Origin of the sequence: Streptosporangium lutulentum (assembly GCF_030811455.1) — a bacterium.
Taxonomy (GTDB): Bacteria; Actinomycetota; Actinomycetes; order Streptosporangiales; family Streptosporangiaceae; genus Streptosporangium; species Streptosporangium lutulentum.
Window position 1 is genome coordinate 402,754 of the sequence record NZ_JAUSQU010000001.1, and the last position, 461,373, is coordinate 864,126.

A 461,373-nucleotide genomic window follows, 5' to 3' on the forward strand; every position below is an offset into this window, starting at 1 on the left:
CACCCCCGCTTCGTGTGGTGCGGTCAGTCCTGGCGGCGAGCGCCGAACATGATCTCGTCCCAGGTCGGCACCGAGGCGCGCCGGCCCCGGGCCTTCTTGGCCGGCCGCGCCGGAGTCGGTGCCGGTTTCGGGGGTTCGGCGGGCTTCGGCGGCTCCACGGGTTTCGGCGACTCCGCGGGCTTCTCCGCCGCGGGCTTCTCGGCCTCGGTCTCCTGCATTGCCCCCGTGTCCCCCTGTGTCTCTTCCTTGACCGGCTCGGCCGCAGAGGCCTTGTCCACGCTGACGCGTGCCGCCGGTACGGCCACCGGACCCTCCTGGGCCGGCTGGGCCTCCACCGTTACGGGCTCGGGAGCGGGGGTCTCCTTCGCCTTGGGCGCGCTCTCCGCCACGAGGGCCGCCGGCTCGGCGACGACCTCGGGGGGTGAGGGCTGCTCCCGGACGGGCTCGGGCTCGGCCCTGACCTCGGCGGGGGCGGGAGGGGCGGCCGGAGGCTCCGGCGTCGCGGCGGCCTCCGGAACGTCCCGGGCGACCGGCTCGGGCTCCGGCGTGGCGGCCACGACGGGCGCGAGGACGGGTTCCGCCGGGCGGACGGGCTCCGGGGGCCGGACCGGCTCCCGCACGGCGGGCTCCGCCACGGCGTGGGCGGGTTCCGGCGTCACCGGTGCCGGCTCCGCGATCACGGGCGCGGGCTCGGGGAACGTGACCCGCGCGACCGGCTCGGAGACCTGCGCGACGGGCGCGACGGGCTCCGGCGGCCGGACCGGCTCGGAGGTCCTGTCCGGCTCGTAGCCGGACGGGTCCGGAGCGCGCAGCGGAGGCACCGACACCCTCGGCGCCTCGTAGCCGGGCGGGAGCGGGGGCATCGGCGGCTGCTGGTAGGCCGCGGGAGGCTCGGTCTGGGCGTAGACCGGCCGGGACTGGGCCGGTGGCTCGGTCTGGGCGTAGGCCGGCCGCGACGGAGCCGGTGGCTCGCTCCGGAGGACCGAGGGGAAGGACACCGGTGGCTGGTTCAGCGGCTCGGGTGCCAGCGGCGGCACCGGGGCGAGCTTGGCCACGCGCGGCACGAATGGGGTCACCGTGCTGTCCTCGGGCGGCTCGACGTACTCGCCCGCGGACAGGCGCATGGCCTCGTCGTCGTGCGGCGTGATGTGGCGCCGGCGCGGATCGAAGATCCATTCGGCGTTACGGGTATGACCGTTCCAAACGAAACCGAGCTTGATCCGCCACAGGTTGTCGTCCCGTTTGGCGGAGTCCCATTCGATCTCGTCGGCGGGCACGCCGCGACGGGTCAGCCGCTCGGCGACGAGGTCGCCGAGGGTAGGACCGGGAGCGGAGTCACCCGGCAGTCGCACGGCGCAGCGTTGCGCCTGCTGAGCCATGTACTCACGTTCCTGGAGCACGGGGCCCTCGAACCATCGCACGCGCTCGACCGGGATGCCCGCCGTGGCGGCGATCTCCTCAGCGGTCTCGCCGGCACGGATCCGGGCCTGGATCTCCTTGGGGCGCAACGGACTCTCCACTTCGATCTCGTACTGGCCGAGACGGGAGAAGTTGCCGCGGACGGCAGCACGGAGCCGGTCGTCGACGGGCAGCGTGAACCGGGTGCCCCGGCCGGCTGTCGCCAGCACGAGGTAGGTCCCGTCCTCGCTCACCGCGACGAGTCGGAGCTCCTGCATGCGAGTCCCTTCGTCGTCGTGCTCAATCTTCCCCCGGACCCTTGAGTCTCTCGCGTGTGCCGGTTGCCTGCCAGCACCGTACCCGGCATGTCCGAACATCGCCTTCCTGGATGGGGCTCGCAGCGATGTGACGCCGGTCACATTTGCTCCATTCATCTACTTACAGGACACCGGTATGGAGCAGCAAGTTCGCGGTCCTCATCGGATTCTCGCGAATAACTCCGGATACCGCTGTGGACTTCGACCAAGAGCTGGAAGATGGTGGTGAGCCCGGCCCGCCAACCCTCGGGTGAAATATCGCGATTGCGAAGGTGTGCGAAGGTAGGCCGTCGCCACCCGTGGCGACGGGCGGTGACGGCGGGCCTGGACGGCGGGAGAATGTCATCTCCAGCGGACTCCCTCGGGGTTGAGCGGCGCGGGGCGTTTGCCGAATCTGCCTGTCACCGGCGTCACAGGAACAACAGGACACGCGGACGCGTCACTCTTCGAGGGAGCCTTTGCGTTCCCCTTTACCGAAAGCTTGCGGGAAGCGGTCGGTTCGGGGAACGGGGGCTCGGCGGAGGCGGGGGTCAACCCAGAACGGTGCCCAGGTAGTCGTTGGTGAAAACGCGCTGCGGATCCAACCGGTCCCGGAGCGCCCCGAAGTCGGCGAACCGGGGATAGACCGTGGCCAGGTAGGCCGCGTCGCGGGTGTGCGCCTTGCCCCAGTGCGGACGGCCGCCCAGTCTCGCCATGATCTCCTCGACCTCCTCGAAGTAGGCCGCGTTCGGTGTCGGCCGGTAGATGTGGCAGGCGATGTAGGCCGACTCCCTGCCGTAGGCGGTGGACAGCCACGCGTCGCCGGCCGGGGTGACCCGCACCTCGATCGGGAAAGTGATCTTCCAGTTCCGCCGTTCCACCAGGTCGCGGGTCTCACGGAGGGCCTGGCCGAGGTGCTCGCGCGGGATGGCGTACTCCATCTCCAGAAACCGCACGTCCCGCACGCTCGTGAAGATCTTGTACGAGGTGTCGGTGTGGGCCGATGGGGAGAGCGCCGCCGCCGAGATCGCGTTGAGCCGGGGGATCGCGCCGGGGAAGCGCCTGCCGACGCCGCACAACGCGCCGAACAGCGTGTTCTCCAGGAACGTGTTGTCCAGCCAGTGCCTGAACGCGCTCGGGGGATCGGGCGGTCCCTCACTCCGGTTGTTGCGCTTGGTCAGGCAGGTGTCGGTGTGCGGCAGCCAGAAGAAGTCCAGGTGCTCGTTGCCCGAGATGATCGCGTCGAGCGAGCCGAGGATCTCCGTCAGCGCCATCGGCTGCCGGACGCTGCGCAACAGAAACGACGGCTCCACCCGGAAGGTCACCGCGGTCACCACGCCGAGCGCGCCCAGGCCGACCCTGGCGGCGTCGAACAGGTCCCGCTCGCTCACCTCGTCGCGAATCTTCCCGTCGCCGTCCCCGCGCACCGTGACGATCTCGCCGTCGGCGAGCACCAGCTCCAGGGCCAGGACCTCCTCGGCCAGTCCTCCGGTCTCCCTGCCGGTGCCGTGGGTGCCCGTCTGGATGGCTCCGGCGAGGGTCTGGGCGGTGATGTCGCCCATGTTCGCCAGGGCCAGGCCCATCCGGTCGAGTTCCTCGTTGAGCGCGTCGAGCGTCGTCCCGGCCGCGGCCGTCACCCAGCCGTCGCCCACCTCGCGGATCCCGGTCAGCGCGTTCGGCCGCAGCAGGAGGCCGTCGGTGAGCGCGACTCCGGTGAACGAGTGGCCGGTGCCCATCATGCGGACCCTGCGCCCCGACGCGGCGCCGTCCCGTACGGCCCGCGCCACCTCCTCCGCCGAGGAGGGCGTGCGGACCTCCGCCGGGGAGAAGACCTGGTTCCCGGCCCAGTTGGAGAAGACCTCGCTCATGCTTCCTCCCGCCCGGCCGGTGTCACCCGGCTTTCGCGGTGCGGCCGTGAGGCGTCACCATCCTGACCGCGGTCCATGCCGCGCACCGCCGCGTTCGCCGGGTCGCTCGCTCCGCCAGTGAACATGAACAGTACTCATGATTACTGCTGGGCAACAGGGGTTCGCAGCCAGGCGGAGCCGCCGACGCCGATGGCCACGGCCAGCAGGGCGCAGGCGAAGGAGAAGCCGTAGGCGTTGGAAGCGCCGAACGAGTCGGTGAGCCTGCCGCCCGCCCAGGCGCCGAGCGCCACGCCGAACCCGACCGAGGTGGAGATCCACGCCATGCCCTCGGTGAGCAGGTGGGTCGGGACCAGTCGCTCGATCAGCGTGTAGCCGGTGATGATGGTCGGGGAGATGGCCAGCCCGGCGAGGAACAGCGCGACGGCCATGACCCTGATGTCACCGATGAGGGCGATCGGGGCCAGTCCGAGCGCGAACACCGCCAGCGCGCGGACGAACCTCTGGCGCAGGGAGATCTTCCACTGCCGCGCGCCGTACCAGAGCCCGGAGACGAGGCTTCCCCCGGCGAACGCGGCGAGCAGCAGCCCGGCGGCCGACAGGGCGCCGTGTTCCTCGGAGAACGCCACCGTGATCAGATCCACCGAGCCGAACACCGCGCCCATCGCCAGGAAGGAGCAGGACAGCAGGGCCACCCCCGGGATGGTGATCGGACTGCCCGAGTTCCGGTCGCCGGGGCGGGCCGGCGGCTGGGTGCCGCGCTGCAGGGCGAAGGCGAGGGTGCCCCCGATCGTGCAGACCAGGGCCACGATCAGTCCCGCGTAGGGATTGATCATGGTCGCCAGAAGGGTGACCAGCGCGGGTCCGCCGACGAAGATGACCTCGTCGGCGACCGACTCGAAGGAGAACGCCGCGTGCAGCCCGGCGGACCCGGCCAGCAGGTGCGACCAGCGGGCGCGCACGAGCGAGCCGAGGGAGATCGCGGTCGCGCCGGCCGCGACGGCGGCGGCGAACAGGGTCCATGGGGGTGTCCCGAACACCGCGCAGAGCATCATTCCTGTCAGCGCGGCGCCGTGCGCCAGGACGAGCGGGACGATTACTCTGGCCTGGCCGTACCTGTCCACCAGGCGAGCGGACAGGGGCCCGGCGACGGCGAACGCGACGTTGAAGGTGGCCGCCACCGCGCCCGCCATCGCGTACGAATCGGTGAGGGTCTCGATGAGCAGGATCATGCCGATGCCGAGCATCGACATCGGCATCCGCCCGACGAACCCGGCGATGACAAAACCTTTGACGCCGGGTGCGTTGAACAGCCCCCGGTATGGCCCGACCACTGATTCTCCTCTTTCACGCACCTGCGGCGTGGAGCGTACCGACGATTCCGCACAAAGCCGCTGCCCGGCAAGTGATTTCCGGACAATGGCCCAGATGGTGGGCCGTTGGGGCTAACGTGAGCGCGGTGTCGCATCTTCCCGGGTTGAGGGCATTCGTCCCAGCGCTGGCCATCATGATCACTCTTGCGGCCGCCTGCGGCGTGGTGTTCGCCGTGCTCGCCGCCGCCCAACCGGCCGAGGTTCGCAGGGCCGTGGCCGCCGAGTCCGACGTACGGGATCTGACGGGACTCGTCCCGCTGACCGGTGCCCCGGCGGCCAGGCCGGCCTCCGTGACCCCCAGGCCCTCGCCCTCCGGAACCCGCGCCGCCGGCGGGCCCGGCCTCACCCCCACCCCGCCCAGCCTGCTCGTGATCTCCCAGTCGACGCTGCCCCAGGAGACCAAGGACGACATCTCCCGGCTCAAGCACGTCCAGAAGATCGACTCTTTTGACGGCGGGGCGGTCAAGGTCTCCGGGATCGGGCTGAACCTGCTCGCGGTCGATCCCGCCCGCTTCCGCGCCTGGGCGCCGAAGGCCGTGGCCGATCAGCCGGGGGTGTGGAACGCCCTGAACAACGGCGAGTTCGTCGCCGACAGTTCCGCGACGCGCCGTTTCGGCCTGGTCCTCGGCTCGGAGTACCAGGTGGACGGCGGGCCCCGGCTGCGGGCCGCGGCCTCCGCGCCGTTCGGCCTGCCCGGCGTGGACGGCCTCGTGAGCGAGGAGACCGGCCGGCGCCTCGGGCTGCTGCCGGGTGTGGCGCTGCTGGTGAACGGACCCGAGAAGGCCTCCGCCGCCCTGAAGAGCGGGGTGAGCAAGTTGCTGAGCCCGGGGACGCAGGTGGTCGTGGTGGGCGGGAACCGTACCGCCGGGACCGTCGTGGAGAAGGCCACCGCCAAGAAGGCCGTACCTGACAAGGCCGCCACCGGTGGCGGCGCCGCCGCGGACGAACCGGTGGCGGCCCGGCGGGCGACGGTCGGAAGGCCCGGCAGCTACCTGGAGCTGTACCGCCTGTCGGCCGGGGTCTGCCCGGGGCTGTCCTGGACGGTGCTGGCCGCGATCGGCCAGGTGGAGAGCTCGCACGGGCGCAACAACGGCCCGTCGTCGGCGGGCGCGCAGGGGCCGATGCAGTTCATGCCCGCCACCTGGAAGGCCTACGGGGTGGACGGCGACGCCGACGGCGTGGCCGACATCTGGAGCCCCTACGACGCGGTTCCCTCGGCGGCCAACTACCTGTGCGCCAACGGCGCGGGCCAGGGCGGCAAGAAGCTGGAGAAGGCCATCTGGTTCTACAACCACTCCTGGTCGTACGTCGCCAAGGTCATGTCCATCTCCCAGGCCTACGCCGCCACCTACCCGTGACGGCGGGGCGGGGCCGGGCAGCAGGTGGCCGCGCACATGGTCGGCTCCGGCTCGGCCAGCAGTTCGCCGACCATCGAGACGAACCGCGGATGGGTGCCCGCGGTGGCGGCCCTGGCGAGCGGAAGGCCGAGTTTTCCGGCCACCTCGGCGGCCTCCACGTCGAGGTCGTAGACGACCTCCATGTGGTCGGAGACGAAACCCACGGGCACCAGCACCACGGCGGGGGCGTCGATCGCCTCCAGGTGGTCGCAGACGTCGGGCTCCAGCCACGGGATGTGCGGAGGGCCGCTACGGCTCTGCCAGACCAGGTCCCACTCCCGCTCGCCGCCCAGCTCCGCGGTGATCAGCGAGGCCGCCCGGCGCAGCTGCGCCTCGTAGGCCCCGCCGCCCGGCCCGGCGGTGCGGGCCATCGAGATCGGGATGCTGTGCGCGGTGAAGACCAGCCGTGCGGCGTCCCTGTGCTCGGCGGGCAACCGGTCCAGGGCCTCGCGGGTGTGGTCCACCATGGCCGCGATGAACCCGGGGTGGTCGAAGTAGTGCCGGAGCTTGACGACCTCCGGGGCGCCCTCGACCGCGGCCCTGGCGAGGGCGATGTCCTCGAGGTACTGCCGGCAGGCCGAATACGAGCTGTAGGCGGAGGTGACGAAGGCCGCCGCCTTGCGCACGCCGTCGGCGGCCATCCGGCGGAGCGTGTCCTCGAGGTAGGGGTGCCAGTTGCGGTTGCCCCAGTAGACCGGCAGGTCGATGGTCGGCTCGACGGCCGAGATCAGGTCGCGGCACTGCTGGTTGATCGGGCTGAACCCGCCGAAGCGCTGGTAGTGCGCCTCGACCTCCAGCAGCCGCTCACGCGGGACCCCCCGGCCCCGCACCACGTTCTCCAGAAACGGCATCACGTCGTCAGGCTTCTCCGGGCCTCCGAACGAGACGACCAGCAGTGCGTCGTAAGTCCCCATGACATTCATCAAACCGCATGCCGAGGTGTCCTTTTGCATGATCACACTGGGTCATTCGACATCGACCGTGCGGATGGATGCATGACGGATACATCTCCGCACCTATTGCGGGGGTAAGTTCGAATCCGTGACCCCATTCAACGATATCCGTGATTATGTCGGCGTACCGCGGCTGGCATCCCTGCGGCTCTCCCCTGATGGAACCCGTCTGGTCGCCGTGGTGCAGGCGCTGAATCCCGATGGCAAGTCCTACGGGACGGCCCTGTGGGAGATCCCTCTCGACGAGCGCAAGCCGTACCGGCTGACCCGATCCCTCAAGGGGGAGGCCGGGGCCGAGTTCACCGCCGGCGGCGATCTGCTGTTCGGCTCGCGCCGCCCCGATCCGACGGTCAAGGATCCGGACGAGGACGTTCCGGCGCTCTGGCTGCTGCCCGCGGCCGGCGGCGAGGCCCGGCAGATCGCGTCGAGGCCCGGTGGCGTCGCCGGGTTCGCGACCGGAGGGCAGACCGTGGTCTTCGGCTCCGACGTGCTTCCCGGTGACGAGGCGGGGGAGGCGGAGCGGCGCAAGACCCGCAAGGAGGCCGGGATCAGCGCGATCCTGCACGAGAGCTACCCGGTGCGGTACTGGGACCACGACCTCGGCCCCGGCGAGCCCCGGCTGTTCGCCGGAACCATCGGAGCCGACGACCGGCTGGCCGAGGTCAGGGACCTCACTCCGCAGCCGGGCAAGGCGCTGATGAACGCCTCCTACGAGGTGACCCCGGACGGCTCCACGATCGTGACCACCTGGGCCGTGCCCCTTCCGAACGGCGAGGTCCGTTTCGACCTCGTGGCGATCGAGACGTCCGACGGCGGAGCCCGCCGGGTCCTGGCCACCCAGGAGGGCCACGACTTCGAGGGCCCGATCAAGGTCTCTCCCGACGGGCGCCTGGTGGCGTGCGTCCGGGGCAACCACGCCGACAGCGACCGGATCCCCGAGAACACCCTGTGGATCGTCGACCTGGCCACCGGTGAGGGGCACGCCGCCGGCGGCGAGCTGTGGCCGGCCGACGTCGCCTGGGCGCCCGACGGGCAGTCGCTGTACGTGGTCGCCGACGAGCGGGGCCGCCGCCCGATCTTCCGGGTGCCTGCCGACGGCTCCGAGCCGGTACGGCTCACGCCCGACGACGCGGCGTACATCTCCCTGAACGTCGCGCCCGACGGCGCCGTCTACGCGCTGCGCAGCAGCTGGAGTGCGCCGGCCGCGCCGGTCAGGGTCGCGGCCGACGGCACGGTGGAGGAGCTGGCCTCTCCGGCCCCCGCCCTGGAGCTGCCCGGCACGCTGACCGAGGTCACCACGACCGCCGACGACGGCGCGACGATCAGGGCCTGGCTGGTGCTGCCCGAGGGCGCCTCGGCGGAGAACCCCGCGCCCTTCCTGCTCTGGGTCCACGGTGGTCCGCTGTCCAGCTGGAACGACTGGTCCTGGCGCTGGAACCCGTGGATCATGGCCCAGAACGGCTACGCCGTGCTGCTGCCCGACCCGTGCCTGTCCACCGGGTACGGCCCCGAGATGATCCGGCGCGGCTGGGCGAACTGGGGTCCCCGTACCCACTCCGACCTGATGTCGATCACCGACGCCGCGCTGGAGCTGCCGGAGGTCGACGCCACCCGGACCGCCGCCATGGGCGGTTCGTTCGGCGGCTACATGGCCAACTGGCTCGCCGGGCACACCGACAGGTTCAAGGCGATCGTCACCCACGCCTCGCTCTGGAACCTGGACCAGTTCGCCGGGACGACCGACGCGTCCATGTACTGGCAGCGGGAGTTCGGCGCCCCGGGCAGCGAGCTGTACGAGAAGCTCTCCCCGCACCTGTCGCTGGAGGGGATCTCCACTCCGATGCTGGTCATCCACGGCGACAAGGACTACCGGGTGCCCATCGGCGAGGGGCTGCGGCTCTGGTGGGACCTCCAGCGTTCGGGCGTGGAGTCGAAGTTCCTGTACTTCCCGGACGAGAACCACTGGGTGCTCAAGCCGGGCAACGCCGTGGTCTGGTACGAGACCGTCCTCGCCTTCCTGGCCCAGCACGTCCTCGGCAGGGAGTGGAAGCGGCCGGAGTCGCTGTCGTGAACCCGACGCGGCGAGCGGAGTGGCCCGCGAAGGATGAGCGGTCCGCGCAGCGAGTGAGGAGCGGTGAGGGACGGTGGGCACTGTCGTGAACCCGACGCGGCGAGCGAGGGGCGGTGAGGGATCGTGGACGACGCGATGAGCTTCGGCCGGCTGGCCGAGGAGATCGCCAGGGAGGCCGGGGACATGCTCCTGGCCAAACGTCCGGCCCGGCCCGAGGTCGTGGTCACCAAGTCCAGCCCCACCGACATCGTGACCGCTCTCGACCAGGCGTCCGAGGACCTGATCCGTGCCAGGATCAGGGCGGTCAGGCCCGATGACGCGATCCTCGGCGAGGAGGGAGGCTCGACCGGCGGCGGCAGGGTCCGCTGGATCGTCGACCCGATCGACGGGACGGTCAACTTCCTGTACGGCGTGCCCGAGTGGGCGGTCAGCATCGCGGTCGAGGTCGACGGTGAGGTTGTCGCCGGTGTGGTCAACGTCGTGCCCCGCGGTGAGGTTTTCACCGCGGTCAAGGACGAGGGCGCGTGGCTGGCGGGGGAGCGGCTTCGCTGCAACGCCGGCGTGCCGCTGGATCGCGCCCTGATCGCCACCGGGTTCGGCTACGAGAGCAGGCGGCGCCAGGTGCAGGCGGAGGTGCTCGCCCACGTGCTGCCGCGCGTGCGCGACATCCGCCGGGGCGGTTCGGCGGCCTCGGACCTGTGTTCGGTGGCGGCCGGGCGGGTGGACGGCTACTACGAGCGCGGTCCGCAGTACTGGGACTACGCCGCCGGCGGTCTCATCGCCGCCGAGGCGGGCGCCAGGGTCGGCGGGCTGGGCGGCAAGCCGTCCAACCCGGGGCTCACGCTCTGCGCCGCACCGGGGCTGTTCGAGGAGTTGCACGACCTGCTGGCGCCCCTGGACCCCGAACGGGACGGCTGAGATGCGGGAACGCCCGAATGTGAAGGCACATGAGGGCCGCCGAGGTCCGGAGACGTCCGAACGCGGAGACGCGGGAGGACGGCCGAGGCGTGGGAATGCCTGAGCGCGGAGACGCGTGAGGACGCCCGAGGCATGAAAGAAGCCCCCCAACGATCGGCCGGGGGGCTTCTTTCACGCCTCAGCGCTGAATGAGGATGCCGTTGTCTGTGGCCAGACGGCGGAGATCCTCGATCTCGGCGGTGAAGGTGTCGGCGAGGTATTCGTCGCCGGTGGACCGAGCCTCCTGCAGGTTCTTGTAGGCCTGGTCGAGGCGGTGCTCGATCGTTGTTGTGAACTCGCCCATCTCACCTTCTTTCTCACGGGGGACGGAAGGTTCGCCGGTAGGGACTGGACCCGGCTGTACCCAACAAGTTACACGGACTAAACATGTGTGTTTTTCACGTCACACAGGGTGCTTACCGTCGAGGTGGGCTTACCGTCGGCTTACAGGGGATGTGACGACAATGGAGAGCCCGTTCCAACGACTGTTCACCGATTTCACGGGAGGTGCCAGGAGCCGTGCGAGTGCTTGTGGTTGAGGATGAGCGGGTGCTCGCGGACGCGATCGCGACCGGGCTCCGGCGTGAGGCCATGGCCGTGGACGTCGCCTATGACGGTGCCGGCGCGTTGGAGCGGACCGGTTACATCGACTACGACGTGATCGTCCTGGACAGAGACCTGCCCAAAGTCCACGGTGACGAGGTCTGCCGCCGCCTGGTGGCCGAGCGGACCGCGTCACGGATCCTGATGCTGACCGCGTCGGGAGACGTGGACGACAAGGTGGAGGGGCTGGGGCTGGGCGCCGACGACTACCTGGCCAAGCCCTTCGTGTTCATCGAGCTCGTCGCGCGGGTGCGGGCGCTCGGACGCCGTTCGGCCCCGGCTCTGCCGCCGGTGCTGGAACGGGCCGGGGTCCGCCTGGACCCGGGCAAGCGGCTGGTCGCCAGGAACGGCGAGGAGATCGCGCTCACCAAGAAGGAGTTCGCGGTCCTGGAGGAGCTGATGCGCGCCGAGGGCGCGGTCGTCAGCCAAGAGGACCTGCTGGACAAGGCGTGGGACGAGAACATCGACCCGTTCACCAACGTGGTGCGCGTCACCATGATGACCTTGAGGAAGAAACTGGGCGAGCCTCAGGTGATCGAGACAGTGCCCGGGGTCGGATACAAACTGTGAGCATGCCGCATGGCGGGGGAGAGCGGCCCTCGAACGAGCCGCGCGGGTCAGTGCCGACCCACCCGATGATCAGTCCGCATTCCGAACGGAGTGCCTGGAGAGGCGAGCACCTGAGCTCCGAGGGCCCGGTGGGGGGCGGCGACCGGCCTCCGCCGCCGAACGGCCCGCCGCGGTGGGACGGTCCGCCTCCGGTGGGCGCCGCCCCGATACGGCGCACGCCGCTGGAGCGGCTTCGGACGGCGATGGACCGCCTGAGCGTCCGGTGGCGGCTGACCATCACCTACGGCGTGCTGTTCTTCGTGGCCGGGGCCCTGCTCATGCTCGTGATCTACATGATGGTGGGCTGGGCGCTCAATACGGCATGGCCCGCGTTCCCGATCGACCTGAACGGGCTGATATCCCCCAGTGACGTGGACAAGATCGAAGGGCAGTGGTACTGGCAGCAGCAAAGCGCGGTCTCCGGGGCGCAGAAACTGCTGCTCACCCGCTCCCTGCTGGCCCTGGCGGGCATCGGCATCCTGGCGACCATCATCGGCTACATCGTCGCCGACCGGGCGCTCAAGCCGATCCAGCAGATGACCGCCACGGCCCGCAAGCTGTCGGGCTCCACGCTCGCCCACGAGCGGATCGACCTCAAGGGGCCCGACGACGAGCTCAAGGAACTGGCCGACACCTTCGACGCCATGCTGACCAGACTCAATGTGGCATTCGACACACAACGAAGGTTTGTGGCCAACGCCTCACACGAGCTCCGCACCCCGTTGACGATCAATCGGACGGTCCTGGAGATCGCCTTGGGCGACCCGGAGGCGTCGGGTGATCTGAAGGCGCTGGGCCGCACGCTTCTGGAGGTCAACGCCCGCAACGAGCGCCTCATCGAGGGCCTGCTGCTGCTGGCCCGCAGCGAGCGCGAGCTCAGCGTGCGCAAGCCGGTGGACCTGAAGGAGGTGGCCGAGACCGCCGTCGAGCAGCTCACCTCGCGGGCCGAGGAGGCGGGCGTCTCGGTGACCACCGAGCTCCAAAGTGCCGAGACCATAGGCGATCCGGTGCTTCTCGAACGTTGCGTGGCCAACCTCGTGGAGAACGGGATAAAGCACAATCTTCCTGAATCAGGACGTCTATGGGTCCGGGCGGGAATGGTGGAGGGGGCCTTGGTTGTTCAGGTGGCGAACACGGGGCCACACGTTCCCGCATACGAGGTGAACAGCCTGTTTGAGCCGTTCCGGCGGCTCAACGCGGACCGGGTCGACTCGTCCAAGGGGGCGGGTCTCGGGCTGTCCATCGTCCGTGCGGTCGTGCGGGCTCACGGGGGCAATGTGACCGCCATACCCAGGGATGGGGGAGGTCTAGTGGTCACCGTGAGACTTCAGGCACGTTGATCCGGCGGGGAGAGTCTCGTTCACGCCGTACATGTGGTTGGATGTGCCGTCGAACACGGTGGTGCATGCCGCCAATGCTGTGGTTTACGCCATATTTGGCTAACCGTGCCCATTGGCAGTGAGTCCCTCACGTGTAGGGAGGTTCAGTGACCATTCCGGCGGGGTACCGAAGCAGGAATCTCTTTGGCGGATTGGGCACAAGTTGTGCCTCTCGAACGTTACACACGCGCGAGTTAAGCGCAGACAGATAGACGAGGGGGATGGAGCAAACTGATGGCTACCGATTACGACAGCCCACGCAAGACTGACGACGATCTTAGCGAGGACAGTCTTCAGGAACTGCAGGCACGCCGGACCGACAAGGCTTCGGGCAGTATTGACATCGACGAGACGGATCTCGCCGAGTCGCTGGAACTGCCGGGCGCCGACCTGTCCAACGAAGAGCTTTCGCTCCGGGTGGTCCCTCTTCAGGCGGACGAGTTCACCTGCGCGCGTTGCTTCCTGGTGCATCACCGCAGTCAGCTCGCCGTTGAGAGGAACGGCCAGCGGATCTGCCGGGAGTGCGCGGCCTGACGATGTTCCGATGGCCTGTCCGATGTGTGTCCGCCTATGGACGGGTAGGGCCACAGGACAAGCCCTGAGGAGGTTCCGCGACATGACGTCAGAGAACAAACAGACCGGCGCTGAGCCGACCGACTCCGTGGCCGAGGAGTCGGCCGGCGCGTCGGAGCGTGAGGTGGCCGAGCTCGTCGGCAGGCTCGCAGAGTCCGACGACATGGATGGCGCCGAGCGGCGACGGCTGCTCGGCCGCCTGACGAAGTCACTCTCCGCGGGGGCGAAGAACGCCAAGGCCACCGGGGCGGGCCGGAGCCGCTGGCTGGCCGACGTGTTCATGGCCGTGGCGCCTCGCATCCCCATTCGCGACCTGCACACCCTTTCCGCGCACCATCAGGGCCTCACCTCCGAGGCTTTGGCCGACGACCTGGCGCGCACCGCGGCCAAGGCCACCATGACGGTCGGCGCCATCGGCGGAGCCGTCGCGGCGGCCGAGTTCGCCGCCCCGCCGCTCCTGCTCTCCGCTCCCGCGCAACTGGTGGCCGAAACCCTCGTGGTCGCCGCCATCGAGGTCAAGCTCATCGCCGAACTTCACGAGGTGTACGGCATTCAGGTGCCCGGCAGCGGTTCCCAGCGGGCCATGGCCTTCGCGACGGCCTGGTCGAAACAGCGCGGCGTGGACCCCATGACTCCCTCCTCGGTCACCCTCGCGCTGGGCGCGGCGACCAAGACCGCCCTTCGCAATCGGTTGATGCGCACCCTCGGAAGGCACCTGACCACATTCGGGCCCTTTCTCACCGGGGCCGTGGCCGGTGGGTTTCTCAATCGCGCCGCCACAAGGAAACTCGCGGAGGCCGTACGGGCGGATCTCAGAGTTCATCAAGCCTTGCCACCTGGAAAGTCATAAAAAGGCCTGAATCGGGTAGTTAGAGCGGGAAACACGACTACCTGGAGGAATTTGTGCAGGGCCGCAGTTCATTTCTGATCGTCGCCAACCGCCTTCCCGTCGACCGGGTCGGTGGGGATATGTGGCGGCGAAGCCCCGGCGGCCTTGTCACCGCGATCGCCCCCGTTCTGCAGGGAAGAGCGGGCGCCTGGATCGGCTGGCACGGCGCTCCCGACGAGAAACTCGAACCCTTCGAGCACGACGGCATGCAACTCATCCCCGTGCCGCTGTCGGGGCCGGAGGTGGAGCTCTACTACGAGGGCTTCTCCAACGCCACGCTCTGGCCGCTGTACCACGACGTGGTCGCCCCGCCCACGTATTCGCGGGTCACCTGGGAGGCCTACCGCACGGTCAACGAGCGCTTCGCCCGCGCCGCCGCCGAGGAGGCCGCGGAGAACGCGGTCGTGTGGATCCAGGACTACCAGCTCCAGCTGGTCCCGGCCATGCTGCGCAAGCTCCGTCCCGACCTGCGCATCGGTTTCTTCCTTCACATCCCCTTCCCGCCGGGCGAGCTGTTCTACCAGCTCCCCTGGCGGAGAGAGATCCTGGAGGGCCTGCTCGGCGCGGACCTGGTGGGGTTCCAGCGGCCCGGCGGCGCCTCCAACTTCATCCGGCTCTGCCGCCGCCTGCTCGGTCTCCAGCACCACAAGCACGAGATCCAGGTGGACGACCGCATCGTGCGGGCCCGGGCGTTCCCCATCTCGGTCGACTTCAGCGAGCTGGACTCCCTGGTCCGCGAGCCGCACATCATCGAACGGGCGAAAGAGATCCGCGCGGAGCTGGGCGACCCCGAGTGCATGCTGCTCGGCGTGGACCGGCTGGACTACACCAAGGGCATAGGCCAGCGGCTGAAGGCGTTCGGGGAGCTGCTCACGGAGGGTTCGATCAAGCCGGGGGAGGCGGCGTTCGTGCAGATCGCGACGCCCAGCCGGGAGCGGGTCGAAGAATACATGCGCCTGCGCGACTCGATCGAGCTGCAGGTCGGCCGGATCAACGGCGAGCAGGGCGAGTTCGGCCAGCAGCCGGTGCAGTACATGCACCAGTCGTACGGCCGTGACGAGCTGGCCGCGCTCTATCTCGCGGCGGACGTGATGGTGGTGACGCCGCTGCGCGACGGGATGAACCTGGTGGCCAAGGAGTACATCTCCTGCCGCAACGACCTGCGCGGCGCGCTGGTGCTCAGCGAGTTCGCCGGAGCGGCCGACGAGCTGCGCCAGGCGTTCATGGTGAACCCCTACGACGTGGACGGGCTCAAGCGGGCGATGCTCGCCGCGATGCGGGCCACACCGCATGATCTGTCCCGCCGGATGCGCTCGCTGCGCCGCCGGGTGGCCACCTACGACGTGGACCGCTGGGCGAGGGAGTTCCTCGACGCCCTCGAATCCTGATCCTCCCGGTACGGCCTGCCTCCCGGTACGGCTCGTTCCGGTGCGGCCCGCCGGGAGGGCCTGTCCCGGCGGGCCGGCCGGGAGGCGCCCCCGGAGCTTGTCGGGGCGCCCTCGGACGGCCCGGCACGGCGCCCCGGACGGAACGCCCGCCGTCAGGAGACGATGTCCTTCGCCGAGTCCTTCACGCCCTTCCACGCGTCGTAGCGCCTCCTGGCGGTGCGGGCGACCACGATCTGCGCGACCTGCATGCCCACCCCCATCACCACGGCGTAACCGATCGCCTCACCGAGACCGATCTCCAGCGATTCGTTGTCGACCGGAGGCTTCTTGCCCGTCGTCTTCTCCCAGGCGAATCCGATGACCTTCTTGGCGCCCCACGCCGTGGCGATTCCTATCAGACCACCAATGGCTCTCCACGCCATATCCTGCTTTTCGGTCTTGTCGGCCATGGGTTCCTCCTCTTTGCGGCCCGCACGAGAACACTAGTCTCCTCAAGCGTGACATCACGGGAAGCCATACCATAGGGAGGCATGACGAAACAGCGACCGCACCCCGCGCCCATGCCCGAGAAACCGACTCTCGACGGCCTGGAAACCGTATGGGTAGCCCGCTGGGAGGCCGAGGGAACATACCGCTTCGACAGGTCGCGCACGCGAGACGAGATCTACTCGATCGACACCCCGCCGCCTACCGTCTCCGGTTCCCTCCACGTCGGCCACGTCTTCTCCTACACCCACACCGACACCGTCGCCCGCTTCCAGCGCATGCGGGGCCGTGAGGTCTTCTATCCCATGGGCTGGGACGACAACGGCCTGCCCACCGAGCGCCGGGTGCAGAACCACTTCGGTGTGCGCTGCGACCCCTCCGTCGCCTACGACCCCTCGTTCGAACCGCCGGCCAGGCCCGACGCCAAACGGCAGGTGCCGATCTCACGGAGAAACTTCATCGAGCTGTGCGAGCGGCTCACGGTCGAGGACGAGAAGGCGTTCGAGGAGCTCTGGCGCCGCCTGGGCCTGTCGGTGGACTGGTCGCTGACCTACGCCACCATCGGGGACGACGCGCGGGCCGCCTCCCAGCGCGCGTTCCTGCGCAACCTGGCCCGCGGCGAGGCCTACGTCTCGGAGGCGCCCACGCTCTGGGACGTCACCTTCCGCACGGCCGTCGCCCAGGCGGAGCTGGAGGACCGCGAGTGGCCGGGCGCCTTCCACCGGGTCGGCTTCACCCTGTCGCAGGAGCAGCGGGCCAGGGGGTTCGGCGACCGGGTCTGGGTCGAGACGACCCGCCCCGAGCTGATGCCCGCCTGTGTGGCGCTGGTCGCCCACCCGGACGACGAGCGCTACCGGCCGCTGTTCGGCACCACGGTCAGAACGCCCGTGTTCGGCGTCGAGGTGCCGGTGCTGGCCCATCACCTGGCCGAGCCCGAAAAGGGCTCGGGCATCGCGATGATCTGCACCTTCGGCGACGTCACCGACGTCATCTGGTGGCGCGAGCTCGACCTGCCCACCCGGGCCGTCATCGGCTGGGACGGCAGGCTGCTCCCCGAGGCCCCCCACGGCGTCCCCGCGGAGCCGTACGCCGAGCTGGCGGGCAAGACCGTGCACGGTGCCCGCGAGCGGATCGTGGAGCTGCTGCGCGGGTCCGGCGACCTGGAGGGCGAGCCCCGGCCGGTGAGTCGCGCGGTGAAGTTCTACGAGAACGGGGACAGGCCGCTGGAGATCGTCTCAACCCGCCAGTGGCACATCCGCAACGGGGGACGCGACCGCGCCCTCAGAGAGGCCCTCCGGAGCAGGGGAGAGGAGATCTCCTGGCACCCTCCCCACATGAAGGTCCGCTACGACAACTGGGTCGAGGGACTGGCAGGCGACTGGCTGATCTCCCGGCAGCGCTTCTTCGGCGTGCCGATCCCGGTCTGGTACCCGCTGGACGACGCCGGTGAGCCCGAACACTCCTCGCCGATCCTGCCGGATGAGTCCACGCTGCCCATGGACCCCTCCAGCGACGTGCCACCCGGTTACGCCGAGGACCAGCGCGGCAAACCCGGAGGCTTCACCGCCGACCCGGACGTCATGGACACCTGGGCGACCTCGTCCCTGTCCCCGCAGATCGTGGGCGGCTGGGAGCGGGACGACGACCTGTTCGAGCGGGTCTACCCGATGGATCTCCGTCCCCAGGGGCAGGACATCATCCGCACCTGGCTGTTCGCGAGCGTCGTCCGCTCCCACCTGGAGCACGGCGTGCTGCCGTGGAAGCACGCCGCGATCTCCGGATGGATCCTCGACCCGGACCGCAAGAAGATGTCCAAGTCCAAGGGCAACGTCGTCACGCCGATGGGCCTGCTGCGGGAGTACGGCTCGGACGCGGTCCGCTACTGGGCCGTCAGCGGGCGGCTGGGCACCGACGCGACCTTCGACACCGGCCAGATCAAGATCGGCCGCCGTCTGGCCATCAAGCTCCTGAACGCCTCCAGGTTCGTCCTGAACCTGGGGGAGGACGGCGGCGAGGTCACCGAGCCGATCGACCTGTCGATGCTGGCCCGGCTGTCGGAGGTGGTCACCGAGGCCACCGAGGCGTTCGAGGCCTATGACCACACCCGGGCACTGGAGAGGACCGAGCGGTTCTTCTGGGAGTTCTGCGACGACTACCTGGAGCTGGTCAAGACCAGGGCCTACGACACGGACGGGCCCGCGCGCTCGGCTCACGCGGCGCTGCGGGAGGCGCTCGACGTCATGCTCCGGCTGTTCGCCCCGTTCATGCCGTTCGTCACCGAGGAGGTCTGGTCGTGGTGGCGCGAGGGCCCGGTGCATCGGGCGGCCTGGCCCACGCCGCCCGGGCGCGACGGCGATCCGGAGCTGCTCCCGGTGGTGGCCGCGGTCCTCGGCCGCGTCCGCAAGGCCAAGTCGGACGCCAAGCTCTCGATGCGGGCCGAGGTCTCCCGGCTGACCGTCGGCGGCGCGCGGATCGACCTCGTACGGCAGGCGCAGGACGACCTGTGCGGCGCGGGCGTCATCGAGGAGTTCGTGCTCCGGCCGGGCGAGGGCGAGCTACTGGTGGAGGTCACCCTCTCCTGACCGCGGGAAAACCGGATTCGACCCCGATCCGGCCGATAATCCGAACGTTACTCTGACCTCCGTGGTGAGGCTCCCGAATCGGTCGGCTGTCTTATCTTCAAGAGACCGACAGGTGAGGGAGGACGGAATTATGACTCCAGGATGCGGTAACTGCAGTTGTTATCTTGAGGATCGGGTGATTTCCCGGCCGCCGGAAGAGCGCTGACCCGAACCGCTGTGGATAGGCCCGGTCATATGACCGGGCCTATCCTTTGCCGTCGGCCACATCCGGGTGATAACCGTCCTTTACCATCGGCCGTGTCCAGGTGATAACCGCGCGCATTCCCCGCCGTGGCGTGACAGTCTGGAAAGCGTGATCTCCGATCGGGAACGTCTGACGCGGCTGGTACCGCGCACACTGCTTCGCCTGGCCATGTGGAGCCTGTGTCTGATCATCATCGGCTGGGCCGTCTTCTACTCGGCGCAGTTCATCGCGACGCTGCGCATCGTGGTCCTGCCGGTGGCCATCGCGCTGTTGCTCACGGCGCTGCTGTTCCCGATCACCCGGCGCCTCAAAAGCAGGGGCATGAAGCCGATCTACGCCACCTGGATCACCATGCTGATCGCGCTGGCGGTGCTGGGCGGCATCGGCTGGTTCATCGGCCTGCGCGCCAACGACGAGTTCCCCGGCCTGGTCGACCAGGTGAGAGACACCTCGAAGACCATCGAACAGTGGCTCTACACCGGGCCGCTGCACCTGCAGCGGAGCCAGATCACCTCGTGGATCGACGAGATCGCCAAGCAGATCACCGCGCAGCGCAACCAGATCACCCAGACGGTGCTCACCGGTGCCACGGTGGCGCTGGAGGTGCTGGCCTCGCTGGTGCTGCTGGTCTTCGTCACCTTCTTCTTCCTGAAGGACGGCGAGCAGATCTGGTCGTGGTTCCTGAAGGGGTTCGGCTCGGCGGCACCCCGCGTCGACAGGGCGGGGCGGGCCGCCTGGGTGACGCTCTCGCACTACGTGCAGGGCACGGTGGCGGTGGCGGCCGTGCACGGCGTCATCATGGGCATCGTGCTCGCCGGGATGGGCGTGCCGCTCTGGGCGCCGCTCGCCGTACTGATCTTCATGGCCAGCTTCATCCCCATCGTCGGCATCATCATCGCCGGCAGCGTCGCCACGCTGGTCACCCTGGGGGCCAAGGGCCCGATCTACGCCCTGATCTTCCTTGGCATCCTGCTGGTGGAGCAGCAACTGGAGAACCACGTGCTCCAGCCGCTGATCGTCGGCCGGGCGGTGCGCTTCCACCCGCTGGCGATCATCCTGGTGCTGGCCGTGGGCGGCATCCTGGCGGGCATCGCCGGGGCGGTGGTGGCGGTGCCGGTGGCGGCCGTGTTCTACCGGGCGCTCCCCGAACTCAGAAGTGATCCGCCGATCGCCCTGCCTCCGGCGTCGGTCCCGCCCCAGCCTCCACCGCCGACATCGCCGGCCGGTTCCGCCGAGCCCGCCGAAACCGACGACGGGCGGGGAAGGGCGGCCGGGTCCGGCGAGCCGGGTAGGACAGGCGAGCCCGGCAGGACGGACGAGCCCGGTGCGCCCGATGAGCCCGGTGAGCAGATGGATGCGGAATCCTCACAACCCAAGGGGTAACGTTCTGCCCCGTGACTCGTTCCGCCGTGACGACCTCTCCGCCGGGAGCGACCCGTCCGCCGACGCGTGCCGGTGCGCCCGCCTCCGTCCGGGCCGATACGACCCCGTATCCGCTGGCCCGGTGCGGCGGCATCTCCGGCCGGAGGGCGTACCTTGAGGCTGAGGGCCGGATCGGTTTCCCGGACGGCCCGGTCGCCGTGCCGTCCGCCGAGGTCTTCGTCGAGGTGGGCACGGAGCACTTCGCCGTGCGCGGCGACGCCACAACCATTGCCGACGAGCACCACGAGTACGAGGGGAACCCGTGACCGACAACGTCGAGGTGCTGATCCACCGGATCGACGCCGAGCTGCCGCTGCCGTCCTATGCTCACCCCGGTGACGCCGGCGCGGACCTCTACGCGGCCCAGGACGTCGAGCTGCTCCCCGGGGAGCGGGTCATGGTGGGCACCGGCGTGACGATCGCCCTGCCAGACGGGTACGCGGCGTTCGTCCACCCCCGTTCGGGTCTGGCCACCAAACACGGTGTGACCATCGTGAACGCCCCGGGCACGGTGGACGCGGGCTACCGGGGTGAGATCAAGGTGACGCTGCTCAACACCGACCTCAAGGACGCGGTACGGCTGCGCCGGGGGGATCGCATCGCGCAGCTCGTGATCCAGAAGGTGGAGCGGGCGGTGTTCCACGAGGTGGACCGGTTGCCCGGGTCGGCGCGAGGCGCCGGCGGGTTCGGATCCACCGGACGTTGACAGAGAGCCGAATCCGGCGTGGTGGGCGAGGTGGCAGATGAGGATCCGGAGCCGAAGCGGTCTCGGTCCGGAGATCGGCCGCGGGGCACGCACGACGAGTGGTGAGCGACCAGTGAAATTTCAAGGAGCGTGAGGAAAGTGTTCGGACGTCGCCGTCGCGAGGAGTCCCCGGCCGTGGCCGAGGAGGTCGAGCAGGCCGAGGAGGTCGAGGAGACCCCGACCCGCGAGTCGGGGCCGTGGGATTCGGAGGAGCAGTACTCCGAGCGGGAGCGGGTCGATCTCGGCGGCATGCGCCTGCCGGTCGACCCGGGGTTCGAGGTGCAGCTCAATCTGGCGGGCGACCAGATCGTCGGCGCGGTCGTCCTGTTCAACGAGAGCGCCCTGCAGGTGCACGCGTTCGCGGCGCCGAAGCGGAGCGGCATCTGGGACGAGGTCAGGGGCGAGCTCGCCGAGGGCGTGAAGAGCGCCGGAGGCACGACGGAGGAGAGGGAGGGGCCGTTCGGGATCGAGCTGGCCGCCCAGGTTCCCGCTGACGGGGGAGCCCCCCAGCCGGTCCGCTACCTCGGTGTCGACGGCCCGCGCTGGTTCCTGCGCGCGGTGATCAGCGGGCGGGCCGCGGTGGACGCGGAGATCGCCGCGACCCTGGAGGGGGTCGTCCGCGACATCGTCGTGGTCCGCGGCGACGAGCCGATGGCGCCCAAGGAGGCGATCGAGCTCAGGCTTCCGCCGGAGGCCAGGAGCGCGATGGAGCAGCAGGAAGCCGGTGGGGACGTGCCCGATCTCAATCCTTTCGAGCGCGGCCCGGAGATCGCTGAGATTCGCTGACGTAGGGGATCGCGTACGCTGATTCAACTCGTATGTGAAGGAGCGGTCGTGGGTTCTCAGGAACCGCATAAACAAGGCGGATTTCGAGGTTTCTTCCGGCGGCTGGCGACCAGCCAGGCCGAGCTGGAGGCCGACGAACTCCAGCAGGACCTTGATCGTCACGGTGCCACGCCCATCGTCTCGTGTGGTGGGCGTCGCCGGTTCTGTGTCACCGGCACACTCCGGACCGTGACCCTGCGGCCTCGCGGGGGTGCGCCGGCCCTGGAGGCGGAACTCTACGACGGCTCGGACGTGATCGATCTGATCTGGCTGGGCCGTAGGAAAATCGCCGGAATCGAACCAGGCCGGATGGTGCTGGCCGAAGGGCTCGTCAGCATGCAGGATGGGCGCAAGGTGATGTTCAACCCCAGATACGAGCTCCGTCCGGCTGGCGGTGCGTGAGCGATCGACGATCACGGAGCGGTGAGCGAGAAGATGACCACCTCCCATGAGGCCGCCGTGCACGACACGGTAGAGGCCGTGATTCGCGGTCAGCTCGTCAAGGCCTTCGGCGGAGTGCGAGGCACCATCGAGGCGGCCGTGCCCACCATCACCTTCACCGGGATGTGGATCGGCACCTCGGACCTGAAGATGTCCCTGATCGTCAGCATCGCGGCCGCGGTGGTGCTGCTGGCGGTACGGCTGGTGCAGCGTTCGACGCCGCAGTTTGTGATCAACAGCTTGATCGGCATCGGCATCGGAGCGTTCTTCGCCTCCCGCACCGGTGCCGCGGAAGACGTCTTCCTGCCGGGCATCATCTACAACGCGGCCTACTCCGTGGCCATGCTGCTCTCGATCGTCGTCCGGTGGCCGGTGGTGGGCTTCCTGATCGGATCCGTCACCGGTGACCCGACGGCCTGGCGCAGAGACCCGGCCGTCGTGAAACTGTGCGTCAAGCTCACCTGGCTGCTCATGATCCCGTGCGTGATCCGGGTGGCCGTGCAGCTCCCGGTCTACCTGATCGGCAGGGACGAGGCGGTCGCGGAGCTGGGCATCCTCAAGATCGCGATGGGCTGGCCGCTCCAGGTCGCGGCCCTCGCCGCCATGGTGTGGCTGCTGACCAGGAACAAGACCCCGGTCCAGGCCGCCACCTCCTGAAAGTGAGGGTCCGGTACGGCGTCGCCGTACCGGACCTCCCTCATCGTGGCCCCGTGCCGTTCGGCCCGGGTCTCGCTCAGTGCGGCGCCCGGTGGGGGGACAGAAGCTCCGCCAGCTCCTCCTCGACCTCCTGGCTGGCGACGAACATCAGCTCGTCCCCGGCCTCCAGCGGGTCGTCGGCGGTGGGCACCAGCACCCGGCCCTCGCGGAGGATCGCGACCAGGGCGGTGTCGTCCGGCCACGGCACCGAGCCCGCGCGCTGCCCGACGACCGGCGCGTCCTCGGGCAGGGTGAGCTCGACCAGGTTGGCCTGGCCCTGACGGAAGGTCATCAGGCGGACCAGATCGCCGACGCTCACCGCCTCCTCGACCAGCGCGCTCAGCAGGCGCGGGGTGGAGACGGCCACGTCGACGCCCCACGACTCGTTGAACAGCCACTCGTTCTTGGGGTGGTTGATCCGGGCGACCACCCGCGGCACACCGTACTCGGTCTTGGCCAGCAACGAGACGACGAGGTTGACCTTGTCGTCACCGCTGGCGGCGACGACCACGTGGCAGTCGGCCAGGCCGGCCTCGTCCAGCGAGGAGATCTCGCAGGCGTCGGCGAGCAGCCACTCCGCCCGCGGCACAGTGTCGATCTTGATGGCCTTGGGGTCGATGTCGATGAGCAGGACCTCGTGGCCGTTCTCCAGGAGCTCGGCCGCGATCGATCGGCCGACCGCCCCGGCACCCGCGATGGTGACGCGCATCAGTGCTCCTCCTCCGGTGCCGCGGACAGCACCTTGTTGATGCGGTCCATGTCACTTCCGACCGCCATGACGTGCAGGATGTCACCCTCCTGCACCACGGAGTCGTTCTTGGGAAGCAGGGTCTCGCCCATCCGGTTGATGAACGCCAGACGGGTGCCGGCGGCCTCCTCCAGGTCCTTGGCCGTCGTGCCGACCCAGCCGTGGTGGCAGGCCACCTCGGCCAGCACCACGGCCCCGGTGGGGTCGCGCCACAGCGGCTCGGCGCCCTCGGGAAGGACGCGACGCAGGATCTGGTCGGCGGTCCAGCGGACGGTGGCCACCGTGGGGATGCCCAGCCGCTGGTAGACCTCGGCGCGGCGGGAGTCGTAGATCCTGGCCACCACGTTGTCCACGCCGAACGTCTCGCGGGCGACCCGGGCGGAGATGATGTTCGAGTTGTCGCCGCTGCTCACCGCCACGTAGGCGCCCGCGGACTCGATGCCGGCCTCTTCCAGGACGTCCTTGTCGAAGCCGATCCCGGTCACCCGGCGGCCCCTGAAACCGGCCCTCAGACGGCGAAACGCCTGTGGGTCGCGGTCAATGATCGCAACCGAGTGGCCGCTGTCCTCGAGGATGTGCGCCAGGGTCGAACCCACTCGGCCACATCCCATGATCACGATATGCATGCTCCCCCGCCGGTCGGGTTGAGGCGGATCTTGGTCTGATGTATTTAGTCAGTATGGCCCGCTCCGGGAGTGCCGCGTCAGCGGGGTTAAGCGATGGGGACTAGCATCTGCATACGTGTCGAAGGTGACGGACCTTGTCAAACGCCTTTTCATAGGGCAGGCGCTGCGCAGCACGCAGTTGCACGAGCAATTACTCCCCAAACGGATCGCGCTGCCGGTTTTCGCGAGTGATGCCCTTTCCTCGGTGGCCTATGCCCCGCAGGAGATCCTTGTCATCCTTTCGCTCGCCGGGGTTTCGTTCTACAACTTCAGCCCCTGGGTCGCCGCCGCCGTCGTTGTGGTGATGCTCACGGTCGTGGCGTCCTACCGCCAGAACGTGCACGCCTATCCCAGCGGCGGAGGCGACTACGAGGTCGCCACCGTCAACCTCGGTCAGAACGCCGGTCTGACCGTCGCCAGCGCGCTCATGGTCGACTACATCCTCACCGTCGCGGTGTCGGTGGCCAACGGCGTCGACTACGTGGGCGCCACGATCCCCTACGTCGCCGAGCACAAACCGCTGGTCGCGATCGCGATCGTCGTCCTGCTGACGGTGGTGAACCTGCGGGGCATCCGGGAGTCCGGCGCGGCCTTCGCCATCCCCACCTACGCCTTCATGGCCGCGGTCATCGGCCTGATCCTCTGGGGGGCCTTCCGGCTGCTCGTCCTGGGCCAGGAACTGCACGCGCCCACCGCCGGCTACGAGATCGTCACCGAGCAGAGCGACCTCACCTCGTTCGCGGCGGCCTTCCTCATCCTGCGCGCCTTCTCCTCCGGCTGCGCCGCGCTCACCGGCGTCGAGGCGATCAGCAACGGTGTGCCGGCCTTCCGCAAGCCCAAGAGCAAGAACGCCGCGACCACGCTGCTGATGATGGGCCTGGTCGCGGTGACGATGTTCATCGGCATCATCGCGCTCGCCCTGGCCTCCGGCGTCAAGGTCGCCGACCCCACCGTCGCCTACCGCGACGTGCTCATCAACGGTGTGCCCGCCGGCCCCGACTACTACCAGCAGCCGATCATCGCCCAGATCGCCGACGCGGTCTTCGGCAGCGGCTCGGTCTTCTTCTTTGTCATCGCCGCGGTCACCGCGCTGATCCTCTTCCTCGCCGCGAACACCGCCTTCAACGGCTTCCCCGTCCTCGGCTCGATCCTCGCCCAGGACCGTTTCCTGCCCCGGCAGCTGCACACCCGGGGCGACCGGCTGGCCTTCTCCAACGGCATCGTCATCCTGGCCGCCGGAGCCTGCCTGCTGCTGTGGGGTTTCAACGCCGACGTCAGCCGCCTGCTCAACCTCTACATCGTCGGCGTCTTCGTGTCGTTCACGCTGAGTCAGACCGGCATGGTCCGGCACTGGACCCGGCTCCTGAGAACCGAGAACGACTCGAAGATCCGGCACCAGATGCACCGCTCGCGGACCATCAACTTCTTCGGCGGTGTCATGACCGCGGTGGTGCTGGTGGTCGTGCTGGTCACCAAGTTCACCCATGGGGCGTGGATCGTCTGCGTGGCCATGCCGGTGCTGTTCCTGATGATGAAGGGCATCCACCGCCACTACGAGAACGTGGCCGCCGAGCTCGCCGTCGCCGAGGACATCCAGGTGGACGAGACGATGCTGCCGGCGCGCAACCACGCCATCGTCCTGGTCTCCAAGATTCACAAGCCGACCCTGCGCGCCCTCGCCTACGCCCGCGCCACCCGGCCGTCCAAGCTGGAGGCGATCACCGTGGGCGTGGAGGGCGAGGATGCCAAGGCGCTTCGCGAGGAGTGGGAGCGGCGCGGGATCCCGGTGCCGCTCAAGATGCTCGACTCGCCCTACCGCGAGATCACCCGGCCGGTCCTGGAGTACGTCAAGTCGCTGCGCCGCCGATCGCCCCGGGACGTGGTCAGCGTCTACATCCCCGAGTACGTCGTCGGACACTGGTGGGAGCACCTTCTGCACAACCAGAGCGCGCTGCGGCTGAAGGGCCGCCTGCTCTTCCAGCCCGGTGTGATGGTCATCAGCGTGCCCTGGCAGCTCCACTCCTCCGACCGGCTGAAGGGCCGTCCCGAGCCCTTCGCCCCCGGCGCCGTCCGCCGCCCCTGGCAGGAAGTGGCCCGGGACGAGGACGCCAAGACATAGCCTTCGTATGCACTACCTTCATATGCACTCCTGACCGCAAGGAGGCTTGACAGACGAACCTCGGGGGCACGCCATGGCGATAGAACTGACAGTGGGACCGGTTGCGCACGGTGGCTGGTGCGTCGCTCGCCATGACGGCCGGGTGGTCTTCGTACGGCACGCGCTCCCCGGCGAGCGGGTCCTGGCCGAGATCACCGAGGAGACCGCCCGGTTCCTGCGGGCCGACGCCGTCGAGATCCTCGAACCCTCCGCCGACCGGGTGACCCCGCCGTGCCCGTTCGCCGGGGCCGGCCGCTGCGGCGGATGCGACTGGCAGCACGCCTCCCTGGACGCCCAGCGCCGCATGAAGGCCGACGTGGTCGCCGAGCAGCTCAAGCGCCTGGCGGGCATCGACTGGAAGGGAACCGTCGAGGAGGTCCCCGGCGCCCCCGACGGCCTCGGCTGGCGCACCCGGGTCCAGTTCGCCGTCGGCCGTGACGGGGTCCCCGGCCTGCGCCGGCACCGCTCCCACGACATCGAGCCGATCGACGCCTGCCTGATCGCCCACGCGGAGGTGGAGAACGTCGGCGCCGAGGTCATGAACTGGCGCCACGCCTCCTCGGTCGAGGTCATCGCCTCCTCGGGCGGGGACCAGGCCGTCGTGGTCGCCCCCAAGCCCCGCCGTACGGTGGCCGTGCCCGATCTCGACACGAGCGTGGCCGTCTTCGTCGACGAGGGCAAGGGCCGCACCCGCGTCGTCCACGGCCGCAACCACCTCACCGAGCACGTCGGCGGCCGTGACTTCCAGGTGACCGGCAGCGGTTTCTGGCAGGTCCACCCCGGCGCCGCCGCCACGCTGCTGGACACGGTCATGGAGTTCGCCGACCCGAAGCCCGGGGAGTGGGCCCTCGACCTCTACTGCGGCGTCGGCCTGTTCGCCGCCGGCCTGGCCGAGGCGGTCGGCCCCGAGGGCGCCGTGTTCGGCGTCGAGTCCGAGTCCGTCGCCGTCCGCGACGCCGAACGCAACCTCCGCGACCTCCCCCAGGCGCGCTTCGCCCGGGGCCGGGTCGAGAACGCCCTCGACCACTTCGACATCGAACGCGCCGACCTGGTCGTCGTCGACCCGCCCCGCGCCGGGCTCGGCCGCGAGGTCGTCGAGCGCCTCGCCACCCTTGAGGCCGGCCGGATCGTCTACGTCTCCTGCGACCCGGCCACCCTCGCCCGCGACCTCGCCTGGTTCGGCGAGAGGGGTTACCGGCTCGCCGAGCTGCGTGCCTTCGACGCCTTCCCGATGACCCACCACGTCGAATGCGTGTCGCACCTGGTCAAAGAGTCGATCTAGGCTCTGACCAGCAGGAACGCAACACATGGTGTTTCATCAAGCCCCAGCGTCACCCAGGGCAAACCAAGATCGCTGCGCATAATCTGCGCATGAGATGCGCACGATCATGGCGACGCCCCGCAGCCGGTCCGGTCGCGGGGCGTCGCCATGCCGAGCGTCATTTGGTCGGCTGGCGACAGCCTGGATCGTGAGGACCCAGCCCTCCTCCTGCAGGAGCCTCACAGCCTGTCTGACGGTCTCACGGGCACTCCATGGGCTTGAACCATATGGGCCTCGCTGGGGACCGTCTGCATCGAACCAGGCCAGGCCGCGTGACCGACTGCTACTGGGAGCGCACGACGGGCTCGGGAGACGCCATCGCGAACGACTTCGTGAGCGACGCACCCCGTGGGGTGACTGCGACCCTAGTGAAGGGTGAGAACTTCAGGAGTGCGGGATGCGCGACTGACCGAGACATGTGAAAAGCCCCTGTTTTTCCCAATCTGAGGTATCCCGCCTCGTCTCTCGAAAAGGGGGCGTCATCACATGTGTCATGCAATGACACCGCTGCGCGCGGCGAGACCACGCAGCTCCGGCGCTGTACGCCCGGACACCAGCAGACCGGAGATGAGGGACTTCACCGCCGGACGTGCATGCGTCTCCTCAGGGGCATGGTGCTCGGCAGTCAGAAGCGCACGCACGCATTCGTCGCGGCGCCCCAACTGAGCGAACGCCGCGGCGATGTCGGTGTAATACCGGGATCGGCGTTCCACGCTGGGAAGTTTCTGGGGTGCGATCGCGCGGGCGGCGCTCAGGGCGGCTGCCGGATCGCCGGCCGAGTTCTCGGCCGAGATGAGATGCAGTTGCACAGTGACCGGGCTGAAACCCCCGCCGTGGTCGCGCAGCATGGTCCCGCCGAGCTCGACGGCGATCGCCGCGGCCTCGTCGGTGAGCTGTCGCATTCCTTTACGGTCGCCGCCTCGGGCCGCGGTGTAGGCCGCGGACTGGATCAGTAGGCCGCGCTCGGCGGCGCCGGCCCGCCCGGCATCGCGCAAGCTCGGTTCATCAGCGGCGGCCAACGCGATCGACATCGCCTGATCGTTCCATCCCGCTTTCCTGGCCAGTACAGCGAGGTTCCGCGCGGCCTCGGCCACCGTGAGCACATCGCCGCCGGCCGCGGCTAGTGGCCCGTCACTGAACCTTGGACGGGTAATTGATCTCCTGGGGTGAACCCGTCAGGCTGGCTGCTTCCGCAAGATAGGGAGGTGGTCATGGCGCGCCGACCAGAGGTGTTCGTCCGGCCGTTGTCGATGGAGGAAGGCCGCAGACTGCAGCGGATCACGAGGACCGCGAAGGATCCGATCAAGTTGCGGCGGGCGATCGTGGTGATGATGTCCGGCCAGGGCCAGTCGGTGCCGGACATCACCTCGTTGATGCAGGTCGGTGACGACTACGTCCGTGATGTCATCCACGCCTTCAACGAGCGGGGGTTTGACGCGCTGGACCCAAAATGGAGCGGGGGCCGTCCCCCGGCGATCAGTGAGCGGGTGCGTGAGCGCATCTGCCTGATCGCCAAGACGGTCCCCGCTGAGTGGGGCATCGCCGGCATGTCGACCTGGAGCCTGCGCACGCTGGCCGAGCACCTCATCGCCCGAGGGGTGGTGGCGGCGATCAGCCGCGAGCATCTGCGGCGGATCCTGCGCAAGGGCGGGGTGAGCTGGCAGACCACCACGACGTGGAAGGCATCCACCGACCCGCACTTCATCGCCAAGATGCGACGCGTGCTGAAGCTGTATGACAGCCCGCCCGCTGATGGGCGGGTGATCTGCGTCGATGAGCTCGGGCCGCTGAATCTGCTGCCGCGTAAGGGCAAACGGTGGCGACCTCAGGGTTCACCGGCCCGGCTGCGGGCCACCTACCATCGCTACGACGGCGTCATGCAGATGATCGCGGCCCTGGATCTGGCCACCGGCAAGCTGTTTTACCGCATCCGCAAACGCAAACGCTGGCGGGAGTTCTTGTCCTTCCTCAAGACGCTCCGGGCGCGCTGGCCTGGCGAAAAACTGCATGTGATCATGGATAACTACTCGCCGCACAAGCACCGCGAGGTCCGCGCCTGGGCGGCTGCCAACGATGTCGAGCTGGTGTTCCTGCCGACCTATGGCTCGTGGTTGAACTGGATCGAGTCCGAATTCGCCGCCTTGCGCTACTACGCCCTCAATGGCACTGATCACCGCAGCCATGCCGAGCAGAACGCGGCGATCGGCGCCTATGTGCGCTGGCGCAACGCCCAAGCCCGGCCCAAGACGAACTTCGCCGCCAGCTCACCCATCAGAAGCTGGACCAGTTACCCGGCCAAGGTTGCGTGACGGGCCACTAGTAGGGCTTGGTTAGGTGGGGACGGGCTGGGCGTGTCTGGGTAACGCTCGGCGGCAGGTGGGGCAGATTCCGGCCCAGCACGCCAGGAGTAGTTGCAACTCGGCGATGATCCGGTAGGTGCTCAAACCGCAGCCGGCACTTTTGGGTCGAGCCGCTCCAGGGTGCAGAAGGCGTGTGCGACCGAGGCCAGGGTCACGTGATGGTGCCAGCCACTCCAGGTGCGGCCCTCGAAGTGGTCCAGACCCAGGCCGGTCTTCAACTCCCGGTAGTCGTGTTCGATGCGCCAGCGGATTTTGGCCAGGCGCACCAGGCGCCGTAGCGGGATGTCTGCCGGGAGGGTGGACAGCCAGTATTTGGTCGGCTCGCTCTCACCAGGTGGCCATTCGGCCAGCAGCCAGCACACCGGCAGATCCTCGCCCATGTGCGCGCGGCGGATCCGTAGCCCCGCCGGCCGTACCCGCAGCGCGACAAACCGTGAGCGCAACGGCCCCTTGGACCCGGCCCGCCAGGTCACCGCGTGCAGCGCGCGCCGTCCGGCGGCGGTCACGATCTGCTGGGCTGAGCGCGGCTTGTCTCGATAACGCGGCACCGGCCGCCGCCCAGTCCCCGCATACGGCGCGACCGTCCGGCCGGCATCGATGCCCAGCAGCGCGGTATCGGAGCGCACCCCCACCACGTAGCCGATGCCACGCTCGGTCAAGCCCAGACGAAAGGCCCCGTCTTGGCCATAGCCCTCATCGGCGACCACCAGCGGCGCCTCCAGCCCCCAGCAACACAGCTCATCGATCATGTCCAAAGCCAGCTGCCACTTGGGCACATGAGTGATGTCCGCGGGGATCCGGGCCCGTTGCCTGCGCGCCGCCACCGCGGCCGAATCCTCCGTGCGCGGTGAGGCCGCATCCCACCCCTCGGGCACGAACAGCCGCCAGTTCACCGGACAGGACGCGACGTCGGTGACCAGGTGCACACTCGGGGCGACCTGGCAGTTAGCGGTCTTGCCCAGCGCCCCGCAGTACTGCGGGGCCACTCCCGGCGACTCCTCACCATCCTTGACAAAGGACACATCATCGACCACCCAGGCGGCCGGGTTGATCGCCGTGTCCATCCGCCAGGCCAGCTCGGCCAGCACCAGTTGATGTGACCAGGGGGCGTCGGTGAGAAACTGCTGCAGCCCCTGGCGGTCCACGCCCAGCCGGGCCGCCATCGGCTCCATCGATTTACGGGCCCCGTCGGTCAGCAGGCCGCGCACATATCGTTCGCCCCATCGCCGCTGATCAGCACGGGCGAAACAGGAGAACACCTCGGCGGCGAACGTCTCCAGTCGCGCCCGCACGGCCTCGAGTTCTTGAGGGGTCATCTTCCCTCACCCCCAACGCAGGTGACATACCGTCTCCTACCCGAGGTAACCAAGTCCTACTAGTTGGCGTGCACGGTCGGCAGCCATCCAACCGAGTTGCTGCTCGTCGAGCTTGACGAGCATGCGGGTTGCCAGAACGTAGCTCTGTGAGAGGAGTGCGTGATCCGTTTCGCTGTTGCCGAGCGCGTGCCCGGCGCGGATCAACCGGGGTAGGCGTACGGCGAGGCTGCCGTAACGGCAGGCGTGGAAGTCGGCGAGGGCCCGCGAGAGTTCCGCGGGCACCTGCTTAGGCGACGGGTCGCCGAGAGGGTTGCCGAGGCCGAGCATCGCGTCACGTAGGCCGGCGACGAGTACCTCGCCGAGCAGGGCCTCGTTTGCCTGTGCGGTGCCACTTCCAAGGATTCGAGAGCTCGCGGCGGCGGCAGCCGTGACCGCTAGGTTCGCCAGCAAATTTCGTCGACGCACCGGATCTTCCCCGTCCTCCCGTTGACCCCTCTCCACACTATGAGCAGGCAGGCACGGATATGCGGTGGTTGGTACGGTCGCCTGTCCGTGTCGGGTCTTCGGCCGGGGCGGTGCCAGGCCAAGGGCTTGATGCGGGATGCCGAGCGCCTCAGCGAAACACTTCAACACGGCGACGTCGGTCATCGGGGAGATGCCCCGCTCGTAGCGGGACACCTGGGCCGCAGAATATCCGGCGAGCTGGCCGAGCTGGGCAAGCGTCAGTTGTCGCGCTTGCCGTATCTGACGTACGAGTTCCCCAGGAGTCACGGGGGATGATGCTTCCGTTTTGTCGATCGCACTCATACCTGTCCCCGCTGGTAGCTGAGACCACGCCCCTTTCAACCTACGCGCGCCTGAGCGCCTCTGACAGGGCCTTTGCACCACACGCAAACGCCTTTGCAGCACAGGGCAACGCCCCTCCCGTAGCCGGGCCGGATGCGGTCACCTCATGTGCAGGCGGCTCGCGCTCAGCGGGCCGCTACCGATTCGGTCTGCTCCCTGGGAGGACTTGATGCAGTCTCCGACCTTGGTTGCGTCTGCGGCACGTACCGCAGATGCCCGCCTCGCTCCCGATTACTACTTCCGCTCCGACGGTCTCGGCGCCTACATCACGGGTCTGCTGAGCAACTGCCGGACAGTCTTCGACATCAAACCCGCCATGACGGCCGACCTCGACAACCCCGTCGCCGTGGGCCTCGAAGGTCTGCCTCGTGGCGTCGTCGAGGCCGGCGCTCTACTCAGGGGCGAGGTCATCGTCGAGGCCGGCGCCCGCGTCGAGGCCGGCGCTCAGATCGTCGGACCGGTGCTGATCTGTGCTGGCGCCGTCGTGGCCGCCGGCGCCCTGGTCCGCGATCACAGCGTGATCGGCCCCGGCTGCCGGATCGGGTTCGGCGCGGAGATCACCCGTAGCCTGCTGGCCGGGCACGTCTTCGTCAAACATCCGTGCTTCATCGGCGACTCGGTGATCGGGCGACGCGCCAACATCGGCTCTTTCTGCTCCACCACCGGCCTACGATGCGACCGCGGGCCGGTTACCGAACCGGCGATCGACGAGATCACCGTCAACCTCGACGGGCAGCGCATCACCACCGGGCAAACGAAATTCGGTGCCGTCGTCGGCGACGAGGTCGCTCTGCCGGCCGGAACCGTCCTGTCGCCGGGAACGCTGATCGGCCCCGGCACGGTGGTCTACCCCCGCGACCACATCGGCGGCTTTCTGCCCGCCGGCTCTCGGGTGCGGTGACGGCCATGACCATCACTCCCACCCGCGAAACTCTCGACGCCACCATCGTTCAGATCATCGGCGGGCACCCTCTGAGCGGCCGTATCCCGGTGCAGGGCAGCAAGAACATCGCTCTGCATCTGTACGCCGCCGCACTTCTGACCGATGCCCCGGTCGTCCTGGCCGCGGTCCCGGACATCATCGACACCGCAGTGTGCGCGCAGATCTTGACCCACACCGGAGCCACCGTCACCACCACCGGCGGCCGGTTCGCTGTGGCGCCGGCCTTGGCGACGGCCATCAACCCTGTCATCCATCCCGAGCTCGGCCACCGGGTACGGACGACCGTCGTCCTGGCCGCCGCGATGCTGGCCCGAACCGGACAGGTCATGTTGCCCTACCCCGGCGGGGACGCGTTCTGCCCCCGCCTGATCGACCGGCACCTCGCGGCGATGCAGGCCGCCGGCGCCGAGGTCACCGCCGACGCCACCGGCATCCGCGCACGGTGCGGACCCCGCGGCCTACAGGCGTTCACGGTGGACGTGAACACCCCCTACGGGCCGAGTCTGGGAGCGACAGTGACCGCCATGCTGCTCGCCGCGCGCGCCCGGGGTAGCAGCCTGATCACGCACCCGTCGATCGAGCCCGAGGTCACCGAGACCGCTCGCTTCCTGGCCGAGCGCGGCGTCGCGATCCACTTCGACGAGCAAGGGCTACACGTCGTCGGCAGCGAATGGATCACCGGCGGCGGGTTCACGGTGGCAGGGGACCGAATCGAGGCGGCAACCATGATCATGGCTGCTGCCTCGACCGGCGGTAACGTGCACCTCGACGGGATCACCCTCGCATCCATCCCCGAGGGCCTCACCGCGGCTCTGGCAACGGCGGGCATCAGTCTCACCGACGACGCGAGCGGCGGCATCCGTTCGATCCTCGACGGCCCCTTGCGGGCCATCACCACGGCGACCGGCCCACATCCGGCGCTGCCCACCGACACCGCACCGCAGCTCGCGGCGATGCTCACTCAGGCCGACGGGTCCTCGCTGATCGCCGAGCGCGTGTATCCCCGCCGAGACACCCACATCAAGGGCCTGCGAGCCTTCGGCGCCGAGATCTCCGCGACTGGCTCGATCATCGGCGTACGCGGGCCCGTACGGCTACGCGCCGCCTCGGCCGCGGCTGAGGACATCCGCGCGGTGACAGCTCTGTTAATCGCCGCTCTCGCTGCTGAGGGCGCCTCTACGATCCGGGGGATGTACCACCTTCGGCGTGGCTACGGTCGTTTGCTGGCCAATCTCGCCACGCTCGGAGCTGACATCACCATCACCTCGGAGGCCCCCTGATGCCCGTACCGTTCAGCGCCGATGACACCGCCCGTCTTCACGAGACTCTCGCCGAGGTAGTCGCCGACGGCGCGACCCCCGGCGGGGTCATCGTCTGCGGCACCGTCGACGGGCAAAAGCAGGTCCTGACCGCAGGCACCGTCGCGCCCGAGCTCGGCGAGCTCGCCCCGACCGAGCACACGACGTACGACGTCGCCTCGCTGACCAAGGTCGTCGCCACATGGCCACTCATCGGCCAGACCCTTCAGGCCGGCCTCGGTGATCTGGACGCACCCGTACGCGACGTGCTGCCCCCGATGACGGGTGAGGCCCCCAGCGCAGAGGCGACCCTCCGTCACCTCCTGGCGCACACCTCCGGGCTGCGTGCCTCCACCCGCCTGGATCACTACCGCGGCGCGTCCGCACCGCTGCACGAACTTCTGTGCCGCGAGCCGTTGGAGGAGGAGACCGGCCGGCACCGCTACATCAACCGCGGGTACATCCTGCTCGGCCTGGCCCTCGCCCATGTCAACGGTGTCCCGCTCGACGAGCTCGCCGGCCGGTTCTGGCAGCGCCTCGGGATGGGGTCCACCGTCTATGGGCCCGTTGCCCGCGGCTCTCACGTCGCACCGACCGAGCAGCGTATTCCCGGTGCCCCGAGGACCTGGGGCTGTGTGCACGACGACAACGCCGCGCTGCTGGGCGGGGTCGCCGGGCATGCAGGGGTCTTTTCCACACCCCACGACGTGGCCGTTTACGCTGCAGGGCTGCTCGACGCCTACGCCCGCGGCGACGTCCTGGGCGAGTGGCTACGGGCGAGCCTGGTCCCACAGGCCCCGATCGAGCCGGGCCTCGACCGCGGTGTGTCGTGGATCCTCGCCGCCGGCGGGCACGTCGCCTATCACCACGGGTTCACCGGTACCAGTCTCTATCTCGCCCCGGACGCCGGCCGGTACCTCGTGATCTGCACCAACGCCGTTTACTACGGGGCCGCCCGCACTCGCATCGCACCGTTGCGGGCCCTCGCGCTCAAGACGATTTCCGCTTCCGCGACATGGCGCTCGGGGGTGTTGGATGAGTGAACTGCTCGCCGATCACACCACGCTGCGTCTCGGCGGCCCCGCTGAGCGGCTGCTCATTCACACCGATCCGGCTGCCTGGCCCGATCTCACGCACGCCGTCTTGCACGAGGCTATAGCGCCGTTTGTTCTCGGCGGCGGCAGTAACACCATCGCCGACGACACCGGGTATCCCGGGCCGGTGATCCGCATGGCGACCCGCGGCATCACCGCCCGTCAGCTCGACGGGGGCGTCGTAGAAGTCACCAGTCAGGCCGGCGAGCCGCTCTCGGCCCTCGTCGCGTTCGCCATCACCGAGGGCCTATCCGGCATCGAGTACCTCGCCGGTATCCCAGGCACGGTCGGCGCCGCTCCGATCCAGAACACCGGCGCCTACGGTCAGCAGATATCCGACACCCTCGCCCGCCTCACCGTCTATGACTGGAGCCGTAGGCAGCTCGCCGTCTTCTACCCGGAAGCATGCGGGTTCGGCTACCGCACCAGCCTTTTCAAGGCCTACCCGGGCCGGTGGACGATCCTTGAGGTCGTCTTACGTCTCACCCGTAGTGCGTACGCCGCCCCGGTCACATACCAGCATCTCGCCCATCACCTCGGCGTGCCCCTGCACGCCCGGGTTCCGCTCGTCGAGGCGGCCCGAGGTGTCATGATCGACCGCTGTCAGCGTGGCCTCTCCCTATCGGAGAGCGGGCCCGATGCCCGCCAAGTGGGGTCGGTGTTCCTTAACCCGCCGATCACCGCGACTCAAGCTGATGAGGTGTGCAAGGCGGGCGGCATGGTCTACCGCGATGACTATCGCGTTCTGCGAACGAGCGCCGGATGGCTGCTCCAACTGGCCGGGCACGATGCCGGCAGTCAGCTTGCACCAGGAGTGTCCTGCTCGACCCGTCGAGCTCTTACCCTCACCGCTCATGACGGGGCGACCTCGGCCGCCTTCAACGCGGTCCTGCAAACGCTGGCTCGTGACGTTTTCACCATGACGGGCATTCGGCTGCACCCTGAGCCCGCGCGGCCCGTCGCGGTGTTGATCGCCGAGAGGGACATGCCGTGAGGGGACGTGTACAGGCTGCTGCGCGGTGAGCATCGTGAAGAACGCCTCGCCGTCCATACGGGCGGCGGGGCATCGCAGTCTCCGCCAAGGCGCGACAAGACGTAAGCAACGAAAAGAGGGAGACTCCCGGCGTCGTGGCGTCGATTTAGGAGTTTCCCATGCTGAATGCCGAAGATGTAAAGGTGCCGGTGGCACCGAAGTGCACGAACTGCGGGCGCATTGACAGACTCCGTCTAGCTGGGCATTCGCCCATCGAGACCAAGCGGGTACCGGTCAAGGCGTACAACGGGACGGCCTACGCCAAGGTGACCATGCCGATGGAAGAGTGGTTCTATCGCTGCGAATGCGGCGGGGTTGTCACCGTGCAGCGTGAAGTCACGATGACATAGGAGACGGACGACGAAGCGCCCCTGCTCCTCCCATGGAGGAGCAGGGGCGCTTCGTCTTCGCTCAGTCCAGGACCATGTCGGTCGAGGCCACGATCGGCTGCCCGCCGTGGGCCTCGGCCGAGTGCTGGTCATCCCACGCGGCGATCGCGGGAGCCTGGATCGTATTCCAATCCCCGAAGGGAATTACGGTTGAAGCGCCACATTCAGCGCATTTGTGGGTCATATATATATTGACTCACAGATCGCTCTAAGAGTTATAAAGTAGCGTTTCTAGTCCGATTTGGCCGGGACGCCTTCGTGTTCGTCACCTGGCGTCGGTCGCCCGGCGCTGATGAGCGTGCCCTGCTCTCGGGTGCGAACTGGAGAGCCGTCTGGTATGAGGCGATCGACGCCGCAAACGCGAAGATCCAGGAAGCCAACCGGAAGTTGCCGAAGGATCAGCGGACCGATTCGGTGCCGAGGTGCGACCCTCACGACTGCTGCCATACGGCGGCGAGCTGGCTCGTGCAGCAAGGTGTGGATCTGTACCGAGTGAAGAATCTGCTTGGTCACGCGTCGTACCAGACGACTCTTCGGTATGCACGCCTGGCGCGCACGGTGAGATCGAGGAGGCGTGGTCGAAGATGAATGCGCACCAGATGCGCACGGGGAATGATCGTGGATCAGTAACCCTGCTTCAACCTGGGACGATTTAAATTCGACGTAATCCCGATGACCCACCACGTCGAATGCGTGGCACACCTGGTCAAAGAGTCGATCTAGGCGCTGACCGGGGGCGGGTGGCGGCTCGTCCTGCCTTGACGCCGGCCGGCGCGCCGGGGTCGCGGCGTGTGAGCCGCTCTCGACCACACCCCGTGCCCGCGATCAGGCCCGCGACCACGCCGATGACCGTGCCCGATCCCCAGCCCACGATCACGCCCACGGTGATGCCCACGGTCAGGCGTATGAGCACGTGTGCGACCACGCGCACGGGTTACGTCTCGTCCGCGGGGTTCAGGTGCTCCTCCAACCGCTCAAGCCGTCGCAGGATGGGCCGCAGTTCCTCGCGGACGGCCGCCGAAAGGGCGCTCGCCGCGTCCGGGGGAGGCGGTGGCGTCGCGGAGGCCTGGGTCTGGGCCCGCAGGTGCACGTAGCCCGCGAGGGCGGCTGAGACCGCGCGGCGGGTCAGCCGCTGCTCGGCGCCCAGCCCCCGGAGGATCTGGCCCGCCGCCCCGTCGGGTTCGGCGATCAGACCGAGGAGCAGGTGCTCGCAACCGATGTAGTTGTGGCCCAGGGCGGTCGCGTCGGTGACGGTCATCTCCAGGGCCGCGGCGGCGGACGCGCTGAAGGTGAGCTCGTCGTCGCCGTCGGCGGGGACCTCGGGGGTTTCGACGCTCAGACGGTCCAGTCGGTGCCGCACCTCCGCGCGCTCGATCTCCAGAACGCCGAGGACCTGGAGGGCCAGGTTGCCCCCCTCGGCCAGCAGGCCGCCCAGCAGGTGCTCGGTGCCGACCTCGGCCGCCCCCAGGGCCCGCGCCTGCTCCACCGACAGCTTGATCACGGTACGGGCCCGCGGGGTGAAGTGCGGGAACCGTGCGGTCAGGTCGTCGAGGTCGAGGTCGGGGGCGCTCAGCGCCGTCTCGCGGATGGCGGTGACCCGCCGTACGGCCTGCTCCAGAGCGCGCTGACAGATGGCCGAGACCGGCACCCCCGCCGTCTTCACCGCCTCTGCCAGCTCGTCGGGCAGGTAGACGTTGATCTTCGGCACTGTGTCTCCCCTTGGGGGTTAGTGAAGGGTTATAACCCATTCATAACCCCTAAGGGGGGCGGGTGTCCAGTGTTCTGCGCGGGCAACCCGCCGGGGTTCCGGAGCCGTCGTGGGCCGTCGCCGCCGGATTCGCGGACGAACCGTGCGAAGCGCGGCGTTCCGCGCCGGGCGTCCCGGTCCGGAGGCCGTCCGGGTGGGCGCGCCCAGGCCGGAAGCCCCTCGGTGACCTCATCCGGGCACGCGGAGAGCTCCGTGGCCGTCCGTGTCTGCTTGCCCGCACCGGGGAGTGAGATCCGCCGGCAGGGGCGGGGACGAGGTCAGTACGTCGAGACCGTGAGGAACCGGGCGACCTTCGGGGTGGGGGCGGCGCCCCTGATGGAGAGCCAGGCCAGCTTGTTGCGGCTGGTGAAGGCGATGAGCCTGCGGGCGTTGACCGGAGTGAGGTCGTGGGAACTGCTCAGGACGGGCGTGAGGGCGATCCTGCTCCAGGCGACGGGTTCGCCGAGGGACTCCGCGATCTGAGGGTGCGCGGCGCGGACGGCCGAGGCGACGGGGCGCAGGCTCCCTCGGGTGAGCCCGGGTCCCGGGGCGGGGCCGACGGTGGCCAGGAGGTTCACGGCGGTGATCTCGGCGCCGGCCTCGCGGGTGGATCGGAGCATGGTCTGGTCGCTCGGGGCCAGGCCCGCTCCCGTGACCGGGAGGGTGAAGCTCACGATGAGGGAACGGCCCCCGGCCTCGGCCTCGCGCTGCAGGGCCGCGATCGCCCTGGCGCGGCGCAGGACGGTCTCGGCGTCGGCGGGGTCCTGGACCTCGAAGTCGATGTAGGTGGCGTCGAAGGTGTCGATCGCCTGCCGGTAGGCGGCGACGAGGCGGTCGAGGTCGGTGCAGGCGGCGGCCAGCTCGCGCCCGACGGGACCGCCGAAGGCGAGACCGGCGTCGCCGCCGGCCGCGCGCAGGCGGCTCAGGCGGTCGGCGACGAGGCCGCCGTCCCGCTCCTTCCCGCCGCCCCACGTGGGGACGCATTCCCTGCGCCCGGTGGTGAGGTGACCGAGGGTGAACCAGTGCACGCGGTCCTTGCCGGTGGCCTCGGGCAGATTGAAGAGCGGGTCGCGGACCGTGTCGACGAACGTCACGAAGCCCGACGGCCGGCCGGTGGAGGAGACGACGCTCCGTGCGGGCGACGGTCCGGCGGTGGATCGGGTGGCCAGCCCGGAAGCCGTCACCCCGGCCCGTGCGTCCAGGCCGGGCACGGCCCGGTCGTCGCCGGCCTCGGCGGGCAGGAGCCAGATCGCGACGCCGGTCGTCAGGGCGAGCGCCGCCGAGGCGAGCGCGACAAGGGAGCGGGGCGGAGTGCCCGGCTCCCGGGCCTGGCGGGCGGCGGGGCGATCTGTCGCCACCGGCATGTGATCCACCTTCTTGACGGCATGCTGATCGCTGTCGGTGCTCGATCGACTACTGGTTGCGGTGAAAGCACGAACGCTAGCAAGCCTTCTCGCCACGGCGTGGGCTTTCTGCGGATGCCGTCCGGAGTGCCCGGATAATGGTGACTATGAAGTTGAGGATCTTCACTGAACCACAGCAGGGCGCCACCTACGACGAGCTGCTGACGGTCGCACAGACCACGGAGCGGCTGGGGTTCGACGCCTTTTTCCGTTCTGACCACTACATGCGATTCGGCTCCGGCGACCCCGGTACCGGCCCCACCGACGCCTGGATGACCCTGGCGGGCCTGGCCAGGGAGACCTCCAGGATCAGGCTTGGCACCCTGGTCAGCGCGGCCACCTTCCGGTTGCCCGGCCCGCTGGCGATCAGTGTGGCCCAGGTGGACCAGATGAGCGGGGGCCGGGTCGAGCTCGGCCTCGGCACCGGCTGGTTCGACACCGAGCACAACGCCTACGGGATCCCGTTCCCGCCGCTCGGAGAGCGGTTCGGCCGGTTCGAGGAGCAACTCGAGATCATCACCGGCCTCTGGACCACTCCCGTGGGCGAGAGGTTCTCGTTCGAGGGCGCCCACTACCGGCTGGCCGACTCGCCCGCGCTGCCCAAGCCCGCGCAGAGCCCCAAGCCGCCGATCATCATCGGTGGGTCCGGTCCCAGCCGGACCCCGCGTCTGGCCGCGCGGTTCGCCGATGAGTACAACCTGCCGTTCCACGGCCTGGAGGACACCGCGGTCGGCTTCGACCGGGTCCGGCGGGCGTGCGAGGAGGAGGGGCGTGAGCCGATCCTGTTCTCCACCGCCCAGACCGTCTGCGTCGGCCGCGACGACGCGGAACTCGCGCGTCGCGCGGAGGCCATCGGGCAGGGGCTCGACGGGTTGCGCGCGCGCGGGCTGGCGGGGACCCCCGCCGAGGTGGTCGAGAAGATCGGCGAGTTCGCGAAGCTGGGCGCCGAGCGAATCTACCTGCAGGTGATGGACATGTCTGATCTGGACCACCTGGAGCTCATCGCCGCCGAGGTCCTGCCCCACGTGTAGACCGTGCGGAGGTGGATCCGCCTCTCGGCCTCGGGGGAAGAAGAGCCGGGGAGCGGATCCGCCGTCGGCGGGACGTGGCGGTCCGGACGGGGATCCCGCCGTTCACGCATGAGCCGGGCTCGTTTAAACGATGGCCTGACTTGTCGGACTTAAGGCACACTGAGCCGGGTGTTGCTAACGATCTCCACGACCGTACGGCCCGCGACCGACCTCGGATTCCTGCTGCACAAGCATCCTGACCGGGTCCAGGAGTTCGGGCAGTCGTACGGCACGGCCCGCGTCTTCTACCCGGAGGCGGACGAGGAACGCTGCACGGCGGCGTTGATGCTCGACGTCGACCCGGTCCGGCTGGTGCGCTCCCGCGGCCGGTCCACGCCCGACTACTCCATGGGCCAGTACGTCAACGACCGGCCCTACGCCGCGTCGTCACTGCTGGCCGTGGCGCTGGGGGACGTGTTCCGCACGGCACGCACCGGACGCTGCGACAGCCGTCCGGAGCTGGCAGCCGGGCCGATCCCGCTGGAGGTCGCGCTGCCTGTGCTGCCCTGCCGGGGCGGTCCCAGGCTGGCTCGCCGGTTGTTCGAACCGCTGGGCTGGGAGGTCGAGGCGCGGGCCGTACCGCTGGACGAGGGGTTCCCCGAGTGGGGCGACTCCCGCTACGTGGGGCTGGCGCTGCGGGGTGAGGTGCGCCTGGCCGACGCGCTCAACCAGCTCTATGTGCTGCTCCCGGTGCTCGACGACTCCAAGCACTACTGGATCGCCTCCGACGAGGTGGACAAGCTGATCCGGGCAGGTGAGTCCTGGCTGGCCGCCCACCCGGAGAGGGGCCTGATCACCCGTCGCTACCTCGGCCGCCGCGGGACGCTGACCCGTACGGCCTTCGCCCGGCTGGCCGAGCTCGGCGACGACGTGGAGGAGGACCTCGAACCTCCCGTCGAGGAGGAGCCCGCCGCCGAGACCTTCCCCGTCCCGCGGGGCGAGGAGCCCCCGGCCGCGGACGGCGAGACGGTGCCGGACGGTGAGACGGTGCCGGACGGCGAGACGGTGCCGGGCGGTGATGCCGGGCCGGACGGCGAGGTGACGCGGGGTGGTGAGGCGGAAGCCGGAGGAGCGGTGCGGAAGCGGCCCCTGAACACCCTGCGGCGTGAGGCCGTGGTCGGCGTGCTGGAGGAGCTGGGCGCGCACACGGTGATCGACCTGGGCTGTGGGTCGGGCCAGTTGGTGGGGGCGCTGCTGGGCAGGCCGCGCTTCACCAAGGTGGCCGGGACGGACGTGTCGGCGCAGGCGCTGGCGATCGCGGCCAGGCGACTGAAGCTCGACCGGATGCCGGACAGGCAGGTGGAGCGGCTGAAGCTGTTCCAGGGCGCGCTGACCTACACCGACGACCGGTTCGCCGGATACGACGCCGCCGTGCTCATGGAGGTCGTCGAGCACGTCGACCCGTCCAGGCTGAGCGCGCTGGAGCGGGTGGTCTTCGGCGCGGCCCGGCCGAAGCATGTGATCGTCACGACGCCCAACGTCGAGCACAACGTGCGCTACGAGTTCCTGGAGGGCATGCGCCACTCCGATCACCGCTTCGAGTGGACCCGGGCCGAGTTCCGGGCATGGGCCGCGACGGTCTGCGGCGAGTACGGCTACCGCGTCGCCTTCCTGCCGGTCGGCGACGACGACCCCGAGGTGGGCCCGCCCACCCAGATGGCCGTGTTCGGCATCGCGGGCGCCGGGGGTGCCGGGGAGTCCGAGAAGGCCGGGGGCGCCGGGGAGGCCGTACGCGCTGAGAACGAGGTGGGCGCCGGAAGCGCCGTGAGCACGGGAAACATCGCAAACGCTGGAAACGCCGCGGTCGTGGGAGGTGGAGATGACTGAGATCAATGTGCCGGAGATGTCGCTGGTCGTGCTCGTGGGGGTGTCCGGGAGCGGGAAGTCGACCTTCGCCCGCAAGCACTTCACCCCCACGCAGGTGGTCTCCTCTGACTTCTGCCGCGGGCTGGTGTCCGACGACGAGAACGACCAGACCGCCACCTCCGACGCCTTCGACGTGCTCCACTACATCGTCGGCACCAGGCTCAAGCGGGGGCTGCTCACGGTCGTCGACGCCACCAACGTCCAGTGGGAGGCGCGCAAGAGCCTGATCGACCTGGCCAAACAGCACAACGTGCTGGTCGACGCGATCGTCGTGGACGTGCCCGAGGAGGTGGCGATCGCGCGCAACGAGGTCAGGCCCGACCGGAACTTCGGCCCCCAGGTGATCCGGCGGCAGCGCAAGGACCTGCGGCGGTCCATGGCCAAGATCTCCCGGGACGGGTTCCGCCGGGTCCACGTGCTGCGCGGGACCGAGGAGATCGAGGCCGCCGTCGTCGTCACGGAGAAGTCGTGGACCGACAGGCGTGAGCTGACCGGGCCGTTCGACATCATCGGCGACGTGCACGGCTGCCGCTCCGAGCTGGAGACGCTGCTGCGCACCCTGGGATGGCGGATCGCCCCCGGCGGTACGGGCGCCACCCACCCGGAGGGCAGGACGGCGGTGTTCGTCGGCGACCTCGTGGACCGGGGACCGGACTCTCCGGGCGTGCTCCGGCTGGTCATGGGCATGGTCGCGGCCGGAACCGCACTGTGCGTGTCGGGCAACCACGAGCAGAAGCTGGCCCGCGCCCTCAACGGCCGCAAGGTCAAGGTCGCCCACGGCCTGCAGGAGTCGCTGGACCAGCTCGCCGCCGAGCCGGAGGAGTTCCGGCGGGCCGCGCTGGCCTTCATGGACGGTCTGATCAGCCACTACCGTCTCGACGGCGGCAGGCTCGTCGTCGCGCACGCGGGCCTGAAGGAGGCCTACCACGGCCGTGCCTCGGGCCGGGTGCGCTCCTTCGCGCTGTACGGCGACACCACCGGCGAGACCGACGAGTACGGCCTGCCGGTGCGCTACCCCTGGGCGAGGGAGTACCGGGGACGGGCCATGGTCGTCTACGGCCACACCCCTGTCCCCGAGACCGAGTGGATCAACAACACGATCTGCCTGGACACCGGGGTGGTCTTCGGAGGGAAGCTGACCGCGCTGCGTTACCCGGACAAGGAGATCGTCTCGGTGCCCGCGGAAAAGGTCTGGTACGAGTCGGCCAAGCCGTTCGCGGCCCCCGGCCACCGTGACCCGGGCATGCTCTCCATCGAGGACGTGCGGGGGACCAGGCACATCGAGGTACGCCACGGCGGCGGGCACATCAAGATCCGGGAGGAGAACTCGGCCGCCGCGCTTGAGATCATGAGCCGGTTCGCCGTCGATCCGCGCTGGCTGGTCTACCTGCCGCCGACGATGGCGCCGCCGGAGACCTCCAGGCTCGACGGCTACCTGGAGCACCCGGCCGAGGCGTTCGCCGAGTTCGCGGCGGCCGGAGTGGCCCGGGTCGTGTGCGAGGAGAAGCACATGGGCTCGCGGGCGGTGGCCGTACTGGCCAGGAGCCCGGAGGCGGCGGCCGCGCGGTTCGGGATCACGGACGGGAGCGCGGGGACGGTCTACACCAGGACCGGCAGGTCGTTCTTCGCCGACACCGCCGAACTCGTGGAGCGGCTCAGGCGGGCGTGCACGCCGCTCATGGACGAGCTGGGATCGGACTGGATCGCCCTCGACTGCGAGCTGCTGCCCTGGTCGGCCAAGGCCGAGGGGCTGATCCGCGACCAGTACGCGTCGGTGGGCGCCGCCGCCCGTACGGCGCTGCCGGAGGCGATCACCGTGCTGGAAGCGGCGGCTGGGCGCGGGTTGGATGTGAGCTCTTTGCTGGACCGCACCCGCCGCCGCTCCACCAACGCTGCCCTCTTTAGAGACGCATATGCCCGTTACTGCTGGCCTGTCTCAGGTTTGGACGGTCTGCGTCTGGCACCGTTCCAGATCCTCGCCTGCGAGGGCCGGGCGACCGCGGTGCTGGAGCCGCACTCCTGGCACCTGGAGATGCTGTCCCGGCTCGACGATCCGCTGATCGCGCCCACCCGGCACCGGTTCGTGGATCTGAGCTCGGAGGAGTCCAGGGACGCGGCGACCGCCTGGTGGTCGGAACTGACCGCCGAGGGCGGGGAGGGCATGGTGGTCAAGCCGCTGGGGCCGCCGGACGGCCCGGTGGCGGACCCGGCGGCGGGCGGAGCCGGCGCGGCCACGGAGGTGACCGGGGGCGCGGGCACGCCAGGAGGACGGAGCCGGGTGCAACCGGGGATCAAGGTGCGCGGGCGGGAGTATCTGCGGATCATCTACGGCCCCGACTACACCGAGAGCCTGGAGGTCCTGCGCCACCGGTTCCTGGGCCGCAAACGCTCGCTCGCCCTGCGCGAGCACGCGCTCGGGCTGGAGGCGCTGTCCCGGCTGGCCGAGGGGGAACCGCTGTGGAGGGTCCATGAGGCGGTCTTCGCGGTTCTGGCCCTGGAATCCGAACCGGTGGATCCTCGTCTTTGATTTTTGGACAAAGGCAGGTGAAGCAGGAAGACATATTCCTGATCGCGACGACGGCATTCCTCTCCCCGGTCTTTAGGCTTTTAAGAGCCGACCACCGGGGAGGAACGCCGTGAAATTCGATCGCGCTGCCCTGCGGGAAGTCGTTTCCATCAGCGACCGGACCGGGGTGCTGTCGTTCTATCTGAATGCGGACCCACGTGAGGAGACGTCCTCACGGCCCGCCTGGCGAATTCGTTTCCGCAACGCGCTGTCGGAGCTGCGGGGGCGGGTCATGGCCGGCGAGGACCGGACACGGAGGACGGCTGTCCTCAAACGCCTGGAGGGGTTGGAGCGGTCTTTCCGGCGGCTCCTCGACCCCACCGAATCCGGGCTGGGGCGGGTGATGTTCGCCCCGGTCGGCGACGGCGAGGTGCGGGTCTTCTCCTTCCAGTTGCCGGTCGTCGACCAGGTCGTGCTGGAGCCGACGGCCTACGTGCGCCCACTGGTCAACACGGTGGAGGCCGCACCGCCCGCCGGGATCGTGGTCGTGTGCAGGGACGGGCTGCGCGTGATCGACTACCGGTACGGCATGGTCGAGGACATCGGAAGGTCGTCCTACGGGGTCGGCGTCGAGGACTGGCGGGACATGCGCGGTCCCGCGCCCTCGGAGTTCTCCCAGCAGGGAGTGTCGCACAGGGAGAGGTTCGCCAGCAGGGTCGAGGACAACCTCGCCAGGCTGCTGCGCGCGGACGCGCCGCAGCTCGGCGCCCATGCCGCGGGGAGGGGTTGGACCACTCTCGTGCTGGTCGGCGACGTCCAGCTGACCGGCGTCCTGGCGGGAGAGCTGAGCGGCGACGTCATCCAGATCGACGCGGTGGTCGACCCGCTGTCCTCGGTGAAGATCGTCGAGTACGTGGGCCCGCAGCTGAAGGCCGCCAGGACCCGGTACGGCGCCGGCCTCGCGAACCGGGCCAAGGACGCCGCGCTGGCGGGCGGGCGCGGGGTCCTGGGACTGAGGGACACGCTCCACGCGCTGAACGAGAGCCGGGTGGCGAACCTGCTGCTGGACGAGTCCCGCGAGTGGAGCGGCAGCCGTACGGACTACGGGATGCTCCACCTGCCCGGCGAGATCCCGCCGGGAGAGTCGGAGAAGACACTCGTCCCCGAGTCCGCGATGGGTGAGCGCATGATCGAGCGCGCTCTGGACATCGACGCGGAGGTCACCGTCCTGGATCGCGAGGCCTCGAGAATTCTCGCCGATTACGACGGGGTCGCCGCGATTATGCGCTGGTAGACGACGGCCGTTGGGTGATCACCCGCATTGATCGGGGTATTGACGTCTCATACTTCCTTTCGGGGGAAAGGACTGTCATGGCCAGCACTGCCCCATCGGGTACTTCCAACGAGAACCTCGGTCACGTCGTCTTCATCACCGCCGCGGCGGCGATCGGCGGATTCCTTTTCGGCTATGACAGTGCCGTCATCAACGGAGCCGTCACCGGGATTCAGAAGAACTTCGGCGTCGGCCCGGTCCAGATCGGGTTCGTGGTCGCGATCGCGCTGCTGGGTTCGGCGGTCGGCGCGTGGATCGCCGGGGGAGTGGCCGACCGCTGGGGGCGCACGAGAACCATGCAGGTGGCCGCGATCCTGTTCGCGGTCAGTTCCGTCGGCCAGGCGCTGCCGTTCGCGCTCTGGGATCTGGCCCTCTGGCGAGTGCTCGCCGGCGTGGGAATCGGCATGGCCTCGGTGATCGGGCCCGCCTACATCGCCGAGGTCTCGCCACCCGCCTACCGGGGGCGGCTGGGATCCTTCCAGCAGCTCGCCATCGTGCTGGGCATCGCGGTCTCCCAGCTGGTCAACTACGCGATCGCGGAGACGGCCGGGGGTGACGTCAACAACGAGCTGGCCGGCCTGCAGGCCTGGCAGTGGATGCTCGGCGCCTGCCTGGTTCCGGCCCTGCTCTACCTGCTCTTCTCGACGGTCATTCCCGAGTCGCCGCGGTTCCTCGTCGCGGCGGGGAAACCGCTCCAGGCGCGCAGGGTGCTCGCCGAGGTGGAGGGCGAGGGCGTCGACCTGGACGAACGGCTGGCGGAGATCCAGGAATCGCTGCGCAGCGAGCGACGGCCCCGGCTCCGCGACCTGCGGGGCCCGAGGCTCGGGCTGCTGCCGATCGTCTGGATCGGCATCCTGCTCTCGGTCTTCCAGCAGCTCGTCGGCATCAACGTCATCTTCTACTACTCGGCGTCGCTGTGGCAGTCGATCGGCATCGACCAGAGCAGCTCGCTGCTGATCAGCTTCTCCACCTCGATCATCAACATCGTCGGCACGTTCATCGCCATCGCACTGGTCGACAGGATCGGCCGCAGGCCCCTGCTGCTGATCGGCTCCGCGGGCATGGCGATCTCGCTGGCCACGGCCGCGTGGGCGTTCAGCTCGGGCGTCCCGTCCGGCGACACCGTCAGGCTGCCGGAGGCGCAGGGCTACGTCGCCCTGTTCGCCGCGCACGCCTTCGTGCTGTTCTTCGCGTTGTCGTGGGGGGTCGTCGTCTGGGTGCTGCTCGGTGAGATGTTCCCCAACCGGATCAGGGCCGCCGCGCTCTCGGTGGCCGCCTCCGCCCAGTGGCTGGCCAACTGGCTCATCACGGTCTCGTTCCCGTCGCTGGCGGCGTGGAGCCTGGCCGGCGCCTATGTGGGCTACGCCTTCTTCGCCGTGCTGTCCTTCGTCTTCGTGCTGTTCAAGGTGAGGGAGACCAAGGGCCGGAAGCTGGAGGAGATGGGGTAGCTTCACCCCGTGTCATCGGGAGGTGTGGATGTCCGGGTCTGAGCGGGTGCCTTCGGGCGAGCGGGTGCCTTCGGGCGAGGGTGGGCCTTCGTCGGCCACACCTGCGGCGCGGCCGACGAAGGCCGACCTCGCCGCGGCCGGAGACCGGATGATCGAGGATGTGCTCGGGCCGGCGCTGGAGGTGTTGTTCTGCGGCATCAACCCCGGCCTCTACTCGGCGGCGACCGGCCACCACTTCGCCCGGCCCGGCAACCGCTTCTGGCCCGCGCTGTACCGCTCCGGCTTCACTCCCCGGCTGCTGGCCCCCGGGGAGCAGGGAGGGCTTCCCTCCATGGGGCTGGGCATCACCAATGTCGTGACGCGTCCCAGTGCCGTGGCGTCGGACCTGACCCGGGCCGAGCTGGTCGAGGGCGGCGAGCGGCTGACCGCGCTGGTGGCCGAGATCCGGCCGAAGGTGCTCGCCGTCCTGGGGGTCTCCGCCTACCGTACGGCCTTCGCCCGGCCGAAAGCCGTGATCGGCCCTCAGGAGGAGACGGTCGCCGGGGTCAGGGTGTGGGTGCTGCCCAATCCCAGCGGTCTCAACGCGCACTGGCCGCTGGACCGGATCGCGGGGGAGATGCGGCGGCTCCGGGAGTCCTTGGACTGAGGTTCCCCCTGGAGGCGAAGGGGGAGGGTCCCGCGCCGCTCACACGGCCCCTCGGGGCCCGCGTGAGGTGGCGCGGGTGTCAGCGTCTCATGACCCGCCCGAGGTCCGGAGCCGCTCAGAAGGGGCCCGGACGGCCGATCCTGCGGGACCCGGCCCCGGAGTGCCGCCGCCTGCGGTGAATCCCGCCCAGCACGGCCATCACCAGCCAGGCGAGGAGGACGAACTTCAGCACCCCGAACCCGATGGTCGCCACCCCCACGACCAGCAGGAGGATCAGGACGGGAACGAACGGCGGCCCACCCCGGCGGGCCGGGTGGCGATGACGCCAGGCCGCGGAATGAGGGGCGCCCCACCGCGGGTAGTGCCCGTGATGATCGTGCCGGTGAGGTCCGTGCCGGTGAGGTCCGGGGCCCCATCCCGCACCGTGCCGCCAGGCCCGGCCGGGTCCCCCGCGCCCGCGGAAGTCCTCGGCGTCCTCGGGGTCCTCGGGGTGAGAGCCGTACAGGTCGGGAAGATCGGCACCCACGAGGGCCAGCTCGCGGCCGGTGCGCGAGGACAGGGCCAGTTCGAGGCGTTCGTCGAGCTCCTCGTGGGTCAGGCGGCCCTGCGCGTAGTGCTCGCGCAGGGCCGTCATCACCGCTTCGCGTTCGGCGTCTCCGATGCGGAGATCGTCTCGGGCGGTCATCGTCTGCTCACTCCTCGCCGGGGTCGCCGTCGGCCAGAATCTGGTAGAGCTTGCGGCGCGTCTCGATCATGGTCTGCCGGGCCTGCTGGATCTGCGCGTCGCTGCCGGTCTGCAGGATCTGGAACATGGCGAACCCTGACTGGCGGGCGAGGTCCATCAGCTCCCAGGTGCTGCCGTCGACGTCGGGCGTCATCTCCTCCCAGGGAGCGCGCACCTCGTCGGAGTGCTCGGCCACATATGCCCGGCCGGCGTCGGTGAGGCGGAAGGTCTTGCGGCCGTCGTTCTCCTCCGACAGGACCAGGCCCTCGTCGGTGAGCTGCTGCAGCGCCGGGTAGACCGCCCCCGGGCTGGGCTTCCAGCCGCCCTGGCTGCGCTGCTCGATCTCCTGGATGATCTGGTACCCGTTGTGTGAGTCCTCGGTGAGCAGCGCGAGGATCGCGGCGCGGACGTCGCCCCGCTTCGCCTTGCGCCCCCGGCCGAACGGGGGTCCTCCGCCGAACGGGCCGCCGCCGAACGGGCCTCCGCGCCCTCGGCCGCCCCGGCCGAAGTCCCAGGGGAAGCCGCCGGGGAAGGGGCCGCGGTGACCGCGGTGCCGATGCTCGTGCGGGCCTCCCTCATGGGGTCCCCCCTGGTGAGGTCCGCGCTGTTCCCCGTGGTGGGGCCCTCCGTGATGTGGCTCTCCGTGGTGCCAGCCGGCGGCCATGTTCCGCCAGGCCTCCCTGGCCGCGCGCTTCATCTCGCGCCGGACCTCGTGCGGGACGCCGATCCACTGGCCGCCCATCGCGTCTGCTGAATTCATGTCGTCTCCTTGTATCGCGATCGTCTTTGGATCGCTCTCGATGCTTCAAAGATATATCGAGAACATTCTATCTAGCAAGACTGTATGGGGACATAAGGAGTTTTGGCTGGTCAGATGCCTTGCCTGAGAGCGGGAGGGCATGCTTCTTTTGTCCGGTCCGTGCCGCCGGACCGGGGTCAGGCCCGCTCGCCGTACGCCGCGGGCGAGTGATCGCAGGAGCGGCAGCCGGTGGCCGGGCGCTCCGGAACGCCGGCCATGGACCGCCCGGCCACGGACCGCCCGGCCACGCCGCTCGACGGGGTCCCGGCGTCGCCGTCGTGGAGGCGACGTCACGGTTGACCACGGGGGCGGCGGGCATATCGCCCTCATCGACGGGGGGAGAACGCGCATGTCACAGAGAGTGGCACGACCACGTGACGGTCACCCGGAAGCGGCGCCCGCGCCCGTGGATCGGCCGCTCCCCAGGCGGCGAGACCCCCAAGGGCCGGGGCACGGCCACGGGGTCGTCGCCCCGCCCGGGCCCGGCGGTCTCCTTCCGGTGAGGAGGCGCCGTCCATGAGCTTGATGGCGGGAATCTTCGCGGGCGCAGGGGAGCCCCATCCAGACGAAGGAGGCCCCATCCAGACGGAGGGGAGCCTCATCCAGACGGAGGGAGGCCTCGTCCGGGCGGGGGGCCGAGGAAGTCGACCTCGGTGCCGAGGCCGCGACGCTCCGCCTCGCGATAGGCGAGCCAGGCCAGGGCGAGGTCCTGCCACGGAAGCCCCACGGGGGCGTAGACGGTGCGCCGGCCGGGGTCGGTGCGGCCGGGATGCTCACCGCGCAGGATCTCGCCCAGGGTGGCGTGAGCGGCCTCCGGCGGCAGCCCGGCCGAGGCGAGCACGCCCATGGCGGCGGCGAGCGGCCGGTCGTCGACGGCGAGCAGGGCGGCCTCCAGCACGTCGGCGGCGAGTTCCCGCTTGCCGGGCTCGTCGACGCCCAGGCTGGTGAGGTGCTGCCCGGGCCGGGTGTCGGCGAGTCGGAGCAGCGGGGCGCGTGACCACGTGGCGAGCAGGACGATGTCGGCGCGGGCGGCGACCTCGGCGGCCGAGCCGACGCTGTGGCCGCCGTGGCGGGCGGCGAAGGAGGCCGCGCGGGCCGGGTCGAGGTCGTACGCGACCAGCCCGTCCACCCGGCGGAGCCGTCCCAGACCGAGGACCGTCAGTTCGGCCTGGGCTCCCGCGCCGATGACGCCGAGGACGGTCTCCCTCCCGGGATCGGCGGTGGCCAGGACGTGGGTGCCGAGCGCCGCCGCCAGGCCGGTACGCCAGGCCGTGATCGTCGCCGAGTCGAGCAGCGCGAGCAACTCGCCGTCCTGTCCGCTGTGCAGGCAGATGACCCCGCGCAGGGCGGGCCGGGCCCCGGGGAACTTGGCGTTGACCTTCACCGTGTAGGCGTCGATCCCGGGCAGCAATCCCGGGATCAGCGCGGTGGCGGTGCCCGGGAACGGCAGGTCGGTGCGGATGCGCTGCCCGGGGACGGCCGTGGCGTCGCTCCGGGTGAAGCCGTCGCGCAGAGTCTCGACGCAGGCGTCCGGGTCGAGCAGGGAGATCAGGTCTCGGTGGGTGAGGATCCGGGTCACGCCGACGATGGTGCCAGCCCGGTGCGGATCGGCCGGATCCGGGTATCGCCGTCGGCGGCCCGGCTGTACGCCCGGCCGTGGGCGTCGAAGCCGGCGGCGCACGCCTCGTAGTCCGTCGGCTCACCGAACGCTCCGGTTGGACCGTTCCGCATTCGCGGTCCCACCTTCGGGGACGTGCGGCTCGGAGACCCGGCGGGGGATTTCCGGGGCTTCGGCGCACCGGCGGATCCTGTCCGTCGAGCCGTCCCCGAAGTCCGTTACCAGGCGTGATTTTGATGTTACCCAGAGAAGAAGTGAGGCAGATCACCTAAAACTTGGCGGATTTTGGAACAAGCATTGAGACCTGCACGTTACAAATGACATAGACGGGATTCGTTCCGTGCCGGAAGGGCTGGGGGGTGCTTTCGGTGCGGAACGGTCCCGTCTGTTGTTTCAGGACCTTGACGCCGATCCGCCGGAGATCCTCCGGCGGATCGCGTGTCTTCTCAGGCGAAGGCCGCGTCGGCCGCGATCTCGGCCGGCGGCGGGGATCGCACTCCCTCTGAACGGCGCCATCCGTCTTCGACGAGCGGCGGCCGTCGCCGGATCCGCCTGTCCTCCGGCCATCCCGGCCGTCACCGGATCCGCCTGTCCTCCAGACATCCCGGCTGTCGCCGGGCCCGCCTGTCCTCCAGCCATCCCGGCCGTCACCGGACCTGTCTGTCCTCCGGTCACCTCGGCCACCTCGGTCACCCCGTTCTCCCCGTGCTCTCCGGCGACCCTGGCCCTTCCGGTCTCTCCGTTCACGGAGGTGTTCGTGACCGCCCGGCGACCGCCACCGCCGTCAGGGGCCCGACCAGGCGAGACTCGCACGGGCGGGCGCGTCGGCCGGGGCGGGCCTCTCCGCCTCGGATGACCTTGGAATCAAGGAAGGGCAAAGAGCGCCACCGTGGCGGGTTGATCTCGCTTGCGCGACACATCGATACTGCAAAATGGCACGGTCCTCCGCCCGGAGGAGGCTTTGCCGTAGAGTCGCCCGGGGTGATCTTGATGGTGGTGTTTGAGCGATGATGGGGCATACGCACGCGCTGACGGGAGCGATCGCCTGGTTGGGCTTGGCACCCGCACTGGCGGCCCTGCCGCTGCTCACCGAGTCCTCCAGGTTCATGGAGACCGGCGTCATGGTGAACGCGCTCACCCCGGCCGAGTTCGTCGCGGGGACGATCATCTGCGCCGGGGCCGCGATGCTGCCCGACCTCGACCATCCCAGCGCGACGATCGCGCAGACCTTCGGGCCGATCACCTGGGGGTTGAGCAAGGCCGTGTCGTGGCTGAGCGGCGGTCACCGTAACGCCACACACTCGCTGGCGTTCGCGATCGCCATGGGATTCGGCACCCACTACCTCGCCAACAGTTTCACGATCGGCCGCGACATCATGGTCGTGCTGCTGATCGGCCTGTCGCTGCGGTCGATCGGGATCGGCATCCCGGGCAAGAAGTTCGCCTCGGCCGTCCTCAACATCGGCATGACCGCAGGGCTGTTCGTGGTGTTCCGCAGTGAGAACGTGGGTTATGCCTGGCTGGGGCTGGCGGTCGCGGTCGGGTGTCTCATCCACGTCTTGGGAGACTGCTGCACGGAGAAGGGCTGTCCGGTGCTGTGGCCGCTGCAGCAGAACTGGCTGCTGCCATGGAAGATCGGCATCAAGACGGGCAAGAAGTTCGAGCAGAAATTCCTCGCCCCGGTGCTCTCGGTCGCCGTTCTCGGACTGCTGTACTTCCGCCTCGCCCCCCTGTGAGCATACTGGCGGGTAACTTGATGTCGAGATATCTGTAGGGATATCTTGATATCGAGACATCCGCTGCAACCCGTGGGCGACCGACAAGTTAGGCGTACCTAACAGACTCGGGCACTCCGATGGTGCGGCAGGATTCAACTGCGCCTTCAGTACGGCGCACCAGACACCAGGGTGATGAGGGAGGCGAACCGTGTCCGCGAACAGTTTTGGCAGCCGTGACACGCTCCGCGTCGGTGACGCGGGATACGAGATCTACCGGCTGGACGCCGTTGAGGGGTCGGGACGCCTTCCGTACAGTCTGAAGATCCTTCTTGAGAATCTGCTCCGGACCGAGGACGGCGCGAACATCACCGCCGACCACATCCGGGCCCTCGGTCAGTGGGACCCGGCGGCCACCCCGAGCGTGGAGATCCAGTTCACGCCGGCCCGCGTGATCATGCAGGACTTCACCGGCGTTCCCTGCGTCGTGGACCTGGCGACCATGCGCGAGGCCGTCCGCGACCTCGGCGGCGACCCCGCCAAGATCAACCCGCTCGCGCCGGCCGAGATGGTCATCGACCACTCGGTCATCGTCGACTTCTTCGGCGGGGCCGACTCCTTCCAGCGCAACGTCGACCGGGAGTACGAGCGCAACCGCGAGCGCTACCAGTTCCTGCGCTGGGGTCAGACGGCCTTCGACGAGTTCAAGGTCGTCCCGCCGGGCACCGGCATCGTGCACCAGGTGAACATCGAGCACCTGGCTCGCGTCGTCATGACGCGGAGCGTCGGCAAGAACGGCGAGGAGGTGCTGACCGCCTACCCCGACACCTGCGTCGGCACCGACTCCCACACCACCATGGAGAACGGCATCGGCGTTCTCGGCTGGGGCGTCGGCGGCATCGAGGCCGAGGCCGCGATGCTCGGTCAGCCGATCTCCATGCTGATCCCGCGCGTGGTCGGCTTCAAGCTGACCGGCAGGCTCCCCGCGGGGGCCACCGCCACCGACCTGGTGCTCACGATCACCGAGATGATGCGCGAGCACGGCGTCGTCGGCAAGTTCGTGGAGTTCTACGGCGACGGCGTGTCCAGCGTCCCGCTGGCCAACCGGGCCACGATCGGCAACATGAGCCCCGAGTTCGGCTCGACCTGCGCGATCTTCCCGATCGACGGCCAGACGATCGACTACCTCACGCTGACCGGCCGGTCCGCGGAGCAGGTCGCCCTGGTCGAGGCCTACGCCAAGGCCCAGGGGCTGTGGCTGGACCCGGCGGGCGAGGAGCCGGTCTTCTCCGAGTACATCGAGCTCGACCTGAGCACGGTCGTCCCCTCGATCGCCGGCCCCAAGCGCCCGCAGGACCGCATCGCGCTGTCGGACGCCAAGAGCGCCTGGCGCGCGGCCGTCAAGGACTACGCCCCGGTCGTCCCGGGCCCGGTGGACGAGGCCTCCGAGGAGTCCTTCCCGGCCTCCGACTCCCCGTCGATCTCGCACGGCGGCAACGGCGACGAGCCGCACGCCCCCGGCCTCAACGGCGACCGCCCGCGCAAGCCGGTCCAGGTCACCCTGGCCGACGGCACCAGCTTCGAGATCGACCACGGCGTGGTGACCATCGCGGCCATCACCAGCTGCACGAACACCTCCAACCCGTTCGTCATGATGGGCGCCGCGCTCCTCGCCAGGAACGCGGTGGACAAGGGCCTGACCCGCAAGCCGTGGGTCAAGACCTCCCTCGCCCCCGGCTCGCAGGTCGTCACCGGCTACTTCGAGCGCTCGGGCCTCCAGCCGTACCTCGACAAGCTCGGCTTCAACCTGGTCGGCTACGGCTGCACCACCTGCATCGGCAACTCGGGCCCGCTGCAGGAGGAGATCATCTCCGCCATCCAGGCGAACGACCTCGCGGTCACCGCCGTGCTGTCCGGCAACCGCAACTTCGAGGGCCGGATCAACCCCGAGGTCAAGATGAACTACCTGGCCTCGCCGCCGCTGGTCGTCGCCTACGCCCTCGCGGGCACCATGGACCTCGACCTGAACACCGAGCCGCTGGGCGTGGGCTCGGACGGCGAACCGGTGTTCCTCGCCGACATCTGGCCGTCGCAGGAGGAGATCGCGGAGGTCGTCGCCTCCTCGATCGACCGGGAGATGTTCCTGCACGACTACGCCGACGTGTTCGAGGGTGACGAGACCTGGCGCTCGCTGCCGATCCCGACCGGCAACCTCTTCGAGTGGGACCCGACCTCGACCTACGTTCGCAAGCCCCCCTACTTCGAGGGCATGCCCGCCTCCCCGGAGCCGGTGACCGACATCTCCGGCGCCCGGGTGCTGGCCAAGCTGGGCGACTCGGTCACCACCGACCACATCTCCCCGGCGGGTTCCATCAAGTCGGGCACCCCGGCCGCGGAGTACCTGCGCGAGAACGGCGTCGCGGTCAAGGACTTCAACTCCTACGGCTCCCGCCGCGGCAACCACGAAGTGATGATCCGCGGCACCTTCGCCAACATCCGGCTGAAGAACCTGCTGCTCGACGGCGTCGAGGGCGGGTACACCCGTGACTTCACCCTCGACGGCGGCCCGCAGTCGTTCATCTACGACGCCTCCGCCCACTACCAGGCCGCGGGCATCCCGCTCGTCGTCCTGGCGGGCAAGGAGTACGGTTCCGGCTCCTCGCGTGACTGGGCGGCCAAGGGCACCGCGCTGCTCGGCGTCCGTGCCGTCATCGCCGAGTCCTACGAGCGCATCCACCGCTCCAACCTGATCGGCATGGGCGTGCTGCCGCTGCAGTTCCCCGAGGGGGAGACGGCACAGTCGCTGGGCCTGACCGGCGAGGAGACCTTCGACGTCATCGGGGTCGAGGAGCTCAACCGGGGCGGCGTCCCGCAGACCGTGACGGTCAGGGCGGGCGACAAGGAATTCCAGGCCGTCGTGCGCATCGACACCCCCGGAGAGGCGGACTACTACCGCCACGGGGGCATCATGCAGTATGTCCTGCGCTCCCTGCTCGCCAAGAGCTGAGGCAGGGGGGCGGGGCCGCACGTAAGCCCCGCCCGCAACCGGGGAGACACCCCATACGAAACCGCCCGAAGGGACACCCTCCCTCCGGGCGGTTTCGCGTTTCCGCCGGTGTCCCCGCCACGTGGGCGGCCCTGCGGGCAGAGGAGATTGTCCACTCGCCCGATAGAGATGATCGGGTTCTATGGTCCTCGTCATGAACGACGAGGTTTTTACCCTGCTTTTGGTTGGTTTATCAGTTTTTGTCGGAGCCATCGTGCAAGGGGCGGTCGGCTTCGGCATGGGACTGGTGGCCGCGCCGATCATCACGATGGTGAACCCCTCGGTCATGCCCGGGGCGATCCAGGTCGTGAACGTCACGCTGCCCCTGTTCACGCTGGCGGCCGAGTGGCGCAGGGTGGACTGGCGCGGGCTGGGTTTCGCGGTCCTCGGCAGGCTGCCGGGCAGCGTCCTCGGCGGCCTGGTCGTCGTCTACGTCTCCACCCAGGCCCTGGGCGTCTTCGTCGGCACGATGGTGCTTGTCGCGGTCGGCCTCACCGCCTGGGCGGTGACCGTGCCGCGCAACGGATGGACCATCACGGGAGCGGGTTTCGTCTCGGGGATCACCGGCACGGCGACCGGGGTCGGCGGCCCGCCGATAGCGCTGGTCTACCAGAACGCCAAAGGGCCGCAGATCAGGGCCACGCTCGCGATGTTCTTCCTCCTCAGCGCGGCCCAGTCGCTGGGCATCCTCGCGCTCCTCGGCAAGCTCCCCGCGCAGGCGCTGACCTCCGGGGCACTGCTGATCCCGTTTCTCGTCGTGGGCTTCCTGGCGTCCAGGCCGTTGCGGCGCTTTCTGGACGGCGGGCGGGTCAGGGGCGCGATCCTCGCGCTGGCCGGAGTGTCCGCCCTGCTGCTGATCGCTACGACTCTCCTTGAGGGGTGACCCCTGGCAGATCCGCTCACCGGCGGTGACGGCGCGGGCGAGCCGGAACGGTTGTCACTGGACGATCAGCCAGGCTCCGAGGCCGATCATGGCGGCTCCGGATAGGCGGCTGACGAGGCGCGCCGCGGCGGGCCGGCGGTGCAGGACGGTGCGGGTGAGGGCGCCCAGGCAGAGGTAGAAGAGGGCGCAGGTGGCCATGAAGGTCAGGCCGAGGACGCCGATCTGCCCGGCGACGGGCCAGGCGCCGTGCGGGTCGGTGAACTGCGGGAGCAGGGCGAGGAAGAGCAGCAGACCTTTGGGATTGAGGCCGCTGACGCCGATGCCCCGCAGGAAGGTGTTCCAGTCGGTGCCGGCCGGCCCGCCGGCCGGAGCGTCGGGTGTGGCGGGGTGGGCGAAGGTCATCGCGCCGTGCCACACCAGGTAGAGGCCGCCGACGAGGGTGAGGCCGGTCAGGGCGGCCGGGGATCCGGCGACCAGGGCCCCGACCCCGGCCGCGACGACGAGGGTGATCGCGGCGTAGCCGACGATCAGCCCGCTCACCGCCGGGTACACCGACCGGCCCCGCAGTCCGGCACCGATGGTGAAGGCCCAGTCCGCGCCCGGGACGACGATGAGCAGGAACGCGACCGCCCAGAAAGCGAGCACGGAGCTGGCGGCCATGAGCGGATTCCTCCCGGTCGAGCAGCGAATATGGGAAGAATACGTTCAATGCGCCCAAAGGTGTTTCCAACTTTTCCCCGATGGGGCCGTACATGTGGAAGTATTTTCTACGTGGATGCGATCGACCGGAAGATTCTTGCTGTGCTTCAGGAAGACGGCCGTCTGACGATCACGGAGCTCGCCGCACGGGTGGGGCTGAGTGTCTCGCCGTGCCACCGCCGGCTGCGGGAGCTGGAGCGCGGCGGGACGATCCGCGGCTACCGGGCGATCGTCGACGCGAGCGCCCTCGGCCTGACGTTCCAGGCGCTCGTCTTCGTCACCATGCGCCAGGAGGACCGCGACACCCTGCTGGGCTTCGAGGAGGCCGTCGCGCGGGTGCCCGAGGTGGTGCAGGCGCAACGGCTGTTCGGCGACCCCGACTACCTGCTGCGCATCGTCACCGCCGACCTGACCGCCTACCAGGAGCTGGAAGACGACGTCCTGTCCGCGCTCCCCGGCGTGCAACGCCTGAACTCCACCCTCGTCATGAAACACGTCGTGAACGACCGGCCCCTGCCCACCTGACCTCGGACCAGGACGCCTGGTCCCGCCCGGACCCCGGGCACCGATCCTCACCCAAGCGCTGCCCGGTCCCATCCTTCCGGCATGTGAAACGGTGGCGAGAGGTGACGGCGCCCGAGCCTTTCCCGCGGCCGGGTGGCTTCCGGCGGGTCCGGCCTGTACGGCGCCGCTGACGTCGGGCCGGACTAGCCGGAGAGGTGTTCGAGGAGGGCGAACCGCTGGGCGAACGCGGACATCTCCTCGCGTTGCCGGTCCGGTTCGGTGGCGGTGGCGCCCACGACGATGCGGGTCACGCCTTGCGCGGCGAATGCCTCGACCTGGTCGACGGTCATGTCGATCGACCCCGATCGCGTGTACTCCAGCGTTTCCGGGCTGCGGCCGGCTTCGACGGCGGCCGATCGGGCGAGGTCCAGCTGGACGGCGCGCTCGTCGGGATCGAGCGCGCCACCGGGGAAGTAGCCGTCGCCGCGTCGCCCGGCACGGCGTGCGGCCGCCCGGCTCGATCCGCCGATGTGGATCGGCAGGTGGGTGACCCCGTAGGGCTTCGGGAACTGGCACAGGTTGTCGAAGGCGAAGAACTCCCCGGCGAAGCCGACACCGTCTTCGCCGCCGCCCCAGAGCAGCCGCATCACGTCGATCGCCTCGTCGGCGCGACGGCCGCGGGTGCCGAAGTCGACCCCCATCGCCTGAGCCTCGCCGGGCAGGGCGCCGAGCCCCACGGTCAGCAGCCTCATCCGCCCCTTGGACAGCACGTCGACGGTCGCCAGGCGCTTGGCGAGGACCACCGGATGGTGGTACGGCAGCAGCAGCACACCCGTTCCGAGCAGGATCCGTCGCGTGGCCGCGGCGACGAAGCTCAGGCAATCGAGCGGATCGAAGTACGGCAGCGACGGGGGGAGTTCAAAGCGCCCGGCCGTCGCACCGGGATACAGCACGATGTGCTCGGGCAGGTACAGCGACTCGAAGCCGCAGTCCTCGGCGTGCTGGGCGTAGGCCATGAGTTTGTCAGGGTCGATGCCGTAGTAGGGCGTGCTGTAGCTGACTGCGAACTTCATCGTCGTTTCTCCGGTCGGTCAGCCGATGCGATGGGTGGGCGGTCGCCGGTCGGCGTGACCGGTATCGCGGAGGCGTCGTGGCCTCGTCATGCGTCGACGGCTTTCCCCACCTGCTTGTCGCAGCCACGTTAAAACCCTGTCGTCGGCGTCAAGGCAACGTGCGCCCGGTCACGACTGTGTCTCGCGGTCGTCATGCGCGAACCCCCGGGGTGGCCCCCGTCGCGGGCCACGGCTCACCTCGGCCCAGATCGGTGACGACGACCGTGACCAGGTGACAGCCGTCTCGGCGAATCACGATCGCGCGGAGCACCCGGGGTTAAGCGTGCGTTTCTGGATTGTTACCGGCCACAACAAACTTTACCTACAGGGGGTCTGGCGTTCCAGGCCAACGGCAGAATACGTTGCCGCAAACAACATTCAAAGGAACGGTGAGCCGAGACCCGGAGCGCCGTACCCGTGAATTCGGCATGCCGCACTCCCAGACCCCCCACCTTTTCGAAGAAAGGACCCGTGCATCATGCGCAAGGGGATCCTCAGCCTGACCGCCGCCGCCGCGGTAATGACCCTCGGCCTCACCGCCTGCGGGGGCGATGGTGACACCACCGCTGCCCCGAGTGGCGCAGCATCCTCCGGAAGCGCGTCCGCTCCCGCCGCCGCCGGCAAGGTCGGCGTCATCCTGCCGGACAGCAAGTCCTCCGCCCGCTGGGAGACCGCGGACCGCAAGTACCTGGAGGAGGCCTTCAAGGCCGCGGGCGTCGCCTACGACATCCAGAACGCGCAGGGTGACAAGACCCAGTTCCAGACCATCGCCGACCAGATGATCACCAATGGCGCCACGGTCCTGATGATCGTCAACCTGGACAGCGGCACCGGCAAGGCCGTACTCGACAAGGCCAAGGCCCAGGGTGTGGCCACCATCGACTACGACCGCCTGACCCTGAACGGCGGCGCCTCCTACTACGTCAGCTTCGACAACACCAAGGTCGGCACCCTTCAGGGTGAGGGCCTGGTCAAGTGCCTGACCGACAAGAAGATCGAAAAGCCGATCGTGGCCGAGCTCAACGGCTCGCCCACCGACAACAACGCCACGCTGTTCAAGAACGGCTACGACGGCGTGCTCACGCCCAAGTACGACGCCAAGGAGTACGTCAAGGGCCCGGACCAGTCGGTTCCGGACTGGGACAACGCGCAGGCGGGCACGATCTTCGAGCAGATGCTCACCGAGCAGCCGAAGATCGCCGGCGTTCTCGCCGCCAACGACGGCCTGGGCAACGCCGCCATCGCGGTGCTGAAGAAGAACAGCCTCAACGGCAAGGTCCCGGTCACCGGCCAGGACGCCACCGTGCAGGGTCTGCAGAACATCCTCGCCGGCGACCAGTGCATGACGGTCTACAAGGCGATCAAGAAGGAGGCCGACGCGGCGTCCGCGCTCGCCATCGGCCTGGCCAAGGGTGAGAAGCCCACGGCGCCCGCGACGGTCAAGGACACCGAGAGCGGCGCCGACGTGCCCGCCGTCCTCCTCGACCCGCAGGCCATCTTCTTCGACAACGTGAAGGACGTCGTCGCGGACGGCTACGTGACCAAGGACGAGCTGTGCACCGGCGAGTTCGCCGCCAAGTGCACCGAGGCCGGAATCCAGTAACGCGCTGAGGGGGGTACGGCCGGTGACCTTCACGCCGGCCGTACCCCCTCGGCCCGGGTGCGGCGGCGGTGCCCCCAGGGACGAGGAAATGCGCGTGACGAGCACTTCCGAGCGACGAGGGAAGGCACACGCCTCAGACGCCCGGGCCTCGCTACGGGAAATGAACACAGGGAGCACCTAATGACCCCCGTACTGGAACTTCGTGGGATCGACAAGAGTTTCGGTCCCGTACAGGTCCTGCACGACGTCGACTTCTCCGTCCATCTCGGAGAGGTGACCGCGCTGGTCGGAGACAACGGCGCAGGCAAGTCCACCCTCGTCAAGTGCGTCGGCGGGATCTACCCGATCGACTCCGGCGAATACCTGTTCGACGGCAAGCCCGTCCAGGTTCACAGCCCACGCGACGCCGGCGCCCTGGGCATCGAGATCGTCTACCAGGACCTCGCGCTCTGCGACAACCTCGACATCGTCCAGAACATGTTCCTCGGCCGCGAGCAGAAGCGCGGCCTCGTCCTCGACGAGGACACCATGGAGGAGATGGCGGCCAGAACGCTGGAGAGCCTGTCGGTCAGGACGGTCAAGTCCATCCGCCAGCTCGTCGCCAGCCTCTCCGGCGGACAGCGGCAGACCGTGGCCATCGCCAAGGCCGTGCTCTGGAACGGCAAGGTCGTCATCCTCGACGAGCCGACCGCCGCGCTCGGCGTCGCGCAGACGGCCCAGGTGCTGGAGCTGGTCCGCCGCCTCGCCGACCAGGGACTGGCCGTCGTCCTGATCTCGCACAACATGAACGACGTGTTCGCCGTGTCCGACCGGATCGCCACCCTCTACCTCGGCCGGATGGCGGCCCAGGTGAAGACCTCGGACGTCACCCACGCGCAGGTCGTCGAACTGATCACCTCTGGCCGCAGCGGGGACCTCGGCCTCACCAACGGAGTCACCGTATGACCGCCACGATTTCCCCGAAGCGTGCGCACGAGGCGCCCTCGATCAGGACCAACGTCCGCGGTTACGCGGAGCGGGTCCGCGGCGGCGACATGGGCGCGCTACCCGCCGTGTTCGGCATCGTCGTGCTCTGCACGATCTTCGCCGTCCTGCGGCCCTCCTTCCTGACCACCGGCAACTTCGCGAACCTGTTCACCCAGGGCGCCGCGGTCACCGTGATCGCCATGGGCCTGGTCTTCGTGCTGCTCCTCGGCGAGATCGACCTGTCGGCGGGCTTCGCCAGCGGCGTCTGCGCCGCGGTGCTCGCGATCATGCTCAGCAGCCAGGGACTGCCCTGGTACGTGGCGGTGGGCGCGGCCATTCTCACCGGCGTGGTGATCGGCACCACCCTCGGCGCCATCGTCGCGAAACTCGGCATCCCGTCCTTCGTGGTGACGCTCGCCGCCTTCCTGGCCTTCCAGGGACTCGTCCTGCTGCTGGTCCAGGGCGGCACCATCATCGCCATCCGCGACGAGACGATCCTCGCCATCGCCAACAAGAACCTCCCGCCCGTGCTGGGCTGGATCCTGCTGGCCGCCTGCGTCGCCGCCTACGCGGGACTCCAGCTGCTGCGCGCCCGCAAGCGCGCCGCCCGGGGCCTGACCTCCGACCCGATCTCGCTGATCGCGGTCCGGGTGGGCTCCCTCACGCTGCTCGGCGGGCTCGCGGTCTACTTCCTCAACCTGGAGCGCAGCCGCAACCCCGCGGTCGTCTCGCTCGCGGGCGTGCCGATCGTGGTGCCCATCATCGTGGTGCTGCTGCTGGTCCTGACGTTCGTGCTGCGCCGTACCGCGTTCGGACGCCACCTCTACGCGGTCGGCGGCAACGCCGAGGCCGCGCGCCGGGCGGGCATCAACGTCGACCGGATGAAGATCAGCGCCTTCGTGATCTGCTCCTCGATGGCCGCCGTCGGCGGCATCATGGCAGCCTCCCGGGCCAGCTCCGTCGACCCCAACACCGGCGGCAGCAACGTGCTGCTCTACGCGGTCGGCGCCGCCGTCATCGGCGGCACGAGCCTGTTCGGCGGCAAGGGCCGGGTGCTGGACGCCGTCCTCGGCGGCGCCGTGGTCGCGATCATCGAGAACGGCATGGGCCTGATGGGCTACAGCGCCGGCATCAAGTTCATGGTCACCGGCTCGGTCCTGCTGCTGGCCGCCATGGTGGACGCGCTGTCCCGCAAGCGGGCGGCCGCCACTGGTCTAAGGTGATCAGCGACCTCGATCCACCGAAGGAATCCCACGCGATGCGGGCAGGCCCCTCTCAAGAGGAGATCCGGCGCCACAATCTTGGTGCTCTGCTCCGTCACGTCCATCTTGGCGGGCCGACCTCGCGCGCGGAACTCACCAGCCGGATGGGGCTCAACCGCAGTACGATCATGGCCCTCACGGCGGACCTGACCGCCGCGGGCCTGGTCAGGGAGGAACTCCCCAGGGAGACGGGCAGGGCCGGACGTCCGTCCCTGGTGGTGCGCCCGGAGTCGGCGAGGGTCTACGTGTTCGCCCTGGACGTGGGTGTCGACCGCCTGGTCGCCGCCCGCGTCGGCCTGGGCGGCACGATCCTGGACCGGCGGGAGACGGTACGGCGGCGCGGCGCCTTCTCCCTGGAGGAGATCGTCGGGCCGCTGGCCTCCTTCGCGCGGCAGATGCACCGCAAGACCCGGCCCGACACGGTGTGTGTCGGGGTGGCGGCCGCCTTCTCCGGAGGGGTGGCCCGCGGCGACGGCGTCGTCAGGTTCGGGCCGAACATGGGGGCGGTGGACGTGCCGTTCGCCGACGAGATGGCCCGGAGGCTGGCGTTCGGCCTGCCGGTCATGGTCGGCAACGACGCCAACCTCGCCGCTCTCGCCGAGCACACCCGCGGGGTCGGCGTCGGCTGCCGCGATCTCGTCTACCTCCACGGCGACGTCGGCATCGGCGGCGGAGTGATCGTCAACGGCCAGCTCCTCGGCGGCTACGGGGGATTCGGCGGCGAGGTCGGGCACATGGTCGTCAACCCCAAGGGCCGCTCCTGCGGGTGCGGCTCGCTCGGCTGCCTGGAGGCCGAGGTGGGGGAGCGGGCCCTGCTCGAATCCGCCGGCCTCTTCGGCTCCGGCGTCGGCAGGGACGCCGTCCGCGCCGTGGTCGACGCCGCCGACCGCGGCGACATCGGCGCCCAGGCCGCTCTGAGCCGCGTCGGCGACTGGCTCGGCCTGGGCGTCGCCAACCTGGTCAACATCTTCAACCCCGAGATGGTCGTGTTCGGGGGCATGCTCCGGGAGATCTATCTCGGCTCCGCGGCGCAGGTCCGCAGCCGCCTCGCCGTCGACGCCCTCCCCACCTGCCGCGACACCCTCCGCCTGCGCACCTCGGCCCTCGGCGACGACGCCACCCTCGTAGGCGCCGCCGAACTGGCCTTCGCCCAGGTTCTCGCCGACCCCATCGAGGTCCTCGCCCGCGCCGGCTCCTGAGCCTCCCCCGTACGGCTCCCGCCGGCCGCCCCCGTCCTTTCGCGCGGTCGTTCCCCCGCGCGGGCCCGCCGCCGACCGGCGGCACCCCGCGTCTCCGGGGCGCCGCCGGTCGGCACGCGTTACCTGACCAGGCCGGAGACCAGGTTGCGCAGCTCGATGTGCCCGGCCTTGAGCTCGGCCACATCACCCTCGACCCGCTTCATCGAAACCTCAAGATTCCCGACGGAGCGCTTGACCGTGCCGAGCTCCTCTCGGAGTTCGGCGTGGCCCGCCCGCATCTCGGCCCGGAGCTCGTTCGTGGTCGTACGGAGCTCGTTCGTGGTGGCCCGGAGCTCGTGCGTGGTCGTGCGGAGGTCGTTGAGGATGATCATGATCGCCGCCGTCGTGGCCCGATGCTCCCTGGACTCCTCGCGGAGCAGAACGATCTCGCCCTCCACGATCTTTACCCGCGTTTCCATGTTCGCGTCCAACGCCATCTCTCCTCGCAGTCGAACAGTAGGGGGAACCAGACCTGGCGGTCGATGACACGTGGAGGGCGCTCAGGTGGTGGCACCAGACTACGCACGGTCAATGGGACTTCGCCATTCGTGATCGAGCCCGGGGGTGTCGGCCGCGGCCCGGTCCGGGGTGGCGGGAATTCCATCGGGTGGAAAGGAACCGTTCCCCGGGCGGAAGCGATTGTACGGGTGACGGCCGGGCGATCCCGGATGAGAGCGCGGAGAGGGGCGTGGGAGTCAGCTGACGCTGCGCGCGGAGGCGAGCCCGGTGTTGCAGGAGGCGGGGGAGCCTGAGCTGAAGCCGCGTTCCATCCAGTAGGCCTGGCTGCGGCCCTTGCCGTGGTCGTTGCGCGGCCAGGTCTTGTCGCCGTTGGCGGCGATCCACTGGATCATGGAGTTCCAGTGCTGCCGCGTGACCGGCAGGTCGGCGGCGACCCCGCGGAGGAAGGCGGCGGCCAGGCAGTCGGCCTGGAGTTCGAGGCGCCGGGAGAGGGCGAGTTTGGCGGACGGCTTGGCCTTCCAGGCGCTCTGGCCGTAGTAGGGCAGGATGCCGGCGAGCTGCTGCACGTGGTGAGCGTACTCATGCGCCATGAACTGGGCGTGGTTGGGGCCGTACGCGTCCTTCAGCGTCTTACGGGTCACGCCGATGTACATGGTGCGGTTGGCGGAGCAGTAATAGCCGCCCGCCCCGGTGGGCCAGCGGCCGCAGGGGCTGCTCACCCGGGAGGTCACGAAGCGGAGTCTCGGCTGGGAGAAGGGAAGTTTGGCCTTCCTGAACTGGGTCTTCCAGGTCTGGTTCAGGCACCGGTTCACGCGGGTCATGAAGGCCCGGTAGGAGGCCGCGTCCCCCGCGCGGATCTGTCCTGCCCGGCAGCCGGTCCTGGGCAGCGCGCCGACGCGGTAGAGAGGGCTCGCGGTCGCGGCGGCGCGACCGCGCGGCGCCGCCCGTTCCCCGGCGAGAGGAGCCTTGGCGGGGGGAGGGGCTTTGGCGACGGAGGTCGTTCTGGCGATGGGGGAGCCCGCCTCGGAGGCGGGCGGGACACCGGAGGAGACGAGGGAGGGACCGGCGATGACGATGACTCCCGCGCCCGCCACCAGGAAGATTAGGGAGGCGACGAGCAGTGACGATGGTCGCCTGGGGGGGAAGGTGTCCATTGTGAGGAAAAGGCTAGGGCAAGTGTGGACAAAGTGCGCAGGATCTCGCCTCTTGGAGGCAGTGCCCTCCGCGCGAACTACACTCGTTTCGACGGTGACCTGGACAGAGGAGATGATTCCGTGAGCGAGCGGACCGGGCAGCCTGGAAGTCTTCTGGAGTCGGTCAAGGGACCACGAGATCTGAAACTCCTGTCCACCGACGAGTTGCCACAGCTCGCTGTGGAGATCCGGGACCTGCTGATCAGCTCCACAGCCCGAATCGGCGGCCATCTGGGGCCCAATCTCGGAGTGGTCGAGCTGACGATCGCGCTCCACAGGGTCTTCGACTCGCCGAACGACCGCATCCTGTGGGACACCGGCCATCAGGCCTACGTCCACAAGATGCTCACGGGCCGCGCCGGGCAGTTCGACACGCTCCGCCAGGAGGGCGGGCTGTCGGGCTACCCGAGCCAGTCCGAGTCCGAGCACGACATCATCGAGAACTCCCACGCCTCCACCGCGCTGTCGTACGCCGACGGCCTGGCCAAGGCGTACAAGCTGCGCCGCGAGGCCGATCGCACGGTGGTCGCGGTGATCGGCGACGGGGCTCTCACCGGTGGCATGGCCTGGGAGGCGCTCAACAACATCGCGGCGCACAAGGATCTGCCGCTGATCATCGTGGTCAACGACAACGGCCGCTCCTACTCGCCGACCATCGGCGGGCTGGCGTCGCACCTCGCCTCGCTGCGCGCCACCGAGCGCTACGAGAACATGCTCGACTTCGTCAAGGGCAACCTGACCAGGGTCCCGGTGGTCGGCCCTCCGGTCTACGACGCCCTGCACGGGGTGAAGAAGGGCATCAAGGACGTCCTGGCCCCGCAGGTCATGTTCGAGGACCTCGGCCTGAAATACATCGGGCTGGTCGACGGCCACGATGAGCAGGCCGTGGAGACCGCGCTGCGCAAGGCCCGCGGGTTCCGCCGCCCGGTCATCGTGCACGTGCTCACCAAGAAGGGCTTCGGCTACTCGCCCGCCGAGAACCACGACGAGGACTGCTTCCACTCGCCGGGGGTCTTCGACCCGCTGACCGGCGAGGAGAAGCCCAAGCCGCACGGCTGGACCAACGTCTTCAGCCAGGAGATCGTACGGCTGGGCGCCGAGCGGCAGGACATCGTGGCGATCACCGCGGCGATGCTCGGGCCGACCGGCCTGATCCCGTTCTCCCAGGCCTACCCCGACCGCCTCTACGACGTCGGCATCGCCGAGCAGCACGCGCTGACCAGCGCCGCCGGTCTGGCGCTCGGCGGCCTCCACCCGGTGGTCGCCCTCTACGCCACCTTCCTCAACCGGGCCTTCGACCAGCTCCTGATGGACGTCGCCCTGCACAGGCTGCCGGTCACGGTCGTGCTCGACCGCGCGGGCGTCACCGGCGACGACGGCGCCAGCCACAACGGCATGTGGGACCTGTCGATCCTGCAGGTCGTCCCCGGCCTGTCCGTCGCGGTCCCGCGCGACGAGCCGCGCCTGCGCGAGCTGCTGGCCGAGGCCGTGAGGGTCGACGACGGCCCCACCGTCGTCCGCTATCCCAAGGGGCCGGTGGGCGCCGAGATCGAGGCGGTCGGCCGGCTCGGTGAGATGGACGTGCTGCGCGAGGGCGATCCCGACGTGCTGATCGTGTCCGTCGGTCCGATGGCCGAACTGTGCCTGGAGGCCGCAGCCCTGCTCGACGCCCAGGGGATCTCGGCCACCGTGGTCGACCCGCGCTGGGTCAAGCCGCTGGACGAGGCGCTGGTGCCGGCCGCCCGCGCGTACAAGCTGGTCGTGGTGGTCGAGGACAACGGCAGGGTGGGCGGTGTCGGCGACGCGGTCGCCCGGTCGCTGCGCGACGCCGACGTGGACGTGCCGGTCCGCACCTACGGCATCCCGCAGCGTTTCCTGGAGCATGCCAAGCGGGCGAAGATCCTCAGCGAGATCGGCCTGACCTCGCAGGACATCGCCCGGGAGATCACCGAAGCGGTCGCGAAGAGGTCTCCGGAATTCGAGAACCAACCGGCTCGCTGATCTCCGCCCTCCTGTTCGCACGGGCCCGCAGGCCGATCACGACGAGCCCCGCGATCACCACGGCGACGCATCCGGCGACCGGCACCATCAGGTGCTCGTTGTGCCGGACGAACTCGCCGGCGGCGGAGCCGAGCGCCAGGTAGGCGCTCACCCAGACCGCGCTGCCGGCCAGGGCCCAGCGGATGAAGCGGTGGTAGGGCATGCCGAGGGTCCCGGCGAGGACCGGGGTCAGCGAGTTGACCACGGGCAGGAAACAGGCGGCGGCCAGCGCGGGGCCGCTGCCTGTGCCCGTGGCCAGTCGTTCGGCGCGGGCCCACCGGTGTTCGCCGATCCACCGTCCGGCCCTGTTGTGGCGGACGCGCGAGCCGTACCGCCGGCCGATCAGCCAGCCGCCGGTGGCGCCGAGGTAGCACCCGATCACCCCGCCGGCCGCCGCGATCGCGACCTCGAGGGGGCCGGTCAGCGCGGTTCCCGCCACGGCGGTCGCCGCCTCTCCGGGGAGCACGGCTCCGATCAGCGGCGAACCGTCCAGCGCCAGCACCGCCAGCAGCACGGCGCCGACCAGATATGGGTCCAACTGTCCGAGAGTTTCCATGAGCATGGATCAAGGGTGTCGTCCGGGGCTCAGGGAGGACATCCGGATTTTCCCTCGAAGAACCCCGAGTTTGCCGTTCGTCGATTGATCTGGCGGGCATGACCTGATTCATGGAAGTTGTCGACTCCGGACGGTCAAGGTGAGCGGCATGGATGCTTTACGCGTCAAGTCGGTGGAGCAGTCGGTCCAGGACACCGAGGCTCCCGAACACCGGCTGCGCAAGGATCTCAGCGCGCTCGACCTGACCGTCTTCGGCATCGGCGTCATCGTGGGAACCGGCATCTTCGTGCTCACCGGCCGGGCCGCCAGGGAGACGGCCGGACCGGCGGTCGCCCTGTCGTTCGTGGCCGCGGGAATCGTCTGCGCGCTGGCCGCGCTCTGCTACGCCGAGTTCGCCTCCACGGTGCCGGTGGCGGGGTCGGCCTACACCTTCGCCTTCGCCACGCTCGGCGAGTTCCCCGCCTGGATCATCGGCTGGGACCTGATGCTGGAGATGATGCTCGGCGCCGCGGTCGTCGCGGTCGGCTGGTCGGGATACCTGAACTCGCTGCTGGAGTCCCTGGGGATTCCCCTGCCCGATGCGATAGCCGGGGAGAGCCCGGTGTTCAACCTGCCCGCCGCGCTGATCGTGCTCATCCTCACCGCGGTCCTGGTCATCGGGATCAAGCTGTCGTCCCGGGTCAACCTGATCATCGTCTCGATCAAGCTGGCGGTGATCGCCCTGGTCGTCCTGGTGGGGTTGTTCTACGTCAACCGGGACAACTACACCCCGTTCATCCCGCCTTCCAAGGCGACCCCCGCGGTGGAGGGCCTGTCGGCGCCGCTGATCCAGGTGCTGTTCGGGGTCACTCCCGTCGCCTTCGGCGTCCTGGGCATCTTCAGCGCCGCGGCGGTCGTGTTCTTCGCCTACATCGGGTTCGACGTGGTGGCCACCGCGGCGGAGGAGACCCGCAACCCCCGGCGCGACCTGCCGATCGGCATCATCGCCTCGCTGGTCATCTGCACGATCCTCTACGTCGCGGTCTCCATGGTGGTCGTCGGCATGCAGCCCTACCAGCAGCTCAGCGAGGCCGCGCCGCTGGCGGACGCGTTCAAGGCGGTCGGCCTGACCTGGGCGGCGTCCCTGATCAGCATCGGCGCCCTGGCCGGGCTGACCACGGTCGTGATGATCCTCATGCTGGGCATGTCGCGGGTGATGTTCGCGATGAGCCGGGACAACCTGCTGCCGGGCCGGCTGGCCAGGGTTCATCCGACGTACCGCACGCCGTACCTGATCACCATCATCATGGGCGTCGTGGTCGCGCTGCTGGCGGGGATGCTGCCGCTGGCCACGATCGCCGAGCTCGTCAACATCGGCACGCTCTTCGCGTTCGTGATCGTCTCGATCGCCGTGCTCATCCTTCGCCGCACCCGCCCCGACCTGCCGCGCTCCTTCCGCACCCCGCTGGTGCCCCTGGTGCCCATCCTGTCGGTGCTGGCCTGTCTCTACCTGATGCTCAACCTGCCGGTGGAGACCTGGGTCAGGTTCGTCGTGTGGATGCTCATCGGGGTCGTGGTCTACATCGGGTACGGCTACCGCCACAGCAGGCTGTCGGAGCACTCCCCGAAGGGCTAGGGGGCCAGGGGGGCGCCGGTGGGGCTCCGGCGGTCGTGGCGGCGCCGCCCGGCCGCGGCGCCCCGCGATCAAGAGATGACGCTGTTGGCGAAGACGACGACCGCGCCGAACGTGGCGCCGCCGTACATGAGTGAGGACGGCCACGACTTCCCCTCGGTGCGCTTCAGCGCCACCGCGGTGGCCGAGACACTGATTCCGAGACCGAAGATGACAGCGGCCCGTGTGGTGAGCAGCATCTGGAGACTCCTTGCGTTCGGTGACCTCTCATTTCCAGCGGCAGCCGGGCGACCGGTTCCCGTCATCAGCTATGTAACCGCTCATATGTTCGAATATTCGAGAGCCGCGCGCTGTGTGGTGATCTTTTGCTCTGGCCTGGACAACGATGGGAATCACGGCCGAGCCGGGGGATTCGACGGAACGTGTCCGGGTGGGTACCCGGTCGTGCGCCGATCGGGGGATTCGCCCGCCCCTGACGGGTGACTCATAACGCCTTATATCGTGAGTTGCAATATCGGCACGGGCAGGGGGACGGCATGACGCGGGGGCCGGGGCAGAGCGACGCCCAGGGCATCCCGACACGGCCGGGAGCGCGTCCGACGAGCGAGGCCCCGGGCCGGGAAGCGCGTGTCTCCCGACCCGGCGGGAGCCTCCCCGCCGCGGCGTGTTCGACGGAGCGCCAAGACCCGTGACGACAGTCCGCCGTACGACAGGAGCAAGCCATGCGGGAGTTCACCTACGTCAGCCAGGCCGCGCGGGTCCTGTTCGGGGCCGGGACGCTGGCGCGGCTGCGTGAGGAGCTCGAGCGGCTGAGCTGCTCGCGAGCGGTGGTCCTGACCACCGCGGGCCAGGCGGACCTGGCCGCCCGCGCACGGGAGCTGCTCGGGCCGCTGGCCGCCGGAGCGTTCACCGGCGCCGCGATGCACACCCCGACCGCCGTCACTGAGCAGGCCCTCGCCCTCGTGCGCGAGCTGGGCGCGGACTGCGTCGTGGCGATCGGCGGCGGCTCGACGACCGGCCTGTCCAAGGCCCTGGCGGTACGCACCGGCCTGCCGCAGATCGTCGTCCCCACCACCTACGCCGGCTCCGAGGTCACCCCCGTGCTCGGCGAGACCGACAACGGGGTCAAGACCACGCGGTCCTCCCCGGCGATCCTGCCCGAGACCGTCGTCTACGACGTGGACCTCACCCTGGGTCTGCCGGTGCCGCTCTCGGTGACCAGCGGTGTCAACGCCATGGCCCACGCCGTCGAGGCGCTGTACGCGCCGCAGGCCGATCCGGTGACCGACGAGCTGGCGCTGCGCTCGATCGCGCTGATGTCCGCCGCCCTCCCCCGGATCGCCGAGGATCCCGCCGACCTCGAATCACGGGCCGACGCCCTGCAGGCCGCCTGGCTGGCGGGCACCTGCCTGGGCACCGTCGGCATGGGCCTGCACCACAAGCTGTGCCACACCCTCGGCGGTTCGTTCGGCCTGCCGCACGCCGAAACCCACACGGTCGTCCTGCCGCACGCCATGGCCTACAACGCGAGGGCGGTGCCGGACGTCATGCGGCGGATCGCCGAGGTCCTCGGCGCGGCCGACGCGCCGGCCGCCGTGTACGACCTGGTATCGGCCCTGCACGGGCCCGTCTCGCTGGGCGGGCTCGGCCTGCGCGAGGAGGATCTGGCCAAGGCGGCCGAGCTCGCGGGCGGCGCCTCGTACCCCAACCCCCGGGAGGTCACCGCCGACGGCGTCGCCGCCCTGCTCCGCGACGCCTGGGAGGGGCGCAGGCCCGCCTCCGAGAGCCGTGCGCTCCCGACCACCGCGCTGCGCACGCTCACCGACCAGGTGGTGGCGAGCTTCGACGGCGCCCCCGATCCGCGAGTGCGGCGGTTGCTCGCCGACCTGGTCCGCCGGCTGCACGGTTTCGTGGCGGACAACGACCTCACCGAGGACGAGTGGCGGTACGCCATCGGATTCCTCACCCGAACCGGTCAGCTGTCCAGCGACACCCGGCAGGAGTTCATCCTGCTCTCCGACACGCTCGGCGTCTCCAGCGCCGTCGACCTGCTCACCAACTCCCGCACGGCCGAGAGCACGCCCTCCGCCGTGCTCGGCCCGTTCTACGTCGAGGGCCCGCCGCCGTTGCCAGGCGGGGCGGACATCTCCCAGGGCCTGGCGGGCACGCCGCTGTGGACCTCGGTACGGATCACCGGCACGGACGGCACCGCGCTGCCGGACGCGGTGGTGGACGTCTGGCAGTCCAACGACGACGGCTTCTACGACGTCCAGCTCCCCGACCTCGACGGCCCCGCCCTGCGGGCACGGTTCCGCTCGGACGCCGAGGGGCGGGTGGAGTTCTGGTCGATCCTGCCGTCGGCGTATCCCATCCCGGGCGACGGCCCCGTGGGGCAGATGCTGGACGCCGCCGGCAGGCACCACTACCGGGCGCCGCACCTGCACTTCATGATCAGCGCTCCGGGCCGGCAGCGCCTGATCACCCAGTTGTTCGTCGCCGGCGGCGCCTACCAGGACTCCGACACGGTCTTCGGGGTCAAGGACGCGTTGATCGTCGACTTCCCCGAGCGTGGGGGCCCCACGCCCGACGGCCGTGCGCTGGACGGCCCGTGGCACTCCCTCGACTACACCTTCCGTCTCGCCCCCGAGACCCCGCGCTGACGGGCGCGCTCCCCGCCCTTCCGCGTCTCCTGGCGGGCGGGGATTCGCCGGCCCCGGTCAGATGGAGAAGACCGGACCGGTGAGAGCGGTCATCTCGCAGGCGTTGTCGTAGGTCTTGGTGAACGAGACGAACCTGCCGTCCCAGTTGCCGATGGCTCTCACCGTGTGCGGGGAGTACTCGGCAGTACAGATCATGTCGATGTCGTACGTCATCTTCGACAGGTCGCCGCCGACCTTGTGGATCATGTCGCAGGACGTGATGAGAGCCGGGCGATCGCTGAGATCCTGGTCGCAGTCGAGAAAGGACTTCCTGGCCGGGGCGCCGCCGACGGAGACGCTGAGGGCCAGGGAGCGCTGGTTCTCCGGGGCGGGATCGGTGACCGTCGCCGGCGACGACCGGTCGCCCGCCGCGGGCGCGATGTTCGCGGGCGGCGACGACCGGTTGTCCGAGGCGGGCGCGGAGGTCGGGGGAAGCGTGGTCGCGAGCGCGAACATCGCGCCCGCGGACACGATCTTGACGGTTCTCATGCGAGGGGTGATTCCCTCTGCCGGACTAAGATCCGAGCTTTTTCAGGTCAAGGATTCCCCCGTTTTCCAACCCGACGGTCCGGCGCGGTGAGGCGTCAGGCGGGGAGAGAGGCCACGCCCGGAGAAAGGAAGCGCGGCTCGGCGATGCCGGTCCGGTCCAGATAGGGAGTGATGCCGCCCAGGTGGAACGGCCAGCCCGCTCCGAGGATCATGCACAGGTCGATGTCCTGGGCTGCCGCGACCACGCCCTCGTCGAGCATGAGGCGGATCTCCTCCGCGAGGGCGCGCAGCGCGCGCAGCCGCACCTCCTCGGCCGTCGACGGAGAGGTCCCGCCGGAGAAGAGGGCCACCGCCTCGGCGTCCAGCGAGAAGTCGGGCGCGTAGACGCCGGGCTTGCCCGCCGCGACCAGCTTGGCGAGGTTCTCCGAGACGGAGTAGCGGGCGGGGAAGGCCTCGCGCATGGTCTCGGCCACGTGCAGCGCGACGGCCGGGCCGACGAGCTGCAGCAGCGTGAACGGGGTCATCGGCAGGCCGAGCCCGTCCAGCGCGTGGTCGGCGACCTCCAGCGGGGTGCCCTCGTCGACGGCGCCGATGACCTCACCCATGAACCGGGTCAGGAGCCGGTTGACCACGAACGCGGGCGCGTCCTTGACCAGCACGGACGACTTCTTCAGCGACCGGCCGACGGAGAAGGCCGTGGCCAGCGTCGCGTCGTCGGTCCCGGCGCCCCGGATGATCTCCAGTAGGGGCATCACGGCGACCGGGTTGAAGAAGTGGAAGCCCACGACGCGCTCGGGGTGCCGCAGCCCGGAGGCCATCTCGGTGAGGGAGAGCGAGGAGGTGTTGGTGGCCAGCACGCACTCGGCGGAGACGACCTCCTCCACCTCGGCGAACACCTTCTGCTTGACCGCCAGGTCCTCGAACACGGCCTCGATGACGAAGTCGGCGTCCGCGAACGCGTCCTTGGCCAGCGAGCCGGTCACCAGGGACGTGAGCCGGTTGGCCTGGTCGGCGGAGACGCGGCCCTTGCCGAGCAGCTTGGCGATCTCGGCGTGGACGTAGCCGACGCCCTTGTCCAGCCGGGCCTGGTCCAGGTCGGTCAGCACGACCGGGACCTCCAGGCGGCGGGCGAACAGCAACGCCATCTGGGAGGCCATCAGGCCCGCGCCGACCACTCCGACCTTGGTGACCTTGCGGGCCAGGGCTTTGTCGGGTGCGCCCGCCGGCCTCTTGGCCCGGCTCTGCACCAGATCGAAGGAGTACAGGCCCGCGCGGAGCTCGTCGCCCATGAGCAGGTCGGCCAGCGCCTGGTCCTCGGCGTCGAAGCCCTCGTCGCGGGAGGCGGTGCGGGCCAGCTCGATCAGCTCCAGCGCCCGGTAGGGGGCCGGGGAGGCTCCGTGCAGCTTCATGTCGAGCAGGAAGCGGGCGTCGGCGACGGTCTTGGACCAGTCGTCGGCGGTGTGGTCGGTGCGGGAGACGGTCACGTCGCCGCGCAGCACCCGGGCGGCCCAGCGCAGCGACTCCTCCAGGAAGTCGGCCGGCTCGAACATCGCGTCGGCGATCCCCGACGCGAAGGCGTCCCTGCCCTTGATCATGCGGTTCTGCGAGAGCGGGTTCTCGATGATCAGCTTGATGGCCGCGGCCGGGCCGATCAGGCGGGGCAGCAGCTGCGTGCCGCCCCAGCCGGGGACCAGGCCGAGGAAGCACTCGGGTGTCGCGACCGCGGGCACGCCGGAGGAGATGGTCCGGTAGGTGCAGTGCAGCGCGACCTCCAGGCCGCCGCCCATGGCCGCGCCGTTCACGAAGGCGAACGACGGCACGTCCAGCTCGCCGAGGCGGCGGAACACGTCGTGGCCCAGCCGGCCGATCCGCAGCGCCTGGTCCCGCTCGGAGACCACGGCGGCGCCCTTGAGGTCGGCGCCGACCGCGAAGATGAACGGCTTGCCGATGACGCCCACGGCCACGAGGTCGTCTCGGGCGGAGATCGCGTCGAGGGCCTCACCGAGCGAGGTCAGGCCGCCGGGGCCGAACGTGGACGGCTTGGTGTGGTCCAGGCCGTTGTCCAGGGTGATCAGCGCCATGGTGCCCGCGCCGTACGGCAGCTCCACATCGCGGGAGATCGCCCTGGTGACGATCTCGTCGGCGAAGAGTTCCTTGATGTCCGTCACTTCGTACCTTCCCAGCCGAGGTTCTCCCAGATGACCGTTCCGCCCATGCCCATGCCGACGCACATCGTGGTCACGCCGTACCGGATGTCGGGGCGCTCGCCGAACTCGCGGGCGAGCTGCGTCATCAGGCGCACGCCGGAGGAGGCCAGCGGGTGGCCGAAGGCGATCGCGCCGCCGTAGGGGTTCACCCGGGCGTCGTCGTCGGCGATGCCGAAGTGCTCCAGGAACGCCAGCACCTGTACGGCGAAGGCCTCGTTGATCTCGAACAGGCCGATGTCGGAGATGGACAGCCCGGCCAGGCGGAGCGCCCGCTCGGTGGAGGGGATCGGCCCGACGCCCATGAGCTCGGGGTCCACCCCCGCGAAGGCATAGGAGACCAGGCGCATCTTCGGCGCGAGACCCAGCTCCTCGGCGACCTCGGAGGCGGCCACGATGCAGCCGGTCGCGCCGTCGTTGATCCCGGAGGCGTTGCCGGCGGTGATCCGGCCGTGCGGGCGGAACGGGGTCTTCAGGGCGGCGAGCCCCTCGAGCGTGGTGCCGGGGCGAGGGGCCTCGTCCGTCGTCGCCAAGCCCCAGCCTTTCTCGGCCGTCCGGATCGCCGTCGGCACCAGGTCGGGCTGGATCTTGCCGTCGGCGTAGGCCTTGGCGACCTTCTCCTGCGAGGCGAGGGCGAAGGCGTCCGCGCGGTCCTTGGTGATGGACGGGTAGCGGTCGTGGAGGTTCTCCGCGGTCATCCCCATGACGAGGGCGGAGCCGTCCACGAGCTGCTCGGCCAGGAAACGGGGGTTGGGGTCCACGCCCTCGCCCATCGGGTGGCGGCCCATGTGCTCGACGCCACCGGCGATGGCGACGTCGTAGGCGCCGAAGGCGATGCCTCCGGCGAGCGAGGTCACCGCGGTCATGGCGCCGGCGCACATGCGGTCGATCGCGTAACCGGGCACGCTCTTGGGCAGCCCGGCCAGGATCGCGGCGGAGCGGCCGATGGTCAGGCCCTGGTCGCCGATCTGCGTGGTGGCCGCGATGGCCACCTCGTCGACGCGGTCGGGCGGCAGGTTCGGATTACGCCGAATCAGCTCGCGGATGACGCGGACCACCAGGTCGTCGGCGCGCGTCTCGGCATACAGGCCCTTGGGACCCGACTTGCCGAAAGGTGTGCGCACACCGTCGACGAATACGACGTCACGAGACGAAGGCACGGAGTTCGCTCCTCGTTGCTGGATTGCTTCGTCCCTATGCTACTCGCCAGTAACAACCTGGGCGCGACCAGGTGCCCGATGAACGCGGGACGGGACGAACGGGAAAGTAGATTGTTTCCTGCAGGCGTGCGCGGATCGGGGGTCGCGTCCCGCCGACGCGTCCAGAATGCGAGAAGAAAGCATCTCTGGCAGATTTGGAGAACGCTTTCCTGGAGGTTTTCTGTGGCCACGCTTGAGGATGTCGCCCGGCACGCGGGTGTCTCACTCGCCACGGCGTCGCGAGTGCTCAACGGAAGCACCCGGCAGGTGGGAGCCTCCCTGCGCGTCAAGGTGGAGCTGGCCGCCGCCCAGCTCGGCTACCGGACCAACCTGGCCGCGCAGACCCTGGCCAAGGGGGCCAGCAACGTGATCGGGCTGGTCGTCCACGACCTCACCGACCCCTACTTCGCCGCTCTCGCGGACGGGGCCATGCGGGTGGCCGAGAGTCAGGAGCTCATGGTCATGGTCGGTACCACGCATCGCGACGCCGAACGGGAGATCGCCTACGTCTCGACCCTGAACGCGCAGCGGGTCTGCGCCGTGCTGCTCGCCGGATCCAGGATCGCCGACCCCCATGTGACCCGCAGGCTCCGAGAGGAGCTCGATCGTTACCGGGACACCGGCGGGCGGGTGGCCTGCGTGGGCCAGGACCTGCTGGGCGTGAACACGGTGGCGCCGAGCAACCACGAAGGCGCCGCCGCGCTGGCCCGGGCCCTCGCCGGACTGGGACACCGGCGCTTCGCCGTGCTCGCCGGTCCTGTCGGGCTGATCACGGCCCGGGACAGGCTGGCGGGGTTCACCGGGGCGCTCGACGAGCTCGGCCTGCCCGCACCGCAGATCGTTCAGGGTTCCTTCGACCGGGACGGCGGTTACGCGGCGGCGTCCCAGGTGTCCGACGCCACCTGCGTGTTCGCGGTCAACGACGTGATGGCGGTGGGCGCGCTGGCGGCCTTCAGGGATCGGGGGATCAGGGTGCCCGACGACGTCTCGGTGGCGGGGTTCGACGACATCGCCACGCTGCGGGACCTGGTTCCGGCGCTGTCCACCGTACGGCTGCCGCTGGCGTACATGGGGGCCCGCGCGCTGGAGCTGGCCCTGGGGGAGCCCGGGGGAGCGCAGGTGGAGTCCGTGGCCGGAGAGGTCGTCCTGCGGGAGAGCACGCGGGGGCCGGCCTTCTGACCGGCCCGCCGCGTCAGCCCGCGATGAGCTCGCCGAACCTGGTCCTGACCCTGGTCAGGACCTCGTCGGGGTCGGCGGCCCACACGTCGGCGTTGAAGATCTCCACCTCGATGTCCCCGGTGTAGCCCGCCTCGGCCACGGCCCCGGTCAGCGGGGCGAAGTCGATCACACCGTCGCCCATCACGCCCCGGCCGAGCAACACGTCGGGCGGGAGGGGGGACAGGAAGTCGCAGACCTGGTAGCTCGCGATCCGCTCACCCGCCCTGGCGATCTGCTGGAACACCTGCGGGTCCCACCAGACATGGAAGGTGTCGACGACGACGCCGACCTGCGCGGACGGGTACGGCTCCGCGAGGTCGAGGGCCTGGCCGAGCGTGGAGAGCACGGCCCGGTCGGCGCAGTACATCGGGTGGAGCGGTTCCAGGGCCAGCCTGACCCCGCGCTCGCCCGCGTACGGCGCCAGCACGGCCAGCGCCTCGGCGACCCGATCCCGTGCCCCGGGCAGGTCGCGGGAGATCGCGCCCAGAGGCTCGCCGGGCACCACCCCCGGCAGGCCGCCGACGACCATGACCAGGCACGCGGCGCCGAGCTCGGCCGCCTCGTCGATCGCCCTGCGGTTGTCGTCCAGGGACTCCCGGCCGCCGGAGGTGAGGAAGCCGCCCCGGCACAGGGACGACACCCGGAGCCCGGCGTCCGAGACCAGCTTCACGGTCTCGTCCAGCCCCTGCTCGGCGACGTCCTGCCGCCACAGGCCGATGGCCTCGACGCCGTGCCGCACGCACCCGTCGACGGCCTCGGCCACCGACCACCGCTTGGTGGTCCACTGGTTGAGCGAGAGACGGCCCCCGGCCGGTCTCCTCCCGGCTTGTTCGCTCACAGCCCGTTCACCGCCAGCAGGGATCTCATCCGGTGGACCGCCAGCTCGGGGTCGGCCAGCAGCCCGGCCCGGTCGGCCAGGCGGAACACCTCGGCCAGGTGCGGAACAGAGCGGGCCGCCTGGGCGCCGTTGACCATGTTGAAGGCGTCCTGGTGGCCGTTGAGCCAGGCCAGGAAGACGATGCCGGTCTTGTAGTTGTAGGTCGGCGCCTCGAAGATCTTCCGGGAGAGCGGGACCGTCGGGCCCATGATCTCGTCGTACCGCTCGAGGTCGCCCTCGTCGAGCGCCTGGAGGCCCGCCGCGGCGGCGGGGGCGATCGCGTCGAAGATGCCCAGCAGCGCGTGGCTGCCGGACCTGATCAGCGAGGGGTAGTTGAAGTCGTCGCCGGTGTAGAGCCTGACGCCCTCCGGCAGGGCCGCCCGCAGCCCGATCTCGTGCTCGGCGTCCAGCAGCGAGACCTTGACCCCGTCCACCATCGGCGCGTGCTCGCGGATCAGCGCCAAAAACGACGCGGTGGCCTCGGCCACGTCATCCGAACCCCAGTAGCCCGCGAGCCGCGGGTCGAACATCTCGCCCAGCCAATGCAGGATCACCGGGCGGTCCGTCTGGGTCAGCAACCGGCCGTAGACCCGGTGATAGTCCTCGGGGCCCCGGGCGATCGCGGCGAGCTGCCGGCTGGCCATGACGACGACCCCGGCGCCGGCGGCGCGCACGGTCTCGATCTGCTCGGTGTAGGCGGCCACGATCTCGTCCGGCGTCCGGGCCTGCGGCGCGTGGTCGGTGCCCGCGCCACACGCCACCAGCGTCGCGGGGTCGCCGAACTCCTTGGCCTCGCGGGCGCTGCGCTGGATCAGCTCGCGGGTGGCCGCCCAGTCCAGGCCCATGTTGCGCTGCGCGGTGTCCATGGCGTCGGCGATCCGCAGGCCGTGCGACCACAGGTGGCGGCGGAACCGCAGGGTGGCCTCCCAGTCCACGACGGCGGGGGAGCCCGGGGTGTTGTCGCCGAGCGGGTCGGCGGTCACGTGGGCGGCGGCGTAGGCGATACGGCTCCTGGCGGGACCGGAGGGCCTGTCCCAGGTGACCGGTTCGCGAAGGGTGTGGTCCCCGCCGGGGAGCGCGATCCTCATCACGGCGCCACGGGCAGCCGGCGGCCCTCGGCGGAGGAGCGCAGGCCCAGCTCGGCGATGCGGACGCCGCGGGCGCCGGAGACGAAATCGTGGGGGAAGGGCGCGTCCTCGATCACGTGGCGGACGAACATCTCCCACTGGGTCTTGAAGCCGTTGTCGAACTCGGTGTTGTCGGGCACCTCCTGCCAGGCGTCGCGGAAGCGGGCGGTGGCGGGCAGGTCGGGGTTCCAGACGGGTTTGGGGGTGGTGGCGCGGTGCTGGACCCGGCAGTTGCGCAGGCCCGCGACCGCGCTGCCGTGCGTGCCGTCCACCTGGAACTCCACCAGTTCGTCCCGGTTCACTCGAACGTTCCAGGAAGAGTTGATCTGCGCGATGACCCCGCCCTCCAGCTCGAACACGCCGTACGCGGCGTCGTCGGCGGTGGCCGGGTAGGGCACGCCCCGCTCGTCCACGCGCTCCGGCACGTGGGTGACGGCCTGGGCGTAGACCGACTGGATGCGGCCGAAGAGGTTCTCCAGCACGTAGGCCCAGTGCGGGAACATGTCCAGGACGATGCCGCCGCCGTCTTCGGCGCGGTAGTTCCACGACGGGCGCTGCGCGGCCTGCCAGTCACCCTCGAAGACCCAGTAGCCGAACTCGCCGCGCACCGACAGGATCCGGCCGAAGAAGCCCCCGTCGATCAGGCGCCTGAGCTTGAGCAGGCCCGGAAGGAAGAGCTTGTCCTGCACGACGCCGTTCTTCACGCCCCTGGCGGTCGCGGCCTCGGCCAGCGCCAGCGCGTCGCTGAACGTCTCGGCGGTCGGCTTCTCCGCGTAGATGTGCTTGCCCGCCTCCACCGCCTTGAGGACGGCCTTCACCCTGGCCTGCGTGACCTGGGAGTCGAAGTAGATGAGGTTGTCGTCGTCGGCCAGGGCCTCGTCGAGGTCGGTGGTCCAGCCGGTGATGCCGTGATCGGCGGCGATTTTCGCCAGTTTCTCGGGGTTCCGGCCCACCAGCACCGGCCTGAGCACGATCCGGCTACCGTCGGTCAGTGCCACGCCGCCCTGCTCGTTGATCGCCAGGACTGAGCGGACCAGGTGCTGGCGGTAACCCATGCGGCCGGTGACACCGTTCATCACGACACCGATGCTTCGCGGGGACATCTTTTCGGGCCTCCTATGGAAAGCGCTTTCCCTCATACCGTACGGCAGCCGCCATACCTTCGGCAAGCACCCGGCCGGTCCCGCCCGCTCCGGAAAACCGGTCGGCGCCGGCCTTCCGGGGGGCGGATCCGGACGGCCCGGCGGACGGCGGCGCCCCGCGCCGGCCGTTCCCGGCCTCGGCCCTCGGCCTTGTCCGGCTCCGAGCGGAGGGAGCAGGGGCCGGACGGTGCTCGGTCTGTCATCTCGTGACCACCTGGCCCGGTGCGTTCGGCGGTCGCCACGGGTCCGTTAACGAGAGTTTCACGCCGCGTTCGGCGTCGTGAGATGTGGGCCGTCGTTCAGGGCCGGGGCGTCGTGGCAGATCAGACGCCTGCGGCGCGAATCGGAGACATGATCCGACCAAACGTGCCCTGACTCATCGTCAAACCCTGACATTTCTGTATTTGTCAGGAATTGAGAAGTTCCGTCTGTCCCGCCTCGCAGTGCCCAGACCCCCCGACTGGCCGAGGTGGAGGACAGAAGGGGCCACTCGTGAAACGAGTCGTCACCGCGGTTCTCGCTGCCCTCACAACGATTCTTCTCGCGCTTTCCCTGACCACGGGAACGGCGTGGGCCACCCCGCCCAACATTCCCTCGGCGGCCACCGCCGCCACCCGGCTCGCGACGCTCACCGTCGCTCCCGAAACCAACCAGTCCTCCTACGACCGGGCGTTGTTCAACCACTGGATAACCGTCAGCGGCGCGTGCAACACCAGGGAGACCGTGCTCAAGAGAGACGGCGTCGGCGTGGTCGCCGGTTCCAACTGCGCGCCCACCTCCGGCCGCTGGTACTCCCCGTACGACGGCGCCACCTGGACGGCCGCGAGCGACGTCGACATCGACCACATGGTGCCGCTCGCCGAGGCCTGGCGATCCGGCGCCCACGCCTGGACCAGCGCGCAGCGGCAGGCCTACGCCAACGACCTGGGCGGCCCCGAGCTGTGGGCCGTGACGGACAACGTCAACCAGTCGAAGGGCGACCAGGACCCGACGACGTGGCAGCCCTCGCTCAGCTCGTTCCGCTGCACCTACGCCAGGGCCTGGATCCAGGTGAAGTACTACTGGAAACTGACGCTGCAGAGCGCCGAGAGGACCGCCCTGCAGAACATGCTCGCCACCTGCTGAACAACCAGTGGTGACGTCGGCTCGGGTCCGAGGCGCCTCGGACCCGAGCCGGCGCCCGGTCCGGCGGGCGCCGGTCCGGGCGCACCCATTGATCTACTTTGTAAAGGATCCGCGCGGGCCGAGAAGGCGGATCACCGCGGCCGGACCGATCAGGCCTCGCCCTTGGTCGCCAGGCGGATGAGGGCCTTGGCCATCGGATGCGCGGTCAGCTCGATCTGCCACTCCCGGGCCCCGAGTTCGCGGAGCCGGTCGGCGACGGTCTCGTCGTCGATGGTCGAGGGGGGCTCCCAGGTCAGGCGGCGCACGGAGTCGGGCTGGATGAGGTTCTCGGTCGGCATGTGGTGCTCGTCGGCGAGCGCGGCCACCACGGCCCTGGCGGCGGCCAGCCTCCGGGCGGCCACGGGATCGCGATCCATCCACCGGTTGGCGGGCGGCGGTCCGTCACCCGCCGCGCTGGGCTGGGGGAGCTCCGAGTCCGGCAGCGCCCGCGCCGCGGCGACGGCGGCCAGCCACTCGCGCAGGTGCCGGCGGGCACTGCGGCCGGTGAACGGGGCGATGTCGGTGAGCGCCTTGGTGGTGCGGGGCATCTCCAGGGCGGCGGAGACGATCGCCGCGTCGGGCAGGACCCGTCCGGGGGCGACGTCCGACTCGCGGGCGAACTCGTCGCGGAGCGTCCACAGCTCCCGGACCACGGCCAGCCCGCGTAATGAGCGGACCTTGTGTATTCCGGAGGTGCGCCGCCACGGGTCGGAGCGCGGGCCGGGGGACTTGTAGGCCAGTACGGCGGCGAACTCCTCCTGCGCCCAGGCCAGCTTCCCGCTGTCCTTCAGCTCCTCGTAGAGGATGTCGCGGAGCTCGATCAGGACCTCGACGTCGAGTGCCGCGTAGCGCAGCCAGTCTTCCGGCAGCGGACGGGTGGACCAGTCGGCGGCCGAGTGGCCCTTCTCCAGTTTGAGCCCGAGGACGTTCTCCACCATCAGGCCGAGCCCGACCCGCTCGTAGCCGAGCAGCCGGCCGGCCAGCTCGGTGTCGAACAGCTCACGCGGACGGAAGTTCAGCTCGGCCAGGCACGGCAGGTCCTGGGAGGCCGCGTGCAGAACGATCTCGGCGTCGGCCAGTGCGGTGTCGAGCTCCGACAGATCCGGGCAGTGGATCGGATCGATCAGAGCGCTGCCCGCGCCGACGCGGCGCAGCTGCACCAGGTAGGCACGGCCGCTGTAGCGGTAGCCGGAGGCGCGCTCGGCGTCCACCGCGACGGGGCCGGTGCCCTCGGCGAAGGCGCGCACGACGCGCGCGAGGTCGGCTGGGCTCTCGATGACCGGTGGGATTCCGTCTCGGGGCTCCAGCAGCGGGACTACGGTCGTCTCGTCGGTCACGTTCGGAAGGGCTCCGGATCCTCGCGGCGACGAGACGGCAGTGCCGTCACGTCGGGGGGCAGGGGTGGTATGCCGGCCGCCAGGCACATCAGGTCGCACCAGGCCGCGACGTGCCCGGAGAGGTCTTCCTGCAGCGGAGACCAGGAGGCGCGCAGTTCGAGCTCCGTGGTCACCGGATCTTCGGCTTTGTTGCCGAATCCCTCGGAGACCGCTCTGGTGACGGTGCCTCCGGCGGCGGTGTAGCCGGCGTCGTGTGCTTCCAGCGCCTCGGTGAGCCAGCTCCACGCGACGGGGCCGAGCAGCGGGTCTTCGGTGATCTCGGGCTCCATGTCGGCCCGGACGTAGGCGACGAGGCGGAACTGGCCGTCCCAGCCGCGCTGGCCGTCCGGGTCGAAGAGCAGGATGAGGCGGCCGACCGCGAGCTCGTCGTCGTCACGATAGACGGAGGCGCCGATGGCGGCCGAGTAGGGGGCCAGGCGCTGCGGCGCCGGGATGTCCTCCAGCTCGATCTCCGGTCTGACCTCCACAGGGCGCATGCTGGCCGCCGCACGCCGGAAGGCGGCGGGAGCGGGCGGCGCATCACCGAGGGTCATATCGGAAGAGTAGGTCGAAACTGAGTGCATGGGGACCACTGGGGTGCGTGTAGGAGCCATGAGAGCCGATCAAGCCGATGCCATCGACCTGCGGGAGGCGAATGCGCCCCCGCCTGGGGAGGCTCCCGAAAGGAGCGCGTGACCGCACTCGACGCAGGTCCGTTCGGGGCGTTCGCCCGGTCGGTGGTCGTCGAGACAGGGTGGTTGCTCGAAAACCCGCTCGCCGGCACAGGAAGCACAGCGCTCACCGCGACGTTCAGGTGAACTCCACATTGTGGACATCGCACGGGCCTTTCGTCGGGTCGTGGTCCGACGTTGGCACGTCGCGCCGACATTTCCGCGCAGCGTGCTCGGCGTGTCCCGAAAGTGGTGCGGGAATCGATGCCGCGCGGTGACTTGGTGAACATTTGGACCAGCTGGGGGCTGGCACAGATTCCCCAATGGGAGGAACTGTACCCGGAAACATGATCGTGTCGTGCCGTCTGGCACCGCCTAAGGCGTGTTGACATCGGGTTTTGGAGGACGAAGTACTCCAAACCGGTAAGACGCGATCATTATCGGTACTTGAAACTGTCTGGGTGTTGTTAGGTGCAATCTCATCGAATAACTGGTGATTTCGTACTCGATGCGCCGGTCAACGGCCTTGGTGAGCGGACCGAGCCCCTGACATGGCACTCTGGGGGGGTGACTCCCGAGCTTGCCGATTCTCCGTTCCTGCGCGCCTGCCGCCGCGAGCCCGTCTCCCACACGCCCGTGTGGTTCATGCGTCAGGCGGGCCGTTCGCTGCCCGAGTACCGGGCGTTGCGCGAAGGCGTGCCGATGCTCACCGCCTGCGCCACCCCGGACCTGGTCGTGGAGGTCACGATGCAGCCGGTCCGTCGTTACGGCGTGGACGCGGCCATCCTCTTCAGCGACATCGTGGTCCCGCTCAAGGCGATCGGCGTCGATCTCGACATCAAGCCCGGGATCGGCCCGGTGGTGGCCGCCCCGATCAGGGACGCCGCCGCGCTCGAGGTCCTGCGCCCGATCGAGCCCGACGACGTCTCCTACGTCAGCGAGGCCGTCCAGGCGCTGACGAAGGAGCTGGGAGCGACCCCGCTCATCGGCTTCGCGGGCGCGCCGTTCACCCTGGCGTCCTACCTGATCGAGGGCGGCCCCTCCAAGAACCACGACCACACCAAGGCCATGATGTACGGCGAGCCGCGACTGTGGCACGCCATGATGGACCGGCTGACCGAGATCACCCTCGGGTTCCTGCGCGTCCAGCTCGCCGCCGGGGCCTCCGCCGTCCAGCTCTTCGACTCCTGGGTCGGCGCCGTGTCGCCCGACGACTACCGGGAGTTCGTCCTCCCCTACACCAGCCGCATCTTCGCGGGCCTGGCCGAGCTGGACGCCCCGCGCATCCACTTCGGCGTCGGCACCGGCGAGCTGCTCGGCCTGCTCGGCGAGGCCGGGGCCGACGTGGTCGGCGTCGACTGGCGGGTCCCGCTCGACGAGGCCGCCCGGCGGGTCGGCCCGGACAAGGCGCTGCAGGGCAACATGGACCCGACGATCCTGTTCGCCCCCTGGGAGGTCGTCGAACGCCGCGCGAGCGACATCCTCACCCGCGCGGCCAAGGCCGAGGGTCACGTCTTCAACCTCGGCCACGGCGTGCTGCCCAGCACCGACCCCGACCAGCTCGCCCGCCTCACGGACTTCGTGCACGAGGCCTCCGCCCGCTGACCCGCCCGCCGGCTCCGCGCCTCCGGCGGCCCGTTCCCGGCTCGGGGGCGCCGGAGGCGGGGGCGGGCTAGGGCCGTTCGTACGGAACCGCCTCGTCCTCGTCCTCGTCCTCGGACTCGTGGGGGCGGACGGGCCGCGCCGGCGGCGCGTTCCTCCGGTTACGGCGGAGCACGAAGGCCACCAGCAACCAGACGGGCACGATCACGATCAGCCAGGGGAGCAACGCGCCCAGGACGGTCAGGACGACCTTGACGGTCGTGACGAAGCCGTTCCAGCCCGCCTCGAGCCCGGCGAGGAAGCCCGACGACTCCTCCTCGACCTCGGGGATCACGGCCGCCGGGCCGACCAGGTTCAGGGTCAGCGTCGCCATGCTCGTCTGCGAGGCCAGGGACTTCTGCCTGGCCTGGAGGGACTCCAGCTCGCTCTCGCGGTTGGAGACCTCCCGCTCGACCTCCAGCACCTGGCCGATCGTCTCGGCCCTCTTCATCAGGGTGCGCAGCGAGTCCAGGGCGGCCTTCGCCGACTTCAGGCGGCTCTCCACGTCGGCCACCTGCTCGGTGACGTCCTCGGTGTTCTGCTGCAGCGACTCGCGCGTGCCGAGATCCTTGCCCAGCCGGTCGACGGCGCCGGGATAGGCCCCGGGCGGGATCTTGAAGACCAGCGTCGCGGAGCCTTCGCCGCCGGAGAAGGAGCCCGACTTCTCCATGGCCAGGTAGCCGCCCGCGGTGGTGACGAGCCGCCGGGCCTTGTCGGCCGCCACGGTGACGTCCTTGGCCCTGACCGTCATCTCCGCCGTGTAGACGATCGCCCGGTCCTGCGGGACCACCTGCACCCGGCCGGTCTTCGACGGGTCGGTCCCGCCTTCGGAGGCCTGTGCCCGCGCGGTCTGGGACTCCGCGACGGCGCCGCCGGCCGTGTTCGCCCCGGCGTCCTGTGCCGCCGCCGGGGCGGGGGCCGAATCCCCGCTCGTGGGATTCTCCGAGCTCCCGCAGGCGGACACCGACAACACCAGGGCGGCGAGGGGGATCGCCAGGCGCGGGCCGTACCGGAATCTGTTCATGCCCTTGTGACGGGTCCGGCGGCGGCGAGGTTTGAGACAGGCAGTCACGATGACGTCACGTTCTCCGTGCCGCCGGGTCACGGGGGCGGGGGGACACACGACCACGCGTGGGTGACGGTACGGTCGGAGTCATGGAAGGCAACCGGTGGCATGTGGTGGTCGTCGGCGGCGGGATCGCCGGGCTGGCCGCCGCGTGGTACCTGCGGCAGGGCGGCGAGCGCGTCCGGGTGACCGTCCTCGACGGAGCCGGGCGGATCGGCGGCAAGCTCCACGCCACAGAGGTCGCGGGAGTCTCGATGGACGCGGGGGCCGAGGCGATGCTCGCCCGGCGACCCGAGGGCAAGGACCTGGCCCGGATGGTCGGCCTGGGCGAGGAGTTACGGCTCCCCGGCACCACCCAGGCGGGCATCCTGAGCCGGGGCACGCTGCGGTCGATGCCCAAGGGGCACGTCATGGGCGTCCCGTCGGACGTGGCGACGCTGGCCAAGTCGGGCATCCTCAGCCTCGGCGGCCTGGCCCGGGTGCCGCTCGACCAGGTCCTCCCGGAGACGCGCGTCACCACCGACGTGTCGGTGGCCGCCTACATCGGCGCCAGGATGGGCTCCGAGGTGGTCGAGCGCCTGATCGAGCCGCTGCTCGGCGGTGTCTACGCCGGTAGGGCCGAGAGGCTGTCGCTGGACGCGACGATGCCGCGGATCGCCATCGCGGCCAGGTCCGAGAGGTCGCTGCTCAACGCGGCGCGGGAGATCGCCGCCGAGGCGCCCAAGGACGCCGGGCCCGTCTTCACCACCCTGCGGCAGGGGATGGGAAGCCTGCCGGAGGCCGTGGCCGCCGCCTCGGGCGCGGAGATCAGGACCGGGGTCATGGTCAGGGAGATGCGGCGGACCGAGGGCGGCTGGCGGCTGGTGGCCGGATCGGTGCCCGAACCGGAGGTCATCGAGGCCGACGCGGTGATCGTCGCCACCCCGGGTCCCGCGGCGAGCCGCCTGCTCGCCGCGGAGGTGCCGCAGGCCTCCGCCGAGCTGGCCAGGATCGAGTACGCCAGCATGGCCATCGTCACCCTCGCCTACCCGCGTGAGGCGTTCCCCGAGCCGCCGACCGGCAGCGGTTACCTGGTCCCGCCCGTCGACGGGCGGGCGATCAAGGCCGTCACCTTCAGCTCGGTCAAGTGGCCGCACCTGACCGAGACCGATTCCGGCCTGATCCTGCTGCGCTGCTCGATCGGCCGGATCGGCGAGGAGGCCGTGCTCCAGCGCGACGACGCCGAGCTGGTCGCGCTGGCGATGGCCGAGATGGTCGAGGTCATGGGTGTGCGGGGGCTGCCCCGAGACTCCCGGGTGACCCGCTGGGGCGGCTCCCTGCCGCAGTACGACGTGGGTCACCTCGACCGGGTCGCCCGCATCCGCGCGGCCGTCGCCGCCGCGCCCGGCCTGGCCCTGTGCGGGGCCGCATACGATGGCCTCGGCATTCCCGCCTGTATCTCCACCGCCCGCACCGCGGCGGCCCGGATTCTGGAGCACTTGGATCCGGCGGGAGAATGGCAGCAAGAATCCGATTCGCTGACGAAGGGGTGAGGACGACGGACGGGAACGCACGGCCCAAGGCACGTGACCTGAACCAGGTGATCCGCTACACGATGTGGTCGGTCTTCAAGCTGAGCGAGCCGTGCCCGGGACACCGTGAGGGCATCGCCGACGAGGTTGAGGACCTGATGGCCCAGATGGCGGAGAAGGACGTGGTCACCCGCGGCCTGTACGACGTGGCCGGGTTCCGCGCCGACGCCGACTTCATGTTCTGGTGGCACGCGCCGACGGCCGAGGACCTGCAGGAGACCTACTCCCGTTTCCGCCGCACCGGCCTGGGACGGCTGACCGAGCCGGTCTGGTCGGCGATGGCGCTGCACCGCCCCGCCGAGTTCAACAAGTCGCACATCCCGGCCTTCCTGGCCGAGGAGGAGGCGCGCGCCTACGTGAGCGTCTACCCGTTCGTGCGCTCCCTTGAGTGGTATCTCCTGGACGACGCCGACCGCCGCAGGATGCTCGCCGAGCACGGCAAGATGGCTCGTGACTACCCCGACGTCCGGGCCAACACCGTCGCCTGTTTCTCCCTGAACGACTATGAGTGGATGCTGGCGTTCGAGGCCGACGAGCTGCACCGCATCGTCGACCTGATGCGCACCCTGCGCGCCGCCGAGGCCCGGCGGCACACCCGGGAGGAGACCCCCTTCTACACGGGGGTCAGGAAACCGGTCAGCGAGCTGGTCGCCGCCCTGCCGTAGCAGGCGGGCCACCGGCCGGGGCACGCCGTGCCGGGTCCCGTCCGGGCGGACGGCGGTCACCCGACCGCCGTCGGCTGCGGCCCGTCCGGGCGGCCACACCGGCCTCGTCGCCCCCGGTGCCGACCGGCGTCCACCGCGCCGGCGCCGGGTGTTCGACCCGGCCGGCCGTCCGCTCGCAGGACCCCGCCGGACCCGCGGACCCGGTGCCCTGTGAGGGGCGGGGGCGATGTTTCCCGAGGTACGGGTGGTGTCCTCGTGGGGGATGTCACTCGAAGATAATCCGATGAAACGCCCATACCATCCCTAGGTTTTGTCATACTCAGGGAAATCACCTGCTTTATGAAGAAGCCAAGGGTGAAAAGGGGCGAAGGCTTGGCACGGTCCACAGGGCGCGCGCGCGGACGCCGTAGGAAGAAGTCACGGTCATGGGTTCTTGAGGTCTCGGTGGGGGCGGCCGCGATGGCGGTCGCCGGTCTGGTCCTGGGGGGACCCTGGTTGCGGGGAGACACGCCGGAGCGGGAGGCGGGGGTGGCCAACGCGGACGCGGCGCCTCCGGTGGCGTCGTCCGCCCCGCCGAAGGCGGTCGGGGGAGGTCCGGTGGCGGCCGGCGAGCTGGACAAGGAGGACCAGGGGAAGGCGAAGCCGTCCGCGAGTGCCGACAGGAAGCGGCGGGTGAACGAGGACGAGGCCGCGGGGCCGTCCAAGCACACCGACAAGGACGCGGTCGCCTACTTCGAGAAGCGCAAGGAGACCAAGCGGGTCAAGGACATCCGGATCGTCGGCGGTTACCTCAGGATCTATACGGATCTACCTGATTCGGCGGACAACTCGAAGCAGGCGATCAAGCTCTGCGAGGCGGGGCGCGACTATCTCGTCGGAGAGCTCGGCAGGCTCAACCCCGTGGTCTTCGTCCAGGCGGAGTTCGGGGAGAACGGCAATCCCGTGCTGGCCAACATCCTCGGCCCGGACGACTCCGACTGCCGGGTCACCTATCCCGAACCGGGGAAATGACGAGCGTTCCGAAGCGGAGAAACGGCGAGAGCCGAGACTCGTGGTCTGAGGTAGTGATCATCGTGGCCGGTCAGGTCACCCGGACTCGGGTCTTGCCGCAGATCGCGCAACGCTGAGTGATCACCCGGCCGATGGTCTCGATGATCTCCCATCTGTGGCGGAAATGCACGGGGGCTCCTTGAGGGGCTCCTGAGGCAAAATACGCTGCGGAGACGACCGCATACCATGCGTGATTTTGCTGTGCCCTTCCCGGCCCCTCGTTAACCTCGCCCGGCGGTGCGACGCCCCATCGGCTTTTCGCCGACGGGGGTCGCGGGAGATCGTGGGATCCGGTGCCTACTTGACGGGTTCCAGCCTCAGCGAGACGGAGTTGATGCAGTAGCGGTCGTCGGTGGGTGTGGCGTAGCCCTCGCCGTGGAAGACGTGGCCGAGATGGGAGTCGCAGGCCGCGCACCGGACCTCGACGCGGGTCATGCCGAACGAGCGATCCTCGATCAGCGTCACCGTCTGGGATTCCGACGGCTCGTAGAAGCTCGGCCAGCCACAGTGGCTCTCGAACTTGGTGTCCGATCGGAACAGTTCGGCGCCGCAGGCCCGGCAGCTGTAGACGCCTTCGGTCTTGGTGTCGACGTACTCCCCGGTGAAGGCGGGCTCGGTGCCCGCCTGGCGGAGAACGCGAAACTCTTCGGGAGAGAGCTCGACACGCCATTCGGCGTCGCTCTTGACCACCTTGTCCATTTCTTAAGCCTATGCGGTCGCGGGAGCGTTCCGATGGGCGGGATCCGGGCCGGATGACCGAAAAAGATCTTGAAGGGTGAAGCATCCATTTATAGCCGATTTTGCGTCTTTATAGGTGTGGAGGGTGATTTTGCCTTCCATCTGAGGGGTGAGGCCATCTGTCCGACCGTCCCACAGGCTGTGGAACGGCCGAGAATGCCACCGGCCAGGTGGCGCGCCAGCGCCTGGAACCGGAGTGCGACAGGTGGTCGTACGGTCCGTCCCGTTGAGTGCCCGGTCCCGCCGCCGCGGCGGCTCCGGGACGGACCTGCCCCGGCAAGAGTACGGTTCGGGTATGGCGTCGCCTTACATCGAGTTCACGGTAGGGGACAGGGTCGTCAAGGTCACGAACCCTGACAAGATCTACTTTCCGGAAATCGGGGGGACCAAGCGAGAACTGGTCGAGTACTACCTCGGCGTGGGTGAAGGCGCCCTGCGTGCCCTGTACGACCGGCCCACCCACCTCAAGCGTCATCCGGACGGCGTGGAGGGCGAGGCGATCTACCAGAAGCGCGCTCCCGTCAAGCGTCCCGACTGGCTGGAGACGGTCGAGATCCGCTTTCCCAGCGGGCGCACCGCCGAGGCGATCCAGGTGACCGAGGTCGCCACCATCGCCTACTGCGCGAACCTGGCGACCATCGACTTCCACCCCTGGCAGGTCCGGGCCTCCGACGTGGACCATCCCGACGAGCTGCGCATCGACCTCGACCCGCAGCCCGGCACCGGTTTCGACGAGGCGCGCCGGGTGGCCTTCGCGGCCCACGAGGTCCTCGGCGAGCTCGGGATCACCGGTTTCGTCAAGACCTCGGGTGGCCGGGGAATCCACATCAACGTGCGGATCGAGCCGCGCTGGGACTTCACCGAGGTGCGCTACGCCGGGATCGCCCTCGCCCGGGAGGTGGAGCGCCGCGTGCCCGGCCTGGCCACCACCGCGTGGTGGAAGGAGGAGCGGGGAGAGCGGGTCTTCATCGACTACAACCAGAACGCCCGCGACCGGACCGTGGCCAGCGCCTACTCGGTGAGGGCCAAGCCGCACGCCCCGGTCTCCACGCCGCTCACCTGGAACGAGCTCGCGGACGCCGACCCGCGCGACTTCGACATCCGTACGGTCCCCGCCAGGTTCGCGAAGCTGGGAGACGTGCACGCCGCGATCGACGATCGGGCCTTCTCGATCGAGCTCCTGCTGGAGTGGTTCGAGCGCGACGGCCGGCAGGACATGCCCTATCCGCCGAACTACCCAAAAATGCCCGGTGAGCCCAAGCGGGTCCAGCCCAGCAAGGCCCGGCACGATCCGCAGTGAACGGCGCCGGCGCCCCGTCTCGGCCGGCCCGGGAGCGGTGACGCCGGCCTTACCGGTGGCGCCGCCCGAGGGTGAAGGACGCGTTCACCCCGAGGATGCCGACCCACAGGAGCACGAGCACGAACCCGAGGAACGGGCCGCTCAGATCGCTGAAGGATATGGCTATCGTCCCGGGCACGCCGAGACCGAGAGAGATGATCGCCAGCGCCAGCCGCTGGCCGGCGTCCACGGAGGGCCGGACCGCGGGGCTCTCCTTGCGGACGCGGGCGGCGACCCGGTCGTCCACCCGCCTGTCGATCTCCTGGTCCATCTTCTCCAGGAAACCCTCGACGAGGGAGTCTTCGTAGTCGGGTCCGAGGTCTCGGCGGGCCGCGAGCGAGGCGCGTAACTCGTCGCCGGAGGAGGGTGATCGTGCCATAGTCGAGATATATCGCTTCTTTGCGGCTCTGTCCATCGTCCGTGCGAATGAGGTCTCAGCGGGCCAGGATGTCGTCCAGGTCGTAGGACACCGGATGTTCGAGCTGTTCGAAGGTGCACGACTCGGGGGTGCGGTCCGGGCGCGGGCGGCGGAACTGGGCGGTGTGGCGGAAGCGGTGTCCCTCCATGTGGTCGTAGGCGACCTCGATCACCAGCTCCGGCCGCATGGGCACGAACGACAGATCCTTGGAGGCGCTCCACTTGGAGAGCGCGCCGGGCAGGGACTCGGCACTCCAGGGGTGAGGGTCGTGGCTCACGTAGGGAGCGAGCTCCTCGACCATCTCGGCCCGGCGCCTCATCGAGAACGAGGCCGCCACACCGACATGGCGGAGCACGCCCTGCGCGTCGTAGAGCCCCAGAAGCAGGGACCCGACCACCGGGCCCGACTTGTGCTCCCGGTATCCCGCCACCACGACGTCGGCGGTGCGTTCGTGTTTGACCTTGAGCATCACCCTCTTGTCCGGCTGGTACGGCAGGCCGCCGGACTTGACCACGAGGCCGTCCAGCCCCGCGCCCTCGAACGTCTCGAACCACCCGGCCGCCTGTTCCTCGGACGTCGTGACCGGCGTCAGCCGCACCGCGTCACCGGCTCCGCCGAAGATCGACTCCAGTCGCTCGCGGCGCGCGGAGAACGGGACGTCCATCAGGGACTCCTGTCCCAGAGCCAGCAGGTCGAAGGCGACGAACGACGCCGGGGTCTGCTCGGCCAGCAGCCTCACCCGGGAGGCGGCGGGGTGGATGCGTTGCTGCAGCGCCTCGAAGTCGAGCACCTGGCCGCCGCGGATGACGATCTCCCCGTCCACCACCACCCGGTCGGGCAGCTCCGCTCTCACCGCCTCGACCAGTTCGGGGAAATAGCGGGTGAAAGGTCGTTCGTTGCGGCTGCCGAGATAGACCTCGTCCCCGTCGCGGAACGCGACGCACCGGAAACCGTCCCACTTGGGTTCGTAGAGGAGCGTGCCGTCCTGCGCGGGCAGGACCTTGACGGGTTTGGCCAGCATCGGGGCCACCGGCGGTGCTATCGGCAGGTTCACCCCCTCATCCTGTCCGAAGGACGTTCGCCATGGGTGTTCTCTCGCCGTGCGGTCTGATGATCCGGTACGGCCTCACCCGGCCGGCGGGAGGGTCTCCGGGCGTGGCCGGTGACGGTTCTAGGACTCCCGGGCGTACTTGACGAAGAGGAACCCCTCCTCCTCCAGGACGTGGACCAGGCTGAGGTGGGTGAGCGAGGCCGGGCCGTTGAGGATGCGGGAGGCGTCTCCGCCGATCAGGATCGGGCTCACCGTGAGGCAGAGCTCGTCGATCAGGCCGGCCGTGGAGAGCTGGCCGTTGATCTTGGAGCCGCCCTCGCACAGCACCCGCTTCAGGCCGCGGTCACCGAGTTCCTTCATCGCCAGCGGCAGATCCACCCGATCGCCCCCGGCCACGATCACCTCGGCGCGCTCGGCCGCCTCCTGACGTCGTTCGCGGGGCGCCGCCTCACAGGTGATGACGATCGTCCGGGCGTACGGCTCCGCCTCGGCGAACAGCGGGCCGGTCAGGTCCAGGTCGAGCCGCCGGGTGATCACGGCCACCGGGGGAACGGCCGTGCGGCCCTCTCTAAGGGGGCGCCACGACTCTCTCGGCCGGACCGGGCCGTACCCCTCGGTCCGCACGGTCGCCGCTCCTGCCACGACGACGTCGGCCAGCCCGCGCAGCACCCCGAAGATCTGCCGGTCGCCCCCGCCGGACAGACCGCCGGACAGGCCCTTCAGCCAGGTCCCGCCGTCGGCGCTGGCCACCATGTTGACCCGGACGCACGGACCGTCGGGGTAGGCGTAGACGCGCGGCAGGTCGACGTCGCCTGAACTCGCAGGATGGATGAGGCGCATCCACACACTTTGACACAGTGGCGATCCGTGTGCGTTTTCCAGCACGGTCGATAACGGATTCGACGCTTCTAGTGACTTCTGATGACTCTCGTTACATGATTCGTGACTGGAGACCTGGAGGGCTGTGTGGGGCTGGTCGCGATCGTGACGTGGTTGATCACTGCGATGGCGGGGTTATACCTGCTCTACCTGTGGATCTCCGGGGGAGGTCTGCGCCAGCAGGCGACGAAGGTCACCCGGTTCCCCACCCTGCTGATCCTCGCGCATCCGGTCCTGGCGGTCTCCGCGCTGGCCTGCTGGGTCGCCTACGTGCTCACCTTCGAGCGCTTTCTCGCGTGGCTGTCGTTCGGGGTGCTCGTGACGTCGGTGCTCCTGGGCTTCACCATGTTCACCCGCTGGCTGGGCGGCGGCCGTCACGCCCGCGGCGCCGAACAGCGGTTCCCCATGATCGCGGTCCTGCTGCACGGCGCGGCCGGGCTGACGACGTTCGTCCTGGTGCTGCTCACCGCCGCGGTCGCGTCCGGAGCCTAGACCCGAAGTCCGGTGACGCCCCGTGGATCCTGGAGCAGTGAAGGATCTGTATGGAGCGCGAGGTCACCTCGACCGCGGTTTCCGGCTGCCAGAACACGTCGGCGAGCGGGTGGTCCCTGGGCGTCTCGTTCGCGGTGTCCAGCACGATCTGCCACTTCTTCCCGTATCTCGCCTCGGGAAGGGTGAAGGTCATGTCCTCGTGATGGGCGTTGATCAGAAGCAGGAACGAGTCGTCCACGATCTGCTCGCCGCGCGGGCCCGGTTCGGTGATGGCGTCGCCGTTCAGGAAGACGACCAGTGACTTGGCGTAGCCGGTGTGCCAGTCGGAGGCGGACATCTCCTCCCCGGCGGGGGTGAGCCAGACGATGTCGCGCGTGCCGTCCTCGGCCTTGCGGCCGTGGAAGAACCGGCGCCGCTGGAAGACCGGGTGCCTGCGCCGCAGCTTGGACAGGATCCTGACGAAGTCGAGGAGGTCTTCCTCGGTCTTGGCCAGCGACCAGTCGATCCAGGAGATCTCGTTGTCCTGGCAGTAGGCGTTGTTGTTGCCCTTCTGGGTCCGGCCGAACTCGTCGCCCGCCAGCAGCATCGGCACGCCCTGGGAGAGGAACAGGGTGGCCAGGAAGTTGCGGCGCTGGCGCCGGCGCAGGCGCACGATCTCCGGGTCCTCCACCGGTCCCTCGGCCCCGCAGTTCCACGACCGGTTGTCGTCGGTGCCGTCGCGGTTGTTCTCCCCGTTGGCCTCGTTGTGCTTGCGGTCGTAGGAGACCAGGTCGTTCAGCGTGAATCCGTCGTGACAGGTGACGAAGTTGATGGAGGCCACGGGACGGCGGCCGGAGAGGGCGTAGAGGTCGGCGGATCCGGTCAGCCGGGAGGCGAACTCGGGCAGCGCGGACCCGTTCCCACGCCAGAAATCTCGTACGCTGTCGCGATATTTCCCGTTCCACTCCGTCCAGAGGGGCGGGAAGTTGCCGACCTGGTAGCCGCCGGGCCCCACGTCCCACGGCTCGGCGATCAGCTTCACCTGGGAGATCACCGGGTCCTGCTGGATCAGGTCGAAGAACGCGCTCAGCCGGTCGACGTCGTGCAGCTCGCGGGCGAGGGCGGCGGCCAGGTCGAATCGGAACCCGTCGACGTGCATCTCCAGGACCCAGTAGCGCAGGGAGTCCATGATGAGCTGCAGTGCGTGCGGCGAGCGGACGTTGAGGGAGTTCCCGCACCCGGTGTAGTCGAGGTAGTAGCGCCGGTCGCCGTCGTGCAGCCGGTAGTAGGCCGCGTTGTCGATGCCGCGGAAGGCCAGGGTGGGCCCCATGTGGTCGCCCTCGGCCGTGTGGTTGTAGACCACGTCGAGGATGACCTCGATCCCGGCCTCGTGCAGCGCCCGCACCATCGCCTTGAACTCCAGCACCTGCTCGCCGCGCTGCCCCGAACTGGAGTAGGCGGCATGCGGGGCCAGGTAGGCGATCGTGTTGTAGCCCCAGTAGTTCGTCAGGCCCCGGGCGACCATCGCGTGCTCGGGCACGAACTGGTGCACCGGCATCAGCTCGACCGCGGTGACGCCCAGGCTCAGCAGGTGGTCGATGACCGCCGGATGGCTCAGCCCCGCGTAGGTGCCGCGCTGCTCCTCGGGCACGGCGGGGTGGCGCATGGTGAGCCCGCGCACGTGCGCCTCATAGATCACGGTCTGGTGGTACGGCGTGCGGGGCAGCCGGTCGTTGCCCCACTCGAAGAACGGGTTGACCACCACGTTCTTCGGCATGTAGGGGGCCGTGTCGTCGTTGTTGCGGCTGCTCGGATCGGTGAACTGGTAGGAGAACAGCGCCTCGTTCCACTCCAGGTCGCCCTCGATGGCCTTGGCGTAGGGATCGAGGAGCAGCTTGGAGGGGTTGGACCTGTGCCCCTGGGAAGGGTCGTAGGGGCCGTGGAAGCGGTAGCCGTACCGCTGTCCCGGAATGACCCCGGGGAAGAAGCCATGCCAGACGAAGCCATCCACCTCGGGCATGTCAATGCGTTCTTCGCTGCCGTCATCCCCGAAAAGGCACAGCTCGACCCGCTCGGCCACCTCGGAGAACACCGAGAAGTTGGTGCCCACGCCATCCCAGGTGCCACCGAGTGGATACGGCTCTCCCGGCCAGACTTCGCGCATGTGGCCCTATTCTCCTCCAGTTAGGCCCTCGTGTGCAGCATGTTGTCGCTCTTGTCACCTTTTAGCGGGAAAATTCGAAGGCCGAGACTGATCTGCCTCGCCTTACCGCTGCGTCGGGGGAGCTCACGAGGTACCGCGGGTCTTCGTTTACTGCCTGCTCTTGTCGTCGGATGCGTGGCCGGGTCGGACGGCCTTCGGACAGGTGGGCCCAGCCGCGCGCACGGAGCCGGTCGCCCCGGGCTTTCCCGACGGTCGTGCCCGCGAGGCGTGGGTTGCCTGAGTGTATGTGTTCGAAGTGACTGAGCGCGACGCCCGGTGACCAGGACCCGAGCCGGGATCCCGGGTTCAGAGCCGGGGAGGACGCCGAACGGCCACGCCCGCCCGGATGGGGCAGGCGTGGCCGCGGAAAAGGGTGATCAGCTCAGCAGTTCGGCGTTGAGGGTGATCGTCGTGCCGGTGAGGGCCTTGCTCACCGGGCAGTTGGCCTTGGCCGTCTCGGCCGCCTGCTGGAAGTCCTCGGCCGACAGGCCGTCGACCTGGGCGCGGACCGACAGGACGATCCCGGTGATGCCCTCACCCGGCTGGAAGGTCACATCGGCCTTGGTCTCCACCGACTGCGGCGGGGTGCCCGCCTGAGCCAGCCCGTGCGACAGGGCCATCGAGAAGCACGAGGAGTGCGCCGCCGCGATGAGCTCCTCCGGGGAGGTCTTGCCGTTGGCCTGCTCGGCCCGCGAGGCCCAGGACACGTCGAACGTGCCCACTCCGGAGGTGTCCAGAGAGACGGTGCCCGACCCGTCGAGCAGCGCGCCCTTCCACTGAGTTGTCGCGGTGCGTGTCGTCGCCATGGCGATTGTCCTTTCGATCACGAAGCGTTAGCCATGCACGACCTTACTCGCCGAGATCGCGGAGCCGCTCCCCGGAGCCCCTTTGCCGTCCCGGGGCGGCGGTGGCCGTCACAGGAGCCCGCAGGAGTCACCGAAGCCCCGTCGGCGGCGTCGAAAGCGCCCCCTGCGGCGCCGGGGAGGGGTGGGTCGCGGCCCGTTCGATGAGGGCGTCCAGGTCCAGGCCGGCGGGCAGGGTCCCGAAGGCGCGGCCCGACTCGCCGCTCAGGCGGGAGACGCAGAAGGCGTCGGCGACGGCCGGGGGCGCGAAGCGCACGAGCAGGGAACCCTGCAGGACCAGGGCCATGTCCTCGGCGACGCGCCGGGCCCTGACCTCGATGTCGGTGACGTCGCCAAGGGACTTGCGCAGGCGGTCGGCGGCGTCGTCCAGCCGCCGGTCGGCGCCGGCCGCGAGCGAGACCTCCGCGAGGAACGCCTCCTGCGCCTCGGGCTCGCGGCCCAGGGCGCGCAGCACGTCCAGCGCCGCGACGTTCCCCGAGCCCTCCCAGATGCTGTTCAGCGGCGACTCGCGGAACAGCCGGGGCATCTGCGACTCCTCCACGTAACCGTTGCCGCCCAGGCACTCCAGCGATTCGGCGGCGTGGACGGGGGCGCGCTTGCACACCCAGTACTTGCCGACGGCCAGCGCGGTACGGCGCAGCGCGCTCTCGGCCTGGTCTCCGGCGATGGCCCGATCGGTGGCCCCGGCCAGCCTCGTCATCAGGACGGTCGCGGCCTCCGACTCCAGGACCAGATCGGCCAGGACGTTGCGCATCAGGGGCTGGTCGATCAGTTTCCTGCCGAACGCGCCCCGGTGCGCGGCGTGGTGGACGGCCTGCGTCACGCCGTACCGCATGCCGGCCGCGGAACCGATCACGCAGTCGAGCCGCGTCAGGTTGACCATCTCCAGGATGGTCCGCACCCCCCGGCCCTCCTCGCCCACCAGCCAGGCGGTCGCGCCGTGGTACTCCACCTCGGCGCTGGCGTTGGACCTGTTGCCCAGCTTGTCCTTCAACCGCATCAGGTGCATGGCGTTGCGGCTGCCGTCGGGCAGGACCCGGGGGAGCAGGAAGCACGACAGCCCGCCAGGCGCTTGGGCGAGGACCAGGAACACGTCGCACATCGGGGCGGAGTTGAACCACTTGTGCCCGGTCAGGGCATAGCTGCCGTCGCTCAGCGGTTCGGCGCGGGTGGTGCCGGCGCGGACGTCGGAGCCGCCCTGCTTCTCGGTCATCGCCATCCCGGCGAGCACGCCGCGCTTGCCGAGCGGCGGGCGCAGCCCGAAATCGTAGCTCCGGGAGGCCAGCAGGGGCTCCCAGTCCGCGGCGAGCGCGGGAGTGTGGCGCAGCGCCGCGATCGAGGCGTAGGTCATCGAGATCGGGCAGCTGTGTCCCGACTCGACCTGGCTCCAGACGTAGAACTTGGCCGCGCGGGCCACGTGCGAGCCCGGCCGCTGGCTCGACCAGGGAGTGGCGTGCATGCCGTTCTCGACCGCGACGGTCATCAGCTCGTGCCAGGCGGGGTGGAACTCGACCTCGTCGATCCGCCTGCCGTACCGGTCGTGGGTGCGCAGGACGGGCGGATGCTCGTTCGCCAGTCGTCCCCACTCGATGGCCTGCTCCGACCCGGCGAGGATGCCGAGCCGGTGCAACTCGCCGGTGGCCCAGCCGGCGCCCTCGCGCGTCATACCGGCCACCAGCGTGGCGTCAGCGGACACGTCGTGACCGCTGAGAGGGGGAGCCTGGTTGAAGACGTCATGGGTCACGTACGGCCTCCGATGAACTCACCTGCACCATTTATTGGGTTCTGTCACCCATCTCAGCATTCTTCTCGCTTCCACACACCGGCGTGGAGCCCGGACGTCTGATTCACGAAAATGACGCCGGTGATCGCCGGAGGCCGCCCGGCGCCGGTGGGTCAGGAGTTCTTGACCAGGTCGCGGATGTAGTCGTCGTCCTCGTCGCTCTCGGCGAGCACGCGGTCCGCGCCCCTCTGGGCGCGAGCGTCGCCCCGGACGGCCAGACCGCGAGTGGCCTCGGCCACCGTGTTCAGGTCCTCGTCGTCGAGCCGGGCGGCCAGCGCGTCACGGATCTGCTCGGTGTCCTCCGCCAGCCCCGCCAGCCCCATGGTCGCCCAGTCGCGCACCTCCTCGTCGGAGTCCTCGGTCATCGAGATGAGCAGCGCGAGCCCCTCGGCGTGACCCTGGGGCAGGACGGCGGCCAGCGCGGCGGGGTCGGCCTGGGTGCGCACCCAGCCGTCGGCGGTGATGATCTCCAGCACCTCGGGCAGGGCCCGCGGGTCGGCGTGATGGCCGAGCGCGCCGAGCACCGAGCGCAGCACCCGCTCGTCGCCCTCGGTGGCCGCCATCCGCCGGAGGACCGGCAGCGTGTCCTCCAGGTAGGGCTTCTCGCCCTCGGTGAAGCCGAACTCGGCGAGCACGTCGACGGCGAACTCCCGCTTGCGCGGGTCCTCGCTGACGCTCAGCCGGGTCAGCGCGTCGAAGGTCTCCTGGTCACCGCGCTTGCTCAGCGAGCTCGCCACCGTCCACCAGGTCTCGGCCTCCTCGTCGACGTCCCGGTACGGCAGCGCCCGCTCGACCAGGGCGTCGAACGGCTGCGGCTCGTTCGTCGCGTCCTCCAGCAGGGTCGCGATGGCCGCGTGGCCGCGCTGGCACTGGAGCTCGGCCGTGCGGGTCCCGTCGGGACCCACGGCCGCGACGGTCACCAGGTCGGTGCCGTCCTTGGCGCGGGTGCGGCCGATGACGAACTGGGAATCCTCGGGGGCCTGCTCGGTGAGCTGCTCCAGCAGCGCGCTCTCCAGCTGGGTGCCGAGCCAGTCGCCTGCGATGATCAGCGGAGTGTCGCCCTCGCCGTCCGGGCGGGCCGGGTCGGCTCCCGCCTCCAGCAGCACGCGCACGGCGCCCAGGGCCCCGCGCCGGGCCGCCAGGGTGAGCGCGGTCTCACCGTTCTCGTTGGCGTCCTCGGCGTCGGCTCCGGCCTCCAGGAGCACCCGCAGCGTGTCGGCCTGGCCGTTGGAGGCGGCCCAGAGCAGGGCGCTCCACCCGTCGCTCTCCCGGCCGGCCGGATCCGCGCCGGCGGCCAGCAGCGCCTCCACGATCTCGGTGTGATCCAGCGCCGCGGCTCCGGACAGGGGCAGCCCCTCGTCCTCGCCCCCGCTGATCCGGTTGGGGTCGGCGCCGTGGGCCAGGAGGGCGCGCACGACCGGCAGGCGGCCCCGCGTCGAGGCCAGATAGAGCGCCGTCGTCTCGTTCGCGCCGTCGGGGTCGGCGCTCGTGCCGCTCTGGAGCAGGTGCTCGACCCGCTCGGCGTCGTTCCCCGTCACCGCGTCCAGAAGTTCTTGGTACATGTCTCCGGATCATAGGGCTTGTCCGCCGGGCTCAGCCGCCCAGCGCCCAGGCTTTGCGTAATCGCCCGGGGCCGCTCACCCGGGTCGCACGGCCCGGCCGTACGGCGAGCGCGGCCGATCGGCCCGGCGGGGTCGCGGATTCCGCGGAACGCACGTCGTCCAAGGTATGGAGGAGCGACTCCTCCCTTCGAGGGATCCCCTGCGAAGACAAGTCGAGATATGTTGTGTGCCATGAACGACCCTGGTGCAATGCGGGCCTCGGACGCCGAGCGGGAGGCCGCCGTCGAGCTGTTGCGCGTCGCGTCCGTCGAGGGTCGTCTCACCCTCGGTGAGCTGACCGAGCGCACGGAGGCCGCCTACAGCGCCGTCACGCGGGCGGAGCTGGTCGTGGTCACCTCGGACCTGCCCCAGGCCGGCCAGGCGCCGATGCCCGCGCCCGCCCAGGCCCCGGCGGAACAGCAGGGCCGGACGCGACGCTGGTTCGTGGCCGTGATGGGCGACTCCAAGCGGCGCGGAAAGTGGCGCATCGACAAGCCGCTCGGCGCGGTGGCCGTGATGGGCGACGTCGTGCTCGATCTACGCCAAGCCGAGGTCCGGAGCGGGGTGGTGGACATCGTGGCCACCGCGGTCATGGGCGACGTGAAGATCATCGTCCCGGACGGCGTGGACGTCGATCTCGACGGCATCGCGATCATGGGCGACAAGAAGGTCCAGGTCGTCGAGGCGCCCCCGGGCATGACCGTCCCGCTCATCCGGGTCAAGGCCTACGCCGTCATGGGAGACGTCAAGGTGATCGGCGACTCGCGCGCCGAACCCGTCAAGAAGGCCTGGGCCGCCTGGCGGGAGCAGTGGCGGGAGATGCGGGGCGAGCTCCTGGGCGAGCCGCGGCACCTGCCGCCGCCACCGCTCCTCAACCGGGGACCCCACCCGGAGCAACCTTCCGCTCAGGCGCCGTATCCACACGAGCACTACCCTCGGCAGCCGTTCGATCCGGATCAGCCGCTCCGTCCGCGGGATGACGGTCGATGGCAAGAGCGCCAATGGCAGGACCGCCGGGAGCGGGGGCACTGACGGCTGGACGCCCGCTCCCTGGCTTCCGGTGATCGCCCGTTGAGGCGCGCGCTCCTCCTGGCGTCCCGCCGCCGATCGTCGAGTCCTCCGGATTCACGGAGACCGGCGTCACGGTGAGGCTTTTTGTGCTTCCGGTGGAAATGCTTGGAAACGCGTGCAACGTCTTCGGGGGGCCGGGGCGTAGTGATCGGTGACGGACACCGAACAGTGAGGATCCCCGAATGCGAGACCGGGCCGACTTCGAACGCTACGTGGAGCAGCGTTCGGCCCGTCTGCTGCAGACCGCCTACCTGCTGTGCCGGAACTGGGGCACCGCGGAGGACCTGCTGCAGACGGCTCTGGCCAAGGCGTGGCTGGCCTGGCGGCGGGTTGGCGACAATCCCGACCCGTACGTCTACCGCATCCTCGCCAACACCCACGCCTCCTGGTGGCGGCGCAGATGGCGAGGGGAGGTGCCCAGCGAGGTCCTGCCCGACGTGGCGGGGCAGGACGAGACGGGCGCGGTCGGGGCGCGTGAGGCGGTCCGGCAGGTTCTGGCCGGACTGCCGGACAAGCAGCGGGCCGTGGTCGTCCTGCGCTACTTCGCCGACCTGCCCGACCCGCAGATCGCCGAGATCCTCGGCTGCTCGGCGGCGACCGTCCGCAGCCAGGCCAGCCGGGCCCTGGCCAGACTACGCGTCGATCCCGCGGCGATCGCCGCGATCACCACGGGGAGCTGAGATGACGATCACCGAATCCGAGCTGCGCGAGATCCTGACCGGGGAGGGACGCGAGGACCACCACAGGGGCGTGACCGTCGCCGACGTCGACCGGCGCGTCCGCGTGATCAGGCGCCGCCGCCTGCGGGTCATGAGTGCGATGGCAGGCCTGGGGATCGTCGCGGGCCTGGCGTTCGCCGTGCCGCGGGTGGAGAACACGATGGCGTCCGAGGACATTTGGACCGGCGTGATGACCCAGCCCACGAAGACGCCCAGGATCGTTTCCACCCCTGTGGGGGGACCGGTGATCAAGGACGCGCTGGGCGGCAGGCGCTACAAGGAGGGCGGGGTTCGCAAGGGGTTCGTCGTCGCGAACAGATCCTCGCAGATCATGGTGAGGTTGTCGTGCTCCGGATCGCTGACCAAGGCCGCGCTCTGGATCGACGGAAAGCTCGTCAAGGCCGGCCCCTGTGGGGGAAAGAACCCTGTCGGCACCTACGCGCTCTGGTGGGAGGGACCACAGGACGACCGCGCTTCCAAGCACACCGTGACCGGCGCCGTACTGCAGGCCGGGGCACGTACCCCGGAACAGCTCTACGGCACGGCGGACGTCGAGCACCTGCTGGCGGCGAGTGAGCCGTTCGACGTCACGTGGGATATCTCGGTCGATCGGATGGGTCCTCCGGAGTGCGTCAACAACGCCATCCAGGTCGACCCGGACACCGGAGAGATCGTCCGGCTCCGGTGTGAGGAGAAACCGACGACGCCTCCGAGCGTTCCCTGACGACGTGCCGCTCAGGCCGTCGCGAAGCTCTTCTCCCGCTGTACGGCCTGCTCGTACCGTTCGAGGAGCACGGTCGCGAGTTCCGGGGCGGCGCCGAGCACGTCGGCGACGACCTCGGCGCCCGCGGCCAGGGTCGTGGCGCGGATCCTGTCGGCGAAGTAGCCGGGGGCCAGCAGGTAGGGGGCCACGACCACCCGCGGAGCCCCGGCCTCGACGAGCCGCCGGACCTCCTGCTCGGGGGTGGGCTCGGCCGCCGAGGCGTAGGCGGTGGTCACCGACCACCAGCCGCGCCGTCCGGCCCACTCCCGGGCGACCTGGGCGACCGTCGCGTTGGCCCGCCGGTCGCTGGAGCCGGCCGAGACCAGCACCACGGCGGTGCCGGGATCACCGGCCTCCACCCCCGCCTCGGCCAGGCGCCGCTCCAGGGCGGTGACCAGCAGCGGGTGCGGGCCCAGGGTGGCGCCCCGGTGCACGCGCAGCAGAGGCCTGCGGGCCGTCACCTCGGCGAGCGCGCCGGGGATGTCCACGCGGCTGTGGTAGGCCTCGGTGAGCAGCAGCGGCAGCACCGCGGCCTCGGCCAGCCCGGACAGCGCCATGGGGAGCGTCGGGGGAGCGTGGTCGAGGTAGGCGGTGCGCACGGGGAGCTCCGGACGCGCCCGCCGCACGAGGTCGAGCAGCCTCTCCACCGTCGCGGCGGCGCGCGGGTCACGGGACCCGTGCGCCACCGCGACCAACGGGACCGTGGACGCGGTGCCGGGGGCACGCCACGTCATAGATGAAGACCGCATTCCGTCTTGCCCAGTCCGGCCCAGCGACCGCTGCGCGGGTCCTCTCCCGGAGCGACCTGGCGGGTGCAGGGGGCGCAGCCGATCGAGGGGTAGTTGTCGTAGTGCAGCGGGTTGATGAGCACGCCGTTGTCGGCCATGTAGTTGTCGACGTCTTCCTGCGTCCACGTGGCGATCGGGTTGATCTTGACCATCTGGCGCTTGGCGTCCCACTCCACGACCTTGACGCCGGCGCGGGTGCTGGCCTCGTCGCGGCGGATGCCGGAGACCCAGGCGAGGTACGGCTCCAGCGCCCGGTTGAGCGGCTCGACCTTGCGCAGGTAGCAGCAGAGGTCGGGGTTGCGCCCGAACAGGCGGGGGCCGAGGTCGCGCTCCTGCTCGGCGACCGTCCGGGACGGTTTCACGTCGATCACGTTCACGTCGTAGACCTGCTGGACGGCGTCACGGGTGCCGATCGTCTCGGCGAAGTGGTATCCGGTGTCGATGAACAGCACGTCCACGCCCGGCTTGACCCGGCTGACCAGGTCGATCAGCAGGGCGTCGCTCATGGAGGCGGTGAGGCAGAGCCGGTCGCCGAAGGTGGCCGCCGCCCAGCGGATGATCTCGCGGGCGGAGGCGTCCTCCAGGAACCGCCCGGCCGACTCGACGATGTCCTGCAGGTCGAACGCGCCGCGCTGTTGCCGTAATCCGACTTCGACGTCCACCAGGCTGGTCATGATCGCACTCCGATTCCCAGAAACTTCAGCTTGAAAGCGCGGACGCAGGAGCGGCAGTACCAGCCGCCGTCACCTTCATAGGGTTCGAGGTCCTCGTCACCGCAGTAGGGGCAGTGGAAGGGAACCGCTCGCTCGGTCATTTGAGGTCCGCCTCGTCGGCGCGCTGAACCCAGTCGGCGAAGGTCTCGCCCTCGTCCTTCTGCTTCTCGAAGTTCGTGACGACGCGCTCCACGTAGTCGGGCAGCTCCTCGGCGGTGGCCTTCAGCCCGCGCACCTTGCGGCCGAAGCCCGGGTTGACGCCCAGCGAGCCGCCCAGGTGGACCTGGAAGCCCTCGACCTGCTCACCCTTGTCGTTGACGACGAGCTGGCCCTTGAGGCCGATGTCGGCGACCTGGATCCGGGCGCAGGAGTTGGGGCAGCCGTTGACGTTGATGGTCAGCGGGTCCTTGAAGTCCGGGAGGCGCTCCTCCAGCTCGTCGATCAGGTTGGCCGCGAGGGCCTTGGTCTCGACGATCGCCAGCTTGCAGAACTCGATGCCGGTACAGGCCATCGTCTGGCGGCGGAAGGTGGAGGGCTTGACCCGCAGGTCGTTGGCCTCCAGCTCGGCGACGATGCTGTCGACCTGGCCGGGAGCCACGTCGAGGATGACCATCTTCTGCTCGACCGTGGTGTGCACCCGGTCCGAGCCGTGCCGCTCGGCGATGTCGGCGATCAGGTTCAGCTTGTCGCCGTCGAGGCGGCCGACCTTGGGGGCGAAGCCGACGTAGAAGTTGCCGTCCTTCTGCTCGAAGACGCCCACGTGGTCCCTGCGCCCGCCGCGCGGCTGCTCGGGCGCGGGGCCGTCGGGCAGGGCGTGGCCGAGGTACTCCGTCTCGAGGATCTCCCTGAACTTCTCCGGGCCCCAGTCGTTGATGAGGAACTTGATCCGGGCCCGGTGCCGCAGGCGGCGGTAGCCGTAGTCACGGAAGATGCCGATCACGCCGCCGTAGGCGGGGGCGACCTGCTCGGGGGTCAGGAAGACGCCCAGTCGCTTGGCCAGCATGGGATTGGTGGACAGACCGCCGCCCACCCACAGGTCGTAGCCCTTCTCGCCCTGCTCGTTGACGACGCCCACGAACGCCACGTCGTTGATCTCGTGCACGGTGCAGTGCGCCGGGCAGCCGCTCAGCGCGGACTTGAACTTGCGCGGCAGGTTGGAGAACGCGGGGTTGCCGATGTAGGTGTCGTAGATCTCGCGGATCAGCTCGGTCGGGTCGATGAGCTCCTCGGTGTCGATCCCGGCCAGCGGGCAGCCCAGGATGACGCGCGGGGTGTCGCCGCAGGCCTCGGTGGTCGACAGGCCCACCGACTCCAGCCGCTCCCAGATGTCCGGGACGGCCTCGATCTCGATCCAGTGGAGCTGGATGTTCTGCCGGTCGGTGACGTCCGCGGTGCCCCGGCCGTAGAGGTTGGAGATGTCGGCGATGACGCGCAGCTGCGCCAGGTTGAGCCGGCCGCCGTCGATCCTGACCCGGAGCATGAAGTAGCGGTCGTCGAGCTCCTCCGGCTCCAGGATCGCGGTCTTGCCGCCGTCGATCCCGGGCTTGCGCTGGGTGTAGAGCCCGTACCAGCGCATCCGGCCCCGCAGGTCGGCCGGGTCGATGGAGTCGAAGCCGCGCTTGGAGTAGATGTCGATGATCCGCTGACGGACGTTGAGCCCGTCGTCGTTCTTCTTGTTCTCTTCGTTCTTGTTCAGAGGCTCGCTGTAGCCGAGAGCCCACTGACCTTCGCCGCGCGGGCGCTTGTGATGGCGGTTGGCAGGCCGGGCCGGGGTCGTCATGTGCGCGTCCTTTTGTTGCTCGATGGAATGATTTCCGGACACGCACAGGCGGCACCTCCCGCCTCATCGTTGAGTGCGGGGGTCGATTACTCAAACGAGGACGCCTGTCACGCGGCCGAGCTGGATGAAATCAGCAGAGGGCGACGATCAACGGACGTCACAACAGATGGCACTGCGGACACGCAGAAGGTCGACGTGGCGTCGCACGACGAGCAATGGGTCCACTGGCATGTCTCAGACGATACCCTGGTGGCCCGAGATGTCCAATGTCCGGTCCAAATTCTGGACGGAAACGTGGTCTTGGCCTTGTCGAGGCCGGTCCGCCGCAGCCCTACCCTTGCCGGGGCCAGCCCAGCGGTGACTCCCTGGGCCCCTCGGCCTGCTCGGCGGCCTGGTGCTGGCAGTCGCACCACGAGCCTCCCCGGCACTCCTCGTGCCTTCGCTCCTTGCACTCATTGCAGATCACCCTTCCATTGTGCGACTCCACGCGGCCGTTCCCTCCAGAACATCCCTCGGTTACCCTTGCCGGAGCCGGAACGAGGAGGCGCCGTGGGCCTGATGGACGAGCTGATGGCGGATCTGCGCGCCGAGACCGCCGAGCTCGACGCCATGATCCAGGGGCTCGACGCGACCGCCTGGGAGCTTCCGACGCCGGCCGAGGGCTGGGCCGTACGAGACCAGATCAGTCACCTCGCCTGGTTCGACGACGCCGCCACCGTCTCGGTGACCGATCCCGAGAGGTTCCGCGCCGCCCTGCCCGCCTTCCTCGCCCGCGGGCACGCCGGGGTGGACGAGCTGGCCGCCGCCTCGCGCGACCTCCCCGCCGCCTCGGTCCACGACTGGTTCCGTGCGGCCAGGGCCCGCAGCCTGGAGGCCTTCGCCCGGCTGGAGCCGGGGACCAGACCGCCCTGGTACGGGCCCGACATGTCGGCGGCGTCCTTCGTCACCGCGCGGCTGATGGAGACCTGGGCCCACGGGCAGGACGTGGCGGACGCCCTCGGCGTCGCGCGGACGCCGACCGCCAGGCTCAGGCACGTGGCGACGCTCGGGGTGCGCGCCATGCCGTACGGCTTCGCGATACGCGGCCTGCCGGCGCCGGCGCGTCCGGTGCGGGTGGAGCTGACGGCGCCCGACGGCTCACCGTGGTCGGCGGGTCCCGAGGGCGCGGAGGACACGGTCGAGGGGACGATGCTCGATTTCTGCCTCCTGGTGGTCCAGCGGCGCCACCTCGCCGACACCTCCCTGAAGGTGCGCGGCACGACCGCGGAGACCTGGACGGCCGTCGCCCAGGCGTTCGCGGGACCGCCGGGCGGCGGGCGGGCGCCCCTCAGATCGGCGATCACCCCATCGGGGATTTCCCAGGGGAATACCTGATAGAGCCAGGTGAATCCGGTCTGAGATGATTTGATCATGCGGACCTTGCTGAACGTCATCTGGCTGGTGTTCGCCGGCATCTGGCTGGCGATCGCCTACGTCCTCGCGGGCATTATCTGTTGTGTCCTAATTATTACTATTCCGTTTGGTATTGCATCCTTTCGGATCGCCGCCTACGCGCTGTGGCCTTTCGGCCGGACCGTGGTCCGCGATCCCGACGCGGGCGTGTTCTCTCTCATCGGCAACGTGATCTGGTTCGTCGTGGCCGGGGTCTGGCTGGCGATCGGGCACGTGCTGACCTCGATCCCGCTCTTCCTGTCGATCATCGGCATCCCGCTGGCCGTCGCGAACATCAAACTGATTCCGGTCTCACTGCTGCCACTGGGCGCCCGGATCGTCGACGTGAACGAGGCTGAGACGTTTTATCGCAGGTAGTCCGGTAAGTTAACCCGAAAATCGATTGTTTGGCCTGGTTGGCCGACACGAGATTCGATCGTTGCGAGCCGGGCTCGTGATCAAGCGTGGCTAGGAATACCGTTGTGTGGCATGACGTCCACTGATGCCTCGGCGCAGAGGCCTGGGCCCAAGAGGCGCTCCACTCGTGGGCGCAGGGCCAGGCTGCGCGCCGGACTCTCCTGGGTCCGGGGGACGGGCACCTGGGCGTTGGCCAGCGCCACCACGAACGCGGGCGTCGCCTACCGGGTCACCGGCCTGGCCGGTGAGGCGGCCTTCTTCGCGCTGCTGTCGCTGCCGCCCTTCGTGCTCGGCCTGATCGGCGTGCTCGGCCAGCTCACCAAGATCTTCGGTCCCGAGACGGTGAAGGACGTCAGCGTCTGGATCGAGACCCAGGCCCACCTGCTGTTCACCGACAACGCCGTCGACACCGTCGTCACCCCTCTCGTCCAGGACGTTCTGAAGCCCGAGAACAAGGTGTCGCTGATCTCCCTGGGCTTCGTGCTGGCACTCTGGTCGGGTTCGCGGGCGTTGTTCGTCTACGTCGACCTGATCTCGGTCGCCTACGGGCTCGGCGAGGAGCGCGGCATCATCCGCACCCGCCTGATGTCCTTCGGGTTCTACCTCGCGGGCCTGCTGATCGGGCTGGTCGTCATGCCCGTCCTCGTCCTCGGCCCCGCGGCGCTGCGGGGCGCGCTGCCCCACGACTACGCCGTTCTGGTCGACATCCTCTACTGGCCGGTGGTCGTCATCGGCTCGGTCTTCTTCCTCACCCTGCTCTACCACGTGAGCGTTCCGGTGCGTACGCGATGGTGGCGGGAGCTGCCGGGGGCGGTGCTCGCCCTGATCATCTGGATCGCCTGCGCCGCCGTGCTGCGCGCGGTGCTCGCCGCCTGGTTCTCCCCGGTCTCCATCTACGGCTCGCTCGCCGCGCCGATCGCGATGCTGCTCTGGCTCTACATCACCGCGCTGGCGGTGCTCATCGGGGCCATACTCAACGCCGAGGTGGATCGGCTCTGGCCCGCCGGAGGCACAAGCCGCCTCAGCCGTATCGGGTAGTCCGCTATCGTCTAGACCGTGACTGGCGCGTTGGGTGGATGGACCACCGGGGAGCGAATGGCGGAGGCCGGGCGCCTGGGTCTTCGCCCATTGTCAAGATGACAGGGGAGTGAACGCGGCATGAGTTCTCTTAACAGCGTCGATCCGCAGATTGCCGAGCTCGTCAAGGCGGAGGAGCGGCGTCAGGCCGACACCGTCAAGCTGATCGCCTCGGAGAACTACGCCTCCAAGGCGGTTCTCGAGGCCACCGGCACCGTCCTCACGAACAAGTATTCCGAGGGCTATCCGGGCAAGCGGTACTACGAGGGCCAGCAGGTCATCGACCAGATCGAACTGCTCGCCATCGACAGGGCCAAGTCCCTGTTCGGGGTGAACCACGCGAACGTCCAGCCCTACTCGGGCTCGCCCGCGAACCTCGCCATCTACCTGGCCTTCCTGAAGCCGGGCGAGACCGTCATGGGCATGGGCCTGCCGTTCGGCGGCCACCTGACCCACGGCTGGTCGGTCTCGGCCACCGGCAAGTGGTTCAACCCGGTCCGCTACGGCGTGCGCCAGGACACCGGCCGCGTCGACATGGACGAGGTCCGCGAGATCGCCCTGCGCGAGCGCCCCAAGCTGATCTTCTGCGGCGGCACCGCGATCCCGCGCACGATCGACTTCCCGGCCTTCGCCGAGATCGCCCGTGAGGTCGGAGCCGTGCTCGCCGCCGACATCGCGCACATCGCCGGCCTGGTGGCCGGTGGCGCCCACCCGTCGCCGGTCGGCCACGCGGACGTGATCTCCACCACCACCCACAAGACCCTGCGCGGTCCCCGGGGCGCCATGCTCATGGCCACCTCCGACGAGCACGCCACCGCGCTGAACAAGGCCGTCTTCCCCGGCCTGCAGGGCGGCCCGCACAACCACACCACCGCGGCCATCGCGGTGGCGCTGAAGGAAGCGGCGACCGACGAGTTCAAGGACTACGCCCGCCAGGTCGTCATGAACGCCCAGGCGCTGGCCGAGGAGCTCAAGGGCCGCGGCTTCGACCTGGTCTCCGGTGGCACCGACAACCACCTCATCCTGCTCGACCTGACCCCCAAGGGCATCGGCGGCAAGCCCGCCGCCCAGGCCCTGGACAAGGCCGGTCTGGAGACCAACTACAACAGCGTGCCGTTCGACACGCGCAAGCCGTTCGACCCCTCGGGCATCCGCGTCGGCACCGCCGGTGTGACCAGCCGGGGCATGGGCGTCGCCGAGATGCGCCAGATCGGCGCCTGGATCGACCAGGTCGTCAGCGCCCTGGCCAAGGGCGAGGACGAGGCCGATCACGTCATCACCCGCGTTCGCGGCGAGGTCACGGAGCTGACCTCGCACTTCCCGGCCCCCGGCCTGTGATCTGATCCGTGAGGCCCCGGGACCGACGGGTTCCGGGGCTTCTCGCTGCCCGCCCGTGAGCGGGGGAGATCCCCGGCGAAGCGGGCGGTGCCGCGCGCTTCGGCGCGTTCCGCCGGGCGTTCTGACACGGACGGGGCGAATATCGGTTTGCGTGTGGTGGGAGGGACTGCGCTACAGTTCTGGCGAAGACGCCGTTCGGCGGATGAGTGGTCACGAGTCGTGGAGGTGAGGACTATGCGGGTTTTTCTGGTGAGCCTGCCGTCCGTCAATCTCCGGGTGCCCGCCTAGCCGACATGCGACAGGGCGCCCGGCCTTTCAAAGGGTGTACCCACGTTGTCTTTGCCGACTGGCTTTGATTCTTCCGCTCTTCTCTCGCTCGGCTGGAACGACTCGCTCGCCGCCGAGTTCCCCACCGGGCTGATTCCCGCCCGGGTGACCCGCGTCGACCGCGGCTCCGCCGAGGTCCTGTCCGCCGACGGTCACTTCCCGGCCCACTACGGCGCCCACGTGCGGCGGGCGGCCGCCGCCGATCCCGTCGACCTGCCCTGCGTCGGGGACTGGGTCGCGCTCCGCAGGCTGCCCGAGGGCCGCTTCGAGGTGGAGGCGCTGCTGCCCCGCCGTACCGTGTTCGTGCGCGGAGGTGTCGGCAGGCTCTCCAGGGGCGGTCTGTCCGGCGACTCCCAGGGGCAGGTGCTCGCCGCCAACGTCGACGTCGTGTTCGTCGCCGAACCCGCCCTGCATTCCACCGACACCGCCGATCTGGGCCGGATCGAGCGGCTGCTCGCACTGGCCTGGGAGAGCGGTGGCCTGCCCGTGGTGCTGATCACCAAGTCCGATCTCATCGGCGAGGGGCTGGACTTCCTGATGCGGGAGGTCGCCACGGTGGCGCCGGGAGTGGACACGCACGCGATCTGCTCCCTCAGCGGCGAGGGGGTCGAGATCGTCCGCGGTTACCTGGAGGGCACGCGCACCGCGGTGGTGCTCGGGGCTTCGGGCGCGGGCAAGTCCACCCTCGTCAACGCCCTGGCGGGGGAGACGATGATGGAGGTCCAGCAGGTGAGGTCCGGCGACGGCCGGGGGCGTCACACCACCGTGCACCGCGAGCTCATCCCGCTCAAGGGCGGGGGCCTCATCGTCGACACGCCGGGTATCCGCCGCATCGGCCTGTACGACATGGGCGAGGGCGTGGACCTGGTCTTCTCCGACATCGAGGAGTTCGCCGCCCGATGCCGGTTCGCCGACTGCCGGCACGACAGCGAGCCGGGCTGCGCCGTCATCGCCGCGATCGAGGACGGGACGATCCCGGAACGGCGGCTGGAGAGCTGGAACAAACTCCAGAGAGAGGCCGCCTGGATGGCGTCAAGAAGTGACGCGCGGCTCCGAAAGGAGCTGCAGAACAAGTGGAAAATCATTCATAAGGAGATGCGGAAGCCGGGTCGCAACCGTCCCTGATCTCTGAGACCGAATACGACGGGCCCCACACAACAACGTGTGATCTCGCAAGGGGAATACGCGAGATCACACGTGGGGGAAAGCCGGGTGGAGGTACTGCTCAGGCGACGGCACTGATGCCGGCGCTGGCGGCGCGGCGCATGCGACGGCGACGCTCGGAGGCGCGCTCGTCCTCGTTCAGACCGCCCCAGGTGCCGTACTTCTCCGGGCGGGAAAGCGCGTAGTCGAGACACTCGGCGCGCACGGGGCACTGGGCGCAGATGGCCTTGGCCTTACGCTCGCGAATGTCACGCTCGGGCTGACGCTCGCCGTCGGGACCGAAGAAGAGCACGAGGTCCTCGCCCCGGCACGCGGCGTCATCCTGCCAGCCCCAGCTGGGCCGAGGCCGGGCGGTCTGCCGACGTACCTGAGACATGAGAAAACCACCTTACAGTGAGAGGTATTTCGGGTTGATGCCGCATTGGACGTTTGTGGCGTCCCTGAGTCCAACGCCTGGATAGTCCGTGATGTTCCCTCAGGTCAAGTCAGTGCGGACGTGGCGTACTGCACAGGATTCACCCTGTCCAGCGTTACCAGCCGATAGGTAGTGATCGTGTCAGCACAGGCCCTACCACATGGCGTTGTTAGCGTCATGGGTTCGACCACTACCCGAAAACGAGCGTCACTACCGCGCACCAAAGCCTCGGTAATGTCGCCGTCCAACCTGGAGGACTCCACGGCCACTCCGCCGACCGAGAGTTCGCCCGTATGAACACGGACAAAATGCTCGGCGGCTTGCAATGGCTCAGGGGTGCCTGAGCGTCCCCGGAGACGGTCGAGGATAACCTCGCCGGACCGGTACGCATCGGCTGCCGCGATCGCGGCAGCCTGAGACATGCTGCCGTAGTAAAGCCCGTGTGGCAAGCACACGAGGTTGGCGGCGTATCGATCGCCGCCAACATGTGATGTTTCCCATACTGTGTCCGGCAATATTTCTACCAAGGACCGAGCGAGGGGTAGTCCAATGCGGGCGCAGCACGCGTTGCGCTTGGCATGCGTGCAGACCAGAAAAACCGGCTCACTCACAAGTATGCAGGACTCCGGGACCACTCCGGCCACCACGCTGTCAAGGTCAAGATCGTCCGGACCTGCGATGACGCCCTCGGCGATCCAGGGTTCGGCGCCCGTGGAGTTGGCGACCATGACGTGAATGCCGGTGTTTGCGGTGTTTCGTCGCCCGGGTCGGCGGATCAGCTGGGGCCGGATGCCGAGGCTTGTGGCCCGTTCGACAAGGGTGCGTACGCCTTCGGGAAGGTGGCAGTCCTCAAGATAGGCCGCCCAGGGCCCGGAATGCTCGATGAGCAGCCAGAACCGGGCGCCGACGGTCGCACTGGCGAGAACCGGCAGATCACCGGTGTGGCTTCCCGGAAGGTGCGTGCAGCCCTTGACCGTCATACCCGAAACGCCCCCCGCGGCCACGCTCTTTCTCCTTGCCTCGACTTAGGTAAGACTAACCTAATAGGCAGAAGGGCATGTCGAGGGGGCGACAAAGCGCCGGGCGGATAAATCCCTACGCCTCAGACGGCGTCGCGTCAATGGGTTCGCTCCCATGGATCCGCATCGAATTCGGGTTCGCTCCGCGATGGGGCCGTGCCGCGTTCGCCGGCCGGTCGCACCGCCTGTGGATTCGCTGTCAATAGGTCCGTGCCGCTTGCGGATTCGCCCTCACGCGGGTTCGCGCGTCTTACGGATTCGCGGCCACGCGGGTTCGCGGAAGCTGTGAGTTCGCTGTCAATGAGATCGTGGGTCCCGTCAGTAGGCCAGGGCCGCCCGCGCCGCGGGGAGGGCCGCCTCACGGTCCTCGGGAACCAGGCCGATCCGGGTGCGCCGGTCGAGAAGGTCGGCGGCGTCCAGCGCCCCCTCGTGCCTGACGCCCCAGACGAGCTCGGCCCCGGTGACCCCCGTCGGCCCCGGCTCGGCCAGCCCGGGGTCTCGCTCCATCAGCGCCAGCACGGCCCCGGCCTCGCTCCCGTAGCGCTCCAGCAGCCGCTCCGGCACGCCTGGCGCGCCGCCTGCGGCGAAGCTCTCGCGGAGGCCCTCGCGGGGATCCCCGTGAGACCCCTGGGGAGACCCCTGGGGAACGGCCCCGACCAGGGGCAGCCGCGCCGTACGGCACGGGCCCGCGTCGAGGCGTCCGAGCGACACCACCCGGTCCACCGCGTCCTCGGCCATCCGCCGGTAGGTGGTCAGCTTGCCGCCCACGATCGTCACGACCCCGTCGGGGGAGGTCAGCAGGGCGTGCTTCCTCGACAGGTCGGCGGTGCGTCCCTCGGCGTCCGGCAGCGGCCGGAGCCCGGCGTAGGCCCCGGCCACCTGTGCCCGCCCGATCGGCACCTCCAGCACGGAGTTGATCACATCGAGCAGGAACGTCACGTCCTCCTCGGGCACCTGCGGAACGTCCGGCACGGGACCGTCCACCGGCTCGTCGGTGAGGCCGGCGTAGACGCGGCCGTCGGGCTGGGGGAGCACCAGCGCGAACCTGTTGCTCTCGCCGGGGAGCGGCACGTGCAGCCCGGCCGTGAGGCCCGGCAGGGTCTCGGGGCGGAACACCAGGTGGGTGCCGCGTGAGGGCCGCATCCGGATCTCCGGCCTCAGCTGGGCGGCCCAGACCCCGGTGGCGTTGACCACCGTCCTGGCCCGGACCGCGAAGGCGTCCCCGGTGAGCTCGTCGCGGACCTGTGCCCCGTCCCCCGTCAGCTCCAGCGCCCGGCAGCGGGTCAGGATCCTGGCCCCTCGCGAGGCGGCCGTCCTGGCCAGGGCGACCACCAGCCGGGCGTCGTCGACCAGGCGCCCGTCCCAGGACAGCAGGCCGCCGCGCAGCCCGCGCGGACTCAGCGGCGCGGCGAGGGCCAGCGCCCGTCCGGCGGAGATCCGCGACGGGCCGGGCAGGAGGTGGCGGGGGGTGCGCGCCGCCATCCGCAGCCCGTCGCCGAGCCGGTATCCGGTCATCACGACCGCCGCCTGGCCGCGGGAGACCGCGGGAACCAGCGGCAACAGGTACGGCTGGGCGGCGACCAGGTGCGGCGCGGTGTGGCGGAGCAGGACGCCGCGCTCCACCGTGCTCTCGTAGGCCACCCCTACCTGGCCCCCGGCCAGGTAGCGGAGCCCGCCGTGGATCATCTTGGAGCTCCACCTGGAGGTGCCGAACGCCAGGTCGTGGGCGTCGATCGCCGCGACGGACAGACCCCGGGAGGCGGCGTCGAGCGCCGCGCCGGCACCGGTGGCGCCCAGCCCGACCACCAGCACGTCCACCACGAGGTCGCGGAGCCCGGCGAGCTCGCGCGAGCGGCGCGCGGCGTTGAGGGAGGAGCTCATGGCCTCAGATACCTCTCCAGGATCGTGGCGAGTTCGGCGTCCAGATCGTCCGGGGTGAGGGGGTCCGGGGGTCGCCGCGCGGGATCGTCCCGGGTGAGGGGGGCCAGCATGGTCGGGCCGGAGATCAGGAACGACTGGGCGGTCAGCAGCACGGACCTGGCCAGGGCCGCGGGGTCGCCCGGCCGTACGGTGCCGGACCGCTGCCCGCGCGCGATCGCCGCCTCGATCATGGAGAGCATGGCCTCCTGGCTGGATCCCCGGCGCTCCGTCAGGTACGGCAGGAGCAACTCGGGGTCCACTTCGACGATCTTGCGCCAGAGCGGATGGTCGCGCAGCGTCCGCACCACCGAGACCGCCGCACCGACCGGTTCCTCGGTGGCGAACCCGCCCGCGACGCGCACCCACTCGCGGGTCATCAGGTCGGCGACGAGGCTGCGCACGTCGGGCCAGGAACGGTAGATCGTCATCCGGGACAGCCCGGCCCGGCGCGCCACGTCGGTGAGAGTGGTGCGCCTCACCCCGACCGCCAGGATCATCTCGCGAGCGGCGTCGAGGATGGAGTCCTCGCTACGTGCAGTCGTATTGTGACGAATAGACGCCATATGTCACAGTGTAGAGGTGGAAACTCCGACGAGCACCGCCGAACCCATGCTCTGGTCCGGCTGGGGTGACCCCGCCAAGGCCGCAGATCTGCCCGAAACGCTCCGCACGCTGCTCCGGGACATGCTCGACGTGCGGGCTCCGGAGACGCCGGCCGTGAGCTTCGGCGAGGTCCGGCTTGCCCCCGTGACCCTCTCGCCGCTCGTCCTCGCCGAGCTGGGCGCCGTCGTCGGCGCCGGCCACGTGCGCCTCGACGACGACGCCCGCGTCCGGCACACCCGGGGCAAATCCACCCTCGACCTGATGCGCGTGCGCGCCGGGGACGGCTCCGACGCGCCCGACGCCGTGGTGCTGCCCGGCTCCCACGACGAGGTGCTGGAGCTGCTCCGGCTCTGCGCCGCGCACCGGGTCGCGGTGGTTCCGTTCGGCGGCGGCACCTCGGTCGTCGGCGGCCTGGTGGCCGCCAGGGACGGCTTCGCGGGCGTCGTCGCGCTGGATCTGGCCCGGCTGAACCGGCTGATCTCGGTGGACACCGAGTCGATGACGGCCGAGATGGAACCCGGCCTGCGCACGCCGCAGGCCGAGCTGCTCCTGGCCGGGCACGGGTTCACCCTGGGCCACTTCCCCCAGTCGTACGAGTACGCCACCCTGGGCGGCTTCGCCGCCGCCCGCTCCAGCGGCCAGGCCTCGGCGGGGTACGGCCGGTTCGACGACATGGTCGTCGGCATGACCGTGGCCACCCCGCGCGGCACCCTCGACCTCGGCCGCGCCCCCAAGTCCGCCGCGGGCCCCGACCTGCGCCAGGTGATCCTCGGCTCGGAGGGCGCCTTCGGCGTGATCACCTCTCTGCGCCTGCGGGTACGGCGCGCCCCCGCCCGGCGAATCTACGAGGGGTGGCGGTTCGGGTCGTTCGCGGAGGGCTCGGCCGCGCTGCGGTGCCTGGCCCAGGAAGGCCCCGTGCCCACCGTGCTCCGCCTGTCCGACGAGACCGAGACGATGATCGGCCTGGCCAGGCCGGACGAGCTCGGCGGCCTGGCGTCCGACGCGGGGTGCCTGGCCATCGTGGGATACGAGGGTTTCGAGGAGGTGAAGGCGCTGCGGGAGCGGGCCGCCGCCGTACTGTCCGAGTCCGGCGGCCTCCCCCTCGGCACGGAGCCGGGGGAGTCCTGGGCGCACGGCCGCTACTCCGCCCCCTACCTGCGCGACTCCCTGCTCGCCGCCGGGGCCACCGTGGAGACGTTGGAGACGGCGGGGTTCTGGTCCGGCCTCCCCCGGCTCCACGACGCCGTGCGGCTCTCGCTCCGGTCCTCCCTCGGCTCGCCGCTGGTGATGTGTCACATCTCCCACGTGTACGCCACGGGCGCCTCGCTCTACTTCACGGTCGTCACCGCCCAGAGCGGCGATCCCCTCGGGCAGTGGGAGGCGGCCAAGCGGTCGGCGAGCGAGGCGATCGTCGCGGCCGGGGGCACGGTCTCGCACCACCACGGCGTCGGCCGCGACCACCGGGAGGCCTACGCCGCCGAGATCGGCGAGCTGGGCGTGGAGATCCTGCGCGGCGTCAAGGACCGGCTCGACCCGCGGGGAATCCTCAACCCCGGCGTGCTGATCGCCCCGTGAGCCGCCCTCCGGCCCCGGCCGGGTCGCTTCGGGGGCGGGCGCAGCTCGCGGGACGGGGAACCCGGACGGCGGGAGACGACCGCCCCCGGGCCGGGCACGGCGTCACCCGGCCGTCGGCACGAGCTTCTCCATGGCCTCGCGCAGCGGCCCCGGGATCTCGGCGGGCCGCCGGGTCTCCCGGTCGACGAACACGTGGACGAAGTGGCCCTCGGCCACGACCGTCTCGCCGTCCTCGCGGAACAGCCCGAGCTCGTAGCGGACGCTGGAACGGCCCAGGCGGCCGATCCGCAGCCCGACCCTGATGGCCTCGGGGAAGGCGACCGACGCCTTGTAGACGCAGTGCGACTCCACGCACAGTCCGATGGCGTCCCCGCCGTGGATGTCCAGGCCCGCGACCCTGATGAGCCAGGTGTTGATCACGGTGTCCATCAGCGAGTAGTGGACGGCGTTGTTGACGTGGCCGTAGACGTCGTTGTCCTTCCACCGCGTCGGAACGGTCTCCCAGTAGGCGTACACGGTAGAACCATATTCCAGAGCCGGGCGGAAGGCGGGGGTGAAAGCGATTGGTCGCGGCCGGTGCGGTGGCCGCCGTGCTCGGGATCCGCATGCTCTCCCAGGGGCCGTCCCACAGCACCGACGTGCTTGTCCGGGACGGCTTCGCCGCCGACGACTCGGGCTGGTACAGGGACGCCGGGACTCGGGTGGACACGTCCCGCGGCTATACCGGGGACGGCCGCCACCAGGACGAGGAGGCGGGCGGTGCCACGGGCAAGCCCCGGTTCGGACTGTCCGTGGCGAAGCGTTCGGGGGCGTCCGAGGAGACCCGGGCGTACTTCGACGATTTTGAGATCGACCGCCTCTCCTGAAGGCGCGCAAGATCCTCAAAAGACGGTAAAAATATGGTCATGGTTGATGTTGGGCAGGCCGCGGAACGCGGGCGTGAGGTCTCCTCCCGGGTCTCGGAGGAGGGAGCGGGCTGGTCCTGCGTCCAGATCGGCACCTTCAAAGACCTGAGGCCCAACCAGGAGACCTTCAGCTGGCTGAGCCCGCGCACGATCTGGAGGTCGAGGAACGAGGTCCTCGCGGGCCTGTTCGGCGACCCCTCGGGGCAGGTCAGGGCGCGCTGGGTGGCCTCCCAGCGCGACCGGGGCGTCGACCCCTCCTTCCGCATCCCGGCGGACGTCGGCCCCGAGTTCTCCTTCCTGGTCCTCGGCGACACGGGTGAGGGCGACGCCTCGCAGTACGCGGTGGTGCCGGGCATGCTCAAAATCGGCCAGGACACGGCCTTCGCCGTCGTCGCCAGCGACGTGGTCTATCCCACCGGGTCGGGGAACGAGTACGAGGACAAGTTCTTCCGCCCCTACCAGGACTACCGGGCGCCGATCTACGCGATCCCCGGCAACCACGACTGGTACGACGGGCTCGGCGGCTTCATGCGCGTCTTCTGCGACGCCCCCGCGCTGAAGGCCGAGCGCGAGGGGTTCAAGCTGTCGCCCTCGGGACTGCGCGGGCTGCTCTGGCGCAAACCGGAGAAGATCGACGAGGCCCGGCTGGCCAAGGCGCGCGAGCGCAGGGCGCTGTCCGAGCAGCAGGTCGTGCAGCCCGCGCCGTACTGGGCGATGGAGACCCCGAGCCTGCTCATCGTGGGCGTGGACACCGGGATCCGCGGCGATCTGGACCACGAGCAGGCCAACTGGCTGCGCGAGGTCTCCCGGGACCCCCGCCCCAAGGTGCTGATCACCGGCAAGCCCATCTACACCCGTAACGACTACAAGCCGTCACGGCTTGAGGGCGGCGGCACGATCGACGACATCGTCGTCGATCCCGCGAACAACTACGTCGCGGCGATAGGCGGCGACGTGCACAACTACCAGCGTTTCCCGATCAAGGTGGGCGATCGGACGATCCAGTATCTCGTGGCGGGCGGCTCCGGGGCCTTCATGCACGCCACCCACACCATCCCCAGGGTCACGGTCGGCGACCTCCACGAGGACGACTACAAGTGCTACCCGCTGCGCGGCGACTCGCTGTCGTTCTACAGCAGGCTCTACAGCGAACGGCTGCGCATGCGCTGGCTCTACCTCACGCCCGAGGAGGGAGTGGCGCTGATGTCGGAGCAGATCGGCAACACCCCTCCCAGGGATATCCCGCCCGTGCGCATCACCCGGCGGATGAGGTGGGCGGCGCGGATCCTCGGCGGCCGGTCGATGCCGTTCCGGCTGCCCGTGGGCAAGGTCTTCCACCGCTACCTGTCGGAGCTGTCCGACTGGGACACCCCGCCGTTCTTCAAGAGCTTCCTGCACATCTCCGTGACGCCGCAGGCTCTGAAGATCCGTTGCTTCGCCGCCACCGGCTGCCTGCCGCAGGAGATCGAACCCCCGCTCGAAGACGAGGTCGTCATCCCGCTCGCCTGATCGGAATGTCGGTGCCACGTGGCAGTCTTTGACCCATGTATGTGGCAGTCGCGGCCGGTCCCGGCGGTGGAGGGGTCCTGCGTCCCGAGGGCCGGGACGCCGAGACCGTCACCGACCTGGCGGCGGCCGTGCGGGAGCTGGAGGAGAGCGGGCACCCCCGCTGGATCTGGGCGGACACGCGGGAGATCTACCCCGCGCTGCTCGACGCCGGCGTGCGGCTGGCGCGCTGCCACGACCTGGCGCTGACCGAGAGCCTCCTCCTCGGATACGAGGGGCGCTACGGCGAGCCCAGGTCGGCCCAGGCCGCCCACGCCCGGCTGCACGGGCTTCCGGCGCCGCAGGACCACCAGGGGCCGCAGGCGCGGCAGGCCACGCTCTTCGAGGAGGAGGCGCCCCCGCCCGACGTCGAGCTGGTCGCCGAGGTCCACGCCGACCAGCTCCGGCGGATCGAGGCCGTCGCCGACCCCCGGCGGTTCCGGTTGCTGGTCGCCGCCGAGTCGGCCGGGGCGCTGATCGCCGGGGAGATGGAGCACGAGGGCATGCCCTGGCGGCAGGACGTGCACGACGCGTTGCTGACCGGCCTGCTCGGCCCGCGCCCGGTGCACGGCATGCGGCCGGCCAAGCTCCAGGCTCTGGCCGACCAGGTGTCGGTGGCCTTCGGCGCGTCGTTCAACCCCGACTCCCCGCAGCAGATCGTCAAGGCCTTCAAGGCGGCGGGCGTGCCCGTGTCCTCCACCCGGGCCCACGAGATCAAACAGGTGGACCACCCGGGCGTCGCGCCGCTGCTCGCCTACAAGGAGCTGGCCAGGATCTACAGTTTCCACGGCTGGGCCTGGGCCGACCAGTGGGTCCGCGACCACCGCTTCCGGCCCGAATACGTGGTGGGCGGCGTCGTGTCGGGCCGGTGGGCCACCAGCGGCGGCGGCGCGCTGCAGATTCCCAAGGTGATGCGGAAGGTCGTGGTGGCCGACGAGGGCTGGACGCTCGTGGTCGCCGACGCGGCCCAGCTGGAGCCACGGGTGCTGGCCGCGATGGCCGGTGACGGCGGCCTGGCCAGGGCGGCCGGGCAGATCGACCTCTACCAGGCGCTGGCCCAGCCGTTCGGCGGCGAGCGTGACAACGCCAAGATCGCCATGCTGTCGGCGATGTACGGCGGGACCAGCGGAGACGCGCCCAAGCTGCTGGCCGTCATGCGGCAGCGCTTCCCCCGGGCCTACCAGTTCGTGGAGGACGCCGCCCGGTCGGGGGAGGACGGCAGGCTGGTCCGTTCCTGGCTGGGCCGCACCTGCCCGCCGCCCTCGGCCCGCTGGCGGGAGACGGTCTCGGGCCCTGAGGGAACCCGGGCGGCCCGTGACCGGGGCCGCTTCACCCGGAACTTCGTCGTCCAGGCGACGGCGGCCGAGTGGGCGCTCACCCTGATGGCCGTGCTGCGCGGGCTGTTGCCCGGCCCGGCCAGGCTGGTGTTCTTCCAGCACGACGAGGTGATGGTGCACTGCCCCGCGGAGGTGGCCGAGGAGGTCGTCGCGGCGGTCGGCAGGGCCGCCGAGGAAGCGACCAGGCTGCTGTTCGGACCGACCCAGGTGCGTTTCCCGATGGAGACCGCCGTGGTGCGGTGTTACGCCGACGCCAAATGAGCGAGGGCGCCCCGGCGCCGGGCGGGCGGGCGGCCGGCGGCGTGCCGGCGGCGTGCCGGCGGCGGGTGAGTCCCCGGGCGGGGCCTGCGGGTGAGTCCCCTGGACGGGCGCCGCCGGATGGGCCGGTGCGGGAAAGGCGTCAGGCGCGTCGTGCCGCCGGTCGCATGCCGGTCGCCGCCAGCCACACGCCGGTGATCGTCACCATGACCGCCACGGCCGCGCCGAGCACGCCGTAGGACAGGTTGCCGACGATCACTCCGGCGAGCACCGTGCCGGTCGCGCCGCAGACGTTCATCACCAGGTCGGACAGGCCCTGCACGGCGGGGCGGTGCCGCAGCGGAACGGCCTCACTGATCATCGCCGATCCGGAGATCAGCCCGCAGGACCAGCCGACGCCGAGCAGTGCCAGACCGGCGGTCACCTGCGCGACGTCGTGCGGTCCCGCCCCGCCCGCCAGAACGGCGGCGGCCAGCAGGAGGCCCATGCCGAGGGTCATCACCTGGATCCGGCCGATCCGGTCGGCCAGCCAGCCGACCACCGGGGAGAAGATGTACATCCCGGCGATGTGCAGGCTGATCACGACGCCGATGATCGTGTAGGTCGCGCCGCCGTGGTCGAGGTGGACCGGCGTCATGGACATGACCGACACCATGGCGGTGTGGCTGACCGCGATCGCCACGAGCGCCCGCCGCGCGACCGGCGTATCGCGCAGGGCCCGCCACGCGGTGCGCAGCGTGCCCTCGCGCTTCGCGATGGAAGCCGGCACGGCCGGGACCGGCGCGTCGGGGGACGGAGTGGCGGGGGACGGCACGGCCGGGGACGGAGTGGCGAGGGACGGCGCGCCGGAGACCGGGGCCGCGGTGGCGTGCGCGGTGAGAGGCGGCGTGGCGGCCGGGGTGCCGGCAGGGGTGGCGAGAGGCGACGCGGAGTCCTGCACGGCGGGAGACACGGCAGGAGACGCGGTAGGAGGCACAGCGGGAGACGCGTCAGGAGGCGGGGTGGGGGAGGGCGGTGCCGTGAGCGCGGCCGAGCGGGCCAGCAGCAGCGGATCGGGGCGCAGGGCGATTCCGACGATGAGCAGCGCGACCGCGAAGGTGAGCAGGGCGAGCACGAAGGGCCCGGTGTCCGGGGCCAGGCCGAGTTCACGGCCCAGGTGCTCGGCCGGTTCCGCGAGGTTCGGACCGGCGACCGAGCCGATCGTTCCCGCCCACACGACCCACGACAGATGCCGGGCCGCGTGCCCGGGAGGGGACAGGTCGGTCGCGGAGTAGCGGGAGGCCAGGTTGCCGGCGCTGGCACCGCCGAACAGCACCAGGCCGCCCAGCAGCAGCGGCCACGAGGCCAGGGAGATGGCGAGCACCGCGATCAGGGTGCCGATCAGGGCGCACCCGTAGGCCAGGGTCAGCCCGGCACGCCGTCCGCTCCCGCCCGAGGTCCTGGCGGTGGGCAGTGCGAGCAGGGCGGTGCCCAGCACGGTCGCGGTTCCGGCCAGCCCGCTGATCGCCGTCGAGCCCGAGAGCCTGGCGACGACCAGCGAGCTGAGGGAGAGCCCCACGGCGACCCCGATCCCGCTGGAGATCTGCGTGGCGGACAGGACGGCGAGGGTCCGCCGCTGCGCGGTGACGGTCGACGTCACCGGACATCCAGGGCGGATGCCCCGTCCTTTAGAAGCACTTCTTGTGTTTCCTCGTGGTGTGTGGGTTCGGCTCAGTAGGGTTGGAGTGTTCTGCGATAGCCAAGCGGGGCGTGTGTTTGTTCGAGCGCGGCAGGGCGTGCCGTGTCTGCGCGGGGAGGCTTCGGGGTTGCCCGGGCCGGTGAACCGCGAACCGACAGACCCGGCTGGAAGGCCGGGTGCTGGAATCCCCGGTTTTCAAAGCCGGGGAGGACGTCAATCGTGACACGTCCGGGAGGGCTGTCCGGCCGACGGTCAGCCGGTCGAGGTGAAGGTGCCGAAGAAGGTCTCCAGGACCTTCGAGCTCTTCTCCCACTCGAGGTCCTGTGCTTTGAAGGCGATCTCGTAGGCGGTCTGACCGTTGACGGCGACGTAGCGGGTCAGCCCGTGCATGGGGACGCCGTTGGACTGGGAGTAGGTGTACTCCCAGTCGGCCGCCTTCCAGGTGCGGTACCGCACCGCCGTCACGCCGACCTCGATGTAATCCTCCAGCCCTTCCTTGTCGGCCCGGCCGAGCGCGGTCACCGGGTCGGCGACGGGGACCTTGGTGACGACAATGGTCTGCCCGCCGCTCTTCGGCTCGGAGAAGACGACGGCTCCGCCGGTCCCCTCCTTCACCGTCCAGCCCTGGGGCACCGCACCGGAGATCCCGCCCGAGTCCAGTGCCTCGAACCCGTCGGGGACCTCGCCGGGCCCCTCGGACAACGGCTCCGGATCGGCCGCACCCGAGCTCGCCGGGGAGGGGGCCGCGGTGGTCGGGGCGCCGGTGGTGTCGCTGGGCAGGAAGACGAGCAGCGCGGCGACCAGGACGACCAGCACCCCGATGCCGCCGAGCAGCAGCATGCGAGGTCGCATCCAGCCGCCGCCGCCGCTCGCCGAGCGGCGGCGGCTGCGGCTCCCGGACCGGCCGGAGGAGGTCACGGCCTGGGAGTCCTGCGCGCCGTCGCGCCGGGCCGGAGCGATCGGGGCGGGCTCCGCGACGGGCCACAGCCCGGCCCCGGAGCCGGAGGCGGCGTCGAGGAAGCCGCCCGAAGAGCCGGCCGGGGCGTCGGACGGGTTGCGTTCGAGGCCGGCCGAGGGGAGGCGCAGCGCGTCGTAGCCGCGCGGGTGCCCGCCGGAGGGGCTGGAGACGTCGTGCGTCGGAGCGGGGTACGCGGGCGGACGCGCCGCGGGCTGTTCCGTGCGGTGCGTACCCGAGGGGCTGGACAGCGCGTCGTAGGGCATCGGGTAACCACCCGACGAACTGGCCGCCGGGTCGTACGGCACGCGCACCGGGCCCGAGGGGGTTTCGATGATCCGCGAGGGCATCGGGCCGGACGGCGATTCCAGCGGGGGCATCAGGTGCATCGGTATGGAGTCGCCGGGGACCGGCATCGACGGGGGGTGCGGAGGGCGCGCCCGGTTCGGGGTGCTGGAGCCGTGGCTGAGCAGCACCCGGTCCAGCAGGTCCGACACCTGGGCGGCGGACATCCGGTCGGCCGGGTTCTTGCGGAGCAGTCCCTCCAGGACCGCGACCAGGGCCCCCGCCCGCTGCGGGCGGGTGGGCTCCTGGGTGAGGATCGCTCCAAGCACGGCCATCGAGTCGGAGCCCTCGTACGGCGGGCGTCCCTCGACCGCCGCGTACAGCGTGGCTCCGAAGGACCACAGGTCGGAGGCCTGGGTGACCCGCTGGCCCGACAGTCGCTCCGGCGGGATGTAGGCGGGGGAGCCCATCAGCATGCCGGCCTGGGTGATGGTGGAGTCACCCTCTATGGCGGCGATGCCGAAGTCGGTGAGGATCACCCGGTCGGAGGTGAGCAGCACGTTGCCGGGTTTGACGTCGCGGTGCATGATCCCGGCGGCGTGCGCGTGGCGGAGCGCGTCGAGCACCCGGACGCCGATCTCGGCGGTCTGGACCACGGGCAGCGGGCCGCTCTGCCGTACGGCCTGCTCCAGGGACCAGGCGCGGACCAGCTCCATCACGATCCAGGGCCGGCCGTCCTCCTCGACGACGTCGTGGACGGTGACGATCCCCGGATGGCTGAGCCGCGCCGCCGAGCGGGCCTCGCGCAGCATCCGCTGGTGCGCCACCTGCTTGCCCGCGTGGTCCATCCCGTAGGGGAGGATCAGCTCCTTGACGGCCACATCCCGGTCGAGCAGGACGTCGTGCGCATGCCACACCATGCCCATTCCGCCGCGGCCCACCGGCGACATCAGGCGGTAGCGTCTGCCCACCAGCCTGCCCTGGCCCTCCGGCGCGGTCCCGGGGGCGCCCCCGCCATCCGGCCCGTGGGGGGCTTTGCCGAGCAAGCGATCGGTCATCGTACCCCGTTCCCCTCAACCATTCCTGCTTGTGAGGTGGGCCACGATATCGGGATAACATTCGCTAGCGGAAGTTGACCGGTAAAGAAAGCACGTAATGGTATCTATCGGAAGCCGATCTTTCTGCAGATTTGATCTTCCGCGTGTAGTGGCTGACGTCGGTGAATGTGTCCCGGGGTGCCATGGGTGCTGTCAGCTTTATCCTGGTTTATGGGTAAAAAATCACACTGCTGATATGCGGTCGTGATCGGCGGCCTCGGCCAGCGCCGCCAGGGCCGAGGTGAAGGCCGAGGCGGGCGGGCTCACCAGGCCCGCTCCCACCTGTCCCGTGCCCGCCACCCGGCCCGCGATGCCGGTGTTCACCGTGGGCAGCAGGCCCGTCCTGGCGACCAGCGTGACGTCGACGCCGACCGGCGTGCCCCGGAAGCCGAGCCCGGGAATCTGGTAGGCGGGGTGCTCGGCCACGGTGATCTCATACATGGACCGGGTGGCCGCCATCGCGTCCGACACGTCGCCTCCGACGAACCTGACGATCGCCGGGGCCGCCGCCATCGCGAAGCCGCCCAGCCCCGCCGTCTCGGTGATCGTGGAGTCGCCGATGTCGGGGTTGGCGTCGGCGGGGCCGTACGCGCCCAGGTAGAGACCGTCGGGCACGCCCGCCGGGCCGGTGAACCAGCGGTCGCCCAGCCCGGAGACCTGGATGCCGAAGTCCGTGCCGTTGCGGGCCATCGCGACGACCAGTGAGGAGCCGGGAACGTCCCTGGCGGCGTCGGTGCTGACCTTGCACGCCGCCATGCCCGCGTTGAGGAAGAAATGGTCGTTGCCGTTGATGAAGCGCAGGACCTCGGCCGCGTGGCCGGGAGCGGCGTCCACGATCCCGGGGGCCAGCTCGCGCACCAGCAGCGAGGTGGCCGCGCGGTTGCGGTTGTGCAGCTCGTCGCCCATCTGCAGGGCCTGTGCGATCAGCGACGTGAGGTCCAGCGGTCCGGTCTCGTCCAGGGCGGCTCGCAGCACGGGACCGAGCACCTCGCCCATCCAGCGCAGTCGCTCCAGCACCTCGGGGCCGTAGGCGCCGTAGCGCAGCACCTTGCCCAGACCCTCGTTGAGCGAGCAGTAGGCGGTGCCGCCGTGCTCGGCGTCGCGGACCTCGAACATCCACATCGACGGGGTGACGACACCCGCCATGGGGCCGACGGTCCCGTGATGGTGGCAGGAGTCCAGCCGCGCCCGCCCGGCGGCCAGCCGCTCCTCGGCCTCCTCCGCGTCGGCGGCCAGACCCTCCAGCAGCATCGCCCCGATGAGCGCGCCACGCATCGGGCCCGACGCCCGCTCCCAGCCGATCGGCGGCCCGGCGTGCAGGAACGTGCCCTCCGGCAGGTCGAGCGCCTCGCGCGCCGGCCGTACCCCCACGAGCTGGGGACGCGCGGACAGCAGGCGGCCCACGGCCCTGTCGTTGGCGGCGGCCCTGCGCGGGTCGGCCAGCACACGGGCCAGGTCATCTTCGGTGCCGGGCATCGGCGGACGCCAGTCCACCCTCACCCTGGGCACGGCCTGCGCGTCCAGCGCCTCGCCGAGCACGTCGGCGCCGACGGTGATCACTTCCGGCTCTCCGGAGAGCATGGGCAATGTCATCGACGACTCCTGAGCGGGGAACGGTGGTTTCCGGTCCTGAGCGGAAAAGGGTCACTTCCGGCCGGGTGGTCGCCGGTCCCGGCCGTCCGGAGGCGGGCCGTCCGGCGGTGGCTCATCGAGCGGCGGTGGGTCATACGGCGTTCGCGGCGACATCGGCCGCGTACGCGGCGGCTCGGGCGTTGGACGCGAACACGGTGGCCCCGGCGGCCTGTAACGCCTCGGCCTGGGCGGTCAGCCCCTGGGGGTCGCCCGAGGAGCCGACCAGCACGACGACCACCGGAACCCCCCTGGCGACGGCCGCGGCGACTCCGGGCGCGAGCCGTACCGAGGGGTCGGGATCGGCGCCGTGCCCGAGCACCACGTCAAGGAGCACGACCGTGCCGGGCGGCGCCTCGGCCAGGGCCTCCAGGCGGAGCGACGGGTCGATCATCGGATGGGGCCGGCCACGGGTGTAGGCGTCGTCGCCGAAGTCGGTGAACTCCCCGGTCCCGGCGATCAGCCTGGCCTCCACGCACAGGGTTCCCCCCGAGTAGACGCCCCGCAGCGTCCTCCCGGAAGGACCGGAAGGACTGGAAGGACCGGAAGGACCGGAAGGACCGGAAGGACCGGAAGGACCGGAAGGACCGGAAGGACCGGAAGGACCGCGAGAGCCGGAGGCGGTGGGGGAACCGGAAGGACCGGGAGAACCGGAGGCGGCGGGGGAGCCGGAGGCGTCCGGGGCGCCGGGAGAACCGGAGGCGGTGGGGGCGCCGGGAGGATCCGAGGCGGCGCCCGGGGGGGTCGGCGCGGGGGGCCATGAGGGCCATGCCGGGACCGGCACGCCAAGGGTGCGCAGGGCCGTCTCGGTGGCGGCCGTCAGGTCGTCCTGGCCGGGGCCGAGCAGCGCGGTCACCACCGGGGTTCCGAGCTTCGCGACGGCCTCCCGCACGGTGTGGGCGACCTCCGGGGCCGGGGGCTTGGAGATCAGAACGATCAGTTCGGTCGCCGGGTCGGCGTCGAGCGCCTCCAGCGCGCGGAGGGTGGACAGGGCGCCCACGTCCGCGGACAGGTCCCGGCCGCCCACGCCCAGCACATGGCTGACCCCCACGCCCGCCAGGTCCAGCAGGCAGGTCACCTGTTGCGCCCCCGTCCCGGAGGCGGCCACCACGCCGACGGGGCCGGGGCGGAGCACGTTCGCGAAGCCGAGGCCGACCCCGCCGATCACGGCGGTGCCGCAGTCGGGGCCCATGACCAGCACGCCCCGCTCCTCCGCGCGCTTCTTGAGCAGCACCTCCTGCTCGACCGGCACGTTGTCACTGAAGATCATCACGGGCAGGCCGGCCTCGATCGCGTCCATCGCCTCGGCGAACGCGTACGGTCCCGGCACCGAGACCAGGGCCAGCGTGGCGGCGTTCCCGCGGACGGCGGTGCGCACGGTGCGCGGCGAGCGCTCGGTCGCTCCGGTCTCGCCGGTCGTCCGGGCGGCGAGCCCGGCCAGCAGCCGCTCCAGTTCGGCGTCGGCGGTCTCCAGCACGTCGGGACCGCTGCTCCGCAGCGCGATCAGCAGGTCGGCGGGACCGGTCCGGGGCAGGTCGAAGCCCAGTTCGACGGCGATGTCGCGGTTGAGCTCCGTGGCCATCGCCACCACCGCGACCTCCATCCCCGGCAGCGCGGTGAGCGCCTGGCTGACCCGCATCAGGCTCACCGAGTCGTGGTAGACGCCTGTGCGTATCCGGACCGCATCGGTGCTCAACGGTTTCCGCCCTCCAGATCGATGATCGCGGCCAGGCCGATGCGCAGTCCGCAGGCCAGGTCCGCCCCCGAGGTGTGGCCGAGCTGGAGCAGGCGGTGCAGCGCGGGCTCCAGGGACTGCCGTCCGGCCAGGCCCCGCAGTACGGCCAGCACCTCGCCGCTGGCCTCGCCCCTGGCAGCGCAGTGCAGCAGCGTCGCCGAGATGGGGGTGGTCCTGCCGCGGGCGTCGAAGGTGACCGCGGCGGCCAGCCAGTCGGCCAGCCAGACGGCCCTGCCCGCCCCGGCCGCCGTACCCAGGTGGCGCAGCGCGACCAGCAGCCCGGCGAGCACGTCGTCACCGCTCGGCGTGAGCCCGGGGCCCAGGCCGACCAGCTGCTCGGCGGCCGTGACGCTCTTCAGCAGCGAGGCCTCGGCGCACCCCTGGGCCAGCAGGGCGACGGCGCCGTTGCCCTCCAGGCCCGGACGTCTCGGTGAGCGGTCGCACAGCTCGGCCAGCACGGGTAGCGAGCGGGCCAGCCGGACCGGATCCACCCGGCCGAGCGCCGGGGCCGGGTTCCACCAGCGGTGGGCCCGCAGACTGAGCCGTCCGACCTCGATCGAGCCGTCGCCGACGGACCCCTCGTCGCCGACGGCGACCTGGGGCATCGAGCCGGTGATCACCATCGCGTTGGGCAGGCGGGTGGCGTCCCCGGTCACCACCGCGATCACGTGCGGTTCGAGTTCCGTGCGGACCTCCAGATAGATCCCGGCGGGAAAGGCCGCCAGCACCCGCGCGGGGCGGCGGGGCGACTCCAGTATCCGGCGCAGGGCCGTGCTGACCGCGCCTGTCGCGTGTGTCCGCGCGTGCGCGCGCGGAGCCCTCGGGCGCGTTCCAACGGTCATGTGGTCACCTTGGCCGGTCCCCTGACAGTGCGTTTTCCAGGTGCTTTTCCAGTGGTTCGCTCGTTGCGCTCGCTCACGGACACCCCTATCCATTGAGCCGACGGTAGAACGGTCGCGGATCCAGGCCGTACGGAGAAAGATGCCAACACTCTGGCCAAAGGTTGGTTCTTCCTGACAGATGGGTGCATCAGTCACAATCACCTCATGGAACCTCCCGTGCGTCTGGCCAGCACCGGCACGATCATTCATGGAGTCGCCGTCGGAGAGGTCCTCGGCGTCTCGACGCTGGCAGGGGCCCGGGTGATAGCGGGGGAGCGGGGCCTGGGCCGGATCGTGCAGCGGCTCAACGTGATGGAGGTCCCGGACATCCTCGCCTGGGTGAAGCCTCACGAGCTGCTGCTCACCACGGGATACCCGCTGCGCAACACCCCCCAGTCGCTCGACCGGCTGGTGATCGACCTGGACGAGCGCGGCCTGGCCGCGCTGGCGATCAAGCTCGGCCGCTATCTGGACCGGCTGCCACCGGAGATGGTGGAGCAGGCGGACCGGTTGGGCTTCCCGCTGATCCAGCTTCCGGACGACGTCGGCTTCGACGACATCCTGAACCAGGTGCTGACCGACATCCTCAACCGCCAGGCCGCCGTGCTGGCCAGGGCCGAGGAGGCGCACCGGGCGCTGGTCCAGGTCGTGCTCGCCGGGGGAGGGCTGCGCGAGGTGGCGGCCGAGGTCGCCGGGCTGCTCGACGTGGCCGTGGCCGTGCTGGACGGAGCGGGCCAGATGCTGGTCTCCGCCGGGCCCGCCGAGTACGTGGCCGCGCTGCGCGGCGCTCCCGAGGGGCGCCACACCTCGGTCCCCGTCGTCGCGGGCGGGCACCACCACGGCCGGATCGTCGCCTGCGGTCCGGTCGGGTCGATCGGCGACAGCGACATCGGCATTCTGGAACGTGCCGCCACGGTCGCCGCCCTGGTGGTGACCCGGCAGGAGGCGGTCAACGCGGTCGAGAGCAAATACCGCGCCGACTTCCTGCGCGACGTGCTCACCGGCCGGGCCGGCGGCACCGAGCGGGTCGCCTCGCGAGCCAAGACCTTCGGCTGGGACCTGGAGCGCCCGGTCACCGTGCTGGTGGCCGAACTCGACCCGGAGGGCGACGAGCGCGTCGCCCAGGACCGCCTGGTCAGCTGCTGGACCGCCGCGATGCGCCGCCACGACGCGCGCGGCGCGGTGGCCGGGTTCTCCCACGAGGTCGTGACGATCGTGGACGCCGCCGTCGACGCCGGTCGCCTGGCCAAGGACGCCGCCGGTGCCTTCGCCGAATGCCTGCCCGCCACCTTCTCCACCGGCGCCAGCCGTGTCGCCGTCGGAGCCGAGGCACTGCCCGAGGCGTACGGCCAGGCGCTGAAGGCGGCCAGGGTGGGCCGTCAGCTCCACGGCAACGGCGCGGTCGCCCACTTCGACCAGCTCGGCGTCTACCGCCTGCTGTCGCTGGTGAACGACACCGCCGAGTTGCACTCCTTCGTCAGCGAGACGCTCGGCTCGCTCGCCTCCGACGCCGACGCGGAGAACGCGGACCTGCGCCGGACCCTGCAGGTGCTGCTGGAGACCAACCTCAACGTCGCCGAGACGGCCAGGAGGCTGCACTTCCACTACAACACGCTGCGCTACCGCATCGGCAAGCTCGAACGGATGCTGGGCAGTTTCACCGAGGACGCACATCTGCGGCTGAACCTCACCCTCGCCCTGCACGTTCTGCGGATGCGTGGCATCTGACACCCTCACCCTCGCCCCGCACGTTCCGCGGATGCGTGGATCCGACCCTCACCTCGCCTCGCGTGTCCCGCGGACGCGGGGCAGGTGAACCTCCTCCATGCCTCGCGTGTCCTGCGGATGCGCGGAACCTTGACCGGCGGGATCTAAACTCTGGGTCGTGAACGAGACCTTTGAGCTGGAAACCGAGTACATCCCACTGTGTGACCTGCTCAAATATTGCGGCGTCGCCGACACGGGCGGCCAGGCCAAGCATTTCATCGCCGATGGCAACGTCATGGTGGACGGTGAGATCGAGCTCCGCAAGACCTGCAAGATCCGCGCAGGGCAGGTCGTGACCGGCGACGGCTTCGAGATCAGCGTGGTCGCCCCCGGGAGCTGATCTCCACGGGACGACCTTCCGGTCAGATGCGTGCGACGCGGCAGGCGAGGTGGAGAGCCAGGCGAGTGTCGGGGTCGGCGAGGTCGACGCCGAGGAGCTGTCCGATCTTGACGATCCGCCGGGCGACGGTGTTGCGGTGGACGCCGAGGACGGCGGCGGCCTCGATCAGGGACGACTCGGCGTCGAGGTAGACGGTGAGGGTCCGGATCAGGTCGCCCGGCTCGGAGTCCAGGGTGGCGAGCAGCGATTTGGCGGCGGGGACGAACGTGTCGGTTCTGGTCCAGGCGAGCAGGAGCTGGGCCAGGCCGAGGCGATCGACGTGCAGGAAACGGCCGGTCTCGACCCGGGACCCGGCCAGGCGGGCGGCGTCGCGAGCCTCGGACAGGGTGCGGGCGATGCCGCCGGGACCGGGGTGAGGCCGGGCCATGCCCACGTGCAGGTCGAGGTCGGCCAGGCGGCGCTGGGCCTGCCGTACGTGCGCGGCCAGCCGGTTCACCGGCCCGGGTCCGGGCTCGGTGTCGTTGGTCACCCAGGCCATCCAGCCGTCGTCCTCCGCCACGACGACCGCCGCGACTCCCTCGGCGGCCAGCGCGGAGACCACATCGGTGCTCAGCGCCACCACGTCCACGGCGCGGCTCACCCCGATGCGAACGCCCGTGTGCCAGCCGTCCAGTCGCCAGCCCGCCTCCGCCGCGCGGCGGCGCAGCGAGGGGCCGGGATCGTCGCCCGCCTGGAGCAGTTCGCCGAGCAGGCCGGATCTGCGCCGGGCGTCGCGCTCCACGTCCACCCGGCGCAGCGCCAGCGATCGCTGAACCGCGGCCGCCGCCACCGCGAGAACCTCCTCGTCGCCCGCCGTGCCGCCGGTGACGAGCCACAACTCCGGGGTCCGGCCGTCAGGGGCGAGGACCGGTACCGCGACGCCGCCGCCCGCCAGCCGCTGGCGCACCGGGACGTTCGTCCTGAACCGAGCCGGTACGAAGGGACCGAGCAGTACGGCCCCGTCCCTCGCCAGCACGGTGACCTCGGTTCCCAGCACCGCGCTCGTACGGTCGCGCATCTCCGCCAGGGCGGTCGCGCCGGCGTCGAGAACCCGATGCGCCGCGAGAACCCGCCGTGCCACGTCCACCTCGGGGGAGGCGACCAGCACGGCCAGTCTCATCGCCGTCTCCAGCGGATCCTCACGGCAGCCGAGCACGGGCATCCCCAGCCGTTCGGCGAGCAGGACCGTACTGCGCAGCAGCGATTCGGTTCCCGGCACCAGCAGCCCGGCGGCCCCCGCCTCGGCCGCCCGGCTCAGCTCGGCGTCCAGTCGCCAGGCGGTGCGGTCGGGGTCCAGCAGAACGAGCAACTCTCCGGCGGCGAGGGAGACGCTCGCCGTCCTCGCCGCCACGCGCACGCCGGTGACCTGGAGTCCCGTCGCGGTCTCGCCCGCGAGCGAGACCAGCGGGGCTCGGACGAACAGGTCGGTGACGATCACCAGCCGCCTCCGTCCGGCTGATCGGCTCCACGTGGTGGACCGTCCTTCCACGGCGGGCCGGTCTCGTGCGGCGGGCCGCCACCGGCGTCGCCGTCCCCCATCAGGCGCGGGGGGACGTCGATGCCGAACGCCGCGGGGGAGACCTGGGACAGGCGGTCGGGCCGGCGCCAGAGAGCGGGGGCGGGCAGCTGGACGACCTCGACCCGGTGTCCGGGCCGTACCTCGTAACAGGCGATCGGCGCCCCGGTCCGGGACTCCAGCAGGCAGAGCACGTCAGGGGTGGTCGCCACCGGCACGCCGTCCCGGAACACGACCTGGTACTCGTTCTCCATCTCCACGCGCAGCACGGCGCCGTCGTGGTCCAGGATCGTCACGGTGCCCCGTCCGCTCGGCCGCCTGTTCACCTCGACGACCCGGCCGGTCCCGGCGAGCCTGCCGCCGAGGGCCGCCGCACGCGGTGCGTTCCCCGGCAGCGACAGCATGGTGCGCCCGAGGCCGAGCGCACGCGAGAGGCTGCCGACGATCGCCTGCCCGGGGAGGTCCGCGGCGCGAATCGGCCAGTGCGCGAACGCGGCCCAGCCGCCGCTCGCCGCCAGCGCGCCGCGGATCATCCGGTCTCCGGCGTCGGGGTCGCACCGGTCCATGACCGTGGTCCGGCCCGCGGCGTCCACCATCGCGTACGGCCCGGCGGCCACGTTCGCCCGAGAGGTGGACATGTGGCCGATCCGGGGGAAGGCCCGTCCCATGAGGTCGGCGTCCACCACCGGCCGCCCGCAGCAGAACACGGCGATCCCGTTGCTGCCGCCCGCCTCCAGGGACATGACCGCGTCCACCCGGACGCCGCTCCAGCGGGCCACCACCTCGATCGCCTCGCCGAGTTCGCCGCCGGACGGGAGCTTCTCGTCCAGCAGTCCGGTCGCCCCGACGAACCCGATCGGCACGACCACGGCATCGGGAGAGAGGTCGGCGACCGCGAGGAACGGCACCGGGGCCACGCGGAGCAGCCGTCGCAGCAGCGTCCCCATCGTGGCGCTGGGCCCGCCGCCGCCCGAGCCGAGCAGGACGCAGCCACGGTCGAGGGCGGCGACATCCTGCTCGGTGATCACCCTTCTAGATTGCCACGGGGTCCAGGTCGTAGCCGAAGTACCTCGGTCCGACGAGTGCCAGGCCCTCCGGTGTGTGCCAGCGAGGGTCGCACGGGGCGACCAGCACCGTGACCCGCTGGCCGTACCGGGTGGCCTCGGTCGTCACCGGAAATCCCGTCTGCTGGTCGAGCACGCAGATCAGGTCGGGCGTGGTCGCCACGGGGACTCCGTCGAGTTCGGCCAGCAGGTGCTCGTTCTGGAACGACAGGCGCAGCTCGGCCGAGCCGTCGGTGAGCTTCGCCGTACCCCGGGCGAATCCCCCGACGGTGCGGCGCTCGACGTCCAGGATCTTGCCGGTGAACAGCACCCGCCCTCCCAGCCGCCCGGCGACCGCCTCGGCCGTGTCACCGGTGGCCCGGTGGCGCTCGACCAGCGCGCCGAGCTCGGCGCAGAGCGACAGCGTGCCGGGCACCATGAACTCGCGGGCCTGCTTGCCGGTCATGGCGTAGAGGGCGGTCGTGGAGGAGCCGCCCATCTCCACGGTGGCCGCTCGGGCGAGCCGTTCGGTCCAGTGGTTGTCGACGGTGTGGATGACCGCCCGGTTGCCCTTGTCGTCGGACATCGCCATCGGGGAGGCCTTGACCCCGTAGAGGCCGGGGACGAACATCTGCAACTCGGGGAACGCCCGGCCCATGCCGTCGGCGTCGATGAGGGGCAGGCCGGTCCTGGCCGCCGCGGCGACGGGGATCAGCGAGTTCACGCCGCCCGCCTCCGCGCAGGCCAGGTGGGTCGGGCGACGGCCGAGGTAGCCGCACAGGGCCTCCACCGCGTTGGAGAGCTCGTCGGCGGCGGGCAGTTTCTCCACCATCACCGTGGGCGCGCCCATGGACGCGACCGGCAGGACCACCGCGTCGTCGGGCAGCTCCGCCAGCGGTGTCAGCTTCACCGGGCCGGTCTCCCGCAGGGCGGCGCGGGCCATGAGGCGGCCGATGTAGGGGTCGCCGCCCCCGCCCGTGCCGAGGATGGCCGCTCCCGTGGCGATGTCGACGAGGTCGTCGAGGCCGATCTCACGCATGTCCCGCTCCCTTCGTCGAAAGTTCCTTGATCGCGAGGTCGCCCACGGCCTTCACCCGGATGCGCGTGGCGTCCCCGGGGAGGTAGGGCACGGGGATCTCGTCGAACTCCACGATCCGGACGCTGCCCGGCTGCGCGCCTCCCGCGATCGCCCGATCCACGGCCTCCTGGCGGGCCTCGTCGAGTACGGTCTCCCGGCGGTCGGGGGCGACCGTGTAGATCCGGTCCACCTCGCCGCCGATCTGCGCGATGGCCGCGCCGATGGCGTTGGCCACCGAGTGGTTGCCCGGCCGGTGCAGGGTGCCGCAGCCGGGCAGTTCGTCGGGCAGGAGGATCGATCCGCCGCCCACCGCCACCACGGGAAGCGGCTCCGGGCTGGTCCGCATCCGTTCCACGGCCTCGGCGACCTCGTCGGCGATCCGATCGAGGACCGCCTGGACCATGCCCCGGTCCAGGTGGGCGACCAGCGAGGGGTCGCCGATCTCCGCCCGGCCCGCGGCCACCGCTATGTCGGTGGCGGTGAGGGTCGAGCCGCCGAACACCAGCGCCTGCTCGGGCAGGCGGTAGCCGACCGAGTCGGGACCCACTCTGTGGTCCGGGTGGATCCGGCTGCCGCCGCCGATGCCGATCGACAGCACGTCGGGCATGCGGAAGTTGGTGCGGATCCCCGCGACCGTGACCTCGGTCGTCGCCTCGCGGGGAAAGCCGCCGCTGAGGATTCCGATGTCGCTGGTCGTGCCGCCGATGTCGACGACCGCACAGGTGCCGATGCCGGACAGCGCCGCGGCGCCGCGCATGGAGTTGGTCGGTCCCGAGGCGAAGGTGGCGACCGGGTAGCGCCTGGCGAACTCCAGGCCCATCAGCGTGCCGTCGTTCTGGCTGAGGTAGAGGGGCGCGGTGATGCCGAGCCCCGCCATCGCCCCGGACAGGCCGTCCACGATGCCGGTCGCGAGCTCCCTGAGCGCCGCGTTCACGATCGTGGCGTTCTCCCGCTCCAGCAGGCCTATCCGGCCGATCTCGTGGGAGAGCGAGATCGGCACGCCCGGCAGTTCGGCGGCGAGGATCTCCGCGGCCCGCTCCTCGAACTCGATGTTCACCGGGGAGAAGACCGAGGAGACCGCCACCGAACGGATGCCCCGGGCGCGGATGTCGTCGGCGGTACGGCGCAGCTCGTCGGGGTCCGGCTCGGAGATGAGCCGCCCGTCGAACTCGTGCCCCCCGTGGCACAGGTAGCCGCGGCCGGAGACGGCCTCGACCAGCGCGTCCGGCCAGTCCACGAACGGAGGCAGGGCCGAGGTGGCGGGCAGGCCCAGCCGTACGGCCGCGGTGGGAGCGAGCCGGTCGGCCTCCACCAGCGCGTTGATGAAGTGCGTGGTGCCGATCATCACGGCGTTCACGTCGCCCAGCGTCGCGCCTTCGCCGTCCGCGCCGTTCGCCGCCCGGGCGGAACCGGTCGCGGGCGGCCTCTGGAGGAGTTGGTCCCGCAGTCCTTCGAGGGCCGCGACGATGCCGCCGGTGACATCCCGGGTGGTGCCCCGCTTCACCGCGGCGACCACCCGGTCGCCGTCCATCAGGACCGCGTCGGTGTTGGTGCCGCCCACGTCGATGCCGATTCTCATACCCGGACTCCCTCGGAGATCTCGATGTCGGCCGGTCCGGCTCCCATTTCCCTCACCAGGCCGAGCTTCCCGCAGACGACGTAGAGCACAAAGGCCGCGACCAGTGAGTTGACGCTGCCCAGCCCGGCGGTGACGTACTGGCCGACGAGCGAGGCGGCCAGCCAGATCACCAGCGTCGCGGGGACCCACATCGGAGAGCTCGACGGAGCGGCGCCCTCCGCGCGGCCCTCGGCCAGCCGGCCGCGCCAGCGGCGCACCACGAAGTACTCCGCGATCATGATTCCGGCGATCGGCGGGAACACCACCCCGAGGATCAGCAGGAAGTTCGAGAACTGGTCGAGGATCCCGGCCGCGCCCAGCAGCGTGCCCGCCACGCCGACGATCGCGGTGACCACGGCCCGGTTGGGGCGGCGGTCGGTGACGACGACGACGAAGTTCACGATGCCCAGACCGGAGGAGTACAGGTTCCAGTCATTGATCTTCAGTGTTCCCGCGACGATCACCAGCGTGCCGACCAGACCGACCGAGGAGGTGACGATCGCGATCACGTCGGAGCTGCCGACCGCGTGGGCGAGGAGCACCCCCGAGAGTCCGATGACGTACTCGCCCAGGGTGATGCCGACCAGTGTCTGCTTGACGACGTCCGCGGCGTTCCGGTTGAACCGCGTCATGTCGGGGGTGATCACCGCGCCGACCATGAGGCTTCCCGCGACCAGGGCCACCCCTTCGAGCAGGGTCATGGACGGACCCGGTGGTGGAGAGGAGACGAGCGTGCCGAGCGAGTGACCGCTCAGCTCGGAGATGATCGACCAGGCGACCAGCGCGAGAAAGAGCGGGACGGTCAGGTAGGCCGTCCAGGCCATCGAGTGGAAGCCCAGCATGACGATGGCCGTGACGGCGAGGCCGAAGGCGATCGCCCACACCCACTCCGGCGGCCCGCCGATCAGCTCCGACAGGCCGCGGGCCGAGACGCCCGACTGGACGCCGAACCAGCCGATCAGGCTGATCCCGATGGCCAGGCCGATCACCGCGGAGCCGCCGCGGCCGAATCCGGTCCAGCGGGCGAGCATCGAGGTGGACAGGCCCTCGCGCATGCCGATGACGCCCACGAAGATCATCCCAAACTCCAGGATCACCGCGCCGATGGTCAACGCCCAGAACGCGCCCCAGAAATCCATCCCGAAGCCGAGTGTCGCGCCGAGCAGGAACTGGGTGAGAGCCGAGACCTGGCCGAACCGCTGCACGGCGATCGACCACCAGGGGTAGCGCGCCGTTGTGGGCACTCGTGCCAGCGAGTAGTCGTCCATGCCGACGGTGTCAGCCATGAGGACCTCCAGTAGTGAGTTGAAAGTACGGTAAGCAGCTGTTCCGCTCCGGCATAGGTGCGTTGAGCACTGCCCGCATGGCTGAACAGGGCGATCCGCACCATCGCCTCACGAAGGGTGGAACGAGCCGGGACCGGCAGGTTTTCGTGATTTCCGTGCGTTTCGCCGGGCGTTTTCACCGGCGGTGCGCGACGCTTTCACTGGTCGGCGCCTCAGATTTGGCAGATCATGACGATGTAAGGGTGTGATCGCGGGCCTACCGTGCCCGCAACGACAGCATGGGGATTCGCCGGAGGGATGCCTGCGGGGCGGCCACCGACCGACGGCCCGGTGAAAGGTGGGCTTGATGGTTGCAGGTTGGACAAAACACGGCGACGGCAAAACCCTGGCACCGGGAGAGGTCGTCAAACCGGACGAGCGGCTGTCCTGGCCGCGCATGGTCGGGTTCGGCGCGCAGCACGTCATCGCGATGTTCGGCGCGACGTTCGTCTTCCCCCTGGTCATGGGGCTGAACGCGAACGTCGCCATCATGTTCTCCGGCGTCGCGACGATCATGTTCCTGCTCATCGTGAACGGGAAGATCCCCAGCTACCTCGGGACCAGCGCCTCGTTCGTGGGCGGTGTGTTCGCCATCCGGGCGGCCTTCGGCGGTGACACCTCCGGGGCCGACGCGATCGTCACCGGGTCGATCCTCGTCGTGGGCCTGGTGCTCGCGCTCGTCGGCGTGGCGATCCACTACCTCGGCGTGCAGATCATCCACCGGATCTTCCCGCCGGTCGTCACCGGCGCGGTCGTCATGCTGATCGGGTTCGGCCTGGCGTACGTGGTCGCGGACATCTACTGGCCGCAGGACCAGTGGATCGCCCTGATCACGATGTGCGTCACCTTCCTGATCATCGTGCTCTTCAAGGGGTTCGTCGGGCGGATCGGCATCCTGCTCGGGTTGGTCATCGGTTTCCTCCTCTCCTGGGGAGCCGACAGGATCTTCGGCGACATCACCGCCTACAACGCCGGCACCGGCGCGATCGACACGCACCCGCGGGTGAGCTTCGACGCGGTGGCCCAGGCCGACTGGATCGGCCTGCCGAGCATGCACTTCCCCGACTTCAGGTTCTCCGCCGTGGTCCTCGTGCTCCCGGCCGTGATCGCGCTGGTCGCCGAGAACGTGGGGCACGTCAAGGCGGTCGGCGAGATGACCGGCACCGACGTGGACCCCTACCTCGGCCGGGCGATCATCGGCGACGGGGCCGCCACCGCGGTCGCCAGCGCCTTCGGAGGCTCTCCGACCACCACCTACGCCGAGAACATCGGGGTCATGGCCGCGACGAGGGTCTACTCGACGGCCGCGTACTACATCGCGGCGGTCATCGCGATCCTGTTCGGCCTCTGCCCCAAGTTCGGCGCGCTGGTCGCGGCGACGCCGGGCGGCGTGCTCGGCGGCATCACCGTCATCCTCTATGGCATGATCGGCTTGCTCGGCGCGAAGATCTGGATCGAGAACCGGGTGGACTTCTCCGACCCCGTCAACATGGTTCCGATCGGAGCGGGCATCATTCTCGCCATCGGCCCGGTCAAGCAGATGATCGGCTCGGACTTCACGCTGGAGGGCATCGCCCTCGGCACCATCGTGGTGCTCGTGGGCTATCACGTGCTCCGGGCGATCTCCGGCCGCACCGGTGCCGGCCGCGGCGGCGACCCGGCCCCCGAGCCCGAGGCGACCGGGCTGAGACGAGAGGCCGCCGGGTGAAGCCACCTCCGTTCGACTATCACGCCCCCCGATCCCTCGGCGAGGCGCTCGACACGCTCGCCGAGGCCGGGGAGCACGGCAAGGTGCTCGCGGGCGGCCAGAGCCTGATCCCGATGCTGAACATGAGGCTGGCCGCTCCGGCGCACCTCGTCGACATCAACCGGCTGGCCGAGCTGGCCACCCTCGACGTGGAACCGGGGGGTGTCCGGGTCGGCGCGCTGGCCAGGCACGCCCAGGTGGAGCGGTCCGAGCAGGTCGCCGCCGCCCAGCCGCTGCTCCGCGAGGCGCTCCGGCTGGTCGCCCACCCGGTGATCCGCAACCGGGGCACCGTGGTCGGCAGCCTGGCGCACGCGGACCCGGCCGCCGAGCTGCCCGCCGTCCTGGCCCTTCTCGGGGGTTCGGTACGGCTGGCACGGTCCGGCGCCGTCCGGGACGTCCCGGCCGCCGACTTCTTCGTGGGCCTCCTGGAGTCGGCGGTCGAACCGGGCGAGCTGGCCGTCTCCGCGTTCTTCCCCGCGCTGCCCCCGCGATCGGGCACCGCGTTCCGCGAGGTCGCCAGGAGGCACGGCGACTACGCCCTGGCCGGGATCGCGGCGCTGGTCCGCCTGGACGACGACCTGCGGATCACCTCGGCCACGGTGGCGTGCGTGAGCGTCGGCCCCGTCCCGGTCGTCGTCGACGTCACCGGGGCGTGCGGACACCGGCCTCCGGCGACGGCCGACTGGGCCTCGGCGGCGCGGGCCGTACAGGATCGCATCGAGCCGGAGGCCGACATCCACGCGACCGCCGCCTACCGGCGGCACCTCGCCGGGGTGCTGACCGAGCAGGCACTTCGCGACGCGGCCAGGGAGGCCACCGGTGCATGAGATCACGCTGACCGTCAACGGGATGATCCGGCAGGTCGAGGTGCCGGGGCGGAGGCTGCTGTCGGACTGCCTGCGGCACGATCTCGGCCTGACGGGCACCCACGTCGGCTGCGAGCACGGGGTCTGCGGATGCTGCACGGTGCTGCTGGACGGCGAACCCGTCCGGTCCTGCCTGACGTTCGCGGTCAGCGTGGACGGACACGAGATCACCACCGTGGAGGGGCTCGCCGGGCAGGACGGTGAGCTGTCGCCGGTGCAGCGGGCCTTCGCCGAGTGCCACGGCCTGCAGTGCGGCTTCTGCACCCCCGGGTTCCTGTGTACGGTGACCGCCCTGCTGCGGGAGAACCCGGCGCCGACGGAGCAGGAGGTGCTGGAGGGCATCTCCGGCAACCTCTGCCGGTGCACGGGCTATCAGAACATCGTCAAGTCCGTCCATCGCGCGGCCGAGATCATGGCGGAGGAGTCGTGAGGGAGCGAAGCGGGCGAGCCGGTGGGCACGGCGGCGTTCGCGGACGCGAACTCCGAGCGGCGGGCCAGGAGGTCGTATGAGCGAGCGAGCCGGCGAACGCGAACGCGGACTCCGAGCGCCGGGTGAGGAGGCCGTATGAGCACGAAGCTGTTCGGGGAGCCGGTCCAGCGACGGGAGGACCCCCGGCTGCTCACCGGGCAGGGGCGGTACCTGGACGACCTGGGCGCGGGCGCGTTCGAGGTGGCGTTCGTCCGGTCCCCGCACGCCCACGCCAGGATCCGCGACATCGACGTGTCGGACGCCCTGGAGGTGGAGGGGCTGGTGGCGATCTACACCTGGGAGGACCTGCCCACCCTCCTCGCCCAGCCGTTGCCGCTGCTCATCCCGCACCCGGCGCTGACCCACGGCCGCACCGCCCACGCTCTCGCCCGCGACGTCGTCAGGCACGTCGGCGAGCCCGTCGTGATGGTCGTCGCCCGCGACCGCTACCTCGCCGAGGACGCCTGCGCGCTCATCCGGGTGGACTACGAACTCCTCAAACCGGTGGTCGGCGTGGAGGAGGCGGCGCAGTCCGCGCAGCTCGTCCACGAGGACGTGCCGGGCAACGTCGGCGCGCACCTGGTCCAGGAGGTGCCCTCGGCGGGCGGGTTCGGCGCGCGGGAGGCGATCGAGGCCGCGCCGCACACGCTGGCCTTCCGGCTCGACATCGAGCGCAGCGCCTCCATGCCCCTGGAGGGGCGCGGGGTGTACGCCCGCTGGGACGCCGACGACCGGTCCCTGCGCGTCTACTCCAGCACCCAGACCTCCACCAGCGTCCGCATGGCCATCGCGGCCAAGCTCGGCCTGCCGCTGCCCAAGGTCGAGGTGATCGCGCCCGACGTGGGCGGCGGCTTCGGGGTCAAGATCGTGCATCCGTGGCCGGAGGAGGTCCTGGTCCCGTGGGCGGCGATCGTGCTCGGCCACGAGGTCAAGTGGACCGAGGACCGGCGCGAGCACTTCATCTCCTCCGCGCACGAGCGGGCCCAGGTGCAGTTCGTCAGGGTCGGATTCGACGACGACGGCCGGGTGCTCGGCCTCGACGTGAACATCCTGCACGACCACGGCGCCTACACGCCGTACGGGATCATCGTCCCGATCATCACCTCCACCCAGCTCCTCGGCCCCTACAAGATCGGCGCCTACCGGGTCGAGTTCTCCTCGATCTACACCAACACCGTGCAGGTCACGCCGTACCGTGGGGCGGGCCGCCCGCAAGGGGTCTTCTGCATGGAGCGGACGATGGACCACATCGCCGAATACCTGGAGGCGGACCGTACGGCGGTGCGCGAGGCCAACTTCATCCAGCCCGGCGAGTTCCCCTACGACCAGGGCCTGATCTTTCAGGACGGACGGCCGCTGATCTACGACAGCGGCGACTACCCCGAGTCGCTGCGACTGCTCAAGGAGCTCATCGGCTGGGACGGCTTCCCCGACCTGAAGGCCCGGGCCGCGGCACAGGGGCGGAGGATCGGCATCGGCATCGGCTGCTACGTCGAGGGCACCGGAGTCGGCCCCTACGAGGGCGGTCACGTCCAGATCACCTCCGACGGCCGGGTGCACGTCTCCACCGGGCTCACCTCGCAGGGCCAGGGCCACGAGACGGTGTTCGCCCAGATCGCCGCGACCGAGCTCGGCGTGCCGCTGGAGCGGGTCTCGGTGGTCACCGGCGACACCCGCAGGTTCGGCTACGCGGTCGGCACGTTCGCCTCGCGGGCCGCGGTGATGAGCGGCAACGCGATCGCCCTGGCGTGCAGGAAGGTCAGGGACAAGGCCCTGCGGATCGCCGCCGAGGCGCTGGAGGCCGACCCCCGCGACCTGGAGATCGTCGACGGCGAGGTGAAGGTGGTGGGCGCGCCCGGCGCCTCGATCTCGCTGGCGACGGTGGCGGTGCTGTCCAACCCCCTGCGCTACGCCTTCGACTCCGAGACGGCCAGGGCGACCCAGTTCGCCGGGACGTCGTCCTTCGACCGGCCGCCGGTGGAGGCGGGAGACGAACCGGGGCTGGAAGGACGCGACTACTACTCGCCGATCCGCTCGACGTTCGCCTCCGGCATGCACGCGGCGATCGTCGAGACCGACCCGCTGACCGCCGAGATCCACATCCTGCGCTACGCCGTCGTCCACGACTGCGGAAACCTGATCAATCCGATGATCGTGGAGGGGCAGATCCACGGCGGGGTCGCCCAGGGCGTCGGCGGAGCGCTGTACGAGCGCATGGTCTACGACGGTCACGGTCAGCTGCTGAACGCCTCGTTCATGGACTTCCTGATGCCCTACGCCACGGAGATCCCCCACATCGAGACCGCGCACCTGGAGACCCCGTCCCCGCTCAACCCCCTGGGCATCAAGGGCGCGGGCGAGGCCGGGGTCATCCCGGGCTCCGCGGTGATCGCCTCGGCCGTCGAGGACGCCGAGGGGATCAGGATCGACAAGATGCCGATCTCCCCGTCGGAGCTGTTCGACCTGCGCCGCGCCTCTTCCTGAGGACCCCGGTGCTCGCCGTACGACTGCGGGCGGCGCCGCCGTGGTTCCCCGGCGCCGGACCGGCCGAAGGTCAGGCGCCGACCGGGTCCGTGGCGGGTAGGTCGCGCATCGTGCGCAGGGGGGAGAGCAGGAGCGGCACCAGGGCCAGCAGCGCCAGCACGGCACTGATCCACAGCGTGGTGCGGGCGCCGAAGAACTCGCCCAGCGCTCCTCCGGCCAGGCCGCCGAGGGGAATGGTGCCCCACACGACGAAGCGCATGGTGGCGTTCATCCGGCCGAGCATGTGCTCGGGAGTGACGCTCTGGCGGAAGCTGACCTGGCCGACGTTGTAGAGCACCGCGCCGACCCCGCTCATGAACATGGCGACCGCGAACAGCAGGATTCTCCATCCGGGCTCGGTGAGCGGGATCAGGAGCATGAACGGCGAGGTCACGAGGACGGACAGCCAGATGATCCGAGCCGTGCCGACCCGGCGGCCGACCACGCCCACGACCGCCGCGCTGCTGAGCCCGCCGAGGGCGCCCGCCGAGAACAGCAGGCCGATGACGCCGGGGGAGAGCTCCAGCACCCGGGCCAGAAAGATCATTTCGACGGCCGCCGTCATCCCGCCGCTGAAGTTGGCGGTGGCGGTGGAGGCGGCGATCATCCGCAGGATCCGGTGTGTGGCCACGAACCGCAGCCCCTCGCCGATCTCCTTGGTCAGGCTTCGCCGGGCCGCCCGGTCCGGCACCTGCTCGACGGCGTCGATCCGCCACAGGAACAGCGCCGAGCCCAGGAAGCTGATGGCGTCCGCGAGCACCGCGACCGGCGCGGTGAGCACCTGGACCAGCAGGCCGCCCAGACCGGGTCCGGCCACGCCCGCCGTCGTCCGCACGATCTCCAGCTTGGCGTTGCCGTCGACCAGTCGCTCCCGCCCGACCAGACTCGGCAGGTAACTCTGGTAGGAGATGTCGAAGAAGACCGTGGCCAGTCCCATGCAGAGCGCCACGCCGTACAGGTGGGGGAGGGTCAGCCCGCCGAACCACCACGCGATCGGCACCGACGCCAGCAGCGCGCCGCGGACCAGGTCGGAGATGATCAGGATCCGCCGCCTGCGCATCCGGTCCACCCACACCCCGGCGGGCAGCCCCACCAGCAGGAACGCGGCGGTCTCGGCCGCGACCAGCAGGCCGGTCTCGAACTCGCTCGCCTGGAGTGCGAGCACCGCGACCAGCGGAAGTGCGAGCAGGCTGACCTGCGTGCCGAACTGGCTGATCGTGTCGGCACCGAACAGGCGCATGAAGTTCCGGTGCCGGAACAGGCTGGGGGAGGTCACCGGGGCATGCTGACGGGCTTCCCGATCAAAAGCAACACCTTTACTCCGCTGCTGGAGCCGAGCCGACAGCCGAGGTCCCGAAGGAGGCCGTTATCTCGGCGGCATCCTCATAGGCGAAGGCGTCCTCGTCATTACCGATCTCAGCCCTGATCGCGCCTCTTGCGAAGCGTGGCCATCGGTCGTGTTCCTCTCGACGGAGCGTCCGTGGGGTAAGGCGACGAACAGCCGGCCGACGTGCCGCGCTGCCTCCTCCGGGGGTATGCCCCACCGCTTGAGCGGTCCGCAAAGGACACGGACACCTCCCTGTCAGGCGATCCGGTAATGGTTGTCGTCAACGGTGGCGACGACCTCGAGCCGTCCTCCGAGCGCCTGGACATAGGCCGTTAATGTGCTTAGCGTCGCTGCGCCCAGTTCCCCGCGCTCGATCGCGGAAATCCTCTCCTGTCGCACGTGCATCCGCTCCGCGACGTCGGCCTGGCGCAGTCCCAACTGCTTGCGTACGGTGGCCAGTCTGATGGCGGTGACGGTCTTGGCCGCGTCCTCGTCGATCGCGGCGATGTCCTCCTCGTCGAAGATCTCGTGCTTGACGTCGTCCCACGAGTGGAATGTGGTCATCGCTGCTGCTCCTTCGGTGATGCTTCCAGCCATTCGATCCATTCGGCGAAGCGATCCTCCGCGAGCGGTATCGCCTTCTCGTACCAGGCTTCCCACTGGCCGGCCTTGTCACCGGCGACGAGAAGTACGGCGTTGCGACGGGGATCGAAGGCGAACAGGATTCTCACCTCGCTCCGTCCTGATGATCCGGGACGGAGCTCCTTCATATTTTGCAGGACCGACCCTGTGATCCTGTCAACCAGTGGCCTTCCGAGGCCAGGCCCGATTTCGACGAGAGTCTGGATGGCCTGGCCGATCAGTCTGGACGTCGCACGATCGGTTGCCCTCATCGCGTGCAACCACTCTCGAACCTCCCCCGTCATTTCTAAGTTCCATGCCATGACCAGCCTCCTTCATAGTATGCACGCATACTATGAAGGGCAAGATTGTCGCAATGGGTGTTCGCAAAAACTCGCTTCGTGTTCCTTGGTGGATCCAAGTAAGGGTTCGTACTGTTAGCCCGAAACGCTATGGGAACCTATACGGACCTGGGCTCGGGTATTCCTCGGTGTTTCTCCCCGGGGTGGTGATCTGGGAGAAGGGCCGGAAAGTGTCGGGGGTGGCCGGTAGCGTTGGTGACCGGTGAGGTCATCTGGGCTGGCGGTGGCCAGGGTCGGGGGTGGGCGAAGTGGCGGTGCTGATGGCGACGGCATCGTGTACCGCCCACCGGGCAGCGCTGGAGACCGGCGGCGAGGCGGTGGGTGAGCGGACGCTGGTGCGGCGGGTGGGCTGGCTGGCCGCGCTGGCTCAGACCATGACCACACAGATCCTCGCCGAACGCTGGACCGATGCGGCCCTGACCGCACTCGCCTCGGGTAAAAGCGGTGACGGGCGGGGGTGCATCGGCGGGCGGTGCTGGCGGCGGTGCTCGCGACCTGGCCGGTCGACCCATCCAAGCGATCGGAGGCGGAATGGCAAGCGGTGCGCGCGGCACTACCCGCCGGGACGAGCGCGGCGCAGATCCGTAACCGCACCCGGCAGGTCCGCGCGTATCTGGCCGAGCACCAGCGGTTGCCCGCTGATGTGACCGAGGTGGAGGGTGCGCCGATGGTGGCGGCGCAGGTGCTACTGGCGGCGGCCGACAAACAGCTGGTCACCCTGACCCGCGCCACCCCCGCAGACGCCACCCCCGCAGACGCCACCGCCTCGGACGGGCCACCGGCAGGTGCGGGTGACGGGCCCGGTGGGCCGCAGGCGGCGGTGTTGCGGGTGCGGCTGCCTTTGTGCCCAGCCCCGCTTTCATGGGCCGATTGGGCGTGGCGTGTGATCGTGTTCACGCTGCCGCCACACGTACCCACTCACGCCACCTGGTGCACGCCCACGCTACGGGTGGCCACACACCGGCTGCGGGTCGATCTGCCGTTCACCGTCTCGATCCCAACTGCTGCGGCAGCGGGGCATCGGGTGGGGCTGGGGTTGGATTGGGGGGTGAACACGTTGCTGACCGGCACCGTCGCCCGCCTGACCGACCCACCCGGCGCCTCGGCCGGCGGGCCGGGCAGCGGGTCGGGTGCCGGCCCTGCGGGTGGGCGGGTGTTCTCCGATGGGCGGATGCTGCGCTACGACGCCACCGCGATCTCCGCGAAACTGCACCGACTGCGCGCCCACCGCGAACACCTGGCCGTCGAACGTGATCACTACGCCGCCCTGCTGTCGGGGTTATGCGCCCCGGACCTGCAGTGGGCCGACCTGCACACCCGGCACGCCCGCACCGAAGCCGACCACGAACGTATCTGCGCAAGGATCCGCAACCTCAATCACGCCCTGGCCCGGTCGGCGGCCCGCTGGGCAGTGGACCAAGTGATGGCGACCGGCTGCGGCGTCATCTACCTCGAAGATTTGGCCACGTTGGAGGCGCGCGGGCGTCGCCGGGGTAATGCCCGGCTGTCGGGGCAGGTCCGCGGAATGGTGGTGGCCGCGATCCGGCACCTGGCCGCCAAAGCCGGCATCGCCGTGGTCACCGTCCCCGCGCGGGGCACCTCGAAGTACTGCCCGCGCTGCGGCACCGGCACCAGCCCTCTGAAGCACGTGGCGGCGCCGGACCAGCCCAGCCGGGCGGGCTGGAAATGGGCGCGCTGCTCGTGTGGGCTCTCGGCGGATCGGGATTGGGCCGCCGCCGAGCGGATCGTGGCCCGCGGTCTGCTGGGTCAGGCCCATACCCGCACCGACCGGGCCACCGGCCACCGCACCATCACCATCGTGGTGGAGGGCAACGTCGCCCGCGCCCGGCGCCCCCGCGCTGAGACCCGGCGGGTACGCCGGGCCAACCGTAGCGGCCGCGACACTTTCATCCGTCCCGGCCGTCCCGGCCGTCCCGGCCCCACCCCGGGCAAGGGCCGGCCCACGCCTAAACGCCCCGGACGGCCCACTCCGGCAGTCCGGGATGAGGCCGGGCTCGCATCGACTTTTCGCCGTGTGCCGGAGTGGCGTACGGTTCCCGCCCCCACCGCGGTGGGACAGCGTCCGGCGGGACACGAACCCCAGAGCGGCCACCTTGCGGTGACCCGCTCAGGTCGTGCACGCGATTTCCAGCACCGGACCGGTTTCCACCGCGCCCGCGCCACCCCCGTCCTCCGCCTCAGCGCGGACTACGGACCCCGCGCGGGAACGGCCACACCGGCCCGGAATGTCTGAAATCCTCAGACAACCACAGGAAATCGAAGACGCTTCCTGGGCGGGGTGAACCTTGCTTGAAGGAATCCGGCTGGGTATCGGGAGATTCCGTCGACCGTGGCCATGGACCATGTCGGACAGGTTGTGGGAACGGATTAAGTCGTTGCTGTCAAAGACGGAGCGCTGGCATTTCGGATATAAACGGCCTGATGACCGTAAAACGCCGTGTGAGGCCAGGTTTGTGCTCTACTGTCGGGCCGTATGGGAAAGGTCATCTTGCACGTCACCATGTCGCTGGACGGTTTCATGGCCGGCCCGGACATCAGCGTCGAACTGCCTATGGGCCGGGGCGGGCAGCGGCTGCACGACTGGATATTCAACGCGTCACCCAACGACGCGGACGCCGAGGTGATCCGGGAGCTGTTCACCACGACGGGAGCGGTCGTGCTGGGCAGGCGGACGTTCGACGTGAGCCTGGGGGAGTGGGAGGACACGCCTTTCCCCGCACCTTCCTTCGTGCTCACGCATGAGGTTCGAGACGAGCTGGCCATGAAGAGCGGGACGTTCACCTTCGTGACCGACGGCGTCGAGAGCGCACTTCGGCTGGCCAGGGCGGCCGCGGGTGAGAAGAACGTCATCGTGATGGGCGCGGACGTCTCCCAGCAGGTCCTCAGAGCCGGCCTCCTCGATGAGATACACCTTCAGATCGCGCCGGTGCTGATCGGCGAGGGCCGCCGGTTGTTCGACCACCTCGGCGCCGAGCACATCGAGCTGGAACGGATTCGAGTGATCGAGTCACCCCACGCCACGCATCTGGAATTTCGCGTGGTGAAGTAGGCGCCGCCGCCACGGTCCCGTTCCGCCCGAGCCTGCCGGCGGGAGGCCACGATCCCGTTCCGTCCGGGACGACCGGCGGTCTGCCTGAGCCTCCCGGTGGGAGGATCCGGTCCCGTTCCGTCCGGGACGATCGGTGAGAGGACTCGTCCCCGTCCTGGCCTGCCTGACGGTGGGAGAACTCGCAGGCACGGGGAGAGGGTGGCGTTTCAGGACACCTCGGCGACCAGGCGTTTGCGGAACACCCAGTACGACCAGGCCTGGTAGCCCAGCACGAACGGCAGCGCGATCAGTCCGATCCAGGTCAGCACGCTCAGCGTGTAGGGGCCGGAGGCGGCTTCGGCGATGGTCAGGCCGGGCAGGGGGGCCGGGGAGAGGGCGCCGAACAGGGCGGCGCCGGTCAGGACGATGGACGAGGCGGTGGCGGCGAACGCCCAGCCGTCCCGGCCGCGCCAGGTCAGTGCGATCCCGGCGGCCAGGGCCGCCATCGCGGTCAGGGCGCAGGCCCACAGCCACGGAGCCGCGGCCCAGTCGGCGACGGCCGCCGGCACGCCGGGGATGGTGGACAGCGCCACCACCGCGGCGGGCAGGACCACCGTCGAGGCGATCATCGCGGCACGGCGGGCACGCGAGCGCATCGGGCCGGAGGTCTTGAGCGCGACGAAGACCGCCCCGTGAAGCACGCACAGCGAGAGCGAGAACACCCCGCCGACCAGTGCCGCCGTCGCGCTGCCGTGCAGCAGGGCGGCGAAGACGGCGCCCCACAGGAACGCCGGCAGCGCGCTGCCGACCAGGATGCCCAGGTCGCACCGGGCGCGGCCCGCGGAGCTGTGGACCTTGCCCCGCCACTCCAGGCCGATGCCGCGCACGATCAGCCCGACGAGGATCAGCACGATCGGCAGGTAGAACGTGCTGAACAGCCCGGCGTACCAGACGGGGAAGGCGGCGAACATCGCCCCGACGGCGGTGATCAGCCAGACCTCGTTGCCGTCCCAGACCGGGCCGATGGTGCCCAGGATCTGCTTGCGCTCGGCCTCGTTCCTGGACAGCGCGGGCATCAGCATGCCCACACCGAAGTCGAAGCCCTCCAGGACGAAGTAACCGGTCCACAGGAACGCGATGACCGCGAACCAGAAGGTGGTGGTTTCCATGATTCCGCCTTCAGTACATCAGGGTCGGCTGGAGCCGGGCGGCCCTGTCCTCGTCGTCCTCGGAGGGCCGCGTGAGGGGGTCGGGGGAGACGGGTTCGGGGCCCGTCTTGACGTGGCGTACGAGCAGTACGGCCTCGGCCAGCGCGAGCACGCCGTACAGGGCGGTGAAGATCGCCAGCGAGACGGCCACCTCGGTCAGGCTGACGCCGGGTGACACGCTCGCGGCCGTGAGCAGCTCGCCCTGGACGGTCCACGGCTGGCGGCCGACCTCGCTGAGCAGCCAGCCCGCGATGATCGCGATGGTCGGCAGCGGCAGCGCCAGCAGGCAGCTCCGGGCGAACCACGCGGGGATCTCACGCGGGCGGCCGGCGGCGCGGCGGCGCTTGCGGGTGAGCCACAGGCCGAGGACCGACAGTCCCACGGTGGTCAGACCGAAGACGATCATCACGCGGAAGGACCAGAAGACCACGGGCAGGTTGGGCCGGTAGTCGCCGGGGCCGAACTGCTTCACGAACGTGGCCTGCAGGTCCTCGGTGCCCTGGACCACCGCGTTCGGGTCGTGGGTGGAGAGGAAGCTGAGCAGCTTGGGCACCTCCACGCCGGGAACGGGGGAGAACGGCGCGCCCGCCGTGTCGTGCCTGAGGCCCTCGGCGGCGGCCAGCTTCATCGGCTGCTGCTCGTACAGCAGCCTGGCGGACGTGTCCCCGCTGGCCACGACCACGACCCCGGCGATCGCGACCATGACGAGCGCGGCCCGCATCGGGGTCCGCCACATGCTCGCCCCGCCCGGCCGTGCCGGCGTGGTCCGGCCGGGATCCGCCGGGCCGGACCGCCGTTCCCGCAGGAGGTGGTAGCCGCAGACCGCCAGCACGAATCCGCCCGCGACCACGAAGGCGCCTCCGACCACGTGGGGCACCTGGGCGAGCGCGGTGGAGTTGGTGAGCACCGCCCACAGGTCCGTCATCCGGGCCCTGCCGTCGACGACCTCGTAGCCGACCGGGTGCTTCATCCAGGCATTGGCGGCGAGGATGAAGTAGGCGGACAGGTTGGACCCGATGACAGCCGCCCAGATGGTGGCGAGGTGGATGCGCTTGGGCAGCTTGTCCCAGCCGAAGATCCAGAGACCCAGGAAGGTCGACTCCAGGAAGAACGCGAGCAGCGCCTCCAGGGCCAGAGGGGCGCCGAAGACGTCGCCGACGAAGATCGAGTACTCGCTCCAGTTCATGCCGAACTGGAACTCCTGCACGATGCCCGTCACCACGCCCATCCCGAAGTTGATCAGGAAGAGCTTCCCGAAGAACTTCGTGAGCCGCAGGTAGTGCTCCTTGCCGGTGCGGTGCCATGCGGTCTGCAGGCCGGCCACGAAGACCCCGAGGCCGATCGTCAGGGGTACGAACAGAAAGTGGTACACGGTGGTGACCCCGAACTGCCACCGTGCCAGGTCCAGTGCGTCCATCTTCCCCTCGCCGCTCCTTCGCTCTACGAGTTGTAGTGCTACCTCCAGTAGTACTACAAGCTGTAGAGCATTGGGCGGGGAGGGTGCCACGAGCTCATGCGATCTTCGTCACACGGTCGGGGACGTGCCGCGGGTTGCACGATTCCTGTCCGGCTTGCAGGCCTTTCTTAAAGGCAATTGCAAGGAATGATATGGGGATGTGCAAGTGCGCCCCTATATCAATGAATCAGCCCGAAGGGGGAGTCGGCAAAGGGCCGGCACGGAGGGCTGAGGAGAAATCATGATGAAGAAACTGGCCACCGGTCTTCTGGCTCTCGCCGCCACCGGTGCCGTCGCTCTCGCCGCTCCGGCCACCGCGTCCGCCGCGACGACCGCGACCGCGTCCGCCGCGACGACCGCGACCGTGACGGCCGGTCCGTCCGGCTACGACTACAGCGACTACTGGGGCAGCTACTACTCGTCCAACCACAAGGCCAAGGCCCGCGGCTGGATCGGCGTCGAGTGGGACAAGCACCAGAAGCGCAACACCGTGCGGGTGAAGGGCTCCCTCTACGACCTCGACCACCGCACGTACAAGCAGGGCGGGAAGTGCGCCTACGTGAAGTTCGGGGTGCACCACTTCGGTGACAACGGCGGCCAGTGGTACGACGGCAAGTCCTACACCTACTGCGGAGCCGGCGGGGCCAAGCAGTTCCAGTTCTCCAAGAACCGGGTGGACAGCGTCCGCGTCAAGGTCTGCCAGGTCCCCCTGCACAGCTCCTACCCGACCAAGTGCGGCGACTGGGAGTACCTCTACACCGCCGAGAGCGAGTGATCACATATAGTCCCTGCCCTCTAGCCCTGAACGGCTCGCCCCTTTCTCCGGGGCGGGCCGTTCGGCGTGTGGGGCGGTTTGTGTGAACGGGCCTCTCTGGTGATGCGCATCTTTTTGGACGAGGGCTTTAGTGTTATTCATTGCTTCTCGGATGAATCACGAATTTAGCCGGATCTTTCGCCTCCGCGGTGGGTTTGTGCGGTATGGCGTGATCGCCCTCTTCGGCGTGCCGGCCGCGCGCCGCTGCCGGAGGTGGGTCGCCTAACCCTCGCGCTCGTCGAAGGCCTTGATCAGCCGCTTGGGCGCGGCCATCCGCCAGGACTCGGTGACCAGCTCACCCAGCTCGCCGAGCTCCAGCGCGGCGGTCTTGACCAGCATGTACTGGTAGTTCTGGTAGTGAGGCGTGACGATGAAGATCTCGGGGCGCTCCTCGGTGAGCGCCGTGCGCTCGTCGACGGTGACCTTGAAGACCATGAGCTCGGGATCCTCGTGCTGGCGGATGAACAACGTGCCGTTCACCTTCAGCGAGGGGGTGCCCCAGGACTCGGACTCCTCGACCCCCGGCAACTCGATCGCAACATCACGGACGCGGCTGAAATCAAGCACATTCCACGATGACACATCGTGGTTCTGTTATCCAACGACTGGCGAAGGGGCGGCCGGCGGTGGGCGACCTCAGATCACACGCAGCACCCCGACCCGCGAACCGTCACCTCCCGAGAGACTTCCGGCGGCGACCACTGAGCGTGGTTCGCAGGTCTACGAATCGCCGGCCGGGGTTCCGATCGCGGCTTTCAGGTAGGCGTCGAGGTTGCCGAGCTCGAAACCCCGGCGCTTGATCTTGTTGACCAGGATGCGGAAGTCCCGCGAGAGGTTCGGGCGGAAATGCAGCAGCAGGACGTCGCCCGGACGCAGCTTCTTGTCGGGCACCTGGTAGGCGATCTTCCCTCCGGGTTGCACGGTCGCGGTCCAGAGAAGGAGCGCGTCGAGGCCACACGCTTTGGCCGCCTTGAGCGTCAGACTGTTGTAACTGCCGAACGGCGGGCGGAACAGGGCGGGCTGGGTTCCGGTGTGCTTGCGGATCAGTTTGGAGGAGCCGCAGATCTCGGCCTTCTGCTGGTCGTAGCCGAGCGACGGCAGGCTCGGATGGGTCAGCGTGTGGTTCTCGATCGTCGCGCCCGCGTCGCGCAGGTCACGCACGTACCCCCATTTGCCCGCCCCCAGGAACTTGCCGCCCTGAGCGGTCGGATCGACCGCGCCCCTGGCTTCCACGGCGTCGCGCATCACGAAGGCCGCGATGGGGATCCGCTGGCTCCTGACCTGTGACACGAAACCGGGATCCTGTTCCCAGCCGTCGTCGATGGTGAGGAAGACGACCTTCCTCTTGGTCGGAATGGAACTGATCACCGGCGGCAGGCCGTCGTCGGATCGGGGGATCCTCTTCACCTCGCCCGGTCGGGGCAGTGCCCCGGGCGGTCCCTTCGGAGTCGCCGCCTCCGCGGATCCGGCGGAGGAGACGCCGGTGCCCGGGCCCGGCGTGGAGGTCGCGCCGCCGGCACCGGATCCCCCGTCCGTGCCGGTGCCGCATCCGGCGCTCATCGCCAAGGCCACGAAGGCGGCCGCCGATCTGATCGCCCATGACTTCGCCGCTGACATGGACGATCATCCTGCCAGCAATCGAAGCGCTAAATGCCCGGTTTGGGAACTTTATGGCCGTGGTCCCCGTGGTCTCCATCCGCCTCGCGCCCGCCGCCTGGGCTGGTTGTCCGCGTTCGCCTGGAGTCGTGGTCTTCGCGGCCCGTCCCGTTCGCGTGCCGGAGGCAGCCTGGCGGAATGCTACCTTCAAAAGCGAGGTCCGGACGTATCCCTGCAGTTCAGACCCTGTTCCCTATTCCCTGCCCGGGTTGTTGTAAGGATTTCCCGGACGCCGTCATCACGCTCTCCGGCACGTGTTGGGTAGGGCCAGCACTACCACGAGCCGGGGTGGGGGCGGGGGTTCGGGATCTCGGCAATCACGGAACTCTAGAACGGTCACCCTGTTCGGCCGCTATATGCCAATCTGTGGCGCTAACGGCTGAGAGATCTTGTCTAGTGATCCGGCCCACCTGAGGAGAACCGTGACCGATTCGATCGTGACCGATGCCGCGGACCAAACCGCCGACCCGGAAGGTGGAGCACGAGGCAGCGATTTCGCCCGCCTGTCGCGCCGGATCACACAAGCGGGGCTGATGGAGCGCCGTCCTGGCTACTACACCGTGAGGATCGGTCTCGTCACCGCCTCCTTCGTCGGCGGCTGGGCCGTCTTCTTCGCGCTGGGAGACTCCTGGTACCAGCTTCTGGTCGCGCTCTTCCTCGCGGTGGTGTTCGCCCAGATCGGGTTGGTCGCCCACGACCTGGCGCACCGGCAGGTCTTCCGTTCCCGCCGCTCCAGCGAGATCGCCGGTCTGGTGGCCGGAAACGTGGCCATCGGGATGAGCTACGGCTGGTGGATGGACAAGCACACCCGCCACCACACGAACCCCAACCACGAGGACCACGATCCCGACGTCTCCCCGGACGTCCTGCTCTGGTCACCCGAACAGGCCGCCGTCAGCAAGGGGCTGCCCAGGGTGCTGGGCCGCTGGCAGGCGTTCCTGTTCTTCCCGCTGCTCACGCTGGAGGGGTTCAACCTCCACGTGGCCAGCGTCCGGGCGCTGCTGCGCCCGTCGACCAAGCACCGTGCCGTGGAGGCGTCGCTGCTGGTCGTGCACGCCGCCCTGTACCTGGGCGCACTGTTCGTGGTGCTGTCGCCCGGCAAGGCCGTGGTGTTCTTCCTCCTGCACCAGGCGATCTTCGGCGTCTACCTGGGCTGCACGTTCGCGCCCAACCACAAGGGAATGCCGATGTTCAGGGGTGACGAAAAGATCGACTTTCTCCGGCGTCAGGTGCTGACCTCGCGCAACGTACGCGGTGGCTACGTGGTGGACACGGTGCTGGGCGGGCTCAACTACCAAATCGAGCACCACCTCTTTCCCAGCATGCCGATGCCGAACCTGCGCCGTGCACAGCCGATCGTCCAGCAGTACTGCCAGGAACTCGGCGTCGACTACCTGGAGTCCGGGATCATCAGCTCCTACGCGCAGGCACTGCGCCACCTGCACGCCGTGGGGGCGCCGCTGCGGGCCCAAACCGCCACGGCCGGCTGAGTCGCGTCGCCGGCACGACCTCGCCGTCCGGGTCCGATCGACGAACGTTCCCGCCGCACGCGAACAGAACCAGACGAGAAACCGCCGTCGGACTTCGCCCTGAGTTCTCCTCCATAAACGAAGCGCGTGCCGCACCCGGGCCATTCCGGGTACGGCACGCGTCTTCTTTTCTTTTCACGGTTCGGCAGGGTCTGGGCGTACGGGGTGCTCCACATCGCCACCCGGACTCGGCCGGCCACATCGGCGATTTACCTACTGCCTCGGGAAAGAAGGCGGTATTACAGTGCTTGATGTGAAGCTCGCAGGCAGTGCCGTACTCGGCATCGACAGAGATCGTGTGTGGTCCGCGCTCCAGAACCCGGCCGTGCTCGTGTGCACGATCCCGGGTTGCGAGCGTCTGGAGGAGACGGGGCCCGACACCTACCGGATGATGGTCACCGCCGGAGTGGCCTCGATCAAGGGTGTCTATCAGGGCGAGGTCGTTCTGTCCGAGCCCGACGCGCCGCAGCGGTTCGTGCTCAAGGCCCGGGGGCAGGGCGCGCCCGGGACCGTCGACGCCACCGTGGAGGTTCGCCTCAGCGAGGTCGAGGGCGGCACCCGGGTCGACTACGACGCCGAGGCCGTGGTGGGCGGCATGATCGGCGGGGTCGGCCAGCGCATGCTCACCTCGGTCGCGAAGAAGACCGCGAAGGATTTCTTCTCCGCCGTCGAGAACCACCTCGCCCTCGTGGAGGCGACTGTTCCGGCGCAGGCCGTTCCCGTTCCAGCCGGGGCCGGGGCTGGAACCGGGGCGGGGGCCGGAGTCCCTGTTCTCGACCGTGCCGCGCCGGGCGGGTCGTCGGCCCCCGGGCTCGCGGTGCCGGCCGTTCCAGGTGCCTCGAAGGCGGAACCGCACGCCGGGGCCGGGCAGGTCTTCGAGCGTCCCGCCAAGGGACCCAGGCCCGGCGTGCCCGCGTGGTCGCTCCTCGCCGCGTTCGGGATGGGCGCGGGTGTCGCGCTCGGCAGCGCGGTGATCGGCTGGTTGCTCGGCCGTACCGGGGGGAAGCGCTGATCATGCCCCGGTGAAGAACCAGCGGTTTTCGGGTCAAGCGGTTCGCGTGCTTGACCGGTGAAACGCGTACCTCCTGGCAGTTTGGGATACGTCGACCACGACGGTTGCCGGGGGAACATGGAGCCGCTGCTGATCCTGCACGCCGTGGCCGCGGTACTCGCCCCGGCTCTGGTGCGCCGTCTCGGCCGCGACGCCTTCTTCGTGCTCGCCGTACCGCCCGGGTGCGGGTTCGCCTACTGGCGGTGGCCGGCCGTGGTCCTCGGCCTGCTCACCATGGTGCTGGGCGGCTGGCGGGCCCTGCGCGAACACGACCTCAAGAAACTGCTCGCCTACGGCACGGTGAGCCAGCTCGGGTTCCTGGCCGTACTGTTCGGCGCGGGCACCGGGGACACCGCGCTCGCGGGCGTCGGCATGCTGCCGGCGCACGCGCTGTTCAAGGCGTCCCTTTTCCTGATCGTCGGCATCGTCGACCACGCCACGGGCACCCGGGACCTGCGCGAGCTGAGCGGTCTGCGGCGTTCGGCGCCCTGGCTCTGCGCGGCGGCCGCGGCCGCGACGGCCTCGATGGCCGGGATCCCACCGTTCCTGGGGTTCGTCGGCAAGGAGGCCGCCTTCGAGTCGTTGCTGACCGGGCGGCTCGCCGACACGGTGACGCTGGCCGGCGTGGTCGCCGGCTCGATCCTCACCGTCGGATACAGCGCGCGGTTCCTGTGGGGAGCCTTCGGCGACAGACCCGGCCTGGAACCGGTCCCCGTTCACCGCCCGGACGCCGCGATGTTCCTGCCGCCCGCGCTGCTCGCCGGGCTCGGGCTTCTCCTCGCGCCCTTCTCCGGCCGGTACGGCCAGGCGATGGAGAGCTACACCGGCGCCTTTCCCGGACCGGGCCACGGCACCCACCTCGCGCTGTGGGCCGGGGCGCCCGTGCCGCCGCTGCTGTCGGCCGCCGCGCTGGCGGCGGGAGCGCTCCTGTTCGTGGCCAGGGGGTCGCTGTCACGTGCCGGGACCGCCCTGCACGTGATCGACTCCGGCCGGGTCTACTGGGCCCTCGTCCGGGGACTGGAGCGTTTCTCCCTCCAGCTGACCGGCGTCACCCAGCGCGGCTCGCTCCCCGACTATCTCATGATCGCTTTTGTGTCCGCGGCGGGGGTCGCGGGTTTCTCCCTGCTGTACGGGCCCATCGCCCGGATCCGGCTGGACGTGGTCCCCTGGGAGCGCGTCGAGCAGCCCGTCATCGTGCTGCTCCTCGTCGCGACGGCGATCGTCGCGCTCCTGGTGCGGACGCACATCGTGCTCGTGCTGGTGGCCGGGCTGACCGGGTACGGCACCGCGCTGCTGTTCCTGGTCCACGGCTCTCCGGACCTGGCGCTGACCCAGTTTCTCGTCGAGACGCTGAGCCTGGTCGTGTTCGTCCTGGTGCTCCGCAGGCTCCCCGCGGGGTCGAAACAGGGCCGGTTCCGGATTCCCTTCGGCGTGCGCCTGGCCCTCGGGCTGGTGAGCGGTCTCGTGGCCGCAGGAGCCGGGATGCTGGCCGTGAACGCGCGCCAGGCGGTGCCGGTCGGCACGCTGATGGCCGCCGCCGCGCAGGAGGCCGGGGCCTCGAACGTCGTCAGCGCGCTGCTGGTCGACATCAGGGCGTGGGACACGATGGGGGAGAGCTCGGTGCTCGCCGTCCTCACCCTGGGGGTGACCGGCCTGGTCTTCCTGCGCCGCCGTACGTATTCGATGGAACGCCCGCCGGAGGGGGCGAACACGGACGTCCGGACGACCTGGCTCGCGGCGACCCTGCCCGCGGGGCAGCGCGCCGTCATCGTCGAGGTCGTGGCCCGGCTGACCTTCCACACGGTGGTGCTGGTCTCGGTCTTCCTGCTGTTCACCGGGCACGGTTCGGTCGGCGGGGGGTTCGCGGGGGGCATCGTGGCCGGGCTCGCCCTGGTCGTCCGCTATCTCGCCGGCGGCCGGTACGAGCTGGCCGCGGCCGCCCCGGTCACGGCGGGGGTGCTGATCGGCGTCGGGCTCCTGCTGTCCACGATCACCGCGTTCTGGGGACTGCTGTTCGGCGGCGCGCCGCTGGACATGCTCTCCGCCGACCTGACGGTCCCGCTGGTCGGCGTGCTCCACCTGTCCACCGTGCTGCTGTTCGATCTCGGGGTCTACATCACGGTGGCGGGCATGGTGCAGGACATCCTGCGCAGTCTTGGCACGGAGCTGGACCGGCAGATCGAGGAGGCCGCCGGGTGAGCGCCTCGCTGGCGCCGTTCGTGGCGTCGGGGACCCTGGTGGCGACGGGAGTGACGCTGCTGCTGGAACGGAGCCTGGTCCGGCTGCTGGCCGGCGTCATCCTGCTCGGCAACGGAGTGAACCTGCTGATCCTCACCGCGGGCGGACCCGCGGGGGAGCCGCCGATCCTCGGCAGGTCCGACCCGGGCCGGATGGCCGACCCCCTGCCGCAGGCGATGGTGCTCACCTCCATCGTGATCACCCTTGGCGTCACCGCGTTCCTGCTCGCGATGGTCCACCGGTCCTGGCAGCTCACCGGCGGCGACGAGGTGCAGGACGACACCGAGGACCGCCGGGTACGGCTGCGCGCCAGGCGCGGAGAGCTCGACCGGGCCGTGCGCGACCGGCAGGAGGAATACCGGCGGATGGTCCGGGAGCAGCGCGCGGAGCTCGCCCGGATGGAGGCGGCGCGGCACGAGCGGGAGCGCAGGGAGGCGGAGGAGCTGGAGCGGCGGATCCTGGACGTCAACGCGGACCTGGGCCGCTGGCTCCAGGAGCACAAGGACGAGAGCCCGTCCACCGAGCGGCTCGCGGAGCGCTTCGCCGAAGCCCGGCGGGCCGAGGACGTCTCGAAGGAGGACCGGCAGCGCCGGGTCCGCGAGATGCGCGCGGAGTTCGCCCGCAAGGAGCGGGAACACGCCGAGCGGGAGCGGCGGGTCCGCAGGCGGCTCCGCATCCGCCAGCGCGAGGCGCGCAAGCAACTGCGCGCCGAGATCCGGGCCGACCGGGAGCGGCAGGCCAGGGCGCAGGACCCCGATCTGGAGGGGCCCGGCCCGGAGGAGGAGAGCTGATGGCGGTGCCGCCCGCCGTACGGGACGTACGTGGGGAGCGCCGGTGGAGGCGCTGATCGCGGTCCCCGTCGTGCTGCCGCTGCTGGCCGCCGGACTCAAGCTGGCCATCGGCAGGCGGCTGCGCGGGCTTCAGGCGCTGATCAGCGTGTTCACCCTCGCGACGGTGCTGGCGGTGTCGCTGATCCTGCTGCCGGTGGTCGACCGGGAGGGGCCGAAGGCGGTCGGCGCGGGAGGCTGGGGGGCGCCGATCGGCATCTCGCTCGTCGCCGACCGGCTCTCCACGCTGATGCTGGTGGTCTCCTCGGCGGTGACGTTGTGCGTGATGATCTACTCGCTGGCCCAGGCCTACGCCGACCAGGAGGACAGGGCCCCGCTGTCGATTTTCCATCCGGCCTACCTGATCATGGTCGCCGGAGTGTCGGACGCCTTTCTCTCCGGCGACCTGTTCAACCTCTTCGTCGCGTTCGAGATGCTGCTCAGCGGGTCCTACGTGCTTCTCACCTTCGGCGGGACCGAATCCCGCATCCGGGCCGGCGCCACCTACGTGGTGATGGGGCTGACCTCGTCGCTGCTGTTCCTCGTCGCGATCGCGGTGGCCTACGGCGCGACCGGCACCGTGTCGATGGCCCAGCTCGCCGAGCGGTTCCCGGTCCTTCCCCAGCACATCAGGCTGCTCGTCGAGCTGATGCTCCTGCTGGTCTTTGTGGTCAAAGCGGCGATCTTCCCGATGTCGGCGTGGCTGCCCGACTCCTACCCGACCGCGCCCGCCCCGGCGACGGCGCTCTTCGCCGGGCTGCTCACCAAGGTCGGCATCTACTCGATCATCCGCCTGGAGGCGCTGCTGTTCCCCGGCGGGCCGGTGAGCGGCCTGCTGATGTGGGCGGCGCTGCTGACCATGCTGCTCGGGGTGTTCGGGGCGCTGGCGCAGACCGACATCAAGCGGATGCTCTCCTTCACCCTGGTCAGCCACATCGGCTACATGGTGTTCGGGGTCGCGCTCTCGACCGTCGCGGGCATGGCGGGCGCGGTGTTCTACGTCGTCCATCACATCACCGTGCAGACGAGCCTGTTCCTGGTGACCGGGATGATCGAGCGTCGTGCCGGGACCACCTCGCTGGACGGGCTGGGAGGACTGACGAAACTGGCGCCCCTGATCGCGGTGCTCTTCTTCGTTCCCGCGATGAACCTGGCGGGGATCCCGCCGATGTCCGGTTTCCTGGGCAAGCTGGCACTGATCCAGGCGGGGGTGGCGGACGGCCGCCCCATGGCGCTGACCCTGGTCGCGGGGGGACTGGTGACCAGCCTGCTCACCCTGTACGTGGTGGCGGCGACGTGGAGCAAAGCCTTCTGGCGGGCACCGCCCCCCGGAATCAGACGGGCGGGAACCGTACTGGAGAGCGAGGAGCGGGAGAGCGGGACGGACCCCGTTCCCCGGGCGCACGGCACCGAGGGCATCTCCGGCCGCGCGATCGTCACCGGCGTGAACATGCCGCCCGCGATGCTCGGCTCCACGCTGGCGCTGGTGGCGCTGGCCCTGTCGTACACCGTCATGGCCGGGCCGCTGTCCGCCCTGTCGGAGCGGATCGCCACCGAGTTGCTGGCCCGCGAGCCGTACATCTCGACGGTGCTCGGGGACGCGCGGTGAACGGCGGAGGAGACGGTGCCCGGTGGCGTGCGATGAGGGGTGGTGCTCGGTGAACGGGGGAGGCGGTCCGAGCCGCGCGCCCCGGCTGCCGGGCAGGCGCGTGCCGCCGGCGCAGGTGGCCTGGCTCACGATCGTCTGGCTGCTGCTCTGGGGCGACGTGACCGTGGGCAACGTGCTCGGCGGCCTGCTGGCCGGGCTGGCCGTCGTGTGGCTGCTGCCGCTGCCGGTGCTGGACTCCGGGCTCCGGATCCACCCCGTCGGGCTGGTCGTCTTCCTGACCCGCTTCGCGGTGGACATGGTGGTCTCCAGCTTCCGGGTCGCCTTCTGGGCGCTGCGACCGGGCACTCCGCCGGTCCGGATCGTCGAGGTACGGCTGCGCTCGTCGTCGGAGGTCATGGCCGTGCTGATCACGGTGGCGCTGTCGGCGCTGCCGGGCAGCCTGGTGCTGGAGGCGCACGTCGGGGAGAGGCTGCTGGTGCTGCACGTGCTCGGCGTCACGGGTGACGCGCGGGCCGTCACCGAGGCGGATGTGGCGCGGCTGGAAAGCCGCGTCGTCGCGGCCTTCGGCACCCGCGCGGACCGGGAGGAACTGCGATGACGACGGTGTATACGATCGTGCTCGCGCTGCTCGGCGGCGCGGCGGCGATGACGCTCTACCGGCTCGTGCGCGGCCCCACCATGCTGGACCGGGCGGTCGCGCTGGACGTGCTCACCGCCGTGGTGATGTGCGGGATCGGGGCGAGGGCGGCGGCGTTCGGCGAATACTCGGCGCTGCCCGTGCTGCTGGTGCTGTCCCTGCTGGGGTTCGTCGGATCGGTCTCGCTGGCCAGGTTCTTCTCGGGACGAGCCCGATGATCACGTCGGCCGGGGGTTCACGAGCCGGATCCGTCGGCCGCGCCGGGCAGGTCCCCGGTGAGGTGGGCGCGTTGACCGCGCCGACCGGGTTCGCCGCGAGGTGGGTCCCTTGACCACGTCGGACATGGCGTCGGACGTGGCCGCCGCGGTGTGCATGCTGCTGGGCGCGGGACTGGCGTTCGCGGCGGGGGTCGGGATGGTCAGGTTCCCCGGCACCCTGGCGCGCATGCACGCGGCGACGAAGCCCCAGGTGTTCGGACTGCAACTCATCCTGCTGGCCATGTGGTTGCGCGATCCCGTCTGGGCGCTCATGGGGATGCTGCTGATCATCGGGGTCTTCCAGGTGGTCATGGTGGCGGTGGCCGCCTACGTGGTGGGACGGGCCGCCTATCTGGCGGAGCCGCCGGGGGACGACGGTACGGCGAGCCCGTTCGCCGAACCTCGCGCGTAAGGATCTCCAGGCGTAACGTGTCGGTATGCGGGAGGCACGCGCGGAGGACGCAAGGACCGAGGCCAGACGACTTATACGTGATCTGCTGGGAGAGGAGCGGCCTGACGCCGCCCTCCTGGTGCACGAGGCGGAAACGGCGCTGGGCGCGGACCGCGTCGAGCGCTGCGTCGAGCTGGTACGCGGCGCCCCCCTCACCCGGAGGTCCACCGAGCTCGCCGCGCTGGCCGGGCTGCTGGTCGGCACCCGCGAGCTCGGCGAGGAGTGGTGGGGGCGCGAGCGCGGCGGCAAGCTGCCCGTGCCGGACGAGGTGCTCCGGGCCTCGACCGCGATCGACCCGTGGATCGACCTGACCGTGCTGGAGATGCTCGCCGCCTGGATCGCCGACGACGTGGCGGACGGAGCATGGGGCCGTCCCTTCGCCGTGACCGATCTCAACTCCTGGCAGGCGGAGGACCGGGTCGAGCTGCCCGGGGACGCCGCCCCGGGACAGCGGATCGTGGTCTCCTTCGACGCGGGCGGCAGGCTCGACGCGCTGGTCCTCCGGCGCCCGGACGACGAGCTCGGCTCCAACCTGGACTTCGACTCGCTGCGCTACTCCCGTCCGGCCGAGGCCCAGTGGAGCTGGGGCGTCGCCGCCGGGCTCGGCCCGCACCCCCTGGATGAGGACCCCGACCCCTACGAGGAGCCGGTGGACGCCGAGGCCGCCGAGGTCCTGCACGCCTGGGCCCTGCGGCACGGCGCCTCCGCCCAGCAGGCGGGTGAGGTCTGGAAGGTCAAGGGTGAGGTCGTCGCCGCGATCGAGCGGGTCGACTGGATGTGGCGCAGCGCCGAGTGGTTCGCCTGGTGGCGAGGCGTGGCCGCCCTGGTCGACGGCGAGCCCGAGCAACTCGCCGCCCGCCTCGAAGAGATCGCTGACGCTCCTTAGCGCCGAGTTCCCTGCCGCAGACCTCGGAGACGAGCGAATCGATGGACCGCACACTCTGGCTTCCAGACCTACGGCCACTTCGCCGTGCACCTGATCGGCTGACCGGCACGCCCCCGAAGACCTTGACGGTGCCGGTCAGCCGATCATGTTCTTGGAAGGTGTGGCCTTCTCCGCTTTCGAAGTCGCGACCCTTCTCGGAAGCCCGGTGGCCCGAGCGGACCGGCTCACCTCGGGGAGAGAGCCGCGCTCGGCGGGAAGCGGCATCCGAGGCATGCAGGAGCCGGATCGTTGTCTTCCATGGGAGAAGGCGCGGGCCGGCCCGGCGGTGCTACCGGGCCGGCCTTCGGTCCTCAGTGCCTGTCGCCGCGGTTGTGGTCACGGCGGTTGTGGCCGCGGTCGTAGTCGCGGTCGCGGTGGTTGCGGTCGTAGTGGTGGGAGCGGGCGTAGTCGAAGGACACGGCCCTCCAGCCGCCGTTGAACCACCGGTAGAAGCGGTGACCGTCGAAGCGGTAGCGCTCGCCGTGACCGGACACGCTCACGGCCACGGTCTGACTCGCGGTGGCCGTGGTGGCCGTGGTGGCTGCGGTGGCGGCCGATGCGGCTCCGCCGGTGGAGGCGATGATGCCGCCGGCGATCGCCAGTGTCGCGGCCGCCGTCGCCAGGCTTCGTGTGATCTTCATGTCGTTTCCCCCTTGAGTGGTGCGCGCTGTTCTCAACGCGCACCCTCAAGCTAAATGGGTGAAATGTCCATTTCTGCGTACAAAGGCACATATAAGGCTGAGTGCGCACTATGGCACACAAGCGGCCTTTCCTGGGCAGGATCTCACCGTGATCCAGATGGCGGTTTGCGGTCCGCGCGACTGGCGGTCACCGGGCTCCGGCCCGGCCGCTGAAGTCGTCCGCGTCGAGATCCGGAGCCGGCGCGGAACCGGCGTCACGCGCGAGTGCCGCCGTCCGAGGTTGTGCCGGCCGGCGAGGGCAGGCGCATCAGTTTGAGGGCGAGGGCGTTGACGGCGACGATGACGCTGGAGCCGGACATGGACAGGGCGGCGATCTCGGGGCGCAGCACCAGGCCGAACGCGGGCTCGAACACGCCCGCGGCGATCGGCAGGGCGATGGTGTTGTAGCCGATCGCCCAGCCGAGATTCTGGCGCATCTTGCGCAGGGTGCCACGGCCGACGCGCAGTGCGACGGGCACGTCCAGCGGGTCGGAGCGCATGAGCACGACGTCGGCGGTCTCGATGGCCACGTCGGTGCCGGCGCCGATGGCGACGCCCAGGTCGGCCTGGGCGAGTGCGGGGGCGTCGTTGACGCCGTCGCCGACCATGGCGACCTTGCGGCCACCGGCCTGCAGTTCGGTGATCTTGGCTGCCTTGTCGCCGGGCAGCACCTCGGCGAGGACGGTGTCGATACCCAACCGCTCGGCGATCCGCCGCGCGGTGGCGGCGTTGTCACCGGTGAGCATGACCACCTCGACGCCGAGTTCGTGCAGGGCGGTCACCGCCGCCGCGGAGGTCGGGCGGGGCGCGTCGGCGATGCCGATCACCGCGGCCGCCGTGCCGTCGATCGCGACCATGACCGCCGTACGGCCTCCGGCGGACACCTCGTCCCGGCGGGCGCCCAGCTTGCCGAGATCCACCCCCTCGCGCTCCAGCAGACGCCGATTACCCACGATCACCCGATGGCCGGCCACCTCGGCGACGGCACCGTGACCGGGCACGTTCTCGAACCGTCCGGCCCGCGACACGCCCGAACCGCGTGCGTCGGCGTGGCGGACGATCGCCTCGGCCAGCGGGTGCTCGGACTCCCGCTCCACCGCGGCCACCAGTCGCATCACCTCCTCCTCCGCCACACCGTCGGTGATGACGTCGGTGACCTCCGGCTCGCCCTGGGTCAGGGTGCCGGTCTTGTCCATGACCACCACCTGGATGCGCGCGGAGGTCTCCAGCGCGATCGCGTTCTTGAACAGGACGCCGCGCTCGGCGCCGAGCCCGGCGCCGACCATGACCGCCGTGGGGGTCGCGAGGACGAGCGCGTCCGGGCAGGCGATGACCACGAAGGTGATGGCGAACAGGATCGCGACGCCGAACGGCGCACCGGCGAGCAGGAACCAGACGGCGAAGGTGAGCCCGCCGCCGATCAGGGCGACGAGCACCAGCCAGAAGGCGGCCCGGTCGGCGAGGCGCTGCCCGGGGGCCTTGGAGTTCTGTGCCTGCTGGACGAGCCTGACGATCTGGGCCAGGGCGGTGTCGGCGCCGACCTTGGTGGCGCGCACCCGCAGCGTGCCGTCGCGGTTGATCGTGGCGCCGACGACGGTCGAGGCCGGCCGCTTGTGCACCGGCAGGCTCTCGCCGGTGACCATGGACTCGTCCACCTCGCTGTCGCCGTCCTCGACGACCCCGTCGACCGGGATCTTCGCGCCGGGGCGCACCAGCAGCAGGTCGCCACCGGCGACCTCGGCGGTGGGCACCTCGACCGGGGCACCCTCTCGAATGACGACCGCCTTGGGCGGGGCCAGGTCGAGCAGGGCGCGGATGGCGTTGCTGGCGCCGCCCCGGGCGCGCATCTCGAACCAGTGCCCCAGCAGGACAAAGGCGGCCAGGACGGTGGACGCCTCGTAGAACACCTCGCCGCCGCCGGTGAGGGTCACGATCAGGGAGTACAGCCAGCCCGCGCCGACCGCCACCGAGACCAGCACCATCATGTCCAGCGTGCGGGCCCGCAGCGCCCGCACCGCCCCGCTGAAGAAGATCCGGCACGAGTAGAGGATCACCGGCAGGCTGAGCAGCAGCGCCCACACATCCTGGCGCAGCCCGAAGGGAACCGGCAGGTCCAGGCCGAGCACCTCGGTGCCGATCGGCGACCACATCACGATCGGGATCGAGAACAGCAGCGCCACCAGGAACCGGTTGCGCATGTCGGCCACCATCGCGGCCATCGACATCCCGGCGTGCCCGTCATGGCCCGTGTCGTGAGGGGGCGGCGTATCCGGCTCGGCCATCGGATCGCAGATGTGGGCGGGCACCGACTGCCCCGCGCAGTGGTAGCCGCATTCGATCACCTGAGTGCGCAGCTCCGCCAGTGAGGTGAGGGCCGGGTCGAACAGCACCGTCGCCGTCTGGGCCACCGGGTTGACCTCCACCTCCCGCACCCCCGGGCAGCGGCCGAGCCAGGCCGCGACGACGCTCTGCTCGGAGGCCCACCGCAACCCGCTGACGTCCAGGATCGCGGTGCCGAGCTCCTTGCCGCCGCTGTGGCGAGAGTGGAGGTGATCCGTCATGGGCCGGCCTCCTGCACGGTAGGAGGGTGTTGGAGCCGACGCTCCTATGGCAAATCCATCGATTTCGTGCAAGATCAACGTGTTGTGCCGGCCGCGGGCCGCCATGCCCGCAGGCCCTGCTCGTCGCCCGTGGGACCTGCTCGTCCCCGGAGCCGGTGACCGCGGGCCCTCGCCGGGTTCGTGATGATCGTTTCAACCGGTCTCGTGGCCGTAATCCTGTTGCCCGCCCGGCCTGTGAACTTTAGGCTTGGCGAGCCGTCGCATCGTGCGGCGCACTCGATGAGAAAGGAGGCCTGAGATGTTCTCCGATCTTCCGGCGCCTCCTCGGATCCGGATCTGACCGATCCAGGTCGCGCCTCTGTCTAGTTCTAGCAGAGGACTGAAATGCTTTCTGATTCAACGGTCGCCTCCGACGGCGAGCATGTTCCCGTACCGGCTCCCCCGTCCATGAGCACCGTGCTCGCCTCCCGCACGGATGTCCCTCCCGCCTGGGACGAGCGCACGATGCTCGCCACGTTCCTCGACTACACCCGCGCCACGGTTCACGCGAAGTGTGCCGGGATCGCCGAGGACGACGCCCGCCGGGCGCCCCTGCCCGGTTCTCCACTGATGACGATCTCCGGGCTGGTCAGCCACCTGCGCTGGGTGGAGTTCGGCTGGTTCGAGTACACGCTCCTCGGAGCGGAGGATCGCGGTCCGTTGCCGACCAAGGACGACCCCGATCCCGAGATGCGCATCGCCGTCGAGATTCCGATCATCCAGCTGCTCGCCGAGTACGAAGCCCAGTGCGCGCGGAGCCGGGAGATCATGGCCTCCCTCGACCTGGACACCCCGTCGAAGCGGAAAAACAGCGCCGGTGAACCGGTCACGCTGCGGTGGATCACGTTCCATCTGATCGAGGAGACCGCACGGCACAACGGGCACATCGACCTGCTCAGGGAGATGGCCGACGGGGTGACCGGCGACTGAGCGAACATCTGGCCTTTCCCCTTGGGTCACCCGGCGATCTCGCCGGGTGACCCAAGGGGTCCGGTATAGCCGACGCTCTCACTTCACCCCCGGTGTGTGTTGTTCCCGCGACTCGCCAAAAGCTGAACGACAAAAGCGGCGAAACTGGGGCAAATGTAATTTTGTCGCCCATTTGGTGTCCATGGCGTACCGCGGGGCAGCCCTAGCAAGGACGTCGCGGGAAGCCCCGGCAGGGACGAGCCGACCATTGACCACCTGAGGAAAGGGCCCGCGCGGCGGGTGAACTCTCCACCCAGGGATACCGGGAAACGGGGGAAGGCGATGTCGTCGAGCAGCAACGAACGGTCGAAGGGGACGCGCCGGGGCTTCGCGGAGAACCCTGACGGAAGCTATGTCACCCAGGGGGGCGGCCTGGATGTCCTGGACAACCCGCTCCTGAACAAGGGCACGGCGTTCAGCGCGGAGGAGCGGGCGGAACTGGGTCTGGACGGGCTGATCCCGTCGGGGATCGAGACGCTTGAGGAGCAGGCCCGTCGCACGTACACGCAGTATCTGGCGCAACCGACCGACCTGCTCAAGAACGTCTACCTGCTGGCGCTGCAGGACCGCAACGAGGTGCTCTTCTACCGGCTCCTGGCCGATCATCTGCGGGAGATGCTGCCGATCGTGTACGACCCGACGGTCGCGCAGGCGATCAGGGGCTACAGCCACGAGTACCGCCGGCCACGGGGCGTCTACCTGTCGATCGACGACATCGGCGGCATCGAGCAGGCCTTCCGGAACTTCGGCATCGGGCCCGACGACGTCGACCTGATCGTCGCCTCCGACGCCGAGGAGATCCTGGGCATCGGCGACTGGGGAGTGGGCGGCGGCGCGGGCATCGCCGCCGGCAAGCTGGCCGTCTACACCGCCGCCGCCGGAATCGACCCCGCCCGGGTCGTCCCCGTCGCGCTGGACGTCGGCACCGACAACGAGCAACTTCTCAACGACCCCCTCTACGTCGGCAACAGGCACTCACGGGTGCGGGGACGGCGCTACGACGACTTCATCGAGGCCTACGTCTCGGTGGCCACCCGGCTGTTCCCCAACGCGATGCTGCACTGGGAGGACTTCGGTCCCTCCAACGCCCGGCGCATCCTGGAGAAGTACACCGGCCGGATCTCCACCTTCAACGACGACATGCAGGGCACCGGCGCGATCGTGCTCGCCGCCATGCTGGGCGCCGTCCGCGTCTCCGGCACGCCGATGCGCGACCAGCGGATCGTCGTCTTCGGCTCCGGTACGGCGGGCATCGGGGTCGCCGACCAGATACGCGACGCGATGGTCCGTGACGGCCTGGACCTCGAGACGGCCACGCGCCGGATCTGGGCGGTCGACAAGCAGGGCCTGCTGATCGATGACATGTCCGATCTGCGGGACTTCCAGGTCCCCTACGCCCGGCCGGCCTCCGAGGTCGGCGACTGGAGAGGGGAGGGGGACAACATCCAACTCGGCGAGGTCGTCGAACGCGTCAAGCCGACCATGCTGCTCGGCACCTCCACCGTGCACGGCGCCTTCACCGAGAAGATCGTGCGCGCCATGGCCGCCGGTGCCGACAGGCCGATCATCTTCCCGATCTCCAACCCGACCGGGCGGATCGAGGCGATGCCGGCCGACCTGATCCGCTGGACCGACGGCCGCGCCCTGATCGCCACCGGCATCCCGGCCGACCCCGTCACCCACGACGGCGTCACCTACGTCATCGGCCAGGCCAACAACGCCCTGCTGTATCCGGGGCTGGGGCTGGGCGTGGTCGTGTCGCGGGCGCGCCGGGTCAGCAAGGGCATGCTCCAGGCCGCCGCCGAGGCGGTCGGCGGGCTGGTGGACGTCTCGACGCCGGGCGCGTCACTGCTGCCCCAGGTGGACAACCTCAGGGAGATCTCGGCCACGGTCGCGGTCGCCGTCGCCAAGCAGGCGGCCGGGGAGAACCTGGCGCGCGTCGACCTGTACGACCCCGTCCAGCAGGTCCAGGACGCCATGTGGCAGCCGGAGTACCGGCCGGTCCGTGCGGCCTGACATGGCCGCCCACCAGGGACAGAAGGCCGCGCCCAGGATCCTGGATCTGCCGATCGGGCTGAAGGCCTCCGGCACGCGCACCGAGAGCGACTCCCTCGGCGAAATCCAGGTGCCGGCCGACCACTACTGGGGCGCGCAGACCCAGCGGTCGCTGATCCACTTCAACATCGGCGACGACCGCATGCCGAAGGCCGTCTACCACGCCTACGGTTTCATCAAGAAGGCCGCGGCGAACGTCAACGGACAGGCCGGCCGCCTTCCCCGGTGGAAGGCCGACCTGATCAGCCGGGTCGCCGACGAGGTCATCAGCGGTGATCTGAACACCGAGTTCCCGCTGTACGTCTGGCAGACCGGCTCCGGCACGCAGTCGAACATGAACGTCAACGAGGTGATCTCCAACCGGGCGATCCAGCTGGTCGGCGGCCGGCTCGGCAGCAAGGAGCCCATCCACCCCAACGACCACGTGAACATGGGGCAGTCGTCCAACGACACGTTCGTCACCGCCATGCACATCGCCGCGGTGCGGGCGATCGACAGCCGGCTGTTGCCCGCGCTGGCGCGGCTGCGGGACGCCGCCGCGGCCAAGAGCCGTGAGTGGGAGCACGTGGTCAAGATCGGCCGTACCCATCTGGAGGACGCCACCCCGCTGACGGTCGGCCAGGAATGGTCGGGCTACGTCGCCCAGCTCCAGGACGCCGCCGACCACCTTGAGCACACCCTCACCGGGCTGCACCGGCTGGCGATCGGCGGTACGGCGGTCGGCACCGAGCTGAACGCGCCGCAGGGGTTCGGGGACGAGGTCGCCGCGCGGATCGCCGATCTCACCGGGTATCCCTTCGTCACCGCACCCAACAAGTTCGCCGCCCAGGCCTCGTGCGACGCGCTGGTCCGCGTCTCCTCGGCGCTGCGGACCCTGGCGGTGTCGCTGTTCAAGTTCGCCAACGACATGCGCTGGCTCGGATCGGGGCCCCGTACGGGCCTGCACGAACTGATCCTGCCGTCCAACGAGCCGGGTTCCTCGATCATGCCGGGCAAGGTCAACCCGACCCAGGCGGAGGCGATGCTGATGGTCGCCATCCAGGTGATCGGCGACGACAGCGCGGTCTCGATGGCCGGCGCGGAGGGCAACTTCGAGCTCAACGCCTTCCGCCCGGTCATCATCAACAACGTCCTGCACTCGGCGCGGATCCTGGCGGACATGATGGACCACTTCCGCACCTACCTCGTCGAGGGCGTCCGGCTCAACACCGCGAAGCTGCGGGACAACATCGACCGGTCCGTCATGATGGTGACCGCGCTCAGCCCCGTCATCGGCTACGACAAGGCCGCGTCGATCGCCCACCGGGCGATCGACGAGGACCTCACGCTCAAGGAGGCCGCCCTCAGGTCAGGTGTCAGCCAGGACCTGTACGACAGGGTCGTCGACCCCGAACGCCTCACCCGGCCCGGCGTGGCCATCTCCGGAGATGGCGCGCACCCCTGAGGTTTCCGGAGGCGGCGAGCCGCGAGGGCCCAGAGGTGATTTCGACATTTCATGATTTTTTCGCTGTTCGGTCAGTAGGTTGTCCGCGATGCCTTCCTCGACGCAGACCTACGCCTATCTCCGTTCATCCGCCGTGCGCGAATCGGCCGCCGGGCGCACCCTCGCGCTGGAGACCTCCGGCGGTGCCACACCCGCTGGTGCGGCGGCCAATCCGCGGTTCTTCAGCGGTTTCCTGACCGAGCCGGTCCCGTCGGCGGTCGCCTTGCTGGCGGTCGCCGACGTGGCGGCCACCCGTTACTACATGCCTCGCGCGTCGTACTCCCTGGACCCGGTGGTGACCGCCAACGGCGACCGGTTGCGGTTCGAGTCGTTCTCCGGGTGTTGCGGTGTCTACGCGCGCCTCGACGTGCTGGCGCCCGGTCTCGACGGGGACGAGGTCGGTCACGGCACCACCAACGTCGACGTCAACCTGCCGCTGCGCAGAGCGCTGGCCCGGCTCGGTGGGATGGATCCCCTGCACCTGGTGGTCGGGCCGGAGGCCTTGGAGGTGAAGACGTTCGACGGCCGGTTCGTGGAGAAGAAGGTTCCGCTGCCGGAGCGCTGGGTCCGCGGGTTCGCCGAGGCGCAGGTGCTGGCGGCGGGGTTCGAGCTGCGCGCCGAGGTGCCCGCGGCGGAGGCGGCCGCGGTGCTGCGGGCACTGCCGAAGTCCTCCGGCGCTCGGGCGACGCACTGGGTGGTGCCCGCGGGGCGGACCCTACGTCCGGTGAGCCGGCCCGCGCCGGGCGCGATCTGCCTGCCCGGCCCGGAGCGGCTTCTCACCCTGCGGCAGGTGTTGCGGCACGCGTCAGCCTTGCGGGTGTACGCGCCGATCGCGGCGGGACAGGACGCGGCGGCCGTCGCGTGGGAGATGGCGTTGCCGGGGATGCGGTTGACGCTGATGCTCTCGCAGGACGCGTCGCGAGGGTTCTCCGGTGAGGGCGGCGTGCTGAACGACCTGGCCACCGGATCGGCGGCGGACGACGCGGAGCTGGTCTCGGTACTGCTGGCATGGGAACCGAGGGTCGACGTGGCCGAGCTGGCCAGGCAGGCCGATCTGCCGCCCGAGCGGGTCCGGGCGGCGTTGACGGTGCTGGGGACCGGCGGGCAGATCGGCTACGACCTCGCGGAGGAGGCGTACTTCCACCGGAGCCTGCCGTACTCGGCGGGGCGCGTGGAGGCGTACAACCCCAGGCTGAAAGGAGCGCGGGCGCTGGTCGGGGAGGGCTCGGTCCGGCTCGACGGCGCGCTGGCGTCGGTCGGGGAGGGTGACCACGCCCAGGTGGTGCGGACGGACGAGGAGGGGCGGTTGAGCTGCACCTGCCTGTGGTGGGCGAAGTACCGGGGAGGGCGAGGACCGTGCAAGCACGCGCTCGCGGTGCGCATGGTCCGGGACGCGATGGCGGAGGAGGCACGATGAGCCTGATCGAACTCGTGGAGGCCGGGGACGTCGCGGGTGTGGTCGGCGAGCTGGGCAGGCTGACCCCGGCCCAGCGCAAGGAGAACGACGTCGCCCTGGCCGCCCGCCGCGCGGTGATGAACACCGAGCGGGACAGGTATTCCGCAACCGAGATGAACGCTCAGCTGGCCGCCGAGCTGGGGTGCCAGGACAGCGCCGCGGCCGCGGCCGACTGGCTCTGCGTGATCGAGAATCGCCGTGCGGTGGGAGGACCGAGCGAGGACGGCGCCTGGATGGTGGACGTCATCGACTCTCGTCCCATCGAGTGGCGCGCCGAACTGGCCGGGCTGCTCGGCGAGCGGGTGCAGACCGGGTGGACCTCCGTGTTCGCGTTCCTCGAACACCTCGTGCACGACACGGGGTGCCCGGTGCCGACCTCCGACGCCTTCCTCGGCTCCTGGCTGGGCGACCGCGGGATCGGCCACCAGGAGCGTCCCGCCCATCTGAAAGGCGGGGTGCGGGGTGCCGACCTCCGGGAGCGGCTGCTCGAAGACCCGTGGACCGCGCGGCTCCTGCCCCTGGCGGTGGCGCGGCCGGGAGTGGACCTGCCGCTGCAGAACCTGGCCGAGATCAGCCTCGCCGAGCCTGGGCTGATCGATCGCGACGTGCTGGCGGGCCGGTGCTACGCACTGCTTTCCGACAAGGCGCCGTGGGGCTCGATCCAGCTGAAGGCCATGGAACTCACCCCGGCCGAGCACGCGAAGGTCTCCGGACCCCGGGTCGAACTCCTCGACCGCTGCCTCGAACGCCTCCTCCAGGACGGTACGCGGATGGCAGTGGGGCCGTGGCTGTACCTCCTGCGCGTCATGGCGCCCGCGCCCGCCGAACACGCGGCCGTGGCCGGGGACTACCTGGCGCTGCTGGACGGATCACCGCCGGTGGCCGAGTACGCCCAGGAGATTCTCGCCGGGCTGGACGAGATCGGGCTGGTCGAGCGGGAACTGGTGGGAGAAGCCGGCGAGCGGGTCTTGCTCCGGCCGGAGAAGAAGCTGGTCCGCGCCCAGTTGTCGTGGCTCGACCGGGCCGCGAAGCGGGATCCGGCCCGCGCGGGTCAGGTCGTGATGGCCGTGGCCACGGCATTCGACCACCGCGACGCCGCGTTGCGGGAGCGCGCCCTCGCCGTGGTCGGCCGTCATCTCAAGGCGGCGGGGGAATCGGTGCTGCCGGAGCTGCGGGCGGCGGCGGAGCGGCTCGGCCCGGCGCTGTCCGCGCGGGCGGCCGAGCTGCTCGGCATGCCGTCGGACGGCGCCGCCGAACCGCTCGCCGACGTGCTGCCGGTCGTTCCCGAGCCGCGCCCGGTGCCGGGTCCCCTCGCGACGGTGGCCGAGGTCGCCGAGGAGGTCGCGGCGGTCGTCGCGGGCGACCAGGACGTGGTGGCGTTCGAGCGGGCACTGGACGGCCTGGTGCGGCACGCCCACCTGGACCGGGCCGCACTGGCCACCGCGCTGAAACCGGTGTCGCGCGAGGAGCCCCGGTGGCGGTTCGACTGCGCGCCCGAACACCTGTACGCGGTGGCCCGTGCGGTGGCGGACCCTGAGCCGTACGAGTACCTCCACCGCCGCCGTGGCACCGGCCAGTTCTCCCTGACCGGGGAGCTGCTCGCGGCGCGACTGGTGGAGGCGGGCGAACTGGTGGCATCCGGCACCCAGCCATTCCTGCTGGCCGTGCCGACCCTCTCCACCGGCGCACTGGACGCGGCCGTGCTGGTGGAACGCCTCGCGGCCTTCGAAGGGCTCGGCGTCACCCCTGGCCCGGTCGACCTGGCACAGGCGTTGCTGCGCGTCACCCCGACAGCGGATCGGCAGGTGCTCTCGTCGGCCGAGAACCTCGGTTCCGAAGCCGGGAGGCGGACGGCGGCCTGGCTCCGCGCGGGCGGTCTGCCGCACCAGGACTCGGAGCCACCGGACTGGGATACCGCGCGAAAGCGGTGGCGGTCACCGGCCCGCCCAGGGCTGACCCTCGATCCTCCGATGCCGAAGGAGGTGGCCAAACTGCTCGGGCCCTACGAGAGGCGCAAGCACTACGTCGTGGATCCGCCCCAGGCGTACTGGTTCGCGCAGCTTCCGCACCATCGCGACGTAGTCGCGGCCCGCGACTACTTCGAGAGCTGTCAGAACGACCGGGGATGGACGGCGGCGCTGCCGTTCATGGCGGAGTCCGGCGGCCCCGCGGGATTCGCGGTGCACATGGCGTTGGCCGAGAGCACGGGGACCAGCCGTCCGGCGGACCGGGGGCCCGCGGTGGACGCGATGCTGGTGCTCGCCGCACGCGGCCAGCTCGACGCCGCCCTGCTCGGACGCCAGATCGCCGCGCTGGTCTGCGAAGGAGGGGTCCTGGCCAACCGGCTGGTCGAGACCCTGCGCATCATGGCCGACACCGGCGCGTACGGCACCGTGTGGTCCGTGCTCGAAGGCGCTCTGCCGGGTCTGCTGGGCGACAAGCCGGTCCGGGGTGCGGCGGAGCTGCTCGCGCTCGCCGTGGAGTGCGCGTCACGCTGCGGCGCCTCGGGTGAGGTCGCAGAGGTCACGGCGGTGGCCCGGCGCACCGGATCCAGCCTGGTCGTGAAGAACGCCAGGGCATTGCGGGAGGTGTTGCTGCGCGCCGGTCACGCTGCCCGGTAGCGCGTCCTGAATCGCACACGGTGGCCTACCGGCCGACGATCCAGGAGCCGAGAATCTCCCCGGCGCTCCCCGCGGGAAGGAAGGAGGAGAGGTTTCCGGCGAGCGGCCGGGCGGCGAGCAGTCGCGCGATGTCGGGTTCGGACACGCCCGCCTCGGCCAGGCAGTACGCGGCCTGGTCCGCCGGCAGCGTGTTGAACCAGCGGAGCCCGGCGTCGCGCCGGGCGGACGGCTCGACCGTGCCGACGAGCCGGATCCGCGAGATGCCCCCGTCGGGGAACGCGTCGATCCGTACGGCCGTCACCGCGGCACTGGGTTCGCGCAGCGTGAACAGGTGCCTGGTGTCGGGCTGGAGCCGGGTACGGGGCAGCAGCGGCGACCAGAGCGGGGAACCGGCCCCGGGTGGCGACGCGGCATTGTCGGAGGAGCTCGGGAAATCATGGGAGCCGGGGACGTTCGGGGTGCCGGGGGCGTCAGTGGCACGGCCGTACAGTTCGACCTCCGCCGAGGCGTTGTACTTGAAGTGGCTCGTGTCGATCTCCACCTGGCGCAGCCGGCCCGTCGCGGCGAGCCTGATCACCGCGAAGTCGTGTCCGGAGTCACGGCGGCGGCTCGTCTCCCAGCCCTCTCCCATGGTGCGCGCCCGGTCGGGGCGGTTGAGCAGTTCGGCGGAGGTGTAGAAGCCGTTGCTGCTGTCCACGACCAGGCCGCCCTGTTCCTGGCCGGCCAGGTCGAAGGTGACGCCGTCCCAGCGCCGGGGATCGGGCACCACCTCGCCGCGGACCCGTAGTCTGGCCACCCCTCCGTCCGGGTGGATCGACAGCCTGACGTGGGTGAACCGGCGGGGGTCCGACACCGCGAACAGGTTGTGGCCGTCGCCCTTCAACGGGCTCCGCGGCACGATCTCGATCCATCCCTCGTCCGTGCCGGCGAGCTCGTCCGCCCCCGGGTAGCCCTCCGTCCCACGGGCTTCGATCCGGCAGGCCGGCGGGTAGTTGCCGGTGAAGAAGCTGGTGTCCACGTCGATCTCGGTGATCACTCCGGGTGCGCCGAGCCGGACGATCGTCCAGTCGTGGCCGGGTTCACCGCGTCGCCGCCGGGTCTCCCAGCCGTCGACGATCTCCCCGCGGTGGTCGTAGCGGCCCGGGACGAAGTCCGCGGCGGCCGGAACCAGCAGGTTCTCCTTCAACCCGAACGACTCGTCACTGGCGGCCATCACGCTGCCGCCGAGCCAGCGGGACGCCAGATCGACGCGGACCGTGCCGGTCGCCGGGGGCGGGGGCGTTCCGGTGTCGGCGGTCGTCGTGGGTTCGGGTGTTCCGGTGTTCGCGACGTTGGTGGGTTCGGTCGCTCCGGCGATCACGGCCGGCGTGGGTTCGGGCGTTTCGCTGTTCGCGACGTTGGTGGGCTCGGGCGTTCCGGTGTTCATCGGACCTCCGTGCCGAGGTACGCCGACAGCGGCCACGCGGCGATCGTCTTCGGTTCGGGGGACGCGTACGTACAGACCTTGCTGGTCCGCAGGCCGAGGCCGACCACCGCCTCGGCCAGGCGCACGCCGGCGGCGACGCCGTCGACGACCGGAACCCCCAGCCGGGCGGTTATCGCCTCGTCCAGCCCGGCCATGCCACCGCAGCCCAGGCAGATCACCTCGGCGTGGTCGAGCCGTACCGCGCGCTCGGCCTCGGCGACGATCGCCTCCATCGCCGCGGCCGGGTCGCGATCGACGTCCAGGGTGGACAACCCGCAGGAGCGGACGGAGGCGCACCGGTCGGCCAGGCCGGCGAGCCGCAGCCGGTCCTCGATGGCCCCGACGGAGCGCTGCAGGGTGGTCACCACCGAGTAGCTGCGGCCGATCAGCTGCGCGACGTGTGCCGAGCACTCCGCGATGTCCAGCACCGGGACGTCGACGATCTCCTGCACGCCCTCCCGCCCGTGCTCGCCGAACCCGGCCATCACCACCGCGTCGTACGGCTCGCCGATCGTCAGGACACGGTCCATCACCGCCACCGCCGAGAGGTAGCTCTCCATCGCGCAGTCGATCGCCTCCGCGCCGTAGCCCGGCTGGACGGCGAGGATCTCGGTGCCGGGCGAGGCGGCGCGCCGCGCGGTCTCCGCGATGGTGGCGGTCATGGACCGTGAGGTGTTGGGATTGACGACCAGGATTCTCATGAGGCGTCCTCCAGGCGGTTCGCCGTGCGGGTCGGTAGTCGGCCTGCGGGGTGGGCCGGGTCGATGTCGCGGCCGCGCAGCCAGGTGCGGCGGACCACCCCGTAGAGGTGCCGGCCGGCGTACGGGGTGACCGGCTGGCGGTGGTGCAGTTCCTCCGGGCGCACGGTGAAGCCCTCGTCGGGGGCGAGGACGCACAGGTCGGCGTCGTACCCCGGGGCGATCCGGCCCTTGGCGGCCAGCCCCGCGAGGCGCGCCGGACGCTCGCTCATCCACCGGACGACGTCGGTCAGGGGGATCCCGCGGCGGCGGGCCTCGGTCCACACGATCGGCAGCGCGAGCTGGAGCGAGGAGATGCCGCCCCAGGCCGCGCCGAAGTCGCCGGTGTCACGGTGCTTGAGCTCCGCCGCGCAGGGCGAGTGGTCCGAGACGACCAGGTCGAGCACGCCGCCGGACAGCCCGGACCAGAGCAGCTCCCGGTTGGCAGCGTCCCGGATCGGCGGGCAGCACGCGAACTCCGTCGCACCGTCGGGGATCTCCCCGGCGGTCAGCGACAGGTAGTGCGGGCAGGTCTCGGCGGTGATTCGCACGCCGTCGCGGCGGGCGGCCGCGATCGGTGGCAGCGCGCCGGCACCGGACAGGTGCACGATATGGGCCCGGGCCCCGGTCACGCGGGCGGCCTCGATCACCGCGGCGACGGCGGCCTCCTCCACCCGTGCCGGTCGCGAGTCCAGGAAATCCGCGTAGCGGCGCCCCCGCGGCGCCGGGCAGTCCGCGAGTTCGGCGTCGCTCTCGGCGTGGACGAGCAGGACGCCGTCGAACCGGCGCAGGGCCCGCATCGCCGTCACGAGCCCGGCCGGTGAGAGCGGGGGGAGGTCCGGCGCCCCGGAGTCGGCCAGGAAGCACTTGAAACCCAGCACTCCCGCCCGGTGCAGCGCCTCCAGCTCTCCGGTGTTGCCGGGGGTCACCCCGGCCCAGAAGCCCACGTCGACGTGGCACCGCCCGGTGGCCGCCGCCCGCTTGACCTCCAGCGCCGCCACGTCGACCGTGGCCGGGACGCTGTCCACCGGCATGTCGACGAGCGTGGTGATCCCGCCCGCGGCGGCGGCGCGGGTCGCGGTGTCGAACCCCTCCCAGTCGGTGTGGCCCGGTTCGCCGATGTGCACGTGCGAGTCGACCAGGCCGGGCAGCAGCACCACGTCCGGGCCGAGCTCGATCACCTGAGCGGCGGCTCCCGCCGGGGCCCGGGAGGGGAGGACCTCGACGGCGACGATCCGCCCGTCCCGCACGGACACGGTGGCCGGTACCTCGCCGTGATCGGTGACCGCCCGGGAGGCCCGGATCACCAGGTCCGGCGGCCGGCTCCGCACTGCCGCCCCGGGCGGGGCCGCCGGAGTGCCGGAAGGCGGGCTCATGTCAGCCCCGGGGCGCCGGGACGACGGCCGGGCCGCCGGCCAGAACCCGTTCCAGAAGGAGCACGGCCTCGCCGGTGTCCTCGGCCACGGGGGCCAGCCGCAGGTCGTCGGCGCCGATGACCAGTTCGGCCGCGAACGCCTCCCGCAGCCGGCGCCATCGCGGGCCGAGCAGCACCAGCCGGGCGGCGCCGGGCTCGGTCTGCAGGGCGGACCAGACCACGGCCGCCTCGCCGAGCGTGCCCACCCCGCCGGCCAGCGCCACCACCGCGTCGGCGGTGAGCAGGTGGCGCAATCGCTGCGCGTAGTCGTCGGCCCAGCGCAGCTCGGTGCACCACGGGCTCGGAGTGAGCTCGGCCCACCCCCGCATCGGCAGCCCGATCACCGTCGCGCCCGCCTCCCCGGCGCCTCGCGCGGCGGCGCCCATCAGCCCGCCGTACCCGCCGGTCATCACCCGCCAGCCCCGGCCGCCGAGGGCCGAGCCGAGGGCGAGGGCCTCCCGCCAGGCCGGGTCGGGCTCCTCCAGCCGCGCCGATCCGATGACCGCCACGAGGGGCGGCCCCGGCGGCGTCTCATCCGGCGACGAGCTGGTATCCACGGAGCCCCTTCCTGGTGGAGAGGGTGATCAGCGCGCCGCGCAGCACGCCCTCCGAGTACTCGCTGCCGGGATTGATGGAACGGGAACGGCCGATGCCGGCCTCGCCGCGGGATTCGTGGATGTGCCCGTGCAGGCCCAGAAGCGGCTGGTAGGTGGCCATCGCGTCGCGTACGGCCTGCGATCCGACCCCGGTGATCACAGGGCTGCCGGACTTCAGCACCGGCCGGAACTCCGCGTCCAGGGCCATGGCCTGGTCGATCGGGGTGTCCTTGGGCGGCACGTGCAGGTTGAAGATCGCCTTGGACGGGTCGGGGACCTTGACGGCCTCGCGGTTGATGCGCTCGGCCAGCTGGTCCTCCGGCAGTTCCCTGGGGGAGTCCCAGGGGGTCGGGTTGGAGTAGCCGACCGAGATCATCGTGAAGCCGCCGGGCAGCTCCACGAGCTGTCCTTCCGGGTTGATCAGCATGTCGGAGGAGCCGAGCACGTCGTCGACGAAGAGCGGGTCGTCGTTTCCCGGCGCGAGCAGGCACATGATCCCGGTGCCCGCCAGCCGCTCCTCGGCGAGCGACATCCACGCCGACAGCGTCTCGTGCATGTATTTGCGGAAGGTCTCCTGGACCAGCTCGGGGCGGTCGCGGAACTCGGCGATCTGGTCGGGGGTGGTGTCGTAGGCGTAGAAGCCCGCGTCGGCGATCAGCTTCCGCAGGGCGGGCAGCTCCTCGGCCCCGACCTCCCGGTCCCGGCCGAACAGGTGCGACCGGTATCTCCCGCCGGTGCCCTCGACGATCGGCACCAGCATCTTGCCGGTGATGTCCCCACCCATGATCAGCACGTCGGCGCCGTAGAACTTGCCGGCGTTGACGAACTTGCGGAAGCAGCGGTCCGAACCGTGGATGTCCGTGGCAAAAAAGAGCTTGACCTCACGACTGCGCATCGATCGGCCCTCCAATCTCATCGGGGAGGTCGTACCAGGCCATGCGGCGGCCCACCGTGTTGCGGGCCCGCCACTTCAGCGACTTGGGGGCCGCGGCGAGCACGTCGCCGATCCCGCGCGCCCGGCCGGTGACGGTCTCGGCCTCGGCGGGGTCGAGCAGCTCGGCGGCGAGGGCGGGAAGCCGGGCGAGGTTGTCGGTGAAGGTGGTGTACCAGCCCCAGTCGGCGCTCGTGATCCTGACCAGCCGGTCGGTGCTGACGTGGTCGTTCTCCGCGGGCACGTCCGGGGCCCCGACCTCGTGGGTCAGCAGGATCGTCAGCGCGTCGGTGAGATCTTTGCGGTTGACCTCCACCACCTGCAGTTTGGTGAGCAGGAGGTCGGCGGGCGCGAGCGTCGCCGGATGCAGGGAGAGCCGGTCGGCGAGATCCATGCTGTGGCACATCTGGAAGCCGCCCACGAACACGTCCAGCTTGCGGTCGTTGGGCTCGTCGGTGAAGAGCATCCGCCGGTCGCCGCGCATGTTGTTGAACCGGACGTTGGGCACGTAGCCGAGCGCCGTCATGGCCGCCCGGAACGCCTTGCCCTCCTTGGGATGGATCACCACGTCGATGTCGCCGTAGTCGCGGCGCAGCGCGGCCGGCACGTCGCGGTGCCGGTGCCGGGCGACGGCGAGGCCGCCGATGAGGCGTACGGCCAGGTGGAGCTCGGCGAACGCGGCGGTGAGCCGGGTCGCCTCGGCCTCGATGTCGGCCAGTGGAACGGCAGTGGTCATGCCGGCTCTCCAATCACGATGCGGTGGATCGTGTCGTAGTGCTCGGTCTTCGCCGCCTCGCTGGGGAAGTTGTAGCTCTTCTTGCCCAGCACCTCGGCGAGGTGGAAACCGATCAGGCTCAGCGGCAGCGCCGCGAGCAGGGGCGAGAACTCCTCGGGCACGCGGGCGGCCAGCGGCAGGTGCAGCGCGGGCAGCTCCGGGGCGACGTCGCTGATGACGATCGGGTGGGCCCCGATGAAGTCCAGCTCGCTGAGGATCTCCCCGGCCCGGTCGGCGCTGGCCCCGGAGGGGGCCACCAGGACCACCGGCGTGCCGGCCGAGCTGACGAAATACTCCTCGTGCGCCCACTCCTCGATGTTGGTGCTCACCCCGACCACCTGCGGGCCCTCGAACAGTTTGGCCGCCCCGAACTTCGCGGAGGACTCGTTGGGCCCCGCCCCGAGGAAGGTGATCCAGCCGTGCCCGGCCAGCGACCGCGCCGCCTTGTCCGCCGGTCCGGCGTTGTCCGCCAGGGTCCGCTCGGCCAGTTCCGGTACGGCCCGCAGCGCGGCGCGCGCGGCGCGGACGCCGCGGCCCCGGGCCTCCGCCCAGCGCAGCGCGAGGTCGTCCAGGGTGGCGACCATGCTGAGATAGGTGCTGGTGCCGGGGGAGAAGCCCAGGGTCGGCACGTCGATCGGCAGCACGAGCTCGGCCGCCTCGGCCAGCGCGCCGCCCCGGTTGTTGGTCAGCGCGACGGTCAGGTGCCCGAACCGGCGCGCCTGCATCGCCGCCTCGGTGGTGCGGCCGACCTTGCCGGAGAACGACACGCACACCACCGCGCTCCGCTCCGGCAGGTAACGCACCTGGTAGCGGGCGAAGTCGAGGGCGTGCACGGCGCTCGCGGAGATCCCGGTGTGCCGCTGGAAAGCCAGCGCCGTGGCCAGGCCGGCGAAGTAGGAGTCGCCGCAGCCGACCATGAAGAGGTGTTCGACGCCGCGGCCGGTCAGGATCCGGGCGATCCGCTGCACCTGTCCGTCCGGGTCGGCCAGGTGCCGGGCGATCACGTCCGGGATCATGGCGATCTCCCGGCGCATGACGTCGATGTCGTACGGCGTCGCGGACGGCTCGCCGATGCGCGCGGCACCGGCCGTCAGGTCCGCGAACCGCTGCCGGGCGGTCTCCGGGTCGAGCCGGGCCAGGGCCAGCGAGCCGAACTCCTCCACCGCCCACGCCGCGGTCGCCGCGCCGCGCCGAACGGCCTCGGGCAGCGACAGGCCCGCGCCCAGGGCGGCGGCCATCGCCCCGCAGAAGGTGTCGCCGGCGCCGGTGGTGTCGACCGCGTCCGCCGGGTAGGCGCCGACGCGCTCGACCTCGGGCAGACCCTCGGCGTCGATCAGGGCGCCCTCGGCTCCCAGCTTCACCACCACGGCGCGGACGCCCCGCCGCCGCAGCTCCGCCGCGGCCCGGACCGGGTCGTCGTAGCCGGCCAGAGCGGCCAGCTCCTCCCTGCTGGGGACGAACACGTCGGTCCGCGTCGCCAGCTCCACGACGGCGTCGGGGTCGGCCCAGTCCTCGTGGGTGTCCAGCGTGATCAGCGCGCCCGGGGCGTGCGCCCTGATGTGCTCGACGAGCTCGGCCGCCGCGGGCAGCGGCATGGCCGCGACGTGCACCACCGGGGCCGGGTCGCCGAGCAGCAGGCTCTCCGGGATGTCGCCGGGCCGTACCGCCACCTGCTTGGAACGTTCCGAAGGGGTGCGGTAGAGCCAGTGTCTCCGCCCGTCCTCCTCGTAGACCACCCAGTTGCGGACCGTGGGACCGTCGACGGTCCGCACCCCGGAGGTGTCCACCTCCAGGCGGCCGAGGGTGTCCATGATCGCGGGTGGGAGATCGTCGCCACGCCTGGCGACGATCCCCGTCTCCGGATTCCACAGCCGCGCCGCGAGCACCGCGTAGACCGCGTTGCCGCCGGGGCTGGCCATCCGCACCGTACCGTCGGACCGGACGATGTCGTCGATGGTGAGGTTGCCGATGACCAGCACTCGCCGAGTGCCCGCCGTACCGGTCGGATGCATCTGAGAAACTCCTTCGTGATCGTCAGGCGGATGGGGCGGAGGTCATTCCGGCGGGATCTCCCGGAAGACCAGGCTGAGGTCCACGCCCCGCCTGCGGTTGATCAGGCGGGCCGCGACGTACCAGACGACCCCGGTGACGACCACGCCGAACATGAACCACAGCGAGAGCTGCCGGGTGACCGCGAACGTCGAGTTGATCGTGTTGTTGGCTATGAACATGACCATCAGCGTGCCGAGGGCGAGCACGCCGCCCGCTCCGGCCAGCGCCACGGCGGGGATGCCGAACACCCGCTTCCCGCCCGCCGACTCCCAGACGCCGGGCAGCCGGTACGGGAACACCACGCCGGCCAGCGCCACGACGATGAACGCCAGGATCTGGGCCAGCAGGGCGCCCAGCAGGCTGGCGTCGGACCAGTTGACCAGCGCGATGAGCGCGATCTCGCCGGTGACGGCGCACAGCGCGATGGCCTTCACCGGGGTGTGGAACCGCTCGCTGACCTCACCCAGCTTCTGCGGCACCGTACGGTCCAGCGACCAGGCGAGCATGTAACGGGTGGCCTGCATCGTCGACAGCGGGGTGCCCATCACCGCCCAGATCACAAAACCGACGCCGAGGATGAGCAGCAGGACGACGTTGTGCGTCAGCAGCGCGGCCAGGAAGTTGAAGCCGGGGGGCAGGCCCGCGGGAAGTCCGAGGGCGCCGGGGTCGGCGTTGGAGAGGTACCCCAGGCTGCCCAGCCACTGGGAGCTGACGTGGCTGGTGAGCACGAGCGTGATCAGGGCGAGCACGAGGCCGTTGACCAGCACGCCGCCGACCATCGCCCGGTACTGGGTCTTGGAGGCGCGCTTGATCTCGCCGCCGATCTGCGCGGAGCCCTGCGCGTAGCCGACCACGAAGAACACCCACGGCAGCATCAGCACGGTGTCGGCGAGGCTGAACGGCGCGCTGTTGCCGGTGTAGCCGGCCTTCTCCGCCGCCGGGATGATCTGGTTGAAGGTCAGCCCGTGGTTGCCGCGGGCGAACTCGTTCCAGCCGGCGGAGATGTGCCCGCCCTTGAAGAGCAGGAGCGCGAAGGAGAGCAGCAGGCTGAGACCGGCGATCGCGAAGAGGAACTTCTGCCACCGCCAGTACCGCTGCCCGCCCGCCGCGATGAGCACGCCGAAGCCGACGGTGATGATCGTGCCCAGCCCGAGGACCCACCACTGGGTGGTGACGCCGAACAGGTCGTGCTTGCCGAGCAGGCCGTTGCTCATGTTCAGCCAGACCGGCTGGCCGGTGACCGAGGTCAGCGTGGCCAGCGCCGCCGGGACCGCGAAGGTCAGCGCGAAGTAGGCGTTGAACCCGATCCAGAAGAAGATCATCCAGAGGCCCTGGCTCCACGAGAGCAGGAAGCCGACGATCGGGTGCAGGGTCCGGCTGACGAAGACGTAGTCCCCGCCGGAACGGGGCATGGCGGCGGAGAACTCGGCATACACCCGGAGCAGCGTGAACGCCATCAGCAACGTGCCGATGACCACCGCGAGCAGCATGTTGCCGCCCGAGAACGCGGTCTGCGCCTGGAGGAACAGGTAGACGCCGCCGACCGCGACGTTCATTCCAAAGGTGTTCATGACGAAGGCGTCGAAGAACGACACCTCGCGGATGAGTCCGGTGGCGTTGCGGACGAAGACGCCGGCCTGCCTGTCGGAAGAGGACGCCGGTAGTTTGATCGGTGTGGCCACGGCAATGGCCCCTCTCTGTCGAGCGGTGAAGCGGTGGAGCGATGGAGTAGGGCAGCCGTGAAGCCGCCGGGTCAATGGGGGGCGTCGTCGGGAAGGCCGGCGGCGCGGGCCGGGAAGCCCGCTCCGCGCTGGGGGTGACTTTCGATCTCGAATCGGAACCGGTCGGCCTGGTAGAGGACCTGGGAGAACTCCACCGGGGTGCCGTGCTGGTCATGGGTGACGCCCTGCACGCGCAGGAGCGCCTCGCCCACCGGGACCTGGAGGTGGGTGGCCTGCTCGGGGAGTGCCCGCACCACCTCGATGACGTTGCGGGCGAAGGTCATCACCGTCCCGTACCGCTCCTCCAGCAGGTGGTACAGGGAGCCGCTCAGATCCATGCCGGGCAGTCCGGGGAACAGCGACACCGGCAGTGACGCCGTGAGCAGCCCCACCGGTTCGCCGGCCAGGAACGCCACCCGCCGCAGCCGGAAGAGCTCGGCGCCGTCCGGAATCCGCAGGGCCTCGCCGGCCGGATCGCCGGCGGGGATCGTCTCCGCCGTCAGCACGCGCATCGCGGTGGGCAGCCCGGTCGCCTTGAGCGTGGCGGTGAAGCTGGACAGCAGCTGGATCCGGGTGCCGACCTTCGCCTCCCGGACGTATGTCCCGCGACCGCGGGTCCTGGTCAGGTAGCCGTCCTTGACAAGCGCCAGGATCGCTTGCCTGACGGGGGCGAGGCTGACCCCCAGACGGGCCGCGTACTCCTTCTCCTGCATGAGTTTGCCGCCGGGAACGAGACGTCCGGACACGATCATGTCGAGCAGCAGCCGGTAGATCTGCTCGTGGTAGGGGAGTGAGGACCCGCGATCGATTTCGCCTGGTGGTTCAGTGGATGACGGGTCCCATGACGCAGACGGTCTCATATGCGAAACGTAAAGATTATAAGTTTCTAATGTATCACTCTCACATTGCGTTTTGGTGGCGGAAAGGTAATGTGATCTACTTTCTGACCTGGGGAAACGCGTCGGATCTTGACGTGCTCGCCGCCTGGATCGCGGTGCGGCCGGAGGTGCCTCGGCTCGAATCCGTGGTCGCCGAGCCGTTTCCCCGGCGGTGACCGGGGTGGCCCTCGACGAGGGAGCCGCACGCGCGGCGGGGGACGGTTTGCGGTCCGGATCCGGGGGCTTCCGGGAGCCGCGGGTACCCGCTCCTGTGGCCGGGCGGGCCCGCGGACGAACCTGGTCGCGCGACGCCGCCGGGATGACGGTCCCGGCGGCGGAATCAGCGGGTCTCCGGGCGGGTTGCAGCCAGGTGTGAAGGTTGAAATTTACTCAGACGTGGTCTGTCCCTGGTGCTACATCGGCCACGCGCGCTTCGCCCGTGCCGTCGAGCGCTACCGGGCGAAGGGAGGCGAGGTGGAGGTCGAGTTCCGGCCGTTCCAGCTCGCCCCGGATACGGAGTCCAACGGGGAACTCACCCTCAAATGGGCTGCCGAGAAGTTCGGCGGGGCCGAGCGGGCCGCGCAGATGTTCGGCAGGGTGACCGACGTCGCCGCCGAAGACGGGCTGGTCCTGGACTTCGATCACTCGATCCAGGCCAACACCTTCGACGCGCACCGCCTCATCCGGCTCGCGGGCGAGCAGGGCAAGGGGCAGGAGGCGCTCTACGCGCTCTTCCAGGCCCACTTCACCAAGGGGCTCGACATCGGCTCGCGCGAGGCCCTCGCCACGCTGGCCACCGAGCTCGGCGTGCGGGTGGATCTCGAAGGGCAGGACGGCGTGGCGGAGGTGAGGGAGGAACTGGCCCAGGCTCGCGCCCTCGGCGTCAGCTCGGTGCCGCTGTTCTTGTTCGAGGGGCAGTTCGCCGTCTCCGGCGCCCAGCCCGAGGACACCCTGCTCGCCGCGCTCGAAGAGGTCGCCGAGCGTACCGGTCAGACCCCGGCGGCCAGGGCCGTCAAGGCCGCGGCGGCCGGCGGGGACGCCTGCGACGACGAGGGCGTCTGCGCCGTCTGACGGCGGTGCGGAGCCGGTGGGGCGGCGGGCGGGTCCTCGCCCGCCACCCCGTTCGCGGCCTCGCCCCTCACCTTTTTCGCGGCGTCGCTCGTGGCCTCGCCCGTCACCCCGTTCGAGGTACCGCTCGCCACCTCGCTCGCGGTGTCGCTCGTGGCCCGGCTCATGACGTCGGCGGGGTGAGGGGTCCAGCTGGAGAGGCCGAGGTCGCCGGAGCGGTAGTGACGACGGCAGAGGACCTGGTAGCGGATCGGGTCGGCGCCGGTGTCGCCGATGACCACCTGCTCGCCGGTGCGCACCAGGTCGCCGCCGACCACCCGGGCGTTCAGCCGTCCCGGACGCCCGCACCAGCACAGGACCTCCACCTGGAGGCGGCTGATCTCGTCGGCCAGCTCGAACAGGCGTTGGGCGGCCGGGAACATCTGTGAGCGGAAGTCCGAAGCCAGGCCGAAGGCGTAGACATCGATGCCGAAGTCGTCGGTGAGGTCGGCGAGCTGCTCGATCTGGGCGACCGTGTAGAAGCACGCCTCGTCGCAGATCACGTAGTCGATGCGCTCGTGCGCGCGGACCAGGGCCACCAGGTCCAGGTCGTCGACGACCTCGACGGCCTCGCTGCCCAGCCCTATCCGGCTGGTGACCTGGGGACCGCCGGAGCGGTCGTGCTTGGTCAGCACCAGCCCTCGCCTGCCCTGGCGGCCGTGGTTGTAATTCATCTGAAGGGCCAACGTGGACTTGCCGCAGTCCATTGGGCCGAAGTAGAAGCGCAGCACTCCATCCCTGGAGCCGACGGGAACAGCGGAGAGCGCAGACAATTCGGTCACGGGGGGCCAGCCTAGTGGGTCACATGGGACTGTTTGGGCAGGCGGTGCGTCGGTAGAGGTGTGTGGTCCTGTGCTGACATAGCCTGACTTGGCTTGGTTGTGAAAAGCGTGGGAGATTCCTTTTGCCTATCAAAAAGTGGGAGAACCTGTGACGACCACCAATAACTCCGCTCCGCCCCTCGGCAAGACCCCGGCCACCACGACCTCCGGTCCCTCCACCGCGGAGACCTCGGAGATGCCCACGGCGCTCGCGGCGATGATGACCGAGGACGAGGCCGTCGCCGCCCAGGCCGAGGCGGCCCGCTGGCGGTACGGGTTCCTCGTTGTCATCACGGGACTCGTGGTCATCCTGATCGGGTTCGTGGTGATCTCACTGCGCAGCGAGGACACGAACGCCGCGTTCGCCGGCCTCGTCGGGGTGTCGGGTGCGATCATCGGCGCCTACTTCGGCGTGCAGGTCGGTCAGTCCGGTAAGGACCGGGTCGAATCCGAGCTGCGCCGCACGAACGAGATCGCCATCAGGCTCGCCGCGAAAATCCACGCGCACGACGCCGACGCGGTGATCAACTCCACCATGGGTCCCCGCCGCCGCTGAGATCGTCCGGGCCGGGGTCGCGACCGCCTGCGATCATCCTCGCTCCGGCTCCGTCAAGGCCGCCGCCGACGGCCTCGCGGTCGCCAACACTGCCCAAGGACCGGGCGAAGCTTCGGCAGGGTCCGCCGATTTGCGGACGCCGCGGGAGTGGGTAGACACGGGGGCATGCGCAGCGTCCGTATCGGCGTCGACACCGGAGGCACGTTCACCGACGTGGTCTCGGTGGACGAACAGTCCGGTGAGATCACCACGACCAAAACTCCCTCCACCCCTGCCAATCCGGCCGACGGATTCATGGAGGGGGTACGGAAGGTCCTGCGGAGGGCGAGCGCGGAGACCGGCGCCGAATCGGGGATGGAGGCCGTGTCGGCCGTCGTCCACGGCACCACGGTCGCCACCAACCAGCTCCTTGAGGACCGCATCGCCGATCTGGGCTTCATCACCACCGAGGGCTTCGAGTTCATCCTGGAGATCGCCCGGCAGAGTGTCCCGGACGGCTACGGCAACTCCTACTTCTGGGTGAAACCGCCCCGCATCGTTCCGGTGCACCGGATCAAGACCGTCGGCGGGCGTCTGGACCACACCGGCGCCGAGGTCCGGCCGTTCGACGAGGCGCAGGCCGTGGCGGCGGCCAGGTGGTTCCGCGAGCGGGGGATCACCGCGATCGGGGTGTGCTTCCTCCACTCCTACGCCAACCCCGGCCATGAGCTGCGCATGCGCGAGGTCCTTGAGCGGGAGCACCCCGGCGCGGTCGTCTCGATCTCCAGCGACGTGTTGCGTGAGTACCGCGAGTACGAACGGTCGGTCACCACGCTGGTGGACGCCGCGGTCAAGCCGACCATGCGCCGCTACATCGCCAACCTGGCCGAACGGCTGGAGAAGGCGGGCGGGAGCGGCCTGCCGTTCTCCGTCATGAAGAGCAACGGCGGCGTGCTGTCCGCGGCCGAGGTCGTGAACCAGCCGATCACGACCGTGCTCTCCGGCCCGGCCGCGGGCGCGCTGGGAGCGGCGCTGATCGCCGCCACCGCCGGGCGCCCCTCGGTGATCACCCTGGACGGCGGCGGCACCTCCACCGACGTCGCGGTGGTCGTCGACGGGGAGCCCTCGCTGACCACCGAGGGCAGCATCGGCCGCTACCCCTGCAAGATCCCGATGATCGACATCGTCACCGTGGGGGCGGGAGGCGGATCCGTCGCGTGGATCTCGCCCGAGGGCACGCTGAAGGTGGGTCCCCGCTCGGCCGGGGCCGATCCGGGTCCGCTCTGCTACGGCAAGGGCGGCACCGAGGTCACCGTCACCGACGCGCACGTCTTCCTCGGCCGGGTTCCCCCGCACCTGCTCGGCGGGGAGATCCCGCTCGACGCGGACGCCGCCCGCCAGGGAATCGAGGCGCTGGCGGGCAAGATCGGGCTCACCCCCGAGCGGACCGCGGCCGGCATCCTGGAGATCAGCGCGTTCAACCAGTCGAACGCCATCCGCCAGATCACCGCCAAGCGCGGCCTGGACGTGCGCGACTTCCCCATGGTCGCCTTCGGGGGCTCGGGGCCGCTGCTGGTCTGCCGGTTGATCGACATCCTCGGGCTGCCGTCGGTGATCGTCCCGCCCGACCCGGGCAATGTGTCGGCGTTCGGGCTGTTGACGGTGGACGTCAAGAACGACTACGTGCGCACCTTCGTCACCCGCGACCTCTCCCTGCCCGCCGCCGCGGAGATCTTCGGCGACCTGGAGGGACAGGCGGCCGAGGCCCTCGACCGCGAGGGGTTCGCCGCCGGCAGGCACGTCTACGCCCGCAGCGCCGACCTGCGCTACTACGGCCAGGCCTACGAGGTCCGGGTGCCCGCCCCGGCGGGGCCGCTGGACGAGGCGTGGCGGGCCGAGGTGCTGGACCGCTTCCACGAGGCGCACCGGAGGCTCTACGGGTACGGCTACCGGGACGACCCCCGGCACGGCGTCGAGTGGGTCAACCTCCGGGTCTCGGGCATCGGACCGATCACCCGCCCGGTCATCGGGCGCAGGCCGTACGGCGTGGCGGACCCCGAACCGGCGGCGGCCCGCGAGGTCTTCTACGACGAATGGGGCCCGGCCCCGATCCACCGCCGCGCCGCCCTGGCCGCCGGGACGGCGATCGCCGGTCCCGCGGTCATCGAGGAGTACGGGTCCACGCTCCCGGTGCATCCCGGTTTCACGGCCACCGTGGACGCGTTCGGAAACCTGGAGGTGCGCCGTGAGGAGTGGTGAGCGACCGATGAGCACGGAGCGGCCGGGGAAGATGGCGGATCCGGTGCTGGTGGAGATCGTCGAGGGCACGCTGGCGTCGGTGGAGAGGGAGGTCGAGACCGCCATCGCGCGGACCGCCCGTTCGCCGATGATCCGCGACGCGCACGACTTCCGGGCGGGCATCCATGACGTACGGCTGCGCAAGCTGACCGGCAGGTCCTACTCGGCGCTGGTCCAGCCCGTCGTCAGGGACTTTCCCACCGAGGAGATGAAGCCCGGCGACGTGTTCTTCCACAACGACGTCTACCTGTCGGAGGGCGGGATCGGGCATCTGCCCGACCTGTGCGTCACGGTCCCTGTCTTCCACCGGGGGGCGGTGGTCGCCTTCGTGCAGGCGTTCGGCCATCACGACGACATCGGCGGGTCGGTGCCGGGTTCCATGCCGAGTCACGCGCGGAGCGTGTTCGAGGAGGGACTGATGGTCCCGCCGATCAAGCTGTGGGACGAGGGGGTGCCCAACCGGGCGGCGCTCACGATCATGACGCGTAACTCGCGGATGCCCGACTCGCTCGCCGGTGACCTGGACGCCGAGTGCTCGGCCTGCCTGATGGGCGCGCGGCGGCTGGGGGAGCTGTTCGACCGCTACGGGCGCGAGGCGGTGGAGGACTGCTTCGACGCGATCATCTCCAAGACCACCGAGACGTTCCGCAGGGAATTGCTGGCCAAGATTCCCGAGGGCACGCACGTGTGGGAGGACTACGCCGAGCACGACGGGGTGGACGAGCCCCGCCTGCACACCCAGCGGATGACCCTGATCGTCGACCACACCGCCACGCCTCCGCTCGTCATCGACTTCACCGGCACGTCGCCGCAGGCCAAGGGGCCGATCAACCACGCGGGCGACTACGCCGACGGGGTGTTCCTGAAGAAGTGGCTGGCGCCGATCCTGCGCAACCTGGCCGACACCCCCGAGCGGATGGCGGAGCTGGACGTCAACGAGGGAGTCGTCCCCCTCATCGAGATGAGGTTCCCGGAGAAGGGAACCCTGCTCACCCCGATCTTCCCGGCGCCCACGAACGCCCGGACGTTCGTGATCCTGCGCCTGCTGGGGGTGCTGGCCGGGGTGCTGGCCAAGGCGACCGGCGGCCGGATGCCCGCCGACCAGGAGACCATCCGCTACACGGGTGTCTACGGCGAGGACGCCGGCGGCACGCCGTACCTGATGAGAGAGGTCCTCGGCGGTGGCTCGGGCGGACGCTGGTACGCCGACGGGGAGGACACCATCCACGTCGTCCCCGACTCGCGCAACATCCCGGTCGAGTTCGCCGAGTCCCGCTGGCCGTTCCGGGTCGAGCGACTGGGCCTGGCGCGGGACTCCGGTGGCCCGGGTCTCTATCGGGGAGGTCTCGGCTACGACAAGCATCTGCGGATGCTCCGGGACGCCTCGTTCATGTCCATCGCCGACCGTTCGATCCTGTCCTGCTGGGGGGTGAACGGCGGCCGGGCAGGCCGGCCGTTCGTCGTGGAGATCGAGGGCCGGGTGATGGAGGGCCTGGTGGACGACTCGCCGGTCCGCGCGGGCGAGGTCGTCCGTGTGCGCACCACGGGCGGTGGCGGCTGGGGTTCGCCGCTGGACCGCGATCCGGCGCTGGTGGCCGCCGACGTCCGTGACGGCAAGGTCTCGGCCGAGGGGGCCCGTGACGACTACGGGGTGATCCTGTGCGGCCCCGCGGACGATCCGTCGGTCGACGAGGAGGGTACGAGCCGCCTCCGCGCCGAGTCGCGTGCCCGCGTCCCCGCCGAAGCCCCGTTCTTCGACCGGGGTCCCGGGTTCCCGTCGCTGTCGGGCGGCCTGCCGTACGCGGAGGTGGACCGCCTGTGAGGCCGTCGCGATTATTCCGGGAATACGGCGCTTGACCATTCACAGGTGAAAATTTTAACCGAGCTAGTCCGTCATCCTCATAGGCAGGTAAGGCAAATCGGAGGAATATAGTTGATTAGTAATCAATGGCGTCAAGCTGGGCGTATTTCACCATGAACGCCCCAGAAGGAGGCCATTAACCGGCAAAGAAAAGAGAAGACCATGACCGAACTCCCACTCGATGTCATGAGCATCCTCGCTGATGAGGTCGTCTCTGTCGAAGACTGGCGGACCGAGCTGGTCGACGGAAACACCGACTGAACACAGCCGCTGAAGACCTCAGAGGCCGGTGGGCTTCCCGTGCGGAAGCCCACCGCCGGCCGGAATCACGATCAGGTGAGGCGAGCCGATGACAATGGCATGGCAAGAGGGGGACAAGGAACGGATCGTCTACCCCGGGGCGCGACGTCAAGAAGTGGTCGAAGAACTGCATGGACGCCCGGTGGCCGATCCCTACCGCTGGCTGGAGTCGGGCGAAGGGGCCGAGTGCGCGGCATGGCTGGCCGCCCAGGGCGATCTTCTGGCGGCGCACGAGTCCACCTGGCCGCAGCGGGCCATGTTCCACCGGGTGGTCGCGGAGCTGGCCGGCAACGGCGCGGTGGCCGTTCCGGCGGTGACACCGCCGCTGTGGCGAGCCGGGCGTCGTTTCTTCCTCCACCGCGCGGCCGATCAGGAACTGCCCGTGCTGATGGTCTCCGCCGACGGCGGGCCGCCTCGTGCGCTGGTCGATCCCCTGGAGGTGGATCCGTCGGGACGCACGACGCTGGACGCCTGGCGGCCGTCGTGGACGGGCGACCTGCTGACCTACCAGCTCTCCTACCAAGGTGACGAGCACCCCACGCTGTGGGTGATGGACGTGTCCAGTGGCCAGACCGTCGACGGCCCGCTGGTTCCGGGCCGGGCGACGCCGACGGCGTGGCTGGCCGACGACGACGGGTTCTACTACGTGACCCTCGCCCAGGCCCGGGCCCCGGGCGCGGCGCCCCGGCGCGCGGCCGGGCTGTACCAGATCGGGTCCGGCGTCGTGGCGCCGAAACGCCAGGTCCGGCTGCACCGCATCGGCCAGGATCCCGACGAGGACGCGGTGGTCTTCGAGACCTCCTCCTCGCAACTGTCGGTCAAGATCAGCCCTGAGGGGCGGTGGCTGATGCTGAGCTGCGCGCCGGGAGCGCAGAGCGGCAACACGCTCTGGCTGGCCGGGGTGCCCGCCGGGCGAGAGCACCTCCTGTGGCCGCGTCTCCTTCACGACGGGAGAGCGGACGGCACTCAGGCGGTGCTCACCTTCGGCCCCGGCGGCCGGGTCTACGCGATCACCGATGCGGGTGCGCCGTTCGGCCGGTTGTGCGCCGTCGACCTGAGGGACCCCCGGGCCGCGGCATGGCGCACCCTGATCGCCCAGGACCCGCCCGCGGTGCTCACCGGCTGCGTGCCGCTCCACACCCCGGCCACGGGCTCCGGTCCCGATCCTGATCCCGACTCCGGTTCCGGTTCCGGTGAGGCCTATCTGCTGCTGAGCCGATCCCGCCACGGCGTGGCCGAGCTGTCCCTGCACGACGGCGAGGGCCACATGATCACAGAGGTGCCGGCGCCGGGCCCGGGGTCCGTCACCAAGCTCACCGCGCCTGCCCGCGGCGGCGAGGACGCGTGGTTCAGCTACAGCGACTTCGTCACCGCCCCGGCCGTCTACCGCTTCAACCTGCGCGACAGGCGCTGCCGGCCCGCCGTCCCCGTCCTCGTGGACTCGGCCTCTCCGGGGGCCGATCCGCGGCAACCGCCCCCGCTGATCCGTCAGGTCACCTACACCTCTCCCGACGGCACCCCGGTGCAGATGTATCTCATCCTCCCGGCGCAGACCCGGCTCCCGGCCTCCGGCCCCCCGGCGTACGGTCCCCGTCCGACGCTCCTGACCGCCTACGGCGGATTCGGAGCCTCCTGCCTTCCCGCCTACTCGCCCACGATCCTGGCGTGGGTGAGGGCCGGCGGAACCTACGCGATCGCCAACGTGCGCGGCGGCGGCGAGTACGGGACCAGCTGGCACGCCGCCGGTCGCGGCGCCAACAAACCGAATGCCTTCGCCGACTTCGTCGCCGCCGCCCGCTGGCTGATCGACCACCGGTGGACCACCCCGCGGCAACTCGCGATCAAAGGGGCCTCGCACAGCGGGCTCATGGTGGCCGCGGCCCTCACCCAGAACCCCGAGCTGTTCGCCGCCGCCGCCTGCTCCGCCGCGGTCCTGGACATGGTCCGCTACCCGAGCTTCGGCCTGGGCCCGTGGTGGGTCGCCGAGTTCGGCGATCCCGGTGAGGCCGACCAGTTCGACACCCTGCTCGGCTACTCCCCCTACCACCGGGTCCGGCCGGGCGTCGCCTACCCCGCGGTGCTCCTCACCAGCCCGCACCACGACACGCGCGTGGACTCCATGCACACTCGCAAGATGACCGCCGCCCTCCAGCACGCCAGCACCTCGGGCAAGCCCGTCCTGCTGCGCTACGAGGAAGGCGTCGGCCACGGACCACGTGCCGCCTCCCGCTGGAGCGCGCTGCAGGCCGACATCCTCGCCTTCTGCGCCGCCCACACAGGCCTGGGATGCCCCGGCACCCCTGCGCTGCCCTGATCGGCGTCACCGCCTGACCTGCTCCGCGACCCACGGCCGCCGGGCGCGAGCCGTACGGGCGGCCGTCAGGGGGTCTTGCGGCGGCCTTGCCGTCGAGCGCCGTCGCCCCCTTCGACGCGGTGTCTTCCGGTGCTCCCCGCGCCCCGGTTCCCGGCTGTCAAGATCGGCAAGATACGCTCACCTCCTGCCTGGTCGAGAAAATTGTGATGGTCTTCCGTTGGTTGCGGCTTTTGTTCCTATATGGGTACTGGCGCTGCTCGGTTTCACGGCGGGGCGTTTCCGGCTGCTCGGCGCGGAGGCCGATCGGGTGCTCGGCGGCTTCGTCTTCCACCTCGCGATGCCGGCCGCGCTGTTCTCCGTTCTCCTGCGGACCCGGCTGTCGTTCAGCGTGCCCGCGTTGGGAGCCTTCGCCGCCAGTACCGTCGTGACCATGGCCGTGGGCTTCGTCCTGAGCCGCCGGATCTTCGGCCGGAAGCCCGGCGAGGCCACGATCGGCGCGATGACCGCCGGTTACGTGAACTCCGCGAACCTCGGTATCCCGGTCGCGTTGCAGGTGCTCGGCGACGCCACCTTCCTGACCGGGGTGCTGCTGTTCCAGGTCCTGGTGGTCACTCCCGTGGTGCTCACGCTCCTGGACAGGGGCGCGGGCAGCAGGATCCGGCCGGCCCGGCTGGCGAGCCTGCCGCTGCGCAACCCGGTGATGCTCGGTATGGCCGCCGGCGTGCTCTGCTCGGTGTCCGGCTGGCGTCCGCCATCGGTGATCGCCGATCCGCTCGCCCTGCTCGGCGACGCCGCCGTGCCCGCCGCCCTGGTCGCCATCGGGCTCTCCCTGACCGTCCGCGGCCCGGCCCTGGCGGGGGAACGGGCCGAGGTGCTGGGACTGTCGGCGCTGAAGCTGCTGGCCCAGCCGCTGCTGGCGTACCTGTTCGGGCTCGCGGCACAGCTCCGTCCGGCCGAACTGCTCGCGCTGGTGGTCTGCGCGGCGCTGCCCACCGCGCAGAACGCCTACATCTTCGCCCGCGAATACGGCCAGGCCGACTCGGTGGCGCGTGGGACCGTGATCACCAGCACCGCGCTGTCGATGCTCACCCTCGCGGGGATCGGCTGGCTGCTGGGCTGACCCGGGGTGCCTGACGAGGTTCGAGGGTCGCCCGCCGGGTTTCGGCGGGCAGGCGCTTCCTGGCCGCGCATCAGGTCGTGGCGGCCGGTGCTTCCGGGCCGCATCAGGTCGTGGCGGGCCGGTGCCCAGGGGCCGTGGACGCGGTGCTCACCCTCCGGCGCCCCGGAGGACCTGGCCTTCAGAGCCCGCGATACGGTTCCTGGCATGCTTCGATCACCCGAAATCGGACCGTCGTCATCCCCCGTGACCGCGGACGATCTCGACTGGGCCGTCCGGCTCGCCGTCGGCGCCCTCCGGGAGGCGTCCCCGGCGGCCTGGGACGGCAAGGCCGGTTCGCTGGAGTGGGACTGCTGGGAGACGGTCGAGCACCTCAGCGACGACCTCTTCGCGTACGCCGCCCAACTGGGTCTCAGGACCCCGCCCTTGGACGGCTACGTCCCCTTCGCGGTGGAGAGGCGGAGACCCGGAGGTCCCGCGAACACCGTCCACGCCGACCGTGCGGCGGGGCCTGCCGGGCTGTTGCAGGTGCTGGAGGCGAGCGGCGCCCTGCTGGTCGCCATGGTGAGCACGACGCCGTCGCAGGTCCGCGCCCACCACGTCTTCGGGGCGTCGGACCCGGAAGGCTTCGCCGCGATGGGAATCGTGGAGACGCTGGTCCATACCCACGACCTGGCCAAGGGGCTCGGGCTCACCTGGAACCCGCCCGCCGAGCTGTGCTCGCGGGTGCTCACCCGGCTGTTCCCGGACGCCCCGCGGACCACGGACCCCTGGTCCACCCTGTTGTGGGCCACCGGACGCGCCGAACTGCCCGGACACCCGCGTCTCACCACCTGGCGCTGGTACGGCGAACCCCGCTCGTAGATCCTCGGGCGCCGCGACGGGCGGGCCTCGCGGGGGTCGCCGTCACGCCGGGACGATGCCGTCGAACGCGATGGGGAGGTGGCGAGGACCGCGCAGGAACGGGTGCTGCCGGTAGGGCGGCGGGTCGGTGACGAGCCGTGGGTTGACGAGCCGGCGCGTGAGTTCGGTCAGCGCGAGTTGCGTCTCCATCCGGGCGAGCGGGGCGCCGAAGCAGTAGTGGATGCCGCCGCCGAATCCGAGGTGCTGGTTGTCCTGGCGGTCGGGGTCGAAGCGGTCCGGGTCGTGGAAGCGTTCGGGGTCGCGGCTGCCGGAGGCGAGGAGCAGGGTGACGACGGAGCCCCGGGGGATGGTGGTGCCGGCGAGGTCGATGTCGGACAGCACGTTCCTCCCGGTGGCCAGCGCCTGAACCGGCGGGTCGTAGCGCAGCAGCTCCTCGACCGTGCCGATGACCAGGTCGGGTTCGTGACGCAGCCGTTCGAGCAGTTCGGGACGGCGCAGGAGGGTGAGCACCCCGTTGGCTATGAGGTTGACGGTGGTCTCGTGACCGGCGATGAGCAGCAGCGCCGCGGTGCTCAGCAGGTCGTCCGACGGCATGTCGGCGTCGAGGGCGAGGGCGGAGAGCAGGTCGTCGCCCGGATGCCGGCGATGGGCGCCCACCAGCCCTTTCAGATAGCGGCCCAGTTCGGCCGTCGCGGAGAAACGCCGCCGCTGACGTTCGGGCAGGGGACCGGTCGTCTGGTCGTTGGCCTCGATGATCGTCTGGGACCACCGGTGGAAGAGCCGGTCGTCCTCGCGGGGCACCCCGAGCAACTCGCAGATCACCGTGACGGGGAGCGGGTAGGCGAAGTCGTCGACGATGTCGGCCCGGTTCCCGCCGTCGAAGCCGTCGATCAGGTCCGTGACGATCTCGGCCATCCTGGGTGCCATGCCGTCGACCCGGCCGGGGGTGCCGGGAGGCCCGAAATGTCTCATCGCCGTGCACCGGAGCCGGTCGTGGCCGGGCGGATCGAGCCGGATGAAGGCGGGCGGCAACTCCGGGGTCTCCTCGCCCGGTGCCGCCCCCACCGCGGTCAGCTCGGGAATCCCGCGCGGGTCGGAGCTCACCCGCGGGTCGTGCAGCAGGGCGACGATCTCCTTGTAGGTACTGACCACGTAGGTCCCGTCCGACTGCCGCGCCACCGGGGTCTTGCGGAGCTCCGCGTAGAGCGGGTACGGATCCGCGCGGTTGGAGTAGTCGAGGATCTGTTCGAAGGCACCGGTCTGTGCCATGTGGATGGCCTCCCTTGACCTCTGGACTCCATGAGACGGGGCCGGCCCGTGCGCCGGGTCCTCGGTGTCACGGGTCCCGCCGCACCAACGTGGCGCGCCGTTCGTCCGGGTTGTGGCCGGTCACCACCACGGTGGCGCCCTGGGTGGCGGAAACCCGGTTCGGAATCTCCGCCGGGACGACCTGCACCTTGGCGGGCCGGCCGGTCATGTCGAAGTCGGGCGGGAACGGCGCGGCCCGCTCGATCAGTCCTTGGTAGAACTCCAGCGACATCGCCTGGTCGAAGGTGACCGCCGCGGTGATGCGGCCCCGGTAACCGTAGGCGGCGACGAACCGGCGGTCGGCGACCGAGCCCTGGGTGACGGCGACCTCGTCGGCGAAGCTCGGCACTCCGACGGACTTGATGTTGGTGCCGAACTGGGCGGACCAGAAGACGGGCAGGGACAGGTGCGGCCAGCGGTCGCTCGCCGCGCTGATCATGTTGTGGGCCGCGACCTGAGCCTGGGTGATCGCATTGCCCCAGTGTTCGAGGGAGAGGAACTGGTACTCGTAGACCGGGTGAGGGAAGCGCGCCACGTCCCCCGCGGCGAAGATGTCGTCGGTGACCAGGCCGTTGGCGTCGAAGGCGCGGCAACCCGCGTCGCAGCTCACCCCCCACACGCCGGCGGCCAGCCCCGAGCCCTCCAGCCATTCGACATTGCGTTCCGCGCCGAGCGCGGCCACCGCCACCTCGACGTCGATCGCACTGCCGTCGGACAGGTGCGCGCGGCGCAGCCGTCCGGCCCCGTCTCCTTCCAGAGCCGTGACCGTGACACCGCAGCGCAGGTCCACGCCGTGCTCCTGCTGCATCTCCGCCGCGATCGCACCGATCACCCCGCCCAGCGCGTCCACCATCGGAGCCGGTCCGCGCTGGACGACGGTGACCGGCAGGTCCAGCTCCCGGCAGACGGAGGCGACCTCCGAACCGTTGAAGCCGGCGCCGATCACCAGCACCCGGCGGGGGCCGGCCGCCAGCCGTTGCCGCAGCAGGGCCGCGTCCTCGCGGGTGCGCAGCACGAACACCCCGTCCAGGGCCGCCTCCGCCTCGTTCGGCCATGGCCGGGCACGCACCCCGGTAGTGATCAGCAGGCGGTCGAACTCGACCCCCCGGCCGTCGGCGAGAAGGACCTGTTTGCCGTCCAGGTTCAGCCCGGTGGCCCTCTGCCCTCGCAGCCACTCGGCGTCGAACTCGCTGCGCCGGGGAAGCGCGGTGTATTCGGCGGGCATCTGCCCGGTCAGGACCTGCTTGGACAGCGGCGGGCGATCGTAGGGCTCGGACGGCTCGTCCCCGATCAGGGTCAGCGATCCCTCGTAGCCCTCCCTGCGCAGCGTCGCCGCGGCGCGCAGCCCGGCCAGGGAGGCGCCGACGATGACGATGCGGCCGACCCCCTCCAGCGCCTTCCCGCGCCTGGCGCGGGGCGCGGCGGCCTTCTTCGGCCCGGTCTCCTTCGGTCTTCCCAGAGTGTCCACCTGGTCGACCACCAGGGCCTGGACCGGGCAGGCCGCCGCCGCGCGCAGGACCCGCCCGCGTTCCGCGTCGTCCGGGTGAAGCTCGTACATCAGCGCTTCCGCATGATGCATCTTGAAGACGTCCGGGGCGAAGAAGGCACACTGCCCGTATCCCTGACAGCGCGTGAGGTCAACGACGACTCTCATGTGGACCGTCCCCTTCCGTACAGGGGTGACCGCGCATGCGGGCGGCGGGGTGGCACGCCCCCCGAGCCGTCGGCCGTGAGGTCGGACGTCGCGGATCACCCGCCCGAGGTGGGCGCCGGACTCGTCCCGCACCCGTCCCACTACTCGTGTCCGGCTGCTTCAAACTCTATCAACTTCCCAGGTCACAGCCTTGCGGAGGGGGGCGGGCCCCGTTCTTCCCCACTCCGGGACGAGAGGGAGGGCGCCGGGTCGCCGCGTCGTCCCACCGGGAGTTGAGCCCGGCACTCCGGGAGTCAGGCCTTGCCTGCGGAGGGGTGGACGGGTTCGCTGGTGGCATGCCTTCTACGGTCACTGCGGTACGGCACGGTCAGAGCGAGTCCAACGCGGCCTTCGACGAGGCCCTGAGCAAGGGTGTGGGAATCGCCCTGACCCGTCCGGACGGAGGCGTGTCGCTGAGCCCGCTCGGCAGGGAACAGGCCACGGAGCTGGGGCGCCGCCTGGCGGGAGAGGACCCGCCCGACCTCGTTCTGTGCTCGCCGTACCTGCGGGCCGTGCAGACCTGGGAGCTCGTCGCCGCCGAGCTGGACGCGTCTCCCGAGGTCCGGCTGGACGCCCGGTTCGGGGACCACGAGATGGGGGAGTGGTCGGGAATGAACATGGCGGCGATCAGGGAGAGGTTTCCCGAGGAGTCGGAGAATCTGAGGTCGCGGATGTTCGCCGGGTGGAGCCCGCCCGGCGGGGAGAGTTTCCCCGACGTCGCCGACCGGCTGCGTGAGGCGCTGGAGGAGTCGCGCGCCGAGCACACCGGGAGCCGGGTGCTGATCGTCGCGCACGACTCCGTGGTGCTGATTCTCAGACATGTGATCGAGGGTGTTCCGATGAACGCCCTCGAGGAGTTCATCCCGGTCCGCAACGCCTCGGTCTCGGTGTGGAGAGACTCCAAGGCCGAGGTCTTCAACGACACCGGGCACCTGCGGAGAACGTCTTTCTGACCGGGGTCTCCGGCGGCGCGGGCCCTCGCGGAGGACATCGCCTGAGAACGGATTTCCCCCGTTCCATTGACGTGTGGGCCGTCCTGAGGTCTGCTGCGGCTAGTCGTTTGTAGATCCTCACCGGGTGAGGTTCGCGGAAGGAGCCGCATGCGCCTGCGCATGGTGATGGCGAGCCTCGTGCTGGCCGTGGCATCTATGACGGCCGCACCCGCGTGGGCCGGCCCGGACGCCGCCCCGGGATCCGGGGCGATTCCCGGGCCAGGAACAGGGACAGGGACCGCGGGACCTGGACTCACCTCCGGCTCCGCCGGTCCGGCCCCGGGTTCCGCCGGATCGGTCACGCCGGCCGTCGCCGGGTGCGATCCGATCGCCGGTACGGAGTGCCTGCTGCCGTTCCCCAACGACTGGTTCACCACGAACGCGCGCACCCCCACCGGGCTCCGGGTGAACCTCGCCGCCGAGGCCATGCCCCGCAACACGATGGGCACCCCGATCGACCCGGCGCAGTGGAACACGGCCGACGGCTTCTCCCCGGGCTCGATGCTGCTGGCCCACGTGCCCGGCCTCGACCTCGACAAGACCGGCGCCGCGCCCGTCACCGACGTCGGATGGTCCCTGCGCCGCGACGCCCCCATCGTGATCGTCGACACCAGGACCGGCGAGCGCTGGCCGTACTGGGCCGAACTCGACGCGGGTGCCACCGACCCCGCCCGGCAGATGCTGATCATCAGGCCCGCGAAGAACTTCCTTGAGGGCCACCGCTACGCCGTCGCCCTGCGACGGTTGAAGAACGCCAAGGGCGAGGATCTCCCGGTCCCGCAGAGTTTCGCCAGGCTCCTCCCCGGGGGGTTCCCCTCCGGGGAGCTCCTCACCCGGCGGCAGCGCGAGCTCAGGCAGACGCTCGGCGACCTCGCCCGCGCCGGGGTCGGCGCGGAGGGGCTTCACCTGGCGTGGGACTTCACCGTCGCCAGCGAGCAGGGCATCGCCGGTCCCGTGCTGGCGATGCGCGACCAGGCGCTGAGCACCCTGCGCGGGCGCTCGCCGCGCTTCACGGTCACCGCCGTCACCGACCTCACCCCCGAGCAGGATCCCCACGTCGCCCGCGAGGTCACCGGGGAGATCATGGTTCCCAACTTCCTCGACAAGCAGGGAGGACCGCCCGGCTCGAACCTCAACCGGGGGCCGGGCGGGGTGCCGCGCCCCCTCGGCGACGCCCTGAAGGCGCAGTACGTGTGCGAGATCCCGCGCTCGGCGTTCGAGCGGCCCGCGCGGCCCTCCCTGTACGGCCACGGCCTGCTCGGGAAGGCCACCGAGGTCCGTGCCCGCAATGTGCGGGCGATGGCGGGGGAGCACGGCTTCATGTTCTGCGCCACCAAGTGGATCGGGATGGCCGACGAGGACATCCCGCACGTGGCGAGCGTGTTCGGAGATTTCTCCGCGTTCGGTACGGTGACCGACCGGCTCCAGCAGAGCCTGCTCAACTTCGTCCTCCTCGGCAGAGCGATGATCACCAAGGACGGTTTCGCGAACCACGACGCCTTCCAGGACAAGCGGGGCAGATCGCTGATCGACCGGCGGGCCGAGCTCGCCTACGACGGCAACAGCCAGGGCGGTATCGCGGGAGGTGCGCTGGTCGCCGTCTCGCCCGACGTGCGCAACGCCGTGCTCGGCGTGACGGGTATGAACTACAGCACGCTACTCAACCGCAGCGTGGACTTCGCGCCCTTCCAGCTGCTCATGAACGACTCCTACCCCGACAAGCAGATCCAGCAGATCTGCTTCGCGCTGATCCAGATGCTCTGGGACCGGGCCGAGACGAACGGCTACGCCCAGCACCTGACCGACGATCCGCTGCCCGGCTCGCCCCGCCACCGTGTGCTGTTGCACGTCGCCTTCGGCGACCATCAGGTCTCCACGGTGACGGCCGAGGTCGAGGCCCGTACGGTGGGCGCGCGCGTCCACCAGCCGGCCGTGGCCGACGGGCGCAATCCCGACGTCGAGCCGTACTGGGGGCTGAGGGCCCTGCCCGGTGGCCCCTATCCCGGCTCCGCCCTGGTCGTCTGGGACAGCGGCACCCCCGCGCCCCCGGTGGCCAACCTCCCGCCGTCCGGCCCGCAGTACGGCCGCGACCCGCACGAGGACCCCAGGAACGACCCCGGGGCCCGCATGCAGAAGGCCCGCTTCCTCCGGGACGGCCTGGTGGTCGACGTCTGCGGCGACGCCCCCTGCACGGCCGGCCCGGTGGGTCTGTCCTAGACGAGCGGTTCCGAGATACGGCGACGCGATCGACGGTCCGGGAGGCATGGCCTCTCTCAGACCGTCGAGGCGGATGCCTCAGGCCGTGGGGGAAGACTGCGCCGCCGCGATCGAGTCGGCGATCGGCGTCGTCGGGCGTCCGATGAGCCGTGACAGGTCGCCCGGCGTGGAGGACAGCGCGCCCCGGCCGATGGCGTCGTCCACGTCCACCAGGATCTCGGCGAAGGCCGCGGGGACCCCCGCGCCGGTGAGGAGCGCCTGGCGTTCGGCGGCGGAGACGGAGGTGTGGACGACCTTCGTGCCGGTCTGCCGCGACACCTCCTCGGCGAACTCCTCGAACGACCACGCGGTGTCGCCACCCAGTTCGTACGCCTGGTTCAGGTGCCCGTCGCCGTTCATGACGACCGCGGCGGCCGCGGCGTAGTCCGCACGGGGGGCGGTGGCGATGCGGCTCCCGGCGGGGACGTTGGTGACGATGGCGCCGCGCTCCACCACGCCGGGGAGGTCGCCGACGTACATCTCCGAGTACCAGTTGTTGCGCAGGAAGGTGTACGGCAGGCCGGAGTCGAGGATCAACCGCTCGGTCTCGCGGTGATCGTCCGCGAGCAGGAAGTCGGCCTTGGGCCCGCCGAACACGCCGACGTACCCCAGTTGCGCCACGCCCGCCGCTCTCGCCGCGTCGATCACCGCGGCGTGCTGGGCGGTGCGCCTGCCCACGTCGGTGCCGGAGATCAACAGCACGCGGTCCTCGGGGCGGAACGCCCCCGCGAAGGTCTCGGGCCGGTCGTAGTCGGCGAGGTGCAGCCGGACGCCCTTCGCCACCAGATCGGCGGCCCTCTCCTCGCTGCGCGCGACGGCCGTGACCTCCCCCGCCGGTACCCCGGCGGCGAGCAGGTCCGCGATGATCATACGGCCGAGCTGCCCGGTCGCCCCGGTGATGACGATGCTCATCGAAGTGCTTCTTCCCGTTGGATGCGTGTCATAAGTGCAGGTCCCGCACTCGGAGCTCACCCTATGATCGGTACTTGTTCTTTCGTAAGTACCCACCTTGAAGTAAGGTACTGGCGTGGAAGTAAGGGAGAAGCCGGTGCCCGCAGGACTCACGGCGGCCGAGACACGCCAAATGCAGCCGAATGTCAACCGCGCGGAATGCCCGTCACGGCTGGTGCTCGAACACGTCACCAGCCGCTGGGGCGTGCTGGTCCTGGCCGCGCTGCTGGAGCGCTCATACCGTTTCAGCGAGCTGCGCCGCCAGATCGGAGGGGTGAGCGAGAAGATGCTCGCGCAGACCCTCCAGGCGCTGGAACGCGACGGCTTCGTCCGCCGCGACGCCAAACCCGTCATCCCGCCACGCGTCGACTACTCGCTGACGCCCATGGGTCACGAGGTCGCCGAGCAGGTGTGGACGCTGACCCGGTGGGTCGAGGGCAGGCTGGACGACGTCTTCGAGGCGCGCGAGGCGTACGACGGGGCGAGAGCGTCCTAGAACCGATCCCCGAGGCGACCGGGCGATTGCCCGGATCCGCTTCACCGTTTCCCTATCGGTAGGGCAATGACCTGCGGCGGACCCGCGTGATCTCTGCGGGGGAGGGGTAGGCGTTCCCCGTGTGCTCCGGGTCCTGATCCGGGTCGAGGGCAAGATCATCATTCGGATCTCACCCAGACGGATGTGGGCCGCCTTCGCGCCGCGGTGTCGCCCCCCGGACCGCTTCGCGACGTTCCGCATCCAGAGCGTCAAGCGGTTCGACGCAAAAGGGGAGCACGGGTCATGACGGTGAACGATCACAAAGCCGCCGGAGAGCAGACCGCCCAGCCGTTTGGCACGCTGGAGCTGGTGCACGCCTTCAGGGAAGGCCCGATGCCGACCGGCGTCACGGTGTCGCCCACTGGCCGGATCTTCGTCAACTATCCGCTCTGGGGCGATGACGTCGCCGCCACCGTGGCCGAGCTGCGCGACGGCAGGGCCGTGCCGTTCCCGGACCAGGCGTGGAACGGCCGTTCCGGTGACCCGGCCAAGCGGCTGGTGTCGGTGCAGAGCGTGGTGGTCGACCCGGCCGGCCGTCTGTGGATCCTGGACACCGGCAGCCCGCTGTTCAAGCCCACCGAACCGGGCGGCCCCAAGCTGGTCTGCGTGGACCTGCGGACCGACACCGTGATCCGGGTCATCGCCTTCGAGCCCGGCGTGGCGCCGAGCACCTCCTACCTCAACGACGTCCGCTTCGACCTGCGCAAGGCGGCCGAGGGCATCGCCTACATCACCGATTCCTCCGGCGACGGTCCCAACGCCATCGTCGTGGTGGATCTGGCGACCGGACAGGCATGGCGGCGACTGGACGACCACCCCAGCACCAGGGCCGAAAGCCCGCCCTCCTACCTGCCGATCGTCGAGGGCCGCGTCTTCATGGAACGCCCGAAGGACGGTCCGCCCAAGCCCGTCCTGATGGGCGCCGACGGCATCGCCATCTCAGCCGACGGCCGGCGGCTGTTCTACTGCCCGCTCATGTCACGACACCTGTACAGCGTGTCGGCCGACGCCCTGGCCGACCGCTCGGCCGGTGAGGAGGAGGTGGCGGCCACGGTCGTGGACGAGGGAGACAAGGGCGGCTCGGCCGATGGCCTGGAAACCGACGACGCCGGACGCGTCTACATCACGAACTGGGAGCACAACGCCATCATGCGCCGCCTCCCCGACGGAACCTTCGAGACCTTCGTGCACGACCCGAGGCTGCTGTAGCCCGACACCATGTCGGTCACCCAGGGACACCTTTACGTCACCTCCAACCAGCTCCACCGGCAGGCGGCCTACCAGAACGGGCAGGATCTGCGCCGCTACCCCTACGCGCTGTTTCGCACGCCGATCGACGCCGGCCCCGTCCGGCTGCTCTGAACGACGACCGTACACACCGCCACCGGCCCGCCCCGCTGAGCGGGACGGGCCGGGACGGTTCAGGGTGCGGCAGCGCCTACTGGGCGGCCTTGTCGGGACGCTCGGAGATGCGGATGGAGTTGACGACGGTGTCGCCGGTCCGCTTGACGAACCGCAGGTTGAGCTGGCCGTCGGTGACCTTCACCGTGTACTGCCGGTTGACGGCGGTGTACGCGCCGGCCTCCAGCGCCAGGTCCAGCGCGGGGATCGCGAGCTGACCCTCGACGATGACGTCGAAGACGCGCTGGCCCTCACGCTTGCCTCGGGTCTCGGCGAAGCCCAGCTCGACGGTGTAGGTGCCGTTCGGCACCTGGTCGAACCGGTACTCCAGCATCGACTCGCGGACACTCTTGAACAGCGCCTGCTCGGTGGTGCCCGCGATCGTCCTGCTCGCGGTGTTCGTCTTGGTGCTGGTGCCCACGTAGCCGTGGCCGCCCGTGCTGTACTTCCGGTCGGCGGTCCAGCGGTCGCCGACGGTGTCGACGACGTCCCTGGTGCCGCCCACCTCGACGGCGACCTGGTGCTTGGGCACCACGACCGTCACGAGGATCTCGATCTGCGGGTTGCGGCCGCTCGCCGAGCGCACCAGCAGCTTGCCGGTGCGGACGGTGCCCGGCTGGACGCCCGTGCTGGAGGCGGTGACCTTCAGCGTCACGGACGTGCCCGAGTTGAGCTGGCCGCCGGTGGGCGTCACGCTCAACCAGGTCTGGGCGGGGTCGTTCACGACGGTGTAGGCCGTGGAGCCTCCCAGGTTCGACAGCTCGACGGTGCCGGTCCTGGTGGAGGAGGCCGGCATGACCAGGGTCAGCTCGCCGACCGAGGCCGTCACCCGGCCGGTGGCCAGGGCGGTGTCGACCCGGGTCAGGGCTCCGGCGGTGACGGTGACCTCCTGGGTGAAGGTCCCGTAGTTCTCCTTGGAGACCTCGACCTGGTAGTCGCCCACCAGGATCTGCCCGAGGAACGTGCCGTCGTCGGAGGTGGTGAAGGTGGCCGCGTCGCCGACCTTCACCGTCGCGCCCGCCAGCGGCTTGCCGTCGTTGGCGTCGGTGACGGTGCCGGTCAGCCGCCCGTGCCGGCTCGCGCCGAAGGTCAGGCTCTGGCCGTCCCTGAGCGCGGCGCTGTCGAAGGAGTACAGCAGCGCGTCGGTGCCGCCCGGACTCTCGATGCCCACCGTGGCGCTGGTCCCGGAGGCGCGCTCGCTGGTGATGCCGCGGTAGCGGTACCCGATCGAGCCGTCCTCGCCGAGCAGAGCCGAGAACGAGATGCGCAGGTTGGCGTCGGAGTAGAACCGGGCGTTGCGCCATTCGACGACGAAGGTGCGGTTCGGCGCGGTCCCGAGGGTGGCGGTGTAGACCCCGCCCTGGTCGTCCAGCACCAGGTCGTCCCAGTAGGGATAGATCGCCGCGTTGGGCGCCGCGGTGGAGGGCAGGGTTCCGTTGCCCGCCGCGGTGTTGCTGGCGGTGAAGTTCAGGAGTCCGTTGCTGCTGATCCAGCCGTTGGTCTGGCCCACGCCGTAGAAGGGGAAGGTGAACGGCAGCGTGATCGGCTGGGCCGCGTCGTCGCCGGTGAGCGTCTGCTTGACGGTGCCCGCGACGTACGCCTCGGCGCCGCTGGTGCAGGTGTAGCCGAAGGAGTCGGCGCGGCGCGGCAGGTCGACGTCCTTGGTCAGGTCACCGCTCACCGTGATCGGCACGGTGAGGCCGTCCGCGCATCGGGAGACCGGGGTGGTCCTCAGCTGGTGGTCACCGTGTGGCAGCGTGAGCCGGTAGCGGCCCGCGGCGTCGGTGACGGCGCTGACCGGGGTGCCCACCGCGAGCACCGTGGCGCCCGCCTCGGGCGCGCCCGCGGCGGTGACCGTTCCCGACACCGTGCCCGAGGGCGTCGGCGTCAGCGACACGTTCTCGGTGGTCGTCTGGTCGACCGCGACGGTGACGGTCGCGGTGGCGTCGTCGTACCCGAACTTCTTGACGGTGAGCTGGTAGTCGCCGACCATCAGGCGGGGCAGCGCGTACGTCCCGTCCTGCGCGGTGGTGACCGTGCGGTTCAGCGGTCCGGTGACGGTGAGGGTCGCCGCGGCCACCGGCGAGCCGCCGCTGGTGACGGTGCCCTCCAGCGCGCCGAGTTCCCCGACGGGAGCGGACTGGACCGCCGCGAACGCGTCGAGCCGGCCCTCGCCCCAGATGTTGTTGTCCGCGGCGGTGCCGCCGCAGCGCGTGTCGTTGACGTCGATCGAGGTCTGGTCGAGCAGTTCCCGCGTGGCGGTGATGTCACCGTGCAGGGTGGGGGAGGCCGACCACATCAGCGCGACGGTGGCCGCCAGGTGCGGGGAGGCCATCGACGTGCCGGAGATGGGGCCGTACCCGCTGTCGGCGATGGACGAGCGCACGTTGACGCCGGGAGCCGCGAGGTTGGGCTTGATCTCGCCCTCCTCACCGGAGCCGCGGGTGGAGAAGCTCGCGATGGCGTTGTTGATGTCGAACGCGCCGGCGCTGTAGCTGGAGATGTACTGCCCGGGCGAGCCGCTGGAGTTGCATCCCGCGCCCGTGACGTTGCCGTTGGCGAAGGCGGGGAAGATGCCCGCCGCGACCCACGCCGCGACGATCTCCTTGTACCAGGGGTCGAACCCGGGGCCGCCCCAGGAGTTGTTGACGATGTCCGGCGCCAGGTCGGGGCGCGGGTTGTCGCCGTTCAGGTCGGTGGGCGCGAGGATCCACTGCCCGGCGGCGAGCAGCGAGGCGTCGGAGCAGGTGTTGGATTCGCAGCCCTTGGCGGCGATCCACTTCGCGCCGGGGGCGACGCCGATGGCGTTGGCGCCGCCGTCGTCGCCGACCATGGTGCCCATGGTGTGGGTGCCGTGGTCGTTGTTGTCACACGGCGCGGCGGTCGGGCACACCCCGGCCGGGTCGAACCAGTTGTAGTTGTGGTCGACGCCGCCGTCGGGCTTCGTGCCGCGATAGTGGTCGATCAGCGCGGGGTGGTCCCACTGCACACCGCTGTCGATGTTGGCCACGACGATGCCCTCGCCGCGGGTGCCGAGCTCGCTCCAGACCCTCGGAGCGTTGACGCGGTCGATGTTCCATTCGATCGCGCTGACCTTCGCCTCCTCCTTGCCCGGCAGCGGGTCGGGCAACTTGGTGACGCGATTGGGCTCGATTCGCTCCACTTCGGGCAGCTTCGCGATCTCCGCGGCCAGCTTGGCGTCGCCGGTCACCTGGACGGCGTTGGCGATCCAGAACGAGGTGAAGTCGACGTGCTGGGCGGTGAGGAGTTTGCGCAGGCCCGCCTGCGACGACGTGGCGAGCTCGGTCTTGGCCCGGAAGACCTGCTTGGCCTTCTCGGTCTTGGTCGTCGCCCTGCGGGCCGCACTGAGGTCGGCGCCTTCCTTCAGGCGAACCCAGAAGGTGGCCTTGTCGTCGGCGGCCAGCTCGCTCAGGACGGTCTGGTGGATCTTGTCGGGAGCGGGGGCGGGTGCGGCCTGGGCGACGCCCTGGGGGAGTACGAGAGCAAGGGCGGCGACGGTCCCGGTCAGGACCGCCCGCCAGTTTCGGAAAGTGTTGGACACACGATCTCCTTCACGCCAGGCGGGGGGTGTTCCGCCGGGAGAGCGACGTGGGATGCGTATGATCTTTGCAACCCACGTGGAGAAGCGTGAATCGATCATGTCAATTTTTCAAGCTTTTAGATCATTAAAAAACGATATTTCGTCAGAATTAACACGGGTGGACTGTGAATGGCCGGAATCGGACCGGTCGCCCTATTGACGATGGCCCGGTAAGAGGGTCGGAATCCGTGGTGCCGGGCGGTGTCCACCGCGGTCCGGCCGGCCGCACGCCCCCGGCGTCCCGGGCCGGGACCGGGCCGAGGGACGCCGGCCGCCGCCGGAGGACGCGCCCCGGTCTTCCCGCCGTCGGCGCCCACCCGGGCCGGCGGGGCGACGGGTGGTCGGCAAGCGGCGGCGGGTCCCGGCGGCCCCTTGAACACGCGCGGATTCAAGGACGAACTTCCGTTTTCCGGTGGGATACGACAAAACATCCGTACCGACCGGCGGGACAGGTGTGGCCCGCAGGCCGGCCGTGTGCTGAGATCGAAACCGGGGGCACACCAGTGCCGGCCCGGCGGCGACCGCGGAGCGGTCGGCCGATCCACGGCCTCACCGCTCCCAGAGGAGGCATCACCGTGAGCGTCCCTCTGCCGGCGTCGTTCGCCCGGCGCCTGATCGACGTCGACGGCGTCCGGATCAACACGTTCGTCTCCGGCGACGGCCCGCCGGTGCTGCTGCTGCACGGCTATCCGCAGACGCATCTCATCTGGCATCACGTGGCGCCCGTGCTCGCCCGTAAACACACCGTGGTCCTCACCGACCTGCGAGGTTACGGGGACAGCGACAAGCCTGCCTCCACGCCGGACCACGGCGCCTACTCCAAGCGGGCGATGGCCTACGACCAGCTGCTCGTCATGCGCGAGCTGGGCTTCGACCGCTTCGCGGTGGTGGGTCACGACCGCGGCGGCCGGGTCGGCCACCGCCTCGCCCTGGATCACCCGCGGGCGGTCACCAGGCTGGCCGTCCTGGACATCGTGCCCACCCGCCATGTGTTCCGGCACGCCGACACCGCGTTCGGGCTCGGCCACTACCACTGGTTCTTCCTCGCCGCGGGCGGCGGAATCCCGGAGCACCTGATCGGCGGCGACCCGGAATTCTGGGTCCGGGCACGGATGCGGGGCCGGCATCGCGGCGGAACCCCGTTCGATCCGGCGGCCCAGGACGAGTACGTCCGCTGCTTCTCCGATCCGGCGGCCATCCACGCCTCCTGCGAGGACTATCGGGCCGCGGCGAGCATCGATCTGCGCCACGACGACACCGACGCGGACGCGGGCTGGCGGGTGAGCTGCCCGGTCCTGGTCCTGTGGGGCGAGCACGGCTTCGTCGGCCAGACCTACGACGTCCTCGACGCCTGGCGTGGGTACGCGGCGGACGTGCGCGGCCAGTCGCTGCCCTGCGATCACTACCTGGCCGAGGAGGAGCCCGAGGCGACGGCGAAACTCCTCGGCTCGTTCCTCTCCCGGACCCCGGCCGCGACGCGGTAGCGGCCGGGGCCCGGATTCCGGCCGTGGCGACGCTGCGGTGGCCGAGTTTTACCCGCACGCATCGCCACGAATGAATTTTTACCCAATATGCGTAAATAGTGCTGGTAAACGGGCAGATTGTGAAAGTCGGGGTAAGAAGCGGCGCACATGTCCAAGGCGACCAAGCCCTATTGGATCCTGACGAACTCGCCGGGGACGGCTGCGCCGTCGAGGAGGAGATCGGCATGGGCGCGAGTGCCGTCGGCGGTGAACCACTCGTCCTCGGCGCGCATCCAGTCCTTCCACTGCGGCGCGAGGGAGGCGCCGTCCCTGGACAGGACGCGGGCCAGCCGGAGCTCCCGGGGAGCCTCCACCCAGACGGCGAAGGCGACGGGGGCGGTGCGCCGGGCCGTACTCACCCCTTCGAGGAGGAGGACCGGGGCGACCGGCACCTCCACCCAGCCCTCGAACCTGCCGCGGACCCAGTCGTAACGCCGGTAGCGCCCCGGTTCGCCGGCCGCCAGCGGGCCGAGCACCTGGTCCTCCACCTGTCCGAACCACGCCGCCGGCGGCTCGTCCCACGGCACGGGGAAGTCGTCGCTGTGAACCACCTGGGCGTCAAGCTCCCGTGCGAGCCTCCCCGCGAAGGTGGTCTTGCCCGATCCGCCGGGACCGTCCACCGCGACGACCCGGGTGCGCCCGCACGACGGTGGCAGCTCCTGGATCTTTCCGGCCAGTTCGGTGAAGGAGATTGCGACTGCCATTTTTCCATGATTCCATCCGTCACCTACCCTATTGATCGGCCGCGTGGGGAATCGACTATTTTCCCATCATCTGGATATCGTGCCGGGCGACCGCCCGGCAGGGTGACCAGGAGGGGTGGGAATGCTTTTCCTGGCCCGATCCGACTAGGCTCGGCCACCGGCACTGGAGGTTGATCTTGCAGGGAGCCCTCGGCGACATCGTCGTTCTCGACCTTTCGCGCGCGCTCGCGGGACCGCACGCGGCGCAGATGCTCGGTGACCTGGGAGCCCGAGTGATCAAGGTGGAGCATCCCGGCGGGGGTGACGAGTCACGGGGCTGGGGTCCGTTCGTGGGTCCTGAGGGCGACATGTCCACCTACTTCATGGCCGCCAACCGCAACAAGCGGTCGATCACCGTCGACCTCAAGGCCGCCGAGGGCAAGGCCCTGATCGAGCGGCTGGTACGGCAGAGCGACGTGCTGATCGAGAACTTCCGCACCGGTGTCCTGGACCGGCTGGGCTTCACCGTCGAGCGGCTGCACGAGCTCAACCCGCGCCTGGTCATCCTGTCGATCACCGGCTTCGGCCATGACGGTCCAGAGGGCGGCAGGCCCGGCTACGACCAGATCGCCCAGGGCGAGGGGGGCCTGATGAGCCTCACCGGCCCGTCCCCCGACGAGCCGTACCGGGTGGGCGCCTCGATCGCGGACCTGCTCGGCGGAATCCACGGCGCGTACGGCGTGGTGGCCGCGCTCTACGAGCGTGAGCGGACCGGGCGGGGCAAGGTCGTGCGGACCTCGCTGCTGGCCGCGGTGGCCGGCGTGCACTCCTACCACGGCACGGCCTGGACGGTCGGCGGCCAGGTTCCCCGCGCGGCCGGCAACCACCACGCCTCCATCGCCCCCTACGGCGCGTTCCACTGCGCGGACGGCATGATCCAGATCGCGGCGGCGAATGACGGGCAGTGGCGGAAGGTCGCCGCCCTACTGGACATTGATCCCGATATGGCGAAATATGCGACAAATAAGGAAAGGTTTGCTCATCGGGATGAGTTGATCGCGGACATGGAGCGGACGCTCGCCAAGCACGACCGCGGACACTGGCTGACCGCGCTCGGCGAGGCCGGCGTGCCCGCGGGGGCCATCCGGTCCATCGACGAGGTGTACGCCTGGGACCAGGCCCGATCCCAGGGCCTGGTCGTCGAGGTGGACCACCCCGTGCTCGGCCCCATCGAGCTGCCGGGACCGCCGCTCCGTTTCGACGGCACCCCTCCCACGCGCCACCGGCCCCCGCCCGCTCTCGGCGAGCACAACGACGAGGTGCTCGCCTGGCTGGAGGACCGGGAGGGATGAGCCTCACCCGGCCCGACGCGCGCACGCTGATCGACACCTTCCTCGATCCGGGAACCTGGCGGTCGTGGGACGAGACGCCCGTCGACCCGGCCGAGCCGGGCTCCGGCTACGCCGAGGAGCTGGCGGCGGTCCGGGCCAAGACCGGATACGACGAGGCGGTGGTCACCGGTGAGGGCCTCCTCGACGGGCGCCGGGTCGCGGTCGTCGCCTGCGAGTTCTCCTTCCTGGCCGGGTCGATCGGGGTGGCCGCCGCCGAGCGGCTCACCTCGGCGATCGAGCGGGCCACCGCCGAGCGGCTCCCGCTGCTGGCGGCCCCGGCCTCCGGCGGCACCCGGATGCAGGAGGGCGCGGTGGCCTTCGCCCAGATGGTGAAGATCACTGTCGCGGTGTCCGCCCATCGCGCCGCGGGCCTGCCGTACGTCGTCTATCTGCGCCATCCCACCACCGGCGGCGTCTTCGCCTCCTGGGGCTCGCTCGGGCACGTCACCGCCGCCGAGCCGGGCGCGCTGATCGGTTTCCTCGGGCCGAGGGTGTTCGAGTCGCTGCACGGCTACCCGTTCCCCAGCGGGGTGCAGGTCTCCGAGAACCTCTTCGCCCGCGGCCTGGTCGACGCGGTCGTGTCGGCCGAGGACGCCCGGCGGATCGCGATCCGGGCGCTCGCCGTACTGTGCGCCCCGCGCACGGGGCTGGAGGCCGGGCCCGAGCCGGACGAGCACGTCCAGCCGATCCAGGCCTGGGACGCGATCAGCCGCTCCCGCAGGGACGACCGGCCGGGCATGCGGGCGCTGCTCAAGCTCGGCGCGTCCGACGTCACGCCGCTCAGTGGCACCGGCGAGGGGGAGAACGACCCAGGGATGCTCCTCGCCCTGGCCAGGTTCGGCGCGGTTCCCGCCGTCGTGCTCGGCCAGGACCGGCGGCGCCAGCGGATCGTCGCCCCGGTCGGCCCGGCGGGACTCCGGGTCGCCAGGCGGGGCATGCGCCTGGCCTCCGAGCTGAACCTGCCGCTGGTCACCGTGATCGACACCGCCGGGGCCGCGGTGTCCAAGGCGGCGGAGGAGGGCGGGCTCGCCGCCGAGATCGCCCGCTCCCTGGCCGACCTGGTGATGCTCGACGCCCCGACCGTCTGCCTGCTGCTGGGCGAGGGCGCGGGCGGCGCGGCCCTCGCGCTGCTTCCGGCCGACCGGGTGCTCTGCGCCCAGCACGGCTGGCTGTCGCCGCTCTCCCCCGAGGGGGCGTCGGCGCTGCTGTACCGCAGCGTCGACTTCGCCCCGGAGATCGCCGCGGCCCAGCGGGTGAAGTCCACCGACCTGCGGCGGGACGGCGTCGTGGACCGGATCATCCCGGAGCTCCCCGACGCCGCCTACGAACCCGAGGCCTTCTGCCGCAGGGTCTCCCGCGCCTTGGAGTACGAGCTCGCCGGGCTGCTCGGTCAGCCCCCCGCGGACCGTCTCGCCGCCCGGCTGGCCCGCTACCGCCGGCTCGGGACGGGCTGAGAGGACTCCGGCGCCGGTCTCCGGCCGGATGCGTCCCCGCTCACCCGCGGCACCTCCAGCCTGACCCGTTCCACGACCTTCCCCCGATCGTCGAAGAACTCCAGACGGATCACTCCCGCTTTCGACGGGAAGACGACGCTCCAGATCGCGAGCGGCACGTTCGCGGACCGGTACATCTGCCCGACCGCTCTCGTGCCGTTCTGGTCCACGACGTCGACCTTCGCGATGTTCTCACGTGCCGCGCCGTAGCCCAGCCCGATCGCCGGACGCGGCAGGGTCCCGATCGTCCCTCCCTCGTACCAGGCCTGTGCGCTCGGCGACTCAGGCTTGGGCCGCTGGTCGCAGGCACCCTCGCTCGCGCCGTACGGCTCCTGGGTCACCTGGCAGAAGACGTAGAAGGTGCCGCCGCCCGCCGCGGTTCTCTCCGTGAACCACGCGCGCGTGCTCCGGTCCCCGAGCGGGTGCTCTATCACCATCGGTGCGCCCGCCGGCGGGTTCTCCGCCGCGAGCCGCTCGTAGGGGTCGCGCGGCTTGTCGACGACCCCGGTGGTGACGTCGGCCCCGGGCCCGCCCAGGTTGACCGCCGCGGCGATCGCGGTCACGGCGGCCGCGACGGAGACCAGTGAGATCCAGCGGCGCTGCCGGGTCCTCCGGCCGCGCCGCTGGATCTTCGCGTAGGCGTCGGCGCCGACGGTGTAGGTGGCGGCGCGAGCGTCGAGCGCGGCGCGCAGGCGTCCTTCGAGGTCGTTCACGCGTCCTCCTTCAGGGCGCGGCCGAGAGCGGCCAGGCCCCGGCTCGTGTGGGTCTTGACGGAGCCGGGGGAGACTCCCATCGCGTCGGCGATCTCCAGCCCGGACAGGTCGAGCCAGTAGCGCAGGACCAGGGCCTCGCGCTGGCGGCGGGGGAGACGGTCGACGGCGGCCAGGAGCTCCTGGTGTTTCTCGGCGACGATGACCGCGTGCTCGCTGCTGGGGGCGGCCGGTGGAGGTTCGAGAGGGCGCAGCCGTACCAGCCGGAGATGGCGCAGCCGGTTGCGGGTCAGGTTGCACACGATGGACCGGACGTAGGCGACGGCCGCGCCGTCGTCACGCAGGCGGGATCTTCGGGCGTGGAGGCGGGCGAACGCCTCCTGGGCTATGTCCTCCGGGTCGTCCGCGCCGAGCAGCCCGGCCAGGCGCACCATCGAGGGGTAGTGCGCGCCGAACAGCTCGGCGAACGAGGGGGGGTCGCCAACGGAACGTCAATCACACTGTGGAGACACCCGGACGGGCCACCGGTTGACAGGCCCCGCCCTCCGACCGAGGCCGGTCCCGGTGGCCTCGGGTTTCGCCGCCCGGTGGTACTACGACTCGGGCGCGGGCGGGTCGAGCGGGACGGGAAGCCGTTCGATCCGGATGGAGAAGACCTCGTCGCGGGGGACGACGACCTCGTAGGCGCCGTGGTCGACCATCCAGTAGCCCAGGGCCTCGGCCTTCAGCCCGCTGTGCCCGGTGTAGGCGATGTGCAGGCTCTCCTCGCCGTTCTCCTCCGAGACGTCGAGGATCAGGCACGGCTCGCCGCCGAACGCGCCGACCGTACGGACCAGCACGATCCAGTCGAGGTCTTCGCGGGCCACCGTCGCCCGCCAGTAGCCGGAGGCCGCCTCGAAGCCCTTCTGGGCCTCCTCGTTGAACAGCACGACCTCGGTGGCGCCGGGTCCGAGGGCCGCGGCGTAGGTCTGGCCCTCGTAGTGGGCGGCGAAACCCGAGGCCACCGGCTCGATCTCGGTGCTCATGCGGCCGGCCTCCAGCTCAGTCCGTCGTAGAGGCCGAAGAGACGCTCCTCGTCGGAGGTCACGTGGATGATCTCCGCCCCCGCGGGGATCGGCATAGGCGTGGTGTGGAACTGCGGTATGACGTGCTCACGCGAGGTGGTGAAGCCGTTCCCGGCGAACGGTGGTGAATCGTTCCAGTCGCCGCCCATGTGCGGGCCGTACGGCACGACATAGGCGTCCATGTCACGGGCGAACCAGCGCATGAGATAGATCTCCGGGACCGTCACGGTCAGCTCGGAGCCCTCGAAGGCCAGGTCGAGACCCGTGAAAAGCTGCGCGGGGGTGGTCAGACGGGCGCAGTCTTGAACGCGGTAGACGTATCCCGAGATCACCGTCCTCCTGCCGGCCAGATAGGGCACGAGCAACCGAGGGGGGATGACCTTCTGCATCTGCGTTCTACGCCCAGGTGGCTCACTCACGATCGCATTTTACGATCTGCCGACGTGGAGGCGCCGGTGTTCCAGGCACGGTAGGGCATTCCGGGTGACAATCGTGATCTGAGAGTCGAGTGAGCAGGTCTGGACGGAGGGTGCCGGACCGAGGTCGGCGCGGACCACGCCCATCGGGTCGACCAGCATGCTCCGGCCGATCCCGAAGCCGTCGCGAGACTCCGGATTCGGCGCCTGGCCCACGGCCGCCACCCAGGTGGTGTTCTCGATCGCGCGGGCCCTGACCAGGGTCGTCCAGTGCTCCTCCTTCATCGGCCCCGACCCCCACGCGGCGATCACCGCGAACAGTTCGGCGCCCTCGTCGACGAGCGCCCGGGTCAGTTCGGGGAACCGGATGTCGTAGCAGGTGACCAGGCCGATCCGGAGCCCGGCCAGCTCCACCACGACCGGGTCGGAGCCCGGCGCGACCAGGTCGGACTCGCGGGCGCCGAAGGAGTCGAACAGGTGGATCTTCCGGTAGGCGGCCTCGATCCCACCCGTGGGGCCGATGGCCACCGCGGTGTTGTGGACCAGGTCGTCTCCCGGCTCGAACACCCCCACGATCACCGCCAGGCCGTGCGCCCGCGCGGAGTCGGCCAGCCCGGTGACGAAGGGCCCGTCCAGCGGCTCCGCCAGGTCGGTGATCCGCTTGCCGTACCGGGTGAGCGTGGCCTCGGGGAAGATCGCCAGATCGGCGCCGTCGGCGGCGGCCCTGTCCATGGCCTCGCGGGCACGGCTCAGGTTGACGGCGGGATCCTCAGAGACCGGGATCTGGCACAGGGCTATGCGTGTCACGGTCTGACCTTATCCGGCGGTTCGGCACTCGCTCCATCCACGTCAGGCATCGCCACGCCCATTCCAGTGGGCCGTACTTGAACCTGACCAGCCACATCCGGCTGAAGACGACCTGGAGCGCCAGCACGACGACGGCCAGGACCACCCCGGTGACCCGGGTCGGATCCCTGGTGAGCAGCGGCAGGGAGAGCAGGATGACGGGCGTGCTGAGCAGGTAGTTCGTCAGGGCCATCCGGCCGAGCGGATTGAAGACGGCGAACAGCGCGTCCCGCAGCCGGGTCCGCAGGAGCAGCAGCAGACCGGTGCAGTACGCCGCGGCGGCGGCGAGTCCCGCGGCCGGGTAGGTGCCCCGGTAGAAGGTGCGGGGATCGTCGAAGGTCCGGCTCCACAGATACACGAGCGTCACCGCCAGCACGGTGAAGGCGACGAAGGCGGGAAGCAGCAGGCGCTCGGGCGGCGGATACTCCATCGCGGTCATGCCGAGCAGGAACAGCCCGGGGACGAGGATGATCCCGCCTCCCTGGTGCACCGCCCAGATCGTGAGGGCGCCTCCGAGGATCGCCATCGCGGGCGGGGGGAGGAACGAGACGGGCAGCAGGACCAGAGCACCGAAGATCGCGTACGGCAGGAGCACCTCGCCCGGGTTCACGACCTGGTGGACCGCGCCGAGGGCCGCGAGCACCGCCAGCCTGCGCAGCAGCGCCGCCCAGGGGTGATCCGTCCGCTGGGCGGCCGACCTCAGGAAGAGGACGAAGCTCAGCCCGAACAGGAACGAGAAGATCGGATAGAACCTGCTCTGCAGCAGGTTGTCGACGGCCCAGTCGACCGCGTTCTGCTCCGGGCTCTTGAGGTGATCACGCGTGTGCTGCCAGGTGTTGACCACCATGATCCCGCATACGGCGAAGCCGCGGAGCGCGTCGAGCTCATGCAGTCTTCGGGTCACAAGGAATAGACGTATCACCACATAACTGATCTCGTACAGACAACCCTGACAATAAGGGTGATCGCCCGTGCCGGCCCCGGCCCCGTCGGGGGCGGAGGCCGGCACGGACCGGGTCACCGCCGTGCCGCTCCGGCGATGACCCGAGGTGGTGGTTTCCGCGCCCCCGGCTCCGAGTGCCGGCGCGGACCTTCTCAGCCCGTGGTGCAGGCGGCGCCGTTGAGGGTGAACGAAGCGGGTTTTCCGGTGTTGCCGGTGTGGGTGGCCTGGAAGCCGAAGCCGGCCGAGGCGCCCGCCGCGATGGTCGCGTTGTAGGCGAGGTTCCTGGCGGTCACCTGGCCGCCGGACGAGGAGACGGTGGCGTTCCAGGCGGAGGTGACCGCCTGCCCGCCGGGGAGGGTGAACGCCAGGGACCAGTTGGTGATGGCGGCGGTGCCGGTGTTGGTGACGGTGACCGCGGTGGTGAACCCGTTGTTCCAGCTGTTCATGGTGTAGGTGACCCGGCAGGGACCGGAGGACGGGGGCGGAACGGTCGGAGTCGGGGTGGGGGTGGGCGGGGTGGAGGGGCCGTCGGTCAGGCCGAAGAACTGGAGGGCGGCCAGGGCCATGCCGCCGGTGGGAAGACTGTGCCCGACGCCCTGGACGCTGATCGCCTCCACGGCGACGTTGACGCCCGTTCCCCCGTAACGGGTCCGCGTCCAGTTCGACTGCGGGCGGTCGGTGAACGCGGGGGTCTGGCTGAGCCCGTGGACGTTCGTCCACTGCTTGATCTCTTCCTGGAAGTTGGGGTAGCGCAGGGTGGCGTCCTCGGTGCCGTGCCACAGTTGCATGCGCGGGCGCGCGCCGCTGTAACCGGGGTAGGCCCCCCGCACCAGGTCACCCCACTGCTGCGGGGTCCTGACGAGGGTGCCGTTGGCGCAGGCGCTGTTCCAGCTGGAGCCGTCGGTGGTGGCGAAGCAGGCGAACGGCACCCCCATGAACGCGGCCCCGGCCTTGAACACGTCGGGGTAGGCGCCCAGCAGGACGTTGGTCATCATGGCCCCGGAGGACGCGCCGGTGACGTAGACCTGGCCGGGGTCGGCGTTGTGGCGCTGCTGGACGTATCTGACCATGGACACGATCCCCACCGGGTCGCTGCCGCCGTCATGCCTCAGCGCCTGGGGTGAGGAGACGTCGAAGCAGGAGCCGCTCCGGGTCGCCGACGGGTAGATGACGATGAAGCCGTAGCGGTCGGCCAGGGAGGCGAACTCCGTACCCGAGTGGAAGGCCGGGCCGGAGCCGGTGCAGTAGTGCACGGCCACCACGATCGCCGGCCTGGCCGCGACGCGGTCCGGCACGTACAGGTGCATCCGCAGGTTGGTGGGGTTGGTGCCGAAGCCGGTCACCTCGGTCAGGGACGCCGACGAGGCCGGGGGCGCCGTGACCAGAACCGTGACCAGAGCCGTGAGCAGACCCGTGATGACGAGCATCACGGCGGCGATCACCGCGCCTGGCGTATGAGCTTTCACCCTCATCCGTTGTCCTTCCTGGCTGCCTTGGGGGATCGCATCGAGGGTGGTGCGACCATCTGAAATATTTCGAAGTGTTGATAGAAATATTTCGGAGGGCAAGACCCCAGATGAACCCCGGCGCAGGGAAGGCCGATGGCCTGCGAGGAGTCGCGGGCGCGGGCGAAGATCATGTGAAACTTTCGCGAGAAGCCCCCGGCGGCTCCTCGGCCGGACCGCGGGAGGATTCAGGACGTCCCCGGCACGACCGCCTGCAGCGCGGCCGCGATCCGCCCGACCCCCGGCCCGGACACGCCCGCGAGCCCCGCGGCTCGCCCGGTCGCCAGGAGAAGCAGATCGCCCACCGGCCCCCGCACCTCGTCCGGGCCCTCACCCGCCGACCAGTCAAGGTCGGTGGCCACCAGCCTCGTGCCGCGCAGGCGCTTGGGGGCGCCGTAGAAACCGGTGCCCAGGACACGCCCGAGCGCCGCGATCACCCGCTCCGCGGGCATCTCCCGCACGCGCCCGAGCGGCCGCGCGACGTCCTGCCCGTGCACCAGCGCGTCGACGAGCGGGTCCAGCGGACGGGAACCCGGATCGCGAAGAGGTGAGCCCGCCGTCTCGCGGAACCGCGCGACCAGCTCCGCCGGCCCGAACCTGGCCGCCCGTTCCCGCGCCTGGTCGGCGATCATCCGGTTGAAGTCGCCACGCGCCCGGATCACGCCTCTGGCCGTGTCGAGGATCGCGGCGGGCATGGACACGGTGCGCGCGGACGTCGTCAGGTGCGCGGCCACGTCGTGCGTCGTCCAGCCGGGGCACAGGGAGGCCGCCTTCCACTCGTGATCGTCGAGTTCGTCGAGGAAGTCGGCCAGGCTGAGCCGTTCGTCCTTCACCCAGGAAAAAATCTCGTCACGGTCCATGTGTCACTCTTCTCCGCTGGTCGGGCTCCGTCATGTTCTCGCGCGGCGGGTCGCCGTACACCATGACGAACGGGACACGGCCGAGGAGACACATCTCCCGAAGATTTCTCGAAAACGGCCCGGAAAAGTCACTCAGGCCGTCGCGGAGCGGTCTCAGACGTCGTCGCTCTCCGAGAGAGTCCGGTAGGCGGGCCGGAGGAGGTCCAGGATCGGGATGTTCCGCGCCGTGATCGGCGGCGGATCGAGGGCACGCAGCAGCAGGCCGGGCGAGGTGGAGGGCAGCCCCGTCCGGTCGCGCAGCCGGGCGTGAGAGGAGCCCGGATCGTAGAAGTCCGCCAGCCGATCGGCGAACGGCACGTCGGCCACATCGAACAGTCTCGGCTGGGCGGCGGCGCCGTCCCCGTCGTCCTCGGTGCCGCCGGTCGCGCGGAGGGCGTCGAGCAGGGCGTCCTTCGCCATGCCCCGCCAGGCCAGAATCAGGAACGGGTCGTCGTCGAACGACTCGGCCAGGATGTACAGCACCGCCGACAGATGCTTGCAGGGGAAACCCCAGTCGGGACACGAGCAGTCCAGGTCCAGGCCGCGCTGATCGGGGAACAGCGGCAGACCGCACCCGTGGAAGACGTCCTCGATCTCCGGCGGCATCTCCCCGGCGAGCAGCTTGGCGCGGTAGAGGGCCTGCGCGGCCAGCGCCCCGGCGAGCCTGTGCCACTGATCCGCGTCGTAGGCCGTGATCCCGATCTTGACCTTGTAGGGGGTGCTCCTCGACCCCTGGACCCGCGCCGTGACCCGTCCGGGACCGAGCTCCAGGTCGAGGACCTGACCGGAACGAGCGTACGAGCGCCCCCGGCCGAGCCTGCCTCCGTCGCAGATGCTCTCCAGGATGTCGATGAATCTGCGCGACCACCACCGCTCGCCGATCGAGCCCCGCTTGCTGCGCGCTCGGATGCCGCCCTCGACGCGGATCGGCCGGGAGGGCTCGAACCAGCCGCTTCCGCTCATCGAAACTCCTCGAACGTGGAGACTCCGGGCATCGGTCCGGGCAGGGGTGTCATGCGACGGCCTCCGGGTCGAGCCGGAACAGCTCGCGCAACTGGTCGGTGGACAGGTTCGTGATCCAGTCTTCGCCGGTGCCGACCACGCTCTCGGCGAGGCTCTTCTTGCGTTCGATCATCTCGTCGATCCGCTCCTCCAGGGTGCCGACGCAGATGAACTTCCTGACCTGCACGTTTTTCGTCTGGCCGATCCGGAAGGCCCGGTCGGTCGCCTGGTTCTCCACGGCGGGGTTCCACCACCGGTCCACGTGGATCACGTGGTTGGCGGCGGTCAGGTTGAGGCCGGTCCCGGCGGCTTTGAGGGAGAGCAGGAACAGCATCGGCTCGTCGTCTTCCTGGAAGCGCTCCACCAGCGCGTCACGCCTCTTCTTGGGCAGCCCGCCGTGCAGCCACAGCACCGGCCGGTCCAGGTGGGCGGCCAGGTAGGGCTGCAGCAGGGAGCCGAACTCGGTGTACTGGGTGAAGATCAGGGCCTTGTCGCCCTCGTCGAGGATCTCCTCGGCCAGCTCCTCCAGCCGGGCCAGCTTCCCCGACCGTCCCGCCAGCCGCGACCCGTCCTTCAGCAGATGGGCGGGATGATTGCAGACCTGCTTCAACCGGGTCATCGTGGCCAGGACGTTGCCGCGCCGCTCGATGCCCTCACTGTCGTCGATCCTGCCCAGCATGTCCTCGACCACGGCCTGGTAGAGGGTGGCCTGTTCAGGTGTGAGGTTGCACCAGATCTTCATCTCCATCTTGTCCGGCAGGTCGGAGATGATCGACCGGTCGGTCTTGAGGCGCCGCAGCACGAACGGCCCGGTGGCCCGCTTCAGCGCGGCGGTCGCCGTCTCGTCGCCGTGCCGCTCGATCGGCTCCTGGTATCGCTGCCTGAACGCCCTGGCAGGGCCGAGCAGGCCGGGGTTGCAGAACTCCATGATCGACCAGAGCTCCGCCAGGTGGTTCTCCACCGGAGTGCCGGTCAGCGCGAACCTGCTCCTCGCGGGAAGCGACCGTACGGCCTGCGCCTGTTTGGCGGCACTGTTCTTGATGGCCTGTGCCTCGTCGCAGACGATCCTTGCCCAGGTGAGGCCCATCAGGGACTCCTGGTCCCGCAGGACGGTGCCGTACGTGGTGAGGACGAGATCCGCCCGCTCCACCCGCCGGGCCAGCTCCTCCTCGCGCAGCCGGGCGGCGCCGTGGTGCAGGTAGACGTCCAGGGATGGGGCGAACCTGGCGGTCTCCTTCTGCCAGTTGCTGAGCAGGGACATCGGGCACACCAGCAGCGTGGCTCCCGGCCGGGCGTCGTTCGCCGCGCGCTCGTTGAGAAGCAGCGACAAAGTTTGCGGGGTCTTACCCAGACCCATGTCGTCCGCAAGGACGCCACCGAGCCCGATGTCCGACATGAAGCCGAGCCAGGACAGTCCGCGCTCCTGGTAAGGCCGGAGCGCGCCGTGGAAACCGGCCGGAGTCGTGACCGGTTCGAGGCGGCGGTCGGCCTCGCCGGACAGCAGGTCGCCGAGGAGGCCGTCGGCGTCCACCTCGACGATCGGCAACCCGTCGTCGTCGCCGTGGACGACCTCCCTGATCACCTCGCCGACCGTCATCTCGCCCGACCGGCGTCTTTCGATCGCCTCCAGTGCGGCGCCGAGCTGCCGGTCGTCCAGCTCGACCCAGCGGCCTCGCATCCGGACCAGCGGCACCTTGAGCCTGGCCAGCTCGGTCAGTTCCTCCTCGCTGACCGTCTCGTCGCCGAGGGACAGGTCCATGCGGAAGTCGACGAGCTGGTGCAGCCCGAGTCCCTGGTCGGAGGCCGCCCCGGGACCGGTCTTCCTTGAGCGGGTCGTGAGTTTGAGCCCCAGCCTCGTCCTGCCGGCCCAGGCGGGCAACTGCACGCCGAACCCGGCCGACTGCAGGAGCGGGGCGGCCTGACGGAGAAATGTGAACGCGCCCGCCGTGTCGAGGACGAGCTCCGACGGCCGGGGATCACGCAGGGCCTCCTCCAACTCGGGGTAGAGCCGCGTCGCACGGCCGAGACCCGCGAGCAGCGCCTCCTCGGGGCGTAGCGGGAGACCGGGAGCGGTCTCGCCCGCCCAGATGAGCCGTGCGGGCAGGGAGAGGCTCGGGTCCTCCGACGACTGGACGGAGAACTCCACCCGCCAGAGGGAACGATCCTCCGGCCGCACCGGGCGGCCTTCGTGCTCCGCGACGAGGTCGCCGCCCGATCCGGGCATGGAATCGGAAGGTTCGGGGTCGGACAGACGGAAGCACACCTTGGCGGGGCCGTCGAGCAGGTGCGCCGATCTGAACCACTCTCGCAGCGGCGTGGCCAGCGCGTCCGCCTCGGCTCGCGTCAGACCGGGAAGCGTGGCGGTCTCCCCGGTGAGGGCGACCATCCAGCGGTCCGCGAGGGGGCCGCGGGGTCCCGGCCGACGCCCGCCGAGCAGGCGATCGGGGAGCTTCTGCCGTACCGCCGCGTCGGTCAGGCCGGCCAGGGCCTCGATCAGCACGTGGGCCGAGGGCCGCTCCTCGGCGACGGCCCGGAAGACGGGAGGCGCCGCGGCGGCGAGATCGCGGAAGCGGACGGCGTAGGGACCGGTCAGCACGGGACGCCACCGCGCCGCGTGGTCCTCGTTCTCGACGACGAGCTGGGGCAGCACCCGGCCGCCGCGGACCAGGTCGCGGGCGTACCTCGCGACGACGGTGAGATACCGCAGGGAGGCTCCCGGGATCGGCGCCCACGGGCCTTCACCGGAGGACTCGTCGGGTTCATTCGCCTCCGAGGGGAGGCCGGTCATCTCGTCGACGGAGTCGAGCAGTCTCAGGGCCGAGCCGGGCTCGACCAGCAGGGCGGGCACCCGCCAGGAGCTGATCTTCGGCTGTCGTGCGGTGATCTCCATCCCGGATTCGGGAGAGGGCAGAGGGCTTCGCGCCGAGCTCGGGAGGAGCAGGACGAGCTCTTCCGCGGCGGCTCCGGCCGCCGCCGCCGTCGCGGAGTCTCCCCAGATCGACAGATCATCGGCCATGCTCGACGCCGAGGCCGCGAACGGATGCGGGCGGATCTTGGCACGGGTGGTGCCCGGGGCGGGATCGGCCGGATCCTCAGCCCAGAGCGCCAGCCTGTCACCGACCCAGGCCCCGTGAACCACCAGCACCGTCGCACCCTTCTCTCGTCGGCGAAAACCGTAACAGCCGAGAAGTGGCGGGCGCAGCCACCTTGGGTCTCCGCGCCGGGGACCAGGTGCCCGCGGCGTTCCGGGAAGGCTCGGCCCTCGAGGCGCGTCGCCGCCGCGCCAGCCTCTCGTATCCCCGGTGAACGCCACATCCTGAGCGGGGACGCCTACCCATGACGGATGCCGTCAAAACGGTACGACCGTGGCTCCCGGCCGGAGGTTCGGCGGCGTGCCGAGACCCGGCGGGGGACGGAGACTACGCTGGAACGCGTGAATGATCCTCTGGTGGCGCGGATGCGCGAGTTCGGCACGACCATCTTCGCCGAGATGTCGGCGCTGGCCGTGCGGACCGGTTCGATCAACCTGGGGCAGGGCTTCCCCGACACCGACGGTCCGGCCGCGATGCTGGAGCACGCGGTGTCGGCGATCCGGGACGGCTTCAACCAGTACCCGCCGGGCCCCGGAGTCCCCGAGCTGCGCCAGGCCGTGTCCGAGCACCGCAAGGCTCACTACGGCCTCGACTACGACCCCGACGGGGAGGTCCTCGTCACCGTCGGCGCCACCGAGGCCGTCGCGGCGGCGATCCTGGCGCTGTGCGAGCCGGGCGACGAGGTGATCGCCTTCGAGCCGTACTACGACTCCTACGCCGCCTCCGCCGCCCTGGCCGGAGCCGTGCTCCGGCCGGTCACCCTGCGCCCGGTCGAGGGCCGGTTCGCCTTCGATCCCGCGGAGCTGCGCGCGGCCGCCGGCCCGCGCACCCGGGCGATCCTGGTCAACTCCCCGCACAACCCCACGGGCACGGTCTTCACCCGCGCGGAGCTGGAGGAGATCGCCCTCCTCTGCCAGGAGCGCGACCTGATCGCCGTCACCGACGAGGTCTACGAACACCTCACCTTCGACGGCGTCGAGCACATCCCCCTGGCCACCCTTCCGGGCATGCGCGACCGCACCGTGATGATCTCCTCCGCGGGCAAGACCTTCTCGGTCACCGGCTGGAAGACGGGCTGGATCTGCGCCCCGCCCGAGTTCGTCCGCGCGGTCCAGACCGTCAAGCAGTTCCTCACCTTCACCGCCGCCGCGCCCTGGCAGCTCGCCGTCTCGTACGGCCTGCGCCACGAGCTCGACTGGATCTCCTCCCTCCGCGCCGGCCTGGAGTCCAAGCGCGACCGCCTGATGACGGGGCTGTCCGCGGCGGGGTTCGAGGTCTACCGCCCCGCGGGCACCTACTTCGTCCAGACCGACATCCGCCCCCTCGGCTTCACCGACGGTCTCGCCCTCACCCGCGAGCTCCCGTCCCTGGCGGGCGTGGTCGCCATCCCCACGCAGGTCTTCTACGCCCACCCCGAGCGCGGAAGCCACTTCGTCCGCTTCGCCTTCTGCAAGAAGGACGAGGTCATCGACGAGGCCGTGAGCCGCCTGACCCGGCTCGGCGGCGGCGCCCGCTCCACCGGGCGATGAGGGGGCCGGTCGCCCCGTCCGGCCACCGCCGGGAGAAGGCCGGGCGCCGCCTCCGGTGAGGACGGCGACCCGGGTGACCCGCCGGGGACGACGACGGCCGACCGGCCACAGTTTTGAACGGCATATGCCGTGACCTGGGCCGTAATCGGGTGGTACCGATCGGCGGGGTGTTGCTTGGATGATCGGTATGGCTTCCGTGAGATCCGGCGATCGCTCTGAGCGAGTCCTGCTGGACCGGCTTGAGCAGTACTACGACGAGGTCCCGCGCGGCGGCGCCCGCGCGGAGCGCCACGGGCCGTTCACGTTGTTCGTGCGGGAGGGCGAGGGCTGGCCGTTCTACGCGCGGCCGGCCCGGGAGTGGCGCGGGGCCGTGAGCGTCGCCGACGTGGCCCCGGTGCGGGCCCGGCAGCGCGAGCTCGGGGTTCCCGAGAGCTTCGAGTGGGTCGCCGAGACCTCGCCCGCGCTGAGGCCCGCGATCGAGGAGTCGGGGCTCGCGGTCCACGAGCATCCCCTGATGGTGCTCGACGAGGACGCGGCGACACCGGAGAGGGACGAGCCTCCGGAGGGAGCGTCCGTACGGATCCTGGGTCCGGACGACCCGGCGCTCCCCTCGGCGCTGGCCGTTCCCCACCTGGCCTTCGCGGAGCCCGGGACGGGCATCGGCGTGGCAGGCCCGGCGGAGCTGGCCGCCGCGGCGGCGACCCGCGCCGGCGACGGCTCGGTCGGACGCGCCGTCGCGCGCCTCCTGGCGGGACGGACGGTGATCGCCGCGGCCGTGAAGGACGGAATGGCGCTCTGCGCGGGCCAGCACCAGCCGGTCGGGACGGTCAGCGAGATCGTCGGCGTCGGGACGCTTCCCACCGCTCGACGGCGGGGCCTCGGGCTCGCGGTCACCGCCGCGCTGGTGGCGGACGCCCGATCGCGAGGGGTGAGGATCGTCTTCCTGTCCGCCGGCGACGACGACGTCGCCCGGATGTACGCCCGGATCGGGTTCCGCCGCGTCGGCACCGCGCTGATCGCGGACTGTCCCGAGGGACCGTATCTCGCCGGGTGACCCGGGGAAGGCCGGGCGGGACGGTCCGGGGGTCCGTCCTCGCCTCGGCCGGGGCCGTTTCCGAAGGGAAAGGCAACTTACCGATCGCTTTACTCACTCAAAGTGACCGCCTGCTTACTAATATGCATTTTGGGGTATTTCGGTTTACGGGCCTTCGGGTCCGTTCTTGTCCGCGGCGCAAAGGCGCCACCGCGTAACCGGGGGATTCCATGGCATTCGACAAGTTCCTAGAGCGGCTCATCCCTGACGAGGGGATCCGCAACATGGTCCAATCATTCCTCTCCCCAGACGACGAGAGCGGCTCCGGCAAGGGCGGCGGGCCCGCCAAAACGGTCGAGCAGCTCAAGAACGGTGGCCTGGAAGAGCACACGAAGTCCTGGGTCGGCACCGGTCCCAACAAGCAGCTGACCGAGGAGGAGCTGAAGGGCGCCATCGACCAGGCCGACCTCAGGCGAATCGCTCAGAGGGCGAACATGTCGGAGCAGGAGGTGCTCGTGGCTCTCGTGAGCTTCCTGCCCGAGGTGGTCGACAAGGCCACGCCCAACGGAAGCATGAAGGACCTTCGCAACATGTCTTCCGGCATGTCCTGATCGCAGGTGGCCGGTACGAAGACGACGAGGGGCCGGGCGGGTGCGATCGACTCCCGCCCGGCCACGGGGCCGTGGACGTCCGGCCGGTGGCGGTCTTCGAGGTCCGCCCGGGGGTGCGGGGATCGCTCAGGCGGAGACGATCCGGCACGCCGCGCCGGGCACGTGGTCGACCTGCAGCGTGGTGTGGTCGATGTGGAACCGCTCGTGCAGCAGATCGGCCAGCTCGCGGCGGACCCGGTGGCAGTCGCCGCCGGGCTCGACGATCACGTGTGCGGACAGTGCGGGAAAGCCGCTGGTCACGGTCCACACGTGCAGGTCCTCGACGGCGGTGACCCCGGAATGGGCGACGATCACGGCGCTCACCTCGGCCGGATGGACGCCGGCGGGCGCGGCCTCGAACAGGATGCGTCCGGCGTCGCGCAGCAGGGCGTAGGCGGCCTTGGCCATCAGGGCGGCGACGATCAGGGCGGCGACCGCGTCGGCCCTGCCCCAGCCGGTGAGCCAGATGACGGCGCCCGCGATCGCGGTGGCGACGAAGGCGTACATGTCGTTGAGGATGTGCTGGAACGCGCCCTCCACGTTGAGGCTGCTCCGGTCGGCCCTGGCGATGAGCCACGCGGCGGCGGCGTTGACCGCGATCCCGGCGAGAGCGGTACCGAAGACCAGGGCGCCCTTGACCTCGGGCGGTTCGATGAGCCGCCGGACGCCCTCGTAGACGAAGTAGACGACGAGCACCACGAAGGTCAGCCCGTTGATCGCCGCGGAGAGGATCTCGGCGCGCTTCCAGCCGAACGTGTACGCGCCCCGGGCGGGGCGGGCGGACATGGTGATCGCGACCAGTGCGAGCGCTATGGAGGCGGCGTCGGTGAGCATGTGCCCGGCGTCGGAGATCAACGCGATGGAGTTGGCGACGACGCCGACGACGACCTCGGCCGCCATGAAGACGACCAGCAGGACGAGCGCCGCCGCCAGGTGGCGGCGACTGGAGTTCGCGCTGTGCCCGTGACCGTGTCCGTGACCCATCGCAAGATCCATCTCTCTAACATCTGAACAGATGCTCATATATTACGTGGGGCGCGCCCGGCAAGGCAAGATCTCGCCCGTTCACGCGAAGGCAAAGCGGAGGGGAGGGCGGGGCGCCGGGCGCCTGGCCGGTGGGTTCTGTCGAAGAACAGGCGTGCCTTGGGCAAAGAGTGCCCATGAGCCGGGCCGGGCGGCCCGTTAACGTCGCCCGTGTGGGTGAAGGAATGAGACCGACGGACTGAGCAGGGGGATCGGTTGGGTGAGCGAGTACTGATCGCGCTCGGGGGCAACGCGATGACGGCCCCCGACGGAAGCGCGTCTCCTGGAGATCAGCGCCGCGCGGTCGAGGACGCGATGCGCCATGTCACCATGCTGATCGCGGCCGGTCACCAGGTGACCCTCACCCACGGCAACGGCCCCCAGGTCGGCAACCTGGTCCTGAAGAACCAGATCTCGGCCGACGTCGTGCCCCCGGTGCCGCTCGACTGGTGCGGCGCCCAGACCCAGGCCACGATCGGCACGCTCATCCTCAACGCGCTCGACGGCCGCGCCGTCGTCGTGGTGACCCGGACGCTCGTCGACCCCGGCGATCCGGCCTTCCAGGATCCGGTCAAACCGATCGGCCGCTACTTCACCGAGGCGGAGGCCCGCCGGTTCGAGAAGCTCGGCGAGACCTGGCGCCGGTTCGACCGGGGCTGGCGCCGGGTGGTGGCCTCCCCCGAACCGCTGGAGATCCTCGACGCGCCCGCGGTGGCCGCGCTGGTGGCCGCCGGATTCACCGTCGTGGCCGCGGGCGGCGGGGGAGTGCCCGTGGCCCGCGACGGCGGCGGGCGGCTGCGCGGAGTCGAGGCCGTGATCGACAAGGACCTGGCCGCCGCGGTGCTGGCGCACGCCGTACAGGCCACGACCATGGTCATCGCCACCGACGTGCCGCAGGCCGTCGTCGGATTCGGCACGGCCGACGCCCGGCCCATCGGCCACATCACCGCGGCCGAACTGCGCGTGCTGCACGCCGCCGGGTATTTCGCCGGGGGCAGCATGGGCCCGAAGGTCGAGGCCGCGCTGCGTTTCGTCGAGCAGGGCGGCGAGCGATCGGTGATCACCTCCCTTGAGGCCATCGGGGCGGCGGTCGCCGGAGAGGCCGGAACCGTGGTGCGAAAGTGACAGTGAACACAAGGAGATCGAAAGGTGGCAGGGATGCCGGAACCGATTGAAGTGCGCAAGGTGGCCATCGAGAGCGTGACCGACGCCTCCGGGCTGACCAGGCTCATCGACGACGGGGTGATCGAGGCCCACCGGGTGCTCGCGGTGATCGGCAAGACCGAGGGCAACGGCGGGGTGAACGACTACACCCGCATCCTGGCCGACCGGGCCTTCCGCGAGGTGCTCGCCGCCAAGGGGCACCCCTCGCCCGAGAGCGTCCCGCTGGTGTGGTCGGGCGGCACCGACGGCGTGCTCAGCCCGCACGCCACGATCTTCGCCACCACGGCGAACGCCGAGCCGGGCGACGAGCCGCGCGTCAGCGTCGGCATCGCGATGAGCGACGTCATCCTTCCCGAGGACATCGGCCGTCCCGCCATGGTGGAGAAGGTCGCCGCCGGTGTCCGCGAGGCGATGAAGGCCGCGGGGATCGACGACCCCGCCGACGTCCACTATGTCCAGACCAAGACGCCCCTGCTCACCCTGGCCACCATCAACGACGCCAAGTCGCGCGGCATGGACGTGGTCATCGAGGACACGGGCCCGTCCATGGACATCTCCAACTCCACCACCGCGCTGGGCATCGCCGTCGCGCTCGGTGAGATCGAGATGCCCGCCGCCGACCAGATCCACCGTGACCTGTCGCTCTTCTCCTCCGTCGCGTCCTGTTCCTCGGGCGTCGAGCTGGACCGGGCCCAGATCGTGGTCGTCGGCAACGTCCGCGGCATCGGCGGCCGCTACCGGATCGGCCACTCCGTCATGAAGGACGCGCTGGACGCCGACGGCATCTGGGAGGCCATCCGCTCCAGCGGCATCGACCTGCCCGAGCGTCCCCACCCGTCGGACCTGGGCGGCAGGCTGGTCAACGTCTTCATGAAGTGCGAAGCCGACCCGTCGGGCAGCGTCAGGGGACGTCGCAACATCATGCTCGACGACTCCGACGTGCACTGGCACCGTCAGATCAAGGCCACCGTCGGAGGGGTCGCGGCCAGCGTCACCGGCGACCCCGCCGTGTTCGTCTCGGTCGCCGCGGTCCACCAGGGCCCCAGCGGCGGCGGTCCGGTGGCCGCCATCGCGGACCTGGGCTGATCCGTCCGGCGCGGGCGGGACGGGCGGGACGGGCGGGACGGATGAGGTGAGCGGAGCGGGCGGGGCGGGCGGGGCGGAAAACCCTGTTCGCGTCGTCCGCGGGTAGGCTCCCGGTTCGTGCCGAGCATTCCGCAGCCATTGGTTCCCGACGACGACGGCAGCGCCGACGCCTCCGTGACGTCCGCGCTCACGGCCTTCGCGGCCGGTACGGCGGAGGCGGGCGAGGTGATAACCGCGCTGGGAGGGGCCAGGCTGCTCGTCCCCGTGGTGGCCCTGCTGACGGAGTCCGAGGTCGGAGAGCATGGGCTGAAGCAGGAGAAGGAGAGCGAGATGGCTCTCCCGAAACTGGTCGGCAACGACGGGCGCGAGGCCGTGCCCGCCTTCACCGGCGTCGAGGCGCTCGGGCTCTGGCGTCCCGACGCCCGGCCCATCCAGGCCACGACCCTCCAGGTCTGCCAGGCCGCGGTGCACGAGGGAGTGGCCGCCGTGGTGATCGACGTGGCGGGCCCGGTGCCCTTCGTGATCGAGGGAGCTCTCCTGCGGGCGTTCGCCGCGGTCGAGTCGGGCACGGTCGACCGGCTGGGGCCCGAGGTCACCGTGGTGCGGATGGAGGAGGAGCCCGCTCCGCCCTCCAGGCGACGGCGGTTCGGCCTGCCCTTCCGGAGATGAGCCCCGCGCGGGCTTGAACGCCCGGCGGACGGGGGAAGGCCCCGCGGATTATGGTCGTTGCGTGATCCTCCTCCCCGTCGCGGCGGTCCTGGCCGGTCTGGTGATCGGCCTCCGGGCGCGCGTCCTGATCGCCCGGTACGCGCGGACCGGCGGGGAACCGTCCCCACCGGCCGGGCCACCGCCGCTGGTCGTGGAGGCGGCCACCGCCCTGGCGCTCGGGGCGCTCGCCCTGCGGGCCGCGCCCGAGGCGTCCTTCCCGCCGGAGGTCACGTGGGTGGCGGAGCTTCTCGCCCTCTGGTGGCTGGCGGTGATCGCCGTGACGCTGGCCTTCGTCGACCTGGCCGTCCACCGGCTCCCCGACAGGCTCACCCTCGCGGCGTACCTCGGGACCGGCGGCCTGCTCACGGTGGCGGCCCTGGCCGGAGGACGACTCGACGACCTCCTCGGGGCCGGACTGGGGGGCGCCGCGCTGGCGGCCTTCTACCTGGTGCTCTTCCTGGTCAACCCGGCGGGGATGGGACTGGGCGACGTCAAGCTCGCGGCGAGCCTGGGCACCGCGCTCGGCTGGTTCGGCTGGGAGACCGTGGCCGTCGGGGCGTTCCTGGGCTTCCTCGCGGGGGGTCTCTACGGCGCCGCGCTGATGGTCACGAGCCGCGCCGACCGCAAGAGCGAGATCCCCTTCGGCCCGTTCATGATCATTGGTGCGTTCACGGCGATCCTGTTGTGACCCATCCGACCTGATGTCGGTTGGTATGCCCATGTTGCGACTTGGATGGCTTGCTATCGGTCGATGCGGGCCTGCCGTGACTCAACCGACCTGCTGTCAGGCGGTACGACCGTTTCGGTGCGCCGGTCCATGTCTCACCCATTGACATCCTCCCCTGCTTGAAAGCAGGAGATTCCAACGAAACCTACCCCGTAAGGAGGAGGTCACGTTGAGGTTCGCGGTTCACCGGCCCGCCCAACGGCAGGCCTCCCCGCGCAGCCACCGCGTGCCCCGCGGCGGTATCTCGGATGTTCTTCGCCGCGTTGACGTCAGCGTGATCCCGATGCTTGCAGGCCACGCACGAGAAGAGCGCTTGGTTCTCACGACTCTCCCGGGCGATGTGCTTGCAGGCATTGCAGGTCTGCGAGGTATACCGCGGATCAACCTTCCACACCCGGCCCGGAGCCTTGTCCTCCAGTCGGGCCGCCAACCGCCCCCACCCGTTGGCCAGGATGCCCCGGTTCAATCCCGCCTTCTGCCGCACGTTCCGGCCCGGCGCTTCAAGGGTGCCTTTCGCCGCCCGGGTCATCGCCGAGACCTTCAGATCCTCGATGCCGATCACGTCGAACCGGCGGGCCAGATCGGTGCTGGTCTGCTCCACCCAGTCCTTACGCCGATCACCCTCCCGGGCCCTCAACCTCGCGACGGCGGCCTTGACCTTGGCGCGGCGTTTCGACCCAGGCTTAGCGCGGGCCAGGGCGCGCTGCAACCGCACCAGCCGCTTCTTCTCCGCCTCACCCAAGGCGGGAACGGTCAGCAACTCACTGGTCGACAACGCCGCCGACACCACCACACCCCGATCCACCCCAACGGCCGCATCCGTCCCCGGGGTCGCAATCGACACGGGGACAATCGCGAACGCCACGTGCCAGCGGCCCGCCGCATCCCGGGTGACGCGAAACGACTTCGCTTCCCCCACGGGGCGCGACCACCGAAACCGCACCCACCCCACCTTGGGGATCCGCACCTGGCCGACCTTCCGGGACAGGCGGCGTACGTCGCCGGGTTTGACCGCGACGATTCGAAACCCCTCGCTGCGGCCACGTCGGCGCCAGGTGGGCCTGCGGTGGGTGGTGCCGAAGAAGTTCGCCATGGCCTGGTGGAAGTCCTTCAGCGCCTGCTGCTGGACGATGATCGACCCGGCCGTCAGCCACGGCGAGGCGGCGCGGGCCTCGGTGAGCTGGCGGCACTGCTCGGCGAACCCCGGCGCCGGCGTGCGCCCGGGCTGCCAGTGGGCGTGTTGTTCCACGGCCAGGTTCCACACATATCGGGCGTGTCCGCAGTGCTCCAGCAGCGTCGCCTCCTGGGCGGGGGAGGGGTGCAGCCGGTAGCGGGACACACCGAGCAACCTACCGATTCCTACCGACAAAAACCGGGGAACCACTATGGGTGACCGTTCCGTGTTTTCTTCCCGTCCGGAGGGACGGAACCTCCACGCTGCAGGTGTTCGGTGAGCTGGGGCCATTCCAGTGGGCGGCACGTGGAAGACTTGTCATCATGTTGCGCTGGTTGACTGCCGGAGAATCCCACGGCCCCGAGCTCGTCGCGATCCTGGAAGGGATGCCCGCAGGGGTGGAGGTGACCACGGCCCACATCGACGAAGCACTGGCGAGACGTCGGCTGGGCTACGGTCGCGGCGCCCGGATGAAGTTCGAGCAGGACGTGGTGAACGTCGTGGGCGGCGTACGGCACGGCCGCACGCTCGGCAGCCCCGTGGCCATCCGCGTGGGCAACACCGAGTGGCCCAAGTGGGAGACCGTCATGGCCGCCGACCCCGTGGACCCGGCGTTGCTGGAGGGGCAGGCCCGCAACGCGCCGCGTTCGCGTCCCCGCCCCGGCCACGCCGACCTCGCCGGGATGCAGAAGTACGGCTTCGACGACGCCCGCCCGGTGCTCGACCGGGCCAGCGCCCGGGAGACCGCCGCCCGGGTCGCGCTCGGGCAGGTCGCCCGGAGCTTCCTCAAGCAGGCCCTCGGCGTCGACATCGTCAGCCACGTCGTCTCGATCGGCGAGGCGCGGACCACCCCGGGAGTCATGCCCGGTCCCGGCGACCTGGCGGCGATCGACGCCGACCCGGTGCGCTGCGCCGACCCGGCCGGCAGCGCCGCGATGGTCGCCGAGATCGACAAGGCGCACAAGGACGGCGACACCCTCGGCGGGGTCGTCGAGGTGATCGCCTACGGGCTGCCGCCGGGCCTGGGCAGCTACACCCACTGGGACCGCCGTCTCGACGCCCGCCTCGCGGCCGGCCTGATGGGCATCCAGGCGATCAAGGGCGTCGCCGTCGGCGACGGCTTCGAGACCGCCCGCCGTCCCGGTTCCAGGGCGCACGACGAGATCGAGAACACCGCCGACGGCGTCCACCGGATCACCAACCGGGCGGGCGGCGTCGAGGGCGGCATGACCAACGGCGAGCCGCTGCGCGTCAGCGCGGCGATGAAGCCGATCTCCACCGTGCCGCGGGCGCTGGCCACCATCGACGTGCTGACCGGCGAGGCGGCCAAGGCCCATCACGAGCGCTCCGACGTGTGCGCGGTCCCGGCCGCCGCGATCGTCGCCGAGGCGATGGTCGCGCTGATCCTGGCCGACGCCGCGATCGAGAAGTTCGGCGGCGACTCCGTCGAGGAGGTCGCGCGCAACCTGTCCGGATACCTTTCTTCGATGGTGATCAAGTGAGCGGGCGCACCCGCGGGGGCGACGCCGTCCTCCGGACGGGCGAGACGCGCGCCGAGGAGGCACAGTGAGTCCCCGAGTGGTTTTGATCGGTCCTCCCGGATCGGGCAAGTCGACTGTCGGCCAGATCCTGGCCGAACGGCTCGGGGTCGCCTTCCGCGACACCGACACCGACGTGGAGGCCGTGGCGGGCAAGTCGGTGGGCGACATCTTCATCGAGGATGGCGAGGAGCGCTTCCGCGAGCTGGAGGCGGAGGCCGTACGGCGGGCGCTGGCCGAGCACGACGGCGTGCTGTCCCTCGGCGGCGGCGCCATCCTGTCCGAGGCGACGCGCGAGTTGCTGGCCGGTCACTCGGTGGCCTACCTGGAGATCGGCCTCTCGCAGGCCGTGCAGCGCGTGGGCCTGGCCTCGGCGCGGCCCCTGCTGGTGCTGAACCCGCGCAGCCAGCTGAAGAAGCTGATGGACGCCCGCCGCCCGATCTACGAGAGCCTGGCCGGGATCGTCGTGGCGACCGACGAGCGCAAGCCCGACGAGGTCGTCGACGAGATCGTGAAGGGCCTGCGGCCGTGACGATCTCCAGAATCAAGGTCGACGGAGACGCCCCCTACGACGTGGTGATCGGCGCCGGCGTGCTCGGCGAGCTCCCCGGCCTGCTCGGTTCCAGGGTCCGCACCGTCGCGGTGATCCACCCGGCGAGCCTGCCGGAGATCGCGCGGCCGGTCTGCGGCGCGATCGAGGCGGCCGGATACGAGGTCGTCGCGCTGCCGGTGCCCGACGCCGAGCAGGCCAAGACGATCGAGGTGGCCGCAGGGCTCTGGTCGGCCTTCGGCCGCTACGGCATCACGCGCTCCGACGCCGTGGTCGGCGTGGGCGGGGGAGCCACCACCGACCTGGCCGGCTTCGCCGCCGCCACCTGGCTGCGCGGCGTCAAGCTCGTGCAGGTGCCGACGACCCTGCTCGGCATGGTCGACGCCGCGGTGGGCGGCAAGACCGGCATCAACACCCCCGAGGGCAAGAACCTGGTCGGTTCCTTCTACCCTCCGGCCGGGGTCCTGTGCGACCTGGCCACGCTGGTCTCGGTGCCCCGCGACGACTACGTCGGCGGCCTCGCGGAGATCATCAAGGGTGGTTTCATCGCCGACCCGACGATCCTGACGCTCATCGAGGACGACCCCGAGGGCGCCAGGCTCCCCGAGGGACGGCACACCCGCGAGCTGATCGAGCGGAAGATCCAGATCAAGGCCGACGTGGTCGGCGCCGACCTGCGCGAGGGCGGCCTGCGGGAGATCCTCAACTACGGGCACACCCTGGCCCACGCCATCGAGCGGGTCGAGCAGTACCGGATGCGTCACGGCGAGGCCGTCGCCATCGGCATGGTCTACGCCGCGGAGCTGTCGCGCCTGGCGGGCAGGATCGGTCCCGGCCTCGTGGAACGGACCCGGTCCATCCTGACCTCGGTCGGGTTGCCCACCTCCTACCGCCGCGAGGCCTGGCCCGAGCTCCGCGACCACATGCGCCTGGACAAGAAGAGCCGCGGCGCCAAGCTCCGGTTCGTCCTCCTGGACGACCTGGCGAGGCTCTCCCCGCTGGAGGACCCGCCGGAGGCGTTGCTCGAAGCCGCCTATGACGAGATCGCCCGATGACCTCGGGCGCGGCCCGCCCGGTGCGCGGGGCGACGGGCGGAGCGGTTGAGAGCAGTGGTGAGAGCAGAACGTCGGCCGTGCGGCAGGCACACGGCCAGTGAAGAGTGATGAGTGATTTCATGAGATCCGTCTACGTGCTCAACGGCCCGAACCTGTCGCGGCTCGGCACCCGTGAGCCCGACGTCTACGGCGCGGAGACCTTCGCGGACCTGGCCGCGCTCTGCCGGGAGACCGGCAGGGAGCTGGGCCTCTCCGTGGACGTCCGGCAGACCGACGACGAGGCCGAGATGCTCGGCTGGCTGCACGAGGCGGCCGACGGCCGGGTGCCGGTGGTGCTGAACCCGGCGGCGTTCACCCACTACTCCTACGCGCTGCGCGACGCCATCGCCCAGCGCACCGCGCCCCTGGTCGAGGTGCACATCTCCAACCCGGCCGCCCGCGAGGAGTTCCGGCACAACTCGGTGGTCGCCGCCGTGGCCACCGGTACCATCGCGGGGTTCGGCCTGAGGTCCTACGTGCTCGCGCTGCACGCCATCGCCGAGACCTCTGAGTGAGTGCCCGGTGAGCGACTCAGCGATTGACCCGGTGGGCGACCCGGTGAGTGGCCCGGCGGGGAGGCAGACGGGCGACCCGGTGGGCGACCCGGTGAGTGGCCCGGCGGGGAGGCCGATGGGCGACCCGATGGGTGACCCGGTGAGTGGTCCGGTGGGGAGGCCGATGGGCGGCCCCGTGGGTGGGGCGGGGGGCGGCCGTTCCTTCTCCTCGTTCGTCGCCCTCGGCGACAGCTTCACCGAGGGACTGAACGACCCCGGGGCGAACGGCCACTTCCGTGGCTGGGCCGACCGGGTCGCCGAGCGGCTGGCCGCGCTCGACCCGGACTTCCGTTACGCCAACCTCGCCGTGCGCGGCAAGCTCATCGACCAGATCGTCGAGCAGCAGGTCCCGCGGGCGATCGAGATGCGGCCCGACCTGATCAGCTTCTGCGCCGGAGGCAACGACCTGCTCCGGCCGGGCAGCGACCCCGACCGGATGGCCAAGAAGCTGGCGGGAGCCGTACGGGATCTGCGGGCCACCGGCGCCGAGGTGCTGCTGTTCACCGGCGTGGACCCACGCGACACCCCGATCATGCGCCGCGCCCGTGGCACGTTCGCGATCTTCTACATGCACGTCAGGTCCATCTCCGAGCTGTACGGTTGCCGGCTGGTCGACCAGTGGTCGATGCAGGGCCTGCGCGACTGGCGGGCGTGGAGCGACGACCGCCTGCACATGAACGAGGAGGGCCATCGCCTGGTGGCCGCCAAGATCTGCCAGGTGCTCGGAATCGACTGCGACGACGACTGGCGCAAGGCCTGGCCGCCCCGTGAGCGCACGGACCGGGGAGCCAAGCGCCGCGAGGACGCCCAGTGGGCCCGCGAGCACTTCGGGCCCTGGCTCGTCCGCCGCCTGCGCGGCCGCTCCTCCGGTGACGGCCTCGACCCCAAGCGCCCTGACCTGAAGATCTTTCCCTAGTCGCCCGGCTCCGGACACCGGCAGGGAACCCCCGCCGGATGGCCCCGGTCGCTCCTGCGGCCTGCTGGTCGCACGCCCCTGCCGGGGGAGCGGCCGGGGCCCGGCGGCGTCTCCGCGACGCGCCGGGCACCGCCGGGGAACGCGGATCCCCCATTCCCCGGCCAAGGGCCCCGGCCAGGCCCCGCGGCGACGCCCCTATGACGAGCTGAGGCGCTTGAGGGCGTCGCGGACCTTCGCCGGGTCGTTGGTGGGCCAGAAGGGCGGCAGGGAGTCGCGCAGGAAACCCCCGTAGCGGGCCGTCGCCAGACGGGGGTCCAGGATCGCGACCACGCCCTTGTCGTGCTGGCTGCGGAGCAGCCGGCCCGCGCCCTGGGCGAGGAGCAGGGCGGCGTGGGTGGCGGCGACGGACATGAAGCCGTTGCCGCCCTTGGCCGCGACGTGGCGCTGGCGGGCGGAGCTCAGCGGGTCGTCCGGGCGGGGGAAGGGGATGCGGTCGATGATGACCAGCCGCAGCGAGGGGCCCGGGACGTCCACCCCCTGCCAGAGGGACAGGGTCCCGAACAGGCAGGTGGGCTCGTCCTCCGCGAACTGCTTGACCAGCAGCATCGTGGAGTCGTCGCCCTGGCAGAGCAGCGGCACGCTCAGCCGGTCTCTCAGGGCCTCGGTGGCGGCCTTGGCCGCGCGCATGGAGGAGAACAGGCCGAGGGTGCGGCCTCCGGCGGCCTCGATCAGCTCGGTGATCTCGTCGAGGTAGGCCTCGGGCAGGCCGTCGCGGCCCGGCTGCGGCAGGTGCTTGGCGACGTAGAGGATGCCGCTGCGGGGGTGGTCGAAGGGCGAGCCGACGTCCAGGCCGCTCCAGCCCGCCCGCTTCCTCGGCCGGGCCTTGGCATCGTTCTTGGCGCCGTTCTTGGCGCCGTCCGAGGGCTCCCCGCTCGGGTCGCCCGTCTCCTCTCCGCCGCCCCCGGTCGCGCCCCTCGCGCCGTCTCCGGCCCCCAGGCCCCACTGGCGGGCCAGCCCGTCGAAGGCGCCGCCCAGGGCGAGCGTGGCCGAGGTGAGGATCACCGTCCGGTCGCCGAAGAGCTTGTCGCGGAGCATTCCCGCCACGGTCAGCGGCGCCACCCGCAGCAGGGGAGGACGCCGGTCGGTGCCCGCCTCCAGCCAGACCACCTCGGCCCGGTCGACCTCCTCGGCGTGGCCGAAGGCGTCCAGCATGCGCTGCGCGGTGTCGTGGATCTCGTCCAGGGCGGTGAAGGCCGCCTTGCGCAGACCCGCGCCCTCGGGGTCGTCCTTGTCGCCGCCCATCCGAGGGCCGAGGGAGGTGATGCACGCCCAGGCCGCGTCGCGGATCAGGGCGAGCGTCAGCCCGAGCACCTGGGGCAGCTCGTCGAGGCGCCCGGCGGGTGCGGCGGCGAGCAGGGCCTTGAGATCCTCTCCCGCCTCCATGAGCCGGTCGGAGGTGGGCTGGTCGATCAGCCTGCCGACCCGGCGCACGGCCAGCGAGACCATGTTCTCCGACAACTCGCCGGTCACCACCGAGGTGACCCGGTCGACCAGCTCGTGGGCCTCGTCCACCACGACCACGTCGTGCTCGGGCAGGAGCGGGAAGTCTTCCATCGCGTCGATGGCGAGCAGCGCGTGGTTGGTGACGACGACGTCGGACTCCCCGGCGCGGGCCCGTGCCAGCTCGGCGAAGCACTCCATCCCGCTCGGGCAGCGCGTGGCGCCCAGGCACTCCCTGGCGCTCACCGAGAACTGCCGCCACGCCTGCTCGTTGACGCCGGGGACGAGCTCGTCGCGGTCACCGGTCTCGGTCTCGTTCGCCCAGTCCTGGATGCGCTGGACCATCCGCCCCGTCGCGCTCACCTCACGGGGGTCGAAGAGCTGGTCCTGCTCGTCGTCGGGCCATCCGGCGCTCGCCTTGTAGCGGCACAGGTAGTTGCGGCGGCCCTTGAGGATCGCGAACTTGGGCTCGTGCGGCAGCTGCGGGGCGAGCGCCTCGGCGAGGCGGGGCAGGTCACGGTCCACGAGCTGGCGCTGGAGCGCGATGGTGGCGGTGGAGACGACCACCGCGCCCTCGGAGGTCATCGCGTGCCGGATCGAGGGGATCAGGTAGGCCAGTGACTTGCCGGTGCCCGTGCCCGCCTGAACGGCCAGGTGGTCACCCGACTCGATCGAGTGCTGCACCGCCTGGACCATCCTTATCTGTCCGGGGCGCTCGACCCCGCCCACCGCTTCGACGGCGGTGCTCAGCAAATCCTCAACTGGGGGAATATCCACTTTTGAGGAGACGTCTTCGGTAGGGGCGATGGAGTCGGTCGGCACGACAGCCAACCGTACCCGTTCGGCCTGACAATCGCGGATGCTCCGGGGAGTCACTGTGGGGACTCATCGTGGTATTCGCAAACCCGGGGCTCATGTTCCGTGGCAAACTGGCTCGATCACCCGGTTCGCCAATCCTCCGAAGTCCAAGGAAGATCTACCGTTCTGGTGGTGTTGGGGCGGAAGATGGGGGTGGAAAGACCGGTTCGGTAGAGTTTCCTGAGGTCGAGTGGACGAATAAAGGCTGGTTGAAGCACTATGTCCTCCATGTCGGAAGTTGTCCCGTTGCCGTCGTTCGGCGAGGTGTTCTTTGACGAGCGTGGCCAGGAGCGGGTTCTCCGGGTCACTTGGCACGAAGGCACGCTGGTGCTGAGCCTGTGGCGCGGTGAGATGTGCACCGCGAGTTTCCGCATGCCCATGAACGACGTGGGACGTCTGGTCGACACCCTCGACGACGGTTTTGTCGAGGCCGGAGGCCAGTACCCCGACGAGACGGGCGAGCCCGCCCACCTGGTCGAGCATCAGGTGCACGGCGAGTTCCCCGCCACCGGGCAGTACGCCCGGCCGCACTCGGAGGACTACGCCCAGCCGCAGCCGTACGCCGACCCGGCCGGTCACGCCGCCCCGCCGATCGAGGAGCCGCGCCAGGTCGCGGCCCTCGGGCCCAACGACGTGCTCGTCGCCCGGGGCGCCGCGCCGCAGCCCCAGGACCGGATGGCCGCCTACGGCCAGGGCGACGCGGTGCCGCGCGAGAACATGATCGTGGGCGACTCCCTGCCCTACGGCCAGCCGCAGCCCGTGGGACTGCCGGGCTCCGGCGAGCCCCTGTACCAGCTGCCCGGCGACCGCTACCCGGCCTCGCCGCCGGCGGACTCCTACGGCGCTCCCCAGGGGCATCCGGATCCGTACGGCGCCCCGCAGGGCCAGCCTGACTCCTACGGCGTGCAGGGCCAGCCTGACTCCTACGGCGTGCAGGGCCAGCCCGACTCCTACGGCGTGCAGGGGCGTCCGGACCCGTACGGCGCTCCAGGAGGCCACCCGGATCCGTACGGCGCGTCCCCGCCCGTGGACCCGTTCGCCGCTCCGGCGGGCCGGCAGGCGGATCCCTTCGTGTCCCACGGCGACCAGTTCCCGGCACCCGGGCACCAGCCGCGCGCCGACTCCTACGCGCCCCAGGGGCAGCAGCACTCCACCGACCCCTTCGGCTTCGCGGCCCAGCAGCAACAGCAGTCCGCCTATCCGGCCCAGGCCGACCCCTACGGCTACCCGGCCCCGGCCCAGCCCGACCTTTACTCGTTCGGCGCCCAGCAACCCGGCCCGCAGCAGTCCCCGCAGGCCGGTCACCCCGCGGACCTGCGCGACCTGTACGGCTCGCCGCCCGCCTACCAGCAGGACGTGGATCCGTCCGATCCGCTGGGCCTGCGCGGCCAGCAGCCCGAGCAACTGGCGCCACGCCCCTACGTCCAGGAGTCGTCCCACTCCACCGGGGAGAGGCTCCGCCCCGAGCAGCGTTACGACGAACAGCGTTACGACGAGCGCCGTCATGACGAGCAGGGCTACGACGAGCGCCGCGACGGGCGGCGCCGGGACGAGCGGCGCCGTGACGAGCGGGACGAGCGCCGCGACTGGTGATCGGCCGCGGGGCCGCCCGTCGCGGCCGGTCCCGCCGTTCGTGAGACGCCGAGTCCGTCCGTGAGACGCCGCGTCCGTCCGTCCCGGTGGTCACGACCGCCGGGACGGAGGCGGTCGTGGTCTCCGGGTCCGTGCGTGCGCGTGAGCGGCTGACCTGCGCCTCGCGCGGGGACGGCCGCCGGAGCCGGGACCCGTGCGAGTGCACGGATCGTTTCCACGTACTCTGCGTACGAGCAAAGCCGTGTCAGCGTGGGCGATCGCCGTTTCGAAGGCTGATCGTCTCTTGTCGGTAGGGGTGGGATGGACCAGGCACTGGCGGTGCAGATACTGGTGGTGCCGGTCATCGCGATCGCGGTGGCCGCGGTGGCACGGCGCATGGGATGGTCGTCCCCGCTGGTCCTGGTGCTGGTCGGGCTGGTGCTGTCACCGCTGGTCCCCAGCTACCAGCTCGACCCCAACCTGATCCTGCTGGTGTTCCTGCCGCCGCTGCTCTACTCCGCCGCGATCGACAGCTCCTACCTGAGGCTCAAGGCGCTCCGCAATCCGGTCGCGCTGCTGTCGGTCGGCCTGGTGCTGTTCACCACGCTGGTCGTCGGGTGGATCACCCACCTGCTCCTGCCCGAGCTGCCGCTGGCCGCCGCGTTCGCGCTGGGCGCGATCGTGGCACCGCCGGACGCCGTCGCCGCGGTCGCGGTGGCCCGCAGACTCGGGCTGCCCCGCAAGGTGGTGACCATCCTGGTGGGGGAGAGCCTGTTCAACGACGCCACCGCGCTCACCGTCTACCGGGTGGCCATCGCGGCGGCGGTGGGCCAGGGAGCGGCCAGCTGGCAGGCCGTGACCGTCGAGTTCGCCCGCTCGGCGCTGGGCGGCGTGCTGATCGGGATCGTGCTCGCCTGGATCCTCGCCCGCGTGCTGCTGCACCTGCGCGACGCGCTCGTCGAGAACACCGTCATGCTGCTCATCCCGTTCGCGGTCTACTTCGTGGCCGAGAGCGTGCACGTCTCCGGTGTGATCGCCGTCGTGATCGTCGGTCTCTACATCGGACACCGCCTGCCCAAGGCGGGATTCGGCACGCGACTGCTGTCCGACGCGGTCTGGCGGGTCATGGACTTCTTCCTGGAGTCGATCGTCTTCGTGCTGATCGGCCTGCAGATGTGGCCCATCGTGCGCGAGCTGGAATGGACGGACCGGTGGAGGCTCACGGGAATGGCGCTGGCCGTCTTCGCCGCCGCGGTGCTCGCCAGGGTCGTCTGGGTCGTGCCCACCAGCTACCTGCCGGGATTCCTGACCAGGACGATCAGGCGGCGCGAACCGCATCCGGTGGCCTGGCAGAACGTGGCGATCGTGAGCTGGGCGGGGATGCGCGGGGTGGTCTCCCTCGCGGCGGCCTTCGCCATCCCCCTGAACTTCCCCGGCCGGCCCATGCTGCTCTTCCTCACCTTCGTGGTGGTGATCGGGACCCTGCTGGTCCAGGGACTGTCGTTCCCGGCGCTGATCCGCCGGCTGAAGGTCTCCAACGAGCAGGAGCTCTTCACCGACAACCTGGCGGAGGCGGCCGCCCAGCAGGCGGCGGCCTCGGCCGGGCTCGCGCGGTTGGAGGAGCTGGTCGCCGAGGGCGTCGACGACGTTCACACGGAGGTCGTGGAGCAGCTCAGGTCACGGTCCGAACGCCGGACCCTCACCGCCTGGGAGCGGCTCGGCGGTGGCACGGGCCAGGAGGGGGAGGAGACGCCCAGCACGCTCTACCGGCGGTTGCGCAGGGAGATGCTGGTCGTCGAACGCGAGGTGTTCGTGCGATTCCGCGACGAGCGACGCATCGAGGACGAGGTGCTCCGCAGGGTCATCCAGGAGATCGACTTCGAAGAGGCCACCCTGGAGCGGGACTGACGGCCCCCGGGTGACCCCGCCGGAAACCTGTCCGGCGGGGGCCGTCCGGCGGCACCCGGGTCAACGTCCGGAGACGGTCGCCGCTAGCCGATGACCTCGTCCACGAAACACCACCGCCAGCTCTCGCCCGGCTCGAAGGACGCCACGACCGGGTGGCCGATCTCCTTGAAGTGAGCCGTGGCGTGCTTGCCGGGTGACGAGTCGCAACAACCGATGTGGCCGCACGAAAGGCACTTGCGCAGGTGCACCCAGCGCGTACCGTTCGCCAGGCACTCCTCGCACCCCTTCGCGCGGGGAGACGGGTCCTGCGATTCAAGGATGTGCTCACACGTGCTCATATGTTTCCCCTCTCTGGTCATCCGGACGATCGTACGCCCAGGGCCGTGCTCCGCCCTCGCCCTCCCGCGCGTCGACGCGGGCCGTCCACCGCGCGGGGCCACACGACAGGCGATCCCCGCTTCGCGCGGGCCGTACACCGGACGGTTTCCGCCTCGCGAGGCATCGGACGGATAATGTCCCCGCGACGGACGCCTGTCGCGAGAACCCGTTGGGTAGGGTCGAGGCATGCGACCTCTTCCGCGAAGACTTCCCGTCCTCTCCGCCTCCGCACTGGCCGCTGTCCTCTTCACCACCGGATGCTCCGAGATCCAGGAGGTGAGTCAGGGCATCGACAAGGCGCAGCAGTGCGTGCAGGCCGCAGGCATCGTCACCGAGATGGCGGCGAAGGTCGGCAGCCTGGTCAACGACCCCGCCGAGATGGAGAAGGCGCTGAACGACGGCGCCGCCAAGCTCGGCACCCTGGCGGACGAGGCGGCCAACACCACGCTCAAGGAAGCCGCCGACGGCGTCGCCAAGGACCTTGAGGGTCTGAACGCCACGAGCGCCAACGAAGCCGTCGACGCGGCGCAGAAGGTCGCGACCGACTCGGTGCAGTGGACCCAGCAGCTGGCCGGCGCCTGCGGCTGAGCGTCCGCTCAATCCCGGGTTCTCTAGGGGAAATAGGGCTGAAATAGCGTCGTGCCCATGAAGACCCTGGAAAGCGAACCAGACCCCCGGTTCACCCTCGCGAACGAACGAACGTTCCTGACCTGGCTGAGCACGTCGCTCGCGCTGAGCGCGGGCGGCGTCGCCATGGCGGCGGTCTCCGCCGATGTCTTCGTGCCATGGATGCGGACCGCGCTCGCGGTCGTCCTCGTGTCGCTGTCCGCCCTGTCGGCCGCGATGGCCTACCCGCGCTGGCGTCTGATCCAGCGCGCCCTGCGCCGTGCCGCACCGCTCCCGCCCCCGGCGCTCGCGCCCCTGTTCGGGTACGGCGTGGCCGCCGTGGCCGTGTTCGCCCTGGTCCTGATCCTGCTCGGCCGATGAGTCTCCGGGGAGACGAGTCTCCAGACCCGCCGAGCGGCCGGGGAGAGGAAGGACTGCAGAGCGAGCGGACCAGGCTGGCCTGGGTGCGCACCGCGACCCTGCTGGCCGTCACCGGACTGGGGGGCGCGGGTCTCGCCCTGCGCACCGGAACGCCCGCGATCGCCGTCGTTCCCTTCACCCCGGCCGTCTTCTGCGGCGCGCTCCTGCTGGCCGGTACCGGTATCCGCTACAGGCGCGCCAAGGAGGCCGTCCGGACGGGGCGCCGCCTCGACAACCGGATCGACGCCCTCATCGCCTGGCTCGGAACCCTCGCCGTCGCCGTCGGAGCGCTCGGCCTCGTGCTCACCCGATAGGTGTCCGGGCCGCCCGTCCGGGCCGCTCGAAGCGGTCCACGGGCCGGTGGACGCGGGACTGTAAGCTGCCAGTCGTCGGATGGCTCCTCCCGATCCACCGAATATGAGGCAAGATGTCGCAGCATGTCACGCTTCGATGATCTGCCCGGCTACGCGGCGTCGATCGCTCCGCTGATCGACGCCGTTCATCTCGGTGTCCATGTCGCGAGCCGGCCGATCGGCCGGGAGCTCGTCAAGCGATCGGGCCTCCCGGCGGAGCTGATGATCGATCTGCGATACGTGCTCCCCGTCCGGCCGCTGACCGCCGAGGGACTGACCGCCCTCTACCGCTACAACCCCTTCAGCCGGGCCGAGATCGAGGCGCAGATCGCACAGGGCGTCCTCGTCGACGACGGCGCGTTGCACGCGACGGACCTCGCGCTCGCCTTCATCTCGGCCCTGTACGAGGTGCACGCGACGGTGACCGGCGAGCTGTGGGCGGCACACGCCGACCGGCTGCCCGAGCTCGTGGACCTCACCGGGCGTCTCCTGGCGGCCGGTGCGGACAGCGGCGGTGCGGCTTTCGCCCAGGCCTCGCCGCCCTACGAGCCGGAGGGAACCCCGGCGGGCGTGCTCCTGTTCAACCGGCTGGCCGCCCTGCGCTACCACCGCGCCGACGTTCACGCCGCAGTCTGGCGGGAGGCGGGTCTCACCGCCGCGCAGATCATCGCCCTGGCTCCGGGCGCCGCCCGTGACCGGATCGAGGCGGAGACGAACCGCCGTGCGGCCGCGCCGTACGAGGCGCTGACCACGCGGGAGCGCCAGACCCTGCTGCTGGGGCTGAGCGATCTCGACCAGCCCTAGTCTTCGGAGGGACGGACAACCGAGGCACCGTCCGGACCTCGTGGGTCAAGGAACGTCGATCCCCCTGCTCCTCCCCCGAGGGGAGCGGGTCTTCCTCGGTGCCGGGCGACCGCGAGGCGGGACCGGCGTTCGGCCTGGAGCCGCTCGTGGTGACGACCGTGCGGGTGAAAGGCGACGCCCGGGGCCTCATCGGTCCCGGGCGTCCCCGGGGAGCGTTCCCTTCCCCTGGAAGCTCCCGGCGGTGTCAGTACCAGTTACTGGACTGGAAGTGACCCCATGCGCCGCACGGTGACCCGTAACGGCTTTTGATGTAGTTCAGACCCCAGTGGATCTGCGTGAAGGGGTTGTACCGCCAGTCCCCGCCGCTGCCGCCCATCTTCGAGCCCGGCAGTGCCTGTGGGATGCCGTAGGCACCCGAGGATTGGTTGTACGCCCGGTGGTTCCAGTTGCTCTCCCTGGTCCAGAGACTGTCCAGGCAGCGAAACTGGCTGTGGGACCACGCGCGGCGGGAGACGAGACGATAAGCGATCGCCTTGTTCCTGCCCTTGGCGGTTCGTATGGCCAGCCTGATCCTGGGGGCGGCCTTGGTGGACCACGTGCGCTGGTGGATCGCGACGCTGGGCTTCGCCCTGATGGATGAGGTGCCATCGAGGGCCGCCACTCCGGGTTTTGCCCGAGTGGACCAGATGCCCCTGCGGATCGCGATCCGGGGCTTCGCCCGGGTGGATGAGGTGCTCTTGCGGGCCACGGCCTTGGGTACGGCCTTCGTGGACCAGACGCCCTCATGGATTGTGAGCCCAGGCTCGGCCTGGGCGGTCCGGATGCTCTCGCCGACCGTGGCCCCAGGTTCGGCCTGGGTGGGCCAGGCATCCTTGTGGACCGTCTCCTCCATCCCTTTCCCGGATGGTTCGGCGGTCTCCTCCGCTCGCCCCACCGCCGCCGATCCGACCATGGTCGACGCGGCGATCATTGTCACGACGGTGTTGCGTAGAAGGCGGTAGCTGTTCAAGGTGATCCTTGTCCTCTGGCCGCGTGCGGGAGGCGCGTGGAAGCACGATGTGCCCTCACGTGCTTGGCGATCCGGCGCCCGTGGCTCGGGCGAGGAATGCCCGCGTGGTCTCGCCGGCCTGTTTCCGGCATGAGACACCGCGACGATCTCTCTAGGCCGCTTTCTAGTACGCCGAGGGATCGTCGAGGGGCGGATGCGACACGCGGAGGGAAGGTGTTTGCCCGATCTTCGTGGTCTGAAGGCGATTCGGCGGGTGACGAATGACGGCGGGTGACTTTCCCGGACGGAGGCCCGATCAAAAAATAACCCCGTCATGGGGTTTCAGATCGATGGCGGCCGTGCGGGGGAAAAGCACGCCCATCCCCGCACGGTGAGACAGGACGCTCTCCGCCGTCGCCGGGGCCGCGGCGGGCTCGGCGACCGTGACGGGCCCGGGGGAGGGCCGAGGTGATGCCCGGGTAATCCTCCGGTGATCGGACTGACAAAATCAGTCGCGATCTCAGTCAACAGTGCGTCAGAAAACAATAGAAATGCTGGTCACAAGCTTGACATCTCATCTCTTGTGTCAGATACGCATCTCTCCTTGGGGCGAAGAACCCTCAAACATGACAGAGGAATAGGGTGCGGGGCATGGGAATTCGTGATACCTCTCTCCGCACTCTCACCGGCGTGTCCACCACCTTGGCGGAGCTGGCCGGTGACAAGTCCGTTCTGATCGTCAATGTGGCCTCCAAATGTGGCCTTACCCCGCAGTACGCAGGACTGGTCGGCCTCCAGCAGGCTTATGGCGAGCGGGGGTTCACCGTCGTCGGCGTCCCCTGCAACCAGTTCGCCGGTCAGGAACCGGGCACTTCCGAGGAGATCCAGGAATTCTGCTCCACCACCTACGGAGTGGACTTCCCGCTGCTCGCCAAGGCCGATGTCAACGGTGAGGACCGGCACCCGCTCTACACCGAGCTCACCGCCACTCCCGATGTGGAGGGCGAGGCCGGAGACGTCAAATGGAACTTCGAGAAGTTCCTGGTCTCGCGTGAGGGAGAGGTGCTGGCCCGGTTCCGGCCGATGACCGCGCCCGATGACCCCGCGGTCATCGAGGCGATCGAGAAGTCTCTCTGACTCCTCGGTTCAGCTGCTTCTGGCCGGCGCCCTCCTGGGCGCGCAACTGCCCCTGACGATCAGCTCGGTGGGCAGCAGCACGCCGCGCGGGCGCCGGCCGCCCTCGCGCAGCACCAGTTCGGCCGCGCGGTAGCCCAGGTCCTGGGCGGGCTGGGCGATCACGGTCAGCGGCGGGGAGCACAACTCGGCCCAGGGCACGTCGTCGAACATGATCAGCGACAGGTCTCTGGGGACCCGCAGGTCCAGCTCCCTGGCGGCCAGCACGGCCGCCTCGCCCAGCAGGTTGCCCCCGGCGAGCACGGCGGTCAGGTCGGGCCGGTGCTGGAAGAGGCCGGCGGCGGCGGCGTAGGCGGAGTCGCGGCTGCCCCGCGCGACGACGATGAGCTCCTCGTCCACGAGGGCGCCCAGCGCCTGGCGGAAGAACGACAGGCGCTGTTCCTGTCCGGGGCCGCCCAGGTAGGCGATGCGGCGGTGGCCCAGGCCCGTCAGGTAGTCCACCGCGGTCCGTACGCCGGCGCGGTCGTCGGCCAGTACCGCGGGCACGTCGTCGTGTCCCGCCGAGAGCCGGTGCGCGAAGACCATGGTGAGCCCGGCCCGCAGGGTCGGAGCCCAGATCTCCCCGTCGCCGGAGGGGACCGCGACCACCCGGTCCACGCCCTGTTCCAGCAGCATGCCGATCAGCTCGGCCTCACGCTCCGGGTCGTCGCCGGTCGTGCCCAGGATCACCGGCTCGCCCGCCGAGCGGGCGCAGGCCAGCACGCCGTCGGCCAGGCGGCCGTAGAAGGTGTCGGTGATGTCGGGCAGCAGCAGCCCGATCCCGCCCGATCTCTGCTGGCGCAGGTTGCGGCCGAGGGCGCTGGGCCGGTAGTCGAGCTGGGCCGCCACGGTCAGCACCCGCTCCCTGGTCTCGGGACTCGCCGAGCCACCGGACAGGACTCGTGACACCGTGGCGACCCCGACCCCGGCTGCTCCCGCGACGTCTTTGATGGTCGTACGACGCATGCTCATGGAAACGATTCCATCATGATTTCCGTGGCTAATCCAGTGCGGAGAGGTAACGGAAGCGGTGCTGACAAGCCAAAACCGACCTACCTCTTGACATGGATGTCCGTTTCCGGTGAGATGCATGAAAACGTATCCACACCGGGTAACACGGGGTTAGCCCCAGGCGCTAAGGACTTCCATGGCATCCATCGTTCTCAGCAAAGTCGACAAGATCTACGCAGGCGGCGTGAAAGCCGTGAACGCTCTCGACCTTGAGATCAAGGACGGGGAGTTCATGGTGCTGGTGGGGCCGTCGGGTTGCGGAAAGTCCACCGCCCTGCGCATGATCGCCGGCCTTGAGGACATCAGCGGCGGCGAGATCTTCATCGGCGACAAGATGGTCAACCATCTGCCCCCGAAGGACCGTGACATCGCCATGGTCTTCCAGAACTACGCGCTCTACCCGCACATGACCGTCGAGGAGAACCTCGCCTTCGGTCTGAAGCTCCGCAAGATGCCCAAGGCGGAGATCGCCACGCGCGTCAACGAGGCCGCCAAGATGCTCGGCCTCGAGCAGTACCTCAAGCGCAAGCCCGCGGCCCTCTCCGGTGGTCAGCGTCAGCGTGTCGCGATGGGCCGCGCCATCGTGCGTGAGCCCCAGGCCTTCCTCATGGACGAGCCGCTGTCGAACCTGGACGCCAAGCTCCGCGTCTCCATGCGCGCCTCCCTCAACACCCTGCACGAGCGCCTGGGCGTGACGACCGTCTACGTCACCCACGACCAGGTCGAGGCCATGACCCTCGGCAACCGCGTCTGCGTCCTGCGCGACGGTCTCCTCCAGCAGGTCGACACCCCGCAGAACCTGTTCGACAAGCCGGTCAACCTGTTCGTCGCCGGCTTCATGGGCTCCCCCTCGATGAACTTCGTCACCGCCGAGCTGGTGCGCGGTGACGGCGGCGCCGTCGTGGCCTTCGCCGACCTTCGCCTGCCGGTGCCGGAGTCGACCTTCGCCGAGAAGCCCGGCCTCGACCAGTACTTCGGCAAAAAGATCATCCTGGGTATCCGCCCGTCCGACTTCGACGACTCGAGCGCGGCCAACGGTTCCTCCGGCGGATGGACGCACCTGCAGGTCCGCGCCGAGGTCACCGAGGAGCTGGGCTCCGAGATCAACGTGCTGTTCCTGATCGACGCCCCGCCGGTCGTGCACCAGGACACGGTCGCCGCGGCCGACGCCGGTGACGACGAGGAAGTGGCCCTCCCGCTCGTCGGCGACAAGTCGCTGTGGACCGCCCGCGTCAACTCCCGCAGCCACGTCCGCCCCGGCCAGGTCATCGAGCTGGTCGTGGACACCCACAACCTGCACTTCTTCGACCCGGTCTCGGGCCTGGCGATCGGCCACGAGGCCAACGCCTGAGCCGAGTGACCCCCAGGGCCGCGAGGCCCGTCCCTGAACCACCCTCGTAGGCCGAAAGGGCCCGCGCCACGACCCCCTCCCGTGGCGCGGGCCTTTTTGTCGTCTCAGATGCCCGCCGGAGCCGGGACGGTGTTCTCTCCGGTGATCGCCTGGATCACCCTCCCACCGGTGAGCTGGTTCGCGTACGACCGCACGCGCCGCTGGGAGAGCGGGGCGACCTGGTAGGCGGTGGCCGTGCCGACCTCCTGGTCGCGGGCGGCGACCGGCATGGAGACACTCGCCGCGTGACTCGGGGGCCGATCAAACCTATTTGATTGATTGTCGGATGTTCGACGTTTTCCGCAGCGTTTATGCACGCATTCCCGAGTACACGGGTTGCCACGTCGGCGTTGCGTTCGCGATGTCATTGACCGGCTACGCCGCGTTATGGATTATTGCCTGAGGGTTCACGGGTGACACGCTGCGGGGCAACACTTTTTGTGGCGAGATCGGCATGGGTGAGAAAAACAGCAAGACAGTGAAATTTCGGCTGTGATGGCAAGGACTGTGCTGCTGAGGCGGCCTTTGCCGAATTCCGCCACCACGTCGGCGATATTCACCAGGCCTTTCCTCGTCGAGGGAATGCTGCGGTATCCGTGGCCGGCGGCCACCGCGGTGCTCACGCCCGGCGGCCTCGCGTTCGTGCGACGGCCGTGGCGTGGCGGGCCGCTCATGCTTTTGCCGGCGGCGGTGGCGGGGCGGCCGAACCACCCGGGGGCGTTGTTCGGCGACGGGCCGGGTCTGTGTGCGCCCCGCGCACACACGATGAATCGTCGTCACGTACGGCGCGAGACACATGACGGGAGAGGAAATGGGAGACAGCCTTCTGGAGATCCGGAGGGGCGACAGGTTCGCCTTCGGCCGCAACTGGAAGGCCTTCGCGCACCTCGTCGATGAGACCCGCGTCGCGACCGCGGTCGATTCCCTCTGCGCGGCTCTGGGAATCGAGGACCTTACCGGCCGCACTTTCCTTGACGTGGGCTGCGGCAGCGGCCTGTTCTCTCTCGCGGCGCACCGGCTCGGGGCCCGCGTGCACTCTTTCGACTTCGATCCCGAGGCGGTGGAGACGGCCCTGCGGCTGCGGCAGGCCTTCGCCCCCGGCGCCGACTGGGTGATCGAGCAGGGGTCGATTCTGGACGGCGACTACGTCGCGCGGCTCGGGACCTTCGATCTGGTCTACTCCTGGGGCGTCCTGCACCACACCGGAGCCATGTGGAAGGCGTTCGAGGCGTCCATCGGGCTCGTCGCTCCCGGCGGGTTGCTGTTCGTCGCGCTCTACAACGACCAGGGCTGGGAAAGCCGGCTTTGGACGGTGGTGAAGCGGCGTTACAACCGCTCCGGGCCGGTGCTCCGCGGAGCCCTGCTCGCCGCGAGCTCGGCCTACATCTACCGGGGCCGGCCCCTGATCAGGCTCGGGCAGGCGCTCACGGGGCGTCGGCGGCCCACCGGTCCGCGGGCGCGGGGCATGTCGCGCTGGCACGACATGATCGACTGGGTGGGCGGCTACCCGTTCGAGGTGTCCAGGCCGGAGCAGGTCATCGCCTGCGCGCACGACCTCGACCTCGTTTATCTCAAGACCTGCGGAGGCGGGCTCGGCTGCAACGAGTTCGTCTTCCGAAAGGCGGTCGGGTCAGGCGACGCGCAGGCGCTCGCGGAGCCAGCGGGTGATCTCGCGGGCCTCGGCGGCTCCCGGGAACAACCGGCATAGGCGTATCCCGGCTGACCGTACGAACCAGGCGATCTGGACCGCGGCGAGCACCGTGTAGGCGACCGTGGAGGCCAAGGCGCAACCCACGACACCCATCCTGGGGATCAGGAGAAGGTTGAGGGCGACGTTCAGCAGAAATGCCGTGCCGTACATCATCGAGGTGAGCCGCGGCAGGTTGAGGCGGAGAAGGTACATCGCGGCGGGACGTGCCGTCGCGGCGGCGGCCACGCCTGGTGCGAGGATCAGCATCGGGGCGACGCATCCGGCGAAGGCGGGTCCGACGGCGGCGACCACCAGGAACGGGCCCGCGACGCAGAACAGGCCGACCGAAACAGAGGCGAGGACGACGATGATCCGGATCGTCCGCGCCGTGTACGCCGCGGCCGTCTCCTCGTTCGACTGCATCTGCCGGGGAAGCGCGACCTGGACCACCGCGCTGGTCATGGCCCGTAGAAGCTCGGCCGGCGTCACCGCCATGGAGTACACCCCCACCGCCGCAGTCGTGCTCATGGCGTTGAGGATCAGGATGTCGAGTCGGAGCAGCAGGAAATGGCAGACGGAGCCGGGGTGCTGGCGCAGCCCGCGTGACAGTGTGCGACGGACCAGCCGCCGCCCGCGCGGGCGGCACACGGGCAGCGAGGGCAGCAGCACCGCGAGGTTCACGGCGGCGGAGACGGTCCAGATGATCACTACCCACGCGACGGTGAGGCGATCAAGGAACCCGAGGGCCGTCAGGGTGGAGCACTGGATCACGGCTCCGGCCAACGCGCCCCGATTGACGGCTCCGGTGCGGGAGTGCAGGACATGCACGTTGTTGACATAGACCACCGCCACCATGAGAGGCACCGCGGCGAGCCCCCAGATCAGCGAGGACCGCTCCGAGGCGGGCACCATGCCGGCCCCGAAGAGGAGAACGACGGCGAAGGCGCCCACGGCGGCCGTCGCGCCCACGGCGAGCCCCAGCCACAGGGAGTTCGCCGTGATCGCCGGCCGGTGCTCCTCCTGAGTCCACAGGGCGGTCTGCGACTGTTCCACCGACAGGTTTCCCAGTGCCACCGCGGCGGTCGCGATGGTGATGATCACCCAGTAGGAGCCGCGGTCGCCCGGTCCCAGCGCGCGGGCCACGATGACGCTCGTAAGGCCTCCGGCCACGACGAGAGCCAGGCGGGTGAGGAGTAGATGGGCGAGACGGGCGGCGGCTCCGTTCCGGGGGTCTCCGGTGGTGGCCGGGGCACTCACGCGGGCCGGGGTTCGGAGCGGAGGCCCGTGGGTGGCCGTACGGGCAGGTGGGTCCGGTGCCAGAGCTCGAACTGCATCAGGGTCCAGATGCGATTGGAATGATCCCGGCCGCCCGCGTGCTCGGAGAGCAGGCGGGCGACGGCCCGCGGGTCGAACAGTCCGCGGTCGCGGGCGGTGACGTCGGTGAGCAGGTCGTGGGCCAGGGGCCGCAGCCCGGTCCTGAGCCAGGAGGCGAGCGGCACCCCGAACCCCATCTTCGGCCGCTCCACCAGGTGCGAGGGGAGCCAGTCGCCGAGGGCACGCTTGAGAAGGTATTTCGTGGTCCCGTCGCGGATCTTCAGGTCGCCCGGCAGGCCCGCCGCCCACTCCATGATGACGTGGTCCAGGAACGGGGACCGCGCCTCCATGGAGCAGGCCATCGTGCTGAGGTCGGCCTTCACCAGCAGATCGCCGGGCAGGTAGGTGTTGACGTCGACGTCCATCACCCGGGTGAGGTCGCATCCGGCGGCAGACTCGCCGAAAGCCTGCTCGATGACGGCACCGCTGGAGACTCCCGCCACCCGGCTCCGCTGCCACGGACTGTAGATCTCGGCCTTCTGCCTCTCGGTGAAATACGACATCAGGCGCGTATACCTGTCGGCCGGGGACAGCCCGGCCAGCTCCATGCCCCATCCGGCACGGCGAGCCGGTGATCCCTGGCGTGAGCGGCTGCGCAGGGACTGACCCGCCCGCTCCAACAGGGGCGCCGCCATGGACGGCACCCGCAGGTGGGCGGCCCGCTGGAACAGCGCGTAGCGGCGGTAGCCGCCAAAGGACTCGTCGCCGCCGTCCCCGTTGAGCGCCACCGTCACCTCCCGGCTGCTCATCCGGGCCACCAGGAGGCTGGGGATCGCGGAAGAATCGGCGAACGGCTCGTCGAAGTGCCAGGCCAGGCTGGGCAGCACGTCCAGCGGTGACGCGGTGACGACCAGCTCCGAGTGATCGGTGCCGTAGAGCCCGGCCACCTCGCCGGCGTGCTTCCGCTCGTCGAAGCCGGCGTCCTCGAAGCCGATGCAGAAGGTGCGGACCGGTTTCGAGGACTGGCGCGCCATCGCCGCGACGACCGCCGAGGAGTCGAGCCCTCCGGACAGGAAGGCGCCGATCGGGCGTTCGCCGATCATCCGCAGCCGTGTCGCCTCCAGCAGCAGCTCGCGTAGCCGTTCGGCCTCCTCCTCCACGGGACCGGTGGGCCGGGGGGTGGCGTCCAGCCGCCAGTAACGGTTCACGCGCACGTCACCGCCCTCCCACACCAGTGTGGAACCCGGCGGAAGCTTGTGGATGCCCTCGATGATCGACCAGGGCGCCGGGACGTACTGGAACGTCAGGTAGTGGTGGAGGGCGATCGGGTCGACCTCGGTCCGCCACTCCGGGTCGCGGACCAGTGCCTTCAACTCAGACGCGAAACGCAGAGAACCGGACCTGATCCCCCAGTAGAGGGGCTTCTTCCCCACGCGATCGCGGGCCAACAGCAGCCTTCGCCTGCGGCCGTCCCAGAGGGCGAAGGCGAACATGCCCCGCAGGTGGTGCACGAGGGAGTCCCCGTACTCCTCGTACAGGTGGACCAGGCACTCGGAGTCGCCGCCGGAGGTCAGGCGATGCCCCCGGGCAAGGAGCCCGGCGCGGAGCTCGGCGAAGTTGTAGATCTCGCCGTTGAACACCGCGACCACCGTGCCGTCCTCGCTGTAGACGGGCTGGTCGCCGCCGGCCACGTCGACGACGGCCAGGCGGCGCATCCCGAGCACCGTTGACGGTTCGGTGTGCAGGCCACTCCCGTCGGGGCCGCGGTGCACCATCGTCTCGCACATGTCGCGGACCGTATCCGGGTCCACGCAGCCGGTGGAGACCGCCCCGGCTATCGCGCACATGGCTTCTCCAGAAGGCGCCGGTACAGATCCAGGTGGTGCTGGATCATGGAATCCATGTCGAGGTTCTTCAGAGCCCAGGCACGTGCGGCGGCGCCGAGGCGGGCGGCCAGGTGCGGGTCGTGCAGGACGCGCTCCAGGGCGTCGGCCAGTGCCCGCGGGTCCGCGGGGGGAACGAGCAGGCCGCGCTCGTCCAGCAGCTCGCAGGTCCCGCCCACGGCCGTGGCGACGATCGGGCGACCGGCCGCCATCGCCTCCATGACCGCGTTGCTCATGCCCTCGTGGAGCGAGGAGAGCACCACCGCGGACGCCCGGCACATCAGCGCCTCGATATCCCTGCGGTGGCCGAGAAGGCGCATGTCCACGCCCGCGCCGGCGGCCTGCCGCAGAAGCGCCTCGCGTTCCGGTCCCTCGCCCGCCAGCAGCAGGGTGCACGGCGTGCCCCGGACGGCGAGCAGGGCGACGGCCTCGATGAGGAAACGGTGGCCCTTGTGCGCCGTCAGGTTGGCCACGCACAGCACGACCGGCAGGACGGTGTCGACGCGGGTAGGCGTATCGGGCACGAAGGCCGACGCGGGCAGGCCGTTGTAGATCACGCTGAGTTTCTCGGGGGCGACGCACTCCACCGTCTGTGCGTCGCGGGCGACGGCCACGGCATTGGCGACCACGTGCCGGGTCAGCCGGGTGGCGGCGCGTTCCAGGGCGTAGACCCAGCGCCGACCTTGTTTGAAGTCGCTCAGGCTGCGCCGTCCCGCCACCACGACGGGCACACGGGCGACCCTGGCGATCGGGGCGCCGATCACGTAACCGTGGTACAGGAAGGCGTGCAGCACGTCCGGCCGCAGGCGCAGAAGCAGCAGGGTGAGACGGGCCGCGGCGAGCAGGTTGCGGGGAAGGGCCATGACACCCGTTGACAGCCCCGTAAAACCGGCATTGTGCACCGGAACGCCCGCGCGGATGAGTTCGTCCCGATATGGTCCATCCGAGTGCAGCGTCACCACATTGACCGTCACGCCGCTGCGGGCAAGGCCTGTGGCCAGGAGAAAGACCTGCTTCTCGGTGCCGCCGATTCCCAGTTGCCCGATCAGTAGGACAACATGTCGCAGTCTGCCGGTCGGCGCTACTCTCGTAGGCGAGGTCCCCCTCTGACTACTCTGCACTTTGGCGATCTTACTGTTGGTGATCGCCGGATGCGTGCGGACAAATGTTGTACCGGCGAGCGTGTCGCAGAAAGAGATGGACGCGCTTCCGCAATCCACGTCAATCTCTGGATGAACGCCTTAATTTCCCGAAAACGCCAGCTTTGTTTTCATTTGATAAGAAAGAAGGGTTGCCCATTCTCGACAGAAAGGAATGAAGGGGTAGGAAAATGTGAAAAATCGTGATCACTCATGGTGGATCGCGATTCCGACGCTTATGTGGCCTTGGTTCCCTTCTGCGCCAATGTGATGGTCGGTGGGCCGGGCTCGCGGCCGTTCCCGCGCTCCATGAGGAGGGCTGGAACGGCGGGACCGCGACTACCGGCGGACGAGACGGCGGGAGACCTCGGCTGCCAGCCGGTGGGGGACCAGCGTGCCGACTCTGGTGATGACCTTGTAGCGCAGGTCGGGGATGCTCACCCATGAGCCGCGGGCCAGATCGCGCATGGCCTCGCCGACCACCTTGTCCGCCGACAACCAGAGGAATCCGGGGAGGCCCGACATGTCAATCGAAGCACGGTCGTGGAACTCGGTGCGCACGAATCCCGGGCACAGCGCCATCACCCGCACGCGGCTGCCGGCCAGCTCCGCGGCCATGGACTCGCTGAAGCTGACCACCCACGCCTTGGACGCGCTGTAGGTGCCCTGGGGGAAGAACGCCGCCACCGACGCCACATTGATCACCGCGCCGCGGCCGCGCTTTTTCATTCCGGGCAGCGCGGCCAGCGTCAGTCGCAGGACCGCCTCGCAGTGGACCTTGAGCATCCGCCGCTCCTCGTCCATGGAAACGTCGGAGGAGGCGCCGCCATGGCCGAAGCCCGCATTGTTGACGAGCAGGTCGACTCCCCGGCGGAGCCGTTCCTCGACCTTCTCCAGGCCCTCGTCGGCCGACAGGTCGGCCGGGAGCACCTCGGAGCTCACCCCGTAGCGCAGGCGCAGTTCCTCGGCGACGGACGAAAGGCGCTCGCCGTCGCGGGCGACGAGGACGAGGGAGAAGCCGTCGGCGGCCAGGCGGCGGGCGAAGGCGGCGCCGATGCCGGCGGTCGCTCCCGTGATCAGTGCGGTTGGCATACACGCAGTCTAAGATCGCGCCATCGGATCCCATAACCTCCACGGCCCGCGATTCGCGAGGGGGCCGGAGGGGCGAAGCTGGAGGGACGAAACGGGAGAGATGGAGCGGGAGGAGCGCGGTCTGTCCGGCACCGGCCGGAAAAGCCTTCACCTGTCCGAGCAGATCGGAACCTTCGCGACGATGCCGGGGCCCTGAACTGCTTGCTGTTTGTTCAGTCTTCCCCATGTCTTCTCAGTGCTTCTCGGTGATCTCGTTGAATCCCGCCATTTGCATAGACGTTCCGTGACCGTTCGACTACTATCGCTCATGAGTTCGAATCTATTGATAGAGGGTAGGCGTGTTCGAGACCGCGCGGCAGATGGCCCGCTCCGTGCAGGGCTGTCGGATCGAGTTGGCTCTCCCTCCCGATTGGGGGGAGTTCATCCGCCGGCTCCGCTACAAGACCACCTGGTACGGCGCGCACCTGCATGCGGCCGATCGCTGGTTTCCCTCCTTCGAAACCTGCTCGGAGCGCCCAGGGGTGCATCGGGGGTTGGCGCTGGCCGACCGTCAGTGGACGTGCGTCGGATGCGGCACGACCCATGATCGGGAGGTCAACGCCTCGACCAATCTGCTCACCGACATGCTCCCGGTATCGGAGACGTTGGAGCTGGAAAGAGGCCAGGTCGCGGCCTGAGCGCCTGTCACCTCAGCTCATCTCGGCGTCGCTCGGAAGTTCCCCTTGAGGAGACGTAAAACGCCGGTGGAGACCAGGTAAGACCAGCGGGCAACCGCGGGCACCGGTCGTTGAAGCAGGAACAGGGAAAGAGAATCACTGAAATTCTCCGAACGTAGAAGGGAATCATTCAGATTGGTCGCCGATCATTGAAGGATGAGAACCGTCAACGACCCCGGCCTGAAGGCCAGGGCTTGAGGTGCCAAACCGCGCACCGATGGCCCCGCGTTGACCAGCCCCAGTCATCAGCTCAAGGAGGTGCCTTTTGATGACTACGTTGAACACAAGATCGAAGACCGACCTTGGAGTGCTTCCTCAGCTCCAAGCTCTCGAATCCGTGGGAGCAGACACGCCCGAGGGTGGGCACGAAACGGTTCACGGACACCGCCACACAGCGGTACCTGGTGTTCACCATGGGCGAGGGGAGATCGGTCCGGGCGGCACCCGCTCGAACCGGCGTCACCCCGAGGGCGCTTCGGCGCCTGAGGGAGCGGGCAGTTCAGCCCATCCGGCCGTGTTTGTCCTTGACCGGCACGGCCAACCGTTGCAACCCACGAACCCGGCCTACGCGCGCAAGCTTCTGCGCTCGGGTCGGGCTGTGGTTCACCGCCACACCCCGTTCGTCATCCGCTTGCGCGACCGCACCGTCGCCGACTCCACCGTGGCCGGTGTGCAGGTCGGTATCGACCCCGGCTCCCAACACACCGGCATCGCGGTATTCACCGACCATGACGGGAGCCGGACCGGCAGGTACTCCCTCCAACTTGACCATCGAGGCGGAGCAATCCGCGACCGGCTCGCCTCGCGGGCCGCACGGCGCCGGGGCCGCCGTTCCCGCAACCTGCGTTACCGCGCTCCCCGCTTCTCCAACCGCACCAAGCCCAAGGGGTGGCTTGCGCCGTCCCTGCAACACCGCGTCGATACCACCATGTCCTGGGTGGGGCGCCTGATCCGGTGGGCCCCGGTCACCGCCGTCCAGGTGGAGAAGGTGGCGTTCGACACCCACGCCATGTCGGCCGGTCGTCCGCTTGAAGGGGTGGAGTACCAGCGGGGCACCCTCGCCGGATACGAGGTGCGTGAGTACCTGCTGGAAAAGTGGGGTCGCATGTGTGCGTACTGCGGTGCGAAGAACACGCCGTTGAACATCGACCACCTCCACCCCCGCTCCCGAGGTGGCTCCGACCGGATCAGCAACCTCGCTCTGGCCTGTATCCCGTGCAATCAGACTAAGAACGCGACACCGATCGAGGAATTCCTCACGGCCAAGCCCGCGCTCCTGGCAAAGATTCTCCGGCAGGTGAAAGCCTCGTTGCGGGACGCTGCGGCGGTCAACGTCACCCGATGGGCGCTGTGGCGGGCACTGGAAACGACCGGTCTGCCGGTCGTCACGGCCTCTGGCGCTCGCACGAAGTGGAACCGCTCACGCACCGGCGCGCCGAAGTCACACGCCCTCGACGCGCTACACGTCGGCGAACTGAAGAGCGTCACCGCATGGCCGTGGGCGGTCCTGGTGGTCAAGGCGACCGGCCGAGGTACCTACGCCCGCACCACCTCAGACCGATACGGATTCCCCCGGCTTGTCCGACCACGGATCAAAGTGCACCACGGCTTCCAAACCGGCGACCTGGTCCGTGCACATGTCACCACCGGAAAGAAGACCGGGGTCCACGTCGGGCGGGTCCTGGTCCGCTCCTCCGGCTCCTTTGACATCACTACCCGGCACGGCCGCGTCGCCGGGATTAACCACTGGCATATCCGTCATCTTCAGCGCGCGGACGGCTACGGCTACCTCACCCAGAAAGAAGCTGATCGCGATGCCTGACTGGTTAGGACACGTTCGGGTCTTGACGGCCCTGACGCTCCCGGTTCCTCCCCGGCCCGAGGGCCGGGGCATCCTCGGGAGGTTCTGGTGACGATCTCCTACCGGACCGGATTGGGCCTCGCCCTCTTGAGCACGGCGCTGGTGGCCTGCTCCTCCGGCACGCCCACCGCGTCCGCCTCGCCCGTCTCCCCGCCCGCCGTCACGTCCTCGGGAGGCTCGGGAGGCGAGACCTCGGGAGGCTCGGGAGGCGAGACCTCGGGAGGCTCGGGAGGCGAGACCGCCCCGCAGGTCAGGTTCACCGAGTTCGCCCGGTTGGAGAAGCCGGTGGCGATGGCCTTGCGCAAGGGGGACCGCACGCTCTACATCGTGGAGCAGACGGGACGGCTGCGCGCGGTGACGGACGGCAAGGTCGCCCAGGAGCCCGTCGTGGATCTCTCGGCGGAGGTGAGCGGGGGCCACGAGCAGGGGCTACTCGGTGTGGCCTTCCACCCGGAGGGTGATTTCCTCTACCTGAACTGGACCGATCTCGACGGGCGCACCCACATCACGGAATGGGCGTTCAAGGACGGAAAGGCCACCGGGCGCAGGGATGTGCTCACCCAGGAACAGCCGTACGCCAACCACAACGGCGGGCAGCTCGCCTTCGGGCCCGACGGCTACCTCTACATCGCCCTCGGTGACGGCGGCAGCGGGGGAGACCCGCACGGCAACGGGCAGAAACTGGACACCTGGCTCGGCAAGATCCTCAGGATCGATCCGCGCGGCACACCGTACAAGGTGCCCGGCGACAACCCGTTCGTCGCCAGGAATGGTGCCAAGCCCGAGATCTGGGCGTACGGCCTGCGCAATCCCTGGAGGTTCACCTTCGATTCCAGGACGGGGGACATGTGGATCGGCGACGTCGGCCAGAACGCCTGGGAGGAGGTCGACTTCCAGCCGCGTGGCAAGGGTGGCCAGAACTACGGCTGGAACCTCAAGGAGGCCACCCACTCGTTCCGGGGCGGCGGCGCCACGGACGGACTGGTCGACCCGGTCATCGAATATCCCCTGCACGAGGGCGGGAACTGCTCGGTGATCGCCGGTTACGTCTACCGCGGAAAGAAGATCGCCGGGTTGGAGGGATGGTTCCTCTACGGAGATTTCTGCGCGGGATGGATCAAGGCGGCGCCCGCCGGACAGCCCAAGCGGGCCGAGGACCTGGGCAAGGTGGAGCAGCTGTCGTCCTTCGGCCAGGATCACGACGGCGAGTTGTACGCGCTCAGTCTGTCCGGACCCGTCTACCGGGTCGAGGCCGCCCCGTGACCTCGCCGGTCTCCGGCCGGGGCCTGTCGTCCTCCCGAGCGTCAATGTTCGGAGAACAACCAGTGATCGTTCGGTAAGGGGGGTGAGCCGGACGGGTTGCCATTCTCCGGGGGTGAATATAACGGGTTCCGGGGACATGCCGCTTGTGTTCCAAGCGTCGCGTTCTCTGACCTGAATTATTGCCATGGGGGGTCCGGAATGGCCGGAAAATACACAATATCTGTTCTTCTTGCAGTGGTGGCCGGGAGCGGACTGACGCTCGGATCCACCGGAATGGCGACCGCCACGACCAGCCTGTCGGCACCGGCGGTCGTTGTGAACGCGCCGCCGCCCTATCCGCCGCCCTATCCGCCGCCCTATCCGCCGCCCTATCCGCCGGACTGGGCCATGCTCGCCGCGGCGGTCGCCTCCGAGGCCGATTCCGTCCACGAGACCGCCGAGGCTCTCCTCGAGGAGGCCGAGGGGCTCAGGGAAGGCGAATGCGACGAGGCCAAGATGGTCGCCGCGCAGGCCGAGAGGACCGCGGAAAGGGCTTCGAGGATCGCCGCAAGGGCCGCGGAGATCGCCTCCGGTGCCGCGGAAGAAGATCCCGATGCCGCGCTGGTGGCCGCCGAGGCCGCGAGGGAGGCAGCCGAGGCCAGGAGGATCGCGGAAAGTGCCGAGCGGATCGCCTTGGACATTGAGGGCTGCGGCGGCAAGGTCAACAACACCAACAACAACAACAATGTCGATCCCGAAGCGATATATGACGATTTCGGGGACAGGGACCGCCATCACCACCGTGGTTTCCGAAGCTGTGGGCATGACTGCTGCGGGGAGGGCTGCTGCGGAGGGGGCTGCGTCGAGCGGGCCGTCAAGGAGCTGCCGTTCACGGGAGCGCCCGTGACGGCCGTGGCCTCGCTCGGTGGTGGCCTGCTGGCCATGGGAACCATTGGCGTGCTGGTTCCCCTGCGGCGCCGTCGATCTGCCAGTGTCAAGTAGGAGACGACGACGCGTAGTCGTAGTGGGCCTACTGGCTTCCGCGGCCTTGGTATTGGCGGGAGGCTGGTCGGCCCATCTCGGTATGCGTGTGCACGATCATCTGGAGGCCGGCAGGACCGCACTGGTCCGGGTGCGCGCGGTGGCGAACATGGGCGACCAGCGCCCGGTGGCCGCGGCACTGGCCGAGGCCCGATGGCATGCGGCCGAGGCCCGGCGGCTCACCGAGGGCCCGGACTGGTGGGCGATCTCCCACGCTCCCGTCGTGGGAGACGCCGCGACGACCGTGCGGGGGCTGGCCGAGGGCGTCGCGGAACTGACCGAGGTGCTGGCGGGTGTCCAGCGGGTCGCGGCCGCCTTCGTCACGCTCAGGTCGACTTCCATGACCGACATGCGCCGGCCGCTGGCCGATCTCGACGCGGCGGCACCGGTCTTGGAGGACGCCGCCGCCCGCCTCGCCCGGGTGAACGCCCGTCTGGCGGCCACCCCGGCGAAAACCGGCGTGGAACGGTTGGACCGGGCACGCGGTACGGCGCTGCAAGAAATCGACCGGTTGCACGGCTGGCTTGACGACGCCGCGACCGCCTCCGCCCTGCTGCCTCCGATGCTCGGCCTCGACGGTCCCCGCCGTTATTTCCTCGCCTTCCAGACCAACGCCGAGGCGCGGGGCACCGGAGGCCTGGTCGGCGCGTTCGGCATCCTGAAGGCCGACCGGGGCCGGATCGGCATCGGGAACCTCTCCGCCAACAGCGGCCTCGGCGTGAGCTCCGCTTCCGTCGCCGACCACGGCCTGGACTATCGTCTGCGGTACGGGCCGGGCGCGACCAGGATGCTCTCCGTCTCCAACCTCTCCCCGCACTTCCCGTACGCCGCGGCCACCTGGACCGGGCTGTGGGAGCGGCAGACCCGTGAGCGGCTGGACGGCGCCATCGCCACCGACCCGGTGGGTCTGTCCTACCTGCTGGAGCTGATCGGGCCGGTGACCCTCCCCGACGGGGAGAAGGTGACCGCGGCGAACGTCGTCGACCTCACGGAACGGACGGCCTACGCCCGCTACTCCGACTCCGCGACGCGCGAGCGATTCCTCATCACGATAGCCGGTACCGTCAGCGAGGCCCTGTCCGCGTCCCTCGCCGACCCGGTCAGGCTGCTGCCCGTGCTGTCCCGCATGGTGAGTGAGCGGCGGATCCAGATCTGGAGCCGCCACGAGAGCGAGGAGCGGAGGCTGGCGCGACTCCCGCTCGGCGGCACGCTGCCCTCGCGGGCGGGACCGTTCGCGGGTCTGGTGGTCAACAACTCGGCCGGTGGCAAGCTCGACTACTACCTGAGGCGCTCCCTCGACTACGAGCTGGGTCCCTGCAAGGACGGGACGCGCCCCTCGACCGTGCGGATCCGGCTCACCAACGACGTGCCCCGAAGGGGGCTGCCGGCCTATGTGACCAACCGGCTCGACTCCCCGGAGCGCGAGCACGTCCCCGGGTCCAACCTGCTGTGGGTGTCGCTGTACGGCGGCCTCGGAGCGAAGATGACCGCGGCCCGGCTCGACGGCGAAAGCATGCCGGTCATCAGTGGGACCGAACGGTCCCGGCCGGTCTACTCGACCATCCTGGAATTCGCTCCCGGGCAGTCCAGGACCCTGGAGTTCGACCTCACCGAGTTCGTCTCCGACGAGCCGCCGCAGGTTCCGGTGCAGCCACTGGTCCGCCCCCAGCGCACCCGGATCACCCAGGACCAGCAGAGGTGCGCTCTCTGAGAGGGCGGCCGCTCCCGGCGATCGGCTCGGCGGGCGACGGTAAGCCGTGGCGGTAGGCCCGCGCCGTGGAAAGGGATCCCTTTCCACGGCGCGGGCCTTCTCCGGACGCCGTACCGCCGATACCCGGCAGCAAAGAGTAAAGCCCGGCGTGCCGCGGGCGGTTGCCCGACGAAGGAGATCTACCGTCGCGCTCATGAAGGGTGCGCCGGAGAGCGTCGAGGTCGGTGAGATCACCCGGGTCGTACAACCGGGGCATGAGCACTGCGGTCCGCGATGCTGGCGGGACCCACGGGGAGTATCGGGGTCACGGGACGACGCCCGTTTCCGCATCCTGTTCGTGTGCACGGGCAACATCTGCCGCTCTCCGCTCGCGGAGCGGCTGACCCGGTCGGCCCTCGGGCCCTGCCCGGCGCTCCAGGTGATCAGCGCGGGCACCCGTGCCGAGGCGGGAACGCGGATGGCCGAGCCGGCACGACGAGTGCTGACCCGGCTCGGCGGCGATCCCGACGGCTTCGGCTCCCGCCCGCTGGCCTCCGAACTGGTGGCCGCCGCCGATCTCGTGCTGACGGCCACCACCAGGCATCGTGCCGAATCGGTGGCCCTGCATCCGGCGGCCGCCACACGGACCTTCACCATCGCCGAGTTCGGCGCTCTGGTCCAGGCCATGCCGGTCACGGCGGTCCTTCACCATGAGGATCCCGTACGGCGGGCCCGCGCGCTGGTCGACGAGGCACGGGCGCTACGCGGGCTGGTCCGGGTGGAGCAGCCCGACATCGCCGATCCCTACGGCGGCTCCCAGCGCGCCTACCGGGCAGCGGGACGGAAGATCGCAGAGTCGCTCGCCGTCCCGCTCCGGCTGCTCACACACTCACCGGCGTCTTGACCTCGGCGCCGTAATCGTAACCGTAGTGATGGCTGCTCCTGGCCGGTGCGAAGTTCAGGACGCTTCCCACCACGCGTGCGTTGATCGAGGCCAGGAGTTCCGCGGCGCGAATGACGTGCTCCCGCCGGGTCTTGCCGTGTCGTGCGACGAGCAGCACGCCATCGCAGGTCGCCGCGAGCGTCGCGGCGTCGGTGACGGGCAGCAGCGGCGGTGCGTCGATGATCACCATGTCGTACGTCTCGGTGAGCTGGGCGAGCACGCGGCGCATCCCCTCCGAGCCGAGCAACTCGCTCGGGTTCGGCGGGATCTGGCCGCTCGGCAGGACGGACATGCTCGGTTCGCCCCAGGTCTGTACGGCATTGTGCAGGTAAGCCTTGTCGATCAACACGTCTGTCAGGCCCACGGCTCCTTCGATCCCGAGATAGCTCGGGATACGCGGGCGGCGGAGGTCGGCGTCCACCAGGATCACCCGCCACCCGGCCTGCGCGAGCGTGATCGCCAGGTTGGCCGAGGTGGAGGACTTACCCTCGCCCGGCAGGCAGCTGGTGATCACGAGTGACTTCGGCTGCCGGTCGACGCCGATGAACTGCAGGTTGGTGCGGAGCGAGCGGAACGCCTCGGCCCTGGAGGATCGGCCGCGGTCGCGCAGGACCAGGGGATGGCGCCTCGCGTCTCGTTCGTAGCCGATGATTCCCAGGGTGGAGCTGCCCGATGCCAATTGCAGCGTCTCGGACGTCTTGATGGTGGTGTCCAGGCGGTCGCGGAGGACGATTATGGCCATGGCGGCGAGCAATGCGACCAACACGGCGATCGCCAGGTTGACCAGTGGTCGTGGACTGACCGGTTCCTTCGGAACATCCGCCCGGTCCACCATCGTGACCTTGACATTGGGCTGGTCGTTCTTATGGCCCGAACGGTCGTCCTTGTCGCCGGGACGCTTTTTCTTATGGGTAAGGGCGGGTCGTTCGATCTCGTCGATCAACCGGGTGAACGCGGTGCCCAGGTCGTTGGCCAGTCGCGCGGCGCGTACGGGATCGGTGTCGGTGACCGTGGCACGGAGAATCACGGTGCCGGGGACGACCTGGGCGGTGATGTTCTCCTGGACGCGTTGGATGTCGTCGTCCTTGGCGATCTGGCTGACCACCCGGTGACTGGGCAGGAGGTTGGCGTAGGACTGCACTCTCTGCTGCGACAACGCCCCCGCCTGGATCGCAGTGGAGAGGCTGCCTTCCCTGTCGTGACCGGAAACCATCATGGTGATCGTCGCGACGTATTTGGGCGGAGTGCTCGACGTCACGGCGATCGCCGCGCCCACCGCGAGGATCAGCGAGAGAAGGATGAGCAGCCAGTTTCTGCGCGCGAGCCGCACGTAGTGAAGCAGATCCACTGGATCAACGCCGCCTTTCACGGATTTTCTGAGGAGTCTTGGGACGATGGGCCGGCGAGTAGACGCTCACGCCTCGCAGCAGACTTATGAGAACGACGGTGATCGCGCCTGCCACGACCGCCGCGGTGAGTACCGATATCCAGCCCAGGGCCATCGTCAGGCAGAGAGTGCCGGTGATCGCCGCGATCGCGCCCAGCGCCGCGGCGACCGTCCGGGTGCCCAGACCGATCCGGCGTAGTCGGTGCGACACGTGGTCGGTTCCGCCTCGAAGCGGCGAGCGGCCCGCCAACGTGCGGGAGAGGAAGACGGCGCAGGTGTCGAAGGTCGCGACGAAGGTCGGCAGGAGCAGCCCGGCGACCGCCGCGTTCGGGGCCTGCCCCATGACCAGGACGACCGCCGAGCAGGCGAGCGTGAACCCGATGAACAGCGATCCGGAGTCGCCCATGAATATCCTCGCGGGCGCCCAGTTGTGCGGAAGGAAGCCCAGGCCCGCGCCGGCGAGTGCGCACAGGAGGACGCCGAACGCCGTATGGCCCTGCACCAGGGCCGTCGCCGAGAGAAGTCCGGCGGTCACCGTGGTCACGGTTCCCAGGGCGCCGTCCATGTTGTCCAGCAGGTTGAAGGAGTTCGTCATCACGACGATCCACATCACCGTGAGGGGGGCGTCCATCCAGATTCCGGTGATGGTCACCTGGACGCCGGAGAGCACCACTCCGCTCGCCGCCAACGCCTCCACGGTCAACCTGGCGACAGCGGACAGGGAGGCGATGTCGTCGATCAGGCCGAGGACGGACACCGCGGTGGCGGCGAGGAGGATCGCGATGATCTGCAGATCGGTGAAGCCCAGCGCGATCACGGTGGGCACGACCGTGCCCACCGTGATCGCAACGCCGCCCAGGTAAGGAGTCGGACGGCTGTGAGCCTTGTGTCCGCCGGGGCGGTCGGTGAGGTCCCAGCGCAGTGCCAGGCGCCTCAGAGGAACGATGGCTGTCAGGCTGAGCACGCAGGCCGCCCCTGCGGTGAGGGCAATCGTTCCGCTCACCGGGTGGACGCCGCCAGATCCTCGCGGGATTCTCTGATGATCTCGGCAAGGATCTCGTTGAGAGTGCGTCGTGGAGTCCAGCCGGTGAGCGCGCGGAGCTTGGTGGTGTCGGGAACCCGGCGGTTCATGTCCTCGAATCCCTGCTCGTAGGCCTCGGAATAGGGAATGAGGTCGATCCCGGACGTGGATCCCGTGCGCTCGATGATCAGCTTCGCCAGCTCCAGAATGCTGACCTCGTCGCCCGAGCCGATGTTGAAGGTCTGTCCGATGGCCGCGTCCTCGTCGAGCAGCCGGAGCAGCGCGTCGACCACGTCCGCGACATGGGCGAAGCAACGGGTCTGGGTCCCGTCGCCGAAGACCGTCAGTGGCGCGCCGGCGAGGGCCTGCTGTACGAGGCGAGGGATGACCATGCCATAGGTGGGACTCTGCCGCGGGCCCACGGTGTTGAACAATCTGACGATGATCGTCGGCAGGTCGCGTTCCTTGTGGTAGGCGTTGGCGAGGATCTCGTCGACGGCCTTGGCGGTGCTGTAGGCCCAGCGGACCACCGCGGGGCTGCCGAGGATGCGATCGGAGTCCTCGCGCAGCGCGTTTGAGGAGTTCTTTCCGTAGATCTCGCTCGTGCTGGTGATCAAGATCTTCTTCCGGTACCGGTGCGCGGCTTCGATGACGATCTCCGAGCCCCGGATGTTGGTCGTCAGCGACCGCAGCGGCTTCTCGACGATCAGCTTGACGCCGACCGCTGCCGCCATGTGGATGACGACGTCGCACCGGTGGACCAACTCGTCGACCATGAGCTCGTCCAGGACCGATCCGTGCACGAAGCGCAGGTTCGGATGAGGCCGGAGGTTCTCCAGTCGCCCTGTCGAGAGGTTGTCCAGGACGACGACCGAGTCGTCGCGGGCGAGCAGCGCGTCGGACAGATGCGATCCGATGAACCCGCTGCCGCCCGTTACCAGGTAGCTGGTTTTTGTTGCCTTGCTCACAGGCTTTTCCTCATTACGTGCTTGGAGAGATCTCTGTTGCCGGGAGGAGGCGGTAGTTCACGCGTGCGTGCCGAGCCTCTCGTCGGTGCCGGAGACCGGTGCCTTCTCGAACCAGGCCACCGTCATGCGGAGTCCCTCCTCAAGCGAGACGGGGCGTATGCCGGGAAACAGCTCACGCAGCAGATGTGGGGAGGCTTGGGATTCCCGGATGTCACCTGTCCGCGGAGGCAGGGAGACCGACTCGATCGGCCGGTCGAGGACGTCGGCGAGGACGTCCATCAGACGCCGCAGGGAAACGCGTGTCCCGAAGGCCAGGTTCACCGGCTTCGTGCTCGTCACCCGGCGGGCGGCCGCGTCGGTGAGGACCTGGGTCACGGACCCCACGTAGGTGAAGTCGCGCACCTGGCCGCCGTCACCGTGGACGGGCACCGGTTCGCCCCGCAGCGCGGCGGAGACGAACGCCGGGATCACGGCCGCGTAGGCGTGGCCGGCGGTCTGCATCGGGCCGTAGACGTTGAAGAAGCGGAACGGCAGGACCGGCAGGCCGTAGCTGTGCGCGTAAGCCAGGGCGTAGGCCTCCGTGGCCAGCTTGCTGGCCCCGTACGGGCTGAGCGGCCTGGTGGGCAGGTCCTCGTGCTTGTGCGGTTCGGGACGGTCGCCGTACACCGAGGACGAGGAGGCGAGGATCACGTGCGGCCTGTTCACGCGGCACGCCTCGAGGACATGCAAGGTACCTGTCGCGTTGACGGTGTGCGAAGCCATCGGGTCGTTCAGTGACAGGGGTACCGACGGCCGAGCGGCGAGGTGGATCACGTGTGTGACGCCGGCCACGAGATCCGCCAGCAGGTCCCGGTCCAGAATGCTGCCCGTCACGACGTCGGCCTCGACGCCGTCCAGGTTGACGGAGTCCCCGCTGCTCAGGTCGTCCAGCACCGTGATGTGCTCCACCTCGGGCCTGGCCGCCAGTGCTCGGCACGTATGGGCGCCGATGAACCCCGCGCCGCCTGTCACCAGCACCCTCATCGGCTGCTCTCCTTCACGGCGAGGCGCCGGCCGGATGTCCCGCACAGCGACCGGTAGAGATTTTCGGTGTCCGAGACGAGGCGCTCCACGCCGAACTCGTCCCTCGTCCAGTCGCGGGCCGACTCGCCCATCCGGCGGGCGAGATCCGGGTCGGACAGGAGCCGGATGGTGTGCGCCGCCAGTTCGCCCGGGTCCGTCGTCGACAACAGGCCGGTGTGCCCCTCCCGGACGATCTCGGCGACGCTTCCCACGCGGGTGGAGACGACAGGCGTGCCCGCCATCCCCGCCTCGACGAGCGTGAGGGGGGTGCCCTCGTTGTCGGAGGTCAGCAGGACCACGTCGGCGGCGGCGTAGACCGTCTCCACGTCCTTTCTCCAGCCGAGCAGATGAAAGGAGTCACGAACGGGCTCGACGCCTTGCGCGACCCGCCGTTCCAGATCGCCGCCCCCGCACACGACGAAGTGACATCCGGGGATGTTCCCGGCCACGAGGCGGGCCACGGCGAGGAACCTGTCGGGCCGCTTCACCTGGGTGAGGCGGCCCACGTACGCCACGACGGGCGCGTCCGGCGGAAGCCCCAGCGTGGCACGGGCCGCTTGGCGGTCGGGGACCGGCCCCAGCCGGACCCCGGGCGGAATCACGACGTACTGCGAGGGGCGCCCGATCCTGGCCTGGAGCAGCTCGTCCCTGACGCGGGAGCCCACGGTCACCAGCCGGTCCGACATGGACGCCAGGAGCCGTTCCGACCGTACGTAGAGTTCTCGCTTGACCGGGGAGAAGTAACCGTGCAGGAGGTGCCCGTGGAAGACGTGCACCCGGGCCGAGTCGACACCGGCCAGGTGGGCGGCCAGCCGGCCCAGGGCGCCGGCCTTGGTCGTGCGGGTGTGAACGATGTGCGGGCGAAACGACCGCATGATGCCGATCAGCCGGAAGAGCGCGCGGTAGTCGTCTCCCGGCCTGACCGACCGGCCGAGGCCCGGAACTCGGTGGACCCGCGCTTCCACGTCGTGCAGCCGGAGATGGTCGCCCTCGTGGCCGTCGACGTACCCGGTGTAGAGACGGTGGTCGAACTCCTTCGTGTCCAGCCCTTCCAGCAGCCCGGAAACCTGGGTGGCGGGACCGCCGACGTTCATCCGGGCGATGATTTCCATTACACGAATCCGGCCGTCCGGTTTCATACGGGCTCCTCGGTGACAGGCCTGGCTCACGTCGGAGAAACTAGTTCGCTGTTTGATCCGTTCGTCGACACCATCACTGTGACAGTGCGATATTTTTCCTATTCCCTACCTAGGCGTGATCCAGCTGGGTCGTCCCAAGTGTTGCCGGTCCACCTTTTGGTCCCCTGAGGGCCGGCGATTTCAGGTGTGGCGCGGATAAAATTATGGCCGAATGGCGCTTTTGTCGTATATCCATGCGTTACCGCTGAAAGATTAGCTGGAGTGTGAATCGCCGGATTTGGTGATGCGCGGCAATGACATGATCCAGAAACCCGCTCCGAGTACGGCGACGGCCAGCGTTCCCCACGCGAACCAGATCGATGCCTGGGAGGAGTCCGAGGCGACCCGGTCGGCGACGAGGAGGGCGCCGAGGAGCAGGGTCCCCTCGGCGGAGAGGTATGCCAGTCTCCATCCCGGCCTGCCGAGGGCCAGGGGAAGGACGTTGGACCAGCACACCAGCCCTTTGACGCACGCGGAGCCGAGGAGCACCACGGCCACCGGGCCGATGGGGGCGTACTGGTGTCCGTAGGCCAGGCCGATGACCGCGGAGGCCGCCGGGATCGCGACGGCGAGGGCCGCCGCTCCGGCCAGGGCGAGCAACAGGGTCGCGCGCACGATGTCCCGCCTGATGGGTGCCGCCCCCGATCCCGCGGTGGCGGCCTGAATGATCCGGGGATAGAGCATCGCGGCCACGGGGACGGCCAGGTTGGCGTAGAAGCGGCCGGGAGCTGATGCGATCTTGAGGATGGTCACGAGGGCCGGACCTCCCAGCAGGCCCGCAAGGGCGAGGATGCCCGAGTCGGAGATCCCGGCCACGCTGGTGCCCACGGACGTCTTCACGGTGAAAGCGATCATGCCCGCGGGTAGCCGGACGCGTGTCACAGCCGGTCCCAGTTCCGCGAGGAGACTCCGGACCGCGAGCAGGTAGAGCACTCCCGCCATCACCAGCGCGCCCGCGGCCTGACCGGCCAGGTAGAGCAGAGGACCTCCGGTGAACAGTCCTACCAGGGACAGCCCGAACGACAGGACCGCACCTCGCGTCCTGAGCACGCCGAGAGCGTGAAGCCGGTCGGTCAGGGCGAAGGCCGCGCCCGCCGTGCCGTACGACGCCATGGACCCGCGCGTGATGATCGCGAGAGCGAACATGAGTGCGAACTCGTCCGTGAGGAAGCCCAGCAGGCGTGCGGCCAGCACCGCCACGAGGCTGACCACGGCCGCGGCCACGCCGATCGCCACGTCCCAGTGGAGCAGGCGCATGAACAGTGAGGAGCCCTGCCCGTTCCGCCGCTGTTCGATGGGGACGAACCGCTGGGCGGCGTTCTCCAGGCAGGGGTCGGACAGGAGGAACCAGATGGTCGCGACGGACTGGGCGAAGATGACCTGACCGGATGTCTCCGCTCCCGTCAGGCGTACCAGAGCGATCAGGCTGAGAGTGGGAAGGACCGCCTCGCCCAGGCCGGCGGCGGTCAGCGAGGTGAAGGTCCGCAGATGACGTCCGCCGGGCGGGCGGATCCGGTGGGCGGCGCGTGCGAGGGTGCTGGCCATGTTCTACGAGCAGACCTCGTCGTACAGCTTGTCGAACCAGTCCGCCGCCCGGCTGATGTCCACGAGTTCCGCGCTGTCTCGCGCCCCCTCGCAAAGGCGCGCGTGGAGTTCCGGGTGCGTCGCTCGCAGGACGGCCTCGGCGAGGGCGACGGGATCCCCGGGTCTGACGAGGAGACCGTTTCTGTGGTCCTCGATCAGATCGGGCACTCCGCCCACGGCGGTGGACACGACCGGGACGCCTGCGGCGAGAGCCTCCATGATGACCACCGGCAACCCTTCGTACGAGGAGCTGAGCACGAGCAGATCCGACGAGGCGATGAGCCGGGCGGCATCGGGCACGTGACCGAGCAGGCGCACGTTGTTCAAACCGAGCTCGTCGACGCGGCGAGTCACCCGCGCGCTCAGGGGGCCGGATCCGGCGAGCAGGAACACGGGACGGGAGTCCCGCTCTCCGACCCTCGCCGCGGCCTCGATGAGGAGCTCATGATTCTTCTGCGGGTGGAAGTTGGCGACGTGCACGATCAGGAAGGAGTTCGGGGAGACGTTCCACTCCTGTCTCGTCTGCTCCGACCGAGCCGCCCAGCGGCGTTGGGCCGCGAGATGGACGCCGTGCACGCGAACGGACAGGCCACGCGAGCGCCTGCCGGTACGAGCACGGGCGACCTGCGGGGAGACGGCCACGGTCCGGGTGTCCAGCCATCCGGTCGCCCGGTCGAGGACCATCGTCGGCAGGCGGTAGCGCACGTTGTGCACCGTCGAGATCAAGGTCGGGCGGGGACTCCGCAACTGGGACATCGGCCGAAGGAATGACGCCGGAAGCGGGGAGTGGATGTTGAGAACGTCGGGTTCCAGTCTTCGCACCACATGCGCGAGCCGCGCCAGGCGGAGCCAGCGCGGGCACGAGGTCAGGTCGATGACGTGAATGCCCGCGGATCGCAGCCGCCCGCTCAGCTCCTGGGTGGCGGTCCGCAGGCACACGACGGTGTAGCGCTTGCCCGTGGGGGGCGCGGCGAGCAACCGCTCGACGAGCAGGACCTCCGCGCCGCCCACGTCCAGCGTCTTGATCACCTCGCAGATGTGCAGGCTCCTCATGACACGTCACCGGGGGAACGAGAGGTCCGGTCGGCCATGAGCGTCTCGTACCATCCCTCGATGCGGCCGGCCACCACCGGCCAGTCGAGGTCCGACACAGCCCGCACACCGCGTTCCATCAGCTGGAGGCGGAGCGCCTCGTCGTCGAGGACCGACCGTAGGCACGCCACCAGTTCCGTCACGGACCCCGTGGGGAAGACGCGATAGGCGTCGCTGTCCGCGATGACCGCGTCCAGCGAGGCGTCGGAGGAGACGATGACGGCGGTGCCCAGCGCGAGGGCCTCCAGGCAGGCGGTGGGAATCCCCTCCCCGATGGTGGGGAGACTGCGGGAAGCGTGCACGAACACCTGGGCCCGGCTCACCAAGGTGTAGACGTCGTCGGCACCGATGTGCCCGGCGAACTCGATTCCCGAGCCCGTTCCGGCGAGTTGCTCGAGCCGGGCGCGTTCGGGGCCGTCCCCCGCGATGATGAGGCGCGCGCCGGGATGGGTGGCACGCAGCTCGTGGAAGGCCTGGATGGTCAGCGCGTGGTTCTTCACCTTCACCAGCGAGCCGACACTGACCATCAATCCTGGTTCGACCGGATGTTCCTCCCGGAACCGGGTCAGGCGGCCGAGGTCGAGGCCGCTGGGAAGAACCCTCATCCGCCGGTTCGGTACACCGGCTGCCAGCAGGCCCTCCCTCGGCCGGGCGCCGGCCACGATGAACCCGTCCACGTGGCGGAAGGCCCATGGCATGATCCGCCGGTGACGCTCGGTGAGAGCGCCGTGAACATGGAGCACGAGGGGGATCCCCAGTCGCCGCGCGACGGCGCCGAGACCGAGCGCCTCACGATGGTCGCCGTGCGCGTGAACGACGTCGATCCCGCGTTCGCCATGGAGCGCTCGCGCGCACTCCATGGCGAAGGCGATCACGTCTGACTTCCTGGAGACGGCACGACTGGCCGCGGTCCGTGCCGGCGGAAACGCTCTCGCGCCGTGCGGGATCCCCCCGCGCCGGTGGGTGATGAACACCTCGTGTCCGCGAAGCAGCTGCTCGCGGCTGAGATCCTCGATATAGCGCTCTTTTCCCCCCGGTTCGGGCGGAAGCCGATATCCGATGTGGAGAATCCTCATGTCAACCTCCCTGAGAGATGTGGTTCGTCCTTGGCGTGGCCACGCCAGGCGGGTGCGCGTTCGCCGAGCGCGTCGCGGCGGAACCGGCAGGGGAACTCGCAGGGATCTCGGGCTCCGGCACGCGGTAGACGGCGCAGTCGCCGGAACGGAACCGGAGCTCCGCGAAGTCGCCGATCTCGGAGCCGGGGCCCACGTGGCGTTCGTCGGCGAACAGCCAGCGCACTCCGTACCGTTCTCGCAGGTGCCGCATCACGTCCGCCGAGGGCGCCTGGAAGGCCAGGTCGTTCGACCGGAGCCGCTCGCCGTCCCAGAACGGAAGCCGCTCGGGCAACTGCCCGGGACGCCAGCGATTCAAGTTCGTGGAGGTGTAGGTCCACCCCTCGGCCAGCACGCGCCGTTCCGACAGGGCGGCCACCCAGGACTGGCGGCTGTCGCACAAGTTCTCGTACCCCCAGCGGCAGTGTGCGTTCGTGGCGACCAGGTCGTCCGGATCCGACTGGGCGCGCAACCACCGGCCTGCCTCCAGAGCGCCCTCGGGGATGTCCTGGGGTGCCACACGCTTGGCCACCGCACGGGAATCGTTCCCGATGAGGTGGTCCATGGCCGAGAGCACACGCGCGTGCCCGTAGGCGGGCAGGCCGATGGCCGCGAACATGACGGTCACCAGAGCCCAGGCGCGAAGGCCGCCGCACATGACGACCAGGGCGACGGTCACCGACGCGGCCACGGCCAGCAGCACGATGTACGGCCGATAGAGAACGGCATCCGCCTGGCCCGGGCTCAGGGGAATCGTGACGCCGCAGAGGACGGGAATCGCATAGGCGGCGACCGCCCCGGCACCGGCCCAGCACATCGCCGTCTTGAGCGACACCTGCGCCTGCCGCACGAGGACCAGGATCCCGTAGACCGCGACGATCACCAGATAGGGATATGCCCCCCAGAGGAAGAAGAGCTGGCTCCGGCCGGGGTGTCCGAGCAGCAGCACCGCACCCACGCCCGCCGCACCCATGCCGAGCATGAGAACCACCGCCGGTCGCAGGAGCAGTCGTGGCCTGCGGAGCAGCCCGAGGATTCCGGACCACGCGACGACCCAGCAGAGCAGGTAGGCCAATGCGACGGCCACCACCGAGGCCATCGGAGGGTCGACCCGGTTGCCCAGGCCGGTCAGTTCACCCCACGCAGCCCGCGCGAACGAGAGAGGATCGATTTTCAGTCCCTGCTGTGCACGGCCGAACAGCACGAACTGCGCGTAGAGGAAGCACCCCGCGGTCATCCCGAGCGCGGCGAGCGCCCGCCACGGCGGCCGGCGTCGCCTGATCGCCTCAACCGTGACCACCGCCAGCAGGCCCGCTCCGAGCAGGGGCAGGTAGATGGCCTTGGCTCCCATGACCGCCACGAGGAAGATTCCCAGCAGGAGCCACCTGCCGGCACCGCGTCCGCGTCCTTCGAGAAGGTCGACGAGGAGGAGGACGACCGGGGCGAAGAGAAGAGCCCCGAAAGCCTGGGTGGGACTTGTCCATGAGGCGTCCGGAATGCCTCCCCAGGTGAACAGCCCACTCGTTCCCAGATACAGGCTCGCCGCTCCAACGGAGATCGTGCCTGTGGTGGCCAGGAGTGCGGCGGGGCGGGAGCCGGTGACGCGTTGGGCGATCATGGCCAGGAGGATCAGGAGTGCGGCCAGCATGGGCAGCATGCCCAGGCGGAAGAGCAGGATCAGGGGTTCGATGCCGGTGATCCAGCTTGATGCGGCGAAGTGGGCGTAGACGAACCAGTGGTAGAGCAGGGGTTCGCCGGAGACCATGGGCACCATCGGGGGCATGTGGTGTTTCACCTCGCCGATCAGGGCGAGGTGGAAGGGCATGTCGACCGAGGAGGTGGCCAGGGTGGGCCAGGTGAGGGCGTGGCCGCGGAAGAAGCGGGCGACGCCCAGGGCGGTGAGGTAGGCGGTGGTCAGGGCCAGTGACCATGACCACCAGGTGGGGGCCGGGGGGTGGGGGCGGCCTTTCCAGTGCTTGCGCAGGCGGGGGACGGCCAGGAAGAGGGCGTAGGTGGCCAGGGGCCAGGCCAGGACCAGCAGGGGGGTGGCGGTGGTGCGGGCGGCGATGTAGGTGAGGGCTTCCAGGGCGTAGCCGAGGGCGGTGCCCAGGGCGAGTTCTTCGGCCAGGGTGCGTTCGCCGCGGTAGGTGACCCGGATCAGCAGAGTGCCGGGCAGGGTCAGGCCGAGGAGGAGGTAGGCGGTGAAGCGGGTGAGGTCGGTGACCGAGACGCCGTAGTGGATCAGGACGGTGACGGTGAAGGCGGCCAGGCAGGTGGTGGGCAGCCAGCGCAGGGCGGCGTGGGTGCGGGGGGTGTGCGGCCGGGCCGGGTGCCGTTCGTTGTGTTCGGGCGTGTTCGGGTCGACGGCTCGGGTGGGCGGTGGTGGGCTCGGCGCGGGACCGTGCGCGGGCGACGTCGTGTCCATGAGCGCAAGCATGGTGATCTCGGCGCCGGTGGTGATCGCGGACGCAGGCTCTCGGTGGTTTCCTTGCCAGTCCTTTATGTGAGGGATTCTTCATGCGGAGGTCCAAGAACAGGACATAGACAGCCGACCCCCTCCCCGGAGACCTCGCTGTGAGGTGGAACCTTTTGTTCGAAATAACATTCCAATGGCATTTCCGAGGCATCACAAAGTCAAGTCGGACGGCTGTTCATGATGCCGTTCATGAGTGTTCCGCCATTGTCCGCAACGCTGTCCGCCCGGCCTGTGCCCCCGTCACGGCACGCAAGATCTGGCTGAGCGGCACATCGGATGCGATCCTCGGACCGGGGTTCGGGCGCGGCGTCTCACCGGATTCGCGGAGTCTCGGCGGGAGGTTTTCCGGCGGTGCCGGATGAAGGCGAGGGCACTGCGACGCCGGCGGTGGCCGAGTCCGTGCCGGCGCCGGACACGAACTGCTGCCCGTCCCGCGAGACCCTGGTCCAGGCGATCGCGGACAGCAGGCTCACGGTCATGACGATCGGCATCCGTTGCCGGACGATGAGGCCGACATTGGACATGGTGGTCGTATATGCGATCGTGCACGGCACGATGAAGAGCAGGAGAATCAGTAGCATTCTGCGGTCATATCCCCGCATCCGAGTAATTGCACACGCCGCGGACCACAGAAGGTAGTACCAGAGCAGTGTCTCGATTTTTGCCAGCTGCAACACCAGGCTGCCGTCCATCCAGGGGAACGGGGACAGAAGCGTGTAGACCAGCTTCGGCAAGAATGCGTTCCACGGATTGCCGCCGTCCTCGAAAACGACTCCCGAACCTCCTTCGGCGTTGGCGCGGCGGAAACTCTCGGACTGCCCGCGTTCCAGCTGTTCCTGCATGGCGGCGATAGGCGAGTTATCGGCCATGTCGGGGGAGGACGCGACGGGCACCAGAAGTGTGGCAAGGATGGCCAGCGCACACAACGGGAGTGCGCGTTTGAGGTTTGCGAGGCCGAGGACCAGCGGTATCGCACACATGAAAACCATGTAGGGGCGTACATTCCACAACGCCCACAGCAACGGTCCGAGGAGAAGCAGCTTACGTATGTCAAAACGCCGGACGTTTGATGCCGCAAGGCCAAGGCAGGATATGATGAGGAACGCGTTGAATCCATCCTTGAACATGTCCGACGTGTGCAGCATGAAAGTCGGCAAGAACGCCATCAAGACCAGGACCCTGAACGAAGCGCGCTCGTCGGCGCCGATGAGCCGTGCGAATCTGTACATGACGATGCACAGTCCGCAGGCGATGAGCGCCACGATGGCGGTGCAGGCCAGAGGGGCCGGGCCGGCGCACAGATATATGATCACCGCGAATACGTTGCAGGGCACCGCCACGGAATACAGTTCGGTGATCTCTTCGGAGGTGACGAACGTGAAGCCCTCGTTTTTCCAGTACTCCACCACCTCCAGGGCTCTGCTCTCGTAGGTGATGTTGTCCCCGCCGTACGCGATGGCGTTGGACCGTAACAAGAAGACGTGAATGAGCAGCCGTGCGACGAAGGCCAGGACCAGCACCCCCAGAGCACGCTGCGCCACCCGCGCGTCGAGGCCGATCTGGACGATAAAGACGAGAATTACCGCGGCGACCGCGACGATTACGTACTCCACAGAGAATCACCCATACGATGTCATGGTCGGATCGGGGACTTCGCGCGCCGGAGGCGGGTCTACTCTCGAGCACCGAGGGAGAGCGGTGGGAGCGGTCCAGGAGTCCATCGCCGGATCGATGGTCGTCGGCGTTCGGCCATTCCGAGGCCGACCGCACCGTGGACGGCCTCTACGACCGGCATGGCGAGAGCAGACCGAGATCGCCATGACCGGTGACCGCAACTCTCTCCATCACGTCCGCCGACTTTAACGGCCGGGTACGCAAGTCCAGCCGGATACGACATCGCCCGGTTGCTTAAATCCCCGCAAAGAAACACGAGACCGCCGAGCCGCAGGGGAGCGCGCCGGATCGGCCATCTGAAGTCGCCACTCATGATTGTGGCGAGGTCTCCGGGGAGGGGGTCGGCTGTCTATGTCCTGTTCTTGGACCTCCGCATGAAGAATCCCTCACATAAAGGACTGGCAAGGAAACCACCGAGAGCCTGCGTCCGCGATCACCACCGGCGCCGAGATCACCATGCTTGCGCTCATGGACACGACGTCGCCCGCGCACGGTCCCGCGCCGAGCCCACCACCGCCCACCCGAGCCGTCGACCCGAACACGCCCGAACACAACGAACGGCACCCGGCCCGGCCGCACACCCCCCGCACCCACGCCGCCCTGCGCTGGCTGCCCACCACCTGCCTGGCCGCCTTCACCGTCACCGTCCTGATCCACTACGGCGTCTCGGTCACCGACCTCACCCGCTTCACCGCCTACCTCCTCCTCGGCCTGACCCTGCCCGGCACTCTGCTGATCCGGGTCACCTACCGCGGCGAACGCACCCTGGCCGAAGAACTCGCCCTGGGCACCGCCCTCGGCTACGCCCTGGAAGCCCTCACCTACATCGCCGCCCGCACCACCGCCACCCCCCTGCTGGTCCTGGCCTGGCCCCTGGCCACCTACGCCCTCTTCCTGGCCGTCCCCCGCCTGCGCAAGCACTGGAAAGGCCGCCCCCACCCCCCGGCCCCCACCTGGTGGTCATGGTCACTGGCCCTGACCACCGCCTACCTCACCGCCTGGAGCGCGGCATCGCACTTCAGAACCCATGCCCTCGTCTGGCCGGGAGCCGGAGCCTCCTTTCCCGACATGCCCTTCCATCTCGCCCTGATCGGCGAACTGAAACACCACATGCCCCCGATGGTGCCCATGGTCTCCGGCGAACCCCTGCTCTACCACTGGTTCGTCTACGCCCACTTCGCCGCGTCAAGCTGGATCACCGGCATCGAACCCCTGACCCTGCTCCTCCGCCTGGGCATGCTGCCCATGCTGGCCGCGTTCGTCGTCCTGATAGGGGCGACCGGGCGGCGCGTCACAGGCTCATGGATCGGAGCGCTGCTGACCGTCGCAGTCACGATCGCCGTGGCGATTCCAAGCCTGTATCTGGGGACGAACGGACCATTCTCATGGGGAGGCGTTCCTGACCTCGCATGGACAAGTCCCACCCAGACCTTCGGGGCTCTTCTCTTCGCCCCGGTCGTCCTCCTCCTCATCGACCTTCTCGAAGGACGCGGACGCGGTGCCGGCAGGTGGCTCCTGCTGGGAATCTTCCTCGTGGCGGTCATGGGAGCCAAGGCCATCTACCTGCCCCTGCTCGGAGCGGGCCTGCTGGCGGTGGTCACGGTTGAGGCGATCAGGCGACGCCGGCCGCCGTGGCGGGCGCTCACCGCGCTCGGGATGACCGCGGGGTGCTTCCTCTACGCGCAGTTCGTGCTGTTCGGCCGTGCACAGCAGGGACTGAAAATCGACCCTTTCTCCTTCATGCGAACAGTTTGGAGAGAACTGACCGGCCTCGGATACCGGGCTGAGCCTTCGCCGGCCTCGGTGCTGGGGATCACCACGATCTGCCTGCTGTGCTGGGCCGTCACGTGGTCCGGAGCCTTCGGGCTGCTCTGCCGGCCGCGGCTGCTCCTGCGACCCGCGGTGATCCTCATGCTCGGCATCGGTGCGGCGGGTCTCGGCGCGATGCTGCTGTTCGGCCATCCCAGCCGGAGCCAGCTCTTCTTCCTCTGGGGTGCCTACCCTTACCTGGCAGCTGTCACGGTCTACGGACTTCTCGTCCTCCGGCGGCAGGCGCGGATATCGCTCAAGGCGACAATATGCTGGGCCGGCATAGGGATGATCGCCGCGTATCTGATCCCTTTTCTCTGTGGCGTCAAGGTCCCCCTCGGCCCGGGCCAGGCGGACACTCTCCTGTATCGGCCCTACCTCGCTCTGCTGGTCGTCGCCGTACCGGTGGCAACGATCCTGACCGTCACGAGAGGAAGCCTTCGCGCCTGGGCTCTGGTGACCGTCATGTTCGCGGCCATCGGCCTCCCCGCTGACGTGCACGCGCGTGTCCTTTCGGTCGTGGACCGCATCGCCGAGAACGGTGTTCCCACGGTGGCGGGAACGGTGACGACATCCCAGACGATGCCCGAGGGCGCTCTGGAGGCCGGCCGGTGGTTGCGCGCCCACTCGGATCCGGACGACCTGATAGCCACGAACGCACACTGCCGCTGGGGGTACGAGAACCCGTGCGACAGCGGCCAGTCCTGGGTGGCCGCCCTGTCGGAACGGCACGTGCTGGTCGAAGGATGGCTGTACACGTCCGCCAACTTGAGCCGCTGGCGTCCTGGGCAGTTGCCCGAGCGGCTTCCGTTCTGGGACGGCGAGCGGCTCCGGTCGAACGACCTGGCCTTCCAGGCGCCCTCGGCGGACGTGATGCGGCACCTGCGAGAACGGTACGGAGTGCGCTGGCTTTTCGCCGACGAACGCCACGTGGGCCCCGGCTCCGAGATCGGCGACTTCGCGGAGCTCCGGTTCCGTTCCGGCGACTGCGCCGTCTACCGCGTGCCGGAGCCCGGGACTCCGGCTCGTGATCATGTGTCGTGACAGTTCATGCGCCATGACAATTCAGGACTTCATGGCTTTCGTATAAAGGACTGGCAAGGAAACCACCGAGAGCCTGCGTCCGCGATCACCACCGGCGCCGAGATCACCATGCTTGCGCTCATGGACACGACGTCGCCCGCGCACGGTCCCGCGCCGAGCCCACCACCGCCCACCCGAGCCGTCGACCCGAACGCGCCCGAACACAACGAACGGCACCCGGCCCGGCCGCACACCCCCCGCACCCACGCCGCCCTGCGCTGGCTGCCCACCACCTGCCTGGCCGCCTTCACCGTCACCGTCCTGATCCACTACGGCGTCTCGGTCACCGACCTCACCCGCTTCACCGCCTACCTCCTCCTCGGCCTGACCCTGCCCGGCACTCTGCTGATCCGGGTCACCTACCGCGGCGAACGCACCCTGGCCGAAGAACTCGCCCTGGGCACCGCCCTCGGCTACGCCCTGGAAGCCCTCACCTACATCGCCGCCCGCACCACCGCCACCCCCCTGCTGGTCCTGGCCTGGCCCCTGGCCACCTACGCCCTCTTCCTGGCCGTCCCCCGCCTGCGCAAGCACTGGACAGGCCGCCCCCACCCCCCGGCCCCCACCTGGTGGTCATGGTCACTGGCCCTGACCACCGCCTACCTCACCGCCCTGGGCGTCGCCCGCTTCTTCCGCGGCCACGCCCTCACCTGGCCCACCCTGGCCACCTCCTCGGTCGACATGCCCTTCCACCTCGCCCTGATCGGCGAGGTGAAACACCACATGCCCCCGATGGTGCCCATGGTCTCCGGCGAACCCCTGCTCTACCACTGGTTCGTCTACGCCCACTTCGCCGCGTCAAGCTGGATCACCGGCATCGAACCCCTGATCCTGCTCTTCCGCCTGGGCATGCTGCCCATGCTGGCCGCACTCCTGATCCTCCTGGCCATGATCGCCCGACGCGTCACCGGCTCCCGCGCCGCCGCACTCCTGGCCATCACAGGCACGGTGTTCATGACCGCTCCGAATCTCTACCTGGGGGTGAACATCGGGACGTTCACCTGGAGGGGCTTCCAGTCCTGGACGGGCCCCACCCAGACCTTCGGGGCTCTTCTCTTCGCCCCGATCGTCCTCCTCCTCGTCGACCTTCTCGAAGGACGCAGACGCGGTGCCGGCAGGTGGCTCCTGCTGGGAATCTTCCTCGTGGCGGTCATGGGAGCCAAGGCCACCCACCTGCCTCCGCTCGCCGTCGGATTGATCGCCGTCGCCGGAGCCGGGCTGATCAGGCGACGCCGGCCGCCGTGGCAGGTGCTCGCCGCGCTCGGGATGACCGCGGGGTGCTTCCTCTACGCGCAGTTCGTGCTGTTCGGCGGTGCGAGGCAGGGGATGATGGTCGACCCCCTCTCCATGCTGCGCCGAGCGTGGGGAGAGCTGACCGGCGATGCCGGGGCGGTCGAGCCGCATCCGGCCTCGGTGCTCGGTGTCACGGTGCTGTACGTGCTGTGCCTGGCCGTAACGTGGTGCGGGATCCTCGGGTTGCTGGTCAGGCCACGGCTGCTCCTGCGACCGGCGGTGATCCTGCTGCTCGGCATGGGCGCCGCGTGTGTCGCCGCGGTGCTTCTGCTCGGGCATCCTCACCTCGGCCAGCTCTATTTCTTCGGTGCGAGCTATCCCTACCTGATGATCGTCGCAGCCTACGGGCTCGTCGTCGCCGTGCGGCGTGCACGGATGTCGCTCAGGACGGTCGCGTGCGCTGTCGGCGCCGGGGTGGTGATCGCCTGCCTGATCCGCATGATCTGCGACGTCAGAGCTCCTCTGAGCCCGGGCGAGCCTGACATCGCGCTGTACCTGCCCTATGCCGCGCTCCTTGGCGTCGCCGTGCTGGCGGCCGTCGCTCTGATCGCGACCGGGCACGGCAGCCTTCGGGCCTGGGTCTTCCTGCTCGTCGCGTTCGCGGCGGTCGGCGCGCCCGCCGCCTGGTGCGCACGCGTTCTCTCCGTCACGGACAACGTCCCGGCGGCCCGCGCCTTCGGGGAGGTCGACTCGGTGGCGCCCCAGGACATCCCCGAGGGCGCTCTGGAGGCAGGCCGGTGGTTGCGCGCCCACTCGGATCCGGACGACCTGGTCGCCACGAACACACACTGCCGCTGGGGGTACGAGAACCCGTGCGACAGCCGTCAGTTCTGGGTGGCCGCCCTCTCCGAGCGGCGCGTGCTGGCCGAGGGGTGGACCTACACCTCCACGAACATGGGCCGCTGGCGTCCCGGGCAGTTGCCCGAGCGGCTTCCGTTCTGGGACGGCGAGCGGCTCCGGTCGAACGACCTGGCCTTCCAGGCGCCCTCGGCGGACGTGATGCGGCACCTGCGAGAACGGTACGGAGTGCGCTGGCTGTTCGCCGACGAACGCCACGTGGGCCCCGGCTCCGAGATCGGCGACTTCGCGGAGCTCCGGTTCCGTTCCGGCGACTACGCTCTCTACCGGCTGCAGGACGGACCGGCTGGGATTCGATGATCGCCGCGGTGGGCTCGGCGTCGCGCCCTTCGGCTCGGCGGACCCGCTCGCGCAGGTCGTTGTGGAGGACCAGGAGATCACCGTCTTGCCACCACCGGGTGAAGGCGGATAGGCCGTGATGGGCCCTTCCACGTCGGCGCTGTGGCCGTGGTCCCGGCGTTCGGGCAGCAGCCTCCGCTCTGAGGGAGGGCGACGTGGCGCGCGTGATCGAGGCGGCCCGGACCTACGGGGTGAACTGAGGGCCGTGTTCGAGCCCGTGACCTCCATGATCTGCGAGTGCCTCGACAGCGATCACACTCACCAAGGGGGTCACGGGCCCTCCGAATCCGCGTGTTTCGCCGCCGGTCCGGTTGCCCGCCGAACCTGTTCGTGACGCACGCGAACATCAATATTCCGCTAACTGACGTCCAATACCACGTCGACCCAGTAGTTGGTGGCTTGGAAGCTGTTAGTGGGGAAGGTGTTCACGGCACTGTAATTGTAGACACCGTTACCCCCTTCCGTGCCGTTTGCGAGCGCGAAGAGAGGCTCGTTCGTATACTGTGCGTTAAAATATGGGCGCGTTACCGAATAGCGGCCGGATGTCGTGTGATAGGAGGCGACGTAGGTTGTGTTCGCGGTCACCGCGACAGGTGTCGAGAAATTCACCTGTTGCCATCCGGATGCCGTCTCGTTGGTGAATGGAGCGCTCGCGAGCAACTGCCCTCCGCTCGTCCACAGACTTCCGACGTGGGTTCCGGTGTTCTGCTCGCCCTTGTAGAACCGAATAGCCCTGATCTTGCCACTCGTCAATGATCTGAATTTGACGCCGAGTGCCGCGGCCTGGTTGTCGGGCTGAGACTTGACCGCGGGGACAGCTGTGTCCTCCCACAGACTCCCGAACGGTATGAACATCACGTCGACCCAGTAGTTGGTGGCTTGAGAGCCGTTGGTCGGGAAAACATTCGATGCGCTGTACGCATAAACCCCGTTGGCTCCGTCTTCACCATTCATCGGTGCGATGAGCGGGCCGTTCGTATATGGCTCGGCGAAGTATGACTTTGTTACCGAATAATGTCCCGACGGAGCCTGGTAGGAGACGACGTAGGTCGCGTTCGCGACCACCGTGACAGGTGTCGAGAAAGTCACCTGTTGCCATCCGGATGCCGTCTCGTTGGTGAAGGTCGCGCTCGCGATCAGCTGCCCGTCGCGCGTCCACAGACTTCCGACATGGGTTCCGGTGTTCTGTGCGCCCTTGTAAAATCGAACACCCGTGACAGTGCCGTCCACCAGCGGTTTGAACTTGACACCGACCACGGTGGGCGAAGAATCCGACTGTGACGGAACCTCTGGAAACGTTTGGTCGTCCCATAGGCTTCTCGTCGGCACGAAGATCACGTCGACCCAGTAGTTGGTGGCCTGATAGGCATTGGTGGGGAAGGTGCTCGTCGCACTGTAGGCATAAACACCGTTGCCTCCTTCGGCATTCGCCAACGCCACGAACGGGCTGCTGCTGTACGGCTCATTGAAGTATGGACGTGTTACCGAATAACGTCCGGATGTCGTGTGATAGGAGGCGATGTAGGTCGTGTTGGCGGCGACCGTGACAGGTGTCGCGAAGTTCACCTGCTGCCATCCGCTTCCTGTCTCACCGGTGAATGTCGCTCTCGCCAGGAGTTGGCCGCTCGCGCTCCAGAGATTTCCGGTGTGCGTTCCCGTGTTGAGCGCGCCCTTGTAGAACCTGACACCTCTGATGACGCCCGCGTCCGTGGTACGGAATTTCACTCCGACTTCGACCGGTGCGGTGTCGGAGGACGAAGCCGTAACGGGTCCGGCGCTGGGAAGCCATATGGTGCATGCGTCACATGCCGTGGTGACGCTATATGTGATCGTGGTCGGAATCGGCTGGAGGTTACCGATGTCGTCAACCGCGCGGACCGCGATCATCGCGACCCCGGCCCTTGTCGGTGTCCAGCGGTACTGCCAGTTTTCACGGCCTGTCGCTGGAAACCACCTGATGCCGCCGTCGACCGAGACCTCGACATCGGATACAACGCCGCCCCCGGTGTCGGCGGCCGTTCCCTGAATGATGACGGTCCTCAGCTCGGGCACGGAGGTGTTGGCCGCCGGGCTCGTGATCGTCGATGTCGGAGGCGTGGTGTCCGTTGACGCCGTGGCCGGAACCAGGCCGGCCTGGAGGCTTGCGGGCTGGATTCCCATGTCGGCGAGAAGATTGACCGTCGCCTGCTGCATCCGGATGTCCGTGGGCGTGCCTGCCCGATCGTGAGTCGCATCCAGTCCCCACGACCACTGGGTGGTTCCGGCGCCGAAGACAAGCGCGCCGCCTACGGCCCGGTAAAGTGTCAGGCGATGTATCGCGCTTCCGAGGTCGTACGTACTGCCGTAGTCGATCAGATACTTGGACGCAAGGTTCGCGATTGTTTGGGAATACCTGGCCCGGCCGTTCGGCTCGAATCCATTGTTTGGTGAAACATCCCATTCGTAACCGAGCACTCCGTCGGGGAAGACGGCCGTCTGTCCCGGTGAAAGGTTCGCCACGGACGTGTTGCGCCAGAAGCGCATCTTGCTGTAATCGGCGGGAACGGTCATCGCATCGTTGGAGACGCCGTTGACCCTGAACCACGAACCGGTCAGAGCGTTCTCCGGCCTTCCTCCGTCCGAGGGTGGAGAGAAGCGCGGGTCACGCCAGCTTCCCGTCCATTGGGTGTTCGGGTCGATCTTGGCGTTCGCCAACGTCTCTTTGTAGCAGGTGAGTGTCCGGTACGGAGTGGCCGACCCGTCGATGCTGCTCTCCCAGCGAGTTTTCCAAAAAACCTCGTTCCCAGAGAAGAAGGCCATGTTGACGCCGTTGTCCCGGGCATTCGAGCTGTTGCCACGCATGTCGTCGGACCAATACTCGTCATGCCCGGAAGACATGAAGATCTTGTGTTCGAGCATTTCCGAGCCGCGCATCGCGGTGTCGACGTTGGTGGTGTAGCTGACGTCGTAGCCGTTGGCCTCGATCCACCTGATCATCGGATATTCGGAATTGAAGAACCAGCTTTCCGTCGAACCTTCGCAGCAGCTGAAGCCGCGCGTGGTGAACGGTCGGTTGTAGCTGACCTTGTAGGCTCGTCCACCGTCGTCGGAGGAGTAAAGGCTGCTGCCTCCATACTTGTTGTATGCCTGCCAGGTGGCGTCGGAGGTTTGCAGCAGGAGATCCGATCCGCCCTCGTCGTCTCGGACCACAAATATCATCTGGCTGACGCCGGTCGTCCCGTCTTCCCGGATCAGGTTCGCGATATAGACTCCGGAGACCATGGTGGCCGGCACGGCCCACGACGCGGATACGGCCCAGTTTCCGCAGTCAAGGAGTTTGGTTCCCGCGTCCCTCACGCAAACCGGCTGATTCTGGGGCAAGGGAGCGGAAGGATTGATCGTGGTGATCTTTCGCGCGCCCATTCCGCCGTAGTATCCGATACGGTAAATATCCACGCGATAGTCGGTCGCCATGGTGTCCACCTTGAACTGTACGGTCTCCCCCCTGTTGACGCTCATCCGAGTCGCGTATCCCTGGATGTTGCTACTGCCGGCTCCGGGCACGTTCCATTCGATGGACGGATTGCCGGGCAGGCTGTTCTCCAGGCAGATGACGGAGGTCGGCGGGCAGGCCTGGCGGGTCCCATGAGCGCGAGAGCCCGTGTTCGGGACGGCCTCCCGCTTCCCCCGCCCGGCGTCCTCGTCACCGGGGTGGTCACGCGGGCCGAGCCGGGCGAGCGCCCGCTCCAGCGAGCGGCCCATGCGACGGTCCGGCGGCGATGGCGCCTGGATCTCCCCGGCACCGTGTTTGACGGATCGCTCCCGGTCCTGCCCTGCATCCGAACCGCGAGCCGGTTGCCCGCGCCCGCGGCCGGGGGTCACGTCCTGCCCGGCGAGCGGGGCCCCGTCACCGCGATGATGGCTCCCGGAGCTCTGTACGGTGACCCGCTCCTGCGAGGTGCCGGCGGCGGATACCGGCATCCAGACGGTTCCGACCAGGTTGATCAGGGCAAGAGCGCCGGCCCCGAAGGTGAGTGGTCGCCATCTCGGCTTGCTCTTCCCCACATTGTTTGACCTCTCTGTCATATGTGATCTCCTCATGGCGTCCTCTGCGGAAAGCCCCTCGGTCAGGCCGGAGCTGCAGATAAAAGGAAAATAATCATGCTCGGACCCCAAGGGGAATTGCGCTTAAATATCGGCGATTTCTTTACAATGGGGGCGATTGATTTAGTTCCACATTAAGAGAGCATTTCAGGCAAAGGTCAAATTCGACATCGCGAAATCTTGAGTAATGTGATTTGTGCGCTTTTGTCCTGTTGGGTCCGGTGGTTACGCCGCCTGTCGGCCCTCGGGTGGACCGATGCGATCTAAGGCTTACGTAATGGATTGCCAAGGAGCGAGGGCGCAACGTGTGTCGTCCGGTCCCTTTGTTGTTCACTTTGGCCGTGAATGTAACCGATCCGAAGACGATTCCCTTCAATCGAGCACATATCTCGACAAATGAGCTTGATTACCTCATGGAGGCTGTGCGCGGGCGAGCCACCCGCGGAGACGGGCCGTTCACTCGGAGAGCCTCCGATCTCCTCGGGAAGATCACCGGGGCGAGCCAGGTGCTGCTGACCACCTCCTGCACCCACGCGCTGGAGATGTCGGCGATCCTGCTCGATCTTCAGGCCGGTGACGAGGTGATCATGCCGTCGTTCACCTTCATGTCGACGGCCAACGCCTATGCCCTCCGAGGGGCGGTCCCGGTCTTCGTCGACTGCAGGCCCGACACTCTCAACGTGGACGAGCGGATGATCGAAGCCGCGATCACCGATCGCACCCGAGCCGTCGTGGTCGTTCACTACGCGGGCATCGCGTGCGCGATGAAGGAGATCGACGAACTCTGCGAGCGGTATGGCCTTGCCCTCATAGAGGACAACGCGCATGGCCTGGGAGGGTTCTACCGAGACCGGCCGCTTGGATCATTTGGCCGCATGGCCGCGCAGAGCTTCCACGAGACGAAGAACGTGCAGTGCGGGGAGGGCGGAGCGCTGCTCCTGAACGATGTCGGCCTCGCCTCGCGTGCCGAGATCATCCGGGAGAAGGGCACCGACCGCAGCCGGTTCTTCCGCGGGCAGGTGGACAAGTATCGGTGGGTCGACATCGGCTCCAGCTACCTGCCCTCCGACGTGCTCGCCGCGCAGCTGACCTCCCAGCTGGAGGACTTCGACGCGATCCAGCTCCGGCGCCACGCCGGGTGGAGCGCCTACCACGAGGGCCTGGCGGAGTGGTCGGCGAGCAACGGGGTCCTTCGTCCAGTGGTCCCGGACGGCTGCGAGCACCCGGCCCACCTGTACTACCTGCTCCTGCCCGACCTGGGCAACCGCCAGGAGTTCATCCGCCACCTCGCCGCCCGGGGCGTGCAGGCGGCGTTCCACTACCAGCCTCTGCACTCCGCGCCCGCGGGCCTGCGGTTCGGGCGGGTCGCGCCGGGCGGCTGCCCGGTCACCGAGGAGATCGCCGACCGTCTCGTACGGCTTCCGCTCTTCGCCGATCTGGACGAGGCCGGGGTGGCGCGCGTGATCGACGCGGTCCAGGCCTACGAGGTGATCTGATGGGTTTCGACGACGTGACCGGGGCGCGGGCCGTACGGGCTGTGGAGTCGCCTCTGGAGTCCGCCCGATTCGGCAGGACGGTGGAGCGTCTCACCGTCCCGGCGGACTCAGGGGCGTCGTTCTCCGAGGTCCGCGAGGCGATCCTGGATTCGGCGGCGGACGTCGTCGTGCTCCGCTACCCGGCCGAGCACGTCGGCTGGTTCGCGCGGCTGACGTGCCTCGGCCGGACCGCGGTGTTCGCCGACTCCCTGGTGTACTGGCGGCTGCACGCCGGAAAGGGCCATGCGCCCGAACCGTCGGCGGACCTGCGGGTGACAGGGCTGGCCGCTCCCACCACGGTGCGGAAACTGGTCTCGTCCGTCTTCGGCGCGTACGGCAACCACTATCTGGCCAACCCTCTCCTCGACCCCGACGCGGCGCTGGCGGGCTACCGGGAATGGGCCCTGCGCTCGGCCGCCGAGGACGGATGCCTGGCGCTGGAGTGCCGGGGCGTGGCGGGGGAGGAGCCGCAGATGGCAGGCCTGGCCACCCTTGAGGAGGGGACCCGGACGGAGATCCTGCTCGCGGGCGTGATCTCCGAGTTGCAGGGACGCGGCCTCTACGCCCACCTGCTGAAGGCGGTCGAGGACCGCACGCTGGCGCGCGGCGCGGCGGAGGTCGTCATCTCCACGCAGGGGCACAACACGCGGGTACAGCGGGCGTGGGCGAGGTACGGCTTCGAGCCGGTGCTGACCCTGCTCACGGTTCATCTGGTCCGGAGCCCGCTGCCGCGTGAGCGGGACCCGTCCCCGCCCGCGCGGGAACGCTAGGCTCGCCGTGCTTCCGTGGAACGGCGTCGTCCGGCGACCCGGCGCGCTCGCACACCACGTACGTCGGCCGGCCCATGCCGTCACCGTGGATGCGGCCGATGTATTCGCCGAGGACACCGATCGACATCAGCTGGGCGGACGAGAACAGCGCGACCATCGAGGCCACGGTGGTGAACCCGGCGACAGTGGTGTCGCCCGTGGCGAAGCGCCACAGGACCATGCCGCCCAGCAGCAGGCCGACGACGCCGGCGGCGAATCCGAAGTAGCTGGCCGCGCGCAGCGGGGCCGTGCTGTAGCCGACGAGCATGTTCACCGCATGCCGGACCAGCAGGCGCGCGGAGTAGTTCGACCTGCCGTGGCAGCGCTCTTCCATGCGCACCCCGACCGAGCCCACCTGGGTGGTGGTCCACGACAGGGCCACGTCGATCGACGCGTGCGGCCCGGTGAGTCCCTCGAACCCGTCGCGCAGGCGTGTCCGGAAGGCGCGGAACGCACTGATTTCGCGGGCGCCGCGAATACCCAGCGCGCCGGCCATCCCGGCCTTCACCGAGCGGGACGCCAGGTTGCGCAGGAACCCGTGCTCCTCGTCGTGCGGAACGCCGTACACCAGGTCCAGTCGTTCGCCTTCCAGGGTGGCCAGCAGCAGGGGGATCTGCTCCGGCGGGTGCTGCAGGTCGTCGTCCATGGTGACGACCACCTCCAACCCCGCCTCCCTGATGCCGGCGGCCAGCGCGTTGTGCTGGCCGTAGTTGCGGGACAGGCGGACGGCGCGGACGGCGTCGATCCGCCGGGCCAGTTCGGCGGCCACCTCCCAGGTCCCGTCAGGGCTGCCGTCGACGACGAGGATCACCTCGTGACGGGCGGACACCTCGCGCAGGACCGGCATGAGCCGCTCCATCAGCGTCGGAAGGGTCTGCGCGGAGCGGTAACACGGAATGACCACCGACACCGACATTAATCCCCCGATCATTTCTACGGGACGGATGAAATCATCCGGCCCGCCTCGTGATCACGATCCGGAGTGACCGTAACATGGTTGAAGTAGAAAGCCGAGCAAAGCGCGGCAGGGATTCATATTCCGGGCGTCTGGCTCTGTTCTCGGCTCTTGGTGGACACCGCATCACATATCTGATGGCCGGCGCCATGACGGCCGTCGTCTATTACTGTCTCCTGGGCCTAGGATTGGTGGTCGCGAAGGATGCGGTTCCCTATCTTTTCCTGGTCGTGGCCTGCCATTTGATCACCGTAGTGATCGTTTACCCGTGGTACAGGCTGGTGGTGTTCCCCACCTCCGGGACGTCCTGGATCGTTGGCTACCTGCGGTTCTACGCGGTGGGCCTGAGCTTCCTCGGAGCGTCGCTGGCTGGACTCCCGCTTTTAGTAGAATTGGCCGGAATTCCGCTCATGATGGCGCAGGGGCTGATAATAATCGCGAGCCCTCCGCTGAGTTACGCGGCGCACAGGGCGTGGACGTTTCGTGACCACGAAAAGCCGTGAAACGGTCGCGGAAGTCTCTTGGGCCGGAAATATGCCGCACGTTCTTCGTCAAGGGCACCGCGGCGAAGGGCCATGGATATGGGGCCCACATAAACTCGGGCGAACGGGTGACTGTCGCGGTCATGCGTTCCCCGGCGAAAGGATCAAAAAAGCATGAAAGCACTCGTTCTGGTAGGGGGAAAGGGGACGAGGCTGCGTCCGCTGACCCACACTTCGGCGAAACAGCTGGTCCCCGTCGCCAACAAGCCCGTGCTCTTCTACGGGCTGGAGGCGATCCGCGACGCCGGCATCACCACTGTCGGCCTCATCGTCGGCGACACGGCGGAAGAGGTTCGCGAGGCCGTCGGCGACGGCTCGCGGTTCGGCCTCGACGTCACCTACATCCGGCAGGAGGCCCCTCTTGGGCTGGCGCACTGCGTCCTGATCGCCGCGGAGTTCCTCGCCGACGAGCCGTTCGTGATGTATCTGGGTGACAACTTCCTGGTGGACGGTATCACCGAGCTGGTGGACGCCTTCCGCCGGTCCGACTATGACGCGCAGATCCTGCTCACCAGGGTCGCCGAACCGCAGTTCTACGGAGTGGCCGAGCTCGGGCCGGAAGGCGAGATCCTCGGGCTGGAGGAGAAGCCGGAGCATCCGCGCAGTGACCTCGCGATCGTCGGGGTCTACATCTTCTCCCCGGCCGTTCATGCGGCTGTCCGGGCGATCAGGCCGTCCGCGCGCGGCGAGTTGGAGATCACGGATGCCATCACGTGGCTCATCGACAACGGCTCCAGCGTTCACTCGCATCTCGTCGACGGCTACTGGAAGGACACCGGGCGCCTGCAGGACATGCTGGAGTGCAACCGCATCGTCCTCGAACGCGTCGAGCCCGACATCAGGGGCACCGTGGACGGCCTGAGCGAGATCACCGGGCGGGTCGTCGTCGAGCCGGGCGCGGTGGTGGAGAACTCGGTCCTCCGCGGGCCGATCGTGATCGGGGCGGATACCAAGATCCTTTCCTCCTATGTCGGCCCGTTCACCTCGATCGGCTCCGGCTGTCTCGTCGACGGTGCCGAGATCGAATACTCCATCGTGCTCGACGGCTCCTCCGTGCGGGGTGTCTCGCGCGTCGCGCACTCCCTGATCGGGCGTAACGTCGAGGTCAGCCGCGCGGCCGGGGTGTCGAACACGCACGAGCTCATGGTGGGCGACCACAGCAGGATCCAGGTGCGCGCATGAGAGTCCTGGTCACCGGTGGCGCCGGGTTCATCGGTTCTCACTACGCCAGGTCCCTGCTGCTCGGCTCCTGGCCGGGCTGCGAGGACGTCCGGCTCACCGTTCTCGACAAGCTCACCTACGCGGGCAACCTCGCCAACCTCGCTCCCGTCGACGGTCACTCCGGTTACGCGTTCGTGCGAGGTGACATCACCGACGCGCGACTCCTCGCGGACGTCGTTCCCGGGCACGACGTGGTGGTGAACTTCGCGGCGGAGAGCCACGTCGACCGGTCCATCGCAGGCGCGGACGACTTCGTGACGACGAACGTGCTGGGCACCCAGAGGCTTCTCCGGGCCGCGCTGGAGGGCGGGGTCCGGACGGTCGTCCAGGTCTCCACCGATGAGGTGTACGGCTCGATCGCGGAGGGGTCCTGGAGCGAGAGCGAGCCGCTGCTTCCGAACTCCCCCTACTCGGCGGCCAAGGCCGGGGGCGACCTGCTCTGCCGGGCCTATCACCGTACTCACGGGCTCGACGTCCGGGTGACCCGTTGCTCCAACAACTACGGCCCGTACCAGTATCCCGAGAAGCTGATCCCGCTTTTCGTCACCAACCTCCTCGACGGGGAGAAGGTCCCGCTCTACGGCGACGGACTCAACGTGCGCGACTGGCTGCACGTCGACGACCACTGCCGAGGCATCCAGACGGTGCTGGAGAAGGGGGCGCCCGGAGAGGTCTACAACATCGGCGGCGGCGTGGAACTCACCAACCGGGAGCTGACCGGGCGGCTGCTGGCCGCCCTCGGCAGGGGGTGGGAGTCGGTCGAGCCCGTGGCCGATCGGCTCGGGCACGACCGCCGCTACTCCGTCGACTGGACGAAGATCCGTGCCATCGGCTACGAGCCGCGCAAGGACTTCGACGACGGCCTGGCCGAGGTGGTGCGGTGGTACCGGGGCAATCCCCGGTGGTGGCGCCCGCTCAAGGAACGGACGCCCTGACACCGGACCTGCGTATCAGTCGATCGTGGAGAAACCGATCACGGAAGAACCGCGTCAGTCGTGGAAGATCGGATCGACCCAGTAGTTCGTCGCCTGGTAGCTGCTCATCGGGAAGATGTTGTTCGCGTTGTAGGTGTAGACGCCGTTGCCCCCCGAGGCGCCGTCGGCGAGGGCGACGAGGTCGCCGTTGGCGTACTGCGAGGTGAAGTAGGGCCGGGTCACCGAGTAGCGGCCGGACGTGGTGTGGTAGGAGGCGATGTAGGTGGTGTTGGCGGTGATCGCCACCGGTGCCGGGAAGTTGACCTGCTGCCAGCCGGAGGCCGTCTCATTGGTGAAGGGGGCGCTGGCCAGGAGCTGGCCGTTGCTCGCCCACAGGCTCGCGGTGTGGACGCCGGTGTTCTGCGGGCCCTTGTAGAACCGGATCCCGCTCACCGCCCCGTTCGTCGTCGTCCTGAACTTGACGCCGACGCTGACCCCCTGCGTGTCGGGCTGAGACGGGACGGCGGGTGTCGCCGTCTCGTTCCACAGGCTGTCGGTCGGGAGGAACACGAGGTCGACCCAGTAGTTCGTCGCCTGGTGGCTGCCCGTCGGGAAGGTGTTCGTCGCGCCGTAGGTGTAGACGCCGTTGCCCCCGTCGGTGCCGGTGGCGAGGGCGGTGAGTGGCCCGTTGTTGTACGACGAGGTGAAGTAGGGCCGGGTCACCGAGTAGCGGCCGGACGTGGTGTGGTAGGAGGCGATGTAGGTGGTGTTGGCGGTGATCGCCACCGGTGTCGGGAAGCTGGCCTCCTGCCAGCCGGAGGCGGTTTCGTTGGTGAAGGTGGCGGTGGACAGGAGCTGGCCGCTGTTCGTCCACAGGCTCCCGGTGTGGGTGCCGGTGTTCTGCGAGCCCTTGTAGAAGCGGATCGCGGTCACGGTCCCGCCCGTCGACGCCCTGAACTTGACACCGACGGTGATCGCCTGCGGGTCGGGCTGGGACGGGACGGCGGGGGTCGCCGCCTTGTCCCACAGGCTGTCCGACATGTCCTGGGCAACGGCCGGTGACGTGCTCGGCGCGAAGTGGATCAGGGCTTCGTTGTCGAAGGTGTCTCCTCCTAGATAGACGGCGACGATCTCGTGCACCCTCGCGGAGAGGTCGGAGACCGTGATCTGGGCGGGACCCGAGCTGCTGTGCCAGGCCGTGCCGAGGACGGTCGCGCCGTCCTTGAAGACCACCTCGCCGGCGGGCACGACCGGACCGCTGACCGCGTTCACCGTGGCCGTCAGGGTGACCGCGTCCCCCTTCCACGCGGGGTTGAGCGAGGAGGTCAGGGTCGTGGTGGTCGGTGGGTCGTTCGGCACGGTGATGCGGGTGTGCGGCAGGGTGGTGGTGCCCTGGAGGGTGACCGTGTCGCCGAGCGCGAAGGCGCGGCCGTTGAGGTTGACGCCGCTGTTCACCGTGACGAAGTTACCCGCGAGGATGTTCCCCCGGAAGGTGCAGTACGACCCCAGCGTCGCGGTGTCCGTGACCCTCCAGAAGACGTTGTCGGCCTGGGCGCCGCGCAGCAGGCTGATGTTGCTGACGTTCGCCGCGTTGAGGAGGGTCGACCGGAAGATGAAGACGGCGTCCGGGTCGCCCTGGGCGTCGAGGGTGAGGGTCCCGCTGATCGTGAAGTCGCCGCTGGCGGAGTCGTAGACGCCCGGCCCTCTCGTTGTTCCGCCCAGCTGGGTGCCCAGGGTGGCGTCGGGCGCGCGTCCGGCGATGTCGTTGTAGGCGGCGAGCGCGTCGGTCTTGGCCGCCGCCGCGGTGGCGTCCCCCTGGTGTTTGGTCCCCGAGACGGTGCCGGGCGGGAAGCCGAACACCGTGGCACCCGGGCTCACTCCCAGGTCGCCGGTCACGTCGGTGGAGTTCACGTTGGTGACCGAGACCCCGGCCAGCACTCCGAACGGGGCGGCGTCGCCGAGGTCCACCGGAGCGGCCGCGCTCGCGTTCGCCGCTGTGCCGACGACCGCGCCCGTCGCGAGGGCGACGGCCACGGACGCCCCCAGCAGGGCGCGGCGGATGCCTCCCGGGAGAAGCCGGGAGAGCGGCAGGACTCGGGAACGTCTGGCGTCGATCATGGGTGCGGTGGCGCGTCGCGTGACCTCCGCGCCGCGGGCGTTCGTCTCCTCAGGGCTCTCCGGAGGCCGTTCGGCGCTTGCCTCGTGCTCCGGTCCCGAGGGCGCGGCCGTGTCGGCCGTCCGATCGAGCGCGTCGCGTATGGATTTGCGCATGCGACACAACTCCTCACTTGTCTCGTGCTGTGCCAGGCGCCCGGGAGTACCCGTCGCCTGCGACCTGCCATGGATGAATTGAGGTTTTTTCGAGCTTCTATGTGATTTTTCGCATCAATCACAAGAGGTGACTGAAGATCGCCGACAATAGAGATCGCCGGAATATCGCCACACCGGTGAAAGGCGTCACGAAATACGTTGACGACTGTGCCCTGGCGAGTGGTGTGGGAGAGCTTGTGCGCGATCGGAGAAGTCGCATCTTGATATATGGCTGGTAGAAAATTTACTCACCGATACTTCCAAATATCACTTACTTTTAGGCGCTAAAGTGACCTTCATGCCTGTTCGGGGAGTCGTTTGTGTATGGGTGGCTCCCGGCTCGTCGCGCGCCCGCCCGTTTATTCTCCGTGGTCCGCGATATGCGGATAAAAAATATATTTGTTTATCTAGGGTAATCGTGTGACGTTTGGATGATTTTTTTCGTGTTATCGATGGCAGGCCTGGCCTCGTTCAAGGTGTCTGCCGGACCCGGATCGTAGGCGACACGCCCGAGTGGCGGTGAAATCGGTGGCGTGGGAAAGCGCGGCTCCTACAGTCGGGTCGTATCTCATATCGAAGCGACGGGGGTTCTGGCATGGGGGAGAAACTGGTCGTGGTGGGCCAGGGGTACGTTGGTCTACCTCTGGCGATGAGGGCGGTCGAGGCGGGATTCGACGTCGTGGGAATCGACGTGGACGAGTGGCGGGTCAAGCGGCTGAACGCGGCCGAGTCCTACGTCGAGGACATAAGTGACGAGGTGCTGGCCGCCGCCCAGCTTTCCGGCCGCTACCTGGCCAGCACCGACTACGCCGACGCGGAGGCGTTCGACGTCTGCGTGATAACGGTGCCGACGCCCCTCAGTGAGGGCGCTCCCGATCTTCGCCACATCGGCTCGGCGGGCCGGTCGGTTGCCCCCCTGCTGCGGCCGGGCGCCACGGTGATCCTGGAGTCGACCACCTATCCCGGAACCACCGAGGAATATCTCCGGCCGCTTCTCGAGGAGGGCTCCGGGCTGCGGACGCCGGAGGACTTCTTCCTGGGCTACAGCCCGGAGCGGATCGACCCGGGCAACACGCGCTGGCGTCTGGAGAACACGCCGAAGGTCGTGTCCGGGATCGACGAGGCCTCCCTGAAGAGGGTCCAGGCGTTCTACGGGCTCCTCGTGCAGCCGATCGTGCCCGTTTCCTCGCTTCAAGTGGCCGAGTTGTGCAAGCTCCTGGAGAACACCTTCAGGCACGTCAACATCGCGCTGGTAAACGAACTGTCGATCTTCGCGCAGCAGCTCGGGATCGATGTCTGGGAGGCCATCGACGCCGCCTCCACCAAGCCCTTCGGCTACATGCGCTTCACCCCCGGGCCCGGAGTCGGCGGGCACTGCCTGCCGATCGACCCGTCGTACCTGTCGTGGAAGGTCAAGCGCAGCCTGGGGCGCAACTTCCGGTTCGTGGAGCTGGCGAACGACATCAACGACCACATGCCAGATCATGTTGTGAACCGGCTGATCCTCGCGTTGAACCAGCGGTGCAAGTCGCTCAAGGACAGCCGGATCCTCGTGCTCGGGCTCGCCTACAAGAAGAACGCGGGAGACTGCCGGGAGTCGCCCGCGATCGACGTGGCCAGGGCGCTGTGCAAGCTGGGTGCGAAGGTGCGGGCCGTGGATCCCCACGTGGACGGCTGCCTGTTGCCGACGGGCATCGAGATCGTCGAGTCGGTGCCCCGGGAGCTGGCCCGGGCGGACGCGGTGGTGATCCTCACCGATCACGACTGCTTCGACTACGAGCTGATCCAGCGGTCGAGCGACTTCGTCTTCGACACGCGGAACCGCTGCGCCGGGCCCAACGTGGAGCGGCTATGACCTCATGACGCGAGCGATGAGCTCTTCGACCTGGGTGTTGAGCCTGGAGCCGCGCGGCCACCCGGCGTAGTGGGTCAGGAAGACGACGATCTCGCGGAGCTCCGCGGGGGTGAGGTCCCCGGTCCGCAGCGCCGCGTCGAGCTGGACCTCGATCGCGTCGTCCAGGCCCTGGGCGACGAGGAGGCCGAGGAGCATCAGCCGGCGGTCGCGAACCGTGAGCACGTCCCTGGACCACACCTCGGCGAACAGGTGCTCGACGGTCATTCCGAGGAAGTCGCCGGGCTCGTCACCGATGTGGTCACCGCCGTTCACCCGCCTCATGACCTCCAGCCCGCGGATCCGGCGATCGGGAGTGGGATTGTTCGCATGGTCGCTCATGGAGACTCCGAGTACGTCAGCCAAGCCGGTCGGGGGGCGGGAGCGGTGAGGGCCTCGCCCCCTCATCCTTCGCCGGTTCCAGCGCCAGATACAGCTCCCCATCATCAAGCATCCCGATACATAGCTATATGTCGTGCCGAGGCTCCTTTGGCGTTACAGGGACATCGCCTCGCACGGCGTGGGCGCGCTCTCGCGTGACGGCGCCCGCCGTTGTCGTGGACGCGACGGCCTGGCCGTCCGGCTCGCGGGAGGTGCCCGAGGTTCCATTCCCTTGAATCGCGCAGGCGACACCTTCCCCCCACAATAAGTGCGATTCCATACATGCTGCGAAAGGGAAAGCCAATGGGATGCGTCCTGGTCACCGGAGCCTCACGAGGGCTCGGCGCCGCCATCGCCGTCCGGCTCGGGGAGGACGGCTGGACGGTCGCGCTCAACTACGCCCACGACACCGAGGGGGCCACCGCGGTCGCCGAGCGCGTCGCCGCGGCCGGGGGGAAGGCGCATCTGGCCCGTTTCGACGTGACCGACGAGGAGTCGGTACGGAGGGGCGTCGCCGAGGCGGTCGAGCAGGCGGGTCCGATCGAGGTCGTGGTCAACAACGCGACCGGGCCGCAGCCGCTGATCCCCATCGGGGAGCAGACCTGGGACGACCATCTGGACCAGCTGCGGTTCTTCGTCAAGGCGCCGCTGCTGATCCTGCACGCCGTACTGCCGGGGATGCGCGAGGCCTCCTCGGGCCGGATCATCAACGTGGGCAGCGAGGTCGTGGACCTGGGCAATCCCGAGATGGGGCACTACGTCTCGGCGAAGGCGGCCATGCACGGGCTGACCCGTTCCTGGGCCAACGAGCTCGGCGGGGAGGGGATCACCGTCAACACGGTCGAGCCCGGCTGGATACCGGTGGAACGGCACGAGGGCATGGACGTCGGGGACTACCCGCAACGGGTGCCGCTGGGACGGATGGGCGTGCCCGCCGAGGTGGCCGACGTGGTCGCCTTCCTCGCCTCGCCCGGCGCCCGCTTCGTCACCGGGCAGCGTCTCGCTGTCAACGGCGGCAGGACGATGTCCTGACGGATCCCGGCTCCTCCGTCGCCGGACATCGGCGGAGGCGCGAGAGAGCTCTCGCGACCGGAGTGGGGCTCGCCGGCGGGCGGCCGCCGCGCCGAAGGCTCCGGGGGAACCGGCGACCCGGTTCCCCCGGAGGTCAATCAGTCGAACTCGCCGTCCTTGACACCGCCGACGAAGGCGTTCCACTCGCTTCGAGTGAAGGCCAGGGCCGGGCCGTCCGGGTCTTTGGAGTCGCGGACGAGGTAGAGCTCATCGGCGTCCGCCTTGTGCCCGGCCACGGCCGGGTCACCTGGAACGACCGCCACTTCCACGCAGTCCCCTCCGTTGGTGCTGCGGCCGCTCTTGCGCCAGGCGGCATTGGACAGATCCATCGTGGACCCTCGCACTCTTTCTTCCTTCTATGAGCTGGGGTTGGAAAATCTCTTCGCCATCTGGGCGATGAAGGCGATCGAGGCCTCCGGTTCGAGAGCGAGTGCTGACAGGCTCCCGAACATGGAGACGTATCGGCGCACTTCCTCCGGGTTGTCAGGTACGAGCCCGCTCGCGGCCTGCTCGAGGTAGAGCAGGTCGGGATCTTCCGGTTCCGGAAAGCTGAGCAGGCAGAACTTGCCGTCCATCGCCGCGTGCGCTCCGGCGGAGAAGGGGAGGACCCGGATCTCCACGTTGGGCAGGCGGCTGAGGTCGATCAGGTGTTCCAGCTGCTCGGACATGATCTCGCGGCTGCCGATCTGACGCCGGATTACTGCCTCGTCGAGCACCGCGACGAGTTGGATCGGGTCCCCGGGACCGTGCAGCAGTCGCTGACGCGAGATGCGCACGGAGACCTGCTCCTCGACCTCGGAGGGGTCATGGATCATGGAGGTCGCCTTGGTCACAGCACGTGCGTACGGTTCGGTCTGCATCAGGCCGGGGACGACCAGCGGCTCGTACGAACGCACGAGTGACGCCTCCGCCTCCAGCCCGATGTAGGAGTCGAAGCCGGGTTTGAGGGTCTGGCGGTGCTGATGCCACCAGCCCCGCCGCCGGGCTTCGACAGCCATCTGGATCAGGGAGTCCCGCGCCTCCCCGGTCACGCCGTACACCTCGGTGAGGGCCGACACGTCGGAGGGCTTGGGACGGGTCAGGCCCGTCTCGTATCTCCATACGGTGGTGTCGGTGGAGCCGATCCGCTCGGCCACCTCCACCCGTGACAGCCCACTGCTCTGTCGCAGACGATTGAGTTCAGCCATCAGGCGGCGATGCCGGGCCGTGGGGCTGCGCCGAGAAGCCACGCATCTACCTCCCTCCGTTCTATTACAGGAAAACTGTGGAATCTCAACATGAGGTATTGCAGTCCTTGATAGAACAGTTCACCGTGAGTGAGTGTGCCATCCCGGAGCGCGATGTGCATGTGAACCGTGCATGTCGGGGAACGAGGTAACCATGACGACCGGACGCCAGACCGTCTCGCCTGGAGCGACGGTCACCCTGCGAGGGGTGCCGGAATCGGTGGCGGTGGCGCGGCACCGGGTCAGGGAGCTCCTGGGGGAGGGGCATCCCGCGTCCGACGACGTCGTCCTGCTGGTCAGCGAGGTGGTGACGAATTCGGTGGTCCACTCCAGATCGAGCGGCGGCGGCAGGGTGGCGATGACCGTGGCGGTGGGGCCGGAGGCCGTGCTGGTGGAGGTGCGCGACGTCGGATCGGGGACGTCGGTGCCACACGTGCGCAACGACCCGGAGGCGGAGAACGGCCGGGGCATGTTCCTGGTGGACCTGCTCGCGGCGCGATGGGGAATTAGGGACGACGTTTCCCAGGGATTCAGGACGCTCTGGTTCGAGGTCGATTTCTGACTGCGGAGAAGCTCATAGAAACCTTTAAAGTTGGGTCTTTCCGGATCGACGTGGTTGCTTGACTCTCAGTGTTGGCGCGTGAAAACTCCTAGATCATGTGCCTGGGGAGAATGCGGGTGACACGCCGTCTGACCGTGGCGGTCACGGTCATGGGGCTGCTGTGTTTCGGCATGACCGGGGCGGGCGCCTCGGCCGAGCCGCAGCCGAACGGCCAGTACAAGGTGCAGGGTCCGAGCGACGCGCGGCAGCGAAGCGCGATCGCGGCCACCGGCGCCGCGATCGACCAGGTCGACTCCGCCTCGATCGTGGTCACCGCCACCGAGGCCGAGGTCGCCGAGATCAAGAGGCTCGGCTACACCGTCACAAAGATCGCCAAGCCCTTGTCGCCCAGGGGGCCCGGGGATCGTGCGGACTTCCCGCCGGCCGACTCCGGCTATCACAACTACGCCGAGCTGACCGCCGCGGTGAACCAGATCGTCGCCGACCACCCGGCCATCGCCAGGAAAATCAGCTACGGCACCTCCTACGAGGGCCGCGACCTGATGGCCGTCAAGATCAGCGACAACGTCGGCACCGACGAGAACGAGCCCGAGGTGCTGTTCACCCACCACCAGCACGCCCGCGAGCACCTGACCGTCGAGATGGCGCTCTACCTGCTCAACCAGCTCACCGACGGCTACGGCAGCGACAGCAGGATCACCAACCTGGTGAACGGCCGCGAGATCTGGATCATGCCCGATCTCAACCCCGACGGCGGCGAGTACGACATCGCCAACGGCTCCTACCGCTCCTGGCGCAAGAACCGCCAACCCAACGCCGGCTCCTCCTCCGTGGGCACCGACCTCAACCGCAACTGGGCCTACCAGTTCGGCTGCTGCGAAGGCTCCTCCGACTCCACCTCCAGCGAGACCTACCGCGGCACGGCGGGCGAATCCGCCCCGGAGGTCAAGGCGGTCGCCGACTGGGTGCGCAGCCGGGTGGTCGGCGGCGTGCAGCAGATCACGTCCCACATCGACTGGCACACCTACGGCGAGCTGGTCCTGTGGCCCTACGGCTACACCTCCGACGACATCGCCTCCGGTCTGACGCAGGACGACCGTGACGCGTTGGAGGCGCTGGGCCAGAGCATGGCCTCCACGAACGGCTACACCTCCCAGCAGGCCAATGATCTTTACATCACCGACGGCTCGATCGGCGACTGGATGTGGGGCACCTACAAGATCTTCAGCTATACCTTCGAGATGTATCCGACCGGGGCGTCCCCGGGCTTCTATCCGCCCGACGAGCAGATCGTGCCACAGACGAGCCGCAACCGGGAGGCCGCGTTCCGCTTGCTGGAGTACTCCGACTGCGTCTACCGGATCATCGGCAAGGAGTCGCAGTACTGCGGCACCGGCACCCCGCCGACGACGAACCCGGCAGCCCTGACCCGCCGGTTCTGATCCGTCAGCGCCGATCCGTCGGCCCGGGCCCGGCTCGGGGGCGCCCCTGGTCCTCCGGCGCGCTGTCCCGAGGGCGGCTCTCAGGCGCGGCAGATCAGCTCGCCGTGAAGGAGCGACATCCAGCCGTCCCGTTCCGCGGCCCAGGCCCGCCAGCCTTCGGAGACGCGGTGCAGATCGGCTTCGGTGGCGGCGCCGGAGTCGAGAAGCTGGCGGGCCATGGCGGACTTCAGGATCCGCTCGGCCCACAGGCCACCCCACCACGCACGATCCTCCGGCGTCGCGAAACACCAGGTCGAGGAGGTGGGCGAGACGTCGGTGAAGCCCGCCGCGTGAGCCCATGAAAGCAGCCGGCGGCCCGCGTCGGGTTCGCCGCCGTTGGCCCTGGCGATCCGGTGGTAGAGGATCTGCCATTCGTCCAGCTCGGGCTGTTCGGGGAACCAGGTGAACGCGGCGTAGTCGCTGTCGCGGACCGCGACGATCCCGCCCGGCTTGCAGACCCGCCGCATCTCGCGCAACGCCTGGACGGGATCGCCGACGTGCTGGAGCACCTGGTGGGCGTGGACGACGTCGAAGGTGTCGTCGGGGAACTCCAGCGCGTGCACGTCCGCCACGAAGAACTCGATGGTGGTCCGTCCGCGCCGCTCCGCCTCCGCGCGGGCCAGGGCGAGCGCCTCCTCGGTGACCTCCACGGCGGTGACCATGCCCGGCGCGATCCGCTCCGCCAGGTCGGAGGTGATGGTGCCGGGCCCGCAGCCGACGTCCAGCAGCGACATCCCCGGCCTCAGATGCGGCAGGAGATAAGCCGCAGAGTTCTCCGCCGTGCGCCATCTGTGGGATCGCAGCACCGACTCGTGGTGGCCGTGGGTGTATACGGCGTTCGTGTCCGCCATGGAATATCACTCCTTCTTCGCTGGGCACACCGTAGCATGTGTCTCATATAACAAGAAAAATCGTCTCACTATGTGGTCGTAACGGATTCAGCACATTGTTGTCGCTTACTGTCATGGGCGCTTGTCGGTCGGGGAGGGCGCGCTCACACTCGGGGCGGGCATCGGTGCGACGATGGGGGTGGTCCTCGTGCGCGAGGAGTTCAGCACTCGAGAGATCTGGCCGTTGGAGTGTCCGCACTGCCGGCACGTCTGGCAGGAGGAATATCTCGTCCGCCGCCTGACCGACGATCACGGGCACGACACCGTGCTCTGGCTGCGGTCGGGGGTGCCGGTCCAGCCGCCCTGGTCGGGGGCGAGCTGTCCCGGCTGCGGCTGCGGGGACGCGCGGGCCTTCCCCGCCGGGCACCGGCCGCGCCCCGCGCCCCTCCCGCTCGGGCGCGCGTCTCTCCCCGTGGGGCCGGATCCCGCACCGGCCGGGACGGCCGGCCCCGGGCTCGCCGCGGAGCGGGGGCCCGTGCCGGACCGGAACCGGCGCTCTTCCCGGCGGGTGCGGCCGGTTGTGGTCTACGCCCTTCTCGGGATCGCGTTTCTGCTCTTCACGAGCTTCGAGTTCGTCGAATACGTGGTCAGGCACCACTGAGGTAAAGCGCTTTCCGCGATGGAAGGCGGGGATGCGCATTCGGCATTCACGCCTGGTTCGGAGTCGGTGGGATATCTCGCCTTGCCTTCCCCGAATACCATCCGGGCCGGAAATGAGTTGATAAAGGTGTCGCGCTCCCATAGCGCGAATGCCATTAACCGGATAGAAACATCTCATCCCTTCGTTCACGGCTTGACGTAAGCGCCGCGAGGGCGAGAGAGCGCTCTCTCGCCCTCGCGGTGACGTCATGCCGCCCGTTCTCGATAGGCAGGTCGATGAGAACTGTCCGTGACCACTGCGTGCGAGAGACCTCGCGCGCACGCAGAGGCATCTCCTTAGTCCGTCTTCTCGCGCTCGCCTCGGTGGCGGTGTTCACCGGCGCCGGGCTGGTGTCCGTCCCCGCCACCGCCGCGGCGCACAAGGACGGGGCGCCGGACTTCGGGCCCAACGTCTTCGTGTACGACCCGTCGACGCCCGTCACGCAGATTCAGGCCAAGCTCGACGAACTCTTCGCCCAGCAAGAGGACAACGAGATGGGCACGAACCGGTACGCCGTACTGTTCAAGCCCGGCCGATACGACGTCAACGCGAGGCTCGGCTACTACACGACCGTCGCCGGGCTCGGCCGGTCGCCGGACGACGTCGACATCAACGGCGCGATTCGGGTCATCGGCCAGCCCGATCCGGACTCGGCGGCCGGCATCTCCTCGCTCACCAACTTCTGGCGCTCCGCCGAGAACCTGTCGGTGACGCCGACCGACTGGTCGAACCAGTGGGCGGTGTCGCAGGCGTCGCCGATGCGACGGGTCCACATCCGCGGCACTCTGTGGCTGGAGCCCGGGAACGCCGGATTCTCGAGCGGCGGGTACATCGCCGACTCGAAGGTCGACGGGATCACGATCAACGGCTCGCAGCAGCAGTGGCTGACGCGCGACAGCGAACTCGGCGACGCCTGGACCAACGGCGTCTGGAACCAGGTGTTCTCCGGTGTGACGGGGGCTCCTCCCACGGGCTTCCCGAATCCGCCCTACACGACGCTGCCCACCAGCCCCGTGACGCGGGAGAAGCCCTTCCTCCACATCGACGACTCGGGCGACTACCGGGTCTTCGTCCCGAGCCTGCGCCACAACACCTCCGGTACGACCTGGGCCGACGGCCGGCGGCAGGAGGGGACGTCGCTGCCGATCCGCGACTTCTTCATCGCGAAGCCGTCCGACAGCGCGCAGAAGATCAACCAGCAGTTGTCGCGTGGCAAGCACCTCCTGCTCACCCCGGGCGTCTACCATCTCGACCAGGCCCTGCGCGTGAGGAACAAGAACACGGTCGTGCTCGGGCTGGGCATGCCGAGCCTGGCGCCCGGCACCGGTGACGCGGCACTGAAGATCGACGACGTCGACGGAGTCCGGATCGCCGGGGTGCTCGTCGACGCCGGACGGCGAGAGTCCGACACGCTGGTCGAGGTCGGCGAGCGGAACAGCCGCAGGGACCACTCCCGCAACCCGATCTCGCTGCAGGACGTCTTCTTCCGCATCGGCGGACCGTGGGTGGGCAAGGCGAAGACGAGCCTCGTGGTCAACAGCGACGACACGCTCATCGACAACATCTGGGCGTGGCGTGGCGACCACGGCAACGGGATCGGCTGGACGCAGAACACGGCCGACACGGGCGTCGTCGTCAACGGCGACGACGTGACGGCGTACGGCCTGTTCGTCGAGCACTACCAGAAGTACCAGACGATCTGGAACGGCGAGAGGGGCCGGACGATCTTCTACCAGAGCGAGCTTCCGTACGACCCGCCGAGCCAGAGCGCCTGGAGCAGCCCGACGGGCAAGGGATGGGCGTCGTACAAGGTCTCTCCCCGGGTGAAGGCCCACGAGGCGTGGGGCCTGGGCGTCTACTCCTACTTCAACCAGGGCGTGGACATCCGCGCGGACCGGGGGATCGAGGTTCCGAAGACCAAGAAGGTCAGCTTCCACAACATGGTCACGGTCTTCCTCGACGGCAGCGGCGGCATCGAGCGGACGATCAACGATGTGGGCACCCCCGTCGTCGGTTCGTACGGGACGAGCACCGTCGTCGCCTACCAGTGAGGTGACCTGACGCACGGTAGACCCGTACGGGACGAGCACCGTCGTCGGTCGCCGGTGAGGTGACCTGACGCGGGTCCGGCGGGCACGACAGGCCGGTCCGGGGCTTCCCGGGCCGGCGAGCCCTCCTTGATCGCATGACAGATGTCATCCGCGTTGATGACATCGGCCACTACTGCCCCGCCCCCGTCCTTCGGGAAGATCGGCCACGTGCGGCCGGCGACGTGCCCGTCGCACGAATACGGGAGGGCCGATCATGAGATGGCGCGTTGCCGGAGTGCTGCTGGGATTGCTGGGGACGGTCGTGTACGCCGCGCCGGCGAGTGCGGCCGAGGCCGGGCCGCCGGCCCGGAAAGCCGCCGGGGGAGTCGCCGGGGTCCAGGTGCCGGCGCTGGAGTGGAAGGCGTGCGCTGACACGCCGCAGTTGCAGTGCGCCACCGCGTCGGTGCCGCTCGACTACGCGATTCCACGCGGCCGATCGGTGACGCTGGCCCTGGCCAGGATCCCCGCCAAGGATCCGGCCCGGCGGCTGGGCTCCCTGGTGGTGAACCGGGGCGGCCCCGGCTACTCGGCCGTCGACTACCTGAGCGGCGTCGTCGGGGGCGCGCTGCCCAGCCCGGTGAACGCGGAGGTGATGGCCAGGTACGACATCGTCGGCATCGACCCGCGCGGCATGGGACGCAGCGTGCCGGCCGTTCGATGCTTCGAGAGCGAGGCGGAGTCGGCGGCGCTCGCCCGTGGCGTGTCGAACGTGCCGGTGACCGCGGCGGAGCGGCGCGAGCGGGCCCGGGCGGACGCCAGGTACGCGAGTCTGTGCCGCGAGCGGAGCGGCACGCTGCTCGATCACCTCACCAGCGTCGCGATGGCGCGCGACCTCGATGTGATGCGCGCGGCCCTGGGCGAGGAGCGGCTGAATTACCTGGGCCAGTCGTACGGCACCTACCTCGGCATGATCTACGCGAACATGTTCACGAGCAGGACCGGCCGGTTCGTCTTCGACAGCGTCATCGACCCCGAGCGGCGCGACGCGGGCGCGCCGGGCACCACGCCGTTGAGCCGCACCGGCAGCGACGTCGCCACCGAGCAGACGTTGGAGGAGTTCTTCCGGCTCTGCAGGGAGAGCGGCGAGCGTTGTGCGTTCGGCGACGGCGACCCGGAGGCGGCTTTCGCGCACATCATGGATGTGCTGCGCAGAGGGCCGGTGCCGCTCAAGGGGAGTGACGGCAAGACCGTCCCGCTCACCTACTCCTTCGTGGTCACGTGGACCGGTCAGTGGCTGTACCAGCCGGTGTTCTGGAACATCCAGGGCGGCGGGGCGCCGTTCCTGAAGGAGGTCGGCGAGGCGATCAAGGATCCGTCCGGCAGCGCGGCCGCCACCCTCGCGGCGGAGGTCGTCGCGTTCCAGCAGGCCGGGATCGGTGTCACGCCGTACACCTCGCCGATCAGGCCCGCCTACGACGCGGTGACCTGCTCGGAGACGGACGGCCCCAGGACCGCCAAGGCTCTGGCGCGGCTTTCGGCCGAGCGCGACAGGCGCGCGGGCCCGTTCGGGACGCTGCGCGCCTACGAGACGAGCGCGTGCGTGCCCTGGCGCAGCGCGAACGAGCTCAGGTACAGGGGCCCGTGGACCGCCCGCACCGCCGAACCCGTGTTCATCGTGAACAGCAGGTTCGACCCGGCGACCCCGCTCTGGTCGGCGCAGCGCGTGCAGGGGATGCTGCGGAACAGCCGCCTGCTGATCAACGAGGGATGGGGGCACATAGCCGCCCAGCAGTCCTCCTGCGTGGTGGAGGCGGCCTCCCGATACCTGACGGACGGCACGCCGCCCGCCCCGGGGGCCACGTGCAAGCCCGACCTCGTCCCGTTCGCCACGCCCACAGGGGCTGAACCGCGCTAGAAGATCACTCGCACTCAACCTGCCAGGCCGCCTGCCCGAACCACCGGTCGGGCAGGCGGCGGCAGGCGTCCTCGGACCGCCGGTGCTGATCGCAGGGCAAGACATCGAGCCCGCCGACGGCTCCGGCGGCTCCGGCGGCCGGTGGCGAATCGCCCGGCGCACCGCCTGCGACCGCATCGCCCACGTGCCGGTCTTTCCGAATTGCACTGTTTCGGTCTGTTCGTGGACGGACGCGACGGTTAGGGTCATATCGCCCCCGCCCCGGGGGCTACCGGTTCCCTGACATCTCGTGCCCCGAACAAGAAGGACCTGCATGACGAACCACCGGCTTGACCCCACCCCCGAAACGGTGACCGACGTCTTCTCCCGCGACCTTCCGGCCGCGCTGACCGTCGACCCGGGTGACACGATCGTCGTGCACTCCCTGGACGCGTCGGGACACCTGGAGCGGCAGCGGACGCCCGGTGAGGTCCGCCCGAAGATGTTCAGCGCCAAGCGCGGCCACTGCCTCGCCGGGCCCATCGCCGTACGCGGCGCGGAGCCGGGGATGATGCTCGCGGTTCGGCTGGTCTCGCTGCGGCCGGACGAGTGGGGCTGGACCGTCGCCGCCGCGCTGGACAACCCGCTCAACCGGCGGCTCGGGGTGGCCGGCGGACCCCCTACCTGGCTGCTCTGGGAACTGGACGCCGACAAGCTCACAGGTGTCAACCAGCACGGGCTGACGATGGACCTCGCGCCCTTCCTCGGCGTCATCGGCCTGCCGCCGGCCGAGGCCGGCGAGCACTCGACGACCCCGCCCCGCCCGTCCGGCGGGAACATCGACTGCCGCGAACTCGTCGCCGGCTCGACCCTCTACCTGCCGGTGACCGTGCCCGGCGCGCAACTGTGCCTCGGCGACGGGCACGCCGCGCAGGGCGACGGCGAGGTGTCCGGCACCGCGATCGAGTGCGGGATGACCACCGAGCTCGTGGTCGACCTGGTGACCGACCGGCCGATCCCGACGGTGCACGCGGTGACCCCGGCCGGCCGCGTCACCTTCGGCTTCAGCGCCGACCTCAACGAGGCGTCCGCGCAGGCGCTGGACGCCATGCTCGGCTGGATCCAGTCGATGTTCGACGTGGACAAGGCCACCGCCCTCGCCCTGGCCAGCCCGTCCGTCAGCCTGCGGGTCACCCAGGTGGCCAACCAGGTGTGGGGCGTCCACGCCGTGCTGCCCGACGGGGTGCTGCGATGAGGCGGCGACCCGTCACACGGACCGGGTGACCCCGCGGCTCCCCGTCAAAGGCGGAAGCCGAGGTCGGGGACGACCTCGGCGACGTCCATCTGGGCCTTCTGCAGCTTGCCCGAGTAGTCCCAGTTCATCGCCTGCCAGCGGGTGAACTGGTCGAGCACCCACACCCCCGACTGCCGGCTTCCGTTGCCCGACTTGCCGTTTCCGCCGAAAGGCAGGTGGGCCTCCGCGCCCGAGGTGGAGTTGTTGACGCTGACCATGCCGGCGCCGATGCCCTCCCGGAACCGGAAGGCGGACTTGGGGTCGGTGGTGTAGATGGAGGAGGAGAGCCCGTAGCCGGGACGGTTGGCCAGGTCGACGGCCTCGTCCAGGGTCGTGAAGGTGCTCACGCCGACGATCGGGCCGAAGGTCTCCTCAAGGAAGAGCCGGTCGTCGGGGCGCACGCCGTCCACGATCACCGGGTGGTAGTAGAGGCCGCCCTCCCCGGAGAAGTCGCCGCGGGCGTTCGCGGAGGTGATCCGCCCGGTGGCGCCGGAGACGACCGTGTGGTGCGGCTGGATCCAGCCCAGATACTCCTCGTACCGGGCCGCGAACTTGTGGTCGAGCATCGGCCCGCACAGCACCTCCCCGGCCGGGTCGCCGATCACGGCCTCGGCCGTCGCGCGCGTGTAGCGGTCGAGGAAGTCGTCGTGGACGCTCTCGTGCACGATCACCGTGCCGAGCGAGGTGCAGCGCTGCCCCGCCGTGCCGAACCCGGCGAACAGCGCGCCCTCCACCGCCAGGTCGAGGTCGGCGTCGGGCATGACCACCATCGGGTTCTTGCCGCCGAGCTCCAGGCAGGGAGACTGCAGGTGCCGCCCGCACAGCTCGCCGATCCTCCGGCCGACCTCGGTGGAACCGGTGAAGCCGACCTTGTGCACCGTGCCCTCGTCCAGCGCGCTCTCAAGACCCTGGAACGTCGCCTGGCCGTCGGCGAGCACCAGGTTCAGCACGCCCTCGGGCAGCCCCGACGCCGTGAACAGCCGGAAGAGCGCCTCGGCCGAGGCCGCGGCGTACTCGGCGGGCTTCCACACGACCGCGTTGCCCGCCAGCAGCGCCGGGACGAGATACCAGGACGGCACCGCGACCGGGAAGTTGCCCGCCGTGATCACCGCGGCCACCCCCACCGGCACCCGGAAGGTGAACAGGTTCTTGTCCGGCATCTCCGAGGGCACCGTCTGCCCGTAGAGCCGCCGGCCCTCGCCGAGGAAGAAGTCACACGTGTCGACGATCTCGCGGACCTCGCCCAGGGCCTCGGCGTACGGCTTGCCGATCTCCCGGGTGACCAGGCGGGCCAGGGTCTCGGCGTTGGCCTCCACCAGGCGTCCGATCGAGGCGATCACCCGTCCCCGGACGGGCGCGGGGACCGCCGCCCACTCCTTCTGGGCCGCGGCGGCCGTACGGCACGCGGAGGAGAACGTGCCCGCGTCCGCCAGCTGGACGCGCGCGACCACCTCGCTCACCTTGGCGGGGTTGATCGAGTCGTAGGCGGTGCCGTTCGGGACTTCTTTTCCGCCGATGACGGAACCGATCTCGCGGGTCATCATTGACCTCCTGAGTGTGGGCGTGTGACCGCATTCTCCCCGCAGACGGGGAAGCCGTCACATCCAGGGCGGCCACCCGTTCGTCAGGGGGAGGACGTCAGAGCATGCGGAAGTCGGCGAAGTCGAAGCCGGGGGAGACGACGCAGCTCACCAGCACGCCCTCGTCGCCGGCCGGACGGGCCGCCTGCCAGGTCCCGGCGGGCACCAGGATCTGCGGGAGCTGCCCCTCCTCCACCGCGGGACCGAGGGTCGCCGTGCGGGAGGGCTGGCCCTCGTGGCCGCCGAGGATCAGGGTCAGCGGGCCTCCCCGGTGCCAGAGCCACACCTCGTCGGAGCGGACCACGTGCGGGCGCGACTCCTCGCCGGGCTCCAGCAGGAAGTAGATCCCGGTGGCGGTGGCCCGCGTCCCGTCGTACCCGGGCGGGGTGAGGGCGGCGGAGGTCTTCCAGGTCTCCCGGTACCAGCCGCCCTCGGGATGCGGCAGCAGGTCCAGAACCTCGGCGAGCGGTGGACGGATAGAGGTCGTCATTGAACCGATGATAATGATGACGTCCTCCTGCCGGCCGGTCGGCCGTGAGGCACGGCGGGGCTGTGCCGGGGGAGGCCGGACCGCGATCACCAGGTGAGGGTAAAGTCCTCCGCCCGGCACCGGCATGGACGGACCCCGGCATCACGGGCTCCCCCCGCGCCCGCCGAGGTCGTGATGGACTGATCCGGTGAAGACCGCCGCTCGCAGTCGCCGAAGGGATCCCTCGTCGTGTCGCCGCGCTTCCGGGGCGGGCTGACGGCGACCGCGGGTGTCCTGGCCGCCCTCGTCATGGTGGGGCACCGGCTCCTGCCGAACCGGTGGGGAGTGGGCAACACGCTCGACAGCGGCCTGCCGTGGCTGGGCCTCGTGGTTCCCGTCATGCTCCTTGTCGCGCTCGTCCGGCGGTCATGGCTCGCGCTGGCGGGAGCCATGGTCCCCGCCGTGATGTGGGCGGTGATGTTCGGACCCGCGTTCGTCCGCGCCCCCGGCATCGCGGGCATCGTGCCCCGGGACCTGCGCGTGGTCCACCAGAACGTCAGCTACTCCAACCGCGACCTGGCGACGACCGCCAGGGCGCTGCGGGCCACCGGCGCGGACATCCTCGTGGCCGCGGAGGTCCCCGACGACCCGGTGCTGGGGAACGGAACGGTCGATCCCGTCTTCGGCCGGGAGCTCAGCCCCGGTTACCCGTACCGGTTCCCGGACAATCCGGGCGTGGCGGTGTGGAGCCGGTACCCCGTCGAGGGCCTGCCGCGGCAGGTTCCCGGGGTGCCGCGTTCGCGGCAGGCCGTCATCCGCACGCCGCGGGGCGCGGTCAGCCTTTACGCGGTGCACCTCGCGTCCTTCCGCCCCGGCGAGCCGTCCGTCATCGCCGGCCGCAACGCGGAGGTGGAGGCGCTGGCCCGCGCGATCCGGGCGGACCCCAGTCCTCGGATCATCGTCGTCGGCGACCTGAACACCGCCGCCACCGATCGGGAGCTGAGACACCTCACCGCGCTCCTGTCGCCCGTGGCGGAGAACGCCGGCACCGGCCTGCAGTTCACCTGGCCCGCGAAGCTGCCCGCCGTCCGCCTGGACCACGTGCTCACCCGCGGCTTCACGGCCCTCGACAGCCGGGTGCTGCCGATGACGGTCAGCGATCACCGCGCGATCCTGGCCGACCTGAGGGCGTCCGTCGGGGCGACCACCGGCTCATCGGTGTCACGATAAGAATGTCCTGATTCGTATCGGCGACCGTCCCATCGCCGGTCCTGGCCACCTCGATGGCCGGCCGTCGTGGCCCGCGGCCGTACCGGAGGCGCTCGTAGGCGGCCGCGCCCGTCGAAGTAGATCTTTGCCACAACCCCCTGTACGGTGCGCGAGGCCGTTGAGCGCTCAGGCGCGGCCGATACGTGCGAACGACCGTGATCCTGGAAGGACAAGAAACTCGATGAAGGCCGACAATCGCCGACCCCTTCGACTGCTCGTCACCGGAGGTGGGACCGGCGGTCACACCTATCCCGCGCTGACCGCGGTCGGGGCGGTCAGGGAACAGGCCGCCGCCCTTGGACTCGACCTCGACGTCCTCTGGGTGGGTACGGCGAGCGGCCTCGAAGCCCGCATCTCCGCCGAGCAGGGCATCCCGTTCCGGGCGATCAAGGCGGGTAAGCTCCGGCGCTCGCCCAACATGCGCGAGCTGGCCACCAACCTGGCCGACATGTTCCGGATTCCCGTCGGGGTCCTGCAGGCCTTCGGCGTCGCCGCCCGGTACCGGCCGGACGTGGTGCTGTCCACCGGAGGGTACGTGTGCGTGCCGCTGGGGCTCGCCGCACGGGCGCTCCGCCGCCCGCTGGTGATGCACGAGCAGATCACCTCGCTCGGCCTGGCCAACCGCATCCTGTCGCGGTTCGCCACCCGGGTCGCGCTCACGCACCCGTCGTCGATCGAGCACCTGCCCGCCTCGGCGCGCGGCCGGGCCGTCGTGACCGGCAATCCCGTCAGGCCGCACCTGCTGCACGGCGACGCCGCCTCGGCCCGGCGGCACTTCGGGCTCTCGCCGGAGCTGCCCCTGATCTACGTGACCGGCGGCGCCCAGGGAAGCCGCCAGATCAACACCATGGTCGAGGCGATCCTGCCCTCACTGCTCACCCGCGCGCAGGTGCTCCACCAGTGCGGCCCCGACTGGATCGCCCAGCTCACGCAGACCGCTGCCGGGCTGCCCGCCGAGTCGAGGCGGCGCTACCGGCCGGTGCCCTACGTCGGCGACGAGCTGGCCGACGTCTTCGCCGCCGCCGACGTCGTGATCTCCCGGAGCGGCGCGGGAACCATCGCCGAGCTGACCGCGGTGGGCAAGCCGTCCGTCCTCATCCCGCTGGTCCCGTCCGCCGGAGACGAGCAGCGCCAGAACGCCCGCTACCTGGTCGAGTCGGGGGCCGCGCGAGCACTGCTGGAGAACGGCCCCCACGCCGACCGGCTTCTCGCCGAGCTCGACGTCCTCCTCGGAGATCCGGCGGCGCGCGCCCACATGGCCGCGGCGGCCAGGTCGCTGGGCCGCGTCGACGCGGCCCACACCCTCGCGAAGGTCATCCTCGACGAGGCGCGCGTCACCGGCCGCGGATGAGGGATCCGTCCGGTCCGGGCGGCGCGGTTCGCCGGCGTTCTCCCGGTGCCGCGGGGGGCGGGCGGCGGCCGTACGGAGGGACGGAAGTTTCGCTTGTTAAGTAGATCCGGTTTTGTCGGGGGCGTTGGTTAGCGTTCGGTCCGTGATCGAACGGTGGAACCGGGATCAGGTGCTCGCGCTCGCGCCCGACGCCTCGTCCCAGAAAGCGGCCCAAGGGGTTTCCTCTCCCGGCAAGTGGTCGGGAATCGGAAGCGCCGCCGATTCGGTGTGGGGCGAGTGCAAGGGCAGCGGTTCCAAGCCCTACCGGGCGTGCGTCGACCTGTCCGAGCTCGCTTACCGATGCAGTTGCCCGAGCCGGAAGTTTCCCTGCAAGCACGCCCTCGGCCTGCTGCTCCTGTGGTCGGCCGACGGCGTCCCCGCCGCCGGGGCGCCCGCCGACTGGGTGGCCGAGTGGCTCGACCAGCGGCGCGAGCGCGCCGCCAAGGCGACGGGCCTCGCGGCGGAGGCGGCCGAGGCGACCCGCGCGGGCGGGGCGGGCGCGGGGCCCGCCGACACCCGGCGGGCCGAGCAGCGTGAGCAGCGCGTGGCCGCCGGCCTGTCGGACCTGGAGCGCTGGCTCGCCGACCAGATCAGGCAGGGCATCGCCGGGTCCCGGCGCCACGATTACTGGGACGACCTGGCCAAACGCCTGGTCGATGCCCAGGCTCCGGCGGTCGCCGGCACCCTCTCCCGCCTGAGCTCCGTCCTGAACGGCGAAGACTGGCCCGCTCGTCTCCTCAGCGAGTACGCGCTCCTCCATCTCCTCTGCGTGGCCCATCGCCGCCTTCCCGCCGCCGTCGCCGCTTCCGGTTCCGCCGTCGTGGATCCGGGGACCCCGGCGGGAGCGGACGGCACGGGGCTGGTGCGGAGGGTCCGCGAGCGGGTCGGGTTCCCGGTCACGAAGGAGGAGGTCCTCGCGGGAGAGACGGTCCGCGATCTGTGGGACGTGCTGGGGCGCCGGGACGAGGAGCAGGACCGGCTGATCGCGCGCCGGGTCTGGCTGCGGGGCAGGCGCACGGGCCGGGCCGCGCTCGTGCTCTCGTTCGCCATGACGGGACAGGCCCTCGACGCCTCACTCGTCACGGGCACGACCCTGGACGCCGACCTGGCGTTCTATCCCGGGTCGGCGCCGCTCCGCGCCCTGGTCGCCGTCCACCACGGCGCCGTCTCCACCGGCTTCCCGACCGCGTCGACCGTGGAACAGGCGCTGGACGAGGTGGCCGCCGCCCTGGCGGGAGACCCCTGGCTGGACTCCTGGCCCGTCGTGCTCGGCCCGGTGACTCCGGCGGGCAGGGGCCCCTGGCACCTCGCCGGTTCCTCCGGGGGGATCCCGCTGCACCCGTCCACCGGCACCCCCTGGCGGTTGATCGCCGTCTCCGGCGGCCGGCCGCTGACCGTCGCCGCCGAATGGACCCCGAGGGGCCTGCGCCCCCTCATCACCTGGGACGAGGAAGGGCAGGTGATCGTCCTGTGAACGCCTCGGCCGAATGGGAGGATCTGGTCTCCACCGCGCTCGTCGGCACCGACCGCCGCCCGCGGGCGGGAGAGGCCGCCGGCGAGATCGAGCTGCTCGGACGCGCCGCCGTGCACACCTTGCGGATGCGGGCGGGCACGCGGCCGGTGGCGAGTGAGCCGCTGAGCGTCGCGGCGCCCGAGGAGCAGCCGGCGGTCTCGCGCGCGGCGGGCGGCAGGCTCGCCCGGATCCTCGGGGGCGAGCAGCCGCGGCTGCTCGCCGAATGGCTGGAGGTCGCCGCCGGGCGCGGCTACCGGCTCTCGCCGCACCTGCTGCCCGAGCTGCTCGACCACGCGGTCAGGGACCGGTCGATCCGCTCGCACCTCGGCGTCCTCTCCGGAAACCGGGGGCGCTGGCTGGCCGGGCTCAATCCGGCGTGGAGCTTCCTGCTGGAGGAGGTCACGGTGGCCGCGACCGGTTCCGAGACCGCCCCGGAGGTCTGGGAGCTGGGCACCTCGGGCGACCGCCGCGCCCACCTGGCCGCGCTGCGGGCGGCGGACCCGGCGGGAGCCAGGGAGCTGCTCGCCGTGACCTGGGAGAAGGAGACCCCCGACGACAGGGCGGCCTTCCTGGAGGTCCTCGCCGACCGGCTCTCCCTCGACGACGAGCCGTTCCTGGAGGCGGCGCTCGACGACCGCCGCCGTGAGGTCCGCCACCAGGCCGCCGACCTGCTCACCCGGCTGCCGGACTCGCGTCTGGCCTCGCGCATGGCCGAGCGGGTCGCCCGCTACGTCACGGTCGTGGACGGGAGGATCCACGTCACCCCGCCCGCCGCCTGTGACAGCACGATGGAGCGCGACGGCATCCGGGCCAAGCCGCCCAGGGGGACGGGGGAGAAGAGCTGGTGGCTCCAGCAGGCCGTGGCCCGCGCCTCGCTCGGCGTCTGGCCCCGGCTGCTCGGCCGTCCCCCTCGGGAGCTCGTCCACATGAAGATCGTCGATTGGGGCCGCGAGGTCATGGCGGGCTGGGTCAGGGCCACCGTGCTCCAGGGCGACCCGGAGTGGGCGCGGGAGCTGTTCGCCTGGGACCCGCTCGCCGACCTGCTGGCCGCGCTGCCCCCCGCCGAGCAGGAGGTCGTCGCGGCCGACTTCGTCCGGCGGCACGGCCTGGACGGTCAACTGATCATGGTTCTCGGAGGGGCCGCGGCCCCCTGGGGGCCGGGCTTGGCGAAGGCCGTGCTGCAGAAGATCATCTCGGTTTCCGAGACCCACCCCTGGAACATCGGCGAGCTGGCCAAACTCGCGGGTGAGCGCATCGATCCCGCCCTGTGCGGTATGGCGGAGCGGCTCTCGCCCGAACCCCCCATCCAGGAGGTCGCCGCCCTCCTGCGTTTCCGTCACGACATGTTGAAGGAGCTCCATTGACCACGGTTCTGCGGGCCCACGCCGAAGACCAGTACGCCGAGGAGCTGGCGATCCTGGCCAAGGGCGACGACCGGGTCCGGCCGCCAGGCTGGAAGCTGTCCCCCTGGGCGGTGACCACGTACATCCTCGGCGACGGGGACCGGATCACCCCGAAGTACATCGGACCCCGGCGCATCGTGGAGGTGGCCGTGGCGACCCTCGCCACCGACCGCGCGCTGCTGCTGCTCGGAGTGCCCGGCACCGCCAAGACCTGGCTGTCGGAGCACCTCGCCGCGGGCATCAGCGGCGACTCCACCCTGCTCGTGCAGGGTACGGCGGGCACCGCCGAGGAGGCCATCCGTTACGGCTGGAACTACGCCCGGCTGCTGTCCGAGGGGCCGTCCATGGACGCGCTCACACCGAGTCCGGTGATGCGGGCCATGTCCGAGGGACGGATCGCCAGGGTGGAGGAGCTGACCCGGATGCCCTCCGACGTCCAGGACGCGCTGATCACCGTGCTGTCGGAGAAGACGCTGCCCATCCCCGAGCTCAACCAGGAGGTCCAGGCCTCACGCGGCTTCAACATCATCGCCACCGCCAACGACCGCGACCGGGGGGTCAACGACCTGTCCAGCGCGCTGCGCCGCAGGTTCAACACCGTCGTGCTGCCGGTGCCCGCCACCGCGCAGGAGGAGGTGGACATCGTCTCCCGCCGCGTCGACCAGCTCGGCCGCTCCCTTGAGCTGCCCAAGACCCTGACCGGGCTGGAGGAGATCCGTCGCGTCGTCACGGTCTTCCGGGAGTTGCGCGGCGGCGTCACCGAGGACGGCCGGACCAAGGTCAAGTCTCCCAGCGGCACCCTCAGCACCGCCGAGGCCATCTCCGTCCTCACCAACGGCATCGCCCTGGCCGCCCATTTCGGCGACGGCGTGCTCCGCCCCTCCGACGTCGCCGCCGGGATCGTCGGCGCCGTGGTCCAGGATCCGGTCTCCGACCGGGTCGTCTGGCGCGAATACCTCGAGACCGTCGTCCGCGAGCGCCAGGACTGGCGCGACTTCTACCGGGCCTGCCGTGACGCGGGCTGAGGCGGCGACCGCCCGGAGGGGCGCGTCACCGGTCACGGACACGGCGATGAGTACGGGCACCACGCCGGCCGGGGGGCGCCCGTGAGCGTCTCCGTGCTGGGGGTCCGGCACCACGGGCCGGGGTCGGCGCGGTCCCTGCGAGCCGAGCTCGAACGTCTCGGCCCCGACATCGTGCTCATCGAGGGCCCGCCCGAGGCCGACGACCTGGTGGAGCTGGCCAAGGACCCCGAGCTCGAACCGCCGGTGGCGCTGCTGGCCCACGTGCCGGGCGAGCCGTCCAGGGCCGCGTTCTGGCCCTTCGCGATGTTCTCCCCCGAATGGCAGGCGATCCGGCACGCGGTGGAGGCGGGCGTCCCGGTCCGCTTCTGTGATCTGCCCGCCGCGCACAGCCTCGCCTCCCGCCCGGACACTCCGGAGGACGGACCGCGGGGCGCGGATCCGGAGGGCGGGAGAGCACGCGACGCGGAGCCGCAGGAGGGGAGAGCACCCGACCCGGGACCGCCGGACTCGGAGCCGCGGGAGGGAAAGGCGCCGGAGCCGGGGTCGCGGGGGTCGCACCCGCGAGACGCCGGGGACGACGCCGCGACGCCCGCCCTGCGGACGGATCCGATCGGCGTGCTCGCTCACGCCGCCGGATACGACGACCCCGAGCGGTGGTGGGAGGACGCGGTCGAGCACCGGGGGGACACCCCGTTCCAGGTGATCGCCGAGGCGATGGCCGCGGTGCGCGAGGGATACGTCGCCGACACGTACGAGGCCAGGCGCGAGGCGTTCATGCGCCGCACGATCCGCAAGGCGATCAAGGACGGCTTCGAGCGGATCGCCGTGGTCTGCGGCGCCTGGCACGTGCCCGCGCTGACCGGGTCGTCAGGGGAGGGCGTGGCCTGGGGCGCGGGACTGCCCGCGGTCAAGGCCGACGACGCACTGCTCAGAGGGCTGCCCAAGGTCAAGGCCGAGCTGACCTGGGTGCCGTGGACGTACGGGCGGCTGGCCTCCTGGAGCGGATACGGCGCGGGGGTGACGTCGCCGGGCTGGTACCACCACCTGTTCGACGCCCCCGACCGTCCTGTGGAGCGGTGGCTGACCGAGGCCGCGAGGGTGCTCCGTGAGGAGGACCTTCCGGTCTCCTCCGCGCACGTCATCGAGGCGGTACGGCTCGCGGAGGGCCTGGCTGTGCTCAGGGGACGGCCGCTGGCCGGGCTGGCGGAGGTCACCGAGGCCGTCAGGGCGGTGCTGTGCGAGGGCGACGACCTGCCGACGGAGCTGATCCAGCGGCGCCTGGTCGTGGGGGAGCGGCTCGGCCACGTGTCCGACGCCACCCCGATGGTCCCTCTCCAGCGTCACCTCCGGGAGGAGCAGCGCCGGGTGAGGCTCAAACCCGAGGCGCTGGACCGCGAGCACGACCTCGATCTGCGCAAGCCCCTCGACCTGGAGCGCAGCAGGCTGCTGCACCGCCTGCGCCTGATCGGCGTCTCCTGGGGGACCCCGCAGGAGAGCCGGAGCAAGGGGACCTTCCGCGAGTCGTGGACGCTCGCCTGGCGGCCCGAGTTCGACGTCGACCTGATCGAGGCGAGCGCCTGGGGCACGACCGTCCCCGCCGCCGCCTCGGCCAGGGTCCGCGACCTGGCCGACGGCGGGCAGGCACCCGGCCCGGCGGCGAAAGGCGGCCCGGGGACGCCCGGCTCGGGAGTGCCCGGCTCGGGAGGCGGTGCTCCGGGAGGCGCCGGACCCGGCGCGCCCGCGGGGATCACGCTGGCCGGCCTCACCGGGCTGGTGGAGCGGTGCCTGCTCGCGGACCTGCCGGACGCGCTGCCGTACGTGCTCGACGCGCTGTCGGAGCGGGCCGCGCTGGACAGCGACGTCACGCACCTGATGGCCGCGCTTCCCGCGATGGTCCGGGCCCAGCGCTACGGCGACGTGCGCGGCACCCCCGCCGCGGGTCTGGCCACCATCGTCGACGCCCTGCTCATCAGGATCTGCGTCGGGCTGGGCGGAGCGGTCACCGGGCTGGACGACGACGCGGCCCGCGACCTGCTGAACCACATCGACGGGGTGCACGCCTCGGTGGCCCTGCTCGACGGAGACCCCGGCGAGGAGGCGCCCCAGGCGCGGTGGTTGGCCACGCTGCGGGGCGTGTCGGGCCGCGGTGACCTGCACGGGCTCATCGAGGGACGGCTCACCAGGATCCTGCTGGACGCCGGGGATCTCGATGTGACCGAGGTGGGCCTGCGGATGTCGCGGGCGATGTCGGCCGGGCACCCGCCCGCCAGGGCGGCGGCCTGGATCGAGGGATTCCTGTCGGGGGGCGGGCTGCTGCTCGTCCACGACTCCCGGCTGCTCGGACTGGTCGACGAGTGGCTCACCGGGCTCGCTCCGGAGACGTTCGTCGACGTGCTGCCCCTCCTGCGGAGGACGTTCGGCGCCTTCGCCGCTCCGGAGCGGCGCTCGATCGGCTCGCGGGTCCGATCGCTCACCACCGGCGCGGTCCACGAGACGCGGGAGGCGACGGATGTCGACGAGCGGCGCGCGGCGGCGGCCGTACGAACCGTGCTGACGATTCTGGGGAAGACGGAGAGTGCTGATGGATGAGAGGCTGCGCCGCTGGCGGATGGTGCTGGGCGGAGACGCCGACGGCACCGGATGCGCGCTCGGCGGGACCGACGCCCAGATGGACGGAGCCCTGGCCGCGCTGTACAACGGCGGGGAGAGCGGGAGTCCGGGCGAGCGGAGCGCCGGTCTGGGCGCCTCCGCGCCCCGGGTGGCGCGCTGGCTGGGCGACATCCGATCGTATTTCCCCTCGACCGTCGTCCAGGTCATGCAGAAGGACGCCGTCCAGCGGCTGAACCTGACCCGGCTGCTGCTTGAGCCGGAGATGCTGGAAGCCGTCGAGCCGGACGTCCACATGGTCGGCACGATCCTGTCGCTCAACCGCGTGATGCCCGAGAAGGCGCGCGAGTCGGCCAGGGCTCTGGTCCGCAAGGTCGTCTCCGAGCTGGAGCGCAAGCTCGTGCAGAAGACGAAGGCCGCGGTGACCGGGGCACTGGACCGCTCGGCGCGGACCCACCGGCCCAAACGGGTGGCCGACATCGACTGGGACCGTACGATCCGGGCCAATCTGAAGAACTACCTGCCCGACCGCAACACCGTGATCCCGTCGAGGCTGGTCGGGTACGGCCGGCGGCAGCGGGCGGTCCAGCGCGAGGTCGTGCTCTGCATCGACCAGAGCGGTTCGATGGCCGCCTCCGTCGTCTATTCGAGCGTCTTCGGCGCGGTGCTCGCCTCGATGCGATCGCTCAAGACGTCACTGGTGGTCTTCGACACCGCGGTCGTCGACCTCACCGACCAGCTCCACGACCCGGTCGAGCTGTTGTTCGGCACCCAGCTCGGCGGCGGCACCGACATCAACCGGGCCATCGCCTACAGCCAGGGACTCATCACCCGGCCCACCGACTCGATCTTCATTCTGATCAGCGACCTCTACGAGGGCGGCGTCCGGGAGGAGATGCTCCGCAGGGTCGCCCAGATGACGGCCGCCGGAATCCAGGTGATCGTGCTGCTCGCGCTGTCGGACGAGGGCGCGCCCTTCTACGACCACGACAACGCCGCCGCGCTCGCCGCCCTGGGGGTGCCCGCCTTCGCCTGCACCCCCGACGCCTTCCCCGACCTGATGGCCGCCGCGATCGAGCGTCGCGACATCGGCCAGTGGGCCGAGCTGCAACTGGGCCGGACGGCGAACTGATCGGCTCTGACGGGGGCGGCACGGAGGCCCACCCCTTTGACTTCCTCCCGGCCCTAAAGGGCCGGGATTCCCTGTGCCGCTGGCGCGGCATGCGGCCGCGTTCGTGGCCGGGGTGGTTGACGCTTCGCAGACCGCCCAATGGCGAGGTCTCCACGTCCTGAGACCGCTGATCCGGCGGCCTTGATGTTCTTGGCGGCGTTCACGTCAGCGTGCTCGGCATGGCCGCAGGAGGTGCAGGCGAACCGCGCTTGGCTCTCACGCGATACCGCATCCACCACCCTGCACACCGAGCACGTCTGAGACGTGTACGCCGCCGGGACCTTGATTATCGTGCTGCCCGTGTACCGGGCGGCGTTGTTCAGTGCGAGTTCGAGCCCGTACCAGCCCTTGTCCAAGGAAGATCATGATTGAACGAATGAGTGTTCGAGAACTTCGAGACCACCTCGGCCGCCGCATCGACGCCGCCCACCACAACGGCGAACACACCATCGTCGAAAAATATGGCGAAACCCACGCCGTGCTAGTCCCCTACACCTGGTGGGAACAGCAGCAACACTCAGAAGGTCAGGGCACGCTCGCGCCCTAGCGGGCACTCCCGCGCCGGGCTAACCCCGCCCTGAAGGACGGGAGCTTGCACCCGCCGTTCTCGGTCAAAAACGGTGGTGACCCACGGCCGGTGACGGCGGCGTTTCACGGCGAGCGGTTTGAGGCGACGATGTCTCGCGATCTGGCGATACCCCGGCGGCGAGGGTCGTAGGCGGTGAATCAGCGGCGACGGGTATGCCGGAACACCGCTGCACCGGCACGAATCCCCCGTCAGTTCGTGACGGCGTCGATCATCCAGTCGGTCACGGCTTCGGGAGCGAGGAACTGGTGGAGGTGCGTGCCGGGGATGTGACGCACCGGCCAGCCGCGTCGCCCGGCCTCCTTTCATTCCTCTCACCGCGTACACACCGCGCCGCAGGCCGGTCTTCCCGGGGTTCATCGGATTCGGGATGTACCTGATCAGCCTGACATGTCGGTCGATGCACGTAGGTCCGGGGTGCTCATCTGTACAGCCGCGGGCCGTCGGTCATCGCCGGCTGTCTCCTGATCGGTCGTCGCTCCCGCGCTACGCCGCTTCGGCGGCCTGCCCGGCCTCCCGCAGGGCGGGGGAGAACCGCTGTTCGGTCAGGTAGTGGCCGATCCCGACGACGAGCACGATGGGCCACTCAACGATCTCCAAGGCGCCCAGCGCGCCCAGGACGGCGTAGAAGACGAGCCGATCCGGGGACGGCAGGGCCAGCGTGCCGATCACCGGCACGCTGACGTGCGGCCGCTGTGGCGCGTCCGCCTGATCGCGTGCGCGGCCGTTCGAGGAGGTGCCGGTTTTCTGGACCATGTGGGGCCTCCGTGAATCACGACGTACTGTCGACGGTCCCCGTCCTGTGTGGCGCATAACGCCGCCCAATGAGAACTTTGCCCCGTTTTGTGGATCTGGGCCATCAATAATGGCATATACGGTGTAGAGGTTTTGGCTCAGGTGCGACTTTTCCATTGCCTTGTTTTGATGGATCGTTTAAATTTTCGACCGTGCAATCAGGAACTCGCACATTCATTGAAGAGGCCCGGCGAAGCCAGATCGTCGCCTGCGCCATCGAGGTCATCGCGACCCTCGGCTACGCCAACGCCTCGCTCTCCAGGATCGCGAAGCTGGCGAAGGTCAGCACCGGAGTGATCTCCTACCACTTCGGCGGGAAGGACGAGCTGATCCAGGCCGTGGTCGCCGAGGTGGCCGGTATCGCGACGGAGCTGATGACGCCGCGCATCGTCTCCCAGGCCACGGCGGCCGACGCCCTGCGCGTCTACATCGAGGCGAACCTGGAGTTCATGCGCCTGCACCCCAAGCCGCTGCTCGCGCTCGTGGAGATCGTCACTCACAGCCGTGCGAGCGACGGCGGCCCGGGCCCCTACGCCGCCCAGCACGAGATCGCGATCGCGGACCTGGAGAAGGTGCTGGCCTGGGGGCGGCGGACGGGTGAGTTCCGGGACTTCGACCTCCGGACGATGGCGCTCGCGATTCGCGGCGCCATTGACGCGGTGCCCGCTCAAATAGCCATATTTCCTGATTTAGATATAGATCATCTAGCACGTGAACTGACCGTTCTCTTCACCCTCGCAACCCGGAAGTGACGCATGACCGCAGCGCTCGAGATCTCAGGCTTATGCAAGGCCTTCGGTGAGAAAGTAGCCGTCGACCATATCGACCTGAGCATCCCCCAGGGCTCCTTCTACGGGCTTGTCGGCCAGAACGGCGCCGGTAAGACCACCACCCTGTCCATGGCCGTCGGCCTGCTGCGCCCGGACAGCGGCGGCGCACGGATCTTCGGCGCCGACGTCTGGTCCAACCCGGACGAGGCCAAGGCGCTGGTCGGGGTGCTGCCCGACGGGATGGCCATGCCCGAACGGCTCACCGGTCGCGAGGTGCTGACCTACCTCGGCCTGCTCCGCGGGCTGTCGCGCGAGGTCGTCGACCGGCGCGCCGAGGAACTGCTGTCGGTGCTGGAGCTCGACGAGGCGGAGAAGACCCTCGTCATCGAGTACTCCACCGGAATGCGGAAGAAGATCGGACTGGCCACCGCCCTGCTGCACGCGCCGAGGCTGCTGGTGCTCGACGAGCCCTTCGAGGCCGTGGACCCGGTGTCGGCCGCGACGATCAAGACGATCCTGCGGGGGTTCGTGGCCGGGGGCGGGTCCATCGTGCTCTCCAGCCACGTCATGGCCCTCGTGGAGCAGCTCTGCGACCACGTCGCGATGATCGACAAGGGCAGGGTGGCCGCGGCGGGTCCCCTGGACGAGGTCCGCGGCGACGGCTCCCTCGAAGACACCTTCGTCGGCCTGGTCGGCGTCTCCGACGGCAGGTCGAAGGAGCTGACGTGGCTGTCGCGCTGACCATGGTCCAGATGAAGGTGGCCGTGCTCCGTCATTCGATGACCGGCCAGCGGGCCGGCTTCATCGTCATGGGCGCGCTGGTCGGCCTGATCCTCGCGGCCGGGACGATCTTCCTGAGCTTCTCGGAGGCCGACCTGCTCACGGCCGTCTACGCCGTCTGGATGCTGGGCTGGATCTTCGGCCCCGTCTTCGCCGGGGGCGGCGACGAGACGCTCCGCCCCGAGTACTTCACGCCGCTGGGCCTGCCGCCGCGCCGTCTGGCCTCGGGGCTGCTCGTGTCGGCCTTCGTCGGTGTGGCGCCGGCGATCAGCCTGCTCGCCCTCAGCGGGCTCGCGGTCTTCGGAGCGCGGCAGGGCATCGTGGCCGCCCTCGTCTCGGTCCCCGCGCTGCTGCTCCAGCTCGTGGTGTTCGTCCTGCTCTCCCGGGTCGCGGTGGCCCTGATCGGCCTGGCCCTGCGCTCCCGCGTCGGTGCGATCGGCGCCGGACTGATCAACGGCCTGATCCTGGCGATCCTCGGCCAGATCTGGGTCGTCTTCGTGGCGCTCGGCCAGACGCAGGGCGTCCCGCCGGTGGTGACGACGGTGACCCGCTACCTGCCCTCCGGCTGGGGGCTGGTCGCGGTCGAGGCCGCCGCGTCCGGCGACTGGGTGCGGGTGTTGGCGGCCCTCGGCGGAATGGCGGTGCTCATCGCCCTGCTGCTGACCGCATGGGCGGCCCTCCTCACCCGGCGTGCGGGGGCGACCAGGGCCGCCACCCGGGGGCGCAGGCCGATGCGGGCCACCACCGCCTCCGGCGCCGTGCTCGCCAAGGAACTGCGTACCTGGTCGCGCGACCTGGTGCGCACACACCAGCTGACCTTCGCCTTCGCCTACGGCGTGTGCTTCGCGGCGGCCCCGCTGCTGATGAACTGGAACGGAATGCTGCCCTGGGCGGGTCCGATCTTCGTCCTGATGGCCGCGGCCATGTCCGCCAACCTCTACGGCGGCGACGGCACCGCCCTGTGGCTCACCGTCATGACACCGGGAGCGAGTGACGTCCGCGGGCGCCAGCACGCGTGGTTGCTGGTCGTCGCGCCCCTCGCCGTCGTGCTGACGCTCTCTCTCGCCGCGGTCACCGGAGGGCCGTCGCCCGCACTGCTCGCCGTTCTTCTCGCGCTGCTGGGCGGAGGCGCCGGGCTGGTGCCCCTGGCCTCGGTGTACGCGCTCATCCCCGGCACCGACCCGCACCGGCGCGGCGGCAATCCACTGCGCTCCACGGAGGAGGACGGCGCGGTCACCGGCATGGTGTACGCGGTGCTGGCGCTGACCGCCCTCACCGCGGTCCCCGCGGCGATCGCGACCGCGCTGCTCGGCTGGGCGGGCGTGGCCGTCGGAGCCCTGACGGGCGTTCTCTGTTACTGGGGATTCGGGCTTCTCGCCGAGCGGCGGCTGCTCACGGAGGGACCCGAGCTGCTCGACATGATGCGCACCGGACGCCGACCGGCCGGGAAACCCGGCGTAGTCGGCCGGACCCGCTTCGATGACCTGACGCGCCGTCAGCAGATCATCGCCATGATCTGCTTCACGACCGGCGCGATCCCGTTGTTTCCGCAGGGCGTGGTGGCCGGTTACCTCAAGGTCTCCGAAAGCCCCACGCGCTCATGGTTTCTGGCCCTCCATCTACCGCCGTGGCTGCAGTGGCCCACGATCGTGTTCATGGTCGTCCTGGGAGTGGCCATCTACACGGCGGGCGTGATCGTCTCCTACCGGCGGCAGGAGACTCCCGTCGCCGGCCGCGAAACGGTCACCTCCACGACCGCGGTGTAGACCGTGACGGCCGGCGGGCACGGCGGCGACCCGTTCCGGGCCGGGACGCCGCCGGCGTGCGCCGCCGTACCGGGTGAGACGAGACGGCCGGGGCCTGTGCGGCTCGGCCGTCGAGACGTCAGCCGGCTCCCCCCGGGTGCGTGAACGGGGTCGTGGTGGCGAGCTCGACGAAGCCGAGACGCTTCAGGATCGGCCGGCTGTCCGGGGAGGCGTCGACCTGCAGGTAGCGGAAACCCCGGGCCGCCGCCAGGGCGGCCCGGCGGGCCACCAGCGAGCGGAACACACCGCGGCCCCGCCAGGCGGGCAACGTGCCGCCGCCCCACAGGCCGGCGAAGTCGGTGCCGGGGTGGAACTCCATGCGCCCGGCGGAGATCGGAGTCCGCCCGGCCAGGGCGACCACGGCGGCGACCGTACCGCTCCGGCGTCCGAGGTCGGCCAGCAGGGTCCTGCCCACGGGGGAGTGGTCCCCGCCGAACACCTCGTCGTGCACCCGCACGAGCGCGTCGACCCCCTGCTCGTCGACCACGTCCAGCAGTTCCACGCCCGGCGGCGGTGGCACGTCGAGCGTGAGGTCCGCGATCTCGGCGACGAGCAGGGCCTCGGTCGGCTGGGGGGTGAAACCGGCCGCGAGCAGCCGGTCGGGGAGGTCCGACGGCCGGTCGTAGGAGTAGTGCTTCCACTCCCAGGGGCGGGACAGTCCCGCGAACCGGTCGATCTGCGCGGCGATGACCGCGTCGGCGTCGGCGGGGTCGAGGTCGCACCAGGTCACCCCGGTCCATCCACCTCCGGCGGACACGCTCCTGATCACGCCGCCGTCGTGCTCGACACGCCCGTCCGGCGCGTCGGGCTCGGGACACCGGCGTACCTGTTCGTCGAAGGCGGTGAGCACCGCTTGTCGATCCATCCGGGTATCCGACCAGCCGACCGGTGGTGCGGGCAACCGGATTTCCGGTGAGGCGCCTCGCCGGAACGGACCGGCGTCCCGCCGGTTCGACCCCACCCCGTCGATCCGGATGCGTCGAGCGGTACGGCCATGGGCCGTGAGGTGTTCCCTCGAAGAACCGGATCGACGGGGTGGGCAACGTATTCAAGAGGAAAATGTGAACAACCGGGTGCTGAACTGCTCGGGTTTCACCACCGCACGCGCTCTAACCTGGGGCGATGGCGCTGGCATATTTTGCTGATTTCGCCGGACAAGGCTGGAAACAGGTCGGAGAACTGGCACTGGCATTCCTGCTGTCAGCGGTGATAGGCCTCGAGCGGGAAATCCGCCAGAAGAGCGCGGGACTGCGCACCCACACCCTGGTGGGTCTCGCCGCCGCGCTGATGATGCTGGTGTCGAAATACGGCTTCGCCGATGTTCTGGGGGATCGCGTCGTCCTCGACCCGTCCCGGGTGGCCGCCCAGATCGTGTCCGGCATCGGCTTCGTCGGCGCGGGTCTGATATTCGTTCGCCGCGACGCGGTCCGCGGTCTCACCACCGCCGCGGCGATCTGGCTCACCGCCGGGGTGGGCATGGCGGCGGGGGCGGGGCTGTGGTTGCTGGCCGTTGTCGTGACCGTGGGGTATTTCGTGACGATGCTCGTCTTCACGCCACTGACGAATCGGCTTCCCCAGTCCAAACACGCCCCCTCACGGCTCCACCTGACCTATCGCGGCGGGCGAGGCGTGCTGCGGCAGGTGCTGGCCGAATGCACGCGACGGGGATTCAGCGTGAACGAGCTGTCCACCGACCAGCGGGCCGAGCGCCACGATCCGGCGATCGTCTCGCTCTGGCTCATCGTGCACGGCACCGGCTCGATGACGGAGCTGACGGCGGCGCTCTCCGAGATCGAGGGGGTGCTCTCCGTGGTGAGCCACGACGCCAACGCGCCGGTGCCCTGACGCTCGTCGGGCGGACCGCGGTGATCCACGACGCCGATGCGGCGGTGCCCTGACGGCGGACCGCGGTGAGCCGGGACGCCGGCGCGGCGGTGCCCGGCGCCCGTCAGGTGAAGAGATCGGCCCGTTCCGCGATGAACTCCTCCACCGTCTTCGCGGGCCTTCCGAGGATCGACTCGACGTCCCGGGTCGCTCGATCGTAGCGATTGAGGTGATGCAGGCGCGCCATGGTGAGGATGTGCTCCTCGGTGTGGGGCGGGAACCCGGCGGGCGAGACGATCTGGTCGGCCCAGGTGTCGAACGGGACGTCCACGTAGGTGACCTTCCTCCCCAGTGCGCGGGAGTACTCCTCGGCGATTCCGGTCATCTCCTGCGACCGGAACCCGGTCAGCTCGTAGACGTGCCCGAGATGCGGCCGCGGGTCTTCCAGAACCGCCGCGACGACCTGGGCGACGTCGTCGGCCGCGACCGGTGAGGTGCGACCGGTGCCGAAGGGAAGCCGGATGGTCCCGCTGTCGGCGATGGAACGCGCGGCCAGTGTCGTGAAGAACGGGTTGTCCAGGAAAACGGTGGGACGGATGTGCACGATCGGGAGCACGGACCAGTCGAGCACCTGTTCGGACAGCCAGTGCAACCGCTGCTGATGCGACTCCTCGGTACTCAGCGGAGTCATCCGCGACACCGTCATCTGCGAGATGCCGACCAGGACCTCAAGGGCGCCCAGCGCGCGGGCCACCGTCGCGACGGTGGCGGCGGCCTCCAGATACGAGGGTGAGACGCTCATACCGAAGAACATCCGGGAACCGCCGTCGAGGGCGTTCGCCACCTCATCGGGCCGGGTGAGATCGCCGACGACGACCTGCGCACCGAGGGCACGCAACGCGTCCGCGCGCTTGTCGTCGTGATGCACCATCGCCCGTACGGGCCGGCCGCGCTCGCACAGCAGCCGGACGACGGTACGGCCGACGCCTCCGACACCGCCACCGGCGCCGGTGACGAGGATGAGACCGTCATCAGCCATCGAGACCCCCTGTCTCAGGGTAGTCGTCGCCCTCCGGCGATCAGCGCCCCGGCCCTCCTTCGACGACCTGCGTCTCGAAGGCCGGGCACGGAACGGGAAGGCGGCGACCGGGCCGGCCTCAAGAGGTTCGGCGGACGGTCACGAACGGCGTTTCATCGGTGAACGGCGTTCGCTCAAAGTACGTCGTTCGCTCAAAGTACGGTGTTCGCCACGTGCGGATTCCCCCGATATACGATCAGCGGATGACTGAGATGCCGGCTCCGCCGTCGCGCGGGGCTCGCGGGGTGAGCGCTCCACGGGCGGTTCTGAGCAGGGATCTCATCGTCGCGACCGGACTGCGGATTCTCGACGCCGAAGGTCTCGACGCGCTGAGCATGCGCCGGGTCGCACAGGAGCTCGGGACCGGTCCCGCCTCGCTCTACGCCCACGTGGAGAACAAGAAGGAACTGCTCGACCTGATCTACGACGAGGTCATGGCCGAGATCCGCGTGCCCGAGCCCGAGCCCGGGCGGTGGCTGGAGCAGCTCAGGGAGATGGCGCTCGACGCGTTCCGGGTGCTGAGCGCCCACGCGGACATCGCCAAGATCGGCCTGGCCGACATCCCGACAGGACCCAACGTGCTGCGGATCGCCGAGGCGCAGATGGCCATCATGCTCGCGGGCGGCGTGCCCCCCAAGCTCGCCGGCCTCATGGTCGACCGGCTCGGCCTCTACGTCTGTTCCGACGCCTACGAGGGCTCGCTCCACCTCAGCGGGCAGCGCGGCGGCGGCGGAAAGGAACTGGAGAGCTTCATGGAGGAGCTCTTCGGCCAGATCGAGGGGTTCCCCCGAGGCCTGCCCGCCGGCCGCTTCCCCCGCCTCGTCGCCCGGGTGGACAACCTGGCGGACGTCAACGGCGTCGAGCGGTTCGAGTTCGGCCTCGACCTGATCCTGCGCGGGATGGCCTCCCGCGTCGATGTCGCGGCTCCCGCGCCCCGGACGGGTCCTACGACCAAGGACTGACCCTGGGGCCGATGTCCCGTGCGGGGTGGCGACCGTACCGTCGGATCATGACTATTTTGACGGCTGTTGAACGTCCGGCTGGGATATTCGCCCAGCCCTACCGTGCGCTGACGGTCGGAATGGTGGCCCTCATGGCGTTGGTCGCCTTCGAATACCTGGCGGTGGCCACCGCCATGCCGGTCGTGGCGGACGAGTTGGACGGACACGCGCTGTACGGGCTGGCGTTCAGCGGGGCGATGGCGGCCGGAGTGATCGCGACGGTGCTGGGCGGGCGGTGGAGCGACGTCAAGGGGCCGATCGCGCCGCTCTGGACGGGTACGGCCACCTTCGCCGCCGGGCTGGTCGTGGCCGGGCTGGCGCCGACGATGGACCTGTTCATCGCGGGGCGGTTCGTCCAGGGCTTCGGGGGAGGCATCCTCCAGGTCTCGCTGTACGTGCTGGTCTCGCGGGTCTACCCGGCGGAGATCCATCCTCGGGTCTTCTCGGTCTTCGCGACCGCCTGGGTGGTGCCCTCCATGATCGGCCCCGCCATCACCGGCTTCGTGGTGGAGGGGGCCGGCTGGCGCTGGGTCTTCATCGGGGTGACGATCCTCCTCCTCCCGGCCGCGCTGCTGTTCGGACGCGGCCTGATCTCGGCGCCGATGTCGGAGCAGCCGCCGCTGGGCGCGCGGTCCTCGATCGTGCGGCGGCTGGGCTGGGCGGTGCTGGTCGCGGTCGGCGCGGCGCTCATGCAGTACGGCGGGGCGGCCCGTGGCGCGGGACTGATCCTGCTGCTCGTCGGCCTGGCCACGCTGGGCGCGGCGCTGCCCCGGCTGCTCCCCCCGGGCACCCTGCTCGCCGCCCGGGGCCTGCCCTCGGTGATCGCTCTGCGGGGGATCGTGGCGGGCGCGGCCATCGGAGGCGAGGCGTTCCTGCCGTTGATGCTGACCGAGGAGCGTGGCCTGTCGCTCACCATGGCCGGGCTCACACTGACCGGCGGCGCGCTGAGCTGGTCGTTCGGCTCGTGGGTCGTGGGCCGCAGGCGTTTCGACCGGGTCCTGGTCCTGCGGACCGGCTCCGTGCTGGTCGCCACGGGTCTCACGCTGATGGGCCTGACCGTGTTCGCCGTCGTTCCGGTCGCCGGAGCCTTCGTCGGGGAGATCGTGCTCGGGCTCGGCATGGGCATCGTGTACCCGACGCTGTCGGTGCTCGTCCTGGAGCTGTCGCGACCCGGGGAGGAGGGAGAGAACAGCGCGTCCCTGGGCGTCGGGGAGTCGGTCTACACGGTCGTCGCGGTCGCGGTCACCGGTGCGATCCTGGCGGCCCTGGGCGCCGCCGTCTTCACCTACGTGCTCTGCTTCGCGTTGACCGCGCTGATGGCGGCGACGGGAGCGCTGGTCGCGAGCCGGGTCGCCGTCCCGAGGTCCTGAAGGCGCCGCCGGGATCGGGAGGTCCGCCTCGGATGAGAGGGCTCGCGGTGATCTTCTCCCGTCGAGCCCCCTCGCCGACCACGGCGCCGCGCGCCTGGCCGCCGGTGAATCCTCCCCCGTCGTTCGCGCAGCCGGGCAACGCTTGGCGCGGCCCAGACGTATTAGAGGTCATGAAATTGGACGAACAGGCGTGAGCGGCACGGAGGGCGACGGGTTCGCCGCCTTCGTGGCCGCACGCGGTACAAGTCTGCTCCGGGTCGCCTACCTCGCGTGCGGCGACGAGGTGGAGGCGGAGGACCTGCTGCAGACGGCACTGGAGCGCACCTACCAGAACTGGGACCGGGTGCGGTACGACGATCCCGAGCCCTACATCCGCCGCATCATCGTCAACACCTCCATCAGCCGTGCCCGGCGCCGGGCGATCCTGCGGTTCATCCCGATGCACACCCCTCCCGAACTGCCGGTGCGAGAGACCGACGTCGACCTGCGTCACGTGCTCATGGACACGCTGCGGGCGCTGCCTCCCCGGCAGCGGGCGGTGGTCGTCCTGCGGTACTGGGAGGACCTCAGCGAGGCGCAGACCGCGGAGGTCCTCGGCTGTTCGGCGGGAACGGTGAAAAGTCAGGCCTCCAAGGCGCTCGCCAAGCTCCGTGTGGCGATCGGCGGGGAATCGGTGAAAGGAGTGATCAGGAATGTCCACGCTTGAGGATGACCTCCGCCGTCTCCTGGCGGACGAGACCGGCAGGCTGAGCGCCGCGCCCGATCTGGCGGACCGGGTTGTCCGATCCTCGCGGAGAAAGAAGACGAATCGGGTCAGGCTTACCGCCCTGGTCGCCGCGGCAGCCGTCGCGGGGGCGGTGGTCCCCTCCTACCTGATCCCCGATCCGGGCTCCGTGGCGGTACAGGGAGTCGGGCTCGGCGGGCCGGTCGGGGCCCCCGAGGCGGCGCGGCCGGACGCCACCGGCCAGGCCGTGCCGGAACCCCCCGCCATCGACGACTTCCCGCCCACCCCGTCCCCGGCCCCCGATCTCGGCGACCTGGGCGACGGAAGGGCCTTCGGGCGCGTCAGGGTGGGTTACCTGCCCGCCGGCCTGCAGTGGTCCCACACGTCGAGGGACTTCGGCGACAGCTATACGACCTCGTGGAACGACGACGGCGACAAGAACGGGTTCTACTGCGTTCAGATCTTCGTCTACGAGGGCCAGGCGGTCCGGGAGGTCGACGAGCGCGTGCGGACATACCGCGAGGAGAAGGCGGGCAAGGACGTGACCATCGGTGACCGGACCGGCTATCTGCTCAGGCAGTGGGTCGGCGAGGACGGCCTGAAGGGCACCCCCAGCCTTTTCCTGGGCGTGGGGGAGGGGCGGACGGTCGAGGTGACGTTCAGCCCCACCTTCGCCGAGCGGCTCGGCGGCGACAGGGCGGTCGACCGCGAGCTGAGGAGGATCGCCGCAGGACTCACCGCCGGGGACTGAACGCGCTCGGCGCCCGCGCCCGCCGGAATTCGGACGTCATGACACCATGGGAAGAACACCCCCTTTCCCGGTGTTGAGGGGTGAGTCCCGCCCCCGGGCGGGTTTCGTGTTCTCCGAGCGTGAAGATCGAGGGGGGTCCATGCCGCGGGTCCGTGAGATTGAGGTGTTCCGGCTGGTCCTGCCGTACGGCAGGCGACCGGAGAGCATTCTTGTCCGGCTCATCGATTACGGGGGCATGGATGGCTGGGGCGAGGTCGTCGACGCCGACCCCAAGATCTGGGCGGCTCTGGAGGAAGGACTCGCACGGGCGCTGATCGGCGTCGACTGGGAGCATCCCGACGAGCTGGGCGCCGTTCCCGGTGGCTCCGCCGCCGACATGGCCTGCTGGGATCTGTGGACCAAGATGCGCGGCGTGCCGCTCTCCCACGCGCTGGGCGGCAACCGCACCTCTCTCATGGCCACCGCCAGGATCGGCGGCGAGCGCAACCTGGAGAGCCTGGTCGCGCGGGTGAACCGCCTCGTCTGCGCCGGATACGCCCACGTCACGCTGGACGTCCACCCTGACTGGGACATCGAGCCGCTGCGCGCCGTCCGCCACGCCTACCCGGCGCTGGGCATCGGCGTGGACGCCCGGGGCGCCTACACCGACATCGAGGCGCTCGAGGCGATGGACGCCTACACGCTCTCGTCCATCGAACGCCCGTTCTCCAACCTCGCCGACCACGCCGACCTGCAAGAACGCGTCGCCGCCCCGGTCCTGCTCGACGTGTCGTCGGTGGCCGAGCTCGACGAGGCGATCACGCTGAGCGCGGGCCGGGCGCTGCTGCTGCGCCCGGCGGCGCTGGGATCCCTGCGTGAGGTACGGCGGGCGCACGACCACGCCGTGGCGGCGGGCTGGGAGATCGCCTGCGCCGGTGGACAGGGCACCGGCCTGGCCCGGGCGGCCACGGTCGCCGCGGCCAGCCTGCCCGGCTGCGACCTCCCCTGCGACGTGGCCGAACCTCCGCGTAGCGCGCAGATCGTCATCCCGCCCGTCGGCGCCTCCGGCGGAGTGGTGGCCGTGCCGCTCACCCAGTCGGGCCTCGGGCACACCATCGACGAGGTGCGGGTTCGCCGTCTCGCCAAGGACTCGTACGCCGTTTAGCGGTTACGAGGCGCTCGCGGCTCCGGGACGTCGGTCACCGCGAGCGAGTCCCTCTTCCGCCTTCCGCGGGACGGCGGTCAGTGCGCACACGTGGATTCCTCCCCGTCAGGCCGCGCGGCGGCGGTGAACTCGAGCAGGACGCGGGCGAGCGTTCGCCGGGTGCCGGGAGGCAGCCGGGTCAGGGCGGAGGCGATGTGCCGGCGGCGGGCGTCGCGCAGGCGCTGGAGGGTCTGGCGGCCGAGCGGGGTGACCTCGATGGTGATCTCACGGCGGCTGTGCAGCGAGAGCAGGCGGGTGAGCAGCCCGGCCGTGTCGAGCCGGGCGACCAGACGGCCGGCCGAGGAGACCGACGTGCCGAGACGGGCGGCGAGGGCGCTGAGGTTCAGCGGGCCGTGCCGTTCGATCGCCAGCAGCACGCGCAGCTGGGTGATCGACAGGTCGCCCTCCTCGACGATGGCGGTGAGGGTCATCTCCACCAGCGCCAGCGACGCCTCCTCCACGCACCGCCCCGCGTCGTCGAGCTCGTCCCCGCCGAGGGGCCCGTCGTCCGGTGCGGGAAGGAAGGTCTGGCGGGTCATCGGCCGTCACCGGCCCAACTGGGAGATCTTGTCCTTGAACAGGGTCGTGGCGATCGCCACCTTGTGCGGCTGGCCCCTCAGGAAGGCCTCCACGAACTTCTTGGCCTGCTCGTAGGAGACCTTGCCCGGCATCGGCGGCTCGTTCGGGTTGACGTCCACGTCCACCAGGGCGGGCCCGTCGTGCTCCAGCGCCTGGCGTACCGCCTCGTCGACGTCGCCGGGCGAGGTGACCTTGCGGCCGTAGGCCCCGCAGGAGCGCGCCCAGGCGGAGAAGTCGGAGGCCGGTTCGCCGAACCGCACGCCGTGCTCGGGGTAGCCGAGCACCATCTGCTCCCACAGGATCTGGCCCAGGGAGCCGTTGTTGTTGACGACCACGGTGATCGGCAACCGGTAGCGGGCGGCGGTGAGGAACTCGGCCATCAGCATCGCGAAGCCGCCGTCCCCGACGAACGCGATCACCTGGCGTCCGGGGAAGGCGAGCTGCATCGCGATCGCGTACGGCAGGCCCGGCGCCATCGTGGCGAGGTTGCCCGACAGGTAGAAGCCCCGGTCGCCGCGGATCGTCCAGTGCCGCGCCGCCCAGGTGGCGATCGTGCCGGAGTCACAGGTGAGGATCGCGTCGTCGGCCGCGAGGTGATTGATGCGGCTCATCAGGTACTGCGGGGCGATGGGGTCACGTTTGGGCGACTCCAGGGCCGCCATGTCCTCCCGCCAGTGGTTCATCGCCTTCTGGTACTTCTCCAGGTGCGCCCGGTCCTCGTTGCGCCTCAGCAGCGGCAGCAACGCGGCCAGTCCCTCCCGGGCGTCGCCGATCATCGGCACGCGGGTGGGGATGCGCACGCCGGCGCGGGCGGGGTCGGCCTCGATCTGCACCACGCGGGTCCCGCCGGGCTCGGGCAGGTGCTTGGTGTAGGGGAAGTTGGTGCCGATCATGAACAGCGTGTCGCAGTCCTCGACGAGGTCCTCGCCCGGCTTGGTGCCCAGCAGCCCGATCCCGCCGACCGCGTACGGCGAGTCGTCGGGGATGACGGCCTTGCCGGGCAATGTCTTGATCACCGGCGCGCCCAGCACGTCGGCGACGGCCAGCACCTCCTGCCGCGCGTGCAGGGCGCCCGCGCCGGCCAGGATCGCGACCCTCTCTCCCGCGTTGAGCACCTCCGCCGCGGCCTGCAGGTCCTCGTGCCGGGGGATGCCCGGCGGGGGCAGGTAGATCGGCGCGGTGGCGGGGGGTCGCGCCGGGGCGACGTGCTGGTAGGGATCGGCGTCGGCGGGGGCGACCTGCACGTCGTTCGGGACGGACAGGTGGGCCACGCCGCGCCGGGCGTACGCGGTGCGGATCGCGATGTCCACCACGCCGGGCACCTGCGCCGGGTTGTCGACGACGAGGTTGTACTCGGCGACGTCGGCGTAGAGCCGGTCGAGGTGGACCTCCTGCTGGTAGCCGGTGCCCAGCACACTGGTCTCCTGCATGCCGGTGATGGCCAGCACGGGCTGGTGGTCGAGTTTGGCGTCGTAGAGGCCGTTGAGCAGGTGGATGCCGCCGGGGCCCGAGGTCGCCAGGCAGACCCCTATGCGACCGGTGGCCTTGGCGTGGGCGGCGGCCATGAACGCGGCCGCCTCCTCGTGGTGGACCAGGACGAACCTGACCCGGTCGGCGTGGCGGCGCAGGCCCTCCATGATGCCGTTGATGCCGTCGCCCGGCAGCCCGAAGATCGTATCGACCCCCCAGGCGGCCAGCCGTTCGACGAGTACTTCGGAGACGATGACGGTCATACCTGCGGGATGGCCCGGCCACCCGGCCCTAAACGTTCGCCCTGTGGAAACTGTCACCCCTTTGCGAATTTTGTCATCTAAGCAGTGGTCGCCGAGGGGAGGGGTTGACCGCTGCCCGAAACCGGCGGACCTGCAGATCACGTACACCGTCGACGGCGCCCGCCGCGTTTCCGAGCGGACGCCCGGCTGGTTGAGCGGCTATGGGGGTTCCTGCCCGTGAGGGTGGGCGCCGCCGCCTCCACCCGGTTCCGGCCCGGCGTCTACGGGGAGGTCGTCGACCGCCGGCAACGGGGATACGCGACCGGCGCCCCACCGGCCCTTCGGCGGTGGGGAAGCCTCAGACGCATCCTTCGTTGATGTCCTTGGGCGCGGTCACGTCCGCCGGCTTGGCGCCGGAGGCCGCGCTGGGTTTGACCGTCGGGCGGGCGCCGGGCCCGGCGGTCTGACCGGCGCCGGGCGCGGAGGGCTGGGCGGTGGCGGTGAGGGGCTGCCGGACGACGGTCGAGGCCCGGATGGCCTTCGCGGTGACGGTGCGGATCTTGCTCCAGTCGGGGTAGCCGGTGTTGATCAGCGGCGGGACGAACTGGACGCTCGTCACCTTGGCGCTCTTGACCTTCAGGGCCAGCGGGACCAGGTGCTCCAGCATGGAACGCGGGATGTCGGTCTGGAAGAGTTCCTTGGCGGCCAGCGCGACCTGGTTGAACCGCACCAGCACGGTCGCGGGGTCGGACTGGGCGAGCAGGGCGCTCAGCACGCAGCGCTGGCGTCCCATCCGGGTGTAGTCGTCGCTGTTGGTGCGGGAGCGGGCGAACCACATGGCGTCGGCGCCGCCGAGCTTGCGGGTGCCCGCCTTGACCAGGCCCTCGTTGTACTTGCCGAAGACCACGTCCTGGGGCACGGTCAGCTTCACGCCCCCGATCGCGTCGATCAGCCGGGCGAAGCCCCAGATGTTCACCAGGGCGTACCAGTCGATCTTCAGGTTGAGCGTGTAGCCGATCGTGTCCATGAGCGTCTGGGTGCCCTGGTTCTTGCGGCCCCCGAAGATCTCCGGATGCATGTCGGCGTACTCCCAGACGGCGAAGAGCAGGTCCTCGCGCGAGCCGTCCGGGTTGGCGGGCAGCCGGAACCCGTCGGGGAACCGCTTGGCCATCGGGGTGCCGGGAAGGAAGCGGACGTTCTCCAGGTTGCGCGGCAGGCTCAGCAGCACGGTGTTGCCGGTCTTGACGTCGACGCTGGCCACGTTGATGCTGTCGGTCCGCACCCCCACCCGGTTGGTGTCCGCGTCGCCGCCGAGCAGCAGGATGTTCACCCGGTCGCGGCCCGCCCAGGGGTCCTGTTCCCGGGCGCCGCCGTCGCCGGTCTGGGATCGCGGTGTGGCCGGGGCGCTGAAGACGTCGTCCAGCGCCGACTGCGAGACCGCCGCGTACTGCCCGACCAGGCTGAACGGCAGCAGCACGCCCACCGCCAGCACCCCCGCCACGCCTCCGGTGACGATCTGGTCCGTTCCGCGCAGCGTGCCGGGGTTCATCACCACGAATGAGTGCACGATCAGGGCGAACCAGGCGATGCCGAGCGCGATGGAGCCCACCGTGACGGCGGTCAGCCAGGACGACGTGACCAGTTGCCCGGCGAGCTCGCCGAGGTCGCTGGTGAGCACGACCCACAGCAGGGCCAGCAGCAACGCGGCGTAGACGGACAGGAGCGTCAGCCCGGTCCTGCGCCATCCGGCGCGCAGATGCGCGGCCCCGGGTGCGATCGCGGACAGTGCCGTCCATCCGATGACCGCGCCGACCCCGAGCGGCTTCGTTCTCTCCCGCAACTGCTCCCCGTTTCCTCCAGCTTGCGCGTCGCAGGGAGAGATAGTAGGGCGACAAACCAAGTAATGGGAGACAAATGCATGAACGGCACGGAAAGCTAATACGGCTTTATCGCCTCATTCATACTTAAATAGCTTTCGATCGCGCTTTCCGGTCAGGCCGAGGACGGCATGGCGAACGGCGCCGGAAGGCTCCCGGCGGACGCCCTCCGGGCGGGCCGGTCGAGCCCCGCGAGCCGCCCTGGCTACCCTGACCCCTATGCCCGACGTTCTCGGTCCCGACTACCGGCTCAGAACCCTGCCCATGGCAGACGACTACGAGGGGGCGGTGGTCGCCTCGCTGGTGGAGCGGCGCGCCGCCGAGCCCACCGGCAGGGCCGTGCTCTACATCCACGGTTTCACCGACTACTTCTTCCAGACCCACCTGGCCGAGCACTTCGTCGACCAGGGGATCGATTTCTACGGACTCGATCTGCGCAAGTACGGCCGCTCGCTGCTGCCGCACCAGACCCGGGGGCTGGTGCGCAGCGTCACCGAGTACTTTCCGGAGATCGACGAGGCGATCCGGATCATCAGGGAGGAGGACGGCCACGACGACGTGATCATCAACGCGCACTCCACCGGGGGCCTGATCGCCGCACTCTGGGCCGACCGGGTCCGGGGCCGGGGGCTGGTCCAGGGGCTGCTGCTCAACAGTCCCTTCCTCGACCTCAACGTCCCCGCGCACCTGCGGGTCGCCGCCGACGCGCTGCGGGGTCCCCTGTCCAGGATGTCCCCGCGCACCGTCGTGCCCCTCGCCGCGGCCACCGCGTACGGCACGAGCCTGCACCGCGGCCACCGGGGGGAGTGGGACTTCGACCTGGAGTGGAAGCCGCTCGGCGGGTTCGCGGTGCACGCGGTCTGGCTGGCCGCGATCCGCCGGGCGCAGCGCAGGCTCCACGGCGGCCTCGGCGTGGACGTCCCCGTCCTGGTGCTCAGCGCGGAGAGGGGACTGCGGCTGCGTGACTTCGCGCCGGAGGCCCAGAGCGCGGACATCGTGCTCGATCCCCGGCAGATCGCCCGCTGGGCCACCAGCATCGGCCCGCACGTGACGTGCGTCCGGATCGCGGGCGGCATGCACGACCTGGTGCTGTCACCCGAACCCGTGCGCAAACGGGTCTTCGCCGAGATGGACCGCTGGATCACCTGCTACCAGGGAAACGCGAAGAGGCTGAAGTAGGCTCCGGCGATCAGGAGCAGGCCGGTGCTGCCCAGCACCCCGATGATCGCGGCGTGCTGGGAACGGCTGGGCTGCCAGCCCTCCCGCAGCCCGGAGACCACGGCCGCCACGGCCGTGACCTCCTGCACCAGCATGAGCAACGCCAGGATCCTGATGACCAGCCACCCGGAGAGCACCGCGGGCCAGGCCCCCGCCTGGTTGACGGAGAACAGCACCAGCAATGTGATGAACGCGAGCACCGAGACGAGCAGCCCGAGCCCGGTCCACGCCATCCGGCGGAAGCGGCGCCGGATCGGCGGCCAGATCCGGGCGTTGGTCTCGGCGGCCAGCTGCCGGCCGCGCAGCCGTACCACCATCGCCGCCACCGGGCCCACCACGTAACCGCCGGCGGCCAGGCAGAGCGCCAGCCCGAGGACCGTGCCCCCGGCGTACCAGGGGGCGGTGGGAACATCGCTCGCCTGGTAACGCTGGACCGGGGTGGCGCCGGCGATGTGGATCGCGGGCCGGGCCGTCCGGGGAAGGCCCAGGACCCAGTTGGAGAGCGTCTGCAGGTAGCCCGGCGCCAGGGGGCCTCCCTGGATGCGCATGCCGTGGTCGGCGCCGTTGAGGTAGCGGATCGTGTAGTTGGAGTTGCCGCCCTCGGCCAGCGCGCCGGTGAGCGCCTGGCTGCTCTCCACGAAGGGGATCGACGGGTCGCGCGTGCCGTACAGGGCCAGGACCGGCTGGTGGAGTCGGCGCAGCATGGGCAGGCCGTCGTAGCGCAGGAAGTTCATGCGGACCGAGCCCATCGCCCGGGTGAGCAGCTCGCGCACCCCGCTGGGCGCGTGCAGCCGGTCGAGCTGCTCGCTCAGCGCCCAGGTGACCTGCCGCATGGGGGAGACGTTGGGCGCGGAGACCAGCACGGTGAACCCGACGTCCTTGCTCCTGGCGGCGGCGATGGGGGTCACCCAGCTCCCCTCGCTCACCCCCCAGAGCCCGATCCTGGCCGGGTCGACGTCGGGGCGCTGCCGCAGCCGCGTCAGGACGCGCAGGGCGTCGTCGGCGAGCAGCTCGAAGTCGCGGTTGAGAAAGTCGTAGCCCACGGTCCGCTTGTCGTAGGTGAGCGTGACGATCCCGGCCCTCGCCAGCCACTCGGCCTGCGTCGTGAACTCGCCCCGGACCCCGGGCCCGGCCCCCTGCACGAAGATCAGCGCGGGATGCCGTCCCGGGGTGAGCGGCGCGCGGATCGTGGCCCCCAGAACCGTGCCGTCTCCGGCGCGGACGCTGATGTCCTGAGTGGTGATCTTCCCGTTCGCGGCGACGGGCTTGACCTCGGACGGAGGCTGAGGGGGCAGGGTCTGGAAGACCGGGTCGGCGGTCATCGGAGTGGGGTCGAACGCCGGCGGCAGCGTGTAGCCCAGCGTCGCGAGGATAAGCAGAATCAAGGCCGCGGCCATGCTCAGCACGCCTCGACCGGCCTGTGCGACATTCCGGATCTCGCCCGTCACTCGCCTCCGTGATGGCCATATGGAGGTATCGTTCCCCTCGATCTTTAAGGGTACTCATGAGCGGGGCTCATGGGCAGGGGGAGAGACCCACGTGATGAGAGTGGCGTCATTTATCGCCGGGGCCTGTTAGCTTCATGCGACATGCGGATGCTGCACACATCGGACTGGCATCTGGGCCGTTCGTTCCATCGGGAGAGTCTCCTGGGCGCCCAGGGAGTCTTCGTCGACCATCTGATCGAGACGGTCAGGTCGGAGCGGGTCGACGTGGTCGTCGTCTCCGGCGACGTCTACGACCGGGCGCTGCCCTCGGTCGACGCGGTGGAGCTGTGCAACCAGGCACTGCGGCGGCTGGCCGCCGAGGGCGTCCGCACCGTGGTGATCAGCGGCAACCACGACTCGGCGCGCCGTCTCGGTTTCGGCGCCGACCTGATCGACGCCGCGGGGGTTCACCTGCGCACCGATCCGGGGCGGGTCGGTGAGCCGGTGATGATCGACGACGTCGCCTTCTACGGCATCCCCTACCTGGAGCCCGAGCTGGTGCGCGTCCCCTGGGAGTTGCCCGAGCGCACCCACACCGCCGCGATCGGCCACGCCATGTCCCGGATCCGCGACGATCTCTCCCGGCGGGGCTCCCGGTCGGTGGTCCTCGCCCACGCGTTCGTGACCGGGGGGAAGGCCAGCGACAGCGAGCGCGACATCAGCGTCGGCGGCGTCGCGCACGTCCCGGTTTCGGCCTTCGACGGCGTCGACTACGTGGCGCTGGGACATCTGCACGGCCGCCAGCGGATGAGCGAGACCGTCCGTTACTCCGGCTCCCCCATCGCCTACTCCTTCTCCGAGGTCGGCCAGGTGAAGGGTTCCTGGCTGGTGGACCTCGACGCCGGCGGCCGGGTGAGCGCCGAGTTCGCCGAGGCCCCGGTGCCCCGGCCGGTCAACCGGCTCAGCGGTCGTATCGACGACCTGCTGACCTCCGCCGAGCACGCCCCCTACGAGGATCACTGGCTCCAGGTGGTGCTCACCGACCGGGTCCGGCCCAAGGGGGCCATGGACCGGCTCAGGTCCCGCTTCCCGCACACGCTCAGCCTGTCCTTCGAGCCCGAGGGCGGGGTCCAGGAAGCCGCGGCGCGCCCCAGGGTCGCGGGCCGTCCCGAGATCGAGGTGGCCCTCGACTTCGTCCGCGAGGTGCGGGGCGAGGCCGCCGACCCCGCCGAGACCAGGTTGCTCCAGAAGGCCATCGAGGAAAGCCGGACCAGGGAGGCGATGGCGTAGATGCGCCCGCACCGTTTGTGGATCTCCGCGTTCGGTTCCTTCCCCGCCGAGGAGGAGGTCGACTTCGACGCCCTCACGGAGGCGGGGCTGTTTTTGATCCACGGCCCCACCGGCGCGGGCAAGACCACCGTCCTCGACGCGCTCTGCTACGCCCTCTACGGCAGGGTGCCGGGCAAGCGCGACAGCGCCAAGAGCCTGCGCTGTGATCACGCGCCCGCCGGCCGGGGGCCGAGCGTGGCGCTGGAGGTCACGGTCAGGGGCAGGCGACTGAAGATCACCCGATCGCCGGCCTGGCAGCGCCCGAAGATCAGGGGCACCGGCACCACCAGGGAGAACGAGAAGGCACTCCTCCAGGAGCTCAATCCCGCGGGGGAGTGGATCGGGCTGACCACCCGGGTCGACGAGGCCGGCGAGCTGATCGGCACCCTGCTGGGCATGAACGCCGACCAGTTCTTCCAGGTCGCGATGTTGCCCCAGGGCGATTTCGCGAAGTTCCTGCGCGCCGACGGTGAAGACCGCCGCAAGGTCCTCGAACGCCTCTTCTCCGTGAAGATCTACGCCGCCGCCGAGTCCTGGCTCGCGAACACGCGGACCGAGGCCCACCGCGAGCAGCAGTCCCTCCGCAGGGAGGTGGACTTCGCCGCCAAGCGCCTGGAGGAGGCCGCAGGCCCCGGCCTCCTCGCGGCCCTGGCCGAGGGCGACCTCCCGGACGGCGCGGCCTCGGAGGAACTCCCGGACGGGACGGTCTCCGAAGAGGGGTCCGGCGCCGCGCGGGCGGCCTCCGAGCTCGCCGGTGAGACCGCTCCGGGGGAGGACGCCGGGCCGCGAGGAGCGGTGGTCTCCGTGGAGGAGGACCCGCTGGAATGGGCCCGCGCGCTTGAGGAGCTCGCCGGGCGGGCGGCCGCCCGGGTGCGCCGCGACTGCGCCGAGGGCGAGGTCGCGGTGCGCGAGGCGCGCGGAAGCCTGGAGTACGGCACCGCGCTGGCCGACCGGCGGCGTCGCCACGCCGAGGCGCTGACGCGGAGCCGCACGGTGGAGGAGACCGCGGAGGAGAGGGTGGATCTGCAGGCCACCCTGACGGAGGCCGCCCGCGCGGACCGGCTGCTCCCGCTGATCCAGGGCGCCGAGCAGCGGGCCGAGGCCGCGACCAAGGCCTGCCGGCTGGCCGCCGACGCCGTGGCCAGGGCGCTTCCCCTCCTCGGCGCCGGCCGGGATCCCAGCCCGGACCTCCTGGCCTCGCTGGAGCGCGACCGCCGAAGCGAGATCACCCGCCTGGGTGAGCTGCGCGCCGAGGAGTCACGCCTGGCGAGGATCGTCCGGGAACGCGAGCAGACCGATCGGGAGATCGCCGGGCTGATCGCCGCGCAGACCGAGACCGACGCCCGGCTGGAGGTCATTCCCGGACTCCGGCTCGACGTGGACGGCCGGCTCACGGCCGCCCGTCTCGACGCCGCCCGGGTTCCCGCCGCCGAGTCGGCGGCCGAGAGCGCCGCGGCCCGGCTCCGGGCGGCCGAGCACCGTGAGGAACTGGCAGCCGAGCTGGCCGTCGCCCGCGCGGACCTGGAGGCCAGGCTCTCCGCCCTGCCCGTCACGCCGGAAGAGACCGTGGCGCCGGAAGAGACCGTGGCGCCGGACGAGACCGTGGAGCCGGATGAGGCCCAGACCCGCGAGGCGCTGGCCTCCCGGGGGCGCGAGCGCCGCGAGGAGCTCGCGGGGCTGGAAGGGCTGCGAGCCGACGAGGCCCGGCTCGCCGAGCTGGACGGTCTGCTCGCCGGGCTGGACCTCGATCTCCAGGAGTCGGCCCGGCAGGAGTCCGCGCTCCGCGAGATCCAGGAAAGACTGCCCGCCGAGTCGGCGGAGGCCGCGGCCCGGCTGGCCGCGACCAGAGCCAAGGCGGCCGGGATCCCGGCCGCGCGGGCAGCGGCGGCCGCCGCCGCCGCCGTACTCACCGCCGCCCGGCGCCGCGACGACCTCCGCGCCGAACTGGAGACGGCGCGCGTGGCCCAGGTGGAGGCCGTCGACGACGCCCAGAGGCTCCGTGACCTGCACCAGGATCTCCGGCAGGCCAGGATCGAGGGCATGGCCGCCGAGCTCGCGGCCAAACTCACCCCCGGTGCCCCCTGCTCGGTCTGCGGCTCCCCCGACCACCCCGCCCCGGCGGCCCCCGCCGACGAGGCGCCCACCGCCGAGGACGAACGCACCGCCCAGAGCGCCTACGAGAAGGCCATGGAACGGCGCCAGAACGCCGGCAACACCGTCACCGCCCTGAACTCCCGGCTGGAGGAGGCCCTCGCCGTCGCGGGTGACCTGACCGTACGGCAGGCCGAGGAGATCCTCGCCGGGACCGAACGGGAACTGGAGGCCCTGACCGGTGCGGCGAGCACCGAGGAGGCACTCGCGGGGGAGGTGGAGCGCCTCACCGCCGAGCTGGACGAAGCCAGGGCGCGAGCCGCGGAGATCGCCCGGCGGCTGGCCGAAGACCGTATGCGCCGGACGGGATGGCGGGCCGAGCACGACCGGCTGACCGCCCGCCTGGACGGAGCCCGCGGCGCGGACCCCACCGTTCAGGCGCGCCGCGACCGTCTCGCGGGAGAGGCCGCGCTCCTCGCCGACGCCCTCACCGCGGCGACCCGCGTCGCCGAGGTCGCGGCCGGACACCGCGAGGCGTGCGGCAGGACCGACCTCACCGTGGAGCTCGCGAGGGCCGGGCTCGCCGAGGCGGAGCGGGCGCTGACGGCGCTGCGCGAGTCGGCGGAGGCGGAGGAGCGGCTGCGGAACGAGACGGAGGCTCTGGCCGCCGAGTTCGGACGACTGCAGGAGAGCTCACGCGAGCTCGCGATCGCCCTCTCCGCCCGCCGTACGAACGTCGAAGCGCTCGCCTCCGACATCGAGCGGCTGACCGGCCGCCTCGACGAGGCCCGCGGGCAGGACGCGACCCTGGCCGCGAGGCTGGAGCGGCTGGCCGACGAGACCGAGCTGCTCAGAGAGGCGGTCGAGGCCACCCGTGAGGAGCAGACCACCGCGACCGAACTCGTGACCGCCCAGGAACGGGCCCTGGCCGCCGCCGTCGAGGCCGGGTTCCTCGGGCTCGACGACGCCCGCGCGGCGATCCGTCCCGCCGCCGAGCTGGAGGCGAAGGCCGAACGGCTCCAGGAGCTCGACAGGATGAGCACCGAGGTCGCCGCGACGCTCGCCGATCCCGAGCTGATCGCCGCCGCCGCGGAGCCGGAGCCCGACCTCGCCGGGCTGCGGGCCGCGCGAGACGAGGCCGACGCCGTCCACGCCGGCCTGCTCTCCGACCTGCGCCAGGCCGAGACCCGCCAGGCGCGGCTGGCCGCGCTCCGCACCGAGCTGGCCACGTGCCTGGAGCTCTGGCTGCCCGCCGCCGGCAAGCACCGGCTGGCCGAGCGGCTCGCCGCCCTGACCGGCGGAAACTCCAGCGACAACCAGTGGAACATGCGACTGTCGTCCTACGTGCTCGGCGAGCGTCTCCGCCAGGTGGTCGAGTCGGCCAACGAGCGGCTCGACCACATGTCGGGCGGGCGCTACCTCCTCGAACACAACCTCGGCCGTACCGCGGGCGACCGGAGCAGGTCGGGCGGCGGGCTCGGCCTGCGGATCCTGGACGCCTGGACCGGCGTGGACCGCGACCCGGCGACGCTGTCCGGGGGCGAGAGCTTCGTCACCTCACTGGCGCTCGCCCTGGGCCTGGCCGACGTGGTGACGGCCGAGGCCGGCGGGGTGGAGCTTGAGACCCTCTTCGTCGACGAGGGCTTCGGCACCCTGGACGAGGACACCCTCGACGGCGTGCTCGACATCCTCGACGGCCTGCGGGACAGGGGCCGGGCGGTCGGCATCGTCAGTCACGTCGCCGAGCTACGCACTCGCGTCCCCGCTCAACTTCGTGTCCGTAAGGATCGCCGCGGTTCCACGCTCTCCACGACGACCCCGTGACTTCCGGGGGGCGCTCTCGGCGGAGCCGCGGGTACGGCGGGCGGCCGGGCGGAGCACCCGCTTGGTCAGGTCGGAGCCGGTGACCGCGCGCAGGATCTCCGCGCCGAGGATGACCCCGGCCCCCAGGGCGAGCGCGGTCGAGAGCGCCTGCAGCAGGCTGTCCATGCCCGCGTCCCCGTGGCCGAGGCTGACCTCGAGCATGCCCCGGTAGAGGGCGGTACCGGGGAGCAGCGTGCCGATCGCCGGAATCGTGATCACCATCGGCGGCACCCGGACGCGCTTGGCGTAGGCGGTGCCGAACAGGCCGACGACCGCGGCCGAGACGGCCGTCGCCAGGATGGTCGGGACCTGCCAGCTGTGGAGCTGGACGAAGACCGTCCAGACCACCCCGCCGCCGATCGCCGCCGGGATCAGGTAGCGAGGCGGCACCAGAAGCGCGACGGCGAACGACACCGTCACCCCGATGGCGCCCAGGAACTGCTCCGGCCTGAGCACGAGGGGTGCGCCGGGCACGTTCTCCACCCTCAGCGGCACGCCGAGGCGGATCGCGGCGTACAGCGTGATGCCGATCCCCGAGACGACCGCGGCCAGTATGAAGAAGATCTCGAACAGCCTGCCGGTCGCCGTCACGTATTCGCCGGCGATGCCGTCCTGCACGCAGGCCACCATCGGGCGTCCCGGCAGCAGCGCGACGACCGCGCCGACCACCACGGCCGAGGCCTGAACGGGCGCGTCGAGCGAGATCATCAGGACCGAGACCAGCGAACCGAGCATCGCGGCCACCGTGAGCTGGAAGAACTCCGCCACGCCCCGTCTGGCCAGCCATGCGCTGACCCGGTCGCCCAGCACGGTGGCGCAGAACGCGGCGACCGCGACGAACCAGCCGCCGCCGACCAGGATGCTCGCGGAGGAGGCGATCAGCGCGAGCGCGGTGACCAGGAACCAGTTGGGGTAGACCGGCACCCGCCGGGTGATCTCCCGCAGCCGGGCCTGGGCGTCGTCGAGCGGCACCGACCCGCCGGAGGACTCCCTGACCAGGTCGTGGACCGCGATCAGCCGGTCGTAGTCGGGCAGGCGGCGGCGGACCCTGCGCTGGGCGGTGACCGGCGCGCCGCCGTCCGTGGGGACGTGCGACAGCGTGATGACCGAGAGGTTCACGTCGGCCTCACAGTGGGGCACGCCGTACGCGTTGGTGACCCTGCGCATGGTGACGGCGACCGTCTCGGTGGCCTCCCCGCTGCCGAGCAGTAGTTCGCCCACGCGCAGTGCCAGTCCCATGGCCCGATAGATGTCGCGTTGGACGGGTGCGGGTTCCAGAGGTGACGCCGACAATTTGCTCCCTGACCTCCTGGCGCGTCCCACGAGGTTACCCGCTCACCGATGCGGTGCCCACCACGCGTGGTGGGCACCGCATCGGTGAGCGTGACACACCTTGCGGGCAGGTCGAACCGGCCGGAATGCTTAACCCTGCGGACAGAGGAGTGGGGCTCGGAGAACAGCCGGAACCTCTCCAGGTAGCCGCGTGACAGACATGGCAGCCTCGAAAGGTTATGCAGTACCGGCTCGCGCTGGCCGACATCTCCGATCAGAAGGACTGGCGGATCGAGAACGCCGACCACGGGCCGCTGTCGACGTTCGCGCGCGGCAAGATCGACCTGGTGAAGACCGACCGGCATTGGACAGACATTCTGAGCCCCCTTTAACTCCTGTGCATATTTGCCAACTCTTGGACAATGTTGTGTTAATTTCTCATCATTGGGGCTGGAGGTGACGTTATGGCGGATGTGTTCCAAGCGACGGTCGAGAAACTCGCAGTTCAGGTCAATCAGCAGGTTCAGCGCGTACGTGAGACGTACGACGCGGTCAATGCGATCGAGTCCACAGTGACCTCCGCCGACGGGACGATCAGCGTCACCGTGGGCCCGCAGGGCCAGGTCCGCGCCATTGACCTGAACGCCCGCGTCTACCGCAAGCTCGCCGCCACGGAGCTGGCCGCCGCGATCATGGAGCAGATCAACCGCGCCACGACCGACGTCACCGAGCGGCGTCGGCGGCTGATGGAGCCCCTCATGCCGGAGGGACTTCGCTACGACCAGGTCTTCGGCGAGAACGTCACGCTCGACGCCTTCCTGCCGCCGCCCGTGGATCCGGACGCATGAGTGGCTACTACGTCCATCCGTCCTCACTGCGCAGCCAGACTCACGTCTACGACCAGCAGCGCATCGACGTCGAGCAGACGCGCAACGACCTTTGGGCGGCCTTCGACCGCGACAGGAACACCCTCGGCAACGACGAGTATGGCGCAGAGCTGGCCAAGAAGCTGCCCAGGATCGAGGAAGAGATCTTCACGGCGCTGAACGCCTACATCAGCGAGCTGGAGGACACGTCCTCCGGCCTGCGCACCACCGCGGGCAACTACGAGCTGGCCGACCAGCCCTGGGCCTCCGGCTCCTGATCATCGTCCATGGGATTCGACGGGTTACTCGTACCTGACTGGGCCAAGCCGTACATCGGCTGGGTCGTCGGCATGGACTGGCCTGAGGGCGACGAGACCGGCTGTTTCCGGCTCGCCGACGCGTGTGTGACCGCCGCGCACCGCATCGTCGAGGGCACCGCCGCCGACCAGCCGTGGACCGCGGACAAGATCGGCTCCGAGTGGGACGGCGCAGCCCACCTGGCCTTCGCCGAGCACGTCGGTAAGATGGCCGGCCAGCGGGTCGCCGGTCTGGTCAACCGGCTGGTCGACACCGCCGTCGCGCTCAACGGTGTCGGCGTGCAGATCCAGTACGCCAAGTACATGATCGAGGTCACTGTCTGGCTGCTGATCGCGCAGCTGGCGTACCTGCTGGCGGCGGCCATCGCCAGCGGCGGGGCGAGTCTGGCGCTCATCCCGCCACGTGTGCAGCTGGCCCGGATGACGGTCGCGCAGATCGCCAAACGGGCCCTGCTCAACATCGCGATGTTCGCCGGGATCGTGGCGGGCATGGACGCCGGCATCCAGCTGACGCAGATGGCGCAGGGACGCAGGGACGCGTTCGACCTGAAGCAGCTCGGCATATCCGCGCTCAGTGGCGGCGCGATGGGCGGGCTCATGGGGCTGATGAGCGGCGGGCTCACCCGGCTGGCCACGCCCGCCCTGCGTGCGGGGCTGTCCAGGGCGGAGATGAGCACGGCCGAGCGGCTGCTGGCGGCCGCCAGCTCTTCCCTCTACGGCCAGGCCGCCCAGTACGCGGTCACCGGCGGCATCACCACCGCTGGGACCATGCTGGTACAGGGCAACTTCAGCTGGGACCTCCTGGCCAAGGGCATCACCTCCAGCGCGCTCGGAGCCGACGGCCAGCACCTGACCACGGCCCTGCCGAACCGCGGCGGCGGCACGCCGTCGCCCTACGGAGACCCGTCCTCCGCTCCCCACGACGGCGGCCCAGGCCCCGAGCCCCGCAACGGTTCCGACCCTGGTCCACGCAATGACCCGGATCCCGCGCCCGGGGATCGCCCCGATCCCGAGCTCCGTACCGGTTCCGACCCTGGTCCACGCAACGACGCGGATCCCGCGCCCGGGGATCGCCCCGATCCCGAGCTCCGTACCGGTTCCGACCCCGGTCTACGCAACGACGCGGATCCCGCGTCCGGGGATCGCCCCGATCCCGCGCCCGATCGTGGGGCGGCTCCGCGCGTGGAGCCCGTGGTCGGCCCCGGTCTCGGCTCCGTACCCGATCGCGGCACCACGCTGAGCCAGGCGACCACCGACACCGCGCCCGGTGCCGGGTCCGAGACCGTCCGCCAGACCACCGCCCCGCAGGGACTGCCGCACGGGGCCGACGAGGCCAGGCCGCAGGCCGTGCCGCAACAGGGCCCGGCGCCTGTGCGCGTCCTGGAGACGCCCCGCCCCCGGACGTCCGACCAGAGTCCGCCCTCCGCGGTCCGCAACACTCCGGAATACGCGGCCGATGGCACCCCCCGCCGGTCGAGCGAGCGCCAGTCCGGCGGCGCACCACACCAGACCCCGGACCGCGCCACCGGTGGCGCGCCGCCGCATCAGGTGCCGGACCGGACGGGCGGTGGGATGACGCAGCAGGCCGCCGAGCGCGGGCCCACCGGCGCGGCAGCCGCCACTGGCGTACGCGGCAACGGCGCCGATCCGGCCGCGCCCGCGCGGCAGGGGGCTCCAGGTGAGACACCCCCCGTCAGCAGGATCGAGCGGCTGCTCAACCACGTCTCCGACGCCGGAGAGACCACGCCGCCCACCCGGACGGCGGGCCGAGCCGACCAGACAGGCGACGGCACATCCCCACCGGCCCAAGCAGCAGGCGGCACGTCTCCCCCGCCTCTGGCAAGAGACGGCGCACCCACACCGTCGCAGGCGGGAGACAGGACGCCGCCGCCGTCCCGCCCCGGTGACACCTCGCCGGGAGCGTCCCAGGACGGGCCCGGCGGTTCGCGGAACAGCTCGTCGTCGCGGGCCCCGTTCGACTTCGAACGCTTCTACAACGACCCCCGCTGGTTGGCGGAGGCCACGAGGTTCGAGCAGCGCCTGGGCGCATACTACTTCAACGACCCGCAGACCGTGGACGCCGCCTGCGTCGCACTGGGCAGGCTGCGCGACGTCCTCCTGGACCTCACCCCGAGACAGCCGGGTGAAAGCCCCTCGGCCTTCGCCCGCCGCGTCGAGAGCGCCTTCTTCAATGACGACCCGGCCAACGCCGGCCAGGTGGGTACGCGCACGGGCGTGACCGTGGACGACCTGCTCGCGCACGGAAACCTGCGCGAACTGGTGACGGCCTTCTACAACGGCGCCTACTACAACCGCGCCAACCCGAACATTTTCGGCAACGCCCTGCTCGACATCATGGACACCGGCGGCTGGGACCGCGCTCGCGAGGCCGGTCTCGACGTCGGCGAGGTGCGGCGAGCCCAGCACCAGCTCGACGAGCGGTGGCACCGCCCAGCGCTCGGGCGGCTGGAGGCCAGGTTCATGCCCGACAGGTACACCTTCAACCGTGACCCGTTCGGCACGGGCAACGTCGGCATGCTCTCGGAACGCGGCGCCAGGGACGTCGCCGAGATGGTCTCGAGCCAGTTCAGCCGGCGCGACCGTACGGAGACGGAGATCCAGGACCTCAACACGACGCCCGGCCACTACGACCGCCTGGGCGCGCCCTTGGGGAGGTTCGAGCGGGCGTTCGTGGAGGAGCACCTCAACGGGCGGGCCGACCCCGACACGTTGCTACCCTGGCGCGAGGGCGTGACCATGCACGACACGACCGGGAGCCGGTGGGCGAGGCGAATCGCGGGCGAGGGCTTCCCCGTGGTCGACGGCGTCTCCGGCACCACCGCGAAGATGCTCACCGCGGTCAAGTTCCTCAACCTCGGCCCCAGCACGACCGAGCACTTCCTGGGTGCGCTCATGGGATGGATGCTGCCGGGCTTGGACCACTCGCTGTTCGAGATCGCCAGAGGTGCGCAGATCGCCGACGTCGGGGGGATGCGGCTGGAGCCCGGCTCTCGGCCCAACATGGTGGACTTCTACCGGAGCCTGCCCGGCGTCGACCTCTCCACGCTACGGGGGAAGATCCTGCCCGACGGTATGTTCCCGCACGAGTCCCGATACTTCGCGCACGCCACGGACCGCGCCGGTTTCTCCGAGACGCAGCACTCCGCGGTGCGATACACCCTCGACTACCTCTGGTCGCAGCTCGAACAAGGCAGGGTCACCGCCCGCACCCTCGCCGAATGGCTGGACGGCTCGGGCATCAACCCGCGCGACCGCGCCGCGGTGCGTGCTCTGGGCGACCGGCTGTCGCCGGCGCACCTGATGGCGCTGAGCGCGTACGCCATGGAGGGCCATCACCTGATCAACAACATGACGCGTACCCAGCTGTGGACCGGCGGGTTGTCGGAGTCGTTGGTCCGGCACGGCATGGTGAGCAAGGTCAGCACGCTCGTCGGCAACTACCTGAACGGACTCGCCGTGGACCCCCAGCTCGGGGGGCTGCCGATAGCCCTGAACTCGCTCGTGCGCGTGGACGACCACTACCTGAAAATGAAGCCGCCCAAGGAATGGAGACCGCTCCTGACCCCGATGGCCGACTCTTACGTCGACGCGGTCCGCCGTAAGGGCGAGGCCAAGGAGCGATTCGAGCAGGCGCGGGACAAGGGCAACAAGCAGGAGGCCAGGGAGGCCGGCCAGGACCTCAGGGCGGCCCGTAAGGACGCGAAGGATGCGTGGAAGGCGCTGGAGGAGCAACTCGGCAGGGCCACACCGGGCCTGTTGGACGAGATGCGCTGGCACACCGACATGCTGTACGACGCGATGGCGCAGCTCCCGATGGTCGGCTCGCCGGAGCGGCCAGTGTGGGCGTACCGCGGGGACTGGATGACGCCGGTGCACTCGCCCATCTACGGCTCCACGCTGCACCCGCACGGGACGACCCGCGAGTTCCTCAGCATGAGCAGGCAGCTGGAGGTGGCGATCAAGTTCATGGTCGAGCGCACGTCCAGAGACCGCAAGGTCCTCGTGGCCTACCAGCTCACCGGGCAGCAGGCCAAGGACATGTCGGTCTTCTCCCCCTATTTCGGCGAGAAGGAGATCGTCTTCCCGCCGCACTCGCGCGTGCGCCGGGTGGACGATCCCGAGCTGGTGGCGAGCCTGCGCGCGGAGGTGGACGCGCTGGCGGCGGACGCGGTCGTACGTGGCGTCATCTCGGAGGTTCCGCGCTATGAGATCATCGTGATGGAGGAAGGCTGACGTGAGCGCCGAATGGGCTGAGTTGGACGACAGGACATGGCAGCTCTACAGCGGCGTGCACCGGATGCTGCTCCGCCTGGCCGGCCGGCTGCCCGACGAGCTGATCACCCGAGCCCGCGCCATGCTGGCCGAGGGCGACCTGAGCTACCTGCCCGACGCCGTGACGATCGCCGCTGTCGAGGGTGGCGTCCCGCTGACGGCCGAGGAGGTCGAGGTCCTGCGCGAGGTGTTCACCGTGCTCGGCCTCGAGGGCGAGCCGACCGCCTCCGGCGAGGTCACGCTCACGACGACCACCCCCGCGACCGGTCACACTTTCTCCCCCGACTCGGTGCGGCCCCCGCGCGTGCCGGCCGGCATCGACCTGACGGGCGGCGTCCCCGCCGAGCTCGCCGACCTGGATGACGAGCTGTTCGACCTGACCGACCAGCTCGTGGTGGATGCCCTGAGCGAGCACGCTGGCGTCGTGGCGGTGCGGCGTGCCTGGCGCGACGGCTCGGAGGGCGCGCGGCGGGTCTACCTCATGGAGGTGGATCCGGGCATACCGGCCTGGGGTCCGACGCTGGAGGCTCAGATCGAGGCGTCGCAGATGGGTGAGAGCGATCCGCAGGTCGAGGTCTACTGGACCGGCGACGACCTGCCGCCCTACCACCGGGCCGCGATCGAGGCCGCGGCCTTTCTGTGGCGGCGCTGACGAGCCCGTACGGGAGAACGGCCTCCTGCTCGCCGTTCTCCGCCCGTCCTGTCGCCCTTGGCGCGCGGGAGGGTGCGATTCCTTCTATGAATCCCGTGTATCGGTGCATAACTCGGGCATGGTGGGTAATCGTTTGACTCCTTTGGGTAGCATTTCTGGCCCGAGGGCACCGGAACACCAGTGAAGAGGAGCGACCACCCGTGATAAGCGTCCTGATCGCCGAGGACATGAATCTCATCCGCGGGGCCATGGTCGCCCTGCTCTCCGCGGAGCAGGACATCACAGTGGCGGGGGAGGTCGGGCACGGTGACGAGGTGGTGCCCGCGTGCCTGCTCCACAGACCGGACATCGCGCTCATCGACATCGGGTTGCCCGGCACCGACGGCCTCACCGTCACCGCGGAGCTGAGCCGCAGGCTTCCCACGTGCAAGGCGGTGATCCTGACCGGCCTCGCGACCCCGGCGGCGCTGAAACGGGCGCTGGACGCGGGCGCGCGAGGGTTCGTCGTCAAGGACACCCCCGCGGGGCAACTCGCCGAGTGCGTGCGCCGGGTGGCCCGCGGCGAGCGGGTCGTCGACCCGGACCTGGCCGTCGCCGCGCTCCACGCCAGGAAGAACCCGCTCACCACCCGTGAGCTGGAGGTGCTCAAGGTCGCGGCCGAGGGGGCGCCCGTCGGTGAGATCGCCGACCGGCTCTGCCTCTCCTGCGGCACGGTCCGCAACTACCTGTCGCGGATCCTCATGAAAGTCGGCGCCCGCACGCGGGTGGAGGCGGTCACGATCGCCAGGGAGGCCGGGTGGCTGTGGCCCGACGACCTGGGAGACCTCGGGGTGATCCGTTACCGGTCGCCGACCTGATCGCCGGTCGCCGTTCCGCTAGCGGTCGCCGGCCTGGTCGCTCAGCCCGGTGTGCTCGGCGAGGAAGGCGAGCATGTCGGCCGCCAGGTCGACCGACCGGCTGACCGACCGCGACCCGTGCCCGACCCCGTTCTCGTGACGCAGCAGGATCGGGCGCGAACCGGAGGTGGCCCGCTGCAGTGCCGCGCACATCTTGCGGGCGTGCATGGGGTCCACCCGGGAGTCGCCGCCGAACGTGGTCAGCAGCGTCGCCGGATAGTCCACCCCGTCCGTGACCCGGTGGTAGGGGGAGTAGCCCAGCAGCCATCCCAGCTGTTCGGGGTCGTCGGCCGAGCCGTACTCCGATCGCCAGGAGGGACCGAGCCCCGACCGCTCGTAGCGGACCATGTCGAGCAGCGGGGCCGAGCAGACGGCGGCGGCGAACAGGTCCGGGCGCTGCGTGACGGCGGCGCCGACGAGCAACCCGCCGTTCGACTCGCCGCAGATGCCCAGCTGCCCGGCGGTGGTCCAGCCGTCGGCGATGAGCCGTTCGGCCGCCGCGGTGAAGTCGTCGAAGACGTTCTGCTTGCGGTCGAGCATGCCGTCGCGGTGCCACTGCGCGCCCTCCTCGCCGCCGCCGCGCAGCTGGGCGAGCGCGAAGATCCCGCCCGCCTCGACCCAGGGCAGGATGTAACTGGAGTAGGAGGGCGTGAGCGAGAGCCCGAACCCGCCGTAGCCGTACAGGATCGCGGGCCGGGGCCCGGTCCCCGGCCGGGCGAGCACGACCATCCGCACGGCCGTGCCGTCGGCCGAGGGGTAAACCACCTGGCGGGCCTCCAGCTCCGGCACCTCGACGGTGCCCGGCGCGCAGGCCCAGAGCGACGTCTGCCCGGTGCGCGCGTCGTAGCGGTGCACGCTTGAGGGGGTGACGCCGTCGGTGTAGGTGAACCAGACCTCGTGACCGCCTTCGGGGCGGGTGGACATCCCCCCGGCCGTTCCCAGCCCCGGCAGCGGCACCTGGCCGCGCCGCTCCCCGGTGCGCAGGTCGTGGACGCTGATCTCGCTGATCGCGTGCCGGGTCCGGCCGACGAGGAGCACCCCGTCGCCGATGATCGCGAAGTCGCCGATCACCGCCTCCGGATCCGGGCCGACCAGGTCGAGCCAGTGCTCGGGTTCCGGGTGAGCGGGATCGGCGACGCACAGGCGGCCCCGGGGCGCGTCCAGGGTGGTGAGGAGGTACAGGCGCCCGTCGAGGCCGACGGTGGACACCGTCACCGCGCCCACCCCCTCCTGGATCACCCGCAGGTCCGGACGCTCGGGGGAGGAGCTCGACAGGTCGGCCAGCCAGAGGTCGTTGCCGCCGCCGGACGCCGCGGAGATCGTCAGCCAGCGCCCGCTGTGGCTGAGTCCCAGACCGTAGGAGCGGTCGGCTCCGCGGATCACGACGTCGTCGGCGGCCGGGGTGCCGAGCCGGTGCAGGCAGACCTGGCGGGAGCGGACGTAGTAGAAGGACTTCCCGTCGGGGAGCCACGCCACCGGTGAGTAGCGGCAACGGTCGATCGGGCCGTCCACGATCCGTCCGGTGCCGACGTCCATGACCCGCAGCTCCGACCGCTCGTCCCCGGACCGGGACAGCTGGTAGGCGAGCAGCCGTCCGTCCAGGTCGGGCTGCCAGTTGTCGAGCGTGGTCAGCCCGCTGGGGTCGAGCTCCATCGGGTCGATCAGCGTCTCGGTGGCGCCGTCGGGACCGGTGGTGCGGAGCACCGCGTGCTCCTGCCCGGCCGTACGGAGCAGGAAGAACCGGCGCCCGCCCCGCCAGAGCGGTGCGCCGACCGTCCCCGCGCCGGTGAGTTCGGACACCCGGGCGCGCCACCCGTCGCGGCGGGGCAGCGTGGCGGCGTGGCCGCGCCACAGGTCGTCCTGGGCGGCCAGCCAGCTCCGCGTACTCGGGCTCTCGGGATCCTCAAGCCACCGGTAGGGGTCTGGTACGGCACGGCCGTGGAGGTCGTCGACGATCGGTTGCCGCTCGGCGGGTGGGTAGATCATGGGACCAGCTCCTGGGTGTTCGAAGGGTTCCACTGGCCGACCAGGTCCGCGTAGAGGGGGGAGGCGGCGAGCATCTCCTCGTGCCCGCCGAGCAGGACGCTGGTTCCGTCCATGACGAGGATCCGTCTCGCGCGAAGCGCCGAGGTGAGCCGGTGGGCGATGACGAGGAGCGTGCCGCCGCGCCGGACGAACGCCTCCTCCGCGCGGGCCTCGGCCGCCGGGTCCAGGTGGCATGTCGCCTCGTCGAGGATCACCAGCCGGGCCGGGGCCAGGTAGGCGCGGGCCAGGGCGATCAGCTGGCGCTCGCCCGGTGACAGCATGCCCGAGTGGATCCCGGCGGAGTGACCGCCCAGCCGTGTCACCAGGGCGGTGAGGCCGACCGCCGCCACGGCCTCCTCCACGGCGCCCGCGGACGCCGGGGCGAGATAGGTCAGGTTCTCCATGAGGGAGCCCCGGAAGACGTAGGCCTCCTGGGGGATCAGCACCCGGCCCGCAGGATCGAGGTCCCCGGCGGGGACGCCGCCCACCAGGATCCGCCCCGAACCGGGCCTGAGCGTGCCGGTGACGAGCGCGGCCAGCGTGGACTTGCCGATGCCGCTGGGCCCCACCACGGCGAGGTGATCCCCCTCGGGGACGGACAGATGGAGGTCGTCGATCACCGGCTCCGCGTGCGGCCCGTAGGCGAACGTCACGCCGCGCAGCTCGACTCCGGAGCCCTGGGCGGGACTCCGCCCGGCCTGCCGGTGGGGGGGCTCCTCCGAGTGCAGGATGCGGTCGAGCGACACCCGCAGCCGGACCCCGCTGATCCCCAGCCCCTCCACGAGGTTGCCGAGCGCCGGGGCCAGCGACTGGGTGATGTAGGCCAGGGCGCCGAGGATCACTCCGGCGCCGGCTCCCCGGCTGATCAGCCAGGGGGTGCCGGCGAGCACGAGCAGCACGGGCAGCCACCCTCCCACCGCCAGCGACACCGTGCGCAGCGCGGTCACCCGGGCGAGGGACCGCGTCGCGCGAGCCTGCTCCGTCACCTGGAGGCCGACCATGGCGGCCACCCGGGCCTCGGCACGGCAGGCGGTGATGTCGCGGAGCCCGCCGACCATCTCGGTGAGTGACTCGGCGGTGTGCTCGTCGGTCACGATGAAGGCCCGCTGCCGCCTGGCCAGGGCGGGCAGCGAGAGCAGGAAGAGGACCAGTCCCACCACGAACGGGGGCAGGACCAGCACGAGGACCTCGGGGATGAGGGTGGTCAGGCCGACCATGACGCTCACCACGGTGAAGACGAAGGACCTGACCACCGTGATGACCGAGGCGAAGGCGTCGCGGGCCAGCTCGACCTGGAGGTTCGACCGGGCCACCGCCCCCGTGCCGGGGCCGCCGCCCGACGTGGTCGACCGGTGTAGCGCGCCGTCGACGACGTGGGCGAGCAGATCCTCACGGAACGGCTCCACGATCGCGGCCACGGCCATCACGACCTGCCGCGCGCCGACCGCGGCCATCAGCCAGGCGCCGCCGAGGACGGCCAGCCAGGCGAAGCCGGTGCCCGGCCGGCCGGCCGCGAAGCCCTCGTCGATCGCCCGGGCGATGGCGAGACCGATGACGAGAGCGGGCGCGGTCTCCGCGACGGACCAGGCGCCGAGCCTGATCAGCTGGTAGGGGTCTCTTCTGAGCGCCCGGCGCACGGGGCGGTTCACGGGGTGCCCGCCTGGAAGACGGCCCGATAGCAGGGATCGCGCCACAGTGTGCGATGGCTGTCGTAGGCGCGCACCCGGCCGCCGTCCAGCCAGATCACCCGGTCGGCCGTCGCCGCGGTCGCGACCCGGTGGGCCACGATCAGGCGCGTACGGCCGCGCAGCTCTCCGGCGAGCGCCCTGCCGACCTGGCGTTCGGTGACGGTGTCCAGGCTTGAGGTGGCGTCGTCCAGGATGAGCAGGCGCTCGCCGTGCGCGAAGGCGCGGGCCAGGCCGAGTCGCTGCCGTTCCCCGCCGGACATGGGCGCCTCGCCCGGCGGCGTGTCGTACCCCCCGGGCAGTCGCCGGATGAAGGTGTCGGCGCACGCCGCGCGGGCGGCCGCGCGCACGGTCTCCGGGTCGGGGTCGTCGAGTCCGAGGCCGATGGCCCCGGCGATGGTGCCGCCGATCAACGCCGGGCGTTCGAAGGCGTAGCCGACGGCCTGGCGCAGCGCCTCGGGGGAGAGACGGGGCAGCGGCACGCCGTCGAGGGAGACCGTCCCGTGCAGGGGGTCCACCAGCCGTCCGGCGAGGGCGGCGAGCAGGGACTTGCCCGTGCCGGAGCGGCCGACCACGGCCACCGCGCATCCGCCGGGGACGACGAGGTCGACGTCGGCGAGCCCGTCGGCGGTGACGCCGCGCAGCTCCAGGGTGCCGGGGCCGGCGGGCAGCGGCTGCACGCCGTACGCCCTCGGCCTCTCGGCGATCAGTTCGGTGATCCGACCGGCGGCGGCACGCGCCCGGGCCAGCCGGTTGACGTAGCCCAGCGCCGCGCCGAGACCGGCTCCGAGCACGACGTACCGGGCGGCGGAGTACAGCTCCCCGACCGTGAGCTCACCGGCCGCCAGACGCAGCCCGCCCACCGCCAGCACGGCCACCTCCAGCATCGGCACCACGATGCCCGCCTGCACGCCGGCCTTCGCGTTGGCCCGCCACATCTCCATGGCGTGCAGGCGCAGCCGGGGCAGGGCGGTCAGCACCCGCGCCCTCTCCTGATCGGCGGTGCCGGCCACGGCGATCGTGCGGGCTCCGGCGAGAGCGTCGACCAGGCGGGCGGCGATGTCGCTCTGCGCCTCCTGGTAGTCGCCGGCGATCGAGGTGCTCACATTGAGGAAGGCCCGGAGCACGAGCGCGATGAGGACGAGGCCGGTGACCAGGGTCAGGGTCAGCCAGACATCGATGAGGGTGAGCGCCACGACGCTGCCCGCCGTGGGAATGATCAGTGCCGCCCCGGTGACGAGCGACTCGGGGGCGCGTCCGGCCTCCTCGGTGTTCACGCCCATCCGGGTGGCCAGGTCTCCTTCGGAGAACCGGTGGGTCATCGCCTGGCCGACCCCGAGGACGTGCCGCGCGACCCGGCCGCGGAGCCACGCCGTGGCCTGCGCGCTGCTGGATCCCGAGGCCCAGACGCCCAGGGTGTCGCAGAGCACGGCCAGGGTCACGATGAGGGCGCAGGCGCCGAGCCAGGATCCGCCGCCGGGGTCGGCCGCGACGAGACTGTCGACCGTCCGGCCCAGGACGAGGGGGAGTGCCAGTTCCGCGAGGGCGCCGACGACGGAGGTGACGGCGAGAACGCTCAGCCAGGGGCCGCCGCGCCGTACGGTCTGGAGCACCAGCCGATCTGCCGTCCGCACCGTTCCTCCTCGTGGAGCTCATGGTCTGTGGAAAGGCCTGGGAAAGGGCGGTGCCCGGGACGGCCGCCGTCGCTGGCCGTCCCGGGCACCCTGCTCACTAGTGGCAGAGGATGAGGCTGAGGTTGCTGGGGGTGACCGAGGCGCAGCCCAGGACGGTCAGCGTGCTGCCGCCGCCGCCACCGCCGCCACCGCCGTGGCCGCCGCCGGGAGCTTCCAGGGACTGGAGGTCGAGAAGAACCATGGTGTTACCTCGCTTTTTTGAGAGACCGGAACGACTAGTGGCAGAGGATGAGGCTGAGGTTGCTGGGGGTGACCGAGGCGCAGCCGAGAACGGTCAGCGTGCTGCCGCCGCCGCCACCGCCGCCACCGCCGTGGCCGCCGCCGGGAGCTTCCAGGGACTGGAGGTCGAGAAGAACCATGGTGTTACCTCGCTTTTTTGAGAGACCGGAACGACTAGTGGCAGAGGATGAGGCTGAGGTTGCTCGGGGTGACCGACGCGCACCCGAGAACGGTGAGCGTGCTGCCTCCGCCACCGCCACCACCGTGGCCGCCGCCGCCGGTGGGGGCTTCCAGATTCTGGAGGTCGAGAAGTACCATCTTTGTAGTTACACCTCCTTCAGTGACTCGTAGGAGCGAAGCCGCTCGGCGGGTTCGTGCGCAGGCAGTGCCGTGGACAGGGCTCCTGCGCCGCCGGGCGGCTCGGTAAAGGGGAGGAACACCGGGCGCTCACTCAGCGCGGTGCTCACTGCGAACAGGACTCCGGCCGTGCCGGTCGCGAAGTCCATGGAAAGCCTGAACAGTTGGTTTCCGGGGAAGGCCAGCCCGCCGCCGTAGGGCAGCGCGTGCCAGCCGAGTCCGCGGATCTGCTCGGCCAGGTCGATGTCGGGATCGTGCGGTGCGGGTCCCAGTCCCGTGCCCAGGGTCGCGACCATGCCGGCCCGGCCGGTGAACAGCCCCGACTGCACGAAGTATCGCCCCTGGGTGACGAGCCGGCAGGCGCCGAGCGCGGTCCGGAAAGCCTCGTCCTCGCGGTGGGCCAGGTAGCGGGCGAGGACCAGGGCGATGCCCACGGAGCCCTCGTCCAGGTAGGGGAGGGTGCGCCAGCCCTGGGTGACCTGGAGCGTGCCGTCCTCGCTGGAGGAGCACCGCCGCAGGTCCTGCCGGAGGGCCACGGCCGCCCGGTCGAGCAGCGCCGTGTCACCGGTCCGCTCGTAGGCGTGGAGGAAGAGCAGCGCGGGGCCCGCGGAGCCGTACATCAGCCCGGCGCGGGGATTGGCGCCGCCGCTGATCTCCGGCACGTCGTCGGGTCCGCCGAGCCTGTCCGAGCAGATGTCGACGATCCGGAGCCCCAGCTCGGTGAACGTCGCCTCGCGGGCCGTCCCGCCCAGGTGGAGGAGGTTCAGCCCGATGCCGGCGAGCCCGCCGAACAGGCCCAGTTCGAGCGAGTCCCACTTCTCCCGCAGGCACAGATCCACGGTGTCGATCGCGTCCTGGCGGTGTCCGAGCAGGTCCAGGACGTAGGCCACGCCGTGGAGCCCGTCGTAGAACCCGATGCCCGTTCCCGGATCCGGGGCCGGCGCGCGTCGGCGCAGCCAGTCCTCGTACTCGGGGAGGCGCGGTGCCCCGGCGGCGTCCAGCGCGTAGAGCACTCCCGCCGCGCCGTAGGCGAGGCTCACGCCCCCGCCGGGCTGGAACTGGGCCACGTCGCCGGGGAAGAGCCGATCCTCGCGTTCGGGAGTGGCGCTCGCCAGGATCGCCCGGCACATCGCCTCCCTGATCTGCGGCCAGCCGTCCCGGCCGAGCCGGGGCAGGGGTCGCACCGTCATCGGGTCGGCGCCGGCGATGGTCCGGACGGCCTCGTCGATCACCTCCGGCGCCACGGGGAAGGTCTCGGTGATGAGCCCGGCCAGCTGGACCACCTTGGTGCGGTCCAGAGGCAGCATGATCGTGAGCTGGGGGGCGAACAGTCCCAGGCAGAGGCAGGCGAGGGCGTAGGCGTCGATGTCGACGCCGTGTCTGCCGGGCGGCGCGCTGAAGGCCGGATGGCCGAGGGCGGCGCGGGCACGGTCAGCGGAGAGGGTCGCGACCTCGTAGTCGATCAGAACCAGGCGGCCCTCCCCACTGATGAGGATGTTGCTGGGGTGCAGGTCCCCGAAGACCACTCCCCGCTCGTGCAGCGACTCGACCGCCCGCCGGACCTGAGGGAGCGTGTCGAGCACCCACGAGGTGTATTCGGCGAGGGTCTCCTGGTCGCAGTTCGCCCGGGTCAGGGGGTACTTCCGCACGAGGAGCCGTTGCAGCGGGTTGCCGTCGACGAATTCCTGGACCAGGAAGTGGTGCTCGCCGAGGGTGAAGTAGTCGAGCAGTTGCGGCACCGAGTCGAGTCCGGCCAGGCGATCCAGCATGTCGCGTTCGTGCGCCAGGCGCGTCACGGAGTCGCGGCCCGCGGCGTCCAGTCCGGCGTGCGGGCGAGCCTCCTTGAGCACCACCTGCTCGCCGCTGCGCGTGTCCCGCCCGAGATACACGCCTCCGCCGTTGGAGAACTGGATGACGCTCTCGATCTCGTACGGCAGGCCGTTGGTGGTGACCGCGTTGCGGGCCGCCAGATGAGGTTCCAGGAACGCGGGCAGCGTCATCCAGGACGGCAGGCTGAAGGACGGCCCCCGCACGTCGGGGACCAGCCGCCCGTCGACGTCCTCGATGGCGAGCACCTGCTCGCCGTTCTCACCCAGGCAGTGCCGCGCCGCGAAGCCGCCGTACCGCACGAAGAGCGGGCCCTCGCCGTAGCGCAGATCGCTGAGGATATAGGGCCCCTCGACGCCCCGGAGCAACTCGTCGAGCTCCTTCAGCGTGAGCTCAAGCTGGGTCTCGTCCAGGGGGTAGATCGTCACGAGCTTGCCGCTGGACCCGCGGGGGGCGGCCTTGGAGTTCAGCATGGTCATGACCGAGCGGCTGCGCAGGAACTTGAACCCGATGCCGCGTGGCACGCAGTAGTCCCAGACGGTCTCCACGGCGCGCTCGGCGTCCTCCAGGCACGCCGACACATGGATCTTCCAGCCCTGTGACGGCGTCTGGCCGGCGAGGGGCGCGTAGTGCATCCAGGTGTCGGTCGCCTGGTGCCCCCAGCCGTCCGGAACATCCCGGGCGGTCAGCGCAAAATCGGGGTGATTGCCTCGGCGGCCGTCAAGCGTGTCATAAAAGAGCGGATCCGCCAGGCAGTAAAGCTCATACTGGTCATCCACGACATTCTCCCTGCTGTCTTCCAGAAGAGAGACTTACGGATAACCCGAGGAATCACTAGTTACAAACTAAACCATTCATATGTGCGAATCTCACAGGTCTAGTCGTGACGGTGTGAGCTACCTGCGCTTTTATGGTGGATGTGAAAGTTATTCGGGAAAATTAACCGGCAATTCGGCGATCAGGACAAACCAGCCGTCCTCGCCGGCTGTGACGCGCACCGTGCCGCCGAGCTTGCCCACGCGGTGCCGCAGATTGCCCAGGCCACTGCCGGTGGACTCCGTCTCTCTCCCGGGAGCCCCGGAGCCGGCCCTGCCGTCCGCCTCGTCGCCGGCTCGCCGGTTCGCTCTGTCGTTGGCGATCGTCAGCCGTAGACGGCCGCTGTGCTCGGTCAGCTCGATCGCGCATCTCGTGACCCCGCTGTGCCGCAGCATGTTCGTGACGCTCTCGCGGACCACGGTCCCCAGCGTGGCGCTCACGTCTCCGGGCAGGTCGGTGACGTCCATCCGTACCGAGCAGTAGGCCCCGAAGTTCGACAGGAGGGTCTCGGCCCGCATCGTCTCCCCCTGGAGCGAAAGCTGCCGATAGACGGTCGACACGTTCCGTACGGCGTGCGTGGCGTGCTGCACCGCCTGCAGGATCTCGCTCAGCTCCCCGCGCAGGCGTGGGTCGCCGGCCGCGTGCCGGTAGGCCAGCTCGCTCCTGATGGAGACCAGCCAGAGCCAGTGCCCCACGAGATCGTGTACGTCGCGGGCGAACTGCTCCTGCTGCTCCTGTGCCAGGGCGACGGCGCCGTCCTTCTCGGCGCGGAGCCGTCTGATCCGCAGCGTCAGAAAGATCATGATGCCCAGTGAGATCAGGAAGATCCCAATGGCGACCATTCCGGCAAAGCTCGTGGGATGAAACATCTACCGACTCTCACCGGTGGAACGGCACAGACGATAATAAATTAGAAAATTTTCAGCCTTCGGGGTAGGGGCGATACTCCAGGTTATCGGCAGACCAGAAAGAATCATATCGAACCATGCCATAGCATGCTTCGATAACGTATTTAATCAGCTGCGAGCGCTCCGACGGCTCCCGCCTCCGTCGCGAGGTGAGGCGCCGGAGTGGATGCCCCCGGTGCCGGACGCGGTCACCGGGGAGACGACCGGCCCCCCGCCGGGCGATGGGTTCTCAGCGGGTTCTCAGCGGGTTCTCAGCCGAAATCGAGCGGCACCGGAGACAGCAGCCAGGCGCCGCCCGCCAGGGAGGCCGCCGCCACGAGCAGGAACAACAGCACCCAGAACCCGCCGGGCAGGAAGGTCAGCCGGGCCAGCTGGTCGGCGTCGGAGTCGGGGGCGCGGCCGTGACGCCGCTTGCGCTGCAGCTCCATGATCGGCCGGAAGCCCCCGAGCAGGAGGAACCAGACCGCCAGATAGGCCAGGACCGCGTCCATGTCGGGCGCCGCGTACCAGGTGAAGGCGAAGATCGCGCCACCGGTGACGAGCAGGCTCACCACGCCGAACAGGTTGCGGATCATCAGCAGCATGCAGAAGAGCAGCCCGATCACGAGGGTGATCAGCACCGTCACGTAGCCGGAGGAGGTCAGCCACGCCCCGCCGAGCCCCAGCAGGGACGGCGCGACGTATCCGGCGGCGGCGGTCAGGATCATCCCGGGACCGGTCGGCCTGCCCCGGGTCAGCGTGACGCCCGAGGTGTCGGAGTGCAGCCGGATGCCCTGCAGCTTGCGCCGGGTGAGCAGCGCCACCAGCGCGTGCCCGCCCTCGTGGGCGATCGTGATCAGGCCCCGGGAGAGCTGCCACGAGGTGGACCATGACACCACGACCAGTGCGGCCAGCGCGGACAGCAGCACGACCAGCGGGGGAGGCCCCGCACCGGCCGTGGTCAGAGTCACCCAGACCTCGGACAACGTTCACTTCTCCTTCTCGGCGTCGGAGCAAAGCGTCCCATGGGAGGTGGTCTGCTCGCGATAAAGTCGTGGCTGTGCGGAACATGATTCCGGAACTGACGGACGCCGAAGCCTCCACCTGGTGGCGCGATCTGGGCCTGCCCGGTCTGGCGGATGTGCACGTCCATTTCCTGCCCGAGCGCATGGAGCGCCGAGTCTGGCACCACTTCGAGAACGGTGGCCCGCTGATGGGGAAGGGGTGGCGGATACATTACCGGGTGTCCGCCGAGGCGCGGGTCGCGCGGCTGAAGGACCTCGGGGTGAAGGTGTTCTCCGCCCTGGCGTACGCGCACCGGCCCGACATGGCCGAAAGCCTCAACGCCTGGACGCTCGACTTCGCCCGCCGTACCCCCGGATGTCTCCCCTCGGCCACCTTCTACCCCGAGCATGGGGTCCTCGACTACGTGCGGGACGCGCTCGACCGCGGTGCGCGCGTCTTCAAGGTCCACCTCCAGGTGGGCGACTTCGATCCCAGGCTGAAGGAGATCGACGAGGTGTGGGGGTTGCTGGCCGAGCGGGGTGTCCCGGTCGTCGTCCACGCCAGCTCGATCCCCCTGCCCGGCCGGTGCACCGGCCCGGAGCCGATCACCGAGGTGCTGTCCCGCCACCCCCGCCTGCCTGTGATCATCGCGCATCTCGGCATGCCGGAGTACGACGAGTTCTTCGAGGTGGCCGAGGCGTTCCCCCACGTGCGGCTCGACACCACGATGGCCTTCACCGACTTCTCCGAGCGCCGCATGCCGTTCCCCGCACGCCTCAAGCCGCGACTGCGTGACCTCGGGCTGGCGGGCAAGGTCCTGCTCGGCAGCGACTTCCCGAACATCCCGTATCCCTACGCGCACCAGCTCCAGGCGCTGGAGCGCCTCGACCTCGGCGACGACTGGCTGCGAGCGGTGTGCTGGGACAACGCCGACCGTCTCCTCGATCTCGCTCCCGACTACACTCGGCCACCAGGCCAGGGATGATCGGGAGATATTTGTGAACGAGGAGAACGTCGCCCTCATCAAGAGGTTCTACGACGCTTTCGGGCGCCGCGACGCCGACGCCATGGAACGGTGCTACCACCCCGACGCGACCTTCGGCGATCCCGTCTTCCAGGATCTCGAAGGCCGGGACAAGGTCATGGGGATGTGGCGGATGCTTCTCGGCCGCAGCGCCGACATCACCGTGACCGCACGCGACATCACCGCGCAGGACCACGAGGGCACGGCGCACTGGACCGCCCATTACACCTTCAGCCAGACGGGCAGGCCGGTCGTCAACGAGGTCGACGCCCTGTTCCGCTTCGAGGAAGGACTGATCGTCCGGCACCACGACGAGTTCGACTTCAGGCGGTGGTCGAGGATGGCCATGGGAAAGCCGGTCGGGCTCCTCTTCGGCTGGACCCCGATGTTTCGCGCCACGGTCAGGGGCAGGGCGACGCAGTCACTGCAAGAGTTCATGAAGGCCTGACGGGGAGACGCGTGTGACCGACCGGCGAGTGCGTGGCCTGCGGAGCCTGGTCCGCGGACGTTCCGGCGTCGTCCGCGACTCTCCCGAGCGGTCGATGGACCCCCGCTCCACGGACGACAAGCCCATCCCGCCCCGGTCGCACATCATCGACAACGCGATCTACGTGAACGGCTGCCGGACCACGACTCCCGAGTCGCTGCCAGAAGCCTTCAAAAGCCTGAAGAACACTCCGGGCAGCATGGCCTGGATCGGTTTCTACCGGCCCGAGGACGCGGTGATCCTCAACGTCGCCGAGGAGTTCGACCTGCACGAGCTGGCGGTCGAGGACGCCATCGTCGCCCACCAGCGGCCCAAGGCTGACCGCTACGGGGACACGCTGTTCGTGGTGCTCCGCCCGGCCAGATACCTCGACGAGGCCGAGGAGGTCGACTTCGGCGAACTGCACGTCTTCGTCGGCCACAACTTCGTGATCACCGTACGGCACAGCGAGGCCCCCGACCTCTCCCAGGTCCGCAGCCGGATGCAGGACGACCCCGAGCTGCTCGGCCAGGGGCCGCAGGCGGTGCTCTACGCCATCCTGGACGCGGTCGTGGACGGCTACGCCCCCGTGGTCGCCGGCCTGCAGAACGACATCGACGAGATCGAGGTCCAGGTCTTCGGCAACGAGCCCGGCGTCTCGCGCCGCATCTACGAGCTGTCGCGAGAGGTGATCGAGTTCCAGCGGGCCACCCAGCCGCTGCTCGGCATGATCGAGGGTCTCATCGCGGGGGCGGTCAAATACGGGGTGGACGGGGAACTGCAGCGATACCTGCGCGACGTGGCCGACCACGCGATCACCGTGGCGGAGCGGGTCAGCGGCTTCCGCCAGATGCTCCACGACATCCTCGTGGTCAACTCCACCATGGTCGCCCAGGCCCAGAACGAGCACATGACGAACCTCACCGAGGCCAGCAACGCCCAGAACGAGGAGGTCAAGAGGATCTCCGCCTGGGCCGCGATCCTGTTCGCGCCCACCCTCGTCGGAACCATCTACGGCATGAACTTCGACGTCATGCCCGAGCTTCACTGGGCGTGGGGCTACCCGTTCGCGGTGCTCCTGATGGCGGGGGTCTGCACGACCCTGTACATGGTGTTCAAACGCCGCGACTGGCTGTAGGCGTCGAACACCGGGACCTGTCGCGAGCGCCGGGCGCCGGACCGGCGGCGGGAAGGTCCTCGACCCCGGGCGAGCCCGCCGCCGGGCGGTGGCGGGCCGCTCCGGCAGCCGCGGGCCGGGATCAACCGAGCAGCTTGCGGGCGGCTTCCTCGATCGTGTCCTCCGACAGCAGCACGTGCTTGGCCGCGTCGCCCAGCGGGATGAAGCTGTCGGAGGAGGTCACCCGGGCGATCTTGCCGGTGAAACCCCTGTCGAGCAGCTCGGCGATGACGGTCTCGGAGACGCCCCCGGTGCGGCGGGTCTCGTCGGCGATCAGCACCTTGCCGGTCAGCTCCGCCGCCCGCATCAGGTCTTCCACCGGCAGCGGGGAGAGCCAGCGCAGGTCCAGGACCCGGCAGCTGAACCCCTCCGCGGTGAGCCTGACCGCGGCGCGCAGGCTCATCCGCAGGCCGTTGCCGAAGGTCACGATGGTCAGGTCGCGGCCGTCGCCGTAACTGCGGGCGCGGCCGATCGGGATGTGGGTCTCCGCCCAGCGGGCCGGAGGGACGTACGGCGAGAGCCAGCCCTTGTCGTCGTCCTCGAACAGGTCGCGGGTGTTGTAGAGGGCGATCGGCTCAAGGAAGACGCAGACGCTGCCGTCGGCGCGGGCGGCGGCCAGACAGGTGCGCAGCATCGAGGCGGCGTCGTCGGGCCGGGCGGGGGAGGCCACGACCAGACCGGGGATGTCACGCAGCGCGGCGATGGAGTTGTCGTTGTGGAAGTGACCGCCGAAGCCCTTCTGGTAGGCGTAGGAGGCGACGCGCACCACCATCGGGTTGCGGAAGGCGCCCTGGGAGAAGAAGGAGAGCGTCGCGGCCTCGCCCCGGATCTGGTCGAGCGCGTTGTGCAGGTAGGCCAGATATTGGATCTCGGGCACCGGCAGCAGCCCGGAGACCCCCGAGCCAAGGGCCAGGCCCAGCACGGCCTGCTCGTCGAGGTGCGTGTCGAACACCCTTCCCAGGCCGAAGCGTTTCTGCAGGCCCCGGGTGACGCCGTAGACGCCGCCCTTGCGGGCCACGTCCTCACCGAGGACCAGCATCTCGGGGTGGACGGCCAGAGCGTCGGTCAGGGTCCGGTTGATCGCCTGGGAGAGGGTCAGCGGACCCTCCTGCTCGGGCAGCCTGCCGCCGAAGGCCCTGCTCCTGGCCTCCGCCTCCGCGGCCACGGCGCTGGCCTGCGCGACGGCCGCGGGCGTGCGCGGGGCAAGCGGCTCCATGATCTCTGCGGCCGAGATCAGCCGGGGTCGCCGCGAGCTCTCCATGGCCATCTTGAGCAGGTGCTCTCGCGTCGTCTCGTAGCGGAGCAGCAACTCGTCGGGGGTGATCAGACCGGCCTCGACCAGCAGGCGCGCGGTCGCGACGAGCGGGTCACGCTCCAGGTCGCCGTTGATCTCCCGCTTCGTCCGGTAGGACAGCTCCACGTCGGAACCCGCGTGGCCCATCAGCCGGACCGTGCTGACGTGCAGCAGGGCCGGGGCACGGTGGGTGCGAACGTGCTCGGCGGCGCTCTTCGCCACGTCGTGGATGTCGGCCAGGTCGCAGCCGTCGGCCGCGAAGTAGCGAAGCAGCGGGTGGTGGGCCCCCTCGACCCATCCCTGCGGGGTGCGCACGCTGATGCCCAGGCCGTTGTCCTCGCAGACGAACAGGATCGGCATCCCCAGGCCCTGATAGGTGCCGTAGGCGGCGGTGTTGAGCCCGGACAGGGCGCTGGCGTGGTTGATCGAGGCGTCGCCGAAGCTGCACACCGTGATCGCGTCGTCCGGCCAGGCACTCGGCAGGCCGAGCTGGCGGGCACGCTCGATGGCGAAGGCCACGCCCACCGCACGAGGGAGGTGGCTGGCGATCGTGGACGTCTGCGGGATCACCGCCAGGCCGGGGTGGCCGAAGACCTTGTGCCGCCCGCCCGCCATCGGCTCCTCGGCCGCGGCGGTCAGGCCGAGCAGCACGTCGCGCAGCCCTTCCTCGGGCAGGCGCCCCGCCATCGCGGACCGGGTCAGGTAGAAGGCCCCGGAACGGTAGTGAAGGAGGGCGGGGTCGGTGGTGCGCAGCGTCGCGGCGATCGCGGCGTTGCCCTCGTGCCCGGCCGAACCGATGGTGTAGAAGCCCTGGTCCTGCTCGCGCAGCCAGCGCGCGGTGACATCCAGGAGTCTGCTGCCGAGTTGGAACTCGAACAGCTCACGGCAGCGAGCCCCGGTCAGGCTCGTGCCCTCTCGCACCGGCAGACCGGGATCGCGTGGGGCCCCGGGGGAGAGGGCGGCCACCGCCTCGGTGAAATGAGTCTCAACACTGTCGCGGACCACGGTCTGATTATGTCCTCATCGTCGGGTCTCGTCCTCAACCTTGACAGGTTTGGCCCGCCACGGTCAGTGGATCGATCCTATTCGACAGACCTCCATAACAGATTGTCAGATTTATGAACTCATGACTTGTTATAGCCGTCTACTTGGTGGAACGACGTGGCACCCTCAAGCCGCGTGAAACCAACGGGAAGGACGGAAGGCCCGAATGGTCAAACGCATTCGTGTCGCCGTCGTGGCAGCACTGGGCATCGCGACGCTGGTCGCGGGCCCGGTCACGACGGCATCAGCGGGGACGAGCATCGCCGACCCCGCAGTCACCACAGTGTCGGTGAGCCCCAACCCGATCGTGGTGAAGGGCTCCGAGACGGTGAAGGTCACCTTCACCGCGGAGACCAGGGACGACGCGTCCAAGGTCACCGGTGTGATCAAGCCGGAAGTCGGCGTCGAGACCAGGTTCGACCTGTCGAAGGACGCGGACCTGGGCTCGGGCAAGGCCAGGTGGAAGTACTCCAAGGACTTCAACCGCCAGTCAACCCCCACCACGTGGACCTTCCAGGCGGTCGTGGGCGACTCGACGCCCGTGTCCACCGGCTTCAGCGTGAAGCAGGTCTACGAGACCGACTTCGACGACATCGCGGCGACCCCCTCGGTCGTGAGCGAGGGCGGATGGGTCACCCTCAGCGGCGTGCTCAGGCAGAACGGCGCCGGCGGCTGGGCCGCCGTGCCCGACGCCAGGGTCCATCTCGCCTTCAGGCCGCTGGGCGGTTCCTACAGCCGTCTCCCCGCCAGCGTGGAGACCAACGGCCAGGGCAGGTTCTGGCTCAAGGCCAAGGCGTCCAAGTCGGGCCACTGGCGAGCCGAGTACGACGGCTCGCCGACCCGCCTCGAGGCCAGGAGTGAGACGGACCGGGTGGACGTCAGGGCCGAGGCCCGCTCCAGCCGGATCGTCGACTTCGGCGCCAGGCCCGATCCGGTGACCGAGGGCGACAGGCTGAGCGTCGGCGGCCGCCTGCAGCTCGACACCCGGCACGGCTGGGACGGCTACCGGGGCCAGAAGGTCGCCATCCTGTTCCGCGCCGACGGCTCGTCCCGCTGGGGCCAGGTGGGCAGCGACTGGACCGACCACAACGGGCGCTTCGGCGTCGCGGTGACGGCCAGGCGTTCGGGAGACTGGCGTGCCGAGTTCCGCGGCGGCGACGGTGTCAAGGGCAGCGGCAGCCGTACCGACCACGTGACGGTCCGCAAGCCGGAGCCCGCGCCGGAGCCGGAGCGTGCGGCCAGCCGGGTCATCAGCTTCAACGCCTCACCGGAGCCCGTCCGCTACCGCAAGTACCTCAGGTTCACGGGCAAGCTCCAGGTCGACGACGGGGGCTGGGAGGGCTACCGGGCCAAGGTCGCGCTGTACTTCAAGGCCACGGGCTCGACGAAGTGGCGCTACGTGAAGACCACGTCGGCCAACGGCAGCGGCAAGCTCTACACCAAGACCGTGGCTTACGGTTCGGGTTACTGGAAGTTCGTCTTCAAGGGCGACGACGACTTCTACGGTGACTCCAGCCGCAGTGACTACGTCAAGGTCAGGCGCTGAGCTGAGATCCAGGTCCGAGGCCCCGGCCCGGACCTGACATGCGGCGGCCCGGGTGCTCGAGCACCCGGGCCGCTTTTCTGCCTGACGCGGCGGTGTTCCCCCTCGGTTCCCCCTCGGTTCCCCCTCGGTTCCCCCTCGGTTCCCGCTCGGTTCCGCTCGGTGGGGCCGTACGGCGAGACGGCGGTGTCCGGCTGGGGCGAGAGGGGTCGGTGGTGCCCGATTTCACTTGCGGACGCAAACGGTAAAACAAGGCAAAACTTGCGGTGATGCGTCCGCCATATCCGGCGAACGGGACAAGTATTGAGGTGAGCGGCGGAACATAGGAGTCACAATGCGCGCAGGTGACGAAGGGCGGCCAGTGGTCGTCGGGTACGACGGTTCGAAAGCGAGCGAGCAGGCTCTCCGGTGGGGGATCGAAGAGGCCCGGATGCGATTCGACCCCCTGGTCGTCTGCTACGCCTGGCAGTGGCCGTCCCTCTCGATCCCCTTCAGCCGGGAGACGGCGGAGATCATACGGCGCATGAGCCGGCATGTGCTCGGCATGGGGGTGGATCTGGCGCGTGACCTGGCTCCCCGGGTGCGGGTCCTGGGTGAGGTGGTGGAGGGGTCGCCGTCGGCCGTGCTGGTGAGCGAGTCGGTCGCGGCGGAGATGGTCGTGATCGGACCCCGAGGATGGGGCGACGTCGAGGAGTCGCGGATCGGCCCGACCGCGGTCCAGCTTCTCTCCCACGCGCGCTCCCCGGTGACCGTCGTCAAGGAAGCCTCCCACCCGCGCACCAACCGCGTGGCGGTCGGCGTGGAGGGCGTCAGCCCGGGATCGCTGGAGCTCGCCGTGGCGTTCGAGGAGGCGAGGCTGCGCAAGGCGTCGCTGCTGGCGGTCTGCCTCTGTCCCGAGGGCATGGAGGACACGCGGCAGCCGGCCGTTCGCTTCAACACCAACATCGCGGTGTGGGAGGAGAAGTACTCCGGGGTGAACGTGGAGACCGTCGTCGAGACACACCCCCACGCGGAGGTGCTCCGCCGTGCGGCCGATCGCTCGGACCTGCTGGTGATCGGCGACCACGAGAGCGACGACCCGGTGGGGCTGCCGATCGGCCCGCTCTGCCAGTCGCTGCTGCGGGAGGCGTCGTGCCCGGTCGTCGTGGTCCCGTCACGGATGCTGTCCATGTCCCCGTGGTGAGAGGGCGGCGAGAGCGCCCCCTCCGGCGCGTCCCCGGTTCGTGAGCCCGTCGCCGGAGCCCTCGGCGGAGCAGCGCGGTGGCGAGGGCTCCGGCGATCCGGTGTTTCCGTCGCATGGGGATTCGGCGCGATTTTCCGTGAGAAGCGGGTAGACCTCGAGACCGAGTGGCGTGAAGATAAGCCGAGGGTCGTCGCCGGTACCCGTGGGTGACGAACGGCTGGCGGGTGACTTGGGCCTGCTCCCCGTCGCGTGCCGCGTTTGACGAAGGGCTTGCCGGAATCACCGTTCGCCAGGGTCTGACCACGACGAAATGAGGGCCAGGATGGGCGCGTTTCAGGGGTTTCACCATGTCAAACTGCCCGTCGCCGACGTGGCGCGCAGCCGTGACTGGTACGTGCGCGTCCTCGGGTTCACCGTCACCATCGAGTTCGTCGAGGAAGAGGTCCTCATGGGTCTCGCGCTGAGCGACCCGGGTGAGACCGTCCAGCTCGCGATCCGGCAGGACCCCGCGCGGGCCGCGGCGCTCTCCGGATTCGATCCGATCGCCCTGCGCGTTCCCGCCCGCGCCGATGTGGAGAAATGGCGGCGGCGACTCGACGACCTCGGTCAACCCCACGGCGGGATCGTCACCGGGCACAAGGGGGGATCGGTGCTCGTCGGCCTGCACGACCCCGACGGCATGGAGATCCGGCTCTACGCCGACTGAGGGCACACCGGCCGGCCCGGGGTCGCGCCGTGGCCGCGTCGCCTCCCGAGGCGTGCTCGTTCCGAGGTGTGCTCGCTCCGAGGCGTGCTCGTTCCGAGGTGTGCTCGCCGCCGGCGAAGGGGCGGGCGCCGGATGCCCCGATGGAGCGGCCGAGCCGACCTCGTGGAGGACGCGGTGGTCGAGGTCACCGTACCGGGGCGATCCGCGCCCCGAAGTAAACAACTTGTTTGCTTCATTTAGTTGACAACGGATCGTTTTAAGATCCATGCTGTCCGCATGTCCACTGAGCCTGATCAGCCGTTCGATCCCTTCACCCCTCCCGATCCGGGGCAGGCGCGAGCGCACCGCGTGTACGCGTCCCTTTTCCGCATCGCCGAGCGGCACGCGGCCACCGAGGCGCAGCGTTCCCGGCAGGTCCATCCCGAGGTCCTCGGACCGCACGAGGCCATCAGGCTCGTGTCGGTTCTCGCGGGCGGTGCCGCCGAGCACGAGGAGACCGAGCCGGAGGTGGACGACGCCGACATCACCGCCGCCCTGACCCTCATCCCGCTGGCGCGGGCGGAGATGGACCAGCTGGAGGCCGGGCTCCTTCTCATGGCGCGAGGCCGTGGTCTCACCTGGCAGGAAATCGCCTTCGGCCTCGGGCTCGGCACCTCCCAGGCCGCCAGGCAGCGCTACGAACGGCTGTCCGGCCGCCTGGCCGCGGAGCCGGACCGGAACGCGCCCCAGGGGACTCCGGCCGACCACCCGTAGGTCTTCCGGGGGCGGGTGTCCCGGCCGCCGGGCTGGAGGGAGTCCGCCGCGATCTCACCTCACCCGACGGGCGGCACCGCACCATCGCCTCCGTGGCCCACGCCTGGGGCTTCTCGGACGCCGGCCACTTCTCCCGCGGGTTCCACCACGCTTACGGCGTGCTGCCCGGCGCCTGGCAGCGCACGGCACGCCGATCCCGCCCGTGAGAGGCGTCGAAGGGAGATTCGGGGTCGTGGCGCGAGCTCGCCGGCGCGCTACCGGGCGGCGGTCACCTGAGGGGCCGTCGCCGGTCCCACCAGGGGATCGCCGCGGATCCGGGACGAACGACGGTTAACGAACCTTAACCCTGTACGTCCGCCAGTGCCGCGCGGGCCATGCCGCGCAGCAACTCGGCCATCGCCGCGGGCGCGAGCTCGCCCGCGCTGTGCGGGGTGGAGTTGAGCAGGCCGAAGACGGCGTGGGTCGCGGCGCGCAGGCGGGGCGGCGGGCAGGAGGGGTAGAGCTCGCTCAGCACGGTGACCCACTCCTCGACGTAGAGCCGCTGGAGGCGGCGGATCCGGCGGCGGGCGGGTTCGGGGACGTTGCCGAGCTCGCGATCGTGCACGGTGATCAGCGCCGGATGGCTCAGCGCGAACTCGATCTGGCCGGTGAGCAGGGCGTCCAGCGCGTGCTCGGCGTCGGGGGCCTCGGTCACGCGGCTGGTGGCCGAGGTGTGCAGGCGCTCGCTGATGTCCAGCAGCATCTCCGCCAGCAGGGCCTCCTTGCCGCTGAAATGCCGATAGAGGGCGGGTCCCGACGTGCCGACCGCGGCGCCGATGTCCTCGATGGAGACGCCGTGGAAGCCGCGCGCCGCGAACAGCCCGGCCGCGGCGTCCAGGATCTCCGCGCGCCGTGACCCACGATTGCGGGTAGGGCTCTGGGCAGTCGTCACCTCTCGCATGGTAGACGGTAACGTTAATAATGACTAACATCTGCATCGGAGTTAGTGACCATTAACCCACGGCGACGGAGCCGGGCAAAGGGGGCTCACATGAGTGGCTGGCCGGTGCTGCGAAGCGCCTGCGATCCAGGGGGTGAGGGCTTCAAGGGCAACGCCGAGGTCAACGAGCGCCTCGCCTCCGACCTGAGGGAACGGGTCGCGGTCGCCGCGCTGGGAGGCCCGGAGAAGTCCCGGGACAGACATGTCTCCCGGGGCAAGCTGCTGCCCCGCGACCGCGTCGACTCCCTGCTCGACCCGGGCTCGCGATTCCTGGAGCTCTCCCAGCTGGCCGCCACCGGGCTGTACGGCGACGAGGCCCCCGCGGCCGGGATCATCACCGGCGTGGGCCGGGTCTCCGGCCGCGAATGCGTGGTCGTCGCCAACGACGCCACCGTCAAGGGCGGCACCTACTACCCGATCACGGTCAAGAAGCACCTGCGGGCCCAGGAGGTCGCCCTCCACAACAACCTGCCGTGCGTCTACCTCGTCGACTCCGGCGGCGCGTTCCTGCCCAAGCAGGACGAGGTCTTCCCCGACCGCGAGCACTTCGGCCGGATCTTCTACAACCAGGCCACCATGTCGGCGCGGGGCATCCCGCAGATCGCCGCGGTCCTCGGCTCCTGTACGGCGGGCGGCGCCTACGTCCCGGCGATGAGCGACGAGGCGGTGATCGTCCGCAACCAGGGCACGATCTTCCTCGGCGGCCCGCCGCTGGTGAAGGCCGCGACGGGGGAGGAGGTCTCCGCCGAGGAGCTGGGCGGCGGCGACCTGCACGCCAGGGTCAGCGGTGTCACCGACCACCTCGCCGACGACGACCGCCACGCCCTGAAGATCGTCCGTGACATCGTGGCCACCCTCGCGCCGCGCACCCCCTCCCCGTGGGACCGCGTCCCCGCCGAGGAGCCGCTCCACGACCCCCGCGACCTCTACGGCATCGTCCCGGCCGACACCCGCACGCCGTACGACGTACGCGAGGTCATCGCCCGTCTCGTGGACGGCAGCCGGTTCCTGGAGTTCAAGGCCGAGTACGGCGCCACACTCGTCACCGGGTTCGCCCACCTCCACGGCCACCCCGTTGGGATCGTCGCCAACAACGGCATCCTGTTCGGCGAGTCCGCGCTCAAGGGCGCCCATTTCATCGAGCTGTGCGACCGCCGCAACATCCCGCTGGTGTTCCTGCAGAACATCAGCGGGTTCATGGTCGGCAAGGCGTACGAGGCCGGGGGCATCGCCAAGCACGGCGCCAAGATGGTCACCGCCGTCGCGTGCGCCCGGGTGCCCAAGTTCACCGTGGTCATCGGCGGCTCGTTCGGAGCCGGCAACTACGCGATGGCCGGGCGCGCCTACTCACCCCGCTTCCTGTGGATGTGGCCCGGAGCCCGCATCTCGGTGATGGGCGGCGAGCAGGCCGCCAACGTGCTCTCCACGGTCGGCAACGCCGACCCCGACGCCATCCGCGCGCAGTACGAGGAGCAGGGCAACCCCTACTACTCCACCGCCCGCCTCTGGGACGACGGGGTCATCGACCCCCTCGACACCCGCACCGTCCTCGGCCTGGCCCTGTCCGCCTCGGCCAACGCCCCCCTCGACCCCGTCGGCTACGGCGTCTTCCGGATGTGACCATGACCCACCCATCGGCTCCTCACCCCTCACCGGGAGCGCCCGGAATGTTCGACACCGTTCTCATCGCCAACCGGGGCGAGATCGCCCTGCGGATCATCCGTACGCTCAGGAGGCTGGGCATCCGCTCCGTCGCCGTGTACAGCGACGCCGACGCCGGCGCGCGGCACACCCGCGAGGCCGACGTCGCGCTGCGGCTCGGCGGCGGCTACCTCGACATCGGCCAGATCCTGGCCGCCGCCGCGGAGACCGGAGCCCAGGCGGTGCACCCCGGCTACGGCTTCCTGGCCGAGAACGCGGCCTTCGCCCGGCGGTGCGCCGAGGCCGGGCTGGTGTTCGTCGGCCCGCCGCCGGAGGCCATCGAGGCCATGGGCGACAAGATCCGCGCCAAGGCCACCGTCTCCGCGGCCGGAGTCCCCGTCGTCCCCGGCGGCGCCGAACCGGACGACGACCTGGCCGCCGCCGCCGAACGGGTCGGATTCCCCGCGCTGATCAAGCCCTCGGCGGGCGGCGGCGGCAAGGGCATGGTGCTGGTGCACTCCGCGGCGGAACTGCCGGACGCGCTGGAGTCGGCCCGCCGTACGGCGGCCGCCGCGTTCGGCGACGCGACGCTGCTGATCGAGCGGTTCGTGGAGAACCCCCGGCACATCGAGATCCAGGTGATGGCCGACACGCACGGCAACGTCATTCACCTGGGCGAACGCGAGTGCAGCCTCCAGCGCCGCCACCAGAAGATCATCGAGGAGGCGCCCTCCCCGCTGCTCGACGCCGCCACCCGGGCGAGCATGGGCGCGGCGGCGGTCGAGGCCGCCAGGTCCGTCGGCTACGTCGGCGCGGGAACGGTCGAGTTCATCGTCCAGGGCACGACCGCCGACTACTACTTCATGGAGATGAACACCCGGCTGCAGGTCGAGCACCCGGTCACCGAACTGGTCACGGGGCTGGACCTGGTCGAGCTCCAGCTCAGGGTCGCGGCCGGCGAGCCGCTCCCGCTCGCCCAGGACGAGGTACGGCTGAACGGCCACGCCGTCGAGGCCCGCGTCTACGCCGAGGACCCCTCCCGGGGCTTCCTGCCGACCGGCGGCCGGGTCCTCGCGCTCCGCGAGCCCGAAGGCGTCCGCGTGGACTCCAGCCTGATGGTCGGAGGAGTGGTCGGCAGCGACTACGACCCGATGCTGTCCAAGGTCATCGCCTGGGGACCCGACCGGGCCGGCGCGCTGCGGCGGCTGGACGGGGCGCTCGCCGCGACGACCGTGCTGGGCGTGCCCACCAACATCGCCTTCCTGCGCGCGCTGATCAACCACCCCGAGGTGGCCGCCGGAGACCTCGACACCGGCCTCGTCGAGCGCCACCTCGACGAGCTGGTCCCCGGCGAGGGCGTCCCCGCCGACGTCCTGACCGCGGCGGCCCTGGTCCTGCACCAGGAGCACGTGCCCTCCGTGCCCGCGGATCCGTGGGACGTGCCCGACGGCTGGCGGCTGGGCGAGGCCGCATGGACCACCTGGCGCCTGGAGAGCCGCGACGGCGTGGCCGAGATCCGGGTGCGCGGCCTGCCCGAGACCGGAGCCGAGGTCCGTTCGCTCGACGGCGACCCTGACCCGTCGCGGGCGACGCTCTCGCGGGACGGCGGCGATCTGCTGGTCACCCACGGCGGGACCGCGCGCCGCTACGCCCTCGCCAGGGACGGCGGCACGATCTGGCTCGGCCGCGACGGCGACACCTGGGCGCTCACCCGCCGCCATCTGGGCGACCCGGCCGACCGCGCGGGCGTGGGCGGCAGCGCGGACGGGGTCGTCCGCAGCCCGATGCCCGGCACGGTGCTCGTGGTCAAGACGAGCGTGGGGGAGCAGGTCGCCGAAGGGCAGCCGCTACTCATCGTCGAGGCGATGAAGATGGAGCACACCGTGACCGCGCCGATCGCCGGGGTGGTCGCCGAACTGCCGGCCCGAGCCGGGCAGGCGGTCGGGATGGACGCGGTACTGGCCGTGGTCCGGCACGAGGAGGCGTCATGATGCGTGAGCCGTACGGGATCAGGGCGGAAGGGCTGCCGGAGCGGGTCACGATCTACGAGGTCGGGCCGCGCGACGGGCTGCAGAACGAGTCGGCGGTGATCCCCGTCGAGGTCAAGGCGGAGTTCATCGCCCGGCTGGCCGCCGCAGGGCACCGTGTGATCGAGGCGACCAGCTTCGTGCACCCCAAATGGGTGCCCCAGCTCGCCGACGCCTCCGAACTGCTGGCGGGCCTGGACCGGGTCCCCGGCGTGCGCTACCCGGTGCTCGTGCCCAACGAGCGGGGCCTGGACCGGGCACTCGAACACGGCGTCCAGGAGATCGCGATCTTCGGAAGCGCCACCGAGACCTTCGCCGCCAAGAACCTGAACCGGACGCTTGACTCGCAGTTCGAGATGTTCGAGCCGGTGGTTGCGCGGGCGCTGGAGCACGGCCTGAAGGTCAGGGCCTACGTGTCGATGTGCTTCGGCGACCCGTGGGAGGGGCCGACGCCGATCGACCAGGTGGTCACCGTGGGGCGCCGCCTGCTCGACCTGGGCTGCTTCGAGCTGTCGCTCGGCGACACCACGGGCGTCGCCACCCCCGGCCACGTGAGCGCGCTGATCGGGGCCTTCGGCGGACCGTCGCGGCTGGCGGTGCACTTCCACGACACCTACGGCCAGGCACTGGCCAACACCCTCACCGCCCTCCGCGAGGGCGTGACCGTGGTGGACGCCTCCACCGGAGGCATCGGCGGCTGCCCGTACGCCGAGAGCGCCACCGGCAACCTCGCCACCGAGGACCTCGTCTGGATGCTGCACGGCCTGGGCATCGAGACCGGCCTGAACCTCGAGTCGCTGGTCGAGACCAGCACCTGGCTGGCCGCGAGACTCGGCCGCCCCAGCACCTCGCGGGTCGTCCAGGCCCTGGAGAAGAACCCGGCGCGCTGAGCGGCCGACCACTACGTCAAGGAGTAACGATGCCCAAGCTCAACGAGGACTACGAAGACCTCCGCAAGACCGTCGAGGCGTTCGCCCGCGACGTGGTGGCCCCGGTGATCGGGGACCTCTACCAGCGCGAGGAGTTCCCCTACGACATCGTGCGGCAGATGGGCGCGATGGGCCTGTTCGGGCTGCCGATCCCGGAGGAGTACGGCGGCATGGGCGGCGACTACTTCGCGCTCTGCCTCACGCTGGAGGAATTGGCCAGGGTCGACTCCAGCGTGTCCATCACCGTGGAGGCCGCGGTGTCGCTGGGCGCGATGCCGATCTACCGGTTCGGTACGGCGGAGCAGCGCGCCGAGTGGCTGCCCCACCTGACCTCCGGGCGGATGCTGGGCGCGTTCGGCCTCACCGAGCCGGGCGGCGGCAGCGACGTGCCGGGCGGCATGCGGACTACGGCCGTGCTGGACGGGAACGAGTGGGTGATCAACGGTACGAAGGCGTTCATCACCAACTCCGGCACCGACATCACCGGCGTCGTCGGCGTGGCCGCGATCACCGGCGAGCGCGCCGGCGGCAAGAAGGAGATCTCCACGATCCTGGTCCCCGCAGGGACGCCGGGCTTCACCGTCTCGAAGAAGTACTCCAAGGTCGGCTGGAACTGCTCCGACACCCGCGAGCTCTCCTTCGACAACTGCCGGGTCCCCGCCGAGAACCTGCTCGGCGAGCGCGGCCGGGGTTACGCGCAGTTCCTGCAGACCCTCGACGAGGGCCGCATCGCGATCGCCGCCCTCTCGGTCGGCCTGGCCCAGGGCTGCGTGGACGAGTCCCTGCGCTACGTCCGCGAGCGCCAGGCCTTCGGCCACCCGATCGGCCACTACCAGGCCATCCAGTTCAAGATCGCCGACATGGAGGTCCGCACCCACACCGCCCGCCTGGCCTACTACCATGCGGCGGAGAAGATGCTGGCCGGTGAGCCGTTCAAGAAGGAGGCGGCCATCGCCAAGCTCGTCGCCGGTGACGCGGCCATGGACAACGCCCGCGACGCCACCCAGATCTTCGGCGGCTACGGGTTCATGAACGAGTATCCCGTCGGCCGCTTCTACCGCGACGCCAAGATCCTGGAGATCGGCGAGGGCACCAGCGAGGTCCAGCGCATGCTCATCGCCAGGGAACTGGGCCTGAGCGACCTCTGACCCGCGGATACAGGGGACAGGGGGAGAGCTGGTTCGGCCACCGCCCCGCCGCGGAGACAGTCCCAGAACCAGCTCTGTTCCGTCCCTGTTCCGTCAGACGAGAAACGCGGCCGGAACAGGCGGTCATCGATCGCCTGCCGGGCACGCTCGTATGAGCCTGGCTGCATGTGCGCGTAGACCCGGAGAGTGAAGCCAGGTTTCCAAGGTATCGGTGGTGCGGTCGGCCACGACGTCGATGCGCCGGCGGGTCTCGGCGTTGATGAGCACGGTGGCGTAGCGGTGGCGGCGGCGCAGGGCGAAATCATTCACCCCCAGCACCCGGGGCACCTGCGGCTGTGGCAAGGGCAGACGCAGCAGGATGCGTAGGGCGGTATGCCGGGACAGGCGCACGGCCGGGGCGGACAAAGTCCGCGCGCCGGCGCGTCCGGCCAGCTCGCAGACCACCGCGCGGATTTGGCCGGTCAGGCGGGATGTGCGGCGTTGGTAGCGTTCCAGCACGCCGTTAACCGGACAGACCCCATCCGCGGAACCGGCCCAGGCGTCACCCATGTTCGGGTGCACTGGTTCGGCGCAAGTGACCGTGCAGGAACGTGTGGACGCCCGCCGTGACCGTCTTGGTGATCTCTTCGGTGGACAGGGTGGCGTGATGCGTTGGCAGCCCAGCTGAGACCAGCAGCAGCAGGTGCAGCGCCGCGCGGTCAGGGTCGTCGATGCGCAGCACTCCTTGTTTCGCCAACTGCCGCAGGTGTCCGGCGAGTTCGCGGCGGACCCGCCGCGGCCCGGTCTCCTGCCAGGCGTCGATCGCTTCTTGAGGGATGTGGCCCGCTTCGGCGTTGACCTGTCCGACCAGGAAGAAGTGGGCGGCGCTTTCGGGCATTGGCGTCGCCCAGTCCAACCCGAACTCGATGAGGTCGGTCTCCACGTCGATGACCTTGCGCAGGTGGCGGTCGATGATGGCGATTTGGACGTCGGCCGCCCGAGTGGCGCTCTCCTGAATCACGGTCAGGAACAATTCGGCCTTGTCGGTGAAGTGGTTGTAGATGGTCCGGGTGGACACACCGGCCTCGGCCGAGATCGCGTCGATGCTGGCGCGGGTGTAGCCGTCGCGGGCGAACACCGTCAGGGCACCGTCCAGGATCGCCTGCCGCTTGCCGGCCCGTCCCCTGAGAGGGTGGGATGTCGTGGTGTTTTCCCTGGTCATCTCGGATCCTCCAGCATATTTACATCTATCGTTTTACTTTTTGCCATATGCGTTGTACTTTATCTCATGCCGCAGCCCTGCGGCACACCGTGAGGAGAACACGCATGATCAGGATCGCCATCGTCATCGGCAGTACCCGCCCCCGCCGCCGGAGCGCGGTCGCGGCCCACTGGGTCGCCGAGGTCGCCGCCCACCACCCCGCCGTCACCGCGGGAGAGGCGACCTTCGAGGTCGTCGACCTGGCCGAATACGACCTGTCGGTACTGGATGAGCCCCTGCCCGCCCTGTTCGGCGACTACCGCCACGCGCACACCAACCAGTGGGCCCAGACCATCGCCTCCTTTGACGGTTTCGTCTTCGTCACCCCCGAGTACAACCACTCGGCCCCGGCCGCACTGAAGAACGCCATCGACTTCCTGTTCGCCGAGTGGAACAACAAGGCCGCCGGCTTCGTCAGCCACGGCGTGCACGGCGGCGTGCGTGCCGTGGAGCACCTGCGGCAGGTCATGACCGAGCTCCAGGTGGCCAACGTACGCACTCAGGTCGCGCTGTCGGCCTTCACCGACTTCGAGATCACCGATCCGGCCGAGCCCGGTGTCATCGCCCCCGGACCGCACCAGGAGCCGATCCTGAACGAGGTGCTCGACGAGGTCATCGCCTGGTCCCGGGCGCTCAAGCCGCTGCGTGAGGCAGCCGGTCAGACGGTGGCCGCGTGAGCATGCGCTACCGGCTGCTGGGCCGTACCGGGCTGCGCGTCTCCGAGGTTTTCCTCGGCGCGATGACCTTCGGCGAGGAGCAGATCGGCGCCTCGCCTCAGGAGGCCCGCCGCATCCTCGATCTGTACGGCGAGGCCGGCGGAAACCTCATCGACACCGCGAACTTCTACTCCGGCGGGCGGAGCGAGACCATCCTGGGCGAGCTGCTGACCGGCTGCCGCGACCGGTTCGTTGTGGCCAGCAAGTACACCGTCTCGCGCGACGGCGGCGACCCCAACGCCGCCGGCAGCCATCGCAAGAACCTCACCCTGTCCCTGGAGGCCAGCCTGCGGCGACTGGGCACCGACTACCTCGACCTGTACTGGGTCAACCTGTGGGACCGGCACACCCCGATCGAGGAGACCATGCGGGCGCTGGACGACGCCGTGCGTGCCGGGAAGATCCTCTACGTCGGCATGTCCGACGCCCCGGCTTGGGTCATCTCCCACGCCAACACACTGGCCGAGTGGCGCGGCTGGACCCCGTTCGCGGCCATCCAGGCCCCCTACAGCCTGCTCAACCGCGACATCGAACGCGAACTGCTGCCCATGGCCCAGGCGTTCGGCCTGACGGTCGCCGCCTGGGGTCCGCTCGCCCATGGCGTCCTGTCCGGCAAGTTCGACCCTGCGGCGGGGCCACGAGAAAGCACGCGGATCAGCGCGCGCTCGCTCGGAGCCCGCGAGCACGCCGTCGCCCAGGCGGTGCGGGAAGTCGCCGACGAGATCGGTGCAACCCCCGCGCAGGTGGCCATCGCCTGGACCCGGGCGCGCTCCCGGGCCGTGCACCCGATCTTGGGCGCCAGGACCGCGAAGCAACTCAGGGACACGCTCGGCGCCCTGGATCTCACCCTGCCCGACCATGCCGTGCGACGCCTGGAGGCGGCCACCGACTTCACCCTCGGCTTCCCCGGCGATTTCCTGGCCCAGGCCGGCCCGGCGGTGTTCGGCGAGTCCGCTGCCAGGCTCGACGGAAGACGACTCCCATGAGCGAAGAACTCGCGCCCGCGGTCGCACCCGGCCCCGTCTCGAGGGCCGGTCTCAGGCCCCGGCGATGCGACAGTCGTCGGGTCTGTGTCATCCAGTGATGGGCTTCGGAATCCGACGACTTCGGAGTGGGCCGGGCTCGCTCGTCCGAGGAAGACATTCGCGCCACGGAAGCCGCAGGCGTGGTGACGGTCCCTGAGGATGACGCCGAAGCGTCGAGGGCACATCGAGGGCACATGGCCTCGGAAGACAGTGGCGAGCACTGTCAACTGACGGCAGCGTTCTGACAGCTTGGAAGCGACTTCCCTGATTTCGCCGCAGGTCACGGACAGGCCGAATCAGAACCCGGCCTACAGGCCGAGTGGCTACCTAATTGATCTACATTGTTAAGCGAAGCGCTCAAGAGAACGTCGCGGCTGGGGATCGGTTGGGGACCACACGTTGTGCACACAGCTGAACAATCCGCATGTCGCCAAATGCCGTCCGTGGCTACCTGAAGCCGTTGATCTGCGAAAACGCCTACCCCAACGTCCTGGGGGTCAAGAGGGATGGGAGGCCGAGGGGCAGACGCCTGCACCCTCGCGATCTCGGCGCTTACGATGACGCCATGGGCCTGGGCAAGGGGAAGACGGAACACTCCGGAGCGCGTGACATGAGCCGAAAGCATGGGCACTGGGGGTTCACAGAGCCTTTTTCATCCTTGGGCGAGCCGGTGGTTCTGAAGAACAGCGATGGCCTTGCACAGGTGTCCCGCCTTGCTGGGGCTGCAGCGGAGCTTTCGCAGGATGCGCCAGCTCTTGAGCTGGGCGTTCGCGCGCTCGCCTGGACCGCGCAGGCGGGCGTGTGACCGATTGGCCCGCTTCTGCGATCCGGGCTTGTTCTTGCCCTTGTATGGAGTGAGGACCGGGCCTTCGGCTCCCTGGTAGGCCTTGTCTGCGAGCGTGATGATCCCGGCCCGTTCCAGCTGGCGCAGGATGCCCCAGATCCGGGCGGCGCTCAGATCATGGGTCTTGCCCGGCAGCGCCCCGGAGGTCCATAAGATCGTCCCGTCTGGTGAGGCGATGACCTGGACGTTCATCCCGTGTACCCGGTGCTTACCGGAGAAGTACGGCCGGTCGGCCTTGACCCGGTCGGTGCGGATGAGGGTGCCGTCCAGCACCAGGTAGTGCAGGCCGTCCTTGCTCGCTTTGCGCAGCGCTTGCCGGAGCTTCGGGGAGCGTGTCGACAGCAGTTTTACCGTCTCCTCCACGTAGCGCCATGCGGTCGTGGTCGACACTCCGAACCCGGCTCCGAGCTCGCTGAAGGTATCGCCCTTGCGTAGGTAGACCAGTGTGAGCAGGGCCTGCTGTCCGGGGTTCAGCCGCCGCCAGGTTGACCCGATCGCCTTGCGACGTCTGCGGATCAGGCCGGCTACGTAGTTCAGCGTTGAACGCGACAAATCGACGGCGGCGCGATAGAACAGCACCCGGAGCTCCTGGTTGTGACGGGCGTGGTTGTGGTGATCAACCCGTCTACCAGGAGCTTCTCTATGTCATCAGGCGAACGGCAGGCTCGCGATCAGGCTGTGACTTGCGGACCGCCATTAGAGGATGAAAAAGGTTCATTGACCTCGACCCCAAGGTGTGGGGCACCGACGTGATCCAGGCATGTGGCGTCCGCGACCGGCCGATCGCCGAAGCCGGGCTCTACCAGCTGTGGATCTCCTTATGGGTCGGCGGCGACGCACTATTTCTCTTGGTCGATTCGAAATGCCTTCCAGAAGATCGCTGCAGGTCAGCCGCCAGGGCGGATCAGATCTCGATGATCTGGCACTCAAGATGTCCACGCCTCGGGGTGAAAGGCCGCCTGACCGCGACCCAGCGATATCAGCCAACCGAACATTTGATGCGATACAGGACGATCTGCCTCCGCGTAGCGATCGAAATGTAACTCGTGCCCGGCGTTCGGTGACGGATCAGTGTGAATTGCGCGTCGCTCTGATCACGACACTTGTGGCATATCGCCTTTGATCATTACGAACGAGACTGCACTTTCTATGTGGAGGTCTCCTTGCGCATAACCACCGCCCTCTTGAGCGCCGCCGTTTCGGCCACACTCCTCATCCCCCCGGGGGCGGCAGCGGCCGATCCCACTGAGCCGCCCCAGCGGACCGTGCGGGACTTCGGCAACGGTCCCGAGCGGAACGAGGAGGCAGCCGGCGTCTCCGAGCAGGCCGAGACGTCCCGCACCCTCGCCGGGAAGCAGTCGGAGCAGTCGGAGCAGTACCGCTTTTTCCATGACCGGGATCGCGGGTACCCCAGACAGACCCAATTACCGGTCCCCGCCGCGAACCCGGCCGACGCCTCCATCAAGCTCGGGCTGGTGCCGTACCACGGCATCGCGCCCAAGCTGAACAGTCTGCAAAAGCTCAGCAAGCGGGTGAGCGCGGAGATCATCGCCCGCTCGCACCAGGGCCGCGACCTCTACCTCGTCACCGTCACCGCGCCGGAGAGCCGAAACGAGACCCGCGAGCAGGACCGGATCCGCGAGCGCATCGAGGAGGACTCGGCCGACGCCGCCCGCGACCGGAAGCTGCCCAAGCAGTACAAGGCGCCGGTCTTCATCAACAACAACATCCACGGCAACGAGTGGGAGGGCACCGACGCCGCCCTCCAGGTGATCGAACAGCTCGCCACCAGCACCGATCCCAAGGTGACCGACCTGCTCAGCCGTACCCGGTTGTACTTCAACATCACCGCCAACCCCGACGGCCGGTTCAACGGGGTGCGTGCCAACGGCGCCGGCTTCGACATGAACCGTGACTTCATCACCGCCTCGCAGCCCGAAGTCCAGGCGATGCGCCAGGTGATGATCGACACTCAGCCGGTCGCCATGATCGACCTGCACGGCTACGTCAACGGCACGCTCATCGAGCCGACCACGCCGCCACACGGCGGGAACTACGAGTACGACCTGTTCATCAAGAACAGCTACGCCAACGGGCTCGGCATGGAAGCCGCGATCAAGGCGCTGGGCTACACACCCGAGGCGGACGGCGTGCTCCCGCCGCAGATCCCGTTCCGGGACTCCACGGAGGGCTGGGACGACTGGCCTCCGATCTTCACCCCGCAGTACGCCCCCTTCCAGGGCGCGGTCGCCTCGCACACCATCGAGTTCCCCATGCGGGTCAACAACGCCGACTACACCAACCAGCCCGTCGAGGAGTTGCGCCGCCGCTCCTCGATCAACGTCGCCATCGCCGCCGCCGCCATGCGGGCCACCTACGGTTACGTGCAGGCCAAGCATGACCAGCTGATCGCCGACCAGATCGAGGTCTTCCGCCGGGGCGCCGCGGGCGAGCAGTCCAAGCCGGTGCCGCTCGGCATCGTGCCCGGCTTCGGCCCCGAAGACGTCTACAACACGACCTATCCGCGGGCCTACGTGATCCCGGCGGGCGGCCTGCAGCGCTCGGCCACGGCCGCCGCGCGCCTGGTGGACCATCTGATCGCCAACGACGTCAAGGTGGAGCAGGCGAAGCGGTCGTTCCGGCTGAACGGCAAGACCTACCCGGCCGACTCCTACATCGTGGACATGCACCAGCCCAAGCGCGGGCTGGCCAACGTGATGCTGGAGGCGGGCGCCGACATCACTCCCAAGGTCGACTCGATGTACGACATCTCCGGCTGGAGCCACGCCCTGCTCTGGGGCGCCACCGTGGACAGCGTCACCGACGGTTCCCTCCGTATAGACGCGAAGCCGGTCAAGGCCGCCGCCCCGACCGGCTCGGTTCCGAAGACCTCCGGTCCGCTCGCGCTGAAGGTCACCGACGCCAAGGAGGTCACGGCGCTCAACGACCTGCTGGCCCAGGGCGTCGCGGTGACCTGGACAGGCGACGGCACCCCGATCATCCCGGCCACCGCGCGGAAGGCCGCAGCGACCGTGTCCGACAGGTACGGCGTGGCCTTCACCCCGGCCGGCTCGGCTTCGGGTGTCCCGCTGTCCCAAGTGCGGATCGCCGCGGCCGTCTCCGCCGACGAGCTGTTCACGCTGCGCGAGATGGGCTTCGCCGTCACCCCGGTCTCCACAGCGGTCCTCAACGCCGGCTTCGACTGGAGTGAGACCGACGTGCTCTTCGTCTCCAGCGGGCTGAGCTACGCCACGCTCAACCCGGCGGCCAAGGCGGCGCTCGACACGTTCCTCACCACCGGCGGCGTGGTCACCCGGGGCAGCACCGGCGCGACCTTCAACACCGCCGCCGGGCTGCTCACCGCGACCTCGGTCGCCGGGCGCAGCGACGCCAACGGCGTGGTGCGGGTGGTCTCCTCGGGCGGTCCGGTCGGCGGTGGCTCGTCCGGCTACTCGTTCGTGTACTCGCCGCGCTGGTTCACCGGCCTCGGCCCCGAGGTCAAGGTCGAGCAGTCCTACGCGACCGACGGGCCGCTGGTCTCCGGCCACTGGCGCCCCAACGCCAACGGCACCGGCGGCCAGGACGCGGCCAAGGGCCAGGCGTCCGTCGTCAGCGGCCGGGACGAGCGGGGCGCGGCCGTGGTGTTGTTCGGCACCGAGCCGATGTTCCGCAACCACCCCAAGGGCCTGTTCCCGCAGGTGGCGAAGGCGCTGTACTGGTCGGCCTCGGTCACCGGCGCGGCCGTCACCACGCCCTGATCCAGTAGTAGGGGCCGGCGACCTCCCCGAGGTCGCCGGCCTCCGCGGGGAGTGCCGTACAGCAGCCCCGTACGGCGACACGGAAGCCTCGCGCGGTCTACTGGCCTGGATGCAGCAGAGCCTCGGCGATCTGCTGGACCCTGACCGCGGTGATCCCGGTTCGCTGCTCAACGGCCAGCGGGTGGTCGGTCGGCTCCACCTCGATGAGCGGGCGTTGCCCGGCTGGGCGAGTGTGCAGGTTGGTCCTGAGGTTGATCGTTGACGGCGAATAAACCGGCAGCTCCGTCGACAGCCAGCCGAAGTAGGGCGGTTCGCTCTCCCTGCCGGGGGCCTCCCAGAGTTCCGCGGCGCGGGCGAACTTCTCAGGGCTGAGCGAGACCCAGACGCCCCAGCTGAACACCTCGTCGAGGTCGGTCACGGAGATCTTGATCAACCCGCGTACGAAAAACGCCTGCCCCTGGATCACGCACTGGTCGGAGCCGAGCGCGCAGTCCGGGTCATCAGCCATCTCGGGCGTCCAGTAGACGGGGGCCTCCGTCGAGAAAGCCAAGGGCGGACCGTCGTGCCGCTGCCCGCAGCATGAACACATGAATCCGAGATCATTCGCCACCGGTCGAGGGTACTGAGGCGATCACGGTGACGACAACAGTGGAGCAGGGTGATCTCTCCGCCTGAAAAACAGACGGTCGGTGGTTCAGCTCCGTCCTTGATCACATCCATGGGCGCGCTTGGATGTGTCGTTTTCGGCTGTGGGCCAGGCGTCCGGGGTCAGGTAGTGGTTGCTGTGGCCTGCTTCGAGGACCGTGCGCAGACGGACGAGATGCTCGGTGTCTTCCGGGAGGTCCAGTCTCTGTAAGAGAGCATGGGCGGCGTGGGGTTCAAGGTCTCCGTAAACGTCGTGGTAGCTGCTGAGCAGACCCTTGAACAGGGCGAGGTGGAGATCGGGTAGTGCCACTCCTGCCTGGTAAACAGGGTGTTTGATCGGCCAGGGCACGGGACCGGAGATTTCCAGGACTCGCTTCGCTCGGCGGAACAGCGGATCCCGAACCATCTCATGGAGCCGGTCTCGGGCCTGCAACTCCTCGACATCGTTGCCCAGGACCTCGGCGAAGGCGACCTCCACCGTGGCACGGTCTTCGAACCAGTCGACCCACAACGAGTAGGTGATCGGCTCCGCTTGCTCCGGAGCCTCCAGCCGTCGGCGGTAGGCATCCCAAAGCAGCTCGGCTCGCACCGGGTCTTGCGCGTCCGCGAACGCGAAGCGAATCTCACACGTCACCCAGTAGTCGTCCAGGAGGTCCAGGAGTCCGAGGGCGAGCCGCAGGCGGCCGGCCGCATCAAGGTCAGGATCTTCCAGAACCGCGCCCGTCCACGCATGAGCCACCTCGTTGGCCGTCAGCCGTTCATCCGCCGACTCCTCATCGATCCAGACCCCCTCGCCGATCTGGGTGACGCCTTGTTCTGCCAGCCAGCGCCGTGCGTGCTCTCGCCCCTCGTGGTCCACAACGCCAAGTGTGAGCCACCACGGTGCGCGCCCGCCACAGAACGCGAGCCGGTCACCTGGCGTACTCGATCGTGAAGATGGATGGTCGGTGGCCACCTCGTCGCAGACGTCGGCGGAGGCCAGGCGCAGGTCTACGGACGATCTGGATCGACCGAGGCACGTGGCCGACCATGTCGTCGGCGGCCTGCTTCAGGTCATGGAGATCCCGAACACCGAACGGCGATCGAGCGCCCATGCCGCAACTCCGCGGATGAGCGCTGTACGGCAGCCGATACGGCAACGCCGCCTTACGGTCACACACCACCGGCCCACATCAGCCATCCGAGCAGGGCGAGATGCCGTTGACGAGGTATCTGCCCTTGCCTGCGAATCTGGTGGTCAGGTGTCGTACAAGCCGTCCCATGGTTCGTAGAAGCCGAGGTTGTCCGGGTAGAGCTCGGCGTGTTCGGTGTTCTCGAAGGTTTCGATGACGAGGCCGAACAGCACTCCGTCGACGTCGCGCCGGAAGGGACGGATGGCGATGTCATCGAAGCGGAGGCCGGGGAGCATGGCGAGCCACCGGTTCAACCGCTCCTGCGCGGTATCGACGGACGCTCGGTGATTGTCGTCGGTTCCGGTGCACTCGATTCTGGAGTCGAGGTGGTGGCCGGCGGCGTCGAAGGTGTGCAGGACGGCGTGCCGGCGCCGGTGCGCGGGCCAGTCATCGGTGATCGTGTAACCCTCCGGGAAGGCGGCGACGACGGAGCCGAGGAACTGGCCGCCCTCCCAGTGCCCGATAGTGCCAGTGTGGTAGCCGGGTTCGTACTTGATGGGGATGATCTCGGGGGCTGCCATGCGTGGGAGAGTAACCGCCGGGTACGACAGTGCTCCCTTACACTGTGCGTGATCTTGCTAACGGAAGTGCTGACACCGTCCCTGGACGTCCACTCACGTCCAGGGAAACGATCAAGCGTGAGGTGCCACGGAGTAGGGCTGCGGATACACGCCGCAGCGGAAGGGCTGGTCCGGATCGCGGCTCACCGGCTTTTTGTCGCTGAGGTGACACATTGAAAGAGGTGGCTCTGCAGCCGTACGCCCGGCTGCCGCGTGAGTACCGCGGCCTCAAGGTACTGGCCGGCACGGTCGACGCGTACGGCCGGGCGCTGTGGCTGCTGTCCGACAATCCGGACGCGCGATCGGACGACCTCTCCGGGAGCGGGAGGCTTACCGCGCTGTCCCGAAAGCAGCCCTACGACGCCTTGCTCGTCATGGACAAGAACGGAGCCGCGAGCGAACTCGTCCTCCATGACGTCCACCTGCTGGTCGGCAATCTCGACGCCCTGCCCAACGGCCGTTTCCTGTTGGCCGGGACCGCGGCCTGGCATCGTACGCCCGGTTCGACGACTGCCAACGCCCAGATCTACGGCCGCGACGGGCGGTCACGCCGTAGCTTTCCGATCGGCCAGGTCGGACACCTCCTTGCCGATCGGCGCCATAATGTGTGGACCGGCTACTTCGACCAGGCCATTTACGGCGATTCCATCAGCGCGCCCGGCCTTGTCCGCTGGGACACCGGCGGCAATCAGCGGTGGGCGTATCAGCCTCCCCCGGGAGCAGAGCCCATCGCCGACTGCTACGCGCTCAACGTCGCTGACGGCGTCGCGTGGGTCTACTACTACCAGGCGTTCTGTCTGCTTGAAATCCATACAGGCGGCCGGCTGACGGTCCGCGGCACACCCGTGAAGGGAGCCCATGGGCTTGCCGTACAGGGCGACCGGGTCACCTTCCTCGGGAGCAGGGGACATCATGACCGCTTACATCGGTGTCGCCTGACCGATGACGCCGTCCTCCTGGAGGAGGAGGCGATCCTCACCATGCCGGGTGGCAGGCCCCTCGGCCGCTACCGGGTCGTCAGCCGGGCACACACCCTCTACCTGCTCGATCCCTCATCCCACTCCTGGCATGTGTTTCCGACGTGAGAACCACGCATCTCCCGAGGCGGGTCAGCCGAGCTCACTCGTGGCGTCCGATGTCCGGCCGCGCCGACCTATGCGAGCACGGCGTCGAGGGTGTGGCGGCCTATTTCCGCTATCAGCGGGTTGTCGGCGGAATGGGATAGAAACGCGAGTGACAGCGCGAGCGCCCAGCCTCGTGCTCGTGCCCAGAGGTGGTCGTCGGGTGCGTACGCGCTCGCCGCCCGATAGGCGTTCTGGAAAGCGTCATGGCATTCGGCGGGCAGGAGCATCCAGGCCACGGACAGGTCCGTGGCGGGGTCGCCGGAAGTGATGTCACCGAAGTCGATCACGGCGCTGACGCGATCGCGATGGACCAGGATGTTGGCGGGATGAAGGTCGCCGTGCAACCACACCGGGGACCCGTTCCACGCCGGCACCGCGACCGCGGCCTCCCACGTGCGCATCACGGCCCCGCGGTCGACCAGACGGCCCAATACGCTCAGGTTCCGGGTGATCGTCGCGTCGCGGTCCGCGAGCGGGATGCCGCGGTGGGGGTTCACGGGGGCGTCCGGTGCGGCGGGAGTGTGCAGGGCGCCCAGAAATCCGGCGAGGCTGACCGCGGCGTCCCGCAGGTCGGCCGGCGGCTTTCGCGCGGCGATCTGTCCGGGCAGGAACGGGACGATGCTCCACGGCCACGGGTAGCCAGGACCCGGTTGCCCGACCCGCGCCGGGGCGGGAACCGGCAATGGCAGCCGCGGCTCAAGGACGGGCAGCCACTGCTGTTCGTGCGCAAGCAGCCTGGCGGCCACCGCACGCCTCGGCAGCCGGGCGACCATCGCGTCTCCGACCCGGCACATGACGTTGTCCCACCCGTTCGCCATCACCTCGATGGACAGGTGAGCGAGGTCGGGTTGCTGGGAGGCCAGGAGGCGACGAACCAGATCCGGTGAGACGTCCACTTCGGCGGCCGGCATGCGGTGAGGACCCACCTTGCGACCTTAGCCGACTGAACAACCGAACCCGTTGCTGAGCGCTGTTCCGTCGAAGCGCCATACCGGCCGGCGACCGACCGGTCGACACCGGATCGACCGGACGGCGGGGGAGGAGGTCAGGGCCGATGGGCGATGTTCCGGGCGGCCCACTCGGCCAGGACCCGCGCGCAGTCGGCCACCGACTCGCGCCAGCTTCTCGCCGCGTCCTCGTTCGCCTCGTCGCTGACGTGCTTGACGATCCGGATCGGGATCCCGGCCCGGGCCGCGGCCGCCGCCAAGGCGTAGCCCTCCATGTCGACCAGGTGGGCACGGGCGGCGAGCCGGTCGCGTGCGCTCTCGTCCGCGATGAAGGTGTCGCCGGTCGCCAGGATCGGGCCGTCGTCCTCATTCAGTGTCAGCGCCGCTCCGTAGGTCTCGCCGGTGAGGGCGAGCAGCAGATCGGTGTCCAGGTCGTGCTGGATCACGGTGCTGACGACGTGGGTGCCCGTCCACCCCGGGCGCAGCGCCCCCGCGGTGCCCAGATTGACGATGTGGGAGGGGCGGGGCTCACGGGCGAGAACGGTGCTCAACGCGACCGCGGCGTTGACCTTGCCCAGGCCGGTGATCAACACCGGCAGGCCGACGTCAAGGAATTGCGCTTCATCCTTGACCGCGAGCACGAGCAACGGGCGATCGGCGATGATTTTGCCGGCGAGTTCCATGGCCATACGTTAGGTCCTCGGCACGCCGGCACCGATATCGGGTGACCGTCGTCGGGACGGACCGAGCCGTCCAGGGGACTACCGGGACCCGGACAGGGTCCTGCGCCGTACGGCCTCGGCCAGCAGCGTGTCCCAGCGGGAGCCGATGGTCTGAAGGTCGTAGGCCGCGGCGGTGTTCTGGGCGGCGGCGCCGAGTTTGCGGCGCAGGTCCTGGTCGTCGATGAGCTCGCAGATCGCCTCGGCGAGGGCCTCGACGTTCTTCGGCTCGACCAGCCGGCCGTCGACACCGTCGGTGATGATCTCTCCGGGACCGGTGGGGCAGTCGAAGGCGACCGCCGGCAGGCCCTTGCTCATGGCCTCGATCAGGGCCATGGGCATGCCTTCGGAACGGGAGCTGAGCAGGAACATCGCGGCCTTGGACAACTCCTCGCCGACCCGGTCGGTCCGGCCCATGAGGAAGGCGCGGTCCGTCAGGTCCAGCTCGTCGATCTGCGTCTTCAGCCGGTCCATCCACGGGCCGGAGCCGTAGATGCGCAACGTCCATTCCGGGCGGCGGTCGCAGACCAGGCGCCAGGCCGTCAGGAGCAGGTCGAAGCCCTTGACCCGCTCCAGCCGTCCCAGCGCGACGGCGGTGGTGCCCTCCAGCCAGGCGCGTCCCTCGCCGAGGGGCGGCAGCGCGTTGGGGATGCAGACCAGATGGGGATTCGGCACGGCGCGGGCGTAGTGCTCCAGGTCGGCTCGGGTCAAGGTCACCAGCACGTCCAGCCTGCCGTACCTGCGCACGATGATTTTGCGGAGCGGGGGCTTGTGCGCGGCCAGGTTGCGGTGTTCCTGGCCGATGGTGATGACCTCGGGCGGGGCGAAGGAGGCGGCGAACAGGTTGAGGCTGGGCCGGGTGGTGATCAGCACTCCGCCGCGGAGCGAGCGCAGGTAACGCAACAGGACAAGGTCGGTCCAGAGCGAGCAGCGCCGGTAGGTCGGCTCGGTCGAGGGCACGAGCACGCTCGGCAACCGCGACAGCAGCGCGCGCGTCCTGCCCTTCCGCTCGGTGCGGTCGTCCAGGAACGAGACCTTGACGCCCGGGGGAATGGGGAAGAACGGCCGGTGCTGGGCGCGGATCAGGCTGACGATCTCCACGTCGTGGCCGTGTGCCAGATACCCGGCGAGATTGAGCACCGTGCGGATGGTGCCGCCCATGCCATAGGCGTGAAACAGCAGGATCCGTACTTTGTCGGCACTCGGCTCGGGCGCACTGCGGGCCCGCCACAGATCCACCAGTCTGAGCAGCCGCAGCGCCGTCCAGCGCGCCCAGGTCGCCCCAGACCCCAGCAGCCAGCTCCGCATCCGTTCGTACACGTCGGCCCGCCCCACCTGCCGCTGCTCGCCTCGCTGCCACTCGGCTTGAGTGCAGCGCCGCCCCGCCTGCTCGCCACCGGGTTCGCCGTCACGGCTCCACCGGGCGTTCGCCGGCCCGCGGCGTGCAGGCCGTCACCACGTTCTTCGCGTCTTGATCGAGCATCTCGGCTCAGCGCGGACACCCACTCGCGCCGATTCCGCTCATCAGCGGTGAACCTGTCGTTCGCGCGTATCTCATGCTTTTGTCATACCCGCGAGGGGCGGAGACGATCGGCAAATGCCCGAGATCGCGTATTCACGTTTGGATCTGCCTGCTATGCCCTGCCCACCGTCGTCGGCCCCGTCGACCGCCTGTACTGACCTGGCGGGCACCCGTGCTCAGCTAAACGCGTACTCGTCTAAACGCGTGCTCAGCTGACAGGTGTGAGATCGGGTGCGCGCCGCGCCCGGGTGGGGCGCTTCCTCGTGCGGCCGCGCTCCAGCCACCACTCGACGACCAGAAGGATCACCGTCCACCCCAGCCAGCCGGACAGGCCGGAGATGGTCCAGGTGAACATCGTCTCGTTGCCCTGGAACGTGGTCTCCAATGACGGGCCGAGCGCCACGGTCACGATCACTCCCCAGATCCGGTTCGTGAGGATGGAGAACGTCAGCGCGAAGCTGCGCAGCATCCAGCGCCGGTGCTCGACGTACCGCCGCTGCCGGGCCATCCGGTAACCGGTGGCGGTGAACGCCAGCCACAGCAGCGCGAGCATCACGTTGCTGACCGCCAGCACCGGCCCGAACGGTGTGAGCGCCCCGATGACCAGCCCCGTCAGCCCGGCCGGCAGCACACCGGCGAAGACGTAGGTCCGGCCGAGGTACCGGTGGACGACCGGATGGCGCTGACGGAACCAGGGCCACACCTGCATGAAGCAGGTGAGCATCGCGATCGAGGAGAACATGACGTGGGCCACCAGCAGGGGGTAGTGCGCGGGGAACCCGGGGGGCTGGGGAACCCGCGACTGGGCGGGGTCGCCGATGAGATACGGCGGTAACGAGAACGCGAGGAACAGGACCACCACGAGGCCCAGCGGTGCCATCCACGGACGCTGCCACCAGCGCCTGCGCTCGGCGGCCGGGAGCGAGGTGTCACCGGCGGGGGGCGGCGGGTTTTCCGCGGTCGTGCGCATGAGGGCTCCGATCGGTGGACAGACGATGCGTATGACGTACGCTGAGCGTAGATGATACGCAGAGCGTATGAAATACGCTAAGCGTATGAAATACGCAGACCGCTAGGATGACTGCGATGAGCGAGAACACCGAGGGCGAGCTGCCCCGCACGCTGGAAGTCCTCTGGGGCCGTTCGCGACAGCGCGCCAGAGGTCCGGCGCAGGCCCTCAGCCTGGAGCGGATCGTGGCGACGGCCATCGACCTCGCCGACGCCGAGGGCATGTCGGCCCTGTCCATGGCGCGCCTCGCCGAGCGGCTGGGCTGCGCCACGATGTCGCTGTATCGGCACGTCGCGAACAAGGACGAGCTGCAGGTGTTCATGCTGGACGCCGCCCCGGGACCGCCTCCGGAGTTCGACACCGCACCGGCCGACTGGCGCGCGGCGCTGTCGGAGTGGGCCCTCGGTCTGCTCGGCGTCTACCACCGCCATCCGTGGATCCTGCGGGTCGCCGTCGATCCGCCACTGGACCCCGGGCAACTCGCCTGGATGGACGCGGGTCTGCGCACGCTCGGCGGCACGGCACTGCGTCCGCACGACAAGATGTCGGTGGTCCTGCTGGTGACGCACTACGTACGAGGCGAGGCGCAGATCTCGGCGAACCCGCTCCGGGCCGGCGCCGACGGGGCGGAGGCCATGGGGGAGTACGGCGAGATCCTCGCCCGTCTGGTGGACACCGAACGGTTCCCCGCCCTGGCCGAGGTCGTCGCCGCCGGTGGCCTTGCCGAGGACGACGACCCGCTGGCCGACTTCAGGTCCGGTCTGGAGTGCGTCCTCGACGGCGTGGACGTGAGGGTGCGAGCCGCCCAGGAGGCGAGCCAATAGCCCCGTACGGCCCGGTCCTGCCGAAGCCACGGCCGGGGGCGAAGCAGCCGGAAGCAACGGAGCGGAGAACCTCCGGCCGGGGATGCTTCGGCGGGTTCTCCGCCGACGCGCCGGCGGGCCGGATCGGTGACCGCGGCGCCAAGGTCGTCATCACCGCCGACGGCGGTTGCCGGCGAGGCGCCCCGTCGTCGCTCAGGCCGTCGCGGCGACCGGCCGGCAGCTGACACCACGGCCGGGCCCCTCCCCGAGCCGGGGGTCTGGTGGCAGCGCGAACGAAGCATCAGCCGGCCGTCGAGACGGTGTCCGCGGATCGCATGATATTTGTCGATCTGCCGGTTCGGATTCTCCGAAGAGTTTCAGCGGAGCTCTTGTTTCGACGCGCGCAGGGAGTAGACCAGCGGCACCTGTGGCCGCCCGGCGGGGATGCGATAGATGCCCTGCGTGGTCTGCTGCAGGACGGGGAACTGCGGGTAGAACGTGAAGGCGTGCTCGTGCAGGAACTCCAGGCGCAGGCCGGACGCGATGAGCGTGCTGACCACGTCACCGAGTCCGTGCTGCCACTGCACGCTGCGGTTGGCCGTGGTCGGCGCGTCCTGGTCGGCGTAGCTGCCCGGTTCGTCGGCCACGGTGGCCTCGCGCAGGAAGTAGTCGCGCGTGACCGTCCGGCCGTCCTTGCCCAGGACGTCCGCGATCGGGTGACGTTCGACGAGGTAGAGGAAACCGCCGGGCGCCACCAGCGAGGCCACGGTCCGCGCCCACAGGCCGAGATCCGGGAGCCAGCACAGGGCGCCGATCCCGGTGTAGACGATGTCGAACGTCTTCTCTCCCAGAACCCGTTCGGCGTCGTAGACGTCGGCGGCCACGAAGCGGGCGTCGGCCACGCCGATCCCGGCGGCGAGCGTCCGGGCCTTCTCGACGGCCGGTTCGGAGAAGTCCAGGCCGGTGACCCGGGCTCCGCGCCGGGCCCAGGAGAGGGTGTCCAACCCGATCCCGCACTGCAGGTGCAGCAGGGTCTTGCCCGTGACGTCGCCGACCTCGGAGGCCTCGAAGGGGCGCAGGGTGTCACGACCGTCCTGAAAGCCGGAGACGTCGAAGAGCTCACCGGAGGCATGCAGCGGTACGCGCTCATCCCACCAGGCGCGGTTGCTCTCCCGCCACCCGAGGCGAGCGGAGGAGTGCCGTTGCGCGGGGTCAGGAGTCGTCATGGGGACAGAACGATATCGTGCCGCGCCCGAGAGCGTCCGGGCGGCATCCGAGAGAGTGGGATAAATTCACCCTTATCGTCCTGTTTCTGATGAAGATTCCGATGTATGCCGAAGGCGTGGTGTTCGCCGGAGTAAGGGGGATTCGCGATGGACGATTACGACGTCGTCGTCGTGGGTGCGGGGACGGCCGGCTGCGTGATGGCCGCACGGTTGTCGGAGGACGCCGGCGTGCGCGTGCTCCTGCTGGAGGCCGGCGCGCGGAAGCCGTTGGAGACGAGGCCGCCCGACTGGCTGAGCCTGCAGGGGACGTCGGCGGACTGGGCCGGCACCTCGGTGGTGCAGGCCGCGACGGGGACGAGGATTCCCTGGCCGCGTGGGCGTGGTCTCGGCGGGTCCTCGGCCATCAACGGCATGGTGTTCGTCCGCAGTCATCGTTCGAGTTATGACAGATGGGTGGAAGCCGGCGCCGAGGGCTGGGGATTCGACGACCTGCTTCCGTACATGCGGCGCAGCGAGCACGCGGAAGGACGCGATCCCGCGCTCCGGGGTGCCGGCGGCCCGCTGACGGTGAGCCCGCCGTCACCACTTCATCCCGTGTCGGAGGCCGCGCTGGCCGGGGTCGCCCAACTCGGTTACCGGGCGGCGACGGACATCAACGGCGGCATGGAGGAAGGGTTCGGCCTGACGGACCAGAACATCGTCGGCGGCAGGCGGCAGAGCGCCGCCGACGCCTATCTCGTTCCGGTGCTGGACCGCCCCAACCTCACGGTGCTGACCGGCGCGCCGGCGCACCGGGTGCGGGTGGCGGCCGGACGCTGCACCGGTGTGGAGTACGGCGTGGGCGGCGAGGTGTTCACGGCGGGGTGCCGGGGAGAGGTCGTGCTGACCGCGGGCACGGTGGGATCCGCGCAGTTGCTGATGCAGTCCGGCATCGGCCCCGGGGCCCACCTGCGCGAGGTCGGAGTGGAGGTTCTCCTCGACCTCCCAGGGGTCGGGGCGAACCTGCAGGACCACCCCAGGTCCATGGTCGTCTACAGCCCGGCGCGCCCGATCCCGGCCACCGTGAACGGCCACGGCGAGGTGATCGGTCTGATCCGCAGCGACCCCGCCCTGGACGCACCGGATCTCCAGCTCCAGGTCATGGCGATTCCGTACTTCGCCCCCTCGCTGCCGCCCGAACTGCCCACCCCCGGCCAGGGGTATTCGATCGCCTTCTCCGCGATGGCTCCCCGCAGCCGCGGCTCGGTCCGGCTGGCCGGCGCCGGGCCGGGAACGGCCCCCCTGCTGGATCCGAACTACTACGGCGACCCGCACGACCTGGAGGTGATGACCGTGGGGCTGCGCGTCGCCCGCGCGATCGGGTGCACGGCCGCCCTGGACGCGTGGCGCGGCGCGGAGGTGCTGCCGGGCCCGGAGGTGAAGGACGACGACAGCGTGCGCGCCTACCTGTACAGGAGCCTGCGGACCTACTCCCACCAGGTCGGAACGTGCCGGATGGGCGCGGACGACATGGCCGTCGTCGACACCGGCCTGCGCGTGCGCGGCATCGACGGCCTGCGGGTGGCCGACGCGTCCGTGATGCCCTCCGTCGTGTCCGCCAACACCAATGCCACCGTCTACGCCATCGCCGAGCGCGCGGCCGCTCTCATCCGGGCGCGGTGATCGCAGCCCTGCCCAGAGCCGCAGCCCCGCCCAAAGGCGTGGTCCCGCCCGAAGCCGTGGTCCCGCCCCAAGGCGCAGCCCCGCCCAAAGCTGTAGCCCTGCCCAGGATCGTGGCCCCGCTCGGAGGCGAGAGCGGCTCCGGGTGCCGTACTCGGGCCGGCACGGAGGCAGCCCGGGGACGGCTTCCCCCGCCTCCGGCCGGAGGGTGAAACTTTCAGCGACCCGTGACGGTATCCGCGCAGCTCACAAGCGCGGAAGGGGGGTTCCCGACGGCCGGGACTGTGTGGGTGGACTGCCACGCCGTTACTGTGGGAGCGCTCCCATGTCCTCCAAGAAGGAGCCGTTCCATGCCAAGAAGGTCAGTTCTGGCCACGTTCTGCGCGGCTCTGATGGTCGCGTCCGGCGCTGCGGTCGCCGTCGCCTCCGGCGCGTTCGCGGCCGACTCAACGTTCTACGTCGATCCGCAGACCAACGCGGCCAAATGGGTCGCGGCCAACCCGGGGGACTCCCGTGCCGCGGTCATCCGCGACCGGATCGCCGCCGTGCCGCAGGCCCGCTGGTTCACCACCACGAACACCTCCGCCGTGCGCGCTCAGGTGTCGGCGCTCGTCGGCGCGGCGGCGAGCGCGGGCAAGACCCCCATCCTGGTCGTCTACAACATCCCGAACCGGGACTGCAGCGGCGCGAGCACCGGTGGCGCACCCAACCACACGGCCTACCGGCAGTGGATCGACGAGGTCGCGGCCGGCCTTCAGGGACGCCCCGCGGCGATCATCTTGGAACCTGACGTACTCCCGATCATGACCAACTGCATGAACTCCTCCCAGCAGCAGGAGACCAACGCCTCCATGGCGTACGCCGGCAAGAAGCTCAAGGCGGCCTCGTCGACGGCCAAGGTCTACTTCGACATCGGGCACTCGGCGTGGCTGTCGCCCTCCGACGCCGCGGCCCGCCTGAGGGCGGCGGACATCGCGAACAGCGCGGACGGCATCTCTCTCAACGTCTCCAACTACCGGTCGAACTCCACCGAGATCGCCTACGCCAAGAACATCCTCGCCGCCACCGGCGTCTCCCGGCTGCGCGCGGTGATCGACACGAGCCGCAACGGCAACGGCCCGCAGGGCAGCGAGTGGTGCGACCCGGCCGGCCGGGCGATCGGCACGCCGAGCACGAACGTGACCGGCGACTCCATGATCGACGCATTCCTCTGGATCAAGCTGCCGGGCGAGGCGGACGGCTGCATCGCGGGGGCCGGGCAGTTCGTGCCGCAGCGCGCCTACGACCTGGCCATGGCGGCTCCGCCGCCCTCCGACCCGCCCACCACCCCGCCCACCGTGCCTCCGACTCCTCCCGTCACCCCCACGCCGACTCCCACCGTCGTCCCGCCCGGAGGCAAGGCGTGCACCGCCACCTACAGGCTCACCGGCTCCTGGCAGGGCGGCTTCCAGGCCGAAGTGACCGTGAAGAGCACCGGGGGAGCGGCCACGGCGGGCTGGACGGCGAACTGGTCCTTCCCGAACGGTCAGAGCATCACCCAGCTCTGGAACGGCACGCACACCCAGAGCGGAGCCGGCGTCTCGGTGAGGAACGTGGCGCACAACGGAAACCTCTCCCCGGGCGCCTCCACGTCCTTCGGCTTCACCGGTAACTGGTCCGGAACCAACGGTGTGCCGTCCTCCGTGAGCTGCACCGCCGCCTGACCCGGCGATGCGGCCATGATCCGGTACGGCTCGCGCGGTCATGCTCCCCCGCGCGAGCCGTATCGGGTATCTCTCGTTCCCCGGACGGATCCACGGCCGGGGAGATCGTTCCGGAGGACTTCCACGCTCCGGGCGGCTCCCCGGTGAGGAGTGCCGGAGGCGGCCCGACGGACGCCGGGGCCGATCAGCCGCCCCAGGTGAGGGACGAGGGCTCCGTCGGCCGGGCGGGGATGGGCGCCCCGAGCCGCCGGCCGGCCGCCGAGGTCATCGCCTCGGCGGCCTTTGTCATGATCCGGGTCATGATCTGGAGTTCGTCGGGAGTGAGCCGATCGATCAGGCAGGCGCGAACGACGGCCACATGCCCCGGGGAGGTCCGCTCCAGGCAGCGCACGCCCTCCTCGGTGAGCACGGCGAGGACGCCCCGGTCGTCGGAGGGGTGGGTGGTCCGCTCGACGAGACCCCGTTTCTCGAGCTGGCGGATCTGGTAGGTGATCCCGCTCTTGGACACCACCACCTGGCGGGCGAGCTCAGTCATCCGCAACCGCCGTCCGGTGGAGACCGAGAGCTTTGTCAGGATCTCGTACTGGGCATGGGTTAGACCGGAGGCTTTCAGCTGCTCCTCGACGCGCCGCTCCAGCAGATGGGTCGCCGCGACATACGCCGTCCAGGCGTCCGTCTCCGTCTTGCTGAGCCATTGAGCGTCCGTCATCCAGACATTCTACGACTTGTTTAAATTTAAACTATCCATTTCGCTGGATTTCGCGGACGAATGACGGAAGGGAGTCGTCATGTTTGACACGCTTCGTCTCGGTGCTCTCCTGCTGGCACGGATCGGCATCGGGGCGATCTTCCTCTTCCACGGTATACAAAAGTTCACGACCACGGGGATCGCCGGGGTCGCGACGTTCTTCGAATCGGTGGGGGTGCCGCTGCCGGGGGTGGCCGCGCCGGGGGTGGCCGCGCTTGAGGTCGTCGGCGGGATCGCCCTCATCTTGGGCGCCGCACTGCCCGTCTTCGGCACCCTGCTCGCGCTGGACATGATCGGCGCGATCGTGTTCGTCCACGGGATGAACGGCTTCGTGGTGGAGAACGGCGGCTTCGAGTTCGTTCTCGCTCTCGCGGCGGGCAGCCTGGCCGTCGGCTTCGGCGGCGGTGGAGCGTTCGCCGTCGACGGCATGCTGCGGCAGCGAAGGCGGCAGCGAGCCATGGCGTAAGGCCGTGGCGTAAGGCCACGGCGTAGGGCCGTGGCGTAGAGCCACGGTGCGGGGCGACGGCGGGTACAGGCGGATACCGGCGCGCCCGCCGCTTCAGCGAGGCAGCCGGGTCGAGGTCTCCCTGACGATCCGGGTGAGGAGCGGTGCGACGTCCGGTCTGCTGTCGAGCAGTTCGTCCAGCCGAACCCGCCAGGCCCCGGCCTCGGAAAACTCGGAAAGCGCCGTGTCCGCCTCCGACTGCAGGCGGAGGCGCGTTCGCGAGAGCTTCAGCCGGTACGGGGCACCGAGGTGCTGCTCGACCGTGTCGCTGAGCCACCGGTAGGTGTTCTTGTTGGCCGCGGACACGAAGACCCGCGCGCCCTCCCACGCGACACGCCGGGGGTGAAGGGCTTCCATGACCGCATGGTACGTCCGGGTCGACGCCCTGCCCATAGATATGAAAAGACCGCCGAGGGAATCGACGGGCGGTGATCGTCCCGTCCGGAGACGCCGCGCCTCACCCCGGTGTCCCGCGGCCTCACGGCCGGACGTGGCCCAGCCGTCTCACCCGGAAACACGAGGTTCGGCCGAGGCGTCCTGAGGCTTCACGATCGGGCGCGGCCAGCCGATCCGGCCGGAGACGCCTCGCACCCGTCGTGGCTCAGCTGGGTAGCTGGGCGTCCAGGCGGTAGCCGTCCACGGTGACGTACACCTGGTCGCCCGGCCGGGCGTTCAGGCGCATCAGCACCGGCTGCAGGGAGTCGAAGACGGGGTGGTCCCGCCAGACCAGCACCACCGCGTTGTCACCGGGGCCGGTCACCGACAGCAGCGTGCCGGGTCGCATGCCGAGGCGGGTGGCGTACCCCTCGGGCACGGCCACCGGGCCGCCTCGCAGGTGGTCGCTGGTCACCTCTATCCGCTGCCAGCGGCTCGGGTCGGTGGTCGGGGTGGTCTGCGGGGGGAGCGGTGCGCGCCGGCTGGTGATCAGGTGCGGCCGGGTGTTGCCGCCGGACAGGGCCGAGAGCGCGGCCAGGGCGGCGCGCGGGTCGATGGAGTCGGGGCTCACCTGCGGGATCGGCGCCCCGCCGCGGTGGCGGTGGCCGTTGACGCCCGGGGTGCGGCGCGGCAGCTGCTTGGTGGCCTCGGCGGCGACGGCCTCCTCCGACCAGGTGTCCGTCGGTGTGGCGCTCGCGGCGAGTGCGTCGAGCCAGGCCTGGGCGGAGTGGGCGCGGATACCGAGCTGGTTCTCCATGAGGGCGACCGCGTCGGCGTCGATCGGTTTGTTCGCCAGAAGCTGGCGGGTCCGGTCGCGCAGGCCGCCCAGATCGCCCACGACGAGCCAGTCGTCCTGGAGCCGCCGGTCGGGCATGAGCGTGACCAGCACCCGCCAGAGCGGGGTACGGAGCGTGGGGACCTCGATCGCGTGAGCGGGGTCGGCGCCGACGAGCTGGTCCTTGGTGGCGGCGGCGCCCAGCCATTCGGTGAGCCCGAACATGTGGCCGGTGAGCGGAGCGGACTCCGAGGAGCGCAACCAGAGCAGTATGCGTTCCTCGGCGGAGCGCTGAGCCGTGGAGAGGGCGTCGCGGTCGGCGTTCAGCTTGTGCGCGAGCGCGCGCAGGCTGATCGGGTCGACGGCGAAGAGCCGTTCCACGGCGACCGCGCGTTCCAGGGGGCTCCAGTCGCGGAACATGTTGTCCACCAGGCGCACCAGCGGGTAGTCGCTGAGGCGGACCGCGGGCTCCGGGGCCGGCTGAGGAGCGGGTTGGGGGGCCGGCGGGGGAGGCGGTGTCTGCTGTCCCGGCGCGGGGGCCTGTGCCGGTACCTGCGTCGGGACCTGTGCCGGAACCGGCGCGGGAAGCGGTGCCGGGGCCTGCGCCGGGACCTGTGCGGGAAGCGGTGCCGGGATCTGCGGGGGAGCCTGCACCGGGGCCTCCGCGGCGGCGGGCACGGACGGCGCCGCCTGCTCGGGGATCCCGGGAATCCGGCTGAGCACCTCGTTGAACACGGCCGTGATCACGGCTTCGGGGGAGGCGGGCATCGACGGCCCGTTCAGGTCGCCGGCGCTCAGGCGGCGCAGCCGGGACCAGCCGCCCAGCCCGGAGATGGCCGAACGCGCGTCGTCGGGCCAGCCGGGCAGGGTCGGGTCGACCGTGTGCACGTGGAGCGCGGGCAGCACGTCACACAGCGGCAGGTGATCCCACCGGGATAGCGAGAGCCGGGCCAGCCGGTCGCAGACCCAGTCGAGACCGGCGATGCCGAGGGCCTTGGGCAGGGTGACCGAGGCCCACCAGCCCGCGGGCAGGCGGGAGTCGGCCAGGGCTTCGGCGACCTGCTGTGGCCGGCTCCAGCGCAGGGCCGGAACCAGATCACTCAGGCAGATCGATGACTCGGCATCCATCGGCGGACCGCAACCTCCCCAAAGTGACGCATGTTGCTAATGGTGCAGCCTACGCCGCAAGCTATCAATTGGTGTTAAGAGGGTAAAGCTGGTTCGTATTCAGATCAGACCGAAGGCTACGCGGTCGACCGCCTACGAGCGATACCGCCTCAGCTCCGGCACGGCGTCCGGCGTCCAGAGCGGCCTCGTCGTCAGCCCCTTTGAGCAGGGCCGTCAGCAGTCCGGCGGCGAACGCGTCTCCCGCACCAATGGAGTCAATCACCTTGGCGGCGACTCCGGGAACCCAGGCGGCCAACTTTCCGTTCCGGGCCATCAGCGCGCCCCGGGAGCCGAGCTTCACCGCCGCCGCGCCGTAGCGGAGGCTCAGCTTCTCGGCCGCCCGCTCGGCGGAGGTCTCGCCGGTGAGCAGCAGGGCCTCGTCCCGGTTGGGGATGATCAGCTGGGAGGTCAGGGTCTCCTGGATGAAGCGCTCGGGGCCGAACGAGCGCAGGAAGCCGGTCGAGGCGGGATCCACGCTGATCGAGACACCGCGCCGGGCGGCCTCGGCCAGGGCCAGCCGGGAGAGCTGCAGTCCCGGTTCGGCGAACAGCGTGTATCCGGACAGGTGAAGATGGTCCACCCCGTCGAGCAGGCTGTCGTCCCAGTCGTCGATGCCGATGTGCCCGCCCGCGCCCCGGTTGGTGAGCATGGAACGCTCTCCGGTCCCGTCGACCATGGCGATCACCACGGCCGTCGGCCGGTCGGGGTCCACCCGCAGGTGCGGCCGGACCCCGAAGCGCCGCAGCTCGGCGGCGTGCCACTCACCGGTGTCGAAGCCGACCCGGGTCAGGATTCGCGTGTCGGCGCCCAGGTGGGCGGCCCAGGAGGCCGTGTTGGCCCCCGAGCCGCCGGGGCGCAGCACGATGTCGGCGGCGGTGTCCGTTCCGACGGCCAGGCCGGCCAGGGCCGACCCTCCGTGGAGTGCGACGACATCGGTGACCACGTCGCCGATGACCAGCAAACCTGTTCCGGTCACGACGGCCTCAGTTTCCCTGGCTCCAGGAAACCGCGATCTGACCGGCGACGCGGGCGTTGCCCCGCACGGCGGCCAGGTTCGCCTCAAGGGAGGCGCCGTCGGTGCCGCGCACGAGATACCCCAGCAGGAACGGGGTGATGGCCTGGCCGGTGATCTTCTCCCGCTCGGCCGCGTCGAGGGCGGCGGCGAGGACCCGGTCGTGCAGGGCGGGGTCGAGCTGTTCCTCCAGCGGCACCGGGTTGGCCACGATCAGCGCGCTCTCCGGGCCGCCGAGCGCGTCCTGCGCCCGCATGATGCCCGCGGCCTCGGCCGGAGTCTCGATCCGCCAGTCGATCGGCTCGCCGGAGGTGTGCAGGTAGAAGCCGGGGAACTCGTCGGTGCGGTACCCCGCGACGGTGACGCTCCGCGTCTCGAGCCGCTGGAGGGTGGCGGGGACGTCCAGGATGGACTTCACGCCCGCGCAGACGACGGTGATGCGGGTACGGCTCAGCATGTCGAGGTCGGCCGACTCGTCCTGGGTGTCGGCCCACTCGCGGTGCACGCCGCCGAGACCGCCGGTGGCGAAGATCCGGATGCCCGCCCTGGCGGCCAGGAACGAGGTCGCCGAGACCGTGGTCGCCCCGCTGACCCCGAGCGCGGCGGCGGCGGGCAGGTCGCGGAAGCCGAGCTTGCGAAGGCCGGACTCACCGGCGACCCGCTTCAGCTCGTGCTTGTTCAGGCCGATGCGTGCGACGCCGTCCAGCACCGCGATCGTCGCCGGTACGGCCCCGGCCTTGCGGACGATCTCCTCCAGCTCCACCGCGACCTCGAGGTTGCGAGGCTGCGGGAGGCCGTGCGAGATGATCGTGGATTCGAGTGCCACGATCGGAGCACCGTTCTCCAGTGCCTCGGCCACCTCGGGAGAGGGGCGGAGCATGCTGACGGGCTGTTCGATGGTACGCATGAGCTAGTTCTGTCTCCTCATCAGGGGCCGGTTCCTGCCCCTTTTTGGAGCGGTGCAAACGGCGCCGTCTCCCCTAAAATGAGCACGTTACGGTGCTTGCCGGGAGACGTCCACTCAAAGGTCAGCCAACGACCGCGGTGTGAATCGGTGAGATCATGCCGATGAGGGCCGTGGCGGGGGTCTCTCCCGGCGCCGATCGGATACCGCGCCGCTCGCCGTACCCGCTCATCGCACCCGCTCACCGCAATGGTGCCGGTCCGCCCGGAGAGGCGCGGCGGTCGCGACCCGCGTGCGGGTGAGGGCGGCCGGTGGACGTCGTCTCCTCAAAAGGTCATAGCGTGGGGCTATGAGTACGCTGCCCGATCTCGAGTCCCTGCGCCTGCTCGTCGATGTGGACCGCCTGGGCAGCCTCGGCCAGGCGGCCCGGGCCGGGGGTATCGCCCAGCCGTCGGCGAGCAAGCGGATCTCGTTGCTGGAGCGCCGCCTCGGGTTGCCGCTGCTGGAGCGCACCCCGCGTGGCTCCACCCTCACCCCGCAGGGCGCGATGGTCTCGGCCTGGGCCACTCAGGTGCTGTCGGCGGCCGAGGAGCTGATGCGCGGGGTGGAGGCGGTACGGCACGGCCGGGCGGCCCACCTGCACATCGCGGCCAGCATGACCGTGGCCGAATACCTGCTGCCGCGCTGGCTGGGGGAGCTGCAGAGCCGGGAGTCCACGGTCCAGGTCGGTCTGGACGTACAGAACTCGGCGGAGGTGGCGAAACTCGTCGGCGGCGGGGTTGAGCTCGGATTCGTGGAGGGGCCCTCGGTGCCGGCCGGGCTGACCTCCCGGGTGGTCGCCACCGACCGGCTCGTCGTGGTGGTCGCGCCGGGGCACCCGTGGGCACGGCGCCGGACCTCGCTGCTCGCCGCGGAGCTGGCCGCCACCCCGCTGGTCGTCCGCGAGCGGGGCTCCGGCACTCGCGAGACCCTGGACCTCGCGCTGGCCGGACACGCCGTCGCCGCCCCCAGGCTCGAACTCGGCTCCAACGCCGCGGTCAAGGGCGCCGCGAGCGAGGGCGCCGCCCCGGCCGTGCTCAGCGGCTACGCCGTGGAGGCGGAGCTGGCCACCGGCCGCCTGGTCGAGGTGTCCACCCAGGGCATCGACCTCGAACGCCGCCTGCGTGCGGTCTGGCGCCGCGGCAGCACCCCCACCGGCCCCGCCGCGACCCTTCTGAAGATCACCCTCTCCGTGGCTCGTGAGCATCCGTGAGCCGGACGACCGGTGACCGGTGCGCCGGTGGGCGGTGACCGATGACCGGTGCGCCGGTGGCCCGTGAGCGGCCGTAGACCGTTTTGTCGCCTTCGATATATGGTGCGCGGCATGGTGGTTATTGAGATGTCCGGCGCGCTCTGTCCTGAGCCGCACTGGCAGACCGGTCTCTGACCACCCGGAGTCCCCGCCCCGCCACCCCTCACCTCCTCGGGATGTCTCGTGCTCCGTTCTCGCTATGACGCCGTGATCGCCGGAGGCGGTCACAACGGTCTGGTCGCCGCCGCCTACCTCGCACGGGCGGGCCGCCGGGTTCTCGTCCTGGAACGCCTCGACCACGTCGGCGGCCTCGCCGTCTCGGCGCGGGCGTTCCCCGGGGTCGACGCCCGGATCTCGCGCTACTCCTACCTGGTCAGCCTCCTCCCCACCAAGATCGTGGAAGACCTCGGGCTCCGGATCGCGCTGCGTCGCCGGCGCTACGCCTCCTACACGCCCGTGGGGGACACGGGACTGCTGGTGGACAACGGCGACGCCGCCCGGACCGCCGCCTCCTTCACCCGGGTCACCGGCGGCCCCGCCGACCTGGACGCGTGGCGGCGCTTCTACGCGATGACCGCCGGCGTGGCGGAGCGGGTGGCGCCGACGTTGCTGGAACCCCTCGTGGACCGCGCGGCGATGCGCGACCTCGTCGGCGACGAGGCCTGGCGGGAGCTGTTCGAACGGCCGATCGGCGAGGTCGTGGACGAGCGGTTCGCCGACGACACCGTGCGCGGCGTGGTGCTCACCGACGCGCTGATCGGCACCTTCGCCGACCCCTCCGACCCGAGCCTGCTCGCCAACCGGTGCTTCCTCTATCACGTGATCGGCGACGGGACCGGCGACTGGAACGTCCCGGTCGGCGGGATGGGCGCGGTCTCCGGGGGACTCGCGGACGTCGCCCGCGCGGCCGGAGCCGAGATCCTGACCGGCGCCGAGGTCCTCGCCGTCGACCCCTCCGGCGAGGTCGCCTTCCGCGACGCCGACGGGGAGCACACGGTCCGGGGCGACCGGGTTTTGGCCAACGTGCCGCCCGCCGTCCTCGCCCGTCTGCTGGGAGCGGGGGAGCCCGCGCCCGAGGGAGCCCAGCTCAAGGTCAACATGGTGCTGTCGCGGCTGCCCCGGCTCAGGGACTCCGGGGTGGACCCCGTGGCGGCGTTCAGCGGCACGTTCCACATCAACGAGGGCCGCGACCAGCTCGCCCGCGCCTACGCCGAGGCGTCCGCCGGGCGGATCCCGGAGCTGCCCCCGGCCGAGGTCTACTGCCACTCGCTGACCGACCCGTCCATCCTCGGTCCCGAGCTGCGGGCCGCCGGGGCCCAGACGATGACCCTGTTCGGCCTGCACATGCCCGCCCGGCTGTTCCGCGAGGATCCGGCGGGCGCCCGCGAGGCCGCGCTGAGCGCCACGCTCGCCTCGATGAACCGGGTGCTCGCCGAGCCGATCGAGGACTGCCTGCTGCGCGCGCCCGACGGAGGCCTCTGCCTGGAGGCGAGGACCCCGGTCGACCTGGAGAACGAGGCGGGCCTGCCCGGCGGCCACATCTTTCACCGCGACCTGTCCTGGCCGTACGGCGAGCCGGGACGGTGGGGCGTGGAGACCGGGTTCGAGCGCATCCTGCTCTGCGGCGCGGGCGCCCGGCGCGGCGGCGGGGTCAGCGGCATCCCCGGCCACAACGCGGCCATGGCGCTCCTGGCCTGAGACCGGCCGCGGAGCCGTCGCCGGACCGGTCTCGGGCCAGGAGGCGCGGCTCCGCCCGGCCGGGGCGCTCACCGCGGACGAACGTGACCGAGAGCCTGCTTGAGGTCCTTATGGTGACGAATGGGTCATTCATAGGGTTTTCATGGTGAGCGTCTAGCGTTGGGCCCATGGTTGACGGTGAGGCCGCGCGGGTGCTGGTCGTGGACGACGAGCCCGCGCTCAGGGAGGCGTTGCAGAGCAGTCTGGAGTTCGAGGGATACAGGGTCGGCCTGGCCTCGGACGGGCAGGCCGCGCTGGAGACGCTGGAGCGGGAGCGGTACGACCTGGTGCTGCTCGACGTGATGATGCCCCGGCTGGACGGGTTGAGCGCCTGCCGCAGGCTCAGGGCGGCCCGCAACCACGTGCCGGTGCTCATGCTCACCGCCCGCGACGCCGTGGGCGACCGCGTCTCGGGACTGGACGCCGGGGCCGACGACTACCTGGTCAAACCGTTCGAGCTGGACGAGCTGCTGGCCAGGGTCAGGGCGCTGCTGCGGCGCGTCGCGCTGAGCGCGCCCTCGGCGGAGGACGACGGCGTGCTGGTCCACGCCGACCTGCGGATGGACGTCTTCAGCCGGGAGGTCACCAGGGCGGGCGAGCCGCTCGAACTGACCCGGACCGAGTTTCTCCTGCTGGAGCTGCTCATGGTCCACCCTCGCCAGGTGCTCACCCGCGAGCAGATCCTCAGCGAGGTGTGGGGCTTCGACGTCGAGCCGTCCTCCAACTCCCTCGACGTCTACGTCATGTATCTGCGCCGCAAGACCGAGACCGCGGGACGCCCCCGGCTGATCCACACGGTCAGAGGCGTCGGCTACGTGCTGCGGACCTCGCAGTGAACAGCCGCCGGTCCCTGCGCTCGCGGCTCACCCTGCTGGTGGCGACGGCGGTCGCGGTGGCGATCGCGGTGTGCGCGGCGGTCTGCTGGGTCCTCGTCAGGAGCGAGTTGCTCGACCAGATGGACCGGTCGCTGCACGGGCCGAAGGGACCGCAGGGCATCGAGTGGATCCGCTCGTACTGCTTCATGGGCGTCCCCGAGCGGCCGCTGCCGCCCCGGTTCCAGCCCCTCCAGGTGATCGACGCGCGGGGAGGCAGGTGTGTCGTCGGCGCCCCCGCGGTCAAGGTCACCCCGGCCGACCTCGCCCTGGCCGCTGCGCCCGCGGGACGCGAGTCGATCAGGAACGGCACCACGGAGAAGGGGGCGGAGGTGCGCGTGCTGACCTGGAGCGTCGGAGCCGGCCTCGCGGTGATGGAGTCCCGGACGCTGACCGAGTTCCAGGCCACCCTCACCACGCTCGCCTGGATTCTCGCCGGGGTCGCCGCGCTCGGCGTGCTCGGCGCGGCCTCGGCGGGACTGCTCGTCTCCCGTACGGCGCTGCGCCCGGTCGGCCTCCTGGCCGAGGCCGTCGAACACGTCGCCAGGACCGAGGACCTCGACACCAGGCTCCCGGTCGAGGGCACCGACGAGATCGCCAGGCTGGTCACCTCGTTCAACACGATGACCACCGCGCTGGCCGGATCCCGCGAGCGCCAGCGGCGGCTGATCGCCGACGCCGGGCACGAGCTGCGCACCCCGCTCACCAGCCTGCGCACCAACATCGACCTGCTGCTGCGCAGCGAGAACGCGGGCCGCCCGCTGGACCCGGATCCCAAACGCAGGCTGCTGACCAGCCTCAAGGCCCAGTTCGAGGAGATGTCCACGCTGGTGGGGGGTCTGCTGCAGCTCTCGCGCTCCGAGGACGAGCACGAGCCGTACGTCGAGGTCGCCTTCCACGACGTGGTCGACTCCGCCGTGCGCCGGGCCCGCCTGCGTGCCCCCCACGTCTCGATGGAGGTGGAGCTGCGCCCCTGGTACGTCCACGGCGACCAGGCCGCCCTGGAGCGGGCGGTGATGAACCTGCTGGACAACGCGGTGAAGTTCTCGGGCGACGGCTCGACGGGCGACGGCTCGACGGGCGACGCGGGGAGCGGCCCGGCGGCGGATCCGGCGAATGGCTCGCCGGAGGGTCCGGCGGGCCCGGTGACCGTACGGCTTCACGAGGGCGAGCTGACCGTGAGGGACCACGGCCCGGGCATCCCGGAGGACGAGCTGCCGTATGTGTTCGACCGGTTCTGGCGGTCGTCCTCGGCTCGCGGCATGCCCGGCTCGGGGCTGGGACTGGCCATCGTGGCGCAGGCCGTACGGGACGCCGGGGGAGAGGTCGCGCTGGAGAACGCCGCCGGACGCGGAACCCTCGCCCGGATGCGCCTGTCCGGCTCTCCCGTACGAGGCTGACCGGGGGTCCGCTCCGCGACCGTGGCTGAACCGCCGCATCGAGAGCACCGCACCGGAGGATCGCAACTGTAGTCTTGCGCGGTGCACAGCGGAGGAGGGGCGCGCAGCAGCCGCGCAGACCAGGCCGATCAGCGTCGAGCGGAGCTGCTCGACGCCACCCGAAGGGTCGTGCTGGAGCGGGGGCTGGCCAGCACCCGCGTCGCCGACATCGCCAAGGCGACCAATGTGAGCGGCGGGCTGATCCACTATCACTTCGCCACCAAGGACGATCTCATCACCGCGATGCTCCGCAGCACCAGCGAATCGGAGATCCAGCGGCTGAGGGAGATCGTCGCGGAACCGGGTACCGCCGTGGAGCGGCTGGACCGCGTCCTGCTCTTCTACATCCCGGCCTCCCGCTCCGACCAGAGCTGGATCCTCTGGCTCGACGCCTGGGCCGTCGGGGTGCGCGAGGCGCACGTCCGGGCCATCCTGCTGGAGCTCGAAGGCACCTGGATCGAGATCCTCGGCGAGGTGATCGCGGAGGGGGTGGCCACGGGCGAGTTCGTCTGCGACGACCCCCAGGGGTCGGCCGAGCGGATCGACGGCATGCTGGACGGTCTGGTGGTCCGCTACACCCTGCACGCCGGAAACATGTCCCGGACCCGCCTTCTGCACCACGCCCGGGTCGCCGCCGCCCGCGAGGTCGGACTGGACCTCGCGGCCTTTCCCGCCGCGTCCTCGGTGTCAGGCGGGTAACGCCGCGAGGAGGAAGGCCAGCCGCGCGGCGGCATCCTCGACGTAGTCGGCGGTGCCGAGCCGGTAACCCCACGAGGTGACGAAGCCACCGTCGGGGGAGCACGTCACGGTCTCCACCAGGTTGTTGCTGAACCGATTGCGGACGCAGACGTAAGCAGGATCCCCAAAGGAAATCTTCTGCACCGACAAGTCCGCATGCAACCGAGTCGCAATGGCGAACCTCTCCAGGCAAGACAGCGTGTCCAGCATCGTGCGTCACCTCCGTCTCGACAGAGAATTGCACGATCTTGGGGGATTAATCAAGCAATTGCGGCTTTTTGCCTGCCGATTGTCTGGCGAAGTCCTCCAGCACTCTGACGATCACGGATCTGGCCTCCTCCCTGAAGACCGCCGCCTCGGCGAGCTCCTCGAACGCCCGCGTGTAGAAGGTGAGGTCGTCGGGGTCGCGGAGGATCAGGTCCCTGGTCCTGGTCGGCACCGCGACATGGTCGTCGTCGTAGATCCAGAAGCCGTTGAGCAGGGCGGACGGAAGGGGGGCCTCGAAGGGGATCACGCCGAACTCCACGTTGGGGAGCGCGGTCACGGCCAGCAGCCTGTCGAGCTGCCCGCGCATCACGTCGAGCGGGGCCAGCCGGTAGCGCAGCACGGCTTCGGGCAGGACGAACCTGAACTTCTTGCTCTGGTCGTAGAGGATCTCCTGGCGTCGCATGCGCACCCGGATGGCCGAGTCGACCTCGTCGGGGGCGTTGTAGAGACGCTTGATCCTGGAGAAGATGCTCCGGGCGTACTCGGTGGTCTGCAACAGGCCGATGACGACGCCCGGCTCGAAGACCCGCAGCAGCGCGGTCCGGGCCTCCATCTCCCGGATGTCCTCCTGGAGGGCGGCCAGGCCGCTGCGATGCCGCTGCCGCCAGGAGTCCTGGCGCTCCAGCAGCGCCGAGGCCTGCTCTATCAGCTCCGCGACGATCTCCGGGGTGGCCGCTACCGCCTGCCCCCACTGGACGATGTCGTCCCCTGTGGCGGTCTGGCGGGCGTTCTCCAGCCGCGAGACCTTGGAGGCCTGCCACCGGAGCCGCTCGGCCAGCTCCTTGCCCGACAGGCGAGCCGACTCGCGCAACTGCCGGAGTTGCGCGCCCAGGTCGGTCCTGGCCTGCTGGAACCCGCTCACACGATCTCCTCGACTGGTCGTGTGGGTGAGACGCCGCAGTGGCTGCCGACCTGGTCGTTCCGCGTATTCACGTCATCTCCCGCATGGTGCGCACGACGCTAGCCCCGAGCGCGTGGATCATGCCATAGACGGCTCCCAATCGTGACCAATATTTACAGAAGCACCTTGCGGGCGATGTCTACGAGAAGCTCGCGGGGGACCTCGATAATGGTCTCGCCGTCCAGGACGTCGCGCAGATCGGCCAGGGCTTCCGCGTCGGTCACGTGGAGGCCCTGAACGACGATGGTGCCGCGATCGGTTTCGTAGAGAGAGGGGCAGGCGCCCGCCTCCGAGGTAGAGCCGAGAAACCGCAGGCGCATGACTGATTCCTTCCCGAGCCAGTCCTATGAAGCAATTGCGTGCAATCTTAGAGTTCGGAAGGTTGCATGAAGGTTTCAACCATGAAATTGCGGACGTTTCGCCCAAGGGGTGCGACCAGTGGCCTCACGTGTGCGGCCGGCGGTACGAATTGAGCGGCGAGTCGCCGCGCCCCGCCGGGCCCGGTCCCGCTGATCGCCTCCCGCGCCCGATCGCAACCCCTCCGACCGCCGCGCCCGGCCCCGGGAACCACTGTGGCCGCCACACCCCGACAGGGTGTGGCGGCCACAGTGGTTCCCGGACGTCCCGGAAGGCGGGCGGCCCTAGCCGTGCACCTTCTCGCCGTTCGGGTGCACGGCGTACCACTCGGCGCCGAAGCCGTTGACGTCGTTGCCCGTGGTGTCGCCGGCCTTCTGGTCCTTGATGTAGTAGTAGAGCGGATGGCCGTTGTAGGTCACCTGGGTCTCGCCGTCGTCCCGCTTGACGGTGCCGAGCAGATTCTCCTTGACGCCGTTCTCGGCCTTTGGTTTCTCCGACGTGACGAACGGCGGCCACGCCTGGGCACAGGGGCCCGAACACGCGGACTTCCCGTCCTTGTCCTTCTCGAAGAGATAGAGCGTGCGGCCCCCCTCCCCTACCAGGATCTTTCCGATCTTCGTTTCCGCCACTTCGACCGCGGCTCTGGCCGTGGACATCGTGGGCGTCGCGGATGTCGCGGTTGGGGTCGGTGTCACTTTGACCTCGTCCGCAGTGATTGGTTCGGTCGCGTCCTTCTCTTCGGTGCCGCCGCATCCGGTGGCGAACAAGCCAACCGCGAGCACGCCGGCATAAAGCAACTTCCTCATCCCCGACCTCCAAGGAAGTAAGGCCAATACGGGTACCCAGGAAACACCTGCGCCACTCCGGCCCGTGGCCGCGACACGACCCCTTCGGCAAGTCTTTGCCTGCCCTGACCTGCGACCTTCATCTCCGCCGGTGCCGCCGGTGCCGCCGGTCCGTCCGGGGGAGCGGGCCGTACGGGGAGATCAGAGGAGGGAGCGGGGGATCTCGGCGAGCTTCGCGCGGAGCTCCTCGCCGAGGGCCTTGGCCTGGGCGTCGAGGCGAGGACTGGCGGCCACGCCCCGGCCGAGGAGGCCGTGGACCACGAAGTTGAGGGCGAGCAGGTTGGGCAGTTCGAAGCGTTCGACCCTGAGCGTCGCGGTGGACGGGAGGAGTTCCGCCAGCCGCTCGACCGTCAGGTAGCCGGCCAGCCAGTCGAACTGCCCGGTCGTGCGGACCCAGACGCCCAGGTTGGCGTTTCCGCCCTTGTCCCCGGAGCGGGCGCCCACGATCGCGCCCAGCGGGATTCGCACGACCGGCGAGTCGTCGTCGGCCGCCGGCTCGCTCCGTCCGGACTCCCCGGCGGGGATCACCGGCGTGACCGGCTCCGCCTGGAGCCCGGGATGTCCGCCGCCACGTTTCCCGTCGCCGGGCCGCGAGCCGTCGGGCCGGAGGTCGCCGGCCCGCCGGTCGCCGGGGTGAGGACCGCCGGACGGCGGTCCGTCCGGCGGCAGGGGTTCGAGCCGCCGGCCGTCGAGCCAGACGTGTGCCCGTACGGCCCGCGCGGGGACGAGGGTGGGCCAGTAGACGCCGTAGGGAGAGGCCTGACCGGGGGGAGTGAGACCGTAGAAGCCCGGATAGCTGGCCAGGCCGGTCTCGACCACGGCCGAGGAGAAGGCGCGTCCGGCCTTCCTGGAGTCGGCGTCCATCACGGTGACGCGCAACAGGGCGGTGTCGGCCAGCGGGGTGAGCTCGACGTGGACCTGCTCGAAGGACTCCCTGGGGACGCGGGACCAGATGGCGTCCTGCGCGAGCCGGGCCTTGGCCTCGATGTCCAGGCCGGTCAGGACCATGGTCATGGTGTTGCGGTAGCCGCCCAGGTAGTTGATCGCCACCTTGAGCGTGTCGGGCGGGGCCTCACCGCGCGTTCCCGAGATCCGGACCCGGTCCGGACCCTCCTGCTCCAGCCGGATCGTGTCGAACCGTGCGATCACGTCGGGGCCCGGGTACCGGGGCGAGGAGATCTCGTAGAGCAGTTGCGCGGTGACGGTGCCGACCGAGACCCGGCCGCCGGTTCCGGGATGCTTGGTGATCACGCTGGATCCGTCGGCGTGCAGTTCGGCGATGGGGAACCCGCAGTGCGCCAGGTCCGGCACCTCGCCGAAGAACGCGTAGTTCCCGCCGGTCGCCTGGCAGCCGCACTCGATGACGTGCCCGGCGACCACCGAGCCGGCCAGCGCGTCGTGGTCGCCGGGGCGCCAGCCGTACCGCCAGATTCCCGGTCCGGTGACCAGCGCGGCGTCGGTGACCCGTCCGGTCACCACCACGTCCGCCCCGGCGGTCAGGGCGTCGGCGATCGGCCGGCCGCCCAGGTAGGCGTTGGCGGTCAGCGGCGCCGAGGGGAGTCTCTCCCCGGTGTCCAGGTTCGTCGCGTCGCCGAGGTCGTGACCGGTCAGGTCGTCGCCGGTCACGTGCGCGACCCGCACCGGCAGGCCGAGCCGGCCGGCCAGCTCGCTCACCGCTTCGGCGCACCCGGCCGGATCCAGGCCGCCCGCGTTGGACACGACCTTGATGCCCCGGTCCAGGCACGTCCCGAGAACCTGCTCCAGTTGCGTCAGGAAGGTCGGCGCGTATCCGGGACGGCCCTTCAGCCGGTTGCCGGCCAGGATCAGCATGGTCAGCTCGGCGAGCCAGTCGCCGGTGAGGACGTCGATCGGACCGCCCTCCACCATCTCTCTCGCGGCGGACAGCCGATCGCCGTAGAAACCGGAGCAGTTGGCGACGCGCAGCATCAATCCCCCTCGGATCCGGGGACCCGGGACGCGGATCGCCTCTCCCCGGCGCCGGAACGGCCGGTGACGCGGGGCATCACGCCTCCTCGGGCCCGGGTATCCAGGACGCGGGCCGCTTCTCCATGAAGGCGGCGATTCCCTCCTGCCCCTCGGCGGAGGTGAAGCGCCGGGCGGACAGTTCGGCCATCTGGCGCATGCCCTCCTCGACGGTCAGCGTGGGCACGGTCCGCACGAGCTGCTTGGTGATCGCGAGCGCCTCCGGGCCGCCGCGCAGCAGCATGCCGGCGTAGTGGGCGACCACGCTGTCGAGATCCTCCTCGGGCACGGCCCGGGTGAGCAGGCCGATCTCCTGCGCGCGGGCCGCGTCGAAGACCTCCCCGGTGAGCAGGTACTCGGCGGCGGCCCGGGGGTCGAGCCGCCGCAGCACCGTCACCGAGATCATCGCGGGGACCACGCCGAGCCGGACCTCGGTGAACGCGAACGACGCCGAATCCGGCGCGATCGCGAAGTCGCACGCCGCCACCAGGCCCAGCCCTCCGGCGCGGGCGGTGCCGTTCAACCGGCAGACGACCGGCTTGGGACTCTCCCAGATCAGGTTCATGATCTCCGGGAACGAGGCGGTCACCGGAGCCTCGTGCGCGTTGCCCGGCTCGGCCCGCTGCTCCTTCAGGTCCGCACCGGAGCAGAACACCGGCCCGGTCGCGGTGAGCACGATCACCCGGACGTCGTCGGCGGCCAGCGCCCAGTTGAGCCGGTCCTCCAGATCGCCGAGCAGACGCACGGACAGCGCGTTGCGGTTGCGCGGGGAGTCCAGGGTGATCGTCGCGACCCCTCCGGACACCTCCTTGTGCACCAGGCGTTCCACTGGCCAACCACCGTCGGTGTTCATCCCAATCCTTCCAGCGTGGAGATTCCGGGCTCTGGTCCGGGCGAGGACGTCAATCCCGCTCCTCGATCACGGCCAGTACGGCCCCCGCCTCGACCTGCCGGCCCGGTGTCACGTTCAGCGCGGACACCGTGCCCGAGGTGGGGGCGGTGATGCGATGTTCCATCTTCATGGCCTCCAGGACCATGACCACCTGCCCCGCGCCGACGGGCTCGCCGGGTTTGACGTCGACGCGCAGCACGGTACCGGGCATGGGCGCCAGCAGGGAGCCCGGGGTCAGGTGCTCGACCGGTTCGGGGAGGCGGGGCAGCGGTGTGAGCCGTACGGAACCGAGGGGGGAGTCCACGTGGGTCACCCCGTCATAGCGGGCGACCGCGAACCGGTGCCGCACGCCCGAGGTCTCCAGGACGACCAGGGAGGGGGTGGCACTGACCAGGCTCGTGCGGGGGAGCCCCTCGGCTCGCAGGCCATCCCGGCCGAGCCGGTAGGCGACCTCCGCCTCCGCGAAGGCGGTGCGCTGCGGCTGCGACACCACGTTGCGCCACCCGCTCGGCAGACCGGTCTGCACGGTCGCCGCCGCCCGGTTGGCCGCCGCCGACGCGAGGGCGGCGGCGAGGGCGGACAGCGGCACGGCACCCGGCCTCGCCGGGTCGTGCTCCGCCGTGGCCGGTCCGTGTTCCGGTCCGGTCAGGTCGTGTTCGTCCAGGAACCCGGTGTGGGTGTCCCCCGAGAGGAACGCCTCGTGGCGCAGCACCCTGACCAGGAGGTCGCGGTTGGTGACGGGGCCGTGGATCCGGGCGTTCGCCAGGGCGGTGGCGAGCCTTCTCACCGCGTCGGCGCGGCTCGCTCCGCAGGAGATGACCTTGGCGAGCATCGGGTCGTAGTGGACCCCGATCTCCGAGCCGTCCTCGACCCCGGAGTCCAGCCGGAGGCCGTGGGACAGGGGCGCGAAGCGCGAGGTCACCCCGGGGATCTCGAAGCGGTGCAGGGTGCCGCTCTGCGGGAGCCAGTCGAGGGCGGGATCCTCGGCGTAGAGCCGTACCTCGACGGCGTGGCCCGAGGGCCGCGGCGGCGACGCGGCGAGCCTGGTCCCCTCGGCGATCCTGAGCTGGAGCTCGACGAGGTCGACGCCGTGGACGCACTCGGTGACGGGGTGTTCCACCTGGAGCCGGGTGTTCATCTCCAGGAACGCGATCGTGTCGTCCTTGACGAGGAACTCGACGGTTCCCGCCCCGACGTATCCGATCGCCTTCGCGGCCCTGACCGCCGCGTCGCAGAGGTGAGCGCGCGTCTCCGGGGAGATCGCCGGGGACGGGGTCTCCTCGACCACCTTCTGGTGCCGCCGCTGGATCGAGCACTCGCGCTCACCCAGCGCCCACACCGTCCCGTGCAGGTCGGCCAGGATCTGCACCTCGATGTGCCGGGCGCCCTCCAGCAGGGGCTCGACGAAGACCGTCCCGTCCCCGAACGCCGACGAGGCCTCCCGCCGCGCCGACTCGACCGCCTCCGGCAGGTCGTCGGTCAGCCGCACGACCCGCATCCCGCGCCCGCCGCCGCCGGCCGACGCCTTCACCAGCAGGGGGACCGGCCATCCGGACGCCGAACCGCTCATCCGCGTGAAGACGACGTCCAGGTCCCGTTCGAGGTCGTCCATCGAGTAGCCGGGCCCGGCGGTGAAACCGGGGAGCACCGGGACCCCGGCGCCGGACATCAGCGCCTTGGCCTCGATCTTGGAGCCCATGGCGGCGACGGCCTCCGGAGGGGGGCCGATCCAGGTCAGGCCGGCGTCCAGTACGGCCCGCGCGAACGCGGCGTTCTCCGACAGGAAGCCGTAGCCGGGGTGAACCGCGTCGGCCCCGGTCCTGCGGGCCGCGTCGACGATCTTCTCTATGGACAGGTAGGTGTCGGCGGGCCTGACCCCGGCGAGCCGTACGGCGTGGTCGGCCTCGGCCACGTGCGGCGCGTCGGCGTCCGCGTCGGAGAAGACCGCGACGGTCTCGACGCCGAGGTCGCGGCAGGTGCGGAAGACGCGGCGGGCGATCTCACCCCGGTTGGCGACGAGAAGGCGGCCGATCACGAGTGAGCCCGGAGCGGTGAGCGGGGCGGTAGACCGGGGGCGAGCCCTCGGCCGGGTGACCACGGGGCCTCTGGAGACATCAAGATCATGATCACATCCGGAAGACGCCGAAGCCGGCGGGCTCCGGGGCGGGGGCGTTGTTGACGGCGGACAGGCACAGGCCCAGGACGGTGCGGGTGTCGCGGGGGTCGATGACCCCGTCGTCGTAGAGGCGGCCCGACAGGAAGAACGGCAGCGACTCGGCCTCGATCTGCGCCTCGACCAGCTCGCGCATCGCCGCGTCGCCCTCCTCGTCGTAGACCTGACCCCGGGCCTGGGCGGACGCCCGGCTGACGATGGACAGCACCCCGGCGAGCTGCGCGGGCCCCATGACGGCGGATTTCGCGCTCGGCCATGCGAACAGGAACCGGGGGTCGTACGCCCGGCCGCACATGCCGTAGTTGCCCGCGCCGTACGAGGCGCCCATGACGATCGTGAGGTGCGGGACGGTCGAGTTGGACACCGCGTTGATCATCATGGCGCCGTGCTTGATGATGCCGCCCTGCTCGTACTCCTTGCCGACCATGTAGCCGGTCGTGTTCTGCAGGAAGACCAGCGGCGTGCGAGCCTGGCCGGCGAGCTGGATGAACTGCGCCGCCTTCTGGGCCTCCTCGCTGAACAGCACCCCCCGGGCGTTGGCCAGGATCCCGATCGGGTAGCCGTGCAGCCGGGCCCACCCCGTCACCAGGCTCCCGCCGTACAGGGGCTTGAACTCGTCGAACTCGCTGCCGTCCACGATCCGCGCGATCACCTCGCGCGGATCGAACGGGATCCTCAGGTCCTCGGGGACGATTCCCAGCAACTCGTCCTCGTCGTACAGCGGCTCCCGTACGGCCTGCGCGGCAACCCCCAGCCTGCGCCGGTTCAGGCCCCTGACGATCTGGCGGCCGATGCGCAGCGCGTCGTGCTCGTCCGCGGCCAGGTAGTCGGCCAGACCGCTGACGCGGGCGTGCATCTCGGCGCCGCCCAGCGACTCGTCGTCGGACTCCTCCCCGGTGGCCATCTTGACCAGCGGGGGCCCGCCGAGGAAGACCTTGGCGCCGTCCCTCACCATGACCACGTGGTCGCTCATCCCGGGAACGTAGGCCCCACCGGCGGTGGAGTTGCCGAACACGAGGGCGATCGTCGGGATCCCGGCGGCGGACAGGCGGGTCAGGTCACGAAATATCCGGCCACCCGGGATGAAGATCTCCTTCTGCGTCGGCAGGTCGGCCCCGCCGGACTCCACCAGGTTGATCAGCGGCAACCGGTTCTGGAAGGCGATGTCGGCGGCCCGGAGCGTCTTGCGCAGGGTCCAGGGGTTGGACGAGCCGCCCCGTACGGTCGGGTCGTTGGCGATGATCACACACTCGACGCCCTCGACCACCCCGATCCCGGTGACCACGCTCGCCCCGACGGGGAAGTCGCTGCCCCAGCCCGCCAGCGGGGAGAGCTCCAGGAACGCCGAGTCCGGGTCGACCAGCAGCTCGATCCGATCCCGGGCGAGCAGCTTGCCCCGCCGGCGGTGCCGCTCGACGTATTTCTCGCCGCCGCCCGCCACCGCCTTGGCCTGCTCGGCGTCGAGCTCCGCCAGCTTGGCGAGCATCGCCTCGCGCCTGGCCGAGTACTCGGCCCCGGAGATGTCCAGCCGGTTCATGAACGCTCTCTTCCGATTGACGCCGGGGTCAGGCCGATGGCCCGGGCCCAGAGCGTGGTGAGCATGGCGACGGCGGTCCGCTCGTCGGCCTGCTCGCCGAGGTCGAGCCAGACGTGGGCGAAGTGCTCGACCATCCCGCCCAGCATCACGGCGGTCAGCCGCGGATCCAGGGCCGGATCGGCCAGGCCCTGCTCCTGCAGGCGGCGCAGCCCTTCCGCGCCTCGCCGCACGAAGACCTCGCGCAGCTCCAGCAGGAGCTCCCGGAAGCCCTCGTCGGTGGTCGCGGCCTGCTCCAGCATCCGGACGAGCCGGGAGTTGGAGGCCCAGGCGCGCAGGTAGAGCAGGTTGGCGGCCTCGATCCTGGCGTACGGGTCCTCGGGCACGCCGGTCCCGACGACGCTGGCGGCGAACATCTCGCCCACCACCGCGCCGGCCACCTCGCGGAACAGGTCCTCCCGCGAGCCGAAGTAGGTGTAGAAGGTGCCGTGGGAGACCCCCGCCCGGGCGCAGACGTCGTCGATGCGCACGGCGTCGTAACCCCGCTCCTCGAACGCCTCCCGTCCGGCCTGGACGAGCGCGGCCCGCGTCCGCCTGCCCCGGCTGGTCAGGGCCTCAGACTTGACGATCACGTCAACAAGATAGTTCACAACCGCCCGCGCCTGCCAGAGCGTGGAATGGACCCGACTAAGGTGCCGTTAGACCGATTTGTCTGATCCCCCGTTCGTACTTCCATCGAAGGACCCGCAGCCTCATGAGCAAGACACCCGGAGCCCCGACGCTGAAGCTCGTCCACGGCGCCTCCATTCCCCTGGTCGGCCTGGGCACGTGGCCGATGTCGAACGAAGAGGCCGAGACGGCTGTGGTCCAGGCGGTCGAGGCGGGCTACCGCCTCTTCGACACCGCCTACGCCTACGGCAACGAGGAGGGCGTCGGCCGTGGCCTGCGCGCGTCGGGCCTGCCTCGGGAGGAGCTGTTCGTCACCACCAAGCTCAACGGTGAGTGGCACGGCTACGACGCGGTGCAGGAGTCGTTCGCGGACAGCGCCGCGCGTCTGGGCGTCGAGTACGTCGACCTGTACCTCATCCACTGGCCGCTGCCCCGGCAGGACCGCTACGTCGACGCCTTCAAGGGGCTCGCCAAGCTGCTGGAGGACGGCAGGATCCGGGCGCTGGGCGTGTCGAACTTCAAGCCCGCCCACCTCGACCGCCTGCTCGCCGAGACCGGGGTGGTCCCCGACGTCAACCAGATCCAGCTCAACCCGGGCCTCACCCGCGACGCCGCCAGGGCCTACCACGCCGAACACGGCATCGCCACGCAGTCCTGGGGCCCGATCGGCCAGGGCGGCGAACTGCTCCAGGACCCGGTGATCGTCAAGATCGCCGAGCAGCACGGCAGGACGCCCGCGCAGGTCGTCCTGCGATGGCACATCGAGCTCGGCCTGATCACGGTGCCGAAGTCCGCCGACCCCGAGCGGATGAGGGCGAACATCGACATCTTCGGCTTCGCCCTCACGCCCGACGAGGTCGCGGCCATCTCGGCCCTCGACCAGGGCGAGGCCGCCGCCGCCGACTCGGACCGCGTCGGCCACTGAGGCCGTCCCCGGTGATCGTCTGACGTCGCCGGACGTGCCCGCCGGTGAGGATCGGTGGGCACCGGTCTTCCGCCTCGACCCTCGCGGCGCACGCGGGATCCGGCCTCATGCGCGACGGGCGCGCCCGCGTCGCGCATGAGGCCGGCCTACGCCTCGTCGGCCGGCCTCAGCTCGCTCAGGACGTCCTCGGTCTCGCGGTTGGTCCGGGCTTCCATGATCATCGCGATGCGCTTGGTGTGCTCCTCCTGGTCGATCCGGCCGGAGGTGAAGATCTCGTCGAGATGGCCGAGCGCCAGTTGCCGTTCGGCGTCGGTCGGCTGGAGGCCGAGCCAGCGCTCGAAGGCGACCTGTTCGCGGTCGGCCATGGCAGGGGACCGCCTGCGGCTCGTCGCGTTGAGCCGCCTCAGGATGAGCATTATGGCCGTGATGGCGACGACGGCCAGCAATCCCGACACGATGACTATCTCGATCATGAACATCCCCGAGCGTGTGAACGGCGCACCGTATGAGAGCCGGACCGGCCGTGCGTGCCGCGTCGCGGACGGGATCCGGCCGGGTGGAAGGTCTGACGGTCTTCCTCTCTGACACGGGTGGACGCCGGGACGGTCGCGGTGGCGCCCGGCCGGTAGCTGTCACCTGATGAAATCAGTTAACTACGTGTTGTAGCAGAACTCGCGCAGATTCGCCCGGTGGCGTCGGACGATCGTGATCGCCGGCGTCCCCCCTGTGCGGCGGAGGGGACCACGCCCGAATGGTGGTCCGCGCCCCTCAGCGACCGAGGCCGACGACCTGCCCGATGGCGGCGACGCCGAAGCGGTCCCCGGCCGGCCGTGACGGGGAACGTCGTGGCCGGACGGGGACCGCGGAGGTATTGGCTCAGTTGACCGGTGCACCCGGTCCCAGGGGGATGCCGAGGGCCCACCAGGCCAGGAAGAGCAGGGTCCAGACGACGGTCATGGCGATGGCGAGGGGCAGGGTGTAGGAGGCGAGGGTGCCGATGCCGGCGCTCTTGCGGTAGCGCTGGAGGAAGCCCAGGGCCATCAGGAAGTACGGGCTCATCGGGGTGATGGCGGTGGAGCCCGAGTCGGCGATGCGGAACAGGGCCTGGGTGGTCTCCGCGGGGACGTGGACGAGCATCAGCATGGGGACCAGGACCGGTGCGGCCAGGGCCCACATGGCGGAGCCGCTGGTGACCATGATGTTGACCAGGGTCAGCACGACCAGGATGAGCAGGAAGACGACGACGATCGGCATACCGCTCTGCTTCAGCGCCTCCGCGGCGTTGACGGCCAGGACGTCCCCGATGTGGGTCCAGTCGAAGTAGGCGAGGAACTGGGCGATGGCGAAGAACAGGACGAGCACCGGCGCCATCTGCTTGATGCCCTCCACCATCAGCTTCGGCACGTCACCGGGCTTGGCGATGGAGCCGGAGCGCGTTCCGTAGACGATGCCGACGAGCCCGAACAGCAGGGCGACGACCGCGGCGATGCCGTCCAGGAGCGGGGACTGGACGATGCTGCCCTCCTCGCCGCGCAGCGGCGAGGACTCCGGCAGGACGACGGCGACCAGGACCACCAGGGCGGCCACGAGCGCGAGGGCCGCGAACCGGAGGGCGGACCGCTCCCGTGCGCTGAGGTTGAGCTGCCCGATGTCCTCCAGGTCGGCGTCGGGGTCGGCGTCGAGGTCGGGCCGCTTGCTCAGGACGAACTTCGTCACCAGCGTGATGACGGCCGCCAGCACGATGGAGGAGACGATGTTGAAGTACCAGTTGCTCAGGGGCGAGACGTAGGCGGCTTCCCCTCCGACGATTTTCGCGGCGGCGGTGGTGATACCGGCGAAGATGGCGTCGTTGGGGGTCGGTACCGGGCTGGCGTCGTATCCGGAGGCGATGGAGGTGTAGGCGACGACGATGCCGAGGATCGGTGAGCGGCCGACCGCGCGGAAGGCCAGGCCGCCGAGGGGCACCAGGATGATGTAGGCGGCCGCCGACGCGACGTGGGCCACGGTGCCCGCGAAGGCGACCGCGAACACGACCCAGGAGGCGGAGACGCGGGAGACCCCGACCTTCATCAGCGCCGAGAGGAACCCGCTGCGCTCCGCCACCGCGACGCCCATGATGACCACGACGATGGTCGCCATGGGCGGGAACGACGCGAAGTTGTCGATCATCGTGGAGACGGCCATGGCCAGGCCGTCACCGCTGAAGAGGTTGCGGACCGTGACGGTCTCGCCGTCGCTGGGCGAGACCACGGAGACGCCCAGCCCGGACAGGACCGCGCTGACGACGACGAGGATCGCGGAGAGGATCCAGAACAGCCAGAACGGGTGGGGCAGGGCGTTGCCGGCGCGTTCGACGACCGCCATCGCCCTGACGATGCGCGGCAGCGGTGGGTCGGTGGATTCCCTCGATGTTTCTGGTGTCGCGGGGCTGGAGGCGGACATGGTGGCTCCGTACGGGTGAAGGGCGGCCCGGCATGAACCGGTGCGGCTGTGGGGGGATGTCGGCGGCCCGCTCGCGGGGCGGCCGCGGCCGAGAGTGCGGCGACGGCGCTGGGCCGGACCGCCACCCGGCGCCAGGGGGCGGCCGTCGGAAACGGGGTGGCGGTGTCGGCGATGGGGCCCGGGGCGCCGCCGGAGGGGCGGGGCGGTGGGCCTGGGGTGAGGAGGGCGTATCGATGGGTCGCGGTGCGGTGCGGTGCGGTGCCGGTGAGGTGCGGTCGGTTGGCCGTGATGCGGCCTGAAGAGGGCGGTCGGCCGGTCGTGGTGCGGTGTCGGGAGGGGCCGGTCGGCTGTCAGCGGGTCGCGGTGCGGGGCAGCCGGTAGCGGTGCAGGAACTCCCACAGGACCTGGTGCGCCTCGATGGTCTGGGTGGTGTAGCCGCCGCCGCTGTAGCTGTCGGCGCCCGGCCAGGTGTGGCCGCCCCCGGTGACCGCGACGTGCCGGACCTCTGCTCCCTTGTCGCAGCCCACCCAGCGGGAGACCGTGATGTCGGGCTCGGTCACCCGGTCGCGGACCCGCTTGGCGCAGTCGTTGCGCTGTGCCCACGCGCCGACCCAGTCGGGAATGGCCGGCAGGCCCCGGTCGGCGTCCCCGGCGTAGGGAATGGTGACGTCGCCCGTCCCGTGGAAGTCGATGACCGGCACGGGGCGGGAGGGACGGCAGTCCTGGCCGGTGGCGGGGTAGAAGGCCCCGGCCACCGGGGCGATCGCGGCGATCCGGTCGGCCATGCGGCAGGCGAGCAGGCCGATGAACCCGGCGCCGTTGGACTTGCCCGTGGCGTACACGCGCCGCTGGTCGACGCAGAGCTTGTTCTCCAGCGTGTCCAGCAGGTCCGAGGTGAACGCCACGTCGTCCACACCGGGCGCCTCGTAGGGCGCGCCCTGCCACGCCTGCCGGTCGCCGTCACCGGTGCCGATGACGCCGTTGGGGTAGGCCACGACGGCGGGGAGCGTGGAGAGCTTGGAGAACTCCTCGGTTCCGGCGCCCGTGTTGCCGCGCCCGTGGAAGGCGAGGACGACCGGCCAGGCACGGCGGGGGGTGTAGTTCGGCGGGAGGTGAAGCTGGTAGGTCCGCTCGATGCCCTGACTGGTCATGGAGTGCAGGACGCTCGTACCGGGCGCCTGGGGTGCCGGGGCGCGGCACCCGTCGGGCCGGGTCGTCGCGGCTTCGGTGTTCGGGGCCGCGGCGTACGCGGGGGCGAGCGCGCCGCCCAGCAGTACGAGCCCGGCGGTCGCCGTCGCGGTGAGGGTGCGCAGGAGAGCTCTCGCGCCTGTCATGGGGGCTCCTATCATCGGCCGCGTCCATGCGGTCGTTCGGGGGTTTTGTGGCAGCACTCACAGCCGTACGTGCGGTGCGCACGTCGGCGAGCGGTGATGGGCTGGAAGGGGGCTAGGCGTCTATCCAGGTCCTGGCGAAGGCGACGATGCGGGCGACGGCCGCCTCGACGACGGCCCGGCCGCCTTCCGGGGTGGCGTTGCGGGGGTCGCCGAGCACGCCGTTGGGGCTGAGCCGGTCGTAGCGCATCGTGAGGGCGGGGTGGCCGCCCTGGAGCGACAGCCGGGAGACGGGGTCGAGTTCGCCGGGACGGGTGGTGCCGGGGGCGAGCCGTTCGGTGTGCACCAGGTGGGGTGCCAGGTGGAGCATCTGGGCCGTCTCGGCCTCGCCGCTGTGCCCGTGGACCTCGCTGACCCGCAGACCGGCCACCACGTCGGCGGCCAGCGAGGTCAGCGGGGTCCAGGCGAACTGCAGGTCCGGATGGGTGGTGAGCAGATCCTGGGCGACCGTGGTGAGGGTGGCGTTGTTGCCTCCGTGGCCGGTGATCACGAGGATCTTCCGCCAGCCGTGCCGGTGGAGGCTGCCGACGTATTCGCGGACCACCGCGGCCAGGGTGGTGGTCGTCAGGGTGACGGTGCCCGCGAAGGCGAGGTGGTGCGGTGAGACGCCGACCGGCACCGACGGGCCGATCACCGCGGAGCCGGCGAGTTCCGCGGCCACCAGCTCGGCGACGTGCTCGGCGCGAATCGTGTCGGTGGCCAGGGGCATGCCGGGCCCGTGCTGCTCGAACGCGCCCGCCGGAATGATGACCAGGGGACTGGCGTGCACGGCCTCGGCCGCTTCGAGCGTCGTCATCTCACCGAGCCGCGTGGGGCGTCGCCGGCTCAACGGTCCGCCTCGGGGAACTCGGCGGTCGCGATCGCGTCCCGGATCGCCGTGAGGTGCTCGCGAGTGAGCCGTTCGGCCGCCTCCACGTCACCGTCGCGTACGGCCTCGAAGATCTCCACGTGCTCGGCGTGGTCGCGGAGCCGGTCGTTGTAGCGGTGCCGGATCTCGATCTGCTCGCGCGCCCGGACGTGGAGCAGCGCCTCGACGGTCTCCCGCAGCAGCGCGTTGCCGCTGGCCGCCGCCAGGGCGACATGGAAGTGCATGGACTGGCGGAGCGACTCCTGCGGTGGGTGCAGGGCGTTGGCCGACGCCGCCTTCAGCTCCTCGACGGCCTCGGCGACCCTGGTCCGCGCGGCGGCCGCGGCGATCACCGGCTCGACGACCAGGCGGGCCTCGACCAGTTCGAGCACCGACTCCCGGGTGCTGCGGGGCAGGTGCGGGTTGGCCAGCAGCCGGCGGTCGATGCCCGGCCCGACGTAGGTGCCCGACCCGTGCCGGAACTCCACCACGCCGGTGGCCTCCAGCCGGCGCAGCGCCTCGCGCACCGTCGGGGTGGTGACGTCGAAGCGACGGGCCAGTTCCCTGGAGGAGGCCAGCACATCGCCCGGTCCCAGCCGCTCACTGCGGATGATCTCGACGATGTCGTCCGCCAGGCGCTCGGACAACGACTGCTCGCTGTAACTCATAAAGTGAATAGATCACTTGATCTCTTGATGTGTCAATGGGTGTGACCGGATTGACTCCAGGGCATCGCGAGAAAGGCGTCACCCGGATCTACGTGATCTACATAGTCAAGGGCGTCGCTCGGGAAACGGCTCAGCGTGTCGTTTCCCCGGCCGGTGGGGCGCCGTGCCAGCGCCACTGCCGCAGTCGTGGACGGCCGGGCAGCTCGACGCGGCCCGTGGACCACAGCAGCGCGTGCCATGGGTCGACGGCACAGAGGTCGGCCGCGGCCTGCGGGAACATCCGGATGAGCACGCGTGCGCACACATCGCGCGGCGGGTCGAAGGGGAGGCCGAGACCCTGGGCGATGTCCTGGCCGTGGAGCAGTGCCTCCACGCATCCCATGGCGGCGAAGCCTTCGGGATCGGCCATCCCGGTGGGGTGGTAGGCCCGCACCCGCGCCGGGGTCGTGCGCACCATCGCCGCCAGGATGCGTGCGCCGGTTTCTGCGAACTCCAGCACCTGGGCGGGAGAGGCCTCATCGTCGGCGGTGGCCATGAATCGTACGTATCTGTCGGTGGGTTGCGCCGCGAGCTGGCCGGCATATGACATCAGACAGTCGCCGATGTGCTCGGCGGTGTGCCGGCAGCTCCACTCCAGGGTGCCCGCCGGCGCGGACCGGTCGGCGTCGACGGCCGGGCTCAGGACGGCGACCACGTGGGAGATCGTCGCATCCACATCATCGGCGGTGACCGTCACGCTGACCTCCACAGACCTTCCAGGGTCAGTCAATCTAGCCTGCCGGAGGCGGGGACGAGGTGCGCGACCGCACCACCCGGCGGTTCGGGGGTCAGGTCTTCCGAAGGATCACGCGGTGGGCGCGCGGGGTCTCGACGTATCGGCCCTCGCCGGCGAACGCCCTGCGGAAGTCCTCCCTGGACTCGGTGAGGTGTGCCCAGTCCTCCGTGTGCAGCCCCACGACCGTGTCGCTCGCCAGGATGCCCGCGGCGAGCACCGCGTCCGCCGAGGACAGGGTGAGCTCGCCCTCGGCGACGGGGATGCGGGCGGCGCCGGCGAAGAGGAGCGAGATGTCGATCTTCCCGAAGCGCTCGGCGATGGATTTGACGTACGGGAGCGAGGCGTTGTCCCCGCTGACGTAGACGCTGGGCGCTTCCGCCGTCCGCAGGACGAATCCGATGACGGGGCCGCGGCCTTCCGACCCCGGGGGGCCGTGCAGCGCGGGAACGGCCGTGATCGTGACCTTGCCGACCTGTACGGAGGCCCACGGTTCGAGCCCCACGACCGTGCCGCCGAGGTCTTCGGCCGCCTTGGTGGTGCTGATCGTGAGGGGCAGGTCGCGCAGGAGGGCGGCACCGAGGATGTCGAGGTTGTCGCCGTGATGGTGGTGTGAGACCAGGGCCAGGTCGACCGCGCCGAGTTCGCTCGGAGCCAGGGCGGGGCCGTGGGTCTTCGTGTGGGCGAAACCGTTGCGGGGTTCGTAGGTCTGCGGCGCGTCGAAGGTGGGATCCGTGAGGAAGCGGACTCCGCCGTACTCGAGGAGGGCAGTGGGGCCGCCGATGTAGGTGAGGGCGATATCCGGCATGATGTCAGGTCCTTCTTCTCGTTCGGTTCGCCGCCGGTCGGACGGGTGGTGGCGAGGGTCGCGCGCCCGCTCGGGGCGGGTCACAGGACACGGCCGAGGAAGTCGCGCATCAGGGCCGCGATCTCGTCGCCGTGGGTCTCGAGCGCGAAGTGGCCTCCGTCGAGGAGGTGCAGCTCGGCGTCCGGCAGGTCGCGCAGGTAGGCGCGGGCGCCGTCGGCGCCGAAGATCTCGTCGTGCTCGCCCCAGGTGATCAGGGTCGGCGGCCGGTGGGTGCGGAAGTACTCCTGGAACCCGGGGTAGAGGTCGAGGTTGAACTGGTAGTCCCAGAACAGCTGTAGTTGGATCTCCGCGTTGCCGGGGCGCTCCATGAGGCTCTGGTCCAGGGTCCATGTCTCCGGGCTCAGCCGGTCGAGCCGGTCCTCGGGCACGCCGTGGATGTACTGCCGGCGGGTGGCCTCGGCCTCGAACAGCTTCCGGACCTCCGCCTCGTTGCCCGGGCGGTCCTTGACGTACGCGAAGAGGCCGTCCCAGAAGGGTGTGAACCCTTCGACGTACGCGTTTCCCGACTGCACGACGAGTGCGGTCACGCGCTCCGGCGCGCGGCTCGCGATGCGCAGGCCGATCGGAGCGCCGTAATCCATGATGTACAGCGCGAACCGGTCTATCCCCAGCTGGTCGAGCAGCCCCTGGGTGATCTCCGTCAGGCGGTCGAACGAATAGGTGAAGTCCTCGACGGGCGGTGCGTCGGAGAAGCCGAACCCGATGTGGTCGGGGGCGATCAGGTGGTACGCGTCCTTCAGGTCCTCGATGAGGCGCCGGAACATGTGCGACGACGTCGGGAAGCCGTGCAGCAGTACCAGCGTCGGGAGCGACGGGTCGCCGGCCTCCCGGTAGAAGACGGTGTGGCCGTCGACCACCGCGGTGCGGTTGAGGGTGGGCACCGCGGCGGTGCCGCCGGTCGGTCCGGAGGTGTGGACGGGCATGGCTCGGCCTCTTTCTAACTGTTGAAATTCGGTTTGATGGTAAGAATCTATTCCGCCCTTCTCTAACCTGTCAAACGAGCTACGGTGGTAAGATCGGTCACATGCTGGAGAGACCGCACCGAGGAGAGCCCCTGCCGCTGGAACTGGTGAACACCCGGTGGGTGAGCGGCGGGAAGCTCGTCGACTTCTTCGAGGACGACCTTCACGTCGGGCGATGGCTGGCGGAGCACGGCTTCGCCGACCGGGTGCCGGACGCCAGGGTGCCGCTGCTGGAGGCCCGGGACGCCCTGAGGGACGCCCTCGATCGGCCGGGCGACGCCACGGAGGCGCGGCTGAACGCCGTACTCGCGCACGGCTCGGTGCGGACGGAGATCCACGGCGGCAGGCCGGAGCGTACGGTCGACGCCGACGCGGGCTGGTTGCCCGCGTGGACGGCCGTGAGCCGGTACGCGGAACTCATCGAGACGCAGCCGGATCGGGTGCGGCAGTGCGCCCATCCCGAGTGCGTCCTCTACTTTCACGATACGTCCCGCAACGGGACACGCCGTTGGCACTCCATGGAGACCTGTGGCGCGCGCTCCAAGTCGCAGCGTCACTACCGCCGCGCCCAGTCCGGCCAGAGCGCCTCCTGAGGCCGGCGGAGGGGGCGCCGCGGGCACCCCCTCCGCCGGCCCGGCCGTCGGCGAAGACGCGCCCGAGTCCCGTCATCCGCGGGCCGCGGACGTCGGCTGCCACCGTTCCCTTCCGCGAGACAATCTGTGAAAGGAGGAAAACGAAAGCCGCCCGGAAAGGGACCGTCGCCTTCGGCGACATCGATATCCCCGTAGCCCTCTACAGGGCCGCCGAAGAGCACGCCGGGTTCATATGCCCGTATATGCCAGTCGCGTCCCTCTGGGGGTGATTTACCCAAGGTGTGCATTATCGAGAAGAAGTGCTTCAGGGTAGGCCGTGGAATGAACCTCTATGACGTGGAGGAGAGATCCGCCGGTCCGTCGGGGGTGAAACTCAGTACCTCGTCCAGGGGCCAGGTCAGCACTCGGGCGCGGAGTCCCAGGCGCGAGGCCGCCATGCGCAGATTCTCGGTGAGAGCGCCGAAGGCGGCCCAGGTGGCACCGCGTTCGAAGCCGAGGGTCTTCTGATCGCGCTCCGTCATGCCGGCATTCCAGCAGGTTGTCTTCGCGATGCCAGAGAAGTCGCCACGGTTGCGTGTTGTGTGGTGAGGGCGCGAGGCTCCCAGGGCCGCGATCCAGCGCACCACGTCAGGGGTGATGAATTCCTGTTGCCGACGGTTCGTCGGGCAGGGACGGCCCTGTTCCGGCCTCCGGCGCGACATCGAACGGCTGGGGCGCGGGCGCGGGCTCACCGTACAGGAACCGGTCCCGCGACTCGTTCAACGGGTCGACGTAGAGACGTCCGGAGGCGACCTCCTCGCCGAGGAGGATCCTGCGGGAGGCATCCGTGACCACCGCGCCGCCGAGGGCGGCGCCCGAGGCGAGCTGTGGCCAAGAGGAGATGGTCTGCTCTATCTCCGGCAGGGAGGCCGCCATGCGTGTGCTGAGCTGTCGCTCGTCGAGCAGGGCCAGGACGAAGGGCACCTTGTCTTTGGGCGGCAGGCCCCGCAAATCCTCCGCGCGGACGTTTCCCAGCAGCCCGTGAAAGATCGGCCGATCGGGGTCGAGGTCGAAACGCTCGATGTCGAGCATCCCTCGGTCGTTGGTCTCCATCACGACGGGAATTCCGCAGGAACGAGCTCGTTCGCGGACGGCCACCTTCACGTAGAGGTCGTCGCACTCCTCGACAAGAAGATCCAGCGGTCCGCCGTGAAGGAGGAACTCATCGAGATTGTCGGGACCGATGCCATGAGGATGGACGGTGATGTCGAGATAGGGATCGATCTCGGCCATCTGCCGCGCGGTGAGCACCGTCTTGTCGAGGCCGAGCTGGTGGACGCCCGCGCGTAGGCGATTCAGATTCGACAACTCGATACGGTCGAAGTCCGCGATCCTGAACGAGCCTCCGACGCCTTCCTGGGCCAGTGTGACGGCGGCGGCATTGCCCACCGACAAGCCGATCACTCCGATTCGCCGGCCGCTCAGGGCCAGTTGCTCGTCAAAAGTGATCTTGTAGCGATTGCGATCGGTCCTGAGCTCGCGAAACTCCTCACGAGGGAGGATGCGGGTCAGCTCGGCCAGCCAGGGAAACCACACCCATCTCCCGTAGTCGGCCATGTTCCGGCCGTCGAGGATCTCCTCGATGTACCGGGTGAGGCGCGGGTCTTCGGCGCCGACCTGCGGATGACGGGTTCGGGCGAGTTGGCGCACCTGATCCTCGAGGCGGTCGTGGACCCGTCGAGCGAGTCCGGTGTCCCGTATCGCTCGCAGCAGCCCGGCGTCCTCCTCGTCGGTGGCGTCGAACAGGCGTGGCCGCCATGCGCGGTCGTTCAGTGCTTCTTCGCCGAGTTCTTCGATCGGTGAACGTGGCAGGTCCAATGGTGCCATCCGTTTCGTCAGGCTACGGTGGGAGCTTTTGTGAGTGATTCAATGCATTTGGGCAAGATTTCCAGAATATGGTGAGGGCGGCTGTAGTTAAGATAGATGCGCTCGTTACGACCGGTCGGTGGAAAGTAGTCATCGAAACAGGGCACCACGAATTCGAACCCGTAAGAAGTCCGGATACGTGGCTGGAAGGCGAGCTTCTCGAAGGTGACGCCGGTCTCCCAGCCGCTGCGGAACTGGTCCACGGCCATGAGACGGGCGAGATGGACCAGAAGATAGGGGAGCGAGTCGCCGCGACAGGCGGGGTGCACCCATAGGCCGCCCACATGGCTGACCCGTCCGGAGACACGCTGGAGGAGGGGCGGCCGGGCCGACCTGGTCTCCTGAAAAACCTCGGGCACCGGGTCGTACCAGAGCCGTAGTGAGCCGACCAGGTCCATGAAGTCCTCGGTGACGAATAATCGGGTGGCGACGCAGCCCACGACGGTTCCCGCCGGGTCCTGTACCGCGATCCAGAACGCGTCGCCCCAGGGCGTCCGGTTGTGGCGCGGATCGAAGGTGGGATTGACGCCGTCCGCCAATGGGGCCGTCTCCAGGTGCGCGGCCCACGCGTTCATGTTCCAGCGGCGCGTCGCGCGCAGCTTCCGCCCGCGCATCCAGTGCTCGCAGGTGTCAACGAATTCCTGGGCGGCCCGTAATTTCAGGTTTCGGATGTCAATTCCTTCATCTGGCACAAGTCTCACCTTCCCGGATGATTTCTTCATGGTCGAATTACCTGAATGATGAGACAAGGGCCGCTTCGGCTGCAGATTCATCATGCCTCTGATGGGAGGAATGCGCCCACAATTCTCTTATTGATTTTTAATCCGTGATGTCGTACGGCATGGCCGCGGGGGCATTCTGGCGTGCCGGGCCGGAGCATGCCCGGCCCGTTCCCACCTGGCCGGCCCTACCGGCGCCGGCGTGCCCACGTTCCCCGTCGTGGTCCCCGCCGGGTCCTGCCCTGGACGATGTGGCCGTCCCGCGTGACGGTCAGTCGGTGCGGGACTGTCTTCTTCGCCCGGCCGGTCCCCGCGTCCGCAGGTCCTCGGGTGCGGCCCGGCCGTCGGCGAAGACGTGCTCGAGTGCCGTCATCCGCGGGCCGCGGTTCCGCCGAGGGCCGCCCCGCGGTCGCCATGCCCTTCCGCGAGATAATCTGCAGAAGGGGGAAAAATGAAAGCTACCTGGAAAGGGACCGTCTCCTTCGGCGACATCAACATCCCCGTAGCCCTCTACAAGGCCACCGAGAAGCACGCAAGGGACGGTTCGCCGGTGCGTCGCAAGCGGTGGCGCGAGGAAGAGGGCCGGGAGACCGGGCGCCGGGAGGCGGCGAGGGGCCACCGGCACCCCGACGGCCGGAGGGTCGTCCTGGACGGCGAGGGCCCGGTGCCGGACAAGAAGCGGATCGACGTGCTGGCCTCCGTCGACGAGGGCAGCATCGACCCGGTGCTGTTCGGGCAGGCCTACTACGTCGGGGGAACGGACCCGGCCGCCGATCAGTGGTACGTCCTGTTCCGGGATGCGCTGAGGCAGTCCGGGCACGTCGCCGTCACCAGGGTCACCCTCGGTGCCCGCGAGTCCCTGGCGGTGCTCCGGGTCCATGACGACCTCCTCGTCCTGCAGACCGTGAGCCGGCCGGGAGAGGTCCGCCGCCCGACCGGCATCGCCCCCAGGGGCGACATCACCGTGCGCCCGGAGGAGCTGAAGATGGCCATGCATCTCATGGACATCCTCTCCGTGGGCTTCGACCTGGACGAGGTTCACGACGACCACCGGTAGACCCGGCGACACGTCATCGCGCCCGACCGGAGGACATGTGCCCCCGCACGCGTCCGCGGTGACGCTCGGGGTCACGGAGCCTCCCGTCGTACCGAGGAGGTTCGCTGGTCCCGGTGGACGGCGAAGCGGGCCGGCACCCGTTCGGCCAGGACACCGCTGTGCGTGACGATGCCGACCATCTGATCCTTGCGGGCCGCGAGTTCCTCCAGTGTGACGGCGACCGTCTCCAGCGTCGTCTCGTCCAGCGTGCCGAACCCCTCATCAAGGAAGATCGATTCCAGCTGGGCGGCGCCGGCCGCGGCCATGGCCGGCAGCTGCGCCGAAAGCGCCAGGGCGAGGGCGAGGCTGGCCTGGAAGGTCTCGCCGCCGGACAGCGTCTTGACCGGCCGGCGGCTGTCCGCGTCGGCGTGGTCGACGACGAGGAAGTTCCCGTCGTCGTGGATCAGCTCGAACTGCCCGCCGGACAGCTCGGCGAGCGTCTCGGAGGCGTCCGTGACGAGCATGTCGAGGGCCGTCGCGACCAGCCAGCGGGGAAACCCGTCCGCGCGCAGGAGGTGGCCGAGCGTCTTCGCCACCTGGTGCGCCCGCTCCGCGTCCTGCCGCCGCACCTCGAGTCTCGCGGCCTGCTCCCGTCGTTCGACGAGACGACGCGTCCCCTGCCGCGCTCCCTCCAGCGCCGCCGCGACCGCCGGCTCGGCCGTCTCGGTGAGCGGCCGCTCCGTATCGAGGTTCACCTCGTGGGCGGCGAGCACGCCGGCGAGGCGGTCATCGGCGGCGGCGAGGTCGCCGCGGACCCTCGCCAGCCTCTCGTGCGCGTCGGACAGCACCGTCTCACGGGTGGCGGCGGCGTCGGCCGCCCAGGAGATGAGGGTCGTCCACGCCGCGGTCAGGTCGTCACGGTCCAGTGCCCGCGCCCCGAGTGCGACGAGCGGGTCACGAACGCGCTCAAGCGCCGACCAGGCCGCCCGCACCTCCCGGCGGACACTCACCGCGCTCTCCTCGGTGCTCGCCCTGGTGACCCGCGCGTTCCGGAGCTTCGTGTCCGCCTTGTCCGCCGCCCTTTCCAGCCGCTCTCGACGGCTGAGCGCGGAGGTCACCCGCCCCGGGGCGGGGGCGTCGGCGAGGACCGAACGCAGGGCGGCGATCCTGCCGGTGAGCGCGTTCAGCTCACCGGTGGCCTGCTGCTCGGTCCGGGACGTCTTCGTCCACTCCTCGCGTAGCCGCTCCGCTTCACGGTCGGCCCGGACCCGTGCCCGCGCGGCCGTTTCGAGGTCGGGCGCGACCAGTGGGGCGGGCATCGCGGTGACCCGCTGCTCACATACCGGGCACGCCGCGCCGTCCCGCAGACGCGGTCGCAGCGCCGCCACGAGGTGGACCCGCGCCGCGGTCTCCTCCGCCCGTCGCGCCCGCAGCGCGCGCCTCTCGGCTTTCTTCGCGGCGGCGGTCACGCCGGAGAGCGCCGTGGCATGCCGCTGCCGCAGCGCCCGCGTCGTGAGCAGCCTCCTCTCCGCCTCGTCAAGCTCCAGGTGGTCGCGGCGGGCCTGTTCGAGCCGGGCCCGGGGCGGTGCCGCCGCGAGTCGCTCACGGGCGGTCGTGTCGGCGGTCTCGGCCGCGGCGAGTTCCTCGTCGGCCAGTTCGACGGCCGCTTCGACCTCGCGTTCCCGCCTCCCGAGTTCCTCAAGGCCGGCCGGGGCGGTGACCGTCCCCAGCCGGTCCCGCTCCGCCGTCAGCGTCTCGCACGCCTTCCGCGCCTCGGTGACGGCCGCACCGTGCTTCACGAGTTCGGGCAGCGCCGCACGGACCCGCTCGGCGAGCTTCTCCAACGTGGCCACCCGGTCCTGGGCCGCGTGCTGGGCGCTTTCGGTCGCGTCGCCGAACTCCTCAAGCTGCTGGGCGAGGAGTCCGGCGCGCTGCCTCTCGCTGTCGGCCTCCGCGTTCGCCGCCTGCGCGATCCGGGGGTAGATCTCCAGTCCCATCAGTTCGACGAAGATCTCCTGCCGCTTGGCCGGCTGCGCGTGCAGGAACTCGGCGAAGTCCCCCTGCGGCAGCACCACACAGGTGAGGAAGTGCTCGAACGACAGCCCGAACAGCTTCTCCACCGCGGGGGTGACCTCGGAGTCGGAGGCGAGCACCTCGGTGACGTCGTCCGGCATGCCGAGCGCGCCCGGGTCGGCGAGCCGTTCCAGCCGGGCGTTCCTCACCTGGACGCCGCCGCGGGCGGTGCGACGCAGTTCCCGGGCGGCGACGTAGCGGTGCCCGGCGAGGTCGAAGACGAGCCGGACGGTGCCCCGATCGGTGGTCGGCGCGAGCGCGTTCGTGACCACGCGCCGGTTGTCCCAGCGGGGCGCCGAGCCGTACAGGGCGAACGTGATCGCGTCGATGACCGTGGACTTGCCCGACCCGGTCGGGCCGACGAGCGCGAAGTAATCCACCTCGCGGAGGTCCACCGCGGCCGCCTCCCTGAAGGAGGCGAAGCCGTTCATCTCCAGCAGCACCGGCCTCATCGAGGTTCCTCCCCGCCGTCAGGCGTTCCCCATGGTGACCTGGTCGTGGAGCCTGGCGAACAGCGCCTCGACCCGTTCGTCGACCAGTTCCCGGGTGACGCAGTATTCGTGGAGCAGCTCGGCGGGGCCGCGTTCCACGCCGGCGGGCGGCGGGGACGGCCGGGCGGCCCTCACCGGATCGGCCGACGGGGCGAACGCCGGGTCGATGCGCACTTCCAGCGCGTTCGGGAGCAGCCGCCGAACGTCCTGCTGCAGGCCCGCGCACGCCGGCTCGCACAGCACGACCCTCAGGTAGTCGTCGCCGAACTCCTCGGCGCGCCGGGCCAGCTCGTCAAGGGCACCGTGTACGGTGCGCAGCCGCCGTCCGGACCTGATCGGCACCTCGGCGACGACGCGGGCGGGCGCGCCGACCTCGGCCTCGACGACGAGAACCACCGGGGAGTTGTCCTGCTCGCCGAAATCGAGGGCGATCGGGCTGCCGCAGTAGTGAACCGGACACGGCGCGGGCAGCGACTGGCGACGGTGCAGGTGTCCGAGCGCGACGTAGTGCGCGTCGGGCGGGAAGGCGTCCTCCGGCACCCAGTACTCGACGATCGACTGGGCGGACCGCTCGCCCCCGCCGAGCTTTCCCCGGGCCGCCATCAGGTGCGCCGTCACCAGGTTGACCGTGTCGTCGCGGAAGCCGGTCGTGAGCGCGGCGAGCAGGTCCCGCACCAGCCGGCCATAGCCGGCCGCGGCCTCCCCTGGCGTCTTGGTGACCAGGTGGGCGGCACGCACCGCGTGGCGCTGGGAGAGGAACGGCAGCAGGGCGACGACGACCGGCTCCCCTGTCGAGCGCGCGGTGAACCTCACCACCCCGCCGTCGGCCGCGACGCGAGCGCCGCCGGCCAAGGTGATCCCGGTGCTCGCCATGAGCGGCCGGTAGGCGTCGAAGGTGGCGGCGTGGTCGTGGTTGCCGGCGATCGCGATGACCTCGGCTCCGGTGCGCCGGAGTGCGAGCAGCACCTGGACGACCAGCTGCTGGGCCTCTGCCGTCGGGGCGGACGACTCGTACAGGTCGCCGGCGACGAGAACCGCGTCGACCCGGTGGTCCCGTGCCACCTGGACGATCTCGCGAAGGACCGCCCGCTGCTCGTCAAGCCGGCTGTGGCCCTTGAGCACCTTGCCGACGTGCCAGTCGGACGTGTGCAGGAACCTCATCTCTCCTCGTCGGGTGAGATCTGCTCCCCGGCCTCGGCTTCCGGCTCGGGCGGCATCAGCTCGTCATACATGGCCTGGTGTTCCTCGTCGTCACCCGGGCAGATCGCCCGTCCGTCGGCCAGGCACATCCAGCGGTGCCGCAGCACGTCCCGCACGGCCTCCTCCGGGTCGTCGAACACCAGGATGCCGTCGCCGTCCTCGTCGTGGACGTAGGCGCAGACGTCGCAGACGACGGAGTGCATCTGGCGGGTGGGGAAACGTGCCGGCCGATTCCTTTCCATGTACGGGCGGTGGCCGTGATTCTCCGGCGACCGGCGAGCCGCGGGACTGTTGTCCGCACGTCCGATCCGAGGGGGTGCGGCCGACCGCCGGTCGGCGGGCGGCGCCCGGTGGAGGCCACGGGCGGGCGGGAAACCGTCGCCGTCGCACCGTGGACAGGTGTTGAGGGCGAGCAGGTGCTCATGCAGGGTGCGGTGGTAGCGGGCACGGGCGAGCGCGTGGTGCTCTCCGCGGGGCCGCTCCGGCAGCGGCGGGTCTCCGGCCTGGACGGCGAGGGACCGCAACTCGTGGAACCAGCGCGGCACCGTCGGCGGCATCGCCTCCCAGTCGTTGTCCCACAGGGAGTGCAGGCGGCAGATGTGCTGGCCGCCGCAGGCGGCGTACAGGTGGGTCTCCTGGGGGCCGCAGGCGAAGTACGTCTCCACCTCGTCACGGATCTCCTTGATGAGCTTGACGTCGGGGTGGGTGCGGTCGAGGAGGTAGGGGTAGCCGTCGGCGGCACACCGCGGCAGACGGGGCCACACGTCGTCGACCATCCGCGGGACGTCGAGCACGGCGGTGAGGTCCATGTCGTTGTTGACGGCGTAGTAGTCGCGGCCGGCGTCGTCGGTGAGGCCGATGGAGATCAGGCCGCGTACGGTGGGGTCGGAGGGAAGGAATTCGCAGGCGAGGTAGACGCGGCGAACGGCCCGAGCGGTGTCGCTCATGTGGGGATCCTCCTCGGCATCCGGGAACGTCGCCGAGAATGCGGCGTACGCGCGTGTGTGACGGTCACCGGATCAGCGGTCGGCCGGCATGGCGGGGGCGGCGCTCGGATTCGGCCCGATGCCCACCTCTTCCTTGATCTTCTTCTCGATCTCGTCGGCGAGGTCGGGGTGGTTCTTCAGGAAGGCGCGGGCGTTCTCCTTGCCCTGGCCGAGCTGATCGTTCTCGTAGGTGTACCAAGCGCCGGACTTGCCGACGAAGCCGTGCTCGATGCCCACGTCGATCAGGCCCCCCTCACGGGAGACGCCGGTTCCGTAGAGGATGTCGAACTCGGCCAGGCGGAAGGGCGGGGCGACCTTGTTCTTGGCCACCTTGACGCGGGTGCGGTTGCCGAACGCCTCGGTGCCGTTTTTGAGGGTCTCGATCCGGCGGACGTCCAGGCGCACCGCGGCGTAGAACTTCAGCGCCCGGCCACCGGTGGTGGTCTCCGGAAACGGCGTGCCGATCTTCTCACGGAGCTGGTTGACGAAGATCGCGGTGGTTCTCGACTGGCTCAGCGCGCCGGTGATCTTCCGCAGCGCCTGGCTCATCAGTCTCGCCTGCAGGCCCACGTGGGGATCGCCCATCTCACCCTCGATCTCCGCGCGTGGCACCAGGGCGGCGACGGAGTCGATGACGATGAGGTCGAGGGCGGCGGAGCGAATGAGGGTGTCGGCGATCTGCAAGGCCTGCTCGCCGTCGTCGGGCTGGCAGATCAGCAGGGCGTCGGTGTCCACGCCCAGCTGCCCGGCGTACTGGGTGTCCAGGCCGTACTCGGCGTCGATGAAGGCCACCGTGCCGCCGGCCCGCTGGGCGTTGGCCAGCGCGTGCAGAGCGATCGTGGTCTTGCCCGAGGACTCCGGGCCGTAGATCTCCACCACCCGTCCCCGGGGCAGCCCGCCGACGCCGAGGGCGAGGTCCAGGGCGATCGACCCGGTCGGGATCACCTCGGTAGGGATCCTCGGTTCGTCGCCCAAGCGCATGATCGAGCCCTTGCCGAAGCGCTTTTCGATCTGGGCGAGGGCGAGTTCGAGCGCCCCCTCGCGGTCCTGTTCTCTCATGGGTCCACCTCGGGTGGGATGCGGTGCGTGTCATGGCCACGGCGGCGCGCCGCCGGGCTCCGGGCCGGTGGCGGGACGGCGGCGCGGGGCGGACCGAGGACCGCCCCGCGCCGTCCGGGTCGGCAGGAGCCCGCCGGCGCCGAAGTGATCATGTCGATCGGTCTTCGCGGTGCGCCGGCGATCAGAAGGGCTCCTCGTCCTTCCGGGAGGCGGAGGGTCCGCCCTCGTCGTTCCGGGTGAACAGGTCGTCGGCGGGTTTGGCGCCGGCGTGGGCAAGGACCCTCGCGCGCGGGGCCTCGGTCGCGCGCGCGGAGGTGACGCGCGCGGTGGCGAAGCGCAGCGAGGGGCCGATCTCGTCGACCTCACACTCGACCACGGTGCGGCGCTCGCCTTCCTTGGTCTCGTACGCGCGCTGGCGCAGCCGCCCCTGGACGATGACGCGCGTGCCGCGCGACAGGGACTGGGCGACGTGCTCCGCCTCCTGCCGCCAGGCCGAGCAGCGCAGGAACAGCGTCTCGGCGTCCTTCCAGTCCCCGGCCTCCCGGTCGTAGACGCGGGGCGTGGACGCGACGGTGAAGTGCGCGACCGCGGCTCCGCTGGGAATGAAGCGCAGCTCGGGGTCGTCGGTCAGGTTGCCGACGACGGTGATGACGGTTTCATCGGCCATGGGACTTCCTCTCGTGCGACGGGTGATTCCTCACCCATGTCTGTTCGGGTGTCTGCTTGCGTTCGACGGGCAGCCTGAAGCCGGGTCGGCGAGTAGCGGGTGCCAGGCGTTCGTCGTGGTCTCCTCCGGGTGTGCCGACGGGCACCTCGCCGCGATCGGGGCGACGAGCCGGGGTGTCCCGACCGGTGCGAGAGGCCAGGGACCACGCGGTGGCGGGCGTGGCCCGGCCGGGGTGGACGGTGACGGCGGTCATCACGTCTCGCCGCCGTCGAGGGCGAGCAGCCGGCGCAGGTCGAGCCGGCCGCTGTGCCAGGCCCGGGTGATCTTCTCCGGCCCGCCGGGCAGCGACCGGATGCTGAACGACCGCGGCGCGAGGGCCGGCACCGCCGTCAGCCCCGGAATCACCTCGCCGGTGTGCGGGTCGGCGACCGGGTCGAGGGCGGCGAGGTGGGTGAGGAACGCCCGCTGCCAGCCGGGGCGCACCCGGACGAGCGTCTCCACCTCGCCCGGGTGGTTCGCGGCCACCCAGGCGGTGAAGGCGTCCTCGTCGGCGACCACGACCGCCGGCTGGGGGTCGACGAGCGTGATGGTGGCGACGGGCGTGTGGTCCGGCAGGGTCACCCGGATCGACTTGAGGTCGAACTCGGCACGGGCCGCGCGCAGCCCGTCGAGCACCGTGCGGCGCTCGGCCTCGTACGCGGCGTTCACGGTGTCGCGCAGCACCCGGAGCACGGCGACCCGGGTGGCGCTGTCCTTGAGGTTCACGGCTCCTCACCCTTTTTCCGTTGCTCGGTCCCGGCCTCTGGCGTGCCGTCCTGGGCGGTCCGGTTCCGTGCCGCGGTGCCGTGGCGCACGATCAGCTCGCCGAGCGTCTGGGTCTCCCCGTCGCCGTCCAGGACGGCGGCGCCGAGCAGGTTGTTCCGGCGAACCTGTTCGTAGAGGGTGCGCAGCTCGTCGGGGGTGGCGTCCGGGGCCGTGGCCGCCGTGACGTAGTCGGGCACCGACCGGGCCGGCTTTCCGGCATCGAGCCAGTTGAAGACGGCCTCGGCGAACTCCGGGCCCGGCTTGTGGAACACCGCCCCGGACAGCGGCTTCGCCCGGGACTTGGAGATCACCAGGGTGTTCTCCTGGTCGAGGTCGCCGACGATGTCGAACTCGTACTCGATGCCCTCGCGCTGCTCGGGCTTGAGCCCGACCTTGCGCGGCACCTTACGCCCGCGCTCGTCGGACTCGACGACGTACTCGGTCTTGGTGCGCATGGTGACGATGAGGTGGCCGGGATAGGCGAGCAGGGCGTCGATCATCGCCCGCTCCTGGGGTCGGGCCTCCTTCCAACCGGCGAAGTTGCCGCCTCCTCCGACGCGCTTGGCCGCGTCGTCGACCTGCTCCAGCATCCCGCCGGCGCCGGACCAGAAGTGGCTCAGGGAGTCGATGATCATGACGTCGTAGCCGTCGTGGGCGGCCACCGCGAGCACGTCGACGAGCGTGGTGGGCCGGAACACCGTGAGCGGGAGGGTGTCGAAGGCGAACTCGTCGGCGTACTTGGCGGCGCTGCCGTGCTCGGTGTCGACGAGGGCGATCCTCCCGCCGAGTCCGGTGGCGGTGAGCAGGGCGGTGTAGGTCTTACCCGATCCGGTGGGCCCGATGAGCGCGATGCGGGCCTTGGCCCGTTCTTTGGTGGCGGTGGTGAAGGTGAAGTGGTTCACGCGATGCTCCCGTGGCGTCTCGGACGACGGTTCGGGATGGACCTGGGGAGGGACGACGTACGGTCCTGTCCAACAGGACGTGCACCCCGACGGTTGTCGCCTCGTTCGAATATTTATTCGAAACACTTGAAGCTCACGCTAGGCACAGGTGAAGCGAGGAATCAAACCTTTTTGCCGAAAGCTTGCGTTTTAGTAGTGCGACCTAGAACGAGTTGGTTTGCGCCCAGGTCGTGGCCGGACACCTCCGGCCTTCGCCGTGCGGTGAGGGGCTGCCGGGCCCCGCCCACGGGCGGCCTCCCATCGCGAGCCGCACCGTGCCGCGGCCGCTTCGCCGCGCCTCCCCGGGCGAGCCGCTCGCGGATGAGCGCCTCGAACTCAGCGGGAGCCGGGCGCCGGGCGCACGTCGTCCCCCACGGCCGGCGGCAAGGGCGGGGGAGTGCCGCCGAACTCCGGGCACAGCGCCCGGTGGGGGCACCAGCCGCACAGCCGGCTCGGCCGTGGGCGCCAGTCGGCCGTCTCCGCCGCCTGCCGGATCGCGTCCCACAGCGCCAGCAGCTTGCGCTCCACGATCCGTAGATCGCCCTCGGTCGGGTCGTATGTCAGCACGTCCCCGCTGCCGAGATAGACCAGCTGCAGGCGGTTCGGCACGCTGCCACGCAACCGCCACAGCATCAGGGCGTAGAACTTCATCTGGAACAGCGCGTCCGCCGCGTACTCGGGGCGAGGAGCCTTGCCGGTCTTGTAGTCGACGATCCGCACCTCGCCGGTGGGCGCGACGTCCACCCGGTCGATGATCCCGCGCAGCGTCAGCCCGGAGTCCAGCGTCGCCTGGACGAACAGCTCCCGCTCCGCGGGCTCCAGCCGGGTCGGGTCCTCAAGCGCGAACCACTGCTCGACGAGCCGCTCCGTACTCGCCAGCCAGAGTGCCAGCCGCTCCGGAGCGATCGCGCCGGCCTCGGCGGAGCCCTCCGTGTTGTTCTCCGCGGCGAACAGCTCCGCGAGCTCCGGCTTCGCCGCCAGCAGCCGCTCCCACTCGCCCGCCACCATGGAACGGGCGTGGGCGGCGGTGCGCGTCGGCGCCGGGTCGTCGAAGAGCCGCTCCAGCACCGCGTGGACGAGGGTGCCGCGGGTGGCCGCCTCGCTCGGCCTCTCCGGCAACCGGTCGATCACCCGGAACCGGTAGAGCAGTGGGCAGGCCATGAAGTCGGCCGCGCGCGACGGCGACAGCGACGACGGCAGCGAGACAGGCCGAGGTGTCGCGGGTGGGGCGCCGGCCGGTGTGTCGTCGGTCTCCGACGAGTACATGCCCTCGATCCTACGCCGGGTTCCCGCAGGTCGCGGCCGATGCGACCGGCCGGCCCGCATCCACCGCTTCACCAAGCCGGGAGGTCCCTGACAAGGTGTTCGCCCTTTCCTACGGAGCGTCAGAAGCTTAAGAGTTCGAGTACCTCCGGTCGTACCACACGAAAGCCCAGGTCATCTCCGCGATAGCCCGGGCTTTTTGGGGTTTGGATCAACGGGCCTTTCTGCGGTCATGCGAGATTTTCGACCTCTGCGGGGCCCCTTGGGGGCCGTCGGATTGGGTTTGCCGGAGAGCTCCGGGAATGGCTTCCGCGGCCGCGCGCCTGTCATCCTCCAGCAGATACCGGTAGACGTCCTTCATGATCGCGATGCTAGCGTGCCCGAGGACGTCGGAGCGGGCAAGCTCGGGCCCGCGGCGGTCAGTTCGGGCAGGCGTCGCGGCAGCCGCCGAAGCGCCCGGCGTCCGGCCGGACAAAGCCGGTCTCCGGCGTCCCGCGCACCGCCTCGGCCATCGCCTCCTTCCAGACCAGGCCAGGAACCGACGTGCCGTCCACCTGTGGATAGTGGCGCCCACCGATGGTGACGTCGACCAATGGATACCGGTATCCGCCGCGAGAGTCGCCGAGGCTGACGGCCGAAGCCAGGCCGGGGGTGTAACCGGCGTACCAGGCGGCGGTGAAGCCGTCGACCGCGCCGGGCATGCCCGCCGCCTCGCGGCCGACGCTCTTGAGCGCGCTCCTCGCCAGGACGTCCGACAGGACTCCGGTGACCGCGTCGGCGACCGCCGGGTCCAGGACCTGCCGGCAGCGCGGCTGGAAGGAGCGCGTGGCGCCTGAGCCGTCGCGGATCTCCGTGATCACCATGGGCTCGCAGAAAGTGCCGCGGGAAGCGAGGCTGGCGTAGGAGTTGGCCACCGAGACGGGGTCGGCCTCGTTGATGCCCAGCGTGAACATCTCAAAATCCTGGAGCCGCATTCCGTCGGCGCGCCTGAGCCCGAGCAGCTCGGCCATCTTGACGGTCTCGCACAGGCCGACCTTCTCCTCCAGGCGCATGGAGAAGGTGTTCACCATCTCCTGGGTGCCCGATCGCAGGGTGGCGAACCGGTCTCCGGCCTTCTCCCGGTTCACGATGGAGTGGGTCGGATCGCCGACGGCCTCGTCCGCGCAATTCTTGAACGCCGCGAAGTCCTGGGCGCGGTACTCGTCGGAGATGGGGAAGCCGTCGTCGTAGCGCAGACCGGCGGTGAGCGCGGTGGCCAGGGTGTAGGGCATCGCCGTCGTGCCCTGCTGGGAGGCCGGCCCGTCGCCGTCGCCACGGCTGGTGGCCATGGCCCTGATGGCGCCTTCGCCTGGGACGATCATGACCTGGGTGGCGACCTGCGGGTCGTCGCGGTGGACGTGGGCGTCGATGGCCCGCTGCGCCGCCCGCTGGAGTCTCTGGTCGATCGTGGTCTGGATCGTCAGGCCGTCGCCGGCGAGCAGCCGCGGGTCCTCGGCGACAAGCCGCTCGCTGACATACCGGCAGAGGTAGGGATATCCGCTGTCCGCGCAGTCGCCGGAGAACTCCTCGATGACGGCGCCCTCGACATCCACCAGCACGCTCTTTCGGGACATGGGGGAAGGAGAGGGCGCGGCGGTGGAAGCCGAGGCCACGCGCTCCTGCCCCGGACCGCTGTCCGCCGGATTCCGCACTATCAGGAGGACCGCGACCAGCGCACCCACCGCGGCGACGCCCAGGAAAGCCAGGAAAGCCAGCAGTGCTTTCATCGTTGCCTTTCGGTGCGCCTCACGCTACGTCTGGATCATCCGGGAACGGCGTGGCGCAGGCAACCGGCCGAAATGATGACGGAGGCCTTCCGGACGTCGGTGGGGTGGCCCTTCCGGCAGGCCAACGACGAAAGGGACATCAACTCGGGTATCGCATTCTCAGCTCGTCCATTGCGAGGTCCCAGAAGGACCTGTAACGCTTGGCGCCGGCCAGCCATGGCGCGAGATACCAGGCTTCCCACTCACCTTCAGCGGTGCTGACGTGGGGATTGAGGAGGGCCACTCCGTCATCCCAATATCCGGCCAGAAGGGTGTCGGGCACATACTCCCCTCTGTAACGGATGGAGTCCTGCTCCTGTCCGTAGACGAAGTAGAGCTCGTCGGGCACGCTCCACGAGTTCTCGGGCTTGGGCCCTGACCAGCTCTCGGCGACCGAGGGATCGACATCACGAAGCCGGCCGATTTCCTCGACACGTAGCAGGCGGCAGTCATCGTCGCTGCCCCACCCGTTGGCGAACAGGAGAAACTGCCGGTAACTCGGCGGCAGCTCCATGCCCAGCCGCTCTTCAAGCTCGCGGACCTCCGCTTCGGTAGCCGGAGGATACAGCTCGCCGAGTGGACTGACCGCCGGGTGGTCAGAACCCTCGGTCACCGGATGCCTTGCAGGGAAGCGTTCAGACCATCCGTACTGGGCACTCATGGCGAAGAAGATATCCCCGTTTCGAGTGGCTGCCGCATGTGCAGCACAAAGCTAGGGCTGCCCCTCCCGATAACCTCCAGGTGTGGGACATACACGAGATGATCAAGGCATGGTTCTACCGATGCTTGGCATCGCCGCAGGTCACCCAGCACACCGGATCACAGGAGGCGCCGCTCTCCTGAAGCGGATGTCTTTAAGACGTCGTTTCTTACGGTTGTGCAGTCTGGGGTGAGAGGCGTCCTATGGCTGGCCGCAGGACGTGCGCAATACGGTCAGGGCGTTCCAGGCCGCGTCAGGTTCGAACATCACCATGGTGCTCGGGTTCGGGGTAAACACGACGTAGTGCCTTGCGAGGTAGGAGAGGTCGCCCCAAGGTTCCCGGGTATGCGCCCGTGCCAGCACCTGACCACAGCGGGTGCAGAAAATCCACGGGATGAGCAGGAGATCCGCCGATATGGTGTCGGTTCCCACCGATGGTCCAGGCATCGGGATGTTGTCGCCGCGCTCAACCAGCTGCAGAGAGGCCTCTACCCCGTCACTGCTACGACATCTGACGATGCTGGGAGCGAGCGCCGTCCACATGCCCCAGGACTCCGCCGTCACCGCGATCTCGGCCCGGGTAGTCTCACGGATCGGCACCTGGTGTTCGAGGAGACCGGAGACGAGCAGGTCGAGTCCGTCCTCCTGCTCACCGATGTCCCAGCAGTCCATAACTTCTTGGGCCTGGAGAGGGGGCAAGAGCGTGGCGAACTGACGCCACAGAGCAGCTTCATCGGTCACCTGGCAGAGGTTAACGGCTGTTGCCGCCATGGAACTTGCCGGGTCGGCGCAGCCGAGGCCCGCGGCGGGAACGGACGGGCGGGATACCTCGCACCAGCGACTCAAGGGCCTGGCTGTCGTGCAGGTTGGCAGCTGAGATGCCCAAGGACAGGGCAAGCCGTTCCGATCCGTGGTGTCCAAAGGGGATTCAGCGAGAGGGTGGATGACCTTTCATCACGTCGCTCAGATCACCCTCGGTGAGATTGAGAGTGAAGGCACTCCCTGCCTGTGAGGGATCCCAGCCGCGGTCAAGGGCTCTCCGTATGGTCGCCGCCACGAGAGCCGGCCGTACGGTCATCGTTCGCTCCCCGAGCCAGGCGTCCGATCGAGAGCAGGGAAGCTCCACCAGGAGAACCCGCCCTCGCCTTCCGGCCGGTTCCACCGCATAGGTCAGTGATCCCCAGCCGTTTCCCTGGCAGTACGTGGGCTTGTGGCGGATCCGCCAGCGATAGGCGGTGCCGTCGACGCTGATCAGCCTGGAGCCCTTCTTGGGGATCGCCACGAAACGGTCTCCTGTCTGGTTCCGCCCCTACCTCTGCGAAAAGCACCTAAGGCAGCGACAGGTGATGCGAGACGCTCGCCAGCGTAGCCATCGCCCAGTCTCATGATCGAGCGGTTTTCGCACGGCCGGACCCGGCGGTGGCGGCCCTCCAGATCGGGAAGCACAGGGCACACCCGCTCGTTGTGTGGACGACCGGCGATGAGGCCGTGCGGCTCCCGGACCGGTTCGACGGCTCACACGTCGTCGAGGCCGAAGGGCGGGAAATAGGGCTCGCTGAGGCGGGTGACCCGAAGACCGGGGGTCCGCGCGGCGGTGAGGTCGACGTCGACCTCCGCGTGCAGAACGAGCTCGGTGAGGTGATCGAGGGGTGGCAACGACCCGAAGTCACCATGCGCCAGAGCGAGAGATGTCAGGCCCACGATGTCCCGCAGGCCCGACAGGTCCTCCACGTCTACATTCGACAGGATGAGTCGGCGAACGGGGGTTCCGCTCAACTGCCTCACATCCACCCCGGCGGGGCCGCCCAACTGGAGCAGCTGCCACGACCGGCCCGTCAAAGGTCCCAGATCCATGCCGTTCTCGTCCCACAGCAGCGCCTGTGTCAGGGCCGGCAGCGACCTGACGGGCTCGAACGTCCCCACCCACGCGAAGTCGGTGGTGAGGCGGCGTCGCCGCAGGATCGGACCCGCGGGCGGGGGCGTGAGGGTGTCGGAGCCGCACAACACCCGCCGCCACACCGGGGAGAGATTGATCCAGAACTCTTCCCAGGCATCGTCCGTGGCGAACGCGCTCTCGCTACCGGTCATCAGCGCCTTCCCTGTCCCACCACATCAATCGGACGGTGCCGGCTTACCCCTGGGCTTCCCCCTCGTGAGCAGCGCCACTCTGTTCCGTCAGACCGCGGAGGACGCCGGCAGGCGACGAGAACCGGCGAAGCACGCAGACAACCCCCCGTCCTCAGCCGCAGTGGCTCCAGCCGCTCCTCCAGGACAGCGAGCCGTGTGAGCCGCCCCAGATGACGCACTTCTTGACGGCGGCAAGCCGTACCGGGCCCGCGTAGGCGGTGAAATTCCCCGGATTGCTCGACGAGGCGCCGCCCTGTACCTGGAGCACCGCGTTCATCGAGATCTTCGAGGGAAACTCGTACCTGGACATGGTGACGACGCAGTTCTGGCCCGCGGCGGAATTGTAGAAAAGGTAGATGGTCGCGGCACCGCCGAGCGCGTGTGAGTCGACCTGCGCGTAGCCGCTGCCGCAGACGGCGGAGGCCGTGTAGGGGTTCGGCTTCTGCGGTGCGGTCGTCGGCTTCACCGTCGGTTTGGCGGTGGCCGTCGGCCTGGAGGTGGCCGTCGGCTTGGCGGTCATCGTCGGTATGCGGGTGGCCGTCGGTTTCACGGTCGGTTTCACCGTGGGTTTTGATGTCGGCCGGGGAGAGGGGGCCGACACCGTCGACGTCTTCGCCTCCGGCTTCGGGGCCGTGGTCGCCTTTCTCGTCCGCTGTGGCGACGGCGCCGCCGTGTTCTGGAGCGGGGGAGGAGTGACCTCGTCCAACGGGGATTCGTCGCCGGCCTCCGTGATCTCGGCGGACTTCTCCACCGGGGACGGGTCGTCGGGGACGAACGTCGGATCCGGCTGTTCCACCGTCGGGGTGGGCGTCTTCATCGAGATCTGCACCGGGGCGTCGGCGTTGGCCCGGATGACGACCACGGTTCCCGTGGCCGCGGCGAGCGTGGCCACGATCGCGCTTCCCGCGATGAGGAGGCCGAACGGCCGTCGCGCCTTCGGCGTACCTCGCTGCGGGCCGCCCTGCTGTGGAGGACGGCCCTGCGGGGGATGACCCTGCTGCGGGCCGCCCTGCGGGGGGTGACCCTGTTGCTGCGGATGACCCTGCTGCGGGTGGCCCTGCGGGGGAGGGCCCTGTTGCTGCGGATGCCCCTGCTGCGGGTTGCCCTGCTGAGGGTTGCCCTGCGGGGGGCCGCCCTGCTGCGGGTTGCCCGGCTGCGCGGGCATCGGGGCTGAGATCATGGTGGGCGTCGGGCGCCGTACCTGATGGGTGGAGACGGCTCCCATCAGGTAGCTGACCAGTTCCTCGGCGGTGGGGCGCAGCGCCGGGTCCTTCGACAGGCACGCGGCGACCAGGTCGCGGAGCATGCCCTCCAGTTCGCCCAGGTCCGGCTCCGTGGTCAGGATCCGGTTCATCACGACGGCGATGGAGTCCTGGCCGAACGCGGGCTTGCCGGTGGCGGCGAAGACCATCGTGACACCCCAGGCGAACACGTCGGCCGCGGACGTCACCTCGGAGGTTCTCAGCTGCTCGGGGGCGAGGTAGGACGGCGTCCCCATCGCCGTCCCGGTCGCGGTCGTCCCCGGAGAGTCCAGCGCCCTGGCGATGCCGAAGTCGATCACCACCGGGCCCTCGGGCCCCATCAGCACGTTGGCGGGCTTGAAGTCGCGGTGCAGGATCCCGGCCCGGTGGATCGCCGACAGGGCGGTGGCCGTACTGATGGCGAGACGTTCGAGCGCGGCGCCGCGCCGCGGGCCCTCCTTGTCGACCAGCTGGCGCAGGGACGGTCCCGGAACGTACTCGCTCACGATGTACGGCTGGCTGCCCGCGAGGTCGGCGTGGAGCACCGAGGCGGTGCAGAACCTGGCCACCCGCTGGGCGACCGACACCTCTCGCAGGAACCGCGTCCTGGCCTCGGGGTCCGAGGCCAGGCCGTGGTGAAGAAGTTTGACGGCGACCTGCTCGTCCGCCGGGCCCCGGCCGAGGTAGACGATCCCCTGGCCGCCCTCCCCGAGACGCCCGACCAGCTCGATCGAGCCAAGGCGCCGAGGATCGTCCGCTTTGAGCGGCTGCACTGTATGCCCCCCCGACAAAACCTGAAAAATGGTTTATGTGGTGCAGAACGCTACCAGCGTGCGCGGTGATGCGGATGATCTGGGAATATTCTCCTCTTTCGAGGCAAAGATCACCGTTTAGATGGCCTTGCCGGGATTGAGGATGCCGAGCGGGTCGAAGACCTGCTTGATCCCGTGATGGAGCTCCTTGGCGGTGGGTCCCGCTTCAAGGGAGAGCCAGCGCTGCTTCAGCAGTCCGACACCGTGCTCGCCGGTGAGCGTGCCCCCCGCGGCCAGGGTCTCCCTGAAGACCTCGTCGGCCGCCGCCCACACGTTCGGCGGGGGCTCGGCCAGGCCGTGGTCGAAGGTGAAGACCGGGTGCAGGTTGCCGTCGCCCGCGTGGGCGACGGTGGCGATCCGCACGTCGTGCCTCACCGCGATGGCCTCGATCTTCTCGATCATGTACGGCAGCGAGGACCGGGGCACACACACGTCCTCCACCAGGCACTTTCCCATCCGCTCCTTGGCCGGATAGGCCATCCGGCGAATCCCGATCAGCTCCTCGGCCTCCTGGACGGACGACGACACCGCCACGAAGGAGGCGCCGTTCGCGGTGCACAGCTCCGACATGCGCTCGGAGACCGCCGGGCCGTCCGCGGCGTCCGACTGAGCGATCAGCATCGCCCGGGTGGACGGCTCCAGCCCGATGTTCTTCCAGTCGTCGATGGCCTGGAGCGTGTTCCGGTCGAGCATCTCCAGCAGCGACGGCTGGCACCCGGCCGCGATGATCGCGGCGACCGCGGCGGCGGCGTCCCTGGGCGAGCCGAACTCCGCCGCGATCGTCGCCGGATAGATCAACGGCGCCCGGCGCAGCCGTACGGTGGCCGCCGTGATCACCCCGAGCGTTCCCTCGGATCCGACGAACAACCCGGTCAGGTCGTAGCCCGTCACGCCCTTCACGGTGCGCCTGCCGGTGTTCAGCACCCGTCCGTCGGCGAGCACGACCTCCAGGCCCAGCGCCGAGTCGCGGGTCACGCCGTACTTCACGCACCGCAGCCCGCCCGCGTTGGTGGCCAGGTTGCCGCCGATCGTGGAGATCTCGTAGGAGGAGGGGTCGGGGGCGTACATCAGCCCGTGCTCACGGGCCGCCCGATCCAGGTCGGCGGTGATGACCCCGGGTTCCACCACGGCGATCTCGTCGGCGGGGGAGAGCTCCGTGATGGCCGTCATCTTGTGCAGCGCCAGCACGACGCATCCCTCGGTCGCGGTCGCCCCGCCCGCCAGCCCGGTCCCGGCGCCTCTCGGGACCACGGGCACCCGGTGCGTGGTCGCCCATCCGAGGACGGCGACCACGTCGTCCCTGGTCTCCGCCAGCACAACGGCCAGGGGCTTGCCGGGTTCGAGGAAGGTCCGGTCCCGGGCGTAGGAATCGGCCACCTCGGGGTCGGTCACGACCTTCCCCGGTGCGAGTAGGGCGACAAGTTCGGCGATAGCAGTCACAAGCGGACTGTACGGCCCGCGCTCGTGACCTTGTGGTTGTTTTCTGCCTGTTTCGCGTCTTATGTGAGGCCGTTTCCCGGTCCGGAGGCTTTCTCGGCGGCCCGGAGGGGCGGGCGCGCCGCGCCTGCCTGCGGGGACGGCGGCGTCGGCCGGAACCTTAATGGAAATCATCATCATTTTCTGACAAAGAGTAACTATTACAGTTTTGCAACATCATTTGGCGTCTTTACTGTCGCTTTACCTTCTCCTTTAACCTCCCGCTCGGCGCGCCCATCCGGCGCACCCATGTTGTCCGCGCCCGGCGAACCCGGGGCAGGGAGGGGATGCGTTGTCCAGCAGACTCACTAGTGGAGGCGCCCGCAGGCGCGTTCTCGCGATGGTGCCCGTGCTCGGCCTGGCCGTCGCGGGACTGGCGGCGGGCGGCGCGTCCGCGGAGAGCGACACCTCGGTCGCGCGCTACCAGCCCACCGCGGCCGACTACTACATCAACTACGCGCCGCCCAGGGACGAGCCGGAGGTCAAGGATCCGGCCGTTCCGTCGTCCAGGGCACGCAAGATCCGCGCGTCCGAGAAGTTCGACCGGAAGTTCTCCGGCGGCAACCCCGTCGCCGCACGGGTGCTGGCCGCCCGCGAGCGCGAGGCGATCAGGACGAGGCTCAACCCCGCGGACTTCCTCTTCAAGAAGGCGAAGACCACCACGTCGGCCAAGCTGCTCACCCTGCTGGTGGAGTTCAACGACAAGGCGAACGACGACTTCTCCGGATTCTCCCGCCCGGCGAGCGTGACCAGCGACGCGGACGACTGCGTCACCGAGCCGCCGGGCACGCTGCTCAACGGCCCGCTGCACAACAAGATCCCCAACCCGGCCACGCTGTCCCACAAGGACAACAACAGCTTCTGGGTGCCGAACTTCAGCCCCGACCACTTCAACAAGATGCTCTACAGCAAGACGGGCATCACCCAGCGCGTCCGCACCGACCTGACCGACCCCCGGGACGGCCGCAAGGGCATCGACATCTCCGGCCAGACCCTGAAGAACATGTACGAGGAGATGTCCAAGGGCGCCTACACGGTCACGGGACAGGCAAGCCCGTGGATCAAGGTTCCGCACTCCGAGGCCTACTACGGCGCGCGTGCCTGCGGCCAGGAGCCACAGGCCATGAGCGGCCACCCGGACAACCCGATCGGTCCCGGACGGCTCGCCATCGACGCGGTGAACTCCCTGGCCGCCGCGGACCCGTCCTTCCCGTGGGCCGACTACGACGCCGAGGACGTCGCCGACTCCGACGGTGACGGGAACTTCGCCGAGCCCGACGGCGTCGTCGACCACCTGGTCCTGGTCCACGCGGGCAAGGACAAGTCCTCCGACGGCGGCGCCGAGGGCACCTACGCGATCTGGGCGCACTCCAGCGCGGTCGCCGGCGGCTACCAGGTGCCCGGCAAGAACGTGAAGATCTCCAACTACATCGTGCAGCCGGAGGACTCCGGCGTCGGCGTCTTCGCCCACGAGTACGGCCACGACCTCGGCCTGCCGGATCTCTACGACACCACGGGCGCGGCGTCCTCGGCCGTCGACTTCTGGGACCTGATGTCCAGCGGCTCGCACAGCGGCCCGATCTTCCAGTCGATGCCCACCCACATGGGTATCTGGGACAAGTGGATCCTCGGCTGGGCCAACCCCAAGGTCTTCAATCCCGGTGACCGCGCCGGGGTGGTGACGGTCGGCCAGGCCTCGCGCACGCCCAGGCTCACCGAGGACGGCGTCCGGGTGAACCTGGACAGCACCCCGCTCAGAATGATCGAGCCGCACAGCGGGACCAAGATGTGGTGGTCCGGCCTCGACCAGGAGTGGGCCGACGTCAAGGTCGCCCGCGACATCCAGGTGCCCGCCGGGACCGATCTGAAGTTCTGGCTCTGGAACAACTACGAGATCGAGCAGGACTGGGACTACGGCTTCATCGAGGTCTCCACGGACGGCGGCGCCACCTGGGCCCAGCAGAAGGTCCGCACCGAGGACGGGACCCTGGTCTCGACCGACGACGACTACACCGACCCCAACGGCAACCTCGCCGCCTTCGGCAACAGGAAGTACGGCCTTACCGGCAACACCGACGGCTGGCGGCACGACTACGTCGACCTCACCCCGTTCGCGGGCAGGAGCGTCAAGCTCCGCCTGACC

The 461,373-nt window shown here is 70.0% G+C and carries 394 protein-coding genes, 3 pseudogenes and 1 riboswitch (1 of these 398 only partly in view); of the genes and pseudogenes, 198 read left to right on the forward strand and 199 right to left on the reverse strand.

Translation table 11 applies throughout. From position 1 onward, the window contains the following. Positions 1–23: 23 nt before the first annotated feature. The 3 genes from sepH to J2853_RS01715 all read right to left on the reverse strand — a co-directional run bounded on the left by sepH (position 24) and on the right by J2853_RS01715 (position 4,893). Entirely contained in the window at positions 24–1,676 is a 1,653-nt protein-coding gene (gene sepH / locus J2853_RS01705) for a septation protein SepH (RefSeq protein ID WP_307554207.1), read from the reverse strand. Positions 1,677–2,245: 569 nt separating this feature from the next. Then, the gene (locus J2853_RS01710) at positions 2,246–3,562 is read right to left on the reverse strand and encodes a D-arabinono-1,4-lactone oxidase (RefSeq protein WP_307554209.1); all 1,317 of its coding nucleotides are present in this window, start codon (positions 3,560–3,562) and stop codon (positions 2,246–2,248) included. Positions 3,563–3,702: 140 nt separating this feature from the next. Beyond that, the gene (locus J2853_RS01715; RefSeq protein WP_307554211.1) at positions 3,703–4,893 is read right to left on the reverse strand and encodes an MFS transporter; all 1,191 of its coding nucleotides are present in this window, start codon (positions 4,891–4,893) and stop codon (positions 3,703–3,705) included. Between the two features lie 173 nt (positions 4,894–5,066). Here J2853_RS01715 and J2853_RS01720 point away from each other — a divergent pair, with 173 nt between their 5' ends. Beyond that, positions 5,067–6,290 (forward strand): lytic transglycosylase domain-containing protein, encoded by a 1,224-nt coding sequence (locus J2853_RS01720; RefSeq protein ID WP_307554214.1) that lies wholly within the window; start codon positions 5,067–5,069, stop codon positions 6,288–6,290. On the opposite strand, the gene J2853_RS01725 is transcribed toward J2853_RS01720, so the two are convergent. Next, positions 6,281–7,243 carry a ferrochelatase gene (locus J2853_RS01725; protein ID WP_307554216.1) on the reverse strand — a complete coding sequence of 321 codons (963 nt, stop codon included), beginning with the start codon at positions 7,241–7,243 and terminating at the stop codon, positions 6,281–6,283. The genes J2853_RS01720 and J2853_RS01725 overlap by 10 nt on opposite strands. Positions 7,244–7,370: 127 nt before the next feature. On the opposite strand from J2853_RS01725, the gene J2853_RS01730 reads away from it, so the two are divergent. Both J2853_RS01730 and J2853_RS01735 read left to right on the forward strand, forming a co-directional pair. Then, positions 7,371–9,353 carry a S9 family peptidase gene (locus J2853_RS01730; RefSeq protein ID WP_307554218.1) on the forward strand — a complete coding sequence of 661 codons (1,983 nt, stop codon included), beginning with the start codon at positions 7,371–7,373 and terminating at the stop codon, positions 9,351–9,353. Between the two features lie 135 nt (positions 9,354–9,488). Continuing rightward, positions 9,489–10,271 carry an inositol monophosphatase family protein gene (locus tag J2853_RS01735; protein ID WP_307568564.1) on the forward strand — a complete coding sequence of 261 codons (783 nt, stop codon included), beginning with the start codon at positions 9,489–9,491 and terminating at the stop codon, positions 10,269–10,271. Positions 10,272–10,449: 178 nt separating this feature from the next. Here J2853_RS01735 and J2853_RS01740 read toward each other — a convergent pair whose 3' ends face one another. Next, positions 10,450–10,614: a hypothetical protein gene (locus tag J2853_RS01740; protein WP_307554220.1), complete on the reverse strand. Its 165-nt coding sequence runs from the start codon at positions 10,612–10,614 to the stop codon at positions 10,450–10,452. 215 nt (positions 10,615–10,829) lie between these two features. Here J2853_RS01740 and J2853_RS01745 point away from each other — a divergent pair, with 215 nt between their 5' ends. The 5 genes from J2853_RS01745 (at position 10,830) to J2853_RS01765 (ending at position 15,751) form a co-directional block, all read left to right on the forward strand. Beyond that, positions 10,830–11,483: a response regulator transcription factor gene (locus J2853_RS01745; protein ID WP_307554222.1), complete on the forward strand. Its 654-nt coding sequence runs from the start codon at positions 10,830–10,832 to the stop codon at positions 11,481–11,483. A gap of 65 nt (positions 11,484–11,548) precedes the next feature. Beyond that, positions 11,549–12,862, forward strand: a complete 1,314-nt coding sequence (locus J2853_RS01750; protein ID WP_307554225.1) for a sensor histidine kinase — start codon at positions 11,549–11,551, stop codon at positions 12,860–12,862. A gap of 273 nt (positions 12,863–13,135) precedes the next feature. Beyond that, complete coding sequence (locus J2853_RS01755) at positions 13,136–13,435, forward strand: DUF4193 domain-containing protein (RefSeq protein ID WP_307554227.1); 300 nt, start codon at positions 13,136–13,138, stop codon at positions 13,433–13,435. Between the two features lie 82 nt (positions 13,436–13,517). Further along, a complete protein-coding gene (locus J2853_RS01760) occupies positions 13,518–14,324 on the forward strand; it encodes a hypothetical protein (RefSeq protein WP_307554229.1) in 807 nt (268 codons plus the stop codon). 53 nt (positions 14,325–14,377) lie between these two features. Continuing rightward, positions 14,378–15,751, forward strand: a complete 1,374-nt coding sequence (locus tag J2853_RS01765) for an alpha,alpha-trehalose-phosphate synthase (UDP-forming) (RefSeq protein WP_307554231.1) — start codon at positions 14,378–14,380, stop codon at positions 15,749–15,751. A 152-nt stretch (positions 15,752–15,903) separates the two neighbouring features. Here J2853_RS01765 and J2853_RS01770 read toward each other — a convergent pair whose 3' ends face one another. Beyond that, entirely contained in the window at positions 15,904–16,200 is a 297-nt protein-coding gene (locus J2853_RS01770) for a DUF4235 domain-containing protein (RefSeq protein WP_307554233.1), read from the reverse strand. A gap of 81 nt (positions 16,201–16,281) precedes the next feature. Here J2853_RS01770 and valS point away from each other — a divergent pair, with 81 nt between their 5' ends. From valS to J2853_RS01805, 7 genes are all read left to right on the forward strand, one after another. Beyond that, positions 16,282–18,819: a valine--tRNA ligase gene (gene valS / locus J2853_RS01775; protein ID WP_307554235.1), complete on the forward strand. Its 2,538-nt coding sequence runs from the start codon at positions 16,282–16,284 to the stop codon at positions 18,817–18,819. A 352-nt stretch (positions 18,820–19,171) separates the two neighbouring features. Further along, positions 19,172–20,446 (forward strand): AI-2E family transporter, encoded by a 1,275-nt coding sequence (locus J2853_RS01780; protein WP_307554236.1) that lies wholly within the window; start codon positions 19,172–19,174, stop codon positions 20,444–20,446. Between the two features lie 11 nt (positions 20,447–20,457). Continuing rightward, positions 20,458–20,751, forward strand: a complete 294-nt coding sequence (locus J2853_RS01785; RefSeq protein ID WP_307554238.1) for a hypothetical protein — start codon at positions 20,458–20,460, stop codon at positions 20,749–20,751. Beyond that, positions 20,748–21,191 carry a dUTP diphosphatase gene (dut, locus tag J2853_RS01790; protein ID WP_307554240.1) on the forward strand — a complete coding sequence of 148 codons (444 nt, stop codon included), beginning with the start codon at positions 20,748–20,750 and terminating at the stop codon, positions 21,189–21,191. Before J2853_RS01785 ends, dut begins: the two co-directional genes overlap by 4 nt. A gap of 129 nt (positions 21,192–21,320) precedes the next feature. Then, positions 21,321–22,016, forward strand: a complete 696-nt coding sequence (locus tag J2853_RS01795) for a DUF3710 domain-containing protein (protein WP_307554242.1) — start codon at positions 21,321–21,323, stop codon at positions 22,014–22,016. Between the two features lie 48 nt (positions 22,017–22,064). After that, positions 22,065–22,457: an OB-fold nucleic acid binding domain-containing protein gene (locus tag J2853_RS01800; protein WP_307554244.1), complete on the forward strand. Its 393-nt coding sequence runs from the start codon at positions 22,065–22,067 to the stop codon at positions 22,455–22,457. A gap of 33 nt (positions 22,458–22,490) precedes the next feature. After that, complete coding sequence (locus J2853_RS01805) at positions 22,491–23,153, forward strand: DUF3159 domain-containing protein (protein ID WP_307568566.1); 663 nt, start codon at positions 22,491–22,493, stop codon at positions 23,151–23,153. 76 nt (positions 23,154–23,229) lie between these two features. Here the strand turns inward: J2853_RS01805 and J2853_RS01810 are convergent, their stop codons facing one another. Beyond that, on the reverse strand, positions 23,230–23,901 hold the full coding sequence (locus J2853_RS01810) for a potassium channel family protein (RefSeq protein WP_307554246.1): 672 nt from the start codon (positions 23,899–23,901) through the stop codon (positions 23,230–23,232). Beyond that, the gene (locus J2853_RS01815) at positions 23,901–24,566 is read right to left on the reverse strand and encodes a potassium channel family protein (protein WP_307554249.1); all 666 of its coding nucleotides are present in this window, start codon (positions 24,564–24,566) and stop codon (positions 23,901–23,903) included. Before J2853_RS01815 ends, J2853_RS01810 begins: the two co-directional genes overlap by 1 nt. 115 nt (positions 24,567–24,681) lie before the next feature. Between J2853_RS01815 and J2853_RS01820 the strand changes: the two genes are divergently transcribed. Beyond that, positions 24,682–26,724: an APC family permease gene (locus J2853_RS01820; protein WP_307554251.1), complete on the forward strand. Its 2,043-nt coding sequence runs from the start codon at positions 24,682–24,684 to the stop codon at positions 26,722–26,724. Between the two features lie 73 nt (positions 26,725–26,797). Then, positions 26,798–28,045, forward strand: coding sequence for a class I SAM-dependent RNA methyltransferase (locus J2853_RS01825; RefSeq protein ID WP_307568568.1), 1,248 nt, complete (start codon positions 26,798–26,800; stop codon positions 28,043–28,045). A 530-nt stretch (positions 28,046–28,575) separates the two neighbouring features. Here the strand turns inward: J2853_RS01825 and J2853_RS01830 are convergent. Beyond that, the gene (locus J2853_RS01830; protein WP_307554253.1) at positions 28,576–29,178 is read right to left on the reverse strand and encodes a hypothetical protein; all 603 of its coding nucleotides are present in this window, start codon (positions 29,176–29,178) and stop codon (positions 28,576–28,578) included. A 117-nt stretch (positions 29,179–29,295) separates the two neighbouring features. Between J2853_RS01830 and J2853_RS01835 the strand changes: the two genes are divergently transcribed. Then, positions 29,296–30,393 carry an IS630 family transposase gene (locus tag J2853_RS01835; protein WP_307554255.1) on the forward strand — a complete coding sequence of 366 codons (1,098 nt, stop codon included), beginning with the start codon at positions 29,296–29,298 and terminating at the stop codon, positions 30,391–30,393. Between the two features lie 131 nt (positions 30,394–30,524). Here the strand turns inward: J2853_RS01835 and J2853_RS01840 are convergent, their stop codons facing one another. From J2853_RS01840 to J2853_RS47740, 3 genes and pseudogenes are all read right to left on the reverse strand, one after another. Next, entirely contained in the window at positions 30,525–31,760 is a 1,236-nt protein-coding gene (locus tag J2853_RS01840) for an IS701 family transposase (RefSeq protein ID WP_307554052.1), read from the reverse strand. Between the two features lie 36 nt (positions 31,761–31,796). Next, complete coding sequence (locus tag J2853_RS01845; RefSeq protein ID WP_307554257.1) at positions 31,797–32,225, reverse strand: hypothetical protein; 429 nt, start codon at positions 32,223–32,225, stop codon at positions 31,797–31,799. Positions 32,226–32,363: 138 nt separating this feature from the next. After that, a pseudogene (locus J2853_RS47740) lies at positions 32,364–32,567 on the reverse strand (helix-turn-helix domain-containing protein); the annotation flags it as partial. A 223-nt stretch (positions 32,568–32,790) separates the two neighbouring features. Between J2853_RS47740 and J2853_RS01850 the strand changes: the two are divergent. The 6 genes from J2853_RS01850 to J2853_RS47745 all read left to right on the forward strand — a co-directional run bounded on the left by J2853_RS01850 (position 32,791) and on the right by J2853_RS47745 (position 37,951). Continuing rightward, positions 32,791–33,507: an LbetaH domain-containing protein gene (locus J2853_RS01850; protein WP_307554259.1), complete on the forward strand. Its 717-nt coding sequence runs from the start codon at positions 32,791–32,793 to the stop codon at positions 33,505–33,507. 5 nt (positions 33,508–33,512) lie between these two features. Then, positions 33,513–34,829, forward strand: coding sequence for a UDP-N-acetylglucosamine 1-carboxyvinyltransferase (locus tag J2853_RS01855; RefSeq protein ID WP_307554261.1), 1,317 nt, complete (start codon positions 33,513–33,515; stop codon positions 34,827–34,829). Further along, complete coding sequence (locus J2853_RS01860; RefSeq protein ID WP_307554263.1) at positions 34,829–35,890, forward strand: serine hydrolase domain-containing protein; 1,062 nt, start codon at positions 34,829–34,831, stop codon at positions 35,888–35,890. Before J2853_RS01855 ends, J2853_RS01860 begins: the two co-directional genes overlap by 1 nt. Continuing rightward, positions 35,883–36,935 (forward strand): UDP-N-acetylmuramate dehydrogenase, encoded by a 1,053-nt coding sequence (locus J2853_RS01865; protein ID WP_307554265.1) that lies wholly within the window; start codon positions 35,883–35,885, stop codon positions 36,933–36,935. The genes J2853_RS01860 and J2853_RS01865 overlap by 8 nt, the downstream gene beginning before the upstream one ends. Before the next feature lie 158 nt (positions 36,936–37,093). Continuing rightward, positions 37,094–37,324, forward strand: coding sequence for a hypothetical protein (locus J2853_RS01870; protein ID WP_307554267.1), 231 nt, complete (start codon positions 37,094–37,096; stop codon positions 37,322–37,324). Between the two features lie 297 nt (positions 37,325–37,621). Beyond that, positions 37,622–37,951, forward strand: a complete 330-nt coding sequence (locus J2853_RS47745; protein ID WP_370879173.1) for a tyrosine-type recombinase/integrase — start codon at positions 37,622–37,624, stop codon at positions 37,949–37,951. Between the two features lie 346 nt (positions 37,952–38,297). Here J2853_RS47745 and J2853_RS01875 read toward each other — a convergent pair whose 3' ends face one another. Continuing rightward, positions 38,298–39,071: a Clp protease N-terminal domain-containing protein gene (locus J2853_RS01875; RefSeq protein WP_307554268.1), complete on the reverse strand. Its 774-nt coding sequence runs from the start codon at positions 39,069–39,071 to the stop codon at positions 38,298–38,300. A 317-nt stretch (positions 39,072–39,388) separates the two neighbouring features. Then, the gene (locus J2853_RS01880; RefSeq protein ID WP_307554271.1) at positions 39,389–40,474 is read right to left on the reverse strand and encodes a glycoside hydrolase family 18 protein; all 1,086 of its coding nucleotides are present in this window, start codon (positions 40,472–40,474) and stop codon (positions 39,389–39,391) included. Positions 40,475–40,620: 146 nt separating this feature from the next. Here J2853_RS01880 and J2853_RS01885 point away from each other — a divergent pair, with 146 nt between their 5' ends. The 6 genes from J2853_RS01885 to mug all read left to right on the forward strand — a co-directional run bounded on the left by J2853_RS01885 (position 40,621) and on the right by mug (position 49,382). Next, complete coding sequence (locus J2853_RS01885) at positions 40,621–41,544, forward strand: LLM class F420-dependent oxidoreductase (RefSeq protein ID WP_307554273.1); 924 nt, start codon at positions 40,621–40,623, stop codon at positions 41,542–41,544. A 168-nt stretch (positions 41,545–41,712) separates the two neighbouring features. Beyond that, positions 41,713–43,410, forward strand: a complete 1,698-nt coding sequence (locus J2853_RS01890) for a 3' terminal RNA ribose 2'-O-methyltransferase Hen1 (RefSeq protein WP_307554275.1) — start codon at positions 41,713–41,715, stop codon at positions 43,408–43,410. Beyond that, entirely contained in the window at positions 43,403–45,976 is a 2,574-nt protein-coding gene (locus J2853_RS01895) for a polynucleotide kinase-phosphatase (protein WP_307554277.1), read from the forward strand. The genes J2853_RS01890 and J2853_RS01895 overlap by 8 nt, the downstream gene beginning before the upstream one ends. Positions 45,977–46,085: 109 nt before the next feature. Continuing rightward, on the forward strand, positions 46,086–47,249 hold the full coding sequence (locus tag J2853_RS01900; protein WP_307554278.1) for a VLRF1 family aeRF1-type release factor: 1,164 nt from the start codon (positions 46,086–46,088) through the stop codon (positions 47,247–47,249). 77 nt (positions 47,250–47,326) lie between these two features. Next, positions 47,327–48,736, forward strand: coding sequence for a sugar porter family MFS transporter (locus J2853_RS01905; protein WP_307554280.1), 1,410 nt, complete (start codon positions 47,327–47,329; stop codon positions 48,734–48,736). Between the two features lie 148 nt (positions 48,737–48,884). Continuing rightward, entirely contained in the window at positions 48,885–49,382 is a 498-nt protein-coding gene (gene mug, locus J2853_RS01910) for a G/U mismatch-specific DNA glycosylase (protein WP_307568569.1), read from the forward strand. A 115-nt stretch (positions 49,383–49,497) separates the two neighbouring features. Here mug and J2853_RS01915 read toward each other — a convergent pair whose 3' ends face one another. The 4 genes from J2853_RS01915 to J2853_RS01930 all read right to left on the reverse strand — a co-directional run bounded on the left by J2853_RS01915 (position 49,498) and on the right by J2853_RS01930 (position 52,636). Continuing rightward, positions 49,498–50,067, reverse strand: a complete 570-nt coding sequence (locus J2853_RS01915; RefSeq protein WP_307554282.1) for a DUF1707 SHOCT-like domain-containing protein — start codon at positions 50,065–50,067, stop codon at positions 49,498–49,500. 7 nt (positions 50,068–50,074) lie between these two features. After that, positions 50,075–50,866, reverse strand: coding sequence for a PadR family transcriptional regulator (locus J2853_RS01920; protein WP_307554284.1), 792 nt, complete (start codon positions 50,864–50,866; stop codon positions 50,075–50,077). A gap of 637 nt (positions 50,867–51,503) precedes the next feature. Further along, a complete protein-coding gene (locus tag J2853_RS01925; protein ID WP_307554286.1) occupies positions 51,504–52,484 on the reverse strand; it encodes an ornithine cyclodeaminase family protein in 981 nt (326 codons plus the stop codon). Beyond that, on the reverse strand, positions 52,481–52,636 hold the full coding sequence (locus J2853_RS01930) for a hypothetical protein (RefSeq protein WP_307554288.1): 156 nt from the start codon (positions 52,634–52,636) through the stop codon (positions 52,481–52,483). The genes J2853_RS01925 and J2853_RS01930 overlap by 4 nt, the downstream gene beginning before the upstream one ends. Positions 52,637–53,530: 894 nt before the next feature. Between J2853_RS01930 and J2853_RS01935 the strand changes: the two genes are divergently transcribed. The 3 genes from J2853_RS01935 to J2853_RS01945 all read left to right on the forward strand — a co-directional run bounded on the left by J2853_RS01935 (position 53,531) and on the right by J2853_RS01945 (position 58,167). Beyond that, positions 53,531–54,259: a metal-dependent hydrolase gene (locus tag J2853_RS01935; protein WP_307554290.1), complete on the forward strand. Its 729-nt coding sequence runs from the start codon at positions 53,531–53,533 to the stop codon at positions 54,257–54,259. 190 nt (positions 54,260–54,449) lie between these two features. Then, a complete protein-coding gene (locus tag J2853_RS01940) occupies positions 54,450–57,245 on the forward strand; it encodes an aconitate hydratase (protein WP_307554292.1) in 2,796 nt (931 codons plus the stop codon). Between the two features lie 193 nt (positions 57,246–57,438). Further along, positions 57,439–58,167, forward strand: coding sequence for a sulfite exporter TauE/SafE family protein (locus J2853_RS01945; protein ID WP_307554294.1), 729 nt, complete (start codon positions 57,439–57,441; stop codon positions 58,165–58,167). A gap of 54 nt (positions 58,168–58,221) precedes the next feature. Here the strand turns inward: J2853_RS01945 and J2853_RS01950 are convergent, their stop codons facing one another. After that, positions 58,222–58,827, reverse strand: coding sequence for a LysE family translocator (locus J2853_RS01950; RefSeq protein WP_307554296.1), 606 nt, complete (start codon positions 58,825–58,827; stop codon positions 58,222–58,224). 111 nt (positions 58,828–58,938) lie between these two features. On the opposite strand from J2853_RS01950, the gene J2853_RS01955 reads away from it, so the two are divergent. Next, complete coding sequence (locus J2853_RS01955) at positions 58,939–59,391, forward strand: Lrp/AsnC family transcriptional regulator (protein ID WP_307554298.1); 453 nt, start codon at positions 58,939–58,941, stop codon at positions 59,389–59,391. A 182-nt stretch (positions 59,392–59,573) separates the two neighbouring features. Here the strand turns inward: J2853_RS01955 and J2853_RS01960 are convergent, their stop codons facing one another. After that, positions 59,574–60,443: a TIGR03619 family F420-dependent LLM class oxidoreductase gene (locus J2853_RS01960; RefSeq protein WP_307554300.1), complete on the reverse strand. Its 870-nt coding sequence runs from the start codon at positions 60,441–60,443 to the stop codon at positions 59,574–59,576. A 517-nt stretch (positions 60,444–60,960) separates the two neighbouring features. Here J2853_RS01960 and J2853_RS01965 point away from each other — a divergent pair. The 4 genes from J2853_RS01965 to J2853_RS01980 all read left to right on the forward strand — a co-directional run bounded on the left by J2853_RS01965 (position 60,961) and on the right by J2853_RS01980 (position 65,512). Beyond that, complete coding sequence (locus J2853_RS01965; RefSeq protein WP_307554302.1) at positions 60,961–62,085, forward strand: sugar ABC transporter substrate-binding protein; 1,125 nt, start codon at positions 60,961–60,963, stop codon at positions 62,083–62,085. Positions 62,086–62,265: 180 nt separating this feature from the next. Next, positions 62,266–63,030: an ATP-binding cassette domain-containing protein gene (locus J2853_RS01970; protein WP_307554304.1), complete on the forward strand. Its 765-nt coding sequence runs from the start codon at positions 62,266–62,268 to the stop codon at positions 63,028–63,030. Then, positions 63,027–64,274 (forward strand): sugar ABC transporter permease, encoded by a 1,248-nt coding sequence (locus J2853_RS01975; RefSeq protein ID WP_307554306.1) that lies wholly within the window; start codon positions 63,027–63,029, stop codon positions 64,272–64,274. The genes J2853_RS01970 and J2853_RS01975 overlap by 4 nt, the downstream gene beginning before the upstream one ends. A gap of 35 nt (positions 64,275–64,309) precedes the next feature. Next, positions 64,310–65,512, forward strand: a complete 1,203-nt coding sequence (locus tag J2853_RS01980) for an ROK family transcriptional regulator (protein WP_307554308.1) — start codon at positions 64,310–64,312, stop codon at positions 65,510–65,512. Between the two features lie 119 nt (positions 65,513–65,631). On the opposite strand, the gene J2853_RS01985 is transcribed toward J2853_RS01980, so the two are convergent. Both J2853_RS01985 and J2853_RS01990 read right to left on the reverse strand, forming a co-directional pair. Continuing rightward, positions 65,632–65,970: a hypothetical protein gene (locus tag J2853_RS01985; protein WP_307554310.1), complete on the reverse strand. Its 339-nt coding sequence runs from the start codon at positions 65,968–65,970 to the stop codon at positions 65,632–65,634. 276 nt (positions 65,971–66,246) lie between these two features. Beyond that, a complete protein-coding gene (locus J2853_RS01990; RefSeq protein WP_307554312.1) occupies positions 66,247–67,164 on the reverse strand; it encodes a neutral zinc metallopeptidase in 918 nt (305 codons plus the stop codon). A gap of 120 nt (positions 67,165–67,284) precedes the next feature. On the opposite strand from J2853_RS01990, the gene dxs reads away from it, so the two are divergent. Further along, positions 67,285–69,204, forward strand: coding sequence for a 1-deoxy-D-xylulose-5-phosphate synthase (gene dxs, locus J2853_RS01995; protein WP_307554314.1), 1,920 nt, complete (start codon positions 67,285–67,287; stop codon positions 69,202–69,204). Here dxs and J2853_RS02000 read toward each other — a convergent pair. Then, positions 69,149–69,805 carry a DedA family protein gene (locus J2853_RS02000; protein ID WP_307554317.1) on the reverse strand — a complete coding sequence of 219 codons (657 nt, stop codon included), beginning with the start codon at positions 69,803–69,805 and terminating at the stop codon, positions 69,149–69,151. The two genes, dxs and J2853_RS02000, sit on opposite strands and share 56 nt — an antisense overlap. A 142-nt stretch (positions 69,806–69,947) precedes the next feature. On the opposite strand from J2853_RS02000, the gene J2853_RS02005 reads away from it, so the two are divergent. Continuing rightward, the gene (locus J2853_RS02005; protein WP_307554319.1) at positions 69,948–71,414 is read left to right on the forward strand and encodes an amino acid permease; all 1,467 of its coding nucleotides are present in this window, start codon (positions 69,948–69,950) and stop codon (positions 71,412–71,414) included. Positions 71,415–71,482: 68 nt separating this feature from the next. Here J2853_RS02005 and J2853_RS02010 read toward each other — a convergent pair whose 3' ends face one another. Further along, complete coding sequence (locus J2853_RS02010; RefSeq protein ID WP_162641950.1) at positions 71,483–71,650, reverse strand: hypothetical protein; 168 nt, start codon at positions 71,648–71,650, stop codon at positions 71,483–71,485. Between the two features lie 483 nt (positions 71,651–72,133). Between J2853_RS02010 and J2853_RS02015 the strand changes: the two genes are divergently transcribed. Next, on the forward strand, positions 72,134–74,071 hold the full coding sequence (locus J2853_RS02015) for a maleylacetate reductase and hydroxyquinol 1,2-dioxygenase domain-containing protein (RefSeq protein ID WP_307554322.1): 1,938 nt from the start codon (positions 72,134–72,136) through the stop codon (positions 74,069–74,071). A 57-nt stretch (positions 74,072–74,128) separates the two neighbouring features. Here J2853_RS02015 and J2853_RS02020 read toward each other — a convergent pair whose 3' ends face one another. The 3 genes from J2853_RS02020 to J2853_RS02030 form a co-directional block, all read right to left on the reverse strand. Next, a complete protein-coding gene (locus J2853_RS02020) occupies positions 74,129–74,599 on the reverse strand; it encodes an SSI family serine proteinase inhibitor (protein WP_307554325.1) in 471 nt (156 codons plus the stop codon). A gap of 95 nt (positions 74,600–74,694) precedes the next feature. Beyond that, a complete protein-coding gene (locus J2853_RS02025) occupies positions 74,695–76,767 on the reverse strand; it encodes a 3-hydroxyacyl-CoA dehydrogenase NAD-binding domain-containing protein (protein ID WP_307554327.1) in 2,073 nt (690 codons plus the stop codon). Next, positions 76,764–77,963: a thiolase family protein gene (locus J2853_RS02030; RefSeq protein WP_307554329.1), complete on the reverse strand. Its 1,200-nt coding sequence runs from the start codon at positions 77,961–77,963 to the stop codon at positions 76,764–76,766. Before J2853_RS02030 ends, J2853_RS02025 begins: the two co-directional genes overlap by 4 nt. A gap of 222 nt (positions 77,964–78,185) precedes the next feature. Here J2853_RS02030 and J2853_RS02035 point away from each other — a divergent pair, with 222 nt between their 5' ends. Next, a complete protein-coding gene (locus J2853_RS02035) occupies positions 78,186–79,181 on the forward strand; it encodes a LacI family DNA-binding transcriptional regulator (protein WP_307554331.1) in 996 nt (331 codons plus the stop codon). 13 nt (positions 79,182–79,194) lie between these two features. Here the strand turns inward: J2853_RS02035 and J2853_RS02040 are convergent, their stop codons facing one another. Genes J2853_RS02040 through J2853_RS02050 form a run of 3 tightly spaced genes read right to left on the reverse strand, consistent with a single transcriptional unit; the run spans position 79,195 to position 82,327 of the window. Continuing rightward, entirely contained in the window at positions 79,195–80,058 is an 864-nt protein-coding gene (locus tag J2853_RS02040) for a sugar phosphate isomerase/epimerase family protein (protein WP_307554333.1), read from the reverse strand. Then, a complete protein-coding gene (locus J2853_RS02045; RefSeq protein ID WP_307554334.1) occupies positions 80,055–81,185 on the reverse strand; it encodes a dihydrodipicolinate synthase family protein in 1,131 nt (376 codons plus the stop codon). Before J2853_RS02045 ends, J2853_RS02040 begins: the two co-directional genes overlap by 4 nt. Further along, positions 81,185–82,327: a Gfo/Idh/MocA family protein gene (locus J2853_RS02050; protein WP_307554336.1), complete on the reverse strand. Its 1,143-nt coding sequence runs from the start codon at positions 82,325–82,327 to the stop codon at positions 81,185–81,187. Before J2853_RS02050 ends, J2853_RS02045 begins: the two co-directional genes overlap by 1 nt. Before the next feature lie 531 nt (positions 82,328–82,858). On the opposite strand from J2853_RS02050, the gene J2853_RS02055 reads away from it, so the two are divergent. Further along, positions 82,859–83,491: an HNH endonuclease family protein gene (locus J2853_RS02055; protein WP_307554338.1), complete on the forward strand. Its 633-nt coding sequence runs from the start codon at positions 82,859–82,861 to the stop codon at positions 83,489–83,491. Positions 83,492–83,640: 149 nt separating this feature from the next. Here J2853_RS02055 and J2853_RS02060 read toward each other — a convergent pair whose 3' ends face one another. Together J2853_RS02060 and J2853_RS02065 are read right to left on the reverse strand one after the other, a co-directional pair. Continuing rightward, positions 83,641–84,867 carry an HRDC domain-containing protein gene (locus J2853_RS02060; protein WP_307554340.1) on the reverse strand — a complete coding sequence of 409 codons (1,227 nt, stop codon included), beginning with the start codon at positions 84,865–84,867 and terminating at the stop codon, positions 83,641–83,643. Beyond that, complete coding sequence (locus J2853_RS02065; RefSeq protein WP_307554342.1) at positions 84,864–85,460, reverse strand: DUF3000 domain-containing protein; 597 nt, start codon at positions 85,458–85,460, stop codon at positions 84,864–84,866. Before J2853_RS02065 ends, J2853_RS02060 begins: the two co-directional genes overlap by 4 nt. Positions 85,461–85,598: 138 nt before the next feature. Between J2853_RS02065 and J2853_RS02070 the strand changes: the two genes are divergently transcribed. Both J2853_RS02070 and hemE read left to right on the forward strand, forming a co-directional pair. Beyond that, positions 85,599–85,724, forward strand: a complete 126-nt coding sequence (locus tag J2853_RS02070; RefSeq protein ID WP_307554344.1) for a hypothetical protein — start codon at positions 85,599–85,601, stop codon at positions 85,722–85,724. 420 nt (positions 85,725–86,144) lie between these two features. Continuing rightward, positions 86,145–87,182, forward strand: coding sequence for a uroporphyrinogen decarboxylase (hemE, locus tag J2853_RS02075; protein WP_307554346.1), 1,038 nt, complete (start codon positions 86,145–86,147; stop codon positions 87,180–87,182). Positions 87,183–87,249: 67 nt separating this feature from the next. On the opposite strand, the gene J2853_RS02080 is transcribed toward hemE, so the two are convergent. Further along, entirely contained in the window at positions 87,250–88,242 is a 993-nt protein-coding gene (locus J2853_RS02080) for a DUF4349 domain-containing protein (protein ID WP_307554348.1), read from the reverse strand. 131 nt (positions 88,243–88,373) lie between these two features. Between J2853_RS02080 and hemG the strand changes: the two genes are divergently transcribed. From hemG to J2853_RS02095, 3 genes are all read left to right on the forward strand, one after another. After that, a complete protein-coding gene (gene hemG / locus J2853_RS02085; RefSeq protein ID WP_307554351.1) occupies positions 88,374–89,816 on the forward strand; it encodes a protoporphyrinogen oxidase in 1,443 nt (480 codons plus the stop codon). After that, positions 89,780–90,520, forward strand: coding sequence for a hydrogen peroxide-dependent heme synthase (hemQ, locus tag J2853_RS02090; RefSeq protein WP_370879174.1), 741 nt, complete (start codon positions 89,780–89,782; stop codon positions 90,518–90,520). The genes hemG and hemQ overlap by 37 nt, the downstream gene beginning before the upstream one ends. A 372-nt stretch (positions 90,521–90,892) precedes the next feature. Beyond that, a complete protein-coding gene (locus J2853_RS02095; protein WP_307554355.1) occupies positions 90,893–91,531 on the forward strand; it encodes a hypothetical protein in 639 nt (212 codons plus the stop codon). Positions 91,532–91,867: 336 nt separating this feature from the next. On the opposite strand, the gene msrB is transcribed toward J2853_RS02095, so the two are convergent. After that, positions 91,868–92,269: a peptide-methionine (R)-S-oxide reductase MsrB gene (gene msrB / locus J2853_RS02100; RefSeq protein WP_307554357.1), complete on the reverse strand. Its 402-nt coding sequence runs from the start codon at positions 92,267–92,269 to the stop codon at positions 91,868–91,870. A gap of 334 nt (positions 92,270–92,603) precedes the next feature. On the opposite strand from msrB, the gene ligD reads away from it, so the two are divergent. Further along, positions 92,604–93,608 (forward strand): non-homologous end-joining DNA ligase, encoded by a 1,005-nt coding sequence (gene ligD / locus J2853_RS02105; protein WP_307554358.1) that lies wholly within the window; start codon positions 92,604–92,606, stop codon positions 93,606–93,608. Between the two features lie 49 nt (positions 93,609–93,657). Here the strand turns inward: ligD and J2853_RS02110 are convergent, their stop codons facing one another. The 3 genes from J2853_RS02110 to J2853_RS02120 all read right to left on the reverse strand — a co-directional run bounded on the left by J2853_RS02110 (position 93,658) and on the right by J2853_RS02120 (position 95,956). After that, positions 93,658–94,026: a hypothetical protein gene (locus tag J2853_RS02110; protein ID WP_307554359.1), complete on the reverse strand. Its 369-nt coding sequence runs from the start codon at positions 94,024–94,026 to the stop codon at positions 93,658–93,660. A gap of 55 nt (positions 94,027–94,081) precedes the next feature. Then, complete coding sequence (locus J2853_RS02115; RefSeq protein ID WP_307554361.1) at positions 94,082–95,119, reverse strand: ATP-dependent DNA ligase; 1,038 nt, start codon at positions 95,117–95,119, stop codon at positions 94,082–94,084. Between the two features lie 117 nt (positions 95,120–95,236). Continuing rightward, positions 95,237–95,956, reverse strand: a complete 720-nt coding sequence (locus J2853_RS02120) for a pyrimidine reductase family protein (protein WP_307554363.1) — start codon at positions 95,954–95,956, stop codon at positions 95,237–95,239. Between the two features lie 102 nt (positions 95,957–96,058). Between J2853_RS02120 and J2853_RS02125 the strand changes: the two genes are divergently transcribed. Next, complete coding sequence (locus tag J2853_RS02125) at positions 96,059–96,487, forward strand: hypothetical protein (protein WP_307554365.1); 429 nt, start codon at positions 96,059–96,061, stop codon at positions 96,485–96,487. Here J2853_RS02125 and glgX read toward each other — a convergent pair. From glgX to J2853_RS02150, 5 genes are all read right to left on the reverse strand, one after another. Beyond that, positions 96,459–98,630, reverse strand: coding sequence for a glycogen debranching protein GlgX (gene glgX, locus J2853_RS02130; RefSeq protein WP_307554367.1), 2,172 nt, complete (start codon positions 98,628–98,630; stop codon positions 96,459–96,461). The genes J2853_RS02125 and glgX overlap by 29 nt on opposite strands. Before the next feature lie 416 nt (positions 98,631–99,046). Beyond that, positions 99,047–99,475 carry an OsmC family protein gene (locus J2853_RS02135; RefSeq protein ID WP_089206388.1) on the reverse strand — a complete coding sequence of 143 codons (429 nt, stop codon included), beginning with the start codon at positions 99,473–99,475 and terminating at the stop codon, positions 99,047–99,049. 127 nt (positions 99,476–99,602) lie between these two features. Further along, complete coding sequence (locus tag J2853_RS02140; RefSeq protein WP_307554370.1) at positions 99,603–101,276, reverse strand: isovaleryl-CoA dehydrogenase; 1,674 nt, start codon at positions 101,274–101,276, stop codon at positions 99,603–99,605. Between the two features lie 152 nt (positions 101,277–101,428). Further along, entirely contained in the window at positions 101,429–102,877 is a 1,449-nt protein-coding gene (locus J2853_RS02145; RefSeq protein ID WP_307554372.1) for an ankyrin repeat domain-containing protein, read from the reverse strand. A gap of 31 nt (positions 102,878–102,908) precedes the next feature. Next, entirely contained in the window at positions 102,909–103,031 is a 123-nt protein-coding gene (locus tag J2853_RS02150; RefSeq protein WP_307554374.1) for a hypothetical protein, read from the reverse strand. 77 nt (positions 103,032–103,108) lie between these two features. Between J2853_RS02150 and J2853_RS02155 the strand changes: the two genes are divergently transcribed. The 3 genes from J2853_RS02155 (at position 103,109) to J2853_RS02165 (ending at position 105,430) form a co-directional block, all read left to right on the forward strand. Next, complete coding sequence (locus tag J2853_RS02155) at positions 103,109–103,948, forward strand: DUF1707 SHOCT-like domain-containing protein (RefSeq protein WP_307554376.1); 840 nt, start codon at positions 103,109–103,111, stop codon at positions 103,946–103,948. 221 nt (positions 103,949–104,169) lie between these two features. Further along, complete coding sequence (locus J2853_RS02160; protein WP_307554378.1) at positions 104,170–104,667, forward strand: SigE family RNA polymerase sigma factor; 498 nt, start codon at positions 104,170–104,172, stop codon at positions 104,665–104,667. A gap of 1 nt (position 104,668) precedes the next feature. After that, a complete protein-coding gene (locus J2853_RS02165) occupies positions 104,669–105,430 on the forward strand; it encodes a hypothetical protein (RefSeq protein WP_307554380.1) in 762 nt (253 codons plus the stop codon). Positions 105,431–105,441: 11 nt separating this feature from the next. On the opposite strand, the gene J2853_RS02170 is transcribed toward J2853_RS02165, so the two are convergent. The 6 genes from J2853_RS02170 to J2853_RS02190 all read right to left on the reverse strand — a co-directional run bounded on the left by J2853_RS02170 (position 105,442) and on the right by J2853_RS02190 (position 109,216). Continuing rightward, the gene (locus J2853_RS02170; protein ID WP_307554382.1) at positions 105,442–106,203 is read right to left on the reverse strand and encodes a sirohydrochlorin chelatase; all 762 of its coding nucleotides are present in this window, start codon (positions 106,201–106,203) and stop codon (positions 105,442–105,444) included. Then, complete coding sequence (locus J2853_RS02175) at positions 106,200–106,931, reverse strand: phosphoadenylyl-sulfate reductase (protein ID WP_307554384.1); 732 nt, start codon at positions 106,929–106,931, stop codon at positions 106,200–106,202. Before J2853_RS02175 ends, J2853_RS02170 begins: the two co-directional genes overlap by 4 nt. After that, positions 106,928–107,071 carry an Insertion element protein gene (locus J2853_RS02180; protein WP_089206396.1) on the reverse strand — a complete coding sequence of 48 codons (144 nt, stop codon included), beginning with the start codon at positions 107,069–107,071 and terminating at the stop codon, positions 106,928–106,930. The genes J2853_RS02175 and J2853_RS02180 overlap by 4 nt, the downstream gene beginning before the upstream one ends. Continuing rightward, positions 107,068–108,750 carry a nitrite/sulfite reductase gene (locus tag J2853_RS02185; protein WP_307554387.1) on the reverse strand — a complete coding sequence of 561 codons (1,683 nt, stop codon included), beginning with the start codon at positions 108,748–108,750 and terminating at the stop codon, positions 107,068–107,070. Before J2853_RS02185 ends, J2853_RS02180 begins: the two co-directional genes overlap by 4 nt. 147 nt (positions 108,751–108,897) lie before the next feature. Continuing rightward, positions 108,898–108,981, reverse strand: a complete 84-nt coding sequence (locus tag J2853_RS47750; RefSeq protein WP_364250218.1) for a putative leader peptide — start codon at positions 108,979–108,981, stop codon at positions 108,898–108,900. A gap of 100 nt (positions 108,982–109,081) precedes the next feature. After that, positions 109,082–109,216 carry a hypothetical protein gene (locus J2853_RS02190; RefSeq protein ID WP_307554389.1) on the reverse strand — a complete coding sequence of 45 codons (135 nt, stop codon included), beginning with the start codon at positions 109,214–109,216 and terminating at the stop codon, positions 109,082–109,084. A 92-nt stretch (positions 109,217–109,308) separates the two neighbouring features. Here J2853_RS02190 and J2853_RS02195 point away from each other — a divergent pair, with 92 nt between their 5' ends. From J2853_RS02195 to rsgA, 5 genes are all read left to right on the forward strand, one after another. Continuing rightward, entirely contained in the window at positions 109,309–110,124 is an 816-nt protein-coding gene (locus tag J2853_RS02195) for a TIGR03084 family metal-binding protein (RefSeq protein ID WP_307568571.1), read from the forward strand. A gap of 36 nt (positions 110,125–110,160) precedes the next feature. After that, positions 110,161–110,559, forward strand: a complete 399-nt coding sequence (locus tag J2853_RS02200; protein ID WP_307554391.1) for a YccF domain-containing protein — start codon at positions 110,161–110,163, stop codon at positions 110,557–110,559. 111 nt (positions 110,560–110,670) lie between these two features. After that, positions 110,671–111,636 (forward strand): YihY/virulence factor BrkB family protein, encoded by a 966-nt coding sequence (locus J2853_RS02205; protein ID WP_307554393.1) that lies wholly within the window; start codon positions 110,671–110,673, stop codon positions 111,634–111,636. A gap of 8 nt (positions 111,637–111,644) precedes the next feature. Next, positions 111,645–111,724, forward strand: a riboswitch (ZMP/ZTP riboswitch). Between the two features lie 32 nt (positions 111,725–111,756). Further along, complete coding sequence (glyA, locus tag J2853_RS02210) at positions 111,757–113,013, forward strand: serine hydroxymethyltransferase (RefSeq protein WP_307554395.1); 1,257 nt, start codon at positions 111,757–111,759, stop codon at positions 113,011–113,013. 333 nt (positions 113,014–113,346) lie between these two features. Then, positions 113,347–114,465, forward strand: a complete 1,119-nt coding sequence (gene rsgA / locus J2853_RS02215; protein ID WP_307554397.1) for a ribosome small subunit-dependent GTPase A — start codon at positions 113,347–113,349, stop codon at positions 114,463–114,465. 100 nt (positions 114,466–114,565) lie between these two features. On the opposite strand, the gene J2853_RS02220 is transcribed toward rsgA, so the two are convergent. The 4 genes from J2853_RS02220 to J2853_RS02235 form a co-directional block, all read right to left on the reverse strand. Continuing rightward, positions 114,566–114,880 (reverse strand): WhiB family transcriptional regulator, encoded by a 315-nt coding sequence (locus tag J2853_RS02220; RefSeq protein ID WP_012893126.1) that lies wholly within the window; start codon positions 114,878–114,880, stop codon positions 114,566–114,568. Positions 114,881–114,984: 104 nt separating this feature from the next. Continuing rightward, positions 114,985–115,923 carry a sucrase ferredoxin gene (locus tag J2853_RS02225; RefSeq protein ID WP_307554399.1) on the reverse strand — a complete coding sequence of 313 codons (939 nt, stop codon included), beginning with the start codon at positions 115,921–115,923 and terminating at the stop codon, positions 114,985–114,987. 333 nt (positions 115,924–116,256) lie between these two features. After that, a complete protein-coding gene (locus J2853_RS02230; RefSeq protein WP_307554401.1) occupies positions 116,257–117,819 on the reverse strand; it encodes a glycerol-3-phosphate dehydrogenase/oxidase in 1,563 nt (520 codons plus the stop codon). Next, the gene (locus J2853_RS02235) at positions 117,816–118,421 is read right to left on the reverse strand and encodes a TetR/AcrR family transcriptional regulator (RefSeq protein ID WP_307554403.1); all 606 of its coding nucleotides are present in this window, start codon (positions 118,419–118,421) and stop codon (positions 117,816–117,818) included. The genes J2853_RS02230 and J2853_RS02235 overlap by 4 nt, the downstream gene beginning before the upstream one ends. 46 nt (positions 118,422–118,467) lie before the next feature. Between J2853_RS02235 and J2853_RS02240 the strand changes: the two genes are divergently transcribed. Beyond that, positions 118,468–120,036, forward strand: coding sequence for an FAD-binding oxidoreductase (locus tag J2853_RS02240; RefSeq protein ID WP_307568572.1), 1,569 nt, complete (start codon positions 118,468–118,470; stop codon positions 120,034–120,036). Between the two features lie 102 nt (positions 120,037–120,138). Here the strand turns inward: J2853_RS02240 and J2853_RS02245 are convergent, their stop codons facing one another. Beyond that, entirely contained in the window at positions 120,139–120,552 is a 414-nt protein-coding gene (locus tag J2853_RS02245; RefSeq protein ID WP_307554404.1) for an acyl-CoA thioesterase, read from the reverse strand. A 47-nt stretch (positions 120,553–120,599) separates the two neighbouring features. Between J2853_RS02245 and J2853_RS02250 the strand changes: the two genes are divergently transcribed. Genes J2853_RS02250 through J2853_RS02260 form a run of 3 tightly spaced genes read left to right on the forward strand, consistent with a single transcriptional unit; the run spans position 120,600 to position 124,084 of the window. Continuing rightward, the gene (locus tag J2853_RS02250; protein WP_307554406.1) at positions 120,600–120,902 is read left to right on the forward strand and encodes a hypothetical protein; all 303 of its coding nucleotides are present in this window, start codon (positions 120,600–120,602) and stop codon (positions 120,900–120,902) included. Between the two features lie 39 nt (positions 120,903–120,941). Further along, the gene (locus J2853_RS02255; protein WP_307554408.1) at positions 120,942–122,450 is read left to right on the forward strand and encodes a metallophosphoesterase family protein; all 1,509 of its coding nucleotides are present in this window, start codon (positions 120,942–120,944) and stop codon (positions 122,448–122,450) included. Positions 122,451–122,485: 35 nt separating this feature from the next. Continuing rightward, on the forward strand, positions 122,486–124,084 hold the full coding sequence (locus J2853_RS02260) for a bifunctional 3'-5' exonuclease/DNA polymerase (RefSeq protein WP_307554410.1): 1,599 nt from the start codon (positions 122,486–122,488) through the stop codon (positions 124,082–124,084). A 139-nt stretch (positions 124,085–124,223) separates the two neighbouring features. Here J2853_RS02260 and J2853_RS02265 read toward each other — a convergent pair whose 3' ends face one another. From J2853_RS02265 to J2853_RS02285, 5 genes are all read right to left on the reverse strand, one after another. Beyond that, the gene (locus J2853_RS02265; RefSeq protein WP_307554413.1) at positions 124,224–125,720 is read right to left on the reverse strand and encodes an MFS transporter; all 1,497 of its coding nucleotides are present in this window, start codon (positions 125,718–125,720) and stop codon (positions 124,224–124,226) included. Positions 125,721–126,011: 291 nt separating this feature from the next. Beyond that, positions 126,012–128,057, reverse strand: a complete 2,046-nt coding sequence (locus J2853_RS02270) for a serine/threonine-protein kinase (protein WP_307554415.1) — start codon at positions 128,055–128,057, stop codon at positions 126,012–126,014. A 222-nt stretch (positions 128,058–128,279) separates the two neighbouring features. Further along, on the reverse strand, positions 128,280–129,689 hold the full coding sequence (locus J2853_RS02275) for a YlbE family protein (protein WP_307554416.1): 1,410 nt from the start codon (positions 129,687–129,689) through the stop codon (positions 128,280–128,282). Positions 129,690–129,819: 130 nt separating this feature from the next. Continuing rightward, the gene (locus J2853_RS02280) at positions 129,820–131,421 is read right to left on the reverse strand and encodes an AllF/FdrA family protein (RefSeq protein ID WP_307554417.1); all 1,602 of its coding nucleotides are present in this window, start codon (positions 131,419–131,421) and stop codon (positions 129,820–129,822) included. Continuing rightward, positions 131,418–132,302, reverse strand: coding sequence for an oxamate carbamoyltransferase subunit AllH family protein (locus J2853_RS02285; RefSeq protein ID WP_307554419.1), 885 nt, complete (start codon positions 132,300–132,302; stop codon positions 131,418–131,420). Before J2853_RS02285 ends, J2853_RS02280 begins: the two co-directional genes overlap by 4 nt. A gap of 204 nt (positions 132,303–132,506) precedes the next feature. On the opposite strand from J2853_RS02285, the gene J2853_RS02290 reads away from it, so the two are divergent. Together J2853_RS02290 and J2853_RS02295 are read left to right on the forward strand one after the other, a co-directional pair. Beyond that, positions 132,507–134,069, forward strand: coding sequence for a PucR family transcriptional regulator (locus J2853_RS02290; protein WP_307554422.1), 1,563 nt, complete (start codon positions 132,507–132,509; stop codon positions 134,067–134,069). Positions 134,070–134,226: 157 nt separating this feature from the next. Next, a complete protein-coding gene (locus J2853_RS02295) occupies positions 134,227–134,448 on the forward strand; it encodes an RNA-binding S4 domain-containing protein (protein WP_307554424.1) in 222 nt (73 codons plus the stop codon). A gap of 22 nt (positions 134,449–134,470) precedes the next feature. Here the strand turns inward: J2853_RS02295 and J2853_RS02300 are convergent, their stop codons facing one another. From J2853_RS02300 to J2853_RS02320, 5 genes are read right to left on the reverse strand one after another with little or no spacing between them, the layout of a single operon-like run. Next, positions 134,471–135,925 carry a PucR family transcriptional regulator gene (locus J2853_RS02300; RefSeq protein ID WP_307554426.1) on the reverse strand — a complete coding sequence of 485 codons (1,455 nt, stop codon included), beginning with the start codon at positions 135,923–135,925 and terminating at the stop codon, positions 134,471–134,473. Then, on the reverse strand, positions 135,922–137,031 hold the full coding sequence (locus J2853_RS02305) for a DUF917 domain-containing protein (RefSeq protein ID WP_307554428.1): 1,110 nt from the start codon (positions 137,029–137,031) through the stop codon (positions 135,922–135,924). Before J2853_RS02305 ends, J2853_RS02300 begins: the two co-directional genes overlap by 4 nt. A 4-nt stretch (positions 137,032–137,035) precedes the next feature. After that, positions 137,036–138,085: an S-methyl thiohydantoin desulfurase family protein gene (locus J2853_RS02310; protein ID WP_307554431.1), complete on the reverse strand. Its 1,050-nt coding sequence runs from the start codon at positions 138,083–138,085 to the stop codon at positions 137,036–137,038. After that, positions 138,078–139,703, reverse strand: coding sequence for a hydantoinase/oxoprolinase N-terminal domain-containing protein (locus J2853_RS02315; protein ID WP_307554433.1), 1,626 nt, complete (start codon positions 139,701–139,703; stop codon positions 138,078–138,080). Before J2853_RS02315 ends, J2853_RS02310 begins: the two co-directional genes overlap by 8 nt. Further along, positions 139,700–141,028, reverse strand: coding sequence for a purine-cytosine permease family protein (locus J2853_RS02320; protein WP_307554435.1), 1,329 nt, complete (start codon positions 141,026–141,028; stop codon positions 139,700–139,702). The genes J2853_RS02315 and J2853_RS02320 overlap by 4 nt, the downstream gene beginning before the upstream one ends. A 346-nt stretch (positions 141,029–141,374) precedes the next feature. Between J2853_RS02320 and J2853_RS02325 the strand changes: the two genes are divergently transcribed. The 4 genes from J2853_RS02325 to cutA all read left to right on the forward strand — a co-directional run bounded on the left by J2853_RS02325 (position 141,375) and on the right by cutA (position 146,633). After that, positions 141,375–142,775, forward strand: coding sequence for a uracil-xanthine permease family protein (locus tag J2853_RS02325; protein WP_307554437.1), 1,401 nt, complete (start codon positions 141,375–141,377; stop codon positions 142,773–142,775). After that, a complete protein-coding gene (locus J2853_RS02330) occupies positions 142,772–143,641 on the forward strand; it encodes an FAD binding domain-containing protein (RefSeq protein ID WP_307554440.1) in 870 nt (289 codons plus the stop codon). Before J2853_RS02325 ends, J2853_RS02330 begins: the two co-directional genes overlap by 4 nt. 22 nt (positions 143,642–143,663) lie before the next feature. Then, a complete protein-coding gene (locus tag J2853_RS02335; RefSeq protein ID WP_307568574.1) occupies positions 143,664–144,110 on the forward strand; it encodes a (2Fe-2S)-binding protein in 447 nt (148 codons plus the stop codon). A 135-nt stretch (positions 144,111–144,245) separates the two neighbouring features. Continuing rightward, a complete protein-coding gene (gene cutA / locus J2853_RS02340; RefSeq protein WP_307554442.1) occupies positions 144,246–146,633 on the forward strand; it encodes an aerobic carbon-monoxide dehydrogenase large subunit in 2,388 nt (795 codons plus the stop codon). Between the two features lie 70 nt (positions 146,634–146,703). Here the strand turns inward: cutA and J2853_RS02345 are convergent, their stop codons facing one another. The 3 genes from J2853_RS02345 to J2853_RS02355 all read right to left on the reverse strand — a co-directional run bounded on the left by J2853_RS02345 (position 146,704) and on the right by J2853_RS02355 (position 148,943). Beyond that, complete coding sequence (locus tag J2853_RS02345) at positions 146,704–147,948, reverse strand: MFS transporter (RefSeq protein WP_307554444.1); 1,245 nt, start codon at positions 147,946–147,948, stop codon at positions 146,704–146,706. 306 nt (positions 147,949–148,254) lie between these two features. Further along, positions 148,255–148,563, reverse strand: a complete 309-nt coding sequence (locus J2853_RS02350; RefSeq protein WP_307554446.1) for a helix-turn-helix domain-containing protein — start codon at positions 148,561–148,563, stop codon at positions 148,255–148,257. Continuing rightward, complete coding sequence (locus J2853_RS02355) at positions 148,560–148,943, reverse strand: type II toxin-antitoxin system RelE/ParE family toxin (RefSeq protein ID WP_307554448.1); 384 nt, start codon at positions 148,941–148,943, stop codon at positions 148,560–148,562. Before J2853_RS02355 ends, J2853_RS02350 begins: the two co-directional genes overlap by 4 nt. 496 nt (positions 148,944–149,439) lie before the next feature. Here J2853_RS02355 and J2853_RS02360 point away from each other — a divergent pair, with 496 nt between their 5' ends. Both J2853_RS02360 and J2853_RS02365 read left to right on the forward strand, forming a co-directional pair. After that, complete coding sequence (locus J2853_RS02360) at positions 149,440–151,236, forward strand: zinc ribbon domain-containing protein (protein ID WP_307554450.1); 1,797 nt, start codon at positions 149,440–149,442, stop codon at positions 151,234–151,236. A gap of 240 nt (positions 151,237–151,476) precedes the next feature. Further along, positions 151,477–152,052, forward strand: a complete 576-nt coding sequence (locus J2853_RS02365) for a dihydrofolate reductase family protein (protein ID WP_307554453.1) — start codon at positions 151,477–151,479, stop codon at positions 152,050–152,052. A 206-nt stretch (positions 152,053–152,258) separates the two neighbouring features. Here J2853_RS02365 and cydB read toward each other — a convergent pair whose 3' ends face one another. Further along, positions 152,259–153,200 carry a cytochrome d ubiquinol oxidase subunit II gene (gene cydB, locus J2853_RS02370; RefSeq protein WP_307554455.1) on the reverse strand — a complete coding sequence of 314 codons (942 nt, stop codon included), beginning with the start codon at positions 153,198–153,200 and terminating at the stop codon, positions 152,259–152,261. Between the two features lie 10 nt (positions 153,201–153,210). Next, entirely contained in the window at positions 153,211–154,656 is a 1,446-nt protein-coding gene (locus tag J2853_RS02375) for a cytochrome ubiquinol oxidase subunit I (RefSeq protein WP_307554457.1), read from the reverse strand. 280 nt (positions 154,657–154,936) lie between these two features. Between J2853_RS02375 and J2853_RS02380 the strand changes: the two genes are divergently transcribed. Next, on the forward strand, positions 154,937–155,470 hold the full coding sequence (locus J2853_RS02380) for a hypothetical protein (RefSeq protein WP_307554459.1): 534 nt from the start codon (positions 154,937–154,939) through the stop codon (positions 155,468–155,470). Positions 155,471–155,731: 261 nt separating this feature from the next. Here the strand turns inward: J2853_RS02380 and J2853_RS02385 are convergent, their stop codons facing one another. Both J2853_RS02385 and J2853_RS02390 read right to left on the reverse strand, forming a co-directional pair. Next, positions 155,732–156,076, reverse strand: coding sequence for an MmcQ/YjbR family DNA-binding protein (locus tag J2853_RS02385; protein WP_307554462.1), 345 nt, complete (start codon positions 156,074–156,076; stop codon positions 155,732–155,734). A 153-nt stretch (positions 156,077–156,229) separates the two neighbouring features. Continuing rightward, a complete protein-coding gene (locus J2853_RS02390; protein ID WP_307554463.1) occupies positions 156,230–157,126 on the reverse strand; it encodes a polysaccharide deacetylase family protein in 897 nt (298 codons plus the stop codon). A 461-nt stretch (positions 157,127–157,587) separates the two neighbouring features. Between J2853_RS02390 and J2853_RS02395 the strand changes: the two genes are divergently transcribed. From J2853_RS02395 to J2853_RS02435, 9 genes are all read left to right on the forward strand, one after another. Continuing rightward, a complete protein-coding gene (locus tag J2853_RS02395; RefSeq protein WP_370879176.1) occupies positions 157,588–158,655 on the forward strand; it encodes a fatty acid desaturase family protein in 1,068 nt (355 codons plus the stop codon). A 292-nt stretch (positions 158,656–158,947) separates the two neighbouring features. Then, positions 158,948–159,706: an SRPBCC family protein gene (locus tag J2853_RS02400; protein WP_307554466.1), complete on the forward strand. Its 759-nt coding sequence runs from the start codon at positions 158,948–158,950 to the stop codon at positions 159,704–159,706. Positions 159,707–159,787: 81 nt separating this feature from the next. Then, entirely contained in the window at positions 159,788–161,944 is a 2,157-nt protein-coding gene (mbhE, locus tag J2853_RS02405; protein WP_307554468.1) for a hydrogen gas-evolving membrane-bound hydrogenase subunit E, read from the forward strand. Continuing rightward, on the forward strand, positions 161,941–162,774 hold the full coding sequence (locus J2853_RS02410; protein ID WP_307554470.1) for a Na(+)/H(+) antiporter subunit C: 834 nt from the start codon (positions 161,941–161,943) through the stop codon (positions 162,772–162,774). Before mbhE ends, J2853_RS02410 begins: the two co-directional genes overlap by 4 nt. Positions 162,775–162,817: 43 nt before the next feature. Beyond that, complete coding sequence (locus J2853_RS02415) at positions 162,818–164,419, forward strand: Na+/H+ antiporter subunit D (protein WP_307554472.1); 1,602 nt, start codon at positions 162,818–162,820, stop codon at positions 164,417–164,419. 49 nt (positions 164,420–164,468) lie between these two features. Next, positions 164,469–165,017 carry a Na+/H+ antiporter subunit E gene (locus J2853_RS02420; protein ID WP_307554474.1) on the forward strand — a complete coding sequence of 183 codons (549 nt, stop codon included), beginning with the start codon at positions 164,469–164,471 and terminating at the stop codon, positions 165,015–165,017. Beyond that, a complete protein-coding gene (locus J2853_RS02425; protein WP_307554476.1) occupies positions 165,014–165,274 on the forward strand; it encodes an MrpF/PhaF family protein in 261 nt (86 codons plus the stop codon). The genes J2853_RS02420 and J2853_RS02425 overlap by 4 nt, the downstream gene beginning before the upstream one ends. 109 nt (positions 165,275–165,383) lie before the next feature. Further along, on the forward strand, positions 165,384–165,725 hold the full coding sequence (mnhG, locus tag J2853_RS02430; RefSeq protein ID WP_307554478.1) for a monovalent cation/H(+) antiporter subunit G: 342 nt from the start codon (positions 165,384–165,386) through the stop codon (positions 165,723–165,725). Between the two features lie 25 nt (positions 165,726–165,750). After that, complete coding sequence (locus J2853_RS02435) at positions 165,751–166,650, forward strand: hypothetical protein (protein WP_307554480.1); 900 nt, start codon at positions 165,751–165,753, stop codon at positions 166,648–166,650. Between the two features lie 350 nt (positions 166,651–167,000). Here J2853_RS02435 and J2853_RS02440 read toward each other — a convergent pair whose 3' ends face one another. Both J2853_RS02440 and J2853_RS02445 read right to left on the reverse strand, forming a co-directional pair. Next, positions 167,001–167,330 carry a hypothetical protein gene (locus tag J2853_RS02440; protein WP_307554482.1) on the reverse strand — a complete coding sequence of 110 codons (330 nt, stop codon included), beginning with the start codon at positions 167,328–167,330 and terminating at the stop codon, positions 167,001–167,003. A 254-nt stretch (positions 167,331–167,584) separates the two neighbouring features. Continuing rightward, positions 167,585–169,930, reverse strand: a complete 2,346-nt coding sequence (locus J2853_RS02445) for a heavy metal translocating P-type ATPase (protein ID WP_307554484.1) — start codon at positions 169,928–169,930, stop codon at positions 167,585–167,587. A 447-nt stretch (positions 169,931–170,377) separates the two neighbouring features. Here J2853_RS02445 and J2853_RS02450 point away from each other — a divergent pair, with 447 nt between their 5' ends. From J2853_RS02450 to J2853_RS02470, 5 genes are all read left to right on the forward strand, one after another. Beyond that, entirely contained in the window at positions 170,378–170,899 is a 522-nt protein-coding gene (locus J2853_RS02450) for a DinB family protein (RefSeq protein ID WP_307568578.1), read from the forward strand. Positions 170,900–171,220: 321 nt separating this feature from the next. Then, positions 171,221–172,954 carry an NAD-dependent malic enzyme gene (locus J2853_RS02455; protein ID WP_307554486.1) on the forward strand — a complete coding sequence of 578 codons (1,734 nt, stop codon included), beginning with the start codon at positions 171,221–171,223 and terminating at the stop codon, positions 172,952–172,954. Then, on the forward strand, positions 172,944–174,437 hold the full coding sequence (fumC, locus tag J2853_RS02460) for a class II fumarate hydratase (protein WP_307554489.1): 1,494 nt from the start codon (positions 172,944–172,946) through the stop codon (positions 174,435–174,437). The genes J2853_RS02455 and fumC overlap by 11 nt, the downstream gene beginning before the upstream one ends. Before the next feature lie 88 nt (positions 174,438–174,525). After that, the gene (locus J2853_RS02465) at positions 174,526–175,893 is read left to right on the forward strand and encodes an SWIM zinc finger family protein (protein ID WP_307554491.1); all 1,368 of its coding nucleotides are present in this window, start codon (positions 174,526–174,528) and stop codon (positions 175,891–175,893) included. Further along, a complete protein-coding gene (locus tag J2853_RS02470; protein WP_307554493.1) occupies positions 175,890–178,553 on the forward strand; it encodes a DUF6493 family protein in 2,664 nt (887 codons plus the stop codon). The genes J2853_RS02465 and J2853_RS02470 overlap by 4 nt, the downstream gene beginning before the upstream one ends. A 25-nt stretch (positions 178,554–178,578) precedes the next feature. Here the strand turns inward: J2853_RS02470 and alc are convergent, their stop codons facing one another. The 9 genes from alc to J2853_RS02515 form a co-directional block, all read right to left on the reverse strand. Continuing rightward, positions 178,579–179,979, reverse strand: a complete 1,401-nt coding sequence (gene alc, locus J2853_RS02475; RefSeq protein ID WP_307554495.1) for an allantoicase — start codon at positions 179,977–179,979, stop codon at positions 178,579–178,581. Further along, entirely contained in the window at positions 179,976–180,719 is a 744-nt protein-coding gene (locus J2853_RS02480; RefSeq protein WP_307554498.1) for an aspartate/glutamate racemase family protein, read from the reverse strand. The genes alc and J2853_RS02480 overlap by 4 nt, the downstream gene beginning before the upstream one ends. Next, a complete protein-coding gene (allB, locus tag J2853_RS02485) occupies positions 180,716–182,131 on the reverse strand; it encodes an allantoinase AllB (protein ID WP_307554499.1) in 1,416 nt (471 codons plus the stop codon). Before allB ends, J2853_RS02480 begins: the two co-directional genes overlap by 4 nt. Position 182,132: 1 nt before the next feature. Continuing rightward, entirely contained in the window at positions 182,133–182,726 is a 594-nt protein-coding gene (locus J2853_RS02490; protein ID WP_307554501.1) for an SLOG cluster 4 domain-containing protein, read from the reverse strand. After that, a complete protein-coding gene (locus J2853_RS02495) occupies positions 182,701–183,660 on the reverse strand; it encodes a metallophosphoesterase family protein (protein ID WP_307554503.1) in 960 nt (319 codons plus the stop codon). Before J2853_RS02495 ends, J2853_RS02490 begins: the two co-directional genes overlap by 26 nt. Continuing rightward, the gene (locus tag J2853_RS02500) at positions 183,647–184,432 is read right to left on the reverse strand and encodes a nucleotidyltransferase family protein (protein WP_307554505.1); all 786 of its coding nucleotides are present in this window, start codon (positions 184,430–184,432) and stop codon (positions 183,647–183,649) included. Before J2853_RS02500 ends, J2853_RS02495 begins: the two co-directional genes overlap by 14 nt. Beyond that, the gene (locus tag J2853_RS02505) at positions 184,429–186,483 is read right to left on the reverse strand and encodes a PfkB family carbohydrate kinase (protein ID WP_307554507.1); all 2,055 of its coding nucleotides are present in this window, start codon (positions 186,481–186,483) and stop codon (positions 184,429–184,431) included. The genes J2853_RS02500 and J2853_RS02505 overlap by 4 nt, the downstream gene beginning before the upstream one ends. Before the next feature lie 42 nt (positions 186,484–186,525). Next, positions 186,526–188,205, reverse strand: coding sequence for an APC family permease (locus J2853_RS02510; protein WP_307554509.1), 1,680 nt, complete (start codon positions 188,203–188,205; stop codon positions 186,526–186,528). A 71-nt stretch (positions 188,206–188,276) separates the two neighbouring features. After that, complete coding sequence (locus J2853_RS02515) at positions 188,277–189,104, reverse strand: GntR family transcriptional regulator (RefSeq protein ID WP_307554511.1); 828 nt, start codon at positions 189,102–189,104, stop codon at positions 188,277–188,279. Positions 189,105–189,175: 71 nt separating this feature from the next. Between J2853_RS02515 and J2853_RS02520 the strand changes: the two genes are divergently transcribed. After that, positions 189,176–189,298, forward strand: coding sequence for a hypothetical protein (locus tag J2853_RS02520; RefSeq protein WP_307554513.1), 123 nt, complete (start codon positions 189,176–189,178; stop codon positions 189,296–189,298). 196 nt (positions 189,299–189,494) lie between these two features. Further along, positions 189,495–190,193 (forward strand): DsbA family oxidoreductase, encoded by a 699-nt coding sequence (locus tag J2853_RS02525; RefSeq protein ID WP_307554515.1) that lies wholly within the window; start codon positions 189,495–189,497, stop codon positions 190,191–190,193. Here the strand turns inward: J2853_RS02525 and J2853_RS02530 are convergent. Then, entirely contained in the window at positions 190,112–191,011 is a 900-nt protein-coding gene (locus J2853_RS02530; RefSeq protein ID WP_307554517.1) for a thymidine kinase, read from the reverse strand. The genes J2853_RS02525 and J2853_RS02530 overlap by 82 nt on opposite strands. A 148-nt stretch (positions 191,012–191,159) precedes the next feature. On the opposite strand from J2853_RS02530, the gene J2853_RS02535 reads away from it, so the two are divergent. From J2853_RS02535 to J2853_RS02560, 6 genes are all read left to right on the forward strand, one after another. Continuing rightward, a complete protein-coding gene (locus tag J2853_RS02535; RefSeq protein WP_307554519.1) occupies positions 191,160–191,606 on the forward strand; it encodes a hypothetical protein in 447 nt (148 codons plus the stop codon). A gap of 165 nt (positions 191,607–191,771) precedes the next feature. After that, entirely contained in the window at positions 191,772–193,844 is a 2,073-nt protein-coding gene (locus J2853_RS02540) for a hydantoinase/oxoprolinase family protein (RefSeq protein WP_307554521.1), read from the forward strand. Positions 193,845–193,851: 7 nt separating this feature from the next. After that, on the forward strand, positions 193,852–195,705 hold the full coding sequence (locus J2853_RS02545) for a hydantoinase B/oxoprolinase family protein (protein ID WP_307554523.1): 1,854 nt from the start codon (positions 193,852–193,854) through the stop codon (positions 195,703–195,705). 394 nt (positions 195,706–196,099) lie between these two features. Next, entirely contained in the window at positions 196,100–198,358 is a 2,259-nt protein-coding gene (locus tag J2853_RS02550; RefSeq protein WP_307554525.1) for a prolyl oligopeptidase family serine peptidase, read from the forward strand. Between the two features lie 217 nt (positions 198,359–198,575). After that, on the forward strand, positions 198,576–199,478 hold the full coding sequence (locus tag J2853_RS02555) for an AEC family transporter (protein ID WP_307554526.1): 903 nt from the start codon (positions 198,576–198,578) through the stop codon (positions 199,476–199,478). Positions 199,479–199,721: 243 nt separating this feature from the next. Continuing rightward, positions 199,722–200,339, forward strand: coding sequence for a hypothetical protein (locus J2853_RS02560; RefSeq protein ID WP_307554528.1), 618 nt, complete (start codon positions 199,722–199,724; stop codon positions 200,337–200,339). A gap of 42 nt (positions 200,340–200,381) precedes the next feature. Here the strand turns inward: J2853_RS02560 and J2853_RS02565 are convergent, their stop codons facing one another. Together J2853_RS02565 and J2853_RS02570 are read right to left on the reverse strand one after the other, a co-directional pair. Continuing rightward, complete coding sequence (locus J2853_RS02565; RefSeq protein WP_307554530.1) at positions 200,382–201,608, reverse strand: cytochrome P450; 1,227 nt, start codon at positions 201,606–201,608, stop codon at positions 200,382–200,384. Between the two features lie 67 nt (positions 201,609–201,675). Next, positions 201,676–203,301, reverse strand: a complete 1,626-nt coding sequence (locus J2853_RS02570; protein WP_307554532.1) for an FAD-dependent oxidoreductase — start codon at positions 203,299–203,301, stop codon at positions 201,676–201,678. Positions 203,302–203,636: 335 nt separating this feature from the next. Here J2853_RS02570 and J2853_RS02575 point away from each other — a divergent pair, with 335 nt between their 5' ends. After that, positions 203,637–204,293: a histidine phosphatase family protein gene (locus J2853_RS02575; protein ID WP_307554534.1), complete on the forward strand. Its 657-nt coding sequence runs from the start codon at positions 203,637–203,639 to the stop codon at positions 204,291–204,293. Between the two features lie 147 nt (positions 204,294–204,440). Beyond that, complete coding sequence (locus J2853_RS02580; protein ID WP_307554536.1) at positions 204,441–206,549, forward strand: hypothetical protein; 2,109 nt, start codon at positions 204,441–204,443, stop codon at positions 206,547–206,549. A gap of 78 nt (positions 206,550–206,627) precedes the next feature. On the opposite strand, the gene J2853_RS02585 is transcribed toward J2853_RS02580, so the two are convergent. Continuing rightward, positions 206,628–207,500 (reverse strand): NAD(P)H-binding protein, encoded by an 873-nt coding sequence (locus J2853_RS02585; RefSeq protein ID WP_307554538.1) that lies wholly within the window; start codon positions 207,498–207,500, stop codon positions 206,628–206,630. 136 nt (positions 207,501–207,636) lie between these two features. On the opposite strand from J2853_RS02585, the gene J2853_RS02590 reads away from it, so the two are divergent. The 3 genes from J2853_RS02590 (at position 207,637) to J2853_RS02600 (ending at position 209,436) form a co-directional block, all read left to right on the forward strand. Next, positions 207,637–208,035, forward strand: coding sequence for a winged helix-turn-helix transcriptional regulator (locus J2853_RS02590; RefSeq protein ID WP_307554540.1), 399 nt, complete (start codon positions 207,637–207,639; stop codon positions 208,033–208,035). A gap of 282 nt (positions 208,036–208,317) precedes the next feature. Then, positions 208,318–209,283 (forward strand): L-dopachrome tautomerase-related protein, encoded by a 966-nt coding sequence (locus J2853_RS02595; RefSeq protein WP_307554543.1) that lies wholly within the window; start codon positions 208,318–208,320, stop codon positions 209,281–209,283. A gap of 9 nt (positions 209,284–209,292) precedes the next feature. Next, positions 209,293–209,436, forward strand: coding sequence for a hypothetical protein (locus tag J2853_RS02600; RefSeq protein ID WP_307554545.1), 144 nt, complete (start codon positions 209,293–209,295; stop codon positions 209,434–209,436). 76 nt (positions 209,437–209,512) lie between these two features. Here the strand turns inward: J2853_RS02600 and J2853_RS02605 are convergent, their stop codons facing one another. Further along, on the reverse strand, positions 209,513–213,037 hold the full coding sequence (locus tag J2853_RS02605; protein ID WP_307554547.1) for an NIDO-like domain-containing protein: 3,525 nt from the start codon (positions 213,035–213,037) through the stop codon (positions 209,513–209,515). Between the two features lie 614 nt (positions 213,038–213,651). Between J2853_RS02605 and J2853_RS02610 the strand changes: the two genes are divergently transcribed. After that, positions 213,652–214,560, forward strand: coding sequence for an alpha/beta fold hydrolase (locus J2853_RS02610; protein ID WP_307554549.1), 909 nt, complete (start codon positions 213,652–213,654; stop codon positions 214,558–214,560). A 167-nt stretch (positions 214,561–214,727) separates the two neighbouring features. On the opposite strand, the gene J2853_RS02615 is transcribed toward J2853_RS02610, so the two are convergent. Next, positions 214,728–215,303, reverse strand: coding sequence for a uridine kinase family protein (locus J2853_RS02615; protein WP_307554551.1), 576 nt, complete (start codon positions 215,301–215,303; stop codon positions 214,728–214,730). A gap of 176 nt (positions 215,304–215,479) precedes the next feature. On the opposite strand from J2853_RS02615, the gene J2853_RS02620 reads away from it, so the two are divergent. Together J2853_RS02620 and J2853_RS02625 are read left to right on the forward strand one after the other, a co-directional pair. Beyond that, entirely contained in the window at positions 215,480–216,634 is a 1,155-nt protein-coding gene (locus J2853_RS02620; RefSeq protein WP_307554554.1) for a CaiB/BaiF CoA transferase family protein, read from the forward strand. Further along, a complete protein-coding gene (locus tag J2853_RS02625) occupies positions 216,631–218,127 on the forward strand; it encodes a carboxyl transferase domain-containing protein (RefSeq protein WP_307554556.1) in 1,497 nt (498 codons plus the stop codon). Before J2853_RS02620 ends, J2853_RS02625 begins: the two co-directional genes overlap by 4 nt. Here J2853_RS02625 and J2853_RS02630 read toward each other — a convergent pair. The 10 genes from J2853_RS02630 to J2853_RS02675 form a co-directional block, all read right to left on the reverse strand. Beyond that, positions 218,103–218,879, reverse strand: coding sequence for a hypothetical protein (locus J2853_RS02630; RefSeq protein WP_307554559.1), 777 nt, complete (start codon positions 218,877–218,879; stop codon positions 218,103–218,105). The genes J2853_RS02625 and J2853_RS02630 overlap by 25 nt on opposite strands. After that, positions 218,876–219,334 (reverse strand): SigE family RNA polymerase sigma factor, encoded by a 459-nt coding sequence (locus tag J2853_RS02635; protein ID WP_307568580.1) that lies wholly within the window; start codon positions 219,332–219,334, stop codon positions 218,876–218,878. The genes J2853_RS02630 and J2853_RS02635 overlap by 4 nt, the downstream gene beginning before the upstream one ends. A gap of 135 nt (positions 219,335–219,469) precedes the next feature. Then, a complete protein-coding gene (locus J2853_RS02640) occupies positions 219,470–219,901 on the reverse strand; it encodes a UCP033725 family protein (protein ID WP_307554560.1) in 432 nt (143 codons plus the stop codon). Beyond that, complete coding sequence (locus J2853_RS02645; protein WP_307554563.1) at positions 219,898–220,359, reverse strand: hypothetical protein; 462 nt, start codon at positions 220,357–220,359, stop codon at positions 219,898–219,900. Before J2853_RS02645 ends, J2853_RS02640 begins: the two co-directional genes overlap by 4 nt. A 9-nt stretch (positions 220,360–220,368) precedes the next feature. After that, positions 220,369–221,163 carry a carbon-nitrogen hydrolase family protein gene (locus J2853_RS02650; RefSeq protein ID WP_307554565.1) on the reverse strand — a complete coding sequence of 265 codons (795 nt, stop codon included), beginning with the start codon at positions 221,161–221,163 and terminating at the stop codon, positions 220,369–220,371. Continuing rightward, entirely contained in the window at positions 221,126–222,106 is a 981-nt protein-coding gene (locus J2853_RS02655) for a DUF418 domain-containing protein (RefSeq protein ID WP_307554568.1), read from the reverse strand. Before J2853_RS02655 ends, J2853_RS02650 begins: the two co-directional genes overlap by 38 nt. 191 nt (positions 222,107–222,297) lie before the next feature. Further along, positions 222,298–223,617, reverse strand: a complete 1,320-nt coding sequence (locus tag J2853_RS02660) for an extracellular catalytic domain type 1 short-chain-length polyhydroxyalkanoate depolymerase (protein ID WP_307554570.1) — start codon at positions 223,615–223,617, stop codon at positions 222,298–222,300. A 221-nt stretch (positions 223,618–223,838) separates the two neighbouring features. Beyond that, entirely contained in the window at positions 223,839–224,510 is a 672-nt protein-coding gene (locus J2853_RS02665; protein ID WP_307554572.1) for a maleylpyruvate isomerase family mycothiol-dependent enzyme, read from the reverse strand. A 153-nt stretch (positions 224,511–224,663) separates the two neighbouring features. Continuing rightward, positions 224,664–225,512, reverse strand: coding sequence for an SWIM zinc finger family protein (locus J2853_RS02670; protein ID WP_307554574.1), 849 nt, complete (start codon positions 225,510–225,512; stop codon positions 224,664–224,666). A 49-nt stretch (positions 225,513–225,561) separates the two neighbouring features. Further along, on the reverse strand, positions 225,562–228,696 hold the full coding sequence (locus J2853_RS02675; protein WP_307554576.1) for a DEAD/DEAH box helicase: 3,135 nt from the start codon (positions 228,694–228,696) through the stop codon (positions 225,562–225,564). Between the two features lie 288 nt (positions 228,697–228,984). Here J2853_RS02675 and J2853_RS02680 point away from each other — a divergent pair, with 288 nt between their 5' ends. The 3 genes from J2853_RS02680 to J2853_RS02690 all read left to right on the forward strand — a co-directional run bounded on the left by J2853_RS02680 (position 228,985) and on the right by J2853_RS02690 (position 231,816). Next, positions 228,985–230,172, forward strand: coding sequence for a pyridoxal phosphate-dependent aminotransferase (locus J2853_RS02680; protein ID WP_307554578.1), 1,188 nt, complete (start codon positions 228,985–228,987; stop codon positions 230,170–230,172). A gap of 187 nt (positions 230,173–230,359) precedes the next feature. Beyond that, positions 230,360–231,226, forward strand: a complete 867-nt coding sequence (locus J2853_RS02685; RefSeq protein ID WP_307554581.1) for a GNAT family N-acetyltransferase — start codon at positions 230,360–230,362, stop codon at positions 231,224–231,226. A 209-nt stretch (positions 231,227–231,435) separates the two neighbouring features. Further along, a complete protein-coding gene (locus tag J2853_RS02690; RefSeq protein ID WP_307554583.1) occupies positions 231,436–231,816 on the forward strand; it encodes a YidB family protein in 381 nt (126 codons plus the stop codon). A gap of 126 nt (positions 231,817–231,942) precedes the next feature. On the opposite strand, the gene J2853_RS02695 is transcribed toward J2853_RS02690, so the two are convergent. Next, complete coding sequence (locus J2853_RS02695; protein WP_307554585.1) at positions 231,943–232,851, reverse strand: cation diffusion facilitator family transporter; 909 nt, start codon at positions 232,849–232,851, stop codon at positions 231,943–231,945. Between the two features lie 243 nt (positions 232,852–233,094). Between J2853_RS02695 and J2853_RS02700 the strand changes: the two genes are divergently transcribed. The 4 genes from J2853_RS02700 (at position 233,095) to J2853_RS02715 (ending at position 236,524) form a co-directional block, all read left to right on the forward strand. After that, the gene (locus J2853_RS02700) at positions 233,095–234,003 is read left to right on the forward strand and encodes a carbamate kinase (protein ID WP_307554587.1); all 909 of its coding nucleotides are present in this window, start codon (positions 233,095–233,097) and stop codon (positions 234,001–234,003) included. Positions 234,004–234,036: 33 nt separating this feature from the next. Continuing rightward, positions 234,037–235,128, forward strand: coding sequence for a barbiturase (gene bar / locus J2853_RS02705; protein WP_307554590.1), 1,092 nt, complete (start codon positions 234,037–234,039; stop codon positions 235,126–235,128). Between the two features lie 117 nt (positions 235,129–235,245). After that, positions 235,246–235,797: an SseB family protein gene (locus tag J2853_RS02710; protein ID WP_307554592.1), complete on the forward strand. Its 552-nt coding sequence runs from the start codon at positions 235,246–235,248 to the stop codon at positions 235,795–235,797. 61 nt (positions 235,798–235,858) lie between these two features. After that, positions 235,859–236,524, forward strand: coding sequence for a prepilin peptidase (locus J2853_RS02715; RefSeq protein ID WP_307554594.1), 666 nt, complete (start codon positions 235,859–235,861; stop codon positions 236,522–236,524). A gap of 184 nt (positions 236,525–236,708) precedes the next feature. On the opposite strand, the gene J2853_RS02720 is transcribed toward J2853_RS02715, so the two are convergent. Beyond that, positions 236,709–237,902 carry an RNA-guided endonuclease InsQ/TnpB family protein gene (locus tag J2853_RS02720; protein WP_307554596.1) on the reverse strand — a complete coding sequence of 398 codons (1,194 nt, stop codon included), beginning with the start codon at positions 237,900–237,902 and terminating at the stop codon, positions 236,709–236,711. 158 nt (positions 237,903–238,060) lie between these two features. On the opposite strand from J2853_RS02720, the gene aroC reads away from it, so the two are divergent. The 5 genes from aroC (at position 238,061) to J2853_RS02745 (ending at position 242,389) form a co-directional block, all read left to right on the forward strand. Then, positions 238,061–239,239, forward strand: a complete 1,179-nt coding sequence (gene aroC, locus J2853_RS02725) for a chorismate synthase (RefSeq protein WP_307554598.1) — start codon at positions 238,061–238,063, stop codon at positions 239,237–239,239. Between the two features lie 64 nt (positions 239,240–239,303). Beyond that, the gene (locus tag J2853_RS02730; protein ID WP_307554600.1) at positions 239,304–239,807 is read left to right on the forward strand and encodes a shikimate kinase; all 504 of its coding nucleotides are present in this window, start codon (positions 239,304–239,306) and stop codon (positions 239,805–239,807) included. After that, entirely contained in the window at positions 239,804–240,880 is a 1,077-nt protein-coding gene (aroB, locus tag J2853_RS02735) for a 3-dehydroquinate synthase (RefSeq protein ID WP_307554602.1), read from the forward strand. Before J2853_RS02730 ends, aroB begins: the two co-directional genes overlap by 4 nt. 119 nt (positions 240,881–240,999) lie before the next feature. Further along, entirely contained in the window at positions 241,000–241,434 is a 435-nt protein-coding gene (gene aroQ, locus J2853_RS02740; RefSeq protein ID WP_307554604.1) for a type II 3-dehydroquinate dehydratase, read from the forward strand. 163 nt (positions 241,435–241,597) lie between these two features. Continuing rightward, positions 241,598–242,389: an SGNH/GDSL hydrolase family protein gene (locus tag J2853_RS02745; protein ID WP_307568582.1), complete on the forward strand. Its 792-nt coding sequence runs from the start codon at positions 241,598–241,600 to the stop codon at positions 242,387–242,389. Between the two features lie 195 nt (positions 242,390–242,584). Here the strand turns inward: J2853_RS02745 and J2853_RS02750 are convergent, their stop codons facing one another. Beyond that, the gene (locus tag J2853_RS02750) at positions 242,585–244,711 is read right to left on the reverse strand and encodes an ATP-dependent DNA helicase (RefSeq protein ID WP_307554606.1); all 2,127 of its coding nucleotides are present in this window, start codon (positions 244,709–244,711) and stop codon (positions 242,585–242,587) included. Positions 244,712–244,975: 264 nt separating this feature from the next. Here J2853_RS02750 and J2853_RS02755 point away from each other — a divergent pair, with 264 nt between their 5' ends. Then, the gene (locus tag J2853_RS02755) at positions 244,976–246,340 is read left to right on the forward strand and encodes a hypothetical protein (protein ID WP_307554608.1); all 1,365 of its coding nucleotides are present in this window, start codon (positions 244,976–244,978) and stop codon (positions 246,338–246,340) included. Positions 246,341–246,640: 300 nt separating this feature from the next. Next, positions 246,641–248,227, forward strand: coding sequence for a Na+/H+ antiporter (locus tag J2853_RS02760; protein ID WP_307554610.1), 1,587 nt, complete (start codon positions 246,641–246,643; stop codon positions 248,225–248,227). Positions 248,228–248,310: 83 nt separating this feature from the next. Here the strand turns inward: J2853_RS02760 and J2853_RS02765 are convergent, their stop codons facing one another. Further along, positions 248,311–248,565 carry a ubiquitin carboxyl-terminal hydrolase 14 gene (locus J2853_RS02765; RefSeq protein ID WP_307554612.1) on the reverse strand — a complete coding sequence of 85 codons (255 nt, stop codon included), beginning with the start codon at positions 248,563–248,565 and terminating at the stop codon, positions 248,311–248,313. Positions 248,566–248,791: 226 nt separating this feature from the next. Here J2853_RS02765 and J2853_RS02770 point away from each other — a divergent pair, with 226 nt between their 5' ends. From J2853_RS02770 to J2853_RS02785, 4 genes are all read left to right on the forward strand, one after another. Further along, positions 248,792–249,193 carry a DUF8711 family protein gene (locus J2853_RS02770; protein ID WP_307554614.1) on the forward strand — a complete coding sequence of 134 codons (402 nt, stop codon included), beginning with the start codon at positions 248,792–248,794 and terminating at the stop codon, positions 249,191–249,193. A gap of 57 nt (positions 249,194–249,250) precedes the next feature. Then, complete coding sequence (locus tag J2853_RS02775) at positions 249,251–249,592, forward strand: YidH family protein (RefSeq protein ID WP_307554616.1); 342 nt, start codon at positions 249,251–249,253, stop codon at positions 249,590–249,592. Continuing rightward, the gene (locus tag J2853_RS02780; RefSeq protein ID WP_307554618.1) at positions 249,589–249,945 is read left to right on the forward strand and encodes a DUF202 domain-containing protein; all 357 of its coding nucleotides are present in this window, start codon (positions 249,589–249,591) and stop codon (positions 249,943–249,945) included. The genes J2853_RS02775 and J2853_RS02780 overlap by 4 nt, the downstream gene beginning before the upstream one ends. A 123-nt stretch (positions 249,946–250,068) precedes the next feature. Then, on the forward strand, positions 250,069–250,788 hold the full coding sequence (locus tag J2853_RS02785) for a hypothetical protein (protein WP_307554620.1): 720 nt from the start codon (positions 250,069–250,071) through the stop codon (positions 250,786–250,788). Between the two features lie 244 nt (positions 250,789–251,032). On the opposite strand, the gene J2853_RS02790 is transcribed toward J2853_RS02785, so the two are convergent. After that, positions 251,033–251,797, reverse strand: a complete 765-nt coding sequence (locus tag J2853_RS02790; RefSeq protein ID WP_307554622.1) for an aggregation-promoting factor C-terminal-like domain-containing protein — start codon at positions 251,795–251,797, stop codon at positions 251,033–251,035. A gap of 630 nt (positions 251,798–252,427) precedes the next feature. On the opposite strand from J2853_RS02790, the gene J2853_RS02795 reads away from it, so the two are divergent. Next, positions 252,428–252,913, forward strand: coding sequence for a glutathione peroxidase (locus J2853_RS02795; RefSeq protein ID WP_307554624.1), 486 nt, complete (start codon positions 252,428–252,430; stop codon positions 252,911–252,913). Positions 252,914–252,922: 9 nt separating this feature from the next. Here the strand turns inward: J2853_RS02795 and J2853_RS02800 are convergent, their stop codons facing one another. Next, positions 252,923–253,921: a LacI family DNA-binding transcriptional regulator gene (locus J2853_RS02800; protein ID WP_307554626.1), complete on the reverse strand. Its 999-nt coding sequence runs from the start codon at positions 253,919–253,921 to the stop codon at positions 252,923–252,925. Positions 253,922–254,096: 175 nt separating this feature from the next. On the opposite strand from J2853_RS02800, the gene J2853_RS02805 reads away from it, so the two are divergent. After that, positions 254,097–255,311 carry an ABC transporter ATP-binding protein gene (locus tag J2853_RS02805; RefSeq protein WP_307554628.1) on the forward strand — a complete coding sequence of 405 codons (1,215 nt, stop codon included), beginning with the start codon at positions 254,097–254,099 and terminating at the stop codon, positions 255,309–255,311. Between the two features lie 104 nt (positions 255,312–255,415). On the opposite strand, the gene J2853_RS02810 is transcribed toward J2853_RS02805, so the two are convergent. Continuing rightward, positions 255,416–255,580, reverse strand: a complete 165-nt coding sequence (locus J2853_RS02810; protein ID WP_307554630.1) for a hypothetical protein — start codon at positions 255,578–255,580, stop codon at positions 255,416–255,418. A 581-nt stretch (positions 255,581–256,161) separates the two neighbouring features. Between J2853_RS02810 and J2853_RS02815 the strand changes: the two genes are divergently transcribed. Further along, positions 256,162–257,058, forward strand: a complete 897-nt coding sequence (locus J2853_RS02815; protein ID WP_307554632.1) for a class I SAM-dependent methyltransferase — start codon at positions 256,162–256,164, stop codon at positions 257,056–257,058. On the opposite strand, the gene J2853_RS02820 is transcribed toward J2853_RS02815, so the two are convergent. The 4 genes from J2853_RS02820 to J2853_RS02835 all read right to left on the reverse strand — a co-directional run bounded on the left by J2853_RS02820 (position 256,981) and on the right by J2853_RS02835 (position 262,468). Then, entirely contained in the window at positions 256,981–258,297 is a 1,317-nt protein-coding gene (locus J2853_RS02820; protein WP_307554634.1) for a lipopolysaccharide biosynthesis protein, read from the reverse strand. The genes J2853_RS02815 and J2853_RS02820 overlap by 78 nt on opposite strands. Continuing rightward, complete coding sequence (gene asnB / locus J2853_RS02825) at positions 258,294–260,201, reverse strand: asparagine synthase (glutamine-hydrolyzing) (protein ID WP_307554636.1); 1,908 nt, start codon at positions 260,199–260,201, stop codon at positions 258,294–258,296. The genes J2853_RS02820 and asnB overlap by 4 nt, the downstream gene beginning before the upstream one ends. Then, positions 260,189–261,457: a glycosyltransferase gene (locus tag J2853_RS02830; protein ID WP_307554638.1), complete on the reverse strand. Its 1,269-nt coding sequence runs from the start codon at positions 261,455–261,457 to the stop codon at positions 260,189–260,191. Before J2853_RS02830 ends, asnB begins: the two co-directional genes overlap by 13 nt. Before the next feature lie 258 nt (positions 261,458–261,715). Then, positions 261,716–262,468 (reverse strand): SDR family NAD(P)-dependent oxidoreductase, encoded by a 753-nt coding sequence (locus J2853_RS02835; RefSeq protein ID WP_307554640.1) that lies wholly within the window; start codon positions 262,466–262,468, stop codon positions 261,716–261,718. 338 nt (positions 262,469–262,806) lie between these two features. On the opposite strand from J2853_RS02835, the gene J2853_RS02840 reads away from it, so the two are divergent. The 6 genes from J2853_RS02840 to J2853_RS02865 all read left to right on the forward strand — a co-directional run bounded on the left by J2853_RS02840 (position 262,807) and on the right by J2853_RS02865 (position 269,922). Continuing rightward, on the forward strand, positions 262,807–263,145 hold the full coding sequence (locus J2853_RS02840; RefSeq protein WP_307554642.1) for a zinc ribbon domain-containing protein: 339 nt from the start codon (positions 262,807–262,809) through the stop codon (positions 263,143–263,145). 553 nt (positions 263,146–263,698) lie between these two features. Next, a complete protein-coding gene (gene iscB / locus J2853_RS02845) occupies positions 263,699–265,006 on the forward strand; it encodes an RNA-guided endonuclease IscB (RefSeq protein WP_307554644.1) in 1,308 nt (435 codons plus the stop codon). An 87-nt stretch (positions 265,007–265,093) separates the two neighbouring features. Next, positions 265,094–266,308, forward strand: a complete 1,215-nt coding sequence (locus J2853_RS02850) for a PQQ-dependent sugar dehydrogenase (RefSeq protein WP_307554646.1) — start codon at positions 265,094–265,096, stop codon at positions 266,306–266,308. A 198-nt stretch (positions 266,309–266,506) separates the two neighbouring features. Then, the gene (locus J2853_RS02855) at positions 266,507–267,289 is read left to right on the forward strand and encodes a hypothetical protein (RefSeq protein ID WP_307554648.1); all 783 of its coding nucleotides are present in this window, start codon (positions 266,507–266,509) and stop codon (positions 267,287–267,289) included. 82 nt (positions 267,290–267,371) lie between these two features. Beyond that, positions 267,372–269,039: a DUF4012 domain-containing protein gene (locus tag J2853_RS02860; RefSeq protein WP_307554650.1), complete on the forward strand. Its 1,668-nt coding sequence runs from the start codon at positions 267,372–267,374 to the stop codon at positions 269,037–269,039. Positions 269,040–269,232: 193 nt separating this feature from the next. After that, positions 269,233–269,922 (forward strand): arsenate reductase/protein-tyrosine-phosphatase family protein, encoded by a 690-nt coding sequence (locus J2853_RS02865; protein WP_307554653.1) that lies wholly within the window; start codon positions 269,233–269,235, stop codon positions 269,920–269,922. On the opposite strand, the gene J2853_RS02870 is transcribed toward J2853_RS02865, so the two are convergent. The 10 genes from J2853_RS02870 to J2853_RS02915 form a co-directional block, all read right to left on the reverse strand. Continuing rightward, on the reverse strand, positions 269,900–271,309 hold the full coding sequence (locus J2853_RS02870; RefSeq protein ID WP_307554655.1) for a tyrosine-protein kinase domain-containing protein: 1,410 nt from the start codon (positions 271,307–271,309) through the stop codon (positions 269,900–269,902). The genes J2853_RS02865 and J2853_RS02870 overlap by 23 nt on opposite strands. A gap of 4 nt (positions 271,310–271,313) precedes the next feature. Beyond that, complete coding sequence (locus J2853_RS02875; protein ID WP_307554657.1) at positions 271,314–272,351, reverse strand: MraY family glycosyltransferase; 1,038 nt, start codon at positions 272,349–272,351, stop codon at positions 271,314–271,316. Continuing rightward, the gene (locus tag J2853_RS02880; RefSeq protein ID WP_307554659.1) at positions 272,348–273,337 is read right to left on the reverse strand and encodes an NAD-dependent epimerase/dehydratase family protein; all 990 of its coding nucleotides are present in this window, start codon (positions 273,335–273,337) and stop codon (positions 272,348–272,350) included. The genes J2853_RS02875 and J2853_RS02880 overlap by 4 nt, the downstream gene beginning before the upstream one ends. 57 nt (positions 273,338–273,394) lie before the next feature. Continuing rightward, complete coding sequence (locus J2853_RS02885; protein ID WP_307554661.1) at positions 273,395–274,360, reverse strand: NAD-dependent epimerase/dehydratase family protein; 966 nt, start codon at positions 274,358–274,360, stop codon at positions 273,395–273,397. Then, entirely contained in the window at positions 274,357–275,511 is a 1,155-nt protein-coding gene (locus tag J2853_RS02890) for a glycosyltransferase (protein ID WP_307554663.1), read from the reverse strand. The genes J2853_RS02885 and J2853_RS02890 overlap by 4 nt, the downstream gene beginning before the upstream one ends. Before the next feature lie 279 nt (positions 275,512–275,790). Continuing rightward, positions 275,791–277,122 (reverse strand): polysaccharide biosynthesis protein, encoded by a 1,332-nt coding sequence (locus tag J2853_RS02895; protein ID WP_307554664.1) that lies wholly within the window; start codon positions 277,120–277,122, stop codon positions 275,791–275,793. A 3-nt stretch (positions 277,123–277,125) separates the two neighbouring features. Continuing rightward, a complete protein-coding gene (locus tag J2853_RS02900) occupies positions 277,126–278,214 on the reverse strand; it encodes a glycosyltransferase (protein WP_307554666.1) in 1,089 nt (362 codons plus the stop codon). Further along, complete coding sequence (locus J2853_RS02905; protein WP_307554668.1) at positions 278,211–279,329, reverse strand: glycosyltransferase family 4 protein; 1,119 nt, start codon at positions 279,327–279,329, stop codon at positions 278,211–278,213. Before J2853_RS02905 ends, J2853_RS02900 begins: the two co-directional genes overlap by 4 nt. 1 nt (position 279,330) lies before the next feature. Then, positions 279,331–281,790 (reverse strand): hypothetical protein, encoded by a 2,460-nt coding sequence (locus tag J2853_RS02910; RefSeq protein WP_307554670.1) that lies wholly within the window; start codon positions 281,788–281,790, stop codon positions 279,331–279,333. 362 nt (positions 281,791–282,152) lie between these two features. Further along, positions 282,153–283,454 carry a hypothetical protein gene (locus J2853_RS02915; RefSeq protein WP_307554672.1) on the reverse strand — a complete coding sequence of 434 codons (1,302 nt, stop codon included), beginning with the start codon at positions 283,452–283,454 and terminating at the stop codon, positions 282,153–282,155. 529 nt (positions 283,455–283,983) lie between these two features. On the opposite strand from J2853_RS02915, the gene J2853_RS02920 reads away from it, so the two are divergent. Next, on the forward strand, positions 283,984–286,368 hold the full coding sequence (locus J2853_RS02920; protein WP_307554674.1) for a hypothetical protein: 2,385 nt from the start codon (positions 283,984–283,986) through the stop codon (positions 286,366–286,368). Between the two features lie 120 nt (positions 286,369–286,488). Continuing rightward, entirely contained in the window at positions 286,489–288,858 is a 2,370-nt protein-coding gene (locus J2853_RS02925) for a hypothetical protein (protein WP_307554677.1), read from the forward strand. Positions 288,859–289,254: 396 nt separating this feature from the next. On the opposite strand, the gene J2853_RS02930 is transcribed toward J2853_RS02925, so the two are convergent. Further along, positions 289,255–292,962: a DUF4082 domain-containing protein gene (locus J2853_RS02930; RefSeq protein ID WP_307554679.1), complete on the reverse strand. Its 3,708-nt coding sequence runs from the start codon at positions 292,960–292,962 to the stop codon at positions 289,255–289,257. A 323-nt stretch (positions 292,963–293,285) separates the two neighbouring features. On the opposite strand from J2853_RS02930, the gene rffA reads away from it, so the two are divergent. Both rffA and J2853_RS02940 read left to right on the forward strand, forming a co-directional pair. Continuing rightward, positions 293,286–294,476, forward strand: a complete 1,191-nt coding sequence (gene rffA / locus J2853_RS02935; RefSeq protein ID WP_307554681.1) for a dTDP-4-amino-4,6-dideoxygalactose transaminase — start codon at positions 293,286–293,288, stop codon at positions 294,474–294,476. Continuing rightward, positions 294,476–295,285, forward strand: coding sequence for a GNAT family N-acetyltransferase (locus J2853_RS02940; RefSeq protein ID WP_307554683.1), 810 nt, complete (start codon positions 294,476–294,478; stop codon positions 295,283–295,285). Before rffA ends, J2853_RS02940 begins: the two co-directional genes overlap by 1 nt. Here J2853_RS02940 and J2853_RS02945 read toward each other — a convergent pair. Beyond that, on the reverse strand, positions 295,215–296,228 hold the full coding sequence (locus J2853_RS02945; RefSeq protein ID WP_307554685.1) for a glycosyltransferase family 2 protein: 1,014 nt from the start codon (positions 296,226–296,228) through the stop codon (positions 295,215–295,217). The two genes, J2853_RS02940 and J2853_RS02945, sit on opposite strands and share 71 nt — an antisense overlap. Positions 296,229–296,317: 89 nt before the next feature. On the opposite strand from J2853_RS02945, the gene J2853_RS02950 reads away from it, so the two are divergent. The 3 genes from J2853_RS02950 (at position 296,318) to rfbB (ending at position 298,977) form a co-directional block, all read left to right on the forward strand. Beyond that, positions 296,318–296,782, forward strand: coding sequence for a GtrA family protein (locus J2853_RS02950; protein WP_307554687.1), 465 nt, complete (start codon positions 296,318–296,320; stop codon positions 296,780–296,782). Positions 296,783–296,935: 153 nt separating this feature from the next. Further along, entirely contained in the window at positions 296,936–298,003 is a 1,068-nt protein-coding gene (locus J2853_RS02955) for a glucose-1-phosphate thymidylyltransferase (protein ID WP_307554689.1), read from the forward strand. Further along, positions 298,000–298,977, forward strand: a complete 978-nt coding sequence (rfbB, locus tag J2853_RS02960) for a dTDP-glucose 4,6-dehydratase (protein WP_307554691.1) — start codon at positions 298,000–298,002, stop codon at positions 298,975–298,977. The genes J2853_RS02955 and rfbB overlap by 4 nt, the downstream gene beginning before the upstream one ends. A 54-nt stretch (positions 298,978–299,031) precedes the next feature. Here rfbB and J2853_RS02965 read toward each other — a convergent pair whose 3' ends face one another. Further along, entirely contained in the window at positions 299,032–301,227 is a 2,196-nt protein-coding gene (locus tag J2853_RS02965; protein ID WP_307554692.1) for a DUF4082 domain-containing protein, read from the reverse strand. A gap of 634 nt (positions 301,228–301,861) precedes the next feature. On the opposite strand from J2853_RS02965, the gene J2853_RS02970 reads away from it, so the two are divergent. Further along, positions 301,862–303,121: a nucleotide sugar dehydrogenase gene (locus J2853_RS02970; RefSeq protein WP_307554694.1), complete on the forward strand. Its 1,260-nt coding sequence runs from the start codon at positions 301,862–301,864 to the stop codon at positions 303,119–303,121. Here the strand turns inward: J2853_RS02970 and J2853_RS02975 are convergent. Continuing rightward, on the reverse strand, positions 303,116–303,499 hold the full coding sequence (locus tag J2853_RS02975; RefSeq protein WP_307554696.1) for a carboxymuconolactone decarboxylase family protein: 384 nt from the start codon (positions 303,497–303,499) through the stop codon (positions 303,116–303,118). The two genes, J2853_RS02970 and J2853_RS02975, sit on opposite strands and share 6 nt — an antisense overlap. A 321-nt stretch (positions 303,500–303,820) precedes the next feature. Between J2853_RS02975 and J2853_RS02980 the strand changes: the two genes are divergently transcribed. Further along, positions 303,821–304,570: an SDR family oxidoreductase gene (locus J2853_RS02980; protein WP_307554698.1), complete on the forward strand. Its 750-nt coding sequence runs from the start codon at positions 303,821–303,823 to the stop codon at positions 304,568–304,570. 137 nt (positions 304,571–304,707) lie between these two features. Here J2853_RS02980 and J2853_RS02985 read toward each other — a convergent pair whose 3' ends face one another. Continuing rightward, a complete protein-coding gene (locus J2853_RS02985; RefSeq protein ID WP_307554700.1) occupies positions 304,708–304,938 on the reverse strand; it encodes a DUF397 domain-containing protein in 231 nt (76 codons plus the stop codon). A gap of 27 nt (positions 304,939–304,965) precedes the next feature. Next, a complete protein-coding gene (locus J2853_RS02990) occupies positions 304,966–305,796 on the reverse strand; it encodes a helix-turn-helix domain-containing protein (RefSeq protein ID WP_307554701.1) in 831 nt (276 codons plus the stop codon). A gap of 193 nt (positions 305,797–305,989) precedes the next feature. On the opposite strand from J2853_RS02990, the gene J2853_RS02995 reads away from it, so the two are divergent. Then, positions 305,990–306,397 (forward strand): ATP-binding protein, encoded by a 408-nt coding sequence (locus tag J2853_RS02995; protein ID WP_307554703.1) that lies wholly within the window; start codon positions 305,990–305,992, stop codon positions 306,395–306,397. A 110-nt stretch (positions 306,398–306,507) separates the two neighbouring features. Beyond that, on the forward strand, positions 306,508–307,839 hold the full coding sequence (locus tag J2853_RS03000) for a M14 family metallopeptidase (protein WP_370879182.1): 1,332 nt from the start codon (positions 306,508–306,510) through the stop codon (positions 307,837–307,839). Positions 307,840–307,919: 80 nt separating this feature from the next. Here J2853_RS03000 and J2853_RS03005 read toward each other — a convergent pair whose 3' ends face one another. Next, the gene (locus J2853_RS03005; protein WP_307554707.1) at positions 307,920–308,729 is read right to left on the reverse strand and encodes a class I SAM-dependent methyltransferase; all 810 of its coding nucleotides are present in this window, start codon (positions 308,727–308,729) and stop codon (positions 307,920–307,922) included. Between the two features lie 121 nt (positions 308,730–308,850). Between J2853_RS03005 and J2853_RS03010 the strand changes: the two genes are divergently transcribed. The 4 genes from J2853_RS03010 to J2853_RS03025 all read left to right on the forward strand — a co-directional run bounded on the left by J2853_RS03010 (position 308,851) and on the right by J2853_RS03025 (position 314,587). Further along, complete coding sequence (locus J2853_RS03010; protein ID WP_307554709.1) at positions 308,851–309,369, forward strand: hypothetical protein; 519 nt, start codon at positions 308,851–308,853, stop codon at positions 309,367–309,369. A 275-nt stretch (positions 309,370–309,644) separates the two neighbouring features. Next, complete coding sequence (locus tag J2853_RS03015; protein ID WP_307554711.1) at positions 309,645–311,459, forward strand: pectate lyase-like domain-containing protein; 1,815 nt, start codon at positions 309,645–309,647, stop codon at positions 311,457–311,459. A 253-nt stretch (positions 311,460–311,712) separates the two neighbouring features. Beyond that, positions 311,713–313,353, forward strand: coding sequence for an alpha/beta hydrolase (locus tag J2853_RS03020; RefSeq protein WP_307554713.1), 1,641 nt, complete (start codon positions 311,713–311,715; stop codon positions 313,351–313,353). A gap of 313 nt (positions 313,354–313,666) precedes the next feature. Then, positions 313,667–314,587, forward strand: coding sequence for an acetamidase/formamidase family protein (locus J2853_RS03025; protein WP_307554716.1), 921 nt, complete (start codon positions 313,667–313,669; stop codon positions 314,585–314,587). 44 nt (positions 314,588–314,631) lie between these two features. Here J2853_RS03025 and J2853_RS03030 read toward each other — a convergent pair whose 3' ends face one another. Together J2853_RS03030 and J2853_RS03035 are read right to left on the reverse strand one after the other, a co-directional pair. Then, positions 314,632–316,167 (reverse strand): aldehyde dehydrogenase family protein, encoded by a 1,536-nt coding sequence (locus tag J2853_RS03030; protein ID WP_307554718.1) that lies wholly within the window; start codon positions 316,165–316,167, stop codon positions 314,632–314,634. Between the two features lie 97 nt (positions 316,168–316,264). After that, positions 316,265–316,696 (reverse strand): cupin domain-containing protein, encoded by a 432-nt coding sequence (locus tag J2853_RS03035; protein ID WP_307554720.1) that lies wholly within the window; start codon positions 316,694–316,696, stop codon positions 316,265–316,267. 228 nt (positions 316,697–316,924) lie between these two features. Here J2853_RS03035 and J2853_RS03040 point away from each other — a divergent pair, with 228 nt between their 5' ends. The 7 genes from J2853_RS03040 (at position 316,925) to J2853_RS03070 (ending at position 327,014) form a co-directional block, all read left to right on the forward strand. Next, positions 316,925–317,905, forward strand: a complete 981-nt coding sequence (locus J2853_RS03040; RefSeq protein WP_307554721.1) for an endonuclease/exonuclease/phosphatase family protein — start codon at positions 316,925–316,927, stop codon at positions 317,903–317,905. Between the two features lie 220 nt (positions 317,906–318,125). Beyond that, a complete protein-coding gene (gene murG / locus J2853_RS03045) occupies positions 318,126–319,295 on the forward strand; it encodes an undecaprenyldiphospho-muramoylpentapeptide beta-N-acetylglucosaminyltransferase (RefSeq protein WP_307554723.1) in 1,170 nt (389 codons plus the stop codon). A 142-nt stretch (positions 319,296–319,437) separates the two neighbouring features. After that, positions 319,438–320,808, forward strand: coding sequence for an SWIM zinc finger family protein (locus tag J2853_RS03050; RefSeq protein WP_307554725.1), 1,371 nt, complete (start codon positions 319,438–319,440; stop codon positions 320,806–320,808). Next, positions 320,805–322,211 carry a DUF5691 domain-containing protein gene (locus J2853_RS03055; RefSeq protein ID WP_307554727.1) on the forward strand — a complete coding sequence of 469 codons (1,407 nt, stop codon included), beginning with the start codon at positions 320,805–320,807 and terminating at the stop codon, positions 322,209–322,211. Before J2853_RS03050 ends, J2853_RS03055 begins: the two co-directional genes overlap by 4 nt. Further along, the gene (locus J2853_RS03060) at positions 322,208–323,275 is read left to right on the forward strand and encodes an ATP-binding protein (protein WP_307554728.1); all 1,068 of its coding nucleotides are present in this window, start codon (positions 322,208–322,210) and stop codon (positions 323,273–323,275) included. The genes J2853_RS03055 and J2853_RS03060 overlap by 4 nt, the downstream gene beginning before the upstream one ends. 81 nt (positions 323,276–323,356) lie before the next feature. After that, positions 323,357–325,864 (forward strand): DUF5682 family protein, encoded by a 2,508-nt coding sequence (locus tag J2853_RS03065; protein ID WP_307554730.1) that lies wholly within the window; start codon positions 323,357–323,359, stop codon positions 325,862–325,864. Beyond that, the gene (locus J2853_RS03070) at positions 325,857–327,014 is read left to right on the forward strand and encodes a VWA domain-containing protein (RefSeq protein WP_307554732.1); all 1,158 of its coding nucleotides are present in this window, start codon (positions 325,857–325,859) and stop codon (positions 327,012–327,014) included. The genes J2853_RS03065 and J2853_RS03070 overlap by 8 nt, the downstream gene beginning before the upstream one ends. A 53-nt stretch (positions 327,015–327,067) precedes the next feature. Here the strand turns inward: J2853_RS03070 and J2853_RS03075 are convergent, their stop codons facing one another. Then, on the reverse strand, positions 327,068–327,409 hold the full coding sequence (locus J2853_RS03075) for a zinc ribbon domain-containing protein (protein ID WP_307554734.1): 342 nt from the start codon (positions 327,407–327,409) through the stop codon (positions 327,068–327,070). Between the two features lie 8 nt (positions 327,410–327,417). Between J2853_RS03075 and J2853_RS03080 the strand changes: the two genes are divergently transcribed. Beyond that, positions 327,418–327,600 (forward strand): type II toxin-antitoxin system Phd/YefM family antitoxin, encoded by a 183-nt coding sequence (locus J2853_RS03080; protein WP_307554736.1) that lies wholly within the window; start codon positions 327,418–327,420, stop codon positions 327,598–327,600. A gap of 525 nt (positions 327,601–328,125) precedes the next feature. Here the strand turns inward: J2853_RS03080 and J2853_RS03085 are convergent. Then, the gene (locus J2853_RS03085; RefSeq protein ID WP_307554737.1) at positions 328,126–328,395 is read right to left on the reverse strand and encodes a hypothetical protein; all 270 of its coding nucleotides are present in this window, start codon (positions 328,393–328,395) and stop codon (positions 328,126–328,128) included. Positions 328,396–328,586: 191 nt separating this feature from the next. Between J2853_RS03085 and J2853_RS03090 the strand changes: the two genes are divergently transcribed. The 3 genes from J2853_RS03090 to J2853_RS03100 are packed head-to-tail and all read left to right on the forward strand — an operon-like array spanning position 328,587 to position 331,750. Continuing rightward, entirely contained in the window at positions 328,587–329,186 is a 600-nt protein-coding gene (locus J2853_RS03090; RefSeq protein ID WP_307554740.1) for a TetR/AcrR family transcriptional regulator, read from the forward strand. 3 nt (positions 329,187–329,189) lie between these two features. Then, on the forward strand, positions 329,190–329,945 hold the full coding sequence (locus tag J2853_RS03095; RefSeq protein ID WP_307554742.1) for an ABC transporter ATP-binding protein: 756 nt from the start codon (positions 329,190–329,192) through the stop codon (positions 329,943–329,945). Beyond that, complete coding sequence (locus J2853_RS03100; RefSeq protein WP_307554744.1) at positions 329,930–331,750, forward strand: GumC domain-containing protein; 1,821 nt, start codon at positions 329,930–329,932, stop codon at positions 331,748–331,750. The genes J2853_RS03095 and J2853_RS03100 overlap by 16 nt, the downstream gene beginning before the upstream one ends. 118 nt (positions 331,751–331,868) lie before the next feature. Here the strand turns inward: J2853_RS03100 and J2853_RS03105 are convergent, their stop codons facing one another. Next, entirely contained in the window at positions 331,869–332,654 is a 786-nt protein-coding gene (locus J2853_RS03105) for a GNAT family N-acetyltransferase (RefSeq protein ID WP_307554746.1), read from the reverse strand. Between the two features lie 257 nt (positions 332,655–332,911). Here J2853_RS03105 and J2853_RS03110 point away from each other — a divergent pair, with 257 nt between their 5' ends. Further along, on the forward strand, positions 332,912–333,634 hold the full coding sequence (locus J2853_RS03110; RefSeq protein ID WP_307554748.1) for an MgtC/SapB family protein: 723 nt from the start codon (positions 332,912–332,914) through the stop codon (positions 333,632–333,634). A 103-nt stretch (positions 333,635–333,737) separates the two neighbouring features. On the opposite strand, the gene J2853_RS03115 is transcribed toward J2853_RS03110, so the two are convergent. Continuing rightward, complete coding sequence (locus tag J2853_RS03115; protein WP_307554750.1) at positions 333,738–334,652, reverse strand: NmrA family NAD(P)-binding protein; 915 nt, start codon at positions 334,650–334,652, stop codon at positions 333,738–333,740. A gap of 242 nt (positions 334,653–334,894) precedes the next feature. Here J2853_RS03115 and J2853_RS03120 point away from each other — a divergent pair, with 242 nt between their 5' ends. The 5 genes from J2853_RS03120 (at position 334,895) to J2853_RS03140 (ending at position 339,681) form a co-directional block, all read left to right on the forward strand. Further along, positions 334,895–335,653, forward strand: coding sequence for a TetR/AcrR family transcriptional regulator (locus J2853_RS03120; RefSeq protein WP_307554752.1), 759 nt, complete (start codon positions 334,895–334,897; stop codon positions 335,651–335,653). Between the two features lie 47 nt (positions 335,654–335,700). Continuing rightward, positions 335,701–337,062, forward strand: coding sequence for an MFS transporter (locus tag J2853_RS03125; RefSeq protein WP_307554754.1), 1,362 nt, complete (start codon positions 335,701–335,703; stop codon positions 337,060–337,062). A gap of 190 nt (positions 337,063–337,252) precedes the next feature. Next, positions 337,253–337,768, forward strand: a complete 516-nt coding sequence (locus tag J2853_RS03130) for a SigE family RNA polymerase sigma factor (RefSeq protein ID WP_307554756.1) — start codon at positions 337,253–337,255, stop codon at positions 337,766–337,768. Next, on the forward strand, positions 337,755–338,537 hold the full coding sequence (locus J2853_RS03135) for a hypothetical protein (RefSeq protein ID WP_307554758.1): 783 nt from the start codon (positions 337,755–337,757) through the stop codon (positions 338,535–338,537). Before J2853_RS03130 ends, J2853_RS03135 begins: the two co-directional genes overlap by 14 nt. Before the next feature lie 139 nt (positions 338,538–338,676). Continuing rightward, entirely contained in the window at positions 338,677–339,681 is a 1,005-nt protein-coding gene (locus J2853_RS03140; protein ID WP_307554760.1) for an enolase C-terminal domain-like protein, read from the forward strand. Positions 339,682–339,758: 77 nt separating this feature from the next. Here the strand turns inward: J2853_RS03140 and J2853_RS03145 are convergent, their stop codons facing one another. From J2853_RS03145 to J2853_RS03155, 3 genes are all read right to left on the reverse strand, one after another. Continuing rightward, on the reverse strand, positions 339,759–340,259 hold the full coding sequence (locus J2853_RS03145) for a MarR family winged helix-turn-helix transcriptional regulator (RefSeq protein ID WP_307554762.1): 501 nt from the start codon (positions 340,257–340,259) through the stop codon (positions 339,759–339,761). 6 nt (positions 340,260–340,265) lie between these two features. Then, entirely contained in the window at positions 340,266–342,032 is a 1,767-nt protein-coding gene (locus J2853_RS03150; RefSeq protein ID WP_307554764.1) for a thiamine pyrophosphate-dependent enzyme, read from the reverse strand. A gap of 337 nt (positions 342,033–342,369) precedes the next feature. Then, positions 342,370–343,851 (reverse strand): LCP family protein, encoded by a 1,482-nt coding sequence (locus J2853_RS03155; RefSeq protein ID WP_307554767.1) that lies wholly within the window; start codon positions 343,849–343,851, stop codon positions 342,370–342,372. Positions 343,852–344,107: 256 nt separating this feature from the next. Here J2853_RS03155 and J2853_RS03160 point away from each other — a divergent pair, with 256 nt between their 5' ends. Beyond that, positions 344,108–345,067, forward strand: coding sequence for an alpha/beta hydrolase (locus J2853_RS03160; RefSeq protein WP_307554769.1), 960 nt, complete (start codon positions 344,108–344,110; stop codon positions 345,065–345,067). On the opposite strand, the gene J2853_RS03165 is transcribed toward J2853_RS03160, so the two are convergent. Continuing rightward, entirely contained in the window at positions 345,037–346,491 is a 1,455-nt protein-coding gene (locus J2853_RS03165) for an alpha/beta hydrolase family protein (protein ID WP_307554771.1), read from the reverse strand. The two genes, J2853_RS03160 and J2853_RS03165, sit on opposite strands and share 31 nt — an antisense overlap. Before the next feature lie 204 nt (positions 346,492–346,695). Here J2853_RS03165 and J2853_RS03170 point away from each other — a divergent pair, with 204 nt between their 5' ends. Together J2853_RS03170 and J2853_RS03175 are read left to right on the forward strand one after the other, a co-directional pair. Next, a complete protein-coding gene (locus tag J2853_RS03170) occupies positions 346,696–347,823 on the forward strand; it encodes an exonuclease SbcCD subunit D (protein ID WP_307554773.1) in 1,128 nt (375 codons plus the stop codon). Then, positions 347,824–351,777, forward strand: a complete 3,954-nt coding sequence (locus tag J2853_RS03175; RefSeq protein ID WP_307554775.1) for an AAA family ATPase — start codon at positions 347,824–347,826, stop codon at positions 351,775–351,777. It abuts the gene before it with no gap. Here the strand turns inward: J2853_RS03175 and J2853_RS03180 are convergent. Continuing rightward, positions 351,700–353,109, reverse strand: a complete 1,410-nt coding sequence (locus J2853_RS03180) for a threonine/serine exporter family protein (RefSeq protein ID WP_307554777.1) — start codon at positions 353,107–353,109, stop codon at positions 351,700–351,702. The two genes, J2853_RS03175 and J2853_RS03180, sit on opposite strands and share 78 nt — an antisense overlap. Positions 353,110–353,327: 218 nt before the next feature. Between J2853_RS03180 and J2853_RS03185 the strand changes: the two genes are divergently transcribed. From J2853_RS03185 to J2853_RS03210, 6 genes are all read left to right on the forward strand, one after another. Beyond that, positions 353,328–353,480: a hypothetical protein gene (locus J2853_RS03185; RefSeq protein ID WP_307554779.1), complete on the forward strand. Its 153-nt coding sequence runs from the start codon at positions 353,328–353,330 to the stop codon at positions 353,478–353,480. A 72-nt stretch (positions 353,481–353,552) separates the two neighbouring features. Then, entirely contained in the window at positions 353,553–353,936 is a 384-nt protein-coding gene (locus J2853_RS03190) for a YbaB/EbfC family nucleoid-associated protein (protein ID WP_307554781.1), read from the forward strand. Then, positions 353,933–354,232 carry a hypothetical protein gene (locus J2853_RS03195; RefSeq protein WP_307554784.1) on the forward strand — a complete coding sequence of 100 codons (300 nt, stop codon included), beginning with the start codon at positions 353,933–353,935 and terminating at the stop codon, positions 354,230–354,232. Before J2853_RS03190 ends, J2853_RS03195 begins: the two co-directional genes overlap by 4 nt. A 9-nt stretch (positions 354,233–354,241) precedes the next feature. Continuing rightward, positions 354,242–358,525 carry a WXG100-like domain-containing protein gene (locus J2853_RS03200; protein WP_307554786.1) on the forward strand — a complete coding sequence of 1,428 codons (4,284 nt, stop codon included), beginning with the start codon at positions 354,242–354,244 and terminating at the stop codon, positions 358,523–358,525. 1 nt (position 358,526) lies between these two features. Continuing rightward, positions 358,527–359,216: a hypothetical protein gene (locus J2853_RS03205; protein ID WP_307554788.1), complete on the forward strand. Its 690-nt coding sequence runs from the start codon at positions 358,527–358,529 to the stop codon at positions 359,214–359,216. Between the two features lie 200 nt (positions 359,217–359,416). Then, on the forward strand, positions 359,417–360,073 hold the full coding sequence (locus tag J2853_RS03210; RefSeq protein WP_307554790.1) for a response regulator transcription factor: 657 nt from the start codon (positions 359,417–359,419) through the stop codon (positions 360,071–360,073). An 18-nt stretch (positions 360,074–360,091) separates the two neighbouring features. Here J2853_RS03210 and J2853_RS03215 read toward each other — a convergent pair whose 3' ends face one another. The 9 genes from J2853_RS03215 to J2853_RS03255 all read right to left on the reverse strand — a co-directional run bounded on the left by J2853_RS03215 (position 360,092) and on the right by J2853_RS03255 (position 370,608). Beyond that, positions 360,092–362,098, reverse strand: a complete 2,007-nt coding sequence (locus J2853_RS03215) for a prolyl oligopeptidase family serine peptidase (protein WP_307554792.1) — start codon at positions 362,096–362,098, stop codon at positions 360,092–360,094. Then, positions 362,095–363,786: an ATP-binding cassette domain-containing protein gene (locus J2853_RS03220; RefSeq protein WP_307554794.1), complete on the reverse strand. Its 1,692-nt coding sequence runs from the start codon at positions 363,784–363,786 to the stop codon at positions 362,095–362,097. The genes J2853_RS03215 and J2853_RS03220 overlap by 4 nt, the downstream gene beginning before the upstream one ends. Further along, positions 363,783–365,456, reverse strand: a complete 1,674-nt coding sequence (locus J2853_RS03225; RefSeq protein ID WP_307554796.1) for an ABC transporter ATP-binding protein — start codon at positions 365,454–365,456, stop codon at positions 363,783–363,785. The genes J2853_RS03220 and J2853_RS03225 overlap by 4 nt, the downstream gene beginning before the upstream one ends. 97 nt (positions 365,457–365,553) lie before the next feature. After that, positions 365,554–365,697, reverse strand: a complete 144-nt coding sequence (locus J2853_RS03230; protein WP_307554798.1) for a SapB/AmfS family lanthipeptide — start codon at positions 365,695–365,697, stop codon at positions 365,554–365,556. A 34-nt stretch (positions 365,698–365,731) separates the two neighbouring features. Then, positions 365,732–365,875 (reverse strand): SapB/AmfS family lanthipeptide, encoded by a 144-nt coding sequence (locus tag J2853_RS03235; protein WP_307554798.1) that lies wholly within the window; start codon positions 365,873–365,875, stop codon positions 365,732–365,734. Between the two features lie 34 nt (positions 365,876–365,909). Further along, positions 365,910–366,053 carry a SapB/AmfS family lanthipeptide gene (locus J2853_RS03240; RefSeq protein WP_307554800.1) on the reverse strand — a complete coding sequence of 48 codons (144 nt, stop codon included), beginning with the start codon at positions 366,051–366,053 and terminating at the stop codon, positions 365,910–365,912. An 8-nt stretch (positions 366,054–366,061) separates the two neighbouring features. Next, the gene (gene lanKC, locus J2853_RS03245) at positions 366,062–368,698 is read right to left on the reverse strand and encodes a class III lanthionine synthetase LanKC (RefSeq protein ID WP_307554802.1); all 2,637 of its coding nucleotides are present in this window, start codon (positions 368,696–368,698) and stop codon (positions 366,062–366,064) included. A 147-nt stretch (positions 368,699–368,845) separates the two neighbouring features. Then, positions 368,846–369,577, reverse strand: coding sequence for a sensor histidine kinase (locus J2853_RS03250; protein ID WP_307554805.1), 732 nt, complete (start codon positions 369,575–369,577; stop codon positions 368,846–368,848). Between the two features lie 317 nt (positions 369,578–369,894). Then, on the reverse strand, positions 369,895–370,608 hold the full coding sequence (locus tag J2853_RS03255) for a M50 family metallopeptidase (RefSeq protein ID WP_307554806.1): 714 nt from the start codon (positions 370,606–370,608) through the stop codon (positions 369,895–369,897). 83 nt (positions 370,609–370,691) lie between these two features. On the opposite strand from J2853_RS03255, the gene J2853_RS03260 reads away from it, so the two are divergent. Genes J2853_RS03260 through J2853_RS03270 form a run of 3 tightly spaced genes read left to right on the forward strand, consistent with a single transcriptional unit; the run spans position 370,692 to position 373,255 of the window. Then, positions 370,692–371,612, forward strand: a complete 921-nt coding sequence (locus J2853_RS03260) for an amidohydrolase family protein (RefSeq protein ID WP_307568584.1) — start codon at positions 370,692–370,694, stop codon at positions 371,610–371,612. 13 nt (positions 371,613–371,625) lie between these two features. Next, positions 371,626–372,099, forward strand: a complete 474-nt coding sequence (locus J2853_RS03265) for a nuclear transport factor 2 family protein (protein WP_307554808.1) — start codon at positions 371,626–371,628, stop codon at positions 372,097–372,099. 13 nt (positions 372,100–372,112) lie between these two features. Further along, positions 372,113–373,255, forward strand: a complete 1,143-nt coding sequence (locus tag J2853_RS03270; protein ID WP_307554810.1) for a magnesium and cobalt transport protein CorA — start codon at positions 372,113–372,115, stop codon at positions 373,253–373,255. A 121-nt stretch (positions 373,256–373,376) separates the two neighbouring features. Here J2853_RS03270 and J2853_RS03275 read toward each other — a convergent pair whose 3' ends face one another. Further along, a complete protein-coding gene (locus J2853_RS03275) occupies positions 373,377–375,593 on the reverse strand; it encodes a thiamine pyrophosphate-dependent enzyme (RefSeq protein WP_307554812.1) in 2,217 nt (738 codons plus the stop codon). 205 nt (positions 375,594–375,798) lie between these two features. On the opposite strand from J2853_RS03275, the gene J2853_RS03280 reads away from it, so the two are divergent. The 5 genes from J2853_RS03280 to J2853_RS03300 all read left to right on the forward strand — a co-directional run bounded on the left by J2853_RS03280 (position 375,799) and on the right by J2853_RS03300 (position 380,023). Next, positions 375,799–377,178, forward strand: a complete 1,380-nt coding sequence (locus J2853_RS03280; protein WP_307554813.1) for a hypothetical protein — start codon at positions 375,799–375,801, stop codon at positions 377,176–377,178. Between the two features lie 331 nt (positions 377,179–377,509). Next, positions 377,510–378,358 carry a universal stress protein gene (locus tag J2853_RS03285; RefSeq protein WP_307554815.1) on the forward strand — a complete coding sequence of 283 codons (849 nt, stop codon included), beginning with the start codon at positions 377,510–377,512 and terminating at the stop codon, positions 378,356–378,358. Positions 378,359–378,680: 322 nt separating this feature from the next. Then, entirely contained in the window at positions 378,681–379,064 is a 384-nt protein-coding gene (locus J2853_RS03290) for a VOC family protein (protein WP_307554818.1), read from the forward strand. Between the two features lie 276 nt (positions 379,065–379,340). Further along, positions 379,341–379,817: a DNA-binding protein gene (locus tag J2853_RS03295; protein WP_307554820.1), complete on the forward strand. Its 477-nt coding sequence runs from the start codon at positions 379,341–379,343 to the stop codon at positions 379,815–379,817. 32 nt (positions 379,818–379,849) lie between these two features. After that, on the forward strand, positions 379,850–380,023 hold the full coding sequence (locus tag J2853_RS03300) for a helix-turn-helix domain-containing protein (protein WP_307568586.1): 174 nt from the start codon (positions 379,850–379,852) through the stop codon (positions 380,021–380,023). A 134-nt stretch (positions 380,024–380,157) separates the two neighbouring features. Here the strand turns inward: J2853_RS03300 and J2853_RS03305 are convergent, their stop codons facing one another. Beyond that, positions 380,158–380,757 (reverse strand): SACE_7040 family transcriptional regulator, encoded by a 600-nt coding sequence (locus tag J2853_RS03305; RefSeq protein WP_307554821.1) that lies wholly within the window; start codon positions 380,755–380,757, stop codon positions 380,158–380,160. A gap of 90 nt (positions 380,758–380,847) precedes the next feature. On the opposite strand from J2853_RS03305, the gene J2853_RS03310 reads away from it, so the two are divergent. From J2853_RS03310 to J2853_RS03325, 4 genes are read left to right on the forward strand one after another with little or no spacing between them, the layout of a single operon-like run. Continuing rightward, positions 380,848–382,416 (forward strand): carboxyl transferase domain-containing protein, encoded by a 1,569-nt coding sequence (locus tag J2853_RS03310; RefSeq protein ID WP_307554822.1) that lies wholly within the window; start codon positions 380,848–380,850, stop codon positions 382,414–382,416. A gap of 47 nt (positions 382,417–382,463) precedes the next feature. Then, complete coding sequence (locus J2853_RS03315; protein WP_307554824.1) at positions 382,464–384,428, forward strand: acetyl/propionyl/methylcrotonyl-CoA carboxylase subunit alpha; 1,965 nt, start codon at positions 382,464–382,466, stop codon at positions 384,426–384,428. Further along, a complete protein-coding gene (locus tag J2853_RS03320; RefSeq protein ID WP_307554826.1) occupies positions 384,425–385,354 on the forward strand; it encodes a hydroxymethylglutaryl-CoA lyase in 930 nt (309 codons plus the stop codon). The genes J2853_RS03315 and J2853_RS03320 overlap by 4 nt, the downstream gene beginning before the upstream one ends. A 29-nt stretch (positions 385,355–385,383) precedes the next feature. Beyond that, positions 385,384–386,541, forward strand: coding sequence for an acyl-CoA dehydrogenase family protein (locus tag J2853_RS03325; protein ID WP_307554828.1), 1,158 nt, complete (start codon positions 385,384–385,386; stop codon positions 386,539–386,541). 174 nt (positions 386,542–386,715) lie between these two features. Here J2853_RS03325 and J2853_RS03330 read toward each other — a convergent pair. Both J2853_RS03330 and J2853_RS03335 read right to left on the reverse strand, forming a co-directional pair. Then, a pseudogene (locus J2853_RS03330) lies at positions 386,716–387,042 on the reverse strand (ISL3 family transposase); the annotation flags it as partial. A 40-nt stretch (positions 387,043–387,082) separates the two neighbouring features. After that, a complete protein-coding gene (locus J2853_RS03335) occupies positions 387,083–387,742 on the reverse strand; it encodes a TetR/AcrR family transcriptional regulator (RefSeq protein ID WP_307554830.1) in 660 nt (219 codons plus the stop codon). Between the two features lie 104 nt (positions 387,743–387,846). Between J2853_RS03335 and J2853_RS03340 the strand changes: the two genes are divergently transcribed. Further along, positions 387,847–388,458, forward strand: a complete 612-nt coding sequence (locus J2853_RS03340; RefSeq protein WP_307554831.1) for an NADPH-dependent FMN reductase — start codon at positions 387,847–387,849, stop codon at positions 388,456–388,458. Positions 388,459–388,460: 2 nt separating this feature from the next. Continuing rightward, positions 388,461–389,483, forward strand: coding sequence for an aldo/keto reductase (locus J2853_RS03345; RefSeq protein WP_307568587.1), 1,023 nt, complete (start codon positions 388,461–388,463; stop codon positions 389,481–389,483). 691 nt (positions 389,484–390,174) lie between these two features. On the opposite strand, the gene J2853_RS03350 is transcribed toward J2853_RS03345, so the two are convergent. Beyond that, on the reverse strand, positions 390,175–390,945 hold the full coding sequence (locus J2853_RS03350; RefSeq protein ID WP_307554833.1) for a transposase family protein: 771 nt from the start codon (positions 390,943–390,945) through the stop codon (positions 390,175–390,177). 584 nt (positions 390,946–391,529) lie between these two features. On the opposite strand from J2853_RS03350, the gene J2853_RS03355 reads away from it, so the two are divergent. After that, a complete protein-coding gene (locus J2853_RS03355; protein ID WP_307554835.1) occupies positions 391,530–394,124 on the forward strand; it encodes a M14 family zinc carboxypeptidase in 2,595 nt (864 codons plus the stop codon). A 97-nt stretch (positions 394,125–394,221) separates the two neighbouring features. On the opposite strand, the gene J2853_RS03360 is transcribed toward J2853_RS03355, so the two are convergent. The 3 genes from J2853_RS03360 to J2853_RS03370 all read right to left on the reverse strand — a co-directional run bounded on the left by J2853_RS03360 (position 394,222) and on the right by J2853_RS03370 (position 396,462). After that, positions 394,222–394,713 carry a DUF2199 domain-containing protein gene (locus tag J2853_RS03360; protein WP_307568589.1) on the reverse strand — a complete coding sequence of 164 codons (492 nt, stop codon included), beginning with the start codon at positions 394,711–394,713 and terminating at the stop codon, positions 394,222–394,224. Positions 394,714–394,818: 105 nt separating this feature from the next. Beyond that, on the reverse strand, positions 394,819–395,628 hold the full coding sequence (locus tag J2853_RS03365) for a hypothetical protein (protein WP_307554837.1): 810 nt from the start codon (positions 395,626–395,628) through the stop codon (positions 394,819–394,821). A gap of 378 nt (positions 395,629–396,006) precedes the next feature. Continuing rightward, positions 396,007–396,462 (reverse strand): hypothetical protein, encoded by a 456-nt coding sequence (locus J2853_RS03370; protein WP_307554839.1) that lies wholly within the window; start codon positions 396,460–396,462, stop codon positions 396,007–396,009. A 212-nt stretch (positions 396,463–396,674) separates the two neighbouring features. On the opposite strand from J2853_RS03370, the gene J2853_RS03375 reads away from it, so the two are divergent. After that, on the forward strand, positions 396,675–397,586 hold the full coding sequence (locus J2853_RS03375; RefSeq protein WP_307554840.1) for a hypothetical protein: 912 nt from the start codon (positions 396,675–396,677) through the stop codon (positions 397,584–397,586). A gap of 68 nt (positions 397,587–397,654) precedes the next feature. Here J2853_RS03375 and J2853_RS03380 read toward each other — a convergent pair whose 3' ends face one another. The 4 genes from J2853_RS03380 to J2853_RS03395 all read right to left on the reverse strand — a co-directional run bounded on the left by J2853_RS03380 (position 397,655) and on the right by J2853_RS03395 (position 401,783). Next, positions 397,655–398,536 carry an aminoglycoside phosphotransferase family protein gene (locus J2853_RS03380; RefSeq protein WP_307554842.1) on the reverse strand — a complete coding sequence of 294 codons (882 nt, stop codon included), beginning with the start codon at positions 398,534–398,536 and terminating at the stop codon, positions 397,655–397,657. 134 nt (positions 398,537–398,670) lie between these two features. Beyond that, entirely contained in the window at positions 398,671–399,261 is a 591-nt protein-coding gene (locus tag J2853_RS03385; RefSeq protein WP_307554844.1) for a nucleosidase, read from the reverse strand. A 72-nt stretch (positions 399,262–399,333) separates the two neighbouring features. Beyond that, a complete protein-coding gene (locus tag J2853_RS03390; protein ID WP_307554846.1) occupies positions 399,334–400,626 on the reverse strand; it encodes a glycosyltransferase family 4 protein in 1,293 nt (430 codons plus the stop codon). A gap of 395 nt (positions 400,627–401,021) precedes the next feature. Next, entirely contained in the window at positions 401,022–401,783 is a 762-nt protein-coding gene (locus J2853_RS03395; protein ID WP_307554848.1) for a DUF2306 domain-containing protein, read from the reverse strand. 116 nt (positions 401,784–401,899) lie between these two features. On the opposite strand from J2853_RS03395, the gene J2853_RS03400 reads away from it, so the two are divergent. Next, a complete protein-coding gene (locus J2853_RS03400) occupies positions 401,900–402,646 on the forward strand; it encodes a TetR/AcrR family transcriptional regulator (RefSeq protein ID WP_307554850.1) in 747 nt (248 codons plus the stop codon). Between the two features lie 356 nt (positions 402,647–403,002). Here J2853_RS03400 and J2853_RS03405 read toward each other — a convergent pair whose 3' ends face one another. Further along, positions 403,003–403,851, reverse strand: coding sequence for a class I SAM-dependent methyltransferase (locus tag J2853_RS03405; RefSeq protein WP_307554852.1), 849 nt, complete (start codon positions 403,849–403,851; stop codon positions 403,003–403,005). A gap of 147 nt (positions 403,852–403,998) precedes the next feature. Here J2853_RS03405 and J2853_RS03410 point away from each other — a divergent pair, with 147 nt between their 5' ends. After that, positions 403,999–405,513 carry a GMC family oxidoreductase gene (locus J2853_RS03410; protein ID WP_307554854.1) on the forward strand — a complete coding sequence of 505 codons (1,515 nt, stop codon included), beginning with the start codon at positions 403,999–404,001 and terminating at the stop codon, positions 405,511–405,513. Positions 405,514–405,860: 347 nt separating this feature from the next. Continuing rightward, entirely contained in the window at positions 405,861–407,213 is a 1,353-nt protein-coding gene (locus J2853_RS03415) for a glycoside hydrolase family 6 protein (RefSeq protein ID WP_307554856.1), read from the forward strand. 184 nt (positions 407,214–407,397) lie between these two features. On the opposite strand, the gene J2853_RS03420 is transcribed toward J2853_RS03415, so the two are convergent. After that, on the reverse strand, positions 407,398–407,922 hold the full coding sequence (locus J2853_RS03420) for a MarR family winged helix-turn-helix transcriptional regulator (RefSeq protein ID WP_307554858.1): 525 nt from the start codon (positions 407,920–407,922) through the stop codon (positions 407,398–407,400). 79 nt (positions 407,923–408,001) lie between these two features. Between J2853_RS03420 and J2853_RS03425 the strand changes: the two genes are divergently transcribed. Beyond that, the gene (locus J2853_RS03425) at positions 408,002–408,427 is read left to right on the forward strand and encodes a DoxX family protein (protein WP_307554859.1); all 426 of its coding nucleotides are present in this window, start codon (positions 408,002–408,004) and stop codon (positions 408,425–408,427) included. Positions 408,428–408,520: 93 nt separating this feature from the next. On the opposite strand, the gene J2853_RS03430 is transcribed toward J2853_RS03425, so the two are convergent. The 4 genes from J2853_RS03430 to J2853_RS03445 form a co-directional block, all read right to left on the reverse strand. Further along, positions 408,521–408,823 carry a hypothetical protein gene (locus J2853_RS03430; protein ID WP_307554861.1) on the reverse strand — a complete coding sequence of 101 codons (303 nt, stop codon included), beginning with the start codon at positions 408,821–408,823 and terminating at the stop codon, positions 408,521–408,523. Between the two features lie 244 nt (positions 408,824–409,067). Further along, the gene (locus tag J2853_RS03435; RefSeq protein ID WP_307554862.1) at positions 409,068–410,804 is read right to left on the reverse strand and encodes a hypothetical protein; all 1,737 of its coding nucleotides are present in this window, start codon (positions 410,802–410,804) and stop codon (positions 409,068–409,070) included. Between the two features lie 64 nt (positions 410,805–410,868). Further along, positions 410,869–411,819: a carbohydrate kinase family protein gene (locus J2853_RS03440; RefSeq protein ID WP_307554864.1), complete on the reverse strand. Its 951-nt coding sequence runs from the start codon at positions 411,817–411,819 to the stop codon at positions 410,869–410,871. 7 nt (positions 411,820–411,826) lie between these two features. Beyond that, complete coding sequence (locus J2853_RS03445) at positions 411,827–412,762, reverse strand: pseudouridine-5'-phosphate glycosidase (protein ID WP_307554865.1); 936 nt, start codon at positions 412,760–412,762, stop codon at positions 411,827–411,829. A gap of 346 nt (positions 412,763–413,108) precedes the next feature. Between J2853_RS03445 and J2853_RS03450 the strand changes: the two genes are divergently transcribed. The 5 genes from J2853_RS03450 to J2853_RS03470 all read left to right on the forward strand — a co-directional run bounded on the left by J2853_RS03450 (position 413,109) and on the right by J2853_RS03470 (position 418,797). After that, positions 413,109–414,011, forward strand: a complete 903-nt coding sequence (locus J2853_RS03450; protein WP_307554867.1) for a LysR family transcriptional regulator — start codon at positions 413,109–413,111, stop codon at positions 414,009–414,011. A gap of 222 nt (positions 414,012–414,233) precedes the next feature. Then, the gene (locus J2853_RS03455) at positions 414,234–415,748 is read left to right on the forward strand and encodes a phytoene desaturase family protein (RefSeq protein WP_307554869.1); all 1,515 of its coding nucleotides are present in this window, start codon (positions 414,234–414,236) and stop codon (positions 415,746–415,748) included. Between the two features lie 167 nt (positions 415,749–415,915). Continuing rightward, complete coding sequence (locus J2853_RS03460) at positions 415,916–416,623, forward strand: response regulator transcription factor (RefSeq protein ID WP_307554870.1); 708 nt, start codon at positions 415,916–415,918, stop codon at positions 416,621–416,623. Further along, positions 416,620–418,059 (forward strand): sensor histidine kinase, encoded by a 1,440-nt coding sequence (locus J2853_RS03465; protein ID WP_307554872.1) that lies wholly within the window; start codon positions 416,620–416,622, stop codon positions 418,057–418,059. Before J2853_RS03460 ends, J2853_RS03465 begins: the two co-directional genes overlap by 4 nt. Positions 418,060–418,140: 81 nt before the next feature. Continuing rightward, positions 418,141–418,797, forward strand: coding sequence for a TetR/AcrR family transcriptional regulator (locus J2853_RS03470; RefSeq protein WP_307554875.1), 657 nt, complete (start codon positions 418,141–418,143; stop codon positions 418,795–418,797). Here the strand turns inward: J2853_RS03470 and J2853_RS03475 are convergent. The 9 genes from J2853_RS03475 to J2853_RS03515 form a co-directional block, all read right to left on the reverse strand. Then, positions 418,786–419,046 (reverse strand): hypothetical protein, encoded by a 261-nt coding sequence (locus J2853_RS03475; RefSeq protein WP_307554877.1) that lies wholly within the window; start codon positions 419,044–419,046, stop codon positions 418,786–418,788. The genes J2853_RS03470 and J2853_RS03475 overlap by 12 nt on opposite strands. A 46-nt stretch (positions 419,047–419,092) precedes the next feature. Then, positions 419,093–419,965: a helix-turn-helix domain-containing protein gene (locus J2853_RS03480; protein ID WP_307554879.1), complete on the reverse strand. Its 873-nt coding sequence runs from the start codon at positions 419,963–419,965 to the stop codon at positions 419,093–419,095. A 152-nt stretch (positions 419,966–420,117) separates the two neighbouring features. Beyond that, the gene (locus tag J2853_RS03485; protein WP_307554881.1) at positions 420,118–420,324 is read right to left on the reverse strand and encodes a hypothetical protein; all 207 of its coding nucleotides are present in this window, start codon (positions 420,322–420,324) and stop codon (positions 420,118–420,120) included. A gap of 321 nt (positions 420,325–420,645) precedes the next feature. Then, the gene (locus J2853_RS03490) at positions 420,646–421,167 is read right to left on the reverse strand and encodes a COG4315 family predicted lipoprotein (protein ID WP_307554883.1); all 522 of its coding nucleotides are present in this window, start codon (positions 421,165–421,167) and stop codon (positions 420,646–420,648) included. A gap of 180 nt (positions 421,168–421,347) precedes the next feature. Then, positions 421,348–423,153, reverse strand: a complete 1,806-nt coding sequence (locus tag J2853_RS03495) for an acyclic terpene utilization AtuA family protein (RefSeq protein ID WP_307554885.1) — start codon at positions 423,151–423,153, stop codon at positions 421,348–421,350. Positions 423,154–423,229: 76 nt separating this feature from the next. Further along, positions 423,230–424,042, reverse strand: coding sequence for an enoyl-CoA hydratase-related protein (locus J2853_RS03500; RefSeq protein WP_307554887.1), 813 nt, complete (start codon positions 424,040–424,042; stop codon positions 423,230–423,232). Positions 424,043–424,091: 49 nt separating this feature from the next. Then, a complete protein-coding gene (locus J2853_RS03505) occupies positions 424,092–426,116 on the reverse strand; it encodes an acetyl/propionyl/methylcrotonyl-CoA carboxylase subunit alpha (RefSeq protein WP_307554889.1) in 2,025 nt (674 codons plus the stop codon). Positions 426,117–426,207: 91 nt separating this feature from the next. Beyond that, positions 426,208–427,791 carry an acyl-CoA carboxylase subunit beta gene (locus tag J2853_RS03510; RefSeq protein ID WP_307554891.1) on the reverse strand — a complete coding sequence of 528 codons (1,584 nt, stop codon included), beginning with the start codon at positions 427,789–427,791 and terminating at the stop codon, positions 426,208–426,210. Beyond that, on the reverse strand, positions 427,788–428,420 hold the full coding sequence (locus tag J2853_RS03515; RefSeq protein WP_307554893.1) for a TetR/AcrR family transcriptional regulator: 633 nt from the start codon (positions 428,418–428,420) through the stop codon (positions 427,788–427,790). Before J2853_RS03515 ends, J2853_RS03510 begins: the two co-directional genes overlap by 4 nt. A gap of 122 nt (positions 428,421–428,542) precedes the next feature. On the opposite strand from J2853_RS03515, the gene J2853_RS03520 reads away from it, so the two are divergent. Then, entirely contained in the window at positions 428,543–429,382 is an 840-nt protein-coding gene (locus J2853_RS03520) for an aldo/keto reductase (RefSeq protein WP_307554895.1), read from the forward strand. A 146-nt stretch (positions 429,383–429,528) separates the two neighbouring features. Here the strand turns inward: J2853_RS03520 and J2853_RS03525 are convergent, their stop codons facing one another. From J2853_RS03525 to J2853_RS03560, 8 genes are all read right to left on the reverse strand, one after another. Continuing rightward, positions 429,529–429,855, reverse strand: a complete 327-nt coding sequence (locus J2853_RS03525) for a DUF1707 SHOCT-like domain-containing protein (protein WP_307554897.1) — start codon at positions 429,853–429,855, stop codon at positions 429,529–429,531. 403 nt (positions 429,856–430,258) lie between these two features. After that, the gene (locus tag J2853_RS03530; RefSeq protein ID WP_307554899.1) at positions 430,259–431,824 is read right to left on the reverse strand and encodes an AbgT family transporter; all 1,566 of its coding nucleotides are present in this window, start codon (positions 431,822–431,824) and stop codon (positions 430,259–430,261) included. 350 nt (positions 431,825–432,174) lie between these two features. Next, positions 432,175–433,158, reverse strand: a complete 984-nt coding sequence (locus J2853_RS03535; protein WP_307554901.1) for a CE1 family esterase — start codon at positions 433,156–433,158, stop codon at positions 432,175–432,177. A gap of 112 nt (positions 433,159–433,270) precedes the next feature. After that, positions 433,271–434,011, reverse strand: coding sequence for a creatininase family protein (locus J2853_RS03540; protein WP_307554903.1), 741 nt, complete (start codon positions 434,009–434,011; stop codon positions 433,271–433,273). 29 nt (positions 434,012–434,040) lie between these two features. Further along, positions 434,041–434,730, reverse strand: coding sequence for a FadR/GntR family transcriptional regulator (locus J2853_RS03545; protein WP_307554904.1), 690 nt, complete (start codon positions 434,728–434,730; stop codon positions 434,041–434,043). Between the two features lie 130 nt (positions 434,731–434,860). Next, on the reverse strand, positions 434,861–435,466 hold the full coding sequence (locus J2853_RS03550; protein ID WP_307554906.1) for a maleylpyruvate isomerase N-terminal domain-containing protein: 606 nt from the start codon (positions 435,464–435,466) through the stop codon (positions 434,861–434,863). Positions 435,467–435,557: 91 nt separating this feature from the next. Continuing rightward, positions 435,558–436,310 (reverse strand): MBL fold metallo-hydrolase, encoded by a 753-nt coding sequence (locus J2853_RS03555; RefSeq protein WP_307554908.1) that lies wholly within the window; start codon positions 436,308–436,310, stop codon positions 435,558–435,560. Between the two features lie 80 nt (positions 436,311–436,390). Continuing rightward, positions 436,391–437,293: an alpha/beta fold hydrolase gene (locus J2853_RS03560; RefSeq protein WP_307554910.1), complete on the reverse strand. Its 903-nt coding sequence runs from the start codon at positions 437,291–437,293 to the stop codon at positions 436,391–436,393. A gap of 101 nt (positions 437,294–437,394) precedes the next feature. Here J2853_RS03560 and J2853_RS03565 point away from each other — a divergent pair, with 101 nt between their 5' ends. Next, positions 437,395–437,925 carry a CGNR zinc finger domain-containing protein gene (locus J2853_RS03565; protein ID WP_307554912.1) on the forward strand — a complete coding sequence of 177 codons (531 nt, stop codon included), beginning with the start codon at positions 437,395–437,397 and terminating at the stop codon, positions 437,923–437,925. Between the two features lie 329 nt (positions 437,926–438,254). Here J2853_RS03565 and J2853_RS03570 read toward each other — a convergent pair whose 3' ends face one another. From J2853_RS03570 to J2853_RS03580, 3 genes are all read right to left on the reverse strand, one after another. Further along, on the reverse strand, positions 438,255–438,446 hold the full coding sequence (locus J2853_RS03570) for a hypothetical protein (protein WP_307554913.1): 192 nt from the start codon (positions 438,444–438,446) through the stop codon (positions 438,255–438,257). Between the two features lie 106 nt (positions 438,447–438,552). After that, a complete protein-coding gene (locus tag J2853_RS03575) occupies positions 438,553–439,791 on the reverse strand; it encodes a ThiF family adenylyltransferase (RefSeq protein ID WP_307554915.1) in 1,239 nt (412 codons plus the stop codon). Positions 439,792–439,799: 8 nt separating this feature from the next. Next, positions 439,800–440,606 (reverse strand): hypothetical protein, encoded by an 807-nt coding sequence (locus tag J2853_RS03580; RefSeq protein WP_307554917.1) that lies wholly within the window; start codon positions 440,604–440,606, stop codon positions 439,800–439,802. A gap of 394 nt (positions 440,607–441,000) precedes the next feature. On the opposite strand from J2853_RS03580, the gene ku reads away from it, so the two are divergent. Next, positions 441,001–441,606 (forward strand): non-homologous end joining protein Ku, encoded by a 606-nt coding sequence (gene ku, locus J2853_RS03585; protein WP_307554918.1) that lies wholly within the window; start codon positions 441,001–441,003, stop codon positions 441,604–441,606. A 71-nt stretch (positions 441,607–441,677) separates the two neighbouring features. Here the strand turns inward: ku and J2853_RS03590 are convergent, their stop codons facing one another. The 16 genes and pseudogenes from J2853_RS03590 to J2853_RS03665 all read right to left on the reverse strand — a co-directional run bounded on the left by J2853_RS03590 (position 441,678) and on the right by J2853_RS03665 (position 459,194). Continuing rightward, positions 441,678–444,110 (reverse strand): AAA family ATPase, encoded by a 2,433-nt coding sequence (locus tag J2853_RS03590; RefSeq protein ID WP_307554920.1) that lies wholly within the window; start codon positions 444,108–444,110, stop codon positions 441,678–441,680. 18 nt (positions 444,111–444,128) lie between these two features. Then, positions 444,129–445,310 carry a metallophosphoesterase family protein gene (locus J2853_RS03595; protein ID WP_307554922.1) on the reverse strand — a complete coding sequence of 394 codons (1,182 nt, stop codon included), beginning with the start codon at positions 445,308–445,310 and terminating at the stop codon, positions 444,129–444,131. Then, on the reverse strand, positions 445,307–446,296 hold the full coding sequence (locus tag J2853_RS03600; protein ID WP_307554923.1) for a DUF412 domain-containing protein: 990 nt from the start codon (positions 446,294–446,296) through the stop codon (positions 445,307–445,309). The genes J2853_RS03595 and J2853_RS03600 overlap by 4 nt, the downstream gene beginning before the upstream one ends. Before the next feature lie 72 nt (positions 446,297–446,368). Next, positions 446,369–447,394, reverse strand: a complete 1,026-nt coding sequence (gene recA, locus J2853_RS03605; protein ID WP_307554925.1) for a recombinase RecA — start codon at positions 447,392–447,394, stop codon at positions 446,369–446,371. Positions 447,395–447,575: 181 nt separating this feature from the next. Further along, positions 447,576–448,061, reverse strand: coding sequence for a single-stranded DNA-binding protein (locus tag J2853_RS03610; protein WP_307554928.1), 486 nt, complete (start codon positions 448,059–448,061; stop codon positions 447,576–447,578). Between the two features lie 252 nt (positions 448,062–448,313). After that, positions 448,314–448,826, reverse strand: a complete 513-nt coding sequence (locus J2853_RS03615; protein WP_307554930.1) for a hypothetical protein — start codon at positions 448,824–448,826, stop codon at positions 448,314–448,316. After that, a complete protein-coding gene (locus J2853_RS03620) occupies positions 448,823–449,767 on the reverse strand; it encodes an ATP-binding protein (RefSeq protein ID WP_307554931.1) in 945 nt (314 codons plus the stop codon). Before J2853_RS03620 ends, J2853_RS03615 begins: the two co-directional genes overlap by 4 nt. Positions 449,768–450,142: 375 nt before the next feature. Beyond that, positions 450,143–451,072 carry a RecB family exonuclease gene (locus J2853_RS03625; RefSeq protein ID WP_307554933.1) on the reverse strand — a complete coding sequence of 310 codons (930 nt, stop codon included), beginning with the start codon at positions 451,070–451,072 and terminating at the stop codon, positions 450,143–450,145. Between the two features lie 416 nt (positions 451,073–451,488). Then, positions 451,489–452,835 (reverse strand): hypothetical protein, encoded by a 1,347-nt coding sequence (locus J2853_RS03630; protein WP_307554936.1) that lies wholly within the window; start codon positions 452,833–452,835, stop codon positions 451,489–451,491. A 139-nt stretch (positions 452,836–452,974) separates the two neighbouring features. Further along, a complete protein-coding gene (locus J2853_RS03635) occupies positions 452,975–453,535 on the reverse strand; it encodes an SMI1/KNR4 family protein (protein ID WP_307554938.1) in 561 nt (186 codons plus the stop codon). A 240-nt stretch (positions 453,536–453,775) separates the two neighbouring features. After that, complete coding sequence (locus tag J2853_RS03640) at positions 453,776–454,315, reverse strand: hypothetical protein (RefSeq protein ID WP_307554940.1); 540 nt, start codon at positions 454,313–454,315, stop codon at positions 453,776–453,778. Positions 454,316–454,340: 25 nt separating this feature from the next. After that, a pseudogene (locus tag J2853_RS03645) lies at positions 454,341–454,472 on the reverse strand (IS5/IS1182 family transposase); the annotation flags it as partial. Positions 454,473–454,502: 30 nt separating this feature from the next. Then, positions 454,503–454,856: a hypothetical protein gene (locus J2853_RS03650; protein ID WP_307554942.1), complete on the reverse strand. Its 354-nt coding sequence runs from the start codon at positions 454,854–454,856 to the stop codon at positions 454,503–454,505. A gap of 233 nt (positions 454,857–455,089) precedes the next feature. Beyond that, entirely contained in the window at positions 455,090–455,662 is a 573-nt protein-coding gene (locus tag J2853_RS03655; RefSeq protein ID WP_307554944.1) for a hypothetical protein, read from the reverse strand. A 151-nt stretch (positions 455,663–455,813) separates the two neighbouring features. Continuing rightward, positions 455,814–457,715, reverse strand: coding sequence for a serine/threonine-protein kinase (locus J2853_RS03660; protein WP_307554945.1), 1,902 nt, complete (start codon positions 457,713–457,715; stop codon positions 455,814–455,816). Positions 457,716–457,832: 117 nt separating this feature from the next. Then, the gene (locus J2853_RS03665) at positions 457,833–459,194 is read right to left on the reverse strand and encodes an FAD-binding oxidoreductase (RefSeq protein ID WP_307554947.1); all 1,362 of its coding nucleotides are present in this window, start codon (positions 459,192–459,194) and stop codon (positions 457,833–457,835) included. A gap of 376 nt (positions 459,195–459,570) precedes the next feature. Here J2853_RS03665 and J2853_RS03670 point away from each other — a divergent pair, with 376 nt between their 5' ends. Next, positions 459,571–461,373, forward strand: partial view of an immune inhibitor A domain-containing protein gene (locus J2853_RS03670; protein ID WP_307554949.1) — the 5' portion only. 930 nt of this gene lie beyond the right edge of the window; only the first 1,803 of its 2,733 coding nucleotides appear in the window; its start codon is at positions 459,571–459,573; its stop codon lies beyond the right edge, outside the window.

Coding starts and splice junctions, on each gene's coding strand:
- sepH (WP_307554207.1), bottom strand. CDS start 1,676: ATGCAGGAGCTCCGACTCGTCGCGGTGAGCGAGGACGGGACCTACCTC.
- J2853_RS01710 (WP_307554209.1), bottom strand. CDS start 3,562: ATGAGCGAGGTCTTCTCCAACTGGGCCGGGAACCAGGTCTTCTCCCCG.
- J2853_RS01720 (WP_307554214.1), top strand. CDS start 5,067: ATGATCACTCTTGCGGCCGCCTGCGGCGTGGTGTTCGCCGTGCTCGCC.
- J2853_RS01725 (WP_307554216.1), bottom strand. CDS start 7,243: ATGGGGACTTACGACGCACTGCTGGTCGTCTCGTTCGGAGGCCCGGAG.
- J2853_RS01735 (WP_307568564.1), top strand. CDS start 9,489: ATGAGCTTCGGCCGGCTGGCCGAGGAGATCGCCAGGGAGGCCGGGGAC.
- J2853_RS01740 (WP_307554220.1), bottom strand. CDS start 10,614: ATGGGCGAGTTCACAACAACGATCGAGCACCGCCTCGACCAGGCCTAC.
- J2853_RS01750 (WP_307554225.1), top strand. CDS start 11,549: ATGATCAGTCCGCATTCCGAACGGAGTGCCTGGAGAGGCGAGCACCTG.
- J2853_RS01755 (WP_307554227.1), top strand. CDS start 13,136: ATGGCTACCGATTACGACAGCCCACGCAAGACTGACGACGATCTTAGC.
- J2853_RS01760 (WP_307554229.1), top strand. CDS start 13,518: ATGACGTCAGAGAACAAACAGACCGGCGCTGAGCCGACCGACTCCGTG.
- J2853_RS01770 (WP_307554233.1), bottom strand. CDS start 16,200: ATGGCCGACAAGACCGAAAAGCAGGATATGGCGTGGAGAGCCATTGGT.
- valS (WP_307554235.1), top strand. CDS start 16,282: ATGACGAAACAGCGACCGCACCCCGCGCCCATGCCCGAGAAACCGACT.
- J2853_RS01805 (WP_307568566.1), top strand. CDS start 22,491: ATGACCACCTCCCATGAGGCCGCCGTGCACGACACGGTAGAGGCCGTG.
- J2853_RS01810 (WP_307554246.1), bottom strand. CDS start 23,901: ATGCGCGTCACCATCGCGGGTGCCGGGGCGGTCGGCCGATCGATCGCG.
- J2853_RS01815 (WP_307554249.1), bottom strand. CDS start 24,566: ATGCATATCGTGATCATGGGATGTGGCCGAGTGGGTTCGACCCTGGCG.
- J2853_RS01825 (WP_307568568.1), top strand. CDS start 26,798: ATGGCGATAGAACTGACAGTGGGACCGGTTGCGCACGGTGGCTGGTGC.
- J2853_RS01835 (WP_307554255.1), top strand. CDS start 29,296: ATGGCGCGCCGACCAGAGGTGTTCGTCCGGCCGTTGTCGATGGAGGAA.
- J2853_RS01840 (WP_307554052.1), bottom strand. CDS start 31,760: ATGACCCCTCAAGAACTCGAGGCCGTGCGGGCGCGACTGGAGACGTTC.
- J2853_RS01855 (WP_307554261.1), top strand. CDS start 33,513: ATGACCATCACTCCCACCCGCGAAACTCTCGACGCCACCATCGTTCAG.
- J2853_RS01860 (WP_307554263.1), top strand. CDS start 34,829: ATGCCCGTACCGTTCAGCGCCGATGACACCGCCCGTCTTCACGAGACT.
- J2853_RS01865 (WP_307554265.1), top strand. CDS start 35,883: ATGAGTGAACTGCTCGCCGATCACACCACGCTGCGTCTCGGCGGCCCC.
- J2853_RS01870 (WP_307554267.1), top strand. CDS start 37,094: ATGCTGAATGCCGAAGATGTAAAGGTGCCGGTGGCACCGAAGTGCACG.
- J2853_RS01880 (WP_307554271.1), bottom strand. CDS start 40,474: ATGCCGGTGGCGACAGATCGCCCCGCCGCCCGCCAGGCCCGGGAGCCG.
- J2853_RS01885 (WP_307554273.1), top strand. CDS start 40,621: ATGAAGTTGAGGATCTTCACTGAACCACAGCAGGGCGCCACCTACGAC.
- J2853_RS01895 (WP_307554277.1), top strand. CDS start 43,403: ATGACTGAGATCAATGTGCCGGAGATGTCGCTGGTCGTGCTCGTGGGG.
- J2853_RS01905 (WP_307554280.1), top strand. CDS start 47,327: ATGGCCAGCACTGCCCCATCGGGTACTTCCAACGAGAACCTCGGTCAC.
- mug (WP_307568569.1), top strand. CDS start 48,885: ATGATCGAGGATGTGCTCGGGCCGGCGCTGGAGGTGTTGTTCTGCGGC.
- J2853_RS01915 (WP_307554282.1), bottom strand. CDS start 50,067: ATGACCGCCCGAGACGATCTCCGCATCGGAGACGCCGAACGCGAAGCG.
- J2853_RS01920 (WP_307554284.1), bottom strand. CDS start 50,866: ATGAATTCAGCAGACGCGATGGGCGGCCAGTGGATCGGCGTCCCGCAC.
- J2853_RS01930 (WP_307554288.1), bottom strand. CDS start 52,636: ATGCGGAACGGTCCAACCGGAGCGTTCGGTGAGCCGACGGACTACGAG.
- J2853_RS01935 (WP_307554290.1), top strand. CDS start 53,531: ATGATGGGGCATACGCACGCGCTGACGGGAGCGATCGCCTGGTTGGGC.
- J2853_RS01945 (WP_307554294.1), top strand. CDS start 57,439: ATGAACGACGAGGTTTTTACCCTGCTTTTGGTTGGTTTATCAGTTTTT.
- J2853_RS01950 (WP_307554296.1), bottom strand. CDS start 58,827: ATGGCCGCCAGCTCCGTGCTCGCTTTCTGGGCGGTCGCGTTCCTGCTC.
- J2853_RS01960 (WP_307554300.1), bottom strand. CDS start 60,443: ATGAAGTTCGCAGTCAGCTACAGCACGCCCTACTACGGCATCGACCCT.
- J2853_RS01965 (WP_307554302.1), top strand. CDS start 60,961: ATGCGCAAGGGGATCCTCAGCCTGACCGCCGCCGCCGCGGTAATGACC.
- J2853_RS01970 (WP_307554304.1), top strand. CDS start 62,266: ATGACCCCCGTACTGGAACTTCGTGGGATCGACAAGAGTTTCGGTCCC.
- J2853_RS01975 (WP_307554306.1), top strand. CDS start 63,027: ATGACCGCCACGATTTCCCCGAAGCGTGCGCACGAGGCGCCCTCGATC.
- J2853_RS01980 (WP_307554308.1), top strand. CDS start 64,310: ATGCGGGCAGGCCCCTCTCAAGAGGAGATCCGGCGCCACAATCTTGGT.
- J2853_RS01985 (WP_307554310.1), bottom strand. CDS start 65,970: ATGGAAACGCGGGTAAAGATCGTGGAGGGCGAGATCGTTCTGCTCCGC.
- J2853_RS01990 (WP_307554312.1), bottom strand. CDS start 67,164: ATGGACACCTTCCCCCCCAGGCGACCATCGTCACTGCTCGTCGCCTCC.
- J2853_RS02000 (WP_307554317.1), bottom strand. CDS start 69,805: ATGCTCATGGAAACTCTCGGACAGTTGGACCCATATCTGGTCGGCGCC.
- J2853_RS02005 (WP_307554319.1), top strand. CDS start 69,948: ATGGATGCTTTACGCGTCAAGTCGGTGGAGCAGTCGGTCCAGGACACC.
- J2853_RS02010 (WP_162641950.1), bottom strand. CDS start 71,650: ATGCTGCTCACCACACGGGCCGCTGTCATCTTCGGTCTCGGAATCAGT.
- J2853_RS02015 (WP_307554322.1), top strand. CDS start 72,134: ATGCGGGAGTTCACCTACGTCAGCCAGGCCGCGCGGGTCCTGTTCGGG.
- J2853_RS02020 (WP_307554325.1), bottom strand. CDS start 74,599: ATGAGAACCGTCAAGATCGTGTCCGCGGGCGCGATGTTCGCGCTCGCG.
- J2853_RS02045 (WP_307554334.1), bottom strand. CDS start 81,185: ATGAGGATCGCGCTCCCCGGCGGGGACCACACCCTTCGCGAACCGGTC.
- J2853_RS02050 (WP_307554336.1), bottom strand. CDS start 82,327: ATGTCCCCGCGAAGCATCGGTGTCGTGATGAACGGTGTCACCGGCCGC.
- J2853_RS02065 (WP_307554342.1), bottom strand. CDS start 85,460: ATGACCCTCGGTGATGCGCCGCCCGCTCCCGCCGCCTTCCGGCGTGCG.
- J2853_RS02080 (WP_307554348.1), bottom strand. CDS start 88,242: ATGAACAGATTCCGGTACGGCCCGCGCCTGGCGATCCCCCTCGCCGCC.
- hemG (WP_307554351.1), top strand. CDS start 88,374: ATGGAAGGCAACCGGTGGCATGTGGTGGTCGTCGGCGGCGGGATCGCC.
- hemQ (WP_370879174.1), top strand. CDS start 89,780: ATGGCAGCAAGAATCCGATTCGCTGACGAAGGGGTGAGGACGACGGAC.
- msrB (WP_307554357.1), bottom strand. CDS start 92,269: ATGGACAAGGTGGTCAAGAGCGACGCCGAATGGCGTGTCGAGCTCTCT.
- ligD (WP_307554358.1), top strand. CDS start 92,604: ATGGCGTCGCCTTACATCGAGTTCACGGTAGGGGACAGGGTCGTCAAG.
- J2853_RS02110 (WP_307554359.1), bottom strand. CDS start 94,026: ATGGCACGATCACCCTCCTCCGGCGACGAGTTACGCGCCTCGCTCGCG.
- J2853_RS02120 (WP_307554363.1), bottom strand. CDS start 95,956: ATGCGCCTCATCCATCCTGCGAGTTCAGGCGACGTCGACCTGCCGCGC.
- glgX (WP_307554367.1), bottom strand. CDS start 98,630: ATGCGCGAAGTCTGGCCGGGAGAGCCGTATCCACTCGGTGGCACCTGG.
- J2853_RS02135 (WP_089206388.1), bottom strand. CDS start 99,475: ATGGCGACGACACGCACCGCGACAACTCAGTGGAAGGGCGCGCTGCTC.
- J2853_RS02145 (WP_307554372.1), bottom strand. CDS start 102,877: ATGTACCAAGAACTTCTGGACGCGGTGACGGGGAACGACGCCGAGCGG.
- J2853_RS02155 (WP_307554376.1), top strand. CDS start 103,109: ATGAACGACCCTGGTGCAATGCGGGCCTCGGACGCCGAGCGGGAGGCC.
- J2853_RS02160 (WP_307554378.1), top strand. CDS start 104,170: ATGCGAGACCGGGCCGACTTCGAACGCTACGTGGAGCAGCGTTCGGCC.
- J2853_RS02165 (WP_307554380.1), top strand. CDS start 104,669: ATGACGATCACCGAATCCGAGCTGCGCGAGATCCTGACCGGGGAGGGA.
- J2853_RS02170 (WP_307554382.1), bottom strand. CDS start 106,203: ATGACGTGGCGTGCCCCCGGCACCGCGTCCACGGTCCCGTTGGTCGCG.
- J2853_RS02175 (WP_307554384.1), bottom strand. CDS start 106,931: ATGACCAGCCTGGTGGACGTCGAAGTCGGATTACGGCAACAGCGCGGC.
- J2853_RS02180 (WP_089206396.1), bottom strand. CDS start 107,071: ATGACCGAGCGAGCGGTTCCCTTCCACTGCCCCTACTGCGGTGACGAG.
- J2853_RS02185 (WP_307554387.1), bottom strand. CDS start 108,750: ATGACGACCCCGGCCCGGCCTGCCAACCGCCATCACAAGCGCCCGCGC.
- J2853_RS47750 (WP_364250218.1), bottom strand. CDS start 108,981: ATGCCAGTGGACCCATTGCTCGTCGTGCGACGCCACGTCGACCTTCTG.
- J2853_RS02195 (WP_307568571.1), top strand. CDS start 109,309: ATGGACGAGCTGATGGCGGATCTGCGCGCCGAGACCGCCGAGCTCGAC.
- J2853_RS02200 (WP_307554391.1), top strand. CDS start 110,161: ATGCGGACCTTGCTGAACGTCATCTGGCTGGTGTTCGCCGGCATCTGG.
- J2853_RS02205 (WP_307554393.1), top strand. CDS start 110,671: ATGACGTCCACTGATGCCTCGGCGCAGAGGCCTGGGCCCAAGAGGCGC.
- glyA (WP_307554395.1), top strand. CDS start 111,757: ATGAGTTCTCTTAACAGCGTCGATCCGCAGATTGCCGAGCTCGTCAAG.
- J2853_RS02220 (WP_012893126.1), bottom strand. CDS start 114,880: ATGTCTCAGGTACGTCGGCAGACCGCCCGGCCTCGGCCCAGCTGGGGC.
- J2853_RS02230 (WP_307554401.1), bottom strand. CDS start 117,819: ATGAGCTCCTCCCTCAACGCCGCGCGCCGCTCGCGCGAGCTCGCCGGG.
- J2853_RS02235 (WP_307554403.1), bottom strand. CDS start 118,421: ATGGCGTCTATTCGTCACAATACGACTGCACGTAGCGAGGACTCCATC.
- J2853_RS02240 (WP_307568572.1), top strand. CDS start 118,468: ATGCTCTGGTCCGGCTGGGGTGACCCCGCCAAGGCCGCAGATCTGCCC.
- J2853_RS02255 (WP_307554408.1), top strand. CDS start 120,942: ATGGTTGATGTTGGGCAGGCCGCGGAACGCGGGCGTGAGGTCTCCTCC.
- J2853_RS02260 (WP_307554410.1), top strand. CDS start 122,486: ATGTATGTGGCAGTCGCGGCCGGTCCCGGCGGTGGAGGGGTCCTGCGT.
- J2853_RS02270 (WP_307554415.1), bottom strand. CDS start 128,057: ATGACCGATCGCTTGCTCGGCAAAGCCCCCCACGGGCCGGATGGCGGG.
- J2853_RS02275 (WP_307554416.1), bottom strand. CDS start 129,689: ATGACATTGCCCATGCTCTCCGGAGAGCCGGAAGTGATCACCGTCGGC.
- J2853_RS02285 (WP_307554419.1), bottom strand. CDS start 132,302: ATGACCGTTGGAACGCGCCCGAGGGCTCCGCGCGCGCACGCGCGGACA.
- J2853_RS02290 (WP_307554422.1), top strand. CDS start 132,507: ATGGAACCTCCCGTGCGTCTGGCCAGCACCGGCACGATCATTCATGGA.
- J2853_RS02310 (WP_307554431.1), bottom strand. CDS start 138,085: ATGCGTGAGATCGGCCTCGACGACCTCGTCGACATCGCCACGGGAGCG.
- J2853_RS02315 (WP_307554433.1), bottom strand. CDS start 139,703: ATGAGAATCGGCATCGACGTGGGCGGCACCAACACCGACGCGGTCCTG.
- J2853_RS02320 (WP_307554435.1), bottom strand. CDS start 141,028: ATGGCTGACACCGTCGGCATGGACGACTACTCGCTGGCACGAGTGCCC.
- J2853_RS02325 (WP_307554437.1), top strand. CDS start 141,375: ATGGTTGCAGGTTGGACAAAACACGGCGACGGCAAAACCCTGGCACCG.
- J2853_RS02335 (WP_307568574.1), top strand. CDS start 143,664: ATGATCCGGCAGGTCGAGGTGCCGGGGCGGAGGCTGCTGTCGGACTGC.
- cutA (WP_307554442.1), top strand. CDS start 144,246: ATGAGCACGAAGCTGTTCGGGGAGCCGGTCCAGCGACGGGAGGACCCC.
- J2853_RS02350 (WP_307554446.1), bottom strand. CDS start 148,563: ATGACCACATTCCACTCGTGGGACGACGTCAAGCACGAGATCTTCGAC.
- J2853_RS02355 (WP_307554448.1), bottom strand. CDS start 148,943: ATGGCATGGAACTTAGAAATGACGGGGGAGGTTCGAGAGTGGTTGCAC.
- J2853_RS02365 (WP_307554453.1), top strand. CDS start 151,477: ATGGGAAAGGTCATCTTGCACGTCACCATGTCGCTGGACGGTTTCATG.
- cydB (WP_307554455.1), bottom strand. CDS start 153,200: ATGGAAACCACCACCTTCTGGTTCGCGGTCATCGCGTTCCTGTGGACC.
- J2853_RS02375 (WP_307554457.1), bottom strand. CDS start 154,656: ATGGACGCACTGGACCTGGCACGGTGGCAGTTCGGGGTCACCACCGTG.
- J2853_RS02380 (WP_307554459.1), top strand. CDS start 154,937: ATGATGAAGAAACTGGCCACCGGTCTTCTGGCTCTCGCCGCCACCGGT.
- J2853_RS02390 (WP_307554463.1), bottom strand. CDS start 157,126: ATGTCAGCGGCGAAGTCATGGGCGATCAGATCGGCGGCCGCCTTCGTG.
- J2853_RS02425 (WP_307554476.1), top strand. CDS start 165,014: ATGACGACGGTGTATACGATCGTGCTCGCGCTGCTCGGCGGCGCGGCG.
- J2853_RS02435 (WP_307554480.1), top strand. CDS start 165,751: ATGCGGGAGGCACGCGCGGAGGACGCAAGGACCGAGGCCAGACGACTT.
- J2853_RS02440 (WP_307554482.1), bottom strand. CDS start 167,330: ATGAAGATCACACGAAGCCTGGCGACGGCGGCCGCGACACTGGCGATC.
- J2853_RS02445 (WP_307554484.1), bottom strand. CDS start 169,930: ATGACGGATCACCTCCACTCTCGCCACAGCGGCGGCAAGGAGCTCGGC.
- J2853_RS02450 (WP_307568578.1), top strand. CDS start 170,378: ATGAGCACCGTGCTCGCCTCCCGCACGGATGTCCCTCCCGCCTGGGAC.
- J2853_RS02455 (WP_307554486.1), top strand. CDS start 171,221: ATGTCGTCGAGCAGCAACGAACGGTCGAAGGGGACGCGCCGGGGCTTC.
- J2853_RS02465 (WP_307554491.1), top strand. CDS start 174,526: ATGCCTTCCTCGACGCAGACCTACGCCTATCTCCGTTCATCCGCCGTG.
- J2853_RS02470 (WP_307554493.1), top strand. CDS start 175,890: ATGAGCCTGATCGAACTCGTGGAGGCCGGGGACGTCGCGGGTGTGGTC.
- alc (WP_307554495.1), bottom strand. CDS start 179,979: ATGAACACCGGAACGCCCGAGCCCACCAACGTCGCGAACAGCGAAACG.
- J2853_RS02480 (WP_307554498.1), bottom strand. CDS start 180,719: ATGAGAATCCTGGTCGTCAATCCCAACACCTCACGGTCCATGACCGCC.
- allB (WP_307554499.1), bottom strand. CDS start 182,131: ATGAGCCCGCCTTCCGGCACTCCGGCGGCCCCGCCCGGGGCGGCAGTG.
- J2853_RS02495 (WP_307554503.1), bottom strand. CDS start 183,660: ATGCGCAGTCGTGAGGTCAAGCTCTTTTTTGCCACGGACATCCACGGT.
- J2853_RS02500 (WP_307554505.1), bottom strand. CDS start 184,432: ATGACCACTGCCGTTCCACTGGCCGACATCGAGGCCGAGGCGACCCGG.
- J2853_RS02505 (WP_307554507.1), bottom strand. CDS start 186,483: ATGCATCCGACCGGTACGGCGGGCACTCGGCGAGTGCTGGTCATCGGC.
- J2853_RS02515 (WP_307554511.1), bottom strand. CDS start 189,104: ATGAGACCGTCTGCGTCATGGGACCCGTCATCCACTGAACCACCAGGC.
- J2853_RS02540 (WP_307554521.1), top strand. CDS start 191,772: ATGCGCAGCGTCCGTATCGGCGTCGACACCGGAGGCACGTTCACCGAC.
- J2853_RS02545 (WP_307554523.1), top strand. CDS start 193,852: ATGAGCACGGAGCGGCCGGGGAAGATGGCGGATCCGGTGCTGGTGGAG.
- J2853_RS02550 (WP_307554525.1), top strand. CDS start 196,100: ATGGCATGGCAAGAGGGGGACAAGGAACGGATCGTCTACCCCGGGGCG.
- J2853_RS02565 (WP_307554530.1), bottom strand. CDS start 201,608: ATGGCACAGACCGGTGCCTTCGAACAGATCCTCGACTACTCCAACCGC.
- J2853_RS02570 (WP_307554532.1), bottom strand. CDS start 203,301: ATGAGAGTCGTCGTTGACCTCACGCGCTGTCAGGGATACGGGCAGTGT.
- J2853_RS02575 (WP_307554534.1), top strand. CDS start 203,637: ATGCCTTCTACGGTCACTGCGGTACGGCACGGTCAGAGCGAGTCCAAC.
- J2853_RS02580 (WP_307554536.1), top strand. CDS start 204,441: ATGCGCCTGCGCATGGTGATGGCGAGCCTCGTGCTGGCCGTGGCATCT.
- J2853_RS02585 (WP_307554538.1), bottom strand. CDS start 207,500: ATGAGCATCGTCATCACCGGGGCGACCGGGCAGCTCGGCCGTATGATC.
- J2853_RS02595 (WP_307554543.1), top strand. CDS start 208,318: ATGACGGTGAACGATCACAAAGCCGCCGGAGAGCAGACCGCCCAGCCG.
- J2853_RS02600 (WP_307554545.1), top strand. CDS start 209,293: ATGTCGGTCACCCAGGGACACCTTTACGTCACCTCCAACCAGCTCCAC.
- J2853_RS02615 (WP_307554551.1), bottom strand. CDS start 215,303: ATGGCAGTCGCAATCTCCTTCACCGAACTGGCCGGAAAGATCCAGGAG.
- J2853_RS02625 (WP_307554556.1), top strand. CDS start 216,631: ATGAGCCTCACCCGGCCCGACGCGCGCACGCTGATCGACACCTTCCTC.
- J2853_RS02640 (WP_307554560.1), bottom strand. CDS start 219,901: ATGAGCACCGAGATCGAGCCGGTGGCCTCGGGTTTCGCCGCCCACTAC.
- J2853_RS02660 (WP_307554570.1), bottom strand. CDS start 223,617: ATGAGGGTGAAAGCTCATACGCCAGGCGCGGTGATCGCCGCCGTGATG.
- J2853_RS02665 (WP_307554572.1), bottom strand. CDS start 224,510: ATGGACCGTGACGAGATTTTTTCCTGGGTGAAGGACGAACGGCTCAGC.
- J2853_RS02670 (WP_307554574.1), bottom strand. CDS start 225,512: ATGAGCGGAAGCGGCTGGTTCGAGCCCTCCCGGCCGATCCGCGTCGAG.
- J2853_RS02685 (WP_307554581.1), top strand. CDS start 230,360: ATGGCTTCCGTGAGATCCGGCGATCGCTCTGAGCGAGTCCTGCTGGAC.
- J2853_RS02690 (WP_307554583.1), top strand. CDS start 231,436: ATGGCATTCGACAAGTTCCTAGAGCGGCTCATCCCTGACGAGGGGATC.
- J2853_RS02695 (WP_307554585.1), bottom strand. CDS start 232,851: ATGGATCTTGCGATGGGTCACGGACACGGTCACGGGCACAGCGCGAAC.
- bar (WP_307554590.1), top strand. CDS start 234,037: ATGCCGGAACCGATTGAAGTGCGCAAGGTGGCCATCGAGAGCGTGACC.
- aroC (WP_307554598.1), top strand. CDS start 238,061: ATGTTGCGCTGGTTGACTGCCGGAGAATCCCACGGCCCCGAGCTCGTC.
- aroQ (WP_307554604.1), top strand. CDS start 241,000: ATGAGATCCGTCTACGTGCTCAACGGCCCGAACCTGTCGCGGCTCGGC.
- J2853_RS02745 (WP_307568582.1), top strand. CDS start 241,598: ATGGGCGGCCCCGTGGGTGGGGCGGGGGGCGGCCGTTCCTTCTCCTCG.
- J2853_RS02755 (WP_307554608.1), top strand. CDS start 244,976: ATGTCGGAAGTTGTCCCGTTGCCGTCGTTCGGCGAGGTGTTCTTTGAC.
- J2853_RS02760 (WP_307554610.1), top strand. CDS start 246,641: ATGGACCAGGCACTGGCGGTGCAGATACTGGTGGTGCCGGTCATCGCG.
- J2853_RS02765 (WP_307554612.1), bottom strand. CDS start 248,565: ATGAGCACGTGTGAGCACATCCTTGAATCGCAGGACCCGTCTCCCCGC.
- J2853_RS02770 (WP_307554614.1), top strand. CDS start 248,792: ATGCGACCTCTTCCGCGAAGACTTCCCGTCCTCTCCGCCTCCGCACTG.
- J2853_RS02775 (WP_307554616.1), top strand. CDS start 249,251: ATGAAGACCCTGGAAAGCGAACCAGACCCCCGGTTCACCCTCGCGAAC.
- J2853_RS02780 (WP_307554618.1), top strand. CDS start 249,589: ATGAGTCTCCGGGGAGACGAGTCTCCAGACCCGCCGAGCGGCCGGGGA.
- J2853_RS02785 (WP_307554620.1), top strand. CDS start 250,069: ATGTCACGCTTCGATGATCTGCCCGGCTACGCGGCGTCGATCGCTCCG.
- J2853_RS02795 (WP_307554624.1), top strand. CDS start 252,428: ATGGGAATTCGTGATACCTCTCTCCGCACTCTCACCGGCGTGTCCACC.
- J2853_RS02800 (WP_307554626.1), bottom strand. CDS start 253,921: ATGAGCATGCGTCGTACGACCATCAAAGACGTCGCGGGAGCAGCCGGG.
- J2853_RS02805 (WP_307554628.1), top strand. CDS start 254,097: ATGGCATCCATCGTTCTCAGCAAAGTCGACAAGATCTACGCAGGCGGC.
- J2853_RS02810 (WP_307554630.1), bottom strand. CDS start 255,580: ATGCCGGTCGCCGCCCGCGACCAGGAGGTCGGCACGGCCACCGCCTAC.
- J2853_RS02815 (WP_307554632.1), top strand. CDS start 256,162: ATGGGAGACAGCCTTCTGGAGATCCGGAGGGGCGACAGGTTCGCCTTC.
- asnB (WP_307554636.1), bottom strand. CDS start 260,201: ATGTGCGCGATAGCCGGGGCGGTCTCCACCGGCTGCGTGGACCCGGAT.
- J2853_RS02835 (WP_307554640.1), bottom strand. CDS start 262,468: ATGCCAACCGCACTGATCACGGGAGCGACCGCCGGCATCGGCGCCGCC.
- J2853_RS02855 (WP_307554648.1), top strand. CDS start 266,507: ATGGCCGGAAAATACACAATATCTGTTCTTCTTGCAGTGGTGGCCGGG.
- J2853_RS02860 (WP_307554650.1), top strand. CDS start 267,372: ATGCGTGTGCACGATCATCTGGAGGCCGGCAGGACCGCACTGGTCCGG.
- J2853_RS02865 (WP_307554653.1), top strand. CDS start 269,233: ATGAAGGGTGCGCCGGAGAGCGTCGAGGTCGGTGAGATCACCCGGGTC.
- J2853_RS02885 (WP_307554661.1), bottom strand. CDS start 274,360: ATGAGGGTGCTGGTGACAGGCGGCGCGGGGTTCATCGGCGCCCATACG.
- J2853_RS02890 (WP_307554663.1), bottom strand. CDS start 275,511: ATGGAAATCATCGCCCGGATGAACGTCGGCGGTCCCGCCACCCAGGTT.
- J2853_RS02895 (WP_307554664.1), bottom strand. CDS start 277,122: ATGGCCAGCACCCTCGCACGCGCCGCCCACCGGATCCGCCCGCCCGGC.
- J2853_RS02900 (WP_307554666.1), bottom strand. CDS start 278,214: ATGAGGAGCCTGCACATCTGCGAGGTGATCAAGACGCTGGACGTGGGC.
- J2853_RS02905 (WP_307554668.1), bottom strand. CDS start 279,329: ATGAGGATTCTCCACATCGGATATCGGCTTCCGCCCGAACCGGGGGGA.
- J2853_RS02910 (WP_307554670.1), bottom strand. CDS start 281,790: ATGGACACGACGTCGCCCGCGCACGGTCCCGCGCCGAGCCCACCACCG.
- J2853_RS02920 (WP_307554674.1), top strand. CDS start 283,984: ATGGACACGACGTCGCCCGCGCACGGTCCCGCGCCGAGCCCACCACCG.
- J2853_RS02925 (WP_307554677.1), top strand. CDS start 286,489: ATGGACACGACGTCGCCCGCGCACGGTCCCGCGCCGAGCCCACCACCG.
- J2853_RS02930 (WP_307554679.1), bottom strand. CDS start 292,962: ATGACAGAGAGGTCAAACAATGTGGGGAAGAGCAAGCCGAGATGGCGA.
- J2853_RS02940 (WP_307554683.1), top strand. CDS start 294,476: ATGGGTTTCGACGACGTGACCGGGGCGCGGGCCGTACGGGCTGTGGAG.
- J2853_RS02950 (WP_307554687.1), top strand. CDS start 296,318: ATGGTTGAAGTAGAAAGCCGAGCAAAGCGCGGCAGGGATTCATATTCC.
- J2853_RS02955 (WP_307554689.1), top strand. CDS start 296,936: ATGAAAGCACTCGTTCTGGTAGGGGGAAAGGGGACGAGGCTGCGTCCG.
- rfbB (WP_307554691.1), top strand. CDS start 298,000: ATGAGAGTCCTGGTCACCGGTGGCGCCGGGTTCATCGGTTCTCACTAC.
- J2853_RS02965 (WP_307554692.1), bottom strand. CDS start 301,227: ATGCGCAAATCCATACGCGACGCGCTCGATCGGACGGCCGACACGGCC.
- J2853_RS02970 (WP_307554694.1), top strand. CDS start 301,862: ATGGGGGAGAAACTGGTCGTGGTGGGCCAGGGGTACGTTGGTCTACCT.
- J2853_RS02975 (WP_307554696.1), bottom strand. CDS start 303,499: ATGAGCGACCATGCGAACAATCCCACTCCCGATCGCCGGATCCGCGGG.
- J2853_RS02980 (WP_307554698.1), top strand. CDS start 303,821: ATGCTGCGAAAGGGAAAGCCAATGGGATGCGTCCTGGTCACCGGAGCC.
- J2853_RS02985 (WP_307554700.1), bottom strand. CDS start 304,938: ATGGATCTGTCCAATGCCGCCTGGCGCAAGAGCGGCCGCAGCACCAAC.
- J2853_RS02990 (WP_307554701.1), bottom strand. CDS start 305,796: ATGGCTGAACTCAATCGTCTGCGACAGAGCAGTGGGCTGTCACGGGTG.
- J2853_RS02995 (WP_307554703.1), top strand. CDS start 305,990: ATGACGACCGGACGCCAGACCGTCTCGCCTGGAGCGACGGTCACCCTG.
- J2853_RS03000 (WP_370879182.1), top strand. CDS start 306,508: ATGCGGGTGACACGCCGTCTGACCGTGGCGGTCACGGTCATGGGGCTG.
- J2853_RS03005 (WP_307554707.1), bottom strand. CDS start 308,729: ATGGCGGACACGAACGCCGTATACACCCACGGCCACCACGAGTCGGTG.
- J2853_RS03015 (WP_307554711.1), top strand. CDS start 309,645: ATGAGAACTGTCCGTGACCACTGCGTGCGAGAGACCTCGCGCGCACGC.
- J2853_RS03020 (WP_307554713.1), top strand. CDS start 311,713: ATGAGATGGCGCGTTGCCGGAGTGCTGCTGGGATTGCTGGGGACGGTC.
- J2853_RS03025 (WP_307554716.1), top strand. CDS start 313,667: ATGACGAACCACCGGCTTGACCCCACCCCCGAAACGGTGACCGACGTC.
- J2853_RS03030 (WP_307554718.1), bottom strand. CDS start 316,167: ATGACCCGCGAGATCGGTTCCGTCATCGGCGGAAAAGAAGTCCCGAAC.
- J2853_RS03035 (WP_307554720.1), bottom strand. CDS start 316,696: ATGACGACCTCTATCCGTCCACCGCTCGCCGAGGTTCTGGACCTGCTG.
- murG (WP_307554723.1), top strand. CDS start 318,126: ATGAAGGCCGACAATCGCCGACCCCTTCGACTGCTCGTCACCGGAGGT.
- J2853_RS03070 (WP_307554732.1), top strand. CDS start 325,857: ATGGATGAGAGGCTGCGCCGCTGGCGGATGGTGCTGGGCGGAGACGCC.
- J2853_RS03080 (WP_307554736.1), top strand. CDS start 327,418: ATGATTGAACGAATGAGTGTTCGAGAACTTCGAGACCACCTCGGCCGC.
- J2853_RS03085 (WP_307554737.1), bottom strand. CDS start 328,395: ATGGTCCAGAAAACCGGCACCTCCTCGAACGGCCGCGCACGCGATCAG.
- J2853_RS03095 (WP_307554742.1), top strand. CDS start 329,190: ATGACCGCAGCGCTCGAGATCTCAGGCTTATGCAAGGCCTTCGGTGAG.
- J2853_RS03105 (WP_307554746.1), bottom strand. CDS start 332,654: ATGGATCGACAAGCGGTGCTCACCGCCTTCGACGAACAGGTACGCCGG.
- J2853_RS03110 (WP_307554748.1), top strand. CDS start 332,912: ATGGCGCTGGCATATTTTGCTGATTTCGCCGGACAAGGCTGGAAACAG.
- J2853_RS03115 (WP_307554750.1), bottom strand. CDS start 334,652: ATGGCTGATGACGGTCTCATCCTCGTCACCGGCGCCGGTGGCGGTGTC.
- J2853_RS03120 (WP_307554752.1), top strand. CDS start 334,895: ATGACTGAGATGCCGGCTCCGCCGTCGCGCGGGGCTCGCGGGGTGAGC.
- J2853_RS03125 (WP_307554754.1), top strand. CDS start 335,701: ATGACTATTTTGACGGCTGTTGAACGTCCGGCTGGGATATTCGCCCAG.
- J2853_RS03135 (WP_307554758.1), top strand. CDS start 337,755: ATGTCCACGCTTGAGGATGACCTCCGCCGTCTCCTGGCGGACGAGACC.
- J2853_RS03140 (WP_307554760.1), top strand. CDS start 338,677: ATGCCGCGGGTCCGTGAGATTGAGGTGTTCCGGCTGGTCCTGCCGTAC.
- J2853_RS03145 (WP_307554762.1), bottom strand. CDS start 340,259: ATGACCCGCCAGACCTTCCTTCCCGCACCGGACGACGGGCCCCTCGGC.
- J2853_RS03150 (WP_307554764.1), bottom strand. CDS start 342,032: ATGACCGTCATCGTCTCCGAAGTACTCGTCGAACGGCTGGCCGCCTGG.
- J2853_RS03160 (WP_307554769.1), top strand. CDS start 344,108: ATGCCCGACGTTCTCGGTCCCGACTACCGGCTCAGAACCCTGCCCATG.
- J2853_RS03170 (WP_307554773.1), top strand. CDS start 346,696: ATGCGGATGCTGCACACATCGGACTGGCATCTGGGCCGTTCGTTCCAT.
- J2853_RS03175 (WP_307554775.1), top strand. CDS start 347,824: ATGCGCCCGCACCGTTTGTGGATCTCCGCGTTCGGTTCCTTCCCCGCC.
- J2853_RS03185 (WP_307554779.1), top strand. CDS start 353,328: ATGCAGTACCGGCTCGCGCTGGCCGACATCTCCGATCAGAAGGACTGG.
- J2853_RS03190 (WP_307554781.1), top strand. CDS start 353,553: ATGGCGGATGTGTTCCAAGCGACGGTCGAGAAACTCGCAGTTCAGGTC.
- J2853_RS03195 (WP_307554784.1), top strand. CDS start 353,933: ATGAGTGGCTACTACGTCCATCCGTCCTCACTGCGCAGCCAGACTCAC.
- J2853_RS03200 (WP_307554786.1), top strand. CDS start 354,242: ATGGGATTCGACGGGTTACTCGTACCTGACTGGGCCAAGCCGTACATC.
- J2853_RS03215 (WP_307554792.1), bottom strand. CDS start 362,098: ATGATCTACCCACCCGCCGAGCGGCAACCGATCGTCGACGACCTCCAC.
- J2853_RS03230 (WP_307554798.1), bottom strand. CDS start 365,697: ATGGTTCTTCTCGACCTCCAGTCCCTGGAAGCTCCCGGCGGCGGCCAC.
- J2853_RS03235 (WP_307554798.1), bottom strand. CDS start 365,875: ATGGTTCTTCTCGACCTCCAGTCCCTGGAAGCTCCCGGCGGCGGCCAC.
- J2853_RS03240 (WP_307554800.1), bottom strand. CDS start 366,053: ATGGTACTTCTCGACCTCCAGAATCTGGAAGCCCCCACCGGCGGCGGC.
- J2853_RS03250 (WP_307554805.1), bottom strand. CDS start 369,577: ATGGTCGCCATTGGGATCTTCCTGATCTCACTGGGCATCATGATCTTT.
- J2853_RS03260 (WP_307568584.1), top strand. CDS start 370,692: ATGATTCCGGAACTGACGGACGCCGAAGCCTCCACCTGGTGGCGCGAT.
- J2853_RS03280 (WP_307554813.1), top strand. CDS start 375,799: ATGGTCAAACGCATTCGTGTCGCCGTCGTGGCAGCACTGGGCATCGCG.
- J2853_RS03285 (WP_307554815.1), top strand. CDS start 377,510: ATGCGCGCAGGTGACGAAGGGCGGCCAGTGGTCGTCGGGTACGACGGT.
- J2853_RS03290 (WP_307554818.1), top strand. CDS start 378,681: ATGGGCGCGTTTCAGGGGTTTCACCATGTCAAACTGCCCGTCGCCGAC.
- J2853_RS03295 (WP_307554820.1), top strand. CDS start 379,341: ATGTCCACTGAGCCTGATCAGCCGTTCGATCCCTTCACCCCTCCCGAT.
- J2853_RS03305 (WP_307554821.1), bottom strand. CDS start 380,757: ATGCGAGAGGTGACGACTGCCCAGAGCCCTACCCGCAATCGTGGGTCA.
- J2853_RS03310 (WP_307554822.1), top strand. CDS start 380,848: ATGAGTGGCTGGCCGGTGCTGCGAAGCGCCTGCGATCCAGGGGGTGAG.
- J2853_RS03315 (WP_307554824.1), top strand. CDS start 382,464: ATGTTCGACACCGTTCTCATCGCCAACCGGGGCGAGATCGCCCTGCGG.
- J2853_RS03320 (WP_307554826.1), top strand. CDS start 384,425: ATGATGCGTGAGCCGTACGGGATCAGGGCGGAAGGGCTGCCGGAGCGG.
- J2853_RS03325 (WP_307554828.1), top strand. CDS start 385,384: ATGCCCAAGCTCAACGAGGACTACGAAGACCTCCGCAAGACCGTCGAG.
- J2853_RS03335 (WP_307554830.1), bottom strand. CDS start 387,742: ATGACCAGGGAAAACACCACGACATCCCACCCTCTCAGGGGACGGGCC.
- J2853_RS03340 (WP_307554831.1), top strand. CDS start 387,847: ATGATCAGGATCGCCATCGTCATCGGCAGTACCCGCCCCCGCCGCCGG.
- J2853_RS03345 (WP_307568587.1), top strand. CDS start 388,461: ATGCGCTACCGGCTGCTGGGCCGTACCGGGCTGCGCGTCTCCGAGGTT.
- J2853_RS03360 (WP_307568589.1), bottom strand. CDS start 394,713: ATGTGTTCATGCTGCGGGCAGCGGCACGACGGTCCGCCCTTGGCTTTC.
- J2853_RS03370 (WP_307554839.1), bottom strand. CDS start 396,462: ATGGCAGCCCCCGAGATCATCCCCATCAAGTACGAACCCGGCTACCAC.
- J2853_RS03380 (WP_307554842.1), bottom strand. CDS start 398,536: ATGCCGGCCGCCGAAGTGGACGTCTCACCGGATCTGGTTCGTCGCCTC.
- J2853_RS03385 (WP_307554844.1), bottom strand. CDS start 399,261: ATGGCCATGGAACTCGCCGGCAAAATCATCGCCGATCGCCCGTTGCTC.
- J2853_RS03395 (WP_307554848.1), bottom strand. CDS start 401,783: ATGCGCACGACCGCGGAAAACCCGCCGCCCCCCGCCGGTGACACCTCG.
- J2853_RS03400 (WP_307554850.1), top strand. CDS start 401,900: ATGAGCGAGAACACCGAGGGCGAGCTGCCCCGCACGCTGGAAGTCCTC.
- J2853_RS03405 (WP_307554852.1), bottom strand. CDS start 403,851: ATGACGACTCCTGACCCCGCGCAACGGCACTCCTCCGCTCGCCTCGGG.
- J2853_RS03410 (WP_307554854.1), top strand. CDS start 403,999: ATGGACGATTACGACGTCGTCGTCGTGGGTGCGGGGACGGCCGGCTGC.
- J2853_RS03415 (WP_307554856.1), top strand. CDS start 405,861: ATGCCAAGAAGGTCAGTTCTGGCCACGTTCTGCGCGGCTCTGATGGTC.
- J2853_RS03420 (WP_307554858.1), bottom strand. CDS start 407,922: ATGACGGACGCTCAATGGCTCAGCAAGACGGAGACGGACGCCTGGACG.
- J2853_RS03425 (WP_307554859.1), top strand. CDS start 408,002: ATGTTTGACACGCTTCGTCTCGGTGCTCTCCTGCTGGCACGGATCGGC.
- J2853_RS03430 (WP_307554861.1), bottom strand. CDS start 408,823: ATGGAAGCCCTTCACCCCCGGCGTGTCGCGTGGGAGGGCGCGCGGGTC.
- J2853_RS03435 (WP_307554862.1), bottom strand. CDS start 410,804: ATGGATGCCGAGTCATCGATCTGCCTGAGTGATCTGGTTCCGGCCCTG.
- J2853_RS03445 (WP_307554865.1), bottom strand. CDS start 412,762: ATGCGTACCATCGAACAGCCCGTCAGCATGCTCCGCCCCTCTCCCGAG.
- J2853_RS03450 (WP_307554867.1), top strand. CDS start 413,109: ATGAGTACGCTGCCCGATCTCGAGTCCCTGCGCCTGCTCGTCGATGTG.
- J2853_RS03460 (WP_307554870.1), top strand. CDS start 415,916: ATGGTTGACGGTGAGGCCGCGCGGGTGCTGGTCGTGGACGACGAGCCC.
- J2853_RS03475 (WP_307554877.1), bottom strand. CDS start 419,046: ATGCTGGACACGCTGTCTTGCCTGGAGAGGTTCGCCATTGCGACTCGG.
- J2853_RS03485 (WP_307554881.1), bottom strand. CDS start 420,324: ATGCGCCTGCGGTTTCTCGGCTCTACCTCGGAGGCGGGCGCCTGCCCC.
- J2853_RS03490 (WP_307554883.1), bottom strand. CDS start 421,167: ATGAGGAAGTTGCTTTATGCCGGCGTGCTCGCGGTTGGCTTGTTCGCC.
- J2853_RS03495 (WP_307554885.1), bottom strand. CDS start 423,153: ATGCTGCGCGTCGCCAACTGCTCCGGTTTCTACGGCGATCGGCTGTCC.
- J2853_RS03500 (WP_307554887.1), bottom strand. CDS start 424,042: ATGAACACCGACGGTGGTTGGCCAGTGGAACGCCTGGTGCACAAGGAG.
- J2853_RS03510 (WP_307554891.1), bottom strand. CDS start 427,791: ATGAACCGGCTGGACATCTCCGGGGCCGAGTACTCGGCCAGGCGCGAG.
- J2853_RS03520 (WP_307554895.1), top strand. CDS start 428,543: ATGAGCAAGACACCCGGAGCCCCGACGCTGAAGCTCGTCCACGGCGCC.
- J2853_RS03525 (WP_307554897.1), bottom strand. CDS start 429,855: ATGATCGAGATAGTCATCGTGTCGGGATTGCTGGCCGTCGTCGCCATC.
- J2853_RS03530 (WP_307554899.1), bottom strand. CDS start 431,824: ATGTCCGCCTCCAGCCCCGCGACACCAGAAACATCGAGGGAATCCACC.
- J2853_RS03535 (WP_307554901.1), bottom strand. CDS start 433,158: ATGACAGGCGCGAGAGCTCTCCTGCGCACCCTCACCGCGACGGCGACC.
- J2853_RS03540 (WP_307554903.1), bottom strand. CDS start 434,011: ATGACGACGCTCGAAGCGGCCGAGGCCGTGCACGCCAGTCCCCTGGTC.
- J2853_RS03545 (WP_307554904.1), bottom strand. CDS start 434,730: ATGAGTTACAGCGAGCAGTCGTTGTCCGAGCGCCTGGCGGACGACATC.
- J2853_RS03555 (WP_307554908.1), bottom strand. CDS start 436,310: ATGCCGGATATCGCCCTCACCTACATCGGCGGCCCCACTGCCCTCCTC.
- J2853_RS03560 (WP_307554910.1), bottom strand. CDS start 437,293: ATGCCCGTCCACACCTCCGGACCGACCGGCGGCACCGCCGCGGTGCCC.
- J2853_RS03565 (WP_307554912.1), top strand. CDS start 437,395: ATGCTGGAGAGACCGCACCGAGGAGAGCCCCTGCCGCTGGAACTGGTG.
- J2853_RS03570 (WP_307554913.1), bottom strand. CDS start 438,446: ATGACGGAGCGCGATCAGAAGACCCTCGGCTTCGAACGCGGTGCCACC.
- J2853_RS03575 (WP_307554915.1), bottom strand. CDS start 439,791: ATGGCACCATTGGACCTGCCACGTTCACCGATCGAAGAACTCGGCGAA.
- J2853_RS03580 (WP_307554917.1), bottom strand. CDS start 440,606: ATGATGAATCTGCAGCCGAAGCGGCCCTTGTCTCATCATTCAGGTAAT.
- ku (WP_307554918.1), top strand. CDS start 441,001: ATGAAAGCTACCTGGAAAGGGACCGTCTCCTTCGGCGACATCAACATC.
- J2853_RS03590 (WP_307554920.1), bottom strand. CDS start 444,110: ATGAGGCCGGTGCTGCTGGAGATGAACGGCTTCGCCTCCTTCAGGGAG.
- J2853_RS03595 (WP_307554922.1), bottom strand. CDS start 445,310: ATGAGGTTCCTGCACACGTCCGACTGGCACGTCGGCAAGGTGCTCAAG.
- J2853_RS03600 (WP_307554923.1), bottom strand. CDS start 446,296: ATGAGCGACACCGCTCGGGCCGTTCGCCGCGTCTACCTCGCCTGCGAA.
- recA (WP_307554925.1), bottom strand. CDS start 447,394: ATGAGAGAACAGGACCGCGAGGGGGCGCTCGAACTCGCCCTCGCCCAG.
- J2853_RS03610 (WP_307554928.1), bottom strand. CDS start 448,061: ATGGCCGATGAAACCGTCATCACCGTCGTCGGCAACCTGACCGACGAC.
- J2853_RS03625 (WP_307554933.1), bottom strand. CDS start 451,072: ATGTACTCGTCGGAGACCGACGACACACCGGCCGGCGCCCCACCCGCG.
- J2853_RS03630 (WP_307554936.1), bottom strand. CDS start 452,835: ATGAAAGCACTGCTGGCTTTCCTGGCTTTCCTGGGCGTCGCCGCGGTG.
- J2853_RS03635 (WP_307554938.1), bottom strand. CDS start 453,535: ATGAGTGCCCAGTACGGATGGTCTGAACGCTTCCCTGCAAGGCATCCG.
- J2853_RS03655 (WP_307554944.1), bottom strand. CDS start 455,662: ATGACCGGTAGCGAGAGCGCGTTCGCCACGGACGATGCCTGGGAAGAG.